This is a genomic window from Arthrobacter sp. NPDC058288, assembly GCF_042880995.1.
GTDB lineage: Bacteria > Actinomycetota > Actinomycetes > Actinomycetales > Micrococcaceae > Arthrobacter.
Genome location: NZ_JBHVYH010000001.1, coordinates 1190291 through 1644659, shown reverse-complemented (window position 1 = coordinate 1644659; position 454369 = coordinate 1190291). Strand labels below are relative to the sequence as shown.

Below are 454369 nucleotides of genomic sequence, written 5' to 3'. Positions count from 1 at the left end.
CCCCCGAATATGGCCCACACGGCTCCCAGGCAGTGAGGTCCCGGCTATCTGAACCTAGCCATGTGAGCGCAGATATGCCGCAACCGGGCCCGCAACGGAGGCGCCGATGTCCTCGGCGCTCCGCTTTTTGCCCGCGACCGCAAACGAGTGGTCGCCGCCGTCGCACCAGTGGAGCGTGGCCGTAGGCCCGATCCGGCTGACAACGCCCTCCAGCAGCTCAGGGGTGGCAAACGTGTCCCGCGTTCCCTGCATGAACAACATGGGAAGGGTGAGGCCGTAGAGGTGCTCGTCCCGCAGCTTCTCCGGCTTGCCCGGGGGATGCAGCGGATAGCCGAGGTACACCAGCCCGGCTGCCGGCATTCCCTCGGCAACGGCCATGGACGCCATCCGGCCGCCGAACGACTTGCCGGCCGCCCACACCGGACCGGTGTCGGAGTGCGCGGCCGCCTTGGCCGCGGCCTCTTCCATGGCGGCACGCCAGGTGGCGATCGCGAGCGGTGGCCGGTCGGGGAACTTCCGTCCGGCCTCGCGGTAGGGGAAGTTGAAGCGCAAGGTGGAGACGCCGTCGTCGTTCAGCGCGTTGGTGAAGCCCGCCATGAAGGGATGCTCCATGCCTGCTCCGGCACCGTGCGCAAGCACGAGTGTTGCGAACGGCTTGTCCGGCCGGGCGTAGATGCCGGAGACCTGGATATCGCCGACGGTGATGGTTACGGGGGATTCGTGTACGGGCATGAATCCATGATGCCCGATCTGCCCGGGCTCAGACCCGGGCCGGGGTAACCCGCAGCCAGCGGAACTCCTGTGGCCGGAGAGTGACCCCTCCTTCTATTCGCACCGGGTTGCCGGTCAGCAGGTCCACTGCCCCGGCAGCGAATCCGGAAAGCGTCTGCGCCGTGATGGTCTGGTTTCCGTCGCTGAAGTTGGCGAGGACCAGGATGTGGGTTCCTTCGCCCGGCCGCTGGTAGCCCAGGACGCCGCGGTTTTTAGTGTCGAAGTGGACCAGCCGTGTTCCGGCGAATTCCGGTGTTGCTGACCGCACCGAGATCATGGTGCGTAGGCCCTCAAACACCGCGCCTTCGGGTGTGGCCGGGTCATGGCGCTTCGCGTACCTCTCGGCGGGGTAGTGCGGGCGGTGCACCCAGCGGCTGTCCGTGCCGTGGCCCTCTTCCAGTGCGTAGTCGTAGTCATTGAGCTGCCCCACCTCATCGCCAAGGTAGAGCAGCGGGATTCCGCCCGTACTGAAGGCCACCGAATGGGCAAGCAGGATTCTGTCCACCGCCTGGCCGGTGCCGTCCTCCAGGCCGCAGAGTGACGCCGTCGTGCCGGAAATGCGGCAATCACCCGTCCGCGGGTTGTCCTGGAAGGGCACGCCGCGGGCGAAGCTGCCCGGGAAGCGGTTGACGTAGAAGGAGTTGAGGAAGCGGCGGTGGTCAAAGCCGTTGATGCCCAGCTCCGCCGCGTCCTCGTCCGCGAAGGTCCAGCCGATATCGTCATGGCTCCGGACGTAGTTCACCCAGGACGTCCCGTCCGGGATGTTGTGCCGGCGTTCCAGGGCCTGCGACAGCAGGGCCACGTCCCGGGTGGCCATCGCCTCCCAGATCAGCGCCATCTGCAGCGGGTTGTAGGAAAGCTGGCACTCTGCCGGATCGATGTACAGCGCCACTTCGTCGGGGTGGACGATCGCCTCGGACTTGAACAGCAGCGACGGCGCAGCCAGGCGGCAGACGGCGTTGAAGGCCTGCAGCAGGGTGTGGGCCTCAGGGAGGTTCTCGCAGGGGGTTCCGAGCTGCTTCCAGATGAAGGCGACCGCGTCCATCCGCAGGATGTCCACCCCCTGGTTGGCCAGGAACAGCATCTCTCCGGCCATGGCCCGGAAGACGGCCGGGTTGGAGTAGTTCAGGTCCCACTGGTACGTGTGGAACGTGGCCCAGACCCAGCGGCCGTCCTCCATCCGGATGAAGGACCCCGGATGGTTCTCCGGAAAGATTTCGCGCACATTCTGCTCGAAGGCGTCCGGCATGGTCCGGTCCGGGAAGATCCAGTAGTAATCGCCGTACTCGGGATCGCCAGCCGCGGCCCGCTGTGCCCACTCGTGCTCATCCGAGGTGTGGTTGAAAATGAAGTCAACCACCAGGCTGATGCCATTGGACCGCAGCTCGGCGGCCAGTTCACGCAGCTGTTCCATGGTCCCCAGTTTCGGGTTGACCCGGCGGTAACTGGAGACGGCGTAACCGCCGTCGGAATGCGGTTCAGGTGCGAGGAACAGCGGCATGAGGTGCAGATAGGTGAGGCCAAGCTCTTTGAAATAGGGAATCCGGGCGCGGACTCCGTCGAGGTCCTCCGCATAGCGGTCCACGTAGCAGACGCCGCCCAGCATGCTGTTGGCGAGGAACCACGCGTTGTTGTGGTCCCGTTCTTCGTCCAGGGCCTTGAGGCCGGACGGGCGTTCGTTCCAGGAGCGGGCCGCCTGGAGAACCAGCGCCGTCAACTGCTCCTGGAAGTCGGGTCGGCTGCCGTACAGGGTGTGGAAGAGCCGGTACAGGTCCGGGAAATGGCGGTCAAAGCGATGGCGGAATACGGAGCTGTCCTTGTCCCGGGACATGAGGTCCGCCTCCGCGCCCAACGCGTTCAGGGCATGTTGCCTCGATGCCTGGTCCACACCAGCGGCTTCAACCATGGAACGGGTCTCCTTCGACGATTTCCCGGGTACCGCGGGGCATCCGGCCAGTTCACATCCTTACAGACCGGCGGGCCCGTGCCCAGTGGACAGGCCGAAGTTTCTCCCTTTCGGGCGCCACCTGCTGACGGGGCGGACCGGTGCGGGGTAGGTTGTCACCATGGCGAGCGAATCCACCACCCTCACCGTCGAGGGCCCGAACGGCCCCCGCGACATGCGGATCTCAAGTCCCGGCCGTGTCCTGTGGCCCGATCTCGGGCTGACCAAACTGGACCTTGCGCGCTATCTGGCGCAGGTGGGGGACGCCTTCATCGCAGCGAACGGCGGCCGCCCGGTGGCGCTGCAGCGGTTTTCGGACAATGTCGAGGGCGAGCAGTTCTTCTCGAAGAATCCGCCAAAGGGCACGCCGGACTTCATCCGGTCGGTGAAGGTGACCTTCCCGAGTGCCCGCTCGCACGCCATGCTGGTTCTCGACGAACCGGCCGCCGCCGTGTGGGCGGCCCAGATGAATACCGTCGTGTTCCACCCCTGGCCGTCCCGCGCCGAAAACACTGACAACCCGGACCAGTTGCGGATTGACCTCGATCCCCAGCCTGGTACAGACTTCGACGACGCCATCCCTGCGGCGCTGGCCCTGAAGGATGTGCTCCAGGAAGCGGGCCTCACCACGTTCATCAAGACCTCGGGGAACCGCGGTTTGCACGTCTACGCGCCGGTGGAGCCCACCCGTGAGTTCCTGGACGTCCGCCACGCCGTCATCGCCGCCGCCCGTGAACTGGAGCGGCGGATGCCGGACAAGGTCACCACGGCCTGGTGGAAGGAAGAGCGCGGCGAACGGGTGTTTGTGGACTTCAACCAGGCTAACCGGGACCGGACCATAGCCGGCGCGTACAGCCCCCGTGCACTGGGCCATGCTCCTGTGTCCTGCCCGATCGCCTGGGAGGAACTGGGCAGCGCGGACCCGAAGAACTTCACAATTCTCACTGTCCCGGAACGGCTCAGGACCGTAGGGGACCCGTGGGCGGACATGAACGCCAAACCGGGAAAAATTGACGTGCTGCTCGAATGGTGGGAGCGCGACCTCGGCACCGGGCTGGGAGAGCTTCCGTTTCCGCCGGACTACCCTAAGATGCCGGGCGAACCCCCGCGGGTCCAGCCCAGCAGGGCACGCAACAAGGACTAGTCCGCCCGGGCCGGAGACCTGCCGGCAGCAGGGCGGGCTACTCGAACCTGGACGGATCTCCCATGCCGCGGCGGACCACTTCCGCCGAACCGCTGGAGAAGTCAATGACCGTCGTCGGCTCCGCACCGCAGTCCCCGGAATCAACCACGGCATCCACCACGTGGTCAAGCCGTTCCTTGATTTCCCAGCCCTGGGTGAGCGGTTCCTCCTCGTCGGGCAGCAGCAACGTGCTGGAGAGAAGCGGCTCGCCCAGCTCGGCCAGCAGCGCCTGGACCACGGCGTTGTCCGGGATGCGGACGCCCACGGTTTTCTTCTTCGGGTGCAAGAGGCGCTTGGGCACTTCCTTCGTGGCGGGAAGGATGAAGGTGTAGCTGCCCGGGGTGACTGCCTTGATGCTTCGGAACACATCGTTGTCGATCTGGACAAACTGGCCCAGCTGGGCGAAATCCTTGCAGACCAGGGTGAAGTGGTGTTTGCTGTCCAGTTGCCGGATGGCACGGATACGGTCCAGGGCCTCGCGGTTGCCGAGCTGCGCACCAAGGGCATAGCAGGAGTCGGTGGGATACGCGATCAATCCGCCGGACCGCAAGAGCTCCACTATCTGGCCAATGGCACGGGGCTGGGGATCGTCGGGGTGTACGTCAAAGTATCTCGCCATGCCTTGAGCTTATGGCCCCGCGTTGATTTCTGCACGGAGTGTGGCCAGGTCCGGGTGGCAGCGGGCGTCGTGCCCGACCGCGTACATGCCGCGAAGGGCTTTGTCTTCAATCAACGCCAGTCGCCTCCGACCGGGTTCGTCGTGGATCCGCCGGAGCCGCGGCGGCTGCCGTGTCAGTGGTCCGCTCGGGCGCCTCATCGTGATGGATCCGCTCCACGCGTGACCCTAGCGGCTCACCGCTGCCGCCCCATTGCAGGGCGATGATTTCGGCCCCGATCGATACCGCCGTTTCTTCGGGGGTGCGCGCCCCCAGGTCCAGGCCAACGGGGCTGTGCAGTCTCAGCAGCTGCTCGTCGCTCACACCCGCAGCGCGAAGCCTTTCCATCCGGTCGTTGTGGGTGCGCCGGGAGCCCATCGCACCGATGTATGCGACAGGGCGCCCGCGAAGGGCCGCCTCAAGTACCGGGACATCGAACTTGGGGTCGTGGGTCAGGACACAAATCACGCTGCGCTCGTCGAGGAGCCCCCGGGCGAGCTGCTCGGAGAGGTAATGGTGGGGCCATGCGCGGACCACCTCCGCGGCGTCGGGAAACCTCGCCCGGGTGGCGAATACGGCGCGGGCGTCACAAACGGTGACCTGATAGCCCAGGAACGTACCCAGCCGTGCCAGTGCCGCGGCGAAGTCGATGGCCCCGAACACAAGCATCCGCGGCCGCGGCGCGTAGCTGGCGAAGAACACGGACATGCCGGTATCGAGGCGCTCGCCGTCCGGACCGTACGTCAGCACGGAATTCCGGCCGGCTGCCAGCAGGCCCTGGGTGTCGTCGCCGACGGCGTGATCGGCCCGGTGCGAGCCCAGGCCGCCTTTGAATCCGTCGGGCCGGACGATGAGGTGGCGACCCAGCCGGCCGGGATCGGGGTGCTCTATCACGGTGGCAACTCCCACCGGCCGGGATGTCTCGATGTCCTCACGGACCCGGTTCAGCTCGGCAAAGGTTTGCTGCGAAATCGGCTCTACAAACACCTCAATAGTGCCGCCGCAGGTCAATCCGACGGAGAAGGCGTCGTCGTCGCTGACGCCGTAGCTCACCAGGACCGGGCGGCGGTCGGCCTTAACCTGTGTGGCAAGCTCGTAGACAGCACCTTCGACGCAACCGCCCGAGACCGAGCCAAAGACTTCGCCGGTGGCCGTGACCAGCATGGAAGCACCAGGGGGCCTCGGTGCGGAGCGGAAAGTCCGCACGACGGTAGCCAAACCGGCGGTTTCACCATGCAGCCAGCCCGGCATCATGGCAGCGAGAACGTCACGCATCTTCCTCTCTCCTCCAATGGCGGCTCAGGGCCGGCCCGAGCGCAGCCCGGCACGGCGGCCCAGTCGATAAGCACAAAACGCTACGGCGGCAAGCAGCCCAATGAGTTTCCCGGGGTTGCTGAGCTGATCGGTGAGCATTCCCCTGGCCAGGGAAAGTGCGTTCAGGCTGTTGTCGGGCTGCGACAGTGGTGACGATGGCGACGGGGCAGACGGTGCGGGAACCGGTGCCCCGGGTGACCCGGGTGACCCGGGTAGTGGTGCCGGCGGCGCCTCCGGCACGGCCTCGCCAGGCGTTTCCGGCACGGCCTCGCCGGGTGCTTCCGGCACGGCCTCGCCAGGCGCTTCCCCGGCGGGTTGCGCCAGCAACGTTTGCAGGTTGGCGGCGAACAGCGCCATCATCTGCTCGGTGACGCCGCCGATAACGCTCTTCCCCATTGCGGCGGCCTTTCCGGACAGGGCCAGATCGGCGCTGACCGTCCCCTGCGTGGAACCTTGCGCCTCTGCCAGGCGCAGGGTCACAGTGGCTTCGGCCGTACCTTGGCCGCGGGTTTCCTGCGCCCGCCCCTGGAACACCGCGCGGTGTTCGTCAACGTTCCGTTCGAGGACGGTCATCTGCCCCTTGTACTGCATGGAAACCGGTCCCAGCTTCACCTTCATCCCGATCTGGTAGGCGTCGTCGGAAAGCTTGTTCAGGATCTGCGCCCCTGGAACGCACGCGGCCACGCGCTGGAAGTCCATAAGCGTGTCCCAGACTTTGTCGATTGGAGCGACTACGGAGAAAGCGCTGTCTATTTGCATTAGCTGTTGCCCTGCCTCTCTTGTGTTGTCCTGCGAGCGTCCCGGACCGCGGCTGCCACTTCCGCCAGCGCCGAATAGCTGTGGCCGCTGACAAAGGCGTCGCAGTAGGGAAGCGCCGCGGCCATGCCACCCACCAGCGGCCGGTAGTTCACGTCCGCCTTCCTCGGATTAACCCAGACAATCCGGTAGGCGAGCCGCTTGAGCCGTCCCATTTGCGTGGCCACGAGGTCCGGATCATCCTGGGCCCAGCCGTCGGAGAGCACCACCACCACCGCGCCCCTGGCCAAGCCGCGGCGGCCGTGCGCGTCAATGAAGCTCCGCAGGCTTTCCGCGATCTGTGTCCCTCCTGCCCAGTCCGGTGCCCTTGCTGCGGCCCGGGCCAGCGCCTGATCAGGGTTCCGGCCCGCCAGCTGCCGCGTCAGCCGCGTCAGGCGGGTAGAGAACACGAACGCCTCCGCCCGGGCTCCGGCGACGGAGCCCTGCAATAATGACAGGAACACCCTCGTGTAGGGCTCCATGGACGCCGATACATCGCACAGCAGGACCAGCTGCCGCGGACGGGGCCGGCGATGGGCATAGATGAGCCGTGGGGCATCGGAGCCGGTGCGCCGGGCGGCGCGGACGGTGCTCCGGATGTCCAGCCGCGCACTGCTGTGCGACGACTTGCGGGTCCTGCGGCTCAGGCGTGCCGGCGTGGAGAAGGCTATCTCGCGAACGAGCCGGCGTACCTGGACTATCTCCTCGGCGGAGAGCTCGGCAAAGGACGTTTCGTGCAGCCGTTCCTCCGCCGACGCCATGGCCAGGATGGCGTCGCGCTCAGGACCGGCCCCCTCGCCGGAGCGTTCCCTGCCGGGAAGCAGAGCCGGCGGCGACGCCTTGGGGAGACCCGACGGCACATTCGCCGGCCCTGACAGGGGGGACGGGCGGAGGCGCGCCCGGGAGTCGATAACCGGCTCTGCCTTGGTGGCGCCCCTGCTGTCTGCCGGATCAAGCCGGCCATCAAATACGGCGGCAAAGACGGCGTCGAAAACCGCCATCTGCTCCCGGGAGGACACCAGGACCACCCGGCACGTCCAGTAAAGCGGTTCGCGGGCGACGGGCGGGACCAGGCGGAGGGCTTCAGCCAGCCGAACGGCGCGGTCCGGGGAAGTCGAAAGGCCGGCACGGCGCAGCGCCGTCACAAGTCCCGCAGCCAGGGACGCGGCCTCCACCCCCGGCGGGCCGATGGCGGCGCTGGAATCAGCCATGACCGTCCCCGACCAGCCAGGCGGCGCCGCGAGCTCCCACGAGCTCAAGGTCATCCCGGTTCTTGACGATCGAGCCCCAGGTCTTCTCCACGGTTGGCGCATCGATGTGCGTGATGCCGAGTACGGACAAGGCGGATACCCAGTCGATGGCTTCGGCAATTCCGGGCGGCTTGGCCATGTCCAGTGTCCGCATCTTCGTGATGGCCGACGCCGCCTCCTGTGCCAGGGGACCGGCGCTTCCAGGGACACGGCGACGCACGATCTCGGCAATCCGCACGGGTGCGGGATAGTCGATCCAGTGGTACAGGCAGCGGCGCGTGAGCGCATCGTGCAGGTCCCTGGTCCGGTTCGACGTCAGAACCACAACGGGCGGATGCGTGGCCCGGATGGTGCCTAGCTCCGGGATGGTGACTGAGGCCTCCGCGAGCAGTTCGAAGGTGAACGCCTCGAATTCGGCGTCAGCCCTGTCAATCTCGTCCAGCAGCAGCACGGCCGGGCGCGGTCCGGGATGCTCGATCGCCTGCAGCAGCGGCCGGCGCAGCAGGTACTGCGGCCCGAAGAGGTCCGATTCGTTCAGGGCTGCATCGCGGACTTCTGCCAGCCGGATACCGAGCAGCTGGCGCTGGTGGTTCCATTCATAAAGCGCTTCACCAGCGTCAATCCCCTCGTAGCACTGCAGCCGGAACAGGGGAGTGTTGAGCACACGGGCCAGCGCCTTCGCAGCCTCGGTCTTGCCCACCCCCGCTTCGCCTTCCAACAGGATGGGCTGGGGCAAACGCACAGCCAGGAACAACGCCGTGGCCAGTCCAACGTCGGCGAGGTAGTCGCCGTCGTCCAGTGCAGCCATTAGCGAAGGAACATCCGGGACCAGCTGCTGCACATCTCCTTCCGCGCCGCTGCGCGCGGCGTTGCTCACGGTCCGCCCCGAAGTGCGTCGAGCACCCTGTCGTAATCATCGTCGGTGTTGATGTCCAGGGGAATGGCGCCGGGCACGGCCACCTCCGTTACCTCCGATGCGCGCTCCTCGAGCAACCGCCACACCGCCTTGTCGCCGTGCAGTCCGGCGAGCGCGGGCAGGGCCGAACGGGCGAACGCAAACGGATGGCCGATGCCGTCGTCGTAACGGCAGACGGCGATTTCGGCGTGCCCGCGTCCCGCCAGCAGCCTGTCCACGTTCCGGGCCATGACCCCCGGCTGGTCGCCGAGCAACAGGACCACCACATCAGTGTCGGAATGAAGCGCCTGCAACGCGGCGGCTATCGACGATGCGCAGCCGGTGCCGAAGTCCGGGTTGACGGCGACATCGCAGCCAGCCGTGTTCACGCCTTTCAGCACCTCTTCGCTCGAGCCGCCCACGGCCAACACCAGTTGGGCGAAGCCGCAGGCCCGGGCGGTGGCCAGCACGGCGTCGAGCAGCACGCCGTCTCCATAGGGGAGGAGCTGCTTGGGGCGCCCCAGCCGGCTGGAGCCGCCGGCGGCCAGGACCAGCCCGGCAATCCGGGGCTTTCCGGCTGGACGACGGGATGTCAGGGGGGCAGGGCTGCGGGCCTGGCCGGGCAGGGCTTCAGCGGGAGGCGTCATAGCGTGCCGGATCTTTGCGGAATGCCTCGTAGCATCCCCGGGAACAGAAGTAGACGGTGGTGCCGCCGTGCTCGAGGTGCAGCGTTGACTCTACGGCGGCCACCGTCATCCCGCAGACGGGGTCAACGGCCGTTGCCGGTGCGCGTTGGGCAGTCGCCGGGTGCCGTCCCTTGGCCCGTTCGGCAACGAGCTGCGCGAGGATGGACACGGCGATCTCACCCGGGGTGCGGGCTCCAAGGTCCAGCCCTGCCGGGCTGAACACCCGGGAGCGCAGAGATTCATCCACATCCAGGGATGCCAGGACGGCGGCGCCCCGTGTTTCGCTGGCCACCAGTGCGACGTAGGGCACCCCGGCACGCAATGCGCCCTCCAGTGCCCCTTCTTCCTCCCGGCCGTGGGAGGCGACGATCAGGGCGGCGTCGTCGGGCCGGGGGTCCGCGGCCTGCCCGTCGGTCAGTTCCATCTGCAGGCCGACGCCGGCACCGAGGGATGCCAGGGCCTGGGCCACGGGGGTGGTGCCGACCACCAGGACCCTCGGTGCGGGGATGTGTGGCTCAAGGAAGATCTCGATGGCTCCTCCGCTGAGGCAGGGGTTTGAAACCTCGACCGCGCCTTCTTCGCTGCGGTGGGACGGCTCGCCAGGCACAACGCGCAGCAACAGCGGCTCCTGGGCCGAGAGTGCCTTCAGGCTGTATTCCCGGACCGAGGCCTCGACGCAATTTCCGCCCACGAAGCCAGCCATTTCACCGTCGGACAGGATCAGGGCGGTGTCACCCGCGTGCGCGCTCGTGGGCCGCTGCGCCCGCACCACCGTGGCACGGACGAACGGCTCCCGCCGGCTGATGAGTTCCGTTGCCCTTGCCGCGAGGGTTTCTCCAGTGGATTGCATGTCAGATCGGTGGCCTTGGCCGGCCCTGCATGGCTTCCCATACCCGGGCCGGTGTGCAGGGCATGTCCATGTGGACCACCCCGTATGGGGCCAGGGCGTCGACGACCGCGTTCACGATGGCCGGCGGCGAGCCGACGGTGGCGGACTCTCCAATGCCCTTCGCGCCGATGGGGTGATGCGGTGACGGCGTCACGGTAAAGCCGGTTTCCCAGTCCGGTACCTCCATCGCCGTGGGGATCAGATAGTCCATAAAGGAGCCGCCCAGGCAGTTGCCTGCCTCGTCGAATTCGATGATTTCCATGAGGGCCATGCCGACGCCGTCGGTCAGGCCGCCGTGCACCTGGCCTTCGATAATCATCGGGTTGATCCGGGTCCCGCAGTCATCCACCGCGATGAAACGCCGCACTTTGACGTGGCCCGTTCCCGGATCGATGTCCACCACGCAGATGTAGGCGCCGAAGGGGAACGTCAGGTTCGGCGGGTCGTAGGTGACCTCGGCGTCGAGGTTGCCGTCGATTCCCTCGGGGAGGGTCATGGTGCCGTGGGCGGCCATGGCGATTTCCTCGATGGTCTTGCCGGCGCCGGGATCGCCCTTGACGAACCAGCGGCCCTTCTCCCACTCGAGGTCTTCGGGACGGGTTTCGAGCATGGCGGCGGCGATGAGCTTCGCCTTTTCGCGGACCTTGCGCGCAACGAGGGCCACCGCGCCGCCGCTGACCGGCGTCGACCGGCTCCCGTAGGTGCCCAGGCCAAAGGGCGTCTGGTCGGTGTCGCCGTGGACGACATCAATATTCTCCGGCGGAATGCCGAGCTCTTCCGCGACGATCTGCGCGAACGTGGTCTCGTGGCCCTGCCCCTGGCTCTGGACGGAAAGCCGCACAACGGCCTTGCCGGTCGGGTGGACGCGCAGCTCGGCGCCGTCGGCCATGCCCAGGCCCACAATGTCGAAGTGTTTGCGCGGGCCGGCTCCCACGACTTCGGTGAAGAAGGCGACACCGATCCCCATGAGTTCGCCACGTTCGCGTTTCTCGGCCTGTTCGCGCCTGAGCTCCTCGTAGCCGGCCATCTTCATCGACAGCCGCATGGCCACTTCATAGTTGCCTGAGTCATAGACCCAGCCGGTCTTGTTCGCGTACGGGAACTGTTCGGGCCTGATGAAGTTCTTCAACCGGAGTTCCGCCGGGTCCATGTCCAGCTTCCGGGCCAGGATGTCCACCATCCGCTCCACCAGGTAGACGGCTTCCGTCACCCGGAACGAGCAAGCGTAGGCAACGCCGCCCGGAGCCTTGTTGGTGTAGACGCCCCTGACCTTGCAGAACGCGGCCTTCAGGTCGTAGCTGCCAGTGAAGATCGAGAAGAAGCCGGCGGGGTTCTTGGTGGGCTGGGCGGTGGCGTTGAACGCGCCGTGATCGGCCAGCACACTGGTCCTGAGGGCGAGGATCCGGCCGTCTTTGGTGGCGGCGATTTCGCCCTGCATGATGTAGTCCCGGGCGAACGACGTCGACATCAGGTTTTCCGAGCGGTCCTCCACCCACTTCACCGGCTTGCCGGTGACGATCGAACCGACGACGGCGAGGATGTAGCCGGGGTAGATGCCCACCTTGTTACCGAACCCGCCGCCGATATCGGGGGAGACGATACGAATCTTATGTTCGGGGATGCCGGCGACGATCGCGAACAGGGTGCGGTGCGCGTGCGGTGCCTGGGTCGTCTCATACAGCGTCAGCTTCCCGGACACGGCATCAAAGTCTGCGACGGCGCCGCAGGTCTCCATGGGTGCCGGATGGACCCGGGGGTAGACGACCTCCTGTGCCACGACGACGTCTGCTGAGGCGAAGACCGCCTCCGTTTCCGCCTCGTCGCCCATCTCCCAGTCGAAGATCCGGTTGTCCGTCCGGCCTTCGAGATCATCCCGGATCACGGGGGCGTCCGGGTCCAGGGCTTTGCGCGCATCGATGACCGGAGGCAGCAGGTCATAGTCGACGTCGATCAGTTCCAAGGCGTCGCGGGCGGCGTAGCGGTCCTCCGCCACGACGAAGGCGACCTCCTGCCCCTGGAAGCGCACTTTGTCGGTAACCAGCACTGCCTGCACATCCGCTGAAAGAGTGGGCGCCCAGGCGAGGTTGAGTGCCAGCAGGTCCTTGCCCGTGATCACGGCGAGCACTTTCGGGTGGGCCAACGCATTGGTGGTGTCGATCGAGACCAGCCGTGCGTGGGCAACCGGGGCGCGCAGGATGGCGCCGTGCAGCATGCCCGGCAGCACAATGTCGTCGACGTAGTGGCCCTTTCCGCGGACGAACCGGGGGTCTTCCTTGCGCTGGATGCGGCCGTAGCCGATCGGGCGGTCGGCGTCGCCGGCGGCCGGATTGGCTGGCCGATCGTGGATAACAGTCATGCCTTCACCTCTGCGTCTGCGATGTCCGGGACCGCCGTGTCTGTGCCCTCGATGACTTCGTCTGGAGCTGCAACGTCAGCAGCCGCCCCTGCGGGATGGGCGGCAGCCCACTGCACTGAGCGGACGATCGTGGCATATCCGGTGCAGCGGCAGATCTGCCCGGATATGGCCGTCCGGATTTCGGTGTCGTCCGGATGCGGGTTCTTGTCCAGCAAGGCGCGGGCCGTGAGCATCATGCCCGGGGTGCAGAAGCCGCACTGCAGCCCGTGCTCCTCCATGAACCCCTGCTGAACCGGATCGAGGGTGCCTGCCGTGGCGAGTCCTTCAACCGTGCGAATGTCGTGCCCGGCCGCCATCGCGGCGAGCACGGTGCAGGACTTCACGGGCTGGCCGTCCATCAGGACCACACACGTTCCGCAGTTCGTGGTGTCGCACCCCCAATGCGTGCCCGTGAGGCCAAGGACGTCGCGGATGTAATGAACCAGCAGCACACGCGGTTCGATGTCGGAGGTTACGTCGTTTCCGTTCACTGTCATGCTGATCTGCATGGGGCTCAACCTTCCTGTATTCCGGCGGCCCGGGCGCATGCCCGCCGCAGGACTCTGCGGGTGAGCTCGTCGGCCAGATGCCGTTTGTAGTCGATCTGTCCGCGCTGGTCTGCGACAGGATCACACGCAATGGACGCCAGCCGGCCGGCCTCGACGAACAGCTCCTCGCGGGGTTGCTGTCCAAGGAGCACGGCCGCGGCTTCCTCGACGGTTCCGTCGAGGCCCAGCGCCGTGAGACCTATGGCCGCGGCATCGACGCTACCGTCGTCCGCCAGCGAGACGGCCGCCCCGGCTGCGGCGACGGCCCAGTCGCCAACCCGGCGTTCCACTTTTTCGTAGGCGCTTCCCGAGTTCGGACGAACGGGGAACCGGACTTCGCACAGCAACTCGTCAGGGGCCACGGCTGTCTCATAGGGGCCGCGGTGGAACTCGTTCATATCGACCAGGCGTTCGCCGCCGGGACCGCGGACCACAGCCACAGCACGCAGGACGTCGCAGACTGTGGAAAGGTCTTCGGCCGGGTCGGCTTGGCACAGGGAACCGCCAATGGTCCCGCGGTTGCGCACCACAGGATCCGCGATGACCGCTTCGGCGTCCGAAATGATCGGGAAGAGGCGGGCCACTTCGGCTGATTCCAGGAGGGCCGTATGGCGCGTCAGCGCGCCCACCCGCAGGTGATCCCCGTCGAGAAGGATGAAGTCGAGTTCGAACAGGTCGTTGATGTCAATCAGCCATTCGGGACGGGCCAGGCGGAGCTTCATCATGGGCAGAAGGCTGTGCCCGCCGGCTATCACCCGGGACTCGGGGCCGTGGCGTGCAAGAAGTTCAAGGGCATCATTCACTGTGCTGGCCCGAACGTAGTCAAAAGGAGCCGGAATCTGCATTGTCCCTACCTCACTCCATGGCGCCGCACACTGTAAGACGCCGATTTGAGGTCAGTCTTGCCCTGGCCCGAGTGGAGTGTCAATATCGTCATAAGCGAAGGGTTATGAAGCCGTGTCGATGACTTTGAGCCAGCTGCGGGCCTTTGCGCTCGTGGCCAGACTGGGGTCTCTTCACGCTGCCGCGGCGGCCCTGGGCGTCAGCGAGCCGGCAGTCTCCTCTGCCCTGGCTGCGCTTCGGCGGGACCTCGACGACCCCCTTTTCGTCCGGGCTGGCGGAGGCATTGCCCTGACGCCGGGCGGCCGGGCGCTCGCGGACTATGCCCAGGAAATCGTTGGCCTGGCTGACCACGCGCGGTGGGAAGTGTCCCACGCAACCACAGACGCGGGATTGCTGAGAATCGTCGCAACAGCTCCGTTCGCTGAACATGCGGCCGGGCGGTTGCTTGACCTCTTTACCAAACGGGTGCCGGGAGCCTCCGTTGATGTCGTCGTGGAGTCCGCAGCCGACATAGCTTCGCTGCTCCTTGACCGCGCCTACGACATAGCTCTCGGGGCCAGGGCTGCCCAGCCGGGCGGTGCAGGGGGTGACGTCGGACTGGAGATGGTCCCTTTCCTGCGGTATCAGCGCGTCTTCGTGGTGGCGGGATCGCATCCCCTCGCCGGGCTGCACGGGCCGGTACCACTGGCACGGTTGCTGGACCGACCATGGTTCGCCGGTCCCTCCGGCATCCAGGCGGAGACGGATGAAGGGCGGTGGCTGTCTTCGATGGGCGTAGCGCCCGAGGTGATCCGATTAAGCAGCGAAACCGACGCCCTCGCCGCGGTCAGGGCAGGAGAGGGCCTGACACTCGCCCTGGGGCACATCGTGAGGGCGGAACTCCAAACCGGAGTCCTGGTGCGCGTACCCGTTGTCGGAACTCCAGTTTCCGGTTTGTGGTGGGCAAGCACGCTGGACCATGGCCGGACAACTTCCAAGGCCAGGGCGCTGCAGCGGTTCGTCACCACATCGGATGCAACAGCCGCGATGGTTGCTCCGGGCGGCTCCCGGGGGCTTGAACGACGGGGATCCAAAGTTCACGTTGCGCTCTGGAGCTAAGACCGAAGGCTACCGCCAACCCCCTATGCAGTCCGGCATGACTGGGGCAACATATGAAGTGTTCCAAGCCCGGGCGGCCACCGGATCCACGGGTGGTCCGGGTATCGACCGGTACGAGAGGACACATCTGAACATGACCACGAGACTGAATCCCTACCTTGGCTTCCGGGACAACGCGCGGGAGGCCATGACCTTTTACCAGTCCGTATTTGGAGGCGAACTGGCAATGAGCACCTTCGGCGAGTTCCATGCCAGCGAAGACGCATCCGAGCAGGACAAGATCATGCACGGCATGCTCACCAGCGAATCCGGCATGGTGCTCATGGGCGCCGATACACCCAACGGCATGAGCTTCACCCCCGGCGACAACTTCTCCGTTTCCCTCAGTGGCGATGACGACGCCGAACTGCGCGGGTACTGGGAGAAGCTGTCCGACGGCGGCACCGTGACGGTGCCGCTCGAACAGGCACCGTGGGGCGACACCTTCGGCATGTGCACTGACAGGTTCGGGGTCGCCTGGCTGGTGAACATTGCCGGTCCCCAGCAGTAAGGGGACCGGCAACTGAATCGTTCAACGCCTACTTCCGGGCCACGAAGTAGGCGTTGAACGGATCCTCCTCGAGTTCCTTCACCTCAACGCTGCCGAAGCCCGCTGGGCCTGGTCGTGGATGGCATCGAAAACAGTGATGAGATCGAATCCCTCCGCGCCGTCCAGGACAGCTGCGTCGAGGAGTTGGAACCGGACGTTCCGCAGTCCCAGCCGCAGCCCGTCCACGCAACCGGCCAGCGGGAGGATGGCGGACACCAGGGACGTCTCATGGACCGAAGCGCTGTCAGCGGCCTGGATCTCGACGTAATCCGGCTAGTCCTCGTACCCCAGGCCGCCGCCTGTCCGGAATTTCTGCGCGATTTTGCCAGCCACCCCACCCATCAGGGCCGCGTGTCAGGGCCGCGTGCCAGTCCCTGCGGGCGTACGCCGCGCGGGCGCTGGTGATCAAATCCTGTTCAGCCATACGACGTCTCCAAGGGGTGGTTCCAGCGTACTGCCGGGTCCGGTTCCCGAAAAGGCGGGAGCGCTTGCGCAGCCGTGACTTTCGGCCCTAGGTGGGCTGCCGGAAGAAGCGGAAGCTGGGACGTACACCGCGCTGCGCATTCCGGCGCGGTGCAGCCCGTGCGCTTGCTGCGGCCGTGGAACTGCGGCTGCCCAGAGGTAACGGCTGCCGGAGGTCAATGGGGACGCTGCGCGACGGGAGCAGGGAGCAGGGAGCATCATGAAACACCGACACCCGCAACTCCGGTTCCTCGGAGCCACGGACAGCGTGACCGGTTCCCGGTACCTGGTTGAGGCGGGCGGGCAACGCATCCTCGTGGACTGCGGGCTGTTCCAGGGCTACAAGGTGCTCCGCGACCGCAACCGCATCCCGTTCCACGTCCGGCCGGCATCGATTGACGCCGTCCTGCTGACCCATGCCCATCTTGATCACACCGGCTACGTGCCCGCCCTGGTCCGGGACGGCTTCAGCGGACCGGTGTACGCCACCGAGGGCACCACCGAATTGTGCACCCTGCTCCTTCCCGACAGCGGGCACCTGCAGGAAGAGGAAGCCAAGTACGCCTACGAGCACGGCTCGTCCAGGCATAGCCCGCCGGTTCCGCTCTACACGGCAGCGGATGCGGTCCGGTCGCTCGACAGTTTCCGGGAGCAGGGTTTCGACACCCCGCTGGAGCTGGGCGGGGGGATTTCCGCGACGTTCCTGCCCGCAGGGCACATTCTCGGAGCAGCCCAGATCAGGGTCGACGTGGGCCAGCACTCCGTCCATTTCACCGGTGACCTGGGACGCAACGATGATCCGTTGATGTTCCCGCCCCGGGGGCTTGGCGCCGCTGACATACTCGTCACCGAATCCACCTACGGAAACCGCGAACACTCGAGCCTGGATCCGGAACTGCAGCTGGGGGAGATTATCACCCGTGTGGCGAAGAAGAACGGGGTGATCATGATTGCCGCGTTCGCCGTCGGACGGGCGGAGACACTCATGCTGCATCTGTCCCGGCTTCGGGCCAAAAACGCGATTCCGGACATTCCCGTATACCTGAACAGCCCCATGGCCATCGACGCCTCCGGCATGTACCAGCGGCACCCCAATGAACACCGCCTCAAGCAGCGGGAGTACGAGGACATGTACAAAGTGGCCAAGATGACCCGGACCGTGGACGATTCGAAACTGCTCAACCTCCGCGGTGGCCCAATGGTAATCATTTCTGCCAGCGGGATGCTCACCGGAGGCAGGATCCTGCACCACATCGCCGAGTACGGTCCCGATCCGAAGAACGCCATTATCCTCAGCGGATACCAGGCCGGCGGAACCCGCGGCGCCGCGCTCGCCGCGGGCCAACGGCAACTCCGGATCTACGGGGAGGACTTCCGCATCCGCGCCGAAGTGATCCAGATGGAAAGTTTGTCCGCGCATGCGGACTCAAACGGGTTGATCGAGTGGATGAGGGCCGCCGAACGGGAACCCCGAATGACCTACATCACCCATGGTGAACCGGAAGCGTCCGATGCGCTCCGGATCCGCATCAAGCGCGAACTCGGCTGGCGGGTGCGCGTTCCGGAATACCTTGAAGGCATCTCGCTCGAGGATCCGACATGACCAACGGAAACCGTGCCGTCCTGAGCATGCTGGACGAGATCCGCAGCCTGGCCCGGCCCCTCAGCGGAATACGGGACCTTGACCGCCTGGTCCACAAGGCCGGTGCCGGACGCTTCGTGGCCATCGGCGAAGCATCCCACGGCACCCATGAGTACTACACCATGCGTGCCCGGCTGACCATGCGGCTGATCGAAGAGCAGGGTTACAGCTGGATAGGAGTGGAGGGCGACTGGCCGGACTGCTGGCGGATCAACCGCTGGGTCCGCGGACAAAGCGGGCAGGATGCGGGCGTGCACACCATGCTCGCCGGGTTCGGCCGTTGGCCCACCTGGATGTGGGCAAACGAGGAAGTGGCGGGCTTCCTTGACTGGCTTCGCGGCTGGAACCTGGAGCGTCCGATGGAGGAGCGGGTGGGATTCTACGGCCTGGACGTCTATTCGCTGTGGGATTCCCTGCGGGAAATCATCGGCTGGCTTGAGGACAACGAACCCGACGCCGTTCCCGCTGCCATGCGGGCGTGGCAGTGTTTCCTTCCGCATCATGAAGATCCGCACGAGTACGCCTGGCGCACCCGGCTGGTTCCGGAATCGTGCGAGGCCGATGTGGTTGCGCTCCTCACCGAGGTGCGAAACCGGGCACTTGCGCTGCGGGACCACGAACCGCTCGCCGAAAGCGATGAGGCCTTCGACGCGGTCCAGAACGCCGTGGTTGCCGCCAACGCCGAGCATTACTACCGCATCATGGTGCAGGGGAACCGTGAGTCCTGGAACGTCCGGGACCGCCACATGGCGGACACCGTGGACCGGCTGAGCGCGCATCTGGGCCCAGCCTCCAAAGGGATCATCTGGGAGCACAACACCCATGTGGGAGATGCCCGTGCCACGGACATGGCCAGGGACGGGCTGGTGAACGTCGGCCAGCTGCTCCGCGAGCGCCACGGTTCCGAAGGTGTGACCCTGGTGGGTTTCGGATCGTACCGGGGGACAGTGATGGCTGCGGACGCCTGGGGCTCCCCTGAACGGGTGCTCACTGTGCCGGAAGCCCGGACCGGCAGCCACGAGGACCTGCTGCACAGGGCCCTGGGCGCACCGGCGTTGTTGGAGTTCGGCAGGGACAGATCCGGTCCGTGGCTGTCAGCCTGGCTGGGTCACCGGGCCATCGGGGTTGTCTACCGCCCGGCCAGGGAATCCGGAAACTACGTTCCCACCCGGATGGGAGGGCGTTACGACGCCCTCATCTGGATGGAACAGACCTCGGCGCTTCGTCCGCTCCATCACGAGGCTCCGCCCAGTGAGCCGGAATTCGAAACGGAGCCCACCGGCTTCTGATCTGCCCCCGGAAAGCGAAGCAGCCGTTTCATCACCAGGCCGGTCACCAGCGCCATGCCGGCGGCCATCAGGATGGCGGCGGCAACGCCGATGGCGATCACCGTCGTCGGCGGCTGTCCCGGTTGCCACAGCGGCGGTGCGACGGCGAAGAAGAGTCCCAGCCCCACGCACCATGCCAGCGCGTTCCCGGCAACCCACCATCCGCTGTTCGCGAGGTGCCGGCGGAGTTCCGACCATTGCGCCAGCCCGATCGAACACAGCAGCAGCAGCGCTCCGGGCACGGCGGCAGCGGCCTGCAAGGCCGGTGGCCAAAGCTGCCACTGATCGGCGAAAGTACTGGGGCTGAGCCCGAGGAGCCAGGCGAGCGCCGCGCCGGCGGCAGTGCCTGTGGTCCACCGGGTCGCGCTCAGGCGGGGCAGCCGGCTTCGGAGCACGTGCGCCTGGGCGAGCCCCAGGACTGTGCCCTCGGCGACGCCGGCCACTACCAGCCAGGCCATCCCGCCGGCGGTGTCCGGCATGATCACGAAGACCGCGACGACGGCGGGAGCCAGAAAGCCTGCACTCTCACCAAGGGTGACCCACAGGAACCAGCGCATGAGGAAATGTTCGGGCCGCCCGGGTGCGGCGGTGCCCGTCAGGTTCTCCTTCATTGGGCCGACGCTACGCGCGGCGACGGGGCTGGTTGAGGGGCTTAAGGCCCTAACCCCTGCGTCCGCCGCCGGAGCACACTGAAGGTGTCAGCGGCCTCCGGCGCGCTGATCCGAAAACGCGATGGAGAAGAGCAGGATTCAGAATGAGCAAACCAATCGTCGTCGGCATCAACGGCTCCACCGGAAGCGAGGCCGCAATGTCGTGGTCGCTCCACCGGGCAGCCAGGCTCAAGCTTCCGGTGATCGCCGTCCATGCGGTGGATGACCGGTGGATGTCGCCGGACTTCCAGTACCACGAACTGATCAGGGAATCAGGCATGGAACTGCTGAGGCAGGTGCAGGAAGATGCCGCCAAGAAGGAACCCGACGTGGCCGTCGACGTGCAGTTGCGTCACGGCAGCGCCGGCGCCGCGCTACGGGAAATGTCCAAAGACGCCGCCATGGTGGTCATCGGATCACACCACCGTCATTGGGCCGACGGAGGACCCATGACGGACCGGGCCCTTCAGGTCGTTACTGCGTCGGACAGCCCGGTGGCGGTTATTCCGCAGGATCAGGGGCCGGAAGGCCGCGGCGTTGTGGTGGGCGTGGACGGTTCGGAGGAGTCATTGCAGGCTGTTGCATTCGCCGCGGCGGAAGCAGACCGCGAGGGGGACGAGCTGACGGCCGTGCTGGCTTTCCGGCGCCCGGCGCGTTGGGTTCAGAGCGGGATGCCTGCCAGCGGGCTGGCGGAAGTCATTGAGGAAGAGGACAAGATAGTGCTCGCGGAATCGGTGGCCGGGCTGCGGGACAAGTACCCCGATCTGGTGGTTAACCAGGTGCTGGACAAGGACACCGATCCGGCCAAGGCCCTGGTCGAGGCCGCCGCGAACGCGCGCCTCCTGGTCATCGGCAGCCGCGGACGCGGGGGATTCAGCCGCCTCGTCCTTGGCTCCACGGCCCACGCGGTTCTGTTGCGTGTTCCGTGCCCCACGGTGGTCACGCGGGTCCACAAGGTCAAGCACGAGGAATAGCGGGCACTGTCAGTGCATGGCTATGGCCCCCTTCGAGGAGGGGGCCATAGCTATGTGCGGGAGTCGCCGTCACGCTTCACGCCGCTCCGGACACCAGGTCCTGGGGTGCTAGATCCACTTCGGTGCTGCGGGCACCTCGGGCAGGTCAGCGTCCGACGCCGATGCGGCGGCGTCCGCTGCCGGGGTGCCAGTTGCTGCGGTGCCTCTTGCCGTCACGGCGTGGGTGCCGCGGCCGGTGGCCCATTGGGTGATGGCGGGGAGCGGGCCGGTGATCAGTGTTGGGTTCTCGGCGCTGGTGTCGCCGAACGTCAGGTCTGTGCCAGTGACCCTGATGAGTAGTCCGGTGTCGGTGCCGCGGGTGTGCCAGGCTCCGGTGATGTCCTTCAGGAGCCGGGTGAGGACGGGGGCGGGGATGTCGGTGAAGGTGGCGCCGTTGTCCAGGTCCACGGCGTGGACCCAGACTTCACGGGTGCGCATCCAGACGGTTTCCTCGGCCGGGACGATCCGGCCTTGGGCCGTTTTGACTTTGTGGTGCCAGGCTTCGGCCGGGAGGTCCCGCCATTCGACGTTCAGGTGCACCGCGGAGTGGTCGAAGAGGTGCCGCAGCGCGATCGGCGGGAGGGTGGCTCCGAAATTGATTTCGTGCTCGCGCACCGACGTGGAGGCGTACATGGGTGTTTCCACGCCGGTGGCGGCCCACTCGATGAGCCGCGCGATGGCCCGGGCGTTGTAGCCGATGTGGGCCGTGACGTGCCGCCGGGTCCAGCCCGGCAGCAGCGAGTCCCCGTCGAGGTCCGCGTCGGTGAGCTCGTTGAGCTTGCGGGCGAAGAACGCCGTGCCCCGCCGTGCCTGCAGCAAACCCTCGAGCAGGACCGGGTCCGTGGTCTGGTCGTGGCGGGCGACCATCAGGCTTCCTTGACCACGCGGTTGCTCAGCCGGCCCAGGCCCTCGATGGTGGTGACCAGGACCTGGCCCTCCTGCAGGTAGCGCTTGGGATCCTGGGCGTGGCCCACCCCTCCCGGGGTGCCGGTCGCGATCACGTCACCGGGGTTCAGTGTGATGATCGTGGAGATGTAGGAGACCAGGAATTCCGGGGTGAACACCAGGTCCCCGGTCGGGGTGGACTGCTGGACCTCGCCGTCCACGGCCGAGGTCATCAGGGGACCGGCGGTGAACTCATCCTGCGTGACCAGGGCCGGGCCGAACGGGGTGGAGTTCTCCCAGGTCTTGCCCTGGAGCCACTGGATGGTGCGGAACTGGTAGTCGCGCATGGACACATCGTTCAGCACCGAGTACCCGGCGATGTAGTCGGGGGCGTCGGCCTCGCTGATCCGGCGGCCCTTCTTACCGATCACCACGGCGAGTTCGGCTTCCCAGTCCACGGTGTCCGATTCCTGCGGCAGGGCCAGGTCATCGTTCGGGCCGATCAGGGATTCCTGGTACTTCGCGAACAGGGTGGGGTACTCCGGGATCTCCCGGCCCATTTCCTTGATGTGGTTCCGGTAGTTGTGGCCCACGCAGATGATCTTCCCCGGGAACGGGACCACCGGGGCAAGGTCCGCGCCCTCAAGCGGGTGCGTCGCCCCGGCGGCGGCCTTCGCCTTCTCTTCCCAGGCGGAATCCTTCAGGAGCGCCCCGACGTCGGAGAACCCGTCGATTTCGGTCAGGGTGGTCCCGTCCTGGCGGACAGCCTGGGTCGTGCCGTTGCTGGTGCGGAGGGTGAGGAGTCTCATGACTTGGTGCGTCCTTCGATGTAGGTGCGGTTGAAGTTCAGTCGTTCGAAAATGGGGGCGTCGCTGAACCGGAAGAGGTCAAAGGTTGCGTTCGAGCCGGCGCCGGCCTGCAGGGACCACTCGGCCCAGGACGGGACAACGAACAGGTCACCCTTCTCCAGGGTCCTGACCTCGCCGTTCAGGGTCGCGGTGCCGGTGCCTTCGAAGACCTGCCAGACACTGGAGCCGACCTCCCGGACCGCTTCAGTGGTCGCGCCGGCGCGGAGGCGGTGGAATTCGGCCCGGATGGTGGGCATCACGTCCCCGCCCGTGGTCGGGTTGGTGTACCGGACGGCCGCGTGGCCCTGGGACACGGTGGCCGGGTGGCCCTCGTCCTCCAGCAGCAGCTGCTCGCGCAGGGCGGCGTCGGTGTATTCCCACCGGTACGCCGCGATGGGGGAGCTGGTGGTGTCATCCAGGCCCGAGAGCGGACGCAGGCCCGGGTGGGCCCAGAGCCGCTCGGAGCGGGAGATGTCCGGGGTGGCCTCGTCCGTGACCCGCTCGGTGCCGAACTCGAAGAACCCGGCGTCCGCGTAATGCACGAACGGGATATCCAGGCCGTCGATCCAGGCCATCGGCTCATTAGTGTCGTTATGGTGGCCATGGAAGTTCCAACCCGGAGTCAGCAGGAAATCACCGCGGGACATCCGCACCGGATCCCCGTTCACCACCGTCCACACACCCTCGCCCTCAACGACGAAGCGGAACGCGTTCTGCGAGTGCCGGTGCTCCGGAGCGGTCTCACGCGCACCAAGGTACTGGATCGCAGCCCACAACGTCGGAGTCGCGTACGGGGTACCGGCCAGGCCGGGGTTCGCCAGCGCAATGGCACGGCGTTCCCCGCCACGGCCCACCGGCACCAGGTCACCGGCACGGGCCGCCAGCGGATACAAGTCACTCCACCGCCACACATGGGCCACCGCCTTCGGGGACGGGACCATCGGCATCAAATCCGCGATCTCAGTCCACAAAGGAATCAGGTTCTCCCGGTCAAAATCCCGGTACAGCTCTTTCAGCTGGGCAGCTTCTTCGGGCGTCGGCTCCGGAGCAGTGTGCCCCGCGGCCACTGATTCATGGGTCGTGTTCTCGGCGCTGATGGACACGTGGGCCTCCTCGGTAGGTCAGAACAGTTTCTTGGCGTAGTTCGACTCTACGGATGCCGCCATGTGACCCCCAACATATTCTGCAGGACAGAATTGCTTGGCTGGTGCGACGGCGGGAGCTGCGGGCGCGTTGCCCGGTGTTCAGTCCGGCTCGGCCGGATTTGCTGCGATGTCGATTTCCAGCTGCCGGCAGGTTTCCCGCAAGGCGGGGACCAGCCCGGCGTCGAACACCCTGCGGAAGCGCGTCGCGGGGGTGGCCACGCTGAGCGCACCCACCACCTTCCCGTGCCTGTTGTGGAGGGCGATCCCGAGGGCGCTCACACCTTCCTCGGTGCCTTCGAAGTTGGCGGCGAAGCCGTTGTTGCGGATCGACTCCAGCTCGCGCAGGAACGCCGGGTACTCCGCGGCCGCGATGGTGTCCCCGCCGATCTCTGCGTTGTTGCTGCGGAAGAGCTGGTCGATCATGGGAACGTCCAGTTCGGCGAGCATGGCCTTGCCCCCGGAGGTCCTGTTGGCGGGCATCACCGTTCCCTGCCGGTCACCCACCCGCAACACGTTGTTCCCTTCCACGGTCGCCAGGAAGCGGACTTTGGTACCAACCCGCACCATGAGGTTCACAGTCTCGTTCAGCTGCGCCGAGAGCAATTCCATGTGCGGCTGGGCGAGAGAGCGGAGCAGCCTCGTCCAGCTCAGCCCTGCCGGGCCCACACCCATAGCCGGGCCGGGCACGTAGCGCCGGGTTTCATCCTGGACGGCGAAACCCCGGTAAACCAGCATTGCCAGGAGGCGGTGGGCAGTGGACGGGGCCACGCCCAGCTCCTCGGCAGCGTCCTTGAGGCGCAGCGCTCCACCGTCACGGAGCAGCTGCAAAAGCTGCAGCGCATTGTCGACGGCCTCGATGGAATAGGTAGGACGCTTCTGCACGGGTTTCCGGGCTGATCTGGATGCCGGTTGGGGGGTTAGCTGTTTCTGCACATCAGAATTCTATTGTGGTTCACCTTCCCCGGCCATGACAGTAGTGGCATGAATCACACAACTTCCGCTGCAGCGCCGCAACGGTCTTCTCCCGGGGATACCGTCCCCACTTCCGCTGATGGGCCTGCATCACGGTTTTCCAAAGCGTCGGCCGCGGCCGTCCTCGTCTGCTGGCTGTTGGTGGTATTCGATGGCTACGACCTCATCGTCTACGGCACTGTCCAGTCTTCCCTGATTACCGAGACCGGGTGGGGCCTGAACAAGGCCACCGCCGGGACCATCGGGTCGATGGCCTTCCTCGGCATGATGATCGGAGCGATCTTCGCGGGCCGGATGGCCGACTCGTGGGGTCGCCGCCGCACCATCCTGGGTTGCGCCGTCGTGTTCTCGATCTTCACCGCCCTCTGTGCCGTCGCTCCCAACGCCGCCGTCTTCGGCGGTCTGCGGCTCCTCGCCGGCATCGGCCTCGGCGGCTTGGTTCCCTCGGCGAACGCCCTGGTTGCCGAACTTGTCCCCACCAAGTGGCGGTCCACCATCGCCACCCTGATGATGTCCGGTGTTCCGATCGGCGGATCCATTGCCGCCCTGGTCGGCATCCAGCTGATCCCCGTCTTCGGCTGGCAGGCCATGTTCCTTGTGGCCGTGCTTGCCCTGGTGATCGTTGTGCCGCTCGGACTGAAGTACCTCCCGGAGACGCTGCCCCCGGTCCGTGTGGCCGAGAAGGCCGGCGGCAGGGGCAGCACGGTCAAGGAACCGTCCGGCTTCTCCTCCCTGCTCCGCGCCCCGTACCTGGGCGTCAGCATGCTGTTCGCCCTGGCGACGATCGCCACCCTGTTCGCCTGGTACGGGCTGGGAACCTGGCTGCCCAACCTGATGCAGCTGGCGGGCTACAACCTCGGTTCCGCCCTGACCTTCGCCCTGGCCCTCAACCTGGGTGCGGTGGCCGGTTCGGTCATCACGGCCTGGGCCGGAACCCGCTTCGGCCCTGTGCCGACGGCGATTGCCGCGGCCGCCGTCGCCGCCGTCGCGCTGGTGGTGCTCATCACGGGGCCGTCCGTCACTGTCGTGTACCTCATGCTGGTCCTTGCCGGCGTCGGCACCCACGGCACGCAGTGCCTCATTATTGCCGCCGTCGCGAGCCACTATCCCGGGCACCTGCGGGGGACCGCGCTGGGCTGGGCGCTGGGGACGGGCCGCATCGGCGCCGTCGTCGCGCCCCAAGTGGGCGGACTCCTGCTGGCTGCCGGACTGGGCGTCAATTCCAATTTCCTCGCCTTCGCCGGTGCAGCCGCCATCGCTGCGGTCCTGCTGGCCGCCGTCGGCCTCAAACTCAAGTCGAAACTCTCAATCTCACCCTCACCAACAGGAGCTAGCAATGTCTGAGCACGCCACGTCCACCGATGTCCTTGTCATCGGAGGGGGAATGGCCGGACTGGCCGGAGCCCTCGCGCTGCGCGAGAACGGCGCCAATGTCACCCTCGTGGAGCGCGCTCCGGAATTCGGCGAGGTCGGTGCGGGGCTGCAGATGGCCCCCAACGCCTCCCGCGTCCTGAAGCGCTGGGGCCTGCTGGAGAAGGCCCTCGAAATCGGGGTCCAGCCCAAGCACCTGGTCTTCCGCGACGCCGTCACCGGCGAGGAGCTCACCCGCCAGACCCTCGGCGCGGAATTCGAGGAGCGCTACGGCGCGCCCTACGTCGTGATCCACCGCAGCGACCTGCACCGGGTCCTCCTCGAAGGCTGTGAGGCCGCCGGCGTCAAGCTCGTCAACGACGTCAAGGTCGAAAGCGTCGAAACCGTGAACGGCCGCGGTGTCGCACACACCGCCGCCGGCGTTGACTACGAGGCCGACGTCGTGATCGGCGCAGACGGCCTCCGATCCACGCTCCGCCCGCTCGTTGCCGACGATGAGCCCGTGTCCTCGGCCTACGTTGCATACCGCGGCACCGTTCCCATCACTGAGAACACGCCGAAGGCGGACCTCGAGGACGTCATCGTCTACCTCGGGCCGGACTGCCACCTTGTGCAGTACCCGCTGCGCAAGGGCGAACTGCTCAACACCGTGGCAGTCTTCAAGTCGCCGTCCTTCGAACGCGGCGTCGAACAGTACGGTGGAGTGGACGAGCTCGAGGCAGCCTACAAGGACTGCGTCCCGACCGTTCAGGAAGCGCTGAAGAACCTGGCCACCGGCATCCGCTGGCCCATGTACGACCGCGACCCGATCGAAAACTGGGTTGCCGGCCGGATGGTGCTGATGGGCGACGCCGCGCACCCGATGCTCCAGTACCTCGCGCAGGGCGCCTGCCAGGCCCTCGAGGACGCCGCCGCGCTGCAGGACACGAGCATAGGCACCGTCTTCACCGCCGAAGGCGTCAACCCGGACGCCTGGGAAGGCGCCATCAAGGAGTTCAACAGCATCAGGGCCGGTCGCACCGCCCGGGTCCAGCGCACCGCCCGTGTCTGGGGCGAGTCCTGGCATGTCTCCGGGCTGGCCAGGACCTTGCGCAACCTGCTCTTCAAGAGCCGGAAGGACAACGACTTCCAGTACAACGACTGGCTGTACGGCCAGAACGGCGACGGAATTCCCGCCGCCGTCCGTCAGGAGGCCGCGGTGAAAGTCCCGGCCTGATCTTCCTCCCCAGGCAGAGCGCTGCACCCTGAAAGTGCCGGACACGTCAACGTGTCCGGCACTTTTGCGTTCATCCCGCCTATGTTGCCGGCCCCGCTGCCCGTCGGTAACGTTTTGGGTGGAGCTCCTGGAGGAAAGGATGCCGCCGTGAGGAATGTCTCCCTGTATCTGGACGTTGACGGCGTGATCTGTCCGTTCGGGGCGGCGGGCATCACGGACTGGGGGAGCCCGTGGCGGACTTCCGACGCCGGCCTTCTCGAAGTGAAGTACGCCGGTGAGCTTGTGGATTCCCTCAACACGCTGTCCATAACACCCGGCCTTCGCTGTGTCTGGCTCACCAGTTGGGAGGAGATGGCGCCGGAATACCTGTGCCCGGCGATCGGCCTGGCAGGCCGGACATGGCCTGTCCTTGCCAGTGATGGACAGGCCGGCGGAGAAGGCTGGTGGAAACTGCAGGCGCTGCAGCGGGACATCGAGGCGTCTGCTCCGGACCGGGCCGTGTGGATCGACGACCAACTCAATTTCGAAGCCGAGGCCCGCGCGTGGGCGTCCGTCCTCGGCACGAGACTGCTGCTGATTTCGCCGCATCCCAGGCGGGGATTGTCCCGCGCTGAACTGGACGCCGTGCGCGCTTTCGTTTGAGCCCGCGGTGTTTTGTCCTCAGGGCGTTGACGCGTACGATCGTTAGGGTTTCAAGCCCCTTCCGAACAACACCGCATTAAATGCCGGCAAATCCCGTGTGGACTTTGCGTGCGGCCGGGGCAATGGGGAAGTGGAACTGCTGACCGTCGACTCTGCAGATTGGGCAACAGGTGGAAATCACCTTCATGGTGGCGCTGGTTATAGCGCTGGCACTTTTTTTCGACTTCACCAACGGATTTCATGACACCGCCAATGCAATGGCCACGCCCATTGCCACCGGTGCCATCAAACCCAAGACGGCAGTTGCGCTGGCAGCGGTCCTGAACCTGGTGGGAGCATTCCTCTCCACGGAAGTGGCCAAGACCGTTTCCGGCGGCATCATCAAGGAAGGCGCAGACGGTATCCAGATCACCCCGGACATCATCTTTGCCGGCCTGATGGGCGCCATCCTCTGGAACATGATCACCTGGCTGAAGGGTCTGCCGTCGAGTTCGTCGCACGCCCTTTTCGGCGGCCTGATCGGCGCCGCGATCGCCGGCATCGGCATCCATTCGGTGAATTTCGAATCCCTTCTGCAAAAGGTCATCCTGCCGGCCATCTTTGCCCCGGTCATCGCCGGTGGAGTGGCCTACGTGTGTACCCGACTGGCCTACGCGCTGACGTCCCGTCACGATCCGGAAACCGGCAGCAAGCTCACGCAGAAACGAGGCGGATTCCGCACCGGCCAGATCTTCACGTCCAGCCTGGTGGCCCTGGCGCACGGGACCAACGACGCCCAGAAGACCATGGGCATCATCACCCTGGTGCTGATCTCCGCCGGAACGCAGGCGCCCGGCTCCGGCCCGCAGTTCTGGGTGATTGCGGCCTGTGCCTTCGCCATTGCCATCGGCACGTATGCCGGCGGCTGGCGGATCATCCGCACCATGGGCTCGGGCCTCACCGACGTTAAGCCCGCCCAGGGCTTCGCGGCGGAAGCCAGCACGGCCTCCGCCATCCTCGCTTCTTCCCATCTTGGCTTCGCCCTGTCCACCACGCAGGTGGCCTCCGGATCCGTGATCGGCTCCGGGCTGGGCCGCAAGGGCACTTCGGTGCGCTGGGGCACGGCCGGGCGCATCGCCGTCGGCTGGCTTTTCACCCTCCCCGCCGCCGGGATCGTCGGTGCGCTCACCGCACTGCTGGTCATGACCGGACCGGTGGGTGTCATCATTGCAGCCGTTGCCGGAACCGGCGCAGTGCTGTTCATGTTCGTCCAGTCCCGCAAGTCCCATGTGGGCCACCACAATGCCGTGGAGGTCGAGGAAGCAGGGCAGGCCGTCCGCTTCCGCAAAAAGAAGGCAATGGCCGCCAGCCGCGCCAACAAGCTGAAGGGTGGCAACTAAATGAAATGGTTGGAACTGGTGCAAGTGGCCGGTGCCACGCTCCTTGCCGCCGTGACCGTAGTGGTCCTTTACTCCATCGGCGTCCGCTTTACCGCCATCGCCGGTGATCCCGAGCAGGCCACGCCGCGGTGGATGAAATCGCTCGCCTACGCCTGCTTCGGGCTGTGCGGGCTCGCGGTGCTGTTCGGCCTCTACCTGATCATTCCGTACTTCAGCAAGTAGCTTCAGGCAGTTACCCGTGGAGCGCACGGGACTGCTCTGGCGGATATGACCCAACGGGGGAATAGTTAACACTGTTTCAGCGTGTTTGGTCCGGCTCCGCGGCCGGCCGATGCCGGGAGTGACTCCCGATGGGTTTATCCAGGCCGGTTCCCCACCAGGGAACCGCAAGCAGGTGGGTCTGTCATGCACAGTCAAACCGGGGCAGCAGCCCGGCTAGCAGCCGGACTCCCAGGAATCGCCGCGGCTTTGTGCCTGCTGGTCCTCACGGGCGGATGCGCCGCTCCGCCATTCCCGGCACCCCAAGCCCAGCTAAGTTCGACGACGGCGGGGTCACCCGCCCCAGGTTCCGCATCTCCGTCTTCCTCTTCGAATCAGCCGCCCACGGCCGCACCGTTGCCCGGTCCGGTTGACGGACCGCCCGTTGCCGGCGCCCCTGTGATCCGGTGGATCCCCATTGGTCCGGCCGCACCCACCGATCCGCCCGAAGGGACGCTTTACGAGCTCCTGCGCAGCCGGGACTGTGCCGGCCTCCGCGAATCAACGCTGAACACGGCGTTTCCTGCTGTCTGGAAGGCCGCGGAGGCCACCTGCCAGGCGTTGGCCACGGACCTGCCTGCGGACTGGCAGCAGGCACAATCCTCGCTGTCCGCGGTTCCCGGCCTGCCGCCCGAACGGTGCTGGGAAATCAAGGTCACGGAATCGCTGCATCAGGCAGTGGATCTGCGGACCGCCAACCCGGGGGTCCCACTCGTGGTGAACGCAGCCGGGGCAGGCGACGACTGCCCCCGCCAACTGACAGGTCTGACGGTCCTTGACGGCTCCTCAGCCGAAACGGCCGCGCCGTCCGTTCCCTCCGGGGGCGGAACGCGGGTGAGGCTTCAAGGGTTCTTCGTGAACGTGGACAAAGTCCTGGTGGACGGTAATCCGGTTGACGTGGAAGGCCCGCAGTTCGGCCCCTTCGAGTTTTACGCCCCGCCGGCCGCGCCCGGCGCCGCGTCCGCCACCGTAACCGTGGCGGCAACGCCTCCGGTGTCAGGTGAAGTCCTGCTCCGCTACGCCGGCCCGATGCCGTCCGGCCCCACACCTACCACGCCGCCCACGTCACCCCCGGACACTTCCCCGCCGCCTCCCGTGGCGTCCGCAGGACCGGCGTCATGAGCGGCGACCCGGAGGCGGATCCCCGCTGGAAACGCGCTGTGGACATGCTGGCGGTCATTGGTCCGCCCTTGACTATCGCGACAGCCTTGCTGGTGTACTTCGGCTGGGCACGCACGGATGCCCAGGCGAAGGCCATGGGGCTGGATGTCAGCCTGTTCGGCTTTACCGTTCAGGACTTTGTCCTCAGGAGCATCCCCTCCTTGTTCATCCCGCTGGTCTGGCTGCTGATTGTGGCTGCCGTATGGCTTTCCGTGGACAGGTTCCTGGCCGGGCGCCTCAACGCCGGCCGGGGTGCAGGCATCCGGCGCCTCGCGGCAGTGATCCTGTTTGCAGGATTGGCCTGCGCAGCCGCCATGTGGCTCGTGGTGATCCTCCAGCCCGCACGCACCGTGCTGTTCGTGCCATACATCATGGCCGGCGGCGTACTCCTGGCGGCCTGGGGACTGAGTCTGTGGCGGCGGTCCGCGGAAGCACCGGCCCGCAGCCTTGCCACACTGTCCCGCGGGTCCGAAAAGACGCTCATCTTCTGCCTGGTGACGCTGCTCCTGTTCTGGGGAACGTCCGACTACGCCCAGGCGCTGGGCCGGGGACTGGCGCTGAGCTATGAGCAGCGGTCCGCGCTCCTGCCCACCGCTGTTGTGTACAGCAAGGACCGGCTGGGCATCAGCGCGCCCAACGTCACCGAACGATCCAGCGGCACGGCTGAACATCCGGTGTACCAGTACAGCGGCCTGCGACTGCTCGTGGTCAGCGGCGGCCGCATCTTCCTGCTCAACGAGGGCTGGACGCTTCGGAGCGGCAAGGTGGTGGTGCTCCGCGATGATCCGGGCATGCGCGTGGAGTATGGGAACCCCGAGTCCAAATGACTAGGCTGGGGCCATGTCCAGACTTCAATATTTCGTGGCCTCTTCGCTCGACGGATTCATCGCCACATCCGATGACAACCTGGCATGGCTCCTCCAGTTCGACGGGTTCGAAGGCGGACGGGAGAGCTACGAAGCCTTCATGTCCGAGGTCGGCTGCATCGTGATGGGCGGGGATACCTACGCCTGGCTGATGGAACACGAGCCGGACAACTGGCCCTACCCCGACACCCCGTGCTGGGTCTTTACCCACCACGAACACTCCGCGCCGCGGGGAGCCGACGTCACGTTCGTCCGCGGCGACGTCCGCGAGTTCATGGACGACTTCAGGGCAGAAGCAGGCGGCAAGAATGTCTGGCTGGTTGGCGGGGGAGAGCTCGCCGCCCAATTCGCCGACGCCGGGCTGCTTGACGAAATCATCGTGTCCATCATCCCGGTGGTGCTCGGTGCCGGAAAGCCAGTGCTGCCCGTCAGGACCGGGCCAACCCGGCCGCTGGAGCTGGAAGCATCCCGAACCATGGGCCGGGGAATCGTCGAGCTGCGGTACCGGCTGGGCTGAACGGGTTCGGCCGATGGCTGACCGGTCAGTCAGCGATGTCCCGGATCAGGTTGGTGATGCGGGCGGTGGACAGCCGGCGGCCCTTCTCATCAGTCATCACGATCTCGTGCGTGGTCAGCGTGCGTCCCAGATGGATCGCGATGCATGTTCCTGTCACAGTTCCGGAGGCGATGGCGCGGTGATGGGTTGCCCCCACCTCGATACCCAGCGCCTGCCGTCCCGGGCCCGCGTGCATTCCCGCGGCAAAGGAGCCGAGGGTCTCGGCCAGCACCACGTGGGCCCCGCCGTGCAGGATCCCGGCCACTTGCGTGTTGCCTTCCACAGGCATGGTGGCCACGGTGCGTTCCGGACTCATTTCGAGGAAGTGGATTCCCATCTTCACCACCAGGGCGCCAACGCCGTACTCGCCGAGCCACTCATGCATTTCTTCCGGGATTCCGGCCGCCGCCAGTTCGTCAGCGAACGGCCCGGGCGTGAAATTGTCCATCATGGGAACTAGGCTGGCACCTGTGAGTGAAACTACCAAACCGGCCCTTGCCCCATCTGCAGCAGACATCCCCCCGGCAACTGACTCCGTGTCAGCGACTGCGTCCAAGTCCGCCCGGAAAACCACACGCACTGCGGAGCCGGTTTCCGCCACCGTGGCCCCCGTGATCCCCATCACCGACCAGCCCCGCCTCTTGGTGCTGGACGGGCACTCGATGGCCTTCCGGGCGTTCTTCGCGCTTCCCGCGGACAAATTCTCAACCGCAGCGGGGCAGCACACCAACGCGATCCACGGTTTCACGTCGATGCTTATCAACCTGATCAAGGAACAGAAACCCACCCACATCGCTGTGGCGTTCGACGTCTCGGACGAGACCACCCACCGTAAGGCCGAGTACAGCGAGTACAAGGGCGGCCGAAACGAAACTCCCCGTGAGATGAGCGGCCAGATCGACCTCATTGACAAGGTCATGGGCGCGTGGGGCATCAAGACCATCAAGATGCCCGGCTACGAAGCAGATGACGTCCTGGCCACGCTCGCCGCCATGGGGGAAAAGGCGGGCTACGAAGTACTGCTGGTGACGGGCGACCGCGACGCGTTCCAGCTGATTACGGACAACGTCTTTGTGCTCTACCCCAGGAAGGGCGTCAGCGACATTCCCCGGCTGGATGCCCCCGCCATCCAGGAAAAGTACTTTGTCAGCCCCGCCCAGTACTCGGATTTGGCTGCCCTGGTGGGCGAGTCGGCGGACAACCTCCCGGGCGTCCCCGGCGTTGGTCCCAAGACGGCCGCCAAGTGGATCAACCTCTACGGCGGTCTGGAAGGCGTGCTGGAACACCTGGACATGATCGGCGGCAAGGTAGGCGACTCCCTCCGCGAGAACGTGGACGCCGTGAAGCGGAACCGCCGATTGAACAGGCTCCACACGGACCTGGAGCTTCCAGTGACCTTGGACGACCTCGCGGACCCCCGGCCGGATCAGGCTGCGCTGGAACAGCTGTTCGACGACCTCGAGTTCAAGACCATCCGCACGCGGCTCTTTGCCCTCTACGGTGCCGAAGACGTGGACCTCGCCGAGCGGGAGAGCCTCGACATCCCGGACTACGCCACCCCCGCCGGAGCGGACGAGCTGAGCGCATTCCTTGCCGCGGGCGCCGGACAGCGGTCCGCCGTCGCCGTCGACCTGGTTCCCGGACGCATCGGCGAGGACGCCGCCGCACTGGCGATAGTCCGGGATGGGGCCGCGGTGTACATCGACCTTTCCGGTCAGGACGCTGAGTCCGAAAACGTCCTGGCAGCGTGGCTGCGGGACCCGGAAGCGCCCAAGGTACTGCATGGTTTCAAGGCGGCGCTGAAGGCCCTGACTGCCCGCGGACTGGAATTGGAAGGCGTCGTCGACGACACGTCGATTTCCGGTTACCTCATCCAGCCGGACCGCCGCACCTACGAGCTCGCCGAGCTGGCGCAGCACCACCTCAACGTCGAAATCTCCACCGCCGTGGCGAAGGCCGGACAGCTGGAACTATCGTTTGACGGCGACGACTCCGCCGCCGCCGGTGAACTCGTCCATGCTGCCGCCGTCGTCCACGCCCTCAGCCGCTACTTCGAAGCGGAACTGAAGGAGCGCAAGGCCGAAGAGCTGCTGTCCACGCTGGAACTTCCGGTGAGCCGGGTCCTGGCCGATATGGAACTCGCCGGAATCGCCATCGACATGCAGCGGATGGATGAGCAGCTGGCTGACCTTGCCAAGGTGATCGACAACGCCCAGGAACTTGCCTTCGCCGCCATCGGCCATGAGGTCAACCTCGGATCACCGAAACAGCTGCAGACCGTGCTCTTCGACGAACTCCAGCTGCCCAAGACGAAGAAGATCAAGTCCGGCTACACCACCGACGCCGCTTCGCTCAAGAACCTGCTGGAAAAGACCGGGCACGAATTCCTGGTCCAGCTGATGGCCCACCGGGAATCCTCGAAACTCCGCCAGATGCTGGAGTCGCTGAAGAAATCCGTCACCGAGGACGGGCGCATCCACACCACCTACGCGCAGAACGTCGCGGCCACCGGTCGTATCTCGTCCAACAACCCCAACCTGCAGAACATCCCCATCCGGAGTGAAGAGGGCCGGCGGGTCCGTGGCATCTTCGTGGTCAGCGACGGGTATGAATGCCTCCTTTCCGCTGACTATTCGCAAATTGAGATGCGGATCATGGCCCACCTCTCGGGGGACGCCGGCCTGATCCAGGCCTACCGGGACGGCGAAGACCTTCACCGGTTCGTGGGATCGAACATCTTCCATGTGCCCACCGACCAGGTCACCAGCGCCATGCGTTCCAAGGTCAAGGCGATGTCCTACGGCCTGGCCTACGGCCTGACCTCGTTCGGACTCTCCAAGCAGCTGGAGATTTCCGTTGACGAGGCACGGACGCTGATGAAGGAATACTTCGACCGCTTCGGAGCCGTACGCGACTACCTCCGCGGCGTGGTGGACCAGGCCCGGATCGACGGCTACACGGCCACCATCGAGGGCCGCCGCCGGTACCTGCCGGACCTCACCAGCACGGACCGCCAGTTGCGCGAGAACGCGGAACGCATTGCGCTCAACTCACCCATCCAGGGTTCGGCGGCGGACATCATCAAGCGGGCAATGCTGGGCGTGCATGCTGAATTGAAGGCCCAGGGCCTCAAGTCACGGATGCTGTTGCAGGTCCATGACGAACTGGTGCTTGAAGTCGCCGCCGGTGAACGGGAAGCGGTGGAAAAGCTTGTGACGGAGCAGATGGGCTCCGCCGCGGACCTCAGCGTGCCGCTGGAAGTCCAGATCGGCGTCGGGCCAAGCTGGTACGACGCCGGCCACTAAGAGTTGCAAGGGCACGCAGGACGCCACGAACGGGCGTCCTGCGTGTGTCATTCATTCGGTTCAAGGGGGAGCAGTACGTGGCAGACAAGTATGAGGTCCGGAGGTTCAGGGCGGCAGAAAAGGGTGCGCCCGGATACGAACAGGGAACCGACTGGATCCAGGCCGTGGGCTTCGGCTTCCACGACACCCGCAGGAACGATGAATTCGTGGACAAGATCATGTCCATGTACCGAGCGGACGGGCGCGAGCTGACCGGCGTCTACCAGACGGGGGAGGTCCCACCGCACGCCTTGGGGGCCGGCATCCCGGTGGCAACCTTCGGCACACTCCGCAGGGACCTCAATGTCGGCTACGGGCGCCAGCTGCTGACGCATATGGTGACGGCTGTGACTGTGCGAGGGACGCACCGCCGCCAGGGCCTGCTGCGGCGCATGATGACGGAAGACCTTACCGCGGCGAAGGGCGACGGCCTGGCCATGGCGGCCCTGACCGCGTCGGAGGGTTCCATCTACGGCAGGTTTGGCTACGGCGTTGCAACCTTTGAACGGAGTATCAAGGTGGATACCGGACCGCGGTTCGGGCTCCGTCACCAGCCCTCCGGCACGGTGGAAATCGCTGACCGTAAGGTGCTGCTCGAGCTGGCCCCTGAAGTGTTTGAGCGGGTGCACCGGCACACCCCGGGTTCCATCGTCCGGCAGGACGCCTACCGGCAGAATGTGTCCGGGACCGTGGGCCGTGACGGCACCGAAGACGAAGCCATCAAGTGCGCGCTGCACTATGACGCCGCGGGAGCAGTGGACGGCTACGTCTCCTACAAGTTCGCCGGCTGGGACACCAAGCCCTACACGGTGGAAGTGGTGGACCTCGTGGCAGGAACGGATGCCGCGTACCTGGAACTCTGGCAGTTCCTGGGCAGCATCGACCTGATCCAGCGGGTCAGCTGGGCGGACGCGCCGGTGGACGATCCGCTGGTGTGGGCCCTTTCGGACCCGCGTTGTGTTGAGGCCTCCGACCACCGGGACATGCTCTGGCTGCGGATACTGGACAGCGATAAGGCGCTGGGTGCCCGGCGCTACTCCGCGGACGGAAGGCTGGTCCTCGTTATTGAGGATGCCCTGGGATTCGCCGGGGGCACGTTCATCCTGGACGTCAGCGGCGGCGAGGCCAGCGTTGCGGCGGCGCCGGCAGAGGCGCGGCCGGACCTCTCCATGGACGTGGCCGACCTCGCCTCCATCTACCTCGGAGCCGTGTGTCCGGTGACCTTGAAGGCAGCAGGGCGGATCAGGGAACACACGCCCGGCGCTGCCCTCCGGGCGCGGCTGATGTTCGCCGTCGAACGGGCGCCGCACTGCCTGACCCATTTCTAAGCCGATTCCGGCCGGCCGCCCCGCGGCACGAGCCACGTCACAGCGGCCGGCTGCCATGCCGGCCGCTTTGACCGGTGTTGGCCGCGGCGACTAGAATAAACGGGCGTGTACTACGTGCACGCGTCTAGAATCCACAAAATCAGGATGAACCTGGCAGACCCCTGTGGTCAGCCATCACCCGCGCCCCCGTCCATACGGGTGTGCGGCGGTCCGCCTGACCGACTAACTATCCACAACGGAGCCCCTACTACATGACCATCACCTCCACCGAGAAGCCCGGTACCCCCGTAGTCGCTATTAACGACATCGGTACCGCTGAGGACTTCCTCGCAGCAGTCGACGCCACCATCAAGTACTTCAACGACGGAGACCTCGTCGAAGGTACCGTCGTCAAGGTCGACCGCGACGAAGTTCTGCTCGACATCGGTTACAAGACCGAAGGTGTCATCCCCTCCCGCGAGCTGTCCATCAAGCACGACGTTGATCCCGGAGACGTCGTCTCCGTTGGCGATCAGGTCGAAGCCCTGGTGCTCACCAAGGAAGACAAAGAAGGCCGCCTGATCCTCTCCAAGAAGCGTGCTCAGTACGAGCGCGCCTGGGGCGACATCGAGAAGGTCAAGGAAGAAGACGGTGTCGTCACCGGTACCGTCATCGAGGTTGTCAAGGGTGGTCTTATCCTCGACATCGGTCTGCGCGGCTTCCTGCCCGCATCCCTCGTCGAGATGCGCCGTGTGCGCGACCTTGCTCCGTACATCGGTCAGCAGATCGAAGCCAAGATCATCGAGCTGGACAAGAACCGCAACAACGTTGTGCTGTCCCGCCGTGCATGGCTCGAGCAGACCCAGTCCGAGGTCCGCTCCACGTTCCTCAACAAGCTGGAAAAGGGCCAGGTTCGTCCGGGCGTCGTTTCCTCCATCGTCAACTTCGGTGCCTTCGTGGACCTGGGCGGCGTAGACGGCCTGGTTCACGTTTCCGAGCTGTCCTGGAAGCACATCGACCACCCGTCCGAGGTTGTCGAAGTTGGCCAGGAAGTCACCGTCGAGGTTCTCGAGGTGGACCTGGACCGCGAGCGCGTTTCCCTGTCGCTCAAGGCTACGCAGGAAGATCCGTGGCAGACCTTCGCCCGCACCCACGCCCTCGGCCAGGTTGTTCCGGGTAAGGTCACCAAGCTGGTTCCGTTCGGTGCGTTCGTTCGCGTCGAAGACGGCATCGAAGGACTCGTTCACATCTCCGAGCTGGCTGTCCGCCACGTGGAGCTGGCCGAGCAGGTTGTCTCCGTTGGTGACGAGCTGTTCGTCAAGGTCATCGACATCGACCTCGAGCGCCGCCGCATCTCCCTCTCCCTCAAGCAGGCTAACGAGGGCGTTGACGCCGACAGCACCGAATTCGATCCGGCTCTCTACGGCATGGCCGCTGAGTACGACGAAGAGGGCAACTACAAGTACCCGGAGGGCTTCGACCCGGAGTCCAACGAGTGGCTTGAAGGCTACGAGAACCAGCGCGCAGCCTGGGAGCAGCAGTACGCTGACGCCCAGACCCGCTGGGAAGCACACAAGAAGCAGGTTGCCCAGCACGCTGCCGACGACGCTGCAGCTGCAACGTCCGGTGACAGCGATTCCGGCACCACCAGCTACTCCTCCGAGCCGGCTGCAGCCGAGACCGGTGCAGGCACGCTTGCTTCGGACGAGGCTCTTGCTGCACTGCGCGAGAAGCTGACCGGCAACTAATTTCCCGGTTCTCCTCCGGACGTGATTCCGGAGGGCCCAGGCAGTTAGCACGCTGAAGGTGGCCGTCCCCGAAAGGGGGCGGCCACCTTTTCTTTAACGCAGCAACTTCTCTAAGACAGCAACGGTGCTTACCCCAGCAACCGGTCTGTCGCAGGGTCCGCGCTACCGTTGAAATATTGGTCAAGGACTTCCCGGAAAACCGGCTCCGCAGGATCTGCACGCATGAAGAGTGTCATGGAGGACTGCAGCTTCCGGGCGTCGATCCCACCGAACATCCGGTCCGCACTTACGCCGGTGTGGGCAACAACAGCCCGGGCGCACTCGAGAAGCCGCGTACCGAGTACGGGATGGCCCAAATAGGCCCGGGCCTCGGCCAGGGAGGTGATCGCGTACCTCCGGGACGTGGGGCTCTGTCCCAGGCCGGCGATCTGCGGGAAGACGAACCACATCCAGTGGCTCTGCTTGGACCCGCCGGCAAGCTCTGCAAGGGCTCTTTGGTAGGTTCCGTTGGCCTCCTGGGCCTGCACGAATCGATCAAGATTGAAACGGTCGTCCATGGGCTTGGCTCCTCACGTCCGTTGGGCATTCCGGCTTGGCACTGTCCGTCCATCAAACCACCGGGCGGGCCGGGCGGCGAGGGGGGCGAAGGGAGGGGCGGCCGGCCTCTAGAGGGTGATCCGCGCCGTCAAGGGCGTGGTTACGCCATCCCCGGCCAGCTCCGCACCAGCGGAACGAAGGAGCGACTGGGCGGCTGCATTGCCGGCGGTCGTTTCGGCCTGCAACACCGAGGCACCGGCTCCTAAGGCCGCGACACGGATGAGGTTTAGCGCCTCCCGGCCGACGCCCCGGCCCCGGAAGCTGCGGCCCAGCCAGAGCCCGGTTTCCAGCGTCGAGGCTGCTCCCGCGGCCGTTCCGGTGCGTTTGAGCCGGATGGAACCGGCAAGCCGTCCGCCGCAACTGATCGCCCAGGCCTTTTCGGCGGCTGGCCCGTCGAGGCCGGCTGCCGCGGCGCGGTGGTAGTCGCGGAACCAGCTGATCCGTTCTGCGTTCCAGCCGGCAGCGGCACCGAGCGGGGGAGTGACGTCGTCGGCTGCGGCGTCCGCGAGGGCGACATCAAGGAGCTTCTCCAGGATCTCCTCGGTGACGTCCAGCAGTTCCACGCGGCCGGCGAGAGGTGCCGGCGAAGATGGGGACATCGGTTCAGAAGGGGACATCGATCCACTCCGTATCTCCCGGCCGCAGGACGGCGCTGCCGGCTGTCATGGACGCAAGCCGTTCGGCCGCCCGCTCAAGTTCATCGGCGTGGTCGGCCAGCGCAAGCCTGAGCACCGTGGTGCTGGCGCCGTAGGTGGTTTCCGCCATCACATACCCGGCGGCGCGGAGGTCGTTTTCCAGACGCCCGGCCGCCGAATGCGGAACCTCGACGGAACAGATCCTCAGCCGGCTCCGCCGAACCAGGGGCGCCAGGTCGAGTGCCGAGGAGACGGACTCCGAGTAGGTACGCACCAAGCCGCCCGCTCCCAGGAGGATCCCGCCAAAATAGCGGACGACGACGGCACAGACGTCGCTGAGGTCCGTCACCCCGGGAGCGGTTTTGCGCCGGATGAGGGCCTCCAGCATGGGGATGCCCGCGGTTCCGGAGGGCTCCCCGTCGTCGCTGGAACGCTGGATGTCCCGGTCCGGCCCCAGGACGAACGCTGAGCAGTGGTGACGGGCGTCGTGGAATTCCTTGCGCAGTCCGGCCACCAGCGCCCTCGCGCCGTCCTCGTCCCCGGTGCGCCCGATCACCGTGATGAACCGCGACCGTTTGATCTCAAGTTCATGGCGGAAGTCGGGCCCGGCAGCAAGGGAGGTGTAGGCAGCTGCCCTGCTTTGTTGCTCTTGCACCGCCCAAGTCTAGTCCGGGCATGGGTCCACGACGCCGGGGTTCCCTGGGCGAGCGGAGCGAGGTCAGGGGGCGGTGGGGACTAGTCTGGTGGAGTGCTGAAGATCGGGTTGACGGGCGGCATCGCCTCTGGGAAGTCAGTTGTTGCCTCGCGTTTGCGGGAGTTGGGGGCCGTGCTGGTCGACGCCGATGCCCTCGCCCGTGAGGTGGTGGAGCCGGGCACCCCCGGACTCGCCCGCGTGGTGGAGGCTTTCGGCGAGGACATGCTGGGTGCCGACGGCGGGCTGGACCGGGCGCGGCTGGGTGCGCTGGTGTTCGGCAACCCGGACCGGCTCGCGATACTCAACAGCATCGTCCATCCGCTGGTCCGGGAGCGGGCCGCAGCGATGATCGGCGCCGCCCCCCGCGGCGCCGTCGTCGTGCAGGACATACCCCTGCTGGTGGAAACGGGCCAAGGCAGCAACTTCCACCTGGTTCTCGTAGTGGATTCCCCCGACGACGTGAGGGTCCAGCGGATGGTGGAGCACCGGAAGATGACCGAGGAACAGGCGCGGTCCAGGATGGCGGCGCAGGCCGCCAGGGATGTCCGCCTGGCGGCCGCGGATGTGGTGCTGGACAATTCCGGAAGCATCGACGAGCTTAAAGCCGCCGTCGACGCGCTGTGGACCGGCCGGTTGGCCCCCTTCGCGGACAACATCACCCGGGAGCGGCCGGCGCCGCGATCGGGCGGCCCGGTGCTTGCCCCGGCGGACCCGACCTGGGCAACGCAGGCGGCACGGTTGGCCGCCCGGCTCGAGGCTGCCGTGCCCGCCGACATCCTCGCCGTTGACCACATTGGCTCCACGGCCGTCCCCGGGCTGGATGCCAAGGACATCATCGACCTCCAGTTGACCGTTGCGGACCTGGCGACTGCCGACCGGATCGCGCCGCTGCTTGCGGCGGCAGGCTTTCCGCTGTGGCGCGGGGTATTTGCTGACAGTCCCAAGCCTTCGCACCCCGACCCGGCGGACTGGGCTAAACGCCTGCACGGGAACGCGGACCCCGGGCGGCCGGTGAACCTGCACGTCCGGCCTGCCGGCTCGCCGGGGTGGCGGTTCGCCCTGTCTTTCCGGGACTGGCTTCGCGGCGACGCTGCAGCCAGGACCGACTACCTGGCGGAGAAACGGAGGGTTGCCGCCCTCCACACCGTGGACAGGTCGACGGCGGGCTACGCCGCGGACAAGGAAGCATGGTTTAGCGAGCACGCCGCAGGCCGGATGGACGACTGGGTGAAGCGCACGGGATGGCAGCCGCCGTCGTACGCCCCGGCCGCCGCCGGCGCAGCCGGCAGTACCGCCCAAAGCTGAATCAGGGCACGATGTCAGTGCCCGGCGGTAGATTAGATTCATGAGTCTTGCCCAGGAAATCAACCGCGTCGTGGCACCGTTCGAGGTCATCAGCGAGTTCAAGCCGGCAGGCGACCAGCCGGCCGCCATCGCGGAGCTGACGGAGCGCATCAGGAACGGCGAAAAGGACGTGGTGCTGCTCGGGGCCACCGGTACCGGTAAAAGCGCGACGACGGCCTGGCTCATCGAGCAGGTCCAGCGCCCGACCCTGGTGATGGTGCAGAACAAGACCCTCGCCGCGCAGTTGGCCAACGAATTCCGGGAACTGCTTCCCAACAACGCCGTCGAGTACTTCGTGTCGTACTACGACTACTACCAGCCCGAGGCCTACGTGGCGCAGACGGACACCTTCATCGAGAAGGACTCCTCCGTCAACGAGGAAGTCGAACGGCTCCGGCACTCCGCCACGAACGCGCTGCTGACCCGCCGCGACGTGATCGTGGTGGCCACCGTGTCCTGCATTTACGGCCTGGGCACGCCGGAAGAGTACATCGCGGGCATGGTGACCCTCCGCAAGGGGGCTGAGATGAACCGCGACGACCTGCTCCGGAAATTCGTCTCCATGCAGTACACCCGTAACGACATGGACTTCCACCGCGGTACGTTCCGGGTCCGCGGCGACACCGTGGAGATCATCCCGATGTACGAGGAACTGGCCATCCGGATCGAATTCTTCGGTGACGAAATCGAGAACATCCACACCCTGCATCCGCTGACCGGCGAAGTGATCCGGGACGAAGAAGAGATGTACGTCTTCCCGGCTTCGCACTACGTGGCCGGACCGGAACGCATGAGCCGGGCGATCAAGCGTATCGAAGACGAACTGGCCGAGCGGCTGCAGGTGCTTGAAAGCCAGAACAAGCTCGTGGAGGCCCAGCGGCTCCGCATGCGCACCACGTACGACCTCGAAATGATGCAGCAGATGGGCTTCTGCAACGGTATCGAGAACTACTCCTCGCACATCGACGGCCGCGCCCGCGGAACCGCGCCGCACTGCCTCCTCGACTACTTCCCCGACGACTTCCTGCTGGTCATCGACGAATCCCACGTCACCGTGCCGCAGATCGGTGCGATGTACGAGGGCGACATGTCCCGTAAGCGGAACCTTGTGGACCATGGCTTCCGGCTCCCCTCGGCCATGGACAACCGGCCGCTGAAGTGGGACGAATTCCAGGAGCGCGTGGGCCAGACAGTCTACCTTTCGGCCACCCCCGGCAAATACGAACTCGGCAAGTCCGATGGTTTCGTGCAGCAGATCATCCGTCCCACCGGCCTGATCGACCCCGAAGTTGTCGTCAAACCCACCAAGGGCCAGATCGACGACCTGCTGGGCGAGATCAAGACCCGCACGGCGAACAACGAACGCGTCCTGGTCACCACCCTCACCAAACGGATGGCCGAGGACCTCACCGACTACCTGCTGGGGCACGGCGTGAAGGTGGAATACCTGCACTCCGACGTGGACACGCTCCGCCGCGTGGAACTCCTCCGCGAACTCCGCATGGGTGTGTTCGACGTCCTGGTGGGCATCAACCTGCTCCGTGAGGGCCTGGACCTGCCCGAGGTCTCCCTCGTGAGCATCCTGGACGCGGACAAGGAAGGCTTCCTGCGCTCCTCCACGTCACTGATCCAGACCATCGGACGCGCAGCCCGTAACGTCTCGGGACAGGTGCACATGTACGCCGACCGCATCACCGACTCCATGGCGCACGCCATCGACGAAACCAACCGGCGGCGCGCCATCCAGGTGGCCTACAACACGGAAAACGGCATCGACCCGCAGCCGCTGCGGAAGAAGATCGCAGACATCACCGACCAGCTGGCCAAGGAGGACGCCGACACGCGCGAACTGCTCGCCGCCGCAGGGAAGACCCGCGGCAAGGGCAAGGGCGCGTCCACTGTGCGGGCGGACGGCCTGGCAGCCGCGCCGGCGGAGGATCTCGTGGGCCTCATCGAGCAACTGACGGAGCAGATGCATGCTGCGGCCGGCGAGCTCCAGTTCGAACTCGCAGCCCGGCTGCGTGATGAAGTAGGGGAGTTGAAGAAGGAACTGCGGCAGATGCAGGCGGCCGGCCACGCCTAGGGTAAAGTTGTTGTCACGTAGGGGAGTATCCCAAGCGCTACGATCGTCAACACGCACGGCATAGATGCCCTGCCGGGCGTAGCGGGCTGCCGATTCAGCACCAAGTGCACAGGCAAGCCGGAGAGACTTACACCGCTTCTCTGTACCCTGCGAAAGGCATCCCTGTGCTCGATTTACCCGTTTGGTTTGAGGTCGGCTCATTCGTCGTCCTCGGCCTCATCCTCGCTTTTGACCTCCTCCTGGTGCTGCGGCGCCCGCACGAGCCTTCCATGAAGGAAGCCGGCCTGTGGGTCACGTTCTATGTTGCATTGGCCCTGGTCTTTGCGGGTGCGATGTTTGCCTTCACCGGGCCGGAGTTCGGCGGGCAGTTCGTTGCGGGCTGGGTGACGGAGTACAGCCTCAGCATCGACAACCTCTTTGTGTTCATCATCATCATGGCGCGCTTCTCGGTGCCCCGTAAGTACCAGCAGGAAGTGCTGATGGTGGGCATCATCATCGCGCTGATCCTGCGCGGCATCTTCATCCTGCTTGGCGCCATCGTGATCGAGCAGTTCAGCTGGGTCTTCTACATCTTCGGTGCCTTCCTGCTCTGGACCGCGTGGAAGCAGGCCCAGGACGAGGGTGAGGACGAAGAGGACAAGGAAAACCCGCTGATCGCCAAGCTCCGCAAGGTGATTCCGATGTCGGAGAAGTTCGACGGCGGCAAGCTGCGCACCACGGTCGACGGCAAGAAAGTCTTCACCCCGATGCTGATCGTTTTCGTCACGATCGGGCTGACCGACCTGCTGTTCGCCGTTGACTCCATCCCGGCGATCTTCGGCCTGACGCAGAGTCCGTTCATCGTCTTCACCGCAAACCTTTTCGCCCTGATGGGCCTGCGCCAGCTCTACTTCCTGCTGGGCGGCCTGATGAACCGCCTGATCTACCTGAAGCACGCGCTGTCCTTCATCCTGGCGTTCATTGGCGTCAAGCTGGTCCTCCACGCCATGCACGTCAACGAGCTTCCGTTCATCAACGGCGGCAAGCACATCGAGTGGGCCCCCGAGATCCCCACGTTCGTGTCCCTTGGCGTGATCGTCGGCACCATCATCGTGGCCGTGATTGCCAGCCTGGTGAGCTCCAAGGCTGCCCAGGCCAAGGTGGACGCGCGCCTCGAAGAGGATTCCCGCAAGAGCATGAGCGACGCCGACTAGGTTCCCTCGCTGTTCCATAAAGCAGACAACCCCGGCCACATCGGTGGCCGGGGTTGTCTGCTGTGTGGAACCACTTAGTTGCGGACGGAGCGCACCATTCCCAGGAGGCGCCCGAAGATGCCTTCGCCGTCGTCAGCGATGCCGTCATGGTGGAAGTCCGCCGTCTCCCACACCTGGAGTCCGCGCACGGCCGACGCCGTTTCCAGCGAGAGGTCCCGGTCAACATAGATGTCCTCGCTGTACACCGCGGCGGCAACGGGAACGGTGTTCAATCCCAGCCGCTCAAGGTCATACAGGGGCTTCCAGTCGGATTTCTCCGCCAGCAGCTGGGCAACACTGCGCAGGGGCCGGAGCGCGGCGTCCTGTTCGAAGTACCAGGGATAGACCATTTCGCCGGTCAGCAGCGGCTCCGCGGCGTCCGGACGGAACTCCGGATAATCCTGGAGCACGCGCAACGCGGCCCAGTCCGTGGCTTCGCCCTGACCGTAGATGGATTCATGCATGAGGGCATACAGGGGGTTGCCGGCGCGGGTGACGATTCCGCGAACCTGCTCCAGGAACGCGTCCGAGAGGCGTTCGCCGCCGGGCGTGGCCACGAAGGCGTCCTCGAGCAGATGGTGCAGGGTGTCCACGCGGGTGTTTCCGCCGAGGAACGACCCCACCATCTGGAAACGCTCCACGGTGAGCCGCTGGCCGTCGGGCAGGTGCTCCTCGGTTTCGCGAAGGTGCCGGGCAATGCGGGTGACCGCGGCGCGGTCCTCGGGGTAGGACTTGAAGTATTCTGCGTTGCGGGCGGCGACGCGGCGGTACGTGGCCTGGTAGACCCGGTCCGCAGGGCCGTGCAACGGAGCCAGGCCGCCGGTGATGAGCGCCCCGTTCAGGCCGTCCGGAGCGAAGGAGAGGTAGCTGAGCGCGCAGAAGCCGCCATAACTTTGCCCGTAGATGGTCCACGGTGCGGACCCGAGGGCACTCCGGATCGCTTCGGCGTCGGCAACGATCGAATCCGCCCGGAAGTGCGTCAGGTACTCAAGCTGGTCTGTCTCGTTCCCGCGGAGCGGGAGCGTGTTGCGGTCGATCGCTGTGGACAGCCCCGTGCCGCGCTGGTCCAGCATGAGGATGCGGAAGTCCCGGGCCGCGGCCTTGCTCCAGCCGCCCAGGGAGGGGAAACGGTTGCCGCGTCCGCCGGGGCCGCCCTGCAGGTAGAGCAGCCACGGGAGCCTGGCGGCATCTTCCTCGCTGTGGTCGGCGGAGACGTACTCGCGCGCAAACACGGTAATGGTTTCGCCGGTGCCGCCGGTGAAATGGTCCAGCGGCACCTCGAAATAGTGCTCGGCCGTGCGCATTCCGCGGTACTCATGGCGCGCCTTGACGGTGTGCGGAACCGCGGCGGGACCCTTGGCTGCGGCCGAGGCCGCAGCCTCCAGCATTCCCACGGCGGCGAGACCTGTCATCGGAAGATCAGCCAAGGACCTGCGCCTCACGGGACGTCCCGAACGATTCGAGGGCTTCCCCCGTCAGCCGGAAAGTGGACCACTCCTCCATGGGGAACGCGCCGAGCTTCTTGTAGAAGTTGATGGACGGTTCATTCCAGTCCAGGACGCTCCACTCGACGCGCGCATAACCGCGTTCGACGGCCGTGGCCGCCAGGTGCTGCAGCAGCGCCTTGCCGTGGCCCTCGCCCCGGGCCTCCGGAGTCACGTAAAGGTCTTCCAAGTAGATGCCGTGGACGCCTTCCCAGGTGGAGTAGTTCAGGAACCAGAGTGCGAAGCCGCGGACCTGGCCGGAGTCATTCTCGGCCATCGCGGCGTACACCCGAGGGCTTTCGCCGAAGAGGACCCCGGTGAGCATTTCCGGGGTGTTCCGGACTGCGTGGGGTTCCTTTTCGTAGATGGCCAGTTCATTGATCATCTGCAGGATGACGGGGACGTCTTCAACGGTTGCGGGGCGGATTACACTCATTGTTCGAGTTTACTAGCGCCTACAGCCGGTTCACGTCGGTCACCCGGACCACCGCAGTGCCCGTCTCGTCGGATGCCGCAAGGTCCACTTCCGCCGAGATGCCCCAGTCGTGGTTTCCGGCGGGATCGTCGAAGATCTGCCGCACTTTCCAGGTCCCGGGTTCCTCGGTAATGATCAGCAGGCCAGGCCCCCGGGCGTCCGGGCCGGTGCCGATGTCGTTGTGTTCGTCAAAGTAGTCATCCAGGACGTCCTCCCAGCGGTCGGCATCCCAGCCGGCGCCGCCGTCGAGCTCGCCGAGCTCCGTAGCCGCCTCATCGGCGAAAAGCTCCACGCGCCGGAACATCTCGTTCCGGACCATCACCCGGAAGGCCCTGATGTTGGACGTCAGCGACGGCGGGGGAGGCGGGGGAGCGTCATGCGGAGTCGGGGCCGCGCCGGAGGTCAGCTCCTCCCATTCGTCCAGGAGACTCGAATCGACCTGGCGGACCAGTTCGCCCAGCCATGCGATCAGGTCCTCAAGGTCCTCCCGCAGCGCGTCCTGCGGCACCGTCTGCCGCAGTGCCTTGAAGCCGTCGGCGAGGTACCGCAGCACAATGCCCTCGGAACGCGCCAGCCCGTAGAACTGGACGAATTCGCCGAAGTTCATCGCCCGCTCGTACATGTCCCGGACCACGGACTTGGGGGCAAGTTCGAAATCGCCGATCCAGGGTGCGGCCTTCCGGTAGACGTCGAAGGCCTCGCCCAGGATTTCCGCGAGCGGCTGGGGGTAGGTGACGTCCTCCAGCATGGCCATGCGCTGGTCGTACTCAATGCCGTCGGCCTTCATGGCGGCGATCGCTTCGCCGCGGGCCTTCTTCTGCTGGGCGGAGAGGATCTGCCGGGGCTTCTCCAGTGTGGACTCGATGACGGACACCACGTCAAGGGCGTACGACGGCGACTCCGGGTCAAGGAGTTCCAGCGCCGCCAGCGCAAACGGCGAGAGCGGCTGGTTCAGCGCGAAGTTGGCCTGCAGGTGAACCGTAAGCCGGACGGTCCTGCCGTCGGGGCCCTGCTCCTCCGGCGGAATTCGCTCCACAACACCCGCGGCCAGCAGCTCCCGGTAGATGCCCAGGGCCTTCTTCATCAGCTGCAGCTGTGAACTGCGGGGCTCGTGGTTTTCGGTAAGCAGCCGGCGGGCCGCCTTGAACGGGTCGCCGGGCCGTTCCATCAGGTTCATCAGCATGGCGTGCGTCACGGTGAAGCTTGACGTCAGCGGATCCGGGACGGAGCTCACCAGCCGGTTATACGTCGGTTCACCCCAGGAGACGAAGCCCTCCGGAGGCTTGCGCTTGACCACCTGGCGGAGTTTTTTCTGGTCGTCACCGAACTTGGCGGTGGCTTTGGCCATCGCCTTGACGTTCTCGATCACATGTTCGGGAGCCTGCACCACCACGGTGCCGGCGGTGTCGTAGCCGGCCCGGCCTGCGCGCCCCGCGATCTGGTGGAACTCGCGCGAGTTCAGCAGCCGGGTCCGGACTCCGTCATACTTGCTCAGCGCGGTGAGGAGGACGGTCCGGATGGGCACATTGATTCCAACGCCCAGTGTGTCGGTTCCGCAGATGACCTTGAGCAGGCCGGCCTGCGCCAGCTGCTCCACCAGCCGCCGGTATTTCGGCAGCATACCGGCGTGGTGGACGCCGATGCCATGCCGCACCAGGCGGTTGAGGGTCTTGCCGAACCCGGCCGCAAACCGGAAGCCGGCAATCAGCTCCGCGATCTTGTCCTTCTCCTCGCGGGTGCAGACATTGATGCTCATCAGGTTCTGCGCCCGGTCTATTGCCTCAAGCTGGCTGAAGTGGACCACATAGACGGGGACCTGCTTGGTGGACAGCAACTCCTCGAGGGTTTCGTGCACAGGAGTCTGTTCGTAGTAGTAGTGAAGCGGAATCGGGCGTTCTGCGGAACTGACGGTCGTCGTCGGGCGCCCCGTCAGTTCCGTGAGGCCGGCCTCGAAACGGCTGACATCGCCCAGCGTGGCGGACATCAGCAGGAACTGCGCCTGCGGGAGCTCCAGCAGCGGTACCTGCCAGGCCCAGCCGCGCTGCGGGTCGGAGTAGAAGTGGAACTCGTCCATGATCACTGCTCCGAGATCCGCTCCGGCGCCTTCGCGAAGGGCGATGTTGGCGAGGATTTCTGCGGTGCAGCAGATGATGGGCGCGTCCTGGTTGACGCCCGAGTCGCCGGTAATCATCCCCACGTTTTCGGCGCCGAAGATGTCGCACAGGGCGAAGAATTTCTCCGAGACGAGGGCCTTGATGGGTGCCGTGTAGTAGCTGCGGTCCCCGCGCGCCATGGCCTGGAAGTGCGCGGCAATGGCCACCAGGGACTTGCCGGAACCCGTGGGAGTGGCAAGAATGACGTTATCCCCGGACGCCAGCTCCATGATGGCTTCGTCCTGTGCGGCGTAAAGGGACAATCCGCGGCTTTCGGTCCATTCGACGAAGCGGGTGTAAAGCTCGTCCGGATCGTGGTCCGTCCCGCTGGACGTGCGTTCGGCCGGGACAGGGAGCTGCTCAACGAGTTTCATTGCTTTCAAGCTTAGTGCCCGCCGCCAACGGGTGGTTCTTCCTTGGTCGCGGGGCCGGGCCGGGCTAGGCTCGGCCTACGGCAACAGCACGAGCCATTGGAGGGGGCGTCTTTGAAGTGGGATCCTGCGAAGTACGTGGAGTTCGGCAACCACCGCGACAGGCCATATTTTGACCTCACTGCGCGGGTCCACGCTGAGAGTCCCCGCAACGTTGTGGACCTCGGCTGCGGTCCGGGCAACCTGACCGCCACCCTGGCTGAGCGCTGGCCCGATGCCCGGGTGGTGGGAGTCGATTCGTCCGCAGAGATGCTTCTCAAGGCAGCGGAGCACTCGGCACGGGCTGCCAACCTGTCCTTCACGCTGCAGGACATCACCGACTGGATGCCGTCGGAGCGCACCGACGTGGTGGTTTCCAACGCGGCGCTGCAATGGGTCCCCGGCCATCCCGCCCTGCTGGCCGGCTGGCTGGAGGCGCTCACCCCCGGTGCGTGGTTTGCCCTTCAGGTGCCCGGGAATTTCAGGTCACCCTCCCATGTGCTCATGCGGCAGCTCGCGGAGTCCGGCCGCTGGAAGGACACGCTCGACGGCGTGCTGCGCCACGACGACGCCGTCGCTGAACCGGCCGAGTACCTGAACATCATGCTCGACGCCGGCTGCGACGCGGATGCGTGGGAAACCACCTACCAGCAGGTGCTCCACGGGCCGGATCCGGTGCTGGAGTGGGTCAGGGGAGCCGGACTGCGGCCGGTGCTGGCGGCGCTCCCGCCCGAAGAGGCGGCTGAATTCGAAGCGGAGTACTCCGCGAGGCTGCGGGATGCCTATCCGGCCACGGCCCACGGCACAGTGTTCCCGTTCCGAAGGATCTTCGCAGTCGCGCGGAAACGGGGCTGAATATGGCGCCACGGCGGGAGGGGGTGCGGTGCTCCGGGGCATGATGATGCGGTTGCTCGCCGCGCATAAGCCTGCCGTGTTGGCCATCGTAGTGCTGCAGTTCGTCCAGACCACGGCCAACCTCTTCCTGCCCACGCTCAATGCCTCCGTTATCGACGATGGAATCGTCAAGGGAAACACGGACCTAATCCTCCGGCTGGGCGGGTGGATGGCCGCGATTGCCGCCGTCCAGGTTGCCGCCGCCCTGGCTGCCGGGTACTTCAGTGCGAACGTGGCCATGAAGCTTGGCCGCCAGCTGCGCCAGGAGCTCTTCGCCAAAGTCCAGTCGCTGTCCTCCCAGGAAGTGGGGACGTTCGGCGTGACCAGCCTGGTGACCCGGGCCACCAATGATGTCCAGCAGATCCAGGCGCTGGCCGTGCTGGTCTTTACCATGCTGGTGGCGGCACCCGCCATGGGCATCGGCGGCATTGTCCTGGCCCTCAACCAGGATGTGGTCCTCTCCGGCATTGTGGTGGCCATCGTGCCCCTGCTCGTTCTCATCATGTACGTGATCGTCCGCCGCCTGGTGCCCCTGTACCGGCAGGGCCAGGTACTAATCGACCGGATCAGCCGCGTGCTGCGCGAGCAGATCATCGGAGCCAACGTGATCCGCGCGTTCGTCCGCCAGGCACACGAGGCGCGCCGCTTCGCCGTCGTAAACCGCGAACTGACCCGCAATAACCTGCAGTCTGCCCTGCTGGTGGCAGGGATGCTCCCGCTGATCATGATTGTGGTTAATTTGTCCTCAGTTGCGGTGGTGTGGTTCGGCGGCCACAGGATCCAGGCCGGGGAGATGCAGCTTGGCTCGCTGACAGCTTTCATCGCCTACATCCTGCAGATCCTCATCGCCATCATGATGGCCATGTACGTGCTGATGACGGCTCCCCGGGCCGCGGTCTGCGCCGAACGGATCCAGGCCGTATTGGACACCCGCCCCGCCATCGCAGACCCGCTGATCTCGCGGTCAGGGCTGCCCCCGGGCCGGCGCACGCCGGGCGGCACGGTGGAATTCCGCGACGTCAGCTTCGCCTATCCCGGGGCGGAAGCACCCGTGCTGGACGGCATCAGCTTCACCGCTTTGCCGGGGACCACCACCGCCATCATCGGTTCAACGGGAAGCGGCAAGTCAACGCTGCTCAACCTGCTGCCACGGTTCCTGGACGCCACGGCCGGTGAGGTACTGATCGGCGGACACAACGTGCGTTCACTTCCGCTGCACTTCCTGCGGGACAGTCTGTCGCTGGTGCCCCAGCGCGCCTACCTTTTTTCCGGCACCGTGGCAGAGAACCTGCGCATGGCCGCCCCTGACGCGAGCGACGAGGACATCCTCCGGGCGCTCCGTGCCGCCCAGGCGGAGGACTTCGTGCGTGAACTGCCGCATGGTCTCCACAGCGCCGTGAGCCAGGGCGGAACGAACTTTTCCGGCGGACAGCGCCAGCGGCTGTGCATTGCCCGCGCGCTGCTCCGGGACGCTCCGGTGTACCTTTTTGACGACAGCTTCTCCGCCTTGGACTATGCAACCGACGCCCGCCTCCGCCAGGCGCTCGCGCCGCTCACCCGCCGGTCCACGGTGATCATCGTGGCCGAGCGCGTCGCCACCATCCTCGACGCGGGCCTGATCCTGGTGCTGGACCAGGGCAGGCTGGTAGCGCAGGGCACACACACCGAACTCATGCGCACGTCGACGGTGTACCAGGAGATCGCTGCCTCGCAGCTCGCGCTGGGTGGCAGGCTATGACAGCAGCCACCACGACGACGGCGGACAACCCCGCGCGTGGCGCCGCCTGGGCCACCGGCAAGCGACTACTGCGGCTGCTGCGTCCCGTCACCTGGCGCATGCTAGCCGCCGTGGCGGCCACCTGCGCCTTCGTGGCGCTTAACGTGTCGGCGCCCAAACTGTTGGGCGACGCCACCGACGTCGTGGTTGAAGGTGTTTTTGGCGGGACCTTCAACGAACAGAAGCTGGCCGCCCTGCTTCTCATCGTGGCAGTGATGTACATCGGCGCCTCAGCCTTCAGCTGGGTGCAGGGAGCTGTCACCGCCACGGCGGTGCAACGCGTGAGCTACCGGCTGCGTGCCGCGGTGGAGGACAAACTGGCCCGGCTGCCGTCCGCGCATTTCGACGAGCAGCGCCGCGGCGACGTCCTGAGCCGGGCAACCAACGACGTCGACAATATTTCGCAGGCCCTGAACCAGTTGCTGAACCAGTTGATCCTGTCGGTGCTGATGCTGCTCGGCGCGCTGTCCATGATGCTGTGGCTTTCGCCCCTTCTGGCGGTCATAGCGCTCGTCACCGTGCCGTTTTCCACGGTGGTCACGGTGCTGGTGGCCCGGAAGTCGCAGGCGCATTTTTCCGAGCAGTGGAGCACTACAGGCGAACTCAACGCACACCTTGAGGAGTACATCACGGGCCACGAGGTACTCAAGGCCTTCGGCCGGCAGGGTCTGGCCACCGAAACCTTCACCAACAGCAACGACAGGCTCTTCCGGACCAGCGCCCGCGCCCAGTACGTTTCCGGCGCAGTGCAGCCCCTCCTGGTGTTCGTCTCCAACCTCAACTACATTGCCGTGGCTGTGGTGGGGGCCCTGCAGGTCACGGCCGGGGCCATGACCATCGGCGGGGTCCAGGCGTTCATCCAGTTCAGCCGGCTTTTCAGCCAGCCGATTGGGCAGATTGGCGGCATGGTCACCTTGATCCAGTCCTGCATCGCGTCAGCGGAGCGCGTGTTCGCCTTGCTGGACGCGGCGGAGATTCCCCCGGACGGGGCGGAAGCGGAAGGGGCGGAAGCGGACGGTGCGCAAGCACCGCGTGCGCACCGGCCCGGAGCAGGCGCCAGCGGCGGCCGCGTGGTGTTCGACGCCGTCACTTTCGGCTATACCAGCGGAACTCCCGGGGTCCGGGAACTGTCCTTCACCGCCGAACCCGGGCAGACAGTGGCCATCGTGGGCCATACCGGAGCCGGCAAAACCACCATGGTGAACCTGCTCATGAGGTTCTATGAGCTCGATTCCGGCCGGATCACCATCGACGGCGCGGACATCACGGAGCGCTCCCGCGACGAGCTCCGTTCCATGATCGGGATGGTGCTCCAGGATGCCTGGGTGTTCACCGGCTCCATCCGGGAAAACATCGAATACGGGCGGCCCGGAGCGAGCGAGGCCGACGTCGTTGCAGCCGCCCAAGCCTCGCTGGTGGACCACTTCGTCCGGGCGCTCCCCGACGGCTATTCGACCATGCTGGGGAACGACGGTGACACCCTGAGCCAAGGGCAGCGGCAGCTGATCACCATCGCCAGGGCCCACCTCGCCGGCCGGAGCATCCTGGTGCTGGACGAGGCAACGAGTTCAGTGGACACGCGCACGGAGGTGCAGATCCGGCAGGCGATGCAGCGGCTGCGGCATGGCCGGACCAGCTTCGTGATAGCCCACCGTTTGTCCACCGTCCGGGACGCTGATCTAATTCTGGTCATGGACCACGGACGAATCGTTGAACAAGGGAACCACCAACAGCTGCTGGCAGCCAAGGGCCACTACAGCAGGCTCTACGATGCCCAGTTTGCCGGCGGGCAAGAGTCCCTGCGGGCAGCGGAGTCCGGCTTGTGAGCGGCGCGAATGAGTTTCCGGGTACCTGGAAACCGAACCAGGGCAGTTCCGTTCCGCTCTTTGAACAGCTGCGCCTGAATATCATCGAGCGGGCCGACAGCGGGGCCCTAGCCCCCGGTACCCGCCTTCCCGCCGTACGGAGCCTCGCTGCCGCACTGGGCGTCGCACCGCACACCGTCGCACGGGCGTACAAGGAGCTGGAAGCGGCCGGAGTGGTGGCCACCCGTGGCCGGCACGGCACTGTGATTTGCGCCAGGGACGAGGCCTGGACGTCTTTGACTGCATCGGCGGCGGAATTCGCCGCGGCGGCGAAGGCCCAGGGTGCCAGCTTCGCGGAGGCAGTGCAGCTGCTGGCGGCCGCCTACGACGCCGAGTAGGCACCCGCAATAGAAATTCGAAGAAGTTTTCGATTAGCATTAGTGAGTGCCTAAAGCCGTAGCTGAAGAACCAGCCCTTGATGCCCGCTCCGCCGTCGTCCCCTTAGAACAAGGAAAACCGGCGCGCCCCGACCTTTCCCGCCTCGTCGTGAAGGGGGCCCGGGAGCACAACCTGCGGAACGTGGACCTGGACCTGCCGCGCGACTCCATGATCGTGTTCACCGGGTTGTCCGGATCCGGCAAGTCATCCCTGGCGTTCGATACGATCTTCGCCGAGGGCCAGCGCCGCTACGTCGAATCCCTCTCTGCGTACGCCCGCCAGTTCCTGGGGCAGGTGGACAAACCGGATGTGGACTTCATCGAAGGCTTGTCCCCAGCCGTTTCGATCGACCAGAAATCCACCAGCAAGAACCCCCGGTCCACCGTCGGCACCATCACGGAGATTTATGACTACATGCGCCTGCTGTGGGCACGTGTAGGCCGCCCGCATTGCCCTGTCTGTGGCGAACAAGTGGCCAGGCAGACGCCGCAGCAGATCGTGGACCAACTCCTTGAACTGCCCGAAGGCACGCGCTTCCAGGTCCTCGCTCCCGTAGTCCGGGGCCGCAAGGGCGAATTCGTCGACCTCTTCAAGGAACTCACAGCCAAGGGCTACTCCCGGGCCCGGGTGGACGGCGACCTCATCCAGCTCAGCGATCCTCCCAAGCTCGGCAAGCAGTTCAAGCACACCATTGAAGTAGTCGTGGACCGCCTCGTGGTCAAGGACGGCATCCGGCAGCGACTGACCGACTCCGTCGAAACGGCACTCGGACTGGCTGAGGGCCGCGTGCTAGCCGAATTCGTGGACCTCGAATCAGACGATCCGGAACGGGTCCGGGCGTTCTCCGAGCACCTCGCGTGCCCCAACGAACACCCCCTTGCCATCGATGAAATCGAGCCCCGCTCGTTCTCGTTCAACAATCCGTTCGGGGCGTGCTCGGCATGCAGCGGCATCGGCACCAAGCTGGAAGTTGACGAGGAACTCATCATTCCGAACGGGGAGCTGTCCCTGGACGAAGGTGCCATCGCGCCCTGGTCGCTGGGCACGGCCACCAGCGAGTACTGGAACCGGCTGCTGTCCGGGCTGGCGAAAGAGCTCGGTTTCTCAATGAAGACGCCGTGGCAGAAGCTGCCCAAGGACATCCGGCAGACCGTCCTGCACGGCAAGGACCACAAGGTCGTGGTGCAGTACCGCAACCGCTTCGGCCGGGAGCGCAAGTACAGCACAGGTTTCGAAGGCGTCATCCAGTACGTGCACCGCAAGCACCTCGAAACGGACTCGGACTCTGCCCGGGATCGTTATGAGGAGTACATGCGGCAGATCCCGTGCCCTGCCTGCAACGGCGCCCGCCTGAACCCGGCCTCGCTGTCCGTGCTGATCAACGGCAAGTCCATCGCCGACGTTGCGGCCATGCCCATGCGTGAATGCGCGCACTTCCTAGACACCCTGGTGCTGACCGGCCGCGAGGCACAGATTGCGCACCAGGTCCTGAAGGAAATCCAGGCGCGCCTGACCTTCCTCCTCGACGTCGGGCTGGAGTACCTGAACCTGGAGCGCCCCTCCGGCACCTTGTCGGGCGGCGAAGCCCAGCGCATCCGCCTGGCCACCCAGATCGGCTCCGGCCTGGTGGGCGTCCTGTACGTCCTGGACGAACCGTCCATCGGCCTGCACCAGCGGGACAACAGGCGGCTGATCGAAACACTCACGCGCCTTCGCGACCTCGGCAACACCCTCATCGTGGTGGAGCACGACGAAGACACCATCCAGGAAGCCGACTGGGTAGTCGACATCGGGCCCGGTGCCGGTGAACACGGCGGCCAGGTGGTGCACTCCGGCTCTTACAAGGAGCTTCTGGAAAACACCGAGTCCCTTACCGGCGATTACCTCTCCGGCCGGAAGAGGATTGAAATCCCGAAGAAGCGCCGCAAGTATGACAAAAAGCGTGAGCTGAAGGTCGTCGGCGCAAGGGAGAACAACCTCGTCAATGTGGATGCCGCCTTCCCGCTGGGCCTGTTGACGGCCGTCACCGGCGTGAGCGGCTCCGGCAAGTCCACCCTGGTCAACGAAATCCTGTACAAGGTGCTGGCCAACAAGCTCAATGGAGCCAAGCAGGTGGCCGGCCGGCACAAGTCCGTGCAGGGCCTGGAACACCTGGATAAGGTGGTGCACGTCGACCAGAGTCCCATCGGCCGGACGCCGCGCTCCAACCCGGCCACGTATACGGGGGTGTTCGACAACATCCGCAAGCTGTTCGCCGAGACCACCGAAGCCAAGGTCCGCGGCTACCAGCCCGGGCGGTTCTCGTTCAACGTGAAGGGCGGCCGCTGCGAAGCTTGTTCCGGCGACGGCACGCTGAAGATCGAAATGAACTTCCTGCCGGACGTCTATGTGCCATGCGAGGTCTGCCACGGCGCGCGGTACAACCGGGAAACCCTGGAAGTCCACTACAAGGGCAAGACCATCGCCGACGTCCTGGACATGCCCATCGAGGAGGGAGCGGAGTTCTTCGCCGCCTTCACCCCCATCGCGCGCCACCTCCGCACGCTCGTGGATGTCGGCCTGGGCTATGTGCGGCTGGGGCAACCGGCCACCACGCTGTCCGGCGGCGAAGCCCAGCGCGTCAAGCTGGCTGCGGAACTCCAGAAGCGGTCCAATGGCCGCAGCATCTATGTCCTGGACGAGCCCACCACCGGGCTGCACTTCGAGGACATCCGCAAGCTGCTCATGGTCCTCCAGGGGCTGGTGGACAAGGGCAATACCGTGATCACCATCGAGCACAACCTCGATGTCATCAAGAGCGCGGACTGGATCGTGGATCTGGGGCCGGACGGCGGTTCCGGCGGAGGCCAGATCATCGCGACCGGCACCCCCGAACAGGTGGCCAAGTCCACCACGAGCTACACGGCGTCCTTCCTGGCGGAGATCCTGGGCTAAGCGTTGCCGGGCCCTGACGAATGGCTGGGGCTCGCTGATCCGACGGGAAGAAGTATTCCTGCCGGGGAATGCGAGTTTCAGCCATTCGCGCACTTGTGGGAAACTAACCCGGTGACCCTTTCAACAGTGCCCGTGATCTTCGACCTGGACGGCACTCTTGTCGACCCGGCAGGGGGGATAACGGACGGAATCTCCGCGGCCCTTACTGAACTCGGCATCGGGGTCCCCGCCCCGGCCCAACTGGACGCGATGATCGGTCCGAAGCTCAGTGACTCCCTCCTCAATATCGCGCGAGTTCCGCAGGAACAGCTGGGCGAGGTCATCCGCCTCTACCGGGCCTACTATCTCGAAACCGGCATAGCGCAGAGCCGGCTGTACCCGGGCATCCGTGAACTGGTCGAGGAATACGCCGCCGCGGGCCGGCCGATTGCCGTGGCCACGCAGAAACCGGAAGGACTGGCGCGGGTCGTGCTTGAACACCACGGCATCGCGTCCTCGTTCCGCTTCATCCGCGGTTCGGCCGCCGACGAAGCCGCACACGCCCGGGTTCCGCTCGGCAAGACGGAAATTGTTGCCGCCGCCCTGTCCGACCTCCGCACGCAACACGCCGTGATGGTGGGCGACCGCGCCCAGGATGTGTCCGGTGCCTTGGCCAACGGCCTGGACTGCATCGGCGTCAGCTGGGGATTCGCCCCTGACGGGGAACTCCATGAGGCAGGCGCCATGGCAATCGTGCACACCACCACGGATCTGTCTGCAGTCGTGGAAAGCCTGGATGCCGTGCGCGCCGCAGCCCTGAGCGGGGTGAACGACGATGGCACTGTTTGATGCGATCCGCTGGACCACCCGCACGCTGATCTCCGGAACGTGCCGGCCGACGGTCATCGGGCTGGAGAACGTTCCCAAGGAAGGTCCGTTCATCGTCGCACCCAATCACCTGTCCTTCCTGGACAGCGTCATTGTTCAAGCGCTGATGCCCCGGCCCGTGGCCTTCTTCGCGAAGGCCGAGTACTTCACTACGGGAGGCGTGAAGGGGAAGGTGATGAAATCCTTCTTCGAATCCGTAGGCTCCATTCCGGTGGAACGCGGGGAGCAGGCTGCCAGCGTGGCGGCCCTCAAGACGCTGCTGGACATCCTCGAGGCCGGAAAAGGCATCGGCATCTATCCGGAGGGCACCCGCTCCCGGGACGGCATCCTCTACCGTGGCCGCACCGGCGTCGGCTGGCTCGCGCTGACCACCGGGGCACCCGTCATTCCTGTCGGCCTCATCGGCACCGAAAACCTCCAGCCAGCCGGCCAGAACGGCGTGAAGCCGCAGCACTTCACCATGAAGGTCGGCGAGCCGTTGTACTTTGAAAAGACCGGACCTGACCACTCCCTGCCCGCACGCCGCCAGGTGACGGACCGCATCATGGACGCCATCGCGGAGCTTAGCGGCCAGGAGCGGTCAACGAGCTACAACCAGAGCAAAGCCGCGGAGTAGCGCGCCCGGAGACCCCCTGTCCGGATGTTCCCCGCAGCGTCAGTAGACTTGAATCGTGGCAGATCCAGCTAGTTACCGACCCCAAACGGGTGAGATTCCAACCAACCCGGGCGTGTACCGTTTCCGGGACCCGCACGGCCGCGTCATCTACGTCGGCAAGGCCAAAAGCCTGCGGTCCCGCCTGAATTCGTACTTCGCCAATCCCGGGGGCCTGCTCCCCAAGACCTACGCCATGGTCCATGCCGCCAGCAGCGTGGAGTGGACCGTCGTCGGGAGTGAACTGGAGTCGCTGCAGCTGGAATACACCTGGATCAAGGAGTTCAAGCCCCGGTTCAACGTCGTCTTCCGCGACGATAAAACCTACCCTTACCTCGCCGTCACGATGGGGGAGAAGTTTCCCCGTGTCCAGGTTCTCCGCGGCGAACGCCGCAAGGGCACCCGCTACTTCGGCCCATACACGGCCGGGGCAATCCGCGAAACGATGGACACGCTGCTGCGCGTTTTCCCCGTCCGAAGCTGCAGCCCGGGGGTCCTGAAGCGGGCGCAGGCCAGCGGAAGGCCTTGCCTGCTCGGCTACATCGACAAATGTGCCGCACCGTGCGTCGGCCGGGTCACGCCGGAGGAGCACCGGGCGCTGGCGGAGGACTTCTGTTCCTTCATGGGCGGTGAAGCCAAGCGCTTCATCGGACGGCTGGAAAAGGATATGGCCGCGGCAGTTGCCGAGCTCGACTATGAGCGGGCCGCACGGGTCCGGGATGACATCATTGCGCTGCGAAAGGTCTTCGAACGCAACGCTGTGGTGCTGGCGGAGGACACCGACGCGGACGTTTTCGCGCTGCACGAGGACGAGCTGGAAGCTGCCGTCCAGGTTTTCCATGTCCGTGGCGGCCGGGTCCGTGGCCAGCGCGGCTGGGTGGTGGAAAAGGTAGAGGACTTCACCACGCCGGACCTCGTGGAGCACCTGCTCCAGCAGGTCTATGGCGAGGAAGGCGAAACGCAGGGGCGGCTGCCCCGCGAGGTCCTGGTTCCCGAAGAGCCGAGCAACGCTGCCGAGCTTGCCCAGTGGCTCGCCGGCCTAAGGGGCGCAAAAGTGGACATCCGGGTGCCGCGCCGCGGGGACAAGGCAGCGCTTATGTCCACGGTCCGGGAAAACGCCGAGCACGCACTCAAGCTGCACAAGTCGCGGCGCGCCGGGGACCTGACAAACCGGTCCCTCGCGCTGCAGGAACTGCAGGAAGCCCTGGACCTGCCCGTCGCGCTGCTCCGTATCGAGTGCTTCGACATTTCCCACGTGCAGGGCACCAACGTGGTGGCGTCCATGGTGGTGGTGGAAGACGGTCTTCCGAAGAAGTCCGACTACCGAAAGTTCTCCATCACCGGCGCCGCGGCCGTGGACGACACAGCTGCCATGCATGATGTCCTCACCCGCCGCTTCCGGAACTACCTGCAGGAGAAGGCCTCCCAGGCGGAAGCGGCGCAGCTTCCCGGCCATCAGGCGGCGCTCGAGGCCATGGCGGTGGCCTCCATGCAGGACACCACCACGCCCGCACCGCGCGCAAAATTCGCCTACCCGCCCAACCTCGTAGTGGTGGACGGAGGCAAGCCCCAGGTAAACGCCGCTGCGCGCGCCCTGGCGGAACTCGGGATAGACGACGTCTACGTGGTTGGCCTCGCCAAGCGCCTTGAAGAGGTCTGGCTGCCGGACAGCGACTTCCCGGTGATCCTGCCGCGGACATCCGAGGGCCTTTATCTGTTGCAGCGAATCCGCGACGAAGCCCACCGTTTCGCCATCACCTTCCATCGGCAGAAGCGCGGCAAGGCCATGACGGTTTCCGCCCTGGACAGCGTTCCCGGCCTGGGTGAGGCCAAGCGCAAGGCACTGCTGGCACAGTTCGGATCGGTCAAGAGCATCCGGACCGCCAGTGCGGCCGAACTGACGACGGCCAAGGGCATCGGCCCCTCGCTGGCGGACGCAATAGTGAGCCATTTCAGCAACGGCGCCGCGGCCTCGGGTGAGGAAGCACCGTCGATCAATATGACGACCGGCGAAATCATTGAAACTTAGCTAGGGTAAGGACCTGAAGCGGAACGCGCGGTTGCGTCGAATTACATAGCAGGAATGGGGCTTTACTCATGGCAGAGTCAACGGCAGGATCCGAAGCGGAACAGGACGGCATGACGCCCGTCAGGCCCGTTGAAGCGGAACTGCTCGTGGTGACGGGTATGTCCGGGGCCGGGCGCAGTACCGCTGCGGATGCCCTCGAGGACCATGGCTGGTATGTCGTTGAGAACCTTCCGCCGCAGATGCTTGGCACCCTGGCCGAACTCGTGTCCCACGCCCCGCAGTCCATCCCCAAGCTTGCCGTGGTGGTCGATGTCCGCAGCACGGCTCTTTTCGCCGACATCCGGGCGGCGTTGAAAACCCTTGAGGCCAGCGGCGTGACGTTCCGTGTCCTGTTCCTGGACGCCAACGACGACGTCCTGGTGCGCCGCTTCGAGCAGGGCCGCCGTCCGCATCCGCTCCAGGAAGGCGGCCGGATCCTTGACGGTATCGCCTCGGAGCGGGATTTGCTGCATGAACTCCGGGATTCCGCGGACATTGTGCTGGACACGTCCGAGTTCAACGTCCACGCCCTTGCCACCGCCATCACCGAGCTCTTCAGCGAGACCGGTCCCGTTGCCCTGCGGCTGAATGTCATGAGCTTCGGTTTCAAGTACGGGCTGCCGGTGGACGCCAACTTTGTGGTCGATGCCCGTTTCATCCCGAACCCGCACTGGGTCCCGCAGCTTCGTCCGCACACCGGCCTGGACAAGGACGTGAGCGACTACGTCCTCGAGGCCGAAGGCGTCAAGAGCTTCGTGGACCGCTACGTCCTGGCCATTGAACCGGTCCTGGACGGGTACCGCCGCGAAAATAAGCACTACGCCACCATTGCCGTGGGCTGCACCGGCGGTAAGCACCGTTCGGTCGCCGTGGCCATGGAACTGTCAAAGAAGTTGGCGCAGTATCCCCGAGTCACGGTGACCACCACTCATCGGGACCTGGGCCGCGAGTAATGGGACTGCTTACCGGGCCCCTGCCCCTGGTTCCGCCGGCAGCCGGCACCGGCGGCGGGCAACTGGACAAAGGTCCGTCCGTCGTTGCCCTCGGCGGAGGCCACGGGCTCTCCGCGTCGCTCTCCGCCCTTCGGCTGCTGACCTCCGAACTGACGGCGATCGTCACCGTGGCGGACGACGGCGGATCCTCCGGCCGGCTCCGCGAGGAGTACGGCGTCCTGCCGCCCGGCGACCTGCGGATGGCGCTCACGGCCCTTTGTGACGACACCGACTGGGGGCGCACCTGGCGGGATGTCATGCAGCACCGGTTCAAGCCGGGCGCGGGCCGGGGCGGCTCGCTGGATGACCACGCCATGGGCAATCTGCTCATCGTCACCCTCTGGGAGCTGCTGGGCGACACAGTGGGCGGCCTGAAATGGGCCGGCGCACTGCTGGGGGCCCGCGGACAGGTCCTGCCCATGTCCGGCGAGCCACTGACGATCGAGGGTGACGTCCGGGTTCCCGGCCCCGACGGTACGTACACCCTCGAGACGGTCACCGGCCAGGCCAAGTGCGCCGTGGCAGGTTCGCTGGAAAGCGTCCGGCTCCTGCCGGAGTCGGCGCGTGCCTGTGTCGAAGCCCTGACGGCCATCGAACTGGCCGACTGGGTCATCCTCGGCCCGGGCTCCTGGTACACGTCCGTGCTGCCGCACCTCCTGCTGCCCGAGATGCGGCAGGCTCTCTCCGACACGCCTGCCAGGCGGTGCCTCACCATGAACCTGGCCACGGACACCAAGGAGACCTCCGGGATGACCGCGGCCGACCACTTGCACGTGCTGCGCAGCTACGCGCCCGACTTCAGCATCGACGTTGTGCTCGCGGACCCAATGTCCGTGCCGGACGTCGAGGAGTTCAAACGGGCCGCAGGGATGCTCGGTGCCGAGGTGGTCTTGGGTAAAGTAGGGGCGTCGAGCCGCCGTCCGATCCACGACCCCCTGCGTCTGGCAACGGCGTACCACGATATTTTCGGGAACAGTTAGGAAGGTGCCATGGCACTGACATCATCAGTCAAAGAAGAACTGTCCCGCCTGGACATTAAGAAATCCTCGGTCCGGAAAGCCGAAGTCTCAGCGATGCTGCGATTCGCCGGCGGACTGCACATCATCTCCGGCCGGATCGTGATCGAGGCCGAGGTCGACCTCGCGTCCACGGCGCGCCGCCTGAGGGCTGCGATCGCCGAGGTGTACGGACACCAGAGCGAGATCATCGTCGTCTCCGGCGGCGGGCTCCGCCGCGGCAACCGGTACGTGGTGCGGGTGGTGCGGGACGGCGAGGCCCTAGCCCGCCAGACCGGCCTGCTGGACGCGCGCGGCCGCCCTGTTCGCGGCTTGCCGTCGGCAGTGGTCAACGGTTCCGCCGCCGACGCCGAAGCCGTGTGGCGCGGGGCCTTCCTGGCCCACGGATCCCTGACCGAGCCGGGACGTTCCTCGGCCATGGAAGTGACCTGCCCCGGGCCCGAATCGGCCCTGGCGCTGGTGGGCGCTGCCCGCCGCCTGGGCATCCAGGCCAAGGCCCGCGAAGTCAGGGGAGTGGACCGGGTGGTCATCCGCGACGGAGACACGATCGCAGCCCTGCTCACCCGGATGGGTGCCCATGATGCGCTCATGGTCTGGGAGGAACGGCGCATGCGCAAAGAGGTGCGTGCGACAGCCAACAGGCTGGCCAACTTCGACGACGCCAACCTGCGCCGCTCGGCGCAGGCGGCAGTTGCCGCCGGCGCCCGCGTGGACCGTGCGCTGGAAATCCTCGGAGACGACGTCCCGGACCACCTGAAATATGCGGGCGAGCTCCGTGTGGCCCACAAGCAGGCGAGCCTGGACGAACTTGGCCGGCTGGCCGATCCGCCGATGACCAAGGATGCGATCGCTGGAAGGATCCGCAGGCTCCTGGCGATGGCGGACAAACGCGCCCTGGACCTGGGGATCCCCGGGACCGAGGCCAATGTGACGCCGGAAATGCTGGACGAGTAACGGCGCCCCTAGAATCGAGACCGGGTATCGGAAATACCTCGCGGCGGCCGAAGGTTGTGCCCCAGGGGAGCCGCGGCTCCGCGAGGATTCCGTCCCGATAGATTTCCGGGTGAACAGTCATCCGGATGCACAATCCGAGAGTTACCAAACCGGACAACCTGTCCACGACATTGGAGGATTTTGTGACCGAGTACGTACTGCCTGAACTCAGCTACGACTACGCAGCGCTGGAGCCCCACATCTCCGCACGCATCATGGAGCTGCACCACAGCAAGCACCACGCTGCCTACGTGACCGGTGCCAACAACGCGCTGGCCCAGCTGGCTGAGGCACGCGAAAAGGGCGACTTCGCCAACATCAACCGGCTTTCGAAGGACCTGGCTTTCCACACCGGCGGCCACGTCAACCACTCCGTGTTCTGGAACAACCTGTCCCCGGACGGCGGCGACAAGCCCGAAGGTGAGCTGGCCGCAGCCATCGATGACGCCTTTGGGTCCTTCGACGCCTTCCGTGCGCAGTTCAGCGCTGCCGCGCTGGGCCTGCAGGGTTCCGGCTGGGGATTCCTGGCCTACGAGCCCATCGGCGGAAACCTGGTCATCGAGCAGCTCTACGATCAGCAGGGCAACGTTGCACTCGGCACCACGCCGCTGCTGATGCTCGACATGTGGGAGCACGCCTTCTACCTGGACTACGTCAACGTCAAGGCCGACTACGTCAAGGCTTTCTGGAACATCGTGAACTGGGCAGACGTCGCCAAGCGCTTCGACGGCGCACGCAAGAACGCAACGGGTCTCATCACCCTGTAGTGCCGTCCAGGTGTGACAGGCAAGACATCATCCTGTAACAAACTTCACATTTAGCCCGTTTCGGGCCGAATCGTGGACGGTCCGCCCCCGCACTTGCGGGGGCGGACCTTCTTAAACGTAAGATGGATCACGGAAGGCGGTTAGCCTTCAGCAATGTGGCTGGTCGCCCTCCGATCTGGTAATCATCTCTGCCCAATGGCGTGCGGGATCTGTTAGTTGGCTTGAACGCCCGCTCAACTAGTTGTGCTTCTACAAGCACCAAGGAGACTGAAAAAGTGACGACCCGTATTGGTATCAACGGCTTCGGCCGCATCGGCCGCAACTACTTCCGCGCAGCACTCGCACAGGGCGCTGACCTCGAGATCGTTGCAGTCAACGACCTCACCAGCCCCGAAGCGCTGGCCCACCTCTTCAAGTACGACTCCGTAGGCGGCCGCCTCAAGGAGACCATCGAGGTCAAGGACGGCAACATCGTCGTCAACGGCAACGTCGTGAAGGTCCTCGCCGAGCGCGACCCCGCGAACCTCCCCTGGGGCGAGCTGGGTGTTGACATCGTCATCGAGTCCACCGGCTTCTTCACGAAGGCCGCTGCCGCCAAGAAGCACATCGATGCCGGCGCCAAGAAGGTCCTGATCTCCGCCCCGGCCTCGGACGAGGACATCACCATCGTGATGGGCGTCAATCACGAGCTGTACGACAACGCCAAGCACCACATCATCTCCAACGCATCCTGCACCACCAACTGCCTCGGCCCGCTGGCCAAGGTCGTCAACGACGAGTTCGGCATCGAACGCGGCCTCATGACAACGGTGCACGCCTACACGGCCGACCAGAACCTGCAGGACGGCCCGCACAACGACCTCCGCCGTGCCCGCGCCGCCGCCATCAACATGGTCCCCACCTCCACCGGTGCGGCCAAGGCCATCGGCCTGGTGCTTCCGGAACTCAAGGGCAAGCTGGATGGCTACGCCATCCGCGTCCCCGTCCCCACCGGCTCCGCCACCGACCTCACCGTCACCGTTTCGCGCGAGACCACCGTTGAGGAAGTCAACGCAGCACTGAAGAAGGCTTCCGAGTCCGAAGCGCTTCAGGGCTTCCTGACCTACACGGATGAGCCGATCGTCTCTTCCGACATCGTGGGCGACCCGGCGTCGTCGATCTTCGACTCCGGCCTGACGAAGGTTATCGGCAACCAGGTCAAGGTTGTTTCCTGGTATGACAACGAATGGGGCTACTCGAACCGCCTGGTCGACCTCACGGAGCTCGTCGCATCCAAGCTGAGCTAGGGTTAGACACATGACATTCCACACCCTCAACGAACTGATCGCTGATGGTGTCCGCGGGCGGTACATTCTGGTCAGAAGTGACCTGAATGTGCCGCTCGACGGCTCTGAAGTGACTGACGACGGCCGCATCAAAGCGTCCCTGCCAGTACTGACGAAGCTCACGGACGCCGGTGCCCGCGTGCTGGTCACAGCCCACCTCGGACGCCCCAAGGGCGCCCCTGAGGAAAAATACTCGCTCAAGCCTGCCGTCACCCGGCTGGCTGAGCTGGCCTCTTTCAAGGTCACCCTCGCCGGGGACACCGTCGGTGCCTCAGCAAAGGAGCTTGCCGCTGCGCTGCAGGACGGCGAAGCACTCGTCCTTGAAAACGTCCGCTTCGATGCCCGTGAGACAAGCAAGGACGACGCCGAGCGCGGCGCCTTCGCGGACGAGCTGGTGGCGTTGACGGGGGACAACGGGGCTTTCGTGGATGACGCCTTCGGCGCCGTCCACCGCAAGCACGCCAGCGTGTACGACGTCGCCACCCGGCTGCCGTCGTACCAGGGCGACCTCGTACATACCGAGGTCGAGGTGCTGCGCAAGCTCACCACGGAGACCCAGCGACCCTACGTCGTAGTGCTCGGCGGCTCCAAGGTCTCGGACAAGCTGGCCGTTATCGATAACCTGATCGGCAAGGCGGACACCATCCTGGTGGGCGGCGGCATGCTGTTCACCTTCCTCGCCGCTGAAGGCCACAAGGTGGCTGGCAGCCTGCTGGAAGAAGACCAGATTCCCGTGGTTCAGGACTACCTGAAGCGCGCGGCGGACGCAGGCACCGAGTTCATCGTGCCCACGGACGTCGTAGTGGCTGCCAAATTCGCCGCTGACGCCGACCACGAGACGGTCGCTGCGGACGCCATCGAAGGCAGCAGCTTCGGCGCGCAGGGTATCGGCCTGGACATCGGACCCGAATCGGCGGCTGCATTCGCCAGCCGGATCAAGGGTGCCAAGACAGTGTTTTGGAACGGCCCCATGGGCGTCTTCGAATTCGAGGCCTTCGCCGCCGGCACCCGTGCCATCGCACAGGCCCTTACCGAAGCGGAGGCCTTCACCGTCGTCGGCGGCGGGGACTCCGCAGCCGCTGTCCGCACCCTGGGCTTCGCCGACGACCAGTTCGGCCACATCTCCACAGGTGGCGGCGCCAGCCTGGAGTACCTCGAAGGCAAGGAACTGCCGGGCCTTAGCGTCCTGGACCGCTAGATCCTCCAGCCGGCAGGGCACCGCACTGAAAAGTCGGGGCCCTGCCGGCTGTTCACATCACAAGCACTTTTTGGAGAACACGTGACAACGTCAACGAATGGCAAGTTCGACCGCACGCCCCTCATCGCCGGCAACTGGAAAATGAACATGGACCACGTCCAGGGCATCACACTGCTGCAGAAACTGGCTTGGACCCTGTCCGATGCCAAGCACGACTACAGCCGCGCCGAAGTTGCTGTCTTCCCGCCTTTCACCGACCTTCGCGGCGTCCAGACCCTCGTCCAGGGCGACGAACTCGAGGTCGTCTACGGCGGCCAGGACCTTTCGCAGTTCGATTCCGGTGCTTACACCGGCGACATCTCTGGCCAGTTCCTGAACAAGCTGGGCTGCAAATACGTCCTTGTGGGCCACAGCGAACGGCGCACCATCCACAACGAGACCGACGAGGTTCTCAACGCCAAAGTTAAGGCCGCCTACCGCCACGGAGTCACCCCCGTGCTCTGCGTCGGCGAAGGCCTGGAGATCCGGCAGGCCGGCACGCACGTCCAGCACACCCTCGACCAGCTCCGCGCCGACGTCGAAGGTCTCAGCGCCGACGAAGCCGCCGAACTTGTGGTCGCCTATGAGCCCGTCTGGGCCATCGGCACCGGTGAGGTTGCGGGACCGGAGGACGCGCAGGAAATGTGCGCCGCCATCCGCGCCGAGCTCACCACCCTCTTCGGCGATGAGGTTGCCGCCAAGGTCCGCCTGCTTTACGGCGGTTCGGTCAAGGCCAGCAATGCAGCCGCCATCCTGAACGAACGCGACGTCGACGGCGTGTTGGTGGGCGGCGCCAGCCTCGATCCCGCCGAGTTTGCTAATATTGTCAGGTTCGAGAGTCACCTGCTGACGGATTAGTCCGGACACAGCCTTGACCCCCGCAATCATCAACTTCTGAAAGGCCGTCGTGGACGTTCTTCATGTCATTCTGCAGATCCTCCTGGGCATCACCAGCCTCCTGCTGACGCTGCTCATCCTGCTCCACAAGGGACGGGGCGGCGGTCTGTCGGACATGTTCGGCGGAGGCATGAGCTCCGGGCTCAGCTCGTCCGGCGTAGCGGAACGCAACCTCAACAGGTTTACGGTTATCCTCGGCGTCACCTGGGGTGTCGTCATCATCGCCCTGGGCCTGCTGATGCGCTTCTCCGGGGCCGGCGACTCCTAGCAGAACCCGAAACCTTGCCGGAACGGGAGTTTTCCCGAAATTTACACTCCCGGTACTAACGGCCCTGCCGCCGTCGGGAACTCCGCACTAAACTGTGGCTGTTGGCTTCCAATAGCCGGTCAGTCGAGTAGCCAGGAGTTCCCGATGGTGCATGCTGCTTCAGGGTTCCGGGGAACCCGCGTGGGGGTGGCCGAAGGATCAGCCCCCAGAATTCAGCCGAACGATGTAGTCGGTGAACGCTTGCCGCGTATTCGTGTTTCCTATTGGTGCGCCAAAGGACACGAGACGCGGCCAGTTTTCATTAAGCTCCCGGAAGACCAGATCCCCATAGTCTGGGACTGCCGCCGCTGCGGCGGTACGGCGACGAGGGATGAGGCCCGCGTCGAGCTTCCGCATCATCCCGAAGAGGGCTACAAGACCCACCTTGAGTATGTTAAAGAACGACGCTCCAGCCAGGACGCCGAAGACGTGCTGGCTGGAGCGCTGGAGCGGCTACGAGCCCGCGGGACCTTTTCGGACTAGCTGCTCCGGAACCCTTGACGCCGCATTTTCGTCGATCAGCCAGAGCGTCCGGGAGCGTCCGGTGGGCCCCGCCGCGGGGACCTGGACGGGGTTGGCTCCTGCCAGGGCAAGGCCCACGGCACCTGCCTTATCCTCGCCGGCAACGACCATCCACACTTCACTCGCCGTGTTGATGGCCGGCAATGTCAGCGAAATCCGTTCGGGCGGTGGTTTCGGTGAATTGCGCACACCCACTACCGTGAGTTCTTTTTCCCTGATCCCTGCCTGTTCGGGGAAGAGCGAGGCCACGTGGGCATCCGGTCCCACACCCAGGAGAACAACGTCGAACCTGGGAAGCGTCCCCGGGTTTTCGGGACGGTCATCGGACATGTCCGCGGCGTGTTCAGCCGCGGCAGCTTCGGCAAGGCGCCGCGCGTAGTCGGCGGCAGCGTCTTCCGGGCTGTCAAAGTGATCCGTGGAGCCGGGCTCATGCACCCGTTCCGGGTCCACCGGGATGTGGGACAGCAGGGCCTCGTGCGCCTGGAGGGTGTTCCGGTCGCTGTCCGAACTGCCGACGAAGCGCTCGTCGCCCCACCAGAAGTTAACCTTGGACCAGTTCACCGCCGGAGCCGCCGCCGAGTCAGCAACTGCCCTGAGGGTTCCGATGCCGACCGTGCCGCCAGTGAGCACCACGGTTGCCTCACCGTGTTTGTCCTGGACGTCCACGAGCTTGGTGATGAGCCGGGCCGCGATGGCAGCCATCAGTACGGATGAGTCAGGGTGGATGCTTACTCTGGGATCAGCGCTCACTGGGACGGACACTCCTTAGATTTGTACGGGGCAGTCCAATAGTAATCACTTCACCGAAGACTTCGTCGGGATCAAGGCGCCGCAGTTCTTCGGCGAGGCAGTCCCTGAGGCTGCGGCGCGGCAGCGAGATGCGCTGTGCGGGCTGGCCCGGCTGCGTCAGTTCAGCCACGGACAATCCCGGGCGGAACAGCTGGACGTCGCCGCTGGCGCGGCTCAGCCGGACGCGCCGGATGCCGGTCCCGGCGGGGTCTGCCACGATAGTCACCGGGGCATCGAGGGCCAATGTCAGCCAGGCTGCAAGAAGGAGGGTGCTGGGGGAGTCCGAGGCGCCTTCCACGGCGACGGCCGTGACGGGCGAAGAGTCGACCTGGTCCAGGACAGCGGCCAGCTGGATCCGCCAGTTGGTGAGGCGGGTCCAGGCGAGGTCGGTGTCGCCGGCCTTGTACGTATTCCGGATATTGTCCAGTGCCTTCTGCGGGTCCTCCTCATTGGCGGAGTCGGTGATGCGGCGGTGCGCTATCCGCCCGATGGACGTCTCACAGGCGCTCTTGGGCGCACCGTGCGGCCACCAGGCCACGATCGGAGCATCGGGGAGCAGGAGGGCGGCAACGAGGGATTCACTTTCCTCGGCGAGCTCGCCGTACCCGCGGAGCACGATCACTTCGGACGCGCCGGCGTCGCCGCCCACGCGGATCTGGGCGTCCAGCCGGGTGGGGGCGTTAGCGCCGGCATCGGCGAGAACGATGATCCGGCAGGGGTGTTCCCGGCTGGCTTCGTTGGCTGCTTCGATGGCCTCTTCCTCCAGCCCGGACTTGGTGACCACCACAAGGGTGAGCACCCGTCCGAGCGCGATCACGCCGCCCTGCTCGCGCAGGGACATGATCTTCTTCGAGATGGCGGAGGTTGTTGTGTCGGGAAGATCTACGATCATGGCCTTCTCCAGGTTCGTCCGTCGCGGGCAAGCAGCTCGTCGGCCGAGGCGGGGCCCCAGCTTCCGGGGGCATAGGGCTCAGGCTGTTCGCCCAGGCCGGCCCAGTACTCTTCAAAGGGATCCAGGATCTTCCAGGACAGTTCCACTTCCTGGTGACGCGGGAACAGCGGCGGTTCGCCCAGCAGGACGTCCAGGATGAGCCGTTCGTACGCTTCGGGGCTGGACTCGGTGAACGAGTGCCCGTAGCCGAAGTCCATCGTGACGTCGCGGACTTCCATCTGCGTCCCCGGAACCTTCGAACCGAAGCGGATCGTGGCGCCCTCGTCGGGCTGCACCCGGATCACCACGGCGTTCTGGCCGAAGTCGTCTTCGCCGTGATCGCGGAACAGCAGGTTGGGGGCGCGCTTGAAGACGACGGCGATTTCCGTCACGCGGCGTCCCAGCCGTTTGCCGGCGCGCAGGTAGAAAGGCACACCGGCCCAGCGCCGGGTGTGGATGTCCACCCGGATGGCGGCGTAGGTTTCCGTGGTGGAGTCGGCAGGGATGCCTTCCTCCTCCAGGTATCCCAGGACCTGTTCGCCGCCCTGCCAGCCGCCGGCGAACTGACCGCGCGCTGAGTGGGTGGAGAGATCGTCCGGGAGCTTGACCGCGGCCAGGACCTTTTCCTTCTCGGCACGGAGGTCGTCGGCGTTGAAGGAGATGGGCTCCTCCATGGCCGTCAACGCCAGGAGCTGGAGCAGGTGGTTCTGGATGACGTCGCGGGCCGCACCCACACCGTCGTAATAGCCTGCCCGGCCGCCGGTGCCAATGTCCTCGGCCATGGTGATCTGGACGTGGTCAACGTAATTGGCGTTCCAGAGCGGTTCGAACAGCTGGTTCGCGAAACGCAGGGCCAGGATGTTCTGGACCGTTTCCTTGCCGAGGTAGTGGTCGATCCGGAACACTGCGTCGGGCGGAAAGACGGACTCCACGATGTCGTTGAGCTGCCGGGCGGACTCGAGGTCGTGCCCGAAGGGCTTCTCAATGACGACCCGGCGCCACTTGTCGCCCTCAGCCTGGGCCAGGCCGTGCTTCGACAGCTGCCGGCAGACCTGTTCAAACGCTTTCGGCGGAATCGACAAGTAAAACGCGTGGTTGCCGCGCGTCCCGCGCTGCTCGTCCAGTTCGTCGATCGTGTCGCCGAGCCGCTCAAAGGCTTCGTCGTCGTCGAACTCTCCCTGGACAAAGCGGATGCCTTCGGAGAGCTGGTTCCACACTGCCTCGTCAAACGGGGTACGGGCGTAGGCCTTGACGGACTCCTTGACCTCCGCAGCGAAATCCTCGTTTTCCCACTGCCGCCGGGCGAAGCCCACCAGGGCGAAACTCGGCGGCAGCAGGCCGCGGTTGGCCAGGTCGTAGACGGCAGGCATGAGCTTCTTGCGGGCGAGGTCGCCGGTCACTCCGAAGAGGACCAGCGACGAGGGGCCGGCGATGCGGTTCAGCCGGCGGTCCCGGGGATCCCGCAACGGGTTGCGGCCCCGCCCGGCTGACTTCCTGCTGCCGTTTTCAGTTTCTGGCATGGTTGGTTCGGTGCCTTAGCTTTCAGTGTGGGATGCTGCCTGGCCGGCAAGCTCTGAAACAATATCCTGCAGCTGCTTGACGCCGGCGGCGCGGTCCGTGAGGTGCAGGCGGAGGACCGGACGTCCGTGGTCGCTGAGAACCTGGGCGTCACCGGCGGCCTGCGCCGAGATCAGCTCCCCGAACGTGAACGGCCGCTCCGGGATGGACAGGTCCGTTGCGGATTCGGCAGTGACCTGCAGGAACACGCCGATGGCGGGTCCGCCCTTGTGGAACTGGCCGGTGGAGTGCAGGAAGCGCGGGCCCCAGCCGAACGTCACAGGACGTCCGCTGACAGCAGCGAGCTGGTCACGGACACCTTCAAACGGAGCATATGCCAGCCGGTCGAAGTAGGCCTGGACGCTGAGGTAGCTGTCGTCGGCGAGCTGGGCAAGCAGCGCAGACACTGCTGCTGACGCTGTCGAGGCATCTCCCAGCCAGTCACCGCCGCGGACCTCAATGGCACCGTCGACGAAGTTGGCGGGGGTTGGTTCCGGCTGCGCGTCCAGCAGGCCCCGTGCGGCCACCTTGGCGGCTTCGACGTCGGGCTGGTCATACGGGTTAATGCCCAGCAGGCGTCCCGCGACGGCGGTGGCAAATTCCCACACCATCATCTGGGTCGCCAGGCCGCCGGCAATGGCTACCTCGTTATCACCCAGCTGGACGTCGTCGGCGTCGGCAGCTACCAGACGCACCACCAGGACGTCGGCAGCGCCGGAGGTGACCTCCGGTGCTGACGGGCCGGCAACGACCGGCAGGACTCCGGTGCCGAGCTTGCCGGTGGATTCGGCGATGAGCTGTTCGGCCCAGTCGGCGAAACCGACGATGCCGGATCCGTCCTCCGCGATGACGATCTTGTTGCGCAGCGGGTTGGTACCGCCCAGCGCGGTGCCCAGGGCGAGGCCGATGTTTTCGGGGGCGTCCTCGTTGAGGATCTCGGCTGCCTCTTCGGCCTCGTCCAGGAACGCCTGGATGTCCACGCCGGCCAGCCCGCAGGGGACCAGTCCGAAGGCGGTCAGTGCCGAGAAGCGTCCGCCGACGTTGGGGTCGGCGTTGAAGACGGCGCGGTAGCCAGCCTCCCGTGATGCCTTGTCCAGCGGCGAACCCGGGTCTGTGACGATGACGATGCGGCTCTTCGCGTCGATGCCGGCATCGGTGAAGGCCTGCTCGAAGATCCTCCGCTGGGAATCCGTTTCCACGGTGGAGCCCGACTTGGACGAAACGACAATGGCCGTTTCGGCAAGGCGGACCAGGGCGGCACTGACCTGTTCGGGGTCGGTGCTGTCCAGCACAGTCAGCTCGACGCCAGCGGTGCCCGCAATGACTTCAGGAGCCAGCGAGGATCCGCCCATCCCGCAGAGGACAATGCGCGTGACGCCCTCTGCCTTCAGCGCGTCGCGGAGTTCCAGGATGCCGCTGACCAGCGGCTGGGAGACGGTTGCCGCCTCGACCCAGCCGAGCCGGACGGCGGATTCCTGTTCGGCGTCCGGCCCCCACAGGGTATGGTCCTTCGCGAAAATCCGGGTGGCAATGCGGTCCTCCAGCAGTGCGGGGAGGTGCTGTTCAAGGGCCTCACGGGCTGCGCCGGTGGCGTCGTAGCTGAGTGTGCTCATGATGGGTTAGGAAGCCTTCCGTGCAGAGGCCAGGGCGCCTTCGACGTCACCCAGCAGTTCCTTCCAGCTGGCCACGAACTTGTCCAGGCCTTCGGACTCAAGCAGTGCCACGACGTCATTGTAGGAAATCCCCAGCGCGTCGAGGGCGTTCAGCGTCGCGTTGGCATCGTCGTAGCCGCGGGTGACGGTGTCGCCCGTGACTACACCGTGGTCGAACGTGGCGTCGAGGGTCTTCTCCGGCATGGTGTTGACCACACCGGGTGCGACGAGTTCGGTGACGTAGAGGGTGTCCGGGTAGGCCGGGTCCTTCACGCCGGTCGAGGCCCAGAGCGGACGCTGCGGGAGGGCGCCGGCTTCGGCCAGCAGTGCCCAGCGTTCGGTGGAAAAGAGCTCCTCGTAGACCTGGTAGGCCAGGCGGGCGTTGGCGAGCCCGGCCTTGCCCTTGAGTGCCTTGGCTTCGTCGGTGCCGATGGCGTCGAGGCGCTTGTCGATTTCGGCGTCGACGCGGGAGACGAAGAAGGACGCGACCGAGTGGATCTTGGAGAGGTCGTGGCCGTTGCCCTTGGCCTGTTCCAGGCCGGACTGGAACGCGTTGATGACTGCGCGGTAGCGTTCCAGCGAGAAGATCAGGGTCACGTTGACGCTGATGCCCTCAGCCAGGGTGGCGGTGATGGCCTCGAGGCCTTCGAGGGTCGCCGGGATCTTGATGAGGACGTTGTCCTTGTTGACCTTCTTGTACAGGTGCTTCGCTTCGGCGATGGTGCCGGCGGTGTCCCAGGCGAGGCGGGGGTCCACTTCGATGGACACCCGGCCGTCGACACCCTTGGTGGCTGCCGCGACGGGGGCAAACAGGTCGCAGGCGTCGGCAACGTCGGTGGTGGTGATCTCGAAGACGGTCTCTTCCACGGTCGCACCGGCGGCTGCCTGCTCGGCAATGGTGGCGTCGTAGTCCGTGCCGGAGGTGATGGCGGCGTGGAAGATGGACGGGTTGGTGGTGACACCGACGACGTTCTTCTCTTCGATGAGCTTGCGCAGGGTGCCGGTCTGCAGGCGGCCGCGGGAGAGGTCGTCGAGCCAGATCGAGACGCCGGCGTCCGAGAGCTGCTGGGTGGGGGTAGTCATGTCATAACTCCTGGAAATCAGGGGTTCCGGGGGCGCTGCGTCCCCCGGAACCGTGGGGGTTGATCAGTTGGAGAGGCCGGCGAGGGATTCCTTGGCCGCGGCGGCAACTGCTTCTGCCGTGATACCGAATTCCTGGAAGAGGCGCTTGTAGTCGGCTGAGGCGCCGAAGTGCTCCAGGCTGATGGAACGGCCGGCGTCGCCGACGAATTCCTTCCAGCCCAGGGCCAGGCCTGCTTCGACGGACACGCGTGCCTTCACGGCCGGGGGCAGGACGGCGTCGCGGTAGGCGGCGTCCTGCTTGTTGAACCACTCCACGCACGGCATCGACACCACACGGGTGGGGATGCCTTCGGCCTGGAGGGCTTCGCGGGCGTTCACGGCCAGCTGGACCTCGGAACCGGTGCCGATCAAAATGACCTGGGCGTCGGCGGTCTTGCCGTCCTTGGATGCTTCCGCCAGGACGTAGCCGCCCTTCGCCACGCCGGAGACGGCTCCGAAGGTGTCACCCTCGGCGTCGCCTTCGCCGCGGGCGTAGGTGGGAATGTTCTGGCGGGTGAGGACGATGCCGGCCGGGTTCTCGTGGTTTTCGAGCATGGCCTTCCATGCAGCGGAGACCTCGTTGGCGTCACCGGGACGGACAACGTCCAGGCCCGGGATGGCGCGCAGGGAAGCCAGCTGCTCCACCGGCTGGTGGGTGGGGCCGTCTTCGCCCAGGCCGATGGAGTCGTGCGTCCAAACGTACAGGGACGGGACACCCATCAGCGCGCCAAGGCGGATGGCCGGGCGCTGGTAGTCCGAGAAGATCAGGAAGGTGCCGGAGAACGCGCGGGTCTTCCCGTGCAGGGCGATGCCGTTCACGATCGAGGCAGCGGCGTGCTCACGGATGCCGAAGTGCAGCACCCGGCCGTACGGGTTGCCCTTCCACGCATCGGTGGACCGGGACACGGGGATGAACGAGGGCGAACCTTCGATGGTGGTGTTGTTGGATTCGGCGAGGTCGGCTGAGCCGCCCCACAGTTCCGGCATGACCGGGCCGATCGCGTTCAGGACCTTGCCGGAGGCGGCACGGGTGGAGACGTCCTTGCCTGCTTCGAACACCGGCAGGGCGGAGTCGAGTTCCACCGGGAGCTTGCGGGCCTCGACGCGTTCCAGCAGCGCGGCGGCGTCCGGGTTGGCGGCCTGCCAGGCTTCGAAGGAGTCCTGCCATTCGCTGCGGGCGGCTGCACCGCGGTCGACGACGGTGCGGGCGTGGGCCAGCACGTCTTCGTCAACTTCGAAGGTTTTCGCGGGGTCAAAGCCCAGCACGCTCTTCAGCGCGGCGACTTCCTCGGCACCCAGGGCGGAGCCGTGGATCTTGCCGGTGTTCTGCTTCTTCGGCGCCGGGTAGCCGATGATGGTTCGCAGCGACACGATGGAGGGCTTGGAGGTCTCCGCCTTCGCAGCGAGCAGGGCGGCGTACAGTTCCTGCACGTCTTCCTTGTATTCGCCGGTCTTCGTCCAGTCCACGCGCTGGACGTGCCAGCCGTAGGCTTCGTAGCGCTTGAGGACGTCCTCGGTGAACGCGACGTCGGTGTCGTCTTCAATGGAGATGTGGTTCTCGTCGTACACCACGACGAGGTTGCCAAGTTCCTGGTGGCCGGCCAGCGAGGAAGCCTCGGAGGTCACGCCCTCCTGGAGGTCGCCGTCGGAGGCAATGACCCAGATGGTGTGGTCGAACGGGGAGGTGCCGGCGGGAGCATCGGCGTCGAACAGTCCGCGTTGGCGGCGCTGGGAGTAAGCGAAACCGACCGACGACGCCAGGCCCTGGCCCAGCGGTCCGGTGGTGATTTCCACACCGGCGGTGTGCTTGTACTCCGGGTGTCCCGGTGTCAGCGAACCCCAGGTCCGCAGCGCCTTCAGGTCCTTCAGTTCCAGGCCGTAGCCCGAGAGGAACAGCTGGATGTACAGCGTGAGGGAGGTGTGGCCGGGGGAGAGGATGAACCGGTCGCGGCCGATCCAGTCCGGGTTCTTCGGATCGTGGCGCATCAGCTTCTGGAAGAGAAGGTAAGCGGCCGGGGCGAGGCTCATCGCGGTGCCGGGGTGGCCGTTGCCGACCTTTTCGACCGCGTCCGCGGCCAGAATGCGGACCGTGTCAACGGCTCGCTGGTCCAAACTGGTCCATGACAGTTCTTGCTCTTCCAAATGTGGCACGAAAACCGGGCCCCTCTCTGTGCTGACGGCAGGTGGTACGAACAGGCCGGAGCGGGGACACACATAATGGCGCCCGCTGCGGTTAGTACCAGCCGTTCACCATTGAAACGTTGATCTTCATTCAGTCGCGTTCGAGATTCCGGGAATGCGCATTCCATTGGCATTCCTTGCGTGCTGATCTGCAGACAGCTTAGCCCCATTCCAAGGGCTGGTCAGCGTATATCTCACTAAGTGGACTGAATTTTCCTTATATGAATCACCACGCTGCGCCGCTGCCGTGAGGATCGGTTAACCTGCCGGAATTATGGAGGCTTCGGGCGCCGGAGAGCCACGGTATGATATTCGGAGGCCACCGCCGGAGGGAGCGGGCCCTTTTTGGGCCGCCGCCGCTGCGAGAACCAGCCGGACTGAACAGCCAGACAGAACAGAGTGACTGCCACCGTGAGCACAACAGATACGCCGCTGAACGCCTCCCGGCTCCCCGGAAAGATGGGGATAGCCCGTAAAGCCAAGGCGTACCTTGCCCTCACGAAACCGCGGGTCATCGAGCTCCTGCTGGTGAGCACGCTGCCCACCATGATCTACGCCGAACGCGGATTCCCCTCCATCGGGCTGATCCTGGCGACGCTCGTGGGCGGAGCGTTCGCTGCGGGCAGTGCCGGTGCGTTCAACTGCTACATCGATCGTGACATCGACAAATTGATGCACCGGACCGAGAACCGGCCGCTGGTAACCGGTGAAGTGACTCCACGCGAAGCGCTCGTGTTTTCGTGGTTGCTGGGTGCGGCCGCCATCGCGATCCTCTGGTTCGGCGCCAACCCTCTCTCTGCATGGCTTGGCCTGGGCGCCATCGTCTTCTACGTGGTCATTTACACCATGATCCTTAAGCGCCGCACGGCCCAGAACATCGTCTGGGGCGGAGCGGCAGGCTGCTTCCCCGTCCTGATCGCCTGGGCCGCCGTGACCAACACTGTGGAGTGGCCGGCCATCGTACTGTTCATGGTGATCTTCCTGTGGACCCCGCCGCACTACTGGCCGCTGTCCATGCGCTACGGCGAGGACTACCGCAATGCCAACGTGCCGATGCTCGGGGCAATCGCCGGCGCAAAGGTCGTCTCGGTCCAGGTCGTCCTGTACGCGTGGGCCATGGTCGCCTGCTCACTTCTGCTGATCCCCGCCGGCGGAGCCGGCTGGGTCTACACGGTAACCGCCGTCGTCGCCGGCGCCTGGTTCCTGTACGAATCGCATGCCCTCTACAACCGGGCCCAAGGCGGCGACGTCTCCAACAAGGGCGCCATGAAGGTCTTCCACGGTTCCATCAGCTACCTGACCCTGCTCTTCATTGCACTGGCCGTCGACCCCTTCGTGGGCTCAGCCATCATGGGCTAGACGCTCTCCCACTTCCTGCCGCTGGGGCCCTGACGCTCCCTCACCCTGTGGACCCGCACAGGCGAGGGGGCGTTCTGTTTTGTGTCAGAAGTGCGGGAGCGCCGCAGGATAACCCCGCAGGATCTGAGAGAGCGTCGGTGGTGGGGTGGCGTTACGTCCCTGGGCGAAAGCAGCACCCCGGCCCATGCGGACCGGGGTGTTCCTTTCGAGCTGCCGTAATTGGACGCCTGCGCCTTCCCGGGCCCGGGCTGTATCGCCGGCCGGTAAGCCCCCCCTACTTGACCGGGCTGAACCGAGCCAGGTCTGCGGCGTTGGTGGCGGCGCTCATGAGCAGCGCAGCTCCCAGCATGTGGGCGCCCACCAGCAGGGCGGGAATGCCGTTGTAGTACTGCGTGAATCCGATGATTGCCTGGAGCACCGTGACACCCAGCAGCATCAGGACGGCGGACCGGAAGGGCCCCGTGATCCGGCCGCGGAATACGAGGAACACGCCGAACAGTGCCCCGGCGGTAACCAGGTAGGCGGGCACGGCGTGGATATGGGAGAAGAGATCCCAGTCAAGGTCGTTCCGGGGAGCGTCGGCGTCACCCGCGTGCGGCCCCGCTCCGGTAACCACCACTCCGAGCATCACGGCGACAGCGGAAAACAGTGCGACGGCAGCCATCACCGGCCGCGCGGCCCCGGGAAGGGCGGGAAGGGCGACGGCGGGGAACCGTCCCGTACGCCCGTACGCCCGGTTCACCAGGAGCGTTGCGATAACAACCAGGGCCATCGACACCAGGAAGTGGAGACCCACGACCCACGGGTTGAGCTGGGTGAGCACCGTAATGCCGCCGATGACGGCCTGGGCCGGGATGCTTGCCAGCAGGCCCAGTGCCAGCAGGAACAGGTCCCTGCGCTCTTTGCGGAGGTTCCACAAGTACACCAGCATGAGCACCGCGATCGCGGCCAGCGCGAACGTCAGGAGCCGGTTGCCGAATTCGATGAAGCCGTGGATGCCCATTTCCGGAGTGTTGACCAGCGACCCGTCAGTACAGCGCGGCCAGGTGGGGCAGCCGAGCCCGGAAGCGGTGAGGCGGACTGCGCCGCCGGTCACCACGAGCACCGTTTGTCCGATGAGTGAGAGGACGGCCAACCTGCGGACGGTCGAGTCCACCGTGACTGGCAGCTTGGACGCCATGCGTCCGAGTATCTGGGGAAGGCGCGATGCCGTGCTCACGTTTTTCTCAATTCCACTTGAACCAACGGATGGCCGCTGCGCCGGCGATTGCCGTCCAGAGCAGCAGGATTAGGGTGGCGCCTCCATTGAAGCTGCCTGTGAGGAAAGCATCCCGGAGGGCCTCGCCCAGGGCACCGGAGGGCAGGAAGTGGACGATTTCCCGGGTCGGCCCGGGCAGCCGTTCGGCGGGAAGTACGATGCCGCCCAGGGCCCCGAGGAGGATCCACAGAAGGTTGGTGATGGCCAGGGTTGCCTCCGGCCGGACCGTGCCAGCGACCAGGAGTCCGAGGGCGGTGAAAGCTGCAGCCCCCAGAACAAGCAGCACCATCGCCGGTATCCAGCCTGCCGTTGCCGGCTGCCAGCCGAGCACGAAAGCAACCGTGCCCACCACCAGTACCTGAAGGACCAGTACGGCCAGCACGGCCAGGATCTTGCCAGCGATCAGGCCGGCGCGGCCCAGGGGAGTAGTGGACAGGAAGCGCAGCACCCCGTACCGCCGGTCGAAGCCCGTGGAGATGCCCTGCCCTGTGAAGGCGGTGGACATGGCGCATAGGGCGAGGATGCCCGGCACGGCCACGTCAACACGGCTGCCGCCCAGGCCGTCCAGCAGCGGGGTGACGGTCAGGCCAACCAATGCCAGCAGGGGCAACACGATTGCCAGGATGAGCTGCTCGCCGTTCCGGAGCATCGTGAGCGCTTCGTACCTGCCCTGGAGCAGAATGCGGCGAAGCAGCGGGGCAGGAGCGCTGCCGAGGACCCGGCTCATCGGATCTCCCTTCCCGAAATGTCCAAAAATACGTCTTCAAGGCTCCGGGCCTCCAGGCTCATGGAACCCGGCATGATGCCGTGCGCGGCCCACCAGGCCGTCAAAGCGGCCAGGTCGTCCGGCGTCAGTGCCCCGGTTGCGGCGTAGCTCCCGGATCGTGTCTCGCGGACGTCGACGGCGGCAGGCAACACGCCCGCGAAGTCGAGTCCCGGCCGCGCCTCGAAGAGCAGCGTCCGGACGTGTTCCTGGGCGGCGTCAGTACCCAGGTTCCGCTGCAGCAGCTGGGCGACGGTGCCTTCGGCGACATTCCGGCCCGCATCGATGATGTACACGTAGTCTGCCAGCCGCTGTGCATCGTCCATGAGGTGGGTCGTCAGGACGATGCCCATGCCGGCGTCCCGCAGTTCGGAAATCAGCTCGAAAACCAGCTGGCGCGACTGCGGATCCAGGCCCGCACTCGGTTCGTCCAGGAAAAGGACCTCAGGGTTTCCCACCAGGGCCGCTGCAAGGGCCAGTCGCTGCCGCTGGCCGCCCGAGAGGCGCCGGACGGTTGTCCGGCTGAAGGTGTCGATGCCAAGGCGGCCGATTAGCTCATCCACCGGCCATGGATCCTGGTACATTCCGGCGATATGCTTCAGCAGGGGAATGGGACGGGCCGACGGCGGCAACCCGCCGTCCTGCAGCATCACACCGACGCGGGAACGGAGGGAGGCCCCCGAGGTGTCCGGATCCTGGCCCAGCAGGGACACGACACCGCCGGACCGCCGCTGCAATCCCTGGGCGCATTCGATGGTGGTCGTTTTACCGGCGCCGTTGGCCCCCAGCAGGGCAGTGACCTGTCCGCGTTCGGCGGTGAGGGATACGCCGCTGACCACCCGGAGCATTTTGCCGTCAAGGGAGGCCAGCGGGCCAACGTCCTTAATGAGTCCCGTGATGGACAGGACGGGGGAATCGGGAGATCGCACCAAAACATTCTACGGGATGTAGTACGCCCGCCACTTGACCGGATGTGACCACAGGTCAGCCTCGCCTTACTGGTACGGGGGAGTAAATTACGACATGATTGTGTTGTGTATTCCATGAGCACTCGACTTTCTGCGCCCCGGACCGGGCAAGCCGTGCCCGACGGCGCCGCCGGGTCGCTCCGGCCCGGGATTTCTGCGCCCGCAACGAGTCAGGCGCAGGCGCCGCACACGTTGCCGGTGGACTCCGAAGAGCGCACCCGTGACCGTGTCCTGAATGCCGTGCTGGAGCACGGGCCCGTCAGCGCCGCCGAACTCGGCGACCTGCTGGGCTTCACTCCGGCCGCCGTACGACGCCACCTGGACCACCTCTCACGCAGCGGCGTGATTGAAGTCAAGCGTGTAGCCAAAGCGGGTGCCGGCGCCGGACGCCCCGCCCGGCGCTACGTCCTCAGCTCCCAAGGCCAGTCCAGCCTGGGCGACGACTACCTGGACATTGCCGGCCAGGCCCTCCAGCGCCTCGGCGAAATCGCCGGACCCGACGCCGTCCGCGAGTTCGCCGTCGAGCGCTTTGCCGACATGGAGCGGCGCTATGCGCCGGAAATCGAAGCCGCCGGGACGGACATCACTGCGCGGGCGCGGGCCCTGTCCGCAGCATTGAGCCGTGACGGGTTCGTGGCCTCCGCAGCCTCCATCGAAGCCAAAGCGCCGTTGCCTGCCGCTCTCTCCAGCGTCCAGCTATGCCAGGGCCATTGCCCCATCCAGCAGCTGGCCACCCAATTCCCCGTGTTCTGCGACGTCGAAACTGAAGTGTTTTCCCGGCTCGTCGGCGTTGACGTGCGCAGGCTGTCCACCCTCGCACGGGGCGGGCACGTCTGCACCACCCACATACCTACAGGCCGTCCGGCCGCGAAGGGACCCGCGGGTCCCGGACACACCACGGACAGCCTGGGCGAAGTATCCAACCATCTGCAAGAAAGGCCGTGATGACGGACCAACTATCAGAGAATAAGGTTGCTGAAACTACTGTGATTTCGGAGATTCTGGAGAAGAACCCCGAACTCCACGGTATCGGCACCTATGAGTACGGCTGGGCCGACAAGAACGATGTCGGAGCCAACGCGCGTCGTGGCATCAACGACGAAGTTGTCCGGGACATCTCGGCCAAGAAGAACGAGCCGGAGTGGATGCTGGATCTCCGCCTGAAGGGCCTGAAGTACTTCGACCGGAAGCCCATGCCCACCTGGGGTGCGGACCTCTCCGGCATTGACTTCGACAACATCAAGTACTTCGTGCGCTCCACCGAGAAGCAGGCCGCCACGTGGGAGGACCTCCCCGAGGACATCCGGAACACCTACGAGAAGCTGGGCATTCCGGAAGCCGAGCGCAGCCGCCTGGTTTCAGGCGTGGCAGCGCAGTACGAATCCGAGGTCGTGTACCACCAGATCCGCGAGGACCTCGAAGCCCAGGGCGTTATCTTCCTGGACACGGACACTGCCCTGCGTGAGCACCCGGAGATCTTCCAGGAGTACTTCGGCACCATCATTCCCGTGGGTGACAACAAGTTCGCGTCGCTCAACACGGCCGTATGGTCCGGCGGGTCCTTCGTCTACGTTCCCAAGGGCGTCCACGTGGACATCCCGCTGCAGGCGTATTTCCGCATCAACACGGAAAACATGGGCCAGTTCGAACGCACGCTGATCATCGCTGACGAGGACTCCTACGTCCACTACATCGAAGGCTGCACCGCGCCGATCTACACCTCGGACTCGCTGCACTCCGCCGTCGTGGAGATCATCGTGAAGAAGGGCGCCCGCGTCCGCTACACGACCATCCAGAACTGGTCCAACAACGTGTACAACTTGGTCACCAAGCGCGCCATCTGCGAAGAAGGCGCCACCATGGAATGGATCGATGGCAACATCGGCTCCAAGGTCACCATGAAGTACCCGGCCGTCTACCTCGTGGGCGAGCACGCCAAGGGTGAGACTCTTTCCATCGCGTTCGCCGGCGAAGGCCAGCACCAGGACACGGGATCGAAGATGGTGCACATCGCGCCGAACACCAAGAGCTCCATCATTTCCAAGTCCGTGGCCCGCGGCGGCGGCCGTGCCGCTTACCGCGGCCTGGTCCAGGTCCGCGAAGGCGCCAAGCACTCGGCCAACACCGTCCGCTGTGACGCCCTGCTTGTCGACACGATCAGCCGGTCGGACACATACCCGTACATCGACATCCGTGAAGATGACGTCCAGTTGGGTCACGAGGCAACCGTCTCGCGCGTTTCCGAAGAGCAGCTCTTCTACCTGATGTCACGCGGCATGCGCGAAGACGAGGCCATGGCGATGATCGTTCGCGGCTTCATCGAGCCGATTGCCCGTGAGCTGCCGATGGAATACGCCCTCGAGCTGAACCGCCTCATTGAACTCCAGATGGAAGGATCCGTCGGTTAATGACTGCCGAAATTACTACTGAAAAGGCCCGCATCGGAGCGCCTTCCATTGCAGGCTTCACCGAGGAAGGCGAGGGGCTGGTCGCCGCCAAGGTGGACCACAGCCACAATCACGGCGTCACCGTGATGTCCTCCCGCGCCGAACGCCTCACGAGCTTCAATGTTGCTGACTTTCCGCTGCCCACGGGCCGCGAGGAGGAATGGCGCTTCAGCCCCGTCCGCGCCCTGGCCAACCTGCTCTCCGACACCGCAACGGGCCTCGACCCCGTGCCGGCCGCCGAGTTCACGGTCGAAGCACCGGAAGGCTACGTCCGCGGCACGCTGGCTCCGGGAGCCGCGCCCCGCGGAACCGTCCTGGTCCCGGCTGACCGGGCCGCCGCCGTCGCATCCGCCAACACAGCCGAAGCACTGCACGTCGTCATCCCGGCGGAAGCCGAGCCGGCTGAACCGCTGCGGATCCTGGTCCACGGCGCAGCCGCAGGCCGCCGCTCCAACGCGCACTACGTGCTGGAAGCGGGCGCCAACTCGCGCAGCGTTGTGATCCTGGAGCACACCGGTGCTGCCGACCACAACGGGAACCTGGAAGTCATCGTCGGCGAGGGCGCGCACCTCACCGTGATCTCGGTGCAGCTCTGGGAAGACGACGCCAGGCACCTGGCCCAGCACGACGCGCAGGTGGGCAAGGACGCTGTGTACAAGCACATCGCGGTTTCCCTGGGCGGATCCATCGTGCGGCTGAACTCCAACGTGCGCTTCTCGGGCGAGGGTGCCGAGGCCGAGCTGCTGGGCCTCTACTTCGCCGACGCGGGCCAGCACCTGGAGCACCGTTCGTTCGTTGACCACAACGTTCCCAACTGCAAGTCCAACGTGCTCTACAAGGGCGCCCTGCAGGGCAAGGACGCACACACCGTATGGGTGGGCGACGTCCTGATCCAGAAGCAGGCCGTGGGCACCGACTCGTACGAGAAGAACCAGAACCTGGTACTGACGGACGGCTGCCGTGCCGACTCGGTTCCGAACCTCGAGATCGAAACGGGCCTCATTGAGGGTGCCGGCCACGCCAGCTCCACCGGGCGTTTCGACGACGAGCACTTGTTCTACCTCATGGCCCGCGGCATCCCCGAGGATGTTGCCCGCCGTCTGGTTGTCCGCGGCTTCCTCAACGAGATCATCCAGAAGATCAAGGTTCCGGCACTCGAAGAGCGCCTGACTGTCGCCGTCGAGCGCGAGCTCGCCGCGAGCGAGAACTGAAACAGGCAGGCAGGAACACATGAGTGAACAACCCAAGGGCGAGCTGGTATGTAATGCCAACGACATCCAGGTGAAGCAGGCGCTGCGGATCCTCATCGATGACTACCCGGTAGCCATCGTCAAGGATTCGATGGGCGAAATCCACGCCATCGGAGATACGTGCTCGCACGCGGACATTTCGCTGTCCGAAGGCGAGGTGGAAGGCTGTGCGATCGAGTGCTGGGGCCACGGCTCGCAGTTCGACCTGCGCAGCGGCCAGCCGCTACAGCTTCCTGCCTACGATCCCGTGCCGGTCTTCGCCCTCGAGCTTCACGGCGACGACGTCTACGTGGACGTGACCAATGTTCTGAACGGCGCCACGGTCAACAATTACTGAGCGCACGGCTTCACAAGACTTACGAACGAAAGAAAGAAGAGCATGTCAACTCTTGAGATCAAGGACCTGCACGTCAGCATTGAGACGGAGCAGGGCACCAAGGAGATCCTGAAGGGCGTCAGCCTGACCATCAGGACCGGCGAGACCCACGCCATTATGGGGCCCAACGGCTCGGGCAAGTCCACGCTGGCGTCGACCATTGCCGGCCACCCGCGCTACACCGTCACCAGCGGCACCATCACGCTGGACGGTGAAGACGTGCTGGCCATGAGCGTGGACGAGCGCGCCCGCGCGGGCCTGTTCCTGGCTATGCAGTACCCGGTGGAAGTTCCCGGCGTCAGCATGACCAACTTCCTGCGGACCGCCAAGACTGCCATCGACGGCGAGGCTCCCAAGCTGCGCACCTGGACCAAAGACGTCAAGGCAGCCATGCAGAAGCTGCGCATCGACGCCGACTTCACCCAGCGCAACGTCAACGAAGGCTTCTCCGGCGGCGAGAAGAAGCGCGTGGAGATTCTCCAGCTGGAACTCTTCAAGCCCAAGTTCGCCGTCCTGGACGAGACCGACTCCGGCCTGGACGTCGACGCCCTGAAGGTCGTTTCCGAAGGCGTCAACCGCGCGCACGCCGAAGGCAACATGGGCACCCTGCTCATCACGCACTACACACGGATCCTGCGCTACATCAAGCCTGAGTTCGTCCACGTCTTCGTCGACGGCCAGGTTGTAGAAGAGGGCGGCCCGGAACTTGCCGACCGCCTCGAAGAAGAAGGCTACGACCGTTACGCCAAGGGTGCGGGCGCAGCCACCATTGCTGCAGCCGACGCTGCAGTCCAGGGCTAGTTAGGACAACGCCATGACCGAAATCAAAGCGGCCCGCACGGGCCTCGAAGATGTCGAAGAGGCACTGAAAGACGTCATCGACCCCGAGCTGGGCGTCAACATCGTTGACCTCGGGCTGCTGTATGGCCTGAAGTACTCGGACGACGACGGCGCCCTCCTGATCGACATGACGCTCACCACGGCGGCCTGCCCGCTCACGGACGTCATCGAAGAGCAGGTCGGCAAGGCCCTCGACGGCGTCGTGGACGACTGGCGGCTGAACTGGGTGTGGATGCCGCCATGGGGTCCGGAGCGGATCACCGAAGACGGACGCGACCAGATGCGTGCGCTGGGCTTCAATATCTAGCACCCGTTAACATACGACGGCGGCCGGTTACCTTCCCCGGGAAGGTGACCGGCCGCCGTCGTATTTTTCGTTCAGCTAGAGGGTGGCGGCGCTAAAGGTGTCGCATTTGTTGATGTCGCCGGTCTGGTAGCCCTGGTAGAACCATTTCTGCCGCTGGGCGCTGGAGCCGTGCGTCCAGGCCTCAGGGGAGACCCGGCCGGTGGCCGCTTTCTGGATGCGGTCGTCACCAACGGCGGATGCCGCCGAGAGGGCATCGTTCAGGTCCTGCTGGGTGAGCGGTTCAAGGAACGGCTGGCCGGTGTTCGGGTCCTTCTGCGTTGTGGCATACCGGACCCAGAGGCCGGCGTAGCAGTCCGCCTGCAGTTCGACCCGGACGGCGCCGGATTCGGGGCCCTGCGGATCCTGCTGCGCGCGGTCAAGGTTGCCCATGATGTTCTGGACATGGTGGCCGAATTCGTGTGCCACAACGTATTCCTGGGCCAGCGGGCCGCCTGAAGATCCGAACCGGTCCACCAGGTCCTGGAAGAAGCCGGGGTCGAAGTAGGCGGTGGTGTCGGCCGGGCAGTAGAACGGACCCACTTCGGAGGTTGCCCCGCCGCAGCCGGTGTTGGTGGCCTGGCTGAAGATCACGGTGGTGGGACGCGGATACTCGGTGTTGTACTGGGCGAGGTAGGCAGGCCAGAATGCGTTGAGGCTGTTCACCGTTCCGGTGATGCGGCAGTCTAGCCGGGCATCGGCGTCGGCGCCGGTCTTGCAGGCAGGCGCGCTGCCGGTGCTCTGCGGTTCCTGGACCGTGCCGGTCAGGCCTTCCAGCAGTTGCGGGTTGACCCCAAACAGGGCGGCGAGCAGGAGGATGATTCCGCCGCCGATGCCGCCGCCGATCTTGGTTCCGCGGCCCATCCCGCGCCGGTCCTGGACCTGCGACGGATCCAGCTGAACGTTGTCATTGAAACTCATAAAGTCACAATAGCCTTACGGGCCCCGCCCGTACCCGTGGACGCCGGTAAAGTTGGTCCGATGCCTTTCCTCAACAGACTCCAACGCTGGGCCGATGACCGCCCCGACGACACCGCCGTCGTCGTGGCAGGCCGGCACCTCAGCTGGGGCGCGCTCCGGGACGCTGCCGCAGCCCGGACTGGGGACACCGGACCGGTAACCGTGCTGGCCGAGCCCAATTCCGTGGATTTTGCCGTGTCCTATGCGGCCGCGGTTGCCGGCGCCAGGCAATGTGCCGTCCTCGACCCCACCTGGCCCGCGCAGCTCAAAGCGGACATCACGGCCCGGCTGCATGCTGGCGCCACTGCCCAATCCGGCCGGCCGGCCGCACTGGAACTCCGCGACGGACCCCCGGAGTCCCCTTTCCTGATCGGACTGACCTCCGGCACCACGTCCGTGCCGAAGGCGTTCACCAGGTCCCGGCGTTCCTGGCAGCTCTCTTTCGACGCATCCATTGAGTTTTTCGGACTGACGCCGCAGGACAAGACCCTCGCCCCCGGGCCGCTGGCAGCGAGCCTCAACCTGTACGCGCTGTCCGAGTGCCTGTATGCCGGCTCCGAGTTCCACACCCTGGAATCGTTCGACGTCGGCGACGTGCACGCCGCCATCACACATGACGGCATCACCCGGCTCGTGCTGGTCCCCACCATGCTCCGGCTGCTCAGTGAGCGCGGTCTGGCCGGCTGCGTCGACGCTTCCGGCGTCACGTCCATCATCTGCGCCGGGTCCAAGCTGGATGCCCGGACCCTGGAGGCCGCACGCCGCTGGGCGCCCAAGGCCACCATCTTCGAGTACTACGGTGCCTCTGAACTAAGCTTCGTTTCGGGCGCCGGCCTGCGCTCCGGAGCCCCGCTGGACGCGGGAGGTACGGGCATCGGGAAGCCGTTCCCGGGCGTCGAGGTCCGGATCCTTAACGACGCGGGGGAACGGGTTCCCGACGGAACGGACGGCAACATCTGCGTCCGCAGCGGCATGGTCAGCAACGGCTACCTGTGGGGCGACGACGGGCAGGCGCTGCGCTGCTTCGACGGCTGGTACACCGTAGGGGACCAGGGCTACCTGCTGGAGGGTGAGCTCCATATCCTGGGCCGGCGGGCCGACATGATCATCACCTCCGGCAAGAACGTCTACCCGCACGAGGTGGAACTCGCCCTCGCGTCGGTGCCCGGCGTTGCTGCCGCCGTCGCGTCAGGCATGGCCGACGATGTCCGCGGGCAGCGGGTGGTTGCCGGCGTGGTCCCTTCCCATGGCGGCATCACAGCAACCCAGCTGAAGGCCGGGCTTGACGATGTGCTGCCACGGGACAAAAGACCGCTGCAGTATTTTTCCCTCACGGAACTGCCGGTGACGGACCGCGGGAAAGTCAGCAGGCAGCTGCTGCTGGACTGGATCGAACGCGGGGACACCAGGATCCGCCGCCTTGGCTAAGGCCGCCGGGGAAGAGCTGCCGGCGGACCGGCAGCCGGTGGTCATTGCAGCCCTGCGTACTCCTGTCCGGCGGGTCAATGGCGCCTTCAAGGAGCTCCGCGCCCACAAGCTCCTGGCCCCTGTGCTGCGCGGCCTCCTGACGGATACCGGACTGCCGGCAAGCGCTGTTTCGGACGTTGTGATCGGTAACGCCGTCGGGGGAGGGGGGAACGTGGCGCGCCTTGCCGCCCTTGAAGCGGGATTGCCGGTCAGCGTTCCCGGCGTGACCGTGGACCGGCAGTGCGGGTCGGGGCTGGACGCCATTGTGCTCGCGTCGGGGCTCGTCGCAGCCGGAGGCAACGGCGCCTTCCTCGCGGGCGGCGTGGAGAGCATCAGCACCGCGCCGCTGCGTGCGAACAGGTCCGCCGACGGCAGTCCCGCCTTTTTCCGCCGCGCCCAGTTCGTCCCGCTCAGTTTCGGCGATCCGGACATGGGGAGTGCCGCGGAAAACGTAGCGGCCGATTTCGGTATCAGCCGCGACCGGCAGGACCGGTTTGCGCTGCGCAGCCACCGCCTGGCCCTGGCAGCCGCAGCTGCCGGACGCTTCGCCGGCGAGACGGTGCCGCTGCAGGCCAAGTCCGGGACCGTGGCATCCGACGACGGTCCGCGGGCCGGGATGTCGGCCGCCCTGATCTCGCGGTTCCCGCCGGCGTTCGCCGAGGGCGGCACCGTCACCGCCGGGAACTCATGCTTCGACGCGGACGCGGCGTCCGCCGTCGTGGTCACTTCCCTGCAGCGTGCGCGGGAGCTGGGCGCAACGGACGGGCTCCTTGTCCTCGGCACCGATACCGCGGGCGTGGACCCGCGTGTGCTGGGCATGGGTGCCGCGGCAGCGGCCGGCCGCCTGCTTGCGGAGCGCGGCATCCATGCGGCCGACCTTGACCTGGTGGAATTCAACGAGGCCTTTGCTTCTCAGACGCTCGCCTGCCTGGACGCCCTCGGCATCGACCCGGAACGCGCAAACCTCGACGGCGGTGCGCTGGCGCTGGGACACGCGTACGGCGCCTCGGGAGCAGTCCTGGTCACGAGGCTCCTCGCACAGGCCCGGCGGAACGCTGCTCAGTCGGGCGGGGATGGGCGGTCTGCGGCCGGCCCGGCAGGGCAACTGGCCCTGGCCATGATCAGCATTGCCGGCGGCATGGGAACCGCTGCCCTTTTCCGGTACCAACGGCTGGACAGCGCTTAGCGGCCCGGCTGATCGTCGTCGTCGGCCGTACCGGGTTCGCCCAGGCCGCGGGCGGCGAGGGCATCGCCGGTCTGGCGCGCATAGGCCACCGTTGTGATGAAGACCGGCAGGACCAGGGCGCGCGGGTTGCGTTCGAGGCCGCGTGCCCGGGCGGAATCCCGCACGTCCGAGTATGCCCCGGCGATGAACGGAATGCTGCGGAGCATGATGGCGATGGTCAGGGCGAATCGTTCGGGATCCGCACCAAACCGCCGGAACGGCACAGCCAGGGAGACGACGCCGTCGAGTAGCCGTTGCATCGGCGTGGTGGCGGTCAATATGGACGCGGCCACCACGCAAACGAGGACGTTGAGGACGATCCGCGCCGCGACCGGGCCGCCCAGTTGCCACCATTGAAACAACCCGATGGCCGCCATCACGGGAAGGATGGGCCGGACAGCCTTGAACAGACGTGCCGGCCCGGCGCCGCTGGCCAGGAACAGTCCGGACATCAGGCACAGCGCCGCTGCGGCAACCAACCAGTCCACCACCAGGAAAGAGGCCATCCCGCAGCCAACCACCAGGACAAACTTCAGCCAGAGCGGCGCCCGGTGCACCAGCGATGTGCCGGGAACGTAGTTGACCAGCAGGAATCCGTGGCCGCTCACGTGGCCTCCGCTTTCCGCGGCGCCGCGGCAGTGTCCGCCGGCGGGAGGCCTGCTGAGGACAGCGCCCGGTAGTGTTCGACGGCGGCGTCGGCACCGCCGTCGAACACCACTTGTCCGGAGTCCACGACCAGGACACGGTCCATGTCCCGGACCAGCTCAAGGTCGTGGGTGGACATCACGATTTGTTGACTGAGGCCAGCAATGGTGCGACGGAGAAGCTCGCGGTTCCGAAGGTCCAGCAGCGTGGACGGCTCATCCAGCACCAGTACCGCAGGCTCAACGGCAAGGACTGCGGCCAGCGCCATCAGCTGCCGTTCGCCGCCGGACAGCTCATAGATGCTTTGGTCGGCCAGCGGCAGCAGCCCAAAGCGGGCGAGGATGGCAGTGGCAGCTTCCTGGCGCTCCCGCGTGTTTCGGATGGAACGCCGCAGCGAGAGTTCCACGTCCTCCCGGCCGGTGGGCATCACGAGCTGGGAGAGCGGGTCCGTGAACACGAAACCGACCTTTCGGCGGACTGCACGCACGGACCGGACCGTATCGTCACCGTCTACGGTGACTGTTCCGTGGCTCGGTGCAACCAGTCCGTTCAGGAGCCGCAGGAGGGTGGACTTCCCCGATCCGTTCGCTCCGATCACGCCGATCCGCTGTTCGGTGAGGTTCAGCGAGATTCCGTCGAGGAGCGTCTTGGGTTGCGGCCGTCCGTCCACCACCACGCGGACGTCGACTCCGTCCAGCAGGATTCTGCCCATGCTAGTTACTGGCTCCGCCCTTTGGGTCCGTGACCGTCCCGGGGTTACGGACGCCGGGGCGACGGATCAGGAGGTCCGGGAACGCCTTGTGCAGGGCGAGTGCGATGGTGACGGCCAGCACGTTCTTGATGATGTCGCCGGGGTAGTAGGCAAGGTCAAGGACGAACGCCTTCGAAAGGTCCAGCTTCCCGTTGACCATCATGCCCAGCACGCCCAGGCCATGGACAACCACGATGCTTGTGGCCATGGCCGCAGCGAAGAGGAACAGCCCGCGGTATTTTGTGGTGCGGCGCAGCACGATGGTGGTCAGCCAGCCGACGGTCAGGGCTGCCAGGGGGAACGCGATGATGTAGCCGGCAGAGGGACTGGCCAGGATCCCCAGCCCGCTGCGTCCGCCGCTGAAGATCGGCAGGCCTGCCAGCCCCAGCAGGGTGTACAGCCCGACGGCGGCGGACGCCCGTCCGGGGCCCAGCGCCAGTCCGGTAAGCATCACGGCGAGGGTCTGCAGGGTGATCGGGACGCCAAGTCCGCCCACCGGAATGGCCGCGATGAGCGCTGAGCCGGCCACGAGGGCGGCAAAGACGGCGATGAGGCCGAGATCCGTGGCATTCCAGCCGTTCCGGGCCGATGTGCCCCCTGGGTGGCGGCCGGCTGCAGCCTGGCCGGTGACGGTGTTGTCAGTCTTGGTCATGGGAGGTCCTGTCAGTGAGTGCAAGTGCAAAGCAACGGGGAGGGGAGGCCGCACGCCTGCGGCCGATTCCCGTCATTTCCGACGATACGTCTCCCGCGCCGGGCCTATTTTGTAGGGGATCCACTAACGGAACGCGCCCGCTCTGGACGAGGTGGCCAACGGATGCCTGCGGGCGACTGCAGTCGAGGTCATCCGGAACGAGCTGTGCCGGTAGACTGGTAGAGGCCGTTCTCTCGGCCACCCTGCCCCGGCCCCGCCCAGACTCCATCCGTTGTGCCGCGGCGTTCCCTGTTGTGAAAGGCCTTAGCTGCATTGATTACCGTCCAGGATCTCGAACTGCGCGCCGGCGCCCGCCTCCTCATGGACCAGGTGAGCTTCCGGATCGACAAGGGAGACAAGATCGGCCTGGTCGGCCGTAACGGTGCAGGTAAAACCACTCTGACCCGGGTTCTTGCCGGCGAGGGACTGCCGGCTGCCGGAAAGGTCACCCGCAGCGGTGAGATCGGCTACCTTCCCCAGGACCCCCGCACGCCGGACATGGAACAGCTCGCGCGCGACCGGATTCTGTCCGTCCGCGGCCTGGACATCGCCGTCGGCAAGCTCCGCCTGGCCCACGAAGAAATGGCCAGCGAGGACGCCGCCGTCCAGCGCAAGGCGATGAACCGCTACGACCGGCTTGAATCCGAGTTCCTGGCGGCCGGCGGTTACGCCGCCGAAGCCGAGGCCGCCGCGATCTGCTCGAACCTCGCACTTCCGGACCGCCTGCTGAACCAGCCCCTCAAAACGCTCTCCGGCGGCCAGCGCCGCCGCGTGGAACTCGCCCGCATCCTTTACTCGGATGCCGAGACCATGCTCCTCGATGAGCCAACCAACCACCTCGACGCCGACTCCATCGCCTGGCTGCGCGACTTCCTGAAGAACCATCAGGGCGGTCTGATCGTGATCAGCCACGATACGGAACTGCTCGAAGCCACCGTCAACAAAGTCTTCCTGCTGGACGCCAACCGCGCCCAGATCGACTTTTACAACATGGACTGGAAGCGCTACCTCCAGCAGCGTGAAACCGACGAACGTGCCCGCAAGCGGGAACGCGCCAACGCTGAAAAGAAAGCCCAGGTCCTGTTCGACCAGGCCAACAAGATGCGGGCGAAGGCCACCAAGGCCGTCGCCGCGCAGAACATGGCCAAACGCGCCGAACGCCTGCTCAGCGGGCTGGAGGCCGTGCGCGAAAACGACCGCGTGGCAGCCCTGCGCTTCCCGGATCCCTCGCCTTGCGGCAAGACCCCGCTCACCGCGGACGGCCTTAGCAAGTCCTACGGCTCGCTGGAAATCTTCACGGACGTGGACCTGGCCATCGACCGCGGCTCCAAGGTGGTCATCCTGGGCCTGAACGGCGCCGGCAAAACCACCCTGCTGCGGATGCTGGCAGGCGTCGACAAGCCTGACACCGGCGAAGTGATCGCCGGCCACGGGCTGAAGGTGGGCTACTACGCCCAGGAACACGAGACGCTCGACGTCGACCGTACCGTCCTGCAGAACATGCGCTCGTCAGCACCGGACATGAACGACTCCGAGGTGCGCGGCATCCTGGGTTCGTTCCTGTTCTCCGGCGACGACGTCGACAAGCCCGCCGGTGTGCTCTCCGGCGGCGAGAAGACCCGGCTTGCCCTGGCCACCATCGTGGCCTCGAGCGCTAACGTGCTGCTTCTCGATGAGCCCACCAACAACCTCGACCCGGCCAGCCGCTCCGAGATCCTGGGCGCCCTCCGCAACTACACCGGTGCTGTCGTCCTGGTGAGCCACGATGAAGGTGCCGTCGAAGCACTCAACCCGGAGCGCGTTGTCCTGCTGCCCGACGGCGTCGAAGACCACTGGAACGAAGACTACCTGGACCTGATCACGCTGGCATAAGGCTGCTCGCTGTTCGGGTCACCTTCGCTCCGAACCCTGCTCGATCTTGCCGCGTGCTAGCGGACCGGCATCTCTTCTGCGCCCGTGATCCTGTGAAGGTCCTCGTAGGTGATGCTGAACATCGAGTGGTGGTCTCCGGCTCCGGCCCACAGGAGGTTGTGGGCTTTGAGGGACTCGTCCAGCAGTGTTCTTATCTTTTCCGGGTGGCCTACCGGGGCTACTCCGCCCACTTCCTGGCCTGTGTGCTCGAGGACGAAACCGGGGGAGGCCCGGCGGATCTTGCCTGTTCCCAGCCGGGCTGCCACCAGCGCAGTGTCCACCTTGGCCCCGCCGCTGGCCAGGATCAGCAGGGGAACTCCCGCGACGTCGAACACCAGGCTGTTGGTGATGGCCGCTACCTCACAGCCCAGCGTCGCAGCCGCGGCAGCCGCGGTCGGGACTTTGGAGTCGAACACCAGAACGGTGTCCTCGGCGCCAAGGGCGGCGAGGACGCGCTTGACGTTGGCAACCGGTGCCGGGATGCCTCCAGGGCCCGTCACTCAGTACCCCTGGGCATCCAGGATGGCGTCTTCCTCTTCCTCCGCCGTCGGATTCCTGCGCTTCCGGGGAGCCGGACGGCGCCGGTTCGCCGCCATGGCGTACTCGGGCGTGCCGTCCTCGGCGGCGTCCTGGGCATCAATTTCCGCATTGCGCGCCTGCTGCCGCGCCGCGTAGCCGAAGCCAATAAACATCAAGACGCCGAAAGCAAACCACTGCAGCGAATAGGACAGGTGTGTTCCTTCTTCAACGGAAGGTTTCGGGAACGGGTAAGGCATGCTGGCAGCGGCCGGCGTTTCCGAAGCAAGCTGCCCGTAAGCGCCGGTCAGCACGGGGTACCCAAGCTGGGCGGCGTAGGCCGGGAGATCGATGGAGGCAAGCTGGCCGTCGGGGGCGCCGCGCTGAAGTTCCGGCTCGCCTGGTTTCAGGCGCACTACGACGGTGACTTCGCCCGCAGGCGGTTCCGGCACGGAATCAGGCCGGCCGGGGGTGTTGTTTCCGATCGGTAGCCAGCCCCGGTCCACGATAACCGTCTGCCCTGTGGTGAGTTTTAAGGGGACCACCACTTCGTAGCCGGGCTGGCCGTTGAGGGGCCGGTTACGCACCACGCGCTGGCCGCTGACGTCGTAGCGGCCCTTCAGCTCCACCTGGGTCCATTCCTTGTCGGCATCCAGCCGGGAGAACTGCGTTTCCACGGCTTCGAAGGGCAGGGGCGTTGCCGAGTAGTTGGACGTGACCCGGTTGATCTCCGCCAGGGTTTCTGCCCTGCGGTCCATCTGCCAGCGGCCAAGGAACACGCAGGCAGTGGCGAAGATCGCGGCCAACAAGAGATAACCCAGCCATTTGCTGGAGAAGAGGAAGCGGTACATTCAGCTGTCCCTGCCTGGGACAGCGGCAAGATCCAGCGGCAGGGTCTCTTTCCAGAGGCCCCGGGTCTGGAGGTAGTCTTCGAGCCACAGCCGGTGGTCATCGCAGGCCAGCCAGGTCTTGCGGCGTTCGGGTGTGTGGATCTTCGGGTTGTTCCACAGCAGTTGCCAGGTTGCCCCCGCCCGGCAGGCCTTGCGAGAGCACATCGGTGCAGGAGTTTCCGCAGGCCCGGCGTCGCCGCCGGCCAGGTCAAAAATGTTCATGAAGCTGCCCGTTCCTGGCCGTCGTTATCGTCTTCGTCCTCGATGAGTTCGCCCTGGAGAACCGTGGGCCCTTCGTCCGCGACGGCAGCCGGCGATTCCGGTGCTTCCAGCTCTGCGAGCGGTGCGGCGTCCAGCAGGTAATTGCTGTGGATCTCAGCTTTGTCGCTGCCGTTGGCGATGACCACGGCAATCCACGGAAGAAACACCGCCCCGGCAATCGGCAGGACTTTGAACCAGCCATCAACAACGAACACCAGGATTAGGCATACCATGCGGATGCCCATGGCCACGGCGTACTTGATCATCCGCACGCGCATCTCTTCCGAGTGGGCGGTGGCGGCATCCGTGATGCTGTGCACCTGGGCATCACCGGAGACGGCGTCCGGTTGACCGGACATCGAAGGTCCGGGTCGTTTTGCAAGTGTCACGGCTGTTTGATCACGCTCCCAAGGCTTAACCCAATTCTCTCACCCTCGCCAGTGCCGCCCAAACGGAGGCTAAGATCGGAGGCAGTAAAAATCCCGCCCCTTACCGCGGTGCCCCATGCCGCAGAATCCCGGAGCAAACTATGACTGAAGCAGCATCGACCGGCCGCAGCGTCCTGATCACCGGTGGCAACCGCGGCATCGGCCTCGCCATCGCAGAGGCGTTCCTGGCCAACGGTGACAAGGTTGCCGTGACGTACCGCAGCGAGTCTGCGCTCCCGGAGGGAATCATGGGCGTCAAGGCCGACGTCACTGACGAAGCATCCGTGGACGCCGCCTTCGCGGCTGTCGAGGCTGCGCACGGCCCGGTAGAGGTGCTGGTCGCCAACGCCGGAATCACCAAGGACACGCTGCTGATGCGCATGAGCGAAGACGATTTCACCTCGGTCATCGACACCAACCTGACCGGAGCCTTCCGTGTCATCAAGCGGGCGTCCAAGGGAATGATCCGCATGCGCAAAGGCCGGGTTGTGCTGATTTCTTCTGTTTCAGGGCTCTACGGTGCCCCGGGCCAGATCAACTACTCCGCTTCCAAGGCCGGCCTGGTGGGCATTGCCCGCTCCCTGACCCGCGAACTCGGCGGCCGCGGCATCACGGCCAACGTGGTGGCGCCTGGCTTCATCAACACTGACATGACGGCGGAATTGCCGGAGGCCACCCAGAAGGACTATCTGTCCAAAGTACCGGCGGGGCGTTTCGCCGAAGCCGCCGAAGTGGCGAATGTGGTGCGCTGGATTTCCAGTGATGAAGCGTCCTACATCTCCGGCGCCGTCATCCCCGTTGACGGTGGCCTGGGCATGGGCCACTAGGCCTCCCCGTACTCCCTGCCCTGTTCCAAACCCCTGGCCATGAAGGGGACCTTCTGCCCATTACAGGCCCCGTTGGCGGGTGTGTAATGGGCATACCGGCCGGACCCGCACCCGGACCGGCCACAGATCACAGGAAACAACACTAGGGAGCAGTCATGGCCGATCTCAACAAATGGACGCCGTCGGACGTTCTGGAACCCATCCGGCGTTTCCTCGACGGAGACCTGACAATGCCGTCAATCCGTGTGGAACAGTTCCTGGACGGAAACACGCTCGTGGTGCGGGCCGAGGTGCCCGGCCTCGATCCGGAGAAGGACGTGGACGTCTCGGTGGCGGACGGCATGCTCCACATCAAAGCGGAGCGCGAAGAAAAGACCGAGCACAAGAGCAAGACCGGCTACCGTTCGGAGTTCCGTTACGGCTCGTTCGCACGAAGTGTCTCGCTGCCCCCGGGTGCCCGGGAGGAAGATGTGACGGCCTCCTACAAGGACGGCGTCCTGGAAGTCCGGGCGCCGGCGCCCGAACAGGCACCACAGGCCGCCGGGACACGCAAGATCCAGATCGACCACGGCTGAGCGGACAGTCCGGGGCGGCAATGACCGGCGACCGTCCGGAACTAGCCCGGGTCAGCTTCTTTGTTGACGTCGAACAACTGAATTCTCATGGTCCGCTGGCATGATGGATGGCAGACCCACAGATTTTGGACGTTTGGAACAAAGGAGCTCGAATGGGATTGCTGGACAACAAGACTGCCATTGTGACCGGTTCGTCGAGGGGGATCGGCGCTGACGTCGCCAAGCTCCTCGCGGCCGAAGGTGCCGCAGTCGTCGTGAACTACCGCCAGAAGGCCCCGCGGGCCAACAAGGTCGTGGCTGAAATCGAGGCCGCCGGGGGCCGGGCCGCAGCGGTCGGGGCAGACCTCACCACGCAGGAAGGTGTCCAGGCGCTGGCCAGCGCCGCCATGGAGAACTTCGGTTCACTTGACGTCCTGGTCCTCAACGCCTCCGGCGGCATGGAATCGGGCATGGAGGAGGGCTATGCCCTGAAGCTGAACCGTGATGCCCAGGTCAACATGCTGAACGCAGCGGTTCCGCTGATGCGCGAAGGCTCCCGCGTGGTGTTCGTCACCAGCCACCAGGCCCACTTCATCGATACCGTGCCCACGATGCCGGAGTACGAACCGGTGGCACGCAGCAAGCGCGCCGGCGAGGACGCCCTGCGCGCCCTCATTCCGAACCTTGCTGACAAGGGCATTTCCTTCGTGGTGGTTTCCGGGGACATGATCGAAGGAACCGTCACCGCCACGCTGCTTGACCGGTCCAACCCGGGAGCCATCGAAGCCCGCAGGGCCGAAGCCGGCAAACTTTATTCAGTGGCGGAGTTCGCTGCGGAGATCGCCAAGATGGTCACCGCCGACGTCGAAACCGGCCACACCGAGTACGCCGGCGGAGCCGATTACTTCGGCAAGAGCACCGGCCAGGCAGGCTGACACCGCCGCCCGGGAAAACATGAATGAAGGCCGGGCATCTGCCCGGCCTTCATTCATGTCACGTCAAGGTTTTCGTCGAACGGGTACCGCGACCAATGACCAGCGCGCCGTCCCTGCTTCAGACCCCCGCGATGTGCCGCACGGCGTCGAGGTAAGGCAGGTTCACCGCAGCATCAGCGGCTGCGCGCACCGCTGGCTTGGCGTTGAAGGCGACGCCGATCCCTGCGGCGCTGAGCATGTCCAGGTCGTTGGCACCGTCACCCACTGCGATGGTGTGCTCCATGGGGATGCCCTCGGCGGCAGCCCACTCACGGAGGTACTTCTCCTTGGCCGCACGGTCGATCACCGCGCCAAGGACTTTGCCTGTCAGCACGCCGTCGACAATCTCCAGTTCATTGGCGATCCAATAATTCATGCCGAGATCCTCCGCGATGGGGCGCAGGATCTGGTTGAAACCGCCCGATACCACGGCAACCGCATGGCCGCCCGCCTGGAAAGCAGCCACGAGGTCCGCGGCGCCGTGGCTGAGTTCCACCTCGGCCCGTACGGACTCGACGACGTCGGCCGGCAGCCCTGCGAGGACCGCCACACGCGCATGCAGGCTTTGGGCGAAATCGAGTTCGCCGCGCATGGCCGCCTCGGTGACCGCCGTGACCTCTTCCTTCTTGCCGGCATAGGCGGCCAGGAGCTCAATGACCTCCTGCTGGATCAGCGTGGAATCGACGTCCATGATGAGCAACTTGCGCGGCGCCTCGCGGAGGGACGCCGGGACGATTGCCGTGTCCATTCCGGTGAAGCCGGCAGAGGCCACCTCATGGCGCAGCGCGGCGATATCGGCAGCCGTGCCGGACTCCACGGTGAAATCCACCGTGTACACCTCAAATCGCTGGTCGCCGGTGCGCGACTCGGCGGAGAAGGAAGCGCCTGATCCGGTCAGCAGGGACCGGAGGTGCTCCAGTTCCGAAGGGGACAATTTAACGCCGTAGCTGACCGCAGTCACGTTCGAACTCATGGCTGCAATCTTAGCCAGCGCTTTCCCGGTGCCCGAATTCGTTTCATCGCCCCTGGTGCAGCTTCGCCGACGGCGATCGGCCAGGCGGTGCATCAGTTATCAGTCGCACCCTGTTTTGTCCTAGTGTCTACTCCTATGAGTGATGTTCTTGAAATGGCTGGCGTCAGCGTTGTCCGCGGGGCCAAAACGCTCCTCAACAAAGTGGACTGGCAGGTCAAAGAAGGTGAACGCTGGGTAATCCTCGGACCCAACGGCGCCGGCAAGACCACTCTGCTCCAGATTGCGGCGGCGCGGCTCCACCCCACAAGCGGCATGGCCGGCATCCTGGAAGAGATGCTGGGGGCTGTCGACGTCTTTGAACTCCGGCCCCGCATCGGCCTGTCCTCCGCCGCGCTGGCGAACCAGATTCCCGAGCACGAGAAAGTCCTCAACGTTGTGGTCACAGCCGCCTACGGAGTGACAGGACGCTGGCGCGAAGGCTATGAAAAGGACGACGAACGCCGAGCATTCCGGCTCCTGAACGACTGGGGGATGGGCCCGCTGCTCAACCGTCCGTTCGCGTCCCTGTCAGAGGGAGAACGAAAGCGGGTCCAAATTGCCCGCGCCCTGATGACGGACCCCGAACTGCTCCTTCTGGACGAGCCCGCGGCGGGCCTGGACCTTGGCGGCCGCGAAGACCTGGTCCACCGCCTCAGCGAACTGGCACGCGACGAAACCGCGCCGGCCATTGTGCTGGTGACGCACCACCTGGAGGAGGTACCGCCGGGCTTCACCCACGCCATGCTGATGCGGGACGCCCAGGTGGTGGCCGCGGGCCCGATCACAGAGGTCCTGACGTCAGAGCACCTGAGTGAGACCTTCGGGCTGCCCCTCGACGTCACGGTCAACGCGGGACGCTACGCCGCCACCGCACGCCGCTAACCCGGCGGTCATCCGAGCGTGGAGTTACTCAACGGCGTCTTCATTTTCTTTGCGGGGCTGTGGGCGGGAACCATCAACAGTGTTGTGGGTTCCGGCACCCTGGTCACATTCCCTGTGCTTATTGCCCTGGGCATTGCCCCGGTAACGGCCTCGATCAGCAATGCGATGGGCTTGGTGGCGGGTAATGCCGCCGGCGCCTGGGGGTACCGGAAGGAACTTGCGGGGCGGGGCAAGCAGCTGCTCCGGCTGTTGCCCGCATCCCTTCTGGGCGGCATCAGTGGCGCCTGGCTGCTGCTGCACCTGCCGGAAAAGGTGTTCCATTACGCCGCACCTGCCCTGATTGTGCTCGCCCTGCTGATGGTGGTCTTCCAGCCCCGTCTCCAGCAGTGGGTAAAGAACCGCGAATCCAACCCGGAACACGCCATCAGGGACAGAAGCCACGGCGTGCTCCTGATCGTGCTGGTCTACCTGGCAGGCGTCTACGGTGGCTATTTCGTGGCCGCGCAGGGCATTCTCCTGGTGGGGATACTGGGCGTATTCATGACCGGAACCATCCAGAACGCCAATGCCATGAAGAACATCCTCGTGCTGGGTGTCAACATTGTGGCCGCAGCGTCCTATCTGCTCTTCGCTTTCGGACGCATCAACTGGGCGGTCGTCGCAATCATCGCGGTAAGCTCCCTGATCGGCGGCGTCGTCGGATCCAAAGTGGGCCGAAGGCTGTCACCGCCGGTCCTGCGCGGCGTCATCTTTGCGCTCGGCCTCGTTGCCTTGGGCTTCATGATCGCCAACCTGTTCAAATGACCGGCACCTACGCCCCGATGAGTTGATTTCCTGTGACCTTCCACTATCTCGAATCCGCTGACGACCCGCGCGTGTCCGACTACACCCGGCTGACGGACGTGCATCTCCGCAAGCTCCGGGAACCCGCTGAGGGCATGTACATTGCGGAATCGTCACGTGTGCTCCGGCGGGCGCTGGCGGCCGGGCACCAGCCACGGTCGTTTTTTCTTGCGGAGAAATGGCTCGAGGACCTCACTGACGTCTTCGACCAGTTCCCGGACGTTCCGGTCTATGTAGGAAGCGCCGCCCTGCTGGAAGACATCACCGGATTCCACCTGCACCGCGGCGCCATGGCGGCCATGCACCGTCCGTCCCCCGTACCTCTGCCCGAATTGCTGGCGGGTGCACGTCGGGTGGCTGTCCTCGAGGACATCGTGGACCACACCAATGTCGGTGCCATCTTCCGCTCGGCAGCCGCCTTGGGGGTGGACGCCGTCCTGGTTTCACCGCGGTGCGGCGACCCCCTGTACCGGCGCAGTGTGCGCGTAAGCATGGGCACGGTGTTCCAGGTCCCGTGGGCGCGCCTGGAGTCGTGGCCGGGTGACCTTGGCACGCTTCGGGAACAGGGTTTCACGGTGGCGGCAATGGAGCTTACCGACGACGCCGTGGACGTTGACGAACTGGCTGCACGGAACCTGGACAAGCTTGCCTTGGTGCTGGGCACGGAGGGAGCAGGCATGAGCCGGGAGACGCTCTCGGCCGTAGACCTCGCAGTCAGGATCCCCATGCGGGCAGGAGTCGATTCGCTGAACGTCGCGGCTGCCTCCGCCGTCGCCTTCTGGGAACTGCGCCCGAAGGGCTGACGCCGCCGGCCCACGCTCCCGCCCGTTTCGTGCCGGGAGCCTGTTTAGGCTAGGATTGAGTGTTGGTCCGGACACCCGGTGTTTGCAAGCTAGAGGCATTCATTGTTGTCCTGCGGCCTCATCCCATTCATACCTGGCAACTGGCAAAATCCAGTTGTGCGAACAAAGGTCCCATTATGAAGTCTGATATCCACCCGAAGTACGAAGCTGTTGTATTCAACGACCTGGCTTCCGGCGTCAAGTTCCTGACCAAATCCACCGTGTCTTCCAAGAAGACCATCGAGTGGGAAGACGGAAACACCTACCCGGTCATCGACGTCGAAATCTCCTCCGAGTCCCACCCGTTCTACACGGGCAAGCAGCGCATCATGGACTCCGCAGGCCGCGTCGAGCGCTTCAACGCTCGCTTCAAGGGCTTCGGCGGCAAGAAGTAACAACTTCTCCCCAAGGTCAATTGGAAAGCCCGCATCTTCCGGAACTTCTGGAAGATGCGGGCTTTTGCGTTGTTGGGGCAGGATGGGTTGCATGACATTTCCTCCTTTTGAGACCAGTCCGGCGGACGGCACGCACGACGACGGCGGCCGGCGCCATGGTGAGTACAAGGTTCCCGGCGGCAAGCTTGTGGTGGTGGATTTCGACGTCGTAGGCGGGCGCTTCACGCATGTTTCCGTCAGCGGTGACTTCTTCCTGGAACCCGACGAAGCGCTACTCGACATCAACCGCTCCTTGACCGGACTTGCGGAGACAGCCACCGCCGAGGAGATCTCCGCGGCCGTGACCGCGGCCCTGCCCGAGGACGCCGTGCTTTTTGGCTTCTCCGCCGATGCGGTGTCCATTGCCGTCCGGCGGGCACTGGCGAAGGCAACCGGCTGGGGGGACCACCACTGGAACGTCATTGCCCCGTCAGTGCTGCCGACGCACGTCAATGTCGCCTTGGACGAGGTTCTCACCGAGGAAGTGGGGGCCGGACGCCGGAATCCCACGCTCCGCTTCTGGGACTGGGAGGAACCGTCTGTGGTGATCGGCAGTTTCCAGTCGGTCCGCAATGAGGTCCATCCGGAGGGCGTGGCACGCCACGGCATCAGCGTAGTCCGCCGTATCAGCGGCGGGGGAGCCATGTTCATGGAAGCGGGCAACTGCATCACCTACTCGCTGTACCTGCCGCAGACCCTCGTGGACGGCATCAGCTTCGCCGATTCCTACGCGTTCCTGGACGCCTGGGTCATGGCTGCGCTGGAGAAACTGGGCATCAGCGCTTTCTACGTCCCGCTCAACGACATCGCCACGGAGCAGGGCAAGATCGGCGGTGCCGCCCAGAAGCGCCTGGCAAACGGGGGCATGCTGCACCACGTCACCATGAGCTATGACATCGACGCCGACAAAATGGTGGAAGTGCTGCGGATCGGCAAGGAAAAGCTCTCGGACAAAGGCACTGCCAGTGCCAAGAAGCGGGTGGATCCGCTGCGTCGCCAGACCGGCCTTGCCCGGGCCGACATCGTGGCGGCCATGATGGATGTCTTCAGCGGCCGGTACGGGGCCACGCCATCAGTCCTGACTGACGCCGAGCTTGCCGCTGCCCAGGAGCGCGTGGCGGCCAAGTTCGGCACCGAGGAGTGGCTGCACCGCGTGCCTTAGAGACCAATCGGTTGCTCCGCTGCCCTTCTGGTCGGTGAAAACAGCAGTTAAGGAGCAACCGACGGTGTTGGCGCGGCTGCCTGGGCCGAAAGGGCCCGGTGCAGGTGGCTCCGCTGCTCAATGATGATGCGGCGTAGTGCGCGCGGGGCATCCGGATGTTCGGTAAGCCAGCCGTCGGTCAGAACAATCACTGCATTCGTGTCGGGGCTGCCTCCGTCCAGGTTCTGTCCTGACGGGTAGAGCCCGCGGATAATCCGGCTGGCGATCTCTATGCTCCGCCCCGCCCAGACGTCCTCCAGGCACTTGAAGTAGGGTTCCACGAACGGGTCCAGAAGGCCGTCAGGTGCCGTGTTAAAGCCTGCGATCGTGGCGCTGAGCAGCTGATTGGAAAGCTCCGTGCCCTTGACGGCGGCATCCCAGGCAGCGGCTTTGACGGCGGCGTCCGGGCGGGCTGCGAGTGCTGTGGCATGGCCGGCACGGCCGGAAGCGGTGGTGTCGCGGGCAAGTTCGCCGTCCAGCTCAGCCTCTGTTGCCTGTCCGTTGGCCGCCAGTGCGTGCCAGAGGCTCCAGCGCAGCTCAGGGTCGACGGAAAGGCCTTCGAGCACGGTTGTGCCGTCCAGGATTCCCCTTACGAGGTCCAGCCGTCCGGCTGCCTGCCTGCTTGTGGTGGCGAGGGTCCGTGCCCAGGCCAGCTGATGGTCCGACCCGGGCCGGGCCGCGCCCAGTTCCCGGGCGGCCACCTCCAGGAAACCGTTCCGGACGGCAGCCCGTTGGGACACGGGGACATAGCGCTCAATGGCGGTTGAGGCGTTGCCCAGCACGTTAAGCAGTACACCTATGCCCTTTTCGGCGGGACCGAAGCTTTCCACGGCCGCAACGTAGCGGTCCGCCGGCGCCACGCCGTCACGTGCCGCGTCCCAGAGGGCCGTCCAGCAGAGTGCCCGCGCCATCGGATCCTGCAGGGCACCGAGGGACGCGCGGGCGGTCGCCTCCGAGCGGGGATCAAACCTCACCTTCGCATAGCTGAGGTCGTCGTCGTTGACCAGGAGGAGCGCCGGCACCGGCTTGCCCTCAAGCTCGGGCACCACTGTGCTCCGGCCGGTCAGATCCGTTTCGACGCTGTCGGCGCGGACCAGCAGGCCGTCGGCGTTGAAATCGTAAAGCCCGATGCGGAGCCGGTGCGGGCGCAGTTCCTGGCGTCCCGTTGCGGGGTCCACCGCGTCCTGGACGAGGGTTACCACGCCCAGCACGCCGTCGTGCTCTTGGATGTCGGCAGAGACGGTGGAGATCCCCGAGGTCTGCAGCCACTGGCGGGCCCAGTGTGCCAGGTCGCGGCCTGACGCCTCTTCCAGGGGCGCCAACAGGTCAGCAAGCGTGGTGTTGCCGTACTCGTGATCCCGGAAGTACCGGCGGGAGCCGGCGATGAATGCTTCAAAGCCGACGTAGGCCACCAGTTGCTTCAGTACGGACGCACCCTTGGCGTAAGTGATGCCGTCGAAGTTCTGCTTGGCCGCTTCGAGGTCGGGAATGTCGGCAACGATCGGATGGGTGGTGGGCAGCTGGTCCTGGACGTAGGCCCACGCCTTGCGGTTGTTGGCGAAGTTCACCCAAGCCGTGTCCCAGTCGGTGGCCCGGTCCACTCCCAGGGTGCCCATGTAGTCGGCGAAGGACTCCTTGAGCCACAGGTCGTTCCACCATTGCATGGTGACGAGGTCGCCGAACCACATGTGCGCCATTTCGTGCATGAGCGTGTTGGCACGGCCCTGGTACTGGGAATCGGCCGCCCGGGACGTGAAAACGTAGTTTTCGGTGAAGGTGACCAGCCCCGGGTTCTCCATGGCGCCGAGGTTGTACTCCGGCACAAAGGCCTGGTCATATTTGCCCCACGGATACGGATAGTCGAAGAGGTTGTTGAAGAAGCCGAGACCCTGTTTGGTGAGCTGGAAGAGGTGGCTGGTGTCGAAGGATCCGGCCATGGAGTTGCGGCAGTACAGTGCCAGCGGGACTTCCAGTGCGGTGCCGTCCTCCAGCTTTCCGCTCCAGTGGTCCTCGGCCTTGAAGTAAGGCCCTGCCAGCACCGTGGTGATGTATGTGGACATCCGCGGCGTCGGCTCGAAGTCCCAGCGGCTCGTTGCGGGGTCGCTGGTGAGCTTGGTGCGACCGGCCTCGGCGCTGTTGGAGGCTACCTGCCAGTCGGATGGAGCCATTACATGGAAGGTGAACTCAGCTTTGAGGTCCGGCTGTTCAAAGTTTGCGAACACCCTTCGGGCGTCGGCCGGTTCGTACTGGGTGTAGAGATAGCACTTCCCGTCGGCCGGATCGAAGAAACGGTGCATGCCTTCGCCGGAGGTGCTGTACAGGGCTGTTCCCGTGATGGTTACCTGATTTTCGGCCTGCAGGTTGTCCAGCCGGATGCGGGAGCCGTCCACCACCTCGGAGACGGAAAGACCCTTGCCGTTCAGGAAGACGCTGTGCACCTCGCTGCTGATGAAGTCCAGGAATGTGGATGCGCCGGGTTCCCGGGCCGAAAAGGTGATGACGCTGCGGCTCGTGTAACCCGTGACCTCCGGATCCTGCGCCTGGCGGACGTCGAGGGACACGTCATAGCTGTGGGTGGTGATCAGGGCTGAGCGGTTTGCCGCTTCATCGCGTTGCAGGTTCTCATTCGACACCAAGCTATTGAATCATGGTGCGCGCCGGACCATCCCTGCGGCTGCGCGATCAGTGCGGCTGAATGATGAGCACTGCTGCCCCAAGGCCCAGTGCGGCAATAAGAAGCCAAGCCGCGAGTGCTGCCAGCAGCGCCCTGGCACCGGTGTGGAGCAGGGTTTGCACGCGGACCGCCGAGCCCAGGCCGAAGAGCGCCATGCCCAGCAGAACGTCCTGCAGGATGGCCGCCGCCTCCAGCCAGCCGGGTGACAGCCAGCCTGTGGACCGAAAACCCACCATGGCCACGAAACCGATGACGAACAGCGGAACGATCGGCGGCATCCGGACGTCCGCGCCGCCGGTTTCGGATAAGGGGCCGGCTGACCGGGAACTCTCAGCTCCGTTCCGGCCAGCTTCGTTCGCTCCGCGGCTGATGGCCGCCCTCTGGTGGATGCCCGCTGCTGCCACGATGGGGGCCAGGAGGACCACCCTCGTCAGCTTGACCACGACGGCGATAGCCAGGGCACCGGTTCCCGCGGTCTGCGCTGTTGCCACTACCTGGCCGACGTCGTGCACCGATGCGCCCGTCCAGGCACCGAAAACCTCAGGAGTGAGTTGCAGCGGATGCAGCAGGAGCGGCAGGACGCCGATGGCCAGTGTGCCGCACAGGGTGACCAGGGCGACCGGCAGGACTGTGTCCACGTGGCGAATCCGGCGGACAGCCGCCATCGCACCAATGGCTGAGGCACCGCAGATTGAGAAGCCGGTGGCGATGAGCAGGGAGGCGTCGCGGGTCAGGCGGAACGACCGCGAAATGCCGTACGTTCCGGCAAAGCTTGCCAGGACCACACCCGTGATCAGCAACAGCGCCTGCCAGCCGAGGCCCAGTACATCCATCACGCTGACTTTTAGCCCCAGGAATACAATGCCGGCCCTCATCAGGTGCTTGCCGGCGAAATCGAGCCCGCCGCGAGCCCGCCCCGCCACCCACATTCCCGTGCCGGGAAGGTTCGCGGCGAGCAGGCCCAGGACGACGGCGACGGTCATGGCGGGCAGGACCGGCGCCATTGCGTGTACCGTAAAGGCCACCCCGACGGCGAGAACGGCAGTGAGCAGTCCCGGCGCCAGGGGTGGGATCCGTGCGGAGATCCGTCCCTGAGGGGCGGCGGGGAATCTGGGCAAGGGCACTCACATACTTTGCCGGAACAGTGCGGAAAAACACGAACCGGAGGGGGTGGCTCCAACACGCCACAATGGGCATCAGTAATGAATTCGAAACAAAAAGGTGGTTGGCTAATGACCATGTCTGACCTATTCCAGGATTACTCCGAGGCCGCCGGCCGCACCGGCGCCTACGACGAGATGTTCACGCCCGGCCAAGAAGCCAGGAAGTCCTACGGGCAGGTCGCCGGGGCTCTCCGCGAGCTTTCCCTCACCGATGTCACCGCCCGGGCCGATTCAATGGCCAGGACGTTCCTGGACCGCGGTGTCACCTTCGACTTTGCAGGGGAGGAACGCCCGTTTCCGCTGGATATCGTTCCCCGCGTGATCCCGGCCGACGAATGGACCGTCCTGGAGAAGGGGGTGGCCCAGCGGGTCCGCGCCCTCGAGGCCTTCCTCAACGACGTGTACGACAAGATGACCGTGGTGGCTGACGGCGTCATTCCGCGCCAGCTCGTCACCACCAGTGCCCACTTCCACCGCCAGGTCCACGGTTTCGAGCCGGCGGGCGGCGTTCGCGTCCACATCTCCGGCATCGACGTCGTACGTGACGCTGCGGGAACATTCCGCGTCCTCGAAGACAACGTGCGTGTACCGTCCGGCGTCAGCTACGTGCTGGAGAACCGCCGGGCCATGGCCAAGGGCCTCCCTGAGGCATTCGGCCAGCAGCTCATCCGGCCGGTCGAAGAGTACCCGCGCCGGTTGCTTTCCGCCCTGCGCAAGACGGCGCCCTCCGGCGTTGACGACCCCACGGTAGTGGTCCTTACCCCCGGCGTGTTCAACAGCGCGTACTTCGAACACACCTTGCTGGCCGGCCTCATGGGCGTTGAACTTGTGGAGGGCCGTGACCTGATCTGCCGCGGCAACAGGGTGTACATGCGGACCACCGCAGGCGAACAGCGCGTTGACGTCATCTACAAGCGGATCGACGACGACTTCCTCGATCCGCTGCAGTTCCGCGCCGATTCCATGCTGGGCTGCCCCGGCCTGGTGAACGCGGCCCGCGCCGGCGGCGTGACCATCGCCAACGCCGTGGGCAACGGCGTGGCTGACGACAAGCTCGTTTACAGCTATGTTCCGGACCTCATCCGCTACTACCTCAACGAAGAGCCCGTGATCGCCAACGTGGACACCTTCCGGCTGGAGGAGAAGGAGGCGCGCGAGCACGTCCTGGACAGGCTGGATGAACTGGTGGTCAAGCCGGTCGACGGCTCCGGCGGCAAGGGCCTGGTCATCGGGCCCGATGCGTCCAAGGAGGAACTCGAAGCGCTGCGCAAGCGCGTCATCGCCGATCCCCGGGGCTGGATTGCCCAGCCGGTCCTGCAACTGTCTACGGTTCCCACCCTCAGCGGTGATAAGTTTGGCCCTCGGCACGTTGACCTGCGGCCGTTCGCCGTCAACGACGGAGACGACGTCTGGGTGCTTCCCGGCGGGCTGACCCGCGTCGCCCTCAAGGAGGGTTCGCTGATCGTCAATTCCAGCCAGGGTGGCGGTTCCAAGGACACCTGGGTGCTCTCTGACTCTCCCGAGGTTCCGGTGGAAGCCGTGCCAAGGCCGTCCATCACCGTCCGGGAACGGGTTTCAGTGTGGCCGGTCGAAAGCAATTGGCGCGACCGCCAGACGGAGCAGCAGCAGTGAGCCGCCGCCCGCGGGTGCAGCCCGCATTAGTTCGCCCGTTTATGTTCATGCAGATTTCGGACCCGCAGGAGGTAGCCGCAAATGCTTAGCCGTATTGCCGAGTCCCTATTTTGGATCGGCCGCTATGTGGAGCGTGCGGACGGCACCGCGCGCATCCTGGATGTCCACCTTGAGCGGCTCAACCACCTGCCCACGGAGGAGCGGGACAACGTTGCCCGGGAACTCCTGGCTGTCATGGGAGCCCGGCCCGAGAGCGACGAGTTCGGCCTCGAGGAGCTGCTGCACGCCCTGGCGTACGACAAGCAGAGCGCAACGTCGATTGCCGGTTCGCTCGGCGCTGCCCGCGAAAACGCCCGCCGCGCACGCGAAACGGTTTCCTCAGGGCTCTGGGAGAGCCTGAACACGACGTACTACGGCCTGAACCAGCACCGCAAGGACGTGGTGGGCACCTACCGGTTCTGCCACTGGGTGCTGGAACGCACGGCCATGGTGAGCGGGCTGGCGGACACCACCGTCAGCCACGATGACAGCTGGCTGTTCCTCGCCCTGGGGCGCTCCTTGGAGCGCGCCGACATGACAGCCCGCATGCTGTCCACCCGCGATGTGCTCTCCGCCGGCATGTCCTGGGTGAACATGCTCCGTTGCGCCGGCGCCTACGAGTCCTTCCTCCGGACGCGCCGGGCTGCCTTCGGCGACCAGCATGCCGCGGAATTCCTGCTGCTGGACCGGCTGTTTCCGCGCTCCATCGTCTACGCCCTGCGGGACGCCGACGAGTGCCTTGCGAAGCTTGACCCGTCCGCACAGCGTGTCGGGTTCATCAACGATGCGCGCCGGATTGTGGGCCAGGCCCGCACATTCCTGGAGTTCCACCGCACGGACGACCTCATGTCCGAACTGCCGGAGCACATGGAGCGCGTCCAGAAGGCCGTGTCGCAGGCCTCCGACGCCATTTCCCGTAAGTACTTCAATCAGGCGGACGAACTGGCCTGGGTGGGAGAAGTTTCATGACCCGGCTGAGCATCATTCACAAAACCGGCTACAAGTACAACAAGCGCGTCACGCTCTCGTACAACGAGGCCCGTATGACCCCGCTGACGGATCCGCAGCAGGTTGTGCTGGAATCGTCGATGAAGGTCGCGCCGTCGCAGGCCGCCGTCAGCAGCTACCGCGACTACTGGGGCACGCGTGTTACTGCCTTCGATATGCAGATGCCGCATGAGTACCTTGAGGTGGTGGCCACCACCACGGTGGAAGTCCACCGCGTTGAGCGCGTTCCGGCCGACGGCGACATCGTTTCCTGGGACGTGTTGCAGGCGCCTGAGACCCTCAACCAGTTCAGCGACTGGATCCCGCAGTCACGGCTGAGCGGTCCGGGGGACGAAGTCCTCGGGATCATTCCGGGGATTGTCGAAGGCCGGAATCCTCACGAGTCCGCCATGGCCATCTTCGAATGGATGCGCGGCGAGATGACCTATATGAAGGGCTCCACCGGGGTCACCACCAACGCGGCGCAGGCCTGGGGCCAGCGTCAAGGGGTCTGCCAGGACCTGGCGCACCTCGCCGTCGGTGCACTGCGCAGCTGCGGGATTCCCGCCCGGTATGTCTCCGGCTACCTGCACCCGCGTTCGACGGCGGACATCGGCGAGACGGTGGCAGGCCAGTCGCACGCGTGGCTGGAATGGTGGGACGGTGAATGGCGCAGCTGGGATCCGACCAACCACAAACCCGCCGGCGACTTCCATGTCACCGTGGCACGTGGCCGCGACTACCGGGATGTGCCGCCGCTTAAGGGCATCCTGTCGGGAGGCGGGGGTTCCGCGTTGAACGTGAGCGTGGAAATCACCCGCCTGGCTTAGGCCGGGGAGGGATTACTCGTAGCCGGACCTGGTGGCGTCGTCCAGCGGCGTCCACCAGGTCAACGGGGGAGTCACCTTGAACCGGCGACCTGTGACGGTGTCCGGGGTAATTCGGACGAAGTGCTCTTTCTTGCCGGCCTGCCACGGGAAGAGCAGCAGTCCCACCGTGTCCAGAACCTCTTCCTGGTTCTTCACCGGAGCTGCCTGTCCCTTGATCACGACGCTCCAGGCGATGCCGCTGTCCGCGTCCACGCCGTCCGCCTCGACGGCTACAGGGGTGTCGCCCGTGGCTGCCTGCAGCTTGGTGCCGTCAGCTGTGCGGAAGACCAGCGTTCCGTGGTCCACCTTGTAGTTGATGGGGAAGATGTCCGGGTGGTCTTCGACCCAGACGGCCAGCCGGCCCACTGAAACGCTGCGCAGCAAACGCCAGCATTCGTGATTGTCGAGGTTTTCGACCTCGTGCGGGTGGTCAACGCCGGGTTTCGGATCAGTGCTCATGACGCCGAGCCTAAGCCAGGGAACCTGCGGAACGCTAGGGCCCAAGGTCCCCATGACGTAGAAAACGACCACTCCTGCCCCAGGCGGAATGGCTTAACGGTATTCTGGCCTCACGCCGCCGGAGCGGACGTACGCGGTCAGGAGTTGGGTTGTGGATATGCATGCCGATGGCGACAGTCCCGAACGATACACAGCCGCAGGCGGCACGAGGATTGAAGACCTGCTCAAGGATTTCGTTTCCCGTGCCGGTGAACTCCTCCAGTTCCAGGAGCGCATGGGCGGCCTGCTTGAGGCGGTTGTGGCCGTTGCGGAGGACTTGAGCCTCGATGCCGTCCTGGAGCGGGTCGTCCAGTCCGCCTGCCAGCTGCTGCGCGCCCGCTACGGGGCGTTGGGCGTCATTGGGGATGACCGTGCCCTCAGCCACTTCATCACTGTCGGGATTGACGGCGAACTGGCTCAACGGATCGGACCGCTCCCCACCGGCCACGGAGTCCTGGGATTGTTGATCTCCGATCCGAAGCCACTGCGGCTCCATGACCTTCGCCGGCACCCCGAGGCCTATGGCTTTCCTGAGCATCACCCGCCGATGCAATCCTTCCTTGGCGTTCCGGTCCGCGTGCGGGAGGTAGTCTTCGGAAACTTGTATTTGACGGAAAAGGAGGGCGGCGGCGACTTCACGGTCGAGGACGAGGAACTGGCGGTAGCCCTGGCGGCTGCTGCCGGCGTCGCCATCGAGAATGCGCGGCTTTACGATGACGCCCGGCGGCGCGCCCAATGGCTTGAGGCCTGCATGGACGTCTCCGGGCTGATGCTGGGGACCGAACCGTCGTCGTCTGCCGGTCTTGGTCCGATTGCCGGCAGGGCGCTGCGGGAATCCGGATCCCGCCTGGCCCTGATAGTTGAACCCGCGGCGGACGGCGCGGGATTTTTCGTTGCCGGGGCGGATGGTGAAGATGCGGAGTTGTTTGCCGGCCAGGTCCTGGGGCTGGATTCGGATGCACTGCGGGAGGTGCTTGCCGGCGGAGACCCGCTGCTCGTGGACAATGCCGCCGACGTGCTGGGAGTGCTGGAGGGGACCGTGTCCGGTCCGCTGCTTGCAGTGGCGCTCAGTACCCAGGGCGCCCATCACGGCCTGCTGCTCCTCGTTCGGGACGCGGGTGCAGGCCCCTACGGCCGGACAGACGTGGAGATGGGAGCTGTTTTTGGGTCCCATGTGGCGTTGGCTCTTGAACTGGCAAGGGTCCACCGGCTGCGGGAAGAACTGTTGGTCTATTCTGACCGCGACCGGATAGCCCGTGACCTTCATGACCTCGTGATCCAACGGCTCTTTGCTGCAGGCCTGAGCGTCCAAAGCTTGAACCGGTTCACGAAGGAAGACCTTGCACTGGAGCGGATCCGTGCAATCACCGGTGAATTGGACGAGGCCATCCGCAGCCTGCGGGACACCATCTACTCGCTCCGGACCGGCAACGGCGATACTGAACTGCTCAGCGGAAGGCTGCGGAGTGTCGCGCGGAGCGCTGCGAAGTCCATGCCCTTTGCCCCGGGGCTAAGCCTGGAAGGCCCGGTTGACTCTGTCCTGCCGGAAAAGGCCGATCATGTGGTTGCCGTTGTTTCCGAGGGGCTGAGCAACGCCATCCGGCATTCGGGAGCCGATTCGATCGAGGTTTCCGTCTCCGCCCTAAACGGCAGGATGACGGTGCAGGTGATCGACAACGGCAGCGGATTCAAGGATTCGGTGAAGCGCAACGGACTGAACAATATGGAGGAGCGCGCCAGGATGCTGGACGGCACCTGCACCATTACCGGCGCTCCGGAGGCCGGGACCAGCCTGGTGTGGTCGGTTCCGCTTTAGCGCCGGTGCCCGTCGGAATCGTTGCCGGAAGCGTGGGTGGACGCAGAATGGGCCGCCCCGGAACGCCCTGAACCGGACGGCGCCGGTACCGCGTTGTTGGCGATGTAAACCGCGGCCTGCGTGCGCCTTTCGAACCCCAGTTTTGCCAGCAGCGACGACACGTAGTTCTTGACGGTCTTCTCAGCCAAGAACATTTCCGCAGCGATCTGGCGGTTCGTGAGGCCGCCGCCCACCAGCTCCAGGACGCGCCGCTCCTGCGGCGTGAGCCCGGCAATCCTCGGATCCACCTGCTGGGGTGCGACAAGGCTTTCCACGATGCTCGCCGCCACGCCGTCGTCGAACAGTGATTCCCCGGCAGCTGCACGCCGCAGGGCGCCGATCAGGTCTGTGCCGCCGATCTCTTTCAGGACGTACCCGCGGGCGCCGGCAAGTACAGCACCGCGCAGGGCCTGTTCGTCATCGAAGCTCGTCAGGATCAGGCAGTTCAGGTTCGGATCCACGGAGCGGACATCCCGGCAGACTTCGATGCCGGTGCCGTCCGGGAGGCGGGCATCGAGCACGCTGACATCGGGATGCAGGGCAGGAATGCGCCGGGTAGCCTCGACAGCGGAACCCGAGCTGCCCACAACCTGGAAGCCCTCGCCTTCCAGAAGTTCCTGGAGACCACGCCTGACAAGTTCATGATCGTCGAGAATGAACACGCGGATGAGGCCGGTGTGTATGTTCTGCGCGGAGGGACCTAGGTCTGCCTGAGGAATCATGGTCCTCCTGTCCGGCAGCCGGGGCCGCCATAATCGGTCCGCTAACCGGCTTGCCGGTGCGGTGCAGATCCCATTATCTCTGTCCGGACCCGGTTTCCGTCATCCGGCCCACCAATTCTCGTTGACGGTGCCCGGTGCAGCAAGGGTCCTTGGACCCGCAGCGGCCATGACTTTAGGCCCTAGCGACGGCGGGTCCCGGCACACATCCTTGAAGGACACTTGCCTGCCCGACGGGTTTCCTCCCGCGACAGCCGCCCTCGAAAGGGGAAGACATGAATGAGGCCAAGGACATCCGGACCATCATCGTTGGAGTGGATGGCTCGGAGGCGTCAGTGGAAGCACTGAAGCAGGGACACAGCCTCGCCGACAGGCTTGGCGCGCAACTGGTGGCCCTGGCCTGCTGGGATTACCCGCCCGTCTACGACGGTTACGTTGCCATGGGGATCAATGACTTCGACGTGCGTGCCGGGGAAATCCTCCAGGAGACAGTGGACAAGGCGTTCGGGACGGACACACCGCCGAACGTCCAGACCAGGCTGGTGCAGGGGCGCCCAAGGAATACCCTCATCGACGCGAGCCGGGAGGCCGACATGCTTGTGGTCGGAAGGCGGGGCCACGGCGGCTTTGGCGGCCTGCTGCTGGGGTCAGTGAGTTCTGCCTGCGTAGCCCACGCGCATTGCCCGGTACTGGTCGTGCACACTCCCGAGAAGCGCTGACAGTTCCTGGCGAAGCGGGCTATTCGAACGCGGCGCGCCGGGGATCGGACAGCCGCGTGTTCCACATGTCCGGCTTCTTGACCTTGAACCGGCGGCCCGTGAGTGCCTTGGGCGCCAGCCGCACGTAGTAGTCCTTGTCGCCCGGCTGCCATGGCTCCAGGAACAGGGCGTCCACTTCGTCTTTTTCTTCCTTGGTTTCGATAAGTTCGGCTTCGCCGCGGGCAACCACGCTCCAGGCCATCTCTTCATGGGCGTCATAGCCGTCAATTTCGAAAGCCACGGGCTTGGCCGTCATGGCTGCCCACAGCTTTGTCCCGCCGGCCGTCCGGAAGACGATAGTGCGGCGCTGGAGCACGAAATTGACCGGGAAGATTTCCGGGTGGCCATCGACAATGAGAGCGATTCTCCCGACCACCTCGGTGTCGAGCATAACCCAGCACTGATCGATGGACAGCTGGCCCTCGGGCGGCGTCATAGCGTTCATGTAGACCCACGTTACGGTCCCTCCGGCACGCCTTTTAGGGCCATAGGGCCCCTAGCCGCACCCGCGCAGCCTCTGCTAGTGGGACGGGGGAGTGCCTGTTACCAGGGGCTTGGCTTGTAGTCCTTGAGGAAGACGCCGTACTGGTCTTCGCCCTTTTCGCCCATGACGATTGGATCGTATACCCTCGCTGCACCGTCCACGAGGTCCAGCGGAGCGTGGAAGCCTTCCTCCATGAGCCTGACCTTGGTGTAATGCGGACGCTCATCGGTAATCCACCCGGTGTCCACGGCGGTCATGAGGATGCCGTCGGAGTCGAGCATTTCCTGCGCGCTGGTGCGGGTCATCATGTTTAGTGCCGCTTTGGCCATGTTGGTATGGGGGTGGCCCGGACCCTTGTACGCACGTGAGAACTGCCCTTCCATGGCGGAGACGTTCACAATGTACTTCCGGTGCGCGGTGGACCGTTTCATTGCGGCCCGCAGACGGCTCACCAGCAGGAAGGGCGCCGTCACGTTGCAGAGCTGAACCTCAAGCATTTCAAGCGGGTCCACTTCGTCCACTACCTGGGTCCAGCTGTTAATGGTGGCCAGGTCCGGAACCAGTCCGCCGGCGTCGATCGCCGTGCCGGTGGCGATCCGTTCCAACGAAGCCGAACCGGTAGAGAGGGCCAGGGATGTGATGGCGTCGCCGGCCAGGACGGGGTGTTCCATGACGCTGCTGGCGAGGGCCAGCGGGTGCTTGTCATGGGCGTGGCCGAATGTCACCAGTTCAGGTCCGCCGTTGGCCGCGTCGAGTGCGGCGGGCAGGGGCTCATCCTCCGCATCGACCAGCGGTTTGTAGGCGTTGCCGGAACGGCGGACAGTCTGGGCCGCGTTGTTAATGATGATGTCCAAGGGGCCTGCGGCGTCGAGCGAATCGGTCAGGGCCATCACCTGGGAGGGATCGCGAAGGTCGATGCCCACGATCCTGAGCCGGTGGAGCCATTCACCACTGTCCTCCATCGCTGCGAAGCGGCGCGCCGCATCTTTCGGGAACCGCGTGGTGATGGTGGTGTGGGCGCCGTCCCGGAGCAGTCGCAGGGCGATGTACATACCGATTTTGGCGCGTCCTCCCGTGAGCAGTGCACGGCGGCCGGTGAGGTCTGTGCGCGCGTCGCGCTTACTGTGGCTGAACGCAGCACACTCTGGGCACAACTGGTGGTAGAAGGCATCAACCTGGGTGTAATGATTCTTGCAGATGTAGCACGGGCGGGACCTGATGAGGTGTCCGGCCACCTTGCCCGTGGCAGAGGGCTCCAGCTTGTTCCCGCGGGTTTCGTCGTCGATCCGGTCGGGCGCTGCCGTGGCCGTCTGCGCGATGACTGCACGGTCGGATTCGGCTATGAGGTCGCGTTTGGTGACCCGGCGGTGTCTTTTGACAGCCTTGAACATCTTGCCCGTGGCGCGCCGAACCGAGACGTAGTCCGGGTGCTCCTCGTCATAGGCGTGGATGGTGTTAAGAACCTTGAGGCAGGCCTGGATGTCCTCAGGCGTCAAATCGGGGGAGTTCATTGGTCCAATTTTACAGCCTGCGAATACTTCGGCCCGCCTCAGGGTTCAGCGGTGGCGGCGTGGGCGCCTAGTCGGTGGTGGATACTCCCACGGCCGCCGCGTGGGCTTCCCCTACTTTGGCTGCGGAGTCCCGGACAGACGGGTAATTCTCGGTTGCCGCCTTGATCGCGTTGGGCACCAGGTGGAGGTTGGCGGCTGACAGCGCGCGTTCGGCCTCGTCCGGTTCCGGAACTGCCTGCCCCTTGGAAAGCACCGTGATGCCCGAGTCCGTGACCTTGAAACCGCGGGCGCGGTCGCGCTCCGGATCCAGGCCGATCGCTGCACCGGCGGGCACCTTGACGTTCTTGTCGATGATGGCGCGGTTGACCACGGCACCCTCACCGATCTGGACCTTGTCCATCAGGACCGAATCCACCACGCGGCTCGCCGTGCCCACGTAGACGTCGTTGGACAGGACTGAACCTTCCACGATGCCGCCGGAAATTACCACGCCGCTGGCCACGATGGAGTCAAGGGCCGTACCCACGGTGTTGCCCTGGCCGCGCACGAACTTTGCCGGCGGGGAGATGCTCTGCCGTGTGTAGATAGGCCATTCCGAGTTGTACAGGTTGAAGACCGGCATGGGGGAAATAAGGTCCATGTGGGCGTCATAGAAGGAATCGATGGTGCCGACATCGCGCCAGTAGGTGCGGTCCCGCTCGGTGGAACCGGGAATATCATTCAGCGTGAAGTCGTAAACGCCTGCTTCGCCCTTGTTGACGAAGTACGGGATGATATCGCCCCCCATGTCGTGCTTGGTGTCGAGGCGCTCGGCATCGACGTGCAGGGCGTCCACCAGGGCATCCGCATCAAAAACGTAATTTCCCATGGATGCCAGGAACTGCGTGGGGTCTGCCGCCAGTCCGGGGGTTGAGGACGGCTTCTCTACGAAGGCCGCGATCTTCTGCGGATTGTCCTGGTCCACCTCGATGACGCCGAACTGGTCAGCCATGCTGAGCGGCTGGCGGACCGCGGCCACTGTGGCTTTGGCGCCGCTGGCAACATGCTGCTCAACCATCTGTGCGAAGTCCATGCGGTAGACGTGGTCGGCGCCCACCACAACCACGATGTCGGGGTTGGCGTCATGAATCAGGTTCAGGGACTGGTAAATGGCGTTGGCACTGCCAAGGAACCAGCTTTTGCCCACGCGCTGCTGCGCCGGGACGGAGGCGATGTAGTTGCCCAGTTGCGTGGACATTCTCCACGTTTCGGAAATATGCCGGTCAAGGCTGTGGGATTTGTACTGGGTGAGCACCACAATTTGCAGGTAGCGGGAATTCACGAGGTTGGACAGCGCAAAATCGATTAGCCGGTAGCTCCCGGCAAAGGGCACGCCGGGTTTGGCCCTGTCAGCCGTCAGTGGCATGAGCCGGTTGCCCTCGCCGCCTGCGAGGACAATAGCCAGGACTTTCTTATTCAACGGCATGGTGGTCGCTCCTGTACGCCTTCGTAACTTCCCCAAAAAGTCCGGCACGCCCGGACTCCTTCACACTAGAACAGATACGCCGTAAGGACTACCTTGGGTATCGTGCGAATAGACATTGTGACTAAAGAGTTCCCGCCCGAGATTTATGGCGGCGCCGGGGTCCATGTGGCCGAATTAAGCCGCGTGCTGGCCAAGCATGTGGATTTGCAGGTGCGGGCCTTCGGGGCGCCCCGGGATCCCGATTACCACGGAGCGAAGGTGACGTCCTATTCGGTCCCGGAGGATCTGGGGGCCGCCAACGCCGCCGTGCAGACGCTCGGGGTGGATCTGCGCATCGTGCCGGACATAGCGGGCGCGGACCTTGTCCACTCGCACACCTGGTACGCCAATATGGCAGGCCATCTGGCGTCGCTGCTGCACGGCATCCCGCACGTGCTCAGCGCCCACAGCCTTGAACCCCTGCGGCCGTGGAAAGCCGAACAGCTCGGCGGCGGCTACGCCTTGTCCTCCTGGGTGGAAAAGACCGCCTACGAGGCTGCGGCCGCCATCATCGCCGTGTCCGAAGGGATGCGCCAGGACATTCTCCGCAGCTACCCGGACGTCGATCCGGCCAAGGTCCGCGTGGTCCACAACGGCATCGACGTGGAACTCTGGAACCGTGATGAGGGCGACGACGCCATCCGTGCCCTGGGCATCGACCCTGCACTGCCCAGCGTTGTTTTCGTCGGCCGGAACACCCGCCAGAAAGGTGTTCCGTACCTGCTCCGTGCCGCGGCCAAGCTGCCGGCGGGAGTCCAGCTGGTCCTGTGCCTCGGCGCGGCGGACACCCCTGAACTCGCAGCCGAAACCGCCCGCCTGATCGAGGAACTGCAGACCCAGCGCAGTGGAGTCGTCCTGATTGAGCGCATGCTTCCCCGCCACGAGCTGATCCAGGTGCTCAGCCACGCCACCGCCTTTGCCTGCCCGTCCATTTACGAACCCCTGGGAATCGTCAACCTGGAGGCAATGGCCTGCGGTGCAGCGGTGGTGGCCAGTGCCACCGGCGGCATCCCCGAGGTTGTCCAGCACGGCGAAACAGGCCTTCTAGTGGAACTGGAACAGGTCACTGACGGCACCGGAACCCCGCTGGATCCGGAGAAGTTCGTCAACGAATTCGCCGCCGCTCTGACTGAGGTGGTGTCCGATCCGGCGCGCGCCCGCGCTATGGGACAGGCAGGCCGCCGTCGGGCGGAGGAGCATTTCTCGTGGGAATCCATCACGGAAACCACCCTTGAGGTGTACCGATCGGTCCTTGCCTAGACAGCGATTAAACGACGACGGCGCCGCACCCCCTCAGGGGGCCGGCGCCGTCGTCGTTTAGTCGCCGTGCCGGACGGTCCGCCGGGCTTAGCGGCGTGCAGCCTTCGTGTCGCGTGCCTGACGGGCAAGGAGCACCTTTTCGTCAACCGGGGCCTCACCGTCGGCCCGCTGGGTCCGGAAGAACGCGCGAGCCTCATCCTGGCGGATCTTTTCTGCTCCGGTGGCAATTGCCGCGCGCAGGTGCTCCGGGCCGTAGCCGAAGGCATCCACCAGGTCCAGGGCGTGCGGGCGGATCTTGACCAGGAGGCGGTTGATGTAATCGCCCACAGTGCGTGCACGCTGCATCGACAGGCGGCCGTTCATGAGATACCACGAAAGGTTCTTCTCGATGAGCGAGAGTCCGAATAGATCCCGGAGCCAGGTCAGCACCCGCCTGGTGCCCGGGTCCTTCACGTCGGCCAGGGCGTCCGTGAAGGCTTCCCACTGCAGCAGCTCCGCGTGGGCCTGAGCCGCCTCAATCAATTCGTGCTGGTGCTGGTTGAAAGCCGCGGCGGCTTTCTGCTGCGGGAGCTTGTTGGTTCCCTTCAGTGCTGCTCCGGCCTCGGCAACCATGGTCTGCACCCTGTCTGTCAGCAGCAGCCGCTGGGTGCCTTCGTCCCGCAGTGCAATGGCTGCCTTCTGCACCGAACCCGTGTCGGCCATGAACTGGGCAACCTGGCGAAGGCCAGTCCGGTGGACCGCCGTTCCGGCGGCCTGGCTCACCACGTAGCGTGCCAGCACCCCGACGTCCACCTTGCGGAATTCTTTTGCGTAGTCCGCAAGGAGCCGCTTGGCCACCAGTTGGAGAAGCACGGTGTTGTCGCCTTCAAACGTGACATAGACGTCCAGGTCCGCCCGGAGGGAGGCGAAACGGTTCTCAATCAGGAAGCCTGCCCCGCCGCAGGCTTCGCGGCACTCCTGCAAGGTATCCAGGGCATGCCACGTACTGAGCGGCTTGAGCGCGGCGGCCAGCGTTTCCAGGTCCTGGCGGTCCTCGTCGCTGTCGTGTGCTCCGGAGAAGACGTCGTCGAATTTCTGCAGCAACTGCTCGTGGGCGAAGCCTGCGGCATAGGTTGTTGCGAGCCGGGTGAACAGCCGCCGCTGGTGGCGCTGGTAGTCAAGCAGCACTTCTTCGTCGGTGTGCGAGGAGGCGTTGAACTGGCGCCGTTCGGTGGCGTACTGGATGGCGGTCTTGAGGGCGATCTTGCTGGCAGCCACCGCGGCACCGTCCAGTGAGACGCGGCCCTGGACGAGGGTGCCCAGCATGGTGAAGAAGCGTCGGCCCGGGCTGGCAATTGGTGAAGTGTAGGCTCCGTCGGCATCAACATTGCCGTACCGGTTGAGCAGGTTGGTCCGCGGTATCCGGACGTTGCTGAAGTGCAGCCGGCCGTTGTCGATCCCGTTGAGTCCGCCCTTGACGCCGTCGTCCTCACCGCCGATGCCCGGCAGGAACTCCATGGTCTTCGGATCCCGCAGATCCACATAGAACGCATGGACACCGTGGTTCACGCCAAGGGTCACCAGTTGGGCGAACACCACCGCGCCGAGTCCGTCGATGGCGGCGTTGCCGATGTAGTCCTTCCACGCGGCACGGAAGGGCGTGTTGATGACGAATTCCTGCGCGGCCGGGTCAAACGTGGCCGTGGTGGCAATGCTGGCAACATCAGAGCCGTGCCCGGTTTCCGTCATAGCAAAGCAGCCGGGGATGTCCATGTTCATGATGCCGGGCAGCCATTTGGCATGGTGCTCCTCGGTGCCGAGGTGCATCACAGCCGATCCGAACAGCCCCCACTGGACGCCGGCCTTGATCTGCAGCGACGGGTCGGCCGTGACGAGTTCCTCGAACCCGGCGATGTTCCCGCCGTGATCATCCGAACCGCCCAGGGATAAGGGAAAAGCACGGTGAACTGCACCGTTCTCCACCAGGTACCGAAGCTGGCCGAACGTGCGCTTCCGGTGTTCGCTGTGCGTGAGGCCCTCGGTCTTGTGCAGTTCGGGTCGGCCTGAAAGCTCGCGGGAGTGCCGGCGGATGTGGGCCCACTTGCCCAGGAGCTGCTCGCCGAGGGCAGCTACGTCGACGGCGGGCGCCACGTCGGCCGGGTGGTGTGCGCTGCCGGCGGGGCGGCGTGCCTGGCTGGCGGCGCGGTCAACTACGTCGGTCATGTCGATTCCTTCTTTGGTTCTGACAATTCACTAAAGGTTTGGATTAAGGGGCTCCAGGGGCTCCAGTTCAGGGGCAATCCCGACGCACAGCCAGGCGGTGATCTGACGGGCCATGGTTTCCTGGTCGGGTTTGCCGGGCGACTCCGGCGTGGCAAGCCACTGCTCGCCGGCGTTCCGGACGAGGCCGATCGCCGCGGTGGGCCAATAGCCGACCACGGCTTCCCTGCCGGTGCCCAGGTGTGCACGCATGGGCCGGGCGATCATGTCACGGACTTCTTCGAAGAAATGGCCCAGCGCGCCAGTCGCCGCCATGCCCCCGGTGGCTGTTCCTGGTTCTCCTGCCGAGTACGTCGTGACGAACGTGTAGACGTTAGGGCTGGTTTCCGCCATTTGCAGGTAGGCGGACACCATGGCGAGAAGCCCTTCCCGGGGCGTCTGGGCGCCCTGGACGGCTTCCTGGATGCGGCGTTGCATCTGGCTTATCACCACCTCGCCGACAGCCTGCTGCAGCCCGGCCTTATCGCCGAAATAGCGGTAGAACACGGACTTGGACGTGCCGGCTACGGCGGCGATGTCCTCCATGGATGCGTCGCTGCCCAAAGCATGGACTGCCTTGCGCGCAGACTTGATGAGTTCGCGGCGGCGCTCCTCCCGGTGGGACTGCCAGCGGGCGGCGCGTCCGTCGATTACGGAGCCACCCTCGGCGGAGCTGCCTGGAGCGCCGGCGCCACGGGAGTTGCCAGCCAGGGCATCGTCAGGGTCAGCGGGGAGGATGTTCACGATACCCAGCGTATCAGGTACGCTGGGTATCGGTAATCAGCGTTGAGCAAAAGGAGACAGCACATGTCCTTTAACGGACAGTCCGCCACCGGACCCGAGGAATCATCCACCGTCCCTGCAGCCGCATCCGGCGGAGGCCTGCTGCGCAAGGCCGTGGTGGTGGGCGGAAACCGTATTCCGTTTGCCCGGACCGGGGGTGCGTACACCAAGTCCTCAAACCAGGACATGCTGACTGCAGCGCTCAACGGCCTGATCGCCCGTTTCGGCCTCGCGGATGAACGCATCGGCGAGGTTGCCGCAGGTGCTGTCCTCAAGCACTCCCGCGATTTCAACCTCACCCGCGAGGCGGTGCTGGGTTCGGCCCTCTCCGCGGAAACCCCTGCCTACGACCTCCAGCAGGCGTGTGCCACGGGACTCGAAACTGTGCTCGGCCTCGCAAACAAGATCAAGCTCGGACAGATCGATTCGGCCATTGCCGGTGGAGTCGACTCGGCGTCCGACGCGCCCATCGCCGTCAGCGAGGGCCTGCGCGAGATTCTGCTGGACCTCAACCGCGCCAAGACCCTGCCCCAGCGCCTAAAGGTCCTGGGCCGCCTTCGCCCCAAGGACCTCGCACCCGACGCACCCAATACAGGGGAGCCCCGGACGGGCCTTTCCATGGGTGAACACCAGGCCCTCACCACAGCGCAGTGGAAGATTACCCGTGAGGCCCAGGATGAGTTGGCCTACAACAGCCACCGCAACCTGGCAGCCGCCTACGATGCCGGCTTCTTCGACGATCTGCTCACGCCGTACCGCGGACTGACCCGGGACTCGAATCTCCGCGCCGACACAACACTTGAAAAACTGTCCACGCTCAAGCCCGTTTTCGGTAAGAATCTGGGCGCCGAGGCGACCATGACAGCCGGCAACTCCACCCCGCTCACTGATGGCGCGTCCACCGTGCTGCTCGCCTCGGAGGAATGGGCGGACGCCCACGAACTTCCCAAGCTCGCGACGGTCGTGGACGGCGAGGCGGCCGCCGTCGACTTCGTCCACGGCAAGGACGGACTGCTGATGGCGCCGGCCTTCGCGGTACCCCGCCTGCTCGCCCGCAACGGACTGACGCTGGATGACATCGACTTCTTCGAGATCCATGAAGCATTCGCCGGTACAGTCCTCAGCACCCTGGCCGCCTGGGAAGATGAAGAATTCGGCCGCACACGCCTTGGCCTGGACGGAGCGCTGGGCAGCATCGACCGGTCCAAGCTGAACGTGAACGGTTCCTCGCTGGCGGCGGGGCACCCCTTTGCCGCGACCGGGGGTCGGATCGTGGCCACGCTGGCCAAGATGCTTCACGAGAAGGGCAAGGTGAACGGTCGTCCGGCCCGCGGCCTGATTTCCATTTGCGCTGCCGGCGGCCAAGGGGTCGTCGCCATTCTTGAAGCATCCTAGGGGGCTGGCGTGACGGACAAGTACACACAATTCGTATCCCGTGGCATCGGCAGGGACGTTGCCAGGAAGCTGGGGTTGCCGCAGCCAGTGGTGCTCAGGCGCTACCAGCCGGGCCAGCCCCTTGTCGGAGGACCGGTCCTGGTCCAGGGCGCCGGCGCCGGCGCCGACGAACTCGCGGCCGCCCTCCTGTCCTGGGACCTGGACGTGCGGAGGCATGCGGTGCCGCGGGAGAAGCTGGGCGCCATCATCCTGGTGCTGGATGAACTGGCCCACCCTGAAGAACTTGAAAGGCCGGTCCTTTCGGCGGCAGCTTCCGTCCGGGACCTGGCACCAAACGCCCGCGTGGTGACAGTGTCCCGCACGCCGGCGAGTGCGCCGGGGCCCGCCTCCGCAGCAGCGCGCCAGGGAGTTGACGGCCTGCTTCGGTCCCTGGCCAAGGAGCTGCGTGCCGGCGCCACCGCCAACGGCATCGTTCTGGCGGACGGTGTGACCACCACAAGTCCCAGTTGCCTCGGAGCCCTGCGTTTCTTCCTGTCCGGCCGGTCAGCCTTTGTCGACGGCCAGTCCCTCACAGTCACCACGGGGGAAGGGCGTCTGCCCGCCGATCCCGAAAAGCCGCTTGCCGGCAAGGTGGCCGTCGTGACCGGGGCCGCACGGGGTATCGGCGCGGCCATTGCCCGCGCGCTCCACCGGGACGGTGCCACCCTGGTGGTCGTCGATATCCCCGCAGCCGGAGACCACCTTGCCGCCGTAGCGAATGCGGTCCACGGGACGGCGCTGCAACTGGACATCAGCAGGGAGGATGCCGGGCAGCGGATCATCGAGCATGCGGTGGGCAGGCACGGTCGACTGGACATCGTGATCCATAACGCGGGAATCACCCGGGACAAGCTCCTGGCCAACATGGACCAGGACCGCTGGAATTCCGTCCTTGCCGTGAACATCGCAGCCCAGTTGCGCATCAATGAGGCGCTGCTGGCGTCCGAGCACTTCCGGGACTCCCCGCGGATTGTTTCCGTCGCATCCACCAGCGGCATCGCTGGCAACCGCGGCCAAACCAACTACGCGGCGTCCAAAGGCGGGGTCATTGGAATGGTGCGTGCCACAGCACCCCTGCTCGCGGAGCGCCACGGATCAATCAACGCCGTGGCGCCGGGCTTTATTGAAACCGAGATGACTGCCCGTATCCCCCTTGCAACACGGGAGGTAGCCCGGCGCTTGAATTCCCTGCAGCAAGGAGGGCGGCCCGATGATGTTGCCGAGGCCATCGCCTTCCTTGCAAGCGACGCCGCGGGCGGCATTACGGGCGAGGTGCTGCGGGTGTGCGGCCAGAATCTGGTGGGCGCATGACCGGTTCCCAGCCCGTAATCCTCGGGGACATGCCGTCGCTGTCCAAGCTCTATGTCAATGCCGCGGCCACCGCTGCCAGACGCCGGGTGCTCGGTACCGACGCGGGGATCTCGCTACCTTCCTGCGGACACGAGGTCAGGGGAGTGGTGGCCGACGTAGGCAACCTCACCGCCTTCCAGCACCTGGTGGGTGAGACGGCGAGCGACGCACTGCCTGCAGGCTTCATTCACGCCCTGGCGTTTCCGGTGTCAATGAGCGTGATGAACCGTGACGACTTCCCGCTGCCGCTGCTGGGAATGGTGCACCTGACAAACAAGGTGGAACAGCACGGAACCATCCTGTTCACCGAGGCGCTGGACATTACGTCCTGGGCCGAGAACCTGCGCGGACACCGTGCCGGCACGCAGGTCGACATTGTGGCGGAGGTCCGGCGAACCGGCGACGCCGGGGTCCGCTGGAAGGGAACCTCCACGTATCTGGCCAAAGGTGTCTTCCTGCCGGGAATCGACAAGCCTTCGGTTCCTGCCCCGCCCGCAACGTTCTCGGCGCCGGACCCTACGGCACTGTGGCAGTTGGGTGTTGACACCGGCAGGGCCTATGCCGCCGTGTCCGGGGACTTCAACCCCATCCACCTCAGCGTCCTTTCGGCGAAAGCCCTGGGCATGCGGCGTTCCATAGCGCATGGCATGTATCTCGCCTCGCGGGCGCTGGCCGACGTTGGCGCCGTGAAGGGGGATGCCTTCAGCTGGGAGGTGGCCTTCGAAGCGCCGGTGTTCCTTCCGGCGCGCGTGGCGTTGGACATCAGTTCGGTCCATGCCCCTTCGGGGGCCTGGCACCACTCAGACTACGCCGCGTGGAATCCGCGGTCCGGCCGGAGGCACTTCAGCGGGAGTGTCACGGCGCTCTAGCGCTGCCGCGCGAAGTACTGGAAATCACGACGTCGGAGGTCACCTCGGGGGAGCTCCGGCGTCGTGACTTCATCCGGTTCGGTCGGGCGAGGGTCAGGACTGACCGGCCGTGACCACCCTGAGAATCCGGTGCAGGTTCAGCACGATTGATTCCGCGGCGCTGGGAGCATCAGGATTGACATCATCCGATGCCATCCGGTCGGCCAGGGCGTCGACGGCAGCAGTTGCGGCCGCGATCAGTTCGTTCTGCCGGTCAGGGTGCTCGTCCTCCATGGACCTCAGGACCTCGCTAACCGCGGCCAACGCGTCAGCCAGCGGCTCGCTATAGGGAAGCGGAATGACGAACGGAACGTCCTCGTCCCAGATGACATCTGCAAGCACTTCGGTCATGTCCTGGATGTGGAAAGTCACCCTCTCGAGGCCCCTGAGGTCCTTGAAATCCCGGTCCAGATCGTGCGGGTGGAGCCGGCGCCGCGGGTTGACCTGCCTGCTGGCGTCGGCCTTCTGGACGGCGGCCCGGACAGCACGGGCTGATTTTGCGAGCTCCTCCGATCGCACGGCCCAATCCTCGTGCTCGGGCGGCCAGGTTTCCCTCATGGCTTCACCCATGTCGGAGAGCTGCTTGGCGAGCGCCCACCGGAGTTCGGCGAGGCTGAGTGCAGCGGCTTTGAAATGCAGGGGCGGGAAGACCAGCATGTTGACGGTGATCCCCACCAGGACTCCTACACCCATTTGCAAGAGGTAGCCGAAGGAGAAGTCGTCCGGGTTGTTGCCGCCCACCAGGAGGACCAGGAGCGCCGCCGTCGGAATCCAGTCGCGCCCGGCCCCAAGCCGCGGCAGCCCGGCAAGCAGGACACCCAACCCCATGACAATCGCCACCGTGACCGGCGAAGGGTCGGTGACGCTCACCAGCAGGAAGGCAAGGCCAATGCCGATACCGAGCCCCACGAGCGTCTGCGCGCCTTGTTTAACGGAGCCGGACACGTTTTCGTACATCGCAACGAGGGCACCGAGCGGGGCGTAGTAGGGATACTGGGCTGCAGCACCGGGCATCAGGGGTGCAATAAGGAATGCCAGGCCGGCGGCAAGTCCTGCCTTGGCGGCCAACTGCAGGCGGGGTCCCGCTACCGCTACGGCCACGCTGTCCGTCACGGACTGCCGTATCTTGCCCACCCGCGACGGGGCGGCCTCGTCCTGCTGTTTTGTATTTACCATTTGGGCCCACCATAAAGGTGCATGGAAGATGCTACAAATGGACAAACCTACTCACGGGTAAGCATCGGCCGGCTTCGCCCTCGCGGCGGAGGACGCGGCCTGCCGTGCCGCGTGTGCCAGCCGGTGGGCCCGGCCCGGTGTCCTGCCTTCCTCCTGCGTCCCCGGAATGTAGCCGAAAGCCAGGTCATAGGAGGGGTCGGCAAAGCCCAGCGCGGCATTGGCACCCTCGTGGCCGAACGCCCGATGACTGCCGAAGTTCCTGCTGGGGTGCGGCTTCATGAAAACCACCGCGAAGGCGTTGTCGAGTCCGGAGGTGCGGTCCAGCCCCCACACCTGCTCTTCGGACATGGTCCTGGTGGTTTCCGGTGCCAGGAATGCCGGACCACCGTCAACGCCCGTGGTGGCTGCGGCATACAGCCGGGCCAGGCCTTCTGCTGATCCCACACCTCCCGCGCTGCTCATGCCGTGCTTGCGAATGACACGGTGGTTGGGAAGTTCCATGACTGTGCTCACCGCAGCGTTACCGTTGAGCCCCTCGAGTCCCAGCGGGTCCAGCCACGGCTGGCCGGCATCGACGGCGTACAGCACGTCCCGGTAGCGGGACTCCTGGTCCTCGGGCAGCCCCAGGAAGAAATCGATGCCGAACGGCCGCCGGATGCGGGAACCGTACAAGTCCTGCAGGGCGTTACCGGAGACGCGGCGGCAGAGTTCCTCCATGATGATGCCGATGGTGAGGGCGTGGTACCCGAACGTGGCTCCGGGCCGCCACAGCGGTGCCGTGGCGGCGATCTTCCGCGCTGCGTCCGCCGTCGTAAATTCACTGAGTGCCAGGCCGCCTTCCACACCCAGCAGCCCTGCGCGGTGGGAGAGCGCCTGCCGTACGGTGATCTCCCCTTTTCCGTTGGCGGCGAACTCCGGCCAGTAGTGAGCCACGGTACGGTCAAGGTTCAGCAATCCGTCCTGGACCAGGAGGGCGATGACGAAGGCAGCCACGCCTTTGGAGCAGGAGTAGGCGCCCGTGATCGAATCCTTTGCCAAGTGCGGGCCTCCGCTAAGGTCCACCACCTTCGTGCCCGAACGGTAGACGGAGACCTGGGCGCTGTACTGCGCGTCGTTCCTGAGGAACGAATCAAACAGGTCCCTGACCGCTTGGAATTCGGGCACGGTAAAACCGGACGAAAGTGGCATGGGACAAGACTAACGGCGTGCGGATGACGGCGGCGGTCAGCCTGCGCCGTGTCCCGTGGCAACTTCCTCGCCGCGGCGGACGGGGCCGGGTGCGGTGCCGACTCCGAAGGGGCGGCCCCCCAATGACTCCCGGCCGTGCGCGGTCAGCCAACCGGAGACGTCCGGCCCCTGCGGAACGATCCCGGTGGGGTTGATGTCCTCGTGGACGATGTAGTAGTGCTGCTTGATCTGCACGAAATCGATGGTGTCACCGAAGCCGGGCGTCTGGAACAGATCCCGGGCATAGGCCCACAGTGCGGGCATCTCGCTCAATTTTTGTCGGTTGCACTTGAAGTGGCCGTGGTAAACGGCGTCGAACCGGACCAATGTGGTGAACAACCGGACATCGGCTTCCGTAATCGTGTCTCCCACGAGGTACCGCCGGCCGCTAAGGCGCTCCTCCAGCCAGTCCAGGGCGGTCCAAAGGCGGGCGTACGCAGTGTTGTAGGCGTCCTGTGAACCGGCGAAACCGCAGCGGTAGACACCGTTGTTCACTTCGGTAAACACCCTTTTGTTGACTTCGTCAATCTCCCCCCGGAGGTGCGCAGGATAGAGTTCCGGGGCGCCCGGCCGGTGGAATGCCGTCCACTCAGTGGAGAAGTCCAGTGTTATTTGCGGGAAATTGTTGGTGACAACGGCGCCCGACGGTACGTCCACGATCGCCGGAACGGTGATCCCCCGGGGATAGCCGGGGAACCTCCGGAAATAGGCGTCCTGGATCCGTTCGATGCCGAGGACCGGATCGACACCGCCCGCGTCCAGGTCGAAGGCCCAGGACCGTGCGTCGTGCGTGGGACCGGGCTGCCCAAGGGATATGGCATCCTCAAGACCCAGCAGCCTGCGGACGATGACAGTTCTGTTTGCCCAGGGGCAGGCACGGGCGGCGATGAGGCGGTAACGTCCCGCCTCCGCGGGCCAGCCTGGTTCTCCGTTGCGGCCCGGCTCGCCGTCCTTCGTGATCCGGTCCTCGATGTAGTTGGTGTCACGGGTAAATTCCTCACCGCCGGTCACGTAGGACCCCCTGGTGCTGAACCCTGGATCGGAGGAATGGTCGGCGGCGGGACGGGAATCGGAAGTCATGACTACACCTTATTGGCTGCCGCCCGCTGCCAGCACGTGTGCAATGGGCTGTAAGGCCACCCACCAGGAACCGCAAACGACGGCCGCGAAAAGGAGGATCCAGATGACGGCGGGCACCGAGGTGGCCCGGTAGAGGAGATGGGCGTCCGACGTGGACAGCCTGTCCCGACGCCGTAAGTGGACATTCGAGAGCTTGGCCAAATCACGGACGGCAGCAACCAGCAGCGCGAGGCCCAGTGCAATGACCACGTGGCCGGTGAAATGGGGCGGGACGAAGAGAACCAGGAGTGAACAGCAAAGGACCGCTGCAAACGTGATGAGCAAGCCCATGGCGTTGCGGATGAACAGGAACGAGCCCACCAGGATCATCGTGCCGACGGACATCGCAGCCGGTCCCCAGCCGTTGAAACCGGACCACACCATGGCGGCTCCGACAATGCCGGGCACTGGGTAGCCCCAGAACGTGGACCAGACTGCCGGGAAGCGGCCCCTGCTGTACGTGGTGGTGGTTCCGGAATGGTCCAGGCTCAGCCTGATGCCGCCAAGGCGCTGTCCGGTCATGAGGGCAGCAAACGCATGCCCCAGCTCGTGGGTGACGGTGGCCAGCAGCCCGAAATAGCGCCAGGAAGCCCGGGGGAGGGACACCACTGTTGCCAGCACGATGACTATCAGCAGTTCGGTGGCAGTCACGTCCGGGGACGGCGACTGCGAGAATCCCGAAACTATCCTTTGCCACAGTGGGCCTGCAACATCCGTCATGGCCTTGTCCCGGCGGTGCCACGTGCGTGCTCGATGCAATACGGCGTCCAGGGGCGGGCTTCCAGCCTGCCTTCGGCAATGGGCCCGCCGCAGATTTCACAGTAGCCGTAACTGCCGTCCGCAATCCGGGCCAAAGCCGCCTCGACCTGCACCAGGGTGGCACTGCTCTGCTGCAGCAACGCCGCAGCCTGCGAGAGCTCAAAAGCGATAGTCGAACCTTCAGGATCATGTTCATCGTCAACATTAGAGTTTTGGCGCGCGGCGTTCGCGGAGGTGATGTCCTCGCGAAGGGCCGGCAGCAACAGCGTCTTTAGGGTGCGCTCCGATTCCAGCAGAATCCTGAACCTCTCGACGTCGACCATAGTGTCCAAGGCTAGCCCGGTACAGGGACGGGGCCTAACAGAGTGGTCGGGCCCAAAGACCCGTTGCGCCCGGCCAGGGCGGACGTAGAGTGAAAGTGCGCTAAGCCACTTCATGCCCGGTGTGGGGCCGCCCGCCGGATGGCAGGCGCGAAAGAGCCAGGGAGGCACCATGAACCATGTGTCGAAGAAGAACCCCGCCGCAGAGGCCGAAGCCATGGAAGCGGTTGAACGGCACCATGCGAACATGCTCAGGCGCCTCACGGCGCTCGCAGCCGCGGTGACGGGTTCGGTGGAGAAGCATGACGCCCCGGCCGAGCATGACGCACACGAGGTGCTGCTGGAATGGTGCGAGAACGAACTGGTGCCGCACGCGCTCGCCGAAGAGGGCCCCTTGTATAGCGGGCCGCGGAATTCCGCCGAGGGGAGGCTCCTCGTGGAGGGCATGCTGGCAGAGCACCAGGTGATCGTCGCCCTGGTGGAGGAGCTTCGGGGCGCCCGGGGCGTGGCTGCGGCCGTAGCCGCCGGTGCGATTCAACGCATCTTTGCCCTGCACCTCGACAAGGAGAACCGGCTCCTCATGCCGTTCGTGGCGGCGTCGCCCGAGCTGTCACTGGCCGCCGCCGTGTCCGGGCTTCACGAACTGGTGGGCGAAGGGCACGCGCATTCGCAGGGAAGCGGGCATGACTAGCACCGCCTGACGAGGTTTCGGGGAAGACGCATGCGGGTTCTGCCCGTGCTGTAGCGGATGAGCCAATAGAGTAAGGCCATGGCGGATGGAACGGAACAGGAAGAAACAGCAACAACCGACGAACTGCTCCGCAAGCTGGCGACAGTCCGCGGCGTAAGCACGTCTTTCCGCGGCTGGGACGGCATGGAGCATCCCGTCGCGGCCGGCACGTTGCACAGCGTGCTTGCCGCGCTGGGGGACCGGACCGGGACACCGGAGGAGCTTCAGAGCGCCCTTCGCGACGCGGAGCTGGCTCCGTGGCGGAGACTGCTGCCGCCGTCGGTCGTTTCCAGGGAGGGCCGGGAGATCCACATTGCCGTCCACGTCCCGCACGGAACGCCGGTCAGTGTGTGGGCGGTGACGGAGGACGGCAACCGCGTGGACGCCGAGCAGCGGGATGACTGGGAAGAGCCGCGGGAGGTGGACGGAATCCTCAAAGGCCGGGCGGCTTTCGCCCTACGCGGCGATTTGCCCCTGGGCTGGCATACCCTGCACGCAGATGCTGGCGGGGAGCTGGCGGAATGCGTGCTAATCATTACGCCGGAGCGTCTGGGAACCAGCCGACGTCTGGAATCCGAACGCCACTGGGGCCTCACGGCCCAGCTGTATTCGGTCCGCTCGTCCCGGTCGTGGGGCATCGGGGATTTCTCCGACCTCGTGGACATGGCCGCGATTGCAGGAAAGGACGGCGCGGGTTTTGTCCTCGTGAACCCCCTGCACGCCGGGGAGCCCCGGCCACCCATCGAAGATTCGCCATACCTGCCCACCACCCGCCGGTTCTTCAACCCGCTCTACATCCGCGTTGAGGACGTGCCGGAGTATGCATATCTGGACCCTGCGTCCAGGGCCGCCATCGAAGCCAACGCGGAACTGCTGCACGCCGCCAACACCGCGGACGGCCTCCTGGACAGAAACGCCAGTTACCGAGCCAAACTCCAGGCGCTTGAACTCATCTTCACAGTGAGGCGCAGCCCCGCCCGGGTCCGCCTGTTTGACAACTTCTGCCAAGCGGAAGGCAAGGGCCTGGATGACTTCGCCCTGTGGTGCACGCTCGCGGAGCGGCTTCCACCCGCGGCGCCCGAATGGTCCGGTGAGGCATCGTCACCGGACACCCCGTACTGCGACACCATTCGTGAAGTACATGCGGAACGGATGGAGTTCTACCGCTGGATGCAGTGGATCTGCGACGAGCAGCTGGCCACCGCCCAGCGAACGGCACAGGGATGCGGAATGGCCATCGGCATCGTCCATGACCTGGCGGTGGGCGTTAAGACGTCCGGAGCCGACGCCTGGATGCTCCGCGGTGTACTCGCCCAGGGAGTCACCGTCGGCGCGCCGCCGGACGTTTTCAACCAGCAGGGACAGAACTGGACCCAGCCGCCGTGGCACCCCGGACAGCTGGCGGCGGCAGGCTACAAGCCATACCGGGACATGCTGAGGACAGTCCTTCGCCATGCAGGCGGTATCCGCGTTGACCACATACTGGGCCTCTTCCGCCTATGGTGGATTCCGGAAGGCGCCGGGCCTGACCAGGGCACGTACGTGTACTACGACCATGAAGCCCTCATCGGCATCCTGGCCCTTGAGGCCCAGCGGGCCGGTGCCACGGTTGTCGGCGAGGACCTTGGCGTGTTCGAACCCTGGGTCCGTGACTACCTCACGGAGCGGGGCATCCTCGGCACGTCCATTCTCTGGTTTGAACACAATGATGCGGGGCCGCTGCCGCCCGAGGAATACCGCCAACAGTGCCTGACCAGCGTCAACACCCACGACCTGCCCCCGACGGCTGGTTATCTCGCGGGGGAGCATGTCACGCTCCGCGAATCACTGGGCCTGCTCCTGCGCCCGGTTGAAGAGGAAAGGGCGGAAGCGGCAGCGGAGCAGGAGGCCGTGCTGGCCCTGGTCCGCGAACGGGGGCTTCTTGCGGATTCGTCGGCGGACGTTCAGCGCACGGTCGAGGCGCTGTACGCGTTCACCGCGCTGACGCCGTCCGCCCTGTTGGGCGTTGCATTAGTGGACGCCGTCGGGGAGACGCGCACGCAGAACCAGCCCGGGACAGACGCGGAGCACCCGAACTGGCGCATTCCGCTCGCGGGGCCTGCGGGGCCCGTACTCATTGACGACCTCCCGGAAAATGCCCGGTTCAATTCCTTGGTCGGGGTGGTCCGGGATGCGCTGAAGCCGTCCGTATAAGTGCTCCTCCCTGGGAATTCCAGGTTCGGAAAGCGCGGGTTGACTGGCGTCGGTCCCGGGGTCAGGCCCCGGTGTCCGGCGCGGGATGGGTTTCCGCGGGACCGAGGATCCGCAGTGCCTCCTGGTGCGACTCAAGTTCCCCCGGGCTCACCGCCCGGCCCTGCATAAAGCCTGCGCCGGCCAGCATCCGGCGCAGTTCCGGGAGCGTTCGCGGGGTAGTCACGCCGAGGTGCGCCATGGCGTGACAGTTAGGACACAGGGGCACGAGGTCCGTCACCGGATCCAGCCGGTAGCTGCTGTCAATCACCGAGACCGGCACGGTGTGGTGAACGTCGATGAAGTCCCTGCCGGCGTCTCCATAGGCGATTTCGAAGGAAAAACCGCAGGCCGCACAACTCGTTCCGTAGTGGGCGATGCAGGCACGTCTGGCCTCCGGATTCCGTTCGTACCGGTTCACCTCGACCTTGCTGACGGCCCACGCGGGGTAGGTCCCCGGCACCGGCAACGTGGACCCGGGAAGTGGCGGCGGTCCTTCCAGGCGCCAGAGGTCACGGATGCGGGCCTGCGCGGACGGCTCAAGGGCCTGCCCGTTGCGCACCCTGTTCCAGCGCAGCTCCGGAAGGGCGGCACTCAGCATTTCCTGCCCGATCTGGTCGCCCAGGGGCAGGAGCGAGTCGAATGCAACCATCACGGAAGGGGAAGGCGTCCCGCCGGCGGGTGCAGCAGACGGCGCAGCCCACGACTGCGCGCGGATCACCACGCCGTGCCCGAGCAGCCCGGGCCCGTGCTTTCCCTTGAGCAGCAGCCACGCGTCCCCGCCAGCGGGAACGCCGGCCGAGCGGCTAAATTGCCACTCTCCGTGAGCTTGGCCGGCGTCACTGACCTGCTCGACGACGGACGCGTAGTTCCAGCCGTTCCAGCGGTCCGGGTTCCACACCAGGAAGATGGATGTCATGCGCCCATTCTTTCAGGGCAATGGCAGGACAGACCCGCCGTTTCTCTGACGGGGCAGGTCATCCGTTGACGGTTTGAAGCCACGTCAGTGCTTCGTCCTCGTCCGTGAAGTATTCACTCGGGCAGGCCGGCAACGGCAGCCCGAGTAGTCCATGGGCGATGACGCGGTCCACGGGGGTCCTGCCCAGGATGGCGAAGGCACTGACAGTGACTGCAGCACTGTAAACACTGATCGCTTCCCGGCTGACTGAGCCCACACCTGTGATGTCCAGCAGCACCCCGCCGCGGGCGCCCCCGGTCAAGGCCAGCAGCTGCTCCCGGGTGCGGATTCCGTCCTCTTCCGTGACCCGGGCGCCGGGCCGCAGTGTGATGCGCGATACTCCCTCGCGAAGGTGGCCTACGCAGACGTTGGCCTCGGTGTTGTTTGTCATTGGTTCCCCCGGGCGGGGCAGTACTCAACGCAGCCGGCCGGCTGCAATTTCCCCGGCATTCCAGGGCCGGGAAACCTGCCCCGGCGTCAATCTAACGGGACACGGCGCTGTTGTCCACCAACCACGCGGTCCCTTCAGGACGTCATCTGCGGCGGAGGACATGATGCTCCAGCACATAATCCGCGATCGCCATCGCGGAGGTCGCGGCCGGGGAGGGGGCGTTCCGCAGAAGGGTCACCGGTCCCATCTCCTCGATCGCGAAATCGTCGAGGAGGCTCCCGTCCAGTGACCATGCCTGCGCGCGGACGCCAGCGGCGGTCTTCGCCGTCAGGTCGTCCATCTGAAGTTCGGGGATGAACCTGCGTGCCTGCCGGAAATACAGCGGCTTGATCAGGGAGGCGGCGATCTCCTGCGCGCCCATCCGCCAGTGCTTCCGGGCCAGCGCCAGGGCGCCGGGCCACATTATCGACGCAGCAGTGTCCTTAAGCGACACGTTGCTCCAGCGATAGCCCTCCCGGGCCAGGGCAGGCACCGCGTTTGGCCCCACGTGGATGGTGTCGTAGACGCCGCGGGTGAAGTGGACGCCCAGAAAGGGAAAGCTGGGGTCCGGCACAGGGTAAATCATGCCCCGGACAAAGTGTTGTTTCGCGGCTGACAAGTCCCAGTACTCTCCGCGGAAGGGGAGGATTTTGGGTGCCGGGGAAGCGCCCGCGAGTCCGGCAACGACGTCCGACTGTAGCCCGGCGCAGGCGATCAGTCGATCGAAGGTGAATTCGGCGTGGCTGGTGTTGACACGCACTTGGCCGCGTTCGGTGGTGATGGACACGGCTTCGTGGCCCAGCATGATCCGCCCGCCGGCAGACCGGATGTCCTCGGCCATGGACTCCGTGATGGCAGCAAAGTCAACGACGGCGGTATGCGGTGAGTGGAGTGCTGCCACGCCTGTGACATGGGGTTCGACGTCGCGCATCGCCTTGGCTCCGAGGCGGCGCAGCCCGGGCACGCCGTTTGCGACCGAGCGGCTTTCAATGTTCGCCAGGGCCGGAAGTTCATCCTCCGTCACGGCAACGACAAGCTTGCCCAGTTCCCGGTACGGCAGGTTCCTCTCCCGGCAGTAGTCCCGCGTGAGCGCCCGGCCGCGTTGACACAGCATTGCTTTCAGCGATCCCGGGGCGTAGTAGAGCCCAGCATGGACCACCCCGGAGTTGTGCCCCGTCTGGTGAGCGGCAACCCGCTGCTCCTTCTCCAGGACTGTGACGTCCGCCAGCCCGCGACTGCTGAGGGCGCGTGCAATCGCGATGCCGACGATGCCGCCTCCAATAATGCCTATCCGCTCAGTCATTGGTGAGTCACCCCGGGCGGCCCGTTTTCAGTAGCTTGCAGCACCCTCACATCCATGCGTGCCGCCGCAGCGGTGGTTCGGTCCCGCCAGGGCGTTGTACGAGCACCTGGTTGACGCCGGTCAGTCCGTTCTCGAAGCCCAGCGCACTCGCGGCCATGTAGAGCCTCCACACGCGTGCGCGCCCGGGGCTGCTGGCGCTCACGGCCTCATCCCAGTGTTCCTCGAGGTTACGCACCCAGCTCCGGAGGGTCAGGGCGTAGTGTCGCCGCAGCGCCTCGACGTCGAGGACTTCGAACCCACCGGACTCCAGCGCGCCGATCATGTCCGCGAGGCTGAGCATTTCGCCGTCAGGGAAGACGTAACGGGGTATGAACGAATCCGGGTCCGGGCTCGTTGGGCCTGCGTTCCACGAGATGGCGTGGTTAAGCAGCCTGCCGCCGGGCCGCAGAAGGCCATGGAGCTGCGACACGTAACGGGAGATCTGCTCGCGGCCGACGTGTTCGGACATGCCGATCGAGCTGATCGCATCGAACGGCCCGTCATCCACGTCGCGGTAGTCCTGGACGCGGATCTCCACGCGATCCGTCAGGCCTGCGTCGGCCACGCGCTTGCGCGCGAGCCCTGCCTGCTCGTTGGAAAGCGTTACGCCGACGACATCCACGCCGAAGCGCTGGGCAGCGTGGAGCGCGAAGCTGCCCCAGCCGCAGCCGACATCCAGCACGCGCATGCCCGGCTGCAACCCGAGTTTGCGGCAGACCAGGTCGATTTTGGCTTCCTGGGCGGCTTCGAGGCTGTTCGCCTGGTCATCATCTCCGTCGGCTTTGTCGTTCCAAACAGCGCACGAGTAGACCATCGACGGGCCAAGAACCAAGGTGTAGAAATCGTTGCCCACGTCGTAGTGATGCGAGATCGCGGCCGCATCGCGGCTCTTAGAATGGCGGCGGCCGTGTCGATGGACCTTGGATTCCTCCGGCGGCGGAGCGGGATTCGAGCCGATTGCGCCGACCCGGATCGCGGTCCTGAGCAGTGCCAACATTTCCTTCGCAGTCAAAGCGGGAAACGGCCCGGGCTCGGCGAACTTTCCAGCCGAGCTCAGCGCGGCAAAGCTGGCGAAAATGTCGCCCGGCGCGTCGATGTCCCCGGCAACATAGGCCCGGCTGAGGCCGAGCTGCCCCGGTGACCAAAGCATACGGCGCAGTGCCTTCCGGGAGTGGAACTCCACTACGGGGGCATCCTCCGGTCCGGCCTCCGAGCCGTCCCAGGCGCGCAGCCGTAGCGGGATCCCTTCAGTGCCGAGGACGATGGCCAGCGCTTCGGCCAGCCGTGCTGCCACACTTTTTGTCTTCGCCATGTATGTTGCCTCTCATCCAAACTGAAACTGCTGCCTGCCCGTTCCTCATCCCATTGCTGCGTGAGGGCTCTGCCCGCCCTCCAGCGCACCTGTAGTTGTTCAATCTATGGTGCAACCCCTGGCGATGTCTTGGGCCGAACGACACCCCTCAGCTTCCGCCCCGAAAAGGTCGACCTGAACACAAATTGAGAGGAGGATTAAGAGGCATTCACGATGAGGAGGTCAGTGATGTGTTACCCGTATAACAAGGAGTTCCGGAGGGAGATTCGGAAAGAGGAGACGCGGGAACCTGAAAAACAGCCTGAACCCCGTGTAGAGGCCAAGGACTTCAAGTTCTGGGCATTCCCGCGCAGGGAGCGGAAGTTTGCAGGCTCCGAACCGGTGGTGGACCGCACACCGGAGAAGGTCTAAGGAAATCCGGACAAGGATAAGAAAAAGGCCCCGCACCAGCGGGGCCTTTTCCATGGTTCCGTCTCTTCTTTGCTCCGGGTTCCCGGCGATGCAGCCTAGAGGTCTTCCTGGGACAGCGCTTTGGTCTCGTCCGGAGTGGAGCGGCCCAAGCGTTCGTCGAGCGCCACACGCAGCTTTGCTGCGGCAACCTGGACCCTGTGCTCGGAAGGGGTCAGCTGCCTGCCGCGGGACGTGGAGACGTGACGGGGCGTCCGGGATTTCTTCTGCTCCGGCGTACTGGTGCTCATGGCCTTCCCTCCTCCGTTCGGTCCGTACTCGTGGTTCCATTGTCGCCGATTGGTTCCCCGGAGTCCACGGCGTCGACTTCCTCGTCCCACGTGATCCCGCCGCCGTTGGCCTCCGTCACCGATTGCCAGGCGATGTCCAGCAGTTCAAGTTCTTCCTCACGGGCAAGGTCGCTCCGGGCCAGGACCGCAAGGGACGCCAGGCCGAGGGCTTTTGTATCCCCATCCGCTTCCAAGGCCTTGTCCAACGCCCATTGCGTCCGCTTCCACCACTCGGCGCGGTCGTCAGCCCGCGTTCTTTGCCTCAGCGCCTGGGCGTCCGCTACGGCTTTTTGCCGCAGTGTCCGCCAGCCAATGAAGGCGGCCAGGACGGCACCGGCCAGGACAGCCAGCGGGCCAAGCGCGGCAACAATCTGCCACCATTCGGCAGGGGCCGAAACTGCGGCTTCAAGCGGGACCGGGGACAACTTCACATACTCAGCCTAGGCCTTGGCCTACAGTGTGACCGGCATTTGAACGACCGCTGCAGCGAGTCTCCTGAGCCGGTGCACCGTTGGCCGGTACCGTTTATTTGGGGGTGCATGACATGGAGAGCGGCGTTACGGACCGGCTGTGGGATAAGGACGTGCAGGAGTTCATTTCGGCCTGCCGGCAGGAGAAACTGAGCGACATTGCGCTCGGCCATAGCCTCGGGGTCAACGGACGGGCGCTGCTAACCGTCTCGGCCACTTACCGGTCCCGGAAAGGGCGCATCGTGCCCGTCGGTTTCCGGTGGGCGGATTCACGGTCAGGCCTGACCGCCGAGGTATACGCCGGCAAGGCAAAGGCACCGGCGCGCGTGGGGCTTGACGGACTGTTCCGGCTGGCACTCAGGGCAGGCCTGTGGGCTGAGCGGCGACACGTTGCCTTCGCGCTTCTGGCGGTCACTGACGTTCAGTCAAAGGCCGACGGCGTCCGCGCCCGCCTGCAGCTTGAGTACCTTAAGGCGCTTGGCGGCAATGAGTCCGAGTCGACGGCGTTGCTGGTACGGGGCCCGTACGACTCAGCCGGGGATCCGGAGCGAAAGGCGCTTATCGAACAAGCGGGCGAGCTGACGATGCAGACGCTCAACGATCTCGCCTACCTGTACGGGGCCCGCTCGGGACTCGACACGCCCTAGGCTCATTCAGGATGCGAACAGACCGACGGCGGCGCGGCGCGCAACCGGAACAGCTGTGACCGGCGCCATCGTTTGGCCTGCAGCGCCAGTGCCTGCCACGACGATAGCCTGAGCTGCAACTCCCGCACCAATGAAGGACAAGACGATTCCACGCCGCAGTTCCAAAGCACTGACCCTTCTGACCGCTGTATTTCTATTGGGGGGCCTTGCCGGTTGCGGGGCCGTGGAGTCAGCCGGGACTGCCCTCGCCGACGCCGTCCGCAGAGCTGGACCATCCGTTGCCGCAGACAGACCGGCCCCGCAGCCGGCCGGGAACCCGGCTGAAGTTTCAGCCGCCATAGCCCGCCTTGCGGCCATTCCGGTAAAGGGGCGCGCGCCGAAAACCGGATACAGCCGTGAGCAGTTCGGCCCTGCGTGGGCTGATGTGGACCACAATGGCTGCGACACACGGAACGACATCCTTGCGCGCGATCTGACCGGAGAGACGTTCAAACCCGGCACGCACGACTGCGTAGTTGCCACCGGGACGCTGGAGGATAAGTACACGGGCAAGACGATCCGGTTCATTCGCGGCGCCGATACGAGCTCGGCGGTCCAGATAGACCACATCGTTCCGCTTTCGCTGGCGTGGCAGACCGGCGCCCAGCAGATCAGTGGAGAACAGCGAAAGCAGCTTGCCAACGATCCGCTAAACCTCATGGCGGCCGACGGGCCGGCAAACTCGGCCAAAGGTGACAAGGACGCGGCCACGTGGCTGCCGCCTAACAAGGCTTTCCGGTGCGAATACACGGCCCGGATGACCGCGGTGAAGACCAAGTACAAGCTGTGGGTCACGCCGCCCGAACATGACGCGATCCAAGGCATCCTCGCCGCGTGCGCGTGATCCCGGGGTGATGCGCCGCCCGGTACTTTCGACTCTGGGGCGCAGCGCCCTCATGGCACCACACTGATGCCATGAGTGGTTGCCCCGGCGGCGGGCGGGCTCGGAAAGGAACCCCGTGCCTGGTCACCGCTCCCGGCCGACTTGAAGCGGCGTAACGCTCGCGGCCGTGCTGGCCCTGTTCGTCTCCGCGTGCGGTCAGCCGGGGGCCCCGAGCGGGCCGTCGTCGGGCCCACTGTCCGGCACGCGCAGCCCGGCGTGCGAACTCATTACCCCCGAGATTGCAGCGAAGGCGGTACCCGGCCTTGTGCCTGTTGGCCAAAACACCCCGGACAGGCCGATGGGAAGCAAAGCCTACGTGTGCACCTATTCGAGCAAGTCCGCCACAGGCATGACGGCCCTGTCGGTGGCCCTCATGTCTCCCGCATCAGCCGCCGACATCTCCAAGGCTCGATCGACGTCGGACTGTTCACCTGTCACAGGGATCGGCGACTTCGCATGCCTGCAGTGGACGGGCTACTTCCGCGGGGAGGCCGGCGGCGCGTCCGCGAACGTTGTCCTGACGGCAGTCCGGGGTAACGAGACCCTCGAAATGCCCTACGTGACCGGACCTCCCATGGCCGGGGGCGGCGTCCTTGACGGCGATGCAATGGCCCGCGCGCTCTCGCAGGCGGCAGTGGATGCCGGCTGGGGCAACGGCACCGCACTCAGCGTCCCTGCCGCACCGCCCGTGGGCCCGCCGGCAACGACGAACAACGCGGTCTGTGGCCTGATCAGTCCCGATCAGGTGAGGGAGGCGTTCGGGGCGACGACCCGGCCGCAGGTCCTCCCGCGCGAGGTCAGTTGCCGGTACACGTTCGGCGACCTGGGCACCCCTGGCCCGGACTCCCTTGTCTTCTCGGTTGAAGTCCTGAAGGGCGCGGCGTCGGCGCTGGCCGGGCCCGGCATTCACGGCGAGCCGATGGACGGCGTCGGGGACAGGGCGTCCTTCACCATGAGCACCGAACCCGCCGGCCCGAAGTCCCTCCGTCCTGCCGGTGACGTGCCGATCACGATACTGTCCGTCATGGTGGTCAGGGGCCAGAACCTCGCGACATTCAACGCGCAGGTCCTGATCTCCCCGACGGGGCCTTCGGCCGAGCAGACGAAGACCCAACTCATTAGCCTCGTGCGCGGCGTCGAGTTCTAACCCGCTCCCTGGACACCGTGCCGGCGCCATACGGGGCTGGTTGACTCACGCCGCGCACCCGTTGAGCAGCTGAACGGCGGCGACAGCCCGGCTGTCGCTGGCCGCCACGATTCTTGGGGCTGGGCCTCACGCCAGAGAGGTAGGGTTCGAGGTGAATTTAGGATCGGTGATTTCGACATCCATCGGCTGCCCTGACGAGCCGCCGTTCTCCGAGTACACGGATGAGTGGGTTGTCGTGGCGTGACAGTAGCTGGCGGTAAGCCACAGGTGCACTATGCGTTGATTCTCCTTGGCAAGTGCGGAGACAGAAAAAAACCCCTAGAATCCTTGGATTCCAGGGGTTTTCCCTTGTGCGCGGAGGGGGACTTGAACCCCCACCCCCTTTCGAGGACTAGCACCTCAAGCTAGCGCGTCTGCCATTCCGCCACCCGCGCAGGTGGTAATTCGGAGATCGTTTCCGCCTTTCAGCGTTTTGGATTTCTCCGAAGCAGCGAGAAAGACTCTAGCACGACTTTTCGGGAAACAAATAATCGAGGGTTGGAGGGGGCTTGTGGGTAGGCTGAAACCAGCATTCAAGCCGCCCCCACGAGGAGTGAAACATGACTGAAGTACGCCCCGAGGACGAAGTTGTCAGGATCTGCCAGGAACTGATCCGGATCGACACTTCGAACTACGGAGACGGAACAGGACCAGGGGAGCGCGCGGCCGCGGAATACACCGCCGGCCTCATCACCGAAGTGGGGCTGGACGCGGAGATTTTTGAATCGGCGCCGGGCCGGGCCAATGTCGTCACGCGAATTGCGGGGGAGGACCCCTCCGCGAGCGCCCTGGTGGTGCACGGGCACCTCGACGTTGTGCCCGCCCTCCGGGATCAGTGGTCAGTCGACCCTTTCGGAGCCGAACTCAAGGACGGCCTGATCTGGGGACGCGGAGCCGTGGACATGAAGGACATGGACGCCATGATCCTCGCTGTTATGCGGAACTTTGCCCGGACCGGACGCAAACCCAAGCGGGACCTGATCTTCGCATTCTTCGCCGACGAGGAGGCCGGCGGTACCTACGGCGCCCGTTACGCCGTCGAAAACCGGCGTGAACTCTTCGACGGCGCCACCGAGGCAATCTCTGAAGTCGGCGGCTTTTCCGCCACCATTGGTGGTCAACGGACCTATCTTTTGCAGACCGCGGAGAAGGGCCTCTCCTGGCTGCGTCTGGTGGCGCACGGCCGCGCGGGCCACGGTTCGCAGATCAACACGGACAACGCCGTCACACGCCTCGCCAGCGCTGTCTCCCGCATCGGCGAGTACCAGTGGCCGGTGGAACTGACGCCCACCACCCGGCAGTTCCTCGACGGCGTGACGGAACTCACGGGCGTGGAGTTCGATCCGGACGATCCGGAGAAGCTCCTGAAGGAACTCGGAACAGTTGCACGGTTCGTCGGAGCCACCCTTCAGAACACCACCAACCCCACCCTCCTCAAAGGCGGCTACAAACACAACGTCATCCCCGAGTCTGCCGAGGCCCTGGTGGATTGCCGGACACTTCCGGGGCAGGAACAACAGGTGCTTGAAATCGTCAAGGAGCTCGCAGGTACCGGCGTCGACGTTTCGTACGTCCACAACGATGTGTCGCTAGAGGTGCCGTTTGCCGGGAACCTGGTGGACTCCATGATCGATGCCCTGCACTCCGAGGATCCCGGCGCCAAGGTCCTTCCTTACACCCTGTCAGGCGGCACGGACAACAAGTCCCTGAGCCGGCTGGGCATCACCGGATACGGGTTCGCCCCGCTGCAGCTCCCGGATGAGCTGGATTTCACCGGCATGTTCCACGGCGTGGACGAGCGGGTGCCCGCGGATTCCCTCAAGTTTGGCGCCAGGGTCCTGGACAGGCTCCTGACCAACTACTGAATCGCTTCGCAGCCGAAAGCCACCGCAGCCCCCGAAAGCCAGGCCATGACCCCGGAACAAATCCTGACCGACACCCTGCTGGAACGCATCCGCGCCCGCGCCGCCCGCTACGACCGCGAGAACGAATTCTTCACCGAGGACCTGGCGGAACTCGCCGCTGCAGGCTACCTCAAGATCTTTGTCCCCGCGTCCGACGGCGGGCTGGGGCTTGGCCTCGCCGCGGCAGCCCAGCTGCAACGGCGGCTCGCGACGGCGGCCCCGGCCACCGCGTTGGCGATCAACATGCATTTGGTGTGGACCGGCGTCGCGCATGTCCTCGCCGCCCGCGGCGACTCCTCGCTGGATTTTGTGCTCCGCGAAGCGGCGCAGGGGGAAATCTTTGCGTTCGGGAACTCCGAAGCCGGTAACGACTCGGTGCTTTTCGATTCGCGGACCGTCGCAACCCCGCACACGGATGGGAGCTACAGCTTCACGGGGCGGAAGATCTTCACCAGCCTGTCCCCGGTGTGGACCAGGCTCGGCATCTTCGGCAAGGACGGTTCAGCCAGGGACGGCGAAGGGGAGCTGGTGCACGGCTTCCTCAGCCGGGAATCCGCCGGTTACGACATCCTGGAGGACTGGGACACCCTGGGCATGCGTGCGAGCCAGTCGAACACCACGGTCCTGGACGGCGCCGTGGTGCACGCGGACCGGATCTTCCGAAAACTGCCGGTGGGGCCCAACGCAGACCCGTTGATCTTCGCGATCTTTGCCTGCTTCGAGACGCTGCTGGCCGCCGTCTACACCGGCCTCGGCGAGAGAGCGTTCGTCCTGGGCGTTGAGGCCGTCAAACACCGGACATCTTTCAAGAACGACGGGCGCAGTTACGCCCAGGACCCGGATATCCGATGGAAGGTGGCGGAGGCCGCAATGGCCATGGACGCCCTGTATCCCCAGCTTGCGGAGCTCTCGCGAGACATTGATGGCCTGGTGGATCATGGCAGCCAGTGGTTCCCGCGGCTGGTGGGCCTCAAGGTCCGGGCCACGGAGACGGCGCGCACGGTTGTCGACCTGGCAATCCGGGTCTCGGGGGGATCCAGCTACTTCCGGGGGTCCGAACTGGAACGGTTGTACCGTGACGTCCTGGCCGGGATGTTCCACCCCTCGGATGACGAGTCCGCGCACAACACCGTGGCCAACGCCTGGCTGGGTCCGCTGGCCACTCCTTAGCGTGCTAGACCGTGCGCTGCACCTGGATGACTTTACGGCGCAACCAGAACCGCCTGCCGCCGCCTACGTAAAGCCGGCTGCGCTCCAGCTCCCACTTGCCGTATTCGGAATGCTCAACGAGGCGCCGACGCGCCTCGGGAAGTGAATCCTCAGGGCCGACCGTCAGTACGAGGTACTCGTACTGCCTCGCGTAGTCCCGCTCCCGCTGGACTGAACTGCTCAGAAAATGTTCTTTCATTGCTCTCCATTTTCGTCATTTTCCGGCTAACGTGAAGTCATGAGCATCGATCCGCGTGTCGCGCTTCAGTCCCTGACCACAGCCCTGGAAGAACACCTGATCGCAGCCTCCGCACGGCGGGGCGAGGGAGACCCAACCGTCGAAGCGGCGTTCTTTGCCGTTGCTGATGCTTTCGAAGTCTACGACGATTCCCTTTACGAGGCCTACGGCGAGGTTACCCCGCTGGAAGTCATCGACGACGTGGATGACGAAGACGAAGAAGAAGCCGATGACGACGAGGACCTGGAGATCGTCGAAGGTTAGCCGAGGCCCTGACGCCACGGTTTCTATGCCGGACGGGCCGCCTGCCTGGCGGCGTTAGTTCACCGCAGAAACGTCCTCCAGCGCCCGGGCGATTTCAGCAGGCACGTGTGTCAGCTGCGAATCCAGGATTTCCTTCAGCTGGACGGGAGACCTGGCTCCCACGATGGCGGTCGCCACTCCGTGCTGGGAGAGCAGCCAGCTCAGGGCGACATCGATGGACGACCTGCCCAGTCCCCGGGCGGCCATCGCAACCGCTTCCACGATCCTGGACGCCGGCTCCTCCAGATAGGGCTCAACGTAGCCGGCCAGCCTCTTCTGCGCCGCCCGGGAATCCGCCGGTATGTGCCCGCGGTACTTCCCGGTGAGCACCCCGCGGCCCAAAGGCGCCCACGCAAACAGTCCCAGTCCTGCGTCCTCAATGGCCGGGATGAGCTCCGATTCAGGCTTTCGCTGCAGCAACGAGTATTCAGTCTGGCTCGCCACGAGCGGAAACCCGGCCACGGCTGCGGCCTTGGCCGTTTGCCACCCGGTGAAATTCGAGATTCCCGCATAGCGGGCGCGCCCCGTGCGTACTGCGAACTCGAGGGCCGACAACGTCTCCTCCAAGGGGACATTCGCATCCCATGCCTGCGCAAACCAGACGTCGACATAATCGGTGCCGAGCCTGGCGAGGCTGGCATCCAGACCGGACAGCATGCCGTTACGTGAGGTGTCGACGCTGCGCCGGCCGTCCGACGTCGAAATTCCTGCCTTGGTGGAAAGAACCACTTCCGAGCGGGAGACGACGTCACCCAGCATGGAACCCAGGAGGGCCTCCGCCTGGCCGTCGGCGTAGGAGGCTGCGGTGTCGATCAAGGTGCCGCCGGCGTCAACGAACGACCGCAGCAGTTCGGAGGCATCCTGCTCATCCGTTTCCCGGGCCCACGACATCGTTCCAAGGGAGAGTGAGGACACGCGCAACCCACTGTTGCCGACATAACGCTGCTGCATAGCAGTTAGCTTACGGGGATTCACCATGCTTCATGACGTAGGGTCTATAAACGTGAACTGGTTTGAAGCGGCCCTGCTGGGTCTTGTCCAAGGGCTGACCGAATTCCTCCCGATTTCCTCAAGCGCCCACCTGCGCATCGTCGGATCGTTCCTGCCGAATGCGGCGGACCCCGGGGCGGCCTTTACCGCCATCACCCAGCTCGGAACCGAGACCGCGGTGATCATCTATTTCTGGCGGGATATCGTCCGGATCGTCAAGGCCTGGTTCGGCTCGTTGACGCGGCGCGTTCCGTCGGACGACCCGGATGCCCGCATGGGCTGGCTGGTGATCCTGGGCAGCCTGCCCATCATCGTCCTGGGCCTGGTCTTCCAGGACCAGATTGAATCCGTCCTGCGCAGCCTCTGGATCGTGGCCACCATGCTGATCGTCTTCGGCCTGATCCTCGCCGTGGCAGATGCAGTGGGCCGCCAGGAGCGTGACCTGACAAAGCTGACGTATAAGCACGGCATCCTCTACGGGTTCGCGCAGGCCTTGGCGCTCATACCTGGTGTGTCCCGGTCCGGTGGAACCATTACCGCTGGACTGCTGATGGGGTACACCCGCGAGGCCGCAGCCCGGTATTCGTTCCTCCTCGCCATTCCCGCCGTGTTCGGCAGCGGGCTGTACCAGCTGTACAAAGTGTTGTCCAAGGACGGCATCACCGGGCCCTACGGCCTGCCGGAAACAGCTCTGGCGACCGTGATCGCCCTTGTGGTCGGCTACGTCATCATCGGCTGGTTCCTGAAGTTCGTCTCCACCCGGAGCTACCGGCTCTTCGTCTGGTACCGGATTTTCCTCGGCCTGGCGCTGTACCTGCTGCTCGGTTTCAATGTCATCAGCGCCTAGCACTAGGCTTGGCCTGTGAAATCCTGGATCTCCCGCCCTGTCCCTCAGCTCCCGGGCCGCATGCCCGCTGTTCGGATTTTCGACACCGCCGAGGGCGCCTACACCACCCTTGAAGCCACTGGTGAGCAATCGCTGTATGTCTGCGGCATCACGCCGTATGACGCTACCCATATGGGGCACGCGGCCAGCTATGTGGCCTTCGACCTGCTGAACCGTGCATGGCGCGACGGCGGCCAGCGCGTCGCCTACGTCCAAAACGTGACCGACGTCGACGATCCCCTCCTGGAGCGGGCCACGGCAACGGGTGTTGACTGGCGCGAGCTTGCCGCGAGCCAGATCGAGCTGTTCCAGACCGACATGGCCGCCCTCAATGTCCTGGCGCCTGACTACTACGTCGGCGCGGTCGAGTCCATTCCGGAAATCGTTCCCGCCATTGAACGCCTGGTGGACCTCGGCCTGGCCTACCGAGTTCCCGGCCCTGCCGGCGAGCCCGACGGCGACGTTTATTACGACGTCGAGGCCGCCAGCAAGCATTCCGCAGAGGCCACGGATGCCTGGACCCTGGGCTCAGTGTCCGGGCTCTCCGAGACTGAGATGTTGGAGCTCTTCGCCGAACGCGGCGGCGATCCCGGCCGACAGGGCAAGCGGCAGGCCCTGGACCCGCTGCTTTGGCGCATGGCCCGCGAGGGCGAACCCAGCTGGCCCGGCGGGGAACTGGGTGCGGGCCGGCCCGGCTGGCACATTGAGTGCACGGTCATTGCACAGAAGTACCTGCCGGCGCCCTTCACAGTTCAAGGCGGAGGATCGGACCTCATCTTCCCTCACCACGAGATGGGCGCCGGACACGCCTATTCGCTGGCCGCCGTTCCCTTGGCACGCCACTTCGCCCACGCCGGAATGGTGGGCCTTGACGGCGAAAAGATGAGCAAATCCAAAGGAAACCTGGTGCTCGTGTCCAAACTCCGGGCAGCCGGCGAAGAGCCCGCGGCCATCCGCCTGGCAATCCTCGCCCACCACTACCGCACGGACTGGTCCTGGACGGAGGCAGGTTTCGCAGAAGCAAAGACGAGGCTGGCCGAGTGGCGCGACGCCCTCACCATGGCCCCGGAGGGTTCCGCCGCCACACTTATCGCCGAGATGCGGAGCGAGCTGGCGGACGACCTGAATGCCCCCGGCGCCCTCGCGGCCGTGGACCGCTGGGCCGCCGGCGCAAAGCACCATGCAGGGGCCGGCTCCCCGATGGATCAGGCGCTGGTCAGTGACGCCGTCAACGCCCTGCTCGGCGTCGAGCTTTAACTCTCCTATGCAGCAGGGTGCGGTCCCCGGCGAGGTTCACCGGGGACCGCGCCCTGCGTAAGTTAAGGTTGCGTCCTACTGTTTATCCTTGCCACGGCGTTTGAGGTAACGCTCGAATTCGCGCGCAATGGACTCGCCGCTGGCTTCCGGAAGGTCGGCGGTGTCCTTGGCTTCCTCCAACTGCCGGACGTATGCCGCAATCTCCGGGTCCTCGGTGGCGAGTTCATCCACACCGCGCTCCCAGGCGTCCGCTTCTTCCGCGAGCTCGTGCGTGTCAAGCGGCACCTGGAGCAGCTCCTCAATCTTATGGAGAAGCGCGAGCTGGGCCTTGGGGGAGGGGGCCTGCGCGACGTAATGCGGAACGGCCGCCCAGAGGGATACTGTGGGCAGGCCGGCCAGCAATGCCACTTCCGAAAGTACTCCGACAATCCCAACCGGCCCTTCGTACTGCGAGGCCTCAAGGTTCATGCGCTCCCGGAGGGCGCTGTCGTCAGTGGAGGTGCTCACCGGGATGGGACGGCTGTGGGGCACATCAGCAAGCAGGGCCCCCACCAGGATCACGTAGTCCACGTGCAACGCTTCCGCATGTACCAGCAGTTCAGCGGTATAGGCCCGCCACTTATAGGACGGCTCCGTGCCCTGGACGAAGATCACATCGACATTGGCGTCCGGGGCACTGGCTTTGTAGATCCGCGTGGACGGCCATTTGATTTTGCGTTCCCCGGATGAAGTCCGGCGGATGGTGGGCCTTGTGAACTGGAAGTCGTAGTATTCGTCGGCATCAATCGATGCCACCTTCTTGCCGCCCCATAGTTTGTTCAGGTAGCGCAAGGCGTCGCTCGCTGCTTCTCCGGCATCGTTCCAGCCTTCAAAGGCGGCGAGCATCACCGTGATGCGCTGACCTTCTGGCACAGGCTGCAGCAGCCGCTCCGGCTCGGGCGTGGCACCCGGTTCGCTGGTGTCTCCGTCGAAGCTATTCATTTCTTCACCCTACGTCCAAGACCCCGCCGCGTGCATGGAATGAAGCGCCACAAATCTTCGGCGGCCCGCGGCCGCACCGCATTGCACAGCGTCACACAGCATGATATTCGCCGAGGGCGTAGCGCACGCCGCCTCCCGAGGGCCGCACCGTAGACTTGGAGCTATGCGATCCTCAGCCTCCCAGCCACTTCTCAAAGCCGCTTTATGGGACATGGATGGCACCATCGTCGACACTGAACCGTACTGGATCGAGGCTGAGCACGCGCTCGTGGCAGCCCACGGCGGACAATGGTCCCACGCCCAGGCCATGCAGCTGGTGGGACAGTCCCTGGTCTTCTCGGCCGGGGTTCTCCAGAAGGCCGGAGTTAAGCTCGAGGCCCGGGAAATCATCGACTCACTGACGGCCCAGGTCGTCAGCAAAGTCCGCAAGTCAGTTCCCTGGCGGCCGGGGGCGCGCGAACTGCTGGACCAGCTCCATGAGGCAGGCATCCGATGCGCCCTGGTGACAATGTCCGAAGGGCCGCTTGCACGCGAGGTCGTCGCAGCGCTGCCGAAGCCCTACTTCGAATTTCTGGTCACCGGCGACACCGTCGCCAACGGCAAGCCCCACCCGGAGGCCTACCTCAAAGCGGTCGAACTCCTCCAGCAAGGGGACTCCGCACTGACCATAGCCGATTGCGTTGCGCTCGAAGATTCGGCGCCTGGCGTGGCTGCGGCCATGGCATCGGGAGTGGCGACTGTGGCGATCCCGCACATCGTTCCGCTGCCGGATGATCCGGCCAGGGCCACGTGGCATTCCCTCGAGGGCCGCACCGTGGCCGACCTCCAGCAGCTGGTGGCCCGGCGCAACGATTTCGCGGCAGCGTACACCGGCCTGGAGGACGCAGCGTTCCGGAGCCACGGCCTTGACTGACCCGAAGGGCGGCAACGGTCCGAAGGTTGCCAACGGCCGCAGGGAGGGCATATCGCTGGGCCGCATCGCGGGGATCAGGGTGGTCCTGGCGTATTCGTGGTTCGTCATTGCTGCGTTCACCGTGATTGCGTACGGACCGGTGCTCGAGAGCCAGTACCCGGACATGGGAATTACGGCCTACTACGTGGCGTTCGCCTATGCCCTGCTCCTGCTGATCTCAGTACTTGTCCACGAGCTCGCGCACGCACTGACAGCCAAGATCTTCCATTGGCCCACCGAGAAAATCGTGCTCAACCTCTGGGGCGGCCACACCCAGTTCGAAGGCTTCACCGCAACGCCGGGCCGCTCGGTCCTGGTGGCCATGGCCGGCCCTGCGGCCAACCTTGCCCTGGCGGGTGCCGGCTGGCTGTTCATCCTTGCCACGGATCCCTCCGGCGTGGCGGGGATCCTGTCCAACATCTTTGTCTGGGCGAACCTGCTCATTGGCATCTTCAACGTCCTGCCCGGGCTGCCGCTCGACGGCGGTCGCCTCGTTGAGTCCGCTGTCTGGAAAGCCACTGGAAGCCAGGAAAAAGGCACCGTGGCCGCCGGCTGGGCAGGCCGGATCATTGTCATTGCCCTGGCGGTCTGGTTTGTCCTGCTCCCATTGCTGCGAGGTGACCGCCCCGACGTTGTACTTATGCTCATCACGGTGCTGGTGGGCAGCTTCCTCTGGATGGGGGCGTCGGCGTCCATCCAGCACGGGAGGCTTCGGAGCCGGCTGCACCTTGTCAACGCAGCCGCCCTCGCAGAACCAGCGGTCGGAATACCGGAATCCGCCACGGTGGCGGATGTCCTCCGGCTTTCGCCGCAGGGCACTCCGGCGGTTATCCTCTGCGGCGCGGACGGGCGTCCTGCCGGAATCGTCTCCGACGTCGCCGTCGCTGCCGTTCCGCCAGGGGCCGCGGCAACAACCCCCGCCACCGCAGTGGCGCACGCCCTCAGCGCCGGCGCGTACGTGCCCGAATGGTCCCAGGGCCAGGAGCTGGTGCAGTACCTTGGCCAGCTTGAGGGCCACGAATACGCCGTCGTGGACCACCACGGAAAAGTGACCGGGCTGCTTCGCCAGCAAGCCGTAGTGACTGCCATTACAGGCAAGGAATTGCGCCGCAGCGGGCGCGCCAAGGCGCAGAACCGGTAGAGTTACCTGCCGGTCGTGAAATACCGGCGCCCCGGGCCCGGCGACTGATGCCGGGCCATCCTGATGCACGGCCACACAGGTTTACAAGAGCGAGGAATATTCCATGAGCAGCGAAACTGCCGCCAACAACATCACGCCGGTCGACACCGCGGACGCCGCCGGCACCGCCGGGGCAATGCCGGTGGGTGCTGCCCGGCGTCGGGGTCCCTTCCGCGAAGGCGAGCGTGTGCAGTTGACTGACGAGCGCGGCCGGATGAACACCATCACCCTGGAGGCCGGGGGAGCGTTCCACACCCACCGCGGCTTCCTTAACCATGATGAAATCATCGGCAAGGTCGACGGATCAGTCGTTACCAACAACGTGGGGCAGCAGTACCAAACGCTCCGTCCGCTGCTCTCCGACTTCGTACTCTCCATGCCCCGCGGGGCTGCCGTGGTCTACCCGAAGGACGCCGGCCAGATCGTCACCATGGCGGATATCTTCCCCGGCGCCCGCGTGGTGGAAGCAGGCGTGGGCTCCGGCGCATTGTCGATTTCACTGCTCCGGGCGGTCGGCGACAACGGCTACCTGCACTCGTTTGAGCGGCGCGAGGAATTCGCGGACATTGCCCGCGGCAACGTGGAAACGATTTTCGGCGGACCGCACCCGGCCTGGAAGATTTCCCTCGGGGACTTCCAGGAGGAAGTGGTCCGCAGTGAAGCTCCCGGATCCGTGGACCGCGTCGTCCTGGACATGCTGGCACCTTGGGAGTGCCTCGACGCCGTCGCCACGGTCCTCGCCCCCGGCGGTGTGTGGATCAACTACGTTGCCACCGTGACCCAGCTGTCCAGGACGGCGGAAGCGATCCGGGCCGACGGCCGGTTCACCGAGCCCGACGCCTGGGAATCCATGGTCCGCGGCTGGCACCTCGAGGGCCTTGCCGTGCGGCCGGACCACCGCATGGTGGCTCACACGGGATTCCTGCTGGTCACCCGCAGGCTCGCAGACGGCGTCACGGGTATCTCGGTAAAGCGACGGCCGTCCAAGACGGACTTCAACGAGGACGACGTCAATGCCTGGACACCCGGCGCTGTGGGTGAGCGGCTCGTCTCCGATAAGAAGCTCCGCCGCGCCGCCCGCGACGCCATCGCCGGAACCAACGTCAAGGACGACCCGGAGGTCACGAACTAGTCCGTATTTCGGATGTCTCCAGCAGTACCCGGCTTCTTGGGGCTAAGGTCTTAATAGAAGCGCAGGAAGGGGCTGATGCATGATGGAGACTCCGAACAACGACTCCTCACGGACACCGGACGAGGCCGCAGGGGCAGTGGACCCTGAGAACGCCCGCTACGTGGCCAACGAACTCTCAGTTGCGGACCGTCAGGTGAACATCCTCCGGGACAAACTGCGGCACATAGACCGTCAGCTTGCCGCCGCGACACAGAACAACTCAAAACTGGTGGGCATGCTGGAAACCGCGAAAGCGGAGATCCTGCGCCTTAAGAACGCCCTGGACCAGGAAGGCCAGCCGCCCTACAGCTTTGGGACCATTCTGCAGCTGAACCCCAAACGGCAGCCCACGGCCGGCAACAGCGGCCAGGCAGCCACGGAAGAGTCAGTGGACATCTTCAACGCCGGCCGTAAAATGCGCGTCGGGGTGAGCCCGCTGGTGAACATGAACCAGCTTGCCGTGGGGCAGGAAGTCCTCCTCAACGAAGCACTGCTGGTGGTGGCCGGACTCGGCTATGAACGCGCCGGGGAACTGGTCACGCTCAAGGAAATGCTGGGGACCGACCGCGCCCTCGTCGTGGGACGCGCCGATGAGGAGCGGGTCATCCGCCTTTCCGGTGCGCTGATGTCGGAGAAGCTCCGCGTGGGCGACGCCCTCTCCATCGACTCGCGGACGGGGTATGCACTCGAGAAGGTGCCGCGCTCGGAAGTGGAGAACCTTGTGCTCGAAGAGGTTCCGGACATCACATACGAGGACATCGGCGGGCTGGGCCCCCAGATCGAACAGATCCGGGATGCCGTCGAGCTGCCGTTCCTGCACCCGGACCTTTACCGCGAACACGGCTTGAAGGCTCCCAAGGGGATCCTTCTCTACGGGCCGCCGGGTTGCGGCAAAACGCTGATCGCGAAGGCGGTGGCCAATTCGCTCGCTGCCCGGGCCGCCGAGCGCACCGGGAACGTGGACCTCAAGAGCTACTTCCTCAATATCAAGGGCCCGGAGCTCCTGGACAAATACGTCGGCGAGACCGAGCGCCACATCCGCCTGATCTTCTCGCGTGCCCGTGAGAAGGCCTCGGACGGCAGCCCCGTCGTTGTGTTCTTCGATGAGATGGATTCGTTGTTCCGTACCCGCGGGACCGGCATCTCCTCGGACGTGGAAACGACCATCGTGCCACAGCTCCTGAGCGAGATCGACGGCGTCGAACGCCTGGACAACGTCATAGTTATCGGCGCGTCCAACCGTGAGGACATGATCGACCCGGCCATCCTGCGTCCGGGCCGGCTGGACGTCAAGGTCAAGATCCAGAGGCCGGATGCGGAAGCCGCCGCCGACATCTTCTACAAGTACATCACCACGGACCTGCCCTTCCACGAGTCCGACCTTGCCGAACACGGCGGCGACGTCCAGGCGACCGTCGACGCCATGATCCAGCGCACCGTTGAAGCGATGTATTCCACCGAGAAATCCAACGAGTACCTCGAGGTCACTTACGCCAACGGCGATACCGAGATGCTGTACTTCAAGGACTTCAACTCCGGCGCCGTGGTGCAGAACGTCGTTGACCGCGCCAAGAAGTACGCCATCAAGGACCTGCTGACCTCCCAACAAAAGGGCATCCGCATCGACCACCTGCTGCGCGCCGTCGTCGACGAGTTCCGCGAACATGAGGATATGCCCAACACCACCAACCCGGATGACTGGGCACGGATCTCCGGTAAGAAGGGTGAGCGCATCACCTATATCCGCACCATCGTCCAGGGCAAGGCGGGACAGGAACCCGGGAAATCCATCGAGACGATGCCCAACACGGGCCAGTACCTGTGACGCCGCGCAGGGCCGGGGTTCCCGGCGCCCCGCTCCCTGCGGGCGGGGCCATGCGGGTGATGGGCTCAGAAACCGAATACGGCATCCATGCTCCGTCGGCCCCGGGCGCCAACGCCACGATGATGTCCGCCCGGGTAATCCAGGCGTATGCCCAGCTGACCCGCCAGCGCGCCGCCGGCGGGGCGGAAACCCGGTGGGACTACACGGACGAGGAGCCCCTGCATGATGCCCGGGGGTGGACCCTGGAACGCAACCAGGCCGACCCCAGCCAGCTGACGGACCAGCCCCCGGTCCTCGACGCCGAAGCTGTGGCGCTGGCCTACGGGCGCGAGGAACTGGAGCGGGACGGCGAGGACGAAACCGGCTCGCTGCTGATGAACATGGTGTTGGGCAACGGCGCACGTCTGTACGTGGACCATGCACATCCGGAATATTCAAGCCCGGAGGTGACGAATCCGCTGGACGCGGTTGCCTGGGACGCGGCGGGAGACCTGGTGGCACTTTCCTCGGTACGCCGGATGGCCGCGGATCCACAGCTTCCGCCGGTAAACCTGTACAAGAACAATACGGACAACAAATCAGTGTCCTACGGCTCGCACGAGAACTACCTCATGCCCCGCGCGGTGCCCTTTGGCGACATCGTCCGGGGGCTCACGCCATTCTTCATTACGCGTCAGGTCATGTGCGGTGCCGGCCGCGTGGGCCTAGGCCAGGACAGCTCCCGGCCGGGCTACCAGATCAGCCAGCGGGCGGATTTCTTCGAGGCTGAGGTTGGCCTGGAGACGACCATCCGCCGGCCGATCATCAACACACGGGACGAGCCGCACGCCACGGCGGACAAATACCGTCGGCTGCACGTAATCATCGGCGACGCGAACCTGAGCCAGGCCGCCAACTACTTGAAGTTCGGCACCACGGCCATGGTGCTCAGCCTGATCGAAGCCGGCCTTGCTCCCCGCATTGAGGTCCACGAGCCGGTGGCGGCACTGCAGGCCGTCAGCCACGACACCTCGCTGACCGCCACCCTGAGGCTTCTGGACGGCCGCCGGGTCACGGCTTTGGACCTGCAGTGGATGTACCACGAAGCCGCAGCCAAGCTCGCCCAGGACACCGGGGTGGGGGATGCCGTGGACGGAGACGGACATACCCACGCCCTCCTTGAACGCTGGGCTGCGACGCTGACGGATCTCGACAGTGACCGGACCGCTGCCGCCTCCTCCGTGGAATGGCTGGCCAAGCTTTCGCTGCTGGACGGCTACAGGCAGCGGGACGGACTGGAGTGGAACGATGCCAGGCTGGGCCTTGTGGACCTTCAGTGGGCAGACGTCAGGCCTGAAAAGGGGCTCTACCACCGGATGCTTGCCAGGGGCCGGATGGACCGGATCGTCGACGACGAAACCATCGCCCGCGCCGTGACGGAACCGCCGTCGGACACGCGCGCGTACTTCCGCGGCCGGTGCGTCAGCAGCTTCAGCAAGGACGTGGTGGGCGCCAGTTGGGACTCGGTCATCTTCGACGTACCGGGCCACGGACGGCTCCAGCGGGTGCCGACCCGGGAGCCGTTGAGGGGAACGGAAGCCCTCACGGGGGGCCTGTTTGCGAGGCACAAGGACGCCGGATCTTTCCTTGCCGAACTCCTTGGACAAACTCCGCCTCCGCCACCGGCATAAAGCACCCCACCATGGCTTAAGGCGTGGCAATATGGGCTTACAGGATGTCCCCTCTCACCGGGGACGGATAGAAGGAGAAGGAAATGGCAGGCCAGGAGCAGCAGCAGCCGCAGTCACGGGAAAGCGAATTCGAAGACGACGCCCCCGCAACGCCGCCCGCATCCGGAGAAGCCCAGGCGTCGGCAGCGACCCAGGGTGTGGACGACCTCCTGGACGAAATCGACGGCGTCCTCGAATCCAACGCCGAAGAATTCGTCCGCGCCTTCGTCCAAAAAGGCGGCCAATAGGCTCAGGCTGCCATCGCCTGAACGGAGGGACGGCAGGCCGGACGCCCGAAGAGACGTTGATCCACCACGTTGAAGGAGTGCATCAGTGCAGGACACCACAGCCAACCAGGTAGCTGCCAACGCCACGTCATCGTTCACTGAACACCTCCAACGCAACAGGCCCGGCCTGCTTCCCTACAATCAGCCGTTCCCGGCAGCACTGACCGGCGCCGGGTCGCAGCCGCTGCAGGTGCCGCATGCCACCACCATCGTCTCCCTGACCTTTGGCGGGGGAGTCCTGATGGCCGGCGACCGCCGCGCCACGATGGGGAACGTCATAGCCAGCAGGCACATCGAAAAAGTGTTTCCTGCCGACAGCTATTCAGTGTTGGGAATTGCCGGGACAGCGGGGATCGCCATCGATCTCACGCGGCTGTTCCAGGTGGAACTGGAACACTACGAAAAGATCGAGGGGACCCTGCTGAGCCTCGAGGGCAAAGCCAACCGGCTCGGCGCCATGATCCGCGGAAATCTCCCCATGGCCATGCAGGGCCTGGCCGTGGTGCCGTTGTTTGCCGGTTTTGACCTGCCCGTGGGAATCGGCCGCCTGTTTTCCTACGACGTCACCGGCGGCCGCTACGAGGAGAAGGAACACCATGCCGTGGGTTCCGGTTCCGTGTTTGCACGCGGTGCACTCAAGAAACTCTGGCGGCCGGGATTGACCGCCGAAGAGGCGGTGGCCGTGGCCGTTGAGTCCCTTTATGACGCCGCGGATGACGACTCGGCAACCGGCGGACCGGATCCGGTCCGGCAATTGTGGCCGGTCGTCTATACCGTGGAACGTTCAGGCGCCAGGCGTATACCCGATCACGACCTCGCCTCCGTGGCGGGGGCCATCATCGAGGCCAGGACGACAGCACGGCGGGAGGCCTGAGATGACCCAGCAGTTTTATGTGTCACCCGAACAGCTCATGAAGGACCGTGCGGATTTCGCACGGAAGGGCATCGCCCGCGGCCGCTCAGTCGTGGTGATCAGCTGCGAGGAGGGGATTGCCCTCGTCGCGGAAAATCCCTCCCCGTCCCTGCACAAAATCGGTGAGATCTACGACAAGATCGCCTTCGCCGCCGTCGGAAAATACAACGAGTTTGAAAGCCTCCGCCAGGCGGGAGTGCGGTACGCGGATGTCCGCGGCTACTCCTACGACAGGGAAGACGTCACGGCCAGGGGTCTCGCGAGCGTCTATGCCCAGAGCCTCGGCGCGGTATTCACGGCGGAGCAGAAACCGTTTGAAGTTGAGCTTGCAGTGGCGGAGGTCGGAGGGAGTCAGTCGGACGACCACCTGTACAGGCTGACGTTCGACGGTTCGATCGCTGACGAAAAGCGCTTCATCGTGATGGGCGGGCAGGCCGACAAAGTGGCCGAGACGGTGGAGGGCGGGTGGCAGCAGGAACTCAACTTCGCCGGGGCCATCAGGCTCGCAATGAAGGGGCTCGTCACCGACAAGGAAGCCGGCGAACTCCCGGCGTCGGCCCTGGAGGTCGCCGTACTGGACCGCGCTTCGGAAAGCACCCGGGGATCCCGGCGGGCCTTCCGGCGCCTCGGCGACGACGAAATCGCCGCCCTGCTGTCTAAGGAGAATTGAAATGGACAAGCGCATTTTCGGCATTGAGACCGAATTCGGCATCTCGTACTCGAGCCCGGACTCGCGTCCGCTCGCACCGGAGGAAGTGGCACGCTACCTCTTCCGCAAGGTGGTCAGCTGGGGGCGTTCCTCCAATGTGTTCCTGACGAACGGGTCGCGGCTCTACCTGGACGTGGGCTCCCACCCCGAGTACGCGACCGCCGAATGCGATGACCTGGGACAGCTGATCGCCCATGACCGGGCGGGAGAACTGATCCTGGACGACCTCGTCGACGAGGCCCAGGAAAGGCTCGCCGCCGAGGGGTTCAACGGCACCGTTTACCTTTTCAAGAACAACACCGACTCCGCGGGCAACTCATACGGCAGCCACGAAAATTACCTCATTCCCCGCCGCGGCGAATTCTCAAGGCTGGCCGAGATCCTCATTCCCTTCCTGGTAACGCGCCAGCTCATCGCCGGTGCCGGCAAGATCCTGAAGACCCCGCACGGCGCCACCTTTGCCTTTTCCCAGCGCGCGGACCACATTTGGGAAGGTGTTTCCTCCGCGACCACCCGGTCCCGTCCCATCATCAACACCCGGGACGAACCCCACGCCGACGCCGAGTTCTACCGCCGCCTCCACGTCATCGTGGGCGACTCCAACATGTCCGAAACCACGGCCCTGATGAAGGTCGGCACCGTAGACCTGATCCTCCGGATGATCGAGGCCGGAGTGATCATGCGGGACATGCGGATGGAGAATCCGATCCGCAGCATCCGTGAGATCTCCCACGACCTCAGTGGACGGGCGCTCATCCGCCTTGCGAACGGCCGTCAGCTGACGGCCCTGGAAATCCAGCGCGAGTACCTGAACAAAGTCACGTCCTTTGTCGCCGAAAACGGCGCCCACAACCAGCATGTGCCCCTCATCCTGGACCTCTGGGAACGGACGCTCACAGCCATTGAAAGCGGAGACACCAGCACGATCGACACCGAGATCGACTGGGCCATCAAGAAGAAGCTGATGGACAGCTACCGGAAACGGCACGGACTCGGACTCGACGCGCCCCGGATCGCCCAGCTGGACCTCACCTACCACGACATTTCTCGGACCCGCGGGCTCTATTACCTGCTGCAGTCCCGCGGCGCTGTCCGCCGGGTGGTGGATGACACTGCCGTCAAGGACGCTGTGGATGCGCCGCCGCAGACAACGCGGGCGAAGCTCCGCGGCGACTTTGTCCGCCGCGCCCAGGAACTGGGACGCGACTATACGGTCGACTGGGTACATCTGAAGCTCAACGACCGCGCCCACCAGACGATCCTGTGCAAGGATCCGTTCCGCAGCGTGGACGAGCGCGTGGATGCCCTCCTGGACTCTATGGGCTGATACCCAGCTTCAGGGGCTATTCTGGATGGGGCCGTTTAACCGGCCCCGACTGCGTTGCCGCACGCTCCACTTGCGGCAACGCATCCATCTTGCCCCGACGAAAGTTCTTACGTGCGCCGACTACTAGCAATTCTCATTCCCGGACTGCTGCTGATAACCGCCTGCGGCGGATCGCCCGCAGCCCCGGAACCCACCAGCCAGTCTGCTGGCGAGACCGCCAAGCTCGACTCCCTGAAGCTGACGGACAACGGGGACAAGAAGGCACCCGGAGTCGAATTCGACAAGCCCCTGGACGTGAAGGAACCCACCGTCAAGGTGGTCACCGAGGGCGACGGGGAACGCCTCAAGGCCAACCAGGTCGCCGACATTTCGATCCTCGCCGTGAGCGGCAAGGACGGCTCCACCCTTGAAGACACCTTCGCCAAGGACCCGGAGCCCCTTGAATTGAACGATGCCCTGAAGACCGGAAACGCCGTGATTTACAACGCGTTTGTCGGCGCCAAGATTGGCTCCCAGCTTGCCCTCGCCGTCCCGGGCCAGGCCGCCAAGGAAGGTGCCGAGGCCGGCCCCACGCAATTGCTCGTGGTCAAGGTCCTCTCCGCCAAGGATGCCCCGAAGGTGCTGGACAAGCCAGAGGGTGAGACGGTCACGCCTCCCGCCGGGCTTCCCACAGTCAAGGAAAACGACAAGGGAATCCCGGAAATCTCTGTTGAGGGCGTCAAGGCACCTACGGCACTCGTCTCCCAGGACCTGATCAAGGGCACCGGCCCTGCTGTCAAGGAAACCGACACCCTGACAGTGAACTACGTCGGAGTCACCCTGAACGGCGGAACGAAGTTCGATTCCAGTTTCGACCGCGGCGAAAAGGCCAGCTTCCCGCTGACCGGCGTCATCAAGGGCTGGACGCAGGGCCTGGCCGGCAAGACCGTGGGCTCACGCGTCCTCCTGGTCATCCCGAAGGATCTTGCCTACGGTGATGCGGGACAGGGCGAGGCCAAGGGCGACCTGGTCTTCGTCGTCGATATCCTCGGCGTCAAGTAAGCCGACCCAACCAAAAAAGGAGCAAACATGTCATTTGGACAACGCAATTTCGATCGCCAGAAGCCGGAAATTGACTTCCCCGAGGGCGATGTACCTACCGAACTGGTCATTACGGACCTCATCGAGGGTGACGGAGCCGAGGCCAAGCCTGGCGACACTGTCTCTACCCACTACGTCGGAGTCGCCTGGTCCACGGGCGAAGAATTTGACGCTTCCTGGGGCCGCGGTGCTCCGCTGGACTTCCGCGTGGGCGTCGGCCAGGTCATCCAAGGCTGGGACCAGGGGCTGCTGGGCATGAAGGTCGGCGGCCGCCGCCGCCTGGAAATCCCCTCCGAACTCGCGTACGGTTCCCGCGGTGCCGGCGGAGCGATCGCTCCCAACGAAGCACTGATCTTCGTGGTGGACCTCGTCGGAGTCCGCTAAGGGGACCCGGCCCGGCACCGGCCGGACAACTGCAGGGAGCGCGGTAACAATCGGAAGCAAATTTCCGTTTGTTGCCGCGCTCCCTGCGTTAAGCCGCGGCTGCTTTAGTAACGTAGCCAAGGTGTCAGCCATACGTACAGAACGCCTCCTAAACCTTCTTATCGCGCTGCTCAACACCCGCTACGGCCTGCGGCGCAGTGAATTGCGCGAAAAGGTCTACCGTGACACCAGCAGCAGCGAGGTTGCCTTCGGCCGCATGTTCGAGCGCGACAAGAGCGACCTCCGCCAGTTCGGTTTCGACGTCGAAACGGTCATGGACCAGGGCTGGGGTTCCGACGATCCTGCCACCACGCGCTACCGCATCGGCAAGGAGTCCAACAGGCTCCCTGACGTCAACCTCACCTCGGCCGAATGCACGGTGCTCATCCTGGCCGCGCAGCTATGGGAGCAGGCCGCACTGGGATCGGCGGCACAGAACGCCCTGCGCAAGCTTCAGGCAGCTGGCGGGCTCTCTGAAGCCGAACTGCCGGCAGGCGTTCAGCCGCGGATCAGGCCCGCCGGGCAGGCCTTTGAGGACCTGGTCACGGCTATGCATGCCCAGCATCCCGTGAGCTTCCGGTACCTTGCCGGCAGCACCGGCCGCGAAGAACTCAGGACCGTTGAGCCGTGGGGCCTGGGCAGCCGCTTTGGCCAGTGGTACCTGGTTGGCCTGGACCGGGACCGTGCGGCCAAGCGCTTCTTCCGCCTGTCCCGCTTCACGTCTGCGGTGACCGTCCAGGAAAAGGACCGCTATTCGCCCCCACCGGGCTTCAACGTGCGGAAGGAGCTTGATTCGCTGCCCGAGCTGCCGGTGCAGTCCGCCATTGTGGACGTCGCGCCCGGCAAGGTGCTTGGCCTGCGCAAGCGCTCGACAGGAGCCCCCGCCGCCGGGATGCCGGTCGAGACGTCCGACGGCGGCCGGGACCGGCTCAGTGTCCCCTTCCGGGACGCTGAGGTGCTGGGTGAAGAACTCGCGTCCTACGGGCCGAATGTCACGGTGGTCGCGCCCGCAGAGCTAATGTCGGCTGTCCGGAGGCGGCTAAAGGCCGCTGCGGATTTCGCGGCCTCTCCGGAACCCGAGATCGTCTTTCCGGACACCCCACCGGCCAAGCGTCCGCGGAAACGGACGTCCGAGGACCAGCTCCAGCGGATGCTTCAGCTCGTGCCGTTCCTGGTGCACCATCAGGGCCTGCATATCAGCGAAGTTGCTTCGAGTTTCGGAGTTACCCGGAAGGAGCTCGAAGACGATTTGCGCATCCTGATCTGCTCCGGCCTCCCCGAGGGATACCCCGACGATCTCCTGGACATCCAGTGGGAAGACGACCACGTCTTCATCACGCAGGACCTTGACCTCAACCGTCCGGTCCGCTTTACCGTCGATGAGGCGTGCGCCCTGCTGACCGGCCTGGAGGCCCTCAACGGCCTGCCTGAGCTCGCCGAGGGGAGTGCGCTCGAGTCCGTCACGGTGAAATTAATGGCGGCAGCAGGGGAGGAGGGCCTGAAGGCTGCGTCCATCGCCGGGCCGGAGGTGGGTCCGGGGAACTCCGCGCATCTTGCGACGATCCGGCAAGCCATCACGGACGGCCTTCAGCTGCACCTCACGTACTTTTCCGCGCAGCGGGACTCAATGTCTGAGCGGGACGTCGACCCCCTTCGGCTCTATTCGCTGGACAATACCTGGTACTTCGAGGCTTACTGCCACAGCGCACAGGGACTACGCAACTTCCGTCTGGACCGCATCGAGACCCTGGAGCCTAACGGCAGGCGCGTCACCGAGGCAGCAAAACCCGCGGACGGCTTCCCGGTGAAGTTGTTCACCCCGAACGACGACGACGTCCTGGTCATCGTCGAACTGGCGCCCCAGGGCATCGGACTGGCCGACGACTACTACGCCGAACGGACTGCGCCGCTTCCGAACGGCGGGCTCATTGCCGAAATCAGGTTCGGCAGCACCGGGTGGCTGCCCATGTTCGTTGCACAGCATGGCGGCGTCGTCCGCATTCTGGAACCACCAGGCCTGGCCGATGCTGCCGGCGAATGGATCGACGCCGCCCTGGCCCGCTACGGCGACTAGACTATCCAGCATGCCTTGGTGGTCTTGGATCCTTATCTGGATAGCGCTCGTAGCCGTTTCCCTGCTCTTCTATGTGCTCTTGGGAATCAGGCTCTTCAGGCAGTTCATGGCCACGGTCAAAGACCTGGGAGCTGCGGGCGAGCGGTTCGGGGCACCCTTGGCCAACCTCACCGAGCCGGGCGGGCAACCGGAGCCGGAGGGAGAGCCCGGTCGGGCGCCCCGGGCCAGACCTGGTTCGGCGGTTTTTGCCTCGCCGATGCAGATGAGACATGATTACCTCACGTCCAAATCCTCCCGCAGGGAAGAGCGCCGTCAACGGCGCGTTCAGCGCAAAGCGGACCGTGGCCAGCCCCAGGCGCTGCGCGACATCGAATTCGGTTAGACGTAGGATGTATTTCGAGGAAAGGACTTCCAGTGGGACGACTCTTTGATGGCCCTTGGCCCATCGTCATTATTATCATCGTGGCTCTGTTGCTGTTTGCCGCGCCCAAACTTCCGGCTATGGCCCGCAGCCTTGGCCAGTCAATGCGGATTATCAAATCCGAGGTCAAGGAAATGAAGAACGACGGCAAGCCCGAGGCCAAGGACGGCACGGACCCGGTCGAAGGCAAGATCGTCAACCATCCGCAGTCCCGCCCGCACAACGGTGACTCCAGCAGCGGCACCGGCAGCGCAGACGGCACCGACGTTCCGCCGTCGAACCGCGTTTGACCTGAAGTGGCACTGACGAAGGGCCGTAAATCCAACCCTGAGGGTCGGATGGCCCTGATGGATCACCTTAAGGAGCTCAAGAACCGGCTCATTAAGTCGGCCATTGGCCTGGTCATCGGCGGCATCGGCGGCTGGATCCTCTACGACCCGGTATTGAGCGCCCTCAAGGAACCGGTGGATCGGATTGCCGAAACCACCGGTGGCACTTCTTCGGTGAATTTCTCCAGCATCGCGTCGCCGTTTGACTTCAAACTGCAGCTTTCGCTGTTGATCGGCGCCGTCATCTCCAGCCCCATCTGGATCTACCAGCTGTGGGCCTTCATCACGCCCGGCCTCACCAAGAAGGAGCGGCACTACACACTCGGCTACATGGCCGCAGCCGTGCCGCTGTTCCTTGCCGGGGTGTGGGTGGGATGGATGGTGACGCCGCAGGTGGTGCGCGCACTGACCCAGTTCACGCCGTCCGGCTTCTCCAACCTGATCGATGCCCGTGACTATGTTGATTTCGTCACGCGCATGGTCTTGTTCCTCGGGCTCGCGTTCCTTGTTCCCGTTGTCCTGGTGGGCATCAACATGGCAGGCATTATCAGGGGTGAAACCATCCTGAAGGCCTGGCGCATCACGGTGTTCCTCGTCTTTGTGCTTGCCGCTGTTGCTGCACCGGGCGCAGATGCCCTGTCCATGTTCCTGCTCGCGGGCCCATTGCTTGCCCTGTTTTTCGCCGCCATCGGACTCTGTATCTTCAATGACCGGCGCCGGGACCGAAAGGCTGCGAAGATCGCCGCCGAAACTGAAGCGACCGCCGACGTCGCAACGCCCGGCTCCGAACTGGGGAAACTGTAGTCCCGCGCCCACTAGGCTGGAAGTATGTCCTCCACAACCGGGCCACAGTCGCCGTCTGAACTCTATCGGGCCAGTGCCGAACGGACCGCAGAAGCCAAAACGTACCTCGGCGCATTTGTCCGAACGCTGGATTTCGAACTCGACGACTTTCAGCGCGAAGCGTGCCAGTCCCTGCAGCAGGGAAGGGGAGTCCTGGTGGCGGCCCCCACCGGGGCCGGCAAGACCATCGTGGGGGAGTTCGCCATCTATCTGGCCCTCCAGCGGGGACTGAAGGCCTTCTACACGACGCCAATCAAGGCCCTGAGCAACCAGAAGTACTCGGAACTGGCCGATAAGTACGGTCCGGAGAACGTGGGGCTCCTCACCGGTGACACCAGCATCAACGGCGATGCCCCGGTTGTCGTGATGACAACCGAAGTCCTCCGCAACATGCTTTACGCGGATTCGGACACCCTGGACGACCTCGGCTTCGTGGTCATGGACGAGGTCCACTACCTTGCTGACCGGTTCCGGGGCGCCGTCTGGGAAGAGGTCATCATCCACCTTCCCAGCGAAGTCCAGGTGGCCTCGCTGAGCGCAACAGTCTCCAATGCCGAAGAATTCGGTGCCTGGCTGGACACTGTCCGAGGACACACCGACGTCATTGTTTCCGAACACCGGCCGGTGCCGCTCTGGCAGCACGTCATGGTGGGACGCGAAATCGTTGACCTCTTCGCCGGCGAAACAACGTTTGACGAGATTGCCCCGGAGGGCGAATCGGATCCCGCCGCGACGGCGACCACTGCGAACGCCGCCCTTGAACGGGGCTTCGAAGTCAATCCCGATCTGCTGGCGATGGCGCGCACCGAGAGCCAGATGAATTCACGGGCCCGCTTCGGGCATGGCGGACGCAGCCAACGCCGCCAGCAACACCAGCGCGGCGATACCCGCCACGGCCAGGGGGGCCCGCAGAGCCCTGTCCGTAAGGCCAGCCGCCCCCAGGTTATCGCCAGCCTGGACCGGCAGGACCTGCTTCCCTCCATCACGTTCATCTTCTCCCGCGCCGGCTGCGACGCCGCCGTGGCCCAGTGCGTTTCAGCGGGATTGTGGCTGACCACTGAGCGCGAACAACAGGTCATCGCCCGCCGGGTTGATGAAGCCGCGCAGGACATCCCGTCGGATGATCTTGATGTGCTCGGTTTCTGGAGTTGGCGTGACGGCCTCCTGCGCGGGCTGGCGGCCCACCATGCAGGGATGCTTCCCACCTTCAAGGAAGTCGTGGAAAAGCTGTTCGTGGAGGGCCTGGTCAAGGCGGTATTCGCCACGGAAACCCTCGCCCTCGGCGTCAACATGCCGGCACGGTCGGTGGTGTTGGAAAAGCTCGACAAGTTCAACGGTGAAGCCCACGTGGGGATCACCGCGGGCGAATACACCCAGCTGACGGGACGGGCTGGACGGCGCGGAATCGACGTCGAAGGCCACGCCGTAGTGCTGTGGCAGCCCGGAACTGACCCGACTGCGGTTGCCGGCCTGGCGTCCCGCCGCACCTACCCGCTGAATTCCAGCTTCCGGCCCACGTACAACATGAGCATTAACCTCCTGGCGCAGTTCGGCCGGCCGCGTGCCCGGGAGATCCTGGAATCCTCTTTTGCCCAGTTCCAGGCGGACCGTTCAGTGGTGGGCCTGGCCAGGCAGGTCCGGAGCAGGGAAGAATCCCTGGCCGGCTTCCAGAAGTCCATGACCTGCCACCTGGGCGACTTTACCGAGTACTCCCGGCTGCGGCGGGAGCTTTCGGATGCGGAAAATATCGCTTCCCGCAGCACATTGCGGGCCCGCAAGTCCATTGCAGAAGACTCGCTGAGCCGGCTGTTACCCGGCGATGTCGTGGACGTGCCGACCGGCAGGGCGCCCGGCTTCGCCGTTGTGCTTGGCTCCGACCACAACTCCCGCGAGCCGCGGCCGGCGGTGCTGACGTTGGACAACCAGTTGCGGAGGATAGGCGTACAGGACCTTGAAGGGCCAATCACACCGGTCACCCGGGTCCGGATACCGAAGTCGTTCAACGCGAAAGTGCCCAAGTCGCGCAAGGACCTCGCATCGTCAGTCCGTAACGCGATCCGGGAAAACCGTCCGCCTGCGCCCGGAAACGCCCGCAATACCGATTTCGGCCGGGCAGCGGCTCAGCCGGACGTGGAGAAGCGGATCAGCGATCTGCGGCTGGCGCTGCGTTCCCATCCCTGCCACGGCTGCAGTGAACGTGAGGATCACGCACGGTGGTCGGAGCGGTGGTGGAAACTCCGCCGCGAAACGGACGGACTGATCCGCGAAATCCAAGGGCGCACCAACACGATCGCCAAGACGTTCGACCGGGTCTGCGATCTTCTCTCTAGTTACGGTTACCTTGAAACCTCCGACTCCGGAAAGGTAACCATCAATGCGGACGGCCAGAAACTGCGCCGGATTTACGGTGAGAAAGACCTCCTCATATCCCAGTCGCTGCGGCAAGGCGCCTTTAGCGATCTGGATGCCACGGAAGTTGCTGCCCTCGCAAGCGTGCTGGTTTACCAGGCGAAGCGGGAGGAACGCGGGCTTCGGCCCCGGATGCCCAGCGTGTCGCTGGAGACCGCCGTCGACATCGTCGTCCGGGAATGGTCCGTGCTGGAAGACGCCGAGGAAGAAAACAAGCTTCCGCTGACGGGAGAGCCGGAGCTGGGGCTCGTGTGGCCGATCTATAAGTGGGCCAAGGGTAAGCATCTCCAGGAAGTCCTCAACGGAACAGACCTCGCCGCGGGCGACTTTGTCCGGTGGGTCAAACAGGTCATTGACCTGCTCGACCAGCTGGCGAAAATCCCTGGCCTGGATCCGCGGCTTTCACGGCTCTGCTCGGAGGCCATCATCCTCGTGAGACGCGGCGTGGTCGCTTATTCCACCGTGGTGTGACGCCACGGCCCCAGTTCCACCACCCCCAAGGCTGCTTAGGAGCACCACACAACATGACTGACGCACGGGCAGACCTGCCGGCCGAACACCGCAAAGTGACGCTGTACCGCAACGGTTCCGTTTACACCGCTGCAGACCCCTTTGCCACCGCCATGCTGGTGGACGGCGACACCGTGGCCTGGGTCGGATCCGAACAGGCAGCGACGTCGATCGCTGATTCCTCCATGGACATCATCGACCTCCACGGCGCGCTGCTGGCCCCCGGCTTTGTTGACTCACATGTGCACCTGACCGAAACGGGCATCGCCCTGGACTCACTTCAGCTCCGGGGTATGCGCTCAGCGGCCGAAATCCTGGATGCAGTAGCTTCCTCCGTCGCAGGTAAGCCAGTCGACGTCAGCGCCACGGTACTCGGCCATGGTTGGGACGAAAGCGGCTGGGCCGATCAGGCGCTCCCCAGCCGTGAGGAGCTGGAACGCGCCGCGGGAGGCCGGCGAGTGTATCTGTCACGGGTGGACGCCCATTCCGCACTGGTGTCATCCTCCCTGGCCACAGCAGCGGGCCTGACCGGCTTGGACGGCTTCTCCTCCGGCAGCCAGGTCAAACGCCTTGCCCACACCTCAGCCAGGCGTGCAGCACGCCAGCTGCCGGATGACGTCCTGCAAGGCTTCCAGTCACGAGCTTTGGCTGTGGCCGCCGAAAACGGCTACGTGGCCGTGGCCGAAATGGCGGCGCCGCATATAGGCAGCGCCGCGGACCTGCGGATTGCGGCCGGGTGGAACAGCCCGGATGGCTCGCGGAAGGCCGTGCCTGAAGTACTCCCGTACTGGGGCCAGCTGGCAGGCTCTGAGGAGGACGCCCGCAGTATCCTCGAAGGCCTTGGCGCCAGTGTGCGCGGCCTCGCGGGAGACCTGAACATTGACGGATCCTTGGGGTCGCGCACAGCCGCCCTCCGGGACGACTACAGCGATGCTCCGGGGGAACGCGGCAGCCTATACCTGTCCGTTGACGAAGCTGCAGCCCATCTCGCCGCGTGCTCGCTGCTGGGCATTCAGGCCGGGTTCCACGTCATTGGAGACGCCGGGCTCGACGCCGCGCTGGACGCCCTGGACCGGGCAGCAGCCGAAGTAGGGGAGCAACGGGTCAGGGCAGCAGGCCACCGGTTCGAACATGTGGAAATGGCCGATCCCGGGGCAATCGGCCGGCTCGCAAAGTACTCGGTGACCGTCAGCGTGCAGCCGGGCTTCGACGCAGCCTGGGGCGGACCGGGACGCCTCTACCAGGAACGTCTGGGCCAGCGGGAGCGCGGAATGAACGCCTTCGCATCCTTCTATTCGGCGGGAGTACCTATCTGCTTCGGCAGCGACAGCCCCGTCACTCCGCTGAACCCGTGGGCCAGTGTCCGCGCCTGCCTTGAGCACAGCAACCCGGACCAGCGCATCTCAGCCCGCGCGGCGTTTCTCGGGCACACAAGGGCGGGCTGGCGGGCAGCCAAGTACAGGAATCCAATGGCCGGCCAACTGGTTCCGGGCGCTCCCGCAAGCTTTGCCGTCTGGGAAGTGGAGGAACTCATGGTGCAGGTCGCGGACGGGCGGGTGCAGTCGTGGAGTACAGATCCCCGTGCGCGCACACCCTTGCTCCCGGCGCTGGACACCGGCAACGATCCCGTGTGCCTGCAGACCGTCCGCGACGGTAAGGAGTTGTTCACAAACGGCTCCCTTCAGTCATAGACCGTAAAGCCTTCGGCGTGCCGTATGTCCCTGACCTGCGGATACACCTAAAACCGCACGTCAGACGCGGGTTGACACTCCCGGGGCTGCCCGTAGCATTGAGTCGCAACGGACGGAATCCAAAGTCGAGGGGCTCCGTCTGGCCACCTGACCTTCCAGCAGGGCGCCGAGCCCGCGCCTGCCGGCGGGACAGACCGTGGTAGTCCCAGGGGCAGGTCCACTTCGCAGCAGAAAACAGTTCCGCCGAGGCATATCGCATCCGTCCGAAACTGGCCCGTGGCGCGTGGACCTGCCCGCGGCCTCGCGTGTGACGCGCCCGGCATGGGCAAACTCCCTATAATGGTGACTTGCGCCTTAAAGCCGGCACTCTTGTTGTGCTTCCTGGCGCGTGACCGCTCCCATCAAGGAAAGGGCCTCGCTGTGCGCGTCCTCACCATCATCCCCACCTACAACGAGCTGGAATCGTTGCCCAAGACACTTGCACGCCTGCGTGCAGCCGTCCCGGCGTCCGATGTCCTGGTGGTGGACGACAACAGCCCGGACGGCACTGGACAGCTGGCAGACGGTATCGCTGCCGAGGACCGCCAGGTCCACGTCCTGCACCGTGAAGGCAAGGCCGGACTGGGCGCCGCATATATCGCGGGTTTCAAATGGGGCCTGGAGGCCGGGTACGACATCCTCGTGGAGATGGACGCCGACGGTTCACACCAGCCCGAACAGTTGCAACAACTCCTTGACGCAGTAGAAGAGGGTGCAGACCTGGCCATGGGTTCGCGCTGGGTTCCGGGAGGCAGCGTGGTCAACTGGCCGCTGTACAGGCAGGCCATCTCACGCATCGGCAGCACGTACGCGCGGCTTATGCTGGGCATCAAGATCAAAGACGTCACCGGCGGATACCGCGCCTTCCGCCGGACCACCCTTGAGAAACTCAATCTCGACCAGGTGGACTCCGTGGGTTACGGGTTCCAGGTGGACCTCGCCTGGCGTGTTGCCAAGATGGGCCTGAAGATCGTGGAGCGCCCCATCACGTTTGTGGAGCGGGAACTTGGAGCTTCCAAGATGAGCGGCAACATCGTGGTGGAAGCCATGATCAACGTCACCAAGTGGGGACTGGCTGCCCGCTGGCAGAAACTCACGGGCCGGGGTTCCGCCGCAGCCTAGCCGAGCAGCAGTGTTCTCCGGCAGTTGCTGCAGGGACACAGTCGACAAAGGGCCGGGCCCGTAGCCTCAGATGAGGATACGGGCCCGGCCCTTGGTGTTGGGCTTAGCCGTTGCCGGGCCTAAGCCGAGCGCCGTTCGCCGCGGCGTTCCCGCAGAATGGTCAGGCGGTCTTCGAGGATCTGCTCGAGCTCAGGCAGGGATCGGCGTTCAAGGAGCATGTCCCAGTGCGTTCGGACGGCCTTCTCATTGCTGTTGATCGGGCGTTCGCCGTCAACGAGCAAGGCTTCCTTGCCGGTCTTCGAAACCCACACCGGGGGAATCTCGGCTTCGGAGGAGAAGGTAACGAAGACCTGCTCGCCGTCCTCGCAACGGTACTCAACCCGCTGGCGCGGAGCCGGCTCAACACCGGATTCCGTCTCCATGCTCTGTGCGCCAAGACGCATGCCCCGGAGGCTGCGATCGCTCATGATTTCTCCCTTTGGTCGGTTCGCGGAGTCAGGCTCCGCGCTAGCCGGGGCAGCTCACGCCTCGGACTACTGTTTGCACTGCATTGCACCAATAGATACAACGCTTTGCCAAGCTATGTTGTTCCAGCGGGCCTGAACCAGCCGGACAAATATACTATTATACCGGCTTCTGGGCTGACGAGTAAAGCGGGGTCCCCGGCGCAAAACCAGGGGAGGCACCCGCGCTGCGGATACCTCCCTGGCCGGTGGTTCACGTGGCTGCCTACAGCGGCTGCCTCGGCGTGTTGGGTTCGGCAACATCCGGCCGGGCCTCGCCGGCAGCGTTCGTGCCGTCGCCGGCCGTGGCGTCGAACAGACCGCCGGAACGGGGATCCGGGTTGGTGCCGCCGAGCGCGTTGCCGATGCCCTTGAGGGCTTCGCCAACTTCGCTGGGAATGATCCAAAGCTTGTTCGAGGAACCTTCGGCCAGCTTGGGCAGTGTCTGCAGGTACTGGTAGGCCAGGAGTTTGTTGTCGGGGTTGCCCTTGTGGATCGCGTCGAAGACCTTCTGGATGGCCTGGGCCTCGCCGTCTGCGCGGAGAATGGCAGCCTTGGCGTCACCTTCGGCCTTCAGGATGGAGGACTGGCGCTGGCCTTCCGCGGTCAGGATGGCCGACTGTTTGGTGCCCTCGGCGGTGAGGATGGCAGCGCGGCGGTCACGCTCGGCGCGCATCTGCTTCTCCATAGAGTCCTGGATGGAGTGGGGCGGATCAATGGCCTTCAGCTCCACACGGGAAACGCGGATCCCCCAGCGGCCCGTCGCTTCGTCCAGGACGCCGCGAAGCTGTCCGTTGATCTGGTCGCGGGAAGTCAGGGCCTCTTCGAGGTTGAGGCCGCCGACGACGTTTCGGAGCGTGGTGGTGGTGAGCTGTTCGACCGCCTGGATGTAATTGGCAATCTCGTACGTTGCTGCCCTCGCGTCAGTGACCTGGAAATAGACAACGGTGTCAATGGAGACGACGAGGTTGTCCTCGGTGATGACTGGCTGCGGGGGGAATGACACAACCTGCTCGCGAAGGTCCAGCAGCGGCAGGAGCCTGTCGACGAAGGGAATAAGGATGGTGAGCCCGGGGAGCAGTGTCCGCTGGTATTTACCGAGCCGTTCCACGACTCCGGCCCGGGCCTGCGGGACAATCCGCACCGACCGGACCAGCACTATTATTACGAACGCAACGAGAACCAGCAGCACTATTGCGACTGCGATATCCATACATCACCTATTCCCCAGTTATGTGCCTAGCGGTGTATTGCGGCGATACTCTGCCGCCTGACCGGCGCCGGTGGCGGCTGCCGGAAAAATGTTCGTGCTACTGCTACTGAACCGCCGTTTCCGGTTGTGGAGCCACGACGGCGGTGGCTCCTTCGATGGCGGAAACCACCACACGCTGCCCGGTAGTGAGGACTCCGTTCTCAGAACGCGCGCTCCAGACATCTCCGCCGATCTTGACCAGGCCGGAGGAAGTGCTCACGGTCTCCATCACAAGGGCGGATTCGCCGATGAGGCGGTCAATATTGGTCCGCTGTTCAGCGGGGCCCTTCTTCAGGTGCTTCAGCGCTACCGGACGTACGAAGACCACCATGAGCAGGGAAACAACGCAGAAGACCACGATCTGCAGCCAGAAGTCGGCGCCGGCGAAATCGGCCAGCAGCCCGGCCAGCGCTCCGCCTCCGAGCATGATGAAGAAGAGGTCCAGCGTCAGCATCTCCACGACTGCGAACGCCAGGAATACCGTGAGCCACAGTGCCCACCAGTTCTCGCCAAGCCATTCAAACATGTGCTCCCCCTTCGTCCCCGCGGCTGCGGAAGCAGGCCCTCAGTTACTGTCCTTCCATCCTAGACCGAAGCTACAAGGCGCAGGAGGGTGGTCGTGGGGACCTCTGGAACGTAGTCAAGTCGTTATGCGGGCGGCTGCTCCAGGGGTTCAAAGACACTGATTCGGAACCGCGCTGAGACCTTTGTCAGCGACGGCAGCCCGGCGATGATGGTGTCCAGCACCGCCGGGTCCAGATGGTGGCCGGCGGGTCCCATCAGAGCAAGGTTGCCGACGTCGGCGGGTTCAAGCCCAAGCTCGAGATCCAGCTCCCGGGTGGAATGCGGAGCAAAATGTCCGCCCAGAGACGCGGCCAGCCGTTCCTCCTTGGCCGGCTCAATGCCTAGCATGCCGGTTTGTCCGGCTATTTCCGCGAGGTGCCCGGAGCGCGGCGTCACCACAATCAGCCGGCCGCCGGGACGCAGCACCCGGGCGAATTCCGATGCGTTCCTCGGGGCGAAGACCACCGTAACGACATCCACCGCCATATCCGCGACCGGAAGCGGCTGCCAGACATCGCACACCAGGTTGGCGGCGCCGGGATTAAGCCGGGCGGCACGCCGCAGTGCGAACTTGGAAATATCCAGGCCGATGGCCGGCACGGGGACAACCGCCAATACTTCCTTGAGGTAGTGTCCGGTTCCGGTACCGGCATCCAGTACGGCGGCATCCGGTCCCTGCAGCACGGGGGCAGCGAACTCCGCGACCGCCTCGGCCAGCGGCCGGTAATGACCCTTGGAAAGAAAGTCGAAGCGGGCTGCCACCATGGCAGCTGTATCTGCTTCGAAGACGGTTCCCTTGCCCACCAGCAGGTTGAAGTAACCCTGCCTGGCAGCGTCAAAGCTGTGGCCTTCAGGGCAAGCCAGCCGGTTACCGGCCAGGGTCAGGCTGTTCCGGCAGACGGGGCACAGGAGGGAACGGGCAGCGTCGGAAAGCATGCCACCATCCTAGGGGCCGCGGCAGCGGCGGACTCCCGACCCCCGGCTCCCGGCCGCCGGCAGCCGCACTGATCCAGGCGCGGCGTGAGCTATTTCACAGCCCATCCGGGAGCCGTTAGGCTCACACACGTGAAACCTGAACATTTGCCCCTTCTGAAGTCCGTTTCCACCCCGGCCGTCCACCCGGACGGCAGCCGGGCCGTGGTTTCCGTCATCCGCCCTGATTTCGACGCCGATACGTATGTCGGCCAGTTGTGGACTGTGCCGCTGGACCCTGAAAAGCTGCCCCGCCGGCTGACCCGCGGCTTCCGCGACACAGCACCGGCATTTTCCCCGGACGGCCTGGTCCTGGCGTTTCTCCGCGCAGCTGCCGACGGGAAACCGCAGCTGCATGTTGTGGAGGCCGCCGGCGGTGAACCCCAGGTCCTTACGAGTGCCGAACTCGGCGTCTCCTCTTTCGCCTGGTCGCCCGATTCACACAGCATTGTCTTCGGCGCGAGGACTCCCGACGACGGGCGGTACGGCACCCTGGACGGCGTATCCGCCGGCGCTGAGGACGCACGGCTCATCACGGACTACAAATACAGGATGAACGGCGTGGGATATACAGCGGACAAGCCGCTCCAGCTCTACGTTGTGGACGTGCCCGAACTGGACGACGAACCGCGCGTCGCACCGGCAGGGCGTGCCCTAAAGGCCCTTAAGACGGCGCCCGGCGCTAAAACAGAGGCCGGTCAGGCGCCGGACGCCGCCAGCGCGGAGGCACTGCTCCCGCCGGCGCGGCAGCTGACGTTCGCCCCGACCGACCACAGCGGAGAATCGTTCAGCACGGACGGAGGCTCCGTGTACTTCGTAGCCTCGCTTCATGAGGGCAGCGACAACGACCTTGAGTCCGGCGTGTACCGCGTCCCCGTGTCCGGTGGAAAACCGGAGCCCGTCCAGGCTGCAAACAGCGGCCGCCAGACCGTGGGCGCGGCTCGCCAGTCGAGGAACGGGAAGTGGGTGTTCTTCACCGCCCAGGAACTCGGTGAATCGGGCCACGACTTCGTGGCTCGGAACACGGCCCTGTACGTGATGCCGGCCGACGGCGGCGAAGCCAGTGTCCTGAGCGACGTCGAAACGATGGACCTCGCCGGCTCGGCCGCGGGACTGGAGCTCCGCGGACCTGATTCGGTCTTGATGCTGAACAATGCGCAGGGCACGGTGGAGCTTCTCGAGTTCGGGGCCACGGGAAACCACTCACTCCTGGTTCATGGTGACCGGGTTGTCACCGGGGCAGCTTCGGCCGCCGGCTCTGTGTTCGTGAGTTTCACCGATCCTGCTACCGCGGGGGACGTCGCGGCGCTGGAGGACGGCCAGCTGAGGCTGTTGACCGATTTCTCCGCGGAATTGCGGCGTCAGGCAGAGATCATCGAGCCCCGGGAGGTTACCTTCGAGGCGGCCGACGGTTATCCGGTCCACGGTTGGCTGGTGCTGCCGCCCGGGAAAGGGCCGCACCCCGTTCTGCTGAACATCCATGGCGGCCCGTTCTCGCAATACACTGTGGCCCTGTTTGACGAGGCGCAGGTCTATGCTGCCGCCGGCTATGCGGTGCTCATGTGCAATCCGCGGGGCTCGGCCGGCTACGGCCAGGCGCACGGGCGGGCCATCAAGGAAAAGATGGGAACCGTTGACATGCAGGACGTGCTGTCCTTCCTCGACGGCGCCCTGGCAAAGTTCCAGGAGCTCGACGGCGCTGCGCTCGGAATCATGGGAGGTTCGTACGGCGGATACCTTACGGCGTGGACCATCAGCCAGGACCACCGTTTCAAGGCAGCCATCGTGGAGCGCGGATTCCTGGATCCGGTCAGCTTCATCGGTTCCTCGGATATCGGCTGGTTCTTCGGCGGCGAATACACCGGCACCTCGGCGGAGCAAATGGAGTCCCAAAGCCCGATGGCCATGGTCCGCAACGTGCGTACGCCTTCGCTGGTCGTCCACAGCGAAGAGGACCTCCGCTGCCCCGTGGAACAGGGACAGCGCTATTTCACGGCTCTGAAGCAGCAGGGCGTGGAAGCCGCGTTCCTTGTATTCCCCGGGGAGAACCACGAGCTCTCCCGGTCCGGCACTCCGCACCACCGGAAGCAGCGATTCGAGGAGATCCTGCGCTGGTGGTCCCGTTACCTGCCCACGGCGGCCAATAGCTAATTGCCCCGGTCGATATCCCCGCCCGGCAGGAACCCCAATTCCTGCCGGGCCAGGCGGATGTCAGGATGCGCCCAACGGGCACCGTATTCGGCGTTGTTGCTGAGGGAGCGCAGCTCAGCCTTGTCCACATAGAGGATTCCCTGCAGGTGGTCCGTCTCGTGCTGCACAATCCGCGCCTGCCAGCCGGAAAAATCCTGCTGCCGCCTGTTACCGCCCGGATCGGTAAAATCGAGGCGCACAGACTCGTGTCGCGACACCACGGCCTGCAGGCCCTGGAGCGACAGGCACCCTTCGTAAAACGCCGCAGTGCCGGTCCCCAGCGGCGAGTACGACGGATTGATGACCGCAAAGAACTCCAGCGGTGACCTGTGCCGGACGGCGGCAGTCTCGGCGTCGACGTCGTACTGGTCCTCGAGAACCGCAAGCTGGAGGGGAAGGCCGATCTGCGGTGCGGCCAACCCAACGCCCGGCGCGTCATGCATCACCTCCCGCATGAGGGCAATCAGCGCTGCAAGCTCAGCACCATCCAGTTGGCCCTCGTACGGGGCCGCCTGCTGCCGGAGCACCGGATGACCGGCCTGGACAATGGCGGGAAGAACGCCTGCGGAGAGGATTTCCTGGACAGTTTCCCTGATCCGGGCGGTGCTGAACGGTGTGGGATTGGCTACATGAAGCATGGGGAAAGCCTAGTGCGCTGCGCAGGCTGCTGTGACGAATTCGTAGAGCCTGGCCTTCAGGACGGCTCCGGCAGAAACCTTGAGCAAACCCTGCCGGCCGCCGGCATCCACTCGCAGCGGCAGCAGCGTCCCCACCTTGTCCTCCGCGACGGCATGCGGATCGCATCGGGCGGGGCGGATACGCAGGCTGATCTCCCGGGGACCAGCCCCGGCCGCAACCGTGATGCCGCGCGGCCAGGGGCTCCCCGGTGCTTCGGCCAGCAGGGTGGTGCCCTCGATGCGTTCGATGGTCAGCGTGCGCGCTGTTCCGGAACCGGCTGCGCGCGGGGTGACCCGGAGGCGTACGACGGCGGTGCGGCCGTCCTCCGCAACCTCCAGTTCCGGGTCCAGGCTCATGTCCGCTGTTTGCCCTGCCACCTGCGCGAGGCACAGCTCGGAATGGTTCCGGGCCAGGACACCGAACGGATCCGTGGCGGGAAGACGCTTCCCGCTGACTGTGGAACCCTGCCGGACGGATAACGTTACCTCCGCTGGTCCTCCGCCGGCCACAGCATCCGCCTCGCCGGCGCTCGGGGGTTCACCGGTCCGGGACCCGTCCGTCGAAGGTCCTGCGCAGGCGGGTGCCGGCAGCCTGGCTGGCAGGCTCTTGGTCTGGCCCGGCGGAACCTCAGTGCCCTCCGGTGGCGCCTGCCACGCGGTTCCCGACGGAAACAGGGGCGTCGAGACTTCGGTGCTGAGGATCCTGACCGGCACGGACCCGGTATTGCTGATCTGAATCTCGATGACCTGCGTGCCGTAGTTGTCCCTGAACTGGTTGAGCTCGGCGGTGAGCGGCTCCGGCGACCGCGTTGCGGTAGTGCAGCCCTGCACCGCGGCGCCGGCCATCACGGCAGCCAGGACGACGGCGGCCGTCGCGGACCGCCGTCGACCCGCCCGCAGGACGCCGCTCATGCGAGCAGTCTAGGGCTACTGTCCGGTGGCGTCGCCCCCTCACTGTCGCAGGCTGAAGGCGGACAGGCCAGTGCGCTGAATAGCGACGCCGGGCATGGGCTACCCTCGTTCCATGACTGAACACACGCCGCTCACCTGTGTCCTTGGGTTTGTACGAGCCATTGAAGCCGGCGGCGGCGCCGCTGAAGTGGACGGCTTCCTTGCCGAGGACTTCACCCTGGTTGAAGCGCCGCACGTGCTTGCCCCGGAAGGATCCAGGCGGAGCCGCGAACAAGTACTGGCAGGTGCCGAGCAAAGCCGGCAGGTGGTGTCCGCGCAGCGGTTCGATGTCCGGCGGACCACATGCGAAGGAAACCGCGTTGTGCTGGAAGTGGACTGGTCGGCAACGCTCTTGATGAATCTCCGCTATTGGGACGCCGGCGACACCATCCGGGCCCGCACCACCTCCGTCTTCGAAGTCCGTGAAGGCCGGATCACCAGCCAGGACAGTTACGACTGCTACTTCACCGGTGACGCAGATGACGTACAGCCGGTTGCGGAGTAGGGCGCGGGGAGTTCTAGTGCATGGTGAACCGGGCGGCAACGCGTGAATTGATGGCCGGCACCCTGGCGGCGGATCCAATCAACCGGTTCCGGACATGCCACAGCGGGCACGGCAGGGGCCTGCCCAGGGCCATATTGATTTCGGATTGGCGGACGGCCTTTGCTGCCGCCTGCAGCCGGTTGCGATCAAAGGACCTGAGTTCCCGTTCGTGGGAAGTGTGCGCCAGCTGGTTGAGGATAAGCGGCGCCAGTTCAGCGGCATCCAGCCAGCCCAGGTTCATGCCCTGGCCGCCGATAGGGCTGATTTCGTGGGCGGCATCACCGATGACTGAAATCCGGCCGTGGATCATGCGCTTCACCAAACGTGAGCGGACGCCAAAACTGCTCAGCATCGAATTGCTGCCGGCGTCGACGGCTATCCCGGTCCGTTCCCGCACAATCCGCGCCAAAGAACCGGCGGTGGGCGCCTCCGGCATGGACCCCGGGAGCCTGGCCACCCAACGACGCACTCTTCCCGGCAGCGGAAAGGACTCCACGATCCCGAGGGCCTCCAGAAAAAGCGCCGCGTCGGGGCCGAACGGCGTGCCGTCGGCGAAGTCTCCCATCAGGTATCTGTCGGGATATGTCCTCAGCGGGGCGGGAATGGCCAGCAGCTGACGGACAGTGGAACGGACACCGTCCGCGGCAACCGCAAGGCATGCATGAACCCGGGATTCCCTGCCGGCGGTGACGACGTCCACCGCAACCGCGGAGCCGTCGTCGCAAATTCCTGTGACAGTAGCTCCGCGGATTACCGCCCCGCCATCCAGTGCGGCGACGCGCCGTTCCAGCGCCGCTTCCGTGCGTGCCTGCGGGACGGACAGCACAAAAGGGTAGCGGCCGGACACGGAGTCGAAGGACATGCCGGCCACTTCCACGCCGCCGCCGATGGCAACCCCGCGGCGGATCCGCACGCCCTCGTCCACCAGGGCTGACGCCACCCCGATCCGGTCGAGCGCTTCCAGAGACGGCGGATGGATGCCGATGGCACGGGAATGGGTGTCGGGTTCCGTGCGGCGCTCCAGGACGCGGACCGACACGCCCTGCTGCAGCAGGAGGGCCGCCAGGTAAAGCCCCACCGGTCCGCCGCCGACCACGACGACGTCAATCACCGCGGGCGTTCCGGTTCAGCGTGAGGAGGTTGCGGAACGGCCAGCGCGGGGCAACGGCCCAGCCCGGGGGAGCGGCGGCCCGGAGTTCCGCAGTTGTGTAACTGCGGCGGATGGACGTCAGCCCGTCGTCCCTGATGAAGGAACGGCGAAACGGCCATGATCCCGCGTAGAAGAGCGCATATGCGGCGGGGCTGCGGCGGATGTCGTTATGGATGACGCTCCCGCGGGACAGCATCGCCGACTCACCGAGGAACTGTGGCAGCTCAGCCGCGTCCAGGTGGTGGAGCACGTGGTTGGAGATGACGACGTCGTAGCGTTTCCCTTCTGCGGCCAGTTCGGCCGTGGACGCCTGCCGGAACGTCACTCCGTCGACGCGCTGGCGGCGCAGTGCGAACTCAAAGGCACGACGGTCCGGATCAATGGCGGTGATTTCCAGCACCCGCCGGTCCCTGGCCGCCCAAGCCGCCAGCAGAACCGGCACATCCCCGCCCCCGCAGCCGATGTCAAGCAGGGTTGTGGCCCTGTCTACTGAAAGGATCGGCCGCAGGTGCGTCCGGTAGATTCCGCGCCATCCGGCCACTGCCCTGTTGACCACGGAAAATTGTGCGTAGGTGCGGTCCAGCCGCACAGGATCACAGCCCGGACGGTCCATTTCCTCCACAGCGTCCGCGTCGCGCTGGCGCAGCATTCCAACGGCGGCCGTCATGCTCGTGGCCATCAGATGAGCGACGGCTCGGTCCGTGCCGCGGCTTCCTCCGTCCCGGCGGACTTCCGGACTCCCACGGGCGAGGCTTCCGGCAGAGGCGCGCGCACCTTGGTGAACATCGCCGTTTCCACCGTGAGACCCGGTCCGAACGCCATCGAACAGATCCGTTCATCGCCGTCCTGCGGCGGGAGTCCGGCGATGTGTTTGAGGACGAAGAGCACCGTTGCGCTGCTCATGTTGCCGAAATTCCGAAGGGTTTCCCGTGCGGGAACGAGCTGTTCATCAGTGAGCTCAAGCCGGGACTGCACTTTGTCCAGGATGCTCCGCCCGCCTGGGTGGATAGCCCAGTGGGTGATGTCACGATAGGGGAGTCCCCGCAGGGATTCGTCTCGCGAAAGCAGCGGCTCAAGCGCACCGATGATGTGGTCATCAATGATGTGGGGGACATAGTTGCCCAGCACCATCTCGAAGCCCTCGTCACCGATGTTCCACGCCATGGATTCCTCGCCGACGGGAGTGAGTACCGTTTCGAAATGGTCCAGCTGCAACAGGGGCGTTCCGTCCGGAATGTCCCTTGCCGAGATGACTGCTGCCGCGGCGCCGTCGGCGAACAAGGCCGAGCCCATAATGGTGTCGGGGTCGTTGGAGGTCCGGACGTGAAGGGAACAGAGCTCGGCGCAGACCACCAGCACAACAGCGTCAGGGTCTGCCTCGCAGAACGATTTGGCCGCGCGCAACGCCGGAAACGCCGCGTAACAGCCCATGAAGCCAAGATGGTAGCGCTGCACGGCCGGATTCAGGCCCAGGGCACGGACGATTTTGTAGTCCGGGCCGGGGTTGAAGAAACCGGTGCACGAGACCGTCACGAGATGGGTTATGGCAGCCGCATCGATGCCGGCACAGGCGTCCAGCGCCGCCCTGGCGGAGTCCACGAAGAGTTTGGTGGCTTCGCGGCCGAAAATGTCGTTACGGACCTTAGTGCTGGGACTCAGGACCAGGCCGGTAGCCGGGTCGAAGAACTGAGGGTCGTCCGCCCGGCTGTCCTTGGTGAGCTCGGTAACAGCCGTGTACCGGGTGTCGATGGCCGCGGAGTCAAAACAGGTGCTGACTAGCCGGGAACCCAGCCTGGTCAGCCCCGGTTGGGCGGCAAACACATCGCGGGCTTCAGACTGAATGAGTACGGTGGGCGGGACAGCAGTTTCCAGGGACCTCATGTAGACCGTCATGGTTCATTCTCAGTGAGCTTCTGACTTAAGACAATGGTGCCCAAACGGTACGGTGCCCCGGCGGACCGACCGAAACTGGTTAGATTGAACCGGGCGACGCCGACGGAAGCCGCGACGGCTGCCCCCGAATCACCGAGGGAGACACGATGAGCATGGCCGTCCGGACTGATCCCCAGTCACAAGCCCCCCACGTGGCCGACAGCCACGACCTGATCCGTGTGCAGGGCGCGCGCGAGAACAACCTCAAGGACGTCAGCCTGGAGATCCCGAAACGCCGCCTGACGGTATTCACGGGCGTCTCCGGCTCGGGTAAAAGCTCCCTGGTGTTCGCCACCATTGCCGCGGAGTCGCAACGGATGATCAACGAGACCTACAGTGCCTTCGTGCAGGGCTTCATGCCGACACTGGCCCGGCCCGACGTCGACCTGCTGGAAGGTCTGACGACCGCGATCATCGTCGACCAGGAACGGATGGGGGCCAACCCCCGGTCCACCGTGGGCACCGCCACCGACGCCAACGCGATGCTGCGCATCCTCTTCAGCCGGCTGGGAACACCGCATATCGGGCCGCCCACGGCATTTTCCTTCAACGTCCCGACGCGGAAGGCCAGCGGGGTGATGAGCACCGAGAAGGGCGGCCGGGTCGAGAAGAGCGTGGTGCAGAACGCGGTCTACCTGGGCGGCATGTGTCCGCGCTGCGAGGGCATGGGCTCGGTCTCCGATTTCGATCTCACGGCACTTTACGATGACAGCAAGTCGCTCGGCGGGGGTGCCTTGACGGTCCCCGGCTACAGCATGGACGGGTGGTACGGCCGCATCTTCAGCGGTGCCGGTTTCGACATGGACAAGCCCATCGCGAAGTTCACCAAGAAAGAGCTGGACGCCCTTCTCTACAAGGAGCCGACCAAGATCAAGGTTGAAGGCATCAACCTCACCTACGAGGGCCTGATCCCGAAGATCCAGAAGTCCATGCTCTCCAAGGACGTTGAAGCGATGCAGCCCCACATCCGGGCCTTCGTGGAGCGCGCGATCACCTTCCAGGCCTGCCCGGAGTGCGACGGCACGCGGCTCAGCCCGGAGGCCAGGTCCTCGAAGATCCAAGGCATGAACATCGCCGACCTGTGCTCGATGCAGATCAGCGACCTGGCCGGCTGGGTCCGTGACCTCAAGGAGCCATCCGTCGCCCCGCTCCTCAAAGGCCTGCAGCACCTGCTGGACTCCTTTGCCGAAATCGGGCTGGGCTACCTCTCCCTGGACCGGCCGGCGGGCACGCTGTCCGGGGGAGAGGCGCAGCGGACCAAGATGATCCGGCACCTCGGCTCGTCCCTTACGGACATCACCTACGTCTTTGACGAGCCGACCATCGGGCTCCACCCGCATGACATTGAACGGATGAACCGGCTGCTTCTGCAGTTGCGCGACAAGGGCAACACCGTGCTGGTCGTGGAACACAAACCGGAAACCATCGATATCGCTGACCATGTTGTTGACCTCGGCCCCGGCGCAGGCACCGAGGGCGGCAGCGTCTGCTTCGAGGGAAACGTGGAGGGGCTGCGGGGGAGTGACACCATTACCGGCCGCCACCTCGACGACCGGGCGTCAGTTAAAGACACTGTGCGCACACCGTCCGGCACCCTCGACGTGCGTGGTGCCTCTACGCACAACCTCCGGGACGTGAACGTCGACGTTCCGCTCGGGGTGCTCTGCGTCATGACAGGAGTCGCAGGTTCAGGCAAGAGCTCCCTGATCCAGGGCTCGGTGGCCGGCCGCGATGGTGTTGTGGTGATCGACCAGGGCGCCATCAAGGGCTCGCGCCGCAGTAACCCGGCGACGTACACGGGTCTTCTGGAGCCCATCCGCAAAGCGTTCGCGAAGGCCAACGGGGTGAAGCCGGCGCTGTTCAGCTCAAACTCCGAGGGTGCATGCCCCACCTGCAACGGTGCCGGCGTCATCTTCACGGAATTGGGTGTCATGGCCACCGTCGAGTCTGTCTGCGAGGACTGCGAAGGCAGGAGGTTCCAGGCGTCGGTCCTGGAATTCGAACTGGGCGGCCGGAACATCGCTGAAGTGCTGGCAATGTCAATGACCGAAGCCGAGGCCTTCTTTGGAGAAGGCGAAGCGCGTACGCCGGCAGCCCACAAGATCCTCGACCGGCTCGTGGACGTTGGGCTCGGGTACCTGACGCTGGGCCAGCCGCTCACCACGCTGTCCGGCGGCGAGCGGCAGCGCGTCAAGCTGGCTACCCAGATGGCTGAGAAGGGCGACGTGTATGTCCTGGATGAACCCACCACCGGCCTCCATCTCGCCGACGTCCGGAACCTGCTCGGCCTGTTGGACAGGTTGGTGGATTCCGGCAAATCGGTAATCGTGATTGAACATCACCAGGCCGTGATGGCTCACGCCGACTGGATCATCGACCTTGGACCGGGCGCCGGGCACGACGGCGGCAGGATCGTCTTTGAGGGGACGCCGGCCCAGCTCGTCGCCGGACGCTCGACGCTTACCGGAGAACACCTAGCAGCCTACGTCGGCGGCTGACCGGAGAGGGTGATCAGGCTTGCAGGAAGGCGGGTCCTCCCGTCTTCCCGGCTTCTTCCCCAAAACGCCGATAATCTACATTATGTAAAGTAGTCAGGAATTTTGGCATCCCCCGCAGGATCAGGATCTGCGTGATCAGGATGTGCGTTCGTCGACTATCCGGTCTATTTCCTCGTCGTCAGGGCACGGTTGATCATCGATCGGACATGGCCCCGGTCCGAGCGCCCGCCCAAAGACTTCCACGCACATCGAGCACAGGATCTGCGGATCACGGGCGATCGTCATCTCCGGTTCCTCATAGCCGCACATTGCCCGCCGCCAGTCCAGATCCCGGCAACAGACAATGTGGACCACTTCGTCAGGGTCCTCGCTCCACCTGTACTTGACCTTCCATGCCGGAGCGCGGCGCGTTTCCGTCGCCCCGCCCTCGCCTGGCGTCAAAGGCCTTGCAGCATCGACCTTCGTTTCCGTCACCGCGGTCCGCCTCCGTTGACGTTGAGCAGGATTCTCTCCTGCTCTCAACCGATGCTCGCGGCCTCATCCAGGGTGTGCGGTTCAAAGTGTTCCAGCAACCCTTGCATGGCCGCATATCCTTGTGTGAAGACGTCCGAGGCGCGCCACACTTCAACCTGTTCGAGCGACTCCCACGGGCCCGTGCTGATAAACCTGTTGGGAACATCCCGGTCGTGCATCAGGATGGCTTTTGCCCCGGGGAAATCCTCTTGTGTCTTTCTGGCGAGGTCCCGCCAGGCCTGCACAAAATCATTCTCCCTGCCGGGCTTCACCAGCCAGATTCCGAGCGTGTAAACAGACATCGCGAATGCCTCCATTCAGGTGCCGGGGTAGGTATTCCCGATTATCGTCGGGCAGTCGCGGGCCGGGTAGGGCCGGATGGCATGTGGTCCACTCCCCTGTGCCGGGCCCGGGGCCGGGTTCGTTCAGGCCCCGTCGTAAGCGGCCTGAAGTTCGGCGATCTCAAGCTTCCGCATACCCAGCATCGCCTGCATGGCCCGCTGCGCACCGTCAGGATCAGGGCCTCCCAGCAGTTGCCCCAGGACGGACGGCACCACCTGCCACGACACTCCAAATCTGTCCTTGAGCCAGCCGCACTGGCTTTCGGTGCCACCTGCGGTCAGCGCCGACCAGTAGCGGTCCACTTCTTCCTGCGAGGAGCAGTCGATCACGAAGGAAACAGCTTCGTTGAACGTGAACGCCGGTCCCCCGTTGAGCGCAAGGAACTTCCGGCCCTCGATTTCGAACTCCACCGTCATGGCCTGGCCGGCGGGGCCCGGTCCGCCCTCGCCGTAACGCGCCACGTTGAGGATTCTGGAGCCGTCGAAGACCGAGACGTAAAAGTCGGCGGCTTCCTCGGCCTGGGTATCAAACCACAGGCAGGTGGTGATCTTTTGGGTCACAGTGTTCCCTCATCTCGCAGGCGGCGCCGGAACGGATTCCCGACGGCGACGCTTCAGTCGCGTTGCGAGCCTAGCCGGGCCCGGTTCCCGGCACAATGGCCCCGCCCGAGCCGGACCGCCCCCCCGTTATCATCGAGTATGTCCGTCGCCGACGCCCTCCTCCAGTTCGCCTTCGTCGCTGCCCTGCTGACCATAATTCCCGGGCTGGACACCGTCCTGGTGCTTCGCACGGCAATCAGCAACGGCCGCGCTCCTGCATTTGCAACGGCGGCGGGAATCTGCACGGGCACCGTTGTCTGGGGTGTGGCTGCCGCCCTCGGCGCGTCCGCATTGCTGGCTGCCTCGGAGGCCGCCTTCACGATGCTGAAGGTGGCCGGCGCCTGCTACATGGCGTGGCTGGGGGTCTCGATGGTCATCAGGACTTTCAGGAGCCGCCCGGCGTTGCCAGCGGCATCGCCGCAAGGCGGACCGGGCGCCAGGAGCGCCTGGCTGACGGGCGTTACCACCAGCCTGCTGAATCCGAAAGTGGGTGTCTTCTACATGGCCATGATCCCGCAGTTCCTGCCTCAGGATGTGCCGCCCCTGCTCATGGGCATACTGCTCCCTCTCGTCCATAACGTTGAGGGCATGCTCTGGTTCGCCGGCATCATTGTTGCCACGCAGTATGCCCGGCGCTGGCTGCAGTCCCCTGGGGCGGGCAAAGCCACCGACCGCATCGCCGGCGTCGTACTTGTCGCTTTTGCGGCGAAAATCGCCGGCAGCAAATCCTGATACTTCCACCGGAACTAGCCACTAGTGCGGCAGCTGGCTGACCAGTCCAACGGTGTTGCCCTCGCTGTCGCGGATGAAGGCCATCCACTCGTCCGTCCCTGCGGGGCCCAGACGGTCGTCTGGGTGGCTGAAGATCACATTGGGTTCGGCGACGATCTCCACTCCCCTGCTCCGGAGCCGGGCCACCAAGTCCCTGACGTCGGCGACCGCCAGGTACACCAGGGCCGACGGCGCTCCGGACTCGAGCAGTAGCCGGACGCCGTCAAGGTCAAAAAACAGCAGACCGGGCGGGTCGAACACGGCTCTGGGCTCCGCACCGAGCAGCGCGGCATAAAATTCCGCAGCCCGTGGGAGGTCGCTGGCATGCTGGGCGATCTGTACAAGTCTCATGCTGCCGTCCGGGATTAGCTGGCGGGTGACGCAATAAGGCGGCGGGGAACGGGTCCCCGGTCACAGTGTACGGCCGCCCCGGGCGCTCACGTCAGGTCGTAGCAGCGGGAAACCGGAACTACTGTTGGAGGTATGCCTTCCAGTACTGATCCAGCCCCCGTCCGCGTCCCCACCGCCAACAATGCGGTGCTGCTTGCCGCCCTTGCCGCCGTCGCCGATGCAATCCTGATCCTGGCATTTGCAGCCATTGGCCGGGACGCGCACCAGCGCGGGGACGTAATAACCGGGGTCCTCTCAACGGCCTGGCCGTTCCTGACCGGAGCTGCCATTGCGTGGCTTGCAGTGCGGGTGTGGCAGCGGCCATTGCGCATCTGGCCGGAGGGCGTGGCCGTATGGCTTGGCGCCGTGGCCCTGGGCATGGCGCTGCGGGCAGTGACCGGACAGACGGTGGTCCTGCCGTTCATCATTGTGGCCACGCTGAGCCTGGGCGTCTTCCTTGTGGGCTACCGTCTGATCGTGGCGGCTGCAGGCAGGCTGAAAGGGCGCCGGCAGCTCCGCTGACTTCACCCTGGATGTACTAGGCTGGCAGCACAGAGCATTGCCTGCCGTCCCCTTCAAGGGCGCACCCGATCCGAAAGGTCAAGAGTGATCACCGCATTCGTCCTGATCAAGACAGACGCCTCCCGAATTCCGGAGACGGCCGAGGAAATTTCGGCGATTCCGGGCATCAGCGAGGTCTACTCCGTGACCGGGGAATGGGATCTGATCGCCGTGGCGCGGGTGGCGAAGCACGACGACCTGGCGGACGTCATTGCGGACAAGCTGTCCAAGGTGCCGGCGGTGGTCCACACCACGACGCACATCGCGTTCCGCGCCTACTCCCAGCACGACCTCGATGCGGCTTTCGCACTGGGCTTCGAGCAGTAAGCCCGGCCCGTCCGGCTAACCCTGCGTAAGGGCGACCCACTTCTCCAGCACGGACGCCGCGGCACCGGAGTCAATAGACTCTTCGGCGCGCTTCAATGCGGCCGCCATCCGGTCAGTGAGCGAGCCCTCGGCGTCGACGTCGAAAGCCACCAGGCCTGCTGCTGCATTCAATAGGACGGCGTCACGTGCCGGGCCCGCCACGCCGCTCAAGACATCACGGACGACGGCGGCATTGGCTGTCGCATCGCCGCCGCGGAGCTCTTCCACAGTTGCAGGACGGATGCCCAGCACCTGGGGATCGAATGTCTGCTCCGTCACCTCCCCGTTCCGTATCTCCCACACTGTGGACGGGCCGGTGGTTGTCAGTTCGTCCAGTCCGTCACTCCCCCTGAAAACCAGCCCGCGGCTTCCGCGTTTAGCCAGAACCCCGGCAACCAGGGGGGCCATCCTTGCGTTGGCGACACCAACAGCGGAGGCCTGCACCCGCGCCGGATTGGTCAGCGGGCCGAGGAAGTTGAACGCTGTGGGAATGGCAAGCTCCCGGCGCGGCACGGCAGTATGCCGGAAGGAGGGGTGGAATACCTGGGCGAAGCAAAACGTGATGCCCGCCTCTTCGGCGTTGCGCGCAACGCGGTCGATGGGCAGGTCCAACCGTACGCCGAGCGCTTCCAGGACGTCCGCTGAACCGGACGACGACGACGACGCACGGTTGCCGTGCTTAACGACCTTTGCGCCCGCTCCCGCACAAACCAGGGCGGCCATGGTGGAAATGTTGATCGTGTTCAACTGGTCGCCGCCGGTGCCCACAATGTCCAGCTTCTCGCCGCCGATGTCGACGGGGTTCGCATGCGCCAGCATGGCCTCGACCAGCCCGGAAATCTCATCAACCGTCTCGCCTTTTGACCGCAGCGCCACCAGGAACCCGGCGATCTGCGATGGCGTGGCTTCCCCGGACATGATGGTGTCCATCGCCCATTCCGTGTTGTCGGCCGTAAGGTCCGCGCCGTTGATCAGTGCCGAAATGAGCCGGGGCCAGGTGTTGCCCGCCGCCTGTGCAGATGCCTGTGAAGTCACCTCCTGATGCTATCGAGGCACCTGCCCTGATGACCAATATGAACCGGCCCGGGAACTTTTCCGCGCGAATTCGCGTCTTTGTAGAAAAAGTCCGCCGAAAAGGCGGTTTGCGTTGGGCAGGAGGAACTTTTACAGACATAATGTCTATGTGACATCTGCGACCCATGCCCCCAGTACCCCGGCGCACCCGACGCTGAACCGCCCGAATATGGTTTCCGTAGGAACCGTTGTCTGGTTGTCCAGTGAGTTGATGTTCTTCGCCGGTCTCTTTGCCATGTACTTCACACTCCGTTCGACGTCCGGACAGATGTGGGCCGAAGAGACAGCCAAGCTCAACTTCCCCTTTGCGCTCGTAAACACGATCGTCCTCGTGGCAAGTTCATTCACTTGCCAGATGGGCGTCTTCGCCGCTGAGCGGCTCCAGCCGCGCCGCGCCGGCGGCCCCCTTGCCTTCACGCGTTGGGGGATGAACGAATGGTTCACCCTCACGTTCATCATGGGCGCCTTCTTCGTTGCCGGTCAGGCAACTGAATACGCAATGCTCGTCTCCGAGCATGTGTCGCTCTCGTCGAACGCGTATGGCTCGGCCTTCTACATGACCACGGGCTTCCACGGCCTGCACGTCATTGGCGGCCTCATCGCCTTCCTCTTCATCATCGGCCGTTCGTTCGCCGCCAAGAAGTTTGGTCACTTCGAGGCAACGTCCGCGATTGTCACCTCGTACTACTGGCACTTCGTCGACGTCGTGTGGATCGGCCTCTTCCTGGTCATCTACGTCCTCAGGTAGCCCCGACTTGACTCTTTTTCTACAAGAGGCAGAATTTCAAGAAGCGGCTCCCGGAGCCGACGCACGATCGAATAAAGGAACCACCACGTGAAGGCACTCTCGCAGAAGCGACGTCACCCACTGGCAGCCATTGCGCTGCTGCTGATGGGCCTCCTCCTCACTGGTGGGCTGTACGCCGTTGCCACCACCGTCAATGAGGCCAAGGCTTCCACCACCAGCTTCAGTGCAAACGACACTGAAGAGGGCGGAAAGCTCTTCGCCGCCAACTGCGCAACCTGCCACGGCATGGGTGCGAGCGGGACCAAGGACGGACCCTCACTTGTAGGCGTCGGTGCTGCCGCCGTTGACTTCCAGGTAGGCACCGGCCGCATGCCCATGCAGATGAACGGCCCGCAGGCTTACAAGAAGCCCGCACAGTTCAACGACGAACAGACCCACCAGCTGTCCGCTTACGTCGCTTCGCTCGGCCCCGGCCCGTCCATCCCTGAAGAGGGACTCCTGGACGCCAAGGGCAACGCCGCCGAGGGTGGCGAGCTCTTCCGGGTCAACTGCGCCATGTGCCACAACGCTGCAGCCGCCGGCGGCGCGCTCACCCGCGGTAAGTTCGCACCGGCCCTTGCCGATGTTTCCGAAAAGCACATCTACGAGGCCATGGTTACCGGACCGCAGAACATGCCGGTCTTCAACGACGCCAACGTCTCCCCCGAAGGCAAGCGCGACATCATCACCTTCCTGAAGCAGATCGAAGCCAACGGTTCACCCGGCGGAGCCGATCTCGGGGCCCTGGGCCCCGTCTCCGAAGGTCTGTTTGTCTGGATCGCCGGACTGGGCGTCATCATCGCCTTCACCATCTGGCTGACGTCCCGGACGTCCTAGCAACGTCCGTAACTGTAAGAACTCCTGCTGACAAGTCAGCAGTATGGAATTGAAAAACTAACCCGGCACATGCCGGGACGAGAGAAGGATGAGGCGAATTATGGGCAACCATAGTGACGGCAGTCCGAACCACTCGGGCACCGTAGCTACGGCTGGTCAGAATGAGGTGGAGAAGTTCCAGGATCCTGGAATTCCCCCGCATCGTTTGCGCCTGGCTGACACGGACCCGAAGGCCGCAAAGCGTGCAGAACGGCAGGTTGCCATTCTCTTCGGCAGCTCGGTCGTCGGCACCGTGATCTTCCTGGTGGCGTACTTCGCCATCGATCTTGGACCCGATTCCACGATCGCCACCATCCGGCTGCAGAATGCCCTGCTGGGCATCGGCACCGCCTTTGCCATGCTCGGCATCGGCACCGGCATTGTGCACTGGGCCAAAGCACTCATGCCGGACCACGAAGTCTCCGAAGAGCGCCATGCCATCCGCACCGAAGAGGACCGCCAGGCGGCTGTCCGCATCGTTGACGACATTGTCGAAGAAACGGGCATCAAGCGCCGGCCGCTGATCCGCAACACCCTTCTCGGCGCCGTGGCTTTGGCTCCGCTCCCTGCACTGGCCGTCTTCGGTGACCTCGGTCCCCGTCCGGACGACAAGCTGGCACACACCATGTGGGCCCCGCAGGAGGGCAAGCTCAAGCGCCTCACCAGGGACCCGGATGGCACGCCCATCAAGGCTTCGGACGTCACCATCGGATCCGCCTTCCACGTGATTCCCGAAGGCCTGAACGAACTGCATGAAGGCAAGCTGAACGAAAAAGCCAAGGCTGTCGTCCTGCTCATGCGCCTGAATCCCGAGTCCCTCAAGCCCTCAGCGGGCCGCGAGGACTGGAGCTATAACGGCATTGTTGCCTACTCGAAGATCTGCACCCATGTTGGTTGCCCTGTTGCCCTGTACGAGCAGCAGACCCACCACCTGCTGTGCCCGTGCCACCAGTCGACCTTTGACCTGACCCAGGAATGCAAGGTTATCTTTGGCCCGGCCAGCCGGCCTCTCCCCCAGCTGCCCATCGCAGTTGACGCCGAGGGCTACCTGGTCGCTACGAGCGACTTCAAAGAACCCGTAGGACCGAGTTACTGGGAGCGTGATGAGCATGAGCGCAACATCAACAGCTAATGCCCCCGCCTTCGTCGCCAAAACCAAGGGCGGCCGCATTACCGACTTTGTTGACCAGCGCGTTGGCGGATCTGGAATTCTCCGCGAATTCGGCCGGAAGGTCTTCCCGGACCACTGGTCGTTCATGTTCGGCGAAGTTGCACTGTACTCCTTCGTCATCCTGCTGCTCTCCGGCACCTTCCTGACATTCTTCTTCGATCCGTCCATGGCGGAGACGCACTACGACGGCTCGTACACGCCGCTGAAGAACGTCGAAATGTCCGTCGCATACAGCTCATCGCTGGATATCTCCTTTGATGTCCGCGGTGGCCTGTTCATGCGCCAGGTGCACCACTGGGCCGCTCTGCTGTTCGTGGCTTCCGTCTCCGTGCACATGCTCCGCGTATTCTTCACCGGCGCGTTCCGCAAGCCCCGCGAACTGAACTGGGTGGTGGGCGGCGTCCTGCTCATCCTCTCGATGGCAGCCGGCTTCACCGGCTACTCGCTCCCCGACGACCTGCTCTCCGGCAACGGCCTGCGGATCATCGACGGCGTCATCAAGTCGATCCCGGTCATCGGTACCTACATCTCGTTCTTCCTCTTCGGCGGCGAGTTCCCAGGCACGGTCATCATCAGCCGGCTCTACATGCTGCACATCCTCCTGGTACCGGCACTGATCCTGCTGATGATCGTGATCCACCTGTTCATGGTGGTAGTTCACAAGCACACCCAGTACCCCGGTCCGGGACGCAACGACGGCAACGTCGTCGGTTACCCCCTTGGTCCGGTCTACGCGGCCAAGGCCGGTGGCTTCTTCTTCATCGTGTTCGGTGTTATCGCCCTCATGGCGGCGTTCTTCACCATCAACCCGATTTGGAACTACGGTCCTTACGACCCCTCCCCGGTTTCCGCAGGCACGCAGCCTGACTGGTACATCGGCTGGGTTGACGGCGCCCTGCGCCTCATGCCCGGTGTCATCGGCGACTTCCACTTCGAGTACGTCATCTTCGGCCAGGTCCTGACACTGAACGTGCTGCTGCCGGCCCTGGTACCTGCCGGCCTCGTCTTCACCGTGCTGTTCATGTACCCGTGGATCGAACGCTGGATCACCAAGGACGACCGCGAGCACCACGTCCTGGACCGCCCGCGCAACGCTCCCACCCGGACAGCGATCGGCATGGCCGGCTTCACGTTCTACTGCGTAATGTGGGCCGCTGCCAGCTCGGACCTCATTGCAACGCACTTCCACGTCGCTCTGAACGATGTCACCTACTGGCTGCGCGCACTGTTCTTCATCGGCCCCGTCATCGCGTTCATCGTGACCAAGCGCGTCGCCCTGGCGCTTCAGCGCAAGGACCGCGAAATCGCCCTGCACGGCCGTGAAACCGGCCGAATCGTCCGGCTGCCGCATGGTGAGTTCATTGAGGTCCACGCGCCGCTGGACGACTACAAGCGCTACAAGCTGGTGGGCTTCGAGTCACCGGTGCCGCTGCCCGCCGTTCCGAACGAGCACGGCGTCGTAACCCGCAAGGAGAAGCGCCGTGCGGCGCTCTCGCGCTGGTTCTTCGAGGACAGGGTTGCACCTGCCTCGCCGGCTGAGCTCGAGGCTGCCCACGGGCACCACGGCCAGCACGAAGCGGTCGAGTCGGCCGAGGGACAGAAGACCCTCAGCCACTAGCTGATGTCTTGACAGCACCACTGAAGAGGCCCGGTCCGAATGGACCGGGCCTCTTCTGCATCCCTATGGATTCCGGTAGCCGGAGGCGTAGTTGCGCGTAGGACGTACGCCGGGACGCTGCAGCGGCACCCACAGCTTGTAGCGGTCTGCCCGGTAGTAGGACACGGAGTAGTCCACCATGGAGCGGGCAACGAAGGCGTGCCTTTGGATCTTTAGCAGCGGGGAGCCGACCTCTACATTGAGCAGCCTGGCCGTCGACGGCGACGCTGCCGTGGCCTCGATCATGTCCTCGCCCCACTCCATGACCAGGCCAAACCGTTCACTCAGGACGTTGTACAGCGAGGTGGGTGGTTCGCCGTCCAGCAGGCCCGGCACGCGATGGGCCGGAATGAAATTCTCGTCCACGCTCATGGGCTCGTTGTCGGCCAGCAGGAGGCGCCTGAAGCGCACCAGCGGTGTTCCCTCGTCCAGTTGGAGTTCCCGGGCCAGGAACGCACTCGCGCCGATCTGTTCAAAGCTCAGCACCTTGGCGGCAGGGACCATGCCACGGCGCTGCATTTCCTCACTGTACGACGTCAGTTTGACCTGCAGGTCGAGTTTTGGCTTCCGAACGAAGGTTCCGAGACCCACAACCCGTTCGATAACCTCCTCGCCCACCAGCGCGTCGATGGCCTGGCGGACCGTCATACGGGCCAGCCCGAACCTTTCGGCGAGGTCACGCTCCGAGGGCAGCGACGAGCCGGGCGGGCAGGAAGCCGCAATGTGTGCGCGCAGGAGTTCCCGCAGCTGGACGTAGATGGGCGTCCCGCTTCCACGGTCGATCTCCCCTACCATCCTGCTTGCGTCAGAGGCCGCCATAACCGCAATCCAGATCTACATTCATGTTTTAAGGGTAGAGCAACAAGAGGGCAGGTCTAGACCACCCCGGGTGCGGTTTCAGCCTCCTGATGAACCGGCACTACGCTTGTTCAGGAATGCAGTCGTGGCGGCCAAGATCCGTCGGAACAAAGGAGTCCTGTTGCCAGTGCGCAAGGCAATCGTTCAATCACCCATAGGCCTGCACGCGCGGCCGGCGGCTGTCTTCGTGCGCGCTGTCACGGAATCAGGGTTGCCGGTCAGAATCGGGAAGAAGGGAATCGTGCCGGTCGATGCACGGTCTCTGCTCGAAGTCATGACTGCCGATTTTCCCTGCGGCTGCGAAGTGGAACTCTCAGTTGACCCGCAGGCGCTTCCCGCCCGCTACAGCCTTGAAACCGCCGAAGCGGCACTGGAAGGCCTGACGCTGCTCTTGGAGGCAGGAGCGGCCGCCTGAGGGCATCCAGGCGGCTTCAACCGGACCTGCAGGTACCGTCCGCGCGTACGTGATCAGTTTTATGGTGATGCGATGACAACAACGGCGGGCCCCACCGAATGGTGGGGCCCGCCGTTGTTGTCATCAGTGCTTAGGCGCTAGTGCGCGTGGTCACCGCGGCTGTATTCGTAGACCCAGCCGACGAGGGCGATAACGGCCAGGCCGGCGGCGATGAACGTGACCCAGAACCCAACGGCCAGGCCGAGGAATCCGCCTGCGCAGGACAGGCCCAGGACCAGCGGCCACCAGCTCCAAGGGCTGAAGTGGCCCTGCTCGCCTGAACCTTCGTGGATCTCGGCGTCGTTGCGGTCCTCAGGACGCATGCCCACGCGCTTGCCGGTAAATCCAAGGTATGCGCCGATCATGCCGGCAAGGCCGCCAACGAGGAGGATACCGAGGATGCCGACCCACTCAGACCAGTTGGTCAGGAATCCGTAAACCAGGGAGACCGGTACGAAGAAGAAGACTCCGGCTCCAAAAATCCATGATTCGATCTTCACTTGGCGGTGTCCTTCTGATCTGCGTTCCCCAGCACGGCTGCTGCCGGTGCCGGTGACTCAACGGTGTGCGACTGTGCGAGCTCCGGGTGGTGGAGGTCCAGTGCCGGACGCTCCGAACGGATGCGGGGCAGCGACGTGAAGTTGTGGCGCGGCGGCGGGCACGAAGTCGCCCACTCGAGCGAAGCACCGAAGCCCCAGGGATCGTCCACTTCAACCTTTTCGTTACTGCGCCAGGTGATGTACACGTTCCAGAAGAACGGGATCAGCGAAGCGCCCAGCACGAACGAGGAGATCGTGGAGAACTGGTTCATCCAGGTGAAGTTGTCCTGCGGCATGTAGTCCGCGTAGCGGCGGGGCATGCCCTCGACACCCAGCCAGTGCTGAATCAGGAAGGTTCCGTGGAACCCGAGGAACAGGAGCCAGAAGTGGATCTTGCCCAGACGCTCGTTGAGCATCTTGCCGGTCCACTTCGGCCACCAGAAGTAGAAGCCGGCGAACATTGCGAACACCACGGTGCCAAACACCACGTAGTGGAAGTGGGCAACCACGAAGTAGGAATCCGAGACGTGGAAGTCAAGCGGCGGCGAAGCGAGGATGATGCCCGTCAAACCACCGAACAGGAAGGTTGCCAGGAACCCGATGCTCCAGAGCATCGGTGTTTCGAAGGTGATGGAACCCCGCCACATGGTGCCGATCCAGTTGAAGAACTTCACGCCGGTAGGCACGGCGATCAGCATCGTCATGAAGGAGAAGAACGGCAGGAGGACCGAGCCGGTGACGTACATGTGGTGTGCCCACACGGTCACGGACAGAGCCGCGATGGCAATGGTTGCGTAGACGAGGCCCTTGTAGCCGAAGATCGGCTTGCGGCTGAAGACCGGGAAGATCTCGGAGACGATGCCGAAGAACGGCAGCGCGATGATGTACACCTCGGGGTGGCCGAAGAACCAGAACAGGTGCTGCCAGAGGACGGCACCGCCGTTCTCGGGATCGAAGATGTGCGCTCCGAAGCGGCGGTCGGCGCCGAGGGCGAACAGGGCAGCAGCGAGCGGCGGGAAGGCCATCAGGACCAGGATGGCCGTAACCAGCGTGTTCCAGGTGAAAATCGGCATACGCCACATGGTCATGCCCGGAGCGCGCATGCAGATGATGGTGGTGATGAAGTTGACCGCACCGAGGATGGTGCCGAAGCCGGAGAGCGCGAGGCCGAAGACCCAGAGGTCACCGCCGACGCCGGGGCTGAAGGTGGTGTTGGACAGCGGCGCGTACGCGAACCAGCCAAACGAAGCGGCACCCTGCGGGGTGATAAAGCCGGAGACGGCAATCGTGGAGCCGAAGAGGAAGAACCAGAAGGCCAGTGCGTTCAGTCGCGGGAAGGCGACGTCCGGTGCACCGATCTGCAGGGGCATGATCACGTTGGCGAAGCCTGCGAACAACGGGGTTGCAAACATCAGGAGCATGACCGTGCCGTGCATGGTGAACAGCTGGTTGTACTGCTCTTTGGTCTGCAGGATCTGCATGCCGGGCTCGAACAGCTCGGCGCGGATCAGCAGCGCCATGACGCCGCCGAAGCAGAAGAACACGAAGGACGCGATCAGGTACATGTACCCGATGGTCTTGTGGTCGGTCGAAGTGATCCAGTTGACGACGATGCGTCCCTTGGACCTCGGGACAACGGGCGCCCCGAGGGCCCCGGCAGGTGCGGATTGAGTGTACGTAGCCACGTCGCTCCCCTTACTTAATTTCGTTCAGGTTCGGGTTGCGGTCGTACTCTTCGCCGAGCAGGCCGGTGTTGCCGTCCTGACGCAGCTGGTCCATGTGCGCCTGGAACTCCGTTTCGGAGACAACTTTCACGCGGAACAGCATTTCGGAGTGGTATTCGCCGCAGAGTTCGGCACATTTGCCGTCGTAGGTGCCCTCTTTGGTGGGGGTAAACCTGATGTAGTTCGTCTTGCCGGGGATCATGTCGCGCTTCTGCAGGAAGGCGGGGACCCAGAAAGAGTGGATAACGTCGCGGGAGTTCAGCTCCAGGTCAACAGACTTGTTGACGGGGAGGTACAGAGTGGGCAGCTTTTCCTTGTCCACTTCAGCACCGGTGAGGTGCGCCTGGACGCCTGCTTCGTGGACGTCCTCGGAGATGACTTCGCCCTGCTTGTAGTTGAAGTCCCATGCCCACTGCTTGCCGCGGACGTCCACAACGACGTCGGCCGGCTCGGAGCGGTTGTCAATGGCCTGCTGGTCCCGGTCGGTGAAGTAGAAGAACACCAGCACCATGAACAGCGGGATGGTCAGGTAGAAGACCTCGAGGGGAAGGTTGAAGCTGGTCTGCCGGGGGAACCCGACGGTGCCTTTGCGGCGGCGGTAGGCCACGATGCACCAGACCATCAGTCCCCAGGTAATGATGCCGACGACCAATGCGGCTATCCATGAGTTGACCCAGAGGTCCATGATGCGGTCAGTGTGATTGGTGGTGCCACGCTCGGTGGGCAACCAGCCTCTCTGTACCTCTGGTGAACATCCAGTCAAAGCCAACGCGCCGGCTAGTGCCAAGCCAGTGATCGTAGTGATCTGTTTGCGTCGGCTGCCGGTTCGGTTCTGCGAACTCACAGACGGCCCTTCCTACTTGTTGCTGTTGCCCAGGCCGTAGATGGCTCCCCGGGCACACTAAAAGTTTTACTACTCGATGTAGAGCTTACCGCTCCCCGGGGGTTTTCGCTCACATGTCGGCACCGTGCGTCGGCACCGGTTTTCACCGGTGCCGAAAGCAAGCTGTCATGGGGCAAAAAGAGCCAGGTTAGTGGAAAGAATCTCCGCAGGCGCAGGATCCGCCGGCGTTGGGGTTGTCAATGGTGAAGCCCTGCTTCGAGATGGTGTCTTCGAAATCGATGCTGGCGCCGCTGAGGTACGGGACGCTCATCTTGTCCACAACGACCTCGACGCCGTCGTAGTCACGTACGGCATCTCCGTCGAGCAGCCGCTCATCGAAGTAGAGCTGGTAGATCAGCCCGGAGCAACCGCCCGGCTGGACAGCAACGCGCAGGCGAAGGTCGGTGCGGCCTTCCTGTTCCAGCAGGCTGCGGACCTTGCCCGCGGCGACGTCGGTCAGCTTGACCTCGTGCGTGGGGAGCTCTTCGCTGGCGGTGCCGGTGGCTGCGGCGCTGTTTTCATTGGTTGTAGTGCTCATTGGCCTACCTTCTTACGACGGTGGTGGCGACTCGGCTTGCGCGTTGCCCGCCCCTACGGAAACGGTATGGGCTATAGCTACATGCTACGTCGATCCTGCGTGTAGCTCTAACTCCTGACGTAACCGTGGCCATACCCTGAATGTTCCCTGACGGCTTCCCAATCGGACCCGCCAGGGAACCCCCTCGCCACTGCGCTGCCGGTTTCGGCGTCAGGCAAGACCCTCATGGTTGAGCCGTGCAAGCAGGAGCGCTTCAGCCACTACGGCATTGCGGAAGTCCTCCAGGTGCAGCGACTCGTTGGCGCTGTGGGCCCTGGAATCGGGGTCCTCGACACCGGTCACCAGGATCTGCACGTCCGGATAGACCTCGGTAAGGTCCGCGATAAAGGGAATGGAGCCTCCAATCCCCATTTCAACCGCAGGAACTCCCCACGCTTCACCGAGGGCCCACATCGCCATGCCGGCGGCCGCGGAACCCGTGTCGGTCAGGAAGGAGCTTCCGCTCTCCCCCGGGGTGAAAACCACCTTCGCGCCGAACGGCGCATTGGACTCAACGTGGCTCCGCACTGCTGCCATAGCCTCCGCCGGGTCCTGGCCCGGAGCCAGCCGCAGGCTGAACTTGGCCCGGGCCCTGGGCAGCAGAGTGTTGGAGGCAACGTCCACGGCCGGAGCATCGAAGCCGATGATCGACAGCGCCGGCTTGGTCCACAGCCGGGAGGCGATTGTTCCGCTGCCGGCGAGGCGCACGCCATCCAGCACCGACGCGTCGGCCCGGTATTCAGCCTCCGTCAGATCGACGGAGACGTCGTCCCTGCTGACGAGGCCTTTCACGGCGACGTTGCCTTCGTCGTCGTGGAGGGTGGCGATCAGGCGGGCGAGCAGCGTGGGAGCGTCCAGGACTGCCCCGCCGAACATCCCGGAATGCACGGCGTGCTCCAGCACCTGCACCTCAATGGTCCCGTCCACCAGGCCGCGCAGGCTGGTGGTCAGCGCCGGAATGCCTACCTTCCAGTTACTGGAATCAGCCACCACGATGACGTCGGCGCGCAGCAGTTCGCGGTGGGTTTCCAGGAACGTGCGGAACGTGGGCGATCCCGCTTCCTCCTCACCCTCTATAAAGAACGTCACACCGAGGCCCAGCTTGTCGGCCAGCACCTCTGTTACCGCGGCATAGGCGGCAATATGGGCCATGATGCCGGCTTTGTCATCAGCCGCACCCCGCCCGTACAGCCGGCCGTCGCGTTCGACGGCGGTGAATGGTTCGGTCTGCCACAGGGCCAGGTCGCCGGTCGGCTGGACGTCATGGTGGGCGTACAGCAGAATGGTCGGCTTTCCTTCGGCCGCGGTTCGCCGTGCCACGACAGCCGGGCCGCCCGGCGTGCCGTCCTCTTTGTTGCAGCGCAGGATCCGGACGTCCCCGATTCCCGCAGCCCGGACCAGCTCCGCCACGGCCTCCGCGCTGCGGTCCAGCGGGGCAGGATCGAAGCTGGGCCAGGCGATACCCGGGAGCTTCACGAGGTCCTTCAACTGCCCAACGGTGGTGTCGAAGGACTCGTGTACGGCCCGGCGCAGGGCATCGACGTCGATCCCGTCGAATCCTGCGCTGATTTTTTGCGGGGTCCCCGCCGGTGATGAAGTCATGGCCAAAACCCTACCTGTGTCGGTGACCACAGAAAACACTCCGGCCCCCACGCCGACTCCCCCGGTTTCGCGGCCGCCCGACCCGGGCGACACATGAAATTCACCATGCGCGTGCAGGGTATTCTTTAGGGGTGTTTGGACGTAAAAAGGAAGCGCCAACGGCGCAGGACGTAGTTGACCAGCAGGCAGCCGAGGCCTTGGCCCGGCAGGACGCAGCCCTCGGCAAGGGCGCGCCCACGCCCAAGCGCAAAGCACAGGAAGCTGCGCGGAAGCGCCCCCTGGTGCCGGAAGACCGCAAGGCCTCCAAGGCAGCCGAGCGGGCGGCAGTGCAGGAACAGCGGATCAAGATGCGCCAGGCCCTGGACACGGGCGACGAAAAATTCCTGCCCCTTCGGGACAAGGGCCCGCAGAAGCGCTACGCACGTGACTACGTGGATGCCCGCTTCAGCCTCGGCGAGTACCTGATGTTCGGAGCCCTGTTGTTCGTGGTCATCTCCCTGCTGGTGCCTTCCACCAGCGAGGCGATGATTTATGTCCTCGGCGGCTTCTGGGTCATGTTCCTGGCTGTTTTCGTTGACGTCTTCATCCTCTCCCGTAAACTGCGCAAGCGCCTCACGGAGAAGTTTGGCGAGGTGGAACGCGGCACTGTGTGGTACGGATCCATGCGTTCGCTCCAGTTCCGCCGCCTGCGCCTGCCCAAGCCGCTCGTCAAGCGCGGAGAATTCCCCGCCTAATTGAGGCAATAAGAAGCCCCCGGCAGTGCAAAAACTGCCGGGGGCTTCTTTGTGGTCGGGCGTTGTTCGCAGACGTGACGGCTAGCGGCGGGCGGGGTGCTTCGCCAGCTCCCGGTTGATGCGCGCGGCCCAGAACGGGCCTTCGTACAGGAACGCCGTGTAGCCCTGCACCAAGGTGGCACCGGCATCGAGGCGTTCCTGAACATCCCTGGCATTCTCCACTCCGCCGACGGAGACGAGCGCGAGCGAACCGCCGGTTGCTTCCTTCAGGCGGCGCAGCACCTCCAGGGACCGCGCCTTGAGCGGAGCCCCGGAGAGGCCGCCGGGACCGCAGTCCCGGATTTTTTCCGGGTCGGAGGTGAGCCCTTCCCGGCCGATCGTGGTGTTGGTGGCGATGATGCCGTCCAGCTTGAGGTCCAGGGCGAGCTTCGCGACGTCGTCAATGTCCTGGTCCGTAAGGTCCGGCGCGATCTTGACCAGCAAGGGAACGTGCCTGCCGGCGGCTTTGTCTGCTTCCTCCCCCACCGCTTTGAGCAGGGGGCGGAGCGTTTCAACGTTCTGGAGCAGGCGGAGGCCGGGCGTGTTGGGTGAACTGACGTTGACGACAAGGTAGTCCGCGGCTGGGGCAAGGCTCCGGGCGCTGATGAGGTAATCACTGACCGCGTCCCCGAGCTCCACCACCTTGCTCTTGCCGATATTGACGCCAATCACCGGACGCACCGCGGGGTAGCGTCGCTGCAGGGCGGCCCGCGCGGACTTGAGGCGGGGCGCTACGGAGGTGGCGCCGTCGTTATTGAATCCCATCCGGTTGATAACTGCCTTGTCCTCGACGAGGCGGAAGAGCCGGGGCTTTTCGTTCCCGGGCTGGGCCTGCCCGGTAATGGTGCCTACCTCCACGTGGCCGAACCCGAGCTCGGTCAGCGCTTCAATGCCGTGCCCTTCCTTGTCAAAGCCTGCGGCAAGCCCGAAGGGCGAAGGGAAGGTGATGCCGAAGGCAGTGGTCTGGAGGGACGGGGCAGGTGCCGTAAATTTCGAGAGCACCCTGCCGGCCCCTGAACTGTGCGCCAGCCTGATGGCACGGAAGCCGATCTTGTGGGCGCGTTCGGCGTCCATCCATGAAAAGGCCAGGCGAAAGAAGGTGGGATATACGCGCATGAGTCCAGTTTTCCGGTTCAGGCTCCGCAGACCAAACCGGCGCGCGCGCCGGCGGGCGGTGTGACGTGCTGCGCGGGCACAGCCGGTGTATTAGCCGCTGAAGCGGGCGTTGTCTAGGCTGATCAAATGGAGTGGCATACAGATATCCTGGGGGACGATTTTGAAGCCTGTTCTTACCAGGCCACGGGCGGCGACGGCGTGGAACGCACGGCTACCCTGGTGCGCCACGTACCCCAGGGCGACGCCGGCGGCCCGGGCGGTTCCGAACCCCGGCCCCTCCCCCGCCGCGCCATCCTCTTCCTGCACGGCTGGAGCGATTACTTCTTCAACGTGGAGCTCGCCCGGTTCTGGACAGGAAAGGGATTTGAGTTCTTTGCCCTCGACATGCACAACCACGGACGGAGCCTGCAGGCGGACACACATGGCGGCTACGTGGCCGACCTCGACGACTATGACGCCGAGATCAGCAAGGCAATCGACATCATCGGCTCCCTCTGGCCGGTCCACTCCGGCAAACCGCCGCTGACCCTGATGGGCCACTCCACCGGCGGCCTCATCGCCGCGCTGTGGGTTAGCCGGCATCCGGGAGTGGCTTCGCAACTGGTCCTCAACAGCCCCTGGCTGGAAATGCACGGTAGTTCGCTGGTCCGGCGTGCCGCGAGGTCGATGGTGGGGCCGCTGGCACGCTACCGTCCGGAGGCTGTTCTGCGGTTGCCGGAGCGCGGCTTCTATTGGCGGAGCATCAGCAGCGAGGCTGAGGGTGAGTGGACGCTGGACAACAAGTACCGGCCGCCCCTTGCTTTTCCCGTGCGGGCCGGCTGGCTCAGTGCGGTCCTCGCCGGGCATTCCCGGGTGGCCCGCGGACTGCGAATCGACATTCCCATCCTGGTGCTCCTGTCCGGAGCCAGCGCGAACGGCATGTTCTGGACCGAGGCGATGCGACGTACCGACGCCGTGCTCGATGTAAATACGATCGCCATCCGGGCCATGGCACTCGGCCGGACGGTCACCCTTGAAAGAATCGACGGCGCCCTGCACGACGTCTTCCTGTCGCCGCCGCACGTCCGGGCGGACGCGTACGCGCGGCTGAACCGCTGGATCCGGGGCTACGTCCTGGACGACGGCGGCGAGGAATGAAAGCCGCGGAGCCCGGGGCGCTTTCCTGGCAGCCTGATCTGCTCGGGGAAGGATTCGAGTCCCTGGAGCTGCCCCTGGCCGACGACGACGAAGGCACGGTGTGTGCCACGCTGGTCCGCTACGTGCCACCTGTTCCGGCAGGTCCGCCGGCCATCTTTTCGGCGTTGCGCAACACGGTCTTCCGGCCTTTGGAATGGCCCGGCACGGACGGCCGGGAGCCTAACGGTTCCGCACGCCCGGGAGTGGTCCTGTACCTTCATGGCTGGGCGGACTATTTCCTGCAGGCCGAACTTGCCAGGCATGTCGGCGCGCACGGACTCCACTTCTATGCCCTGGACCTCCGCAAGTACGGGCGCAGCCTGCGGAACTGGCAGACGCCCGGCTACACCACGGACCTGAGTGTCTACGATGAGGACATTTCCGCAGCGATCGACGTGATCAGGACGGACGTGGCAGCGCGTACCGGGCTGGCCGCGGAGTCTACCGTCCACATGCTGGCACATTCACTGGGCGGGTTGATCGGGGCGCTCTGGGCCGACCGCCACCCGGGCTCACTCGGGACGCTGATCCTCAATGCACCATGGCTCGAGCTCCAGGGCAGCAGCCTGATCCGGAACATCGCCATGCACCTCGTGGAACCGATCGCACGCACCGATCCACGACGCCCCTTCCGTTTTCCGGAAATGCCCGGCTACTGGGAAAGCGTCAGCGACCAGGCCCACGGCGAGTGGTTCCTGGATCCGCAATGGCGCCCGACGGCGTCGTTCCCGATCCGTGCGGGCTGGACCCGGGCTGTCCTGGCCGGACACGCCGCCGTGGAACGGCGCCTGGACATCGCGGCGCCGGTCCTGGTGATGCTCTCGGACCGCACCAGAATCCAGGCCGAGTGGTCTGAAGAGCTGATGGTCGCGGACGCCGTGATCGATGTGGAACAGACAGCGCGCCGTGCGCTGGGCCTGGGACGCCGGACGGCTGTGTTCCGCTACCCCCAAGCCATCCACGACGTTTTCCTCTCACGCCGCGAGGTGCGCCAGGAAGCCTACCGCGACCTGGTCGACTGGCTGCATTCGCACCCGGGCTGACAGGCTCTCAGGGCTCCACGGACTCCGCAGGCCCGGATGCGCCCTGCCGGTCCGGCGCGGCAGCATCCACGGCCCCGCCGTACCGGCGGTCCCGCCCGGCATAGATTTCGACGGCGTCCCACAAGGTGCGGCGGTCGACGTCGGGCCAGAGCGTGTCCATGAAGACAAACTCCGCATAGGCCGACTGCCACAGCATGAAGTTGGAGAGCCGCTGCTCGCCGGAGCTGCGGAGGAAGAGGTCAACGTCGGGAAGGTCCGGCTCGTCCAGGTACTTCTGGATAGTCCGTTCGGTGATCGCACCCGGCTTGAGCCTGCCAGCCGCGACGTCTTCGGCAATGGCCGAGACAGCATCCGCAATTTCGGCACGGCCGCCGTAATTAACACACATGGTCAACGTGCACGTGCTGTTGCCGCGGGTGTACTCCTCCGCCTCTTCGAGTTCCCGGATCACCGATCCCCAGAGCCTGGGCCGGCGTCCCGACCACCGGATGCGCACACCCCACTCATCCAGCTGGTTGCGCTGGCGTCTTAGCACATCCTTATTAAATCCCATCAGGAAGCGGACTTCCTCCGGCGAACGCCGCCAGTTCTCCGTGGAGAAGGCGTATACCGTCACGTACTTGATGCCCAGCTCAATGGCTCCCGCGACGACGTCCAGCAGCGCCGGCTCCCCCGCCTTGTGTCCCTCGATCCGGGGCAGTCCGCGCTGATTTGCCCAGCGGCCGTTGCCGTCCATGACGATCGCCACATGCTGCGGGATGAATTCCGCGGGTATCGACGGCGGCACGGCTCCGGAACTGTGCGCATACGGCGCAACCACAGGCGCAGTCCGTTGCCGGACGGGAGTTTTCTTCTTTCCAAGGGCCACTGTCAGCTACGCTCCACATGTTTGAGTGATTTCAGCACCCGTTCAAGATGCCATTGCAGATAGCTGGCCACCAAACCGGCAGCCTCCCGCCGGTGGAGGGCCAGGGACGCATCCGCCGTCGCCCAGTCCCCTGTCAGCAGTGCACCCAGCAGGAAAACTGTTTCCGCCGCTGGTGCGGGTGAACCCGGTGGACGGCAGTTGCTGCACACCATGCCGCCCAGGGGCGCCGAGAAAGCCGTGTGCGGGCCCGGCGCGCCGCAGCGGGCGCACACCGTGAAGCTTGGCGCCCATCCCCCGGTAGCCAGTGCACGCAGGAGGTAGGAGTCGAGGATGAGCTCAGGGGTATGCTCGCCCCGGCTCAGCGAGGCAAGGGCTCCGACCAGGAGGTTGTATTGCGCGGTTCCGGCCTCGCCGTCCACGTCGGTCAGCTTTTCGGCGGTCTCCGTCATGGCGGCCGCCACCGTGTAGCGGCCGTAGTCGGCCGCAATGTTGCCGCCATAGGCACCCTTGGCCACCGCCTGGGTGACGACGTCCAACGTCCGTCCCGAAATTAGCTGCAGGTCCGCCACCATAAACGGTTCGAGGCGCGCGCCGAACCGGCTGCTGGTGCGGCGCACTCCCTTGGCCACCGCCCGGACCTGGCCATGGTGTTTCGTCAGCAGCGTGATGATCCGGTCTGCTTCGCCCAACTTGTGGGTACGCAGCACCACGGCGTCGTCACGGTAAGCGCGTGCGGAAAAGGAGGATTGTTGGGCCACAGTTAATCTTCGCACTGACCGTCAGGAAAACGCGGCTGCTGCGCCCCCGGAGTGGTCCGGGGGCGCAGCACGTCAGTGGTTCGAATAAGAGGCCTAGGCCTGCGCGTCCCGGATGGCACGGTTGACGGCCGAAATAACGGCCTTCAGCGAGGACGTGGTGGTGTTGGAGTCGATGCCGACACCCCACAGCACCCGCTCGCCGACAGCGCATTCAACGTACGCGGCAGCACGGGCATTGCCGCCTTCAGAGAGCGCGTGCTCGCTGTAATCCAGGACGCGTACGTCCACGCCGTCCTGGCCGAGGATCGACAACAGGGCCGCGATCGGGCCGTTCCCTGAGCCGGTCCGGCGGACCTGGACGCCGTCCACGGTGACCGTCGCATGCAAAGTCATGGCGCCGTCGTCGTCCGTTTCCGTGCTGAACGATCCCAGCGAGTAGCGGCCCCACTGACCGTCCTCCTTGCTGGAGGGCAGGTACTCGTCCTGGAAGATCTGCCAGAGCTGGGCGCCGCTGACCTCGCCGCCCACGGTGTCCGTGCGCTTCTGGATGACGCCGGAGAATTCGATCTGGGCGCGGCGCGGCAGGTCCAGGCTGTGCTCGTTCTTCAGCAGGTACGCCACTCCGCCCTTCCCGGACTGCGAGTTGACCCGGATGACGGCTTCGTAGCTGCGCCCCAGGTCCTTGGGGTCGACCGGCAGGTAGGGAACCTGCCACGTGTAGTCGGCCACATCCTTGCCGGCCGCAGCCGCATCCCTTTCGAGCGCTTCGAAGCCCTTCTTGATGGCATCCTGGTGCGAGCCGGAGAACGCCGTGAAGACGAGGTCGCCACCGTACGGTGAACGCTCCGCCACCGGCAGCTGGTTGCAGTACTCCACGGTGCGGCGGACGTCGTCGATATCGGAGAAATCAATCATAGGGTCGATGCCCTGGACGAACATGTTCAGGCCCAGCGTGACCAGGTCCACGTTACCGGTCCGCTCGCCGTTTCCGAACAGGCAGCCCTCGATCCGGTCCGCGCCGGCGAGGTAGCCCAGCTCGGCAGCGGCAACACCGGTCCCGCGGTCGTTGTGCGGGTGCAGCGAGAGGATGATGCCCTCGCGGGGGTGCAGGTGGCGGCTCATCCACTCGATGGAATCCGCGTAGACATTGGGGGTTGCCATCTCCACCGTGGCCGGCAGGTTGATGATGACCTGGCTGTCGGCCGAGGCCTCGAAGACGTCGGCCACGGCGTTGCAGACGCGGACGGCGTATTCAAGTTCCGTACCGGTGAAGGATTCCGGCGAGTACTCGTACGTTATGTGGGTGTCCGCCAGCGTTTCCTCGTACTTCTTGCACAGCCGGGCGCCCTGGAGCGCAATGTCCAGGATGCCGTCCTCGTCCTGATTGAACACCACGCGGCGTTGCAGGACCGACGTCGAGTTGTAGAGGTGCACGATGGCCTGCTTGGCGCCAACCAGGGATTCGTAGGTCCGCTCGATCAGGTGCTCACGGGCTTGCGTCAGCACCTGGATGGTGACGTCGTCCGGAATGTGGTTGCCCTCAATCAGCTGTCGGACGAAGTCGAAGTCAGTCTGCGAGGCCGAGGGGAAGCCCACCTCGATTTCCTTGTAACCCATGCGGACCAGCAGGTCGAACATCTTCATCTTGCGGGCCGGGCTCATGGGGTCGATCAGGGCCTGGTTGCCGTCCCGGAGGTCCACGGCGCACCAGCGCGGGGCCTTGGTGATGACTTTGTCCGGCCACGTCCGGTCAGGCAGTTCAACAGTGATCTGGTCCTGGAACGGCATGTAGCGGTGGACGGGCATTCCGGAGGGCTTCTGTGCGTTTCGCATTACTATCGGGGCCTTTTCTGTGGTTCCTGTGTGAAAGGTGGCCGGGCAACACTAACTCCGCGACGAGGATTGGCCTTGCGCTAGATCGCGTCTGAGGCCTCGCCGCGGCAGCTAAGAAGAAGCAGTTCTGCACGCACCATTTCACAGTAACACGGGTGCGTAAGATGAAGGAGCAACACCTCCAGCAACGTCCACTATGCAGACGCTGCCACCGGTGCCAGCGCCGGAGGCAGCCCTCACCTGAAGGAGCACTTGTGCCAAACTCGGGGATCGACCTGTCCAATATCGACCACACCGTGCGGCCGCAGGATGACCTGTACCAGCACATCAACGGCGCGTGGCTGAAGAGCACGACCATCCCGGACGACCGCCCCCTTGAAGGCACTTTCACAGCCTTGCGGGACGGTTCCGAGCTGGCGGTCAGGGAAATCATCGAAGAAGCCGCCGGACGCGGCGAAGAAGCCACCGGCATCGAACGGAAGGTCGGGGACCTTTACAACAGCTTCATGGATGAAGCCGCGGTAGAAGCCAAAGGCCTGGACCCCATCCGGGAACGGCTCGCCGCCGTCTATGCCACGAAGTCCGCGTCGGACGTCATCGAACTGGCCGGCAAGCTCTTCCGTTCGGACGTGTCAGGGCTCTTCTACATTTACCCCGCACCCGACGCGGGTAATCCGGACCGGATACTGCTGTACACCGGCCAGGGCGGCCTCGGGCTGCCGGATGAGTCGTACTACCGCGAAGAGAAGTTCGCCCCCATGGTGGCGGCCTACCGCGACCATGTCCGGACCATGCTCGGCCTCGCCGGAACCGCCGACGTGGATGCCGCCGCGGAACGCGTGGTCCGGCTGGAGACGGCCCTCGCCGCCCACCACTGGGACAACGTGACCCTGCGGGATCCGCAAAAGACCTACAACCTGAAGTCCGCAGAGGAGGCGCGGGAGCTCTTCCCGCTGATGGATGCCTGGTTCGAGGCCGCAGGGATCGTGCCGGACAAACGCCAGGAGATGGTGGTCAGCACCCCCGACTTCTTCGCGGGGGCAGCCGCGCTGCTCGAATCCGAGCCTCTGGCGGCCTGGCAGGACTGGCTGGCCATGCGCGTCGTGGGCTCTGCGGCCCCGTACCTGTCCTCCGAATTCGTGGACGCGAACTTCGCGTTCTACGGCACCACCATTAGCGGCACCCCTCGCAACAAGGACCGCTGGAAGCGCGGCGTCGCCGTTGTCGAGGGTGCGCTGGGCGAAGCTGTGGGCCAGATCTACGTCTCCCGGCACTTTCCCGAAACCCATAAAGCCCGCATGCAGACACTCGTCGCCAATCTCATCGAGGCCTACCGGCAAAGCATCGCCGGGCTGGCCTGGATGGGTGAGGACACGAAGCTCGAAGCCCTCAAGAAGCTCGAAGCATTCCGGGCCAAAATCGGCTACCCGGATGAGTGGATCGACTACTCCGCGGTGGAAATCGACCCCGCCGATCTCCTCGGAAACGTCGAGCGGGCCCACAATGCCGACGTGGACCGGCACCTGGATGAAGTGGGCAAACCCGTTGACAAGAACAAGTGGCTCATGACGCCGCAGACCGTCAATGCGTATTACCACCCGCTGCTGAACGAGATCGTGTTCCCGGCAGCAATACTGCAGGCTCCGTTCTTCACGGCAGACGCTGACGACGCCGTTAACTACGGCGGTATCGGCGCAGTCATCGGCCACGAGATCGGGCACGGCTTTGATGACCAGGGCTCGCAGTTCGACGGCGGCGGCGCCCTGCGTAACTGGTGGACCGAGGATGACCGGACTGCGTTCGAAGCCCTGACGTCCAAACTGGTGGCGCAGTTCGACGCGTTGTCCCCTACTGCGGCCCCCGGCCACCATGTCAACGGCAAGCTCACCCTCGGCGAAAACATCGGCGACCTGGGCGGGCTCACCATCGCGTACAAGGCCTACCTGATCAGCCTTGACGGAGCCGAACCGCCGGTCTTGGACGGCCTCACCGGACCGCAGCGGTTCTTCGCATCCTGGGCTGCCGGCTGGCGCCAGGTGATCCGCAACGAGGAAGCAATCCGCCGGCTCGCTACCGACCCGCACTCCCCCAACGAGTTCCGTACCAATGCCATCGCCAAGAACCTGGATGCCTTCCATGAAGCGTTCGGCGTGGCGGAGCAGGACGGCATGTGGATGCCCGCGGAGGAACGTGTCAGTATCTGGTGACCGGCAGCTCGCGATGAAGACTGCGGGGCCGGCCACAAGCAGTGGCCGGCCCCGCAGTCTTATTCGTCGAGGCAATCGCCGCTAGCGGACGATCAGTTCAGGGTTCGCCTGCTGGCAGACGGTATCGCCTGCCGTCTGGTTGACAATGTCGGACGGGAGCGGTGCCGCGTCCATTTTTGTTCCGGACATGAAATCGGTGCCGAGGTAGACCTGGACTCCGCTGACACCGGTCGCCGGGAGAACCTGCGTGGCGGGTATTTCCAGCAATGCTGCGACGTCTGCCGCCACAGCCTCGAAACCGGGTCCGTAGTAGACCGCCGTCTTTGCGACAGGCTGCGCCGTAAGCGGTGCAACCTGGGTGAAGCCGCCGGCGATGATCGCCTGGGTGATCTCCTGGGTCCTCGCCGGTACACCCGTTCCGTTCGCCACGGTCACCGGCTGCAACGCCTTGTCGTAGGGCGGCAACGGTGTTTCAGTCGGCGTCGACGGTGAGGGGGCGGGCGCCGATTCGCTCGGCTCCGCCGTGGGGCTCGGGGTGGCCGTCGGGTCAGTCAGGTCAACGTCCTTGCGCAGCGCGGCGAAGAGCTGCGATGCGGCCGGTTCGGCAACGGTGAGCCGGTTGGGATCAGTGGGAGCGGGCGTGGTTGGCACGGCCACGAACGCCACCTTGCCGATGTCAATGTTCTTCAGCCGGTTGCCGATGGTCAGCAGCGACGGCACGGACGCCAGTCCATCATCCACCGTAAGGTTCTGGGTGACGACATCGGCAATCTTGAGCATCTTCTGGGGGTCGGACAGCGTGCCGTCATCCTTGATCTTGCGGGTGAGGGATGACAGGAAGCCCTGCTGTGCCTTGATGCGGCCCAGGTCCCCGCCGTCCGCGAAGGCGTGCCTGGTCCGCAGGTAGGCCAGCGCCTGCTCCCCCTGAACCTGCGAGTTCCCTGCGGGGAGGCGCAGTCGGGAGTCGGGGTCGTAGACGGCGTCACTGACGCAGACTTCCACGCCGCCGACCGCGTTGGAAAGTTCCTTGACCGCGTTGAAGTCGGCCATCATAAAGTGGTCGATTTCCAACCCCGTAATTTTGTTCACCGTGTCCACAGCGCAGCCGATGCCGGCCTCTTTCATGGCTTCGTTGATCATCACGCCGCTTCGGGCCGGGAACACCTGCTTGGTCTTCTGGTCCGTGCATTCGGGAATGTCCACCAGCAGGTCCCGCGGGAAGCTGATGACGCTGACACGCTTGTTGTCCGCCGAAATGTCCATCATCATCATGACGTCAGACTGGCCGTAGCCTGTGGAGTCCTCGGCGCTGCCGTAGTCGGAATTCTTGCCGTCGCGGGTGTCCGAGCCCAGGATCAGGATCTGCATCCGGTCCTTGGAGTCGTTGACGGGATCTTCGGTGCGGCTGCTGCCTGCGCCGAGTGGAGCTTTGCTGATGTTCATCTGCAAACGGATGACCCAGAAGGCTGCGAAAGCCAGAGCGCCCACCAGGACAAGGGCAACAACGGCAGTGGTCACCTTGAACCACACGGGCTTTCCGCGCATTGCGCCGAGGTGCCGGGCCGGGCCCATGTCCTTGGTGTCCGAATGCCTGGCAGCGGCGTCGGACGCTGGCGAACCAATGCCTTGTCCGGGAGTGTCTCGGCGTCGCACCACGTGGTGTTACCTTCCTCTATAAAACGGGGTCCGGTCCATTTTAGTGGTCCTGGCTGGGAAAACGCCCGATGGGCGGGCGCACCCGGACAGCCGCGCCGGGCCGTACGGTCCTGCGGCGGCACCCCGGGACGGACCCCGGTGCCCCTTGGCGGGCTAGAAACCGAGCTTCACCAGCTGCTTGGGGTCGCGTTGCCAGTCCTTGGCCACCTTGACATGCAGGTCGAGGTAGATCCGGGTACCGAGCAGGGCTTCGATGCCCTTGCGGGCATTGGTGCCCACTTCCCGCAGGCGGGCGCCTCCCTTGCCGATGATGATGGCCTTCTGGGAGGGACGTTCCACATAGAGGTTGACCCGAACGTCAAGGAACGGGCTGTCCTCAGGCCGGCCCTCCCGGGGGACGATCTCTTCCACTACGACGGCGAGGGAGTGCGGAAGCTCGTCCCGGACACCCTCCAGGGCGGCTTCGCGAATGAGCTCCGCGACCATAACGGCTTCGGGCTCGTCCGTCAGGTGCCCGTCCGGATAGAGCGGCTGCGACGGCGGCATGTGGCTGATAAGGACATCCGCCACGGTGTTCACCTGGAACCCGTCCGTTGCCGATACCGGCACAATGTCCTTCCACCCGTCTTCGCCAAGGACTTCGCGTCCCAGCGCAGCAACGGCGAGCAGCTGTTCGGTCAGTGCCTGACGGTCCACCAGGTCAGCCTTGGTCACGATGGCGATGATCGGCTTTTTGCCCACCGCGGCCAGCTGGGCTGCGATAAACCGGTCGCCGGGGCCGATCTTCTCGTTGGCCGGAAGGCAGAAACCAATGGCGTCCACTTCGGACAGGGTGTCCGCCACCAGGTCGTTGAGGCGCTTGCCGAGCAGCGTCCGCGGCCGGTGCAGACCGGGGGTATCCACGAGGATCAACTGCGCGTCGTCCCGGTGGACAATGCCACGGATGGTGTGGCGGGTGGTCTGCGGCTTGGCGGAGGTGATGGCCACCTTCTTCCCCACCAGGGCGTTCGTCAGTGTGGACTTACCGGCGTTCGGCCTGCCCACAAGGATCGAAAATCCGGCACGGAAGCCGCCAAAGGCCTCGTCGTCCGCTTTATTCTGCTTGCTCACGTGGAACTCCCTGTTGCGTTGTTTCGGCCTCGTCGAGTAGGTCTTCAAGGTCAGTTTGTTCTGGAACGGCGCCCTTTGCAACGGGCGCCGCGATGATGTGGCTGACCCTGTTGCGGCGGCCTTCCAGGCGTTCCGCCCGCAGCGAGATCCCGTCCACGTCGACGGTGCTGCCGACGATGGGAACCCTGCCGAGGGCTTTCGCGAGCAGGCCACCGACGGTGTCCACTTCGTCGTCGTCAAGTTCCACATCGAAAAGCTCACCAAGGTCGTCGATGCCCATGCGGGCACTGACACGGTAGCTTCCGTCCCCAAGGGCCACGGCCTCGGCCGTCTCGGTGTCGTATTCATCCACGATCTCGCCGACGATCTCTTCGATCAGGTCTTCGAGGGTGACAAGGCCGGCGGTTCCGCCGTACTCGTCGATCACGATGGCCACATGCGTGGATTCCTTCTGCAGTTCGCGAAGCAGGTCGCTGACCGGTTTGGACTCCGGCACGTAGCGGACCTCACGGGCAAGGTCATCCACGATGGGCGGTTCCTCGCCGGGGCCGAGGCCGTGCAGCGCCGCGGCAACATCCTTGAGGTAGATAATGCCCAGGATCTGGTCGGTGTTGTCCCGGATGACGGGGATCCGGGAGTAACCGGACCGCAGGAACAGGGACATCGCCCGGTGCAGGCTCGAGCCGGCGTCGATGCTGAGGATGTCCGTGCGGGGCACCATCACGGCCCGGACCAGGGTGTCGCCGAAGTCGAACACTGACTGGATCAGCTCGGCTTCGTTGTCCTCGATCATGTCCGATTCGGTGGCACGGTCCACCAGCTCGCGGAACTCTTCCTCGCTGAAGGAGGCTTCATCGCCGGAGCGCGCACCCGGTGCCACGACGCTGCCCAGCGCAACCAGCCAGCCAGGGATAGGGCCCAGCACCCAGCACAGGAAACGGATGATCGGCGCGGTGAACCTGACGACGCCGGCGGCGTGGGCACGGCCGAGCTGGCGCGGTGATACCCCGACGATCACGAAGCCCACGAGGGCCATGATTCCGGTGGCGGCAAGGCCTGCGAGCCAGACACTGTCCAGCAGGCTGTGCAGAAGGACGGCGACCGCCACCGCCGAGGCCATTTCGAACCAGATCCGCCAGAACCTCAGGGACCGCATGTGCGCAACCGGCTGGTCCAGGATGCGCTTCAGGGCCTGGCCGTCGCTTCGCAGCACGGCTTCTTCGGCGTCATGGCGCGGCAGGAAATTGAACGCCGACTCGGCCGCTGTCAGCAGGGCGGCAAAACTGAGGAAGACCAGCGCCATGCCAACGAGGATCAGTGGGGTCACTGCATCGTCTCAGACGGAGCTTCTTTACCGGTGAAGCCCTCAAGCAGTTCCCGCTGGAGGCCGAACATCTCTTCCTTCTCCTCGGGATCGGCGTGGTCGTATCCGAGCAGGTGGAGGATTCCGTGGGTGGTGAGCAGCAGCATCTCGTCCTGGGTGGAATGCCCGGCGTTGCGTGCCTGGACCTCCGCCACCTGCGGACACACGGCAATATCGCCCAGCATGCCCTGCGGCGTCGGCTTGTCCGGCGTGCCGGGAGTCAACTCGTCCATGGGAACGGACAGGACGTCGGTGGCCCCCGGCTCATCCATAAGTTCCAGGTGCAGCTTCTCCATGGCGGGTTCGTCCACCAGGAGGATGGACAGTTCAGCCTGGGGGTGGATATAGAGGCGCTCGAACACAAACCGGGCCAGGGCAACCAGCTGGGCTTCGTCCACCGTGACGCCTGATTCGTTGTTTACTTCGATGCTCATGCGTGCTCTCCCCGCTTCTCCCGGGTCACGGAATGCTTCACCCGGCTCCTCTGTGCCTCGTCCCAGATACCGTACGCATTGACGATGTCGCCTACCAGCCGGTGGCGGACCACGTCCGAGGCATCCAGCACACTGAAGTTGACGTCCTCAATTCCCTGCAGGATCTCTTCCACGATCCGCAGACCGGAGCGGGTGCCGAAGGGCAGGTCCACTTGGGTGACATCCCCGGTGACCACCATTTTGGAGCCGAATCCGAGGCGGGTCAGGAACATCTTCATCTGCTCGGGCGTGGTGTTCTGGGCCTCGTCAAGGATGATGAAGGCGTCGTTGAGGGTGCGGCCGCGCATATAGGCAAGCGGAGCCACTTCGATGGTGCCCGCCGCCATCAGGCGGGGAATGGACTCCGGGTCCATCATGTCGTGCAGGGCGTCGTACAGCGGACGCAGGTATGGATCGATCTTGTCGCTCAGCGTCCCGGGCAGGAACCCCAGCCGTTCACCGGCCTCCACCGCGGGCCGGGTGAGAATGATGCGGCTGACTTCCTTCTGCTGCAGTGCCTGGACGGCCTTCGCCATGGCGAGGAAGGTCTTGCCGGTGCCGGCCGGTCCTATTCCGAAGATCACTGTGTTGGCGTCAATGGCATCCACGTAGTTCTTCTGGTTCAGCGTCTTGGGCCGGATCGTCTTGCCGCGGCTCGAGAGGATGTTGTACGTGAGTACCTCGACCGGGTTTTGGAGTGACTGGCTCCGGAGCAGGGCTGCGAGCTGTTGGAGTACCGCGGGTGTGATGACGGTTCCCCGGTCAACAAGCCCGCGCACTTCGTGGAGCAACCGCATGATCCTGGGAACGTCGGCGGCGGGCCCGCTGATGGCCAACTCGTTGCCGCGGACGTGGAAGTCCACGGCCGGAAACTGTTCTTCGATGAAACGAAGCGCCTCATCGTGGCTGCCGAGGGACTGAACCATCTGTTCGGAGTTGTCAAAGATGACCACCTCCGTCCGGACACCTGGAAGACTATGGGGAAATTCACCTGTGGTGCGCTCTCCGGCGCTGAACCGGGGCCTTCCGTTTGTTGCTTCAGTCATGGTGCCGGCCTGCGGGCCTCTGGTCCCCTCCAGTTAGGAATATTGTCTCCCCGACCAGTCACTTCGCCGCCGCTGCTTCAGCAGCGGGCGCTGTGGCCGGCCGAGTCCTTTTATCTTACGCCAGTGCGCCGCCCGGGAGCCGCGGACGGTGGACGTACTCCGGCCGGATGAAACCGTTTCGTTGCGGGTTGACGTCATTAGGTATCAACTTCGTATCGGCCTCATATCGTTCCCGTTGCAGTTCGGCTGACCGTCCGCAAACGCCGTTGGCGGCCGCTCTCTCTATGTAATGCTGGAATCCGCCGGCTTGCGCCGGCCGGTAAACGACGTCACCGACAACGGTTGCAGGGACAGGGCGGGGTACCCGGAGCACTATGGAGATTTTGAATCCACGACGCCGGAAGGCAGCAGGAAGCGGGCGGACACGGTCCGCTGCGCTGCTGTTTGTGCTGCCCGCCGCCATGGTTCTCTCCGGCTGCGTCGCCACTCCCCAGCCTTCCGCGTCGAGCGCGGACAGCACGCCACGGTCAGTGACCGGGTCCGCCACCGCCGGTGTCCCCAGCACAAGCGCACCGCTGGAAACCACGCAGGCGTCCAACAAGGCACCGGTGTATTGGATCGGTCGCAGCAACGAGAACGTCTTCCTTTACCGTGAGTTCCGGGATGTCCCCGAACAGGAAAATCCCGTCACCAGGGCACTTCGCGCCATGATGTCGGACAAGCCCCTCGATCCCGACTTCTTCACTCCGTGGCAGGACCCGAAGAAGCTGGCCACCTCGATCTCCGGCAAAAATGTGATCACGGTGGACGTCTCGCCGGATGCCTTCAACAGCAACCTCGACGAGGATATGGCCAACCGTGCCATCCAGCAGCTGGTGTACACGGCAACGGCCGCCGGCGCCAGCTCGGGGCTGGTGGATTCGGGCCAGCAGATCCAGGTTGTCATCCTCGTTGACGGGCATACGGATTACCTGGCGTTCAACCACGTGCGGCTGGGCACGCCCACCCCCCGCAGTGCAGGCATGGTGGCCCCCGTCTGGATCATCGATCCGCAGGAAGGCGCGGGTGTCGCTGACGGCAGCGTCAAGATCAGCGGACGAAGCACGGTCCCCGGCGGAAAACTCCGGTGGAAGATCCTGAAGGTTGAAGGCAGCAGCGACAAGACGGCGTACCTGGGCGGCGAGGTCACGGCGTCGGCCGATCAGGCACAGTCAGGGCTTTTCTCGCTGAACGTCAACCTGGCGCCGGGAAACTATGAAGTCCGGGTGTCACAGATCGATCCGGGCAAGCCGGACCGGGAAATGAATGTGGATACCCGCGGTTTCAAGGTCGAATAGCTCCGCCGCTACCAGCGTCCGAGGATGTCGCTGGCGAGGACCGTGGCGGCCGGACCTGCCGTGGAGGACCTGAGCACGTGGTGCCCCAGCAGGGCCGTGACGGCACCTGCGCTGCAAAGTTTGGTAACCTCCCGCGGGCTGATTCCGCCCTCCGGGCCCACGATGAGGAGAATTTCGCGCGGCCCCCGACCGGGCGTCCCGCCGTCGCCATCGCGCCACGTCTCCAGCACTGTTCGAAGCGGCCGGACGGCATCCTCATGGAGAATGATGGCCAGGTCCGCTGCCGCAACCGCGGCCTGCAGCCCGGCACCGTCGACGGCGGCGCGGACCTCGGGAATCCAGGCCCGCCGCGCCTGTTTGGCCGCCGCGGTCACCACCGACTGCCACTTGGCGTGCGCCTTGGCGGCACGCTCGCCCTTCCAGCGGACAATGGACCGTTCCGACTGCCACGGGATGACGGCATCGATGCCCAGTTCGGTGGCGGTTTCAGCTGCCAGTTCGTCGCGGTCGCCTTTGGCAAGCGCCTGCACCAGGATCAGGCGAAGGTCCGGACGCTCCTCCGTTTCGAGAACCGAACACTCCACCGTCAATTCGCCCTGGCCGACGGCCGCGACAGTTCCGGTGAGCCTCTTGCCCGCGCCGTCGGCTATGTCAACGGACTCGCCCACGGCGATCCGCTTGACCGTGACCGCGTGCCGGGCCTCCGCACCCTGCAGGACGAAACGCGAACCGGGACCCTGCTGGTCCAGGGTTCCCGGGGACGCAAAAAAGACCGGGTTGCTCACTGCTACAGGTTACCGAACCGGTCCCGCAGCTTTGCGAAGACTCCGCCGCTGGCGGCAAGCTTCCCCTCGGTGTACTGCTCACCGCGCAGTTTGGCCAGCTGCCGCAGCAGGTCTTCCTGGGCGGCGTCAAGTTTCGCCGGGGTTTCGACCTGGAGGTGGACCTTCAGGTCGCCGCGGCCGTAGCCCCGGAGATGGGTGACGCCGAGTCCGCGCAGGGTGATGACCTCACCGGACTGGGTGCCGGCCTTGACATCGATTTCCTGCTGGCCGTCGAACGTGTCCAGGCTGAGCTCTGTGCCAAGGGCAGCGGCGGTCATCGGGATGTTCAGAGTGGCGTGCAGGTCGTCACCGTCACGCACGTACGTGGCATCGTTATTGACCCGGATCTCGACATACAGGTCGCCCGAGGGGCCGCCAGCGGGACCGGCCTCGCCCTGGCCGCCCAGCTGGATGCGGGTTCCGGTGGCCACGCCGGCGGGAACCTTGACCGTCAGCGAACGCCGGCTGCGGATGCGGCCCTGGCCGTTGCACTCGTTGCAGGGATCCTTGATGACGGTTCCGAAGCCTTCGCAGGAGCCGCACGGAGCGGCCGTCATGACCTGGCCCAGGATGGACCGAACGGCCCGCTGGACCTGGCCACTGCCGCCGCAGATGTCGCAGCGTTCAGGGTGGGCCCCGGGCTGGCAGCAGGATCCCTCGCAGGTGGGGCACGTGACAGCCGTGTCCACCTCAAGCTTCTTGTTGACGCCGAACACGGCGTCGCGAAGGTCTATGCGTACGCTAATGAGGGCGTCCTGCCCGCGGCGGACCCGCGAGGCCGGGCCGGACGAACCGCCGGCGCCGAAGAAGGTGTCGAAGATGTCCTGGAACGCAAAGCCCTGCCCCGAGTAGCCCGCGCCGCCAAAGCCGTTATCGGTGCCGTTCTCGTTGCCCGTGGTGTCGTAGACCCGGCGCTTCTGCGGGTCGGAAAGGACTTCGTAGGCGTGGGTGACAGCCTTGAAGCGGTCCGAGGCATCCTCACCGGGGTTCACATCCGGGTGCAGGGTGCGCGCAAGCTTTCGGTAGGCCTTCTTGATCTCTTCGCCCGTCGCTTCGGGTGAGACTCCAAGAACGTCGTAGTGGCTGCTCAAAGTTCGTATCTCTTCCTGGTTGTACTGCCTGTGGTGCTGCTGCGCCCCGGAAGCCGGGACGCGGAGGCCTGGTTGGCTGATGTTGAACCGGTCACGGTCCAAGGATCCTGGAAAGGTAGCGGGCCACGGCACGGACCGCGGCCATGGTGGTGGGATAGTCCATCCGGGTCGGGCCAAGCACGCCCACCTTGGCGCTGGAACCGGGGCCGTAGCCTGTGGCCACCACCGAGGCTTCCGCAAGTCCGTCGTAGGGGTTCTCCCGGCCGATGCTGACCGTGACCCCGCGGGGGTCCTGGGCCATTTCGCTGAGCAGCCGGAGCATGACCACCTGTTCCTCGAGCGCCTCAAGGACCGGACCGATGCTCAGCGGAAAGTCTACGTTTGACCGCGCGAGATTCGCCGTGCCGGCCATGACCATCCGCTCCTCGCGGGTGCTGCTGGCAAGGGCGTCCAGGCCACGGGCCAGCGCCTGGGCGGCATGCCTGCGTGACGGTTCACAACCGGCGACGACGGCGGGCAGCGCCTGCGGGAGCAGGCTCAAGGGTGTCCCCGCCAGGCTCTTCAGGAACCTGGCCCGGAGGCCGGCGAGGGCGTCGTCGCCGAGTTCCTGGCCGACGTCGATAACCCGCTGCTCGACCTTTCCGGTGTCGGCGATCAGTACGATCAGCACCTGACGCGGCGCCAGCAGCACAAACTCGATGTGCCGCACCATGGCCCGGCTGAGGTGCGGATACTGCACCACGGCCACCTGGTTGGTCAGCTGCGACAGCAGCCGCACGGTCCGCTCCAGGACATCGTCAAGGTCCTCTGACCCTTCCAGAAGCGTCTGGATGGCGCGGCGCTCGGCCTGCGACAGCGGCTTGACGGCGGATATCTGGTCGACGAACAGCCGGTAGCCCTTGTCCGTGGGGATCCGGCCGGCGCTGGTGTGCGGCGCCGTGATCAGGCCCTCGTCTTCCAACGCCGCCATGTCATTGCGGATGGTGGCACTGGAGACTCCGAGGTGGTGCCTCTCCACCAGTGCCTTGGAGCCCACGGGTTCGCGGGAATGGACGTAGTCCTCCACGATGGCCCGCAATACTTCAAGCTTGCGTGGCTCGCTCATTCTCCACCTCCGATCGGCTTTCCCGGGCCGCGTTCCGGCGTTGCGCCGGGGCACGGGTCCCGTCGTCCGTTAGCACTCGTCATGTCTAAGTGCTAACCAGTCTAATATGAGTCGCCGCGTTGTTAGCATTGGTACCGCTCCGGGCGAAACTCCGGCGCGGAACAGCACGTGTACATCCGTGAAGCCACGGACGCCCTGTTTCACTTCTCCTGTCTGATTTTTCTAGCGCAAGGCTGTGTCTATCCGATGTCGTACCAGAACTGGGGCCCGCAGGACATCACCGCGCCCCGGAAATCCGAGCTTCCCGAAGTGCCGGTTGAACGCGGCATGGTGCTGGAAGATGTGCAGTCAGGCTGGGTAGGCGCTGTTACGAGGGTGGAAAAATCCGGGGGCATGCATGTTGTTGCCCTGGAGGACCGGCGGGGCAAATCACGCACGTTCCGGCTCGGCTACGGGTTCCTCCTGGAGGGCGTGCCGATCCGGCTCATGCCCCCGGCGCCCCGGCCGCAGGCGGCCTCCGCCGGATCCGGCCGGACGGCCTCCGGTTCCGTGCGTGTTGCAGGGCAACGTGCACAGGTGGCCAAGGCCAGCCGCATCTGGGTGGAAGGCAAGCACGACGCCGAACTCGTGGAAAAAGTCTGGGGTGACGACCTCCGGGTGGAGGGCATCGTCGTCGAACCCTTGCACGGCATTGACGACCTCACTGCGGCGGTTGCCGCGTTCCGGCCCGGCCCCGGCCGACGGCTGGGGGTGCTGGTGGACCACCTGGTTGCCGACTCGAAGGAATCACGGATTGCCGATGCTGTGATGGCGTCCCCCGGCGCGGCCGGCAACGTGCTGATTGTGGGCCACCCCTACGTGGACGTGTGGCAGGCCATCCGGCCCGCTGTCCTCGGAATCGACGCGTGGCCGGTCATCCCCCGGGGCGTGGATTGGAAAACCGGCATCCTGACCGCCTTCGGCTGGCCGCATGAGACCAAGGAAGATATCGGCCTGGGCTGGCAAAAGCTCCTCGGGGCAGTCCGCAGCTATGCGGACCTGGAGCCGTCCCTGCTGGGCCGGGTGGAAGAGGTCATCGACTTCCTCACCGTGCCGTAGGCGCCTGTTGAACTCTCCGAATGCACTCCCGACCCAGTATTCTTGATACGGCGGTTGTTGCTGTTGAGGCAGTACCGCTTTTCCGGGAACCACCGCACCACTGCAATCCGAAGGACGACACCGTGGCAGAAGACGCACGTGAACAACGGGACACACAGGCCGGCCATGGCCAGCCCCAGTATCATGGCGTTCCCGCCAACGCCCTGCCGCTGACGGCCAACGAAGACCGGCAGTGGGCAACCCTCGCGCACTTCGGCGGCATTCTCGGGTGCGTTCCGTCGCTTTTGATCTACCTGATTTTCAAGGACCGCGGACCGTTCACCGCACAGGAATCAAAGGAAGCCTTGAACTTCACGCTGCCTCCCACGATCGCCGCCGTCATCTGTAACATCCTGGTGATGCTGCCGGTGGTGGGTAACATCTTCGCAGTGCTGGCCACGCTGATTTGGATCGCCGTGACGTGCTTCTCGGTGGCGGCCGGTATCCACGTGAACCGCGGTCAGCCGCACCGCTACGACTTCAACCTGCGCTGGATCAAGTAGGCGGCAGGGTCGCTCAACCCGCTGCGCCAGTTGACGGGCGGGTCCAGGTAATCGCCGGCTCCGCCGCCTAGTCGGGCAGGATTCTTCTGACCACGGCGTCGGCAAGGAGCCTGCCCTTCAGGGTGAGGACGAGCCTGCCCTTGAATGCCAGCGCGGGATCCACCAGGCCATCGGCAATCAGTCCGGCAACGGCGTGCCGCCCGGACTCCCCCAGCCCGGACAACTCGAGGCCCGTGCCCAGCCTGGCCTCAAGCATGACCCGCTCTATGTTCCGGGTTTCCGCATCGAGCGTTTCGCGGCCCGCCGCCGGCGACACACCGCCGGCCAGCCGCCCGGCGTAGGCTGTCGGGTGCTTCACGTTCCACCAGCGGACTCCGCCGACGTGGGAATGGGCCCCCGGCCCGATCCCCCACCAGTCATCCCCGCGCCAGTAGGCCAGGTTGTGCCGGCAGGCCTGTTCCGGCGTGCGTGACCAGTTGCTGACCTCATACCAGGCGAGGCCGGCGGCGGTGATGAGCTCGTCGGCCAGTTCGTACTTGGCCGCGTGGTCGTCGTCATCGATTCCGGGCACTTCACCGCGGCGGATCTGGGCGGCCAGTTTGGTGCCGTCCTCCACGATCAGGGCGTACGCACTGATGTGGTCCGGGCCGTAGGAGAGGGCTGTCTCAAGGGAGTACCGCCAGTCTGCCAGCGACTCCCCCGGCGTTCCGTAGATCAGGTCAAGGCTCACGGCGAGGCCGGCGTCCCTGGCCCACTGCACCACCTGCGGCACACGGCTGGGCGTGTGGGTGCGGTCGAGGACTTTCAGGACGTGCGGAACAGCCGACTGCATCCCGAAGGAAACCCGGGTGAAGCCGGCATCCGCCAGGAGCTGCAGCGACTCCGGTGTGACGGAGTCCGGGTTGGCTTCGGTGGTGACCTCGGCGCCAGGCTCCAGGCCCCACTGCGCTACCGCCGCGGTCAGGATGCGGGCCAGGTCCTCGGCGGGCAGCAGCGTTGGTGTGCCGCCGCCAAAAAAGACCGTGCCCAGCCGGCGTTCCGGCAGGCCGCTGCCTTGCAGCGCCTTGGCGGCAAACTCCACCTCAGCGATGGCCGTGGAGGCGTACGCGTCCTGGGACGCGCCGCCGCCGAGCTCTGTCGCGGTGTAGGTGTTGAAGTCGCAGTAACCGCAACGGACGGCACAAAAGGGAATGTGGACGTAGAGGCCGAATCGGCGCTGCCCGGCGCCGTCAGCGGCCTGCGCGGGCAGCAGGCCGTCCGACGGCGCGGGGTCGCCCAGGGGCAGGACGCTAGGCACGGGTGCGGCCTCCGGAGGTTAGGGCCACCATCATCACTACTTCTTGGCCTTGTCCTTGGATTCGTCCGTGGTGAGCGCTGCGATGAAGGCTTCCTGCGGGACCTCGACGCGGCCCACCATCTTCATGCGCTTCTTGCCTTCCTTCTGCTTTTCCAGCAGTTTGCGCTTTCGGGTGATGTCACCGCCGTAGCACTTGGCCAGGACGTCCTTGCGGATGGCGCGGATGCTTTCGCGGGCGATGATCCGGGAGCCGATCGCGGCCTGGATCGGCACCTCGAACTGCTGGCGGGGAATGAGTTCACGCAGCTTGCCCGTCATCATCACGCCGTAGGCATAGGCCTTGTCCCGGTGGGTGATGGCGCTGAAGGCGTCCACTTGTTCGCCCTGGAGCATGATGTCCACCTTGACAAGGTCGGCAACCTGGTCTCCGTCGGCCTTCCAGTCCAGCGAGCCGTAGCCGCGGGTCTTGGACTTGAGGATGTCGAAGAAATCGAAGACGATTTCGGCCAGTGGCAGGCGGTACCGGATTTCCACGCGGTCCTCGGAGAGGTAGTCCATGCCACCCATCACGCCGCGGCGGCTCTGGCACAGCTCCATGATGGCGCCGACAAACTCGTTCGGCGCCAGGATGGTGGCGGACACCATCGGCTCCCGGACTTCCGCGATTTTTCCGGTGGGGTATTCGCTGGGGTTCGTCACATGGACAACCCGCTTGTCTTCCAGGGTCACTTCGTATTCCACGTTGGGGGCGGTGGAAATCAGGTCCAGCTTGTATTCGCGTTCGAGCCGTTCACGGGTGATTTCCAAGTGAAGCAGCCCGAGGAAGCCGACACGGAAGCCGAAGCCCAGTGCGGCAGAGGTTTCCGGCTGGTAGACGAGCGCGGCGTCATTGAGCATCAGCTTCTCCAGCGCATCGCGGAGCACCGGGTAGTCCGTGCCGTCCAGAGGGTAGAGACCGGAGAACACCATGGGCTTGGCGTCCGCGTAGCCCGGGAGTGATTCGGAGGCAGGCTTGGCAAGGTTGGTGACGGTGTCGCCCACCTTGGACAGGCGCACGTCCTTCACACCCGTGATGAGATAGCCTACTTCGCCGACGCCCAGGCCCTTGGAGGGGGTGGGCTCCGGCGAGCTGACCCCGATCTCGAGGAGTTCGTGCGTGGCGCGGGTGGACATCATCTGGATGCGTTCGCGGGGGTGCAGCATGCCGTCCACCACACGCACGTACGTGACCACGCCGCGGTATGTGTCGTAGACCGAGTCGAAGATCATGGCGCGTGCAGGAGCGTCCGGGTCGCCCACGGGTGCCGGCAGATCGCGCACGATCTTGTCCAGCAGGACTTCGACGCCCATGCCCGTTTTTCCGGAGACGCGCAGGACCTCGTCGGGGTCCCCGCCGATCAGGTTGGCGAGTTCCTCGGCATACTTTTCGGGCTGGGCCGCGGGGAGGTCGATCTTGTTCAGGACCGGGATGATGGTGAGGTTGTTCTCCATCGCCAGGTACAGGTTCGCGAGGGTCTGCGCCTCGATGCCCTGGGCCGCGTCCACGAGGAGCACTGCACCTTCGCAGGCGGCCAGCGAACGGGAGACCTCGTAGGTGAAGTCGACGTGCCCGGGGGTGTCGATCATGTTCAACGCATAGCTGGTCCCGTCAACTTCCCAGGGCATGCGTACTGCCTGGGACTTGATGGTGATGCCGCGCTCACGTTCGATATCCATGCGGTCCAGATACTGGGCCTTCATGTCGCGGGACTGAACGACGCCGGTGTACTGCAACATGCGGTCGGCCAGAGTGGATTTACCGTGGTCAATGTGCGCAATGATGCAGAAGTTCCGGATGATGGCCGGATCTGTTGCGGCGGGCACCGGGGCGGTGCGGGCCATGGGAGACACGCAGGGTCCTTACTGTTGGCATTTCCGCGGCTGTGCTCAGGACGGCCGAAGCCGTCGCGGGACCTGCCGCACGTGAACTTATAGTGTCCCACGTCCTGCCGCCACTCGGTGCATTGTTTGCGCACCCTGCCTGCGGGGGGCGGACCGCGGGCCGCGAAAGAACCGTTCCCGGCGGTCGAAGTATTGTTGCAGGATGGCATTTAATCTCCGCTCACTCGGCCGGGCTGTCCGCACTGCTTTTCGCCTTTTGGAAGGGCGCCCCGCCGCGGGTCGACCGGCCCGCCCGACGCCCGTTCGTTCGACCCCCGTCCGCCCAAAGCAACGGCAGGCCGCTCCAGGCGTCCTCAACGGAACATACCCTGGCGACTTCAAGGGGACCGCGAATATCAAGTACGCCCCCTCCCCCAACGGCAAGCCGGAACCTGGCGAAGTCGTGTGGACGTGGGTGCCCTACGAAGAGGACCATTCCCAGGGCAAGGACCGGCCCGTGCTTCTGATCGGCAGCCGAGGGCAATACTTGCTGGGGCTCATGCTCACCAGCAAGGACCATGACCAGGACCGCCGGATTGACGACAGCTACGTGGACATCGGGACAGGCAGCTGGGACGGGCAGCGCCGGCCCAGTGAGGCCAAGCTGGACCGCATCATCCAGATCAGCCCGGCGGACATCCGCCGGGAGGGCGCCGTCCTGGACCGGAAACGGTTCGACGACGTCGCCTCGGCACTGCGCGGGCTTCACGGCTGGAGCTGACGCGCGTCCCGCACGCGAAGCACGACGTCAGCGGCAAACAGCAGCAGTGCAGAGCGTCTGCTATTATTGACAGCTGTGTGTCCGTGCAGGTCGACGGCCACTGATGGTTGGCCGCCATAGGTATCCCCACGCCGCTCAGTCAATGGCCAACCTGAAAGCCCTCTAGACCATTTCCGCATTAAAAAGAGAGTTCACACGTGGCTAATATTAAGTCCCAGAAGAAGCGCATCCTCACCAACGAGAAGGCTCGCCTGCGCAACAACGCAGTCAAGTCGGAGCTGAAGACGGCCATCCGCGCCGTCAACACCGCCGTTGAGTCCACCGACAAGGATGCCGCTGCTGCTGCGCTGGTTGCTGCAAGCCGTAAGCTGGATAAGGCTGTCAGCAAGGGCGTTCTTCACAAGAACAACGCTGCAAACCGCAAGTCGGCGATCTCCAAGAAGGTCAACGCACTCTAAGGTTTTCCAGTTCACCTGAACTGATGATCGTGGCCGGCACCCCCTAGCGGGGTGCCGGCCACATCCATTTAACGGCGGGAGTCGGCGACCGCAGGTAGACAGTGGCGGTGCTGAACCGCCCCCAGCCTGTCCGCAGCTAGTTGCGGCGGACGGACGTTGCAATGACGGTAACAGCGTGCTCCACCGCGTAGACCGGATCCCGGGAGAGGCCTTTGACCTGGGCGTCCGCCTCGGCAGTCACCTGGATGGAGCGGACCAGGCCTTCAGGCGTCCAGCGCCGAACGTCCCGCTGCGCCTGTTCCACCAGCCACGGCTGCATGCCAAGCTGGCGCGCGATCTGGGCCGATGACCCCTGCGCGCCGGCTACCTTCGCCACCGTACGGAGTTTGGCGGCCAGTGCTGCCACGAGCGGAACAGGGTCCGCCCCCGTCGCAAGGGCATGCCGGAGCGTGGAGAGTGCCAGCGGAGCGTTCCCGGCCAACGCGGCGTCCGCAACTTTGAAGGCTGTTGCCTCGATCCGCCCGCCATAGTAGCGGTCCACCATGTCCGTATCCACGGCCGTAGCTGCATCCGCGATGAGCTGGCTGCAGGCGGCGGCGAGTTCCGACAAGTTGGCACCCACCGCATTGACCAGCGCATGGACGGCTTCCGGCTCGATGCGGCGCGACGCGGCCTTGAATTCCGCTGCGACGAATGCGGACTTGTCCGCATCCTTCTTCAGCGGCTGACAATCCACCACCGGCCAGCCGCCGGACTTGATGGCATCGAGCAGCTTCTTGCCCCGGACTCCGCCGCCGTGGCGGACCACGAGGACGGCGTCGGGTTCAGGGTCTGCCAGATATTTGAGGGCGTCCGCGAGGAAGGCATCGTTCATGGCCTCCGCGGACTCCACCTCGATCAGCTTCGATTCCCCAAACAGCGAAGGGCTCACGACCATCGCTAGGGACCCGGGCTCGTAGCTGCCTGCATTAAGCCTGGTGATTTCGACATCCGGCTGGGCTGCGCGGACCTGTGACCTGATGCGGTCCAGGGCCCGGATGCCTAGGTATTCCTCCGGGCCACCGACCAGCACCACACGCGCCGGAGTCACATCGCGCCAGGTGGCTGTCGCTGACGTCGCCGGCTTGGATCGTGCTTTTTGCGCAGCCGCCACTCTTGGTTCCTCCCGGACATCGGATTAATACCTCTAAGACTCCCACGGTGGCGGCGCTCATCCAAGCCGGTGAATCGTGGCAGCAGTTCCAGCACATTAGCGGTCTTTCGATGAGCTGCGAGGACCAGTGTCCAGACGGCACGCGGGTGGAGAACAAGCCACAGCAGCAGCAGCGTGGATGCGGAAAAGGCCAGCATGGTGGCCGCACCGAACGGTCCTTCAGGCCAGGGAAGGGCAGCGCCGGGCAGGCCCGCAAAGAACCTGGCAATGGCCGCGACTCCGGCCGAGCAGCCACCGGCAACCGCCATGGGAAGCACTGCTGCCCACGGAGCCAGCGGTTCGACGGGCACGGCGGCGGTGCCGAGGATGGTCACCGGTGCCACAAGGGGCGCCGCCACCATGTTCGCCAGCAGGGCGTAGGACGAAAACTGCGGCTGCAGCAGCACGATCGCCGGACCGCAGAAGAGCTGGGCAGAGAGCGGAACAGCAAGGCCGGCGGCCAGCCAGCGCGGCACGACCGGCGGAAGCCACTCCATGATCCGCGAGCCCGCGGCGACGATGCCGAGGGTGGCCAGCACGGACAACATAAAGCTGAAACTGGTCCCGAGTGCCGGATCGGCCATGAGGAGTCCGATCACGGCCAGGCACAGGAAGCTGAGGCCGCGTCCGGTCCGGCCACCCGACAAGGACACCAGGCCGATCGCCCCCATGAGCGCAGCCCGAAGGACGCTGGCGTCAGGACCCACCATCAGGACGAAAAGGACCAGGCCGGCGAGGGCAGCCGCAGCGGCAGGAGCCCGGGGCAGGCGGATGCTTCGGGCAGCCAGCAGCAGCGCGCCCAGGATGAGGCTGCAATTCGCCCCGGACACTGCGGTCAGGTGGGTCATGCCCACAGCCTTCATGGCAGTTTCAAGCTGGTCATCGAGGTAGCTGGTGTCCCCTGTGACCATTCCCGGCAGGAGGCCGCGGGCGTCGCCACCAATCCATTCCGCAGCCTCTGCAAACCCGCTGCGGAGGGCGCCGGGTCCTTCCTGCCATGCGGAGGGGGCATCCGTGGTGGCGGGGCCGGTGGTGGCGGACAGGGTACCCGCCGGCGTTTGGCCGGCGTCGGCCGGCCTCAGCTTTCCCGTAGTCCGGATCCGCTGTCCGGGGACCACATGCTGCCAGTCTCCGCCGCCCACGATCAGCAAGCGGGCGTCACTCCGGATGAGCCCGCCGTTGGCAGTGACCGCATATGCGGTGGCTTCAACCGCCCACCGGTCCGACCCGGCGCGGCCGGGAATCTTTAGCTGGCGCGGTGTCCCCGCGATCTCCGCCTCAACCACCACAGCGGAGCGCGCCGCGACTGCATCCGCTACGGGCCCGTCGTGCTTCTGGGATGCGGCGACCGCCGAGTGGGACGCGATGGCGGCCGACAGCACTGCGGCAATGGTGAGGGTGGTCAGGAAGCTCCGTGGCGCCCGGCCGCCATCGTGGCACCGCAGCCAGCGACGGCGGATCGCAGCAAACAGCACCACGGCTGCCAGAAGCAATCCCGCAATAAGGACGCCGAGCGCCGGTGGCGGCAACCAGACGCCGGCGACGGCGGCGGCCCAGGCGAGGAGGGCGGGGGGCACAAGGCGAAGGTCGGTCCGGCGCTGCGGCCCGTCGCCGGTTGCGGATCTGTCAGGTCTTCCTGTTCCTTGGACCCGCCCTTCAGGTCCGGGAAGCAGTCGTACCGCGAGTAGATCCCGCAGGCCGGACGCCGTCCGCGGGACGATGCCCCTCACTCCGGCCGCGCGGATGTCCGCAGCCCGGCGGACAGTAGACGGGTTTTCAGCAGCGCGAGGAGGTCGGAGGGTCCTGCCTTCTTCACCCCTGACCGCTGCGTCGACGAAGCGATGCCACGGACTGACCTTCGCCACTTCAGGACACCCGCACCAGTGGGAGCAGCGTTTCCAGCATCTTGGGGCCAACGCCGTCCACCGCGTCGAGTTCCTCAACGGTGCTGAACCGGCCGTGTTCCTTGCGCCAGTCAACGATGCGCTGCGCCAGGACGGGTCCCACCCTGGGCAGCGCACCGAGTTCCTCCGCGGACGCGGAATTCAGGTCGATCTTCGCGCCGTCCGCTCCTGTTTGGCCGGACCCTGCGGCGGCGGACGCCGCGTCACCCGATCCCCGGGCGCCCGAACCGGTGTCGCCTGCTGCCGCGCCGGAGGCATCCGCCGGTTCCCCGATCCGCGGTACGTGGATCTTCTGGCCATCGCTAAGCACAGCGGCGAGGTTCAAGCGGTTCAGGTCAGCCCCGTCCGCACTCCCACCCGCCGCGGCTATCGCCTCGTGGACGCGGCTGCCCTCCGGGAGTTCCACAACTCCCGTCCGGTTGACAGCCCCCGCAACATGCACCACGATCCGGGAATCCGATGCTGTATCCGAAACCCCTTCTCCCGCAGCGGGGCCGCCGGATTCCCGCGGTCCAGCGGGATCTGGTCCGGGCTGCCCGCGCGCCTCCTGACTGCTGACGTCGCTCAACGGAACCACGTGCGGACGGCTGGCGGCAACATCCCACCAAAACCAGCCGCCCAGCAGGGTACACATCGTTGCCACCAGCACCGCTACGCGCAGTCCCGTGCGCCACCTGAATTTCGCGGGCTCATGCGGCCCGTCGACGACAGCGCCGTCAACGGCACCAGGTGCCGCCCTCGCACCGCCGCCATACGTGAATGTCCCTTCGCCGGGACCTCCGGCGCCCTGCTCCAGAAGCCCCGGCAACCCTGCGTCCCCGGTTCCGGGCCTGTCGCTACTGTCGCCGCCGCCGGAGGACCCTAGGGTGGTTGTCAGGCGCCGCCGCGCACGGCTGGCCGCGGCAGGGACTCCCGCTTCCGCGTTCCGGCGTGACATAACCACCACGCTAGGCAAATGGACGCGGCGCAGACAGCACGAATGACTGTATGTGGAAAGCGCCGTGGGCGGCTTTTTCCGCCGCTCCCCGGCCGGCCGGCTACTTCTGGTAGGTGATATACGCCTCGTACTGGACCCGCCACGACGCCGGTGCCTTGGGGTCGGGAACAGTCGTCGTCAGGAACTGGACGCTGGTCACCTGGCCCTTAAGGTACTTCAGCCAGTTGGTGACTTCTTCGGACACGTCCTTGTCGAACTGGGCAACATGGTGCACCTGCATTGTCATGGGAGCCTCCTTGCTTGGTGGGGAGACTGTACTACCGGCACAGCTATCGGACCAGAGGGGGTTCCTTCTGCGGAGTACTGCTCTCCCCCACGATCACGGCCAGGACCCCCAGTCCCGCGTGGGCAGCGAGTACGGCCGGGAGCGAACTGATCTGCGCCGCAGGGACTTCCGGGAGCGCAGCCGCCAGCCGGGCCGCAAGCTCCGCTGCCTCACCGGGATTGCCGAAGTGGTGGACTGCCAGCCGGGCCTGGCCGGCGGGCCGCGCCGCGGCGTCGGCAACCACGATTTCCTCAAGGCGCGCCACAGCCCTCGCCGCGGACCTGACCTTCTCCAGCGGAACGATCTTCCCGTCATCCACAGCGAGGATCGGCTTGATGGCGAACATGGTTCCCCAGAGGGACGCCGCCGCTCCGATCCGGCCGCCGCGGCGCAGCTGCTCCAGGCTGGGGACATAGAAATAGACTTTGGTGCGGGCCATCCGGTCTTCGGCGAAAGCACGCACTTCGGCCGCGGGGCGGCCGTCCGCTGCCGCTACCACTGCGCTTTGCACGCCCATTCCCAGCGCCATCCCAACGGTCTTCGAATCGACCACCTCCACGGGGATGTCCACACGGGACGCAGCAAGCCTGGCGGAATCGGCAGTGCCGGACAGCGCTCCGGAAATATGCACGGAGACCACCGCCTCGAAGCCGCGTCGCAGCGCCGCAAGATAGGCCTGCTCGAACTGGCCGGGTGACGGCCGAGACGTCTTGACCGGCATACCGGTGGCCAGCGCCACCGCGATCGTCTCGGTGATGTCGTCTTCGCCCTCGCCGTAGATCTCCGCCCCCACCATCACCGGCATGGGCACCACCGTCAGCCGGCCGTCGGCGGCGAAGTCCCTGACCCAGTCCGCAGGAAGCGCGGCGGCGGAATCGGTCACCACCGCGGTACGCACGACGGCGGCCGGAACCACGGCTTCCGGCGCAGCCCCCGGCCTGGAAACCTGCCGCAGCCGGACAAGCCGTTCCCTAAGCCACGGCCAGCCGGCCGGCTCCCGGTCGTTCACGGCGTCTCCCTGCTGCTGCGGTCAAACATCACGGCCGGCCGCCGGCGATACCGGCGGCCGGTGCCCGGGCTAGGCCGGGACGATGTTGACCAGTTTAGGGGCACGCACGATGACCGTGCGGATATCCCGCCCGTCGAGGACGCGCTGGACGTTGTCCGATGCGAGGGCCAGTTCACGCAGCTCGTCCTCGCCGATCCCCGGGGAGACCTCGAGGCGGTCGCGGACCTTGCCCTGGACCTGGACCACGGCGGTCACCGTGTCCTGCACCAGCAGTGCTTCGTCGTGCGCGGGCCAGCCGGCGTTCGCCACCGAGGCGGGGTGCCCCAGGACGTTCCACATGTCCTCGGCCGTGTACGGCGCGAAGAGGCTCAGGATGACCGCGACGGCTTCCACTGCTTCGCGGACCGCGGGGTCCGCCCCGCCTGCGCCGGAAGCTGCATCTATGGTCTTTCGCGTGGCGTTGACCAGCTCCATCAATTTAGCCACCACCACGTTGAACTTGTTGCTGTCCAGCAACGCGGCGGCGTCGGCGATGGTGCGGTGCGTGACGGAGCGCAGTGCCCGGTCTCCCTGCGCGGGATCCGTGCCGGGCGCGCTGGTGACGTCCTGCGCGAGGCGCCATGCCCGGGCCAGGAACTTCGCAGAGCCCGACGGCGAAACGTCCGCCCAGTCGACGTCGTCCTCCGGCGGGGAGGCGAAGATCATGGTGAGGCGCACGGCGTCGACGCCGTACTTGTCCAGCTGCTGGCCGAGGTCCACGCCGTTGCCCAGGGACTTGCTCATGGCCTTGCCCCCGTTGAGAACCTGGCCCTGGTTGAGCAGGGCGCTGAACGGTTCGTCGGCCTCGATCATGCCGAGGTCGTGGATAACTTTGGTGAAGAACCGCGCGTACAGCAGGTGCAGGATGGCATGCTCCACGCCGCCCACATACTGCCCCACGGGCATCCAGTCATTGATCTTTTCCGGGTCGAAGGGGCCTTCGGTGTACTGCGGCGACACGAACCGCAGGAAGTACCACGAGGAGTCTACGAACGTGTCCATGGTGTCGGTGTCGCGCTTGGCGGGACCGTGGCAGTTGGGGCACTCAACGTTGACCCACGCCTCGGCCGCGGCCAGCGGGGAGGTGCCCTTCGGGGACAGGTCTTCGCCGCGCAGGTTGGCCGGCAGGGTGACGGGCAGCTGGTCGTCGGGGACAGGAACTTCGCCGCAGGCAGGGCAGTGGATGATCGGGATGGGTGTGCCCCAGAAGCGCTGGCGGCTGAGCAGCCAGTCACGCAGGCGGAAGTTGACGAACTTTTCGCCCGTGCCCTGCTTCTCCAGCATGTCGATGGCCGCCGGGATGGCCTCGGCCTTGGGCAGGCCGTCGAGAACGCCTGAGTTGATCAGGGTACCTTCCCCTGCGGTGGCCGTTCCGGTCACCGCGGGATCGTCCTCTCCCGTGTCCAGGACGGCGCGGACCGGCAGGTCGAAAGTACGGGCGAAGTCGAGGTCGCGCTGGTCGTGGGCCGGGACCGCCATGATGGCGCCCGTGCCGTAGTCGGCCAGCACATAGTCGGCCGCCCACACGGGCAGCTTCTCGCCGTTGAGGGGGTTGACGGCGTAGCGGCCGGTGAAGACGCCGGTCTTCTCGCGCTCGGTGGACTGGCGTTCGATTTCGGACAGTGCCTTGACCTGTTCGCGGTATGCGTCCAGGGCAGCAGCGTGTTCCCCGGTGACCAGTTCCACGGCCAGCGGCGCGTCTGCCGCGACCACGAAGAAGGTGGCGCCGTAGAGGGTGTCCGGGCGCGTGGTGAAGACGGTGACATCCTTGGCCGCCTTCTCGCCTGCCGCCTCGATGACGAAATTGACGTGGGCGCCTTCGGACCGGCCGATCCAGTTCTTCTGCATGGCCAGGACGCGCTCGGGCCAGTGCCCGCGCAGTTCGTCCATGTCGTCCAGCAGGCGGTCGGCGTAATCGGTGATCTTGAAGTACCACTGATTCAGGGACTTCTTGGTGACGGGGGTGCCACAACGTTCGCAGGCACCGTTGACCACCTGTTCGTTGGCCAGCACGGTCTGGTCCTTGGGGCACCAGTTGACCGGGGAATCCTTGCGGTAGGCCAGGCCGCGCTCGTAGAAGCGCTTGAACAGCCACTGGGTCCACCGGTAGTACTCCGGGTCCGAGGTGTGCAGGCGCCGGGACCAGTCCGCCGAGATGGCGTAGCGCTTGAAGGACGCTGCCTGGGTGTCGATGTTGGCGTAGGTCCACTCACTGGGGTGTGCGTTGCGCTTGATGGCGGCGTTCTCCGCGGGCAGGCCGAACGAGTCCCAGCCGATCGGGTGCAGGACGTCGTAGCCCTTCTGGCGCAGGTAGCGCGCGACGACATCGCCCATGGCAAACGCTTCAGCGTGGCCCATGTGCAGGTCGCCCGAGGGGTAGGGGAACATGTCGAGCACGTAGCGGCGCTCACGCGAGCCGTCGTCCAGGGGCGTGAACACCTTGAGGTCTTCCCACACCTGCGGCCATTTGGCCTCCATCACGGCGAAGCTGTAGGTGCCCTCCTCGGGACCTTCCGTCGCGACTGCTGCTGTTCCGGTCTCTGTCTCCGGCTGAACGCTCACTGCTGCCCTCTTCTGTTCTGTACCGCATTTCGTACGGCCCGGGCTTTCTGTTCAGCCCCGGCCCCCTAATCCCCTACTGCCGGCCCCGAAGGGCTCCAGACACACAAAAGCCCCTCGACATGGAGGGGCTGCCGCGCGGTAATCCGAGTTTTTTCCGGGATACCGGGCGGCTAGCTAAGCAGAAGGATCGCACGCATAGAACTACTTTAGCGCACCTGCACCGCCCGCTAAACGTAAGTCGCCACGAGCGGCTGAAAAGCTGACAGATGAGTTGATGGCAGCCGCACCTCGCCCGGGTGTGGTGGGCACCCGTGGGGGCCCACTGCTGCGAGGGCCCCGACACGAGCTTGCGAGTGTTGGGAGCAGCAGGGGACGGGCGGGGCAGGTGCGGCTGCCATCAACGACAGGTCAGGCTACTTCACGTCCTCGTCGACCCAGTCCATGGATTTGGTGACGGCCTTCTTCCAGAGACGCATCTGGCGCTCCCGCTCGGCGTCGTCCATCTGCGGTTCCCAGCGCTTGTCTTCGGACCAGTTGGCCGAGCACTCGCCGAGGTCCTTCCAGAATCCGACAGCCAGTCCGGCGGCGTAGGCCGCACCGAGGGCGGTAGTCTCCACAACCTTCGGCCGGATCACCGGAACGCCCAGGATGTCCGCCTGGAACTGCATCAGGGCGTCGTTGGCAACCATGCCGCCGTCGACCTTCAACTCAGTCAGCGGAACACCGGAGTCCGCGTTGACGGCGTCGAGCACCTCACGGGTCTGGAAGGCGGTGGCCTCCAGAGCCGCACGGGCAATGTGGTTCTTGTTCACGAAGCGAGTCAGGCCGACGATCGCGCCGCGGGCGTCCGACCGCCAGTACGGTGCGAACAGCCCGGAAAACGCCGGCACAATGTAGACGCCACCGTTGTCCTTGACCGAGGCTGCGAGAGTCTCCACTTCCGGGGCACTGCTGATGATGCCGAGGTTGTCCCGTAGCCACTGGATCAGGGATCCGGTGACGGCGATGGAGCCTTCCAGCGCATAATGCGGTGCAGCGTCTCCCAGCTTGTAGCCCACGGTGGTCAGGAGGCCGTTCTTGGAGTGGACGATCTCCTCGCCGGTGTTGAAGATCAGGAAGCAGCCCGTTCCGTACGTGTTCTTGGCTTCGCCGGCATCAAATGCCGCCTGGCCGAACGTGGCCGCCTGCTGGTCGCCAAGGATGCCGGCCACCGGCGTTTCACGGAGCAGCTGGGAGGTGTGCACGGTGCCGTACACCTCGGACGAGGACTTGATCGCGGGCATCATGGACGCCGGAACGCCGAAGGCGTCCAGGATTTCCTGGTCCCAGGACAGCGTGTCGAGGTCCATGAACATCGTCCGGGAGGCGTTGGTGACATCGGTGACGTGCACGCCGCCGTCCACTCCGCCGGTGAGGTTCCACAGCACCCAGCAGTCCGTGTTGCCAAAGACGAGGTCGCCGGCTTCGGCCTTGGCGCGTGCGCCTTCCACGTTGTCCAGGATCCACTTGATCTTGGTGCCGGAGAAGTACGTGGCCAGCGGCAGGCCCACCTTCTGCTTGAAACGCTCCGGTCCGCCGTCCTTGGCCAGTTCATCGACAATGTCCTGGGTGCGGGTGTCCTGCCAGACGATGGCGTTGTATACGGCCTCACCGGTTGTCTTGTCCCAGACAACGGCCGTTTCGCGCTGGTTGGTGATGCCGACGGCGGCAATGTCGTGCCGGGTCAGGTTCGCCTTGGACAGGGCCGAGGCGATGACCTCGCGGGTGTTGTTCCAGATTTCGGCGGGGTCGTGCTCCACCCAGCCGGCCTGCGGAAAAATCTGCTCGTGTTCCATCTGGCCGGAGGAAACAATGCTGCCGCTGTGGTCGAAGACGATGGCGCGCGTGCTGGTGGTGCCCTGGTCGATGGCGATTACGTACTGGTTCATGTTGACGTCCTTGTCTGTTGTCTGAAGGGCTTGACGGAGGTGATGAAATGCGGGGGGATCAGGAAGCTGCCGAGGCGATGATCGGCACTACTGCTGCGACGGCGCCGGCCAGGGTACCGCCTACCAGCGGCCCGACCACCGGGATCCAGGAGTAGCTCCAGTCGCTGGAACCCTTGCCCTTGATGGGGAGCAGAGCGTGCGCAATGCGGGGACCGAGGTCACGGGCCGGGTTGATGGCGTAGCCGGTGGGACCGCCGAGGGACACGCCGATGCCCACGACGAGCAGGGCCACTGCGAGCGGGCCGAGGCCCGAGGGGGTGCCGCCGAACGTCAGGATGACGAAGACGAGCACGAACGTGCCGATGATCTCGGTGATGAGGTTCCAGGGAGTGGAGCGGATGGCAGGGCCGGTGGAGAATACAGCGAGCTTGCTGGCGGGTTCCGGTTCGGCGTCAAAGTGCTGCTTATGGGCCAGCCACATGACCACGGCCCCCAGGAAAGCACCCGTGAGTTCTCCGCCAAAGTAGGTCAGTGTGGATGCGAAGTCGACGCTGACGCCGGGAGCATACTCCGCCTTGCCGTTGACCAGCAGACCAAGGGTCACAGCCGGGTTCAGGTGCGCGCCGGACCTGGCGGCGACATAGACACCGGCGAAGACCGCGATGCCCCACCCCCAAGTGACCATTAGGAATCCGCCGTTGTTGCCCTTGGTGCCTTTGAGCGCGACGTTTGCCACAACGCCGCAACCCAGCAGGGTCAGCATTGCGGTTCCGAATACTTCGGAAAGAAAAACAATTCCAAGAGACATCTTTGACTCCTCTATTTTCTGTTGTCAGCCCCTCGCGATTTGAAGGGCTGTTGGGCCGGCAACGTTGTTGCGTTGCCGGCCGGCTGCTGCGCCGGCTGCTCCTCCAGCGGAACCGCGCAGCCCTTGCGCCCGGGCAACTCCTCCCGGGCACGCAAGCTTTCTAAGCAACCAGGCTGTGGACCTGGACGCCGTGGAAGCGTTCGAGCACCTCCTGAGCTTGATGGATTTCGGCTGTCCTGGCAGCGGCGTCCCATCCCAGCGGAGCAGCGAGGACGTCTGCCACCTCGTTGAGGAGTTCGCCCGTCACCAGTCCGCGGAAGGCCAGGGAGGTGCGCCGGATCAGCACATCGGCGAGGTGTCCCACCTGTTCGTTCCGGGCCATGAATTCCAGTTCGCGGACACTGAGTTCACGGGTGGAGTGCAGGAGCCGGTCAGGGCCGCCATCGAGGTAGCGCAGCACCTCTTCGGCGCGGGTCCCGTAGCGGGTCAGCAGTCCGGAGATCCGGTCAGCATCGCGGCCGGCGGACATGTGGGCCTTGATCCACTGTTGAACTCCGGCCTCGCTGTCCGGGAATCCGGCTCCGCCGCCAATGGCGAGTTTCGCCGTCGAGACTTTCCGGTCCAGGCCCAGTTCCTTGAGCACGTCGTTCGTCAGGTGTTCGGCCAGCGCCCGGAATGTTGTCCATTTGCCGCCCACCAGGCTGAGTACGACGGCGCCGCTGCCGCCGGCGGCCGCTTCCTGCCCCCCGGCCCTGCGTTCGATGCGGTAGTCGCGGCTGACGAACCCGGGCTGGGTGGCGTCGTGCTTCGGCAGCGGGCGAACACCGGCGAAAGTGTAGACAATCTGGTCCCGATGCACCGCGACGTCCGGGAAGACGTGGCCGATCAGGTCGAAGAAGTAGTCGATCTCGGCGTCGGTGCAGACGGCGTCCTCTGCCATGTCCGCGTCCACGTCGGTGGTGCCCACCAGGACACGGTCGCCCATCGGGTAGATGAGGACGATCCTGCCGTCGGTGTGCTCGAAGAAGATTTCGCGGCCGTTGCAGGCTTCAAGCAGCTCCGGGTGGTCCAGCACGATGTGCGAGCCCTTGGTGCCGCCCATAAAGCTGGATGCGGCGCCCATGGCCTCGTTGGTCAGGTCCACCCACGCCCCCGTGGTGTTGACGATGACGTCCGCCGTGAAGTCGAAGACTTCGCCAGTCAGTTCATCGCGCAGCTGGACCGTGCTGCCGCCGGTAGGTCCGTCCGACGTGCCGGCAGCGCCTCCCATGGCGACGAGCGAAAGGTAGTTGCTGGCCCGCGCGTCGCTCTGGCCGCTGACGCCGGCCTTCTCGCCGTCCTGGAGCACGTCCAGGGTGAGGCGCTCGGGGTTGTGGACCGAGGCATCGAAGTAGGTGGCCGCATATTTGATGCCGGGGTGCAGCCGCGGCAGCTCCGCCAGCGCGCGTTTCCGGCCACGGAACTGGTGCCGCGGCACCGTGCCGCCGTCGCGGGAGAAGAAGTCGTACATGCTCAGGCCGAGCTTGATGAGAAAGGCGCCGCGTTCCTTGGGCCTGCCCTGCTGCTTGTGGGTGAGGAACCGCAGCGGCGCTGACAGCACACCGGAGAAGGTGCTGAAGATGGGGATGGTGGTCTGGAGCGGCTTGACGTAGTGGGGAGCGATGCGCAGGAGCCTGTTGCGTTCGACGACGGATTCCTGGACCAGCCGGAACTCACCATTTTCCAGGTAGCGGATTCCACCGTGGATCATGTGCGACGATGCACCACTGGCCCCCTGGCAGTAATCCCCCCGTTCAACGAGCGCAACGTCCACACCCTGCAGCGCCAGGTCGCGAAACGTGCCGACTCCGTTGATCCCGCCGCCGATGATCAGGACTTGGGCGCGGGGCCGCTTACGCAGGCTCTGCACTGATGACCGCTGGCGGCTGGAAGCCGGATGGCCGGATGAATCGTTGGTTCCCAAATCTGCTCCTTTGGGTTTGGTCCTGTGCGGCGCGCCTCACAGCGCGGCGCCGTTCATCACTATTGTTTGGAGTAATGGAAAATGGAGTCAAGCACTATGCACAAACGTGCAGAACGGAAGCCGAATGCCGCGCTCACGCCACTCAGAAGCCCTCAGGGCTGCACAACTGTATTACCTTCAGGACCTCACGATGGACGCCATAGCCAGGGAGCTCCGGACCTCCAGATCCACGGTTTCCCGCCTTCTTTCGGCCGCCAGGGAGACCGGCCTGGTCCAGATCCAGATCCGCAATCCGCTCGACACCGGACCGGAATTGGAGAACATGATCCGCGCCCAATACCGGGTGGATGTTCACGTCGTTCCGGTAGTGGACACCCTGAATGAGGCGGAAACCCTTGACAGGGTGGCCATGCAGGCTGCAAGGACCATCGGACCGCTGGTCGACTCCAACGCCATCATCGGTGTGGCGTGGGGTTCCACCCTCAGTGCCGTCAGCAGGCACCTCACCCGGAAGATCACCCACGACAGCGTGATCGTCCAGCTCAATGGCGCAGGCAACATGCAGACCACCGGCATTACCTACGCAAGCGACATCATGCGCAGGTTCGGCAGCGCCTACGGGGCGCGCGTTGAACAATTTCCCGTTCCGGCCTTCTTTGACCACGCAGCCACCAAAACCGCCATGTGGAATGAACGCAGCGTCCAGCGCATCCTTGAACTGCAGTCACGCATGAGCATTGCCATCTTCGGCGTGGGGTCGGTGGACTCCGACTACCCGAGCCACGTCTATGCCGGCGGGTACCTCGACGAAAATGACCTGAACATCCTGGCCAACTCGGACGTGGTGGGTGACGTAGCCACCGTGTTTTTCCGCGGGGACGGATCCTCCGACGGCATCACGCTCAATGAAAGGTCCACCGGCCCTGCCCTGGCGCAGTTGCGGCAGGTCAGGCGCCGGATCTGCGTTGTCTCAGGGGCCTCGAAGATCAACGGACTGCGCGGCGCGCTCGCCGCCGGCCTGGCCACGGACCTCATCCTCGATGAAGCCACCGCCCGTCGCCTGGTCAGTTTTGACGGGCTGTCCTGAGGCCCGTTGCCAGCCCTTCCCGGCCTGTCTCCGAGAGCGAACGGAGCCGAGTCGGTAGAGTCAGTCCTATGAAGAACTCGCCCCGACTAAGCCTCAACAACGGTGTGCTGATCGACCAACTGGGCTTCGGGCTCTACAAAGTTCCCCCGACAGACGCCTCCGGCCTGGTGACCATGGCCCTCGAGGCCGGCTACCGCCACTTCGACACGGCGGCCATGTACGGGAATGAGACCGGTGTTGGCAAGGCTATCGGTGCGCTTGCCGGGTTCGCGGCCGGCGGTCCGGCCGGAGGCTCCGGCGAGGCAGCGCCATCGCTTTCCCGCGAGGATCTCTTTGTCACCACGAAGGTGTGGAACGACGACCATGGCTACGACGCGACCATGCGGGCCTTCGACACGTCCATATCCAACCTCGGCATGGAATATGTCGACCTTTACCTCATCCACTGGCCGTGCGCCCGCCGCGGACTGTTCGCCGAAAGCTACCGGGCCATGGAAACCCTTTACCGCGAGGGCAGGATCCGGGCCATCGGGGTGTCCAACTTCCAGCCCGCCCACCTGGAGCATCTGCTGGAGACCGCCGAAGTCGTCCCTGCAGTGAACCAGATCGAACTCCACCCCTGGCTCCAGCAGGACGAACTCCGCCAGCTGCACGCCCGGCTTGGCATCCGCACCGAGGCCTGGAGCCCGCTGGGCCGGGGCCAGGTGCTTGCGGATCCGGTAGTCCTGGAGCTGGCAACGGCGCACCGGCGGACAGCGGCGCAGATCATCCTGAGATGGCACGTGCAGCTGGGCAATGTGGTGATCCCGAAAGCCAGTTCCTATGCCCGGATCCGGGAAAACCTGGACGTCTTCGGGTTCACTCTGGACCCCGCGGAGATGGCTGCCCTCGCCGCCCTGGAACGCGGCCACCGCACCGGCTCAAACCCTGACGACGTCAACTAGGATTCGACACCATGGAACAAGTGGACACGGGACCGGCACAGGCCCCGCCCCTCTTCAGCGGGCAGCTGGACGCCCGGACGCGGGCCGCCAGCGTGGACCTGGGCGGCTGCAATGTGGACTACTGGGTCTATGAACCTGTCAGCGTGACGGCAGAGACCCGGACCATTCTGGTGGTCCATGGATTCCGGGGCGACCACCACGGCCTGCTCCGGGTGGCCGACCAGCTCCCTGACATGCGGCTTATCATGCCAGACCTTCCCGGCTTCGGCAGCTCCGATGCGTTCACGGTCGGCGGGCACAGCGTCACGCGGTACGGGCAGTTCATCGGGGAGTTCATGGCTGCCCTGGGTCTGGGGCCGGACACGGTGCTCCTGGGGCACTCGTTCGGGTCCATCGTTGCCAGCCATTTCGTGGCTGCCAACCCCGGTTCGGTGTTCCCGCTGATCCTCATCAACCCCATTGCCGCACCGGCACTGGAGGGGCCCAAGGGCGTTATGACCAAACTGGCTGTCCTGTACTACGAGGCCTCCGCCAGGCTCCCCCGGGCCCTCGGCCTCTACCTGCTCCGCAGCAGGCTCATCGTCAGGGTCATGAGCATGGCCATGGCCAAGACACGGGACAAGCAGCTCCTGCAGTTCATCCACGGACAGCACAACGCCTACTTCTCCGCCTTCGCCAACCGGGACAGCCTCCTGGAGTCCTTTAAGGCCTCCGTGGGAAGCAACGTCTCCGAGGTTGCCCCGGACCTTGCCCTGCCTGTTTTGCTGATTGCCGGGGAGAAGGATGAGATCGCGATGCTCCCGGACCAGCACAAGCTACAGGCACTCCTGCCGGACGGTACCCTCGAGGTGATTCCCGGCGTGGGGCACCTCATCCACTACGAGACGCCCGAACCGGCCGCCGGCTTCATCAGACGCTTCCTGAAGGACCATCCCGCGTGAAAATCATCATCGACGCCCGCTTTACCCGCCTGGACCACCACGACGGCATCAGCCGGTACGGCGCCAGCCTGATCGCAGCCACGGCCAAGATCGCCGACGTCTCGATGCTCATCAGTGATCTGCGCCAGCTGGCCCTCCTCCCGGATGTGCCCTACACACTGATTAACAGCCCGCTCTCCCCGGCGGAGCTGTTCGTGGCCGGGAAAGTCAACAAGCTGGGGGCCGACGTTGTGGTATGCCCGATGCAGACGATGGGGACGTTCGGCCGGAAGTACGGCCTGGTGCTGACACTTCACGACCTTATCTACTACGAGCACCCTTCCCCGCCTGGCTTCCTTCCGGCGCCCGTCCGTTTATTGTGGCGCCTGTACCACAAGGCGTACTGGCCGCAGCGGCTGCTCCTGGACCGTGCGGACGTGGTGGCCACCATTAGCCACACCACCGAAGCCCTGATCGCCAAACACCGCCTCACCCGGCGTCCGGTCCGGATTGTGGGCAATGCGCCGCAGCACGGCCATACGCCACGCGATCCCGGTGCCGGCGCGGAGAAGACGCTTCTCTACATGGGTTCGTTCATGCCGTACAAGAACGTTGAAACCATGGTGCGGGGAATGGCCGACCTTCCCGACATGACGCTCCACCTGCTCAGCCGCATCACGCCGCAGCGGCGGGCGGAGCTGGAAGCTCTGGTGCCGCCGGGGGCCAACGTTGTGTTCCACAACGGCGTGACGGATGCCGAGTACGAGGCGCTGCTGGGCCGAACAACGGCCCTGATCAGCCTTTCACGGGCCGAGGGCTACGGCCTCCCCCTCGTGGAGGCCATGTCCCATGGAACGCCCGTGATCGCAAGCGACATCCCGATCTTCCGAGAAGTTGGCCACGACGCGGTGAGCTATGTCCACCCGGATTCCCCCTCGGAGTTTGCCGACGCGGTCCGGAAGCTGGAGGAGCCGGAAGTGTGGAAAGACTATTCACGCCGTTCCGTGGAGCGGGCCGCGGAATTCAGCTGGGACCATTCGGCACGTCAGCTTGTGCAACTGGCCGAGGAAGCCGCGGCTATCAACCGCCGCTGACGTCCCGCCTGCGCCGCTGCATCCAATACAGCACTTCAGCTACAGCACATCAACCCCGTCGAGCCTCAACTGGACGGGATCGTCGCTGCGTCGCGCCGCAGCAGCGGCCTTGACGGCCCGCATCACCCTCGTGGCCTCGGCCGCCTGGCCGTACGGAATGAACAGCAGGGTCCTGACGTCCTCGCCGGCCTCCCGCCGCGGTGCGCGTGCGTCCGTGAGCACCAGCGGCGCCGGTCCCGCGGTGCGAAGGGTGATCCCCTGCCTGGCCAGGTTTTGTTCGATGGCGTCGGTGAAGTGTCCGACGGCGGTCCGGCCGCCAGTGACGGAGGCAATCCTGACCGCGGGGGGCAGCTGGAGCTCCTGGCGCAGGGAGAGCTCCCGTTGCGCGTACCCTCCGGCGTCCCAGCGCAAAAGCGCGCCAACCCCGGCAGTGTCATCGGCAGTGATGACAACCAGGCCGCCTTCGCGGGCGGGCTTGACCAGCGCCGCGGCGTTGAACCAGCGCCGGACGGCGTCCTCCCCCGCGCGGAGATTTTCGCGTCGAAGGAGCGAATCTCCATCCAGGAGGAGTGCGGCGGCATAGCCCCCGGCCGCCACTGGTTCCGCTCCCACGGTGGCCACCACCAGGGATTTCGTGTCCGGGACAGCTGCTTTGACGTGGTCCCCGGACGACGTGATGACCGCCTTGCCCGGAAACGCCCGGCCCAGTTCCTCCGCGGTCCGCAGCACGCCGGTTGCAGAGCGGCGCAGCCTGGGGCTCGTGCAATGGCTGCAGCGCCAGTCCGGCGCGGAAGCGGAACACCACCGGCATTGCGGCACTGCCGAGCTGCCGCCGGCGCCGGCGACAGCAAGGGGTCCCCCGCAGGCCGCGCACCGGGCCGGCTCCCGGCAGGAATCACAAACCAGTGACGGCGCATAGCCGGAACGCGCCACCTGGACCAACACGGGGCCGCGTTCCAGGCCTTCCTTGGCGGCACGCCAGGCTGCACCGGGCAGCCTTGCGATGCGGGCCAAGGGGTCGCGTTCCTGCTCAAAGCTGTCCGCCGTATTCACAACTCGCGGTACGGTACGACGGACCTCGGGTCGGTCGGCGTCCACTGGCTTGGCCCAGCCCGCCTCCACCAGCCGCTGGAGTTCGGTGCTGCGTGTGTGCGCCGCCAGCAGGCACGCCGCGCCTTCCTGTTCGGCCCGCAGCAGCAGTACCTCCCGGGTGTGGGCGTACGGGGCCCGCTGTTCGATATGAAGGTCGTCGCCGTCATCCCAACACACCACAAGACCCAGGTTGTGCACCGGCGCATAAGCCGCCGAACGCGTACCGACGGCAACCCCGGCGCTGCCCGTGCGCACCCGCAGGTAGCTGCGGTAACGGGGCGTCGGTCCGTCGTCGGCTGTGAGCCGGGCAATGTCTTCCCGGGGCAGAAGGTGCACCAGCGCATCCTCGACACGCTCCAGGTCGCGGTAGTCCGGAACCACCACCACTGCGCCGCGGCCGGAGGCGCGCACGGCCGCGACGGCTTCGGCGATCAACGCGGGCCAGCCGGCTGGGCCGAAACCTTGAAGTGCGCTCAGGACGGCCCGCGGCGCCTCGCCGGCCGCAAGATGCTGCAGAAACGCCGCCCCGTTGACGTAGCGGGACCAGTGGCCCGGCGCGGGAGGAGTGGGTTCCGCGGCCGGTCCAGGGTTCGCTGAGGGTTGGGCAGCAGCGCCCGGGCCCAGGTCGAGGGAACCTTCGGCGGCCAGTTCCTTTTCCAGCCTGGCCACCCGCGGCGGAACAGCCACCCGTAGCACGTCGCTGACGGTGCCGGCGTAGCGGGCGGCCACTTTGCCGGCGAGTTCGGCGACTTCCGGCGTGAGCACCCGGACGGGCGAGACCACCTTGTGAAGTGGCACGAGGGTATGGCCGGCGTCGGATGCGGCTAGCCGGTCCAGGAGGTAGCCGCTGAGCTCCTGGCCGTTGAACTTGACCTTGACGCGGACGCCCGGCTGCGCGGTGTGGTCAATCGCTGCGGGCACGCTGTAGTCGAAAGGCCTGTCCAGATGGGGCAGCGACGACTCGATCAGTACCCGGGCAACAGGCAGCGACGGGGCGAGGGCCGGTCCGGACGGAGACACCGGACGGCCTGCCGGGAAACCCTGGAGGAGTGACAGCTGGAGCGGTTCATCGGTGGCCGGCCCGTCGGAAGAAAAGGAAGTCATACGGCCAGCCTCCGTTCAGCATGCCAGTTGTGGTGCCAGCGGACCCGGTGCGGGAGCCCCGCACCCACCGGCCGAAAAGCACTGTAGCAGGGCTGCCGGACGGCGGCCCTGCTACAGCCAAACACGTGGCACCGACATTTACTCCATGGCCACAAAATGCGGGCACTCCGAGTTGGGTGCGCCGCTGTTGTTTGCGGGCGGCGGTTCTCAGGCGTTGAAGAAGGCCTTGAGCTCGTCCACGCGGTCGAGCCGTTCCCAGGTGAAGTCGGGATCGTCGCGGCCGAAGTGTCCGTGCGCGGCGGTCTTGGCGTATATGGGACGCTTGAGGTCCAACGCGTCGATGATCGCACGGGGACGGAGGTCGAAGATCTCCGAAATCGCGGCACTGATGCGCTCGGGATCCACCGTCTCCGTGCCGAACGTCTCGACATAGGTGCCCACCGGACGTGCCTGGCCGATCGCATAGGCGATCTGGATCTCGGCGCGTTTGGCCAGTCCCGCAGCCACCACGTTCTTGGCAACCCAGCGCATCGCGTAGGCGGCTGAGCGGTCAACCTTGGACGGATCCTTGCCGGAGAAGGCACCGCCACCGTGGCGGGCCATGCCGCCATAGGTGTCCACGATGATCTTGCGGCCGGTAAGCCCGGCGTCACCCACGGGGCCGCCGATTACGAACGCGCCGGCGGGATTCAGGATGTTGCGGGTCCGGGAAATGTCCAGGTTGGCTGCCGCCAGCACAGGATCGATCACGTGCGTGGCGAGGTCGGCGCGCAGCTGTTCGAGGCTGGCGCCTTCAGCGTGCTGGCTGGAGATGACGATGGTTTCGACGGAGACGGGCCGGTCCCGGTCGTAGCCGATCGTCGCCTGGGTCTTGCCGTCCGGGCGGAGGTACGGAAGTTCGCCGTTCTTGCGCACTTCCGTGAGCCGCTCTGAGAGGCGGTGCGCAATCCAGATCGGGACCGGCATGTAGGACGGCGTCTCGTCGCTGGCGTAGCCGAACATCAGGCCCTGGTCACCGGCGCCCTGGAGGTCGTAGTCATCTTCCTGGCGGCCTTCGCGGGCCTCAAGTGAATTGAAAACGCCGCCGGCGATGTCGTTGGACTGCTGGCCGATGGATACGGAGACGCCGCAGCGGGCACCGTCGAAGCCGTTGGCCGAGGAGTCATAGCCGATGCCCAGGATGGTCTCGCGCACGATCTGCGGAATCTCCACGTAGGCGTCGGTGGTGACTTCGCCCGCTACGTGCACCAGTCCGGTGGTGGCCAGGGTTTCGACTGCCACCCGCGACTCTGGGTCCTTCGCCAGCAGGGCATCCAGGATGGCATCGCTGATCTGGTCGCAGATCTTGTCCGGATGGCCCTCAGTCACGGACTCCGACGTGAAGAGACGAAGGGATGGCGGCGTCGCGCCATGGGAAGCAGGAATGTGCAGCGGTAAAGTCACTCAACTACCTTACTGGTTGGGAATCGGTCTGGCCTCGGCATGTGTCCCCCTGCTAAGCAGGCTTTGCACACGCCGGGATTCCGACGCTCGAAAATCATGATCGTGGGAAAACGCGGCTCAACTCGGAGCTGATGCGGTCAATGACGGCGGCCGCAACATCGTCCTTTGAGCCGGATGCCGCCTGTGGTTCGGAGCCGGCACGGGAAAGGATGACCACCGAATTATTGTCCTGCCCGAAGACGAGGCCCTCACCCACGTGGTTGACCACGAGCAGGTCGCAGCCCTTCTTGCGCAGTTTGGCCTCGGCGTAGGCGAGGACATCACCGCTGGCGTCCCCGGTTTCGGCCGCAAAACCCACGATCAGCTGCCCGGGTTTGTTCCCGGCGCGCACCTCCACGAGCTCCTGCAGGATGTCCGGATTCCGCACCAGGCTGATCACCGGATCAGCGGTGTCATCACGCTTTTTGATCTTGGTGTCCGAAACGTCTGCAGGACGGAAGTCCGCCACGGCGGCGGCCATGATGACGACGTCGGAATCGGCTGCCGCGCGCAGCGCCGCTTCCCGGAGCTGCAGCGCCGTTTCGACCCGGACCACCTCGACGCCGTCGGGCACCGGTACGTCCATGTGGGCGGCGAGCAACCGGACGCTGGCGCCCGCGTCGCGGGCGGCCACGGCAAGCGCCACGCCCTGTTTCCCGGAGGAACGGTTACCGAGAAACCGTACCGGGTCCAGGGGTTCACGCGTGCCGCCTGCACTGATGGTAACGGTGCGGCCGGCCAGCGGCAGCTGCGCGGGAACCATGCCCTCCTGCATCAGCGCCATGGCGGCCGAGAAAATTGCCTCCGGCTCGGGCAGCCTGCCGGGACCGGAGTCGGTCCCGGTGAGCCGGCCGCTGGCGGGTTCGAGGACGGTGACGCCACGGCCGCGCAGCGTTTCCACGTTGGCCTGGGTGGCGCCGTGCAGCCACATTTCGGTGTGCATGGCAGGCGCCATCAGCACGGGGCCGCTGGCCATCAGCAGGGTGTTGGTCAGGAGGTCGTCTGCGTGGCCGCCGGCGGCACGGGCCAGGAGATCCGCGGTGGCCGGAGCCACGACGATGAGGTCAGCCTCGTGTCCCAGACGCACGTGGTTGACCGACGGAACGTCATCGAAGACGCTGTTGCTGACCGGATTCCCGGACAGGGCCTCCCAGGTGGCCACTCCGACAAAGCGGTTGGCGGCCTCCGTGGGAATCACCGTGACGTTGTGTCCGGCTTCAGTAAAAAGCCGGAGGAGTGATGCCACCTTGTAGGCGGCTATCCCTCCCCCGACTCCGAGGACTATGCGCACGTGACCTCCGTCAACAGGCAGTCTGTATTCCGATAAGACCCTAGTCCGAAGGGCTCTTACTCTGCAGGTTCGATCGGCGTGGAAACGAGCTTGCCTTCGTTGATCTCGCGCAGGGCGATGGAAAGCGACTTCTCGTTAAGCTTGGTGTCGACCAGCGGACCCACGTACTCGAACAGGCCCTCGTGGAGCTGCGCGTAGTATGCGTTGATCTGACGTGCACGCTTGGCACCGAAGATCACCAGGCCGTACTTGGAATCAGCTGCCTTCAGCAGCTCGTCGATCGGCGGGTTGATGATGCCTTCAAGGTTCGTGGACACGAATTCTCCAAATTCTAACGGGCCGATCCGACCCTGCTGCTAGTGCGGGTGCGGGGTCAGCCCCATGAGTGAAACAAGCTCGTCCGCTGCGCGTCGAACGTCATCATTGATGACGGTGTGATCGAACTCCGGCTCAGCGGCAAGTTCTAGTTTAGCGGTTTCCAGTCTTTGCTGCTGTTCCTCGGCCGTTTCCGTGCCGCGGCCCAGCAGGCGGCGGACCATTTCCTCCCAGCTGGGCGGCGCGAGGAAGACAAACTGGGCCTCCGGAACGGCCTGCTTGACCTGGCGTGCGCCCTGCAGATCTATCTCCAGCAGGACCGAGCGGCCATCGGCGATGGCGGCATCCACGGTGCTGCGGAGGGTGCCGTAACGGTTTCGGCCGTGGACCACGGCCCACTCCAGCAGTTCGCCGTCAGCCACCAGGGCGTCGAATTCCTCGGCGGACTTGAAGAAGTAGTGAACCCCGTCCTGCTCCCCCGGGCGCGGTGCGCGGGTGGTGGCCGAGACGGAAAGCCAGACTTCAGGATAATTGTCCCGGATGTAGGTGGACACGGTGCCTTTGCCAACAGCCGTCGGACCGGCGAGGACTGTCAGTCCCGGTTTCTTGCTCACATATTCCTTTGGGCGTTATTCGGATGGACGTGATTCTCGTTCATAAAATCTACCAGCGCCCGGCGCTGGTGAATGCCGAGGCCCCGCAGCCTGCGGGACGCGGCAATGCCCAGCTCGTCCATGATGGCGGCAGCTGTGACGCGGCCGATGCCCGGCAGCGCCTCCAACATCTCGGAAACCTTCATTCTCGCGATGGCTGAATCGGCGTCGCCGGAGGAAAGGAGGTCCGCCACGGAGAGCCTTCCGGACTTCAGCAGTTCCTTGGCTTCCGCGCGGGCAGCCCGGGCCGCTGCCGCCTTCCCCAGGGCTGCCGCGCGTTCCTGGTCTGTCAGGGGCCGCAGGCTCACTCAAGTCACCGCCGAATCGTCAGTCTGAACCAAGGCAAGGGCCGTTGGAGTCCTCCTGAACCTACCCTTTGCCCGGCCCGGAAATCAATGGATCAGCTGGCCAGCAGGGGCTCCAGGGTTCGCAGCGCAGCCTCCCGGAGGCCGCCGGCGGAGGGACCCGCTGAAAGGATGTCCCGGCTTGAGGTGCCGAGGACCTGCGAGTAGGCGGCACCGAACGTTGTCCGGAGATCAGCGGCCGTGGCGCCCTGCGCACCGAGCCCGGGGGCGAGGATGATTCCCCGGACAGCCGCCAGGTCCAACTGCAAATCATGCAGGGCACCTCCCACTGTGGCGCCGACCACGAGGCCCACCGAACCCAAGGCGCCCGCGTAACGGCGGTTTTCCCCGGCAGCGGCTTCGGTGATCCTGCGCGCAACTGAATCCGTACCGCCCACGTGCTGAACGGAGGCGCCTTCCGGGTTGGACGTCAGGGCCAGGACGAACACGCCGCGGCCGTACTCTGCCGCAAGGTCCAGCGCCGGCCGCAGCGACTCGAAGCCAAGGTAAGGGCTCAGGGTCACAGAGTCCGCGGCCAGTGACGAGCCGTCCCGGAGCCAGGCGTCGGCGTAGGCCGCCATCGTGGAGCCGATGTCGCCGCGCTTGGCGTCCGCAATGGTCAGCACGCCGGCTTCGGCAGCGGCCGCGAGAGTGCGTTCGAGTACAGCCATGCCCACGGAGCCGTGGCGTTCGTAGAGCGCCACCTGCGGCTTCACGGCGGCAGCGAGCGAACCCACTGCCTCCACGACGGTGAGCGAGAAGCGTTCCAGGCCGGCGGCGTCGTCGTTTAGTCCCCAGGCCTTGAGCAGCGCCGGGTGCGGATCAATCCCCACACACAGCGGACCGCGGTCCGCCATGGCCCGGCCGAGCCGGGAGCCGAAGGACTCCCGGCCGGCCGTCAGTGCTGCCGCCGGCTCAGCCATTCTGCAGGGCCTTAAGGTTTTCGGCGTGCTCCTGCAGGCTGGTCACGGACCATTCGTAGGTCCGCTGCGCTTCGATGGCCTGGACCGCTGCGTTGAACTCGGCCACGGTGGTGATGCACGGAATGCCGATGGACGTTGCCGCTGCACGCAGTTCGTAGCCGTCGATGCGGGCCTCCCCGCCGGAAGGCGTGTTGAAGACCATGTCGATCTCACCGGCGATGATGAGGTCGGCGATGGTTCCTTCGCCCTCGGCGCTGCTCCCCTCGGCCACCTTGCGGACCGGGGTTGCCTGGATGCCGTTGCGGCGCAGGACGTCGGCGGTGCCGCCGGTGGAGACGATCTCGAAGCCGAGGTCCGAGAGGCGCTTCACACCCATGATCACCGAGCGCTTGTCCCGGTTGGCCACGGACACGAAGATCTTCCCTTCAGTGGGCAACGCGTTGTTGGCGGCGGCCTGGCTCTTGGCGAAGGCGGTGTCGAAGTGCTTGTCGATGCCCATGACCTCGCCGGTGGAGCGCATTTCCGGGCCGAGGAGCGAGTCTACGACCTTGCCTTCCGGCGTCCGGAAGCGGCTGAACGGCAGAACGGCTTCCTTGACCGAGACGGGCGCGTCGAACGGCAGGGTGGAACCGTCCCCGGTTTCCGGCAGCATCTTGTAAGCGCTGCGGAGCTGGTTGATGGTCACTCCGGTGCCGATCAGTGCCGCTGCCTTGGCCATCTGGACGCCCGTGGCCTTGGAGACGAAGGGCACAGTGCGGGACGCCCGCGGGTTGGCTTCGAGGACGTACAGGACGTCAGAGGCCAGGGCGAACTGGATGTTGATGAGGCCGCGGACGCCCACGCCCTCGGCGATGGCCAGGGTGGCGGTCCGGACGCGTTCGATCACGTTGTTGCCGAGGGTGATCGGCGGCAGGACGCACGCGGAGTCGCCGGAGTGGATGCCTGCCTCTTCGATGTGCTCCATGATGCCGCCGAGGTACATTTCGGTTCCGTCGTAGAGGGCGTCGACGTCGATTTCGACGGCGTCTTCCAGGAACCGGTCGATCAGCACGGGGTGTTCGGTGGTGATCTCGGTGGCGTTGGCGATGTAGCGCGAGAGGTTGGGCTCGTCGTACACGATCTCCATGCCGCGTCCGCCCAGCACATAGGACGGGCGCACCAGGACCGGGTAGCCGATTTCGTCGGCAATCTTCTTGGCGTCTTCGAAGGAAACTGCCGTTCCGTTCTTGGGCGAGATCAGTCCGGCCTCGTCCAGCACCCGGGAGAAGGCGCCACGGTGTTCGGCGAGATCGATCGCTTCCGGCGACGTGCCGAGGATCGGCACACCGGCGTCGGCCAGCTGCTGTGCGAGCTTGAGCGGGGTCTGGCCGCCGAGCTGGACAAACACACCCATGACGCCGCCGGTGCGCTCCTCCGCCGCAATGACTTCGAGGACGTCCTCAAGGGTCAACGGCTCGAAGTAGAGGCGCGTGGAGACGTCGTAGTCGGTGGAGACGGTTTCCGGGTTGCAGTTGACCATGACGGTCTCGTAGCCGGCTTTGCGCAGGGCCATGGAGGCATGGACGCAGGAGTAGTCGAATTCGATGCCCTGGCCGATGCGGTTCGGGCCGGACCCCAGGATGATGATGGACGGCTTGGAGTGCAGCGCCACCTCGTCCTCCTCGTCGTAGGACGAGTAGTGGTACGGGGTGTAGGCGGCGAATTCCGCAGCACAGGTGTCCACCGTCTTGTAGACCGGCCGGATGCCCAGCGCCTGGCGGACGCCGCGGACCACGGCCTCCTGGTTGTTGGTGAGGGCGCCGATCTGCTCGTCGGAGAAGCCGTGGCGCTTGGCACGCTGCAGCATTTCCGGGGTGAGGGCCGTGGACTTGCGGATCTCCTGCGAGATCTCGTTGAGCAGCTGGAGCTGGTCCAGGTACCAGGGGTCGATCTTCGTGGCCTCGAAGAGCTGTTCCACCGTTGCGCCGCCGAGCAGAGCACGCTGCACCTGGTGCAGGCGTTCCGTGGTGGGCCGTTTGGCCTTTTCGATCAGCTCCGGGACCTCCCATTCCGGAACGTGGCTGAAGTCCAGCTGTGAGCCCTTCTGTTCCAGGGAACGGAGCGCCTTCTGCAGGGCCTCGGTGAAGTTACGGCCCATGGCCATGGCCTCGCCCACCGATTTCATGGTGGTGGTGAGGGTGGGGTCCGCTGCCGGGAACTTCTCGAAGGCGAAGCGGGGAACCTTCACCACGACGTAGTCGAGCGTCGGTTCGAAGGAGGCCGGGGTCTTCTGGGTGATGTCATTGGGGATCTCGTCCAGGGTGTAGCCCAGGGAGAGCTTGGTGGCGATCTTGGCGATGGCGAAGCCGGTGGCCTTGGATGCCAGCGCGGAGGACCGGGAGACGCGGGGGTTCATTTCGATGACGACGACGCGTCCGGTGTCCGGTTCGACGGCGAACTGGATGTTGCAGCCGCCGGTGTCCACGCCCACTTCGCGGATGACCGCGATGGAGATATCACGCAGGCGCTGGTACTCACGGTCCGTGAGGGTCAGCGCGGGTGCCACCGTAATGGAGTCGCCCGTGTGGACGCCTACGGGGTCGAAGTTCTCGATGGAACAGACGACAACCACGTTGTCGTTCTTGTCCCGCATCATCTCGAGCTCGTATTCCTTCCAGCCGAGGATGCTCTCTTCGAGCAGGACCTCGCTGGTGGGGCTGTACTGCAGGCCCTGGCCGACGATCCGGCGCAGGTCATCCTCGGTGTAGGCGAGGCCGGAGCCGAGGCCCCCCATGGTGAAGGACGGGCGGACCACCATCGGGTAGCCGAGGTCCTCGGCAGCCTTCAGTGCTTCATCCATGCTGTGGATGATGTGGCTGCGGGCGGACTCCGCGCCGCAACGCTCCACGACACCCTTGAACTTCTCGCGGTCTTCGCCGAGTTCGATTGCGGCGATGTTCGCGCCGATGAGTTCCACGTTGTACTTTTCCAGCACGCCGTTCTTGTCCAGCGCAATGGCGGTGTTGAGGGCCGTCTGGCCGCCCAGGGTGGGCAGGATCGCGTCCGGACGTTCCTTGGCGATGATCTTCTCCACCACCTCGGGGGTGATGGGCTCCACGTAGGTGGCATCCGCGAACTCGGGGTCCGTCATGATGGTGGCCGGGTTGGAGTTGACCAGGATAACGCGCAGGCCTTCCTCCTTGAGGACGCGGAGAGCCTGGGTGCCGGAGTAGTCGAACTCGGCGGCCTGGCCGATCACGATGGGGCCGGAACCGATGACCAGGACGCTCTTAAGGTCAGTTCTCTTGGGCATTACTTCTTGTCCTCAGTCTTGGATTCGGTGGGAGTCTTTGTGGACGCTGCCTTCTTCGTGTCCGCCATCAGGTCGATGAAGCGGTCGAAGAGGTAGGCGGCGTCGTGCGGTCCCGAGGCTGCTTCCGGGTGGTACTGCACCGAGAAGGCGGGGATGTCGAGGCAGGAGAGGCCCTCGACGACGTCGTCGTTCAGGCTGACGTGACTGACTTCGACGCGGCCGTACCGCTCCTCGGGAGCCTGGGTGGCGCCGTCGAGCGGGGCATCCACGGCAAAGCCGTGGTTCTGCGAGGTGATCTCAACCTTGCCGGTGCGGCGGTCCATGACAGGCTGGTTGATGCCGCGGTGTCCGTAGCGGAGCTTGTACGTCCCGAAGCCGAGTGCACGGCCCAGGATCTGGTTGCCGAAGCAGATGCCGAAATAAGGCAGCTTCTCGTCAAGCACCGAGCGCAGCAGGTTGACCTGGTTGTCCGCCGTCGCGGGGTCGCCGGGGCCGTTGGACATAAAGAATCCGTCCGGGTTGACCGCCTGGACGTCCGCCAGGGTGGCGGTTGCGGGCAGGACGTGGACGCGGACTCCGCGTTCGGCGAAACGGATGGGGGTCATGCGCTTGATGCCGAGGTCGATTGCGGCGATCGTGAAGCGCGGCTCGCCGTCCCAGCCCCAGTCCTTGGGCTCCACCACGTAGGCCTCGTCAACGCTGACTTCCTCGGCGAGGCGGGAGCCTTCCATAGGGGCGCTGGCCAGTACGGCGTCGAGGAGTTCCCGGTCCGTCGCGCGGGCGGCCTCGCCGGAGAAGATGCCGGCCCGCATGGTCTTGTGCTCGCGCAGGTGGCGGGTGATGGCGCGGGTGTCTACGCCCTGGATGCCCACGATGCCCTGTTCAACGAGTTCGTCGTCCAGGGAGCGTTCAGAGCGCCAGTTGGAGGGCCGGCGCGCCGCATCGCGGACAATGTAGCCGGCCACCCAGATGCGGCGCGACTCGGCGTCGTCCTTGTTGACGCCGGTGTTGCCGATGTGCGGTGCCGTCTGCACCACGAGCTGGCGGGCGTAGGAGGGGTCCGTAATGGTTTCCTGGTAGCCGGTCATGCCGGTGGCGAACACCGCCTCGCCGAGGGCGGTGCCGGTGGCGCCGTAGCTGCTGCCGCGGAACGTGCGGCCGTCCTCGAGCACCAGCACCGCGGGCGCGGAAGCCCCTCGTTCGGGTGCAGTATCTGCGTTTGCTGTTACTTCGGTTTCTGTCACGTTGTTACTTTCCACTATCGGCATCTGCCTGAGGGGCTGCGGAGATCAATTCTTGAAAAGCTGCGAGGACCGCGGGTTTGTCGGCGGCGCGGCGGGTCCGGAACCCGGTGTCGAGTTCCCTGCCGCCCAAGGTCCAGCTGGCCACCAGGAGCCCGTCCTTCTCGACGAACTTCCCCGCCATGCCGCTGTCCTGCCGGATTCCGGTGAGCCGGTCCGCCGGGATGAAGACCGGCCCGGCCCCGGACCGCTCGAAGAGCACGCCCTCCGGGTGGACGGTAAGTTCAGCGTTGGTACGGATCCCCAGGCCGTGGACGGCGATGCGGTCCAGCCAGTCGCCGGCCGTGGTGGTGGCAACATACTGGCCCTCGGCGGTGGCCAGCGGCAGGCTCAGTTCGGCCGGAACCGCGGGCAGCTGTTCGACGTCGGACTGGCGCCGCAGGCGGTTCCTCCACCCGAGGCCAAGCAACACGAATACCACCGCGATGATCGCCAGCATGGCGAGTCCGGGGAGTGCTTTGTCCATCAGTACCCGCCCGCCGTGGCGGAGGCGGTTGTGTCCTGGTAGGGCCCGTGGCGGAACGGGGTGTTGAGCTCGCCGTTGAGGACGGTGGGGTGGCCCCTGAAGAACGTCGCCACCACTTTGCCGGGGAGTTCCCTGCCGGCGAACGGAGAGTTACGGCCCATGGTTGCCATCTTAGAAGGGTCCACGGTCCAGCGCGCAGCCGGGTCCACCAGTGTGACGTTGGCGGGTTCGCCCACCTCCAGCGGACGACCCTGGTCCGCCACCCGTCCGATCACGGCCGGAGCCGTGGACGTGACACGGGCGAAATCCTCCCAGCCCATCAGGCCGGTTTCGATCATGGTTTCCTGGACGACCGACAGCGCCGTTTCCAGTCCGGTCATGCCCATGGCCGCCTGCGCCCACTCGCATTCCTTGTGTTCGCTCGGGTGCGGGGCGTGGTCCGTTCCTACGACGTCGATCGTGCCGTCGGCCAGGGCGGCACGCAGGGCCTGGACGTCGGAGTCCGTCCGCAGCGGCGGGTTGACCTTGTAGACGGGGTCGTAGCTGCGGACGAGTTCATCGGTCAGGAGCAGGTGGTGCGGCGTCACTTCGGCCGTCACGTTGATCCCGCGGGCCTTGGCCCAGCGGATGATCTCCACCGAGCCTGCCGTGGATACGTGGCAGACATGCAGCCTGGACCCGACGTGCTGGGCCAGCAGCACGTCCCGGGCAATGATGCTTTCCTCGGCCACGGCGGGCCAGCCCGTGAGTCCGAGAACGGCCGAGACGTCGCCTTCGTTCATCTGGGCGCCGGCCGTGAGCCGGGGTTCTTGCGCATGCTGGGCCACGACGCCGTCGAACGCTTTCACATATTCCAGCGCACGGCGCATGATTACGGGATCGTGGACGCAGATGCCGTCGTCGGAAAAGACGCGGACCTTGGCACGCGAATCTGCCATGGCGCCGAGCTCGGCGAGCTGTTCGCCGGCAAGACCCACGGTCACCGCGCCCACCGGACGGACGTCCACCCAGCCGGCAGTGCGGCCCAGGGTGTGCACCTGTTCCACCACGCCCGCGGTGTCCGCGACGGGGTTGCTGTTTGCCATGGCGTGCACGGCGGTGTAGCCGCCAAGCGCGGCGGCGCGCGTACCGGTTTCCACTGTTTCCGCGTCTTCCCGACCGGGCTCGCGGAGGTGGGTGTGGATGTCCACCATGCCGGGCAGCGCCACCAGACCGGCGGCCTCGATGACGGTGGCGCCGTCTGCCGCCTCGGTACCGGCCAGGTCGGTGCCGCGTGCGGCGATGATGCCGTCGCGGATCAGGAGGTCTTCAGCTGCACCGCCGAGAATCGCGGCGCCGCGGAGGAGGTATGCCCCGCTGGTGGCAGCATTCTGTTGTTCGTGTGCCATCAGTGGCTCTCCTTGGTGGAATAGGCGGCGTTAGGGGTAATAGCTGGTTCGCGGGTGTCCCCGGAGAGCAGCAGGTACAGGGCGGCCATCCGGACGGACACGCCGTTGCGCACCTGTGCCAGCACGGTGGAACGGGGTGAGTCCGCGGCCGCGGAGGAAATTTCCAGCCCGCGGTTCATGGGGCCGGGGTGCATGATGATGGTGTCCTTCAGGCCCAGGCTGTCCAGGGCGCGGAGGCGGTTGTCGTCGAATCCCCAGCGGCGGGAGTATTCGCGGGTCGTGGGGAAGAAGGAGGCGTTCATCCGTTCCCCCTGGACACGCAGCATCATGACGGCGTCGACGCCCTTCGCCAGGGTTTCGTCCATGTCGTAGCTCACGTCGCAGGGCCATTGCCCGACGCCGATGGGCAGCAGGGTGGGCGGCGCCACGAGGGTGACCTCCGCGCCGAGTGTACGCAGCAGCCAGACATTCGAGCGGGCCACGCGGGAGTGCAGGACATCGCCGGCAATGGCTACGCGCATTCCCTTGAGGTCTGCACCGGCGGACGGCACCCCGTGGAGCCTGGCCCAGTGCCGGCGCATGGTAAAGGCGTCCAGAAGCGCCTGGGTGGGGTGTTCGTGGGTGCCGTCGCCGGCGTTAATGACGGCGGCGTCGATCCAGTCCGTGGCTGCCAGCCGGTGCGGCGCACCCGAGGCCCAGTGGCGGATGACGACGGCGTCCGCCCCCATCGCTGCCAGCGTCTGGGCCGTGTCCTTGAGGGATTCGCCCTTGGAGACCGACGAGCCCTTCGCGGCGAAATTGATGACGTCCGCAGACAGCCGCTTAGCTGCCGCCTCGAACGAGATGCGGGTGCGGGTGGAGTCTTCAAAGAACAGATTCACCACGGTACGGCCCCGGAGCGCGGGCAGCTTCTTGACTTCCCGGTCCCCTACGGCCGCCATTTCCTCTGCCGTGTCGAGGATGCGGATGGCGTTGGCCAGGCTGAGGTCTTCGGTGGAGAGCAGGTGTTTCATGCGCCTGCCTCAATGACCACTTCGTTGACGGGGGTGCCGTCAACGGAATCGGTCTCTTCGAGCCGGACCCGGACCTTCTCGGAGGAGGAAGTGGGGAGGTTCTTGCCGACGTGGTCTGCGCGGATGGGCAGCTCGCGGTGGCCGCGGTCAATCATGACCGCCAGCCGGACGATGCGCGGGCGGCCGAGGTCCACGATGGCATCGAGTGCCGCGCGGATGGTCCTGCCGGAGTAGAGGACATCATCGATCAGGACAACGACCTTGTTGTCGATGCCGGTGCGCGGCAGCTGCGTGGGATAGGGCGGGCGTGTGGGCTGGTGCGACAGGTCGTCACGGAACATGGTGACATCCAGCTGGCCTACGATGGCAGCGGCATCCACGGTGGGATCGGCGGCGGCGATTTTCCTGGCCAGGCGAACGGCGAGCGGGTAGCCGCGGCGCGGAATGCCCAGCAGCACCAGATCCTGGGAACCCTTGTTGGCCTCGAGGATCTCATGGGCGATACGAGTGAGTGCACGGTCAATGTCCGCAGAGTTGAGCACAACCCTGGCCGGAACCGGTGCTTCTGTGACTGAAGTCAACGCTCGTCTCCCCTTTCCCCGCCTCACGGGACGGAATTAAAAAAGGAACATTTGCCCTTCAAAATTACCACACGCGGCACACCTCCCCGGCTGGCTACCGGGCGGCGGGGAGGCGTTTAACATCACACCCCCGGCATGGTGAGGCCTGCCATTCCGGGCCGCCCGCCATCTTGGAAGCGACGGTTACGGGGACATAGGCTCAGTCCCATGACATCGAACGCGCCCTGGCCGCAGCATGATCCCTCCGGCGGCCACGGATACGGGCAACAGCCACCATGGCCCCGGCAGGACCTGCCGCAGCAGACCAATCCGACGTGGATGGGCCAGGTCCGGCCCGACCATTACCGTGCAGCTCCTGCCAGCAACTACGCACCTGCAGTAAACACCATGATGCCGCCCGCCGCGGTGCGCAACCGTTCAAGCGCGGGAGTGGTTGGGCTCGTGGCGGGCGGCGGTTTCCTGGCTTTCGCCAGCCTCTTCCTAGTCCTCCCCTACCTTGTGGGGAACACCGGCGTCACCGGGTTCGTGATCGGCTTCATTGCGTCCCTGATCCCCTTGAGCGCCGTGCTCTTGGCCGTCTACTTCATTGACCGCTGGGAGCCCGAGCCCAAGCGCCTGCTGCTCTTCGCGTTCATGTGGGGGGCCGTCGTATCCGTTTCCGTCACACTGCTGATCCAGCCGGTCTTTGCGCTGGCGGCAGCCCCGCCGGCCGGCGTGGACTACAGGACTTTTGCCGTCACCGTGCAGGCCCCCGTGGTGGAGGAGTTCGCCAAGTCCCTCGGCCTGTTGCTGCTCCTAGTGCTGGCGCGGAAGCACTTTGACGGACCCGTGGATGGTGTGGTGTTTGCCTTCACCATTGCCGGGGGGTTCGCCTTCACGGAAAACATCCTCTACTTCGGCCGGGCCATTGCCGAGTCCGCCACACCGGGCACAGACCTCGCGGTTGTGTTCTTCCTGCGGGGCGTTATGTCCCCGTTCGCCCACGCCATCTTCACCGGTACCACAGGACTCATACTTGGTTTTGCGGCGCGGCGCTGGCACCGCGGAATGTCTGTCATGGCGTTTGCCGTTGGCCTGGTCCCGGCCATGATCCTGCACAGCATGTGGAACAGCATGGGCCGGGATTTCCTGGTGCAGTACATCGTGGTCCAGGTGCCCATCTTCGTGCTGGCCGTCGTTGTTATTGTGCTGCTGCGCGTGGCGGAGAACCGACTGACACGGCAGCGCCTCCTGGAATATGCGTCCGCGGGGTGGTTCACTGCCCCGGAAGTGGACATGCTGGCAACGGCGGCCGGACGCCGTTCCGCGGTCCGCTGGGCGAAGCAGTTCGGCCGGGGCCCGCAGATGAAAGCGTTCCTGCGCTCCGCCACGCACCTGGCTTTCATCCGGCAACGGATCCTCAGCGGGCGGGACGTTCCGGCCCACCAGCTGGAAGAGCACCGCCAGCTCGCGGAAGTGGTTGCCCGGCGGGACGCCGTGCTGCGCTGAGCGGGGAAACAGAAAGGACCGGCGCCCGCCGAGGGCGGGGCCGGTCCTTTTCCCTTGTAACTATGCCAGCAGCGAAGGCTTCAGCTGCTGGAGCCGGCCCAAGAGGCCGTTGATGAAGGACGGCGATTCGTCCGTGGACAGCGTCTTGGCAAGGGCGACAGCCTCGCTGACGGCCACGCCGTCGGGCACGTCGTCGTTGTAGAGCAGTTCCCACGTACCGATGCGCAGGATGATGCGGTCCACCGACGGCATGCGTTCCAGTGTCCAGCCCTGCGAGTAGGTCTCCAGGAATTCGTCGATGGCGGCCTGGTGGGACACCACGCCTTCGACGATCTCGAGGGTGTAGGGGTTGACGATCTGGTCGGTTTTTTCACGGCGTGACCGCAGCACATCGAAAGCCGAGAGGGAGCGCTGCTCCGCCTCGAAAAGAACATCCAGGGCCCGGTTACGGGCCTTACCGCGGGCACTCACTAGTCGTTGACCCGGCCGAGGTAGCTGCCGTCGCGGGTGTCGACCTTGACCTTGGTGTTGTTCTCAACAAACAAAGGCACCTGGATCTCGTAGCCGGTTTCCAGCGTGGCCGGCTTGGTGCCGGCGGAGGACCGGTCGCCCTGCAGGCCCGGCTCGGTGTAGGTGATTTCGAGCACGACGCTCGGCGGCAGTTCAATGTACAGCGGGGTGCCTTCGTGGATGGCGATGTTGACCATCTGGTTTTCGAGCATGAAGTTGGTGGCGTCCCCTACGGTGGCGCCGGAGACCGTGATCTGGTCATAGTCCTGGGTATCCATGAACACGTAGTCGGCGCCGTCCTGGTACAGGTACTGGTAGTCGCGGCGGTCCACAGTGGCGGTCTCGATCTTGAGGCCGGCGTTGAAGGTCTTGTCGACCACCTTGCCGGACATGACGTTGCGCATCTTGGTGCGGACGAATGCGCCACCCTTGCCCGGCTTGACGTGCTGGAACTCGATGATGTTCCAGAGCTGGCCCTCAAGCTTCAGCACGGTTCCGTTCTTGATGTCGTTTGTGGTTGCCACGGGTATCCTCTGGTTTGTCTCTGACTGCTTCAAGCCGCCAGCCGGTTATGTCAGGCAGGCACGCCAAAAGGCCGCCAGCGAGTATTTGTCAAAAATCCAAGAACCATTCTACCGGTAATGCCGGCCGGCTGCTGCGACAGCCCTAGGACGACCGTTCCAGGACGTTCCGGGCACGTTGCAGCGCGACGGTGGAGGAGTAGATCAGCGCGGCATCCGCGGCCCCTGCCACTCGCAGGTCCAGGGCCTTGGCGAACTCGTCGACGGCCGCAGCCGTGTTGCCTCCGGCGTAGTAGGCCCGCCCGAGGTGCTGGTGCGCCATGGCCTCAAGCTCAGTCCCCTGCACCTCAGCCAATAGCTGGCGGTAAAGATCAACGGCCCGGTCATAGCGCTTGGAAACCCGCAGGACCTCGGCTTCGAAGGCCCGGAGCCGGAACGATTCGGGGTCGTTGTAGCGTGCTTCAGCCAGGAGCTCCGCGGCATCGCCGGCGTGGCCTTCCGCCAGGAGGACCATGATGCGGTCCGCCGGGTCGGAGGACGCCTGAAGAGCCAGGTTGCAGGCCTCTTCGTTGACGATTCCCGGCATGAGGGTGTCCGGGTTGATCTTCACACCCGGGAACCCTGCGTCCGGCCACTCACTCGTGCCGCCCATGGAATCAATCATGACGCTGCCCGTCATCAAGAGGCAATCTCCTGGTAGGCGGCGAACAGGAGGGAGGTATCCGGAACATCAAGGATTCCCGGGCGGGCGATGCCGTCCAGGACCACGAATCGAAGCAGGTCGCCCCGGGACTTCTTGTCGCGGCGCATGCCGTCCAGCAGCCCCTGCCACCGGTCCCTGCGGTAGGTGATCGGCAGTCCGAGCGTTTCCAGGATGGTGCGGTGGCGGTCGGCGTCGGCGTCGCTGAGGCGACCCACGCTGCGGGCGAGTTCAGCGGCGAACATCATCCCCACCGAAACGGCGGCGCCGTGGCGCCAGGAGTAGCGTTCCACAAGCTCGATCGCGTGGCCCAGGGTGTGCCCGTAATTGAGGATCTCGCGCCGGCCTGTCTCCTTGAGGTCCTCGGACACGACATCGGCCTTCACGGCGATAGCGCGCTCGATCAGCTCGCGGATGACTGCGGACTGCGGGTCGATGACTGCGGCCGGATTGTTTTCCACAAGGTCCAGGATGGCGGGGTCGGCGATGAACCCGCACTTGATGACCTCGGCCATGCCAGAGATGAGCTCGTTTTTCGGCAGGGTGCCGAGCGTATCGAGGTCCGCGAGCACGGCGGCCGGCGGGTGGAACGCACCCACCAGGTTCTTGCCTTCGGCGGTGTTGATGCCTGTCTTGCCGCCGACGGATGCATCCACCATGCCGAGGAGGCTGGTGGGCATATGGACGACCTTGACTCCGCGCAGCCAGGTGGCCGCCACGAAGCCTGCGAGGTCCGTGACAGCGCCGCCCCCGACTGCCACCACGGCGTCGGAGCGGGTGAAGTCGTTTTGTCCCAGAACCTGCCAGCAGAACGCGGCAACCTGGATGTGCTTGCCCTCTTCGGCGTCCGGGATTTCTGCGGTCAGCGCAGTGAAGCCCGCCGAGGCCAGCTCATCACGGACGGTGTCGCCCGTGAGCCGCAGGGCCCGCGGGTGGATGACCAGGACCCGTTTGACCCGCTCCCCCAGCAGCTCGGGAAGTCGTTCAAGCAGGCCGCGGCCCACAACGACGTCGTAGTTGTCAGCGGCAGACTTGCCGGTGACTTTGATGACGGTTGATTCGCTACTCACTTTTCAACTTCCTTTGAAGCGGCCACTGGCTCCGCCGCCGCGGTTTGTGCCGCCGCGTACTCACGCAGCGCCTCTTCCAGCCGGTGCCCGAGATCCGTAACAGATCCGTTGCGGACATCGAAAACAAGGTCGGCAAGCCGTTCATAGACCGGTTGCCGGGTGGCAAACAGCGCACGCCAGCGGCCCATGGCGTCTCCGGCCAGGAGCGGGCGGCCGGAATTGCGCGCAATGCGTTCCGAAACGGTGTCGGCGTCGCACTCAAGGTAAACAACGGTGCAGCGGCGAAGCAGCTGCTGGGTGCCGGAGTCAAGTACGGCACCGCCGCCGAGGGAAATGACGGCGCCCGTGTTCCCGGCCTCTTCGATGACCCGGGCCACGGTCCGCGCTTCGATCTCCCGGAACGCACGCTCGCCCCGTGCGGCGAAGATATCCGGGATGGTTCCGTGGTTTTCCACGATCACGACGTCGGTATCGACGAATGCCGCCCCCAGCTGCTGGGCAAGCTGGTGGCCGATGGCCGACTTGCCAACAGCCATGGGTCCGATGAGCGCAATGGGCCGCCGGGCCGCAGAGCCGTTCCTGCTGCTGACCGGCACTACTGGCCGATCGAGTCCAGGGACGCCGGAATGTTGTCCAGGTAACCCTTGATGTTCCGTGCCGTTTCCGCGACTGAATCGCCGCCAAACTTCTCCGCCACTGCCTCGGCCAGCACCAATGCCACCATGGCCTCCGCCACGACGCCGGCGGCGGGAACGGCACAGACGTCCGAGCGCTGATGGTGGGCCTTGGCGGCCTCTCCGGTGCTCACGTCGATGGTCTTAAGGGCGCGCGGAACGGTGGCGATAGGCTTCATTGCCGCACGGACGCGGAGAACGTCACCGATGCTCATGCCGCCTTCGATGCCGCCGGCGCGGTTGCTGGTGCGGATGATCCGGCCGTCGGAGTCCTTGACGATTTCGTCGTGGGCGGCCGAGCCCCGGCGGGAAGCCGTGAGGAATCCGTCGCCCACCTCAACACCCTTGATGGCCTGTATGCCCATGAGGGCGGCGGCGAGGCGGGAGTCCAGGCGGCGGTCCCAGTGGACGTAGCTGCCGAGTCCTGGCGGAAGGCCGTAGGCCAGCACCTCCACCACACCGCCGAGCGTTTCGCCTTCCTTGTGGGCAGCGTCAACCTCGGCCACCATGGCGTCTGATGTTTCCCGGTCGAAACAACGCAGCGGATCCGCGTCGAGCGCAATGACATTGGCGGGGACGGGCAGCGGCCGTCCTTCCGGAACGGCGACGCTGGCGATGGAAACTGTATGGCTGACCAGCTCAATGCCCAACTGCTTGAGGAACTGCGAAGCCACCGTTCCCAGTGCAACGCGGGTAGCCGTTTCGCGGGCGCTGGCGCGCTCCAGCACGGGGCGTGCTTCGTCGAAGCCGTATTTCTGCATGCCAGTGAAGTCCGCGTGGCCGGGTCGCGGCCGCGTCAGCGGTGCGTTGCGAGCCTGGTCGGCGAGTATCTCGGGGGCCACCGGGTCTGCAGCCATGATCTGTTCCCACTTGGGCCACTCAGTGTTGCCCACCTGGATAGCCACAGGGCCGCCCTGGGTGATGCCGTGGCGTACGCCGCCGAGGACGGTAACGACGTCCTGCTCAAACTTCATCCGGGCGCCGCGGCCGTAGCCGAGGCGACGACGGGCGAGGGCATCGGCGATCTGGCTGCTGGTGAGTTCAACACCGGCAGGCACGCCTTCAATTATTCCGACCAGTGCCGGTCCATGGGATTCACCGGCAGTCAACCAACGCAACATAAAATCCATCCTGCCACGTAGGGCGGTTAGAACACTCGTCGGGGTGCCCCGACTGCGTCACACATCACATCTATGACTTCGGCCGTGACGTCGTCGCCAAGGCCGCTAAAGAACCGGACCTGCTCCACCGCCTGGTAGAGCAGCATTTCCAGGCCGGGAACCACGGCGCCTCCCCCGTCCTGCCAGACGGAGGCTATCCTGCTGGGCCAGGGATCGTAGGCGACATCCAGGAGCACGCCCGGCGTTCGGGCGCCGAGGCCGGCGAGCTCATCCGCCAGGGCGTCGGCCCCGCGGGGCGGCAGTGTGGAAATGACGACGTCGGCGGCCGCCATTGCGGCGGCCGCGCCGGACAGCGGGAGGATGCGGACGGGAAGGCCCACGCCTTGGGCGGCCGCCCTGGCCTCTGCCGCCCGTCCCACGTCCCGGACGAAGACATCAACAGACGGTGCGCCCAGATCCTTCAGTGCGGCGATCGCGGCAGCAGCTGTTCCGCCGCCGCCCAGGATCACGGCTGAAGGTGCGGAGGCCACGCCGGCATGCCGCACCGCGTTGACGATGCCTGCGACGTCGGTGTTGTAACCGACCCGTCGCACGGACGTCCCGTCGGCCTCGAACACAACCGTGTTGACCACTCCGAGGATGCCGGCCACGCCACGGACTTCGTCCACCTCGGCAACCATGGCGGTCTTAAGCGGCATGGTGACGGACAGTCCGCACCAGCCGGGCTGATTGCGGACCGAGGCCATAAATGCCGGCAGCTCCGGAACAGTCACGTCGATGGCGGAGTACTCGACGTCCACGCCCAAACGCCCGTAGGCGGCGCGGTGCAGGGCCGGGGACTTCGAATGGCCGATCGGGTGCCCAAGGACGGCAGCCTTCAGGGTCACGTGCAACGTCCTGCGTTGGCGGCGCACCAGGCGTTGTACTGCTCCACGTACTGGTTGTGTTCAGCCAGCGTCTTGGAGAACTTCGTCTCCTTGGTGTCCAGGTTGATGGTCACCCAGTACATGTAGTCGTTGGCCTTCGGCTTGGCTGCCGCGTCGATGGCATTCTTGCCGGGTGAGCCGATGGGTCCCACCGGAAGACCCTGGTTGGCGTAGGTGTTGTAGGGGTTCGACTTGTCGGCTTTCTGATCCTCGTCGATGTGGAAGCTCTTGATTCCCAGCCCGTACGTCACCGTTGCATCGGACTGGATCAGACCGGCGGTCTCGGTGTTGTTCGGCTTGAGCCGGTTGTAGATGGCCCCTGCGACGTCGCCGTACTCGGCCTGGCCGCCTTCTGCCTGGACAATGCTGGCGACCGTGACGACGTCGTACTGCTTCGCAGGATCGGTGACTCCCTGCGCCTTCAGCTCATCGGTGGTGGTGGTCACGAGGTTCTGGAGGATCTCCTTCGCGGGCGTTCCCAGCGGGAAGCGGTGTTCGCCCGGCGCCAGGTAGCCTTCAAGGTTCTTGGCCTTGGCCGGCAGCCCGAACTGGGACGGGGAGTCGCTGAGCGACTTGAGTTCGGCGACGGGGATTCCCGACCCCTGGGATATGGCCTGCAGTGATTCGCCGATGCGCAGTCCGGCGCTGAGTGCGAAGTACATGACTTTGCCTTCGCCCTTGCCCAGCAGCACGGCCACGGCGTCGGAATTCTTCATTTCCTGGCGAAACTGGAATTCCCCCGGGGCAATGGTGCCGCCGGAAGCTGTCAGCTCGCGCAGGAACGTGTCCGGGTTGGCAACCACCTTCCGGTCTGCGAGCTTGGTGGCCACGGACCGGGTGCCTTCACCGGGTTCCACGGAAACATTCACCTCGCCGGTTCCGGGGCCGGGGTAATCGGCAATCGTGTTCCCGCCCAGCAGGGGTTTCAGGAACTGGGCACCCACCACCAGGGCAGTCACGAACACCGCAAGTGTCAGCAGCAGCGCGAGCCAGCGTCGACGACGGCGGACCTTCTTGGACGTGGCCGGAACGACCGCCACCGACGAGCCGCCGGCCATCAGCGGATGTGCAGGTTCGTCAAAATGCTCCTCGAGGTGCTCCCCCGTTGCGTAGCCGTGGGCATCGTCATAGGCGTGGTGCGCCTCGTCCTCGTGGTGCTCTGCGTAGACGTGGTGCGCGGCATCCTCGTGGTGCGCCTCGTCCTCGCGGTGCTCTGCGTAGACGTGGTGCGCCGCGTCCCCGTGCAGCTCGGAGTGGGCGTCGTAGTCATGCGGGGCAAACTCCGCAGAGACGTCGTGGTGCGCCGGCTCGTCGAGCTGCACGGGTTCGGGCTGCACCGGCTCCTGGTGCACGGGTTCGGGCTGCACCGGCTCCTGAACAGCGTCCTGTTGCACGGTGGGCGGCTCCGCCGGCATGGCGGGCGGGACCTGCGGCGGGTGGCCGGTTTCAAACGCCTGCGGCGGGACGACGTCATTACCTTCGGTGCCCAGGGATTTCTCCCTGGCCCGAATTTCCTTGCGCGTCAGCTGACGTCCGGATTCACTGAATTCCTCACCTGAGGACTCTCCGTTGTTAACCGGGCTCACTGTTGCCTTCCATTTTCTGAAGATTGCACATTGATTCCCGGGACTGCCTGCTGAGCGTTTACCGCTGCGGCGTCCCCGGAAAGCCCCGGCTGGGAAACCGCGAACACGCGGCTTCCTACATCCGTTCCCCTGGCTTTTTGCATGTCGATTGCGTGCTGCAGTATTCCTGCGGCGGCAACCTGATCCACTACCTTACGGTGATTCCGGCTGCTCATGCCAGCTTCGTGCAGGTTGCGGTGGGCCGTCACCGTGCTCAACCGTTCGTCAACGAGCTGTACCGGAATGTCCGATCCACGGGCCGCAAGGGCTCTCGCCAGCAGCTCCGCGTAATCCGTCGCCATCCGCGCCGAAGCACGCTCTTCCCCTTTGAGCGTGCGCGGCAGCCCGACAAAAACCTGCACGGCGCCAAGCTCCGCAGCCAGTGCCGCAAGCACACGGACATCCGTATTCTTCTTGGCGTTTCGCTCGAGCGTCTTCAGCGGCGTGGCCAGGATGCCGTCGAGGTCGCACACCGCGACACCCACACGCACCGTGCCCACGTCCACCCCCAGCTTGATGCCCCGGGGGTAGGCGTCGGATTCAGCAGATTGGTTCACGGTTCGGTTATCGCCTCGTGATTGCATCCACGACGGCGGTCAGCGCCGCCGGCACCTTCGCGGCATCGGTGCCGCCGCCCTGGGCGACGTCGTCCTTGCCGCCGCCGCCGCCGCCAAGGATCCCGGCGGCGAGCCGTACGAGGGCTCCGGCTTTCACACCTGCCACACGGGCCGCCTCGTTGGTGGCAACAAGGATGACGGGACGGTCGTTGCTTACACCGGCAACCGCAACTGCGGCGGCTTCGGAGCCAAGACGGCTGCGCAGGTCGAGGGCGAGTCCGCGGAGGTCGTCAGCGCCGCTCACCTGTCCGGCGTCGTGCGCAATGACCTTCACTCCGGCAGCGTCCTTGGCCGTACCCACCAGCTGCGCAGCGGCAGCGGTCAGCTGCTCCTTGCGCAGGCGCTCCAGCTCCTTTTCCACCGTCTTGAGCTTGGTCAGGGTGGTCGCGATGCGGTCTGCCAGCAGGCCTGACGGCACTTTCAGCATTTCCGTGAGCTCCGTGACCAGCGCCCGCTCGGCAGCGAGGTGCCGGAAGGCCTCCATTCCCACGAAGGCTTCAACGCGGCGGTTTCCCGAGCCGACAGACTGGTCACCCAGCAGTGACAGGCTGCCAATGAGCGAAGTGTTGGCCACATGGGTGCCGCCGCAAAGCTCGCGGGACCATGCGCCGTCGATCTCCACGACCCGGACCTCATTGCCGTAATTCTCGCCGAAAAGCGCCATGGCGCCGAGAGCCTTGGCTTCAGCCAGTGCCATGACTTTGGTCTCCACCTGGAAGTTGTTGCGGATGGCGAGGTTGGAGACTTCTTCGATTTCGGAGCGCGTGGCTGCGCTGAGTCCCTCACCCCAGGCGAAGTCGAAGCGCAAGTAACCGGCCTTGTTGTAGGAACCGCGCTGCAGGGCCTCCGGGCCGAGGATCTGGTGCAGGGCGGCATGCACGATGTGCGTGCCGGTGTGGGCCTGCTCTGCCGAGTGCCGCCGTTCGCGGTCAACCGCCGCCTGCACCAGCGAGTCCGCACCGATTTCACCCTCGCGGACGATCGCCTTGTGAACGCTCAGGCCCTTGACGGGGCGCTGGACGTCCAGGACTTCGACGACGAATCCGTCTCCCGTGATGAGCCCTGTGTCGGCTGCCTGGCCGCCGGCTTCCGCATAGAACGGGGTCTCGGCAAGCACCAGTTCGATTTCATCGCCGGTGGAGGCCTGGGAAACCTTGCGCCCGCTGGACAGGATGCCGCGGACCTTGGATTCGCCGGCAAGCTCCGTGTAACCGGTGAACACCGTCTCGCCCTCGGCCAGCAACTCCTGGAATGCGCTGAGGTCGGCGTGCGAACCCTTTTTGCCCTTGGCGTCTGCCTGGGCCCGCTGTCGCTGTTCCAGCATCAGCTTCCGGAATTCGGGTTCGTCGACCTTCAGTCCTGCTTCTTCAGCCATTTCCAGCGTCAGGTCGATCGGGAAACCGTAGGTGTCATGCAGGGCAAAAGCATCGGCACCGGAAAGCGGCTGGCCCGCTGCCTTGGAATCCTTGACGGCATCCTCGAGGCGGGCCGTGCCGGACGCAATGGTCCGCAGGAACGCCTTCTCTTCGGCGTACGCGATGCGGCTGATGCGGTCGAAGTCAGTCTCCACCACCGGGTAGACGCCCTTCATGGCGTCGCGGGAAGCCGGGAGGAGATCGGGGAGGCATGCCTTTTCAACGCCGAGGAGCCGCATGGAGCGCACGGCACGGCGGATGAGGCGGCGGAGCACGTAGCCGCGGCCTTCATTGGAAGGCGTTACGCCGTCGGCGATCAGCATCAGTGCGGACCGTATGTGATCCGCCACCACGCGCATCCGGACATCGTCGGTGTGGTGGGGATCGTCGGCGGACTCGGCCGAGGTGTATTCCTTACCGGACAGCGCTGCGGCCTTGTCGATGACAGGACGGACCTGGTCGGTCTCGTACATGTTCTCGACGTCCTGCAGGATCATTGCCAGGCGTTCCATGCCCAGGCCGGTGTCGATGTTCTTCTTGGGCAGTTCACCCGTGATGTCGAAGTCCACCTTCGAGCGCACGTTGTCGATCTGGTACTGCATGAACACAAGGTTCCAGATTTCCACGTAGCGGTTCTCGTCGGCGATGGGGCCGCCTTCAACACCGTAGGAAGGTCCGCGGTCGTAGTAGATCTCGGAGCAGGGTCCGGCAGGGCCGGGCTGGCCGGTGGACCAGTAGTTGTCAGCCTTTCCCATCCGCTGGATCCGCTCGGCGGGCATGCCGGTGTTCTTGAGCCAGAGCTGCTCGGCCTCATCGTCTTCTTCGTAGACGGTGACCCAGAGCTTCTCGGGCGGCAGTCCGTAGCCGCCGTCGTCGACACCTGTGGTGAGGAGTTCCCAGGCGAACTTGATGGCGTCTTCCTTGAAGTAGTCGCCGAAGGAGAAGTTGCCGCACATCTGGAAGAAGGTGCCGTGGCGGGCCGTCTTCCCGACTTCCTCGATGTCGCCGGTGCGGATGCACTTCTGCACGCTGGTGGCGCGGTTGTAGGGCGCTTCCTCGCGGGCCGTCAGGTACGGAATGAACGGAACCATGCCAGCCACCGTGAACAGCAGGGAGGGGTCGCTGGAGACCAGTGATGCGGAAGGCACCGCCGTGTGGCCCTTACTGACAAAAAAGTCGATCCAGCGCTTGGTGATCTCCTGCGACTTCATAACCTGGTTACTTACCCTTCTTGGTGTACTGCGTGTAGTTCTGATGCGTGCGGTTCACGCAATGCAACGCGTGGCCGCCCTGGCACATGCCGGAGCCACCGGTTTAATTCTCCCCCACGCCGGGCATTGCGGCGTCCGCGCGGGTAGCGGACCGGCTTACTGGCCGTTCCTGGGCTGCGGGTTAGCGCTTCACCAGCTCCTCGGTGTCAATGCCCAGCGCCGCCCGCAGGTCGGTTTCCCGTTCCTGCATGCCTTCCCGAACTGCGTCTGCAAAGTCGTAGATGCCATCAGCCAGCCTGCCCACCGCCCTGTTCAGGCCTTCAGGACCCAGTGTGGACTGGGCCTCGGTGATCTTGCGGAAGGCGATGACGCCAATGGCGACGCCGATTCCCATCCAGAGGATTCTTTTCATTGAGTGCTCCCTCGGGATTAGCGGCTGCGGCGGCCGGTGGCGGGTTTCTTGCGGGCAGAGAGGGCGGAGCGGACTCCGTAGCTGAACGCTGCCACTTTGATCAGCGGAGATCCCACGGTTGCCGCCACGAGCGACGAGAGTGCGGAGATGTTGGCTGAGGCGTCCGAAACGTTGGACGAGATGCCGTCAACCTTCTTCAGCTGCTGGTTCGTGGTGGATACCGTTGCCGTGACTTCGTCCATGAGCGGTGTGGCGCCGTCGCTGATCGACCGGATGGACGTCCGGACTTCGTCAAAAACCCGTCCGAGTTTCAGGATCGGCACGGCGAGTAGCAGCACGAGGAGCGCAAACACCCCTGCCGCGATCAGGCCGGCAATATCGCCACCAGACATAGACGTTCATCTCCTTGTGTTTCCGTGGACTGCTGCGGGTTCCGCACCGGCACCGTGGCCGCGAGTGCGGAACTCCCCCCAGTACCTTACATACAAAGAAGCCCGCGGCGCTTGCCACGGGCTTCTTTGTATACGCTGCTTTTATTTAGCGTGCGTAGAATTCGACGACGAGCTGCTCTTCGCAGGTTACGGGAACCTCGGAGCGCTTCGGGCGGCGAACCAGGCGTGCCTGCAGGGCGTCCAGCTTGACGTCCAGGTAGGCCGGAACCTGGGGCAGGACGTCGCGGTGCGCGCCGGCTGCAGCAACCTGGAACGGAGGCATGGTTTCGCTGCGGCTGTGGACGTGGACCAGCTGGCCCTCGCCGACGCGGAAGGACGGGCGGTCGACGCGGATTCCGTCAACCAGGATGTGGCGGTGCACAACCAGCTGGCGGGCCTGGGCGATGGTGCGGGCGAACCCGGCACGCAGCACGAGGGCGTCGAGACGCATTTCGAGCAGTTCGATCAGGTTTTCACCGGTCAGGCCCTTGGTGCGGCGTGCTTCTTCGAATGCACGGGTCATCTGGGCTTCGCGGATGCCGTACTGGGCGCGCAGACGCTGCTTTTCGCGCAGACGTACGGCGTAGTCGGAGTCCTGCTTCTTGCGGGCACGGCCATGCTCACCGGGGCCGTACGGGCGGCGCTCCATGTACTTGGCGGCCTTGGGGGTCAGAGCAATGCCGAGTGCACGCGAAAGGCGGGCGGTACGGCGAGCACGAGTGTTGTTAGCCACTTGTGTCCTTCCAATATCTGCGGTGTGTCAGTGTTACTGGCCTCCACGATGGAGAGCATCGGCCAACCGCTGCCTTTTGCTACTGGGCGCCGGGCAACAGCCCACCAAAAAATCAGAGCAGCATGAAATGCTGAGAATCAGTGGATTGTGCGTCCGCGCCTTGCCAGACAACGAACTATCCTACCACGGTGCAGCTTGCCGTCCCGGACACGTGCAGTCAGGTCCGCGCGTGGAGGCCTCGGCTGGCCGGGCGGCCGAAGGACGCGGCGCCCAGGAACTCGACGGCTATGAACGGCTCATTGCCTACCACCCACTCATCATGTCCAGGAGGCAGCGTGTAGGTGTCGTTGGCATGGATGGTGGAACGGGCGCCGTCGGGCGTTTCCACTTCCATCACACCGGAGACGCAGAATCCGAGGTGGTTGTGCTGGCAGAAGTCTGTCTTCTCGAGGGGCTTGATGCTCTCCGACCACCGCCAGCCGGGGTTGAGTATCAGTCGGGTCACTGAGTAGTCGTTGACGGTAACCAGATCGAACTCGGCCTTGTCGGGGCAGCGCTTCTTGTCCGGAACGTCAAAAGACTTCACGGACATTGCGGTGACGAAATTTGCGGACATGTGACACTACCTGGGAAGTGGGAAAAGAGCGAAAAGGTTGTGCCGGGCTGATTCCGTGCCGGCCGCCGGCCCGGGGCCTGAGCGTACGAACAACCGGCATGTGTGCTGATGTCCCCCCTCAGGGCACGCACGTACAGCAGATCTTTGCTGACGTAATTCAACGTTAGCCCTCCGCTGGCGGAAGTCAACGGAGACTTGTACCGACCCGCCCGGGGCTGCCCGTCAGCCGCCGCGGATGATCTTCCGTAACCGCTCCAGCCTGGTGGAGATCTCGCGTTCGGCGCCGTTGGCGGTTGGCTCGTAGTAATCCCGGCCGACCAGGTCGTCGGGTGGATACTGCTGTGTGGCAACGCCATGCGGTGCATCGTGCGCGTATTTGTAGCCCTGCCCGTGCCCGAGCTGTTTGGAACCCGGATAGTGGGCGTCCCGCAGGTGGGCCGGGATGCCGTTCCCCAGGCCGGCCCGTACGTCGGCCGTGGCTTTGTTGATACCCATGTAGGCAGCATTGGACTTCGGGGCCGTCGCCAGGTGGACCACGGCCTCCGCCAGCACGATCCGCCCCTCGGGCATGCCGATCAGCTGTACGGCCTGCGCCGCCGCGACGGCGGTCTGCAGCGCGGTGGGGTCCGCCATCCCGATGTCCTCCGCTGCCGAGATCACGATGCGCCGGGCGATGAACCTGGGGTCCTCCCCCGCCTCCAGCATGCGGGCCAGGTAATGGAGTGCGGCATCCACATCGGATCCGCGAATCGATTTGATGAAGGCACTGGCAACGTCGTAGTGCTGGTCCCCCGCACGGTCGTACCTGACCGCAGCCACATCCAGGGCGCGTTCGGTATGCCGCAGTTCCACTGTGACGGGACCGTCGGCGGCGTCGTCGGCATCACCAAAAGCCACTCCGGCGGCCGCTTCCAGCGCCGTCAGCGCACGGCGCGCGTCGCCACCGGACAGCCGGACCAGGTGCGCCAATGCCTCCTCACTGAGCTCCACCTTCCCGTTCAGCCCGCGGGGGTCGGCCACGGCCCGCTGGACCAGTCCCTCAATGTCGGCATCTGTCAGGGGGCGGAGCGTCAGCAGCAGCGAGCGGGACAACAGCGGGGACACCACCGAGAAGGACGGATTCTCTGTGGTTGCGGCCACGAGCACCACCCAGCGGTTTTCGACCCCCGGCAGCAGCGCGTCCTGCTGGGCTTTGTTGAATCGGTGGATTTCGTCGAGGAAAAGCACGGTGGTGGTTTTGTACAGGTCCCGCGCCGTGAGCGCTTCGTCCATGACCCGGCGAACGTCCTTCACGCCCGCGGTAATGGCGGAGAGTTCGACGAACTTCCGGCCCGGCCCCTTGGCGATCACATGCGCCAGAGTGGTCTTGCCTGTGCCCGGAGGGCCCCACAGGATGAGCGACGTCGGGCCGGCCGGCCCCGCCGAATCGGCCCCGGCACCGGCGGCCAGTTGGCGCAGCGGAGACCCCTGCCCCAGCAGGTGCTGCTGGCCTACCACGTCGTCGAGGGTGCGGGGACGCATCCTGACCGCGAGCGGGCTCCGGGGCTGCGTCCGGCCGGCGGCCAGCCCGGAAACTGCCGACCCGGACGGCGTCACCGTCCCGCCGCCGTCGTCGTCGTTGTCCGGCCCTTGGCCAAAGAGATCATCCACATAGATAGGCTACTTCTAGTTCAGGACGCCACTAACAACGGAGAACCACGCGATGCCTACCCCAGAGTCCCGTGTGGCATTCGTCTCCGGTGAACGGCTGCAGGGGTGGGTGGAGCGGTTTGCCGCAAGCCACGGCACCCTCGTCGAAGAAGAGCTCGACGGCGGCCTGCAGCTGTCCGCTGCGGACGGTGCCGTGGCGCTGTTGCAACCGCCGTGGCCGGCGGACGGACGGCCCGGCCGCGGCGGCGACGGCGTCGAGCGGATGGCTTCGCTGGCGGCGCAGTCCCGGACGCTCGGGCTGGTGCTTGTCCGCCGGGGCGGTTACTCAGTGGCGGTGGTCCGTGACGGCGCAGCTCTGGCCTCAAAGACCGGCACCCGCCACGTCCAGTCGAGGACTGCTGCGGGTGGCGGTTCCCAGCAGCGGTTCGCCCGGCGCCGCACCAACCAGGCGGACGCCCTGGTGGAGGCAGTCGCCGGGCACGCCGACCGGATCTTCGCCGAGCACCGGATCGAATACCTGGCGCCGGGCGGCGACCGCGCCCTGGCCGAGCAGGTCCTCGCGGAACCCGTGCTGAAACGCTACGCGGCGCTGTCCCGGCTGCCGTTACGGGACGTCCCGGACCCGCGTGCTTCGGTAGTGAAGCAGGTTGCGTCCGCGGCATGCTCAATTCGAATCACGGTGACAGACCCGCCCGCCTAGCCTCCTCATGCTCATCGAAGCCACGAGCAACAGGAGTAACCCCTTGCTCCATAGGTAGACTCAGCCCCCTTTGAGTGCATGCCCAAAAAGAACAAGTAGTCGCCACTCGTTTCTGCCTAATATCCCCAAAGTTAGACTCGCCAGATCAATTCGTCTCGAGTCTCGATTAATTGCAGGGGGCGCACGGTGGGAACGCTAGCGGAGCCATTTTCTTTTGCCATTCGTGAAATCCGATGCACCCTTCATTCTTTGCGTTCCGGCAGCCATGTGATTAAGCCAGGCGCGTCACGATGAAGAAATCCCCCCGCCTGACCGGAATTATTGCGGCGACGCTCGCCATCTCATTTACAGCCAGCTACTTCAGCGCTGAACTCATGATTGCATCGGCTGCCGAACCCATTAACCTGGTCAAGAACCCTTCCCTGGAACAAGGTACCGGTCAGCCCACCTGCTTCAAGCCGTCAGGATGGGGCACCCCCGGCAAGTGGGCATTCGCCGAAGGACGTAACGGGGGGCGCTCCTATTCGGTGACGGTCACCGGCTACACCCAGGGAGACCGCAAGCTGCTGCAAACGGAGAGTGTTGACTGCGCCCCCAAGGTCACTCCGGGACAAAGCTACGAGATGGGCATCTGGTACAAGTCCACTGCACCGGTGTCGCTGACTGTCTTCCGGCACACGGCCCAGGGGTGGAGCTACTGGGGTGATATCGAGCGGCAGGCGCCGGCCGCCGGCTGGACCCTCGCCGCGGCTGCCACACCGGTAATTCCTGAAGGCACCGACCAGATTGCGTTCGGCCTTTCACTCGCGGCAAATGGGACCTTAGTCACCGACGACTATTCTCTAGTGCAAAACGTGGTCAATGAAACGCTGCCGAACACAGGCCAGCTCATTATTAATGGCAACCTGGCCGCAGGAACACAAATGCCTACGTGCTTTAGCCTCGGAGGCTGGGGAAATCGCCAGGTGACCTCTTCGATGTCAACCGATGTTCCTGCGAATTCAACCGCCGGCACCAGGTCGCATGATCTGACAATTGCCTCCTATGTTTCCGGCGATGCGAAACTGATTCAGTCGGAGCAGGCCGGCTGCGCCCCTGCTGTCGTGCCCGGAGCCCAATACGACCTGAAGGTCGACTACAAGACAACTGCGGTCCCGGGCACAAGCCTGACCGTCTTCGCCCACACGGCCACCGGATGGCAATATTGGACGGACCTGAAGACACTGCCGGCGAGCACGGCCTGGACGACGGCCCAGGCGCGGACGCCGCTGATACCCCAGGGCGTCGACCGGATTTCCTTTGGTTTGTCCCTCGGTGCCAACGGCTCGCTGAAGACCACCAATTACTCAATGGTCAAGTACGACCCTGCACCGCCACCCGTCGCCGGCGCACCGGAGCTCGTTGGTTCCTGGGAGGTCCTCACCACCCAGCTTCCCATCCGTGCCATCCATTCCACGCTGCTTCACGACGGCCGGCTGTTGCTGATCGCGGGTTCGGGTAACGACGGGGCCGCCTTCGCTGCGGGCTCGTTCAAGGCCGTGGTCTGGACCCCGGCCACCAACACCTTCAAGGACGTCCCGGTCCCCTACGACATGTTCTGCGCGGGCCACGTCACCCTGCCGGACGGGAAGGTCCTGCTGGCCGGCGGCACCGAAGCCTTCCCGGGCACCGCCGACGGGCCTACCGCCTTCAAGGGCTCGAACAAGAGCTACTACTTCGATCCTGCCGATAACCAGTTCCACCAGCTTGGTGACATGACCGGCGCCCACTGGTACCCGTCACTGACCAAGCTCGGCAACGGGGACGTCTGGTCGGCCGGCGGCATTGACGAAAAAGCCCAGGGAACCGTCCTTACGGAGATGTTCGATACCTCGGCCATGGACTGGCTGCCGCAAAACCAGGTGCCACAGACCTGGAGCTACTGGGGTACCTACCCCCACATGTTCCTGCTCGACGACGGCAAGATGTTCTACACCGGCGGACACACCTTCGGAAACGGACTCCCTGGCACCGGAGCCCGGGTGTACGACTGGACCACCGCAAGGATGTGGGACGTTCCCGGGCTGCGGCAAAAGGACATGAGGGACCAGGCAGGGTCCGTCTTCATCGGGCCGGCGCAGGACCAGAAGTTGATGATCGTCGGCGGCGGAAACACCGACGGAAATGTTCCCGGCATCAACCTCGTGGACATTGTCGACTTCAAACAGCCGACCCCCGCGTATGTGCCGGGCCCCGATCTCCCTGGCCCCGGAAAGACATACGTCAACCTCGTCAATCTCCCGGATCGTACAGTCCTCGCGGCGAATGGTTCTCAACTGAACCGCGCCGGGAACGTGCAAAGCGCCTCGGTGTACAACCCCGCCACCAACACGTGGAAGGAAATCGGAGCTGATCCGATCGGACGCAACTACCATTCGACGTCGATCCTGCTGCCGGACGGCAAGGTGGCCATCATGGGGTCCAATCCCCTGGATAACTCCTTCGAGCTTCGGATCTCCGTTTACAGCCCGCCATATCTGTTCAAGGGCACGCGCCCCACCATCACTGCCGCTCCGGCGGCGGCCAGCTACGGCCAGACCCTTCAGCTGGGGGTCACAGGAAACGTTTCATCCGCATCCCTTATGTCGCCGATGTCCGCGACCCACCAGACCGACACCAATGCGCGGCTTGTGGACCTTCCTATCTCGGGAACGGGCGGCACCCGCACCGCCCAGGTACCGAATAACCCGAATCTCCTTCCGCCCGGACCCTACATGCTGTCAGTGCTCGACGCTGATGGTGTTCCGAGCATCGCCAAGTGGGTGTGGATCTCATGACATCTCCAAAGAAATCCCGGCGGAGCAAGCGCTGGATCGCGGTCCTGGCCACGTCAGGTCTCGCGGTTGCAGCCGCTGTAACCTGGGGCGGCCTCTCCGCCGTCTCCACTGTGGCAAAGGTTGACGCCGCTACCGAGCGTGCGGTGACCCCTCTGGGCCCGGTCCCGGGACTGGCATCAGTTTCCGGCGCTATTACAGGACCCCTCCACCATGGCCCGGCACAGCCTTCCCCTGGCGGCCAGCCGCATTCGCTTCCCGAGCCCGCCCGGAACGACAGTCCGGCGGCTGCCGGCGCGGAGCAGGCACCCGGAATCGGTAACAAGGCTGAGGTCTCACTGAATGAGGCGGCAAACGCCGAGGCGGGGCCGGCGGCGGTCGCCCGGCGCGACGGCCGGGACCGTTCGTCCGGTCTCGCGGAGCAGACTCCGGTGGACCCGGCTGCCGCGCTGGGCTCCCAGGAGCTGTCGCTCGGCGGATGCCTGCCGCAGTACGGCGACACCGGCCAGTGCCTGCCGGCCGTGCCTCCCAGCCTCAGCAAGCATTTCCAGGACATGAAGAACGCCGGCCTGGATCCCGGCTCCATGGCCCACGACTGGACCTGCTCGGAAGTACGCGAGTACTTCCCGAACGGCATCATCGTCCGGCAGGTAAGCGTCGATCCCCAGAAGCTTGACCAAAACGACGACGGAATGGCCTGCGGCCCCGCTGACTGACCGCCCGCGCTGACCATCTGAGTCTTCACACCTGAGCCAACCCGAGCCCGCCACCTTCATTGGAGCTACCCCATGCCTATTTCCGTGCTGGCCAGCGCCCTGGTCGTCATGATTGCCTTGGCGCTGTTCGCCATTGCGTTGTCCACCCTGTACCTCAATACCTACGCGTGGTGGGACCCCAAGACTCAAATCCGCACGTCCTACTCCGGCCTCCAGGAGTCGGAGGCGTGCTCCTTCTCGCTGATCATGCCCTGCAGGAACGAGCGGGAGGACGTGATGCGGGCGACGCTTTCTGCGCTCCTGGCCCAGACACATTCCCGCAAGGAAGTGATCATCTCGGTTGGTCATGACGATCCGGGCACCGTTCAGACGGCGTACAAGCTCGCCAGTGAATATCCGGACCTCGTTCGGGTCAGCGTCGACGTCAGCGAAACCAAGAACAAGCCCCGGCAGCTCAACAAGGCCCTCTCCATGTGCCGCAACACAGTGGTCGGTGTGTTCGACGCCGAATCGATCGCGGCGAAGGAATTGCTTGCACATATCGACAGCGTTTTTGCGACGAAGAACGCCGATGTGGTCCAGGGGGCTGTCCAACTCATCAACTACAGGGACACCTGGTACTCCTTGCGTAATTGCCTGGAGTACTTCACCTGGTTCCGATCCCGGCTGCATGCGCACTCCCGCCAGGGGTTCATTCCCTTGGGCGGCAACACGGTTTTCATCAAGCGTGAGCTGCTCAACGAAGTCCGCGGCTGGGACGGGAACTGCCTTGCCGAGGACTGCGACCTGGGTGTCCGGCTATCCACCCTTGGTCGGAAGATCATCGTTGCCTACTCCCCCGAGCTGGTGACCCGTGAGGAAACGCCGGACAGCCTCAGTGCCCTGGTGCGCCAGCGGACCCGATGGTCGCTGGGCTTCATGCAGGTTTTTGCCAAGGGCGACTGGAAAAAGCTGCCCACCCGAAAGATGCGTGCCATCGCATGGTGGACCCTGATGCAACAGCATTTCATGGCCTTCGCCGGCGTCTGCATTCCAGTTGCCGTGTGCGCAGCCGTCTGGGGCGGGTTTCCGCTCGTTGTCACGCTCGTAGCTTTCCTTCCGCTCGTCCCCACCCTGGCGACCATCGCGTTCGACATCTGCATGCTGCAGGAGTTCGGCCGGGACCACAAGTTCACCATCACCTGGTACGACTACCTCCGCCTGATTGTCGGCACGCCCCTCTACCAGCTCGTCCTTGCCTTTTCCGCCCTGCGGGCCCTGCTTAAGTTCATCCGTCGCGACTTTGGCTGGGAGAAGACCGACCACTCCGGCGCGCATCTTTCCTACCTCGAACCCGCCGCGGCCGCCCCGGTCCGACCTTAGTTCCGCCCCTGGATTCACAGCACCAACCAGACAAAGAAGGAGGAAATCATGGCAGTTGCGGAGATGGAGCCGTCCGTCATTGAAGGCAAGAACACCGGTTCACCCCAGCACCGGGGACCGGGACCCGATGCACCGTTCTCCCTGACGCAGCTGTCCCTCTGGGACCGCATCACGTTGGGGGTGCTCACAGCAGCGGCAGCCGTCCTTAGCCTGTGGAACCTGACCGGCGCCCCCAGCTACCAGGACGACGAAGGGACATACACAGCCCAGGCCTTCGCCGTTCATTCCGGAAGCCTGGCCCCCTACACCTACTGGTACGACCATCCGCCTCTAGGGTGGATCCAGATCGCAGCCTTCAATTGGCTACCGACAATGCTTGGTTGGGGCGACGGAACCGCCATTGGTGCAACGAGGTACGTCATCGCCGCATTCTTCGTCGCCAGCGCCGTCCTGCTCTACATGGTTGCGAGGCGCATGAAGGTCCGGATTCCCTTCGCCGCACTGACAACTGTCATCTTCATCCTGTCTCCGCTCTCCCTCGTCCTCGGACGGCAGATCTACCTGGACAACATCGGAGTTCCCTGGCTCCTGTTGGCCTTCTATCTCGCTCTCTCCTCCCGCGATGCCCTCTGGCACCACGTCTGCGCGGGCATCTGCTTTGCCGTGGCGGTCCTTTCGAAAGAGACCCTCGCGATCTTCGGGCCGGCCCTGTTGATGGCGCTCATGTACCGTCCGCGCTGGAGCAACCGTTCGTTCTCGGTCGTGGGCTTCCTCACGGTGGGAGGGCTGATCCTCGCCTTCTATCCGCTCTCCGCGCTGCTCAGGAACGAGCTCTTCTCCGGATCCAACCATGTCTCCCTCCAGGACGCCCTCGCCTACCAGTTCCTGGAGCGGTCAGGTTCGGGAACGATCTTCGAAGCCGGTTCCAGCCGTGCCGAGCTGTTGGCGGGCTGGCTCTACTTCGACAAGTACCTCATCGCCGCCGGCCTGGTGGCGGCCGCCCTCTGCCTGCTGAGGAAGCAGTCGAGGGTCCTAACGGTGGCCATTCTCTCCTTCGCCATCCCGATTGTCCTGGGTCAGGGCTACCTGCCTGCGATGTACATCATCGGAGTGATACCTTTCCTGGCCTTGGCGCTCGGCACCGGCGTCGACATAACGTGGTCCGGTCTGGAAAAGCTCGGCAGCGCCCGGCCACACCTCAAGCGCCCCCTACGGTCAGCGTTTGTGTCGGTCCTTTGCTCCTCACTGGTTCTCATGTCCGTACCTCAATGGTTCGAACAGGACAGGGACCTGCTCACCGGTGAAAACAACGCCAACTGGCGGCAGACGCTGTCCTGGGTTCAGGACAACATCTCCCGCGAGGACGTTGTCCTGGCACCCTACTCCATGTGGTACGACCTCAATTCCAGCGGTTGGAACGATTCCTGGACCATGATCGCGACGGAGAAACCTGATCTGGACAAGCAATTTGAAACAGCCCACCCCAACGGATGGCAGGAGATCGACTGGATCATTGTGGGACCGTCCGTAACGGCCAATATCGACAGCCTGGGCCTGAGCCGGGCAGCTTCCGCACTGAGGCACTCCACGGCTGTCCGGTCGTTTGGCGAGTGGAGTATCCGCCGGGTGGAAGTCGTTTCACCGCCAACCAACGAGCGATAGGAGCAGGTGCAGTGAAACTTTCAGTGATCGTACCTACTGCCAATGAAGCACCCAATATCGAGCAACTCGTCAACCGCGTGACGTTGGCCTGCAAGGACATGGAGGCCGAAATCATCTTCGTTGATGACTCCACGGACAAAACGCCCGACGTTATCGGCCGTGTCGCATCGACCGCGACCCTCCCGGTCCGGATGATCCAACGGACTAAGCCGAACAGCGGTATGGGCGGCGCCGTCATTGAGGGGTTGCAGTCCAGCTCAGCCGACTACTGCCTTGTCATGGCTGGTGACCTCCAGCACCCGCCTGAGGTGATTCCGGTCCTGCTCGCAGAGCTGGAAGGGAGTGGCCATGATGTGGTCATGGCCTCCCGGTATTGCGGCCCGGGAAGTAGTGCCCACGGGCTCGCCAGCCTGTACCGCCGAATTGTTTCCGGCTCTGCTTCCCTACTGACGCGCTGCCTGTTCCCATCAAGGTTGCGCGGCTGTTCCGACCCCCTGACCGGCTTCTTCGCGTTGCGCCGCTCGAGCGTGGACTGCGGCAGCCTCCGCCCGGCTGGATTCAAAATCCTCCTCGAAATTCTCGGCAGGCATCGCCTGGCCGTCTCCGAAGTTCCCTTTATTTTCGGAAAGCGCGCCGCCGGTAAATCCAAGACGGGTTTTCGGACAGGCCTGGACTTCCTCCTTCAGCTGATGCAGCTCCGCATCGGTCGGGCCGGGCTTTTCGCCGGCGTGGGCGCAGTCGGAACCTTACTCAACCTCCTGATTATGGGCCTCCTGCTGGCAGCGGGGTCACATTACGTTTTCGCGGCCGTCGTCGCTGCGGAGCTGACCATAGTGTCGAACTTCCTGATGCAGGAGCGACTGGTTTTCGGCGGGACCCTGCACAAAGCGAATTCACGGACGACCCGGTTCCTGCACTCTTTCGGATTCAACAACGCCGAGGCACTGCTGCGGCTGCCGATCCTGATGTTTATGGTGGAAACGCTCATGATCAACAGCGTCCTTGCCCAAGGACTGACTCTTGTGGCTGCATTCGCCGTGAGGTATCTGTACCACTCCAAGGTCGTCTATCGGCCACGGCAGCCTGCACCGGCCGTCGCCACCCTGGCGGTGCAGCCTGCCGCGCCGGGCGTTCGCCGCGGGACTTTGGTGCCCCAGGCGCAGGGCGACCCTGTCATGTAAGGAGTCCTGCCCGGCGGCGAGCCCCGCGGTGTCGCGACGGCCGGTAGCCGAACGAGAGGGACGGCCCGATGCGCGAGCCCTCATTCGGATAGCCGCCGCCGAAGTCGTGGTAGCTCAGTGCCTCGTTTCCTAATCGCCGGCGGCAAGGATCACACAGAGCCGCGCTGCAACTGTGGTGGCGTGTTCTCCCCCAAGGACAGCTTCGGTGACTGTTCCGGTGTCGTCACATCTGCCGCAGCCGGGCGTCAAGGCATTCCCCGTGGCCACGCCGGCGGTGGACGGCAGCGAGTTGGCTGCTTCCCCCTGGCTCGGGCTGCACTTCGCGACCGAATGCCAGGCGGTAGAGGGAAACTAGCAGCCGGTCAGGTGGCGCCTTGGCCTCTCCTGCCGGTAGCAGTAGCGTCCGGCTTCCGTGAATCCCGAGCGCGCGTAGAGCTCGCGGGCGCCGGCATTGGCCGCCGTCACCAGCAGCCAGTATCCGCTGAGGCCGTTGGCATCACCTTGCCGCAGCAGTGACCGGAGAATGCGGGTCGCGTAGCCGCGGCGCCGGGCATCCTGACGGGTGGCCATGGCGTACAGCCCGCCCTGGCGGCGCTCCGTGCCGGACGGGACGGCAAGGCGTCCGACGGCGGCCGGCACGCCGTCGTCGTCCCTCACCAAGGCATACAGTGACCGGCAGCCTTCAAGGATTCCGCGGGCGGTGGCGAGGGACTCCTCGCCGCCGCGGCCGTCCACACTCCACCAGAGCTGCAGCCATTCAGCCGACGGCTCTGCCGACAGTTCGACGCCGGCGTCAGGCGCCTCACCCGCAGATGCGGCTGCTGCGCTGGCGTCGCGCACCAGGATCAGGGTTTCGGACTGCCGGGTGAAACCTTCCTCGTCGAGGACGGCGTTCAGGGCGGCGCTGCGGGAGTCGTCGAAGACCTGGAAGATCACCGGAAGCCGGCGTCTGCGGTACCAGCCCCGGGCGTCCCGGAGCTTAGCCATCCGGTCGTGGTGTGTGCCCGCAGGCTCCGAACGCGGCCAGATCGAGTTGGCCCGCTGGGTAACGCCGCCCGCCGCACGCAGCACCCAGCCGCCGGATTCGTCGCGGTCGGGAGCGGGCCACGCAGCGTCCATGGCTGATTCGATGTCAAACAGTCCGATGCGAGCCAAGTGTCGCCCTCCTTTGTCAACGGCAAGAGGCTCCCCGGTTGGTCCGGGGAGCCTCTTGCTGGTGTCCGTGCCTCGGCAGATTAAGCCGTCGTGGCGCCGGGATCTGCCTTCTTTGCCTCGGGCTTGAAGTCGACGCCGGCTTCCTTGCGCTGCTGCGCGGTGATCGGCGCGGGAGCCTGGGTCAGCGGGTCGTAGCCGCCACCGGACTTCGGGAAGGCGATGACGTCGCGGATCGATTCCACTCCGGCGAGGAGTGCTACGACGCGGTCCCAGCCGAAGGCAATGCCGCCGTGCGGCGGAGCGCCGAACTTGAAGCCTTCCAGGAGGAAGCCGAACTTTGTCTCGGCATCTGCCTTGTCCAGGCCCATCAGTTCGAAGACGCGTTCCTGAACGTCACGTTCGTGGATACGGATCGATCCGCCGCCGATTTCGTTGCCGTTGCAGACAATGTCGTAGGCGTAGGACAGCGCGGACTCCGGGTCCTTGTCGAACGAATCCATGAATTCCGGCTTGGGCGAGGTGAAGGCGTGGTGGACTGCGGTCCACTTGCCCGCACCGACGGCCACGTCGCCCGAGGCCACCGCGGCCGCGGCAGGCTCGAACATGGGCGCATCCACAACCCAGCAGAATGCCCAGTCGGCGGGGTTGATCAGGCCGGTGCGGTGTCCGATTTCGACGCGGGCGGCACCGAGGAGGGCACGGGAAGTCGTCTTCTCGCCGGCGGCGAAGAAGATGCAGTCCCCGGGCTTGGCGCCGACGGCGTCGGCGAGGCCGGCACGCTCGGCTTCTGTCAGGTTTTTGGCCACGGGACCGGCCAGTTCGCCGTCTTCCTTAAAGAGGACGTAGGCGAGGCCCTTGGCTCCGCGCTGCTTGGCCCATTCCTGCCAGGCGTCCAGCGCACGGCGTGCCTGCGAGGCGCCGCCGGGCATCACCACCGCGCCGACGTACGGCGCCTTGAACACGCCGAAGTTGGTGTCCTTGAAGAACTCCGTGAGTTCGGTCAGCTCCAGGCCGAAGCGGAGGTCCGGCTTGTCCGAGCCGTAGCGTGCCATGGCGTCGGCGTAAGTGATGCGCTGGATGGGCGTCGGGATCTCGACGTCGATCAGCTGCCACAGGGCTTTGACGATGCTTTCGCCGAGCGAAATGATGTCGTCCTGCTCCACGAAGCTCGCTTCGATGTCCAGCTGCGTGAATTCCGGCTGGCGGTCGGCGCGGAAGTCCTCATCGCGGTAGCAGCGCGCGATCTGGTAGTACTTCTCGAACCCGCCCACTTGCAGGAGCTGCTTGAAAAGCTGCGGGGACTGCGGCAGCGCGTACCAGGAACCCGGCGCGAGGCGTGCGGGGACCACGAAGTCGCGGGCCCCTTCCGGCGTCGAGCGGGTAAGGGTGGGGGTTTCGATCTCGACGTAACCGTCGCGGTGGAGCAGTTCGCGGGCCACGCGGTTGGCCTCGGAGCGCAGGCGCATGTTGCGTGCGGGGCCGGGGCGGCGCAGGTCGAGGTAACGGTGCTTGAGCCGGGCTTCCTCGCCCACCTCAACGTGCTCGTCGATCTGGAACGGCAGCGGATCGGAGGTGTTGAGGATGGTGACCTTCTCGGCGATGACCTCGATCTGGCCGGTGGCTAGCGCGGGGTTTTCGTTGCCTTCCGGACGCTGCGAAACCGTGCCGATGACCTGCAGGACGTACTCATTGCGGAGTCCGTGGAAGACCTCTTCTTCGCGGACCACCACCTGGGAGACGCCCGAGGCATCGCGAAGGTCAACGAATGCCACACCACCGTGATCACGACGCCGGCCCACCCAGCCGGCCAGGGTTACGGTTTGTCCAATGTGCTCGGAGCGAAGGGATCCGAGGTCATGTGTGCGCAGCACAGCACGCCTTTCTTAGGGAGACAGCAGGAATACAGAGATGATGTTGAATGGGACCGTTCGGGAACAGTCCCGTTCGAGTTTACCCGTTGGAGAGGCTTTCCTTCCGCCATGCAGACCCATCAGCGGCTACAGCGCCGGCTCGGAGTGTTTGACGCCACTGCAATCGGGCTGGGCTCCATGCTCGGCGCCGGCGTGTTCGTGGTCTTCTCGCCCGCCACCGCACTGGCCGGCCGGCTCATGATTGTTTCCGTGATGATCGCCGGTGCGATCGCCTACTGCAATGCCGTCGCCTCCGCCCAGCTGGCTGCCAAATACCCTGCCAGCGGAGGGACCTATGTTTACGGCCGCAAGCAGCTGGGCGAATGGCCGGGGTTTATTGCCGGCTGGGGTTTCGTCACCGGTAAAACGGCGTCGTGTGCGGCGATGGCCCTGACTTTCGGACACTACGTGGCACCGGACTATGCCACGCCCGTGGCCATTGCCGCCGTCGCCGTTCTTACGGCAGTCAACCTCATGGGTATCACCCGCACCGCGCTGCTGACCAGGGTCCTGCTCGGCATCGTTCTCGCCACCCTGGTGTTTGTTGCGGTTGCGGGCCTCACTGGCCCCCATCCGGGGCCGGGAGTGTCGACGGGGAGCCCCGGCAGCGCCTGGGGTGTCCTGCCCGCCGCCGGGCTGATGTTCTTTGCCTTTGCCGGGTACGCCCGGATCGCAACTCTGGGCGAGGAGGTCAAAGATCCCACCCGTACGATTCCGCGGGCAATACTGGCCGCACTGGCGGCAGCCTTTGTCATCTATCTGGGACTCGCCGTCCTGCTGCTCTGGCACCTGTCCCCGCAACGTCTGGCCGGGTCCGTGTCGCCACTGCTGGACGCGGTAGCCGTTACCGGCCTCAGCGCGGGCGGCCCGCTGGTCCAGGCCGGCGCAGCCGCCGCATGTCTGGGAGCCCTCCTGGCCCTCATTACGGGAGTGGGCCGCACGGCCCTGGCCATGGCCCGGGAGCGGGACCTCCCGGCACCCTTGGCGCGGGTCGGCGGGCGCCACACCGTTCCGGTCGTCGCTGAGCTCTCCGTGGCAGCCGCCGTGGTGGTCCTGCTCATCACCTCCGACGTCCTGACGGTGGTCGGCTTCTCCAGTTTCGGCGTGCTGATCTACTATTCCGTGACCAACGCCGCCGCCTTCACCCTGACCGAACGGCCTGCGACCGCACCCCGATGGATGAACGCCGCGGGCTTCGCGGGGTGCCTCCTCCTCGCCGTCACGTTGCCGGTTGCCTCGGTGGCCGGCATGGCAGCGGTGCTCGCCGTCGGCATTGCCGGCCGGTTCCTGGTACTGAGGTTCCGGAAGCGGCAGCCTACTCCTTAGGCCACTAAGCCTTGAGGATCCTGACGTGCAGGTCCTCTTCGGCCGGCGTCCAGGAAGCGGGGTCGGCATCTGTCTGTTCGCCTGAACGGATGTCCTTAACCTGGTGCTTTCCGTCGTCGTCCGTGAACCAGACGAACGGGATTCCCCGGCGGTCGGCGAACTTGATCTGCTTGCCGAATTTTTCCGCTTTGGCCGCTACTTCGGTGGAAATCCCGCGGGCGCGAAGCTGCGCGGCGACGTCCTGGGCAGCACCCCAGCTGTCGTCGCTATTGAGGGCGACCAGCACTGCGGTCGGCACCGAACGAGTGGCCTGCGCAAGTTCCTGGCTCAGGATCCTGGAGACGAGGCGGGTGACGCCGATGGACAGGCCAACGCCCGGGAACTTCCGGTTTCCCTTGCTTGCCAACGCGTCGTAGCGGCCGCCGGAGCAGATGGAGCCAAGCTGCTCATGGCCCACCAGGACGGTTTCCACCACGGTTCCGGTGTAGTAGTCCAGGCCGCGGGCGATGCTGAGGTCCGCCACCACCTTGCCGGGCGCACGCTGGACCGCGGCGGCAATGACCTGCTCCAGCTCGTTCAGGCCCTCCTCCAGCAGTTCGTCCTTCACGCCCAGGGCACGGACCTTTTCAACGAAGGACGTGTCCTCGGTGCGGATGCCCGCCAGGCTCAGGGCGGCCTGTGCCTGATCTTCGGAGGCTCCCAGTTCGGTCTTTAGCAGGTCGGCCACCTTGGCAGGACCGATCTTCTCGAGCTTATCGATGCTCCTCAGGACTCCGGCGGTATCAGTCAGTCCGATCCCGCGGTAAAAGCCCTCGGCCAGCTTGCGGTTGTTGATGCGCAGGCGGAAATCAGGAATCGGAAGGGCGCTGAGGGCTTCGGCGATCACCAGGGCGATTTCAACGTCGTAGCGGAACGGCAGGTCGCCGTCGCCCACAATGTCGATATCCGCCTGCGTGAATTCCCGGGCGCGGCCCTCCTGCGGCCGCTCGCCACGCCACACCTTCTGGATCTGGTACCGGCGGAACGGGAACGCGAGGTATCCGGCGTTTTCGACGACGTACCGGGCGAACGGCACCGTGAGGTCAAAGTGCAGGGCCAGGGAGTGGTGGTCGCCCTTGGCGGCCCTCGATTCCTCTTCGTCCTCCTGCAGGCGGCTGAGGCCATACACCTCCTTGTCGATTTCGCCCTTGCGGAGCAGCTGGCCCACCGTTTCCACGGCACGGGTTTCGATCGAGGAGAAGCCATGCAGCTCAAAAACCCGACGCAAGGTGTCCAGCACATGCAGCTCCACCAGCCGCTCCTCGGGAAGCCACTCGGGGAATCCGGACAGGGAGGCGGTGCGTGCCATGGTGGATTTTCTCCTCAGGTAACAGAAGGCCGACGTCCCCTACCCGGTATTCCGATTCCGCCATGCGATCAAAAGCGGCGGTTAGGGCGGGAGTCCAGCCAGTCATGCATAAACTATGTGCGGCAGTCAGTTTATGCTTTCGGCGCCGGCAACTCTAATGGAGCGGCCACGGAGGATCGCCTGCCGCTTGCTGCCGGACACCGGACGTCGCCCATGGCCCGTTCGGCTGGCCGGCCCGACAACCAGGAGGACTTTTGGCGGCCAGTTCACGGAGCGCCCGCGAGGCAAAGCGGCGCATCCTGCAAATGGAAGCGAAACGCGAGCTGCGGCGGCACCAGGAGAAGCGCCGCAAGCGCGACAACATCCTCGCTGTCAGTGCAGGCGGCGGCGCCGTGGTGCTCGCCATCATCCTCCAGCTGACGGTGTTCGCCGGCAACCCCTCCGAGGAGGAGTACGCGGCTGCGCAGGCGGGCCTGACCAGCCCCTCGGCGTCGCCCGCACCGTCCGCCACGAACGGACCCAACATTCCCAAACCGGAGACCGCGGCAGGCAAGGTGTTCACCGGCGAGCTCAAACTGAACAGCGGCGCCCTGGGCGTTGAACTGGACGGAACCAAGGCACCCCAGGCAGCGGCGGTCTTCAAGTCCCTTGCCGACGAGAACTACTACAACGGCATCAGCTGCCACCGGCTGACCACAGGGGAATCCTTCGGCGTCCTGCAATGCGGATCCAAGACCGGCGACGGGCAGGGCGATCCCGCGTACACCTGGGGCCCGCTGGAAAACACCCCGGCGGACAACACCTATCCGGCCGGAACGATTGCAGTGGCGCGCACCGGCGGCAACGCTTACGGGAACGGCACCCAGTTCTTCATCGTCTACAAGGACACCGTCATCCCGGCCGATGAAGCCGGCGGATACACGGTGGTGGGTAAGGTCACCTCCGGCCTTGATGTGGTGAGCAAGATCGCCGCAGGTGGTATTAAGACGGGCGGAAGCGCAACAGACGGCGCTCCTGCGGAACCAGTCACGATAGACTCGTTCTCTCTGAAGTAACCAGCCCCGGCCTCCACGCTGCGGGTGCTGGTATTTCCCTCCAAGCGAAAGACTTTTAGCGGTGACAGACAGTCAGAAATCCGACGAAACAGTAACAGCAGCCTCCGAAGAAGCCGAGACCGTGGCTCAGGTGGTTGACGACGCACAGGCAGCCGGCAACGACGCGGCTCCCGATGCTGCGGCAGAGGCGCAGTCAGCTGCCCGCGAAGTTTCCGCACCGGAGGCCGAGGCGCACGCCGAAGACGCACCCGAGGCTGAGGCGCCCGCCGCTCCGGCCGTGGCCGCCGACGAAGCCCCCGCTTCCGACACGCCTGCAGCTGAAGCACCGGCACCGCGTCCGGCAGCCCGCCCGGCGCCCTCACCGGCAGCCTTCGCGGCGCGGCCGAAAGCAGCGACCTCGCCTGCAGTTCCCGTCCCCGCTCCTGTTTCCTCGGCTGCCTCCCTGGCCGAAGCCGCACGCTGGGGCCGAGTTGAAGGCGACGGCCACGTCTTCCTGACCATCGACGGCGAAGAACACCCCGTCGGTCAGTACCCGGACGTCAGCGATGAGGAAGCCCTGGGCTACTTCGCCCGGAAGTACGACGACGTTGTGGCCCAGATCGTGCTGCTCGAACAGCGCGTCGGCTCCAAGGCCCCCACCACGGACATGCAGAAGACCGTCACCCACCTGCGGGAGCAGCTGGCGGAACGCAACATGGTGGGCGATCTCCGCGCGGCCGAAGCACGGCTCGATACGCTGTCCACGCAGATCGCGGAACTCGAGAAGGCCGAAAAAGCTGAGCATGACGCCGTACGCGCCGCCGAACTGGCCGCACGCGAGGCGATCGTCGCGGAAGCGGAAGAAATTTCCGGCCACGACCCCGCGCAGATCCAGTGGAAGACCTCCAGCGCCCGCATGAACGAACTCTTCGAAAGCTGGAAGACGGCGCAGAAGAACGGCGTGCGCCTGGGCCGCAGCAACGAGGACGCCCTCTGGAAGCGGTTCAGGGCTGCACGGACGGTCTTCGACCGCCACCGCCGGGCCTACTTCTCCCAGCTGGACAGCAACAACTCCGCAGCCAAGGCCGCGAAGGAAAAGCTGATCGCTGAAGCCGAGGCACTGTCCTCCTCCACGGACTGGGGCTTCGCCGCGGGTGAATACCGTCGCCTGATGGACGAATGGAAGGCCTCACCGCGGGCCAGCCGCAAGGATGACGACGCACTCTGGGCCCGCTTCCGCGCCGCCCAGGATGTGTTCTTCACCTCGCGGCAGGCAGCCAACGATGAGATCGACCAGGAGTACGGTGCGAACCTGACCGTGAAGGAAGCCCTTCTGGTCGAGGCGAACGCCCTGCTGCCCATTACGGACCTGGCTGCCGCCAAGAAGGCCCTCCAGTCCATCCGCGACCGCTGGGAGGAAGCCGGCAAGGTTCCCCGTGCGGACATGGGCCGGATCGAAGCCGGGCTTCGGAAGGTGGAGGATGCAGTCCGCCACGCCGAAGACGAAAACTGGAAGCGGTCCAACCCGGAGACCAAGGCGCGGACCAACAGCGCACTCACCCAGCTGGAAGCCGCCATCGCCGGACTCAAGGAAGACCTTGCCAAGGCGGAACAGGCTGGCGACCAGCGTAAGATCAAAGCCGCCCAGGAGGCCCTCGAGGCCCGCCAGGCATGGCTGGACCAGATCTCGCGGTCAGCCAGCGAACTGTCGTAGTCAGGCAGTCTAAAAGTACAGGCCCCGTTCCGGTTATCCACATAACCGAAACGGGGCCTGTACGCGTTTAAGGCTGCAGGAAAGGATAGCTGAATGGCTACCTCGTCCCCCGCCCCCGCTGCTGCCGGGCCTGCAGCACCCGGGCACACAGATAACGGGCCCGCGGAACTGTATTCACCCGGCCGCGTGTTCTCGTGGCCGGAATTGCAGGCCATGGCCGCAGACGGGATCTTAAGCCAGCTGTACCAACGCGGGTACATGCTTCCCGGAACCGCCGCCACGCCACAGTTGCGGGCCCGCGCCGCTTCCTTCGCTGTGCCGCCGGCTATCCGGCAACGGGTGGTTGCGGGCCGGATGACGGCCGCCTGGATCTACGGCTGTGCCGGGGAGCCGGACCGGCTTGCGCTCCTGGTGGATGCCACCCGGCGCGTCTCCAGCCTGAGGTCCACCCGCGGCTGCACCCTGCACGAAGTGCGGCTCGGTCCGTTTGACGTTGTCAGCCTGGGCGGCCTGATGGTTTCCAGCCCGCTGCGGACCGCCTTGGACATCGCGCTCCACGTGGATGCAGAACGGGCGCTGCCGGCCCTCCGGAAAATGCTGGCAGCCCCCGAACTGGACGTCAGGCTGCGGCTACTGACCCTTGCCGTCGAAGCCACTCCCCGCGTTCCGCACAAGAAGGCGGCACTGGAGAAACTCTCCGCCCTGCAGGCCCAGCCCGGCTAGAAGCAACCTGGCTGGCTGGCAGCGGATGGCAGTCGGCGCACCCGTCAGTTAGCTGCGCCGGCGGTTTCCGGTGGTCCGGTACACATCGAACACGCCGTCGATGCGCCGCACGGCGCTGAGGACGTGGCTGAGGTACTTGGGATCGCCCATTTCGAAGGCGAACTTCGAGATGGCCACCCGGTCTGTCGAGGTGTGCACACTGGCGGCCAGGATATTCACGTGGTTTTCGGAGAGGATGCGGGTGACGTCGGAGAGCAACGACTTCCGGTCCAGCGCCTCCACCTGGATCTCCACGAGGAAAACGCTGGACTGGGTTGGCGCCCATTCCACCTCCACGATCCGGTCGGGCTGGTCTTTCAGGTCCGAAACATTCGTGCAGTCTGTGCGGTGAACCGAAACGCCGGAGCCCCTGGTCACGAACCCCAGGATGGGATCCGGGGGTACCGGCGTGCAGCAACGGGCAAGCTTGACCCACACGTCGCCCACACCCCTGACAATCACGCCGGAGTCGGAGTACTTCGTCTTGCTGACCTGCGTGGGGATGCTGACCTCTGTCAGGTCATCCTCCGGGCCCTCGTTGCCGCCAAGGGTCTCAACCAGCCGTTCCATCACGGACTGGGCCGACGTGTGCCCGTCACCCACGCCGGCGTAAAGCCCGGAGATGTCCACGTACTTGAAGTGCTCGGCCACTTCGGCAAGGGCGTCATGGGTCATCAGCCGCTGCAGGGGAAGGTTCTGCTTGCGCATTGCCTTGGTCAGGAGTTCCTTGCCGCGGTCAATGGCCTCTTCGCGGCGCTCCTTGCTGAACCACTGCCTGATCTTGTTGCGGGCGCGGGCGCTCTTAACAAAATGCTGCCAGTCCTGGCTGGGGCCGGCGCCTTCAGCCTTGGAGGTGAAGATTTCCACCCAGTCGCCATGGTTGAGTTCGCTGTTCAGCGGGACCAGCTTGCCATTGACCCTGGCGCCGATGGTCCGGTGGCCTACTTCAGTGTGGACGGCGTAGGCGAAGTCCACGGGGGTCGATCCGGCCGGCAGGGCCATGACCTCGCCCTTGGGCGTAAACACAAAAACTTCACGGGCGTTGATTTCGAACCGCAGCGAGTCCAGGAATTCGCCGGGATCGGACGTTTCCTGCTGCCAGTCAACGAGGGACCGCAGCCAGCCCATGTCACCATCGCGGGGACTCCCGGGGCCGGCGGCCGTCCTGTTCGGCTGGTCCTTGTACTTCCAGTGCGCCGCGACACCGTACTCGGCGCGGCGGTGCATCTCATGGGTGCGGATCTGGATCTCCACCGGTTTGCCGCCCGGCCCGATGACGGTGGTGTGCAGGGACTGGTACATGTTGAACTTGGGCATCGCGATGTAGTCCTTGAACCGCCCCGGGAGCGGGTTCCAGCGCGAATGCAGCGTGCCGAGGGCTGCGTAACAGTCACGGACGGAGTCCACCAGCACCCGGACGCCCATGAGGTCGTTGATGTCGTCGAAGTCCTTGTCGCGGACAATCATCTTCTGGTAGATCGAGTAATAGTGTTTGGGCCGGCCCGTGATGGTGGCCTTGATCTTCGCAGTCCGGAGATCTTCGGTGATCTGGTTCCGGATGACGCTCAGGCTCTTCTCACGCTCCGGGGTCCGGTCCCCCACCATCCGCACGATTTCCTCGTACACCTTCGGGTACAGCGCTGCGAAGGACAGGTCTTCGAGTTCCCACTTGATGGTGTTCATGCCGAGCCGGTGTGCCAGCGGCGCGAAAATCTCCAGTGTCTCACGGGCTTTACGGGCCGAGGACTCCGCCGAAACAAAGCGCCAGGTGCGGGCATTATGCAGCCGGTCGGCGAGTTTGATCATGAGCACCCGGATGTCCTTGGCCATCGCCACGACCATCTTGCGGACCGTTTCGGACTGCGCGGCTTCGCCGAAGCTCACCTTGTCCAGCTTTGTGACGCCGTCAACGAGCATGGCCACCTCGGGACCGAAGTCCCTCTTGAGGTCTGCCAGGGTGTACGGCGTATCTTCAACGGTGTCATGCAGGAGGGCGGCTGCCAGCGTCGTGCCGCTCAGACCCAGTTCCGCCAGGATGGTGGCAACTGCGACTGGATGCGTGATGTACGGATCGCCGCTCTTGCGCTTCTGCCCCCGGTGGCTCTGTTCCGCCACAACGAAGGCACGCTGGATGAGGTCGAAGTCCTCTTTGGGATTGTTCGCCCTGACGGTGCGGAGCAACGGTTCGAGTATGGGTGAATATGTCGCCGCGCCACGGCCGGTCAGCCGGGCGAGCCTGGACCTGGTGCGTTCGCGGCGTCCTGGAAAGGTTGGCCGTAACCCGGAGCTATCAACCGGCACACCTGCGTCGGGGCGCCCGGATGCTACCAGACCGGTCTGCGGACCCTGGCCCGGACCTTCACCACCGTCGGCCGTTGGCGCCGACGTCGAACGTTCTTCCAATGAAGCACCCCTCACGACCCGTTAATTATCCCAGTCTATTCCCGCGGCAGCGCACTTCCGTAACCGGAACGCAGATGCGAAGGGCCGGACCCCGTCACGAATGACGGAGCCCGGCCCTTCAGGCGCGGACGGCTCAGGTTGTTGCAGTCTCCGGCGCAGCCGTGTCCTTCGCAGCCGCTTCCCTGGCAGCCGACTCGGCCCGGCGGCGTTCCACACGCTCAGCCTGCTTCACCAGCTGCGGTTCGCCCTGGCGCAGCCAGGCATACAGCGGGGCCGCGATGAAAATGGTCGCCGCAGTGCCGATCAGGATGCCGACGAAGAGGGCCAGCGAAAGATCGCGCAGGGTACCGGCGCCCAGGAGGCCGGCGCCAATGAAGAGGATGGCACCCACAGGAAGGATGGCCACCATCATCGTGTTGATCGACCGGACCAGCGTCTGGTTGACTGCGAGGTTGACCTCCTCCGCAAAGGTACGCCGGCTGGAGGCGTCGATGTCCGACGTGTTCTCACGGATTTTATCGAAGACCACCACCGTGTCGTACAGCGAGTAGCTGAGCACCGTCAGGAATCCGATGATGGCGGACGGTGTGACTTCGAAGTCACTGAGTGCGTAAACGCCGGCAGTGACGAACATCGTCACGAGCATGCCCACGAGCGCCGAAAGTGACATCTTCCAGGTGCGGAAGTAGAGCGCCATCAGCACGGCCGCTATGACAACGAAGATCACCAGGCCCAGGAGGGCCTGCTTGGTGACGTCAGCACCCCAGGTGGGGCCAACGAAAGTGGATGTCACTTCGTTGTCCGTAACACCGTAAGCGGTGGTCAGCCCTTCCTTGATCCGGAGGGTTTCGTCATCGGTGAGCTTGTCCGTCTGGATCCGCATCGTGTTGCCCGCAACGTTGGCCACGCGTGGAATGCTGCCCTCCACCACATCCTGGACGGCCTTCTCACCGAGGGACGCATCCGTGGTCTTCACGTTGGAGACGGTGAATTCCGAACCGCCCCGGAACTCGATGCCCAGGTTGAATCCGCCCTTGGCCACCGGGAGCAGGATGGAAAGCGCCACGGCGACGGCCGCAATCAGGAACCAGATCTTCTTGGCGCCGACAAAGTTGTACGAGCGCTTGCCCGTGTAGAGCTCATTGCCGAACGTGGCAAAATTCGTAGTCATTTACTTGCCCTCCTTGGTCGTGCTCTTGGAGGAACCGGCAAGCTGCTCCTGCTTTTCCGCGAGGCGGCGTTCTGCAATGGTCATCCGGCGCTCCGCCTCGGCGGCCGCTCCGGTGTTCTTGGCGCGCACCACGGCCGGCTTGTCCTCCGGCGTGCGGAGCCTGCCTGCGCCACGGTAGAGCGGCACTGCGCCCAGGCGCTTCGGGTCAAGTCCGGAGAACTTGTGGCCCTCGCCGAAGAACTTGGTGCGGGCAAGGAGCTGCAGGGTCGGGTGGGTGAACATGAAGACGACGATGAGGTCGGCGATGGCCGTCAGGCCCAGGGTGAACGCAAAACCGCGTACGTTGCCCACGGCCACGAAGTAGAGGACCAGCGCTGCCAGCAGGTTCACGGCCTTCGACGCCAGGACCGTGCGCTTGGCCCGCTTCCAGCCGTTTTCAACGGCGGAGACCAGGCCCCGGCCCTCGCGCAGTTCGTCCCGGATTCGTTCGAAGTAGACGATGAAGGAGTCGGCTGTCTGGCCGATGGCCACGATGAGGCCGGCAACACCGGCAAGGGACAGCCGGTAATTTTCAGTCCAGCCCAGGATGGCAATAGCCAGGTAAGTCAGCGCTCCGGCAACCACGAGGGAGAAGATGGTGACGAATCCCAGCGCACGGTACTGGAAGAGCGAGTAGACCACCACCAGCAGCAATCCGATCACGCCTGCGAGCAGACCCATCCGGAGCTGCTCACCGCCCAGGGTTGCCGAAATCTGCTGCTCGCTCTGGATGTCGAAGCTGATGGGGAGTGCACCGAACCGGAGCTGATCGGAGAGAGCCTTCGCAGAGTCCTCCGTGAATCCGCCCGTGATCTGGGGACGGCCGTCGGTGATCACGGCGAGGGAACGCGGGGCGGAGATGACCTGGTCATCGAGGACGATTGCGAACTGGGCCTTGGGGTCGTTGCCGGATTCGCCGCCGGCAGCCACGAAGAACTGGTACAGGCGTTCGGTGACTTCCTTGAACTTGGCGGTGCCTGCCTCATCAAACTGGATGTTCACTGCCCACTCGTTGGTGACAGCACCCTGTGCACCCTGCTGCAGCTGGAAGGAAGAAGACTTGATGTTTGAGCCCTTTACTTCCACCGGGCCCAGGATGTACTTGATGGCCGGGGACTTCGCCGTCGCGGGCTCACAGGTGACGAGGGGCTTGGCGGGGTCCGAGCGCTCCTGCTTGTCCTGCGAGGGGTTGTCGCAGTCCAGGGTCTCGAACTTCTTGTACACGTCTGCCGTGACCCAGTTGACGTCGCTGCTGTTGGTCGGTGCGGCGGTCGGCTTGGGCAGCTTGTCTTCGGGCGTCTGGGATTCCGCGGGCACTGCGGCACCGGGACCGGCCTGGAGTACGGGCCGGAAGTTCATGTCGGCCGAGGCTTGGATGAGCGCGCGGGTCTCCTTGGAAGGCGTACCCGGAAGGCTGACCACCACATTGCGGCCGGACTGCGTGCTGATTTCAGCTTCCGCCACGCCGGAGCCGTCGACGCGCTGGCGAATGATCGCAACGGCCTGGTTGAGCTGATCCTCGTTGATATCCGAACCGCCCTCCACCTTGGGCGCCAGGATCATCTGGGTTCCGCCTTCAAGGTCAAGTGCAAGCTTTGGTGCCCAGCTGGCCTGGCCGGAGATGGAGCCGCCGGCGAGCACGGCAGTCATGACGGCGAGAATAACGCCGAGCCAGACCAGCACCCTGAGTGCTGAGTTTTTGGGGCCAGTACGTGCCATTGTCGATCTTTCTATTGTTTACGGAGGAGCCGCCGGGGTGAGCGGGGCTCACACACCGGCGGCAGCCCGCGGCCGTCGTTGGTTCTACTTAGCGGGACTTGGCGGAAACGCCAGACTAGCTGTCTTTCTTGCCTTCGTCGTTGAGACGCTTCAGCGATTCTTCCGGCGTCTCGTTTACAGTCTCGGCGCGGTTGACAGCGTCGGCGCGGTCGGCGTCGTGCCCGGTAAGGGAGGAGGCGTCGTCCGGAACAACGGTGGGCTCGGCGGCGGCTGCAACCGGCTCAACGATCTTGGTCACTGCCTGGCGGTGCACCGTGGCCAGGTTTCCCGGGGAAAGTTCGATCACAACCTTGTTTTCGGCCTCATCGATGGAGACGATGCGCCCGAACAGGCCGAAGCTCGTCATGACCTCGACGCCCGGCGCGAACTGGGACTGGAGCGTTGCCTGCTGCTGCTGGGTCTTCTTGTTGCGGCGGAACATCATGAAGATGAAGAGTCCGAGCATCACGAAGAGCAGGATGGTCATGATGTCGATGCCGCCGCCGGCCTGCGGCTGGGTCTGGGCAGTAATGTGTCCGAACACAGGAAGTTTCCGTTCTGTACTTGCGTAGCTGATTTACAGCAACGTCGGCTTCGTTTCGGCCCACCCGGCAGAAAACCATGCCCAGCCAACGGCGGCCGGAGCCGCCCACAGAAACAAAGACCCGAACGTGCCGAGCGTCATCCCAGTCTAAAGGGAAAGTCAGCCGGACGCTGCTATTGCCCGTTGGGCAGCCACTCCGCCACGGGCTCGACGGCCAGGTCGTCCACCTCGAACAGGGCCAGTGTCTCCTGGCCGAACACGCCTTCCGGAACGGCGTAGCCAAGGTGCGTCCAGGCCGGAGCCATGGCGATCCGCCCGCGCGGCGTCCGTCCCAGCAGGCCCTCGCGGACAAGATAGGGCTCAGCAACGGTTTCCACCGTTTCCGGTTCCTCCCCTACCGCGATGGCCAGCGTGGACAGCCCTACGGGGCCGCCGCCGAATTTGGTTATCAGGGCTTCCAGGACGGAGCGGTCCAGCCGGTCCAGGCCCCTTTTGTCCACTTCGTACATGTCCAGTGCGGCCGACGCTGCCCGGGCATCAATTTGTTCGATCCCGTGGACCAGTGCCCAGTCGCGGACGCGTCGAAGAAGGCGGTTGGCTATGCGGGGCGTGCCCCGGGACCGGCCCGCGATCTCGCTGAAGCCCGCCGAATTGACCTTGAGGTCCAGCAGCCCGGCTGAACGCCTCAGGACAAGCTCCAGTTCCTCCACGGAGTAGAACTCCAAGTGCCCTGTGAAGCCGAACCTGTCCCGCAGCGGTCCCGGAAGGAGCCCGGCGCGGGTGGTGGCGCCCACGAGGGTAAACGGAGGCAGCTCGAGGGGAATCGCGGTGGCGCCTGCGCCTTTGCCCACCACGATGTCCACCCGGAAATCCTCCATGGCCATGTACAGCATTTCCTCGGCAGGACGGGACATCCGGTGGATCTCGTCCAGGAAGAGGACTTCCCCCTCCGACAGTGAGGAAAGGATGGCGGCAAGGTCGCCGGCGTGCTGGATGGCCGGACCACTGCTGATCCGCAGCGGAGCATTCATCTCTGCGGCGATGATCATGGACAGGGTGGTCTTGCCGAGGCCGGGCGGGCCGGAGAGCAGGACGTGGTCGGCACTTCGTCCGCGCATCCGCGACGCTTCCAGAACCAGCGACAGCTGCTTGCGGACTCGGTGCTGGCCCACAAAGTCGTGCAGGTTCTTGGGACGAAGGGCCGCCTCGATGACCCTTTCCTCGGGCTCCTCTCCCCCGCCCACCAGGGACGAATCAGCCACGGCTGCCTACCCTGTTGCCGGCGCGCGCGCCGTCCTGGCCCAGCCAGCGCAGGGTGGCCCGCAGGATTTCAGCCACCTGGCCGCCGGCTTCAAGTTCCGGGGAATCAGAAAGCGCTTTGTCGATGCTGGACGTGGCATCCTTTTCGGACCAGCCGAGACTCGTCATCGCCGCCACCACCTGCGGCTTCCAGGGGGCCGGCGCAGCTGCTGCCGGCGCAGCCGCCGTGCCTGTACCGTGCGGCACCAGTTTCCCTGCCAGCTCCAGGACTATCCTGCCGGCGACTTTGGGGCCGATCCCGGGGACTTTCGTGAACGCCTTGCCGTCCCCGGTGTGCGCGGCCACGCGTATTGCCTCGGGATCATGGACGGCAAGCACGGCCAGGGCAAGGCGCGGCCCGACGCCGCTCACGCTGAGCAGGATATCGAAGACCTCCCGCTCGTCGTCGCTGGAGAACCCGAACAGAGTCAGTGAATCCTCACGCACAATGAGGGACGTGAAGAGCTTGCCCTCTTCGCCGATGCGCAGCCCGCTGAGGGTCTGGGGCGTGGCGTTGACGCTCATGCCGGCGCCGTTGAGGTCGATCACGGCGGAGGACAACCCGACGTGCGCTACGGTTCCGCGGAGAAAACTGATCAAGGCCGGGCTCCTGGTCTACAGCAAAAAATGCAGCCGGCGCGAAACCGGCTATCCGAATATATCTACGAATACCCTAGCAAGGGGGCCGGACAATCACCGTGCACGGCGCGCCTTGGCTTCCGCTTCGGCCCAGGCCCGCTGGGCCGGCGTCAGCGACTGGCTGCCCGGTCCGGTGGTGGCTATCGCAGCCCCGCTGCCGGCCCGCCAGGCGTGGGTAATGGCCAGCGCCAGCGCGTCGGCGGCGTCCGCCGGGCGGGGCGGGGCATCCAGCCGGAGTATCTTGGTGACGAGCTTAGTGACTGCGTCCTTATTGGACGTTCCGCTGCCGGTGACGGCCGCCTTGACTTCGGACGGCGTATGCAGCGCAACGGGGATACCGCGCCGGGCCGCGGCGGCAATCACGACGCCGGACGCCTGCGCAACCCCCATCACCGTGCTGACATTGAGCTGGGAGAATACCCGCTCCACGGCGAGGACGTGGGGTTCGTAGCGGTCCAGCCAGTCGTCGATGGACGTGGCGATGAGGAGCAGCCTCTGGTCCAGGCTCTCATCCGGCGACGTCCCCACCACACCGACGGCCACCATGGTGGCACGCCGGTTCTTCTCGACGTCCACCACGCCAATGCCGCAACGGGTGAGGCCCGGGTCGACTCCCAATACTCGGAGGGTCAAGGCCGGGCCTCAGTTTCACAGCAGGGCTGCGGGATCACTCGGCTTCCAGTGCGGCCTGCACTTCGTCGCTGAGGTCGGCATTGCTGTAGACGTTTTGCACGTCGTCGAGCTCTTCCAGTGCGTCCACGAGCTTCATGAACTTCTTGGCGGCGTCGAGGTCCAGCGGTACTTCCATGGACGGGACGAACTCGGCTTCGTCGGTGTCGTAGTCGATCCCGGCCTCCTTGAGCGCATCGCGGATGCCCTGGAGATCCTTCGGATCCGAGTGGATCTCGAAAGTTTCGCCGTTGTCCTTGACTTCTTCGGCGCCGGCGTCCAGGACGGCCATCAGGACGTCGTCCTCGCTGAGGCCGTTCTTGGGCAGCGTGACCACGCCCTTGCGGGAGAACAGGTAGCTGACGGAGCCGGGATCGGCGATGGTGCCGCCGTTGCGGGAGATAGCGAGGCGGACTTCGGAGGCAGCACGGTTCTTGTTGTCCGTGAGGCACTCGATCAGCAGCGCCGAACCCTGCGGGCCGCGGCATTCGTACATGATCTCGGTGTAGTCCACCACTTCACCGGTGAGGCCGGCGCCGCGCTTGATGGCGCGGTCGATGTTGTCCGCGGGCACGGAGGTCTTCTTTGCCTTCGTGACGGCGAGTTCCAGGCTGGGGTTGCCCGCGAGGTCCGGGCCGCCCATCCTGGCAGCGACTTCGATGTTCTTGATCAGCTTGGCGAACGACTTTGCCCGGCGGCTATCAAGGATGGCCTTCTTATGCTTGGTCGTCGCCCATTTGGAGTGGCCTGACATGCTTTACGCTTCTCCTCTGATCATTCGAATAAACAGTTGATGCACGCGCTTCTCCCCCGTCACTTCCGGGTGGAAGGAGGTGGCCAGCAGGTGGCCTGAACGCACTGCAACAATTCTAGCCGTCCCCTGCAGGGCGGCCGCATGCGAAGCATGCGCCGGGTCCGCGGGCTCCACCTGGGCCAGGACCTCTACGCCCGGGCCTACCCGCTCCACCCAGGGGCCGCGGATGAAGACCGCGTGCACCGGGGCAACGCCGGAACCGGTGTCACTGAAGCCCAGCCCTTGGAACTCAAGATCGGTTTCGAAGGATTCCCGCTGCCGGCCGAATGCGTTGCGGCGGACGGTGATGTCCAGTCCGCCGAACGTCTGCTGCGGGTTCCCTGCCAGGTCGGTGGCGGGATCCGCAATTTCGTCGGCGAGCAGGATCATGCCGGCGCAGGAGCCGTAGACGGGAAGGCCTTCGGCGATAAGCTTCCGCAAAGGGTCGGCAAGGTCAAAGGCGCGTGCGAGCTTGTCGATGGCGGTGGACTCGCCGCCGGGGATGATCAGGCCGTCGATGCCGTCCAGCTCGGACGGGCGCCGGATTCCGATGCCCGTGGCGCCGGTCGCCTCTGCGGCGCGCAGGTGCTCCCGGAAGTCACCCTGAAGGGCCAGGACGCCGATTCGCAGGCCTGCACCCGCGCGGGAATAGTCCGTGGAAGGGGGGTTGGTCATCCAATCAGCATAGTCGTCCCCGCGGCCCGGGACGTGCCGGGACGGGCCGGCCGGCCCGGTTCCATGCCGCGACTGGGATATATTACTGAGCATGCTTTACATCAGCGTTCCGCTCGGTAAGCTCGTCCGCCGGGTCTCCCGGCTCAGGGGCGGAGGCTCTGCCCTCCCCGGCCTCGTGGTGGAGAAAATCGACCCGGGTTTCATGCAGCGGACACTGTCCACCCTGCCTCTGGGCGTCGCCGTTGTCAGCGGAACGAACGGCAAGACCACCACCACCAAAATGGTGGTGGAACTGTTGGAAAGCCAGGGGCTGAAGGTCTTTACGAACCGCACCGGAAGCAACTTCACCCGCGGTGTGGCCGCGGCTTTGCTGGGCGACGTCGACTGGCGGGGCCGGCTGAAGGCGGACATCGCCGTGCTCGAGCTGGATGAGGCGCACGCCGTCCACTTCGTCAACAGGGTACCGCCGCGCTACAGCCTGCTGCTCAACGTCCTCCGCGACCAGCTGGACCGGTTCGGCGAGATCGACAAGACCGCCCAGCTCCTGCAGCACATCGCGTCAAAGACCACCGGGACAGTGGTCCTGAACCGCGAGGACCCGCGCGTTGCCCGGATCGCGGAGACCTTGAACGGACCGGAGGTCCGCTACTTCGGCCTCGACGATTCCCTGCTGAGCACGTTCCCGAACGACGACGACCTGCGCGCCGGGCCCGGAAGCCCGGTGCCGGCGGCCCCCGCAAAGCCGCACGCCGACGTCGTGCTTCGCCGGGTGGGTACGGACGACGCCGATTTTGAGTACGACGGCGCCGCGGTCACCACCGGGATGAAGCTCCGTGGGGTCTACAACATCTTCAACGCTGCGGCGGCACTGGTCCTGGCCCGCTGCATCGCCGGAAACGGCGCCACTCCGACGGACAATGAGGGCCTGCTCAAGGCCCTGTCACAGGTTGCGCCCGCCTTCGGCCGTGGTGAGAGCCTGGTGGTTGACGGATTGCCCCTGGACCTGGTGCTGGTCAAGAACCCCAGCGGTTTCCGCCTGGGTTTGAAGTCCTTCCCCGCTGGCGGTTACGCCACGATGGTGGCGATCAACGACAACTATGCCGATGGCCGCGACATGTCCTGGCTGTGGGACGTGGAATTCGATTCGCTGCGTGAAGGCGGCGTGGACCAGCTGACCGGTTCCCGGGCCTACGACATGGCCCTGCGGCTGCAATATGACGACGTTGCCATCGGTGCCGTCAACCCCGAGATCGCGCCCGCCCTCGCGGCCTTTATCCAAGGCGCGAAAGGCAAACCCAAACGCATCTTCTGCACGTACACGGCAATGCTGGCCATCCGCCGCGAACTCTCCAAAATCACTACCGTGGAGGTGGTCTCATGAGCAAGGGAACCATCCGTGTCCTGCAGCTGTACCCGCGCGACATGAACATCTACGGCGACTGGGGCAACGCTCTGGTGCTCCAGCAGCGCCTCCGCTGGCACGGCTACACACCGGAACTCCTCGAGTACAACGTCGGCGACGAGTTCCCCGCCGGCGTCGACCTGATAGTGGGCGGAGGCGGTCAGGACAGCGGCCAGCTGGTCATCCAGGACGACCTGCTCTCCCGTGAATCGACGCTCAAGGAACTGGCAGAAGCAGGTACGCCCATGCTGCTGATCTGCGGGATGTACCAGCTCTTCGGAAAGTTCTTCAAGACCCGCACGGGATCGGTCATTCCCGGCATCGGCGTGCTGGATGTGGAAACGCATGGCACCGACGAACGCCTGATCGGTAACGTTACGGTGTCATCTCCCGAGTTCGGCGACATCCTCGGTTACGAAAACCACAGCGGACAGACAACGCTCGGCCCCGGCGTGCAGCCACTTGGCAGCACTGCCAAGGGCACCGGAAACAACAGCAAGGACGGCCAGGAAGGGGCACGCTACCGGAACATCGTGGCCAGCTACCTCCATGGATCCCTCCTGCCGAAGAATCCTGCCGTTGCCGACTTCCTGATCCGCACCGCCGTCGAACGCAAATACGGCAGCTTCACACCGGGTGCGCCGGATGACCACTACGCCGTGCTGGCGCGCGAACACGCGTCACGGCGGCCGCGCTAGGACCCGGCCGGTTTAGCCCGCCTGCCTTTCCGGGGGGAATGCCGGTGACGCTGTGTGACCGGCAGGAACCCGGGCCATGGGAAACTGGACCCATGGACACCGCAGCCGCCAGCTTCCCGGAACACCTCCGCGACCCGTCCCGCCCGCGCGATCCTGGGGATGCCTGGGTCGAAGGCGCACTGGGCAGGTTCTGGGGCCGATTCGGGTCTGCAGGCCTCCTGGTGCAGGATCCGGCCAAAGGCATCCTGCTGCAGCACCGTGCCACGTGGAGCCACCATGGCGGCACCTGGGGCCTGCCCGGCGGCGCGCTGCACCAGGGCGAAGACGCCATTACGGGCGCCCTGCGCGAAGCCCACGAGGAAGCGGCCGTCCCGCCAGACAACGTCCGCGTCCTCTTCACGTCCGTGTTCGACGTCGGGTACTGGTCCTACACCACCGTGGCGGTGCGTGTCGTTGAATCCTTCGAACCGGCCATCAACGATCCGGAGAGCATCGAGCTGAAGTGGGTCCCGGCCGGTTCCATTGAAGACCGGGAACTCCACCCGGCGTTTGCCACCGCCTGGCCGGAGCTCTGGCGCCGGCTGTCCCGGCACCACCACTGAATTCCCGGACTGATTTCTCTGAAGGCGTAGCTCTCTCTGGAGTAGGGCCGCCGGCACAGCCGTTGACATAGGTAGGCACCATGTCAGGAGGCACACCATGGCGGCAACCAGCAGCGGAGTCAACGGAACCCCGGCCACCGAAGACCCGCTGGATTCGTATTCCGCAACTGTCATCCGCGTCGCGGAAACCGTCACCCCGCACGTTGCCGCCGTCGAAATGACCGGCACGGGACGCAACGGCAGATACCGCTCGGGCGCGGGCTCGGCCGTCCTGTTCACCTCCGACGGCTACCTTGTGACCAACGCGCATGTGGTGGGCTCTGCAGGAAAGGGCCATGCGGTGTTTTCCGACGGCACCAGGACTGCTGTGGAAGTGGTGGGCGCAGATCCGCTGTCCGACCTCGCTGTGGTCCACGGCAAAGCACCCATGGTCCGGCCAGCCGAATTCGGCGACGCCGAACTCCTCAAGGTCGGGCAGTTGGTAATCGCCGTCGGTAATCCGCTGGGACTCTCGGGCTCCGTTACCGCTGGAGTGGTCAGCGGCCTGGGCCGCTCCATCCCGGTATGGTCCGGCCGCAACCGCCGCGTGATCGAGGACGTCATCCAGACCGACGCCGCTCTCAACCCCGGCAACTCCGGAGGAGCCCTGGCGGACGCACGGGGCAGGATCGTGGGCATCAACACTGCGGTCGCCGGAGCGGGACTGGGTTTGGCGGTTCCCATCAACGCCACCTCGCGCCGGATTATCGCCTCGCTCCTCTCCGACGGACGGGTCCGGCGGGCCTACCTGGGGCTTGTGAACACACCCGTGCAGCTTCCGGTCAGCTCGGTGGTCCGAACCGGCCACCGGGAGGGCCTACTGGTGGTGGAAGTGCTTCCGGGATCTCCTGCGGAGCGGGCGGGTCTCCGCGCCGGGGACGTGCTGTTGAGTGTGGGGCGGAAGTCCGTTTCCAATGCAGAGAGCCTGCAGAAACTGCTTTTCTCAGAGGCCATCGGAGCACCGTTGGACATTTCGGCGCTCCGCGACGGCACCGAACTCCACGTAGTGGCCGTGCCGGAGGAAATGAGTGCGCCGTAACATTCCGGAGGGCCGGGGCGCGGAACGATGCCGAACGGCCGAAATGGCGCCAATTTCACACAAATCCGACAGAGGCAGCTGATGACACTGTCCCGCGACGAGGATACCGCAATCCCGCCTGTAATAAACCCCTGAGCCTATTCTGATCCGGGTCACACCGCTATCGTTGTTAGTGGACATCCCCCCGGTTCACAGCGACGTGGCGGACGGGCGATGTTCCGGCTTTACAGCCGGGTTGCCGGACCACTGTTCCTGGACCCGGGTTATTGGGGTATTGGGGTAGGCACCGGGGGGTGCCCTCATATCGATACCGTGCACCGACGCCAGTTATGCGCAGCGCGGTGCGCGGGGGTTTCCCGAAAGCGGCAGGACTCTGCGTTGCCGCGATGAATCGAGTCGCCAAAAATGGGGCGCAAGCCGATTCACGGAACGTATCGCCGCATAAATTTGGGGCCACAAACCGCAGGCAAACATTCGAACAGGAATCTTGAGTCCGGCACTGTCCACAGCGGGCGCACCGGAAGTCATGCGATTCACCACCGAGATTCCGCCTGCCCGGATGAGCCTGCGGGCAACCATCAGGAATTAACCACAAGTTAGGACGATCTCATGAAGAGGTCAATGGGATTACTCGCATCCACCCTGCTGGCCGCGGGACTCGGTATTGGCGGAACGGCAATGGCTGCCGGACCTGCCGCAGCGGATACGGGACTGCAGTCCGTCACGATTTCCGCTGAGAACTACCAGAGTTACACGGACCACAAGAGGGACGACGACAAGCGCGACTGGCGTCACGACCGCAGGTGGTGTGAGAGGAACGGCTACTGGCACCACCACAGGGGTGACAGGGACCATCGGGGTGGCTGGCACTTCCACAGCTACTGCGACGACGACCACCGTGGCCGCCACTAGGCGCCAGCGGTCGCCTGAGCGGCCGGTCTGACCGACCGGTCTGAGGCGGCACGGGAGGGCACCGCATCACAGCGGTGCCCCTTCCTTGGAGCGCCACACCCTTCCCGTTCCGGCGATCGGATGCCAGAGTCAGTCCATGAATACCTGGGACCCACAGGCTGCAGGCGTCGTCAGATTCCCCTCCGGCAGGCTCGTCCGCGCGCGGGCGTTGCGTCACCCGCTACCGCCGGGTGCCCGCCCCGACTTCGCCGTGTATCTGCTCGGCAGGCGCCCGGCTCAAGCGGGATGGGAGCAACGGTGGGTGCGTTGGCCGGATTTCTGGCTTCCGGTCAACGAAACAGAGGCCCTGGATGCGTTGCGGGAAGCATGGCTGCGAGCGGAGGCGGAGCGGGTTGAAATCGCCTGCCAGGGCGGTCGCGGCAGGACCGGCACTGCCCTCGCCTGCCTCGCCGTTATGGATGGCATCCCGCCCGGGCGGGCGGTGTCGTTCGTTCGGGAGCAGTACGGGCGGGCGGTGGAGGCACCCTGGCAGCATTGGTTTGTCAGGCATGTTGCCCGCAAGATTAAGTGAACCACTGTCCCGCGAGCCATTGCCGGCCGCCTGAGGTTCGCGAACTCACAGGTGCCTCCGCGCCAAGCGGGCATCTGGCGCCGTCCTTATCGTTCGGCGGAAATGATCAATTCCCGGGCACCCGCCGCGGCGGCTCCCATGGATTCCACAACCGTCCGGGTCCTTAACCGCGTGGCAGCGTCCGCTTCGGCACCGGCGCATGGTCCCTGCGGCGCATCGGCAGCCACGGAACACCAGCGGTAGGGCTCGCGGACGATCACCGAGGGCGCCCAGGCCAGGTCCGCCGCCTGCCATTTTCCGGCTGCGTCCTGGCTGAACTGCGCCCGCACCAGCAGGCCCTCGTTGTTCACCACATACCAGGGGGACAGTTCGGTGACGCCGTTGCCCAGACCGTAAACGATCCACGTCCCCTTGTAGTTTTCAATGGGCAGCACAGAGTGTGTGTGGTGGCCGTAAATCATGGTGAACTCGCCGCTGTCCACCAGGGCATGGGCAGTATCCTGTTGCTGGGCGTTCGGGGCGCTGGCGTATTCGTCACCGGCGTGCATGACTCCAAGCACGATGTCCGCACCCAGCGCCCGGGCCTTCTTCGCCTTGGCAATCATTGCGGGCGCATCCAGCATGTCCACCTGCCAGTCATACTCGGGGTACTGCCCGTTCAGCCCGTAGGCGGCTTCGATCACGGCAACCTTGGCGCCCCCGGTCGGTAGGATCAGGATGCCCCGCGACTCCGCCTCCGTCCGGTACGAGCCGGTGTGCTTCAGGCCGGCAGCGTCAAGGGCATCGAGCGTGCGGACGAGGCCGGCTGTTCCGCGGTCAATGGTGTGGTTGCTGGCTGTGGTGCAGGCCTGGTAGCCAACGTTCTTGGACGCTGCGACAATCTGCGGCGGCACGTTGAACGACGGATAGGCTGAGAAGGGGCCTTCCGGCCCCGCGACCGGCGTCTCCTGGTGGCAGATGGCGAGGTCGCTCTGCTCGATGTATGCCCGCTGGCCTTCGAGCAGGGGGCTGAAGTCCAGCCCGGGTTTTCCGAGGGCTGCCGCATCGGCACGGGCCTGGTCCCACAACTGGGCATGCACCAGCATGTCCCCTGTAACCAGCACCGACGTGCACCGGAGCGCGGCGCAGGCCGGGCCCTTGCCCGGCGTCGGCACCGGAGACTGGGCCGGCACCTCCGGCACAGCTGACGACGGCGGCGCGGCGCCCGCCGTCGTGCTTGCCGAAGCCGGCCGCTGGCCGGCACCCTGTTCGGCCATGACGCCGCACGACGCCAGGCTCAGCAGCACGGCGGCAGCAGCCAATGCCGCGGCCACCCGTCCCGCGGTTGATTTTCGATAGCATCCCTGCGGCACCCCCATGGGCGCCATCCTATGGCGGACGATCCCGGAAACCCGAATAATCACCGTTGAGAACCGCCCGGTTACATGAAAGGGTTGCTTCATGACCAACCCCCTCCTGAGTCCCAGCCCGTTGCCGTTCGGGCTCCCCCCGTTTGCCGAGATCGAAGAGTCCCACTATTCCGAGGCTGTCCGGGCCGGCCTGGCCGGACACCTGGCGGAGATCCAGGGCATTGCGGACAACACCGAACCTGCAACCTTCGAAAACACGGCGCTGGCCATGGAGCGTTCCGGGCAGCTCCTCCAGCGCGCCGCCGCGTCATTTTACACCTTGGTCTCGGCCCATGCCTCGGACGGCATCCGCGCCCTGGAAACAGAGCTGTCTCCGGAGTTCTCCGCCCATCAGGACGCCATCTACATGAACCGGGGGCTGTTTGACCGGTTCGCCGCCGTGGACGTCACCGGGCTCGACGAAGAATCCGCCAGGCTCGTGGAGGAGTACCTCAAGGAGTTCCGCCAGTCGGGCATCCAGCTCGATGACGCCGGTCAGGAACGGCTCAGGAAGGTGAACGCAGAGCTGTCCCGGCTCGGCACTGAATTTGGTCAGCGCACCAAGGAGGACATGAAGACCTCTGCCCTGCTCCTCGACGACGCCGCTGAACTGGCCGGGTTGCCGGCAGACGACGTCGCCAGCGCCGCAGAAGCAGCCCGCACGGCCGGGCACGACGGGAAATACCTGCTCGCGCTCATCCAGCCCAGCAACCAGCCTGCCATGGCGTCCTTGGAGAACCGCGACGTCCGGCGCCGCCTCTACCAGGCGTCCATCAGCCGGGGAAGCAGCGGGGGCAGTCTCGATGTCCTGGAGCTGGTGAAGTCCATGGTTGCGCTCCGCGCCGAGAAGGCCCGCCTGCTGGGGTTCGCCAACTACGCCGAGCTCACCGTGGACCGTCAGACTGCACCCGATTTCGGAGCTGTGCAGACCATGATGAACCGGCTGGCGCCCGCCGCGGTCCGGAACGCCGACGCCGAGGCGGCCGCCCTGGCAGAGGTGGCAGGCCACCCCCTGGAGGCTTGGGACTGGGCCTACTATTCCGCGAAGGTGCGGCGCGAGCGGTACAGCGTGGATGAGCAGGCGTTACGCCCCTACTTCGAACTGGACCGGGTACTGCGCGACGGCGTCTTCTTCGCCGCCACATCCCTGTACGGGGTCACCTTCCACGAACGCACCGACCTCCAGGGCTACCACCCCGACGTCCGGGTCTGGGAAGTCCGAAACGAGGACGGATCAGAGCTGGGCCTGTTCCTGGGCGACTACTACTCGCGTGAATCCAAACGCGGCGGCGCCTGGATGAACTCGCTGGTGGACCAGTCCGCGCTGCTGGGCACACGGCCGGTAGTGATTAACAACCTGAACATTTCCAAGCCTCCGGCCGGGGAGCCCACGCTGCTGACCCTGGACGAACTCCGGACCGCGTTCCACGAGTTCGGGCATGCCCTGCACGGACTCTTTTCCCGCGTGACCTACCCGCGGTTCTCCGGCACCGCCGTTCCGAGGGACTTCGTGGAGTACCCGTCCCAGGTCAACGAAATGTGGATCATGTGGCCCGAAGTGCTGGCCAACTATGCCCGCCACCACGTCACCGGCGAGCCCCTGGCCCAGGACATCGTGGACAGGCTCAACGAGTCGCAGCTGTGGGGCGAAGGGTTCGGCACCACGGAATACCTGGGCGCTGCGCTCCTGGACCTTGCCTGGCATGTCCTCGACGAATCCGGGGTCCCGGCGGATGTCCTGGCGTTCGAAGCCAAGGCCCTGGCGGCGGCGGGTGTTGCGCACCACCTGATACCGCCGCGGTACCGCACCGGCTACTTCCAGCACATCTTCGCCGGGGACGGCTACGCTGCAGGCTATTACTCGTACATCTGGAGCGAGGTGCTCGATGCGGACACCGTGGAATGGTTCAAGGAAAACGGCGGACTCAGCCGGGCCAACGGCGACTTCTTCCGGAACGAACTGCTGTCACGCGGCAACAGCCGCGAACCGCTGGATTCGTTCCGGGCCTTCCGCGGCCGCGACGCCCGGCTGGAGCCGCTGCTGAAGCGCCGCGGGCTGGAGTAATTTGCCCCTCCCCTCCCCAACTGACTCGCACTTAACGTCGTGAAAAGCGCGTTTCGGGACGTTAAGTGCGAGTCAGTTGGGTTAACAAACGACGCCGGCCGGTCACCTGGAAAAGGTGACCGGCCGGCGTCGTACTGCCTGTGGAGCTGTTACCAGCCGCGCTCGGCGAGGCGGTGGGGCTGCGGGATCTCGTCCACGTTGATGCCCACCATGGCTTCGCCCAGGCCGCGGGAGGCCTTGGCGATCACGTCAGGGTCATCGAAGAAGGTGGTGGCCTTCACGACGGCGGCGGCGCGCTGGGCCGGGTTGCCGGACTTGAAGATGCCGGAGCCGACGAACACACCGTCAGCGCCGAGCTGCATCATCATCGCGGCGTCGGCCGGGGTGGCGATGCCGCCCGCGGTGAACAGGACCACGGGGAGCTTGCCGGCGGCAGCGACTTCCTTGACGAGTTCGTAGGGGGCCTGCAGTTCCTTGGCGGCGACGTAGAGCTCGTCCTCGGGCAGGGCCGCGAGCTTGGCGATCTCGGAACGGATCTGGCGCATGTGGCCGGTGGCGTTGGAGACGTCCCCGGTGCCGGCCTCGCCCTTGGATCGGATCATGGCCGCGCCCTCGTTGATGCGGCGCAGGGCCTCACCGAGGTTGGTGGCGCCACAGACGAAGGGAACCTTGAAGTTCCACTTGTCGATGTGGTTGACGTAATCGGCCGGGGTCAGGACCTCGGACTCGTCGATGTAGTCCACGCCGAGGGACTGCAGGACCTGGGCTTCGACGAAGTGGCCGATCCGGGCCTTGGCCATGACGGGCACGGAAACGGCTTCGATGATCTTGTCGATCATGTCCGGATCGGACATGCGGGACACGCCGCCCTGGGCCCGGATATCGGCCGGAACGCGTTCCAGCGCCATCACGGCCACGGCACCGGCGTCTTCGGCGATGCGGGCCTGTTCGACGTTGACGACGTCCATGATGACGCCGCCCTTGAGCATCTCGGCCATGCCGCGCTTGACGCGGTTGCTGCCCGTGACGCTGTTGGCGGACGAGCCGGCTTCGCTGCTTACATCAGGTGTAGACACAAAAACCCCTATGGGTAGCTAGATGTTACGTAGATCCGGTCTCTCGGTCCCGGCGCAGGCGGCAGCACAGACGGGAAGCCCACGCCGCGCGCACACCGGATTACCGGATCCAATGACCAGGTACAGCTAATACTAGTCCCACGCTGCGACGCTGCTGAATTCGGGTTACCCCGGCAGTCCCGTCTCTTCCAGCGACTGCCGGTGCACGGTGGCGATCCGCTGGACGATGGTCACCAGGCTGGCGGCAGCCAGGAGGGTCAGTGTCACCAGCAGGACCACGCTGGGGAGCCCGAGGCCGGTGAATCCGGTGACCACCAGCACCGACACCAGGCGCTCTGCGCGCTCGGCAATGCCCACGTTTGCGTGGAAACCCAGGGCCTCGGCCTTGGCCCGCGCATAGGAGACCACCATGCCAAGCACCAGGCACACGACGGCGGCGATGGCGATCGCGCGGTCGGCACCTCCCGTGAAGTACCAGATGGCAAGTCCGGCGAACAGGGCGCCGTCAGCGACCCGGTCCAGGGTGGAATCCAGGAAGTTGCCCCAGCGCCCGCCCCGCTCCTGCATCCGTGCCATGATGCCGTCAAGGACGTCGGAGAAAATGAAGGCCGTAATGAAGAGTGTCCCCCACCACAGCTGACCCAGCGGATAGAACACCAGTGCGCCCACCACCACGCCTGCCGTTCCCACGATGGTGATGGCGTCCGGTGAAACACCGATCTTCAGGAGCCAGCGGGCAAGCGGGGAGAACAGGGCGGTGAAAAACCCGCGGGCATGCCGGTTAAGCATGTTCGTCCTGCGGCCAAGCCTCGGCGACCTGCTGGCGGACTTCGCCGAGCGTCTGCGTGATTGCTTTTGTCTGGGCGATGATGGGGAAAAAGTTACCGTCCCCGCCCCAGCGCGGAACGACGTGCTGGTGCAGGTGGCCGGCGATCCCGGCCCCGCCCACCACGCCCTGGTTCATCCCGAGGTTGAAGCCCCCGGGGTTGGACACCTTGCGCAGGACCCGCATGGAGGTCTGGGTCAGCGCTGCGAATTCCGCGGTTTCCTCCACGGTTAGGTCCGTGTAATCGGGAACGTGCCGGTAAGGGCAGATCAGCAGGTGGCCCGGGTTGTAGGGAAAAAGGTTCAGGACCACGTATGCGGTGCGCCCGCGATAGACAATCAGGGAGTCTTCGTCGCTGCGGGCAGGGGCCACGCAGAACGGGCAGTCATCCTTGTTCTTGAACTGGTGCTGCCCGCCCTTGATGTAGGCCATGCGGTGCGGGGTCCACAGGCGCTGGAAAGCGTCCGGAACTCCGGCCAGACCGAATTCATCGGTCACGTCGCCGTCGCCCGGATATCCTCCGCCAGCGCCTGTGTTCTCCTGCACGTCGCCTGCCATTCCGCTTCCGCTAGCTGGTCCGGTTGCGGACGGCGTCGACAATCCTCTGGACGGCTTCGGCCACCGGCACGCCGTTGTCCTGGCTGCCGTCGCGGAACCGGAAGGAGACTGCTCCGGCCTCGGCGTCCTCGCCGCCGGCAATCAGGACGAACGGAATCTTGTCCTTGCTGGCGGTGCGGATCTTCTTCGGGAACCGGTCGGAGGAGATGTCCACCTCCGCACGGATACCGGCGGCCTTGAGCTGGCCCACGACGTCGAACATGTAGTCGTTGAAGGCCTCTGCCACGGGGACACCCACCACCTGCACGGGCGCCAGCCATGCCGGGAAGGCGCCGGCATAGTGCTCAGTCAGCACACCCATGAACCGTTCCACGGAGCCGAACAGGGCACGGTGGATCATCACCGGGCGCTGGCGGGTGCCGTCGGCGGCCTGGAATTCGAGTTCGAAGCGCTCGGGCAGGTTGAAGTCCAGCTGGATGGTGGACATCTGCCAGGTGCGGCCGAGGGCGTCCTTCGCCTGGACGGAGATCTTCGGGCCGTAGAACGCGGCCCCGCCCGGATCCGGGACGAGCTCCAGCCCGGAGGCCTCCGCCACCTCGGCCAGCGTGCGGGTGGCTTCCTCCCAGGTGGCGTCGTCGCCCACGAACTTGTCTTCGTTCTTGGTGGAGAGCTCCAGGTAGAAGTCGTCCAGGCCGTAGTCCTTCAGCAGGCCCAGCACGAAGTTCAGCGTGGTGGTGAGCTCATCCTTCATCTGCTCGCGTGTGCAGTAGATGTGGGCGTCGTCCTGTGTCATGCCGCGCACACGGGTCAGGCCGTGCACCACACCCGACTTTTCATAGCGGTAGACCGAACCGAATTCGAACAGCCGCAGGGGAAGTTCGCGGTAGGAACGTCCGCGGGAGCGGAAGATCAGGTTGTGCATCGGGCAGTTCATCGGCTTCAGGTAGTAATCCTGGCCGGGCTTGCGCACCGTGCCGTCCTCATTCAGTTCCGCGTCGATATGCATCGCCGGGAACATGCCCTCCTTGTACCAGTCCAGGTGGCCCGAGACTTCGTAAAGGTGCCCCTTGGTGATGTGCGGGGTGTAGACGAACTCGTACCCTGCATCAACGTGCCGCTGGCGGGAGTAGTCCTCCATGGCCTTCCGGATGATGCCGCCCTTGGGGTGGAACACCGGCAGGCCGGAACCCAGCTCGTCCGGGAAGGAGAACAGGTCCAGCTCGGCACCGAGCTTGCGGTGGTCGCGGCGTTCAGCCTCGGCGATGCGCTCCTGGTAGGCCTTCAGGGCGTCCTTGGTGGGCCACGCGGTGCCGTAGATGCGCTGCAGCTGCTGGTTGTTCTGGTTGCCCAGCCAGTAGGCGGCCGAGGAACGGGTCAGGGCGAAGGCGTTGGAGATGAGCTTGGTGTTGGGCAGGTGGGGACCGCGGCAAAGATCGCACCAGACGCTGTCACCGCTCTTGCGGTCCACGTTGTCGTAGATGGTGATATCCCCGGCGCCCACCTCCACATTGACGCCCTCGCCGGCGTCCGCGGCATTGTTCTTCTTGCCCAGCAGTTCGAGCTTGTAGGGCTCGTTCTTCATGGCTTCGCGTGCCTCGTCCTCGGACACCACGCGGCGGACGAACTTCTGGTTCTGGTTGATGATTTTGAGCATCATCTTTTCCAGTGCCTTCAGGTCTTCCGGGGTAAACGGCTCGGCGACGTCGAAGTCGAAGTAGAACCCGTCCGTGATGTAGGGGCCGATGCCAAGCTTGGCGTCGGGACGCAGCTGCTGCACGGCCTGTGCCATGACATGTGCGGTGGAGTGCCGGAGGACATTGAGCCCGTCCGGCGAATCAATGGTGACGCCTTCGATGTCAGCGCCCTCGGGGAGCGGCTGGTCGAGGTCCTTCAGTTCGCCGTTTACTCGGGCAACCACAACGTCGCGGCGCTCAAAAAAGAGTTCCGCGCCGGTGGTCCCGGTAGTCACCTTGGTCTCTTCGCCGTCGACGATGAGGGTGATCTGCTGGGCATCTGACACGGGTGTCTCCTATTCAAAGTTAAGGCTTCGTAGCTTGTGGCGTACGGGGACCACAGCCAGCCTCGTCCATGCTATCGGTTGAGAGATGGGGCGGCCAAAGCGGCGCGTCCGGCCCGCAAGGCCGGACCTTCCGGCGTGGGGTTCAGCTGCCCAGACCCGTGATGGCCAGGTTGCGGCTGATTCCGTCCAGCGGCCCCGGCAACTGGAAACCCGGGTCCCATGGCTCAAGGGATTTCTTGTCCGGGTACGGGAGGGTCTCGGTGCGGCTGAGGTCCCACGCCATGGTGGCGCTGATGCTGATCCCCCGTGGCCCGGTCCTGCGGGTGTTGCCCCGAATCAGAAGCAGACGGGTGCCGAACAGCAACGGGCCGGCCAGTTCCTGGGCCTCATGGAAGAACACGGAGTCCACGCAACCGGTGCCGTCGTCGATGCTGATGAAAACCACACGGCGGCCTCCGCGCATCGGAGGCGTCTGCGTGGCAACCCGGACTCCCGCCACGAGTACTTCGGTCCCGTTCCTGAGCCCCAGGAGCTTATCCGCCGTGGTGACTCCCAGCTTGTCGAGCAGGGGCCGGTGGCTGGTCATCAGGTGTTCGCTGACATCCACGGCCATGAGGTCAAGCTCGGCCCTGACATTTTCGATCATGCTTGGAGCAGGTAGTTCGGCCTTCAGGTTCCTGAGTTCAACATCACCCAGGGGCAGCGACAGCTGGCCCTCGATGACCTCGACGCCCTTTTTGAAAGGACGGTTCTGGAGTGCCTGCAGGTGCTGGACAAGGTCAGCCCGGTTGGCGGTACCACCGGATTCGTGGTGCAGGGTATCGAATGCTCCGAGCTGGGCAAGCCGCTTGATGCTGGGTTTGCTCAACCTGGAGCGGGCGCGCAGGTCTGCCAGAGAGTCGTAAGGCTGCCCGGCCACGATCCTCTTGAGTTCAGCACCTGAGAGCCCGTAGATGCCGTTAAGGCTCAACCGGATGCCCAGCTTGCCGCGGTCCGGACCGGCCCCGACCCGTTCCACCCGGTACTCCGCCTGGCTCCGGTTGATGTCCAAGGGCAGGATCGGGATCCCCAGCCGCCGCGCTTCGGCCACCAGGAGCCGCTTCGGATACATGCCGGGATCGTGCTCCCAGAGCCCGGCCAGGAAAGCTTCCGGGTGGTGGGCCTTGAGCCAGGCCGACTGATAGGTGGGCACGGCGAACGCTGCCCCGTGTGCCTTGCAAAAGCCAAAGCTGCCAAAGGCCTTCAGCGTTCCCCAGACCTTGTCCACGACCTCGGGTGTGTAGCCCCTTGCCCGGGCTTCCTTGCGGAAGAACTCCTCCACTTGTGGCTCCAGGAGCTCATTTCCCAGGGCGCGGCGGAACTCATCGGCCCGGGCAAGCCCGCATTGAGTCATGACATCGAAGGTCTTCAGGATCTGTTCATGGAACACCGTCACGCCATGGGTTTCCTGCAGCACCGGCCTCAGGTCCGGATGTGGATAGACCTCCGGCGCAAAACCGTGGCGGTGTTCCAGGAAGGGCCGCACCATGTCCGACTTCATGGGCCCCGGGCGGAACAGCGAAATGTCGATGATGAGGTCGTTGAATTCGCGCGGCGCCATTTTGCCGATCAGTTCCCGTTGCCCGGGGGATTCGATCTGGAAGCAACCCAGGGTGTGCGTGCTCCGGATCAGCTCGTAGGTTGGTTCGTCGTCCAAGGGCACGGCGTTGAGGTCAATGCGTCCGTCAGCGGCGATGTAGTCCGGACCCGTTCCGTCCGGCCCCACGCGGTGGGCACCGGCAGCCACCACTTCGGCCTTTGTGGGATGCAGCCGGATGACCTCACGGACAGCAAAGGCCATCGCGCTCTGCATCCTGACGCCGAGGACGTCCAGTTTGAGCATGCCCATAGGGTCCATGTCGTGCTTGTCGAACTGGCTCATGGGCAGGCCCAGCCCGCTGGGCTGGACGGGGGTCCTGTCCAGCAGGGTGGCATCGCCGAGGATCACCCCGCAAGGGTGCATCGAGATGTGCCTCGGCAGGCGGTCGAGCCTCTCGGTCAAGTCAACCAGCAGGTCCAGTTGCTGGTTTTCCGCAAAATCTCGCTGCTCCACCCTGCCGGCGAACTCTTTGAGCTCTGGTTTTTCCACCAGTGCTTCACGGAAGTTCCTTGCAGAGAAGCGCCACAGCTGCTTGGCGATCTCGCCGACGTCTCCGTCGTCCATGCCAAGCGCCATACCGGCATCACGCACCGCACCGCGAGCGCGGTACCCGTTTTGCATGCTCATGAGGGTGACGCGTTCCGCCCCGAAGCGGTCAAAGATCCGCCGGTAGACATTGTGCCTTTCGGCACTTTCGACGTCGATGTCAATGTCCGGAAGCGTGGCCCTGTCGCGGGAAAGGAACCGCTCAAAGATGAGGTCGTGCTGCAGCGGGTTCACCTGGCTGACATCAATGAGGTAGTTCACCAGACTGGAGGCGCCGGAACCCCTGGCCGCTGCCCTGACCCCCATGTCCAGGATCATCCGGGAAACCTCTGCCACGGTCAGGAAGTAGGATGCAAATCCGAGGTTGGCGATGATCCGCAATTCATGCTCCAGCCGTGCCCGCATTTCGGCCTCGGGCCGCCCTGATATCCCCGGGAACCGGCGGCCGATGCCCGCCTCGCAGCGCAGGCTCAACTCAACCAGGGGGTCGCCCTCGATGCCGATGACGGCTGCTTCAGGAACAACCGGCCGCTTCCATCCCATATCCGTGACGGGATCCATCCGGCAGCGGTCCGCGAGCGCCTCGGTCTGGCCTAACAGCCTGGAGAGGTCGGTGGCGCCGTAACCGGCGGCATGGATGATTTCCTGCCCGAGTTCAAGCATTTGGGCGGATGTTTTCAGCCACCCCCGCCCATTGGGCTGCAGCAACGGCTCCGCTGTCAGCTCGGGCAGCGATTTCAAGGTGCGGGCCGAATCCAGCACATCCGCCGTGGCGGCGCCGTCCTCCGCGCAGTACCGAACCGCGTTGGTCAGAACGGCCGGAACCCCGTGCTCGGCGGCAAGTTTGAGCATGCGCACCGCATGGGCGGTGCTTAGCGGCTCACCGGGAGCACTGAGGTGCGATACCACTTCGGCCGCCACGGTTCCCTTCGGCATTCCGTCCAGCCATTGCTTGAAAAGTGTGCGCGGGCGAAGGTACCGGCGTCCGCCCATTGCCCTTCCGACATCGGAATCCGGTCCCACCAGCACTGTCAGCACCGGTTCCAGGGTTTCCGGGTGCAGCGCCCGCGAAGCGATTTCGGCGCGGGTCACCGCAACGGGCACCGTTCCCCCGGCTTTGCCGGAGGTACGGGCATGGGCATCTGAAATCAGCCGGCAGAGGGCGCGGTAGCCCGCGCCGTTGTTGTGTCCGTGGGCAAGCACGACGACGCGGCCGGCGAGCTGGGTGCGGAGGTCACCGTCGTCGTCGAAAACCGCCAGGTCAACCCCGACGACGGGATCCAGTCCCGCCGCCATGCAGGCCTTGAGGTGCTTTACGGTGCCGTACAGGCCGTCCCTGTCGGTGCAGGCAAGCGCCGTGGCGCCGTCGGCGGCAGCCGCCTGGGCGAGCTCATCAGGCCAGGAGACACCATAGTGGGCGCTGAAGGCGGTGGAAACGTGAAGGTGGGTGAAACTCATGCCGATTGCGGCCTTAGGGCATCGTGGATCTTGAGCAGCCTCCACCGGCCGTTTCCGATGTTCCTTGTCAGGTCCAGGGTGAGGGTTTCATGGGGTTGCGGGGATTCCTTGGCATCGGTTTGCCGGACCTGGATGCGCCAGATTTCGTGGTCCACCAGCCCCGGGCCGGTTCCCAGCGGCGCCCGGGTTTCCTCGACCCACCACTGGCGGCGTTCAAACCAGTGCACCGGCTCTGCGCAGACTGTGTACTGCCGACCTGCCCAGGTGAGCCCGGAGGGCTGGCCGGCGGGTGAGCAGACGACGTCGACACCTTCGCTGAACAAGCCCATCGGCGCCTCCCGAAACTGCGTTCTCCTTCCCGAACGGGCGATCGCACTGTCGGCAGGGAGGAACTGAATTGATTCGAATTGAATGTTTGGTTCGAATATATCTTCGAATAATTCAAGTCTACGCCGGTGCCCGGACAAAACCTACATACAGTCCCCGGCATCAGCGCTGGCATGGAGCCATTTTGGCCCGATGAGCGCAGAATTATAGGAACAGGCAGGGCCCCGCGGCCCTGGTTCCGGCGTCGAGGGCGGTGCGCGATGAAATCAATTCAGGCCCGGGCCGCAGTGCCGCTGCTGGCAGTGCTCCTCCTGGGCGGGTGCGCTGCCGGCGGCGGAAGTTCCGAAAAGACTACTTCGCCCACGACGGGAGCCACGGCTACGACGGCGACGGGAGCGATCACCGCGACGGCGGCAGCGGCGACCATCACCATCAAGGACTTCGACTACGGCGCTCCGCTGACGGTCGCGCCGGGCGCCATCGTAACCGTCACCAACACGGATGCCGCCGGGCATACCGTCACCGCGGACCAGGGCGCGGCATTCGACGCAAATATCCCCGGAAGCGGCGGGACGGCCACCTTCACCGCCCCGTCAGCCCCGGGCAGCTACCCTTACCACTGCACCTACCACCCCAACATGCACGGGATGCTGATCGTCAAATGACCATGCCCCTGCGGGCCCTCACCGCCCTGGCGTTGTTCATCGACGCAGGGGTCCATATCCATCTGGCCCCCGGCTACCAGGGCGCCTCACCAGCCGGGATCGGACAGGGCAACCTGTTCCTGATCGAATCCGCCGCAGCGGTGATGGCAGGGCTTTATGTTCTGATCCGGGGCAGCAGGGCGTCCTTCGCCATCGCCCTGATGGCGGCCCTCAGCGCGTTCGCCGCCGTGGTGTTGTATCGGTACGTTGACATTCCGGCCTTCGGACCGTTCCCGGCAATGTATGACCCGGTGTGGTTTTTTGAGAAATCGCTCAGCGCCGTCGCCGAAGGAGCAGGCACCCTCCTGGCCGCAGCAGGCCTCGTCCTCACCGCCCCCGGGCGACGGACCACGCACCGGAGGGCATCAGCCGCACGGCCCGGCTCATGAAGGCGCCTCCCGCCTCAGGCTGTTATTCCCGGCCCTACCCCGCCCCATTTTCGAACATGTTTTCGAATAGGTACACTCCGGGGCAGAGCCCTCACAAAACCTTGATCAGGGGTGGACGGACGGGGGCGCAGGGAGCAAGATGAAGCCATGAGCTCCCATGACGCACTCCTGAAGCACGTAGCCATCGCCGCCAAGGACTCCACCTTGGTGGCGACTTTTGATATAGACGGCAATATCCCCGGGGCGGGCGCCTACGTCGTGGGTCTCGTCGCGGCCACGCCGGATCATTCCCATCAACGAAGAATGGGAATTGAGTTCATGAACGGCGAAGCTGTGTCCTTCTATTGCTTCAGCCACGACGGAACAGAGGAAAATTTCGACCTCAGCGGCGTGACGCACTCGGGAAACACCATTACCGGCAACTTTCCCATGAGTACCGTCCTGGGCCTGGAAAAGGGCCACCTGATGACGGCTTTCAGCGATGCTGACGGCAGGGAGTACCAAGCCAACGTCCCGGTGGAGGAAGCCCTCTGAACAAAGTGCTGCCGGCGGCTAGTTGCTGGCGTTGTGCACTTTCATCTCAAGCTCGGTGAAAGCCGTGATCATTGCCCGGTAGGTCTTCTCCACGATGTCCGGGTCGATGTCTTTTTTCTCGGCGGCGGCGCGGACATGTTCGATGACCTTCTCCACCCGGCCCGGAGCCCGGACCTCTGCGTCATCACCCTTCAACGTGCCTGAGATACGGATCAGGCGTTCACGGCGGGCAATCAGGGTGACAATCTGCTCGTCAACTTCATCGACGGCCACGCGGACAGCTGCGAGCTGCTCCCGGTCGGCCTGGGCGTCTTTGTCGTGTCCGTGATTTGTGGGCATGTGCATGACAGTATCTAAGAATGCAGCCTCGAGTCGACTTCATTTCACTGGGCGTTCGCAGCATTGACGCCTCCCGCGCCTTCTACGTCAACGGCCTCGGCTGGCCGGTTCACCGGGAAGTCCCCGGCGAGGTGGTGTTCATCCAGGCAAACCACGGCCTCATTCTTTCCCTCTGGGACGAAGGCCAGATGAAGGCCGAGGCCTCCGTGGACAGCCCGGCCGGGGTCCCCTGCATCACATTGAGCCACAACGTGGGCAGCACGGCGGACGTTGACCGGGTCATGGCCGAAGCCGAGGCTGCCGGCGCCACCGTGGTGGCCCCGCCGAAAACCCAGCCCTGGGGCGGGTACACCGGATACTTCGCGGACCCGGACGGCTTCCGCTGGGAAGTAGCCTTCAATCCCACGTGGGCCGTGGACGCGGCCGGAAACGTCACGGTCTGAAACCCTGCTAGAAGAGGCCTTCCACCGGCTGGATAAGTTCCGGCGAGTCATTTTTTACATTCCCGACGGCGGTGCCAACGGCGTCGATGGTCCAGCCTTCGGCGACGTCGTGCGCACCGGCCCGGACCAGGTCCACGAGCCCGGCGGCGTCGTCCGCCTGCGGATCCAGCCATGCCTGCATGGTTCCGCGGTCCATGGGCAATGGGACCCTGTCGTGCAGGGCGGTGAGTTCAGCCAGTACTCCCCCGGCGTAGCCGTCCGGCGGCGAATCGGTCGTCATGATCGAGGTGGACAGCATCCAGCGCTGCGGGTCCCCCTCGGGTTTGGACGGATCCTTCCACCATTCATACAAACCGGCGAACACCAGCGGCCGGCCGTCCTTCGGATGCACGTAGTAGGGCTGCTTGCTGCGGCCTTCGCCCTTCCACTCGTAGTAGCCGTCTGCCGGAACCGCGCAACGCCTGGCCCGGGTCGCCTTGCGGAAGGCCGGCTTCTCCAAGACGCTCTCGCTTCGCGCATTGATCATTTTCGAACCGATGGAAGGGTCCTTGGCCCAGGACGGCACCAGCCCCCAGCGGGCCACGTGCAGCTGCCGGACGGGCTTGCCGTCCACCAGCCGCTCCAGCAGGATGGGCACGTCAGCGGTCGGGGCAACATTCCACGACGGCGGAACCACGAGCTCCTCTTCCAGTTCTGCGTCAAACTCTGCCAGCAGGTCCCCGACGGCCCTGGCCATCACGTAGCGTCCACACATGGCACCAGCATGCCACCGCCTGCAGACGGTGTCACCCGGCGTAACCCGGGGCTATGAGAACCGGCTGCGGCGCCCCGGGGCCAGGGGAATACCGGCAGCCGGGTTACGGTTGAGGACAAAGACATCTGATTTGATATCGACGAGCAATAACGAGCTTGAGGAGAACTCCGTGGATTTCACTCCCGAATCCGGCACCATCACCATGTTTTCGACCACCTGGTGCGGTTACTGCAACCGGCTGAAGAAGCAGCTGGACGCCCAGGGCATCGGCTACACCGAGATCAACATTGAAGAAGTCGAAGGCACCGCGGACCTCGTGGAACAGCTCAACGGAGGCAACCGCACCGTCCCCACCGTGCTCTTCCCGGACGGTACCGCCGCCACCAACCCGTCGGCCGCTGAAGTGAAGAGCCGGCTCGCGGCCTAGGCGTCACCTCATTCAGTGCAGAAGGCCGGGGACCGAGGGTGCCCGGCCTTCCGCATGCCTGCCCCCGGCCGCGCCGCCCCGGGTGCCGCCCGCTGACCCCGCGGAGCCCGGCTCCAGGCCCAAGCTCCGGCTAGCCGCGCAAGCTGGCGAAGTCCGCGTAGTCCAGCTGCGCATACCCGGCGTAGGTGGTAATGACCGCCGCTTCGATGGCCGCGACGTCGAGTCCGGGAACCAGGTCGTCCACCGCGCCGGCAGTTGCCGGGTCCCAGTCGAGCCCCAGGGCTGCGTAGCTGGCTTCCAGGACCTTGCGGATCGGTGCCGAGTTTTGCACCACGATGACCGAGCTGAACAGCCAGCCCCCTGATACCACCCGCTGGGCCGTTCCGATCAGCTTGACCCTGTGCTGTGGATCCGCCGGGTCCAGGCCGTGGACGCTGAACTCACCGGGGCAGTACTCGCCCGGGATTTCACCGACGGCGGCGTGGACACCGGCGCTTCGCAGTGCGTCCGCCAGCATCCCGCCAAAGACGGCAAAGCGCCCCTTGGCGCCGGCAATGGCGTCGGCATGCGGCTCCACATGGTCGACGATCAGCGTTCCCTGGTGATACGCCGCGGCCCGGCCACCGGCCTTCCGCACCAGCGGTTCAAAACCCAGTTCCCGGCACGCCCGGGCGGCAGCCTCAAAGCCCGGAAGGTGCGCGTCGCGCTGGCCAAAGGCCACGGTGGGAGCGGGGCGGTAGAGCCTGAGCGTCGGGCCGATCCGCCCCGTCCTGGCCAAGCCCAACAGTTCAATGCCGAATTCGAGGTCGCGCGCCGCACCCAGCGACTCCTCCTGCCGGACAATGGTCAGCGTGGCTGGTGCGCCGGCCGCATGCTGCATCTTGCTAAGCTCCCTCATGGTCATTCTGCAATTCCTGGTCGTCGCCGCCGCGTTCGCCGTCATTGACGCCATCTGGCTCAAGACAATGAACCCCTTTTACCGCCGACAGATTGGTGAGCTGCTGGCCGACAAGCCCAATCTAGGGTACGCGGTGGCCTTCTATGTGATCTACATTGCCGGCATCGTCTTTTTCGCCCTGCAGCCTGCGCTCGAGGGCGGCAGCTGGCTCAGCGCCGTCGGCTACGGGGCCGCCCTGGGCGCCTTCGCCTACGCCACGTACGACCTCACCAACGCAGCGACGCTGAAGACGTGGCCCTTGCAGCTGATTGTCGTGGACATTCTCTGGGGCGCGGCGCTGACAGGCCTGGCCACGCTGGCCGGCTGGCTGGTGTTCCACCAGAACTAGGGGCAGCGCCGGCGCGCTTGCGCAACAGCTACGTCTTGCGGAGGGTCAGGATCTGTTCTGCCCGACCGAAGGGCCCGGCGAGGTCGTGGAGCACAGTGGACGTCAGGCCGATGCCGTCCGCACCGAAGGAGACTGCATTGTCCAGGCCCAGCCAACCACCGGAGGGTTTCCGGTACATGTGGATCTGCAGGTCAAGGTTGGGAAAGGCGTAGCTGTCCTTGCCGGGAGGCACGCGCGCCGCTATTCCGTTCGCAGTGTCAACCAGTCCCATCAGCCGTGCGACGTCGCCGCTGTCCGCCTTGTCAGTGAGCGGATGGGCGGTGCGCAACCAGACGGTCCCGGAGCCGGGACGGTGTCCGTCCGCAACGCGCATCTCCAGGGACCGGATGTAGCCTCCCGGCCAGACGCTCGCGCCGTCGTACGGAGAGCACTCCTCCGGACCGGGAATGCGGGCGTCTTCCACCGCGGCCACTGCCGATGTGTCGGAGGTGATCATTCGCCACGCGGTTGCGCGGATGGCCACCCGCCCCGCAGCGACGAGTTCGGCCTGCAGCAGTTCAATGGTGCGTCCTGGCCGAAGCGTGGTGGTCACGACTTCGAAGTCGCCGCCCGGGATCAGTCCCAGGATCTCGTAGCTCAGGCGGGCCATCCTGACGTCGTCCCGCGGTGCGTGGCGCTCAAGGCAGTCCGCCATGATCCCGGAGGCAGGCGCCATGTGCTGTTCATGCTCGTTCCAGGCACCTTGGGCGTGGATCGTGGAACGGAAACGTCCGCCGCCCAGTGACTCGTAATAGAACGCGCCCTCGGCGAGTTCCGGAAGTGCAGCAGTCAACGTCGACCCTTTCGCATGGCTGGTGATGATCCCAGAACACACTATCGCCTGCCGGCCCGGAGCTTTCCCCACGTCCTCACAGCTTCCTCATATCAGGGCCTCATGGCCGGCATAAGTCCGAAGCCTAGAAATAGGGGTATGACTCCTCTCAAGAACAAACGGCGCAAGGGCAGCCGTGTACGGCGCGCCGTCGTGGCCGGGGCGGTTGCCCTCACCCTGTCGGCCGGCGGGGCCACCGCCTGGGCGCTGGACCGCTTTGTGGTCCAGCACGTGGAAATATCGGACGTGTCCGCCTACCAGGCAGGCCAATCCGGCACAGCCACCGGAAACACCGCCAACACCTCTTCGGCCGTCACCACAGACACTTCCTATGTCTCCGACAGTTCCAACATCAACATCTCCACGGTGACCACCGGAAGCGGCGACAGCACCATCACGTACTACGTCGCCGACGTCGTGCTGGATGACGCCACCACGCTGCAGTCCGCGTTCGCCAACAACAGCTTCGGCGAGAACATCACCGAAACCACCTCGGTGATCGCCGAGGCCAATAATGCCGTGTTCGCCATCAACGGCGACTATTACGGATTCCGCGACACGGGCATCGTGATCCGCAACGGCGTGGTGTTCCGCGACGAGGGTGCCCGGCAGGGCCTGGCTTTCTACCGCGACGGAACGGTCAAGGTCTATGACGAAACCGCCACCACCGCCGAGCAGCTGCTGGCGGACGGTGCCTGGAACACCCTCTCCTTCGGGCCGTCCCTGCTCGACAACGGAGAAATCGCCGCCGGAATCGACGACGTTGAGGTCGACACCAACTTCGGCAACCACTCCATCCAGGGCGAGCAGCCGCGTACAGCCATCGGCGTCATCGACAAAAACCACCTGGTTTTCGTGGTGGTTGACGGCCGCAGCCCCGGCTACAGCTCCGGCGTGACCATGACGGGCCTGGCGCAGATCATGAAGGACCTCGGCGCCACCACCGCCTACAACATCGACGGCGGCGGATCCTCCACCATGTATTTCAACGGCGAACTGGTCAACAATCCCCTGGGCGGGAACAAGGAACGCGGCACCTCCGACATCCTCTACATCGGGCAGTAGGGACGTGCCATGATCATCCTCATCCCGGCCTACGAGCCGGACCAGCAACTTCCCGCCCTGATCCGGTCCATCCGGGATGCCGAGCCGTGGGCCACCGTGGTGGTGGTTGATGACGGCAGCGGCCCCGCATACCGGGACGTGTTCGACGCCGTCAAGGCACTCGGGTGCCACGTCATCGGTTACGCCCGAAACCGCGGCAAGGGCTTCGCGCTCAAGACCGGTTTCGGCTTCATTGCCGACCACCTGCCGGGCCGGAACGTGGTGTGCGCCGACAGCGACGGGCAGCACACCATCATTGACATCCTCCGTGTGGCAGCCGCCGTAAAGAGCGGATCAACGGCCATCGTCCTGGGCACGCGGAGCTTCACCGGCAACATCCCGGCCCGCAGCAGGTTCGGGAACAACGCCACGAGGCTGCTGTTCACTCTGGCCACCGGCCAACGGATTTCAGACACCCAGACGGGACTTCGCGGCTACCCCGCGTCCATGCTCCCCTGGCTGCGATCGGTCCACGGCGAGCGCTATGAGTACGAGCTGAATCTCTTGCTCGAGGCCGCGCAGGCCGACTATGCCATCACCAGCGTGGACATCGCCACCGTATACCTCGACCGCAACTCAGGTTCCCATTTCCGGCCGCTGGCGGACTCAGCACGGATCTATGCCCCGCTACTGAAATTCCTGGCGTCCTCCTTCAGCGCCTTCCTCGTGGACACAGTGGTGTTCCTGGCGCTGATCCTGATTACCGATTCCCTGCTGCTTGCCGTGCTCGGGGCACGGGCCGTGAGTTCGGCGGTGAACTTCGCTGTGAACCGGCGGCTGGTGTTCAAGCACGGCAGCGAGAAGCCTGCGGCCCAAACCGGCGTCCGCTACTTTGGCCTGGTAGTGGTGCTGCTCGCCGCCAACTTTGGGCTCCTTGCCGCCTTTGAGGCACTGTCGCTGCCCGTCCTGCCGGCCAAGATCCTCGCCGAAACCGTCCTGATCTCCATCAGCTTTATGGTGCAGCAGCGGTTCCTGTTCTCCCGGAAAAACCCTGCCGCGGACCCGGGGCAAACCTTCACGGAACCCTCAGCTGCCGCTCATATTCGGGCCTAGGGTCCGTCACAGCACCTGCACAGTTTGGCCGTGGATCGTGAAAAGCAGTCCACCAATCAGATTCCGGAGAATTCCATGACACCCCTCATCCTTATCGCCGCCGACCTGGCCGCCATCAGCGTCCTGACCTTCGCCCTGTACCTCCGCCGGCACCGGCGCCGCGACCTGGTGGTGTCCTACCTCGGCATGAATGTCGGCGTCATGGCAGTTGCGGCCGCACTCTCCGGCTCGGCCGCCGGTGTGGGCCTTGGCCTCGGCCTCTTCGGAGTCCTGTCCATCATCCGGCTTCGCTCCACCGAGCTGGCACAGCACGAGGTGGCTTACTACTTCTCGGCCCTCGCCCTTGGCCTGATCGCCGGCCTCGGGATCGACCCCGTGTGGCTGCCGCTGGCGCTGATGTCCATGATCCTGCTGGTGATGTTCGTCGGTGACCACCCACGGGTCCTGCCCGCCTACCGCCACCAGACGGTCATCCTCGACCGGGCCATCGCCGTTGATGAGGAGCTCTACGCCCGGCTCGAAGAAGTGGTCCACGGGAAAGTCCATTCGGCCACCGTGCAGGAGCTGGACCTGGTCAACGACAAGACGGTCGTTGACGTCCGCTACGCCTACGTACCGGCAGTAATCCCCGCAGCGTACCCGGACGCCATTCCCGGAGCCGTCCCGCCGCTGTCCGAACCCGTCTCTGTTCATGCCTCCTCTCCTGCGCATGCCTCAGCGGGTGTGGCATGAGCGCCCCGGTGGAAGCCGGAGCCCCGGGAATCCTCCGCCTGCTGCCGTCCGTCCGTGGGGCTGGACGAACTCAATGCTGAAGCCGCTCTGCAGACCCGGGTGGACCGGAAGTATGTGGTTCCCGAGGCGCAGGCGAAGGAACTCCTGGCCACGTTCCAGGGCGATGTCCGGGTCCTGGAGATGGACGGCTGCCGCTGCTTCTCCTACGACTCCGTGTACTTCGACACGGCTGGGCTGGACAGCTACCTGTTGGCCGCCCACGGCCGCCGGCGGCGCTACAAGGTCCGCACCCGGACCTATGTGGACAGCGCCATCAGCTTCCTGGAGGTCAAAACGGAAGGCGCCCGCGAGGCCACGGTCAAGGAGCGCATCCCCTATGAGCTCACCGACCGCGCGCGGCTAACGACGGAGGGCCTGGAGTATGTCCGCGAAACACTCACCGCAGCCGTGGGCGCAGTGCCGGACGGGCCTCTTGGCCCGGTGCTGGAAACGCGCTATCACCGCACCACGCTGTACCTGCCGGGATCCGGCAGCCGGGCAACTATCGACGCTGATGTCACCTGGCAGCGGCCCGGCGAACAGGCCTGGGTCCTGGACGGCGCCGTGATCCTGGAGACGAAGTCCGGATCCACGGCGGGTCCCCTGGACCGGCATCTCTGGGCCCGCGGCGTCCGGCCGTCCAGGATCTCCAAGTTCGCCACCGGAATGGCCGCCCTCTGCCCCGGGCTGCCGGCCAACCGCTGGAACCGCACACTCCGCCGGAACTTGGCGCTCCGTCCCGCGGCCTGACCGCTTACCCCCTTGTCTCTCTTTCCTCCCCGCAATCTCCCGAAGGACCACACCATGAAAAGCTTCCGCACCTGCCTATCCGTCACTGCCCTGGCCCTGGCTGTAGGGCTGACCGGCTGCTCAGCCGCCGGCACCTCGTCCGCCGGCACCTCGATCACCGGCGGCACCGGTTCAGGAACGTCGGCGTCCGCCGGAACGGCCGAGGCCGTATCACTGGACACCCTCGTGGCCGACACCCATTACGACGCCGACGATCTCAGCTGGGACGCCGCCTCCGAAGTAGCCGTGACCCTGGCTGACGGCGCCAGCTCTGTGGCATCCGGTTCTTCGGACGCGGTGAAAGTCGACGGCGACACCGTCACCATCAGCGCGGCCGGAACCTACCGCCTCAGCGGTTCGCTGACCGACGGCAAGGTGGTGGTTGCCGCCGGTGAGGAGGACGTGGTCCGCGTCATCCTCAACGGCGCGGCCGTGACCAGCTCTACCGGCTCCCCGTTCGTGGTGCAGAGCGCCAACGAAGCGATCGTCTACCTGGCGGACGGCACCTCCAACACGCTGGGCGATGCCGCGAGCTACACAGACCAGGGTGAAGACGCCCCCAACGCCGCGCTGTACTCCATGGCCGACCTCACCGTCGCCGGCACGGGCTCGCTCACCGTTGACGGCAACTCCAACGACGGCATCTCGTCCAAGGACGGCCTGGTGCTCGCTGCGGGGACCGTGACCGTGAATGCCAAGGATGACGGAATCGTGGGAAAGGACTACGCCGTCCTCCTCGACGGTGCCTACCAGGTCACAGCCGGCGACGACGGATTCAAATCCGACAACGAGGAAGACGAAGGCCGCGGCTGGGTTCTGGTCAACGGCGGCACCCTGAACATTAGTGCGGTCGACGACGGCATCAAGGCCTTCAACACGCTCACCATCGCGGCCGGTACCGCCACGGTGAAAAAATCCGAAGAAGGGCTGGAAGCACAGCACATCGTGATCTCCGGCGGTACCGCCACCGTCACCTCCAACGACGACGGCGTGAACGCCTCCGGGGGCAGCTCGGGCACCACCTCGCAGGGCGGGATGGGCGGCGGAATGGGCGGCGGCGAGATGGCCGCAGGCGATTACACCGTGGAAATCAGCGGCGGCTCCCTCACCATTAATTCACAGGGCGACGGTTTGGATTCCAACGGCAGCGCCACCATCACGGGCGGCACCGTGGTGGTGAACGGGCCCACCAACGACGGCAACGGCGCGCTGGACGTCAACGGCGAACTCGTGGTCAACGGAGGAACTGTGGCGGCCGCGGGAAGCTCCGGCATGGCGGTGACTCCGGGAACCTCCTCATCGCAGTCCGGAGTCCAGCTCACCTTCGGCTCAGCCCTTCCGGCCGGCACCACCATCCAGCTCGCGGATTCCAGCGGCGCCGTGGTGGCGACCTTCGTGACGGCGAAGCAGGCAGCTTCGCTCGTCTACTCCTCCGCAGCCATTAAGGCCGGCCAGGAATACACCGTGTACACCGGCGGCACAGCGAAGGTCACTGCAGGCCTTGGCGAAGGAACCCTCGACGGAGCCCAAAAGCAAGGCACGGTCACCGCCGGCGAGTACACGGCTGCGCGCGGTCCCGGCGGCCACTAGCCGCGGGGCCGCCGCCCGGCAGGCGGGCGACGGCGGCGCGGCGGCGTCCCCCGCCGTGCCGCTGACGTGTTTCTGTCCTGTCTTTCTGGGCTGTCTTTCTGTGCTCAGCACCCTGCACGGACTAGACTCAGGAGTCGGTTCTCCTAACTACGCTCGGAAGAGGTAATCCCCTGATACGAGTCATCAGCTACAACCTTCGCAAGCACGCGGCACGCGGCGAACTGCTGGATCTGGCCCGCGACTTCGGGATAGATGCCTTGTGCCTGCAGGAATGCGACACCACGGATTTACCGGACACGCTCGGCCCGCTTCATCTGGCCGATTCGACTAAGGGCAACAGGCTGGGGCTCGCCATCTACTACCGGATGGACCGCTTCACGGCCTTTGACACCAACACGTTCGCATTGAAGAAGTCGCTGCACGACCGGGTTCTGGCCCCGGCCCATGAGCGTTTGATCGGCACCCGGGTGGTGGACAATGAAACGGATCATGAGCTGGTGATTGCCTCGTTCCATGCTGCACCCCTGACGGCCTCCAACTCGTTGCGCCGCAAACAGATCAAGGCGGCACATGCCGAGCTTCTCGGCATGGGCAGCGGGCTGATGACGCTTATGGTCGGCGATTTCAACTACCCGTTCTTCACCAAGAACCTCACCGAGCACATGAAGAATTCCGGATACGAACTCTCCCTCAGTGACCGGCGAACCTATACGAGGTACAAGGTCTTCAAGGGCCATTTCGACTTTGCCACCTCCCTCGGCCTGGACATCGACAGCGTGGAAACCTTGCCGCGCGGCGCCTCGGACCACCTTCCCATCCTGGTATCCGCGGAGTACGGCCAGGATTACGGCCCCATCCAGGGAACACCGCAACCCTGACGCCGACCACCAGCCCGGGAGGCCCCCAGTGCGCCGCGATTGGATCCTTAAAGCCGTTCCGGGCATCCAGCTGGCACGGACATACCAGCGGTCCTGGCTCGCATCGGATCTGGCCGCCGGGGCAGCCCTTAGCGCTGCGCTGATTCCGGCAGGCATGGCCTACGCGGAAGCCGCCGGCCTGCCAGCGATCACCGGACTGTACGCGTCTGTGGTTCCCATGCTGTTTTACGCGGTTTTCGGGCCCGCCAGGGTGATCATCGTGGGGCCCGATTCATCGCTTGCACCCATGATCGCTGCCGCTGTGCTCCCGCTGGCAGGACGGGATCCCGCCCATGCGGTGGCGCTCGCAGGCGTCCTGGCCATCCTGATCGGAGTCTTTCTGGTCGCGGGCCGGATTTTCAGGCTGGGCTTCGTCACCGGACTGCTGTCCAAGCCGATCCGGGTGGGGTACCTCAATGGCATCGCACTTGCCATCATGGTCAGCCAATTGCCCAGGCTGCTCGGGATCACGGTCCCGGGAGACTCGCTGCCGGCCCGGGCCACGGAGACGGCCGAAGCCGTTCTGCGGGGAGCCGCCAACCCCGTGGCGCTGCTGTTCGGAGCTGCCACGGTGGCAATCATCGTGGCCGGCCGCTTCCTCCCCGGTAAGGTGCCCGGCGTGCTCCTGGCCGTGGCGGCCTCCATCGCAGCGACCGCAGCCCTGGACCTCAACGACGCCATGCCCATGGTCGGAGCGCTTCCGGCGGGACTGCCCGCACCGGCCCTTGAGGGCATCACCATCCATGACGTTGCCGGCCTCATTGGGCCTGCGGCCGGCATCGCCCTCATCGCCTTTGCCGATACCTCCGCGTTGTCCAAGAGCCTCGCAGGGCGGCGTGGCATCCACACCAGCGGCAACCAGGAAATGGGGGCGCTCGGGATTGCCAACGTGGCCAGCGGCCTGCTGGGCGGCTTCCCGGTCTGCGGCAGCTCATCCAGGACGCCGATAGCGCTCGACGCCGGGGCGCGCACCCCGTTCAGCGGCATCGTGGCTGCCGCCCTGGTGGTGGTCTTCATGGTGGCAGCACCCGGGGTGACGGCCTTCCTCCCCACCACCACACTGGCCGCCGTCGTCATGGTTGCAGCGGCCTCGCTGGTGGATATCAAAACCCTGCTCCGGCTGGTCCGGATGAGCAGGATGGAAACGGTCCTGCTCGTCGCCACGTTCCTTGGGGTCGCTTTCGTGGGAGTGCTGCAGGGCATCGTCATCGCCATTGCCCTGTCGCTCATCGCCTTCATACGGCGGGCGTGGGATCCATACCGCACCGAACTGGCGAGCCTGGAAGACATCCCGGGCTACCACGATCTCAGCCGCCACCCGGAGGGCAGGCGCGTCCCCGGCCTGGTGATCGCCCGCTTCGATGCGCCGCTCTTCTTTGCCAACGGAGCGGTTTTCGCGGAGCACATCCGCAACCTTGTGACGAATGCATCGGGGCCGGTGAAATGGGTCATTGTGGCCGCGGAGGCCATCACGGACCTGGACACCACCGCTTTGGACGACCTCGTGGAGCTCGACGACGAACTTGCCAGCCAGGGCATCAGCCTGGTTTTCGCCGAGTTAAAGGGACCGGTCAAGGACCGCCTGCTCAAATTTGGCGTCAGCAGCCGGTTCGGTCCGGACCACTTTTTCCCCACGGTCACCAACGCGGTGCGGAGCTACAAGCGGACCTTCGGGATCTAGCCGCTGTTGCCAGCCGGCTCAGTCCGCTTCCAACGGAATCACATCGATGCGCGATCCCGGCCCTATGACAATAAGAACGCGGTCCACCCGGACTCCCTCCAGGGCCTGGGCGAGCCGTTCGGGCAAGTCGGTCGCAGCACCCTCCGCAGTACCGGCGGTCGCAGTACCGGAGGTTCCCGCGTCGGCCTTGCGCCAAACGGTGACACCCGCACCGGTAACCTCCGCCGCCACCCGCACCAGCGGCTCCGGGTCCCCGGAGGCCACCAGGATGACTTTCCGGACCGTGCGCTTCCGCGGTGCGGCTGCGCTGACGGACCGGTCGTGCCGCCATACCGCGAAGTGGTATCCGGCAGCGAGTCCCGTGGCCACGAGAAGGCCCAGGGGCGCCCGGATGCGGTCCACCAGGCTTCCGCCGCTGACGTCGTCGAGCAGGAATTCGAAGACCCGGTACCCGATCACCAGGAGCGTGATGACGGCGACGATCGCGCTCAGGCCAAAGACTGCCACGAGGTACACCCGCCGGCCGCGGCGGCCAAGTTCAGTGGGTTCCGGCGGCACCCCGGGCTTCCAGGTGAGCCACCACAGCGGCCCTCCGACGACCAAGGCGCTGATACCGCCCAGCAGGAGGGTACGAATGCCGTCGCCGGCCAGTGGCGTGGCTGCGATGCTTAGGGCCGAGTTGACCACGATGCCGATGCCGGTGGCCGCAGCAACCAGGCCGACGCCGGAGGTCACAAGCTTGGCTGCCTGCAGGGTGGTGTCTGACCGTCCCGCGGAAACGGCACGGTGGTACGCCCAGACGAGGGCACCGACGGCACCCGCAGCGATCGCCGCACCAAGCGGTTCCAGCATGTCCCCCATCGGGTCAGTGCGGTCAAAGGCCAGCCGGAGCAGGACAAACAGGACAGTGCCGGTGCCGCCCACAGTCAGGAGAACGGCCCCGAGGATCCCGACCACCACCAGTGCCACGTCGGCGAAATCCGTTTTCAGCCGGCGTCCGCCGTCGTGGATCCAATGCCACCACCAGATGGCGGCGCCGCCGGCGCCCCAGGCGAGCGACTGCAGCACGAACCTCCACCACGGATTCCCGATGGACGCCGATGACGTAAAGCCCTGGATCGCAGTGTCCAGGAGATTTGCGAGCGCTGTCACTGTGCCGCCCACACCGATGATGAGCCCGAAAACCGCCCCCACCACGGTGGGGACGTCCGGAATCAGTGAGGGGCGCTTCCGCGGATGCCGCCACATCCAGCGATGCCAGGCCAGCACTCCTGCCCAGACCAGCCCGTTGGACAGTGACAGCTGCCAGCCCAGTCGTTCGCCCCCGATCACGGCGGCTGCGGCGCTGAGCAGCCCGGTGGCAGATGTGATGAGCGAGACCGCGTACATGCCGGTCAGGTAAAGCCCCCAGCCCGCGGACGACCGCTCAACGGCGTCGTCGAGCCGCCGCCACACGAACCACCACAGCGCGGCTGCCATGGGCCCGCCGATCAGTGTGAACGCCAGCGACCGGGCCAGGCCTGCCACGTCGCCTGCGACGAGCACCGTGCCGGCGCCAAGGAGGCGGCCCAGCAGGCCGCTCAGGCCGATGGCCGTCACCACAACCAAGGCGAAAAGCAGCGTGTATACGATGAGGCGGCGGACCGTCGGCTGGGCGGACCCCGTCGCGGGTGCAGGAACCGTCCGGGCGGCGGTCATTGCTTCACCGTCCGGTTCGTGCAGACCCTGAGCTGCCACGGCGCGGAATCGATCAACCATTTTCCGTCCGTCTTGACAAGGTCAAACACGTCCTCCATCTCGTACTCCGAGTTGCCGAAGGGTCCGCCCCCGTTCGACACCACGATCAGGACCCGCACATCCGCAGACGAGGCCCGCTCCGTGGTGGACACCAACGTAACCCGCAGGTTGTCCGTGGAGGCCCGCTCAAAGTTGACGCACTGCGTCCGGGCCGCTTCCGTGAGGTAGGCCGCAGCAGCCGACTCATCGCCGTCGATGACAGCAGCGGAGTAACGCTGCACCACACCCTGGGGCGTGGATTCGTCCAGCAGGGCCGGTTCGCCCCTCGAGAAGACCACAGCGAGGGCAGCCACCACAAGGACGGCAATCGCTGCCAGGATCATCACAAGAATCCTGTGTGGCCTTCCCGGCGCTGCGTCCATGTGGCCAGTATGGCGTACCGTCCACCGGCTAGCTACGGTACTTTCGGCCCTATCAGCAGCGGTCGGCATGGACGAGGGTGGAGACAATCGTTGCCTGAGGGAAAAGGAATCATGCGCCGAGCACTGGCTGCCGTGTTGCTTGTATTGCTCGGCCTGCTCTGCGGTTCAGCCGCCGCCCGTGCGGAGCCGCCGGTGGAAATCGTGGTGGCGGACGGCGCCGGCATACTGGACCGCACCCGGCTGGTCACCGCGGTGGAAGCCATTGACTTTTACGAACCCACCCGGGTTGCCGTGTTCACCTACCGGGGCTCCGCGGAGGACAACCTGAACGAAGAAGTCCTTCGCTTCGCACGGGCGCAACATCCGGAATGGATCAGCGGGGACGGCCAGAAATGGGCGGACGGTCTGTTCATCTTCGCTGTAGACCCGGTGGGGCGCCATGTGGGCACCTATATGGGCGAGGACCGGAAGGTTTCCCTCGAGCAGCGCGAGGACATCCAGAACGCCTCCAAGGATTTACTGCGGGATGCCCAGTGGACCGATGGCGCCATTGCCGGCATCCGGCGCGGGGCGGAGCTGATCAACCAGCCCTGGTACCGGTCCACGGGATTTCTGGTGACGGCATGGAGCTCCGCGGCGGCGGCTGTCCTCGGTGCCGCGGCGTGGTTGATTGTGCGCTGGCGCACCCGAGTCGCCGGCCGCAATGAGCTCGCCCGAGGGGACGCCAGCTACTCCAATGTCAGCATGGATCTGCAGGTCACCGAGCTGAACGCCGGCACCATTCCAGAGTCCTCGCGGTACGGCAGCACCGTCCTGGAGAAGCACCGCACCTTCCTCGCCAAGTACAAAGCCGCGACGGAGCTGGCCAACCGGGCCCACGCGCTCACACCACGGGGCATGAGCCGGCGGCCGAACCTCAAGCTGGTGCGGGAATTTGCCGACGCTTCCGCTGAACTGGATGCCTTGGATGACGTCATTGCCGACACCAACGCCCTGCTGAACCGGGGATCAGCGTGGGCATCTGCATGGGACCGGCAACTGGCACCGTTCCGCAGTGACCTGGCGGCCCTGGAACAAATGCTCAGCAAGCGGCACGCCGCCGGCGACTCGGCGTCCGCCGCGGCGCTGCGGTCCTTCCGCGACCAGAGCCACCGGGAGATTGAGCGCTGGTCGGCCGAGCTCGCTGAGGGCACCATTAGCCCTGAAACGGCCCTGGACCGGCTGCGGGATGCCCGGACGCACCTGACCGAACTCTTGAAAAACCATGCGGACACAGTAATCGCCGGGTTCGCGAAGACCGACCGGGAAGCCAGGCTGATGCGCGAGGAAATGGACAGCGCGCAGGCCGGTACCAAGGTCAAGCATGGCCGTACTTACGAACCCAGCATCCTTGGCACGGTCTATCCCTCCTACTACTTTTTCTCGGTCCCGGCCTTCAACACAGGATTCAGCACCGGCGTGGGCAGCGTCAGCACAGCCCGCGGCGGTGGAAGCACTACCGGCTACGGCGGCAGCGGGGGCAGTTTTTCCGGGTCCGGAAGTTCGTCCGGTTTCTAGGCGGCCTCGACAGGTCCGTTGACACATTTGGCAAGGAACTGCCGGCGCTACGCCGGTCGTGTCATTGCGGCGGGTGGATCCTGTCGACTACAAAATCCCCACCTGGAATGACGGTGGTTTCATGGCCGTCATCGAAACGCACCACGTAGGGCGGCGCCCCGTCGGCGCCGTGGACCTCGATGATCTGGCCGTGCCGGACCGCTGATCCGACCGTCTTGCCCCGGATCGTGATCCGGTCTCCCTGGGCTGCCTTCATGGCAATCACCTCCAAGAACCAGATTACGAGGGTAGGGGCAGGGACAACAGGGCCGTTGCGCACTAACAGTTCCTCGCTGCCGGACCGGGACACACGTGCCGCGCCCTACCGCCATCTGGCGTTCGTGGCCGCTTGGCAGGACCATAGGGATACTACGGATCTTGACCTTGGAACGGGAGCCAGGGGGAACGGCTATGGCGGAGGAAAAACCCACGAGCTGGTGGGCTACGCTGCCCGGTCTGCTGACCGCCACGGCAGCGGTGATCACTGCAGTGACGGGGCTTTTGCTCGGCCTGGGGCAGCTGGGGGTGTTCGACGCCGGGCGGCCCGCCGCGTCATCGGCTGTATCCTCCGCCAGCGGAGCCTCCGTGCAGCCGGACCGCACTACCCAGACGGACGGCACTGTCCCCCCGGTAGGTGGAGGGTCCGGCGCCGGTGACAGCCCGGAATGGGCCGTGACCCTGCCGGCCGGACGCAACTACAGGGCTGCCGACGTCGAATACGAGATTCTCGACGCCCGTGCCCGCCCGGATGTGTCCGGCAAGATCGCACTGACGTTCACGCTCAGATGCACCAACCACGGCCGGTACGACATCAACTTTTGGGACGCGGCGTTCAGGCTGAATGTGGGCGGAGTCAGCAATTCCCCCGATTCCGGGCTGGACGAAGTAGTCGCGGGCGATTCAAGCAAGTCGGGCGAGGTCCGCTTCACTATCCCGGCGGACACGCGCGAGGCGGTCCTGCGCATTAAGTTCGCGCAGGGCGAGAGCACGGTCCAGGTCGCGATGTCTCCGACCTGAACACCCGCCCCGCCGCACGGATCCGGGAAAGCCGGTGACCCGCCGCCCCAAGGCAGCTGGTCACCGGCCTGTCATGCGGGTTTCCCGCCCGGCGGGGAGGACGGATCGGGGGTTAGGCCTGCGGCGGGAAGGCTAGGCTCCGGCGCGGACGAAAGTCACGCCGCCGGTGGCCGTCAGCCAGGACAACGGGTGCGTGACGGTGGCGTTGACACCGTTCATGCCGCCGCTGATCACCTGGCCGTCGCCGATGTAGATGCCCACGTGGCCGGACTGCACCACCATGTCGCCGGGCTGGGGCTCCCCCACCACCGAGCCGTAGTTCATAAACTGCATGGGTGCCAGGTCGCCGACGGGAATGCCGGCTGAGCCAAGTGCCTTTTCCACCATGGCGGTGCAGTCCTGCGTAATGCCCAGTTGCGCGTAGGCAGCAGAAACCATGGCGGCATTGACACCGCCGGCGGCCGGGGCCGGAGCCGCAGCGGGCGCCGCTGCCTGAACCTGGACGGAAACGGCAGGAGCCTCCGGCGCCGCAACCGGAACCGGCGCTGCAGCGGGGGCAACCGCTTCCACCGGAGCAGGTTCTGCGACCGGCACTTCCACCGGAGCGGGGGTGGTGCTGATGTCCGGGCGCTCGAAGCTGATCCGGACGTGGGAATCGGCGCTGAGCGGGGCACCCGCCTGCGCCCGGGTGTCGGGGGCGGCCGCCGGCGCCGAGTCGCGTTCGGCGGGAGCCTCGGCGGCCTGAGCAGCCATTCCGCTGGACAAGACCAGACCCGAAGCCGCCGCAATCACCGCTGCCTGGCGGCCAACCCTGTTCCTGCCGCGGGTCGTTGTGAAGCCGGAGCGTCCTGCAGGCGCGGTTGACGGATGCTGAGCGGGTAGTGTGCGTGAAGACATGAAGTAACCTCTCCCGATGCCTGCGAGGTTAGCTGTCGGATTCGGATGGGAGACACCCGGCCGCAGTTGCCATCCGCTCAGCGGACGGCTTGCGGCTTCACCCCGAAGACCTGCACAACAACGCTGCAGGCCAAAAGTGGTTTCCCCGTCCCTGCCGGATGGTTTTGATCGGATCCCGGGCCGCGGCAGGGTTAGGCAATCCGCCCGGGAGTGCCCGTATCTGGGATAACGGGCACCGTTCCACCGTACGCGTGCCTCTCGGCCGATGTCACATTGGAATAACGGCACCATCCGGCCAAGGCCGCGCGTGCAGGTAGCAGCGGTGTACTCGGGTAATGCGTTCATCAAAGTCGAGTGTTTTCCCTTGACGCCGCGAGGCGTAGTCTACGTGCATGTTCTTGCGGGGGGACTCACACGCTTGGAGGCATCATGCGTTGGTCGAATCAGCCTGTCCGCAAGCCCGCGCATCGCGCCGCGGAACCCACTGAGCCTTCGCCCGGACGCCGGCATGGGAGGCGCTGGGTCGCAGTTTTGGGTGCGTTGCTGCTTGCTGTCAGCACGGTGGTGGGCGTAGCCGGCACATCGAAGGCGGCGGCGCCAACGATCGTCAGCCTGACATTCGACGACGGCCTGGGCAGCCAGTTGGCGGCCGCGCAGGAGCTGAAAGCCCACGGGCTGGTGGGAACCTTCTTCATCACCACCTCCTTTGTGGGCCAGTCCGGATTCCTCACCCAGGCAAACCTGAACACCCTCGCGGCCGACGGCAACGAAATCGGCGGCCACAGCGTGACCCACCCGGACATGACAACGCTCAGCGCAGCGGCCGCCAGCGCGGAGGCCTGCAACAGCAAGTCGACCCTCGAAGGCTGGGGTTTCACCGTCCGGAACTTTGCCTACCCCTTCGCGGCGGTAAATGCGACAGCCCAGTCCGCAGTTAGCGGCTGCGGGTATGCCAGCTCCCGGGGCCTCGGCGACATCCGCTCTCCCGCCAGTTGCGCCGACTGCCCTGTCGCCGAGACGCTCCCGCCGCAGGAACCCATGGTCACCAAGGCTCCGGACCAGGTGGCCGCCACTTGGACCCTGGCGGACCTGCAGGCGACGGTCACCAACGCCGAGACAACCGGAGGCTGGCTGCAGCTGACGTTCCACGAGATTGCGAACGGAACGGATCCGTCGCTGTCCATCAGCCCCGCGCTGTTCAAGGAGTTCGTCACGTGGCTGGCGGCGCGGACAGCAAACGGCACGACGTCGGTCCGTACAGTGGCGCAGGCATTGGGCCAGTCCCCCGTGACGTCGCCGCCGCCGTCTCCCTCCCCCTCCCCGTCTCCGTCTCCCTCCCCGTCTCCGTCGCCTTCACCATCCCCGTCGCCGTCTCCCTCGCCGTCGCCTCTCTCGTTTGCTGACGTACCCCCGGGCGCGGCGCTGTACACCGAGGTCAACTGGATGGCAGCCCAGGGCATCTCCGTCGGCTGGCGTGAAAGCGACGGAACTCGCACGTTCCGTCCCGGCGTTGCAGCCAGCCGCGACATGATGGCTGCGTTCTTCTACCGGCTGGCGGGCAGCCCGGCCTACGCGCCGGGAGCATCGCCTTTCACGGACGTCACGCCGCAGACACCCTTCTTCAAGGAGATTTCCTGGCTGGCGTCCCAGGGCATTACCACCGGCTGGACCGAAGCTGACGGCACAAAGACCTTCCGGCCCGCTCTGGCCGTCAACCGTGACCAGGTGGCCGCGTTTGTGTACCGTTTCGCCGGAAGTCCGAACTACAGCCCCGGGGCATCGCCCTTCACCGATATTTCCCCGCAAACTGCCTTCTTCAAAGAGATCTCATGGCTTGCGTCGCAAGGTATCTCCAACGGCTGGACCGAGGCCGACGGAACGAGGACCTACCGTTCCGGGTTGCCGGTCAACCGCGACCAGGTAGCCGCTTTCCTCTACCGTTACCGCAGCGCCTTCCCGGCGTAGGCGTCCGCATGAAGCCGATGACGTAGGTGAAAAACTATTGCGTGGCCATCTGCCAGCTGAGCGATCAGCCGCAGGAGGATTTCGACGTCAACACGGAGCTGCTGATCCTTGAGGGCAAGGAACTCCATGTGGCGACGTGGGACGCCGAACCGCGGGACGGCGGCTTTGACATCCTGGTCCTCAACGACCGCGTCAGCGCCCTCGGGTTCATGGTGGTCACCGACTGGGAGTTCCTGGAAGGCAGGGCCTACGCGGTCGTGGAACGGCGGGCCGGCGGCTGAGCGGCTTCCGCAAGCGAGAGCACCGCCGCACGCCTCAGCCACGGATCGGGATCCCCCGCCCAGCGCTCCAGCACGGCATGTGCCCGCGTCCTCGCCTGCCCCTCCAACGACGCCACTAAGGGGCGGACGACGTCGGCGGCAAGCGGGTCCACCAGCTCACCCAGCTGTGCCTCCCGCACAAAGCCCTCGATGCGGGTGAGGTCGGAGTTGTTGAGCATCGCCACCCGGGACTGCAGCAGGACAACCGCCGCCAGGCGGCGTTCGAAGACGGGCACCGACCACAGCTCGGTGCTGAGGGCCGTGATGTCATCGTGCCCGAGGTCGCGGTGGCGGCGCAGCATGTCGCGGATGGTGCCCCGCACCGCGCCGACGGATGCACCGTAGAACTGAAGCCCGTCGCCCAGCCGTGCCTGCGACTCGTCTGCCCTGAGCCAGGAGCTCTCCCGCTGCAGTGAGGCATCCACAAAGTCACAGGCATCAGTCACCCGACTATTCTGTCCCAATATTGCGAGCCGTACACGGGGCCCGGAACCCGCCTGCGGCCCGCGAGCGCGTTCCACGGCAACGTGAGAAACTCAGTCCCATGCGTGAACTGGTCGTCCTCGGAACCGCCTCGCAGGTTCCCACCCGGACCCGAAACCATAATGGCTACCTGCTTCGATGGGACGGCGAAGGGCTGCTCTTCGATCCCGGCGAAGGCACCCAGCGGCAAATGATCCACGCCGGCGTTTCGGCCAGCCAGATCACGCGAATCTGCCTTACCCATGTTCACGGGGACCACTGCTACGGTCTTCCGGGCGTGCTCTCGCGCATGGTCCTCGACGGCGTGCAGCACCCGGTGGAGCTGCATTTTCCAGCCTCCGGCGGAGATGTGGTCCGCGCCCTCGTGTCCCTTGCCTCCCCCGGCCTGGACCTGCGGCTGCATCCGCACTCCGGTCCGGGGCCGATCGCGCCCGGCCTGGAGGTACGGCCCCTGCGGCATCGCATCGACACGTTCGGCTACCGGCTTGCTGAGCCGGAGGGCCGCACGCTGCTGCCGGACCGGCTCGCCGCGGCCGGGATTGCCGGTCCGGACATCGCACGGCTGCAGCGGGAGGGGACAGTGCGCGGCGTGCGCCTGGCGGACGTGAGCGTTCCGCGCCCCGGCCAGAGGTTCGCCTTCGTGATGGATACCGCGGAATGCGACGGCGCCGGGGAACTTGCCGACGGCGTGGACCTCCTCGTGGCGGAGTCCACCTTCAGCGACGATGACGCCGCGCTCGCCGCCCGGTATCTTCACCTGACCGCCGGCCAGGCCGGCGCGCTGGCCTCCTCTGCCGGGGCCGGGACCCTGGTCCTCACGCATTTCTCGTCACGGTACGTCGATGTGGGGGTGCTGGCGCACCAGGCCGTTGCCCGCGCAGGCCGGGCCGCCGCCGCCGTCGTCGCTCAGGATCTGGACAGAATTCCGTTACCCAAACGGCAGCGGGAGTCCTGGCTTAAAGGCGGGCTTGCCGCCCCGGCGGTTCCAGTGTCAGTAGACGAAGATGTCAATCCAGGCGCGGTTGTGGGCATGCAGCAGGACCATGAACAGCACAAAGTCGAACAGCAGGTGTACGGCGACGATGTAGGACAGTGACTTCGTCCGGGTGAAGATGAACGCCTGGAGCATGGCGAAGGGAAAGATAAAGACCGGGGCCCAGGCATGGAAGCCCAGTTCCCACAGGAACGACGTGAACAAGACGGCCTGCAGCACGTTGGCCTGTGCGAGCGGCAGGTGCCGGCGTAGGAGGGCGAAGACGGTGCAGATAAAGAACAGCTCGTCCCAGATACCCAGCGCGTTGGTGCCGAGGAAGAGGCGGAAGATTCCCTCGGGGTCCGATACCGCGGGCCAGTTGCTGTATACCCCGGTATTGACCATGTATGCCGGAAGCAGGGCATACCCCATCACCACGACGGCGGCCAGGTACCACTTCTCCGTTCGCGTCCACGGGTGCCCGGTCAGTACGGGGAACCTGACGGCGTGCTCCCTGAAGATCCAGCGCGAAACCGCATAGGGCACTCCCACCGCGACGATCATCGCCGTACCCATGACCACCATGTGCACGGTGCTGATGTCGGTGGTAATGGGAACAAGGCTGATGGCTATGAGCCCGGCGGCGATCAGGGCCAGGTCCCGCAGGAGTGCCCGGTCGATGAACCCCGCCAGTACCAGGGCCAATGCCAGCAGCCCGTACCCCGGGAGTTTCTGCTCCAGGACGAACAAAACAAACCCGGAGAGCGACACGAGTGCCGCGGGAACCAGCTTCAACGTCAGCCCGTTGCGGATGCTGGTTCCGGCCGCGGGCGCACGGCTAGACATGTGCGCCGACCCGGGCCAGTGCCCGCGGCGTGAATGGGAGTTCGGTCATACGGGCCTCCTGCCGTTTTGCCACATATCCTCCCCTGCCGTTCGTCACGGGGCAAGGGCCGGGCCCTGCCGTAGCTTCGCCGCCTTTGCCTGGAAAGGGTTGAGCAGCCGGCCCACGGACTGCCGGGTGTGCCGGACCCCGACGGCCCTATCCGGGCCACGCAAGATCTGCTTTTGGGGAGAACATTTTGGCCCGTAGGCTCATGGCATGTCGCCTGATCGCTATTTGGCCGAGCTGGCCGGTTTCCTTGAAAGTCTCACGGCCGTTGCCCGCCAGCCCGACGACGTGCTGTCCCGTCCGGTTCCGGCGTGCCCTGGCTGGACACTGGAGCAGCTGTTCGGGCACCTCGGCTCCATCGAACGCTGGGCCGCCGCCGTGGTTGACGGCGGACAGTACGTTGAGGAGGCGTCACCGCCGGCGACAGGAGCCGCCGCATGGTTCGTCGAGGGCACCGCACCGTTCTTCGAGACAATGACCGGCCTGGACCCGGCGGCGCCGTGCTGGAACTTTGGCCCGCCGCCGCGCACGGCTGGTTTCTGGCTTAGACGCCAGGCGCACGAGCACGCCATACACCTCATCGACGCCAGCCGCGCGTCCGGACGGGCAGCACCGGTTCCTGCCGCGGATTTCATGCTCGACGGCGTCGACGAGGTCCTCACGATGTTCACTCCGCGACAGATGCGGCTGGAGCGGATGCAGCCTCCGAAACAGGCGGTCGCGTTCCATGTCCCGGGCGTTGACGGGGTCGGCTTTGACGAGCGCAGCGCAGGCCACTGGACCGTGGGCGGCGGACCCGCGGCGGCGTCTCTCACCGCGCCGGTGGCGGACATGTACCTGGGCCTGTGGGGCAGGGCGAGCCTCCAGGACACGGCAATCATCGACGGCGACGCAGACCTGGCACTTCGCGTCCTGCGGGGGCCGCTCACACCCTGAGGGGCCTGAAACGTCCTATTGCCTGCCGTGCGCGCCGGGCCGTTTGCCGGGCCGACGATGCCTGCGCAACGTGCCGGAACACCAGCGGGGGCCCTGTCAGCCATAGTCGCGCAAGGCTACGATCGTGCCTGGCGGCCAATGTTACGGAGGCCGGCAGAGGCGGGGGGAAGATGGTATGAGCGGGCACACGAGGCAGGGCGGACCGCACTGGCGGCGGGTAGTGGCAGCCCTCGGCAACGATGATGCGCGGACGGCTTACGCCCAAGTCGTGCTCGGCGCAAGGCTGCCCGAAGCGATCGCTGACCTGAACGACCAACGGCGAAACCGGGCCATCGCTGCCCTGCTCGAGTCCGGGCTCGTCGAACCCAACGCTGCCGGCGAACTGGAGGCGTCAGGGGCAATCTTCCGCGATCTCCTCACGCAGCAACCCCGGCGGCAGCCGCAGACCGGATTGCACCGATTCATGCGCTTGGGCAGGATCGAGCGGTACCCGGCCAACAAGGCGGAACGACGGGAGCTCCTGGCGTGGATTGCCAGCGATGCCATCGAGCCTGGCGAAGACTTAGCGGAAAGACAGGTAAACGAACGGCTTCTCAGTTACACGGACGACGTCGTGTTGCTGCGCCGCTACCTCGTCGACTTCGGGCTGTTGGAACGCACCCCCACAGGCTCCTCCTATCACCGGCCGAATGAAACGTAATACCCTGCACGGCAAGGGCTGATGGCGATTCCAGCAGCGGCATCTGGCGGATGATTGCCTGGACGGTCTCGCCGAATTGGCCCGGCCGGAGGGCCGGACCGTTGCTTTGAAGGTGAGGCTGGCTGCCGGCTTTGTGGAGGCAACCCGGGCTTTGGCCTCACCGGCGCCGGCAGCGGGACGGCCGACGGCGTCACCGGCTTGGGCGGGGACGTCCCGTCCCCGAGGGCGCAGGTTCTGGTCACAGTCCCGGTTTTGTCACTGCTGGACGCACGGATGACCCCGCCCTGCTGGACGGGTACGGAACGATTCTGCGCGATGCTCGACGCCCTGTGCAATGCTCTGAGCCAGGGGCATACTGAATTATGACTGACGCCGACGATTTCTTAGCCTGGGTTAAATCCGCACTGTACGAAGCGGAACGGGCGCTTCATAACGGCGATGCGACGCCCCGGCGGGCACTCTGGTCCCGGAATGAACCGGTGAGCATCCTGGGCGCATGGCGCAATGCGTACGGCCGTGAGGAGATCGACGAAGCCTTCACTGCCCTCGAAATGTCTTTCTCCGACTGCACGTCCTACAGTTTCGAATTACAGGCCTATGACGTGGTCGGCGCGATGGCCTACACTGCGGGCCTGGAGCATGTCTCGACCTCTGTCGACGGCAAGCCGCGTAGCTACACGCTGCGCGCCACGCAGGTCTATCGCCGCGAAGACGGCGGTTGGAAGGTGGCGCATCGGCACGCCGACACCGTGACCGAGTGAAGACCGATAACGGCACCCCGCAAGTGTCCGTTCAACGGGACGTCCTCCGCGGACGCGTGGCCGTCGTAACTGGCTCGACCCGCGGTCTGGGGTTTGCCATGGCCCGGTTGCTGGGGCAGCACGGCGCGACGGTGGTCCTGGCGTCCAGGTCGGACGTCGACGTTGCGGCCGCCGTCGAACGGCTGCACCTTGAAGGAATCGCGGCGTCCGGACGTCGCTGCGACACCGGTGAACTGGCTGACGTGGAGGCCCTGCGCGACGAGGCCCTCCGCTACGGGACGCTCGATATCTGGGTCAACAACGCCGGAGTCTCCGGTGTCTTCGGACCCACGGCATCCACACCGGTTGACGACTTCACGCGAGTGGTGCGCACGAACATCCTCGGCACGTTCCACGGGTCCAGGATTGCCCTCCCCGTCTTCCTCGGCCAAGGCCGCGGCGACCTCGTCAACGTCTACGGCCAAGGCGATCAGGGGCCGGTGGCGCTCCAGAACGCCTATGCGTCAAGTAAGTGTTGGGTCCGCCAGTTCACCGAGACGTTGAGGCTGGAGACCAAAGGCACCGGCGTCCGGGTGCATGGCCTGAACCCGGGACTGGTGGTGACGAACATGCTGGGGCACGTCACGTCCCAGCCGGGGTACGAGCATCGACTGGGCGGGCTGCAGGTCGTCGTTGGACTGTGGGGGCAGACTCCGGACGACGCCGCGCGCCCCCTCCTGGACCTCGTAACCTCGGACTCGGGCGAGTTCCGGTACCTGACTAAGACGACCATGGTGTCCCGCGGGGTGCGCAGTTTAGTAGCCGGTCGCCTCCGCCGGGCGAACCGCATGCCCCTGGACATCACCGTGCTCGACACGCAATCAAAGGGCTGACCGGGCCGCGTGTTCCTTCCGACACCTCTGCAGGACGGTTCATCCCGTCGCGGGCGCGAACTGGCTGGCAGTGAACTCCGCTCCCTGGGGATCCCGGATCAGTGCCGTGCGCGTCCACTCGGTGTCGTTTTGGCGGAGGACCTGGGCACCGAGGCGCCGGGCCTCAGCCACAATCTGGTCCCGGTCGGCGACAGTGAACGAGACGTGCCAGTGCGGCGGTTCGTCGGGGGCCGTGGGGGCGATCCAGGCGATCGCGTCCTCGAAGCCGGGTGGGGCCGCCAGCCCGGACTGCCTCGCCCTGATGCCCGGATCGGCTGTCGCCTCAAGGTGGTCGCCATAACCTGGCCTGCGGATCATCATCGCGAAGCCAAGATCGTCGACCTGCCAACCGAACGCGTCTTCGTAGAACGCAACGGCCGCGCCGGGGTTAGCCGTGTGGAGGTCGCTGAAATTCCACGCCCCCGGCAGGTTGACCACTTGTGCCCCTAAGCGTAGCCGGGCCTGCCAGATGCGAAACTCGGCACCCTCCGGATCGTTCAGGACAGCACTTCGGCCGCCTTCTCCCGCATCGGCGGGCGTCGATCGCACCGTGGCACCGGCAACGACCAGCCGCTGCACTGCGGCATCCGCGTCCTCGACGGCTATGTAGGTGCTCCACACCGCGGTACCGCCGTGGGTACTGGCCATCCCGCCGACTTCCCGGCCGTCGAGCTTTGCTATCAAGTAACGGCCGGGCGCTCCCGGCGGCATGACGTCCTCGAACGTCCAGCCGAGGAGTCCGGAGTAAAATTCTGCGGCGGCTTCGACGTCAGGCTGCTCGGTATCGATCCAACACGGGACGCCCTGCGGGTAGGTCCGTTCGGTCATGACTGGCTCCCGTCCATGGGCAAAGCCTAGCGAGCCAGGATCCGGTCGGGTACCCTGCCCGAACTGCTAGTCCATCCACGCCTGATGTCCTTAAAACCGAACGGCCACCGCAAGCACGCGGAGGCCGCTCCTGTTTTCCCGTCGAGTGTAAGAAAAGAAGACTAGAAGTCCCAGTCCTCATCCTCAGTGTTGACGGCCTTGCCGATCACATACGACGAACCCGAACCCGAGAAGAAGTCATGGTTCTCGTCCGCGTTCGGGGACAGGGCCGAGAGGATGGCCGGGTTCACGTCGGTGACGGAAGCCGGGAACATGGCCTCGTAGCCCAGGTTCATCAGGGCCTTGTTCGCGTTGTAGTGCAGGAACTTCTTGACGTCCTCAGCCAGGCCGACAGAGTCGTAGAGGTCGTGCGTGTACTGGACTTCGTTCTCGTACAGCTCGAAGAGCAGCTCGAAGGTGTAGTCCTTGATTTCCTGGCGCTTCTCCTCGGAGACCTTCTCCAGGCCCTTCTGGAACTTGTAGCCGATGTAGTAGCCGTGCACGGCCTCGTCACGGATGATCAGGCGGATCAGGTCTGCCGTGTTCGTCAGCTTGGCGCGTGAGGACCAGTACATGGGCAGGTAGAAGCCCGAGTAGAACAGGAAGCTCTCCAGCAGCGTGGAGGCCACCTTGCGCTTCAGCGGGTCGTCGCCCTGGTAGTAGTCCATGACGATCTGGGCCTTCTTCTGAAGGTTCTCGTTCTCGGTGGACCAGCGGAACGCCTCGTCGATCTCCTTGGTGGAGGCCAGCGTGGAGAAGATGGAGGAGTAGCTCTTGGCGTGCACGGACTCCATGAAGGCAATGTTCGTGTACACGGCTTCTTCGTGCGGGGTGATCGCATCCGGGATCAGCGAGACGGCGCCGACGGTGCCCTGGATGGTGTCCAGCAGGGTCAGGCCCGTGAACACGCGCATGGTGAGCTGCTGCTCGTCCGGGGTCAGCGTGGCCCACGACTGGACGTCGTTGGACAGCGGCACTTTCTCCGGCAGCCAGAAGTTGTTGACGAGGCGGTTCCAGACATCCACGTCCTTGTCGTCCTGGATGCGGTTCCAGTTGATGGCCTCGACGTGGCTAAGCAGCTTGACCTTCTCGGTCATGTCATCCCCTCAATGTTGGGTTAGTTCTTTGGTTAAAGCGTACGACGGCGGGCGGGCGCCCGCCGTCGTACTGTCACGATTTAGTTGAAGATTAAAGCATGCAGCTGACGCAACCCTCAACCTCAGTCCCTTCCAGCGCGAGCTGGCGGAGACGGATGTAGTAAATGGTCTTGATGCCCTTCTTCCAGGCATAGATCTGGGCCTTGTTGATGTCACGCGTGGTGGCGGTGTCCTTGAAGAACAGCGTCAGGGACAGGCCCTGGTCCACGTGCTGCGTGGCAGCGGCGTAGGTGTCGATGACCTTCTCGTAGCCGATCTCGTACGCGTCCTGGTAGTACTCCAGGTTGTCGTTCGTCAGGTACGGCGCCGGGTAGTACACACGGCCCAGCTTGCCTTCCTTGCGGATTTCGATCTTGGACGCCACCGGGTGGATCGAGGAGGTGGAGTTGTTGATGTAGCTGATCGAGCCCGTCGGCGGAACGGCCTGCAGGTTCTGGTTGTAGATGCCGTGCTCCATGACGGAAGCCTTCAGCTCGCGCCAGTCATCCTGGGTGGGGATGTGGATGTTCTTGAACAGCTCCGCTACCTTCTCGGTCTGCGGGACCCATTCCTGCTCCGTGTACTTGTCGAAGAACTCACCCGAGGCGTACTTGGACTTCTCGAAGCCGCCGAAGGTCTGGCCGGTCTGGATGGCCAGCTTATTGGAGGCGCGGACGGCGTGGTACACCACCGAGTAGAAGTAGATGTTGGTGAAGTCCAGGCCTTCTTCGGAACCGTAGTGGACCCACTCGCGGGCCAGGTAGCCGTGCAGGTTCATCTGGCCGAGGCCGATCGCGTGGCTCTGGTCGTTGCCGCGGGCGATGGACGGCACCGAGGTGATGTTGGACATGTCCGACACAGCCGAGAGCGAGCGGATGGCCGTCTCGATGGTCAGGCCGAAGTCCGGCGAATCCATGGTCTTCGCAATGTTCAGCGAGCCCAGGTTGCAGGAGATGTCCTTGCCGGTCTGGTCGTAGGACAGGTCATCGTGGTAGGTGGTGGGCTGCGAAACCTGGAGGATCTCGGAGCACAGGTTGGACATGATGATCTTGCCGTCGATCGGGTTTTCCCGGTTCACGGTGTCCTCGAACATGATGTACGGGTAACCGGATTCGAACTGGATCTCGGCGAGGGTCTGGAAGAACTCGCGCGCCTTGATCTTGGTCTTCTTGATCCGGGAATCATCCACCATCTCGTAGTACTTCTCGGTGACCGAGACGTCGGAGAACGGCATGCCATACACGCGCTCGACGTCGTACGGGGAGAACAGGTACATGTCCTCGTCCCGCTTGGCCAGCTCGAAGGTGATGTCCGGGATGACGACGCCGAGCGAGAGGGTCTTGATGCGGATCTTCTCGTCCGCGTTCTCGCGCTTGGTGTCCAGGAAGCGGTAGATGTCCGGGTGGTGGGCGTGCAGGTACACGGCACCGGCACCCTGGCGGGCACCGAGCTGGTTGGCGTAGGAGAAGCTGTCCTCGAGGAGCTTCATCACGGGGATGACGCCCGAGGACTGGTTTTCGATCTGCTTGATCGGTGCGCCGACTTCGCGGATATTGGTCAGCGCGAACGCCACGCCGCCGCCGCGCTTGGACAGCTGCAGGGCGGAGTTGATGGACCGGCCGATCGACTCCATGTTGTCCTCGATGCGGAGCAGGAAGCAGGAGACCAGCTCGCCGCGCTGCTTCTTGCCGGCGTTCAGGAACGTCGGAGTGGCCGGCTGGAAGCGGCCTTCGATGATCTCGTCAACCATCTGCAGGGCAAGCTGCTCGTCGCCGCGTGCCAGGTGCAGGGCAACCATGCAGACGCGGTCCTCGTAGCGCTCCAGGAAGCGCTTGCCGTCGAACGTCTTCAGCGTGTAGGACGTGTAGAACTTGAAAGCGCCCAGGAAGGTCTCGAAGCGGAACTTCTTCTTGTAGGCGCGGTTGAAGAGCTCGCGGATGAAGTTCATCGTGTACTGGTCGAGCGTCTCGCGCTCGTAGTACTGGTTCTTCACCAGGTAGTCGAGTTTTTCCTCCAGGTCGTGGAAGAACACGGTGTTGTTGTTCACGTGCTGCAGGAAATACTGGTGCGCAGCTTCACGGTCCGCTTCGAACTGGATCTCGCCGTTCGGTCCATACAGGTTCAGCATGGCGTTCAGCTCGTGGTAGCCCAGCCCCTTGTAGGCGGCGGGCAGCGGGGGCTTCTCTGCGGTCTTCTCGACGGCGGCCCCCGCGCGGGAGCCCTGACCCTCAGACATGGTTACTTCTGTGTCTGCGACAGTAGTGTCCAAAACTTGTCCAATCCTTGGTTTACCAGGCGGACGTCTTCAGGCGTCCCCATGAGTTCGAAGCGGTAGAGGTGCGGTATCTGGCATTTGAAGGCGATGATGTCACCCGCCATGCAGTAGTTGTCCCCGAAATTTGTGTTTCCTGCGCCAATCACCCCGCGGATCAGAGTCCTGTTCTGCGGGTTGTTGAGGAACCGGATGACCTGTTTCGGCACTGAGCCCTCGCCGCCGGTCCCTCCGTAGGTGGGAACCACCAGGACGAAGGGCTCGGAAGCGACAAGTTCAGCTTCACGCTGATGCAGTGGGATCCGGGCTGCATCCCGGCCCAGCTTCTCGATGAAGCGCCGGGTGTTCTCGGAAGCCGAGGAAAAGTAGATGAGGTGACTGGATGTCCGGTTCATGGGCGTCGTATTCACAGCATCTGCTGCGAGCGGCGCATCGGCAAGTGCCGGCGCTGCCATGGGAGTCACCTCATCTACGTAAAGTTCTTTGCCGGAAACGGCGGGTGGAACCTAGGCCACGGATGCGGCCGCGCTCAGCGCCAGCTCCTCGATCTTGTCCGGGCGGAAGCCTGACCAGTGATCCTGGTCAGTGACCACGACAGGGGCCTGCATGTAGCCGAGGGCCTTCAGCCGCTCAAGGGCATCCGCATCCTGGGAGATGTCGACGCTCTGGTAAGTGATGCCCTTCTTGTCCAGCGCGCGGTACGTTGCGTTGCACTGAACACAGGCCGGCTTCGTGTAAACCGTAACGGTCATGGTTCCTGTCCCCTTTGTTGAAGTCACTGCTTTTTGAAGTCTCTGGATCATCGTTGCGGTAGACACTGCCCGGATCTGAAACCCCTGCTCGATGCCGGTCCTGCGTCCCGCTCAATCTGTATGTCGATACTACATGTAGTGCACGGTCCCGATGCGGACCCCAACATGATGTATTACAAGTATGTCATTTAATGCACCGTTAATCCACAGGCCGGGGGCTGAAAAATGTCCGTGTTTCAGCTGTTTTAATGGACGAAATCCACACCCTGTGGAGGAGTTAGCCACAATTAATCCCCCCGCGTGTCGTACGGCAGACGGCGTGTCGCCGATGTGCGGCTGGCGTGTCGGAGGGCACACAAAAGGGGCCCCGAAGCTCTTTCAGGACCCCCGATGTGATGAACGGAACGGGCTGGCGGCCGGAGACTACCGGCCGGTAGGGCTCAGCCGCGCTGGTCCGGCCGGCTGCAGAGGATCTGTTCCACGCCCATCCTGCCTTCGGCGAAGCTGCGCAGCGCACCGACGAGATACAACCGCCAGACGCGCGCTATCTCCTCCCCCATCATGTCGACGGCGGCTTCCTGGTTCGCCTCGAAATTGGCGTACCAGGCCTCAAGGGTGCGCACATAGTCCGTCCGCATTGCCTCCACGGCCTGGACCTCAAAGCCGGCACCCTCCAGGAAACCGAGGGTCTCGCCGACCGGGCGCATGTGCATGTCCGGTGCGATGAAGGATTCGATGAACGGCCCTCCCCCGGGGTGCTTTCCGCGCCGGGACATCTGCTGGACCAGAACGCGCCCGCCGGGAACGACGTTATTGAACAACGCAGCTGCATACACGGGGTAGTTGCGCTGGCCCACGTGTTCGCCCATCTCCAGGGAGGCGACGGCGTCGAACGGCCCGTCCGGGATCTCGCGGTAGTCCTGGACCCGGATGTCCATATGGCCTTCCAGTCCGCGTTCGCCGATCCGGGCGTCGATGAAGGCCTTCTGTTCCGTGGAAAGCGTGACACCCACGACGTCGGCACCGTAGTGCTGTGCTGCGTGCAGGCTCAGCGAACCCCAGCCGCAGCCGACATCGAGCAGGCGCATGCCGGGCTTAAGCCCGATTTTCCGGCAGACGAGGTCCAGCTTGTCCCGCTGGGCGTCCTCCAGCCCGTAGTTCTCGGAGGAGTCCGTCCAGTACGCGCTCGAGTAGGCCATCTGGGGATCCAGGATGAGGCCGTAGAACTCGTTGCTGAGGTCGTAGCGGTGGCTGATGGCCGCCCGGTCCCGGAGAAGGCTGTGGAGCTTTCCTCTTACCCGGGCCTGGCTCGCCGGGGGCTGCGGCGGAGTGCCGATGGCGCCTGCCGCCTTTGCGATCCGGCCCACGCCTGCGAGGACCGCCGGCGTGGGACGGATCCCGGAGAGTCCGCGTTCCCGGACAACTTTCCAGAGGTGTTCCAGGGCTGAGTTCAGGTCGCCGTCGACGTCCAGTTCGCCGGTGACGTACGCCTGGGCTGCCCCGAGCTCCCCCGGCGCCCACAGCAGCCGACGGATGGCGTCGGGATCCTTCAGCCGCACTACCGGAGCATCGGCCGGGCCCGCCTCGCTGCCGTCCCACACCTTGAGCCGGACGGGAAGTTCCCCGCCGACCACCGGGCGCAGGACCTCGGCGATGGTGTCCGCGAGCGGCGCCGTCATACTGCGGCTCCGCCGGTTGCACGCCTGGATGCTGCGTGGTCCAGGACAATCTGCTGGACGTCGAGGTAGCCCGTCTCAAAGCCTGCCCTGGAATAGCAGAGGTAGAACAGCCACATCCGCTGGAAGACCGTATCGAAGCCCATGGCCGAAACCTCGTCCGCTCGGGACATGAAACGTTCCTCCCAGAGCCGCAGGGTCTGCGCATAGTGCTCGCCCATGGCGAGGCGTTCGCGGACCCGGAGCCCGGTCTGCTTCTCGGTGATTTCCTCGATGGCCCGGACGGACGGAATGACGCCGCCGGGGAAGATGTACTTGTGCACCCAGGTGTAGCTTGTCCGGGTGGCGATCAGCCGGTCGTGCGCGATGGTGATGGCCTGGATGGCCACCTTGCCGCCGGGGGCGAGGACGCGCTCGATCGTCTGGAAGTACGTGGCCCAGTATTCGTAGCCGACGGCTTCGATCATTTCCACCGAGACGACGGCGTCGTACTCGCCTTCCACCGCCCGGTAGTCCTTGAGTTCAATGCTGACGGCGTCGGCGTAACCGGCCTCGGCCACGCGCTGCCGGGCGAGTTCCTGCTGCTCGCTGGACAGTGTGACCGAATACACCGTGGCGCCGCGGGCAGCTGCCCGCAGCGCCAGTTCGCCCCAGCCGGTCCCGATTTCCAGCACGCGCGTTCCCTCGCCGACGCCGGCTTTGTCCAACAGCCGGTCGATCTTCGCCTGCTGCGCGTCCGCGAAACCGTCCCACCCGACGGTCCGCAGGGCGTCGCCCCGTTCCGGGAACAGCGCACTGGAGTAAGTCATGGTGGTGTCCAGGAAAGAGGAAAAAAGTTCGTTGGAGAGGTCGTAGTGGCGGGAGATGTTGGAGCGGGTGTTCTGCTCGGTGTTCCGTTCCCGGCGCGGCTGGCGCGGCAGGTAGAGGGCGCGCAATTTCTGCAGCGGCTCAGGCACGAGGGTCCCGACGCGGGCTGCGAAGACTTCCATCACGGCGGTGAGGTCGTCCGCGTCCCAGTCGCCGGCCATGTAGGACTCGCCCAGTCCGATCAGCCCGCCGTCCCCCAGCCGGGCGGCGAAGGCCTCCGGCCGGTTCATGGTCATGACGGGGTACTGACTGCCGGGGGAGGGATCGGTCGCCGCCCTGCCGAGGACAGTGCCGTCGGGGTACCTGACCTCGAGCGGGAGCGTCCTGACGGCAGCTTTGAAGATGGCGTCCGCAATCCGCCCGGCCACCCGTGCCTTGAGGCTGTCCGGTGTAGTGGCGATGCTGGGCCAGATGTCGGCGTCGATAGTGACGGGAGGCCGGGGAACCGAGTAGGGAACCCGGCCAGTGTGGCCTTCGCCCTGTCCGCGCCCCGCTGCGGATCCGGTAGCTTCGGTGATGGTCACTGTACTGCCTCCTGTGAAGGGTGTTGTGGTCGTTTGATGATGGGCAGCCGACGTGCCCAAAGTTTGATGCCCTGCCAGCGGATCTGGGCGGACACCCGGAGCGGTGCCAGCGGAACCGCGAGCGCGGCGGACAGGATGTTTGGCACGGTTGCCTCGCGGCGTTCGCCGTCGACCGTTGCCACGAAGGGCTTCTGCCCTGCGCGCTCCAGGACGATGGATACTGCGAGCCGCTCCCCCGGTTCCGGAAGTTTCATCCGGTACTGGCCTTCGACGTCGTTGAAAGGGGAAACGTAGAACGCTTTGGGAACACTCGCCCTTCCGGAGTGGTCCGTTTCGAGCAGGTAGCAGTGCCGTTCACCATAGGTGTTGTGGACTTCCGCAACCACGCAGCGCAGGGCTCCGGAGGCGTCGTGGCACCAGAACAGGCTGAGCGGGTTGAACACGTGGCCGAACACCCGGGCGCTGGCCAGCATGGTGATCCGGCCGCCGTCGAGCTCTATTCCCCGGGTCCGCAGGAACCGTTCGACATTGCCCCGGAGCGAGCCGGCCGGGTCGCCAAGATGATCCGAGACGCGGAAACCGGCCAGCGGCCGGAGCGGCCACGGAAGTAACGGAAGCCTGTCGACGTCGACATACCAGCTGTAGCTGCGGTAGGTAAAGGCATTCTGCAGGGGTGTGCGCCGCACATGGGCTATGGACGTCCGGTAGATGGCTGCCCCTTGCATCAGGCGACCTCCGCTGTGACGCTCTGCAGCCCGGGACCGGAGACCGGCTGTTCCTCCCAGTTCCGGCCAAGCCGGGCAGCCGCTTTCACGCCGGAGAGGGCACCGTCTTCGTGGAAGCCCCAGCCGTGGTACGCGCCGGCGAAGGCCAGGTGTTCGTCCCCCAGGGCCAGGATCTGTTGCTGTGCCCGGAGCGAATCCGGCGTGTACTGCGGGTGCTCGTAGACCATCCGGTCCAGTACCGTCCCGTCGGCGATGAGTTCGGATTCCCCGAGGCTCACGATGTAGCGTCCGCCGTCGGCAGGTTCGAGTCGCTGCAGGCGCGTCATGTCATAGCTGACCAGCACCTTGTCCGGACGTGCGTCGCAGGACGGCAGACGGTAGTTCCAGGACGCCTGGGCGTTTGCGCTGCGCGGCAGGACGGCTTCGTCGCGGTGGAACAATGTCCGGTTCACCGAGTAGGGCATGCCGGCGAGCGCCTCGCGCTCGGTTGCGGAGGCATCGGCGAGCATGCTCAGCGCCTGGGCCGGGTGGGTGGCAATCACCACTGCGTCAAAGTACTCCGTGCCCCTCGCGGTGGTCAGCTCAACGCCGTCACCGTGGCGCCGCACCGAGGCGACCGGGCTGGACAGCCGGATGTCCGTCAGTGTTGCGGCCAGCTTATCCACGTAGGTCCTCGAGCCTCCCTTGACGGTCCGCCACTGCGGTGAGCCTGACACACCGAGCAACCCGTGGTGGGCGAGGAAAGTGAACAGATAGCGGGCCGGGTACGCCAGCGCGGTGGCCGGGTCGCAGGACCAGACGGCGCTCACCACCGGGGTCATGAAGTGCGAGATGAAGTAGCTGCTGAACTTCTCCCGGGCGAGGAACTCCCCCAGCGTCAGTTCCGCCTCCCCTCCGCCGGCAGCACCACGGTCCGCCCCGGCAAGGAGTGCACGGGCGCGGCGGTGGAAGCGCGTGACCTCCAGCAGCATCAGCAGGTACCGGCCGCGCAGCAGGGTGGACGGACGGGGAATGATGCCGCGTCCCTTGGCACGGGCGCCGGCATATTCCAGGCCGCAGCCGTCGCAGCGTACGGACATGCTCATCTCGGAGTCCTGCGTCTCCACGCCCAGCTCCGCAAAGAGCCGCAGGAGCGTGGGGTAGGTGCGTTCGTTGTGGACGATGAAGCCGGTGTCCACCCGGAGGGACGGGCCGCCGTCCTGCTCCACATCGTGGGTGTGGGCATGCCCGCCCAGCCGGGAGTCCGCCTCGAATAACGTCACGTTGTCCCGCTGGTTCAGGACATATGCCGCGGTCAGTCCTGCTACGCCGCTGCCGATGACGGCCACCCGCCGGCCATCCGGAATCCTAGCTTCTTGCGACAATGATCTGCTCCTGTTGGCTTAGCCTGAATCGTCCTGATGAATCGTCTTATGGACAATTCGTCACCGACGGGCTCCCGGATGACTGCAAATTCCAGCCGGGCCCCTTGACGCGATTCTGCCCCATGAACGCGGGCCTCCTGACGCGACATTCCGGGGCTGCCGGGCGATATGCCACAATGAAGCGGGATTTCCGAGGCGAAGGGCAACCATTGATCAACCCCGTTCATTTGCGGACCCTCGTGGAGGTCACCCGCCTTGGCTCATTCGCGGCGGCCGCCAACCGGCTGGGCTATACGGCCTCCGCGGTGTCCCAGCAGATGTCCGCCCTGGAACGGGACACGGGCGTGGACCTCTTCCAGCGGTCAGCCAGGAGCATCCACCCCACCGAGGCCGCCCTGGTGATGACGCGGCACGCCGCCAAGGTCCTCACCGACATTGAGGCGCTCATGGCGGCCGCCTCCCGGACGCACGACGCCACCCACCAGGAGCTCCGGCTGGGCATCTTCCCCAGCCTGGCAACCTATGTGCTGCCGCGGATCCTGCAGAACCCGAAGTGGAAGGACCTGGGCATCGACCTCAGGGTGTCCGTGGCTGAGCCGTCCCAGACCATCCAGGGGCTGCGCACTGGCGGCGAACTAGATGTGGCCCTGGTCTACCAGGTGGGCCAGTCCGGGCTGGCATGGCCCCACACCGTGAACCGGCAATGGATCGGCGACGACGAATTCCGTGTGGTGCTGCCGGCAGCCTGGGGTTTCCGTGCCGAGGCCAAAGTGGCGGCGGACCATCTGTCCGATATGCCATGGATCGTCCACCACCCGGGCACCAGCGACGCCACGGTCATTGAACGGCTGTTCGCCAGCTGCAACCTGCACCCCCGCGTAGTGGCCTACAGCGACGATTTCCATGCCAGCCTCGAAATGGCCGCCGCGGGGCTGGGCGCCGCACTGGTCCCTGAGCTTGCCCTGCGTCACCGGCCTGCCGGGGTGGTGGTCCTGGACGTTCCGGAGATCCGGCTGGCACGGAACGTCTTCGCCCTGCTGATCAATGACAAGCGGACGGCGCGGGTGCAGCTCTTCGTCGAACTCCTGGCTGACACCCTGCACAGCATGGGAACAGCCCGCTAGGACTCGCGGCCCTTCGCACGGCGGTCCCTGGCATCCCGGTCCTTCGCACGGCCCGGCACCCGCCCGGCAAATGACAGCAAGGCGGTCAGTACCTTGTCTTTCGCTGTGCCATAGGGCGGATAGGCCAGCCTGAGGGTGTCCGGCCACATCGGTTTGTCCAGGGCGGCCCGTTCGTGCGAAAACGTCCGCACGGAATGTTCGCCGTGATATGCCCCGATGCCGCTGCCGCCAACCCCGCCGAACGGGAGGCCCGGGACCGTAAGGTGTGCCGCAGGCGCTCCATAGGCCAGTGCACCCGAGGAGGTTTCCGCCGCGAAGGCGCTGCGCACTCCGTCATCTTTGCTGAAGACGTAGACGGCCAGGGGCTTGGAGCCGGAATTGATCATACGGATGGCTTCGTCCCGCCCGGTTACCGGCACCAGCGGCAGCAGCGGACCGAAGATTTCTTCGCCCAGGACCGCGTCGCCGGGGGCGGGCCGCAGCAGGGTCGGGGCAAAATACCGGCTGCCGGGGTCACGCTGGCCGCCATGCACCACGGTGCTGCCGTCCGCCAGTTCAGCGATCCTTTCAAAGTGCCGGTCATCCACGATGCGGCCGTAGGAGGCGCTGGACGCCGGGTCCTTGCCGAACATGGCCGTGATGGCGTCCACCAGCAGCGGTTCCAGCGCATCCAGAACCTCCGGGGCGGCCAGCACGTAGTCCGGTGCGACGCACGTTTGCCCTGCGTTCATGAACCGGCCCCAGGCAATGCGTCCGGCCGTTGTCGCGAGGTCTGCGGTCCTGTCCACAAAGGCCGGGCACCTGCCGCCCAGTTCCAGGGTCACGGGCGTCAGGTGTTCGGCCGCGGCCCGCATGACCACCCGGGCCGCGTCCTGCCCGCCGGTGAAGAAGATGTGGTCGAAACGCTCTGCCAGCAACGACTTTGTTTCCGGGATGCCTCCGGCCACCACTTCGGCGGCGCCGCCCAGGTAGTCCGGCAGCCAGCGGACCAGGGCGGCAGATGTTGCGGGGGCGTGCTCACTCGGCTTGAGCACCACGGTGTTCCCGGCTGCCAGGGCTCCGGCCAGCGGTGCCAGCGTCAGCTGGACGGGGTAGTTCCAGGTCCCTATGACCAGGACTACTCCGAGCGGTGTCAGCTCAGTCCAGGCCCGGCCCGGCTGCACAGCGAGCGGCACGTCCACCCGGCGGGCGCGAAGCCACGCAGCCAGGTGCCGCTCCAGGTGGGCCGTTTCCGCGGCCACGAAGCCGATTTCGGTCAGCTGTGATTCGCTCCGGTGCTTGCCCAGGTCGCTGAGCAGTGCGCCGGCGAAATCCTCACGGCGTTCGGCTAGCATCCTGCGCAGATTGCCCAGCTGCTCCAGCCGCCATGCCAGGGGGCGGCTCACCCCGCTGTCGAAAAGCTCGCGGGATCGGGCGACGGCGGCGGCAGGAGTGTGCATCCGATCAATGTACCCGTGCCATGGCGCAGGCGCGGGCTGCAGCCCGGGTACAGCGCCAGATAAAAATCACCGATGCTGGAATGGACTGGCCGAGAGGACTATGTTGAACATATGAACAAGGTAGCGAGCCGGCACTTTGGTGAAATCGAGCTCAACCACGGCCGGGACCACAACATCGCAGCGCGGCATGAACTGGGCGGCCAGCCGGTGGAGCTGGACCTGAACATCAATGCGCACGACCACTTCGACGAGGCGGCCATGCACAAGGTGGACTACCGGCTGCGGTATCTGCCCGAGCTTGTGGACCAGGTGCGGGACATGATCGCCGAGGAGCTGGAGCAGGAGGGCACCAGCCCCCAGGAGTACCGGCACTTCCACTGCAACGCCATCAAGGATGAGCACCTCCGGAAGGTGTTTGGCGTGGAAGACAAGAGCCAGCTGACGAATGCCGTGTTCCTGAAAGCGCTGAAACTAGGCCACGTGGGTATCTACCCCGGCCAGCCCGAACGCTACTTCGTCCTCGACTTCACCCTGGGCGAGCACTTCACCGACGAAGTCCTGGTGGCCTCCGCTGACGAAGACGGCGTCGTCGACGACGAAATCGTCTGGGAGTCCTAAACCGACTGTTAAAGTCCGACGGCGGCCGGTCACCTGTGGTGACCGGCCGCCGTCGGGCGTTGTGCAGTGGTTGAGCCTGAAGAAGCCCTACTTGGCTGCTTCGAGCAGTTCAGCGCGGACCGTCTTGGTGGCCGCGACGAGGTTGCGCAGGGACTCTTCGGTCTCGGCGTAGCCGCGGGTTTTCAGGCCGCAGTCCGGGTTGACCCAGAGCTGGCGGGACGGGACGTGCTTCACGGCGGTGCTGAGCAACTCGGTGACTTCCTGCTCACCCGGGACGCGCGGCGAGTGGATGTCGTAGACGCCCGGGCCAACGCCGCGGCCAAAGCCGTGGGACTCGAGATCGTGGACAACTTCCATGCGGGAGCGTGCGGCCTCGATCGAGGTGACGTCGGCATCCAGTCCGTCGATCGCGTCGATGATGGCGCCGAACTCCGAGTAGCACAGGTGGGTGTGGATCTGCGTGGAATCGGCAGCACCGGCAGTGGCCAGGCGGAACGAGTTCACGGACCAGTCCAGGTACGCGGCCTGGTCCGCTTTGCGCAGGGGAAGGAGTTCGCGCAGTGCCGGCTCGTCGACCTGGATGACCTTGATGCCGGCTGCTTCGAGGTCGGCGATTTCGTCGCGCAGGGCCAGGCCGACCTGGTTGGCGGTCTCGCCCAGCGGCTGGTCGTCGCGGACGAAGGACCAGGCCAGGATGGTGACCGGACCGGTGAGCATGCCCTTCATCGGCTTGCTCGTCAGCGACTGGGCGTACTCGGCCCACTTCACCGTGATGGGGGCGCTTCGGGTGACGTCACCCCACAGGATGGACGGGCGGGTGCAGCGTGAGCCGTAGGACTGGACCCAGCCGTGGACCGTGACATCGAAGCCTTCGAGGTTCTCGGCGAAGTACTGGACCATGTCGTTGCGCTCGGGCTCCCCGTGGACCAGGACGTCGTAGCCGAGCTCTTCCTGGAGCTCCACAACGCGCTTGATCTCGTCCTTCATGAGCTGCTCGTACTGCTCGTCGGTGAGGTCGCCCTTGTTGTTACGGGCCCGGGCCGAACGGATTTCGGAGGTCTGCGGGAAGGAGCCGATGGTGGTGGTGGGCAGCGGCGGCAGGTGCAGGGCCTCTTCCTGGGCTGCCTCGCGGACCGGGTACTCGGAGCGGCTGAAGTCGGCCGGGGTCAGGGCCGCGGTGCGGGCCCGGACGTCGGCGCGCTGCACACCCTCGGCGGCGGCACGGGAGGCGATGATGCGGGTGGCTTCGTCGATGGCAGTCTGCACTGAGCTTGTCCCAACACCGGCGGCGTCGGTCAGCAGGCCGGCGAGGGTTGCTACTTCAACGGCCTTCTGGTCGGCGAACGCCAGCCAGCTGCGGAGCTGCTCGGACAGCTGGGTCTCTTCCTCGACGTCGTGCGGGACGTGCTGGGTGGAGGTGGAGGTGCTGATGGCCAGTTTGGCCACTGACTTCTTCAGTTCGGCGATCTTGTCCGCAGAGGAGGCGAGATCGTTGCGCCAGATGTTATGGCCGTCCACGACGCCGGCAACGAGGGTCTTGTTGCCCAGTGCGGCGAGTGCCGCAGCGGACGGAACAGCGCCCTTGAAGACGTCGATGTGCAGGGCGTCGATGTTGGTGGCGGCGAGCGTGCCGAGCTGGCCGTTCAATGCGCCGTACGGGGTGGAAACGAACAGCTGCGGGCGCTGGGCGACAGCGGACAGCGCCTCGTAGGAGCGGGCAACGGCGGCCTGGATCTCTTCGACGGAGGTTTCCTGGTCAACCACGAGGGCGGGTTCGTCGAGCTGGACCCAGCTGGCTCCGGCGGCGGCCAGCTTCTCCAGCAGCGCGGCGTAGACCGGCAGGACGTCCTCGAGCCGGGACAGCGGGCTGAAGCCGGCCGGGGCGTCGTCGGAAGGCTTGCTCAGGAGCAGGAAGGTGACCGGACCGACGATGTACGGGCGGGTCTCCACACCGTTGGCGACGGCGTATTCGAATTCTTCGACGATGCGGTTGGAGGTCGGCGCGAAGTTGGTCTCCGGGCCGATTTCCGGCACAAGGTAGTGGTAGTTGGTGTCGAACCACTTGGTCATCTCCAACGGCTGTTCGTCTTTGTTGCCGCGGGCCAGGGTGAAGTAGCCGTCAATGTCCAGCTGGCCCTCGGCGTTGAGGAGGTTGCCGAAACGGGCAGGCACGGCGCCGAGGTGGGCGGCGGCGTCGAGCACCTGGTCATAGAAGGAGAAGGTGCCCGGGACGGCGGCGGCTTCGGTCAGGCCAAGACCCTGCAGGCGCTTGGCGGTGCCCAGCTGGATTTCCTTGGCGGCCGTGTCAAGGGCCGCGGCGTCGATCTTGCCGGCCCAGTAGGCTTCGACGGCCTTCTTCAGTTCGCGGCGGCGGCCGATGCGCGGGTAGCCCAGGATCGAAGCGGACGGGAAGGGAGTGGTCACGGCCGGGGTGTTCTGCTCAGTCATGTGGAATTCCTTGGGGTGTTGGTGAAAGTCAGGGGTGTTTGCTGCTGAAAATGTCGGTGTCGACGGGCGCGCCGGAGCGCGGAGCCGACCTGCAGGCAGCGCCCCGACAGGTGGGTGTGCCGGAGGGCGGAGCCGCCTCAGGCGGTCTGTTCGGCGGTGCTGTGGGGCGGGCGGAGCCGCCTCAGCTCGCCATTTCCTGGTGGCGGCGGGCAATGGCATTGAGCCGGCTCGCCGGGCGGGCGGGGCGTGGCAGGGCCAGCTTGTCCAGGACCTCCAGAGCACACGCGTGTTCGTTGAAGGTGTACAGGTGGATGCCCGGCGCTCCGGCATCCAGGGCCGCGTTGGCCAGGTCCACCGTTGCCCGGACTCCGATCAGCCGGCGCTCGGCGTCGGTGTCCGCGGCTGCCAGGCGCGCCATCAGTTCCGGTGCCGGTTCGACGCCGGTCAGCTCGGCCAGGCGGTTGAGCCGCCGCACGCTGGTCAGGGGCATCACGCCCGGGATGATGGGGATCGTGACCCCGGCCCGGCGCGCCCTCGTGATGAGGTCGGCGAACTGCTCCGTGTGGAAGAACACCTGCGTGATGGCGAAGTCCGCCCCGGAGCGCTGCTTGGCGAGCAGCACCTCGACGTCGTGGGCTTCAGTGGGTGATTCCGGGTGCCGCGTCGGGTACGCGGCCACGCCGACCGCCACTTTGCCGGCACACAGCAGTGCCGAACGGCGCTGCTCCACGCGGCGGATCAGTTCGATCAGGTCCTGGGCGTACCGAAGGGAACCGCTGACCGGTGCTGCTCCGTCCTTGGGCCGGTCGCCGCGGAGGGCCAGGATCCCGCGGACGCCGACGTCGAGAAGCTCGCCGATGATCTCGGACAGTTCCTCCGGGGTGTTGCCCACGCAGGTCAGGTGGGCCAGCGGCCGTAGCGTTGTTTCCAGCAGGAGCCGGTTGATGAGTTCGACGGCGGTGTCCCGGTTTGATCCGCTGGCGCCGTACGTCACGGAAACGTAATCCGGGTCCGTGGCTTCCAGCTCGCCAATGGTGGTCCAGAGCGACTCGGCGGCCGCCGGTGAACGCGGCGGGAAGAGCTCGTACGAGAGTGCCACCGGGGCGGCGTCGGAGAGATTCGGATGTGTGTCAATAAGGCTAGGTGGAGACATTTGCGTCCTTGGCTTTGGGCCATTGCCGGCAGCTGCGCCTCAGTCCATGGGACCGCGGAAACAACGAACCGTCAATGAATTTGAGTTTGGGAACACGGAGTGAACTTCGGCAGGGCGCAGCCGCGACTGTTACGCCTGACAGGAAGTTGTCCGTGAGCAAATGTCAGGCCCACATGGGGGCACCCACACCCTCCTGACGGAGGATCGCTGACACGTTACCTCGGTAACTTGTATAAGACTCTAGGGCCCGGCTCCGTAGCGTTCAAGCTGGCTTCCGAATTAAGACGCACCTTTACGCTCTGTTGCGTCGCCTCACAGAACATTGTTCGCCGAAACGTCCGCAATTGGCCAGCACCCGGAATGATGTGCGCGGCTGCCCGCGGATTCAGGACCGGCGGCGGGCCGCCTTCCGTAACCTCCGGTGCCCCAACCACACTGCGGCGGCCATCAGGCCGAGCACATCGGCAAATCCAAGGATGGACTCCCACGGCAGCTCGATGTCCCCGCTGTTGAGGTTGTTGAAGAACGAACCCAGCGGAGTGAGCAACGGCCACAGCACCAGGACGTTGCGGACGAGCGCAAAGGCCACGGCGTAGACGACGCCGAGGCCGAACAGGAACACCATTCCCTGCCCGCTCATCCCGTAACCCACGTGGTACACCGCGTACATGGCCGCCGCCAAGGCGATCCCGGGGCCCTGGCCAAGGCTCGCGCTGAGTCGCGTTTGGACGAAACCACGGAAGAAGATCGACTCGAATGCCCCGACAGTAAGGGACATGACCAGGAGCGGCACCCAGTCCACGGGCGCCGGCAGTGCATAACCCCAGAGGGTGATGGCGAACTGGATTGTGGACAGGACAAGGCCCAGGATGACAGCCTCCTTCCAGTTTCCCAGCCACAGGCCCAAGCCGGACAAAGGCCGCCGCCGCCGCACCGTGTAGAACACCGGCCCTGCGACGCCCAGGACAAGTCCGGCGCCGAAGCATAGGAAAAGGCCCAGGACGTTGGCGGCGGTAAAGACGGTGAATGCGAGTCGGAAGAGCCCGACGACGGCGAGGTACAGTACCGCGACCACGGCGAGATCCACCTTGTCGACTCTTGCCCGTTGGCTCCCCGGCCTCCGGAACCCGGGACCTGCGAGGAGGGCGAGCACAAGCGCTGAGGCAGGGATCACCAAACCGTAGACAGTGAGGTCCAGGAATGCCAGCAAGAGCATCGCCGCAACGAGCCACGAAGCCCACATCCATTGAGGCCGGTTGAAATTCCTTGCGATTTTCATCCGTTGCCGCCGCTCTGTTGTTCGGCTTCCCCCGCTATCAGCGTGGTGGTGGATGGCTGCCGGCGCTAGGGGATTTGGTCGCAACCCGCGAAGATCACCAGGGTTTGTCCGTGCCGGATCCGGTGTCGGTATTCCTCAGGTACTCGTCCCGCTGCATGCCGCCGTTGCGTTCGCGCTGCGCGGACTTGGCCGACTCCCCCAGCTTGTCCAGCTGGCTCTGCTGCGGTTCCGGATCGGGCTCCGGCTGCTTTTCTCCGGACCTGGGTTCGGCGCCGGACCTCGCGTCTCCGAGTTTGTCCGCTTTGCCCTGCAGCCGTTGTGCCGCTTCCCGGAGGCGGTCGCCTTCGCCGTCCGCCCCGTTGGCGGCGGCGTCGCTGCCCTCCGGGCTGAAGCAGCCGGGCGGAGCGGCCTTGACCGCTGCCAGTCCGTCGCCGTAGAGGCGGCCGGCTTCGGCGTCGGACCCCCCGGATTCGGCGGCATTGTCTGCCAGCCGTTCGATGCTCAGTACCAGGTTAACGCGCACCTTGCATTCGTCGCCCGGCGTGGCATCAGCGAGGGCTGCCTCAAAGAGTGCCCTCGCACCGGCGTAGTCCCCGCCCAGCACCAGGGCGTCGGCGGCGGCAAAAGGTGCTTTGTGCCGTTCCACGATGTTGGCCACTCCCAGTCCGGATGCCGCGGACGCTACGGCGGCCTGGTCACCGCGGCCGAATGATCCCGCCGCCTCGCCGCCCAGGTAGCCGACGCTCAGGAGCTTGACGGCGAGCGCCACGGCAATGAGCGCAGGCGCTGCGGATCCCAGCAGCAAACGGCGCCGTCGACGCTTGCCCAGGTCAGGCGACGGTTGCAGGCCCGTTTCCCGGATCATGCCCCGGCCTCCTGTTTTCCGGGCCTGAGCTGCCTCAGCTGGCGGAGCACCGTGATGCTCTCCCACAGCGCAAGGAGGAATGCGGCCAGCGCAGGGGCCCAGTACAGTTCCACCCTGCCCTCGAGTGACTCCGTTGCTTCCTTGAGGGCGCCGGGCCGGGCAGCCTGCATCATCGGGGCCACTCCATCCCCGGCAGCACGGTGGACATAGGGCACGCCGAGCTGCGCTGCGATCCCCCGAAGCGTGTCCTCGTCGATTCGGGACACGGCGTCCCCGGCGCTTTCGCCGCTGCGGTCCTGGATGTAGCCGGTGGCTTCGTCGGTTGAATAGCTGGTCTTCTCCTTCATCCGCCCGCCCTGGCCGGTGCCGTAGCCGAGCACCGCGCCGCCGTTGACCAGCGACGCATCCACGTTCATGGGCTCAGGCGCCTTGCCGCTGGTCTGCTCGCCGTCCCCGAAGTAGTAGACGATCCGTGCCCGCTCAGGGTGGCTCTCCCGCGCTGCCCCCAGCCGTTCGTTAAGGACGGTCCGGGCAGCAGTGACGCTGCTGCCTGTCGAGTACATGGTGATCTGGGGTTCCAGCACGCCGGTCAACGTATCAAGGGCTGATGTGTCCGTCGTCAGGGGCATCCGGACCACGGCCTGTGAATCGAACGTGATCATGGAGAACCGGGCCCCGGCCAGCTCCCCGGCTATGGCCATGATGTCCTTCCGGACGCCGTCCAGTCTTGGACTTCCTTTGCCATAGTCTTCGGCGGAGATGCTGCTGGTGGTATCCACCACGAAGAAAACGTTCACGTCGGTTGCCGCGGCCCGGACGCTCCCGCCGGGCACACCCGGGCGGAGCGCCGCCAGCAGCAGCAGGGCCACAAGTCCGGCAGGTAGGAGCAACCCGCGAAGGCCGGCGCCGCGGAGCCGGCCGCGGACGGCCGTCCACGTAAGGAACACGACGACGGCGACAACAACCGGAAGCATGATCCACCACGGCCAGATGGGCTGGAACGTCATGACCGCAGCCTCCAAGTAGCGCCGGCCAGCACCAGTCCGGACAGCAAAGCAATACTCAGGGGAATCTCGGCACGGTCCGAAACGGCGGCTTGCGGGGCGGCTTCGAAGACAGTGGCCTCCGTGGACTGGACCCTGCGGATGATCTCCGCGACGGCTTCCGGGCTGTCCAGCGGGTAGTAAGCACCGCCGGTGCCTTCCGCAGCGGTGCGTAGCTGAACGCCTGACTGGTCGGGGTCCGTGCCGTAGTCGAAGTCTCCGGGGTTGAGGGCGTAGACCCGGACGTCCTTCTTTTTGGCCAGTGCCGCGGCTTCCTGCAGGGTGAAGATGGGCTCACCGGAAATGAAGTTATCGGTCGCCAGTACAACGGAGCGGGATCGTTCCTCCGTGCCGTCGGTTGTCTTCCCACCCGTGCCGGTACCGCCGCCGCCGTTTGCCGGGAAGCCCTGCACGCAGGAGGCCAGACCGTCACCGATCAGCGAGGAGCCGGCACCGTTCCACGTGCCGTCCAGGAACGCGGCGCTGCCGGCTGCCCCCTCGAATGCTTCCTTCGCTGCCTGAAGCTGTTCCCGTACGACGTCGTAATCATCCGTCAGGGGGAAAACCTGCACCGCGCTGCTGTCGAAAACCGTCAAGCCCAGCCGTTCGCCGTCGAATCCCTCGACGAGCCGGGCGAAGACGTCCACCACCGCCGCGTCGGCACTGCTCATGGACCCCGAGGCGTCAAGGCACAGGATGATGTCGCGGTTGCGCTGCTCGGGGCTGACTGTGGTTCGTTCGGCGGGACGTGCTGCTGCCACCACGGCTGCCGCCATCAGCACCCCGCCGGCGACGGCGGCAACTGTGAGCAAGCGCCGGTGGCGCCGCACCGCGGCCTGGTACTCAGGCAACTCGGTGAGCCGGTGGCCGTGGGCAACTGGCCTCCGGGCGGCTTGGCCGCCCCGTTGCCTCCTGCGCGCCATCCAGTACGTCCCTGCGCCAAGAAGCAGGGCCGCCGGAATCATCCACCAGAAGATCAGTTCCATGTCCGGACTACCTCCCGGGCCGTCTCCGCCGCAATCGCGACACTGTCGCGGGGTTCAGGGGCGCGAGGTTCAGGGGCGCGAAGTTCGATGGCGCGGGGTTCAGTGTCGCGAGGCGCGGGGCCGAACTCCGCCGGATAAAGGCTGCTGACGGCCAGGGCCGCCGTCGGAATGTTCTGCTGGTTGAGTTCCGCCAGCGTCATCCTCGGAGCATCGATCCCGGTGACGTCGCGGACAAAGCTCCTGATGAGCAGGCTCAGTGCCTGGTGCGAGGCGCGTGCGGACAGCCGGCCCGCCGCGGCGTCAGCGGCCACACCATCGATCCGGCGCAGGTACTCTCGTTTCAGGCTGGACGGATTTGGCGGCGGCGCCGAGGGAGCCGCGGCGGACTGGACGGGACGCTGCCGGGTGCTCAGGACGACGTAGGCCAGCCAGGCGGCCACGAGCAGCAGCAGGCCGACGCCGGTCCACGGCAGCCACGCGCTGTATTCCAAGGGGCCATAGAACCCGGAGTCATTTCCCACGGCGGTGCCGTTCCAGGAGGGAGAACACCGCAGGCATTACATCATGGCTGCTTCCCGCGTTGACGTGGGCAATGCCCATCCGCCGCAGCACAGCCTCCCGGGCGGCGTCGCGCTGATCCTGCGCCGCGGCATAGGCCCGGATGACGGCATCAGACGTCGCGAGGCGTCCCGGAAGGAACCTGGCGTCCGCAACGTCGTAGCGGTCGGCGGGACCCGTGGCAGGCGCCTGCGTCCCGGCGGAGTTTGGCCCGGCGGAGTTGGTCCCGGCAGAGTCGGGGCCGGCCAGTTGCGCGTCGCGGACGGTCAGCCAGAGGACTTCGTGCTGGGCGCGCAGGCGGCGCAGCAGCCGCTCCATGCCGGCGTCGGGCACCAACTCGTCGGCCACAACGAAGAGCAGCATGCGCTGGCCGAAGTTGCGTGCCACATAGGAGAGCTGCTCACTGATGTTGCTGCGAGGCGAGGTCAGCGCCGTGGCATCGTTGACTTCGCGAAGAAGTCGTTCCAGGTGGGGCTCGCCGGCTTTCGCGGGCAGGCACCGGGTCGACGTCCCGTCACCGCACACCAGCCCCACCACGTCGCCGTGACGGTGGGCGAGGTAACCCACCACGCCCAGGGCCATCACCGCAATGTCCTTCTTCTCTTCGCCGCCGAGCGCAGAAGCAGCCATGTTGCGTCCGGTATCGGTGACCAGCAGCACTGTCTGCCGCCGCACCGCAACATAGCGCCTGATGAGCGGGGATCCGTGCCTGGCAGAGGCTTTCCAGTCGATGTCGCGGACTTCGTCTCCGGGAATGTAGGCCCGGAGGTCGTCAAAGTCCAGGCTGCGGCCCTTGAAGACGGAACCGTATTCGCCGTCGAGCATTCCGCGTGCCTTGCGGTGGGCGAAGATCGACATCTTCGATTTCACCCGGGTCAGGAGGCTGGACATGCCTGCGCGCTCAGGGAGTCTGGACGGACGCCACGATGGCGTCAATGACGGTTTCGACGGGAACCTGCTCCGCCACCGCTTCGAAGCCAAGGATGATCCTGTGCCGGAGCACCCGGTGGGCCAGTGCCTTCACGTCCTCGGGGATCACGTGGTCCCGGCCGTTCAGAAGCGCGACGGCGCGTGCGGCCTGGCTGAAGGCGATGCTGGCGCGCGGGCTGGCCCCGAATTCGATAAAACCGGCCAGGCGGGCGTCAATGTACTGCGCCGCGTTCCGGGTGACAAACACCAGCCCCACGATGTACCGCACGATTGCGGGATCGATGTAGACGCGTTTGACCAGCTCCTGCACTTCGGAGACCGCGTCCAGGGACGCAGCCGCGGCGGGGCGCTGTTCGTCGGTGAAGACGCCGGAATCGATCCGTCGGATGATCTCGGCCTCTTCGGCCGGTGTGGGGTAGTCCAGGACGTCTTTGAGCATAAAGCGGTCCATTTGGGCCTCGGGCAGCAGGTAGGTGCCCTCCTGCTCTATGGGGTTCTGCGTCGCCAGGACGAGGAAGGGGGAAGGCAGCCTGTGCACCACTCCCCCGATGGAAGTCTGCCGCTCCTGCATCGCTTCGAGCATGGCGCTCTGCGTCTTCGCACTGGAGCGGTTGATCTCGTCCAGGAGCACGATGTTGGCGTGCACGGGACCCAACTGGGTGACGAAGGTGCCCTTGGCGGCATCATAGATCTGGGTGCCCACGATGTCGCTGGGGAGCAGGTCCGGTGTGCACTGAATCCGCCGGAACTCTGCGCTGACGGCCTCGGCAACTGTCTGCGCAGCCGTCGTCTTCGCCAGTCCGGGGACGCTTTCGAGCAGGATGTGGCCGCCGGTCATGAGCCCAACCAGCAGCGATTCACGGAGCCTTGCCTGCCCCACAACCTTTGCGTCGAAGCTGCGGGAGATGCTGCCCATGACCTGCTGCGCCCGGGCCAGTTCCGCCGCTTCGATCCGGGCGGCGGCCGTAGTCTGAAGCACTGAAAGTCCCCCTGGTTGCTGTTCTTGAACGGCCGCTGCTGCTGCCGGATGCCCGGCGGTCAGTACGCGCCCGCCACGGGCCATACTATCCAAGCCCCGGGCGGCGGATTCCACAATGGGGACCACTCCCCATGCGGGCCGCGCAGGACTATCCTGATGGCATGATCCAGCTTCCAGCCAGTTACCAGGAGTATCTCGCCGGTAAGAGCGAGAGTTTCATCAACACTGTCCGCCCGATCCTCATGCAGTCGGCGGCGGAAAAGATGCACGGCGTCAGGGTCCTGTACAACCCCGGCCCGACCGGCCATCAGGCGCATTTGGACAACACGATCCCGTTCGGGACAGTGGTCGAGGACATCGACTGACGGCCGCCTACCCCTTTACCGCGCCGGACAGCGCAAACGACCCGCCGGCTCCCCGCGCCACCAGCACGTAGAGGACCAGCACCGGAACCGAGTACAGAATGGAGAATGCGGCCAGCTGGCCGTAGGCGACTGCGCCGTGCTGTCCGAAGAAGCTGAAGATCGAAACCGACGCGGGCTGCTTTGACGGCGACAGCAACAGGATAAAGGGGACGAAGAAGTTCCCCCAGGTCTGGATGAAGACGAAAATAAACACCACTCCCAGCCCCTGGCGCATGAGCGGCAGCACGACGGAACGCAGGGCAGTGAGCCCGGAGGCGCCGTCCACCCAGGCGGCTTCCTCCAGCGAAACGGGCACCGCGTCCATGAAGTTCTTGGTCATCCAGATGGCCATGGGCAGCGAAGTTGCCGCCATGAAGAGGACCGTGGCCGGAAGCGAATCCAGCAGCCGCAGCTGGACGAACAGTCCATAGACGGGCACCATGATGGCCGTAATCGGCAGGCAGGTGCCGCACAGGATCGAATACATGAACGGCCGGTTGAACCTGGACTGGAAACGGGACAGCGGGTACGCGGCCAGCACGGCTGCCGCCAGGGTCACTGTTGCCGTCCCGGCGGAGAGCAAAAGGCTGTTCCAGAGCGGTCCGAGCAGTAATTCGGGGGTCAGGACAGCCGCAAAGTTGTCGAACGAAACACTGGCCGGCAACTGTGTCCGGTAACCCGCCGCTGTGTCCAGGGAGGCGAACACCAGCCAGAGCAGCGGCAACACGAAGCAGGCACCAATCAGCAGCAGGGCGGCGTCTGCCGGGGTCCGGCCACGGCGGAATCCCGGCGAGGCAGTTCCCCCGCCGGCGGCCCGCCGTGAAGGTCCTACAAAAGGATGCCGGCCTGCGTTCGTCATACCTTGTTCCCCCTGAGCAGCCGGACGTAGGCAATTCCGAACACCAGGCCCAGGACGATGAGCACCGAGGCGATGGCCGTGCCGTAGCCGATGTCTCCGAACTTGAAGGCCTCCTGGTAGGCGAGCACCGGCAAGGTGGTGCTGGCATTGGAGGGTCCGCCGGCCGTCATCACCCAGATCAGCGTGAACACGGCCAGGGTCTGGAGCGTCACGAGCATCAAATTGGTGGCGATGCTGGACCTGATCAGCGGCAGGGTGATGAACACCAGGCGCTGCCAGCCGGCCGCGCCGTCCATGAGCGCTGCCTCGGAGATGTCCCGGGGAACGTCCGCTAGGGCAGCCCGGTAGACCAGCATGGAGAACGCAGTGCCGCGCCAGACGTTCGCCAGCACCACGGCCACCATGGGGTAGGCGTAGAGCCAGTCCGCCCCTGTAGCGCCGGCGTTGCCCAGCAGCTGGTTGAGCGTCCCGTCCCTGCTGAAATACGCGTACGCGGCAAAGGCCGCAACAATCTCGGGAAGCACCCAGGCGGCCACCACGGCAGTGCCCACGACAGCGGACACGGGGTTCCGGGCGCGCGTCATCAGCCCGGCGATCAGGAGTCCCAGCAGATTCTGGCCCACCACCGCTGACGCAACGACAAAAACGATGGTCAAGCCGACTGCGGCCGGGAACGCCGCGTCACTGAACAGCCGCACGTAGTTCTCGACGCCGGTCCAGGCAGGGTTCCTCGCGTTGCGGCCGGTGAGTGCGGCGTTGGTGAAGGATGCGTGGAAAGACCACAGGACGGGCGCCGCCAGGAAGACGAGGAGCAGCAGGACTGAGGGCACGACCGGCAGCAGGCGCAGCTGCCGCCGGAGCGTTCGTCGTTCAGCCATGCGCTACTTCTGCAGGACCTTGGCTTCACCCACCTGGTCCCTGACCGTTCTGTCGTACTGCGCGGCTGCCTGCTCCGGCGAGAGGGCGCCCGTGATCACGGCCTCGGTGGCCACCTGGACTGCGGCGGAGATCCGCGGATAGTCCGATGTCGCAGGCCGGTAGTGGGTGACGGATACGAGCTCGGAGACGTCCTTGACGAACGGATTCGCCGCCAGGTACTCAGGTTCGGCGGCGACGTCCGTCCGGACGGCGATCTGGGAACCGGACACGGTGAACGCCAGTGAGTTCTTCTTGCTCAGGGCCTCTGAGAGAAACTTGAAGGCCAGGTCAGGGTTCTTGGAGTCGGCTCCGACGGCCAGCGTCCAGCCTCCGGACATGCTGACTCCGCCCGGTTCCTGTCCACGCTGGGTGGGGAACTTCGCCACACCCATGTCGTCCGCATAGCCGGCCCACTCGTAGTTGCCGCCCTTCTGCCAGAATGACGGCGTGTAGGAACCTTCCACGGTAGCCCCCATCTTGCCCTGCGGCAGCCAGTCGCCGAAGACCTTCTTCCAGACGTTGGCGTCGAGCGCCTCGGCAGGCGTCACGGCAAGTCCCTCGTCGTAGAGGGTCTTCAGGAACGCCAGGGAGTCGGTGAAGCCCCGGGAACCGATCACCCATTTCTTCTCCTGCTGGTCATAAAGTTCGCTGTCCGTCCCGTACAGCAGTTCGTAGAAACTCTGCATCACGGTACCTTCACCGGTGGCCTTGCCGGCATACATGTTGAACGGGACCAGGGACGGGTCCGCGGCTTTCATCTTGCGGGCGGCGTCAAGGATCTCATCCCAGCTTCGGGGTTGCCAGGGAACGGCAATGCCTGCCTTTTGCAGCACCTTCTTGTTGTACCAGATGGCGCGGGTGTCGGTTCCGAGGGGCACTGCGTAGATCCCGCCGTCGTCCCCGGTGCCGGCAGCTTTGGCGGCCTCGTTGTACAACTTCCAGTCATCCCACTTTTCGAGGTATCCGTCCAGTTTCAGGAGGTATCCGGCGTCGACGTCGGACCTCACTTTGAACGTGTCCTCATAAAAGACGTCGGGGGCGGTCTCCGAAGACCGCAGGGCCAGCGCCAGCTTGGTGCCGTAGTCGTCATCATTGGCTTCGATGGGCTGCAGCTCCACGGAGGTGCCTTGGTTGGCAGCTTCGAAATCTTTCTTGGCGTCTTTGAACAAGGTGTCGAGGGCGGTAAACGAGTCCGTCTTCTGATAAACGATCTTCAGTGTCCGGTTCTCGGCCGCCGGTTGTTCGGCGGAGCAGGCTGATGTGGCCAGCAGCGCTGCCGCCGACATCATCGCCGCAAGGAATTTGGCAGGGCGGTGCATGACGCTCCAATCTTCGAGCGGCTGCAGCCCCCAATATCCTCCAGCTGGCCCCAGCCTTTAGCCGATATGCAATTTCAGGTTAGTGCTCCGCACTGACAAACAGCGGAAGGCCGGCCTCAGCCTTCCAGCAGCAGCCGCTGTGCGCGGGGGGCCAGCGTGTGCTCGAGCACCAGGCAGGCCGCGCCGATGGCACCGACGTCTTCTCCCACTCCGGTTCCGACAACTTCTATCCCGTGGATCTCGCGGGCCGCGCTGTTTTCTGCCAGCAGTTGGGGAACACGGTCCAGAAACCTCCGCGAGAGGCGTGTCCAGAAGGGGCCGCCGAAGACTACCCTTTCGACGTCGAGCGTGTTCGTGACCACCGCCACCGCCCGGGCGACCAGGACGGCGGAGTGGTCGATGATCTCCCCCGCCTTGCTGTTGCCGGCGTCGGCTTCGTCGCAAAGTTTGGCGAAGCTCTCCTGGATGTCCAGGGCACCGGAGGGATGGCGCACCACCTCCAACACACCGGCGGCTTCGGCCTGCGCCACGAGGACCTGCGGAATGCTGCTTGACTTCACGCAGCCACGCAGTCCGCAGTCGCAGGGCGGACCGTCCGGGTCAACGATGATGTGCCCGATTTCGCCTGCATTCCCCGAAGTCCCGCGCACCACTTCATCGTTCAGGACAATGCCGCAGCCAATGCCGGTGCCCATGTACATAAACACGAAGCTGCCGGAGCCGCTCGGGCCCCCTGCCCAGGTTTCGGCGACGGCGGCGCTGGTGACGTCCTTGTCCACCAGGGTGGACAGTCCGGTCGCCTCCGCGAGCGCATCGCGCAGGGGCACACGGTCCCAGCCCAGCAACAGCGGCGGATCCACGACGGTTCCCTCATCCAGGTTGATGGGACCGGGGGCTGCCACGCCGAGCCCGGCGATCTTGTCCGGGTCAACGCCGGAGGCTGCCACCAAGTCCTTGATCTCGGCGGCAATCGTGGCGATGATGCCGTCGGGGTCGCTGGCGCCGGGCGTGTTAATCCGTGAGTGCCTGACGACGGAGCCGACGAGGTCCAGCACCACGAAAGTGGTCACGGCAGGATCGAGGTGGACCCCCACGGCATACATTCCGGCGGGGTTCAACCGAAGGATGGTTCGGGGCTTGCCCGGTCCGCTTCCTTCCTTCCCGGCTTCGACGATGAGGTTCTGGTCAAGCAGCCGGCGGGAGATGTTGGAAATAGTCTGCGGGGAGAGCCCCACGATCTGGGCGAGTTCCACCCGGCTGAGGCCTCCCGAGGAGCGGCGGATGGCATCCAAAATCACCGTGAGATTGAAGTCCCCCATACGGGGCAAATTGGTTCCGCGCCTCGGCGTTGGCGTGCGGATCTCAGTCACGGATTCCCCTAAACGTCTTCGGTTATGCACTACTGATGCTTGAATCGTACGTTACCTGCGGGCGCGGCGGTACGCTCACACGCGGACTTCCGGGACAGCGGTGTCACTTGCAGGTCCGGGCCGCGCCGCGCCCCGCCCTGCCGGCGTTTGCGCTACTACTGTGGCCGAGCGCGCCCGGTGCTGACAGCCACCGTGAACTTGGCGTTCCTGCCGGCCACGCGGGTGGGACCGACATACCGTTCCAGGGCGGGCAGATACTGCAGGTGGCTGTTATACACAGTCCAGAGTTCCCCGCCCGGTTCCAGTACCCGTCCGGCAGCCTCGAACATCTTGATGCCTGCCCCGGCGTGGACGCTGGCACCCAGGTGAAACGGCGGATTCAACAGGATGAGGCCGGCGCTGCTGTCCGGCAGCGAGCTCATGGCGTCGTCCTGGAGAACGGCGATCCGGCCCGCGAGGCCGTTGGCTTCCGCGGTGGCCCGGGCGGAGTCGACGGCGGCCGCCGACTGGTCTGTCGCCGTGACATTCGATTCGGGATGGCTTCCCGCATACATGGCGGCCAAAATGCCGGTACCGCACCCGAGGTCCACCACGGTCCCGGCAGATGGCATGTCAGGCAGGTACCTCAGGAGGAACCGTGTCCCGATGTCGAGCTTTGTCCCGGCGAACACCGCGCCCCTCGCGCAGACCGTGAGGTCCAGTTCGTCGTTGCGGTCGGCGACAGGAAAAGGCGGCGGTCCCGTGACGGGCCGGGGGTCCCTGGCTATCAGGACCCTGGATTTCTGCCGTGCCAACTGTGGCTGGACGTCGCTGAAGTGGCGTAGCAGGACGCCGTTCATGCCCAGGCTCATGTGCTTGATCCGGCCACCCGCCACCAGGACCGTGTGCGGCGCTGCATACCGGGCCACCGCGTCGGCTACTTCCTCCAGTTCCGCGAGCGTTTTGGGCAGCTGGAGCAGCACCACGCTGGCGCCGTCGAAAAGGGCCGGACCAAGCGGCAGCTGCTCAAAGCCGGCGTCCACCCCAAGCGCCGCGGCGTTGTTGCGGAGGGCCCGCTCCCCCGTTATCAGGTCCTGGTGGACTTGCACGTGCCGGACGCCGCCGGCGGCCAGCGCCCCGAGGGTGAGGGCGCCGTAGCGGTCACCCACCACCGCGACGCGGCTGTCCGGGGCCAGCAGTCCGGCCGCTGTTTCCAGGAGTAGCTTGTCCGTGGCATCCCAGGCCTGCAGGTTGGGGGCTTCGACATCCGGAAACCGGCGCAAACCGGCGAAGACTGATTCCAGTGTGTTTCCCGCCACGTCCAAGCTGCCTTCTCCTCTGTTCATCGCCGTTCGGCTGACAATCGATCCGCCGACCGGCTTTCCGCTGACCGGGAGGTGTCCCCGGCGAAAAAGCTATCCGGTAAACCTACCGTGAAACGGCTCCGGCGGACGTCGTAGGCACCTGGCCCGGGCGCCTCCGCCCTAGCATCTTCACGATGCCGGCAACTGCAGCGCGGCCGGCACGGTTTGCGCCGATGGTGGACGACGACGGCCCGTACCCCACCAGGTGAATCCGTTCGTCCGCTGCCACCGCGGTGAACATCGCGTGCCGCTCCAGCGCGCCGCGCGCGGCGGCCGCACGCAGCGAAGGCGTCCAGATCAGTCCCGTGGCCGACACCACGCTCTGCGGAGGAAGCCCCTGCCGGACCCGCTCTTCAACGAGGGCGACGGCGTCGTGCCCTGCCTTACCGTCGAAGCCGGCATCGCGCCACACCGGTTCCCGGCGTGTGAACCAGCTCGTGGTGGTCACCTGGGAGATTTCGTCGATCAGGCCAACGGCGGATATGCCGCCGCCCACTACAATGACGTGCTTGCCGCGGAATTCCTCTGCGGCCACATAGTCGGCCACATGCAGCTGCCTGCCCTGGAAGGAGGACCGGCCGGGGTAGATGGGCCAGAACGGCCTGGTCCAGGTGCCGGTGGCACTGATGACCGCTTGCGCGGACCAGGTGCCGGCGGAGGTTTCGATCCTGAGCCGCCCGGAAGGCGTGCCATCTTCCCGGGATACCGAGAGGACTTTCACCGGCCGGACGATGTTCAGCCTGAGTTCGTCCTCGTAATCCCCAAAGTAGCGTGCAAGGAACCGTGAACTTGGCTCAGCCGGATCGACTTCCGGCTGGGGAATACCCGGCAGGTCGCTGATGCCGTTGACGGTGGCCATCCTGAGGCTTTGCCAGCGGTGACGCCAGGCCCCGCCGGGGCCGCCTTCGGCGTCCAGCACCACGTAGGAACCCGGAGAGTCCTGCACCACAGCGGGACCGGCGGTCTGTCCGGCGGGCAGGAAACCGCGCCGCTGCAGGTGATAGGCGGCAGATAAACCGGCCTGGCCCGCACCGGTCACCACTACATCTGCGGCATGGGGTTCAGCCGTCCGGGCATTGGCGATTTCGGGACCGCCTAGACCTTCTTGACCACGCTGGACTTCAGCTGCATGGGGCCGACGCCATCCACCTTGCAGTCGATGTCGTGGTCCCCTACGCCGTCCGTGAGCCGGATGCCGCGGACTTTCGTCCCCACCTTGATGACTGTCGAGCTTCCCTTGATCTTAAGGTCCTTGATAACAGTCACAGTGTCACCGTCTGCGAGGACATTGCCCACCGCGTCCTTGATAACCGCGTCCGCAGGTCCTGGTGTCTCCGACGCCTCGGCGGCCCACTCATGTGCGCATTCGGGGCACACCAGCAGCGCTCCCATTTCATAGGTGTACTCGCTGGAGCATTCAGGGCAGGCCGGAAGGGATTCGTTCACGCTCCCATATTAGTCGAGCGTTAAACAGCAGAAGCCGCCCGATCGGGCGGCTTCTGCTGTCAAACCAGCGTGGAGCTGAGGGGACTCGAACCCCTGACCCCCTGCATGCCATGCAGGTGCGCTACCAGCTGCGCCACAGCCCCAAACCCTGTTTCTTTCGGATCGATCTCCGTAAGCAACTTGATTATCTTAAACCACAATCGTGTAAGACGCCAATTCGGGCCCGGAACCCTGTAGTTGGTCGGCTGTAGGTGGTGGAAACAGCGAACCTCAGCAAGGAAACAGGGCAGAAACAAAAAAGTCCGCCGGAATCTTTCGATTCCGACGGACCATTCGGTGGAGCTGAGGGGACTCGAACCCCTGACCCCCTGCATGCCATGCAGGTGCGCTACCAGCTGCGCCACAGCCCCGAATTTTCATTGCTCCGGCACCTTCAGTTTTCACTGTCGGGGCCCGGTTCTGCGTCCGGATCTCTCCGAAGCAACTCAAATATCTTAGAACAGCCGTTCCGAAAATTCCAAATCGGGCATATTCGGTGGCCGGCCCGGGATTACTCGCTGTCCGAGGAAACGGCCGCTTTGGCGGACGAGTCTTCCCCGAGCTGGAGGTCAACCACGGGGCAGTCCTTCCACAGGCGCTCCAAGGCATAGAACACGCGGTCTTCCTCATGCTGGACGTGGATCACGACGTCCGAGTAATCCAACAGGACCCAGCGTCCGCCGGAACGGCCCTCGCGGCGGACAGGACGGAGATCCTGCTTGCCCAGTTCTTCTTCTATGCCGTCGACGATGGCGTTGACCTGGCGCTCACTGGGCGCAGAGGCAATCAGGAAGACGTCGGCCAGGGCCAGCCGCTCGCTGACGTCCAGGCCAATGATGTCCTGGGCTATTTTGTCCGCAGCAGCGCGCGCAGCGACGCGGGCTATGGCGATGGATGAATCGGTTGCAGTCACGGGACTCCTTGTAGTGGTTTAAAGCTATGTAGGTGCGGCGCCGCTGATGTCGGCGTCGTCATGCGGGAGGACGGCGGCGCGCAGGATGCGCCGGTGCGGTGGGTCAGGGCGCCAAGCCGCTGATGATCATGGTGACGCCTGCAATCAGCGCGACGATCCCCAGTGCGAGGACGGCGAGCTGCAGCAGCCGGATGCGGTGTGCCCTGCCCAGGCCGGCTGTGACGGCATCAAGCGGTTCAAGGCCGTAGGCGGTGTTGGCGGCGACGCGCGGCTTGTCGACGAAATTCTCGCCGGATTCAGCAGCCCACGGCTCACCGGCGGCGGATGCCTGGACTACCGCCGCCGGATCGGCTGCTGCCTGGGCGGCTGCCTCAGCGCGGGCAAGCACCCCGGCCCGGCCTGTCGCAGGCCTCGCGGTCCGCTTCGCGGGGCCAGGCTTACGTGCACCCTTGGTGCCGGCCGGCTGCAGCCTCGGGCCGGGATTGGTGACAACCGGCACGTAGGAGGTGGCAGGCTTTTTCATCACCGGCCGGTCGATCCCTGGAACGTTCTCGAACTCCAGCGGCGTGACCATCGCAAGGTTGCTGACGGCTGATGGTTCAGTCTTAGGGTGAGCCGGCTGGCTGGCCTGCTCGGCCAGCTTCTGTTTGGCCATGGCCCGCTTGTTCAGGACGGCGGCACGCTCGGCCAGGGCGATCTGCTCCGCGAGGATTTCCGGATCCACCGCTTCGGGATCGTTCGCCGCGATGTGCTCCATCTTGGCGATCTGGTTCCGGGCCTGTTCGGCGATGAGTGACCGCGCTGCGAGGGCCTGTTCGACAGTCATGCCCTCGGGAAGCTTGCTGACCGCGTTTGCCTCCGGCGAGTCCGCCCGCGGAGCTGCTGCCTGCTGGGAGGCCGTCGGCTGCGGCGCGGGCTGTCCCGGCCGCGCCTGCGGTACGGTGCGTTGGGCGGAAGTGCGGGCCGGCGGGACGATCACGTTCGCGGCCGTAGCGGGCGCAGCCTCGGCCTGGAGCTGCTGGAGGCGGAGCTGGCGGCGCGTGGGCGGACCGCCGCCGGACAGACGCTCCTCCTTCTCCGCAAGTTCCTTGATGGTACGAAGGGCGGCACGGTCGCGCGCCCGGCTCTGCGAGGACCGCTCGGATCCGGACGGTGTACGGACGGAGTCGACGGGACCAGGAGCCACTCGGCGGATGCGTCCGGTGCCGTCCTCCCTGGCAGGCGCCGGTGTTCCGTTCCCGGGCGTGTTTGAGGCAGGGGGAACCGGACCCGGGGCAGACGTCCCCGTGTCCTGGCGTGATTCCGCGCGCTCATCTCTGGCCTGCCGCAATTCGCGACGGCTACGGAGGGGAGGCTGTTCCTGGCTCATCTAACAACTCACTCGGTACTGGCTGGTTCGTGTAACTCGGTAAGTGCGGCGCTGGGGTCGGGGTCGGGCTGACCGGCGTACAGGCCGTATTTCGCAATATACTGGACCACCCCGTCGGGCACGAGGTACCAGACCGGGTTCCCGGCCGCCACCCGCGTCCTGCAGTCAGTGGAGGAAATCGCCATCGCCGGCACTTCCAGGAGGCTGACGTCTTTCCTGCCCATCCCGTCGAGCACGTGACCCGGCCGGGTCACACCGACGAAATGCGCCAGCGACCACAATTCATCGATGTTCTTCCAGGACAGGATCTGTGCCATGGCGTCCGCGCCGGTGATGAAGAAAAGATCCGCATCCGGCCGTTGCGTGCGCAGGTCCCGCAGGGTGTCGATGGTGTACGTGGGGCCGGGACGGTCCACATCGACCCTGCTGACGGTGAACCTGGGGTTGGACGCCGTGGCAATGACAGTCATCAGGTACCGGTGCTCCGGTTCGCTGACCTTCTTGCTCATTTTCTGCCACGGCTGGCCGGTCGGTACAAATACCACTTCGTCGAGGCCGAACTTCGCCGCGACTTCGCTGGCCGCAACCAGGTGGCCGTGATGGATGGGATCAAATGTCCCACCCATCACACCTAAACGCAGGCGGCGCTTGGCGCCGCGCCGCTTCAGGACCGCAGTGATGTTAGTGGCCTTGGCCGTGATCGTGCTTGTTCGGGTGCTGGCGGTGGGGGTCCGAGTGCTCCTCGACGGCTTCGTGCCGGTTGCCCAGGTTGCTGTAGGACAGCGTCACGAACATCAGGACCAGCATGATCGCAAAGATCGATACGCCAAAGACCCACGGTTCGGCCCACAGCGGAGCCAGTTCTTCATGTTCGGCGACGGACGCGCCCACCTGCTGCAACAGCATTTTCTCCCCTAAAGAGTTCACACAATGACGACGGCGGTCATTTCCGCCGTTCCGGACTTCTGTTCCATGTTACAGCGTCGCTAGCTGCGAATTTGGCCCTCGCCCTGGACGATCCACTTCGTGGTCGTGAGCTCGGTGAGGCCCATGGGGCCGCGCGCGTGGAGCTTTTGGGTGGAAATGCCCACCTCGGCGCCCAGGCCCAGTTCCCCGCCGTCCGTGAACCTTGTGGAGGCATTGACGATGACCGCTGCCGAGTCGATTTCGGAAATGAAGCGTTCGGCGTTGGCGAGGTCGTTGGTGATGATCGCCTCGGTGTGTCCGGTCGACCACTTGCGGATGTGCTGCACCGCTTCGTCAAGGCTGTCCACCATGCCGACCGCGAGGTCCAGGTCCATGTATTCGGTGGCCCAGTCCTCGTCCGTGGCGGGGACAGATTCCACGGACGCGGGCAACGCGGCGCGGACCCTCTCGTCGGCGTGAAGGGTGACCCCGGCTTTCCGGAGCGCCGCGGCCACCGCGGGCAGGACGGTGGACCCGGAATGCACCAGGAGGGTCTCCACGGTGTTGCAGACGCTGGGCCGCTGGGTCTTGGCGTTAAGCAGGATTTCCACGGCCATGTCTTCACTGGCGGATTCGTCGATGAAGATATGGACGTTGCCCTCGCCGGTCTCGATGACCGGGACGGAGGAATTGGTGACGACCGTCTGGATCAGGTCCCTGCCGCCCCGGGGAATGAGGACATCCACCCGGCCGCGGGCCCGCATCAGCACATTGGCTCCTTCGCGGCCGAACTGGTCGACCGTCTGAACGGCGTCGGCGGGCAGGCCGACGGAAGCGAGGGCATCCCGGAGGACGCGGATGAGGGCCTCGTTCGTGGCCGCGGCGGCCGTGCCGCCGCGCAGGATCACCGCGTTGCCGCTTTTGAGCGCCAGTCCGGCAATGTCCACCGTCACGTTGGGACGGGCCTCGTAGATGGCGGCAACAACGCCCATGGGCACGTTGACCTGGCGCAACCGCAGGCCGTTCGGAAGCGTCTGGCCGCGGACCACGTTTCCTACGGGATCGGGCAGGCCCGCAAGGTTTTCCAGGGCGCCGGCCAGGGCCTCAATCCGTGCGTCGTTCAGTGTCAGGCGGTCAAGCAAGGCCGCGGACGTTCCGTTGGCGCGGCCCGCCTGCACATCCTTGGCATTCGCGGCCAGGATCTGCGCCTTGCCCTGGAGCAGGGCGGCACCGATCGCGCGGAGGCCTTTGTCCTTCCAGGCGCGGTTTGCGCGCGCCATGCTGCGGGCAGCATATCGGGATCGATCCGCGATGGCATACACGGCAGCCTCGACCTCAGCCGGTGCCAGCTGGGCATTTTCCGGCGTGGAAGATGCCTCCGTGGAGTCGTTGGATTTCCCGGCCGCTTGGTGAATCAGTGCCTCAGTCATCATTCAAGTCTAGGCGAATCAGTCCGCTAGACCAGAACCAGGTCGTCAACGTGAACAACCTCACGGTCGAAGCCGCGGCCGAGGGACTCCCCCAGTTCCACAGTCGAACGCCCCAGCATTTGGGGCAGTTCGTCCGATGAATAGTTGACCAGTCCGCGCGCGATCACGGTGCCTGCCGTCGAAACCATTTCGACGGCGTCACCGGACTCAAAGGTGCCTTCGACGGCCGTGATGCCGGCCGGGAGCAGCGAGAAGTGCTGGTCACGAACAGCAGTGACGGCGCCATCGTCAAGAATCAGCCGGCCCTGAACGTGCGCAAGGTGAGCCAGCCACATCATGCGCACCGACTTGCGGCCGCTATTGACCGAGAACCATGTTCCGACGTCTTCGCCGTTCAGGGCCGCAGCGGCGTTCGCGGTGGAGGTGACCAGTGCGGGGATACCTGAATCGGCGGCCATCGTGGCGGCTTCAACCTTCGTCTGCATGCCGCCGGTTCCAACGCCGGCTTGACCGGGCTTGCCGATGTTGACGCCCTCAAGGTCCTGGGGTCCGTCCACCTGGGGAATCCGCTTGGCCCCCTTCGAGGGAGGCCCGTCATAGAGAGAGTCGACGTCGGAGAGCAGCACCAGGGCGTCAGCACGGACCAGGTGCGCCACAAGGGCGGACAGCCGGTCGTTGTCACCGAAGCGGATCTTGTGCGTTGCTACAGTGTCGTTCTCGTTGACCACGGGCACCACACCCAGGTTCAGGAGCCGGTTCAAAGCACGGAAGGCGTTCATGTGGTGGCTGCGCCGCATGAGGTCGTCGGCGGTCAGCAGGACCTGGCTCACGGTCACACCGTGCGCTGCGAAAGCGTGCGTGTAACGGGCCATGAGGAGGCCCTGGCCGACGCTGGCGGCTGCCTGCTGGGTGGCGAGGTCCCGGGGACGCTTCACCAGGCCCAGGGGGGCCAGGCCCGCCGAGATCGCACCGGAGGAAACGAGAATGATCTCGGTTCCGCCGTTGTGCTTGGCAGCCAGCGCGTCGGACAGTTCGATCAGCGCCTCTTCGGAGATTCCACCCTTGAGGCTGGTGAGCGACGACGATCCGACCTTGACGACGATGCGGCGTGCCCTGGCGAGCATGCTGCGGTCGTCGGTCCTGGGTTCCTCGATGACAATTGCGGAATTATCGGTCACGTGTGGGGGTTCACTCCTCATTTTCGGTGGTCAGTCCGCTCTCCTGGAGCGGCCGTGCGGCACGGCGCCCGCTGACTGATTCGGTCCAGATCCCGGCCTTGCGCTCGGCTTCCAGCTCGGCCCGGGCCGCTGCCTTGGCGTCGCGGCGCTCCTGCTGCTCGTCGCGCTTCTGGCCGCGGGTGGGGCGGTCGCCGATGTCGGCGAAGCGCACGTCGGTGCCACGGGGCGAGGCGAGCAGTTCGGCGCCGGCCATCATGGTGGGCTCCCAGTCGAAGACCACGCCGTCGTCTTCACCGATCACTACGGTGTCGCCAGGCTTGGCGCCCTGCTTGAACAGCTCGTTCTCCACGCCCAGTTTGGCCAGGCGGTCGGCGAGGTAGCCGATGGCTTCCTCGTTGGTGAAGTCCGTCTGCTTCACCCAGCGCACGGGCTTGTCGCCCAGGACGCGGAACAGCGGCTCGAGGTTCTTTTCCTCGCGGCGGATCTTGAAGCCGGCTTCGTTGACCGCGCGGGGGCGCAGCACGGGCGCGTGCACCTTCGGCGGCGTGGCGGCCACGGCGTCGCGGGCGGCCTTGACGATCTCTGCCATGGCGAAGCCAAGCTGGCGTAGGCCCTCATGGCTCGTGGCTGAGATCTCAAACACCCGGTAGCCGCGGGACTCAAGCTCGGGCCGGACGAACTCCGCCATGTCCTTGCCGTCCGGCAGGTCGACTTTGTTCAGGGCAACCAGCCGGGGCCGGTGGTTCAGCGGGACGACCTCGCCGTCGGTGCCGGCGTAGCTCATGTCGACCGCGTATTTTTCGAGTTCGGCTTCGATGATTGCGAGGTCGGAGAGCGGATCGCGGTCAGCTTCGAGCGTACCGCAGTCCAAAACGTGCACCAAAGCTGCGCAGCGTTCCACGTGCCGCAGGAAGTGGTGGCCCAGGCCTTTGCCTTCGCTGGCCCCTTCGATGAGGCCGGGGACGTCTGCGATGGTGAAGCGCACGTCGCCGGCCTGGACAACTCCCAGGTTGGGGATCAGCGTAGTGAAGGGGTAATCGGCGATCTTGGGGCGTGCCGCAGACATGGCGGCGATGAGGCTGGACTTGCCCGCGGACGGGAATCCCACGAGGGCGATGTCCGCAATGGACTTCAGTTCCAGGACGATGTCGCTGGACTCCCCTTCGATGCCCAGCAGGGCGAAGCCGGGGGCGCGGCGTTTCTGCGAGGAAAGCGCGGCGTTGCCCAGTCCACCCGGTCCGCCTGCGGCCGCGACGAACTCGGTGCCTTCGCCGACGAGGTCGGCCAGGACGCGGCCGTCCTTGGTCTTAACGACGGTGCCTTCCGGGACGGGAAGGATCAGCGTTTCGCCGTTTTTGCCGCCGCGCCAGTCGCCCATGCCGGGTCCGCCGTTGGTGGCGTGGCGGTGGGGGGCGTGATGGTAGTCCAGCAACGTGGTGGTCTGCGGGTCGACGCGCAGGATGACGTCCCCGCCGTCACCGCCGTTGCCGCCGTCGGGACCACCCAGGGGCTTGAACTTCTCGCGGTGGACGGAGACACAGCCGTGACCGCCGGTACCGCCGGATACGTGCAGTACTACCCGGTCTACAAAGCTCGCCACGTGAATCTCCTCTATTGCTTAACCTGACCGTCTTGGACGCCCAAATTGATTGTAATGCGGTTAAAAGAACAGTGGAGCGGGCCATCATGGCCCGCTCCACCGGTTTGGATCTTGTTGTTACTCTGCAGCTGCAGCAGCAACGATGTTCACGACTCGACGTCCGCGGCGGGTACCGAATTCAACGGCGCCGGGGGTCAGTGCGAACAGGGTGTCGTCGCCGCCGCGGCCAACGCCGGCACCCGGGTGGAAGTGGGTGCCACGCTGGCGGACGATGATCTCGCCTGCGGAAACTACCTGGCCGCCGAAGCGCTTGACGCCGAGGTACTGGGCGTTGGAGTCACGACCGTTGCGAGTGGAGCTCGCGCCTTTTTTATGTGCCATTTGAAATGCCTGCCTTAAAAATTCTGGGGAATCTGCTGAAAACCTGAAAAGTAACGGAAGGTTACTTGATACCGGTGATCTTGACCTTGGTCAGTTCCTGACGGTGACCCTGGCGCTTCTTGTACCCGGTCTTGTTCTTGAACTTCTGGATGACGATCTTCGGACCACGAAGGTCCTGAAGGATCTCAGCCGTAACCGTTACCTTGGCCAGGTCCGCAGCAGCAGACGTGACTTTGTCACCGTCCACCAGGAGCAGTGCGGGCAACTCAATGGTGCTGCCGGCTCCACCGGGGACGCGGTTCAGGGTAACGAAGTCTCCAACGGAAACCTTCTCTTGGCGGCCGCCTGCGCGGACAATCGCGTACACCACTGGGGAACTCACTTCTCTCGACGTTTATTACTAGATTTGCGTGCGGAACCCGGGGCCAATTGTTTGGCCTGGTTCACGCTGTGCCTCAACGCCGGTGGATTCCCCGGGGGAACCCATGAGTTATCCAAGGAACAATGCCATTTGGAATTCCAAACGGACCGTTCTGAGGTTATAACCCAAGTGTTGGCGTAAGCACCGAAGATCTAGAATACGCTAATTTTGCCTTCGGCCGCAAATGAGGCTGGCTCCGGCGGTAGTACGTGATAGGCGCCACTCTGCGTGAAACAGACTGTTGCCGCAACGACTTCCGGAAACCGTGCCCCACTATCGTACCGGCTTCGGATCGCTTTGCGGTGCAGCATGCAGCCGCGGCGCGTCGAAGAATTCCACCTCGTACCGGCACGACTGCCGGAAGGCCAGGCGCATGGCCCGACGTTCCGCTGCGGACGCGGCACGGGCGGCGTCGTCGGCGATGCGCACCGCCTGCCTCGTGGCGGCGGCGAACTCCTCATCGGCGTAGGTGCGGAGCCAGTCCGCGTAGGCGTGGCCGGACGGCGCTCCCGCGGCGAGGAACTCCCCGTGCAGGGTGGCACCCACCTCGGCATACAGCCAGAAGCACGGGAGCACCGCGGCCACGAGCACCCCGTAGCTGCCCGAAACTGAAGAGGCCAGCAGGTGGTCCCCGTAGGACTTAGTGACCGGACCCAGCCCTCCGTCCACGTTCCGCGTGCTGAGCCAGGTCCGGTGCAGTTCGGACTCGACTTCAAGGCACTGCTGCGCCGACCGTGCCCAGAACAGCTGCTCCGCCTCGGTGGGGGCAATCGCGGCAGCACGGGAAAGCACCCGGGAATATCCGTTGAGGTAGATGGCGTCCTGGGCCAGGTAATACGCAAAGTGCTGCTCGGTGAGGGAGCCGTCGGCCAGGCCCCGGATGAAGTCCAGCCCGTATATGGCGTCCAGGTCCGGTCCGGCGTCCTGCCTCAGCGCCGCAGCGAACTCGCCTTCGGCCGGCGCCCCGTGGCCCTTGGGGGCCAGATGGTGGAAATGGTGCACCGGGCCGTTGCCTGTTCCCACATCCAGGGCGCCGGCCTCCCGGAGCGCCCCCTGCAACCATGGCTTCACCGTCCGCAAGGACGCCTCCCAGTCCCCCAGCCTCGCCTGCGCGGTGGCCATTGCCGAAGACAGGGAGCAGCCGGTGCCGTGGCTGTTCCTGGTGTCAATCCGTTCGCCGGGGACAACCACAACGTCCTGGGCGAGCAGCCCAGCAGTGTTGACAAGCGCGTCAGGGCACTCCCCGCCGTCGAGGTGTCCGCCCTTGACGAGCACAGTGGTGCCGGCCTGGGCGGCCAGCCGCTTTCCCTGGGCGAGCGCCGCCTCCCAGTCGCCCGCGAGCGGTTCGTTGAGGAGCATCGCCAGTTCCGCCAGGTTGGGCGTGACGAGGTCGGCAAGTGGCAGGAGCTCGCGGAGTGCCGCCTCGGCTGCCTCCTGCAGGAGCCTGTCCCCGCTGGTGGCGACCATCACGGGGTCGAGAACCACGACGGCGGGACGGGCCTTCTCCAGCCAGCCGCGGACCGCGGCAATCACCGCCGAGTCGCCCAGCATGCCGATCTTAACGGCGTCAATGGTGATGTCATCGCTGATGGCCTCAAGCTGGGCCGTCAGGAATTCAGCCGGGGGAACGTGCACGGCCCGAACGCCCCGGGTGTTCTGCGCCGTCAGTGCGGTGATGACAGCCATGCCGTATCCGCCGTTTGCGGCAATGCTCTTGAGGTCCGCCTGGATCCCCGCCCCGCCGGACGGATCGGAACCGGCGATGGCCAGGACCCGGGGCGTGCTGCGCAGGACGGCACCGCCCGGTGATTCGTGGGCGGCTTCGGAGGCGGGGCTGGGCAGGAATGATGAGGCCAAGGAGACATCCCTTCGCCGGTGCTAACCGGACAGGTTCAACGGGTGTGGATCTCAGCCGGCCCTGTGCGCGGCACCCCGTGTCAGTCCCCTAGCCTAGCTGTTTCCCCGCAACGAACTCGCGGGTGCGGCCCGAAACCGGCGCATTGCTACGCCAGTCCGGGCCGCACCCGCGATGTCAGCGTGTGGGATCAGAGAGCTGTGGGATCAGAGCTCGGAGGCCGGTACTCCCACACCGAGGATGATCGGCTCGTTGACCGGCGCCTTGGCGGGCACGTCCTTCTTCGCCGGTTCGGGCGCCTTTGCTTCGTGCGTGTGCCCTGACGCGGCCACCGGAGCAGTTTCGTGGTGTTCCACGGACGTCTCGTTGGCTGCGCCCTGGGCACGGCTGGCACTCCGGTGACGGCGGGGACGGCGCGCGCGGCCCTGTCCCGCAGTGTGGTCGGTGTAGTCGGCTTCAGCAGCGGGTGCTGCCGGCGCCTGGGCCGACGGAACACGGGCGGGTGCCTGCTGTTCGGCCGGGGCCAGCTCTTGTTCAGTCGCTGACGCCGGAGCCTCAGCGGCAGCCGGTTCACCCAGGTGCGCGAAAGCCTCAGCGAGCCGGTCCAGAGTCAGGGCCGCTCCGGACGAAGGTGCTTCGCCGGCATGCTCAACAAACGGCAGTGCCACCTTTTCGCCGCCGAACGTCAGGACGGCTGCGGGCCGTCCTGCGGCTGCTGCTTCAGTTTCCGACACCTTGGCCGGCCGTGCCGTGGCGGGCTGGGTGGTGGACGGCTGGGCCGCCCCTCCCCCGGCCGGCGCTCCGGTTTGCCCGGAGGGAGCCTGGGCGGCCAGTGCGTGGCCTACTGCTTGTGCGGCACTTGCCTGTGCGGCCGCAGGGGCTGCATGGCCTGTCTCGGCATCGTGCAGGTGGGCAGCATGCGCTGCCGCTGCGATGTTGGCCAACGCCACGCGTGTCGCTTCAGCCTTGGCATGGCGCTCGGCGTCAGTGGGCTCGTGGTGCACCGGAGCCGGCGTCAGCGGGGCAGTCTCTGAAGACGGCTGGCCGCCCTTGCCGCGGCGGCGGCTCTTACGCTCCGTCCGGGGAGGCTGCTGGGCTTCCGTCCGCGGCACGTGGTGCTCGGCGGCCACAACGTTGGCGCGGCGGTGTTCCACGGGCTCGTCGTGGGTGACAATGCCGCGGCCGGCGCAGGCCTCGCACTGCTCGCCGAAGACTTCCAGGAGCCCGGTACCCATGCGCTTGCGGGTCATCTGCACGAGGCCCAGCGAGGTCACTTCAGCAACCTGGTGCTTGGTCCGGTCGCGTCCAAGGCACTCCACCATGCGGCGCAGCACGAGGTCGCGGTTGGATTCGAGCACCATGTCGATGAAGTCGATGACAATAATGCCGCCGATATCGCGCAGCCGCAGCTGCCGGACGACTTCCTCGGCCGCTTCCAGGTTGTTCTTGGTGACGGTTTCCTCGAGGTTGCCGCCGCTGCCGGTGAACTTGCCGGTGTTGACGTCCACCACGGTCATGGCTTCGGTGCGGTCGATCACGAGGGAGCCGCCGGAGGGAAGGAAGACCTTGCGGTCCAGGGCCTTGTGGATCTGCTCATCGATCCGCCAGGCCGAGAAGATATCCGTGTCCTTGGTCCACTTCTCGAGCCGGCCCACCAGGTCCGGAGCCACGTACGTTACGTACGCCTCGATGGTGTCCCATGCTTCCTCGCCGGAGACGATCAGCTTGGAGAAGTCCTCGTTAAAGACGTCCCGGACAACCTTGATGGTGAGGTCCGGTTCGCCGTAGAGGAGCTCCGGAGCAAGGATCTTCGTGGAGGTGGCCTGGCTTTCGATGCCTTCCCACTGGGCACGCAGGCGGTTGATGTCGTGCGTCAACTCTTCCTCGGACGCGCCCTCGGCAGCGGTGCGCACGATGACGCCGGCGTCTTCCGGCAGGCGGTCCTTGAGGATCCGCTTCAGGCGGTTGCGCTCGACGTCGGGCAGCTTGCGGGAAATCCCGGTCATGGAGCCGCCGGGAACGTACACGAGGTAGCGGCCGGGCAGCGAGATCTGGCTGGTCAGGCGGGCACCCTTGTGGCCGACCGGGTCCTTGGTGACCTGCACCAGCACGGAGTCGCCGGACTTCAGCGCGTTCTCGATCCGGCGCTGCTTGCCCTCGAGGTTGACGGCGTCCCAGTTGACTTCACCGGCGTAGAGGACGGCGTTGCGTCCGCGTCCGATGTCCACGAAAGCGGCTTCCATGGAGGGCAGCACGTTCTGGACCTTGCCCAGGTAGACGTTGCCGATCAAAGAGTCCTGCTGCGTCTTGGAGACGAAGTGCTCAGCCAGGACGCCGTCCTCCAGGACACCGATCTGGATTCTGTCGTCGCGCTGGCGGACGATCATCTGGCGGTCCACCGACTCCCGGCGGGCCAGGAACTCGGCCTCGGTGATGACGGTACGGCGGCGGCCTGTGTCGCGGGATTCGCGGCGGCGCTGCTTCTTGGCCTCAAGCCGGGTTGATCCCTTGACTGACGTGACGCGGTTGTTGACCGGCGCCTCGCTGATGGCCCGGGGTGCACGGACCCGGGTCACCGTGTTGGGCGGGTCATCGTCTCCCCCGCCCGTCAGTTCAAGGTCCTGGTCACCGCGGCGGCGGCGGCGACGACGGCGGGAGGTAACGCCGTCGTCCGCGGTCCGGGTGGACTCCTCATCAGATTCTTCGTCGCCGGCGGCGCCTTCGGCGGATTCGGTCTCACCGGCAGTGTCCCGGTCAGTCACTCGGCTGCGGCCACGGCGTCCGCGGCTGCGGCGGCGGCGCGAGCCACCCGCGTCTACATCTTCGGTGTCCTCTTCCGTGTCTTCCTCGTCGTTTTCCTTAGCCACGGCAGGTGCGGCTGCGGGACGGACCACGGTGCTCAGGTCCGGTGCCTGGAAAATCATGGATGTCACTGACCCGGGTTCCAGGAAGAGCGCGCCGACGGGGCTGGCGGCCTCGGCTGCGGCGGGCTCCTCAGGCTCAGCAGTCACGGAAGCGGCGGCTTGCTGTCCCGCGGCTTGCTGTCCTTCAGGTTCCGGGACTTCAGTTCCCTGGCCTGCGGCGGCCACTGCTTCTGCTTCGGCTGCCGGCCCGGAAATAGCCGAGGCACCCGGGGCGTCCATATCCTCGGCCACGGCAGGCTCGGCGACCAAGGAGGCTTCGGCGGCTTTGGCGGGGGCCTTGGCGCGCGAGGTGCGCCGACGGACGGGCTTTTCGGCGACTTCTGCTGCCTCCGCTACGGGTGCAGTGGCAGCCTGCCCTGCCTCAACGGGTTCAGTGGCGTCATCGGCGAAGACCGGGAGCGGCTCGGCGGGCTCCACCTTCTTGCGTGAACGGCTGCGGCGCACCGGGGGCTTTCCCTCCGCGGCGGCGTCGGCTGCGGGAGCCTCCGCGGGAGCTGCCTCCGCTTCGCCGGCTTCTGCGGTGTCTACAGCTTCCGCCTTCGGGGCGGCCTTGCGCCTGGTGCGTACTGCCCTCTTGGGCGGTTGGGGCGCTGCAGCCTCTTCGCCGGCAGCGGCTTCTTCATTAACGGCTAGAACCTGGTCATTATCCATATGTGGCGACACTCCTGCCCCTGACGCACCGCCACATCCGGCACCCATTGGGGCACATATTGTCAAAACCCGCAGGCGTTGACAGAAGTCAATTGGATACCCTCAGGTTCGCACCGGCAGTGGGGTGCGGCAGCCCTGGAGGGCCGGCGGCGTTGTTCTGAAACCCGTTGTTCCTGAAAGCCACAACCAGGTGCCGTCCAATGGCATTGCCGGGAGGCCGGGATCGATCGTGGATCCGGAGCGTGCCCTGCTCATCATTGGCGGTCTTACAAACAAGCCACCGGACCGGAATTCGAATGTGGATCGCATTCCAGCCAGCTTCATTCTCTCATACGCTCACTCAATAGAGGGGGAAGCGGGACCGATCGGCGGATAATCAGGGCACGGCCACGAGGAGCCTGTGCGGCCCATCCAGTCTGCGGCGTTACAATCAGGGCGAGGAGCCCTCGAGAAAAAGGACGCAACATCCCATGCCCAGCATCTCCAATTCCATGCAGAACAACGTGGTGGACGGCGACCTCCACGAGCATGCAGCGGCCCAGGAAGGCCTGCCGCCCATGACCCGGGACAAACCGTTTGGCTGGCTCCTGGTGATCACAGGCGCTATCGGCTGGCTCGCCTCCGGTGCCCTCGTCCTGGAAAAGCTGGCAGTACTCAAGGATCCGAACCACGTCACGGCCTGCGACGTCAATCCCTGGGTTTCCTGCGGGGCCGTCATGCAGACGTGGCAAAGTTCCCTCTTCGGCTTCCCCAACATGTTCATTGGCATCGTGGCCTTCGCCGTGGTGATCACCACCGGCATGGCTGTGCTTTCCGGAGCCAGGTTTGCCCGCTGGTACTGGCTCGGCCTACAGGCCGGTGTCACGCTGGGCTTTGCTTTCGTGGTCTGGCTGTGGTCCCAGGCGCTGTACTCCATCCATATCCTGTGCCCGTTCTGCATGGTGGTGTGGGCCGCAATGATTCCGCTCTTTGTGTGGGTCACGGCCCGGAACATCACGCACGGAGTGATCAGGCTTCCGGCCGGCGCCGCGAAGATCGCCGGCGACTCCGGCTGGATCGCCGTCGCCCTGCTGTACGTTGCCGTCATCGCCACGATCTTCTTTGCCTTCATTCAGGTCTTCATCGGGACGTCCGGCTACTAAGGCCAAAGAAAAAGCGCGAACGTACAGATAAGGCCCCCGTTTCCGAAGAAATGGGGGCCTTATCTGTACGTTCGCGCCGGCGGCAGCTAGTCCTGGAACCAGATCTTGATCTCGCGCTCGGCGGACTCTACGGAGTCGGAACCGTGGACCAGGTTCTGCTGCACCTTCAGGCCCCAGTCGCGGCCGAAGTCACCGCGGATGGTGCCGGGCGCCGCCGTCGTCGGGTCCGTTGTACCGGCGAGCGAACGGAAGCCCTCGATCACGCGGTGGCCCTCGAAGATTGCGGCGACGACCGGCCCGCTGAGCATGAACTCGACGAGGGGCTCGTAGAACGGCTTGCCTACGTGCTCCTCGTAGTGCTGCTCCAGCAGTTCGCGGCTGGCGTCGACCTTCTTGAGCTCGGTGAGGGTGTAGCCCTTGGCTTCGATCCGGCCGAGGATGGCGCCGGTCAGGTTGCGGGTCACGCCGTCGGGCTTGATCAGGACGAGGGTGCGCTCAATGCTCACAGCTGCTCCAATGTGGTTGGTGTGGGGTCGGAATAAGTCTAGTTGGTTTCGCCGTCAGGGTGGGCGGCGTCCCATTCGGCCTGTTCGCGTTCGCGTTGGGCGGACTCGCGGTCAATCCGGATGCCGGTCCTGATGCCGTACCACCAGGCCACGGCAAAAAGGATTCCCACCACGAACATCATGGGTTCAATGAATCCGGTGAAGATCAGGACAAGCTGGAGGATCCAGCCCAGTGCCACGCCCCACGGCTTGGACAGCACCGCGCAGGTGAACACCAGCACCAGGCTCAGGACGATGCCCGCCGAGAGGATCACTGCCGGCGGGAACTCGTCGCGGCGGAGTCCAAAGACCGCCAGCGTGGCGAAAAACGCGACGAACCCTTCTAGCACCAGGACCGTCGAGGCGAACATGACTTTGGTGGAGCGCCTCTTCTTGGGCATGCCGGGCCGCCACTCCCGCTGCGCCTTTGTAAGTCGGGCCATGGTCAGGCATCCGCCTTTCCGAGCAGGATCCTGGCTTCCGCGACAAGCGTGATGGAGCCGGTCACGAGGACTCCGCCGGCGAGGTCCTCGTTGGCTTCTGCATGCTCCACGGCCCACTCCAGGGCGTCGTCGAGTTTTTCGGCAACATGGATGTTGTCTTCGCCGAAGCCGAGGTCCAGCGCAATTTCCGCCAGGTCCTCGGCCGGGACCGCCCGGGGCGAGTTGGACTGCGTGAAGCAGTATTCGGCGGCGAGGTCGCCCAGGGATTCCTTGAGCTGCCGCAGGATCTCTTCGGCGTCTTTCTCCTTCAGGACACCCACCACTACCACCAGTTTGGTGAAGCTGAAGGCCTCGTGGATTGCTTCGGCCGAAACCCGGATGCCCTCCGGGTTGTGGGCGGCATCCACAATGATGGTGGGAGCAGTCCGGAGAACTTCGAGCCGGCCCGGTGACGTCACCGAGGCAAAGGCCTCCTGGAGGACTTCGGGGTCCAGTGCCTTCTCCCCGCCAAAGAACGCCTCCAGCGCGGCAACGGCGACGGCCGCATTCTCCGCCTGGTGCGCTCCATGCAATGGCACCAGGAGTTCTTCATAGCGTCCGGCCAGGCCCTGGATGGTCACCATCTGGCCGCCGACGGCAACAGTCCGGGATTCGACGCCGAATTCCACACCTTCGAAGCGGTAGGGAACCTGGACTTCGCGGGCCTTTTCCAGGAGTACCTGGGCGGCGCCGACGGGCTGCGCGGCGCTGACCAGGAAGCCTCCCGGCTTGATGATGCCTGCCTTTTCGACGGCGATGTCCTCGGTGGTGTCGCCAAGGAGCTCCGTGTGGTCCAGCGAAATGGGAGTCACCACCGCCACCTGGCCGTCACCGACGTTCGTGGCATCGGTGATACCGCCCAGGCCCACCTCCATGACAGCCACGTTGACTGGCTGGTCCGCAAAGACTGCGAAGGCCAGGATGGTCAGGCACTCGAAGTAGGTCAGCCGGGGCTGCCCTTCAGCCTCAAGCTCGCTATCCACAATCTGGAGGTAGGGACGGATCTCGTCCCAGATCCGGACGAAGGTCTCATCCGGCACGGGCGCGCCGTCGATGCTGATCCGCTCTGTCACTTTTGACAGGTGCGGGCTCGTGTAGCGTCCGGTGCTCAGTCCGTGGGCACGGAGACCCGCCTCGATCATGCGCGCCGTGGACGTTTTGCCGTTGGTGCCGGTGACGTGGATGATCGGGAACGCCTTGTTGGGCTCCCCGAGCACGTCCATGGCACGGAACAGCGGCGCGAGGCGCGGCTCCATCTTGTTTTCCGGCGCCCGGCCCAGCAGTTCGGCGTAGACGCTCTCTACGGAAAATTCGTCGGTCATTGCTTAGGCCTCTACTTTTTCTGCCGCGGTCTTGACAACGCTGACCTGCGGTTCCTTGACGTCGGCGGGGACGGTGTCCAGCCTGAGCGTCAAGGTCTCGGTCTTGACGAGCTCCGCATTCGCCAGCAGGGCGTCGACGACGTCCTGCTTCGCCGTCACTGTCGTGTGGATCCGGTCGCTCACGTTGAGTCCGGCGTCCTTGCGGGCCTGCTGGATGGCGCGGACCATGTCGCGGGCCGCACCTTCGGCTTCAAGCTCGGGGGTGACCTCGGTGTTGAGGACCACGAAGCCGCCACCGGGCAGGACCGCCGCCGCGCGGGATCCTTCTCCTTCCGCGGCTTCTGCCACTACCGTCTCCAAGGTGTACTCCTGCGGCTCCAGCTCGAGCCCGCCGGCCGTCACCACGCCAGCTTCCGAAACCGACCAGTCGCCGGATTTGGAGCCCTTGATGGCCTGCTGGACGTTCTTGCCCAGGCGGGGACCGGCTGCCCGGGCGTTGACCACGAGTTTCTGTTCGATGCCGAACTCCTCCGGGGAGGCGCTGTCGGCATCCAGGAGGCGGACGGAACGCAGGTTCAGTTCATCGGCGACGACGGCGGCGAAGCCTTCCAGCGCGTCCGCGCCGGGTGCCACGACGGTGAGCTCCTGCAGCGGGAGCCGCACGCGCAGGTTCGCGGCCTTGCGCAGCGAGGACCCGGTGGAGCAGATCTGCTGGACGCGGTCCATTGCCTCCACCAGGGAAGCGTTGGCAGGGAACAGCCCGGCGTCCGGCCAGTCGGCAAGGTGCACTGAGCGCCCGCCGGTAAGGCCGCGCCAGATCTCCTCGGCAACCAGCGGCAACAGGGACGCGGCCACGCGGGAGACAGTTTCCAGCGCGGTGTACAGCGCATCGAACGCGTCAACGCTCTCGTCGAAGAAGCGCTGGCGGCTGCGGCGGACGTACCAGTTGGTCAGCATGTCCAGGTAGCTGCGCAGTTCGTCGCAGGCGCCGGAGATGTCGTAACCGTCCAGCTGCGCGGTCATGTTCCGGACCAGATCCCCGGTGTTGGCCATCAGGTACTGGTCCAAGGTGTCTGCATAGCCCTCGTAACGCAGCTTGGCGTCATAGCCGGCACCGCCGGCAGCCGCGTTCGTATAGAGCGTGAAAAAGCTGTAGACATTCCAGAGCGGCAGGATGACCTGGCGGACGCCGTCGCGGATGCCCTGCTCGGTGACCACAAGGTTGCCGCCGCGCAGGATGGGGCTGGACATCAGGAACCACCGCATGGCGTCGGAGCCGTCGCGGTCCAGGACCTCGGAGACGTCCGGGTAGTTGCGCAGGCTCTTGGACATCTTCTGCCCGTCCGAGCCCAGCACGATGCCGTGGCTGATGACGTTGCGGAAGGCAGGCCGGTCGAACAGCGCAGTGGAAAGGATGTGCAGCATGTAGAACCAGCCGCGGGTCTGGCCGATGTACTCGACGATGAAGTCCGCCGGGTTGTGCGTGTCGAACCACTGCTCGTTTTCGAACGGATAGTGGACCTGGCCGTAAGGCATGGAACCGGAGTCGAACCACACGTCCAGGACGTCCTCCACGCGCCGCATGACGGACTGGCCTTCTTCGGGGGTCCGGGGATCATCCGGGTTCGGACGTGTCAGTTCGTCAATGAACGGGCGGTGCAAGTCGACCTGCCCGTCCTTGTTCAGCGGCAGCCGGCCGAAGTCTGCTTCGATCTCGGCGAGCGAGCCGTAAACATCGGTCCGCGGGTATTCGGGGTCGCTGGACTGCCACACCGGGATGGGGCTGCCCCAGTAGCGGTTGCGGCTGATGGACCAGTCGCGGGCGTTGGCCAGCCACTTGCCGAACTGGCCGTCCTTGACGTTGCCGGGGATCCAGTTGATCTCCTGGTTCAGCTCGGACATGCGGTCCTTGAACTTGGTGACCTCCACATACCAAGAGGACACAGCGCGGTAGATCAGCGGGTTGCGGCAGCGCCAGCAGTGCGGGTAGCTGTGCTCGTAGCTGGCCTGGCGGACCAGGCGGCCCTGTGCCCGGAGGACCTGGGTGATCGGCTTGTTGGCCTCGAACACCTGCAGGCCCACGATGTCGTGCAGGTCACCGTGCGAGAAGAGGGGCAGGAACTTGGCTCCCTCGTCCACGGAGAGCACCACAGGGATCCCGGCTTCCTCACAGACCTTCTGGTCGTCCTCACCGTAGGCGGGCGCCTGGTGGACGATGCCGGTGCCGTCGGTGGTGGTGACGTAGTCGGCCACCAGGAAGCGCCAGGCGTTCTCGGTGCCGTACTTTTCGGTGTCGCTGAAGTCATTCCAGAGCGGCTGGTACTGCAGTCCGGCCAGCTCGGCGCCCGTGTACGTGGCGGTAACCGCGGCCTCTGCCTCCTCAACGCCGGCGGTGCCGTCGCCGTAGCCAAGGTCCTTGGCGTAGGCGCCCAGCAGGTCTGCTGCGAGCAGGAAGCTGCCTCCGACCGGGGCATCAGCTGACGCGGCCTTGACGCCGTTCGGACCGGCAGGGAGCACGGCGTATGTGATGGACGGCCCGACGGCGAGCGCCAGGTTGGTGGGCAGCGTCCACGGCGTGGTGGTCCAGGCGAGCGCCTGCACTCCGGCAAGCTCCTTCGACAGCTCCGACTCCCCCGCCGTGACGGGGAAGGTGACCGTGACGGTCTGGTCCTGGCGGTTCTTGTAGACGTCGTCGTCCATACGGAGTTCGTGGTTGGACAGCGGCGTCTCGTCCTTCCAGCAGTACGGCAGGACGCGGTAGCCGTTGTAGGTCAGGCCCTTCTCGTGCAGCTGCTTGAAAGCCCACAGCACTGACTCCATGTACTCCACATTGAGCGTCTTATAGTCGTTGTCGAAGTCCACCCAGCGGGCCTGGCGGGTCACGTAGCTCTTCCACTCGTCCGCGTACTTCATCACGGAGGCGCGGCAGGCGTCGTTGAACTTGTCGATGCCCATGGCCTCGATCTGGGTCTTGTCCGTCATGCCCAGCTGCTTCATCGCTTCCAGCTCAGCGGGGAGACCGTGGGTGTCCCAGCCAAAGCGGCGCTCGACGCGGCGGCCGCGCTGGGTCTGGTAGCGGCCCACCAGGTCCTTGGCGTAGCCGGTCAGCAGGTGGCCGTAGTGCGGCAGGCCGTTGGCGAAGGGCGGGCCGTCGTAGAAGACGAATTCGTTGGACCCGTCTTTGCCCGCTTCGCGCTGGTCGATGCTCGCCTGGAAGGTGCCGTCCTGGTCCCAGTACTTGAGGATGCGCTCTTCGATCTCCGGGAACTTCACAGAGGCGGAAACGCTGCTGGTGCCTGACGGTGCGGCTGAGGCCTTGGGGTAATAGGTCATCTCGACATCCTGGGTTGAGCTAGTGAACAAGTGGATCATTCAGGATGCGAGGACGGCCCGTACGCTGTTCTGCAACAGCACCGGCACCGCGGTACCACCTCACTTACCGTCGCCGGACCCCCGTTTGGGGAGAGCACCGGCGTCGGCCGCTCATTGCTGCTGTGACGGGCTTACCCGTCCGGTTCTACTACTCCGGGTTCCTGCGCTGCAGGCGTCCGAAGGTTCTTCCGGAAGCTCACCGGTGATGGCCGGGTCAAAGCTGATATTCGATTCTAACCGGAGTTGCAGTGTTCTCCAGTACCCCGGGGCACGAGCCGGATGCCCGGCCGGGTGATTCCATCCGCCCGGGCCGCCGGCATCCGGCCAGGTGGCCGCTGGTCTCCCGCTCAGGACTGCTTGCGGATGAGCTTGTGGTTGGCAGCCTGCGCCACGGGCCGGATCACGATCTGGTCGAGGTTGACGTGGTGCGGCGCCGTAACAGCGTAGCGGACCACATCGGCCACATCTTCGGCCGTGAGCGGCTTCTCGACGCCCTGGTACACCTTCCCGGCCGCCTCCTGGTCGCCCAGCCTGTTCAGGGCAAACTCCTCGGTCTGCACCAGTCCCGGAGCCACTTCGATGACTCGGAGGTTGTTTTCCACTTCCTCCAGCCGCAGTGCCCCGGTCATGGCGTGCTGGGCGAACTTGGCAGCGTTGTAGCCGGCGCCGCCCTCGTAGGCGGCGAGTCCCGCCGTCGAGGTCAGGTTCAGGACTGTTCCCTCCCCGCAGGCCCGCAGCATCGGAAGGAAGGCACGGGTCAGTTTCATGGTGCCCAGGACGTTCACGTCGAACATCCATTCCCAGTCCTCGGTTTTGGCATCAGCGATCCGGTCCGCGCCCCGCGCACCGCCGGCGATGTTGATGAGGGTGTCAATCCCGCCGGCCCGCGTCACCTCGGCGAGGAGACGTTCCACGTCATCGTCGTCGGCGATGTCTGCCGCAATGGCCGTGGCTCCAGTAGCCTCGGCGACCGCCGCAAGCCGGTCCGCCCGGCGCGCGACGGCGAAAACAGTCCACCCCTCGGCCCGCAACGCGCGGACAGTGGCCTCGCCGATGCCTGTGCTTGCTCCTGTAACTACTGCTGCTTTCGTGCGCATTTCCTCAGTCATGGCACCACCCTAGCGTCGGAGGAAGCCGGGCAGCACACGGGTTTACGGGATACTACTGCAAGGCGGGGCCGGGGATCATGAAACAATTGCTCCATGGCTGAAGACAATCAGGGTACAGACACGCCCACCACCGCCCCTATCAACGTTCCGGACAAGCCCGCCCTTGAGGGGTTGGAAGCTGCCCTGACGCAGCGCTGGCTTGACGAAGGGACCTATAAGTTCAACCGGGAGACCACCAGGGAGCAGGTCTACTCGATCGACACTCCCCCGCCGACCGCGTCGGGATCCCTGCATGTGGGGCACATGTTCTCCTACACCCAGACCGACGTCCTGGCGCGCTTCCAGCGCATGACCGGCAAGAATGTCTTTTATCCGATGGGCTGGGACGACAACGGCCTGCCCACCGAGCGGCGCGTCCAGAACTACTACGGTGTGCGCTGCGATCCGGCCATCCACTACGACGCCGGCTACCGCCCGCCGGCCGAGCCCGCCAAGAACCAGCGCGACTTCGATGTCATCTCGCGCCGAAACTTCATTGAACTGTGCGAGGAACTCGCAGTCGAGGACGAGAAAGTCTTCGAAAACCTGTTCCAGACCCTTGGCCTGTCCGTCGACTGGGACCTGACGTACCGGACCATCGACGACAAGTCACGGGCCATCTCCCAGCGGGCCTTCCTTGCGAACCTCGCCGCCGGCGACGCCTACATGGCCGAGGCCCCCACGCTGTGGGACGTCACCTTCCGCACCGCGGTGGCCCAGGCTGAACTCGAGGACCGCGAGGTGGCAGGCGCCTACTACCGCTACCCGTTCTTCACCGAAGACGGCGAGAAGCTCTACATTGAAACCACCCGCCCGGAACTGCTGGCAGCCTGTGCCGCCCTGGTGGCAAACCCCGACGACGAGCGGTACCAGCCGCTGTTCGGCAAGAAGGTCACCTCTCCCCTGTTCGGCGTCGAGGTGGAAGTGAAGGCCCACCACCTTGCCAAGGCGGACAAGGGCTCGGGCATCGCCATGGTCTGCACCTTCGGCGACCTTACCGACGTGACCTGGTGGCGCGAACTCCAGCTTCCCACCCGGGCGATTGTGGGCCGCGATGGCCGCATCATCGGCGATACGCCGGACTGGATCACCACCGACGCGGGCCGCGCGGCCTTCGAGGCCATCGCCGGCAAGACGGTCTTCAGCGCCAAGGAAGCAGTCGTCGAGCAGCTCACCGCTGCCGGGCTCCTCGACGGTGAGCCGAAGAAGATCATGCACCCGGTCAACTTCTTCGAAAAGGGCGACAAGCCGCTCGAGGTGGTGACGTCGCGTCAGTGGTACATCCGCAACGGCGGACGTGACGAGGACCGCCGCGAACGCCTGATCGGCCGCGGCAACGAGATTGAGTTCCACCCCGCCTTCATGCGTTCGCGCTACGAGAACTGGATCTCCGGTCTGAACGGTGACTGGCTCGTGTCCCGCCAGCGCTTCTTTGGCGTGCCCGTGCCGGTCTGGTACCCGCTCGACGCCGACGGAAACCCCGATTACGACGCCCCGGTCCTGCCGACCGACGAACAGCTCCCGGTCGACCCGGCCGCGGACGCCGCACCCGGTTACGACGAGGCACAGCGGGATCAGCCGGGCGGCTTCACCGGTGATGCCGACGTCCTCGACACCTGGGCCACGTCCTCCCTGACGCCGCAGATCGTGGGCGGCTGGAGCACGGATGAGGACCTCTTCGCCAAGGTCTACCCGTTTGATGTGCGCCCGCAGGCCCACGACATCATCCGGACGTGGCTGTTCTCCACCGCCGTGCGTGCCGATGCCCTGCAGGACACCGCGCCGTGGAAGCACGCGGCCATCTCGGGCTGGATCCTCGACCCGGACCGCAAGAAGATGTCCAAGTCCAAGGGCAACGTGATCGTACCAACCGACGTCCTGAACGAGTACGGATCGGACGCCGTGCGCTACTGGGCGGCATCGGCCAAGCTCGGGGCGGACACCGCCTACGAGATCGCCCAGATGAAGATCGGCCGCCGCCTGGCCATCAAGCTCCTCAACGCCTCGAAGTTCGTCCTGAACCTGGGTGCGACGGAAAACTCGGTGGTCTCCACCGACCTGTCCGTGCTCACGAACCCGCTGGACCGCGCCGTGCTGGCGCAGCTCTCGGACGTCGTGGCACAGGCCACCAAGGCCTTCGAGAACTATGACTACGCCCGGGCCCTGCAGATCAGCGAGAGCTTCTTCTGGCAGTTCACGGACGACTACGTGGAACTCATCAAGGACCGGGCCTATGGTGCCGCAGGCGAAGCCGAGCAGGCGTCAGTGCTGGCTGCCCTGGCCACCACCCTTGACACCCTGCTGCGGCTGTTTGCGCCGTTCCTGCCCTTCGCCACCGAAGAGGTCTGGGGCTGGTGGCGGAGCGGCTCGGTGCACCGTGCCCAGTGGCCGGCCGCCCTGGAGGTGTCCGACGGCGACACGACCATGCTCGCGACCGTGGGAATTGCGCTGAGCGGCATCCGCAAGGCCAAGTCAGAGGCGAAGGTCAAGCAGCGCACTGAGGTGCTCTCCGCGACCATCACCGCCACGGAGTCGCTCACCACGCAGCTGAAGGCCGGCCTTGCAGACCTGAAGGCGGCCTCCAACGCACGCGAACTGACCCTGGTGGCAGGCGAGGGAGAACTCACGGTCAGCGACGTTGTGCTGGCCCAGCCGGAAGAAGCGCCGGGCGCCGAGCCCTTCACCGGCTAGCGGACACACGTGAAGCCCCATCAGCGTTCAACGCCGGTGGGGCTTCTGTCTTGGGCGGTTCACCTTGTTTTTGGGCAAAGGGGAAGCCCCATCAGCGTTTTGCCGTTGGTGGGGCTTCGACTTTTTCGATTGTCTCGTGACGTCTGTGACAATCTGGCGGAATCCTCGGAATTTCAGGTCTTCCTACCTCGTCACTGGTAGCCAGCTTCTGACTTTGCCGAAGGCTGCGTCAGATGCGTGTCACTGAATCTTTGGTTTCCGTGTCCCGCTTCTTTCGAAGTGGGTAAGAACTATTGTTGTCCCACCCGGGGGGATCCGCAAGGGTCCCGAACGAACTACAAGGCAGTAATTATCCCGGCCCCAGGGAGGCCCGGTGCGTCAGTTGAATTCGGGACTCTCCGTGCGGCTGCGCTTGATTTCGAAGAAGTGGGGATACGCAGCCAGGGTCACCGCGGCGTCCCAGAGGCGGCCTGCTTCCTCGCCCCGGGGGATGCGGGTCAGCACCGGGCCAAAGAAGGCGGTGCCGTTGAAGGCCACGACGGGTGTTCCCACATCCTGCCCCACGAGGGAGATGCCCTCTTCGTGGCTGGCGCGGAGCTGCGCGTCGAAGGCGTCAGAGGATGCTTCGGCCGCCAGGCCTGCCGGGAGGCCGCACTCCGCCAGTGCCTTGCCGATCACGATGCCGAAATCCTTCTCGCCGCCGTCATGGATCAGGCTGCCCATTGCGTCATATAGCGGCTTGATGACCTGGTCGCCGTGCTGCTCACGGGCGGCGATGATCACACGGACAGGACCCCAGGCCTTGTCCATTGCCTCGCGGTATCCCGGGTCCAGCTCGCGGCCCTCGTTGAGGACGGCAAGGCTCATCACGTGCCATTCGGTTTGGATGTCGCGGACTTCCTCCACCTCGCCCACCCAGCGGGACGTGATCCAGGCGAAAGGGCACAGGGGGTCGAACCAGAAGTCGGCCTTGTTCGTGGTGGTTTCGGGCACGGAAATCTCCTCGTAAGAGTCATCAGGGCGCGGCGCACTCCAGGCGCACCTCTACCAAGAGCGACGAACTAAGCGGATTTATTCCGCCGCTTCGCCACCACGTCGTGGGCGATCATGGTGGGCGGGGCCTTCTTTGCGACCACATCGGCGGTGATCACAACACTGGCGATGTCGTCCCTGCTCGGGAGGTCAAACATCACGGGGAGGAGCACTTCCTCCATGATGGCGCGGAGTCCGCGGGCACCGGTACCCCGTTCCAGGGCCTGGTCGGCGATCATGTCCAGCGCTTCGTCTTCAAAAAGCAGCTCCACGCCATCAAGCTGGAACATCTTCTGGTACTGCTTCACCAGCGCGTTCTTCGGCGTGGACAGAATTTGGATCAGGGCAGGCCGGTCCAGGTTGGAGACCGTGGTGATCACGGGAAGACGGCCGATGAATTCCGGGATCAGCCCGAACTTCAGCAGGTCTTCCGGCATGACCTCGCCATAGGAGTCGGAGTTGTTCTTGACCTCGTTCAGCGGAGCACCGAACCCGATGCCCTTGCGGCCGGACCGGGAGCCGATGATGTCCTCAAGCCCGGCGAAGGCTCCCGCCACAATAAACAGCACGTTGGTGGTGTCGATCTGGATAAATTCCTGGTGCGGGTGCTTGCGCCCGCCCTGCGGGGGAACCGAAGCCACCGTGCCTTCCAGGATCTTCAGGAGGGCCTGCTGCACGCCCTCGCCGGAGACGTCCCGGGTGATGGACGGGTTTTCACTCTTGCGGGAAATCTTGTCGATCTCGTCGATGTAGATGATGCCCTGCTCGGCCTTCTTGACATCGTAGTCAGCAGCCTGGATGAGCTTCAGGAGAATGTTCTCGACGTCCTCGCCAACGTACCCGGCCTCGGTCAGTGCCGTGGCGTCCGCGACGGCGAACGGTACGTTGAGGCGGCGGGCCAGCGTCTGGGCCAGGTAGGTCTTGCCGCAACCGGTGGGGCCGATCAGGAGGATGTTCGATTTGGCGATCTCGACGTCGTCGTGATGGACGCCGTCGGCGAGGCTGCCGCTCTTGGGGGCATGGCCGGCCTGGATCCGCTTGTAGTGGTTGTACACCGCGACGGCGAGGGAGCGCTTGGCCGGTTCCTGGCCGATGACGTATTCCTGCAGGAAATCGAAGATTTCGCGCGGCTTGGGCAGTTCGAAGCTGCCGAGGTCAGCTACTTCCGCAAGTTCCTCTTCAATGATCTCGTTGCAGAGCTCAATGCACTCGTCGCAGATGTAGACGCCGGGCCCGGCAATGAGCTTTCGCACCTGCTTCTGGCTCTTTCCGCAGAAAGAGCACTTCAGCAGATCCGTGCTCTCGCCAATCCGAGCCATATGTGAACCCCTTAGTATCCTGCTGCTACCGCAGCACTGCACCGGTTGCTGGAATCACGGTGGGTCCGGAAGGTCCGGCCGTGACATCTTCCACTCTAGGTCACATTCGGCCTGAGAGGTGGAACCTTACGCGTTGAAAACGAAAGCCGGTGCGGTCCATTTTTCATGAACCGCACCGACTCCGCGTGTCGTGCTGATTACCTGCTGATCGCCTGCGGCTTGATCTTACGGGAATCAAGGACCTGGTCGATGAGCCCGTAGGACTGCGCCTCGGCAGCGGTCAGGATCTTGTCGCGCTCGATATCGTTGTTGACCTGCTCGGACGTCCGGCCAGAGTGCTTGGCCAGCGTGTCTTCGAGCCAGGATCGCATCCGCATGACTTCCGCGGCCTGGATTTCCAGGTCCGAGGCCTGGCCGCCCTGGCCGCCGGACAGTGCCGGCTGGTGGATCAGTACACGGGCGTTGGGCAGTGCCAGGCGCTTGCCCGGCGTACCGGCCGCGAGCAGGACGGCCGCGGCGCTTGCGGCCTGGCCCAGGCACACAGTCTGGATCTCGGGACGGATGTACTGCATGGTGTCGTAGATGGCCGTCATGGCGGTAAAGGAACCGCCCGGGGAGTTGATGTACAGCGTGATGTCGCGGTCCGGGTCCGTAGACTCGAGCACAAGCAGCTGCGCCATAACGTCGTCGGCGGAGGCGTCGTCCACCTGCACGCCGAGGAAGATGATCCGGTCCTCAAAGAGCTTGGTGTAGGGGTCCTGGCGCTTGAAGCCGTAAGGCGTGCGCTCCTCGAACTGCGGCAGCACGTAGCGGCTGGTGGGCAGGTTCCCGGCAGACGATCCGAAATTGTAGTTCATGTTCATTTCTCCTGGAATCATTTCTGTCTACCCCGGTTACTTTTCCGAGCCGCTGGCGTTTTGGGTTCCGCCGCCGCCGGCCACAGATCCCGCATGTGCTGCGATCTTGTCGAAGAAGCCGTACTCAAGGGCTTCGGGGGCCGTGAACCACTTGTCGCGGTCGTTGTCCTTGAGGATGGTTTCCACGGTCTGTCCGGTCTGGTCCGCGGTGAGTTCCGCCATGACCTTCTTCATGTGCAGGATGAGCTCAGCCTGGATCTTGATGTCCGAGGCCGTGCCGCCGATGCCGCCGGACGGCTGGTGCATCAGGATACGGGCGTTGGGGGTGGCGTAACGCTTCCCCTTGGTACCCGAGGACAGCAGGAACTGACCCATGGACGCCGCGAGGCCGGTGGCGACGGTGACGACGTCGTTCGGAATGAACTGCATCGTGTCGTAAATGGCCATGCCGGCCGTAACGGAGCCGCCTGGCGAGTTGATGTAAAGGTAGATGTCCTTCTCAGGGTTCTCCGCGGACAGCAGCAGCAACTGCGAGCAGATCGCGTTGGCGTTCTCATCGCGGACCTCGGAGCCGAGCCAGATGATTCGCTCTTTCAGCAGGCGGTTGTAGATGTAGTTGTCCTGGGCTGCCGGATCGACAGTAGCCATCCGGGGGGCCCCTGCTTGCTGTGACATATGTACTTACCTCTCGCTGGCGACGGTGACGTCACGGGACGACGTCACTGAAAATCACTACTTGGACACTAACCCGTTTGGCGGCCGTTTTGTTCTCAGGGATCGCGCTGTTCGCTGACGGCGCACGATTGGCGCAGCAGCTCCGCACAGCGCAACGGAGCCGCGATTCCGGGGTTAAAAGGCGGAAGCCCCCGGATCAGGGATCCGGGGGCTTCCGTGCAACGTGTGCTTAGAACTTCGCTGCTGCCGGATCGTCGCTCGGCGCAGCTTCCTCAGTGGCGGCTTCACCTTCAACGGCGTCGCTGTCGACGGCGGAGGCTTCAGCAGCCTCAGCGGCTGGCTCTTCTTCGCCGCCGGGGCGGACGAAGTCGCTCAGGTCAACCTTGTTGCCTTCAGAGTCCGTGACCTCGGCCTGGCCCAGCACGACTGCCAGGGCTTTGCGACGGCGAACCTCGGAAACCATCATGGGAACCTGGCCGGACTGATCGATGATCTGGGCGAACTGGTTCGGGTCCATGCCGTACTGGCTGGCAGTCGTCACAATGTAGTCGATCAGCTCGTTCTGGCTGACTCCGACTTCTTCCTTGTCAGCGATGGCGTCGAGGATGATCTCGTTCTGGAATGCCCGCTCAGTGTTGGCCTTGACCTCGGCGCGGTGCTCTTCGGTGTCGTGCTCGCCGTCGCCGTGGGAGTTCTCAGCCTTGAAGTGCTGCTCCAGCTGCTCTTCGACGACAGAAGCGGGAACGGGAACCTCAACGAGCTCAACGAGCTTGTCCAGGACCTTGTCGCGTGCCTCGACACCCTGCTCGACAACCTTGGATTCGGCAGCCTGCTTGGCGAGGTCCTCGCGCAGTTCGGCCAGCGTGTCGAACTCGGATGCCAGCTGGGCGAAGTCGTCATCAGCTTCGGGAAGCTCGCGCTCCTTGACGGACTTGACCACGACCTTGACCTGGGCAGCTTCGCCGGCGTGGTCGCCGCCCACGAGGGTGGTGTCGAAGATGGCGTCCTCATCGGCGCTGAGGCCGGTGACGGCCTCGTCCAGGCCTTCGAGCATGGTACCGGCGCCAACCTGGTAGGACAGGCCGGAAGCGGAATCAACTTCGGCGCCGTCGATCGAGGCGGTGATGTCGATCGTCAGGAAGTCGCCATCGGCGGCGGGACGGTCCACAGACTTCAGCGTGCCGAAACGGCCGCGGAGTTCGTCGAGCGCCTTGTCAACGTCTGCTTCGGAAGACTCGGCAGCGGCAACCTCGACCTTGATGCCCGAGTAGTCGGGCAGTTCGATCTCGGGGCGGACGTCAACCTCGGCGTGGAACTTGAGTTCGCCGTCGGTCGCAGTGGGGTCCGGGACCTCGGTGATTTCAACCTCGGGACGACTCAGGGGGCGGATGCCGGTTTCCTGGACAGCCTCCTGGTACCAGCCGTTGAGGCCTTCGTTGATGGCAGTCTCCAGCACGTAGCCGCGGCCAACGCGCTGGTCGATCAGCTTTGCGGGGACCTTGCCCTTGCGGAAGCCAGGGACCTGGATCTGCGAAGCAACAGTCTTGTATGCCTCATCGATGCTGGGCTTCAATTCCTCAAAGGGGACCTCAACATTGAGCTTGACCCGCGTGGGGGTGAGGTTCTCGACAGCGCTCTTCACAGTCTAAGTACTCCTGGTTTTGTGGGATGGGGTTCTGCAAACGCAATGATCTGACAAGCTGCAGAGTCGGGGTGACAGGATTTGAACCTGCGACTTCCTGCTCCCAAAGCAGGCGCTCTAGCCAAGCTGAGCTACACCCCGTAAGTGCACAGAACAGTCTACGGTCATAACGGCCGGATATGCACATTTGACACTGGGGCCCTGAATTAGGTTTAGTTATATCCGGCTCGAGCAGCCGACCGGAAGAAAAGCACAACAGCCCCTGCGGATCAGCAGCACGGCCGGATGCCTTTCCACGGGGACGTAGCTTAATGGTAAAGCCTCAGTCTTCCAAACTGATTACGCGGGTTCGATTCCCGTCGTCCCCTCCAGGACACAACAAGAAAGCCCCTCTCCGGAGGGGCTTTCTTGTTTTCCGGCGACTGCGCCTCAGGACGCCTGCTGGCACACGGGGCACCAGTAGAGCTTCCGCGCGGCAAGGTCCGTCAGGGCGACCGGGGAACCACATACGCGGCAGTCGAGGCCGTGCCGCCGATAGACAAAATGGGACTCCTCCGGCGCCGGAAGTCCAGCGGCTGGCTCAGTCCAATAGCCGGGAGGCGTGGTGATGATCCTGCCGTCCCGCGCGCCGTCGGACATCATGGCGACGGTGTCCTCCCACAGACCTGTCGCCGCTTCCGCGTCCAGGGAGCGTCCGGACAGCCAGGGATCCAGGCCCTGGCGGAAGAGCAGCTCGGCGCGGTAGACGTTCCCGACGCCGGCGATCACCTTCTGGTCCATCAGCAGCGCCGCGAGTGGCGTCTTCCGGGCACGCACACCGGCAACGAAACCTTCCTTGTCCCCGGGAAGATTCCGCAACGGGTCGGGCCCCAGCCGGGCCAGGACGGCATCGGCCTCCGCTTCGGTGATTGCCTGGCATGTCGTGGCACCCCTGAGGTCCGCCCAGCCGTGGGCGCCGGCCAGCCGGACCCGGACGGCGCCCACCGGCGCCGGCGGCCCGGTGTATTCCGGTCCGCCGCCGGCCGCAGGGCCAGTTGCGCCGTCGTCGAACACTTCCCGCTCCCCCACCTTCCGGGGTGCGCCGATGCTGGACGCGCCCCGGAAAGTGGCATCGCCGCCGAAATCCCAGGCGCCGTAGAGGCCCAGGTGAACGTGAAGGACGAGCCCGTGGTCGAAATGCAGGAACATGTGCTTGCCGTGGGCCACCGTGCCGACGAGCGTGCGCGCGTCCAGCAGCGCCGCGCCGTCGGCGAACCGGCCCTGGGGACTGGAAACGGCGAGGCACTGCCCGGAAAATACGTCCGCGAACTGGCGGGCCAGCCGGTGGACCGAATGCCCCTCAGGCACTAGGCGATAACCTCGCCGGTGTTCTCGTAGGCCGCAATCTTGCCGATGCGGCGGACGTGCCGCTCATCGTTACTGAACGGTTCCTGCAGGAAAGCTTCGATGATTTCGGTTGCTTCGTCCACGCTGTGCTGGCGGCCGCCGACCGCAACGACGTTGGCGTCGTTGTGCTCGCGGGCCAGGGTTGCCGTGGACAGGTTCCAGGCAAGTGCCGCACGGACCCCCTTGACCTTGTTTGCGGCGATCTGCTCGCCGTTCCCCGAGCCGCCGAGAACGATGCCCAGGGCGTGGATTCCGGCTGCCTGGTCCGCCACAACGGCAAGCGCCGCGTTAATGCAAAAGGACGGGTAATCATCCAGCGCGTCGTAGACCTTGGGCCCGTGGTCAACCACGGTGTAGCCCTTGGCCGTGAGGTGCCTTACCAGGTGGGAGCTGAGCTCCATGCCGGCATGGTCGGTGGCGATGTGGACGCGCGGAAAGTCGGAGGATGTGGTCACGGCAATGTCCGTTCAGTCATAAAGCACCGGTAGGCTTCCGGGCTGCTTCGGGGGTCGGTCCAAGCGTACTAGCTGTACTGCCGGGGGACGTTGGTTGCTTGACATGAACGCTCTGCGGACTCCGGGGACGCGACGCGGCACCGGCGGTTGGAGTCAGGATTGCGGCGGCTGCTTCTCACCGCGTGCCCGTGCGGCGACGCGGGAGAGGACGGCGGCCACCCTTTCGGCGGAATCAGCGCTGCCGCCGCTGATCGCCATTTTCCTGCCGTCCGCGCGGTTGACCACGACGGCGGGTCCGCTGCTGACCAGCATGGCGGTGGTCCCGCCGTGGTGGCGGTATCCCCAGCCGCCGTAATCTGCGGCGCGGACATCTGCCGGCGAGGCCGACGAAATCGCCGACGCCGGAACTTCCATCACCCGGACGAATCCTGCGGCGAAGACCCGCAGCCCGCTCCGGTCAACGATGACCCTGGCGAAAAGGAAGGCGGCTGCCAGCACCGCCAGCGCCACCAGGAGGGCACCCAGCCACGGGACGGCGATGGCGATCAGGGCTGCCGGGAAGAGCGAGGCGACACCCAGCATCACAAACACGGAACTGCGCGCATGGACCCACATGCGCACTGAGTCTGCCGCCAGCTCCGGGTCGACTTCGCGGACCAGCGCCTCCCGCACGGCACGATCGTCATCCACCGACCACCGTTCATCTGCCTTGAAGACGAAGCCCAGCACGACTCCGAGAGGTAATGCGGCCCCGGCCCCGAGGGCAAGGACGGTCAGATCCACCCGCGCTTCACGGACGTCCGTGATTCCCGCCTGGCCCACGAGCACGGCAGCCAGCACCGTGGTGACAAAGAGGCTGACGGCCAGACCGGTGCCCATCATTAATCGCCGCATGACGACGGGCCGGCTCAACGGCACGGCCTGCACCAGGACGAGCCACCCCACCACCGCGATGAACAGGCCCCCGAAGGCCACGAAGGCGGAGAAGGGAGCAAAACCGGCCGGTCCGGCCTCATTCCAGCGCACCGCCATGGGGTCCGGAACGTCCCGCCGGATCAAGAGTGCGCAGACAACGAACGCGGCGGCCAGCAGCACAGGGAACACCAGCGCGAACCGCAGTGCCCTGGCATCCACCGAATCCCTGATCTTTCCCATACCCCAACGCTACTCCGCGCCGGTGGCGCGTGATCCACCTAACTTGCCATCGCCCCATGAAGTGAAAGAATAACTTCACAGTGCCGGCAATGACCGTTGCCGGCCGGCAACCGCAACCCTTTCTGGAGGCCCCACCTTGCCAGGCATGAACCTGACGCGCGCCGAAGCCCGTGAGCGCGCAGACCTCATCACCGTTGAGTCCTACGACGTCAGCCTGGACCTGACCCGGGGCGACAAAGTCTTCGGGACCACCACTGCCGTCAAGTTCAGCGCGCGGCCCGGGACCTCCACCTTCATCGACGCGGTAACCCACAAAGTCCACAGCGTCATGCTCAACGGCGAAGAACTGGATCCCGCGGACGTGTCCGACGGTGTCCGCATCCAACTCCCGTACCTGGCTGCGGAAAACGACCTGCTGGTAGTTGCCGACGCACCGTACATGAACACCGGCGAAGGGCTCCACCGCTTCGTGGACCCGGTGGATAACGAGGTCTACCTGTACACGCAGTTCGAAGTCCCGGACTCCCGCCGGATGTTCGCGGTGTTCGAGCAGCCCGACCTCAAGGCGAGCTTTACGTTCACCGTCACGGCGCCGTCCCACTGGGACGCGGTGTCCAACTCCCCTACGCCTGTCCCTATCGAAACCATTCCCGGCGAGGACGGCAGCGCCCGTTCCGTGTGGGAATTCGCCGCCACCCCGCGGCTGTCCTCTTACGTCACGGCGCTGGTCGCCGGCCCGTACCAGTCCGTGCGCAGCGAGGTGAAGTGCGCCGACGGCCGTGTTGTTCCGCTGGGAGTCTTCGCACGCAAGTCCCTGATGCAGTATCTGGATGCGGACAACATCTTCGAGCTCACCCGCCAGGGGTTCGAGTTCTTCGAAGCGCAGTTCGGCTGCCCCTACCCGTTCGAGAAATACGACCAGCTCTTCGTTCCCGAGTTCAATGCCGGCGCAATGGAAAACGCGGGAGCCGTCACCATCCTGGAAGGCTACGTGTTCCGCGGCAAGGTCACCGGCGCGCAGGTTGAACGCCGCGCCATCACTGTCCTTCACGAACTCGCACACATGTGGTTCGGGGATCTCGTGACCATGCGCTGGTGGAACGACCTCTGGCTGAACGAATCCTTCGCCGAGTACATGTCGCACCTGGCTGCGGTGGAGAACACCGAGTTTGACCATGCCTGGACCACGTTCGCCTCGGTGGAGAAGTCCTGGGCCTACCGCCAGGACCAGCTGCCCACCACGCACCCCATTTTCGCCGAGATCAACAACCTGCAGGACGTTGAGGTGAACTTCGACGGCATCACGTACGCCAAGGGCGCGTCGGTGCTGCGCCAGCTGGTGGCCTGGGTGGGTCCGGAGCAGTTCATGGCCGGGGTCCGCGAGTACTTCAGCAAGCACGCCTGGCAGAACACCGAGCTCAGCGACCTTATGGTGGAGCTGGAAAAGGCCAGTGGCCGCGACCTGGACGAGTGGGGGCGGCTGTGGTTGGAAACCGCCGGCGTCAACACGCTGACGCCCGAGGTGGCCGTGGATTCCGCCGGAGCCATCACCTCCTTCACCATCGTGCAGTCCGCGGTGCCCGAGCAGCCCACCATCCGGCCGCACCGGCTCGCGGTCGGCTTCTACAACGTCGCCGACGGGCAGCTTGTCCGGGTGCACCGCGAGGAGCTGGACGTCGACGGCGAACGCACCGATGTACCTGCCCTCGCCGGCCTGCAGCAGCCGGATCTGATCCTGCTCAACGACGACGACCTCGCCTATGCAAAGGTCCGGCTCGATCCGAAGTCACTGGCCACCGCCACTGCCCACCTGAAGGACTTCCGCGAGAGCCTTCCGCGCACTCTCGTCTGGGGCTCCGCCTGGGATGCAGCGCGCGACGGGGAAACACCTGCCCGCGGCTACGTCGAACTGATCCTCGCCAACATCGCCTCCGAATCGGATTCGTCCGTGATCCTGGTCCAGCTGCGCCAGCTGGCAACAACGCTCAGCTATTACGTCGCTGAAGAGCACCGGGAGAAGACGTCCGTGGCCGCAGCGGACACGCTCTGGGACCTTGCCGGTTCCGTCGCGCCCGGATCGGACGCGCAGCTGCAGTTCGTCAAGTCCTTCGCGCTGCTGGCGCGCAGCGACCACCAGCTGGATACGGTTTCCGCGCTGCTGGACGGATCGGCCGCCTTGGAGGGCCTCGCCGTCGACCAGGACCTGCGGTGGGAATTGCTGGCGTCCCTCGTGGCCGGCGGCCGGGCCGGCCAGGACCGGATCAACGCCGAACTCGAGCGGGACAACACCGCCAACGGCCAGAATGCGGCCGCACTGGCCAAGGCGGCCATCCCCACGGCCGAGGCCAAGGCTGCGGCCTGGGAATCAATCGTCGTGAAGGGTGAGCTGTCCAACGCCCTTCAGGCCTCCGCGGTGGCAGGGTTTACCCGGGTCCTGGACCCGGCGCTGCTGGCGCCTTACACGGAGAAGTATTTCGACGCCGTTCCCGGCATCGTTGCCAACCGCACGCACGCGCTTGCCCAGCAGATCGTCGTCGGGCTTTATCCGGCACAGCAGACCACCCAGGCGACCGTGGACCGGACAGACGAGTTCCTGGCTTCGCTTCCCGACGACAGCGCCGCCCTGCGCCGCATGATGCTGGAAAACCGCGACGGCGTTGCCCGCGCACTGCGGGCCCGCCAGGCCGACGTCGGATAGCCGCCGGCATGAGCCTCGACGAGCACCGCTACGCCGTGATGGTCCGATGGACCGGGAACCGGGGAGACGGAACGTCAACGTACCGGGGGTATTCCCGGGACCACGACGTCGAAATTCCCGGGCTCCCGGTCCTGAAAGGTTCCGCGGATCCCACGTTCCATGGGGACAAGGCACGCTACAACCCCGAGCAGCTGCTGCTGACCGCCCTGTCGCAGTGCCACATGCTGTCCTTCCTGCACGTGGCGGTGAAGCACGGCGTGGTGGTGACGGCCTACGAGGACCGCGCCGAAGGCCTGATGCGCACCAACCGCGACGGCAGCGGCCAGTTCGAGTCCGCCACACTCCGGCCAGAGGTGACTGTTGCCGCTGCCGTGGACGCCGCGCTGATGGAGCAGCTGCATGAGGAGGCAAACAAGGTCTGCTTCATTGCCCGGAGCGTGAACTTTCCCGTGCTGCACAAACCCACCGTGCAGGTGCGGGAACCCTAGCCGCGGGCTTCCACCAGCCGCCGCTCCGTTTCGGTGCTGAGCCCGGCTTTCCGCTCCCGGTCCAGGCCGCGGCGGCGTTCGTCGTCGAGCGTGTCCCGCAGGGTCTCCTCCCATGGCCGCAGGCTGAGGCCGGCCGCCACGGCGGCGTGGTTGGAGCGCGTGGCAAAACCGTCGTGTCCCGCCGGGAGCCAGAGCGGCAGTGAATCGGGACCCGCCCAGTAGCTGATCCCCCGGGCAACCAGCCAGTCTTCCGGGACCACCAGCATGCGGCCGGAATAGTTTGCCGCACGCGTTGACTCCGTCAGGTAGTCACCGAACCGTACGACCTCTCCCACCGCGTTCAGCGCGCCGGTAATCTTCAGTCCCGCTGCCTTCAGTATCCACGCGGCGAGGTCGCGGACGTCGATAACCTGCGTCGCACTGGCGCCTATGTCCGGCACGACGACCGGCCCGGTGCCACGGGAAAACCGGGCCGGCCAGTAGCCGTACCGGTCCGAGCTGTCGCCAGGACCGCCGATCAGCCCCGCCCGGCAGAGATGGGTCTTGCCGCCGGCGACGGTGGTGGCATGGTGCTCAATGGCCGACTTCGCCTCCCCGTAGTTTTCCGGTGCAAAGCCGGTGCCCCGCGTCAGCGGCGGTAACAAGGCAGCACTCTCATCCGCGCCGGGCACCGAATGCTCGGCGTACACAGAGCAGCTGGACACCACGGTCCAATGCGCTGCCGCGGGCGCGAGGGCCTCGAGCGCGTCCCTTGCCTGCTCCGGATCACGGGCCACGTCAATGACGGCGTCCCAGTCTCCTGACGCCCCGGCGTAGGCCGCGGGCCCCATGGCCCGGTCGGCCCGTAGCCAGGCCGTGCCTTCCGGCGGGGCGGCCGCCGAGCCTCGGGCGAGGCAGGTCACAGCATGGCCCGCGGCAGCTGCCTGCCGGGCAATTTCGGCCGACAGGAATGCTGTGCCGCCAAGAATCAGGATGCGCATGTGGCCACGCTACGGCGCTAGTGTTGAACGTGAACAGAGTGTTATGCGCCCGGCGAACGCCTGGCAGCTCCGGCGAGAGCCGATTAGCAATAAGGAGCATCCCTGCCGATGTACAGCATGTTGTCGATCACCCCGCCCGCGACCCCGGACATGTCCGGAATCAACGCCGCCGGGATCGTGATCAGCATCGGAGTGGGCGTCACAATCTGGCTCGTAGCCTCGTTTGTGATTGCCGGAATCACCAAAAGCGTGGCCGCCGGAACCACATTCTTCAAGAAGCCGCACTTCCGCTGGGTCGCCCCTGCCCTGCGGGCCCTGGACCACGAGCGCCGCGTCCAGCGGGCCAAGACGATCGGATCGCTGCTGAACAGCGTGGCGGGGGTCCTGATCGCCGTGATCACCATCATGTATGTCCTCAAGAACCTGGACGTGGACATCGCGCCACTGCTGACGAGCGTGGGTATCCTGGGTGTCGCCATCGGCTTCGGTGCCCAGCAGCTCATCCGCGACTTCCTCGCCGGCATCTTCATCACGATCGAGGACCAGTACGGCATCGGCGACGTCATCGAGACCAGCGAAGTGGTGGGCACGGTGGAGTCCATGGGCCTGCGGATCACCCGCGTCCGCTCCGACGACGGCGCCATCTGGTACCTGCGCAACGGCGAGATCCTGCGCGTGGGCAACCGGTCCCAAGGCAACTATGTGGCCCCGGGGGACGACACCGCGGACGTGCCCGACCCCAATACCGCGCCCCAGCAGAAAGCCGGAGAGTAACCATGAGCACGCCAACCCCTGAACCGCGCCAACCGAAGATGCTGATGCAGAACGATCCGTTCTCCCGGCCCGGGTACACGGACAACTTCTATGACGCCGTGGGCGGCCACGAGACCTTCGTGAAGCTCATCGACGTCTTCTACGACGGCGTGGCCACCGACCCGCTGCTCCGGCCGATGTATCCGGAAGAGGACCTGGGACCGGCGAAACGGCGTTTCCTCATGTTCCTTGAGCAGTACTGGGGAGGCCCCACCACCTACGGCGAGGAACGCGGCCATCCCCGCCTGCGCATGCGCCACATGCCGTTCCGCGTCACCCCCGAAGCCAAGGACCGGTGGCTGCACCACATGCGCACGGCAGTTGACGCGCTGGAACTGCCGCCGCTCTACGAGGGCACGCTGTGGGATTATATGGAGCGCGCTGCGCTCTCCATGATCAACAGCCCCTCGGACGCCTGAGGGCGGTCCGCCGTCCGGTGTGGACGCGTCGGCGGCACAGGTCCCGGCGCGCTATGGTCCGGTGATCAGAGCCGCTCGTGCCGTACCGCGAGCGCTGCGCGGGCGTTGCCGGCGATGTGCAGGAGGACTGCCACGACAAGGAACGCGACGAGCACCTGCGCGGTCGTCGCCAGTGCGGCCGGCCAGCCGCCGTCGAGCGTCGGATCAAGGAAGTCGTAGACATACCAGCCGTCGATGGCTCCGCGCACCCACGAGAAGCCGAGGAAAGCGGCAGGGTATCCGAGCCAAACGAACGGACGGACCCAGGTGCCGCGCACCGTCCTCGTCACGAGGAGCCAGTCAAGCGCGGCGAACAGCGGAGCCACGCGGTGGTGCGCCAGCTGTGGCCAGTACATGTCCAGGCTCCACCACGGCTCGCCGGGCGGGGCCACGAGGACCACATAGATGAGGCCCGTCATCACCAGGTAGAGCGCCAACGCACCGAAGAGGCGGTCCCACCATTCCGGAAGCCGGGTCCGAGGCAGTGCGGCTGATACAACGAGCACGAGTCCAAGTACCAGGTTCGACTGGACCGTGAATTCCGAGTAGAGCTGGGCGACGTCCACGTCATTGCCGGGGAGTGTCGCGTCAACCGTCTTGCGGACAAGGGCAATAAGCACAAAGACACCGACCGAGAAACGAAGCGCGCGGATCCACCTGCGGTCCGGATGCAGCGCATCGTTGAAGCCAAGGTGCCGCTCGACCGGGGGAACCAACACCGACATGACGCTCATGCGCCCCAGTATGGCAGGCCCGATCAGACGGTTACGAGGGTCTTATAGCCCCGATCCGGTGCGGGCCAGGACGTGTCCGCGGGACCCGCTGAGCCGGAACCAGCGCCCCGCCCGGTAGAGCTGCTGTTCGCCGTCGGCCAGGAAACCTAGCGTCAGGGCCGCGAACGCGGCCCCCAGCGGCAGCCCGGCCGCACCCGGCAGTTCCCTGCCCCAAACGGTGGCACGGGCGTTGTTGACGATCAGGGCGCCGGGTTTGTCCGGAATGATGGCGGCGATCTCGGTGATTCCGGCCTCGGCGGCCTGCCGCAGCGTGGCGTCCGGCAGCGTGGCGACCGACTCCCACCCCGCGCGCGGTGCGCCGACGCCGGCCCATGACTCGGTAACCGTCACCGGCGGCAGCGGCAGCTCGACGTCGTTCTCCCCTGCCCGGGCGAGGCGGTCCAGTACGGCCGAGATCGGAACGGTGACGTCGGTATCCGACGGCCGGGCCAGCGCCATGGTCCGCAACCCGAGGATCGTCGGAGTCGCCTCGCCCAACAGCCTGGGCCGCAGCACGCACACGTAAGCGGCAAGCACCGGGCCGGTGGCCTGGAGGCGGATGGCGCCGTCGTCGATCGACTTGGCGCGGGTGGCAAAGGTGCGCAGATCTGCGAGGTCTCGGGGATCGGTGAACTGCAGGGGCTGGGTTAGGACGTCAGACACAATATCGACTCTACCGGCTGCGCCTCTTTGGGACGGTGCCGGGGGGACGTCTAAAGTCGAACCATGACTGAAGCCGATGCCGGACTGCCGGGGCCACCGACACAGGACCCCACCTCCTCGCTCATTGAACTCCTGGACCTCGGCGAGCTTGAGGGTGCCCGGACCGATGAGGACATCTTCATGGGACCTTCCCAGCGCCAGCCGCGGCAGCGGGTCTTTGGCGGCCAGGTTCTGGCGCAATCGCTGATCGCCGCCAACCGCACCGTTGATCCCGCCCGCAGCGTGCATTCCATGCATGGATATTTCCTGCGCCCGGGGGATGCCAACAAGCCCATCACGTTCGGCGTTCAGCGGTTGCGGGACGGCCGGTCGTTTTCAGCCCGTCGGGTCCACGCGTACCAGGACGGAATGCCGATCTTGTCCATGATCGCGTCCTTCCAGGAGGAGGACGAGGGAATCGACCACCAGTCCCCCATGCCGGAGGGCATCCCCGACCCCGAATCGCTGCCCAGCACGGCAGACCTGCTGGGAAAGTTCGACCACCCGGTGGCACGGCACTGGGCCTACGAGCGTCCTTTCGACATCCGGCACGTTGACCCGCCGCTATACGTTTCCGCCAACGGTGAACGGGAAGCCCGCAATGCCGTCTGGATGAAGACGTTCGGGCCCATGCCGGACGACGCCAATACGCACCGTGCAGCCCTTGCGTACGCCAGCGACTACACGCTGCTGGAATCCATCCTGCGCAAACACGGACTCAGCTGGATCACGCCGGGCATGAGCGTGGCAAGCCTCGACCACGCCATGTGGTGGCACCGCCCGGTGCGCGTCGATGAGTGGCTGCTGTACGTGCAGGAATCCCCGAGCGCTCAGGGCGCACGCGGGCTGGCTACCGGCAGGATATTCAGCCGGGGCGGGGAGCACGTCGCAACGGTTGCCCAGGAGGGCATGGTCCGGGTGCCGACCGACCTCAAGAACAAAGTGGTGGGCGCCTTCCAGACGAAGGTCCTCCAGCACCAGATGCGAAAGGCCGGCAGGGACTAGGGGGCCTTTCCCGGAGCAGAGCCGCCGGGCGACAGCCGCTGGCCGCCCGATTGCAACCGGGCACGGGCATGCGAAAGGCCGGTTCATTTTGAACCGGCCTTTCGCATGCCCTGACTTCGTGCGGAGCCTAGTCGCGGGTGAGGCGGCGGTGCGTCACGCGGTGCGGCTTGGCCGCATCCGGGCCGAGGCGCTCCACCTTGTTTTCCTCGTACGACTCGAAGTTGCCCTCGAACCAGTACCACTTGGACGGGTTTTCCTCGTCACCTTCGTAAGCCAGGATGTGGGTAGCCACACGGTCCAGGAACCAACGGTCGTGCGACACCACGACGGCGCAGCCGGGGAATTCCAGCAGGGCGTTTTCGAGGCTGCTGAGCGTTTCGACGTCGAGGTCGTTGGTCGGTTCGTCAAGGAGCAGCAAGTTGCCGCCCTGCTTGAGGGTCAGTGCCAGATTAAGGCGGTTGCGCTCACCACCGGAGAGAACACCCGCCTTCTTCTGCTGGTCCGGACCCTTGAATCCGAACGCTGCCACGTAGGCCCGTGACGGCATTTCAACGTGGCCCACCTGGATGTAGTCGAGGCCGTCAGAGACAACCTCCCACAGCGACTTGTTGGGGTCGATGCCGCCGCGGCTCTGGTCCGCGTAGGAGATCTTGACCGAGTCGCCGATCTTCAGGTCGCCGCCGTCAAGCGGTTCCAGGCCAACGATCGTCTTGAACAGGGTGGTCTTGCCGACGCCGTTGGGGCCGATAACGCCGACAATGCCGTTACGCGGAAGCGTAAAGGACAGGCCGTCGATGAGGGTCCGGTCCTCGAAACCCTTCTGCAGGTTCTTGGCTTCGAGCACCAGGCCGCCCAGTCGGGGTCCCGGCGGGATCTGGATCTCTTCGAAGTCGAGCTTCCGGGTGCGGTCCGCCTCGGCGGCCATTTCCTCGTAGCGGGCCAGGCGCGCCTTGGACTTGGTCTGGCGGCCCTTGGCGTTGGAGCGGACCCACTCGAGTTCCTCGGTGAGGCGCTTGGCCTGCTTGGCGTCCTTCTTGCCCTGGATTTCCAGGCGGGCGCGCTTCTTCTCCAGGTACGTGGAGTAGTTGCCTTCGTAGGGGTAAAGGTGGCCGCGGTCCACTTCCGCAATCCACTCGGCCACGTGGTCGAGGAAGTACCGGTCGTGGGTGACGGCGAGGACGGCGCCGGCGTAGTTCGAGAGGTGCTGTTCCAGCCAGAGGACGCTTTCGGCGTCGAGGTGGTTGGTGGGCTCATCGAGCAGGAGGAGGTCCGGCTTCTGCAGCAGGAGCTTGCACAGCGCGACTCGGCGGCGCTCACCACCGGAGAGGAGAGTGACGTCGGCATCCGCCGGCGGGCAGCGGAGGGCATCCATGGCCTGCTCGAGCTGGGAGTCGAGGTCCCAGGCGTCGGCGGCGTCGATGGCTTCCTGGAGCTGGCCCATTTCCTCCAGAAGCGTGTCGTAGTCCGCGTCAGGGTTGGCCATTTCCTCGGAGATCTCATTGAAACGCTGGATCTTGCCGTAGATCTCGCCCACGCCTTCCTGGACATTGCCCAGGACGGTCTTCTCCTCGTTCAGCGGCGGCTCCTGGAGCAGGATGCCCACCGTGTAGCCGGGGCTGAGCCGAGCCTCACCGTTGGAGGGGGTGTCCAGGCCAGCCATGATCTTGAGGATGGTGGACTTACCGGCACCGTTTGGGCCAACAACACCAATCTTGGCCCCCGGAAAGAAGGACATGCTTACGTCGTCGAGAATAAGTTTTTCGCCAACGGCCTTGCGGGCCTTGGTCATTGTGTAGATAAATTCCGCCATGGTTCCAAATCTAGTGGGTCGGCGGGGTTAACTCACATTCGCGGCTGTCATTCGCGGGCGGTCCGGTTCAGGCTCAGCCGCCGACGAAGCACTTTCCGGTTGCCAGCACGGGTAGTACGGTGACCACGACACTTCCGTCGCGGATCTGGCCGATCACACAATCCTTACCCTGCAGCGCTGCAGCTTCTATGGCGTCGACTTCCAGGCCGGTTGGCGTACGGCTGACGGAGACCTGCAGGGAACCGGCGGGTATCCCGGCGCCGGTCAGCGCAGCCGTCAGCTGGTCCTGACCCGGTTTGGGATTGGCCGCTGCAACTCCCCGGAGGGCATTGCGCACGGTTTCACTCAGGCGGGCGGTGGCAGCATCAAGTTCGGGCTGCTGCGCCGGAGCCGGAGCGGCCACAGACGCGCCTGTAGCTGTCGGGGCCGGCTGTGCGACGCTGGGTCCCGCTACAGCGGCAGCCGCCTGCGAGGAAGAGGCCGGGGAATCCGCACCGGCACCGCTGCAGCCAGCGAGGCCCGCCGCAAGCATGGACGCCGTGATGAACAGAACCGACGCGCCGCGAAGCCGCCGCCCGGCTCCGGACCGTAGCGACCCGGGCTGGAGACCGTACTGTGGCTGGGATGTCTTTGCTCGGATCACCTTGCCATTCTGCCATGCGGCACCGCAGGGGACGGTGCCGCATTCGGGGCATCAGCAGAGCATGTTCAGGCAGCCGTCCCGGTAAGTTCTCCGGTCTCCGCATCGAGCTGCAGGACGTCACCATTTTCATCGTCGATGAAGACACCTTCAGCTTCGGGATCCGGGTGGTGCTCCCCGAGGTCTCCGGCGTCGTCGTCAGGGCCATCCCCGCCGGGTCCCCTGCCGTCCTGCGGCCCGGAAGCATTGTCCTGCTGCCCCTGGGCCGGGCCGGACTGGGCGGAGTTTCCGGCTGTACGGGTGAAATTGGCCGAACCCCACATGAGGTCATGGCCAACCGACTCGGCGTCGATCTCGGCAGCGTGGTAGATCCTGCCGTCTTTTTCCCAGCTCCGCATCTTGAGCCGGCCCACGATGATGACGCGCTGGCCCTTCTTGATGCTGCAGCCCATGTTTCCGGCAAGCTGCCGGTAGCCCTGGACTGTGAACCAGTTGGTATGGCCATCAACCCACGTGCCCGATGTGCGGTCATACCGCCGGTCCGTGGAGCCGATCCGAAACGATGCGGTGGCGACTCCCCCGGGCGTGGTGGAACTCTTAATCTCCGTGGCGACGAAGCCGCGGACTGTGATGTTGTCGGTCATCTTGGTGTCCTGTCTCGAATAGTTGTGCCCTAGCAGGCATCTTCAGCATCGGGCCGGACAGGCGCCGGGGCGAGAGGCGTGCGCCGCTATGTGCACAAGTCCGCGTGAAACCGGGATGTTGGGGACCAGTCAAAACGCCGCCACGGGGCTGACCGGCCGAAGCCGCACGGCACTGTAAACTTTTCTAGGCGCTGCCGGATTGGTCCGGAGACGCCTACGTGCCCCAGTAGCTCAGGGGATAGAGCAGCGGCCTTCTAATCCGCCGGTCGGGGGTTCGATTCCCTCCTGGGGCACAACACCGGAAGCGGCTCCCACTTGCGTCAACGTAGTGGGAGCCGCTTTGTTTAACTGACATGCCGGATGCAGAACACCACGTTCCTGCGAGCTATTCACCCTAAGCATGCTTATTATTTGAGGGCGGTGCCGACTCATTCGAAGTGGCGTCGGCGCCGCACCTTCCGCCACGGTGGATCATCTTGGAGAGGATGGACCGAATGACCCAGGAATCACCGGACTACGAGCCGCAGGACAGAGACGCGTCATCACCGCAACCGGGTACCGGCCCGGCCCAGGCTGTTCCGGCGCCCGCCACGCCTGCCCAAGGCGTGCCTGCACAGCGCGGAACGGCAGAAGGCACACCCGCCGAGCGCGGGCTGGCGCCGGGCGTTCCTGCGGAGCCAACGGCACCGCCCGAGGAGCGGCGAGTGACGCGTGCAGGGATGGTCTGGGCCGCCGTCGCAACAGCATTGGCCGTGATGGTGCTGCTGATCGTCTTCATCCTGCAGAACCAGGACTATGTGCAAGTCCGGTACTTCGGACTGGAGGGCGCGGTTCCACTGGGAATCGCGCTCTTCATTGCGGCGGTGGGCGGCGGGGTGCTCGTCGCTGTTGCGGGCGCGGCCAGAATCATCCAGTTGCGTGCCGCGGCACATCGCCGCCGCGTGCTTGCGCAGCGGGCGCGCTAAAGCGCAGGAGGCGGGCGCGCCAATCCCCCGTCAGCGGACCCGAATCACCCTAACCGACGTCGCCCCGGCGGCCTTCGGGCGTGTCGTCCATGTCGGCGATATCGGGCTCGATCGTGGCGGCCAGGTCGCCGGCGACGGAGTCCCGTGCGGCCTCTTCTGCGGGCCGGATCGTACCGTCATCGCCGCGGGCCGTGCCGTTTTCGTCCGGAATCTCAGTCATACGCCCAAGCTAGTCCCCAGCATTCGGCTTGTCGACGTTTCACCCCTGCGGCTCCCGCAACCACCCCGGCGGGCAAGAACCGTCAGCGTTCCAGCAGCTCCTTGAGGTTTCCCAGCACCATTTCCCAGAGCTTTGCAGAATCTTCCGCCTCGGAATCACTCCTGTTGTTGCCCTGCGTGATGGTGACGTGCGTGCCGTCCGGTGCCTCTTCCAGCCGGTACTCCACGGTGTGGTAGTTTTCCGGCACATCCGGCAGCCCCGTCAGGGGGCTGTAGTGGGTGATGCGCAACAGTTCCTCATGCCGGTTTTCCAGCACGGTGCCCTTGTCCTCGTAGCGTTTGCCTTTCCACTCTCCCGCGAACGTCACCGGCTCGCCTTCGCGCCAGGTGGTGGTGAGGTGTGTGCCGAGGAAATACTTTTGGACGATTTCCGGGTCTGTCAGCGCCTGCCATACCAGGCCGCGCGGGGCTTTCACCAGCACCGATGCTTCAGCGTCCTTGATCTGATCGTTCATGTGATTGCCTCCTGCGCACGACCCTACGCGCGGCGGCAGGCCTTGTTAAGGCCCCGGAAGGGTTGAGTCCCGGAAAACAGAGGGACCGAAATCGGCCCGCCACCGTTGAGCGGTGCCGGGCCGTTCCGTGGGGCAAGGGCCCCGGCCATGACGAAGCAGGGGCCCCGGTCTGTTTCAGGAATAGCGTCGCCGCGGGAAACCCCTGCGGCCGGTCAGGCGTACGGCAGGACGAGTCCCGCGTAGCGCTCCTTCATGGTCTCCAGCACGGTGTCGCCGTCGGCGTCCCAGATTTCCTGGTTGAAGATCTCCACTTCGATGTCGCCCGTGTAGCCGGCGTCCCGCACCCAGGTGCCGATCGTTGCGAAGTCAATGACGCCGTCGCCCATCATGCCCCGGGACAACAGCGCGTCGGCCGCGATGGGCAGGTTGAAGTCGCACACCTGGTAGGAGGCAATGCGGTTCTCCCGGCCGGCCCGTTCGATCTGAGCCCTCAGTTCCGGATCCCACCAGACGTGGAAGGTGTCGACGGCGACGCCGACGGCCTTTGCGTCATAAGGCGCCGCCAGGTCAAGGGCCTGGCCCAGGGTGGAGATCAGGGCGCGGTCCGCTGCGTACATCGGGTGCAGCGGTTCAAGCACCAGCCGCACGCCGTTCTCGACGGCAAACGGCACCAGGTCCGCGAGTCGGTCTGCGACGCGCTGGCGGGCAGCCACCACGTCCTTCTCCCCCGGCGCGAGGCCGCCTACCACCAGGAACAACTCCCGGGTGTCCAAGGCCACGGCTTCCAGGATGGCTGCGCGGTTGTCGGCGAGCGCCGCAGCCTGCCCCTCCGCATCGGCTGCAGTCAGGAAGCCGCCACGGCAGAGCGAGGACACCCGCAGCCCGGCATCCCGGATGAGCTTGGCGGCCTTGTCCAGGCCGGCCTCGTGAACGCGGTCCCGCCACGGGCCGATCGCGGGGATGCCGGCACGGGCACAGCCGTCAACGGCCTCGGCCAGGGTCCACTTCTTGGTGGTGGCGCTGTTGAGGGAAAGCCTTCCGAAGTCGGCACCTGACAAGTCGCTCATACTCCCACTCCGTTGATGCGCAGGTAGTCGGACATCCGGAACGCAGCCAGGGCCGGGTCCTTCAACAGTCCGGCCTGGTCGGCAAGTTCGAAGGTCCTGGCGAGGTGCACCACGGATCGGCCGGAGTGCAGCCCGCCCACCATCTGGAAACCGGGCTGCTTGCCGTTGAGCCAGGACATGAACGCGATGCCGGTCTTGTAGTAGAACGTGGGGGCGCTGAAGATGTGCTTGCCCAATTCCCGGGTGGAGTCCAGGATGGCACGGGCTTTGACAGCATCGCCGGCGTCGTAGCTTTGCAGCGCTGCCGATGCGGCCGGGTAGATGGCGGCGAAGATGCCCAGCAGCGCGTCCGAATGGTGCGTGCCGTCGCCGTCGATCAGTTCCGGGTAATTGAAGTCGTCACCGGTGTAGAGACGGACGCCTTCCGGGAGTGCGGCGCGCAGCGCCACCTCGTGGCCGGCATCAAGAAGTGAAACCTTGACGCCATCCACCTTGTCCGCGTGCTCGCGGATCAGGGAGAGGAACGTGTTGGTGGCCGTGGAGACGTCGTCGGAACCCCAGTAGCCGGCAAGGGCGGGATCAAACATGGTGCCGAGCCAGTGCAGGATGACGGGCTGGTCCGCTTCCTGAAGCAACGTCGAGTAGACGTGCAGGTAGTCATCCGGCCCGCTGGCCACTTTGGCCAGTGCGCGCGAAGCCATCAGGATGACCTTGGGCCCCGCCTCCGAGACGACGGCGACCTGCTCGCGGTAGGCCTCCAAAACGGCCCGGATCCCGGCGGCTCCGGTTGGCAGGGCGGCCGGATCCAGCTGGTCGGTGCCGGCCCCGCACGAGACGAGGTCGCGGACGGACTTGCCGGCCGTGGCAGCAGCGCCCGCGGCGACGACCGACGCCGCTTCGACGCCCGTGCGCTTGATCAGCTGCTGGGTGGCAGCCCAGTCCAGGCCCATGCCGCGCTGGGCGGTGTCCATGGCGTCGGCCACTCCGAGGCCGTAGGACCAGAGCTCATGCCGGTAGGCCATCGTGGCGTCCCAGTCGAGCCGGGCCGGCGCGCCGGGTGTGTTATCCGCGGTGACTTCCGGGATGACATGGGCTGCGGCATACGCGTGCCGCGAGGTGATAGGGGCCGAGGGCTTTGCCCAGGCGGGCGCGGACTTGAGGCGGTATTCGCGGGTTCCGCCGTCGTCGGTGGGAAGGATCAGGGAAGTCATCAGAGCGAGATCTCCGGGATGTCGATGGTGCGGCGTTCATCGTTGGACTGCAGGCCGAGCTCGGCGAGCTGGACACCGCGTGCGGCGGAGAGCAGGCCGAAGCGGTGTTCGCGGCCGGCGACGACGTCGCGCAGGAATTCTTCCCACTGCAGCTTGAAGCCGTTGTCCAGGTCAGCGTTGGCCGGGACTTCCTGCCACTGGCTGCGGAAGGACTCGGTCACGGGCAGGTCAGGGTTCCAGACGGGCTTGGGGGTGTGGGCGCGCTGCTGTGCGACGCACTTGTTCAGGCCTGCGACCGCTGAACCGTGGGTGCCGTCGATCTGGAATTCCACCAGTTCGTCGCGGTAGACGCGGACGGCCCAGGAGGAGTTGATCTGGCCGACGACCTGGTCACCCGCCGGGGTTTCCAGCTCGAAGATTCCATAGGAGGCGTCGTCGGCCGTGGCTTTGTATTCCTTGCCGGCCTCGTCCCAGCGGGCCGGGATGTGGGTGGCAGTCTTGGCGTTGACGCTCTTGACCTTGCCGATGATGCCTTCGAGGACGTAGTTCCAGTGGCAGAACATGTCCGTGGTCATGCCGCCGCCGTCCTCCTTGCGGTAGTTCCATGAGGGGCGCTGGGCTGCCTGGACATCGCCTTCGAAGACCCAATAGCCGAACTCACCGCGGATGGACAGGATGCGGCCGAAGAAGCCTTCGTCTACGAGGCGGCGCAGCTTGACCAGGCCGGGCAGGTACAGCTTGTCGTGCACGACGCCGGCAGTGACCCCGGCTTCCTTGCCGATCCGGGCGAGTTCGATGGCCTCCGCCAGGGTTTCCGCGGTGGGCTTCTCGGTGAAGATGTGCTTGCCGGCGGACATGGCCTTCTTCAGGGTGGCGGCGCGGAGGCTGGTCATGGACGCATCAAAGACCACATCCACTGTGGGGTCGTTGATCACGGCGTCCAGGTCGGTGCTCCACTCGGAGACCTTGTGGAGCTCGGCGAGCTCCCGGATCTTGGCTTCGTTGCGGCCAACCAGGATGGGTTCGACCTGGACCTTCGTGCCGTCCTCGAGGGTAAAGCCGCCTGCGTCGCGGATGGGGAGGATGGAACGCAGCAGGTGCTGGCGGTAGCCCATCCGGCCGGTGATGCCGTTCATGGCGATACGGATCGTCTTTGTTTCGAAGCCCATGTGTCCTCCACGGTGAGTTGATTCGCTACGGTGTGCTGGGAAAGCGCATTCCCACTGCATTTATGATGCATCCTCCCGCGCCCCATGGCAAGCGCTTTCCCGAAAGTCGTTCAAACTGCCATAATGACCAGTACGCGCACGTTGGCTGAACAGGAGACATCAGTGGCTGCAAGTACCCTCACCGAGGTGGCACGATTGGCCGGGGTCTCACCGGCTACTGCTTCACGCGTCCTCAACGGCTCCGCCCGCAAACCCGGCCCGGGCGTGTCCGAACGGGTGCGGCAGGCAGCCGAAACCCTGGGCTACATCCCCAACGCCCAGGCCCAGGCCCTCGCGAAATCCAGCTCCGGCCTGGTGGGCCTGATTGTGCACGACATCGCCGATCCGTATTTCTCCGCCATAGCGCGCGGGGTCCAGGAAGTGGCCCGCGAACAGCACAAGATGGTACTGCTGGCCACGACGGGCGGAACTCCGGCCGACGAAAAGGAAGCCGTGGCCGCCTTTGCTGCCCGGCGGGCCGACGCCATCGTCATTGCCGGCTCACGGTCCAGCCGCCCTGAAGACGAGCAGGGCAACGCCGAACTTGCCGCCGAACTGGACCGGTACTGCCGCAATGGCGGGCATGTGGGTGTGGTGGGGCAGGCCATTGTCGGAGCCGGCGCCCTGGACGGTTATCACCTCGTGGAGGTGCCGAACGAACAGCTGGCTGCCGAACTTGCCGGAAAGCTGACGGCCAGCCATTCCGGCGACTTTGTCATCATCGGCGGTCCCGAAGGCCTGATCACGTCCGACGACCGGATCCGCGGCTTCCAGGCCGGTCTTGCCTCCGCCGGCCGCCCCGAAGCCGAAGTCCTGCGCGCATCCTTCAACCGCGCCGGCGGCTACGAAGCCGGGCTCGTGCTCGCTGATCGGATCCGGGACGCCCGAAACGCCGCCCCGGCGAACGAGGGCGGGAAGCCGGATTTGTGCATCTTCGCGGCGAACGATGTCATGGCAATCGGCGCCGCCGCAGCGCTTCGTTCCGAGGGATTCCGAATTCCCCGCGACGCACTGATCGCAGGGTTCGACGACATCGAAACGCTCCGGGACTTCCGCCCGGGGCTTTCAACCGTGCGCCTTCCCCTGGAGGAAATCGGCCGCCTGGCCACGTTGAGCACAGGGTCCGAAGCTGCCGCCGGAGCGGATGGAAAACACGACGACGGCCCGGCCGTCACCGGCCAGGTGACTCTCCGGCGGAGCACAGAGTGGACACCCTGACCGGCCGCACCCGGATGCCGGCCGGCCTCACCGTGGTCCCGGCGCGCCACGGTCCGGCCGCGCCGGGCGACGGCGCGTCACCGGGCCGAGCACAACCGGACAACGGGCAATCCCCGCGGCGGTTCCCGGCGATCCTGGTCCTCCCCGGCGGAGGCTACGCGCGCCACGCCGACCACGAGGCAGAGCCGGTGGCCGACTGGCTGGCTTCGTTGGGGATCCACGCCTTCGTGCTGCGCTATCGGGTGGCTCCGCACCGCCACCCGGCCCCGCTGGCGGACGCGAAGGCCGCCCTGGCCTGGATCAGGCGCGGCGGCCACGGACTCGCGGTGGATGGCTCGCGCGTGGGTGTCCTGGGGTTCTCCGCCGGAGGTCATGTGGCCGCCACCCTCGCCGGAGGCGTTCCCACCGGCGACGAGACACTCGACGTGCCGGAGTCCCGGCCGGACCTCGCCATCCTGTGCTACCCCGTGGTGTCCTTCGAAGCGGCCGTCCACCAGGGCAGCATCGACAACCTGCTCGGCGCCGCGCCGGCCGCGGAGCTCCTGGCAGGGCTGTCCGCGGAGCTCACTGTCACAGGCAGCACTCCCCCGGCCTTCATCTGGCACACCTTCGACGACGCAGCAGTGGATGTTGAACACAGCCTGCGTTACGCCTCGGCGCTGCGCAAGGCTGCCGTGCCTGCAGAGCTGCACGTGTTTCCGCATGGCCGGCACGGGCTGGGCCTCGCTGCCGGGGTCGCCGGCGTGGAGCGGTGGACGGAGCTGTGCGCCACGTGGCTGGCCGGACACGGCTGGCTGCCGTGACTGCTGCACCCGTGAGCACAGCGCCGGCGGAATGGCCCGACGTCGAACGCCTCTTCGGCGTGCGCGGCCAGCCGTCGCGTTGCTGGTGCAGGTTCTTCGCCCTGACAGGGTCCGATTGGAACAAGTCGACCCCATCGGAGCGCAAGCACCAACTGCAGGCAAAGTTCGACGCCGGCGCTCCGGCACCGGGGGTCCTCGCATTCCGCGATGGAAGCCCGGTGGGCTGGTGCGCCGTGGAGCCGCGCGACTGCTATCCGCGGATCCTGCGTTCAAAGGTTTTGAAGGCCGCGGGACCGGCGGCCCCCCACGGTACCGGCGGCAAGCCTGAAGGACCCGTCTGGTCGGTGAGCTGCTTTGTCGTCGCACCGGGGCACCGCCGCAGCGGCGTGGCTGCCGCGCTCCTTCGCGCCGCCGTCGGCCATGCCGTAAGCCATGGCGCCGGCATCGTGGAAGGCTACCCCGTGGATCCGGCGTTGCGGCCTAAGGCCGGGCCGGCCGACCTCTACCACGGAACGCTCAAGCTGTTCCTGGGCGCCGGCTTCGAGGTGGCCAGCGACGCAGTGCCCGGCCGGGCAGTGGTGCGGCTTGCCGCCCGGACCAGAAACCTGCCGACCTGAACCTAGCCGGCCTGCGTCAGGCCCGAGGGGGCGGCGAGGACGGAACGCAAGGCGCTTCCGGCCGCGCCCAGGAGCGCAGCCGACTGGCCGAGTTCCGAGACCGCCACCCTGCCTGGGATGACGACGCCGGGCGCATGGTCGGCGAGGCTCCGCACCACGGCCGGTGCAATCCACGGGCCCATCCGGGTGAAGTGGCCGCCGAGGACAACGGCGGAGAGATTCATCAGCCGGGCGGTGGATGCTGCGGCAATGCCAAGGTAGCGGCCTGCGCGGGCTACGGCGGACGTGGCGGACGCGTTTCCGGCGTCAAGTTGTTCCACAAGTTGCCCAAGCCGCACTGAGGCAGCCCCCGCCGGAATGCCTGCCTGGGCAAAGATGGCCTCCTGGCCGGCGAACGTCTCCAAGCAGCCGCGGCCGCCGCATGAGCAGTCCGGACCCGACGGGTCAACCACCACGTGGCCCACCTCCCCCGCCTGCCCGTGGGGGCCGGCGAAGAGCCGGGAGCCGATGACCAGCCCGCCACCGACGCCCACCTCACCGGAAACAAAGAGGTAGTCGCGGAAATCCTGTCCATGTCCGTACCAGAGCTCGGCCAGGGCAGCGCAGTTTGCCTCGTTGTACAGAACCGTCCCCAGCGGTGCGCCCGGCAGCAAACCGTCCAGCTGAAGGGCAACACTGTGCCACTGCAGGTTAGGGGCGCTGGAAACGGTTCCGGATGCCGTGTCCACGAGGCCGGGCACGGCCAGTCCGCCGCCCAGTATATCGATCCCGGCGGCTGCCGCCTCGGCCGCCACGTCGCTGACGAGCCCGGCCAGCAGGGCCATAACGGATTCCGGCGACCGGCCGCGGTTTCGGCATTCCAGCGTCCTGTGGGCGCGCAGTGCGCCGCCGAGGTCCAGAAGACCTGCCGAGATGTAGTCGACGTTGATTTCCAATCCCACCACGCCTCGGCGGGTGCTGAGCTCCAGGCCCACCCCCGGCCGGCCGCGTTCACCGTCGCGCGTGGCACCCGATTCCATGACCAGGCCGGAGTCCGCAAGCTCCGCCACCAGGCTGGAAACGGAAGCCTTGGTCAATCCGGTCAGGGAGGCCAGCTCAGCGCGCGTGGGATAACGCCGCGGATCCGTCCGTGCCTGCGCAATGGCAGCGAGGACCCGGGCGAGGTTGCCGCGGCGGACATCCTCCACCCGGCCGGGTGCCGGACGCACCGCACCGCCGTCGGCAATTTTTTCCCGTGACATTTCCGCCGCCTTACTCATTGACCCAAGTCAATCATGACGCATATAGTTCAGATTGAAAACTAATTCATCGGCCGCTTTCGACCCTGGCCGCCAGTTCGAACCACCCCTCTGAACCAAGGACGCTTCATGACTCTTCAGCCCACCCCTGCAGACCGCTTCACCTTCGGCCTTTGGACCGTCGGCTGGACCGGGGCGGACCCCTTCGGCGTCGCCACCCGCCCGGCACTGGACCCGGTCGAGGCCGTCCACAAGCTCAGCGAACTGGGCGCCTACGGCATCACCTTCCATGACAACGACCTGGTCCCGTTCGACGCTTCAGCCTCCGAGCGCGAACTGATCCTGAAGAACTTCAAGGCCGCCCTCGCCGAGACAGGCCTGAAGACCCCCATGGTGACCACCAACCTGTTCAGCCACCCCGTCTTCAAGGACGGCGGCTTCACCTCCAACGACCGTTCCGTCCGCCGGTTCGCGCTCAGCAAGGTCCTGCAAAACATCGACCTCGCCGCCGAGCTGGGCGCCGAAACCTTCGTCATGTGGGGCGGACGCGAAGGCAGCGAGTATGACGGTTCCAAGGACCTCTCCGCCGCGCTGGACCGGATGAAGGAAGGCGTGGACACGGCCGCGGCCTACATCAAGGACAAGGGCTACGGCCTTCGGATCGCCCTGGAACCGAAACCCAACGAGCCCCGCGGAGACATCTTCCTTCCCACTGTGGGCCACGGACTGGCCTTCATCGCCCAGCTGGAACACGGCGACATCGTGGGCCTCAACCCGGAAACCGGGCACGAGCAGATGGCCGGACTGAATTTCACCCACGGCATCGCCCAGGCACTGTGGGCCGGCAAGCTCTTCCACATCGACCTCAACGGCCAGCGCGGCATCAAATACGACCAGGACCTCGTGTTCGGGCACGGCGACCTCACCAGCGCCTTCTTCACCGTGGACCTCCTCGAAAACGGCTTCCCCAACGGCGGCCCGAAGTACGACGGACCGCGCCACTTCGACTACAAGCCCTCCCGCACCGACGGCTACGACGGCGTCTGGGAATCCGCAAAATCCAACATGTCCATGTACCTCCTCCTGAAGGAGCGCGCCCTCGCCTTCCGCGCCGACCCCGCTGTCCAGGAAGCCCTGAAGACCTCCGGCGTCTTCGAACTCGGCGAGCCCACGCTTGCCGCCGGAGAGACCGCGGGGGATCTGCTGGCAGACGCTTCCGCGTTCGCGGAGTTCGACGCTGATGCGGCCGCCCAGCGGTCATTCGCGTTCGTTCGCCTCAACCAGTTGGCCATCGAGCACCTGCTCGGCGCCCGCTAGGCCCCGGCTCCCCCTAACCCGACAACCCCACTGCCGCCGGACCCGGACTGCCGGGTCCGGCGGCAGCCTTCAGAAAGTACCCGCCATGCCGTTGGTAGCAGGAATCGACAGTTCCACGCAGTCATGCAAAGTGGTAATCCGGGATGCGCACACGGGCGCGCTCGTCCGCCAGGGGCGGGCGGCCCACCCTGACGGCACCGAGGTCCACCCCGACCACTGGTGGGCGGCTCTTCAGGAGGCCATCGCCCAGGCCGGCGGCCTCGACGACGTCGCCGCCGTCTCCGTCGGCGGCCAGCAGCACGGCATGGTGTGCCTGGATGCCTCCGGTGCGGTGGTGCGCCCGGCGCTGCTGTGGAACGACACACGCTCCGCCGTAGACGCGCAGCAGCTCACCGCGGAAGCGGGCGACGGCGACGCCGCGGCCGGCGCTGCGTTCTGGGCTGAGACGACGGGCACGGTCCCGGTCGCATCCTTGACCATCACCAAACTGCGCTGGCTGGCACGGGAAGAACCGGACAATGCCCGTCGGGTTGCTGCCGTCTGCCTCCCCCACGACTGGCTCAGCTGGCGCCTCGCGGGCCACGGCCCGGGCTCAGGGCCCTCGTCGCTGCAGCAGCTCCGGACGGACAGATCCGACGCCTCCGGAACCGGATACTTCTCCACAGCCTCGGGCACCTACCTCCCCGAAATCCTCGAAAAGGTGCTGGGCCATGTTCCGGTACTTCCCGCCGTCGCCGGCTCACTGGAGGCCGCGGGCACAACGCCGGCGGGCGCAATCATCGGCCCCGGCGCCGGCGACAACGCGGCTGCGGCACTCGGCGTCGATGCCCGCCCGGGCGACGTGGTGGTATCGCTGGGGACGTCGGGGACTGTGTTCGCAGTCTCGGAGGCTCCGGCCGCCGACGCAACAGGCCTTGTTGCCGGATTTGCTGATGCCACCGGCAACTTTCTCCCGCTGGCCTGCACGCTGAACGCCACCCGGATCTTCGATTCCACTGCCGCGCTGCTCGGCGTGACGCTGGCGGGGCTCACCGAACTGGCTCTTGCCGCCCCGGCGGGTTCCGGCGGTCTCACGCTTGTTCCGTACTTCGAAGGCGAGCGCACGCCCAACCTGCCGCACGCCACCGGCTCCCTCCACGGCGCCACCCTGGCCAGCTACACGCGAGCCAACCTGGCCCGGGCCGCCGTCGAGGGCGTGGTCTGCTCCCTCGCGGACGGTCTTGCGGCCTTGCAGGCCCAGGGGGTTAAGGCCTCCCGGATCATCCTGGTGGGTGGCGGGGCGCAGTCCGCTGCCGTGCAGCAGATTGCCGCGACCGTCTTCGGCCTTCCCGTGGTGGTGCCCGAGCCCGGGGAATACGTGGCCGACGGGGCCGCCCGCCAGGCGGCGGCCGTCCTCGCGGGCCGGTGGCCGGAGTGGGAGTCTTCCGGCACCGAAGTGTCAGCGGCCGACAGCGGCGTCCCTGAGGTGCTCGAACAGTACCGGCGGTACGCCAGCACCTACCTCAACAGCCGGGGCCTCGTTAACGGCTGACCGCCCGGATGGTCCAGCCGGCCTCGTGGGACTCCCCCGGAGCCAGTCGGAGCACATCGGTTCCGCTGTTGAAGGCATCAGGCGGGCACGTCATGGGTTCAACCGCGAGGCCAAGCCGGGACGGCCCTGCCGGCTTGTCCGCAGTATGGATCTGCAGCCAAGGCCAGGCCCCGTCCCATTCCAGCTCCACTCCCGTACCGGATGGGTCATGGACGCGCACCGCGGCAAGACCATCCGGGGTTCGGATCAGGCCCGTGAAAGCGTGGTCGATTTCCACGGCCCCGAGGATCTTTTCCGTCCGGAAGTCGAAGGCGTGGCCCTCCACACCGGCCATGCCGCGCGGGAGCAGCCGGTCCGCGGAGACCTCCACGAATTCCGTGGCGGGGATCTGCACAGTCCACTCGTCGAGAGGTGCGGGTCCGGCGACAAGGTACGGGTGCGGGCAGACCCCATAAGGCGCCGCATCCGCGCCAACATTCTCAGCGCGAACAGTGCTGTGCAATCCGTCGGCCCGCAGCTCGTAGTCAACGGATACGTCAAGGCAGCCCGGATAGCCGTCTCCCGGCTCAATGCGGGTTCCGAGGCGGACAGAAGACGCGGTGCGCTCCTGCAGTTCCCACTCCGCCCGGAACACCAGGCCGTGCAGGGCGGTCCCCCGCTCCTCCTCGTTGACCACCGCCTGGAAATCCTTGCCCTCGAAGCTGTACCGGCCGTCAGCCAGCCGGTTGGGCCACGGGGCACAGATGACTCCGCGGTAGTCCGGAATTTCGCCGTCGGCAGCGAAGCCGATCACCAGGTCGCGGCCTTCGTGCCGCAGCTCGCGGAGCGCGCCGCCACGGGCCGTGGCAATGGCGCTATAAGGGCCGAAACTGATCCGGTGTTCGGTGCGGGTCATAGGGTATCCAATGCTGCGCGGAAAGTGTGTGTTAGCGCTCACTATTCTAGCGCACCACCCACCGGCCTGTCAGGGCACGGGGGATAACAGGACCGTCCGCGGAGACGGCCACTGTTTGCTCGCTGTCGGCCGCCCGGCGGCCGGCGCGCCAGTAGAGTTTCCGTCATGGCCAACGAGGAACTGATCGCCGGGATCCGCAGCAGCCTGGGGACCGCGGCGGATCCGGTCCGGGCCGCGGGAAGCCGGGCCTACATGAAATCGGACATGCCGGCGCTGGGAGTCAGGGTTCCCGAAGTCCGGAAGATCACGAATGGTGCAGCCGCGCAGTGGCCCTGCAGTTCATTCGAGGAACTGCGGGACACTGTCCTGGAGCTTTGGCGTTCAGCGGAGTTCCGGGAAGAGCGGTACGCCGCCATCGACCTGACGGATGCGCGGCTGGCCAGGGGCCGGCTGGAGATGCTTCCGGTGTACGAGGAGATCATCCGCACCGGTGCCTGGTGGGATCTTGTGGACGGAGTGGCGCACCGGATCTGCGCGCTGCTGCAGGCACACCGCCCGGAGCTTGACCGGATGCTCCGTTCCTGGAGCAGAGACCCCGACATGTGGGTCCGCAGATCTGCCATCACCGCCCAGCTAGGCGCTAAGGCCGCTACCGATCCGGAGCTGCTCGCCTCGGTCATCGAGGCCAACCTGGCAGACCGGGAGTTCTTTATCCGCAAAGCCATCGGCTGGGCGTTGCGCGAGTACGCGAAAACGGATCCGGCCTGGGTCCGGCAGTTCGTGGCCGGCCACGAAACCGCCCTCAGCCCGCTCTCCCGCCGCGAAGCCCTCCGGAATCTCACCGTGGACTGAACAGCGGCGGCGGATGCCGTGAGAACGTCTGTGCGGGCCGGGCGCTGCGTTCCGGGACACAGCGCCCGGCCCGCACCCGCTACGTGGTGGGGCCACCGCCGTCGTGCCGTCTACTCCGGCTAGATGACCGGGCGGGTGGTCACCGGCTCATCGGGTTTGCTGAACAGCTGTTTGGTTTTGGGATCCAGGAAGATCAGGTACAGCGCGAACATCAGCGCGATGATGGCCGCCGCGTTGCGGGCCAGGGCCAAGGGCAGGCCCAGGTCCTCCGTCTGCAGGTACGGGAAGACTTCCAGCTGGTCGGAGATGGCGTAGACCATAAAGAAGGACACGATGAAATAGAGGGCCTTCACCTGCCAGTCGTCGCGGATGCCGGTGACGGCGAACAGCGGGATGAGCCAGACGACGTACCAGGATTGGATCATGGGGGCGAGCAGGACCACTGCCGCGAACCCCAGGGTGAGCCGCCGCATCAGGCGGTCGTGGTCGCCGCGGAAGATCTGCCACGCCACAATTCCGACGGCGAGGAGCTTACCGGCGTCGTAAACCCATTTGGCCAGTCCCCAGCCGTCAAGTCCGAACGCGTTGGAAATGGAAGCCACCACGAGGCCCAGCAGGCCGACCGGCGCGTACCAGATCCAGATGCTGCCCGGAGCGGACAGCCCGTTCACCCAGCCGAAGCCGAAGCCGTTCACCAGGCTCATGGCGTACAGGATGCCCAGGCTGATCCCGGCAGTGAGACCCCAGAAGACAAACTTCCGCGGCCAGCCGGCGTTCTTCCCGGCCCACAGGAGTCCGATGAAAGGCAGGAACACAATAGTGATGGGCTTGACGGAAATGGACAACGTCACGAGCACCAGGCCGAACACCACCCGCCTGGTGGCGCAGTAGTAGAGTCCGGCCAGCGCCAGTCCGATCATGAGCGCATCGTTGTGGACGCTGGCGATGAAGTTGGTGAGGAACAGCGGGTTGGCTGCCGTCAGCCACAGCGCCCGGTGCGGATTCACGCCATGGAGCTCCGCCAGCTTGGGAACATAGACGATGCACAGCACCACACCGATGAGGGCGGCGACGCGGAACAGCATGATGCTTGCCTCCGGCTGCACGTTCGTGGACCACACCACCAGCTGCTCGATCCACAGAAACAGCTGGCCATAGGGAACCGGCGCTTCGGTCCACATCTTGTCGGCACCGAGCTGGAAATAGTTGGACAGCGCCGAAATCCCGTTTTCGTAGGGATTGAAGCCTTCCACCATCAGGCGGCCCTGCCCGATGTAGGCGTACACGTCCCGGCTGAAGAGCGGGACGGAGAACATCATCGGCAGCCCCCACAGTGCCACAGCCTGCAGGGTGGCCCTGCGGGCGCCCGCGCCCCAGACCCGGACACGCTGGCCGAGGCGAAGCCAGGCACGCACCAGGAGCATGCCGCCCACGGCCAGCAGCACGATGGAGAGGGCCACCCCTACGGCTTCAGTGCGCATCCAGATGAACAGCGGCAGGCGGCGAAGCTCGGAGACAGGCGCGAGCCAGCCGACGCCGAGCGAACCGATCGCCATGAACATCGACCCTGCGAACCCCGAAAGGAGCGGCGAGAGGGCGTTGTCCACTTCGGCCGCGGCCGGCTCCGGTGACCTACCGGCAGCCACTTTTCCCGCCGCAGGCACAGGCGCCGTCATCTCAGGATCGTCCAATCTGTTGTGGGGCGTTTTTCACCCGGTGGAAGCCGGGCATGCCGGCAGGGGTGGGGCCGCAGCAATGAAAAAGAGGCACAGCCACGTATCCGAAATCCTAGCATCGGACAGCTCCGTGGCAGCTGAACGGTAGGCTGGTCGGGTGCCTATAACTAACGAACGCATTGTCTGGATCGACTGCGAGATGACCGGCCTGGACATCAAGAACGACGCCCTTATTGAGGTGGCCGCCCTGGTGACGGACTCCGAACTCAACATCCTCGGTGACGGTGTCGACGTCGTCATCCGCCCGGACGATGCCGCGCTGGCCCAGATGAATGATTTCGTCCGCGACATGCACACGCGCTCCGGGCTGCTCGAAGAGCTTCCGCACGGCAAGACCATGGCAGAGGCGGAGGCCGTGATCATGGAATACATCGCAAAGTGGGTTCCGGATCCCCGCAAGGCTCCGCTCGGAGGGAATTCCGTGGGAACCGACCGGGTCTTCCTCGCCCGGGACATGCCCGCCGTTGTGGAGCACCTGCACTACCGGGTCATTGACGTCAGCACCATCAAGGAGCTCTCCCGTCGCTGGTTCGCCCGGGCATACTTCCAGGCGCCGGCCAAGCACGGGGGGCACCGCGCGCTCGGTGATATCAAGGATTCCATTGATGAGCTGCGTTACTACCGGGAGGCAATTTTCGTTCCCGCACCGGGGCCGGACAGTGCCACCGCGCAGCGGATTTCCAAGTCGGTCATGGCCTCCGCTGAGCCCCTGGCGGAGGCCTCGGAAAAGTAATCTGCGCCACGTTTGCGGGAAATTTCGGCGAAACCGGCAAAAGTGGCAAAAACAGTCCCGCGGAGCAGGTAAGCTATATGACGTTGCCTTCCAAGACAGCCGGTTAGCCGGATGGTCCTCAGGCACATGGTGGGCTTAGCTCAGTTGGCAGAGCGCCTGGTTGTGGTCCAGGAGGTCGCGGGTTCAACCCCCGTAGCTCACCCTCACAGGATGGTATTGCCGCCGTCCAGCAAGGAGGCCGCACCGGATATCCGGTGCGGCCTTTTGTGTTTCACCGCACTGCATCAAAGGAACCGCCTGACATGACCGTTCTGCCGATCACCATCTGGGGTGAGCCGGTTCTCCACCGCCGGGCCGCCGAAGTGGAAGTCTTCGACGACGAACTCCGCACCCTCATCGCCGACATGTTCGAAACGAACGACGCCGCGAACGGCGTGGGCCTCGCGGCCCCCCAGGTAGGCGTGGGCAAGCGCCTCTTCGTCTACAAATACGCCAACGACGACGGCGTGCCTCCTGCCGGAGTTGTGGTGAATCCCGTCCTGACGCTGTCCAAGGTGTCCGGCGCACTGCCGGACCCGGATGAGGAAGTGGAGGGCTGCTTGTCGTTTCCGGGCGGCCAATACCCGCTCAAGCGCGCCGAGTGGGCGCGGGTGCAGGGGTTCGACGGCGACGGGAACCCGGTGGATTTTGAGGCGACCGATTGGTTTGCCCGGATCATCCAGCATGAGTACGACCATCTGGACGGCAAGCTCTACGTGAACCGGCTGATGGACCGCTATGCCCGGAAAGCCATGAAACAGGCTAAACGGAGCGGTTGGGGGGTCCCCGGTTTGACGTGGATGCCCGGCGTCGACCCCGACCCGTTCGGTCACTAAGGCGCAGGATCCCTCGCTCCCCTACCGCGGTATGACAGTCTGCTGTTGCGGGCAGGAGGCGAGCACCCGCTTCATGGCGTCCTTCTCCGCCGGGGTCACCCAGAGGCTGTAGGCGGCCTTAACGGAAATCTGGCGGGCCACATAGTGGCACCTGAAGGCCTTGTTTTTTGGCAACCAGCTGGCCGCGTCCGAAGCGCTTTTCTCCTGGTTGGCGGGACCTTCAGCGGCCACGAGGTTGAGCGGATCGTTGGCCAGGCTCTGGCGCTGTTGCGGAGTCAGCTGCTGGGCGCCTTTCTGCCAGGCGTCACCGAGAGCCACCACATGGTCGATCTGGACGGCCTTACTGCTTTCCGCGCCCCGTGCGAACGTGACGACCGCGCCCGTGTACGGCTCGTGGAAAGTACCGCCGGCCACACGGCAACGCGAGCCCTCCGTGAACTGCGCGCCGTCCAAATCCCGCCGCAGGATGTCATTGCGGGTGTCGCAGCCATTGCGGTCCACGTCCAGCCAGGCCTGGCCGAATGCGGTGCGCTCGTAATTGTCGTTGGCCGCCCGGCCTTTTACCGCGAGTACCTCCAGCGCATCCACGGCACGGCCCTCAGGCACTGGCCGGACCGAGGGAACGGCCTTCATCCAGGCACTATCCAGGACAGGGGCCTCACTGGGGCCGGCGGCAGCCGGCTCCGCCGCGGCGAACTGGCCTGCGGTGAAGAACCAGCACACCGTGGAAACCAGTCCCACGGCCAGCACGGCTAATACAGCCCAGGCCTGACGGGAGCGGCGGCGGGCACGGCGGTATTCCGCCCAGCTGGTGGTCATGGTTGCCTTGCCCGGTGGAGATCCATATGCACGGAACGAGCGTAGGGCAGGCCACCGACAACCTGGTCTCTATCCACAGTGTGGAGGAGTACTTACTGCTCCTTCAACACACGCTTGAGGTCGTCGGCGGCAAGGTCGAGCAGCTCCTCAAGCTGTTTGATCCTGCTGTCGGGAATCTCTCCCGCGGCATGCGCCACTCGCGCCTGGTCAAGGAGGCGGGTTGCTTCCTTATGGTTCTTCCGCGCTACGTCGAGGGCGTGCTCGAGGGTGGTTTCATGTTCGAGAGTCGATTCGTGTTCCATGTCTCCATTCTGGGTCCGTTTCCCGGCCGAGGCCAGAGCATCGGCCGGGAAACCACAGAACGGACCTGCGCGGGAAACTAGACCGCGATTGCTGCCAGCGCCGCGGCCGGTTCCTTGACCGGGAACGACGGCGGGTTGACGCCGGCCATTTCCTCCATCACGCGGACTACCTGGCAGCTGTAGCCGAACTCGTTGTCGTACCAGACGTAGAGGACAAGGTTCTTGTCGTTGGAGATGGTGGCCAGGCCGTCAACGATGCCTGCGCGGCGCGAACCGACGAAATCGGTGGAAACAACCTCGGGGGAATCGATGTAGTCGATCTGCTTGCGCAGCTCCGAGTGGAGGGACATCTGCCGCAGGTAGTCGTTGACCTCGTCCTTGGTGGTGCCGTGCTCCAGGCTCAGGTTCAGGATGGCCAGAGAGACATCGGGGGTGGGAACGCGGATGGAGCTGCCGGTGAGCTTGCCCAGCAGTTCGGGCAGGGCCTTGGCCACGGCCTTGGCGGCACCGGTTTCGGTGATCACCATGTTCAGCGCGGCGGAGCGGCCCCGGCGGTCGCCCTTGTGGAAGTTGTCGATCAGGTTCTGGTCGTTGGTGAAGGAGTGGACCGTCTCGACGTGGCCGTGGACCACGCCGAACTTGTCGTTGATCGCCTTCAGGACCGGGGTGATGGCGTTGGTGGTGCAGGAGGCGGCCGTCACGATCTTGTCCGAGTCAAGGATGGTGCCGTGGTTGATGCCGTGGACGATGTTCTTCAGCTCGCCCTTGCCCGGTGCCGTGAGCAGGACGCGTGAAACACCCTTGCTCAGGAGGTGCTGGGACAGGCCTTCGGCGTCGCGCCAGCGTCCCGTGTTGTCCACTACGAGGGCGTCCTTGATGCCGTAAGCCGTGTAGTCCACCGTGGAGGGGTTGTCCGAGTAGATGACCTGGACCTGGACCCCGTTGGCCGTGATGGTGTTGCTGTCGGTGTCCACCTTGATGGTGCCCTCGAACGAGCCGTGGACGGAGTCCCGGCGGAGCAGGCTGGCGCGCTTTGCGAGGTCGTTGTCCGAGCCGCGGCGGACCACGATGGCCCGGAGCCGGAGGCCGTGGCCGCCACCGGCCTTTTCGATGAGGAGGCGCGCGAGCAGGCGGCCGATGCGGCCGAATCCGTAGAGCACGACGTCGGTGCTGGTGCGGTCGTCGCCGCCGCGCTTGCCGACGATGTCGGCGAGTTCGGCGCGCAGGAACTCATCCAGGCTTGCACCGTTGGCCTCGGTCTTGAACTTCTGGTTCAGGCGGGCGATATCGATTGCCGCAGCGCCCAGGTCCAGCCCGGCGAGGGCATCCAGCAGCGGGGCCGTCTCTTCCAGGAGCAGCTCGTCCTTGCTCATCCGGCGCGCAAAGCGGTGCGCTTTGAGGATGTTCATGGTGGACTTGTTGATCAGGCTGCGGCCGTGGATGGAGGTAACCACGTTGTTCTCGCGGTACAGCCGGCCGATGACCGGGATCATGGCCTCGGCTAGCGCCTCACGGCCCATCCACGTATCAAGACAAGAATCTGACGTCTGGCTCACAGAACTACCTTCCTTGGGTCAACCACATACGTCCTCGTATGCGGATGTCGGCCACCGGAGGTATTCCGGGGCACAGGCATCGGCGGGGATTCGGTCCACCCCGGACACCTTGGAGAAGCGCAAAGAAAACCGCCGGCTGCGAACGCAGACCCGGCGGCAGAACTTCTACGTTCGCTATCCATTCTAGGGCGGCGGAGGGTTCTCCCGCGCCCGGAAAAGCGTGAAGTCACTCACACGCAGAAGCGTCCCGCCTTGACATAGGATGTCCGAATGGGACTCATAGTTGCACTACTTGTCATTTGGCTCATTCTTTCGATCCTGGGCTTTGTCGTGAAGGGCCTGCTGTGGCTTGCCGTCGTCGGCCTCATCCTGTTTGTCGCTACGGCGGCCTGGGGCTGGGTGAAACGGAAGGCCAAGGCCTGACCTGAAACCAGGTCTTGACGGGCTGGGGCCGGCACCACACGGTGCCCGCCCCTTTCGTTGTCACGTGCGGTTACCGGCGTCACGTGCGGTTACCGGCGCCGGGCCGCGGATTCCGCGTGCTTGTGGTGGATGGGTTGACCGATACGCCGGGTTCTGTGTTCCTGCGCCGTTGCCGGTGCGGGAATAGCGGCCATCCATCTACGAACGCCGTTGCCGGCGCCCTCCAGCGGCCTACCCGGACACTCGGGCGAGCAGCCCTCGAACGTGCCCTGTCTGGCCTTGCTCCGGGTGGGGTTTACCTAGCCTTCCCGGTCACCCGGGAAGCTGGTGGTCTCTTACACCACCGTTTCACCCTTACCTGTTCACGGACCGTGCGTACACGGACCGAGGCAGGCGGTCTGTTCTCTGTGGCACTGGCCTGCGGGTTACCCCGAGTGGGCGTTACCCACCACCCTGCTCTGCGGAGCCCGGACGTTCCTCGAGCCACTTACGTGACGCGCGGCCGCCTGGTCAACCCATCCGCGGTCCATTCTACGGGCAACACCGGGCGCCAGGTTGCGCAGCGGGCGCAGGGCGCTTTTTGATCCCTTGGTGGGACAATGGAACAAGACCACACCAGGCAAGAAGGAGGGGATCCTGATGGACCCCACCGGTACGTACATCACCGTCGCCGTCGCACTTTTGCTGCTCATCATTCTCAAGATGTCCATCCGGATTGTCCGGCAATACGAGCAGGGAGTGCTCTTCCGGCTTGGGAGGGTCATTGGCATCAGGATGCCGGGACTTCGGTTCATCATTCCGGTCATCGACCGCCTTCCGCTGGTCAGCCTGAGGATAGTGACGATGCCCATCCAGTCGCAGGGAATCATCACCCAGGACAATGTCAGCGTGGACATCTCCGCGGTTGCCTACTATCGGGTGGTGGACGCAGTGAAGTCCGTCGTGGCGATCGAGAATGTCGCAGCGGCAATCGACCAGATCGCCCAGACCACGCTCCGGAAGGTCGTGGGCCGTCACAGCCTGGATCAGACGCTGTCCGAAACCGAGCGAATTAACAGTGACATCCGGGAAATCCTGGATCAGCTGACCCTGGCCTGGGGCGTCGAGGTGGTGCTCGTGGAGCTGAAGGACATCCAGCTTCCCGACAGCATGAAACGCGCCATGGCCCGCCAGGCCGAGGCCGAGCGGGAGAAGAGGGCGAAGATCATCGCCGCTGAAGGCGAAGCCATCGCGGCAGCGGCCCTCGGCGACGCTTCGGACACGATGATGGCACACCCGCTTGCCCTTCAGTTGCGGAATTTGCAGTCCCTGGTGGAAATCGCCGTGGACAAGAACTCCACGGTCGTCTTCCCCGCGCCGCTGATGAGTACTATCGGCGAACTGTCCGCATTTCTTGCACGCGAGAACCAGGCGGCGACGGCTGCCGCCAAACCGCCGGTCAAGGCGGCCTGAGCCGGCCTGATATCCGGAGCCTCCGCCTCTATGATCGGCGTATGGAAATTCCGACGCTCGGACGCCGGCGGTTGCTGGAACTCGGAGCCGGCGGCGTGACTGCCGCCGTACTGGCCGCCTGCGCGCCCGTCAGCGCCGGCCCCGAGGGGCCGGCCGCGGAAGTGCGCAGCGGATCCTTCACGTCGAAGTTCCGCCCCGACACCGACACGAACTGGTCAGTGGCCGTTACGGCCGGCCACGGCGGCGATCAGCGTCCCCTCCCCGTTGCCGTCTTTCTGCACGGGACGGGCGCGGACCATCGTATGGTCTTCGACGATCTCCGGGCGGACCGGCTCCTGGCCCAGCACGTGGCCCGCGGAGGGACTCCATTCGCGGTTGCGGCGGTGGATGGCGGCGAAAGCTGGTGGCACCGCCGGGACACCGGCGCCGACGCCCAGGCCATGGTGGTGGAGGAATTCATCCCCCTCCTTGCGGGCCAGGGCCTCGACACCGGCAGGCTCGCCGCCTTCGGTCTGTCCATGGGCGGTTTCGGGGCACTCCTCCTCGCCTCCCAGCACCGGATCCCCGGACTCCGCGCCGTCGCAGCGATGAGCCCGGCAGTCTGGAGCCTGTACGACGCCGGACGCGCGGACAACTTTGACAGCGCCGCAGACTTCACGGCCAACGACATCTTCGCGCTCAGGCCGGAACTGGAAACGTTGCCCAAGAGAATCGATTGCGGCACCTCGGACAACCTGCTGTACAGCGTCAAGGACTACGTCAACGGGCTGCCGGGAGAACACGAGGGCGGATTCCAGGACGGCGGCCATAACAGCGGCTACTGGCGTTCCATCCTCCCGGACGTCCTGTCATTCCTGGGCCGGAACCTGGCCTGAGGGCGGCACCGCACGCCGTCGATCCCTGCCGCCGGTAAGATCGTACGGTGCTGATTCTGCTCCCGCCGTCCGAAGGCAAAACCCCCGCTGTCCAAGGTGAAGCCGTCGACTGGACCGCCCTAAGCTTCCCGGGACTGAACACCTACCGCGCGAAGGTCCTCGAGGCACTGGGTAACGTCAGTGCCCACCGGGACGCCCTGGCGTTGCTGGGCGTGGGCGCTTCGCTGAGTGCCGACGTCGAACGCAACACCCGGCTGCATACTGAACCGGCGGCGCCGGCGCACCAGGTCTACTCCGGCGTCCTGTACGACGCGCTGGGTTATCAGTCGCTGACGGCGGCGCAGCGCCGCAGGGCGGACGCATCGGTACTGGTCATTTCCGCACTCTGGGGCGCCATCCGCTTTGCTGACAGGGTGCCCGCCTACCGGCTGTCGATGGCAACGTCACTGCCCGACGTCGGACGCCTCGCCTCGTTCTGGAAGCCCCAGATTTCGGAGGCCCTGGCGGCCGAGACCGAAGGGGAGCTCCTGGTGGACTGCCGCTCGAGCACCTATTCCGCCGCCTGGGCTCCCCCGCCGGCGCAGACGGTCGCCGTCAACGTCTTCACCGAAACCAACGGCGTGCGCAAGGTGGTCAGCCACTTCGCCAAGCACACCCGCGGCGAGCTGGCCCGGCACCTGCTGACACGCCGGGGCGTCGCTCCCCGGACCCCGTCCCAGCTGCTGAAAGCAACCCGCGAAAAGTGGGATGCCGAACTGGTCGAAGGCACAGCGCGCAAGGCGCACGCCCTCAACATCATTCTGGAGGCTTAGGCCCACTCCGCCGAGCGGACCAGGATGCACCCGGAGTCAGGACAAAATACGACGTCGTCCTCCGCCGCTGCCTTGATCTCGGCGAGGTCGCCGGGGCTGAGCTGCATACCCGAGCCTTCGGACTTTCCATGGAAGAGCCGGGCTGCGCCGACTCCGCGCTTGGCCAGGGTCTTTTCGTAAATGGCCAGCAGGCCGGCATCAAGGCCGGCGGCGAACTCTGCACGCTTGGCGCCCACCTCTGCGGCCTCGGCGGCAATCTCTGCCAGGGCGGCGTCCAGCTCTGCGCGGATCCCGCCAAAGGAGCCCTGGACGTCGTCCACGATCTTCTGCTGGGCCGACTGACGTTCACGGAGCCCCTCCAGGCGTTCCATGACCTCCAGTTCCACGTCTTCCAGGGCCGACCGGCGTTTGTTGAGCGAGGCAATGTCGCTTTGCAGGGCAACAAGGTCCTTGGACAGGCCGGTGCCGCTGTTCAGCCGTGCTTCGTCCCGTTCGATCCGCGAGGCCACCTGCTCCACGTCCGCTTCGGAGCGCTTGAGCTCGGCTTCGGCGTCGTGAACGGCCACTTTCGCCGCTCCGAGTTCGCCGTTGGCAACGGACAGCGCCGCTTGGAGGTCGCTGATGCGTGGATCGCTTTCGATGGTCCGGCGGCGGTTGGACAGCGATTTGAGCCTGGCGTCGAGTCCTTGCAGTTCGAGCAATTTCAACTGTTCCGCCGGTGCTGCCTTGGCCACTATTACCTCCGCTTGTTCCTACCGGCCGCAGCCGGGCACCGGACCGGCGCAGTTTAGACTCTAGTCCCCGCCCGGAGTCAGAATGAAGTCCCACGGATCGCTGTTGGTGGTGCTGACCCTGATGTCGACGTCGTGGCCCTGGTCGTTGAGGACGTTGCCCAATGCTTCAGCCGCCGCCGGCAGCCACAGCCACTCGCTGGCGAAGTGGGAAACGTCGATGAGGTAGGGCCGGTCGTTCAGGGCGTTCTCACGGGCTTCGGACGCAGGGTGGTGGCGGAGGTCCGCCGTTACGAAAAGATCCGCGTTGCTCGCCCTGACCTCGTTGAACAGGGAGTCCCCTGCGCCGCCGCACACGGCGACGCGCCGCACCAGGCCGTCCTTGTCTCCCGAGACCCTCACGCCGCCGGCCACCGAGGGCAGGATGCCGAAGACCCGCGCGGCGAAGTCTCCCAGCGTCATGACGTCTTCAAGGTCGCCCACCCGGCCGATGCCTTCTTCCGGCAGGCCGTTCGGGGCGGGCGTGAGCGGCACCACATCGTGGAGGCCCAGGGCGTCCGCCAGGACATCGGAGACGCCTCCGACGGCGGAATCACCGTTGGTGTGGACGGTCAGGAGCCCGGTCCCGGACTCGATCAGGCGGTGGACCGCCTTGCCCTTCGCAGTCGTGGCCGCAACGGAGGTTACCCCCTTCAGCAGCAGCGGATGGTGCGTGATCAGGAGCTCGGCGCCCCACTCAATGGCTTCCTCGATGACGTCAAGGGTGGGGTCCACCGCAAACATGATCCTGCTGACTTCTGCCGAGGGGTGGCCGGCGACCAGGCCCACTTCGTCCCATTCCTCGGCGAGGGACTCCGGCCAGAGCTCTTCCACTGCGAGCAGGACCTCGCCGAGCGTGGGTACAGCGGATTCGGCGGCCCCGGCGGGCTCCTCACCGGCGGGATCAGCAGTATTTCGCGCGTCTTCTGCAACGTCGGTGTTCACAGGTTCCATACCCTCATTTTTACCCTATCCGCCGGCTTCGCCTGCACCCGTAACAGTCTCGTAAGGTGGTGGGGGAATCATCAGCGCGCTTCAACCATTGAAGAGGACATGAAAACTTTTGTGCTTGGCGGAGGCTGCTTCTGGTGCCTTGACGCCGTCTACCAAAAAACCAAAGGTGTCACGTCGGTCATCTCGGGCTACACCGGCGGCCACGACCGCCATCCGGACTACTACTCCGTCTGCTCCGGCACCACAGGCCATGCCGAAGTGGTTGCGGTGAGCTTCGAGGAGGACGTGATCCCGGCAGAGATCATCCTGGACATGTTCTTCGCCCTTCACGATCCCACCACGCTCAACCGCCAGGGCTACGACGTCGGCACCCAGTACCGCTCCTCCATGTTCTACGAGACCACGGAGGAAAAGATCCTCTTCGAAGAGGCCATCGAACGGAACCAGGCGCTGTGGGCACATCCGATCGTCACCGAGGTCAGCAGGCTGCCCGTGTTCCATGTGGCAGAGGATTTCCACCAGGACTACTACGCCAAGCATCCGGAGCAGGGCTACTGCCAGGTGATCATCAACCCGAAACTGGCGAAGGCACGGAAATATTACTCTGCATGGCTTAATGCTTAGCAGCGGTCCCGCCGCCCTCGTTAGGCTGACCTCAGTATTCGCTGTTCAGAGAACTCTTCAGAGATAGGCACAAATACATGGCACGGATCTACGACGACGTCACCCAGCTTGTCGGCGGCACCCCGCTGGTAAGGCTCAACCGGCTGACTGAGGGCCTCGACGCCCAGGTTGCGGTCAAGCTCGAGTTCTACAACCCGGCCAACAGCGTCAAGGACCGTATCGGTGTGGCCATCGTCGACGCCGCCGAGAAGTCCGGCGCCCTCAAGCCCGGCGGAACGATCGTCGAAGGCACCTCCGGCAATACGGGCATCGCCCTGGCCATGGTGGGTGCGGCCCGCGGCTACAAGGTCATCCTGACCATGCCGGAGACCATGTCGACGGAACGCCGTGTCATGCTCCGCGCGTTCGGCGCGGAAATCGTCCTGACCCCCGGCTCTGAAGGCATGCGGGGCGCCGTGGAAAAGGCCCAGGAGATCGTGGCCAACACGGAGAACTCCATCTGGGCGCAGCAGTTCGCCAACGAAGCCAACCCGGAGATCCACCGCACCACCACTGCAGAGGAAATCTGGTCCGACACCGACGGCAAGGTGGACATCTTTGTCGCCGGCATCGGCACCGGCGGCACCGTCACCGGCGTGGGCCAGGTCCTGAAGGAACGCAAGCCGGACGTGCAGATCGTCGCCATCGAACCGAAGGACTCCGCCATCCTCAACGGCGGCGCTCCCGGGCCGCACAAGATCCAGGGCATCGGCGCCAACTTCATCCCCGAAATCCTGGACACCAACGTCTACGACGAAGTCCTGGACGCCACCCTGGAAGACTCTGTCCGCGTCGCCCGCGACCTCGGAGTCAAGGAAGGCATCCTGGGCGGCATTTCCTCCGGTGCCATCGTCTGGGGAGCCCTCGAACTCGCCAAGCGCCCGGAGAATGCCGGTAAGCTCATCGTCGCTGTTGTCTGCGACTTCGGCGAGCGTTACATCTCCACCGTGCTCTATGACGACATCCGGGGCTAGGCCTTAGCCCGACATTCACCGTTTCCTGTAGAAAGGTCTTTGTGAGCTTCTTCGCAAGACTTAAGGAAGACCTCGACGCCGCCAGGTCGCACGACCCGGCGGCTCGAGGTTCTTTTGAGAACTTTTTTGCCTACTCCGGCCTGCACGCCATCTGGGCACACCGCCTCACGCATAAGCTCTGGCAGAATCCCTCGCTCCGCTTCCCCGCCCGCTTGATTTCACAGCTGGCGCGCTTCCTGACCGGGATCGAGATCCACCCGGGCGCCACCATCGGCAAGCGGTTCTTCATCGACCACGGCATGGGTGTGGTCATTGGCGAAACAGCGGAAATCGGTGAAGACGTCATGATCTACCACGGCGTGACCCTGGGCGGACGCTCACTGGCAAAGGTCAAGCGTCACCCCACCATCGGAGACCGCGTGACCATCGGCGCTGGCGCCAAGATCCTTGGCCCCATCACCATCGGACACGACAGCGCCGTGGGCGCCAACGCCGTGGTGGTCAAGGACGCTCCTCCGGAATCCATCATCACCGGGGTCCCGGCAACGTGGCGCCACCGTGACGCGCAGCGGGAAACCAAGCCCGCCGTGGATCCGGCCGAGTACTACATCGAATACCGGATCTAGGCGGCAAACCGCTTGTAAATGGTCCAGAGCACCACGTCGAAGACGGGGTCCGGCAGGATCCTTCGCAGGGTCAGGATGGCGCGCGCCCCCTTGCCTACCGGGTACCTCGTCTTCGGCCGGGCGGCGGTCGCGGCGTGGACAATGGCATCGGCAATGACGTCCGGAGGCGTGGACATGCCGGAGCTTTCGGTGGAGGCCAGCGCCGCTGCGACGATTTTGGCCTGGTCCCGGTAGGGACCGTGCCCGGACGTTTCCAGCAGGCTTTCGCCGGAAATGGACCCCCACTCCGTCTGTGTTCCCGCCGGTTCGATGATTGACACCTTGATCCCGTGGGGCTTGAGTTCCAGGCGCAACGAGTCGCTCAGGCCCTCGACTGCGAACTTCGTGGCGTGGTACCAGGCACCCAGTGGCTCGTACATCTTGCCGCCGATGGAGGACACATTGATGATCCGCCCTTGCGCCGCAGCCCTCATGGCAGGGAGGACCAACTGGGTCATGCGGGCCAGGCCAAAGACGTTGACGTCAAACTGCCGCCGTCCTTCGGCCAACTCCACTTCTTCCAGCGATCCGTAGGATCCGTAGCCGGCGTTGTTCACCAGGACGTCGATCCGGCCATGGGCCTCAAGGATTCCGCCCACGGCGGCCGCCATGGACGCTTCATCCGTGACATCCAGGGCCAGCACGTTCACTCCGAACGCTTTTAGCGGCTCCATCTTTCCGATCCGCCGGGCCCCGGCATACACAACGAATCCGTGCTCCGTAAGCTTCCTGGCTGCCTCGAACCCTATGCCGGCGGACGCACCGGTGACAAACGCTACTGGCTGCGACATGGGCTGCACTCCTTGGAAACGGCAAATCAGCGGACGGACGGCTGTCATCGGACGGACTAGGCCCGTTAACTCCAACGGCCGGCGCCTCCCAGAGTATCCGGGAAGCGCCGGCCGTTGATATCTGACCCGGTGTGGCGTTGAAGCTAGTGGGTGTCCACTGCCTCGATTTCGGACTTGTCCTCGCCCCAGAGGGTGTGGAAGGTGCCTTCGGCGTCAACACGGCCGTAGGTGTGCGCGCCGAAGAGGTCGCGCTGGCCCTGGATCACGGCAGCGGGCAGGCGCTTACGGCGCAGGCCGTCGTAATAAGCCAGCGAGGAGGAGAACACCGGCACGGGGATGCCCAGCTGCACAGCAGTGGCAACAACACGGCGCCAAGCCGGCAGCACCTCGGCGATGGCTTTGGTGAAGGCCGGTGCGAACAGCAGGTTGGCCGGCTTTTCGTCCGCGGCGTACGCCTTGGTGATTTCCTTCAGCAGTTCCGCACGGATGATGCAGCCGCCGCGCCAGAGCGAAGCGATCTCGTCCAGCTTCAGGTCCCAGCCGTATTCCTTCGCGGCCGAGGTCAGCATGTCCAGGCCCTGGGCGTAGGAAACCAGCTTGGAGGCGTACAGCGCCTGGCGGACGTCCTCAACGAACGTTTCCGGAACCTCGACGGCGATTTCCTCACCGGCGAGCAATTCCTGGGCCAGCTTGCGCTGTTCGGTCTGGGACGACAGTGCGCGCGCGAACACGGATTCGGCAATGCCCGACGTCGGGGATCCCAGCTCGAGAGCGGAGATGACCGTCCAGCGGCCGGTTCCCTTCTGGCCGGCGGCGTCCACCACGACGTCGACGAACGGCTTGCCCGTGCGGGTATCCACGTGGCCGAGGACTTCGGCGGAGATTTCGATCAGGAAGGAGGCGAGCTCGCCCTTGTTCCATTCTGCGAAAATCTTGGACTGCTCGGCCGGCTCGATGCCTGCGCCGGAGCGGAGGAGGTCGAAGGCTTCGCCGATGACCTGCATGTCGGCGTATTCAATGCCGTTGTGGACCATCTTTACGAAATGGCCGGCGCCGTCGGTGCCGATCCAGGCGCAGCACGGCTTGCCGTCAACGTGTGCGGCGATCTTTTCCAGCAGCGGTCCAAGGGCGTCGTAGGACTCCTTGGAGCCGCCGGGCATGATAGACGGGCCGTTCAGGGCACCTTCCTCACCGCCGGACACACCGATGCCCACGAAGTGCAGGTCCTTCTTCGCGAGGGCGGCTTCGCGTCGGCGGGTGTCCTCGTAGTGGGAGTTGCCGGCATCGATGATGATGTCCCCTGCCTCCAGCAGGGGTTCAAGCTGCTCGATCACGGAGTCAACCGGCTTGCCGGCCTTGACCATGATGAGCACGCGGCGCGGCTTTTCCAGGGAATCGACAAGCTCCTGGAGGGTTTCGGTACGCACGAAGTCGCCGTCGTGTCCGTGCTTTTCCAGCAGCGCGTCAGTCTTCTCAACAGACCTGTTGTGCAGGGCAACGGTGAAGCCGTTCCGGGCCAGGTTGCGGGCGAGGTTGGCCCCCATCACCGCAAGGCCGGTGACACCGATGTGTGCTGACATCAAAACTCCAATTCATTTCTGTGCAACGTGTGCATTCTGTTCCGCACTTCCTGCGGAACACGCTTTAAGAACCAGTGGCTGTCAATAAACCATATGTATTTCCGCCGACTACCGGAAAGTTGCGCCCACGTTTTGGAAGGTGGCGCGTCACAAAACAGTCTATGATGCCGCCGGCGTCTCGCCGGGCGGACGCCCGGCGGGGTCAGTGCACGCACAGGACGGCAGCGCCGGCCAGATTATGCTTACGACTATGTCAACCAGCCTCCACCACCGCGCCATCGAACACCTCGGCACCCGCATCGTCAGCGGCGCGCTTCCCGCGGGCCATGTGATGCTGGCTGAGCAGCTCGAAGACGAGCTGAAGGTCTCGCGCTCGGTGGTCCGTGAAGCGGTCCGGGTCCTCCAGTCCCTCGGCCTGGTGGAAACCATCAAGCGCGTCGGAATCCGGGTGCTGCCGGCAAGCCGCTGGAACCCCTTCGATCCCCTGGTCATCCGCTGGCGCCTTGCCGGCGAGGGCCGCGGCGCACAGCTCAGGTCCCTCGCGGAGCTGCGCTCCGCCGTCGAACCCGTGGCCGCCGAACTGGCCGCCGCAAACGCCCCGGAGGAGATCCGCCGGGAATTACTGGATGTGTCACTGGCAATGCGCGACGCCGGCCAGGCCGGCAAGACGGCGGAATTCCTGCAGCTGGACATCCGGTTCCATTCGCTCCTCCTCACTGGTTCCGGCAACGAAATGTTTGCCAACCTGGTAGGGCAGGTGGCCGAAACCCTCACGGGACGGACCGTGCACGGACTCATGCCGGACCACCCCCGGGACACCGCCCTGCAGTGGCATGTGGACGTGGCCCAGGCCATCGCCGCAGGGGATGCCGCCGGAGCCCGTGAGGCTTCCAGCCTGATCATGCGCGAGACGATTTCGGAGATGGAAGCCGGCTGGCGGGACCAGCCCAGGGTTTTCATTCCCCTCCAACAGGGCTGAAGTCAAGCAGCACCTTTCCCGATTCTGCGGATTTCCTGGCCACCTCGAAGGCCTCGATTCCGCGCTCCAGCGGGTACTCGTGGGTTACCACGGGGTCAACGAACAGGGTGCCGTCGGCGAGGGCTGCGATGACGTTGTCGATCTCGTCGTTGAAGCGGAAGGAACCCTTGAGCTCCAGTTCCCGCGTGATGGCCAGGGAGATCAGGACGGGCTGGGGCCCGGACGGCAGCAGGCCCACCATCACCACCGTGCCGCCGCGGGTCGCGCCCTGGATGGCTGATGCCAGTCCGTGGTGGTTGCCGGAGGATTCAATCACGACGTCGGCCTCGACGGCGGCGATCGCTTCCGCGTCGCCGGCCGCGAGGACCTCGTCCGCGCCCACGGCCGCAGCGATCTCCAACGGCTTGGGATGCATGTCCACGGCCACGATCCGGGCCGCGCCGGCCCGTTTCAGGACCGCGACGGCCAGCGCGCCGATGGGGCCGCTGCCGATCACCAGGGCAGTCTTCCCGGCGACGTCCCCGGCGCGGGACACCGCGTGCCATGCCACGGAGGCGGGCTCGATCAGCGCGGCCGTGCGCAGGCTAAGTCCCTCCGGCAGCGCGCGCAGCATCCGCGCCGGCAGGTTCACGTACCGGCTGAACGCCCCGTCGGTGTGCGGGTAACGGGCGGCGCTGCCCAGATAGGTGCAGCCCGGGGACAGGTTGGGCCGGTCCGCCGGATACCGAGCCGCGCCGGGTCCGGGTGTGGCCGGATGAACGGCGACGGCGGTCCCCGCGGCCGGGCCGGTGCCGTCCGCCGCGGCGCGGACCACGGTCCCGGAAATCTCGTGGCCCAGCACCAGGGGCGCCTTCAGGATCGATTCACCGGCCGCACCGTGCAGCCAGTAGTGCAGGTCCGAGCCGCAGATGCCGCCGAATGCCACTTCCACCACCGCTTCACCGGCAGCCGGGGCCGGGACAGGCACGTCGTCGATCCGCAGATCGCCCGCGGCATGGGCAACAACCGCCGGGCCCGAGACGGGAAGGCCTGCGACGGGAAGGGCTGCGCTGACGGACTCCGGTGACATCGACATCAGACCACCACCGTCATTCCGCCGTCGATGAAGATGGTCTGGCCGTTCACGAAGTCCGAACCGTCCGAGGCCAGCCAGACCGCCGGGCCGGCCAGGTCCTGCACCGTCCCCCACCGGTTCGCCGGGGTGCGGCCCAGGATCCAGGCGTTGAACTGCTCATCGTCCACCAGGTTCTGCGTCATCTCGGTGTGGATGTAGCCCGGCGCGATGCCGTTGATCTGCAGGCCCGAGGACGCCCATTCCGCCGTCATGGCCCGGGTCAGGTTCCGCAGCCCGCCCTTGGCCGCGATGTACGGGGCAATGGTCGGGCGGGCCAGGTCGGCCTGCACCGAACAGATATTGATGATCTTGCCCCGGCCGCGCGGAATCATGTGCCGCGCCGCTTCCCGTCCCACCAAAAACGCGCTCGTCAGGTCCGTGGAGATCACCCGTTCCCAGTCCTTCACATCCAGCTCCAGCATGGGCACCCGGTGCTGGATGCCGGCATTGTTCACCAGGATCTCCAGCGGCCCCACGTTCTCCTCCACCCACGCAATGCCCTGCGCGGCCCCGGCGTCGCTGGTGACGTCGAAGGCACAGCTGTGCACCCGGCCCGGCGGATAGTCGGCGCCCATCGCGGCCGCGGCATCCTTCAGCCGTTCCGGGTTGATCCCGTTCAGCACCACCGTGGCGCCCGCATCAGCCAGCGCCCGCGCCAGGGCATTGCCGATCCCCCGGCTCGAACCGGTCACCAGGGCAACACGCCCCGTCAGGTCAAAAAGTGCACTCATCGTTCGCTATTCCTCAATTGTTGGTGACTACGGGTTGTGGCTGCTGCTTGTCGCTGCTGAGATTGGCGATGGTTTGCCGGACGGCGGCGAGGTCGAGGTCCCCGAGTCCCTGGCGCTTCAGCTCGGCATACAATTCGGCGCCGGCCGTTGCCATGGGTACGGCCGCCTCCACGGCTGCGGCACTTTCCAGGACGAAGGAAAGGTCCTTATGCATGAACTTCGCCGGTCCCGTGGCCTCGTAGTCCTTCGCAACGAGGCGGGGCCCGACGATGTCCAGGACCCTGCTGCCGGCCAGCCCGCCGGAGAGCACCTCGTACAACGCCGCAACGTCCATGCCGGAGCGTTCGGCGAGCTCGGCGGCTTCGGCGAGCGCCGCCGTCGTGGTTCCCACGATGAGCTGGTTGCAGGCTTTCGCCAGCGATCCGGAACCCAGTGGCCCCAGCCGCCTGACTGTGCTGCCCATGGCGTTGAAAAGGGGACGGAGCCGCTGGAAGTCCCCCTCCTCAGCACCGGCCATGATGGCGAGGGTTCCGTCCTCGGCACCTTTGGTGCCGCCGCTGACGGGTGCATCGACCACGACGGCGTTGCCCCGGCTCGCGGCGGATACCGTCGCGCCGAAGTCCCGCACCGCTGCCGGCGACACGCTGCTCATGACCACAACGACAGTGCCGGGCCGGGGCGGCTCTTCGACCCAGCCTGCGAGGAGCCCGGCCGCCGCGTCCTCGATGTAGGACAGGTCCGGGAGCATAAAGATAATGAACGGT

427 protein-coding genes, 7 tRNA genes, 1 other RNA gene, 1 pseudogene and 2 riboswitches (2 of these 438 cut by a window edge) are annotated in these 454369 nt (G+C 65.4%); of the genes and pseudogenes, 190 read left to right on the top strand and 246 right to left on the bottom strand.

Annotation, left to right across the window (positions count from 1 at the left end):
* On the top strand, positions 1-36 hold the end of the coding sequence (locus tag ACFVWT_RS07850; RefSeq protein ID WP_390246711.1) for an elongation factor G-like protein EF-G2. 2145 nt of this gene lie to the left of the window's left edge; the window shows 36 of its 2181 coding nt (coding positions 2146-2181); its start codon lies off the left edge, out of view; the stop codon is at positions 34-36.
* An 18-nt stretch (positions 37-54) separates the two neighbouring features.
* Here the strand turns inward: ACFVWT_RS07850 and ACFVWT_RS07845 are convergent, their stop codons facing one another.
* The gene (locus ACFVWT_RS07845; RefSeq protein ID WP_390246709.1) at positions 55-732 is read right to left on the bottom strand and encodes an alpha/beta family hydrolase; all 678 of its coding nucleotides are present in this window, start codon (positions 730-732) and stop codon (positions 55-57) included.
* A 28-nt stretch (positions 733-760) separates the two neighbouring features.
* Positions 761-2677, bottom strand: coding sequence for an alpha-amylase family glycosyl hydrolase (locus ACFVWT_RS07840; RefSeq protein ID WP_390246707.1), 1917 nt, complete (start codon positions 2675-2677; stop codon positions 761-763).
* Between the two features lie 160 nt (positions 2678-2837).
* On the opposite strand from ACFVWT_RS07840, the gene ligD reads away from it, so the two are divergent.
* Positions 2838-3860, top strand: coding sequence for a non-homologous end-joining DNA ligase (ligD, locus tag ACFVWT_RS07835; protein WP_390246705.1), 1023 nt, complete (start codon positions 2838-2840; stop codon positions 3858-3860).
* Positions 3861-3897: 37 nt separating this feature from the next.
* Here ligD and ACFVWT_RS07830 read toward each other — a convergent pair whose 3' ends face one another.
* From ACFVWT_RS07830 to ACFVWT_RS07785, 10 genes are all read right to left on the bottom strand, one after another.
* Positions 3898-4518, bottom strand: a complete 621-nt coding sequence (locus tag ACFVWT_RS07830; protein WP_043481340.1) for an L-threonylcarbamoyladenylate synthase — start codon at positions 4516-4518, stop codon at positions 3898-3900.
* A gap of 106 nt (positions 4519-4624) precedes the next feature.
* Complete coding sequence (locus tag ACFVWT_RS07825) at positions 4625-5830, bottom strand: XdhC family protein (protein WP_390246703.1); 1206 nt, start codon at positions 5828-5830, stop codon at positions 4625-4627.
* A gap of 24 nt (positions 5831-5854) precedes the next feature.
* Positions 5855-6628 carry an SRPBCC family protein gene (locus tag ACFVWT_RS07820; RefSeq protein WP_390246701.1) on the bottom strand — a complete coding sequence of 258 codons (774 nt, stop codon included), beginning with the start codon at positions 6626-6628 and terminating at the stop codon, positions 5855-5857.
* Positions 6628-7875: a VWA domain-containing protein gene (locus ACFVWT_RS07815; RefSeq protein WP_390246699.1), complete on the bottom strand. Its 1248-nt coding sequence runs from the start codon at positions 7873-7875 to the stop codon at positions 6628-6630. The genes ACFVWT_RS07820 and ACFVWT_RS07815 overlap by 1 nt, the downstream gene beginning before the upstream one ends.
* Positions 7868-8791: an AAA family ATPase gene (locus ACFVWT_RS07810; protein WP_390246697.1), complete on the bottom strand. Its 924-nt coding sequence runs from the start codon at positions 8789-8791 to the stop codon at positions 7868-7870. Before ACFVWT_RS07810 ends, ACFVWT_RS07815 begins: the two co-directional genes overlap by 8 nt.
* The gene (locus ACFVWT_RS07805) at positions 8788-9456 is read right to left on the bottom strand and encodes an NTP transferase domain-containing protein (protein WP_390246695.1); all 669 of its coding nucleotides are present in this window, start codon (positions 9454-9456) and stop codon (positions 8788-8790) included. The genes ACFVWT_RS07810 and ACFVWT_RS07805 overlap by 4 nt, the downstream gene beginning before the upstream one ends.
* Positions 9440-10345 carry an XdhC family protein gene (locus ACFVWT_RS07800; protein ID WP_390246693.1) on the bottom strand — a complete coding sequence of 302 codons (906 nt, stop codon included), beginning with the start codon at positions 10343-10345 and terminating at the stop codon, positions 9440-9442. Before ACFVWT_RS07800 ends, ACFVWT_RS07805 begins: the two co-directional genes overlap by 17 nt.
* A 1-nt stretch (position 10346) precedes the next feature.
* Positions 10347-12740, bottom strand: a complete 2394-nt coding sequence (locus ACFVWT_RS07795) for an aerobic carbon-monoxide dehydrogenase large subunit (RefSeq protein WP_390246691.1) — start codon at positions 12738-12740, stop codon at positions 10347-10349.
* The gene (locus ACFVWT_RS07790; protein ID WP_390246689.1) at positions 12737-13288 is read right to left on the bottom strand and encodes a (2Fe-2S)-binding protein; all 552 of its coding nucleotides are present in this window, start codon (positions 13286-13288) and stop codon (positions 12737-12739) included. The genes ACFVWT_RS07795 and ACFVWT_RS07790 overlap by 4 nt, the downstream gene beginning before the upstream one ends.
* Positions 13289-13293: 5 nt before the next feature.
* Positions 13294-14172, bottom strand: coding sequence for an FAD binding domain-containing protein (locus ACFVWT_RS07785; protein ID WP_390246687.1), 879 nt, complete (start codon positions 14170-14172; stop codon positions 13294-13296).
* A 118-nt stretch (positions 14173-14290) separates the two neighbouring features.
* On the opposite strand from ACFVWT_RS07785, the gene ACFVWT_RS07780 reads away from it, so the two are divergent.
* Together ACFVWT_RS07780 and ACFVWT_RS07775 are read left to right on the top strand one after the other, a co-directional pair.
* Positions 14291-15268, top strand: coding sequence for a LysR family transcriptional regulator (locus ACFVWT_RS07780; RefSeq protein WP_390246685.1), 978 nt, complete (start codon positions 14291-14293; stop codon positions 15266-15268).
* Positions 15269-15401: 133 nt separating this feature from the next.
* Positions 15402-15818 (top strand): VOC family protein, encoded by a 417-nt coding sequence (locus ACFVWT_RS07775; RefSeq protein WP_390247127.1) that lies wholly within the window; start codon positions 15402-15404, stop codon positions 15816-15818.
* 78 nt (positions 15819-15896) lie between these two features.
* Here the strand turns inward: ACFVWT_RS07775 and ACFVWT_RS07770 are convergent, their stop codons facing one another.
* Positions 15897-16073: a hypothetical protein gene (locus tag ACFVWT_RS07770; RefSeq protein ID WP_390246683.1), complete on the bottom strand. Its 177-nt coding sequence runs from the start codon at positions 16071-16073 to the stop codon at positions 15897-15899.
* A gap of 466 nt (positions 16074-16539) precedes the next feature.
* Here ACFVWT_RS07770 and ACFVWT_RS07765 point away from each other — a divergent pair, with 466 nt between their 5' ends.
* Both ACFVWT_RS07765 and ACFVWT_RS07760 read left to right on the top strand, forming a co-directional pair.
* Positions 16540-17922: an MBL fold metallo-hydrolase RNA specificity domain-containing protein gene (locus ACFVWT_RS07765; RefSeq protein WP_390246682.1), complete on the top strand. Its 1383-nt coding sequence runs from the start codon at positions 16540-16542 to the stop codon at positions 17920-17922.
* Positions 17919-19250, top strand: coding sequence for an erythromycin esterase family protein (locus ACFVWT_RS07760; protein WP_390246680.1), 1332 nt, complete (start codon positions 17919-17921; stop codon positions 19248-19250). The genes ACFVWT_RS07765 and ACFVWT_RS07760 overlap by 4 nt, the downstream gene beginning before the upstream one ends.
* On the opposite strand, the gene ACFVWT_RS07755 is transcribed toward ACFVWT_RS07760, so the two are convergent.
* Positions 19196-19900, bottom strand: a complete 705-nt coding sequence (locus ACFVWT_RS07755) for a hypothetical protein (protein ID WP_390246678.1) — start codon at positions 19898-19900, stop codon at positions 19196-19198. The genes ACFVWT_RS07760 and ACFVWT_RS07755 overlap by 55 nt on opposite strands.
* Before the next feature lie 143 nt (positions 19901-20043).
* Here ACFVWT_RS07755 and ACFVWT_RS07750 point away from each other — a divergent pair, with 143 nt between their 5' ends.
* The gene (locus ACFVWT_RS07750) at positions 20044-20913 is read left to right on the top strand and encodes a universal stress protein (RefSeq protein ID WP_209744909.1); all 870 of its coding nucleotides are present in this window, start codon (positions 20044-20046) and stop codon (positions 20911-20913) included.
* A gap of 108 nt (positions 20914-21021) precedes the next feature.
* On the opposite strand, the gene ACFVWT_RS07745 is transcribed toward ACFVWT_RS07750, so the two are convergent.
* From ACFVWT_RS07745 to ACFVWT_RS07730, 4 genes are all read right to left on the bottom strand, one after another.
* Entirely contained in the window at positions 21022-21819 is a 798-nt protein-coding gene (locus ACFVWT_RS07745; protein ID WP_390246676.1) for a maleylpyruvate isomerase family mycothiol-dependent enzyme, read from the bottom strand.
* Positions 21819-22646 (bottom strand): fumarylacetoacetate hydrolase family protein, encoded by an 828-nt coding sequence (locus tag ACFVWT_RS07740; protein ID WP_390246674.1) that lies wholly within the window; start codon positions 22644-22646, stop codon positions 21819-21821. Before ACFVWT_RS07740 ends, ACFVWT_RS07745 begins: the two co-directional genes overlap by 1 nt.
* Complete coding sequence (locus ACFVWT_RS07735; protein ID WP_390246672.1) at positions 22643-23788, bottom strand: cupin domain-containing protein; 1146 nt, start codon at positions 23786-23788, stop codon at positions 22643-22645. Before ACFVWT_RS07735 ends, ACFVWT_RS07740 begins: the two co-directional genes overlap by 4 nt.
* A gap of 141 nt (positions 23789-23929) precedes the next feature.
* Positions 23930-24712, bottom strand: a complete 783-nt coding sequence (locus ACFVWT_RS07730; RefSeq protein WP_390246670.1) for an IclR family transcriptional regulator — start codon at positions 24710-24712, stop codon at positions 23930-23932.
* 99 nt (positions 24713-24811) lie between these two features.
* Here ACFVWT_RS07730 and ACFVWT_RS07725 point away from each other — a divergent pair, with 99 nt between their 5' ends.
* The 9 genes from ACFVWT_RS07725 to ACFVWT_RS07685 all read left to right on the top strand — a co-directional run bounded on the left by ACFVWT_RS07725 (position 24812) and on the right by ACFVWT_RS07685 (position 32212).
* A complete protein-coding gene (locus ACFVWT_RS07725; RefSeq protein ID WP_390246668.1) occupies positions 24812-26146 on the top strand; it encodes an MFS transporter in 1335 nt (444 codons plus the stop codon).
* Positions 26139-27389, top strand: coding sequence for an FAD-dependent oxidoreductase (locus ACFVWT_RS07720; protein WP_390246666.1), 1251 nt, complete (start codon positions 26139-26141; stop codon positions 27387-27389). The genes ACFVWT_RS07725 and ACFVWT_RS07720 overlap by 8 nt, the downstream gene beginning before the upstream one ends.
* A 147-nt stretch (positions 27390-27536) precedes the next feature.
* Positions 27537-28031 carry an HAD domain-containing protein gene (locus ACFVWT_RS07715; protein WP_390246664.1) on the top strand — a complete coding sequence of 165 codons (495 nt, stop codon included), beginning with the start codon at positions 27537-27539 and terminating at the stop codon, positions 28029-28031.
* Between the two features lie 170 nt (positions 28032-28201).
* Entirely contained in the window at positions 28202-29410 is a 1209-nt protein-coding gene (locus ACFVWT_RS07710) for an anion permease (protein WP_390246662.1), read from the top strand.
* Positions 29411-29632 carry a hypothetical protein gene (locus tag ACFVWT_RS07705; RefSeq protein ID WP_011691904.1) on the top strand — a complete coding sequence of 74 codons (222 nt, stop codon included), beginning with the start codon at positions 29411-29413 and terminating at the stop codon, positions 29630-29632. It begins immediately after the preceding gene.
* Between the two features lie 248 nt (positions 29633-29880).
* Positions 29881-30042 (top strand): hypothetical protein, encoded by a 162-nt coding sequence (locus tag ACFVWT_RS07700; protein WP_390246660.1) that lies wholly within the window; start codon positions 29881-29883, stop codon positions 30040-30042.
* Positions 30043-30067: 25 nt separating this feature from the next.
* A complete protein-coding gene (locus ACFVWT_RS07695; RefSeq protein WP_390246658.1) occupies positions 30068-30790 on the top strand; it encodes a hypothetical protein in 723 nt (240 codons plus the stop codon).
* Positions 30787-31656, top strand: coding sequence for a hypothetical protein (locus ACFVWT_RS07690; protein ID WP_390246656.1), 870 nt, complete (start codon positions 30787-30789; stop codon positions 31654-31656). Before ACFVWT_RS07695 ends, ACFVWT_RS07690 begins: the two co-directional genes overlap by 4 nt.
* A gap of 13 nt (positions 31657-31669) precedes the next feature.
* Positions 31670-32212 (top strand): dihydrofolate reductase family protein, encoded by a 543-nt coding sequence (locus ACFVWT_RS07685; RefSeq protein ID WP_390246654.1) that lies wholly within the window; start codon positions 31670-31672, stop codon positions 32210-32212.
* A gap of 25 nt (positions 32213-32237) precedes the next feature.
* Here ACFVWT_RS07685 and ACFVWT_RS07680 read toward each other — a convergent pair whose 3' ends face one another.
* Positions 32238-32702 (bottom strand): hotdog fold thioesterase, encoded by a 465-nt coding sequence (locus tag ACFVWT_RS07680; RefSeq protein ID WP_390246652.1) that lies wholly within the window; start codon positions 32700-32702, stop codon positions 32238-32240.
* Between the two features lie 211 nt (positions 32703-32913).
* Between ACFVWT_RS07680 and polA the strand changes: the two genes are divergently transcribed.
* From polA to rpsA, 3 genes are all read left to right on the top strand, one after another.
* Positions 32914-35556, top strand: coding sequence for a DNA polymerase I (polA, locus tag ACFVWT_RS07675; RefSeq protein WP_390247125.1), 2643 nt, complete (start codon positions 32914-32916; stop codon positions 35554-35556).
* Positions 35557-35633: 77 nt separating this feature from the next.
* The gene (locus tag ACFVWT_RS07670) at positions 35634-36923 is read left to right on the top strand and encodes a GNAT family N-acetyltransferase (protein ID WP_390246650.1); all 1290 of its coding nucleotides are present in this window, start codon (positions 35634-35636) and stop codon (positions 36921-36923) included.
* A gap of 251 nt (positions 36924-37174) precedes the next feature.
* Positions 37175-38650: a 30S ribosomal protein S1 gene (gene rpsA / locus ACFVWT_RS07665; RefSeq protein ID WP_011691911.1), complete on the top strand. Its 1476-nt coding sequence runs from the start codon at positions 37175-37177 to the stop codon at positions 38648-38650.
* Between the two features lie 128 nt (positions 38651-38778).
* Here rpsA and ACFVWT_RS07660 read toward each other — a convergent pair whose 3' ends face one another.
* The 3 genes from ACFVWT_RS07660 to ACFVWT_RS07650 form a co-directional block, all read right to left on the bottom strand.
* On the bottom strand, positions 38779-39207 hold the full coding sequence (locus ACFVWT_RS07660) for a DUF1810 domain-containing protein (protein WP_390246648.1): 429 nt from the start codon (positions 39205-39207) through the stop codon (positions 38779-38781).
* A 108-nt stretch (positions 39208-39315) separates the two neighbouring features.
* Positions 39316-39864: a GNAT family N-acetyltransferase gene (locus ACFVWT_RS07655; RefSeq protein WP_390246646.1), complete on the bottom strand. Its 549-nt coding sequence runs from the start codon at positions 39862-39864 to the stop codon at positions 39316-39318.
* Positions 39851-40537 carry an IMPACT family protein gene (locus tag ACFVWT_RS07650; RefSeq protein WP_390246644.1) on the bottom strand — a complete coding sequence of 229 codons (687 nt, stop codon included), beginning with the start codon at positions 40535-40537 and terminating at the stop codon, positions 39851-39853. Before ACFVWT_RS07650 ends, ACFVWT_RS07655 begins: the two co-directional genes overlap by 14 nt.
* A 93-nt stretch (positions 40538-40630) precedes the next feature.
* Between ACFVWT_RS07650 and coaE the strand changes: the two genes are divergently transcribed.
* The 3 genes from coaE to ACFVWT_RS07635 all read left to right on the top strand — a co-directional run bounded on the left by coaE (position 40631) and on the right by ACFVWT_RS07635 (position 45196).
* Complete coding sequence (coaE, locus tag ACFVWT_RS07645; RefSeq protein WP_390246642.1) at positions 40631-41881, top strand: dephospho-CoA kinase; 1251 nt, start codon at positions 40631-40633, stop codon at positions 41879-41881.
* 40 nt (positions 41882-41921) lie between these two features.
* On the top strand, positions 41922-44003 hold the full coding sequence (gene uvrB / locus ACFVWT_RS07640; protein WP_390246640.1) for an excinuclease ABC subunit UvrB: 2082 nt from the start codon (positions 41922-41924) through the stop codon (positions 44001-44003).
* Between the two features lie 164 nt (positions 44004-44167).
* The gene (locus tag ACFVWT_RS07635; RefSeq protein ID WP_390246638.1) at positions 44168-45196 is read left to right on the top strand and encodes a TerC family protein; all 1029 of its coding nucleotides are present in this window, start codon (positions 44168-44170) and stop codon (positions 45194-45196) included.
* A gap of 74 nt (positions 45197-45270) precedes the next feature.
* On the opposite strand, the gene ACFVWT_RS07630 is transcribed toward ACFVWT_RS07635, so the two are convergent.
* From ACFVWT_RS07630 to ACFVWT_RS07620, 3 genes are read right to left on the bottom strand one after another with little or no spacing between them, the layout of a single operon-like run.
* Positions 45271-46623, bottom strand: coding sequence for an alpha/beta fold hydrolase (locus tag ACFVWT_RS07630; RefSeq protein ID WP_390247123.1), 1353 nt, complete (start codon positions 46621-46623; stop codon positions 45271-45273).
* Between the two features lie 31 nt (positions 46624-46654).
* Complete coding sequence (locus tag ACFVWT_RS07625; RefSeq protein WP_390246636.1) at positions 46655-47155, bottom strand: GNAT family N-acetyltransferase; 501 nt, start codon at positions 47153-47155, stop codon at positions 46655-46657.
* Positions 47156-47174: 19 nt separating this feature from the next.
* Positions 47175-49721, bottom strand: coding sequence for a DEAD/DEAH box helicase (locus ACFVWT_RS07620; RefSeq protein ID WP_390246634.1), 2547 nt, complete (start codon positions 49719-49721; stop codon positions 47175-47177).
* A 111-nt stretch (positions 49722-49832) separates the two neighbouring features.
* Between ACFVWT_RS07620 and ACFVWT_RS07615 the strand changes: the two genes are divergently transcribed.
* The 17 genes from ACFVWT_RS07615 (at position 49833) to ACFVWT_RS07535 (ending at position 69209) form a co-directional block, all read left to right on the top strand.
* A complete protein-coding gene (locus ACFVWT_RS07615) occupies positions 49833-50612 on the top strand; it encodes a trans-aconitate 2-methyltransferase (RefSeq protein ID WP_390246632.1) in 780 nt (259 codons plus the stop codon).
* A 40-nt stretch (positions 50613-50652) separates the two neighbouring features.
* A complete protein-coding gene (locus ACFVWT_RS07610) occupies positions 50653-52389 on the top strand; it encodes an ABC transporter ATP-binding protein (protein WP_390247121.1) in 1737 nt (578 codons plus the stop codon).
* A complete protein-coding gene (locus ACFVWT_RS07605) occupies positions 52386-54254 on the top strand; it encodes an ABC transporter ATP-binding protein (RefSeq protein ID WP_390246630.1) in 1869 nt (622 codons plus the stop codon). The genes ACFVWT_RS07610 and ACFVWT_RS07605 overlap by 4 nt, the downstream gene beginning before the upstream one ends.
* On the top strand, positions 54251-54631 hold the full coding sequence (locus ACFVWT_RS07600) for a GntR family transcriptional regulator (protein ID WP_390246628.1): 381 nt from the start codon (positions 54251-54253) through the stop codon (positions 54629-54631). The genes ACFVWT_RS07605 and ACFVWT_RS07600 overlap by 4 nt, the downstream gene beginning before the upstream one ends.
* Before the next feature lie 46 nt (positions 54632-54677).
* On the top strand, positions 54678-57605 hold the full coding sequence (gene uvrA / locus ACFVWT_RS07595; protein ID WP_390246626.1) for an excinuclease ABC subunit UvrA: 2928 nt from the start codon (positions 54678-54680) through the stop codon (positions 57603-57605).
* A 111-nt stretch (positions 57606-57716) separates the two neighbouring features.
* Positions 57717-58433 (top strand): HAD hydrolase-like protein, encoded by a 717-nt coding sequence (locus ACFVWT_RS07590; RefSeq protein ID WP_390246624.1) that lies wholly within the window; start codon positions 57717-57719, stop codon positions 58431-58433.
* Complete coding sequence (locus ACFVWT_RS07585; RefSeq protein ID WP_011691927.1) at positions 58420-59088, top strand: 1-acyl-sn-glycerol-3-phosphate acyltransferase; 669 nt, start codon at positions 58420-58422, stop codon at positions 59086-59088. Before ACFVWT_RS07590 ends, ACFVWT_RS07585 begins: the two co-directional genes overlap by 14 nt.
* A 55-nt stretch (positions 59089-59143) precedes the next feature.
* Positions 59144-61153, top strand: a complete 2010-nt coding sequence (uvrC, locus tag ACFVWT_RS07580) for an excinuclease ABC subunit UvrC (protein ID WP_390246622.1) — start codon at positions 59144-59146, stop codon at positions 61151-61153.
* A 68-nt stretch (positions 61154-61221) separates the two neighbouring features.
* A complete protein-coding gene (rapZ, locus tag ACFVWT_RS07575) occupies positions 61222-62145 on the top strand; it encodes an RNase adapter RapZ (protein WP_011691929.1) in 924 nt (307 codons plus the stop codon).
* Positions 62145-63164 carry a uridine diphosphate-N-acetylglucosamine-binding protein YvcK gene (yvcK, locus tag ACFVWT_RS07570; RefSeq protein WP_390246619.1) on the top strand — a complete coding sequence of 340 codons (1020 nt, stop codon included), beginning with the start codon at positions 62145-62147 and terminating at the stop codon, positions 63162-63164. The genes rapZ and yvcK overlap by 1 nt, the downstream gene beginning before the upstream one ends.
* 9 nt (positions 63165-63173) lie before the next feature.
* A complete protein-coding gene (gene whiA, locus ACFVWT_RS07565) occupies positions 63174-64154 on the top strand; it encodes a DNA-binding protein WhiA (protein ID WP_011691931.1) in 981 nt (326 codons plus the stop codon).
* A 182-nt stretch (positions 64155-64336) separates the two neighbouring features.
* Positions 64337-64960, top strand: a complete 624-nt coding sequence (locus ACFVWT_RS07560; protein WP_043481406.1) for a superoxide dismutase — start codon at positions 64337-64339, stop codon at positions 64958-64960.
* A gap of 275 nt (positions 64961-65235) precedes the next feature.
* On the top strand, positions 65236-66246 hold the full coding sequence (gap, locus tag ACFVWT_RS07555) for a type I glyceraldehyde-3-phosphate dehydrogenase (RefSeq protein ID WP_390246617.1): 1011 nt from the start codon (positions 65236-65238) through the stop codon (positions 66244-66246).
* A gap of 10 nt (positions 66247-66256) precedes the next feature.
* Complete coding sequence (locus ACFVWT_RS07550) at positions 66257-67483, top strand: phosphoglycerate kinase (RefSeq protein WP_390246615.1); 1227 nt, start codon at positions 66257-66259, stop codon at positions 67481-67483.
* 81 nt (positions 67484-67564) lie between these two features.
* Positions 67565-68380, top strand: coding sequence for a triose-phosphate isomerase (gene tpiA / locus ACFVWT_RS07545; RefSeq protein WP_390246613.1), 816 nt, complete (start codon positions 67565-67567; stop codon positions 68378-68380).
* Between the two features lie 49 nt (positions 68381-68429).
* Positions 68430-68687, top strand: a complete 258-nt coding sequence (secG, locus tag ACFVWT_RS07540) for a preprotein translocase subunit SecG (protein WP_390246611.1) — start codon at positions 68430-68432, stop codon at positions 68685-68687.
* A gap of 144 nt (positions 68688-68831) precedes the next feature.
* Positions 68832-69209, top strand: coding sequence for an RNA polymerase-binding protein RbpA (locus ACFVWT_RS07535; protein WP_390246609.1), 378 nt, complete (start codon positions 68832-68834; stop codon positions 69207-69209).
* On the opposite strand, the gene pgl is transcribed toward ACFVWT_RS07535, so the two are convergent.
* The 6 genes from pgl to tkt all read right to left on the bottom strand — a co-directional run bounded on the left by pgl (position 69180) and on the right by tkt (position 77441).
* The gene (gene pgl, locus ACFVWT_RS07530; protein ID WP_390246607.1) at positions 69180-69998 is read right to left on the bottom strand and encodes a 6-phosphogluconolactonase; all 819 of its coding nucleotides are present in this window, start codon (positions 69996-69998) and stop codon (positions 69180-69182) included. The two genes, ACFVWT_RS07535 and pgl, sit on opposite strands and share 30 nt — an antisense overlap.
* Positions 69988-70929, bottom strand: a complete 942-nt coding sequence (locus ACFVWT_RS07525) for a glucose-6-phosphate dehydrogenase assembly protein OpcA (protein WP_390246605.1) — start codon at positions 70927-70929, stop codon at positions 69988-69990. The genes pgl and ACFVWT_RS07525 overlap by 11 nt, the downstream gene beginning before the upstream one ends.
* Positions 70926-72488, bottom strand: coding sequence for a glucose-6-phosphate dehydrogenase (gene zwf / locus ACFVWT_RS07520; RefSeq protein ID WP_390246603.1), 1563 nt, complete (start codon positions 72486-72488; stop codon positions 70926-70928). The genes ACFVWT_RS07525 and zwf overlap by 4 nt, the downstream gene beginning before the upstream one ends.
* Before the next feature lie 15 nt (positions 72489-72503).
* Entirely contained in the window at positions 72504-74138 is a 1635-nt protein-coding gene (locus tag ACFVWT_RS07515) for a glucose-6-phosphate isomerase (RefSeq protein WP_390246601.1), read from the bottom strand.
* 6 nt (positions 74139-74144) lie between these two features.
* On the bottom strand, positions 74145-75260 hold the full coding sequence (gene tal, locus ACFVWT_RS07510) for a transaldolase (protein WP_209744807.1): 1116 nt from the start codon (positions 75258-75260) through the stop codon (positions 74145-74147).
* 63 nt (positions 75261-75323) lie between these two features.
* Positions 75324-77441 carry a transketolase gene (gene tkt / locus ACFVWT_RS07505; protein ID WP_390247119.1) on the bottom strand — a complete coding sequence of 706 codons (2118 nt, stop codon included), beginning with the start codon at positions 77439-77441 and terminating at the stop codon, positions 75324-75326.
* Positions 77442-77879: 438 nt separating this feature from the next.
* On the opposite strand from tkt, the gene ACFVWT_RS07500 reads away from it, so the two are divergent.
* Entirely contained in the window at positions 77880-78839 is a 960-nt protein-coding gene (locus tag ACFVWT_RS07500) for a heme o synthase (RefSeq protein WP_390246599.1), read from the top strand.
* A 274-nt stretch (positions 78840-79113) separates the two neighbouring features.
* On the opposite strand, the gene ACFVWT_RS07495 is transcribed toward ACFVWT_RS07500, so the two are convergent.
* Genes ACFVWT_RS07495 through ACFVWT_RS07485 form a run of 3 tightly spaced genes read right to left on the bottom strand, consistent with a single transcriptional unit; the run spans position 79114 to position 81789 of the window.
* Positions 79114-80058, bottom strand: a complete 945-nt coding sequence (locus ACFVWT_RS07495; RefSeq protein ID WP_390246597.1) for a heme A synthase — start codon at positions 80056-80058, stop codon at positions 79114-79116.
* Positions 80059-80065: 7 nt separating this feature from the next.
* The gene (locus tag ACFVWT_RS07490; protein WP_390246595.1) at positions 80066-80824 is read right to left on the bottom strand and encodes an ABC transporter permease; all 759 of its coding nucleotides are present in this window, start codon (positions 80822-80824) and stop codon (positions 80066-80068) included.
* Positions 80821-81789, bottom strand: a complete 969-nt coding sequence (locus ACFVWT_RS07485; protein WP_390246593.1) for an ABC transporter ATP-binding protein — start codon at positions 81787-81789, stop codon at positions 80821-80823. Before ACFVWT_RS07485 ends, ACFVWT_RS07490 begins: the two co-directional genes overlap by 4 nt.
* Positions 81790-81903: 114 nt before the next feature.
* Between ACFVWT_RS07485 and ACFVWT_RS07480 the strand changes: the two genes are divergently transcribed.
* Genes ACFVWT_RS07480 through ACFVWT_RS07455 form a run of 6 tightly spaced genes read left to right on the top strand, consistent with a single transcriptional unit; the run spans position 81904 to position 87048 of the window.
* Complete coding sequence (locus ACFVWT_RS07480) at positions 81904-82773, top strand: helix-turn-helix transcriptional regulator (RefSeq protein WP_390246591.1); 870 nt, start codon at positions 81904-81906, stop codon at positions 82771-82773.
* Positions 82773-84236: a Fe-S cluster assembly protein SufB gene (gene sufB, locus ACFVWT_RS07475; RefSeq protein WP_390246589.1), complete on the top strand. Its 1464-nt coding sequence runs from the start codon at positions 82773-82775 to the stop codon at positions 84234-84236. The genes ACFVWT_RS07480 and sufB overlap by 1 nt, the downstream gene beginning before the upstream one ends.
* Positions 84236-85486, top strand: coding sequence for a Fe-S cluster assembly protein SufD (gene sufD / locus ACFVWT_RS07470; RefSeq protein WP_390246587.1), 1251 nt, complete (start codon positions 84236-84238; stop codon positions 85484-85486). The genes sufB and sufD overlap by 1 nt, the downstream gene beginning before the upstream one ends.
* A 19-nt stretch (positions 85487-85505) precedes the next feature.
* Entirely contained in the window at positions 85506-85862 is a 357-nt protein-coding gene (locus ACFVWT_RS07465) for a non-heme iron oxygenase ferredoxin subunit (protein ID WP_390246585.1), read from the top strand.
* 42 nt (positions 85863-85904) lie between these two features.
* Positions 85905-86702, top strand: a complete 798-nt coding sequence (gene sufC / locus ACFVWT_RS07460; protein WP_390246583.1) for a Fe-S cluster assembly ATPase SufC — start codon at positions 85905-85907, stop codon at positions 86700-86702.
* A 13-nt stretch (positions 86703-86715) separates the two neighbouring features.
* Positions 86716-87048 (top strand): metal-sulfur cluster assembly factor, encoded by a 333-nt coding sequence (locus ACFVWT_RS07455; RefSeq protein ID WP_011691953.1) that lies wholly within the window; start codon positions 86716-86718, stop codon positions 87046-87048.
* A 75-nt stretch (positions 87049-87123) separates the two neighbouring features.
* Here ACFVWT_RS07455 and ACFVWT_RS07450 read toward each other — a convergent pair whose 3' ends face one another.
* Positions 87124-88005 (bottom strand): neutral zinc metallopeptidase, encoded by an 882-nt coding sequence (locus ACFVWT_RS07450; RefSeq protein WP_390246581.1) that lies wholly within the window; start codon positions 88003-88005, stop codon positions 87124-87126.
* A gap of 60 nt (positions 88006-88065) precedes the next feature.
* On the opposite strand from ACFVWT_RS07450, the gene ACFVWT_RS07445 reads away from it, so the two are divergent.
* Entirely contained in the window at positions 88066-89472 is a 1407-nt protein-coding gene (locus ACFVWT_RS07445; RefSeq protein ID WP_390246579.1) for a class I adenylate-forming enzyme family protein, read from the top strand.
* Positions 89465-90697, top strand: a complete 1233-nt coding sequence (locus tag ACFVWT_RS07440; protein ID WP_390246577.1) for a thiolase family protein — start codon at positions 89465-89467, stop codon at positions 90695-90697. The genes ACFVWT_RS07445 and ACFVWT_RS07440 overlap by 8 nt, the downstream gene beginning before the upstream one ends.
* Here ACFVWT_RS07440 and ACFVWT_RS07435 read toward each other — a convergent pair.
* From ACFVWT_RS07435 to ACFVWT_RS07425, 3 genes are read right to left on the bottom strand one after another with little or no spacing between them, the layout of a single operon-like run.
* Positions 90694-91344, bottom strand: coding sequence for an energy-coupling factor transporter transmembrane component T family protein (locus tag ACFVWT_RS07435; RefSeq protein WP_390246575.1), 651 nt, complete (start codon positions 91342-91344; stop codon positions 90694-90696). The genes ACFVWT_RS07440 and ACFVWT_RS07435 overlap by 4 nt on opposite strands.
* A complete protein-coding gene (locus tag ACFVWT_RS07430) occupies positions 91341-92093 on the bottom strand; it encodes an energy-coupling factor ABC transporter ATP-binding protein (RefSeq protein ID WP_390246573.1) in 753 nt (250 codons plus the stop codon). Before ACFVWT_RS07430 ends, ACFVWT_RS07435 begins: the two co-directional genes overlap by 4 nt.
* Before the next feature lies 1 nt (position 92094).
* Positions 92095-92784 (bottom strand): biotin transporter BioY, encoded by a 690-nt coding sequence (locus tag ACFVWT_RS07425; protein ID WP_390246571.1) that lies wholly within the window; start codon positions 92782-92784, stop codon positions 92095-92097.
* Positions 92785-93096: 312 nt separating this feature from the next.
* Between ACFVWT_RS07425 and ACFVWT_RS07420 the strand changes: the two genes are divergently transcribed.
* Positions 93097-94695, top strand: coding sequence for an ABC-F family ATP-binding cassette domain-containing protein (locus ACFVWT_RS07420; protein WP_043481529.1), 1599 nt, complete (start codon positions 93097-93099; stop codon positions 94693-94695).
* 56 nt (positions 94696-94751) lie between these two features.
* On the opposite strand, the gene ACFVWT_RS07415 is transcribed toward ACFVWT_RS07420, so the two are convergent.
* From ACFVWT_RS07415 to ACFVWT_RS07400, 4 genes are read right to left on the bottom strand one after another with little or no spacing between them, the layout of a single operon-like run.
* Positions 94752-95234 carry a YbaK/EbsC family protein gene (locus ACFVWT_RS07415; RefSeq protein WP_390246569.1) on the bottom strand — a complete coding sequence of 161 codons (483 nt, stop codon included), beginning with the start codon at positions 95232-95234 and terminating at the stop codon, positions 94752-94754.
* A complete protein-coding gene (locus ACFVWT_RS07410) occupies positions 95235-96101 on the bottom strand; it encodes an SURF1 family protein (RefSeq protein WP_390246567.1) in 867 nt (288 codons plus the stop codon).
* The gene (locus tag ACFVWT_RS07405) at positions 96102-96362 is read right to left on the bottom strand and encodes a hypothetical protein (protein WP_390246565.1); all 261 of its coding nucleotides are present in this window, start codon (positions 96360-96362) and stop codon (positions 96102-96104) included.
* Complete coding sequence (locus tag ACFVWT_RS07400; protein WP_390246563.1) at positions 96359-96790, bottom strand: DUF3099 domain-containing protein; 432 nt, start codon at positions 96788-96790, stop codon at positions 96359-96361. Before ACFVWT_RS07400 ends, ACFVWT_RS07405 begins: the two co-directional genes overlap by 4 nt.
* Before the next feature lie 140 nt (positions 96791-96930).
* On the opposite strand from ACFVWT_RS07400, the gene fabG reads away from it, so the two are divergent.
* The 3 genes from fabG to ACFVWT_RS07385 all read left to right on the top strand — a co-directional run bounded on the left by fabG (position 96931) and on the right by ACFVWT_RS07385 (position 99145).
* Entirely contained in the window at positions 96931-97656 is a 726-nt protein-coding gene (gene fabG / locus ACFVWT_RS07395) for a 3-oxoacyl-ACP reductase FabG (RefSeq protein WP_011691965.1), read from the top strand.
* A 155-nt stretch (positions 97657-97811) separates the two neighbouring features.
* Complete coding sequence (locus ACFVWT_RS07390; RefSeq protein ID WP_390246561.1) at positions 97812-98231, top strand: Hsp20/alpha crystallin family protein; 420 nt, start codon at positions 97812-97814, stop codon at positions 98229-98231.
* 152 nt (positions 98232-98383) lie between these two features.
* A complete protein-coding gene (locus ACFVWT_RS07385; RefSeq protein ID WP_390246559.1) occupies positions 98384-99145 on the top strand; it encodes an SDR family oxidoreductase in 762 nt (253 codons plus the stop codon).
* Between the two features lie 118 nt (positions 99146-99263).
* Here the strand turns inward: ACFVWT_RS07385 and serB are convergent, their stop codons facing one another.
* A complete protein-coding gene (gene serB, locus ACFVWT_RS07380; RefSeq protein ID WP_390246557.1) occupies positions 99264-100157 on the bottom strand; it encodes a phosphoserine phosphatase SerB in 894 nt (297 codons plus the stop codon).
* Between the two features lie 135 nt (positions 100158-100292).
* Between serB and ACFVWT_RS07375 the strand changes: the two genes are divergently transcribed.
* From ACFVWT_RS07375 to ACFVWT_RS07355, 5 genes are all read left to right on the top strand, one after another.
* Positions 100293-101078 carry an ABC transporter ATP-binding protein gene (locus ACFVWT_RS07375; RefSeq protein ID WP_390246555.1) on the top strand — a complete coding sequence of 262 codons (786 nt, stop codon included), beginning with the start codon at positions 100293-100295 and terminating at the stop codon, positions 101076-101078.
* A gap of 18 nt (positions 101079-101096) precedes the next feature.
* Positions 101097-101882, top strand: coding sequence for a sulfite exporter TauE/SafE family protein (locus ACFVWT_RS07370; protein ID WP_390246553.1), 786 nt, complete (start codon positions 101097-101099; stop codon positions 101880-101882).
* 32 nt (positions 101883-101914) lie between these two features.
* A complete protein-coding gene (locus tag ACFVWT_RS07365) occupies positions 101915-102724 on the top strand; it encodes a TrmH family RNA methyltransferase (RefSeq protein WP_390246551.1) in 810 nt (269 codons plus the stop codon).
* Positions 102725-102900: 176 nt separating this feature from the next.
* Positions 102901-103158 carry a type B 50S ribosomal protein L31 gene (locus tag ACFVWT_RS07360; protein ID WP_028267311.1) on the top strand — a complete coding sequence of 86 codons (258 nt, stop codon included), beginning with the start codon at positions 102901-102903 and terminating at the stop codon, positions 103156-103158.
* A gap of 91 nt (positions 103159-103249) precedes the next feature.
* Positions 103250-104359, top strand: a complete 1110-nt coding sequence (locus ACFVWT_RS07355; RefSeq protein WP_390246549.1) for a biotin/lipoate A/B protein ligase family protein — start codon at positions 103250-103252, stop codon at positions 104357-104359.
* Between the two features lie 47 nt (positions 104360-104406).
* Here ACFVWT_RS07355 and pepN (ACFVWT_RS07350) read toward each other — a convergent pair whose 3' ends face one another.
* Both pepN (ACFVWT_RS07350) and ACFVWT_RS07345 read right to left on the bottom strand, forming a co-directional pair.
* Complete coding sequence (pepN, locus tag ACFVWT_RS07350; protein ID WP_390246547.1) at positions 104407-107031, bottom strand: aminopeptidase N; 2625 nt, start codon at positions 107029-107031, stop codon at positions 104407-104409.
* Between the two features lie 49 nt (positions 107032-107080).
* Complete coding sequence (locus tag ACFVWT_RS07345) at positions 107081-108190, bottom strand: YeiH family protein (protein ID WP_390247117.1); 1110 nt, start codon at positions 108188-108190, stop codon at positions 107081-107083.
* A 120-nt stretch (positions 108191-108310) separates the two neighbouring features.
* Between ACFVWT_RS07345 and ACFVWT_RS07340 the strand changes: the two genes are divergently transcribed.
* The 3 genes from ACFVWT_RS07340 (at position 108311) to ACFVWT_RS07330 (ending at position 111723) form a co-directional block, all read left to right on the top strand.
* Complete coding sequence (locus tag ACFVWT_RS07340; RefSeq protein ID WP_390247115.1) at positions 108311-109867, top strand: circularly permuted type 2 ATP-grasp protein; 1557 nt, start codon at positions 108311-108313, stop codon at positions 109865-109867.
* A gap of 81 nt (positions 109868-109948) precedes the next feature.
* Positions 109949-110875 (top strand): alpha-E domain-containing protein, encoded by a 927-nt coding sequence (locus ACFVWT_RS07335; protein WP_011691978.1) that lies wholly within the window; start codon positions 109949-109951, stop codon positions 110873-110875.
* Positions 110872-111723 (top strand): transglutaminase N-terminal domain-containing protein, encoded by an 852-nt coding sequence (locus ACFVWT_RS07330; protein WP_390246545.1) that lies wholly within the window; start codon positions 110872-110874, stop codon positions 111721-111723. Before ACFVWT_RS07335 ends, ACFVWT_RS07330 begins: the two co-directional genes overlap by 4 nt.
* A 12-nt stretch (positions 111724-111735) precedes the next feature.
* On the opposite strand, the gene ACFVWT_RS07325 is transcribed toward ACFVWT_RS07330, so the two are convergent.
* Positions 111736-112221 (bottom strand): pyridoxamine 5'-phosphate oxidase family protein, encoded by a 486-nt coding sequence (locus tag ACFVWT_RS07325; protein ID WP_390246543.1) that lies wholly within the window; start codon positions 112219-112221, stop codon positions 111736-111738.
* 157 nt (positions 112222-112378) lie between these two features.
* On the opposite strand from ACFVWT_RS07325, the gene ACFVWT_RS07320 reads away from it, so the two are divergent.
* Entirely contained in the window at positions 112379-114076 is a 1698-nt protein-coding gene (locus tag ACFVWT_RS07320; protein ID WP_390247113.1) for a GAF domain-containing protein, read from the top strand.
* Here the strand turns inward: ACFVWT_RS07320 and ACFVWT_RS07315 are convergent.
* On the bottom strand, positions 114073-114837 hold the full coding sequence (locus tag ACFVWT_RS07315) for a response regulator (RefSeq protein ID WP_390246541.1): 765 nt from the start codon (positions 114835-114837) through the stop codon (positions 114073-114075). The two genes, ACFVWT_RS07320 and ACFVWT_RS07315, sit on opposite strands and share 4 nt — an antisense overlap.
* Before the next feature lie 272 nt (positions 114838-115109).
* Between ACFVWT_RS07315 and ACFVWT_RS07310 the strand changes: the two genes are divergently transcribed.
* A complete protein-coding gene (locus ACFVWT_RS07310; RefSeq protein WP_390246539.1) occupies positions 115110-115553 on the top strand; it encodes a universal stress protein in 444 nt (147 codons plus the stop codon).
* Between the two features lie 19 nt (positions 115554-115572).
* Here ACFVWT_RS07310 and ACFVWT_RS07305 read toward each other — a convergent pair whose 3' ends face one another.
* From ACFVWT_RS07305 to glgC, 3 genes are all read right to left on the bottom strand, one after another.
* Positions 115573-116037: a pyridoxamine 5'-phosphate oxidase family protein gene (locus ACFVWT_RS07305; protein ID WP_390246537.1), complete on the bottom strand. Its 465-nt coding sequence runs from the start codon at positions 116035-116037 to the stop codon at positions 115573-115575.
* A gap of 98 nt (positions 116038-116135) precedes the next feature.
* Positions 116136-117587, bottom strand: a complete 1452-nt coding sequence (locus ACFVWT_RS07300) for an SDR family NAD(P)-dependent oxidoreductase (RefSeq protein ID WP_390246535.1) — start codon at positions 117585-117587, stop codon at positions 116136-116138.
* A gap of 67 nt (positions 117588-117654) precedes the next feature.
* The gene (gene glgC, locus ACFVWT_RS07295; RefSeq protein WP_390246533.1) at positions 117655-119052 is read right to left on the bottom strand and encodes a glucose-1-phosphate adenylyltransferase; all 1398 of its coding nucleotides are present in this window, start codon (positions 119050-119052) and stop codon (positions 117655-117657) included.
* Between the two features lie 102 nt (positions 119053-119154).
* On the opposite strand from glgC, the gene glgA reads away from it, so the two are divergent.
* A complete protein-coding gene (glgA, locus tag ACFVWT_RS07290) occupies positions 119155-120351 on the top strand; it encodes a glycogen synthase (protein ID WP_390246531.1) in 1197 nt (398 codons plus the stop codon).
* Positions 120352-120438: 87 nt separating this feature from the next.
* Here the strand turns inward: glgA and ACFVWT_RS07285 are convergent, their stop codons facing one another.
* Together ACFVWT_RS07285 and ACFVWT_RS07280 are read right to left on the bottom strand one after the other, a co-directional pair.
* Positions 120439-122553, bottom strand: a complete 2115-nt coding sequence (locus ACFVWT_RS07285) for an acyl-CoA dehydrogenase (RefSeq protein WP_390246529.1) — start codon at positions 122551-122553, stop codon at positions 120439-120441.
* A gap of 30 nt (positions 122554-122583) precedes the next feature.
* The gene (locus tag ACFVWT_RS07280) at positions 122584-123240 is read right to left on the bottom strand and encodes a TetR/AcrR family transcriptional regulator (protein WP_390247111.1); all 657 of its coding nucleotides are present in this window, start codon (positions 123238-123240) and stop codon (positions 122584-122586) included.
* Positions 123241-123396: 156 nt separating this feature from the next.
* Here ACFVWT_RS07280 and ACFVWT_RS07275 point away from each other — a divergent pair, with 156 nt between their 5' ends.
* From ACFVWT_RS07275 to ACFVWT_RS07265, 3 genes are read left to right on the top strand one after another with little or no spacing between them, the layout of a single operon-like run.
* A complete protein-coding gene (locus ACFVWT_RS07275) occupies positions 123397-124767 on the top strand; it encodes an acetyl-CoA C-acetyltransferase (protein ID WP_390246527.1) in 1371 nt (456 codons plus the stop codon).
* 9 nt (positions 124768-124776) lie between these two features.
* Positions 124777-126117 carry a 3-oxoacyl-ACP reductase gene (locus ACFVWT_RS07270; protein ID WP_390246525.1) on the top strand — a complete coding sequence of 447 codons (1341 nt, stop codon included), beginning with the start codon at positions 124777-124779 and terminating at the stop codon, positions 126115-126117.
* A complete protein-coding gene (locus ACFVWT_RS07265; protein ID WP_390246523.1) occupies positions 126114-127025 on the top strand; it encodes a MaoC family dehydratase in 912 nt (303 codons plus the stop codon). Before ACFVWT_RS07270 ends, ACFVWT_RS07265 begins: the two co-directional genes overlap by 4 nt.
* A gap of 93 nt (positions 127026-127118) precedes the next feature.
* Here ACFVWT_RS07265 and ACFVWT_RS07260 read toward each other — a convergent pair whose 3' ends face one another.
* The 5 genes from ACFVWT_RS07260 to ACFVWT_RS07240 are packed head-to-tail and all read right to left on the bottom strand — an operon-like array spanning position 127119 to position 131668.
* The gene (locus ACFVWT_RS07260) at positions 127119-128240 is read right to left on the bottom strand and encodes an FUSC family protein (protein ID WP_390246521.1); all 1122 of its coding nucleotides are present in this window, start codon (positions 128238-128240) and stop codon (positions 127119-127121) included.
* A gap of 51 nt (positions 128241-128291) precedes the next feature.
* Entirely contained in the window at positions 128292-129428 is a 1137-nt protein-coding gene (locus tag ACFVWT_RS07255) for a serine hydrolase domain-containing protein (RefSeq protein WP_390246519.1), read from the bottom strand.
* Between the two features lie 36 nt (positions 129429-129464).
* The gene (locus ACFVWT_RS07250; RefSeq protein ID WP_390246517.1) at positions 129465-130547 is read right to left on the bottom strand and encodes a glutathione S-transferase family protein; all 1083 of its coding nucleotides are present in this window, start codon (positions 130545-130547) and stop codon (positions 129465-129467) included.
* 9 nt (positions 130548-130556) lie between these two features.
* Positions 130557-131306 (bottom strand): M50 family metallopeptidase, encoded by a 750-nt coding sequence (locus ACFVWT_RS07245; RefSeq protein WP_390246515.1) that lies wholly within the window; start codon positions 131304-131306, stop codon positions 130557-130559.
* Positions 131303-131668: a TraR/DksA family transcriptional regulator gene (locus ACFVWT_RS07240; protein WP_390246513.1), complete on the bottom strand. Its 366-nt coding sequence runs from the start codon at positions 131666-131668 to the stop codon at positions 131303-131305. The genes ACFVWT_RS07245 and ACFVWT_RS07240 overlap by 4 nt, the downstream gene beginning before the upstream one ends.
* Before the next feature lie 169 nt (positions 131669-131837).
* Between ACFVWT_RS07240 and ACFVWT_RS07235 the strand changes: the two genes are divergently transcribed.
* Both ACFVWT_RS07235 and malQ read left to right on the top strand, forming a co-directional pair.
* The gene (locus tag ACFVWT_RS07235; RefSeq protein ID WP_390246511.1) at positions 131838-132356 is read left to right on the top strand and encodes a hemerythrin domain-containing protein; all 519 of its coding nucleotides are present in this window, start codon (positions 131838-131840) and stop codon (positions 132354-132356) included.
* Positions 132357-132434: 78 nt separating this feature from the next.
* Entirely contained in the window at positions 132435-134588 is a 2154-nt protein-coding gene (gene malQ, locus ACFVWT_RS07230; protein ID WP_390246509.1) for a 4-alpha-glucanotransferase, read from the top strand.
* 61 nt (positions 134589-134649) lie between these two features.
* On the opposite strand, the gene ACFVWT_RS07225 is transcribed toward malQ, so the two are convergent.
* The 6 genes from ACFVWT_RS07225 to ACFVWT_RS07200 form a co-directional block, all read right to left on the bottom strand.
* The gene (locus tag ACFVWT_RS07225; protein ID WP_390246507.1) at positions 134650-135543 is read right to left on the bottom strand and encodes an HNH endonuclease; all 894 of its coding nucleotides are present in this window, start codon (positions 135541-135543) and stop codon (positions 134650-134652) included.
* Between the two features lie 58 nt (positions 135544-135601).
* Positions 135602-135973, bottom strand: a complete 372-nt coding sequence (locus ACFVWT_RS07220; RefSeq protein ID WP_390246505.1) for an STAS/SEC14 domain-containing protein — start codon at positions 135971-135973, stop codon at positions 135602-135604.
* Between the two features lie 142 nt (positions 135974-136115).
* Complete coding sequence (lhgO, locus tag ACFVWT_RS07215; protein ID WP_390246503.1) at positions 136116-137315, bottom strand: L-2-hydroxyglutarate oxidase; 1200 nt, start codon at positions 137313-137315, stop codon at positions 136116-136118.
* 46 nt (positions 137316-137361) lie between these two features.
* Positions 137362-138666: a class I SAM-dependent methyltransferase gene (locus tag ACFVWT_RS07210; RefSeq protein ID WP_390246501.1), complete on the bottom strand. Its 1305-nt coding sequence runs from the start codon at positions 138664-138666 to the stop codon at positions 137362-137364.
* A gap of 506 nt (positions 138667-139172) precedes the next feature.
* A complete protein-coding gene (locus ACFVWT_RS07205) occupies positions 139173-139364 on the bottom strand; it encodes a hypothetical protein (RefSeq protein ID WP_390246499.1) in 192 nt (63 codons plus the stop codon).
* Positions 139361-139834, bottom strand: coding sequence for a hypothetical protein (locus tag ACFVWT_RS07200; RefSeq protein WP_390246497.1), 474 nt, complete (start codon positions 139832-139834; stop codon positions 139361-139363). Before ACFVWT_RS07200 ends, ACFVWT_RS07205 begins: the two co-directional genes overlap by 4 nt.
* A 113-nt stretch (positions 139835-139947) precedes the next feature.
* Between ACFVWT_RS07200 and ACFVWT_RS07195 the strand changes: the two genes are divergently transcribed.
* From ACFVWT_RS07195 to ACFVWT_RS07185, 3 genes are all read left to right on the top strand, one after another.
* The gene (locus ACFVWT_RS07195) at positions 139948-140520 is read left to right on the top strand and encodes a hypothetical protein (RefSeq protein ID WP_390246495.1); all 573 of its coding nucleotides are present in this window, start codon (positions 139948-139950) and stop codon (positions 140518-140520) included.
* Positions 140521-140944: 424 nt separating this feature from the next.
* Positions 140945-141403: an HNH endonuclease family protein gene (locus tag ACFVWT_RS07190; RefSeq protein WP_390246493.1), complete on the top strand. Its 459-nt coding sequence runs from the start codon at positions 140945-140947 to the stop codon at positions 141401-141403.
* Positions 141404-141740: 337 nt separating this feature from the next.
* Positions 141741-142589, top strand: coding sequence for a hypothetical protein (locus ACFVWT_RS07185; RefSeq protein ID WP_390246491.1), 849 nt, complete (start codon positions 141741-141743; stop codon positions 142587-142589).
* Positions 142590-142940: 351 nt separating this feature from the next.
* Here the strand turns inward: ACFVWT_RS07185 and ACFVWT_RS07180 are convergent.
* Positions 142941-143023: transfer RNA gene (locus tag ACFVWT_RS07180), tRNA-Leu, on the bottom strand.
* Positions 143024-143188: 165 nt separating this feature from the next.
* Here ACFVWT_RS07180 and ACFVWT_RS07175 point away from each other — a divergent pair.
* Together ACFVWT_RS07175 and ACFVWT_RS07170 are read left to right on the top strand one after the other, a co-directional pair.
* The gene (locus ACFVWT_RS07175; RefSeq protein WP_011692008.1) at positions 143189-144493 is read left to right on the top strand and encodes a M20/M25/M40 family metallo-hydrolase; all 1305 of its coding nucleotides are present in this window, start codon (positions 143189-143191) and stop codon (positions 144491-144493) included.
* 45 nt (positions 144494-144538) lie between these two features.
* A complete protein-coding gene (locus ACFVWT_RS07170) occupies positions 144539-145702 on the top strand; it encodes an acyl-CoA dehydrogenase family protein (protein WP_390246489.1) in 1164 nt (387 codons plus the stop codon).
* Positions 145703-145706: 4 nt separating this feature from the next.
* Here ACFVWT_RS07170 and ACFVWT_RS07165 read toward each other — a convergent pair whose 3' ends face one another.
* Positions 145707-145940 (bottom strand): DUF5703 family protein, encoded by a 234-nt coding sequence (locus tag ACFVWT_RS07165; protein ID WP_011692010.1) that lies wholly within the window; start codon positions 145938-145940, stop codon positions 145707-145709.
* 39 nt (positions 145941-145979) lie between these two features.
* Between ACFVWT_RS07165 and ACFVWT_RS07160 the strand changes: the two genes are divergently transcribed.
* Entirely contained in the window at positions 145980-146243 is a 264-nt protein-coding gene (locus ACFVWT_RS07160) for a hypothetical protein (RefSeq protein WP_390246487.1), read from the top strand.
* 54 nt (positions 146244-146297) lie between these two features.
* Here ACFVWT_RS07160 and ACFVWT_RS07155 read toward each other — a convergent pair whose 3' ends face one another.
* Positions 146298-147233 carry an aldo/keto reductase gene (locus ACFVWT_RS07155; protein ID WP_390246486.1) on the bottom strand — a complete coding sequence of 312 codons (936 nt, stop codon included), beginning with the start codon at positions 147231-147233 and terminating at the stop codon, positions 146298-146300.
* A 52-nt stretch (positions 147234-147285) separates the two neighbouring features.
* On the opposite strand from ACFVWT_RS07155, the gene ACFVWT_RS07150 reads away from it, so the two are divergent.
* Both ACFVWT_RS07150 and mshC read left to right on the top strand, forming a co-directional pair.
* Positions 147286-148119 carry an undecaprenyl-diphosphate phosphatase gene (locus ACFVWT_RS07150; protein WP_390246484.1) on the top strand — a complete coding sequence of 278 codons (834 nt, stop codon included), beginning with the start codon at positions 147286-147288 and terminating at the stop codon, positions 148117-148119.
* A gap of 15 nt (positions 148120-148134) precedes the next feature.
* Entirely contained in the window at positions 148135-149415 is a 1281-nt protein-coding gene (mshC, locus tag ACFVWT_RS07145; RefSeq protein WP_390246482.1) for a cysteine--1-D-myo-inosityl 2-amino-2-deoxy-alpha-D-glucopyranoside ligase, read from the top strand.
* 75 nt (positions 149416-149490) lie between these two features.
* Here the strand turns inward: mshC and ACFVWT_RS07140 are convergent, their stop codons facing one another.
* Positions 149491-150396 carry a PAC2 family protein gene (locus tag ACFVWT_RS07140; protein WP_011692015.1) on the bottom strand — a complete coding sequence of 302 codons (906 nt, stop codon included), beginning with the start codon at positions 150394-150396 and terminating at the stop codon, positions 149491-149493.
* Positions 150397-150559: 163 nt separating this feature from the next.
* Between ACFVWT_RS07140 and ACFVWT_RS07135 the strand changes: the two genes are divergently transcribed.
* From ACFVWT_RS07135 to ACFVWT_RS07050, 18 genes are all read left to right on the top strand, one after another.
* Positions 150560-151309 (top strand): HAD family hydrolase, encoded by a 750-nt coding sequence (locus tag ACFVWT_RS07135; protein WP_390246479.1) that lies wholly within the window; start codon positions 150560-150562, stop codon positions 151307-151309.
* Positions 151302-152489 carry a site-2 protease family protein gene (locus ACFVWT_RS07130; RefSeq protein ID WP_390246477.1) on the top strand — a complete coding sequence of 396 codons (1188 nt, stop codon included), beginning with the start codon at positions 151302-151304 and terminating at the stop codon, positions 152487-152489. Before ACFVWT_RS07135 ends, ACFVWT_RS07130 begins: the two co-directional genes overlap by 8 nt.
* A 103-nt stretch (positions 152490-152592) precedes the next feature.
* Positions 152593-153660, top strand: a complete 1068-nt coding sequence (locus ACFVWT_RS07125; protein ID WP_390246475.1) for a tRNA (adenine-N1)-methyltransferase — start codon at positions 152593-152595, stop codon at positions 153658-153660.
* A gap of 82 nt (positions 153661-153742) precedes the next feature.
* Positions 153743-155524, top strand: coding sequence for a proteasome ATPase (arc, locus tag ACFVWT_RS07120; protein ID WP_209748373.1), 1782 nt, complete (start codon positions 153743-153745; stop codon positions 155522-155524).
* A 50-nt stretch (positions 155525-155574) separates the two neighbouring features.
* A complete protein-coding gene (dop, locus tag ACFVWT_RS07115) occupies positions 155575-157194 on the top strand; it encodes a depupylase/deamidase Dop (RefSeq protein WP_390247109.1) in 1620 nt (539 codons plus the stop codon).
* Positions 157195-157277: 83 nt separating this feature from the next.
* Positions 157278-157481: a ubiquitin-like protein Pup gene (locus tag ACFVWT_RS07110; RefSeq protein ID WP_209750368.1), complete on the top strand. Its 204-nt coding sequence runs from the start codon at positions 157278-157280 to the stop codon at positions 157479-157481.
* Positions 157482-157566: 85 nt separating this feature from the next.
* Positions 157567-158394, top strand: coding sequence for a proteasome subunit beta (gene prcB / locus ACFVWT_RS07105; protein ID WP_390246472.1), 828 nt, complete (start codon positions 157567-157569; stop codon positions 158392-158394).
* Between the two features lies 1 nt (position 158395).
* The gene (gene prcA, locus ACFVWT_RS07100) at positions 158396-159103 is read left to right on the top strand and encodes a proteasome subunit alpha (RefSeq protein WP_390246471.1); all 708 of its coding nucleotides are present in this window, start codon (positions 158396-158398) and stop codon (positions 159101-159103) included.
* Position 159104: 1 nt separating this feature from the next.
* Positions 159105-160469, top strand: a complete 1365-nt coding sequence (gene pafA, locus ACFVWT_RS07095) for a Pup--protein ligase (RefSeq protein ID WP_390246469.1) — start codon at positions 159105-159107, stop codon at positions 160467-160469.
* Between the two features lie 111 nt (positions 160470-160580).
* Positions 160581-161510, top strand: coding sequence for an FKBP-type peptidyl-prolyl cis-trans isomerase (locus ACFVWT_RS07090; protein WP_390246467.1), 930 nt, complete (start codon positions 160581-160583; stop codon positions 161508-161510).
* A gap of 27 nt (positions 161511-161537) precedes the next feature.
* Positions 161538-161933, top strand: a complete 396-nt coding sequence (locus ACFVWT_RS07085) for an FKBP-type peptidyl-prolyl cis-trans isomerase (RefSeq protein ID WP_011692026.1) — start codon at positions 161538-161540, stop codon at positions 161931-161933.
* 121 nt (positions 161934-162054) lie between these two features.
* Complete coding sequence (locus ACFVWT_RS07080; RefSeq protein ID WP_390246465.1) at positions 162055-164046, top strand: helix-turn-helix transcriptional regulator; 1992 nt, start codon at positions 162055-162057, stop codon at positions 164044-164046.
* A 10-nt stretch (positions 164047-164056) separates the two neighbouring features.
* The gene (locus tag ACFVWT_RS07075; RefSeq protein WP_390246463.1) at positions 164057-164428 is read left to right on the top strand and encodes a hypothetical protein; all 372 of its coding nucleotides are present in this window, start codon (positions 164057-164059) and stop codon (positions 164426-164428) included.
* A 32-nt stretch (positions 164429-164460) separates the two neighbouring features.
* A complete protein-coding gene (gene tatA, locus ACFVWT_RS07070; protein WP_390246461.1) occupies positions 164461-164757 on the top strand; it encodes a Sec-independent protein translocase subunit TatA in 297 nt (98 codons plus the stop codon).
* A 48-nt stretch (positions 164758-164805) separates the two neighbouring features.
* Entirely contained in the window at positions 164806-165600 is a 795-nt protein-coding gene (tatC, locus tag ACFVWT_RS07065) for a twin-arginine translocase subunit TatC (protein WP_390246459.1), read from the top strand.
* Between the two features lie 24 nt (positions 165601-165624).
* Entirely contained in the window at positions 165625-168519 is a 2895-nt protein-coding gene (locus ACFVWT_RS07060) for a DEAD/DEAH box helicase (RefSeq protein WP_390246457.1), read from the top strand.
* Between the two features lie 53 nt (positions 168520-168572).
* Positions 168573-170249 carry an amidohydrolase gene (locus ACFVWT_RS07055; RefSeq protein WP_390246455.1) on the top strand — a complete coding sequence of 559 codons (1677 nt, stop codon included), beginning with the start codon at positions 168573-168575 and terminating at the stop codon, positions 170247-170249.
* Positions 170250-170669: 420 nt separating this feature from the next.
* Positions 170670-171410 (top strand): polyprenol monophosphomannose synthase, encoded by a 741-nt coding sequence (locus tag ACFVWT_RS07050; RefSeq protein WP_390246453.1) that lies wholly within the window; start codon positions 170670-170672, stop codon positions 171408-171410.
* A 119-nt stretch (positions 171411-171529) separates the two neighbouring features.
* On the opposite strand, the gene ACFVWT_RS07045 is transcribed toward ACFVWT_RS07050, so the two are convergent.
* The 4 genes from ACFVWT_RS07045 to ACFVWT_RS07030 form a co-directional block, all read right to left on the bottom strand.
* Entirely contained in the window at positions 171530-171877 is a 348-nt protein-coding gene (locus ACFVWT_RS07045) for an RNA polymerase-binding protein RbpA (protein WP_011692034.1), read from the bottom strand.
* 262 nt (positions 171878-172139) lie between these two features.
* Entirely contained in the window at positions 172140-173126 is a 987-nt protein-coding gene (locus tag ACFVWT_RS07040; protein ID WP_390246451.1) for an SPFH domain-containing protein, read from the bottom strand.
* A gap of 103 nt (positions 173127-173229) precedes the next feature.
* Positions 173230-173691 (bottom strand): NfeD family protein, encoded by a 462-nt coding sequence (locus ACFVWT_RS07035; RefSeq protein WP_390246449.1) that lies wholly within the window; start codon positions 173689-173691, stop codon positions 173230-173232.
* 122 nt (positions 173692-173813) lie between these two features.
* A complete protein-coding gene (locus ACFVWT_RS07030) occupies positions 173814-174665 on the bottom strand; it encodes a putative RNA methyltransferase (RefSeq protein WP_390246447.1) in 852 nt (283 codons plus the stop codon).
* A gap of 129 nt (positions 174666-174794) precedes the next feature.
* Between ACFVWT_RS07030 and ACFVWT_RS07025 the strand changes: the two genes are divergently transcribed.
* Entirely contained in the window at positions 174795-176852 is a 2058-nt protein-coding gene (locus ACFVWT_RS07025; RefSeq protein WP_390246445.1) for a S9 family peptidase, read from the top strand.
* Here the strand turns inward: ACFVWT_RS07025 and ACFVWT_RS07020 are convergent.
* Both ACFVWT_RS07020 and ACFVWT_RS07015 read right to left on the bottom strand, forming a co-directional pair.
* Complete coding sequence (locus ACFVWT_RS07020) at positions 176849-177529, bottom strand: peptide deformylase (RefSeq protein ID WP_390246443.1); 681 nt, start codon at positions 177527-177529, stop codon at positions 176849-176851. The two genes, ACFVWT_RS07025 and ACFVWT_RS07020, sit on opposite strands and share 4 nt — an antisense overlap.
* A gap of 9 nt (positions 177530-177538) precedes the next feature.
* Positions 177539-178480: a hypothetical protein gene (locus ACFVWT_RS07015; RefSeq protein ID WP_390246441.1), complete on the bottom strand. Its 942-nt coding sequence runs from the start codon at positions 178478-178480 to the stop codon at positions 177539-177541.
* Between the two features lie 112 nt (positions 178481-178592).
* Here ACFVWT_RS07015 and ACFVWT_RS07010 point away from each other — a divergent pair, with 112 nt between their 5' ends.
* The gene (locus ACFVWT_RS07010) at positions 178593-179024 is read left to right on the top strand and encodes a nuclear transport factor 2 family protein (protein WP_390246439.1); all 432 of its coding nucleotides are present in this window, start codon (positions 178593-178595) and stop codon (positions 179022-179024) included.
* A gap of 13 nt (positions 179025-179037) precedes the next feature.
* Here the strand turns inward: ACFVWT_RS07010 and ACFVWT_RS07005 are convergent, their stop codons facing one another.
* Genes ACFVWT_RS07005 through ACFVWT_RS06995 form a run of 3 tightly spaced genes read right to left on the bottom strand, consistent with a single transcriptional unit; the run spans position 179038 to position 182106 of the window.
* Entirely contained in the window at positions 179038-180174 is a 1137-nt protein-coding gene (locus tag ACFVWT_RS07005) for an FAD-dependent oxidoreductase (RefSeq protein WP_390246438.1), read from the bottom strand.
* Complete coding sequence (locus ACFVWT_RS07000) at positions 180167-180880, bottom strand: class I SAM-dependent methyltransferase (protein ID WP_390246436.1); 714 nt, start codon at positions 180878-180880, stop codon at positions 180167-180169. Before ACFVWT_RS07000 ends, ACFVWT_RS07005 begins: the two co-directional genes overlap by 8 nt.
* Positions 180881-180891: 11 nt before the next feature.
* Positions 180892-182106, bottom strand: coding sequence for a type III polyketide synthase (locus tag ACFVWT_RS06995; RefSeq protein WP_390246434.1), 1215 nt, complete (start codon positions 182104-182106; stop codon positions 180892-180894).
* Between the two features lie 146 nt (positions 182107-182252).
* On the opposite strand from ACFVWT_RS06995, the gene ACFVWT_RS06990 reads away from it, so the two are divergent.
* Positions 182253-184643 (top strand): ATP-binding cassette domain-containing protein, encoded by a 2391-nt coding sequence (locus tag ACFVWT_RS06990; RefSeq protein WP_390246432.1) that lies wholly within the window; start codon positions 182253-182255, stop codon positions 184641-184643.
* 135 nt (positions 184644-184778) lie between these two features.
* On the opposite strand, the gene ACFVWT_RS06985 is transcribed toward ACFVWT_RS06990, so the two are convergent.
* The 3 genes from ACFVWT_RS06985 to ACFVWT_RS06975 form a co-directional block, all read right to left on the bottom strand.
* Positions 184779-185117 (bottom strand): hypothetical protein, encoded by a 339-nt coding sequence (locus ACFVWT_RS06985; RefSeq protein ID WP_390246430.1) that lies wholly within the window; start codon positions 185115-185117, stop codon positions 184779-184781.
* Positions 185118-185161: 44 nt separating this feature from the next.
* Complete coding sequence (locus ACFVWT_RS06980) at positions 185162-185473, bottom strand: antibiotic biosynthesis monooxygenase family protein (RefSeq protein WP_390246428.1); 312 nt, start codon at positions 185471-185473, stop codon at positions 185162-185164.
* Between the two features lie 108 nt (positions 185474-185581).
* Positions 185582-186058, bottom strand: coding sequence for a VOC family protein (locus ACFVWT_RS06975; RefSeq protein ID WP_390246426.1), 477 nt, complete (start codon positions 186056-186058; stop codon positions 185582-185584).
* 138 nt (positions 186059-186196) lie between these two features.
* Between ACFVWT_RS06975 and ACFVWT_RS06970 the strand changes: the two genes are divergently transcribed.
* Entirely contained in the window at positions 186197-186829 is a 633-nt protein-coding gene (locus ACFVWT_RS06970) for a LysE family translocator (protein ID WP_390246424.1), read from the top strand.
* A 21-nt stretch (positions 186830-186850) separates the two neighbouring features.
* Here ACFVWT_RS06970 and ACFVWT_RS06965 read toward each other — a convergent pair whose 3' ends face one another.
* Positions 186851-187219: a VOC family protein gene (locus tag ACFVWT_RS06965; RefSeq protein WP_390246422.1), complete on the bottom strand. Its 369-nt coding sequence runs from the start codon at positions 187217-187219 to the stop codon at positions 186851-186853.
* Between the two features lie 132 nt (positions 187220-187351).
* Between ACFVWT_RS06965 and ACFVWT_RS06960 the strand changes: the two genes are divergently transcribed.
* Together ACFVWT_RS06960 and ACFVWT_RS06955 are read left to right on the top strand one after the other, a co-directional pair.
* The gene (locus tag ACFVWT_RS06960; RefSeq protein WP_390246420.1) at positions 187352-187780 is read left to right on the top strand and encodes a DUF3054 domain-containing protein; all 429 of its coding nucleotides are present in this window, start codon (positions 187352-187354) and stop codon (positions 187778-187780) included.
* 84 nt (positions 187781-187864) lie between these two features.
* Positions 187865-188146: an Lrp/AsnC family transcriptional regulator gene (locus tag ACFVWT_RS06955; protein ID WP_011692051.1), complete on the top strand. Its 282-nt coding sequence runs from the start codon at positions 187865-187867 to the stop codon at positions 188144-188146.
* 15 nt (positions 188147-188161) lie between these two features.
* On the opposite strand, the gene trpD is transcribed toward ACFVWT_RS06955, so the two are convergent.
* Positions 188162-189220: an anthranilate phosphoribosyltransferase gene (gene trpD, locus ACFVWT_RS06950; protein WP_390246418.1), complete on the bottom strand. Its 1059-nt coding sequence runs from the start codon at positions 189218-189220 to the stop codon at positions 188162-188164.
* A 112-nt stretch (positions 189221-189332) separates the two neighbouring features.
* Between trpD and ACFVWT_RS06945 the strand changes: the two genes are divergently transcribed.
* From ACFVWT_RS06945 to ACFVWT_RS06930, 4 genes are all read left to right on the top strand, one after another.
* Positions 189333-190007 (top strand): heme-copper oxidase subunit III, encoded by a 675-nt coding sequence (locus ACFVWT_RS06945; protein ID WP_231510979.1) that lies wholly within the window; start codon positions 189333-189335, stop codon positions 190005-190007.
* Between the two features lie 87 nt (positions 190008-190094).
* Positions 190095-190883: a c-type cytochrome gene (locus ACFVWT_RS06940; RefSeq protein WP_390246416.1), complete on the top strand. Its 789-nt coding sequence runs from the start codon at positions 190095-190097 to the stop codon at positions 190881-190883.
* A gap of 100 nt (positions 190884-190983) precedes the next feature.
* On the top strand, positions 190984-192054 hold the full coding sequence (locus ACFVWT_RS06935) for a ubiquinol-cytochrome c reductase iron-sulfur subunit (RefSeq protein WP_043481691.1): 1071 nt from the start codon (positions 190984-190986) through the stop codon (positions 192052-192054).
* Positions 192032-193711 carry a cytochrome bc complex cytochrome b subunit gene (locus ACFVWT_RS06930; RefSeq protein ID WP_390246414.1) on the top strand — a complete coding sequence of 560 codons (1680 nt, stop codon included), beginning with the start codon at positions 192032-192034 and terminating at the stop codon, positions 193709-193711. The genes ACFVWT_RS06935 and ACFVWT_RS06930 overlap by 23 nt, the downstream gene beginning before the upstream one ends.
* A gap of 63 nt (positions 193712-193774) precedes the next feature.
* On the opposite strand, the gene ACFVWT_RS06925 is transcribed toward ACFVWT_RS06930, so the two are convergent.
* Positions 193775-194569, bottom strand: a complete 795-nt coding sequence (locus ACFVWT_RS06925; RefSeq protein ID WP_390246412.1) for a GntR family transcriptional regulator — start codon at positions 194567-194569, stop codon at positions 193775-193777.
* Between ACFVWT_RS06925 and ACFVWT_RS06920 the strand changes: the two genes are divergently transcribed.
* Positions 194508-195023, top strand: coding sequence for an HPr family phosphocarrier protein (locus ACFVWT_RS06920; protein WP_390246410.1), 516 nt, complete (start codon positions 194508-194510; stop codon positions 195021-195023). The two genes, ACFVWT_RS06925 and ACFVWT_RS06920, sit on opposite strands and share 62 nt — an antisense overlap.
* A 137-nt stretch (positions 195024-195160) precedes the next feature.
* Here ACFVWT_RS06920 and ACFVWT_RS06915 read toward each other — a convergent pair whose 3' ends face one another.
* The 5 genes from ACFVWT_RS06915 to ACFVWT_RS06895 all read right to left on the bottom strand — a co-directional run bounded on the left by ACFVWT_RS06915 (position 195161) and on the right by ACFVWT_RS06895 (position 200387).
* A complete protein-coding gene (locus tag ACFVWT_RS06915; protein WP_390246408.1) occupies positions 195161-195562 on the bottom strand; it encodes a cytochrome c oxidase subunit 4 in 402 nt (133 codons plus the stop codon).
* On the bottom strand, positions 195559-197286 hold the full coding sequence (gene ctaD, locus ACFVWT_RS06910; protein ID WP_390246406.1) for a cytochrome c oxidase subunit I: 1728 nt from the start codon (positions 197284-197286) through the stop codon (positions 195559-195561). The genes ACFVWT_RS06915 and ctaD overlap by 4 nt, the downstream gene beginning before the upstream one ends.
* 10 nt (positions 197287-197296) lie before the next feature.
* Positions 197297-198169 (bottom strand): cytochrome c oxidase subunit II, encoded by an 873-nt coding sequence (gene coxB, locus ACFVWT_RS06905; protein ID WP_390246404.1) that lies wholly within the window; start codon positions 198167-198169, stop codon positions 197297-197299.
* Positions 198170-198356: 187 nt separating this feature from the next.
* Positions 198357-198746: an iron-sulfur cluster assembly accessory protein gene (locus tag ACFVWT_RS06900; protein ID WP_011692062.1), complete on the bottom strand. Its 390-nt coding sequence runs from the start codon at positions 198744-198746 to the stop codon at positions 198357-198359.
* A gap of 210 nt (positions 198747-198956) precedes the next feature.
* Positions 198957-200387 (bottom strand): dipeptidase, encoded by a 1431-nt coding sequence (locus ACFVWT_RS06895; protein WP_390246402.1) that lies wholly within the window; start codon positions 200385-200387, stop codon positions 198957-198959.
* Between the two features lie 131 nt (positions 200388-200518).
* Between ACFVWT_RS06895 and ACFVWT_RS06890 the strand changes: the two genes are divergently transcribed.
* Positions 200519-201121 carry a DUF3043 domain-containing protein gene (locus ACFVWT_RS06890; RefSeq protein ID WP_011692064.1) on the top strand — a complete coding sequence of 201 codons (603 nt, stop codon included), beginning with the start codon at positions 200519-200521 and terminating at the stop codon, positions 201119-201121.
* Between the two features lie 81 nt (positions 201122-201202).
* On the opposite strand, the gene ACFVWT_RS06885 is transcribed toward ACFVWT_RS06890, so the two are convergent.
* A complete protein-coding gene (locus tag ACFVWT_RS06885) occupies positions 201203-202276 on the bottom strand; it encodes a quinone-dependent dihydroorotate dehydrogenase (RefSeq protein ID WP_390246398.1) in 1074 nt (357 codons plus the stop codon).
* Positions 202277-202402: 126 nt separating this feature from the next.
* Between ACFVWT_RS06885 and ACFVWT_RS06880 the strand changes: the two genes are divergently transcribed.
* Both ACFVWT_RS06880 and ACFVWT_RS06875 read left to right on the top strand, forming a co-directional pair.
* Complete coding sequence (locus tag ACFVWT_RS06880; protein ID WP_390246396.1) at positions 202403-203413, top strand: alpha/beta hydrolase; 1011 nt, start codon at positions 202403-202405, stop codon at positions 203411-203413.
* Positions 203410-204495: an alpha/beta hydrolase gene (locus tag ACFVWT_RS06875; RefSeq protein ID WP_390246394.1), complete on the top strand. Its 1086-nt coding sequence runs from the start codon at positions 203410-203412 to the stop codon at positions 204493-204495. Before ACFVWT_RS06880 ends, ACFVWT_RS06875 begins: the two co-directional genes overlap by 4 nt.
* A 7-nt stretch (positions 204496-204502) precedes the next feature.
* Here ACFVWT_RS06875 and ACFVWT_RS06870 read toward each other — a convergent pair whose 3' ends face one another.
* From ACFVWT_RS06870 to leuA, 3 genes are all read right to left on the bottom strand, one after another.
* Positions 204503-205363 carry an isoprenyl transferase gene (locus ACFVWT_RS06870; RefSeq protein WP_390246392.1) on the bottom strand — a complete coding sequence of 287 codons (861 nt, stop codon included), beginning with the start codon at positions 205361-205363 and terminating at the stop codon, positions 204503-204505.
* Between the two features lie 2 nt (positions 205364-205365).
* Positions 205366-206121, bottom strand: coding sequence for a DNA repair protein RecO (gene recO, locus ACFVWT_RS06865; RefSeq protein ID WP_390246390.1), 756 nt, complete (start codon positions 206119-206121; stop codon positions 205366-205368).
* A gap of 93 nt (positions 206122-206214) precedes the next feature.
* A complete protein-coding gene (gene leuA / locus ACFVWT_RS06860) occupies positions 206215-207954 on the bottom strand; it encodes a 2-isopropylmalate synthase (protein WP_390246388.1) in 1740 nt (579 codons plus the stop codon).
* Between the two features lie 254 nt (positions 207955-208208).
* Here leuA and ACFVWT_RS06855 point away from each other — a divergent pair, with 254 nt between their 5' ends.
* Positions 208209-210161 carry a M13 family metallopeptidase gene (locus ACFVWT_RS06855; RefSeq protein ID WP_390246386.1) on the top strand — a complete coding sequence of 651 codons (1953 nt, stop codon included), beginning with the start codon at positions 208209-208211 and terminating at the stop codon, positions 210159-210161.
* A gap of 81 nt (positions 210162-210242) precedes the next feature.
* Here ACFVWT_RS06855 and ACFVWT_RS06850 read toward each other — a convergent pair whose 3' ends face one another.
* From ACFVWT_RS06850 to ACFVWT_RS06830, 5 genes are all read right to left on the bottom strand, one after another.
* A complete protein-coding gene (locus tag ACFVWT_RS06850; RefSeq protein ID WP_390246384.1) occupies positions 210243-211817 on the bottom strand; it encodes an LCP family protein in 1575 nt (524 codons plus the stop codon).
* Positions 211818-211970: 153 nt separating this feature from the next.
* On the bottom strand, positions 211971-212927 hold the full coding sequence (gene era, locus ACFVWT_RS06845) for a GTPase Era (RefSeq protein WP_390246382.1): 957 nt from the start codon (positions 212925-212927) through the stop codon (positions 211971-211973).
* Entirely contained in the window at positions 212911-214254 is a 1344-nt protein-coding gene (locus ACFVWT_RS06840; protein WP_390246380.1) for a hemolysin family protein, read from the bottom strand. Before ACFVWT_RS06840 ends, era begins: the two co-directional genes overlap by 17 nt.
* Entirely contained in the window at positions 214251-214724 is a 474-nt protein-coding gene (gene ybeY / locus ACFVWT_RS06835) for an rRNA maturation RNase YbeY (protein ID WP_011692075.1), read from the bottom strand. The genes ACFVWT_RS06840 and ybeY overlap by 4 nt, the downstream gene beginning before the upstream one ends.
* A complete protein-coding gene (locus ACFVWT_RS06830) occupies positions 214721-215809 on the bottom strand; it encodes a PhoH family protein (protein ID WP_390246378.1) in 1089 nt (362 codons plus the stop codon). The genes ybeY and ACFVWT_RS06830 overlap by 4 nt, the downstream gene beginning before the upstream one ends.
* A 374-nt stretch (positions 215810-216183) precedes the next feature.
* Between ACFVWT_RS06830 and ACFVWT_RS06825 the strand changes: the two genes are divergently transcribed.
* On the top strand, positions 216184-217146 hold the full coding sequence (locus ACFVWT_RS06825; protein ID WP_390246376.1) for a GerMN domain-containing protein: 963 nt from the start codon (positions 216184-216186) through the stop codon (positions 217144-217146).
* A gap of 8 nt (positions 217147-217154) precedes the next feature.
* On the opposite strand, the gene ACFVWT_RS06820 is transcribed toward ACFVWT_RS06825, so the two are convergent.
* From ACFVWT_RS06820 to hrcA, 3 genes are all read right to left on the bottom strand, one after another.
* Positions 217155-217931 (bottom strand): 16S rRNA (uracil(1498)-N(3))-methyltransferase, encoded by a 777-nt coding sequence (locus ACFVWT_RS06820; protein ID WP_390246374.1) that lies wholly within the window; start codon positions 217929-217931, stop codon positions 217155-217157.
* A gap of 2 nt (positions 217932-217933) precedes the next feature.
* Positions 217934-219061 (bottom strand): molecular chaperone DnaJ, encoded by a 1128-nt coding sequence (dnaJ, locus tag ACFVWT_RS06815; RefSeq protein ID WP_390247107.1) that lies wholly within the window; start codon positions 219059-219061, stop codon positions 217934-217936.
* Between the two features lie 91 nt (positions 219062-219152).
* On the bottom strand, positions 219153-220166 hold the full coding sequence (gene hrcA, locus ACFVWT_RS06810) for a heat-inducible transcriptional repressor HrcA (RefSeq protein ID WP_390246372.1): 1014 nt from the start codon (positions 220164-220166) through the stop codon (positions 219153-219155).
* Positions 220167-220412: 246 nt separating this feature from the next.
* On the opposite strand from hrcA, the gene ACFVWT_RS06805 reads away from it, so the two are divergent.
* Together ACFVWT_RS06805 and ACFVWT_RS06800 are read left to right on the top strand one after the other, a co-directional pair.
* Positions 220413-221264, top strand: coding sequence for a DUF3097 domain-containing protein (locus ACFVWT_RS06805; RefSeq protein ID WP_390246370.1), 852 nt, complete (start codon positions 220413-220415; stop codon positions 221262-221264).
* A gap of 122 nt (positions 221265-221386) precedes the next feature.
* Complete coding sequence (locus tag ACFVWT_RS06800; RefSeq protein ID WP_390246368.1) at positions 221387-221806, top strand: DUF4870 domain-containing protein; 420 nt, start codon at positions 221387-221389, stop codon at positions 221804-221806.
* A gap of 67 nt (positions 221807-221873) precedes the next feature.
* Here the strand turns inward: ACFVWT_RS06800 and hemW are convergent, their stop codons facing one another.
* Together hemW and lepA are read right to left on the bottom strand one after the other, a co-directional pair.
* Positions 221874-223103, bottom strand: coding sequence for a radical SAM family heme chaperone HemW (hemW, locus tag ACFVWT_RS06795; protein ID WP_390246366.1), 1230 nt, complete (start codon positions 223101-223103; stop codon positions 221874-221876).
* A gap of 36 nt (positions 223104-223139) precedes the next feature.
* The gene (gene lepA / locus ACFVWT_RS06790; RefSeq protein WP_200891005.1) at positions 223140-224993 is read right to left on the bottom strand and encodes a translation elongation factor 4; all 1854 of its coding nucleotides are present in this window, start codon (positions 224991-224993) and stop codon (positions 223140-223142) included.
* 193 nt (positions 224994-225186) lie between these two features.
* On the opposite strand from lepA, the gene ACFVWT_RS06785 reads away from it, so the two are divergent.
* Both ACFVWT_RS06785 and rpsT read left to right on the top strand, forming a co-directional pair.
* Positions 225187-225744, top strand: coding sequence for a type II toxin-antitoxin system PemK/MazF family toxin (locus tag ACFVWT_RS06785; protein ID WP_390246364.1), 558 nt, complete (start codon positions 225187-225189; stop codon positions 225742-225744).
* 197 nt (positions 225745-225941) lie between these two features.
* Positions 225942-226202, top strand: a complete 261-nt coding sequence (gene rpsT / locus ACFVWT_RS06780; protein ID WP_011692086.1) for a 30S ribosomal protein S20 — start codon at positions 225942-225944, stop codon at positions 226200-226202.
* Between the two features lie 136 nt (positions 226203-226338).
* On the opposite strand, the gene holA is transcribed toward rpsT, so the two are convergent.
* The 9 genes from holA to ACFVWT_RS06735 form a co-directional block, all read right to left on the bottom strand.
* A complete protein-coding gene (holA, locus tag ACFVWT_RS06775; protein WP_390246362.1) occupies positions 226339-227355 on the bottom strand; it encodes a DNA polymerase III subunit delta in 1017 nt (338 codons plus the stop codon).
* Positions 227289-228971 (bottom strand): ComEC/Rec2 family competence protein, encoded by a 1683-nt coding sequence (locus ACFVWT_RS06770; protein WP_390246360.1) that lies wholly within the window; start codon positions 228969-228971, stop codon positions 227289-227291. Before ACFVWT_RS06770 ends, holA begins: the two co-directional genes overlap by 67 nt.
* 289 nt (positions 228972-229260) lie before the next feature.
* On the bottom strand, positions 229261-230235 hold the full coding sequence (locus ACFVWT_RS06765) for a ComEA family DNA-binding protein (RefSeq protein WP_390246358.1): 975 nt from the start codon (positions 230233-230235) through the stop codon (positions 229261-229263).
* A 100-nt stretch (positions 230236-230335) separates the two neighbouring features.
* Positions 230336-230521: a hypothetical protein gene (locus ACFVWT_RS06760; RefSeq protein ID WP_209744495.1), complete on the bottom strand. Its 186-nt coding sequence runs from the start codon at positions 230519-230521 to the stop codon at positions 230336-230338.
* A gap of 43 nt (positions 230522-230564) precedes the next feature.
* Complete coding sequence (locus ACFVWT_RS06755; RefSeq protein ID WP_390246356.1) at positions 230565-231569, bottom strand: DegV family protein; 1005 nt, start codon at positions 231567-231569, stop codon at positions 230565-230567.
* 69 nt (positions 231570-231638) lie between these two features.
* Positions 231639-234170, bottom strand: coding sequence for a leucine--tRNA ligase (gene leuS / locus ACFVWT_RS06750; RefSeq protein ID WP_390246354.1), 2532 nt, complete (start codon positions 234168-234170; stop codon positions 231639-231641).
* Positions 234171-234583: 413 nt separating this feature from the next.
* Positions 234584-236098, bottom strand: coding sequence for a glycerol kinase GlpK (gene glpK, locus ACFVWT_RS06745; protein ID WP_390246352.1), 1515 nt, complete (start codon positions 236096-236098; stop codon positions 234584-234586).
* 58 nt (positions 236099-236156) lie between these two features.
* Positions 236157-236906: an MIP/aquaporin family protein gene (locus ACFVWT_RS06740; protein ID WP_209744487.1), complete on the bottom strand. Its 750-nt coding sequence runs from the start codon at positions 236904-236906 to the stop codon at positions 236157-236159.
* A gap of 160 nt (positions 236907-237066) precedes the next feature.
* Positions 237067-238869 carry a glycerol-3-phosphate dehydrogenase/oxidase gene (locus ACFVWT_RS06735; protein WP_390246350.1) on the bottom strand — a complete coding sequence of 601 codons (1803 nt, stop codon included), beginning with the start codon at positions 238867-238869 and terminating at the stop codon, positions 237067-237069.
* Positions 238870-238993: 124 nt separating this feature from the next.
* Here ACFVWT_RS06735 and ACFVWT_RS06730 point away from each other — a divergent pair, with 124 nt between their 5' ends.
* The 4 genes from ACFVWT_RS06730 (at position 238994) to ACFVWT_RS06715 (ending at position 242914) form a co-directional block, all read left to right on the top strand.
* On the top strand, positions 238994-239956 hold the full coding sequence (locus tag ACFVWT_RS06730) for a sugar-binding transcriptional regulator (protein ID WP_390246348.1): 963 nt from the start codon (positions 238994-238996) through the stop codon (positions 239954-239956).
* A 68-nt stretch (positions 239957-240024) separates the two neighbouring features.
* Positions 240025-240900, top strand: a complete 876-nt coding sequence (locus ACFVWT_RS06725; RefSeq protein WP_390246346.1) for an aldo/keto reductase — start codon at positions 240025-240027, stop codon at positions 240898-240900.
* An 11-nt stretch (positions 240901-240911) separates the two neighbouring features.
* The gene (locus tag ACFVWT_RS06720; protein WP_390246344.1) at positions 240912-241841 is read left to right on the top strand and encodes an alpha/beta fold hydrolase; all 930 of its coding nucleotides are present in this window, start codon (positions 240912-240914) and stop codon (positions 241839-241841) included.
* Positions 241838-242914: a glycosyltransferase family 4 protein gene (locus ACFVWT_RS06715; RefSeq protein ID WP_390246342.1), complete on the top strand. Its 1077-nt coding sequence runs from the start codon at positions 241838-241840 to the stop codon at positions 242912-242914. Before ACFVWT_RS06720 ends, ACFVWT_RS06715 begins: the two co-directional genes overlap by 4 nt.
* Before the next feature lie 39 nt (positions 242915-242953).
* Here the strand turns inward: ACFVWT_RS06715 and ACFVWT_RS06710 are convergent, their stop codons facing one another.
* From ACFVWT_RS06710 to pyrR, 13 genes are all read right to left on the bottom strand, one after another.
* Positions 242954-245110, bottom strand: coding sequence for a primosomal protein N' (locus ACFVWT_RS06710; RefSeq protein ID WP_390246340.1), 2157 nt, complete (start codon positions 245108-245110; stop codon positions 242954-242956).
* A gap of 207 nt (positions 245111-245317) precedes the next feature.
* A complete protein-coding gene (metK, locus tag ACFVWT_RS06705; protein WP_390246338.1) occupies positions 245318-246553 on the bottom strand; it encodes a methionine adenosyltransferase in 1236 nt (411 codons plus the stop codon).
* 94 nt (positions 246554-246647) lie between these two features.
* The gene (coaBC, locus tag ACFVWT_RS06700) at positions 246648-247883 is read right to left on the bottom strand and encodes a bifunctional phosphopantothenoylcysteine decarboxylase/phosphopantothenate--cysteine ligase CoaBC (protein WP_390246336.1); all 1236 of its coding nucleotides are present in this window, start codon (positions 247881-247883) and stop codon (positions 246648-246650) included.
* Positions 247884-247939: 56 nt separating this feature from the next.
* Positions 247940-248200, bottom strand: a complete 261-nt coding sequence (gene rpoZ / locus ACFVWT_RS06695; RefSeq protein WP_011692102.1) for a DNA-directed RNA polymerase subunit omega — start codon at positions 248198-248200, stop codon at positions 247940-247942.
* 39 nt (positions 248201-248239) lie between these two features.
* Positions 248240-248812 (bottom strand): guanylate kinase, encoded by a 573-nt coding sequence (gene gmk / locus ACFVWT_RS06690; protein ID WP_390246334.1) that lies wholly within the window; start codon positions 248810-248812, stop codon positions 248240-248242.
* Positions 248809-249159 carry an integration host factor, actinobacterial type gene (mihF, locus tag ACFVWT_RS06685; RefSeq protein ID WP_390246332.1) on the bottom strand — a complete coding sequence of 117 codons (351 nt, stop codon included), beginning with the start codon at positions 249157-249159 and terminating at the stop codon, positions 248809-248811. The genes gmk and mihF overlap by 4 nt, the downstream gene beginning before the upstream one ends.
* Positions 249160-249251: 92 nt before the next feature.
* Positions 249252-250118: an orotidine-5'-phosphate decarboxylase gene (gene pyrF, locus ACFVWT_RS06680; RefSeq protein WP_390246330.1), complete on the bottom strand. Its 867-nt coding sequence runs from the start codon at positions 250116-250118 to the stop codon at positions 249252-249254.
* Complete coding sequence (carB, locus tag ACFVWT_RS06675) at positions 250111-253410, bottom strand: carbamoyl-phosphate synthase large subunit (RefSeq protein ID WP_209744451.1); 3300 nt, start codon at positions 253408-253410, stop codon at positions 250111-250113. The genes pyrF and carB overlap by 8 nt, the downstream gene beginning before the upstream one ends.
* Positions 253410-254678: a glutamine-hydrolyzing carbamoyl-phosphate synthase small subunit gene (gene carA / locus ACFVWT_RS06670; protein WP_390246327.1), complete on the bottom strand. Its 1269-nt coding sequence runs from the start codon at positions 254676-254678 to the stop codon at positions 253410-253412. The genes carB and carA overlap by 1 nt, the downstream gene beginning before the upstream one ends.
* On the bottom strand, positions 254659-255177 hold the full coding sequence (locus tag ACFVWT_RS06665; protein WP_390246325.1) for a hypothetical protein: 519 nt from the start codon (positions 255175-255177) through the stop codon (positions 254659-254661). Before ACFVWT_RS06665 ends, carA begins: the two co-directional genes overlap by 20 nt.
* On the bottom strand, positions 255177-256565 hold the full coding sequence (locus ACFVWT_RS06660) for a dihydroorotase (RefSeq protein WP_390246323.1): 1389 nt from the start codon (positions 256563-256565) through the stop codon (positions 255177-255179). The genes ACFVWT_RS06665 and ACFVWT_RS06660 overlap by 1 nt, the downstream gene beginning before the upstream one ends.
* Positions 256565-257578, bottom strand: coding sequence for an aspartate carbamoyltransferase catalytic subunit (locus ACFVWT_RS06655; RefSeq protein WP_390246321.1), 1014 nt, complete (start codon positions 257576-257578; stop codon positions 256565-256567). Before ACFVWT_RS06655 ends, ACFVWT_RS06660 begins: the two co-directional genes overlap by 1 nt.
* A complete protein-coding gene (gene pyrR, locus ACFVWT_RS06650; RefSeq protein WP_309974561.1) occupies positions 257575-258159 on the bottom strand; it encodes a bifunctional pyr operon transcriptional regulator/uracil phosphoribosyltransferase PyrR in 585 nt (194 codons plus the stop codon). Before pyrR ends, ACFVWT_RS06655 begins: the two co-directional genes overlap by 4 nt.
* A 207-nt stretch (positions 258160-258366) precedes the next feature.
* Here pyrR and ACFVWT_RS06645 point away from each other — a divergent pair, with 207 nt between their 5' ends.
* A complete protein-coding gene (locus tag ACFVWT_RS06645; RefSeq protein WP_390246319.1) occupies positions 258367-259647 on the top strand; it encodes a PrsW family intramembrane metalloprotease in 1281 nt (426 codons plus the stop codon).
* A gap of 60 nt (positions 259648-259707) precedes the next feature.
* Here ACFVWT_RS06645 and nusB read toward each other — a convergent pair whose 3' ends face one another.
* The 15 genes from nusB to ACFVWT_RS06570 form a co-directional block, all read right to left on the bottom strand.
* Positions 259708-260118 (bottom strand): transcription antitermination factor NusB, encoded by a 411-nt coding sequence (gene nusB, locus ACFVWT_RS06640; protein ID WP_011692113.1) that lies wholly within the window; start codon positions 260116-260118, stop codon positions 259708-259710.
* A complete protein-coding gene (gene efp, locus ACFVWT_RS06635; RefSeq protein ID WP_209744438.1) occupies positions 260118-260681 on the bottom strand; it encodes an elongation factor P in 564 nt (187 codons plus the stop codon). Before efp ends, nusB begins: the two co-directional genes overlap by 1 nt.
* A 142-nt stretch (positions 260682-260823) precedes the next feature.
* Positions 260824-261342 (bottom strand): tetratricopeptide repeat protein, encoded by a 519-nt coding sequence (locus ACFVWT_RS06630; RefSeq protein WP_390247105.1) that lies wholly within the window; start codon positions 261340-261342, stop codon positions 260824-260826.
* A 14-nt stretch (positions 261343-261356) separates the two neighbouring features.
* Positions 261357-262448, bottom strand: coding sequence for a 3-dehydroquinate synthase (gene aroB / locus ACFVWT_RS06625; protein WP_390246316.1), 1092 nt, complete (start codon positions 262446-262448; stop codon positions 261357-261359).
* Positions 262445-262984, bottom strand: a complete 540-nt coding sequence (locus ACFVWT_RS06620; protein WP_390246314.1) for a shikimate kinase — start codon at positions 262982-262984, stop codon at positions 262445-262447. The genes aroB and ACFVWT_RS06620 overlap by 4 nt, the downstream gene beginning before the upstream one ends.
* Positions 262985-263043: 59 nt before the next feature.
* The gene (gene aroC / locus ACFVWT_RS06615) at positions 263044-264243 is read right to left on the bottom strand and encodes a chorismate synthase (RefSeq protein WP_390246312.1); all 1200 of its coding nucleotides are present in this window, start codon (positions 264241-264243) and stop codon (positions 263044-263046) included.
* A 26-nt stretch (positions 264244-264269) separates the two neighbouring features.
* Complete coding sequence (locus tag ACFVWT_RS06610) at positions 264270-265130, bottom strand: shikimate dehydrogenase (protein WP_390246310.1); 861 nt, start codon at positions 265128-265130, stop codon at positions 264270-264272.
* Positions 265127-266755, bottom strand: a complete 1629-nt coding sequence (gene mltG, locus ACFVWT_RS06605; protein WP_390246308.1) for an endolytic transglycosylase MltG — start codon at positions 266753-266755, stop codon at positions 265127-265129. Before mltG ends, ACFVWT_RS06610 begins: the two co-directional genes overlap by 4 nt.
* Positions 266752-267378 carry a Holliday junction resolvase RuvX gene (gene ruvX, locus ACFVWT_RS06600; RefSeq protein WP_390246306.1) on the bottom strand — a complete coding sequence of 209 codons (627 nt, stop codon included), beginning with the start codon at positions 267376-267378 and terminating at the stop codon, positions 266752-266754. Before ruvX ends, mltG begins: the two co-directional genes overlap by 4 nt.
* Positions 267359-270037, bottom strand: a complete 2679-nt coding sequence (gene alaS, locus ACFVWT_RS06595) for an alanine--tRNA ligase (RefSeq protein ID WP_390246304.1) — start codon at positions 270035-270037, stop codon at positions 267359-267361. The genes ruvX and alaS overlap by 20 nt, the downstream gene beginning before the upstream one ends.
* 181 nt (positions 270038-270218) lie before the next feature.
* Positions 270219-270449 (bottom strand): DUF6167 family protein, encoded by a 231-nt coding sequence (locus tag ACFVWT_RS06590; protein WP_390246302.1) that lies wholly within the window; start codon positions 270447-270449, stop codon positions 270219-270221.
* A gap of 17 nt (positions 270450-270466) precedes the next feature.
* Positions 270467-270841 (bottom strand): DUF948 domain-containing protein, encoded by a 375-nt coding sequence (locus tag ACFVWT_RS06585; protein WP_011692124.1) that lies wholly within the window; start codon positions 270839-270841, stop codon positions 270467-270469.
* A 145-nt stretch (positions 270842-270986) separates the two neighbouring features.
* On the bottom strand, positions 270987-271613 hold the full coding sequence (gene rpsD / locus ACFVWT_RS06580; protein ID WP_011692125.1) for a 30S ribosomal protein S4: 627 nt from the start codon (positions 271611-271613) through the stop codon (positions 270987-270989).
* A gap of 217 nt (positions 271614-271830) precedes the next feature.
* Positions 271831-272229, bottom strand: a complete 399-nt coding sequence (locus ACFVWT_RS06575) for a cupin domain-containing protein (RefSeq protein WP_390246299.1) — start codon at positions 272227-272229, stop codon at positions 271831-271833.
* Between the two features lie 222 nt (positions 272230-272451).
* Positions 272452-273879: a replication-associated recombination protein A gene (locus ACFVWT_RS06570; RefSeq protein ID WP_390246297.1), complete on the bottom strand. Its 1428-nt coding sequence runs from the start codon at positions 273877-273879 to the stop codon at positions 272452-272454.
* A 52-nt stretch (positions 273880-273931) separates the two neighbouring features.
* Between ACFVWT_RS06570 and ACFVWT_RS06565 the strand changes: the two genes are divergently transcribed.
* The 7 genes from ACFVWT_RS06565 (at position 273932) to ACFVWT_RS06535 (ending at position 282668) form a co-directional block, all read left to right on the top strand.
* On the top strand, positions 273932-274579 hold the full coding sequence (locus ACFVWT_RS06565) for an acVLRF1 family peptidyl-tRNA hydrolase (RefSeq protein ID WP_390246295.1): 648 nt from the start codon (positions 273932-273934) through the stop codon (positions 274577-274579).
* 290 nt (positions 274580-274869) lie between these two features.
* Positions 274870-277395, top strand: a complete 2526-nt coding sequence (locus tag ACFVWT_RS06560; protein WP_390246293.1) for a galactose oxidase-like domain-containing protein — start codon at positions 274870-274872, stop codon at positions 277393-277395.
* On the top strand, positions 277392-278108 hold the full coding sequence (locus ACFVWT_RS06555; protein WP_390246291.1) for a hypothetical protein: 717 nt from the start codon (positions 277392-277394) through the stop codon (positions 278106-278108). The genes ACFVWT_RS06560 and ACFVWT_RS06555 overlap by 4 nt, the downstream gene beginning before the upstream one ends.
* Positions 278109-278180: 72 nt before the next feature.
* Entirely contained in the window at positions 278181-279470 is a 1290-nt protein-coding gene (locus ACFVWT_RS06550; RefSeq protein ID WP_390246289.1) for a glycosyltransferase, read from the top strand.
* 48 nt (positions 279471-279518) lie between these two features.
* Positions 279519-281132, top strand: a complete 1614-nt coding sequence (locus ACFVWT_RS06545; protein WP_390246287.1) for an ArnT family glycosyltransferase — start codon at positions 279519-279521, stop codon at positions 281130-281132.
* Positions 281133-281143: 11 nt separating this feature from the next.
* A complete protein-coding gene (locus tag ACFVWT_RS06540) occupies positions 281144-282313 on the top strand; it encodes a glycosyltransferase (protein WP_390246285.1) in 1170 nt (389 codons plus the stop codon).
* Positions 282314-282518: 205 nt separating this feature from the next.
* Positions 282519-282668 carry a hypothetical protein gene (locus ACFVWT_RS06535; RefSeq protein WP_390246283.1) on the top strand — a complete coding sequence of 50 codons (150 nt, stop codon included), beginning with the start codon at positions 282519-282521 and terminating at the stop codon, positions 282666-282668.
* On the opposite strand, the gene ACFVWT_RS06530 is transcribed toward ACFVWT_RS06535, so the two are convergent.
* Positions 282665-283468, bottom strand: coding sequence for a GNAT family N-acetyltransferase (locus ACFVWT_RS06530; protein ID WP_390246281.1), 804 nt, complete (start codon positions 283466-283468; stop codon positions 282665-282667). The two genes, ACFVWT_RS06535 and ACFVWT_RS06530, sit on opposite strands and share 4 nt — an antisense overlap.
* A gap of 80 nt (positions 283469-283548) precedes the next feature.
* A complete protein-coding gene (gene aspS / locus ACFVWT_RS06525) occupies positions 283549-285339 on the bottom strand; it encodes an aspartate--tRNA ligase (RefSeq protein ID WP_390246279.1) in 1791 nt (596 codons plus the stop codon).
* Positions 285340-285447: 108 nt separating this feature from the next.
* Between aspS and ACFVWT_RS06520 the strand changes: the two genes are divergently transcribed.
* Positions 285448-286704 carry an APC family permease gene (locus tag ACFVWT_RS06520; RefSeq protein WP_390246277.1) on the top strand — a complete coding sequence of 419 codons (1257 nt, stop codon included), beginning with the start codon at positions 285448-285450 and terminating at the stop codon, positions 286702-286704.
* A gap of 4 nt (positions 286705-286708) precedes the next feature.
* On the opposite strand, the gene hisS is transcribed toward ACFVWT_RS06520, so the two are convergent.
* Complete coding sequence (hisS, locus tag ACFVWT_RS06515) at positions 286709-288052, bottom strand: histidine--tRNA ligase (RefSeq protein ID WP_390246275.1); 1344 nt, start codon at positions 288050-288052, stop codon at positions 286709-286711.
* 254 nt (positions 288053-288306) lie between these two features.
* Here hisS and ACFVWT_RS06510 point away from each other — a divergent pair, with 254 nt between their 5' ends.
* From ACFVWT_RS06510 to ACFVWT_RS06500, 3 genes are all read left to right on the top strand, one after another.
* On the top strand, positions 288307-289107 hold the full coding sequence (locus tag ACFVWT_RS06510) for a peptidylprolyl isomerase (RefSeq protein ID WP_390246273.1): 801 nt from the start codon (positions 288307-288309) through the stop codon (positions 289105-289107).
* A gap of 61 nt (positions 289108-289168) precedes the next feature.
* Positions 289169-290800: a DUF349 domain-containing protein gene (locus ACFVWT_RS06505; RefSeq protein WP_390246271.1), complete on the top strand. Its 1632-nt coding sequence runs from the start codon at positions 289169-289171 to the stop codon at positions 290798-290800.
* Positions 290801-290893: 93 nt separating this feature from the next.
* Positions 290894-291523 (top strand): hypothetical protein, encoded by a 630-nt coding sequence (locus tag ACFVWT_RS06500; RefSeq protein WP_390246269.1) that lies wholly within the window; start codon positions 290894-290896, stop codon positions 291521-291523.
* Positions 291524-291571: 48 nt separating this feature from the next.
* On the opposite strand, the gene ACFVWT_RS06495 is transcribed toward ACFVWT_RS06500, so the two are convergent.
* From ACFVWT_RS06495 to pdxT, 9 genes are all read right to left on the bottom strand, one after another.
* Positions 291572-293965, bottom strand: a complete 2394-nt coding sequence (locus ACFVWT_RS06495) for a RelA/SpoT family protein (RefSeq protein WP_390246267.1) — start codon at positions 293963-293965, stop codon at positions 291572-291574.
* Positions 293966-294098: 133 nt separating this feature from the next.
* Entirely contained in the window at positions 294099-295136 is a 1038-nt protein-coding gene (secF, locus tag ACFVWT_RS06490) for a protein translocase subunit SecF (protein ID WP_390246265.1), read from the bottom strand.
* Positions 295137-296894, bottom strand: coding sequence for a protein translocase subunit SecD (gene secD, locus ACFVWT_RS06485; protein WP_390246263.1), 1758 nt, complete (start codon positions 296892-296894; stop codon positions 295137-295139).
* Positions 296895-297009: 115 nt separating this feature from the next.
* Positions 297010-297420 carry a preprotein translocase subunit YajC gene (gene yajC / locus ACFVWT_RS06480; RefSeq protein ID WP_390247103.1) on the bottom strand — a complete coding sequence of 137 codons (411 nt, stop codon included), beginning with the start codon at positions 297418-297420 and terminating at the stop codon, positions 297010-297012.
* A gap of 230 nt (positions 297421-297650) precedes the next feature.
* A complete protein-coding gene (gene ruvB, locus ACFVWT_RS06475) occupies positions 297651-298739 on the bottom strand; it encodes a Holliday junction branch migration DNA helicase RuvB (protein ID WP_390246261.1) in 1089 nt (362 codons plus the stop codon).
* Positions 298732-299376, bottom strand: a complete 645-nt coding sequence (ruvA, locus tag ACFVWT_RS06470) for a Holliday junction branch migration protein RuvA (protein WP_390246259.1) — start codon at positions 299374-299376, stop codon at positions 298732-298734. Before ruvA ends, ruvB begins: the two co-directional genes overlap by 8 nt.
* A gap of 93 nt (positions 299377-299469) precedes the next feature.
* Positions 299470-300048, bottom strand: a complete 579-nt coding sequence (gene ruvC, locus ACFVWT_RS06465; protein WP_011692147.1) for a crossover junction endodeoxyribonuclease RuvC — start codon at positions 300046-300048, stop codon at positions 299470-299472.
* A 34-nt stretch (positions 300049-300082) separates the two neighbouring features.
* Complete coding sequence (locus tag ACFVWT_RS06460; protein WP_390246256.1) at positions 300083-300838, bottom strand: YebC/PmpR family DNA-binding transcriptional regulator; 756 nt, start codon at positions 300836-300838, stop codon at positions 300083-300085.
* Between the two features lie 3 nt (positions 300839-300841).
* The gene (gene pdxT, locus ACFVWT_RS06455; RefSeq protein ID WP_390246254.1) at positions 300842-301552 is read right to left on the bottom strand and encodes a pyridoxal 5'-phosphate synthase glutaminase subunit PdxT; all 711 of its coding nucleotides are present in this window, start codon (positions 301550-301552) and stop codon (positions 300842-300844) included.
* Positions 301553-301643: 91 nt separating this feature from the next.
* On the opposite strand from pdxT, the gene ACFVWT_RS06450 reads away from it, so the two are divergent.
* The 6 genes from ACFVWT_RS06450 (at position 301644) to ACFVWT_RS06425 (ending at position 306815) form a co-directional block, all read left to right on the top strand.
* Positions 301644-302933: a MurT ligase domain-containing protein gene (locus tag ACFVWT_RS06450; RefSeq protein ID WP_390246252.1), complete on the top strand. Its 1290-nt coding sequence runs from the start codon at positions 301644-301646 to the stop codon at positions 302931-302933.
* The gene (locus ACFVWT_RS06445; protein WP_390246250.1) at positions 302930-303652 is read left to right on the top strand and encodes a type 1 glutamine amidotransferase; all 723 of its coding nucleotides are present in this window, start codon (positions 302930-302932) and stop codon (positions 303650-303652) included. Before ACFVWT_RS06450 ends, ACFVWT_RS06445 begins: the two co-directional genes overlap by 4 nt.
* Before the next feature lie 92 nt (positions 303653-303744).
* On the top strand, positions 303745-304254 hold the full coding sequence (locus ACFVWT_RS06440; RefSeq protein ID WP_390246248.1) for an NUDIX domain-containing protein: 510 nt from the start codon (positions 303745-303747) through the stop codon (positions 304252-304254).
* A 97-nt stretch (positions 304255-304351) separates the two neighbouring features.
* A complete protein-coding gene (locus tag ACFVWT_RS06435) occupies positions 304352-305332 on the top strand; it encodes a S1C family serine protease (RefSeq protein ID WP_390246246.1) in 981 nt (326 codons plus the stop codon).
* A gap of 621 nt (positions 305333-305953) precedes the next feature.
* A complete protein-coding gene (locus tag ACFVWT_RS06430) occupies positions 305954-306244 on the top strand; it encodes a hypothetical protein (protein ID WP_390246244.1) in 291 nt (96 codons plus the stop codon).
* Between the two features lie 136 nt (positions 306245-306380).
* Positions 306381-306815 (top strand): protein phosphatase, encoded by a 435-nt coding sequence (locus ACFVWT_RS06425; protein ID WP_390246242.1) that lies wholly within the window; start codon positions 306381-306383, stop codon positions 306813-306815.
* Between the two features lie 86 nt (positions 306816-306901).
* Here ACFVWT_RS06425 and ACFVWT_RS06420 read toward each other — a convergent pair whose 3' ends face one another.
* The gene (locus tag ACFVWT_RS06420; protein ID WP_390246240.1) at positions 306902-308173 is read right to left on the bottom strand and encodes a CapA family protein; all 1272 of its coding nucleotides are present in this window, start codon (positions 308171-308173) and stop codon (positions 306902-306904) included.
* Positions 308174-308255: 82 nt separating this feature from the next.
* Here ACFVWT_RS06420 and ACFVWT_RS06415 point away from each other — a divergent pair, with 82 nt between their 5' ends.
* Complete coding sequence (locus tag ACFVWT_RS06415) at positions 308256-310268, top strand: M3 family metallopeptidase (RefSeq protein WP_390246238.1); 2013 nt, start codon at positions 308256-308258, stop codon at positions 310266-310268.
* A gap of 149 nt (positions 310269-310417) precedes the next feature.
* Here ACFVWT_RS06415 and pdxS read toward each other — a convergent pair whose 3' ends face one another.
* The 6 genes from pdxS to ACFVWT_RS06385 form a co-directional block, all read right to left on the bottom strand.
* Positions 310418-311344, bottom strand: coding sequence for a pyridoxal 5'-phosphate synthase lyase subunit PdxS (gene pdxS / locus ACFVWT_RS06410; protein ID WP_011692158.1), 927 nt, complete (start codon positions 311342-311344; stop codon positions 310418-310420).
* A 165-nt stretch (positions 311345-311509) separates the two neighbouring features.
* Positions 311510-312133, bottom strand: a complete 624-nt coding sequence (pgsA, locus tag ACFVWT_RS06405) for a phosphatidylinositol phosphate synthase (protein WP_390246236.1) — start codon at positions 312131-312133, stop codon at positions 311510-311512.
* Entirely contained in the window at positions 312126-312716 is a 591-nt protein-coding gene (locus ACFVWT_RS06400; RefSeq protein ID WP_390247101.1) for an HIT family protein, read from the bottom strand. The genes pgsA and ACFVWT_RS06400 overlap by 8 nt, the downstream gene beginning before the upstream one ends.
* A gap of 22 nt (positions 312717-312738) precedes the next feature.
* A complete protein-coding gene (gene thrS / locus ACFVWT_RS06395; RefSeq protein WP_390246234.1) occupies positions 312739-314748 on the bottom strand; it encodes a threonine--tRNA ligase in 2010 nt (669 codons plus the stop codon).
* Positions 314749-314890: 142 nt separating this feature from the next.
* Positions 314891-318391 carry a DNA polymerase III subunit alpha gene (locus ACFVWT_RS06390; protein WP_390246232.1) on the bottom strand — a complete coding sequence of 1167 codons (3501 nt, stop codon included), beginning with the start codon at positions 318389-318391 and terminating at the stop codon, positions 314891-314893.
* Positions 318388-318720 carry a DUF6504 family protein gene (locus ACFVWT_RS06385; protein ID WP_390246230.1) on the bottom strand — a complete coding sequence of 111 codons (333 nt, stop codon included), beginning with the start codon at positions 318718-318720 and terminating at the stop codon, positions 318388-318390. Before ACFVWT_RS06385 ends, ACFVWT_RS06390 begins: the two co-directional genes overlap by 4 nt.
* 258 nt (positions 318721-318978) lie before the next feature.
* On the opposite strand from ACFVWT_RS06385, the gene ACFVWT_RS06380 reads away from it, so the two are divergent.
* The 3 genes from ACFVWT_RS06380 (at position 318979) to ACFVWT_RS06370 (ending at position 320345) form a co-directional block, all read left to right on the top strand.
* Positions 318979-319383 (top strand): cupredoxin domain-containing protein, encoded by a 405-nt coding sequence (locus ACFVWT_RS06380; RefSeq protein ID WP_390246228.1) that lies wholly within the window; start codon positions 318979-318981, stop codon positions 319381-319383.
* Positions 319380-319811, top strand: a complete 432-nt coding sequence (locus tag ACFVWT_RS06375; RefSeq protein WP_390246226.1) for a hypothetical protein — start codon at positions 319380-319382, stop codon at positions 319809-319811. The genes ACFVWT_RS06380 and ACFVWT_RS06375 overlap by 4 nt, the downstream gene beginning before the upstream one ends.
* 147 nt (positions 319812-319958) lie before the next feature.
* Positions 319959-320345, top strand: coding sequence for a hypothetical protein (locus ACFVWT_RS06370; RefSeq protein ID WP_390246224.1), 387 nt, complete (start codon positions 319959-319961; stop codon positions 320343-320345).
* A gap of 18 nt (positions 320346-320363) precedes the next feature.
* Here ACFVWT_RS06370 and ACFVWT_RS06365 read toward each other — a convergent pair whose 3' ends face one another.
* The gene (locus tag ACFVWT_RS06365; protein ID WP_011692165.1) at positions 320364-320690 is read right to left on the bottom strand and encodes a chorismate mutase; all 327 of its coding nucleotides are present in this window, start codon (positions 320688-320690) and stop codon (positions 320364-320366) included.
* A gap of 14 nt (positions 320691-320704) precedes the next feature.
* Between ACFVWT_RS06365 and ACFVWT_RS06360 the strand changes: the two genes are divergently transcribed.
* Positions 320705-321127 carry a VOC family protein gene (locus ACFVWT_RS06360; protein ID WP_390246222.1) on the top strand — a complete coding sequence of 141 codons (423 nt, stop codon included), beginning with the start codon at positions 320705-320707 and terminating at the stop codon, positions 321125-321127.
* A gap of 7 nt (positions 321128-321134) precedes the next feature.
* Here the strand turns inward: ACFVWT_RS06360 and ACFVWT_RS06355 are convergent, their stop codons facing one another.
* Positions 321135-321881 carry an SOS response-associated peptidase gene (locus ACFVWT_RS06355; RefSeq protein ID WP_390246220.1) on the bottom strand — a complete coding sequence of 249 codons (747 nt, stop codon included), beginning with the start codon at positions 321879-321881 and terminating at the stop codon, positions 321135-321137.
* Between the two features lie 169 nt (positions 321882-322050).
* On the opposite strand from ACFVWT_RS06355, the gene ACFVWT_RS06350 reads away from it, so the two are divergent.
* Entirely contained in the window at positions 322051-322308 is a 258-nt protein-coding gene (locus ACFVWT_RS06350) for a mycoredoxin (protein WP_011692168.1), read from the top strand.
* A gap of 130 nt (positions 322309-322438) precedes the next feature.
* Here the strand turns inward: ACFVWT_RS06350 and ACFVWT_RS06345 are convergent, their stop codons facing one another.
* A complete protein-coding gene (locus tag ACFVWT_RS06345; protein WP_390247099.1) occupies positions 322439-323188 on the bottom strand; it encodes a biotin/lipoate A/B protein ligase family protein in 750 nt (249 codons plus the stop codon).
* A gap of 16 nt (positions 323189-323204) precedes the next feature.
* Between ACFVWT_RS06345 and ACFVWT_RS06340 the strand changes: the two genes are divergently transcribed.
* On the top strand, positions 323205-323594 hold the full coding sequence (locus ACFVWT_RS06340) for a DUF2177 family protein (protein WP_390246218.1): 390 nt from the start codon (positions 323205-323207) through the stop codon (positions 323592-323594).
* A gap of 28 nt (positions 323595-323622) precedes the next feature.
* Here ACFVWT_RS06340 and ACFVWT_RS06335 read toward each other — a convergent pair whose 3' ends face one another.
* The gene (locus ACFVWT_RS06335; protein WP_390246216.1) at positions 323623-324426 is read right to left on the bottom strand and encodes a thioesterase family protein; all 804 of its coding nucleotides are present in this window, start codon (positions 324424-324426) and stop codon (positions 323623-323625) included.
* A 138-nt stretch (positions 324427-324564) separates the two neighbouring features.
* Between ACFVWT_RS06335 and ACFVWT_RS06330 the strand changes: the two genes are divergently transcribed.
* The 7 genes from ACFVWT_RS06330 to ACFVWT_RS06300 all read left to right on the top strand — a co-directional run bounded on the left by ACFVWT_RS06330 (position 324565) and on the right by ACFVWT_RS06300 (position 332370).
* Positions 324565-325530, top strand: coding sequence for a phosphodiester glycosidase family protein (locus ACFVWT_RS06330; protein ID WP_390246214.1), 966 nt, complete (start codon positions 324565-324567; stop codon positions 325528-325530).
* A 9-nt stretch (positions 325531-325539) separates the two neighbouring features.
* Entirely contained in the window at positions 325540-326622 is a 1083-nt protein-coding gene (locus tag ACFVWT_RS06325) for a GtrA family protein (RefSeq protein ID WP_390246212.1), read from the top strand.
* A 75-nt stretch (positions 326623-326697) separates the two neighbouring features.
* Entirely contained in the window at positions 326698-327354 is a 657-nt protein-coding gene (locus tag ACFVWT_RS06320) for a DUF4956 domain-containing protein (protein ID WP_390247097.1), read from the top strand.
* A gap of 54 nt (positions 327355-327408) precedes the next feature.
* A complete protein-coding gene (locus ACFVWT_RS06315; protein WP_390246210.1) occupies positions 327409-328143 on the top strand; it encodes a polyphosphate polymerase domain-containing protein in 735 nt (244 codons plus the stop codon).
* Positions 328144-328197: 54 nt separating this feature from the next.
* Positions 328198-329772, top strand: a complete 1575-nt coding sequence (locus ACFVWT_RS06310) for a carbohydrate-binding domain-containing protein (RefSeq protein ID WP_390246208.1) — start codon at positions 328198-328200, stop codon at positions 329770-329772.
* Positions 329773-329945: 173 nt separating this feature from the next.
* Entirely contained in the window at positions 329946-330650 is a 705-nt protein-coding gene (locus tag ACFVWT_RS06305) for an endonuclease/exonuclease/phosphatase family protein (RefSeq protein WP_390247095.1), read from the top strand.
* A gap of 28 nt (positions 330651-330678) precedes the next feature.
* Positions 330679-332370, top strand: coding sequence for a SulP family inorganic anion transporter (locus tag ACFVWT_RS06300; RefSeq protein ID WP_390246206.1), 1692 nt, complete (start codon positions 330679-330681; stop codon positions 332368-332370).
* 18 nt (positions 332371-332388) lie between these two features.
* Here the strand turns inward: ACFVWT_RS06300 and ACFVWT_RS06295 are convergent, their stop codons facing one another.
* Entirely contained in the window at positions 332389-334128 is a 1740-nt protein-coding gene (locus ACFVWT_RS06295) for a DUF5671 domain-containing protein (protein ID WP_390246204.1), read from the bottom strand.
* A complete protein-coding gene (locus ACFVWT_RS06290) occupies positions 334065-334529 on the bottom strand; it encodes a hypothetical protein (RefSeq protein WP_390246202.1) in 465 nt (154 codons plus the stop codon). Before ACFVWT_RS06290 ends, ACFVWT_RS06295 begins: the two co-directional genes overlap by 64 nt.
* Positions 334530-334640: 111 nt before the next feature.
* On the opposite strand from ACFVWT_RS06290, the gene ACFVWT_RS06285 reads away from it, so the two are divergent.
* A complete protein-coding gene (locus ACFVWT_RS06285; protein ID WP_390246200.1) occupies positions 334641-336086 on the top strand; it encodes a DUF5129 domain-containing protein in 1446 nt (481 codons plus the stop codon).
* A 61-nt stretch (positions 336087-336147) separates the two neighbouring features.
* Here the strand turns inward: ACFVWT_RS06285 and ACFVWT_RS06280 are convergent, their stop codons facing one another.
* Positions 336148-336342: a DUF1918 domain-containing protein gene (locus ACFVWT_RS06280; RefSeq protein ID WP_390246198.1), complete on the bottom strand. Its 195-nt coding sequence runs from the start codon at positions 336340-336342 to the stop codon at positions 336148-336150.
* Positions 336343-336536: 194 nt separating this feature from the next.
* On the opposite strand from ACFVWT_RS06280, the gene ACFVWT_RS06275 reads away from it, so the two are divergent.
* Complete coding sequence (locus ACFVWT_RS06275; protein ID WP_390246196.1) at positions 336537-337142, top strand: hypothetical protein; 606 nt, start codon at positions 336537-336539, stop codon at positions 337140-337142.
* A 132-nt stretch (positions 337143-337274) separates the two neighbouring features.
* Here ACFVWT_RS06275 and ACFVWT_RS06270 read toward each other — a convergent pair whose 3' ends face one another.
* A complete protein-coding gene (locus ACFVWT_RS06270; protein WP_390246194.1) occupies positions 337275-338039 on the bottom strand; it encodes an NlpC/P60 family protein in 765 nt (254 codons plus the stop codon).
* A gap of 3 nt (positions 338040-338042) precedes the next feature.
* A riboswitch (cyclic di-AMP (ydaO/yuaA leader) is annotated at positions 338043-338237 on the bottom strand.
* Between the two features lie 231 nt (positions 338238-338468).
* On the opposite strand from ACFVWT_RS06270, the pseudogene ACFVWT_RS06265 reads away from it, so the two are divergent.
* Positions 338469-338981 (top strand): annotated as a pseudogene (locus ACFVWT_RS06265) (polysaccharide deacetylase family protein); the annotation flags it as partial.
* On the opposite strand, the gene ACFVWT_RS06260 reads toward ACFVWT_RS06265, so the two are convergent.
* Entirely contained in the window at positions 338933-339499 is a 567-nt protein-coding gene (locus ACFVWT_RS06260) for a hypothetical protein (protein ID WP_390247093.1), read from the bottom strand. The pseudogene ACFVWT_RS06265 and the gene ACFVWT_RS06260 overlap by 49 nt on opposite strands.
* Here ACFVWT_RS06260 and ACFVWT_RS06255 point away from each other — a divergent pair.
* Both ACFVWT_RS06255 and ACFVWT_RS06250 read left to right on the top strand, forming a co-directional pair.
* A complete protein-coding gene (locus ACFVWT_RS06255) occupies positions 339483-340004 on the top strand; it encodes an S-layer homology domain-containing protein (protein WP_390247091.1) in 522 nt (173 codons plus the stop codon). The genes ACFVWT_RS06260 and ACFVWT_RS06255 overlap by 17 nt on opposite strands.
* A 41-nt stretch (positions 340005-340045) precedes the next feature.
* Positions 340046-340285, top strand: a complete 240-nt coding sequence (locus tag ACFVWT_RS06250) for a hypothetical protein (protein ID WP_390246192.1) — start codon at positions 340046-340048, stop codon at positions 340283-340285.
* Here ACFVWT_RS06250 and ACFVWT_RS06245 read toward each other — a convergent pair.
* Positions 340252-340770: a DNA alkylation repair protein gene (locus tag ACFVWT_RS06245; protein ID WP_390246190.1), complete on the bottom strand. Its 519-nt coding sequence runs from the start codon at positions 340768-340770 to the stop codon at positions 340252-340254. The genes ACFVWT_RS06250 and ACFVWT_RS06245 overlap by 34 nt on opposite strands.
* A gap of 98 nt (positions 340771-340868) precedes the next feature.
* On the opposite strand from ACFVWT_RS06245, the gene ACFVWT_RS06240 reads away from it, so the two are divergent.
* Complete coding sequence (locus tag ACFVWT_RS06240) at positions 340869-341903, top strand: ribonuclease Z (protein ID WP_390246188.1); 1035 nt, start codon at positions 340869-340871, stop codon at positions 341901-341903.
* On the opposite strand, the gene ACFVWT_RS06235 is transcribed toward ACFVWT_RS06240, so the two are convergent.
* Entirely contained in the window at positions 341799-342626 is an 828-nt protein-coding gene (locus ACFVWT_RS06235) for a CPBP family intramembrane glutamic endopeptidase (protein ID WP_390246186.1), read from the bottom strand. The two genes, ACFVWT_RS06240 and ACFVWT_RS06235, sit on opposite strands and share 105 nt — an antisense overlap.
* Positions 342627-342882: 256 nt before the next feature.
* Between ACFVWT_RS06235 and ACFVWT_RS06230 the strand changes: the two genes are divergently transcribed.
* From ACFVWT_RS06230 to ACFVWT_RS06215, 4 genes are all read left to right on the top strand, one after another.
* Positions 342883-343608: a maleylpyruvate isomerase family mycothiol-dependent enzyme gene (locus tag ACFVWT_RS06230; protein WP_390246184.1), complete on the top strand. Its 726-nt coding sequence runs from the start codon at positions 342883-342885 to the stop codon at positions 343606-343608.
* A gap of 175 nt (positions 343609-343783) precedes the next feature.
* The gene (locus ACFVWT_RS06225; protein ID WP_390246182.1) at positions 343784-344308 is read left to right on the top strand and encodes a DUF2087 domain-containing protein; all 525 of its coding nucleotides are present in this window, start codon (positions 343784-343786) and stop codon (positions 344306-344308) included.
* Between the two features lie 362 nt (positions 344309-344670).
* Positions 344671-345069: a YybH family protein gene (locus ACFVWT_RS06220; protein WP_390246180.1), complete on the top strand. Its 399-nt coding sequence runs from the start codon at positions 344671-344673 to the stop codon at positions 345067-345069.
* Positions 345066-345941 (top strand): SDR family oxidoreductase, encoded by an 876-nt coding sequence (locus ACFVWT_RS06215; protein WP_390246178.1) that lies wholly within the window; start codon positions 345066-345068, stop codon positions 345939-345941. Before ACFVWT_RS06220 ends, ACFVWT_RS06215 begins: the two co-directional genes overlap by 4 nt.
* 39 nt (positions 345942-345980) lie before the next feature.
* Here ACFVWT_RS06215 and ACFVWT_RS06210 read toward each other — a convergent pair whose 3' ends face one another.
* The 9 genes from ACFVWT_RS06210 to ACFVWT_RS06170 all read right to left on the bottom strand — a co-directional run bounded on the left by ACFVWT_RS06210 (position 345981) and on the right by ACFVWT_RS06170 (position 356163).
* A complete protein-coding gene (locus tag ACFVWT_RS06210) occupies positions 345981-346808 on the bottom strand; it encodes a VOC family protein (protein WP_390246176.1) in 828 nt (275 codons plus the stop codon).
* Between the two features lie 161 nt (positions 346809-346969).
* Entirely contained in the window at positions 346970-347944 is a 975-nt protein-coding gene (nrdF, locus tag ACFVWT_RS06205) for a class 1b ribonucleoside-diphosphate reductase subunit beta (RefSeq protein WP_043482004.1), read from the bottom strand.
* Positions 347945-348035: 91 nt separating this feature from the next.
* Positions 348036-350219 carry a class 1b ribonucleoside-diphosphate reductase subunit alpha gene (gene nrdE, locus ACFVWT_RS06200; RefSeq protein ID WP_390246174.1) on the bottom strand — a complete coding sequence of 728 codons (2184 nt, stop codon included), beginning with the start codon at positions 350217-350219 and terminating at the stop codon, positions 348036-348038.
* A 2-nt stretch (positions 350220-350221) separates the two neighbouring features.
* Positions 350222-350710, bottom strand: coding sequence for a class Ib ribonucleoside-diphosphate reductase assembly flavoprotein NrdI (gene nrdI, locus ACFVWT_RS06195; protein WP_390246172.1), 489 nt, complete (start codon positions 350708-350710; stop codon positions 350222-350224).
* A 51-nt stretch (positions 350711-350761) separates the two neighbouring features.
* Positions 350762-351007, bottom strand: coding sequence for a glutaredoxin-like protein NrdH (gene nrdH / locus ACFVWT_RS06190; protein WP_011692201.1), 246 nt, complete (start codon positions 351005-351007; stop codon positions 350762-350764).
* 440 nt (positions 351008-351447) lie between these two features.
* Positions 351448-352686: a class I SAM-dependent methyltransferase gene (locus ACFVWT_RS06185; RefSeq protein WP_390246170.1), complete on the bottom strand. Its 1239-nt coding sequence runs from the start codon at positions 352684-352686 to the stop codon at positions 351448-351450.
* On the bottom strand, positions 352683-354074 hold the full coding sequence (locus tag ACFVWT_RS06180; protein ID WP_390246168.1) for a class I SAM-dependent methyltransferase: 1392 nt from the start codon (positions 354072-354074) through the stop codon (positions 352683-352685). The genes ACFVWT_RS06185 and ACFVWT_RS06180 overlap by 4 nt, the downstream gene beginning before the upstream one ends.
* Positions 354071-354799, bottom strand: a complete 729-nt coding sequence (locus ACFVWT_RS06175) for a DUF1365 domain-containing protein (RefSeq protein ID WP_390246166.1) — start codon at positions 354797-354799, stop codon at positions 354071-354073. Before ACFVWT_RS06175 ends, ACFVWT_RS06180 begins: the two co-directional genes overlap by 4 nt.
* The gene (locus tag ACFVWT_RS06170) at positions 354799-356163 is read right to left on the bottom strand and encodes an NAD(P)/FAD-dependent oxidoreductase (RefSeq protein WP_390246164.1); all 1365 of its coding nucleotides are present in this window, start codon (positions 356161-356163) and stop codon (positions 354799-354801) included. Before ACFVWT_RS06170 ends, ACFVWT_RS06175 begins: the two co-directional genes overlap by 1 nt.
* A gap of 209 nt (positions 356164-356372) precedes the next feature.
* On the opposite strand from ACFVWT_RS06170, the gene ACFVWT_RS06165 reads away from it, so the two are divergent.
* Complete coding sequence (locus tag ACFVWT_RS06165) at positions 356373-357287, top strand: LysR family transcriptional regulator (RefSeq protein WP_390246162.1); 915 nt, start codon at positions 356373-356375, stop codon at positions 357285-357287.
* On the opposite strand, the gene ACFVWT_RS06160 is transcribed toward ACFVWT_RS06165, so the two are convergent.
* Positions 357284-358726 (bottom strand): aldehyde dehydrogenase family protein, encoded by a 1443-nt coding sequence (locus tag ACFVWT_RS06160; RefSeq protein ID WP_390246160.1) that lies wholly within the window; start codon positions 358724-358726, stop codon positions 357284-357286. The genes ACFVWT_RS06165 and ACFVWT_RS06160 overlap by 4 nt on opposite strands.
* Positions 358727-358837: 111 nt before the next feature.
* On the opposite strand from ACFVWT_RS06160, the gene ACFVWT_RS06155 reads away from it, so the two are divergent.
* Positions 358838-359344, top strand: a complete 507-nt coding sequence (locus ACFVWT_RS06155; protein ID WP_390246158.1) for a DUF2004 domain-containing protein — start codon at positions 358838-358840, stop codon at positions 359342-359344.
* Between the two features lie 87 nt (positions 359345-359431).
* On the opposite strand, the gene metE is transcribed toward ACFVWT_RS06155, so the two are convergent.
* The 9 genes from metE to ACFVWT_RS06110 form a co-directional block, all read right to left on the bottom strand.
* Complete coding sequence (metE, locus tag ACFVWT_RS06150; RefSeq protein ID WP_390246156.1) at positions 359432-361792, bottom strand: 5-methyltetrahydropteroyltriglutamate--homocysteine S-methyltransferase; 2361 nt, start codon at positions 361790-361792, stop codon at positions 359432-359434.
* A gap of 181 nt (positions 361793-361973) precedes the next feature.
* The gene (locus ACFVWT_RS06145; RefSeq protein ID WP_209750549.1) at positions 361974-362945 is read right to left on the bottom strand and encodes a methylenetetrahydrofolate reductase; all 972 of its coding nucleotides are present in this window, start codon (positions 362943-362945) and stop codon (positions 361974-361976) included.
* A gap of 385 nt (positions 362946-363330) precedes the next feature.
* Entirely contained in the window at positions 363331-364188 is an 858-nt protein-coding gene (locus tag ACFVWT_RS06140) for a CPBP family intramembrane glutamic endopeptidase (protein ID WP_390246154.1), read from the bottom strand.
* 130 nt (positions 364189-364318) lie between these two features.
* On the bottom strand, positions 364319-365089 hold the full coding sequence (locus tag ACFVWT_RS06135) for a hypothetical protein (protein WP_390246152.1): 771 nt from the start codon (positions 365087-365089) through the stop codon (positions 364319-364321).
* Complete coding sequence (locus ACFVWT_RS06130) at positions 365086-366096, bottom strand: vWA domain-containing protein (protein WP_390246150.1); 1011 nt, start codon at positions 366094-366096, stop codon at positions 365086-365088. The genes ACFVWT_RS06135 and ACFVWT_RS06130 overlap by 4 nt, the downstream gene beginning before the upstream one ends.
* A complete protein-coding gene (locus ACFVWT_RS06125) occupies positions 366093-367118 on the bottom strand; it encodes a VWA domain-containing protein (protein ID WP_390246148.1) in 1026 nt (341 codons plus the stop codon). Before ACFVWT_RS06125 ends, ACFVWT_RS06130 begins: the two co-directional genes overlap by 4 nt.
* Entirely contained in the window at positions 367109-367639 is a 531-nt protein-coding gene (locus tag ACFVWT_RS06120) for a hypothetical protein (protein WP_390246146.1), read from the bottom strand. The genes ACFVWT_RS06125 and ACFVWT_RS06120 overlap by 10 nt, the downstream gene beginning before the upstream one ends.
* Positions 367629-368567, bottom strand: a complete 939-nt coding sequence (locus ACFVWT_RS06115) for a DUF58 domain-containing protein (protein WP_390246144.1) — start codon at positions 368565-368567, stop codon at positions 367629-367631. The genes ACFVWT_RS06120 and ACFVWT_RS06115 overlap by 11 nt, the downstream gene beginning before the upstream one ends.
* 10 nt (positions 368568-368577) lie before the next feature.
* The gene (locus tag ACFVWT_RS06110) at positions 368578-369585 is read right to left on the bottom strand and encodes an AAA family ATPase (protein ID WP_390246142.1); all 1008 of its coding nucleotides are present in this window, start codon (positions 369583-369585) and stop codon (positions 368578-368580) included.
* A gap of 161 nt (positions 369586-369746) precedes the next feature.
* On the opposite strand from ACFVWT_RS06110, the gene ACFVWT_RS06105 reads away from it, so the two are divergent.
* Positions 369747-369950 (top strand): hypothetical protein, encoded by a 204-nt coding sequence (locus ACFVWT_RS06105; RefSeq protein WP_390246140.1) that lies wholly within the window; start codon positions 369747-369749, stop codon positions 369948-369950.
* Between the two features lie 7 nt (positions 369951-369957).
* On the opposite strand, the gene ACFVWT_RS06100 is transcribed toward ACFVWT_RS06105, so the two are convergent.
* The 20 genes from ACFVWT_RS06100 to ACFVWT_RS06005 all read right to left on the bottom strand — a co-directional run bounded on the left by ACFVWT_RS06100 (position 369958) and on the right by ACFVWT_RS06005 (position 390911).
* A complete protein-coding gene (locus tag ACFVWT_RS06100) occupies positions 369958-370848 on the bottom strand; it encodes a carbohydrate ABC transporter permease (protein ID WP_390246138.1) in 891 nt (296 codons plus the stop codon).
* Complete coding sequence (locus ACFVWT_RS06095; protein ID WP_390246136.1) at positions 370845-371726, bottom strand: carbohydrate ABC transporter permease; 882 nt, start codon at positions 371724-371726, stop codon at positions 370845-370847. The genes ACFVWT_RS06100 and ACFVWT_RS06095 overlap by 4 nt, the downstream gene beginning before the upstream one ends.
* A 3-nt stretch (positions 371727-371729) precedes the next feature.
* Complete coding sequence (locus tag ACFVWT_RS06090; protein WP_390246134.1) at positions 371730-373085, bottom strand: extracellular solute-binding protein; 1356 nt, start codon at positions 373083-373085, stop codon at positions 371730-371732.
* Positions 373086-373201: 116 nt separating this feature from the next.
* The gene (locus ACFVWT_RS06085) at positions 373202-374404 is read right to left on the bottom strand and encodes an ROK family protein (RefSeq protein ID WP_390246132.1); all 1203 of its coding nucleotides are present in this window, start codon (positions 374402-374404) and stop codon (positions 373202-373204) included.
* Between the two features lie 206 nt (positions 374405-374610).
* Positions 374611-375753, bottom strand: coding sequence for a class I SAM-dependent methyltransferase (locus ACFVWT_RS06080; protein WP_390246130.1), 1143 nt, complete (start codon positions 375751-375753; stop codon positions 374611-374613).
* A gap of 109 nt (positions 375754-375862) precedes the next feature.
* Complete coding sequence (locus tag ACFVWT_RS06075; protein WP_390246128.1) at positions 375863-376840, bottom strand: NAD(P)-binding domain-containing protein; 978 nt, start codon at positions 376838-376840, stop codon at positions 375863-375865.
* Between the two features lie 53 nt (positions 376841-376893).
* A complete protein-coding gene (locus ACFVWT_RS06070) occupies positions 376894-377244 on the bottom strand; it encodes a zinc ribbon domain-containing protein YjdM (RefSeq protein ID WP_390246126.1) in 351 nt (116 codons plus the stop codon).
* Positions 377245-377314: 70 nt separating this feature from the next.
* Positions 377315-377387 (bottom strand) — tRNA-Ala (locus tag ACFVWT_RS06065).
* A gap of 194 nt (positions 377388-377581) precedes the next feature.
* Positions 377582-377654: transfer RNA gene (locus tag ACFVWT_RS06060), tRNA-Ala, on the bottom strand.
* A gap of 140 nt (positions 377655-377794) precedes the next feature.
* A complete protein-coding gene (rsfS, locus tag ACFVWT_RS06055) occupies positions 377795-378196 on the bottom strand; it encodes a ribosome silencing factor (protein WP_390246124.1) in 402 nt (133 codons plus the stop codon).
* 103 nt (positions 378197-378299) lie between these two features.
* Entirely contained in the window at positions 378300-379565 is a 1266-nt protein-coding gene (locus tag ACFVWT_RS06050) for a hypothetical protein (protein WP_390246122.1), read from the bottom strand.
* A gap of 8 nt (positions 379566-379573) precedes the next feature.
* The gene (gene nadD, locus ACFVWT_RS06045) at positions 379574-380191 is read right to left on the bottom strand and encodes a nicotinate-nucleotide adenylyltransferase (protein WP_390246120.1); all 618 of its coding nucleotides are present in this window, start codon (positions 380189-380191) and stop codon (positions 379574-379576) included.
* Between the two features lie 55 nt (positions 380192-380246).
* Positions 380247-380471 carry a hypothetical protein gene (locus tag ACFVWT_RS06040; protein WP_011692229.1) on the bottom strand — a complete coding sequence of 75 codons (225 nt, stop codon included), beginning with the start codon at positions 380469-380471 and terminating at the stop codon, positions 380247-380249.
* An 80-nt stretch (positions 380472-380551) separates the two neighbouring features.
* Positions 380552-381901, bottom strand: a complete 1350-nt coding sequence (locus ACFVWT_RS06035) for a glutamate-5-semialdehyde dehydrogenase (RefSeq protein WP_390246118.1) — start codon at positions 381899-381901, stop codon at positions 380552-380554.
* Positions 381902-381927: 26 nt separating this feature from the next.
* The gene (gene proB / locus ACFVWT_RS06030; protein ID WP_043482272.1) at positions 381928-383025 is read right to left on the bottom strand and encodes a glutamate 5-kinase; all 1098 of its coding nucleotides are present in this window, start codon (positions 383023-383025) and stop codon (positions 381928-381930) included.
* Positions 383026-383089: 64 nt separating this feature from the next.
* Positions 383090-384679, bottom strand: a complete 1590-nt coding sequence (gene obgE / locus ACFVWT_RS06025; RefSeq protein WP_043482057.1) for a GTPase ObgE — start codon at positions 384677-384679, stop codon at positions 383090-383092.
* 117 nt (positions 384680-384796) lie between these two features.
* Positions 384797-385060 carry a 50S ribosomal protein L27 gene (gene rpmA / locus ACFVWT_RS06020; RefSeq protein WP_009372867.1) on the bottom strand — a complete coding sequence of 88 codons (264 nt, stop codon included), beginning with the start codon at positions 385058-385060 and terminating at the stop codon, positions 384797-384799.
* 61 nt (positions 385061-385121) lie between these two features.
* On the bottom strand, positions 385122-385430 hold the full coding sequence (gene rplU / locus ACFVWT_RS06015) for a 50S ribosomal protein L21 (protein ID WP_011692233.1): 309 nt from the start codon (positions 385428-385430) through the stop codon (positions 385122-385124).
* A 324-nt stretch (positions 385431-385754) separates the two neighbouring features.
* Positions 385755-387323 (bottom strand): bifunctional hydroxymethylpyrimidine kinase/phosphomethylpyrimidine kinase, encoded by a 1569-nt coding sequence (locus ACFVWT_RS06010; RefSeq protein ID WP_390247088.1) that lies wholly within the window; start codon positions 387321-387323, stop codon positions 385755-385757.
* Positions 387324-387328: 5 nt separating this feature from the next.
* Positions 387329-387426, bottom strand: a riboswitch (TPP riboswitch).
* Between the two features lie 116 nt (positions 387427-387542).
* Entirely contained in the window at positions 387543-390911 is a 3369-nt protein-coding gene (locus ACFVWT_RS06005; protein ID WP_390246116.1) for an Rne/Rng family ribonuclease, read from the bottom strand.
* 470 nt (positions 390912-391381) lie between these two features.
* On the opposite strand from ACFVWT_RS06005, the gene ACFVWT_RS06000 reads away from it, so the two are divergent.
* Complete coding sequence (locus ACFVWT_RS06000; RefSeq protein WP_390246114.1) at positions 391382-392053, top strand: vitamin K epoxide reductase family protein; 672 nt, start codon at positions 391382-391384, stop codon at positions 392051-392053.
* An 86-nt stretch (positions 392054-392139) separates the two neighbouring features.
* Here the strand turns inward: ACFVWT_RS06000 and ndk are convergent, their stop codons facing one another.
* The 5 genes from ndk to ACFVWT_RS05975 form a co-directional block, all read right to left on the bottom strand.
* Positions 392140-392559: a nucleoside-diphosphate kinase gene (gene ndk / locus ACFVWT_RS05995; RefSeq protein WP_043482064.1), complete on the bottom strand. Its 420-nt coding sequence runs from the start codon at positions 392557-392559 to the stop codon at positions 392140-392142.
* 38 nt (positions 392560-392597) lie between these two features.
* On the bottom strand, positions 392598-393041 hold the full coding sequence (locus tag ACFVWT_RS05990) for a DUF4233 domain-containing protein (RefSeq protein ID WP_390246112.1): 444 nt from the start codon (positions 393039-393041) through the stop codon (positions 392598-392600).
* 2 nt (positions 393042-393043) lie between these two features.
* Positions 393044-394402, bottom strand: a complete 1359-nt coding sequence (locus ACFVWT_RS05985; RefSeq protein ID WP_390246110.1) for a bifunctional folylpolyglutamate synthase/dihydrofolate synthase — start codon at positions 394400-394402, stop codon at positions 393044-393046.
* A 3-nt stretch (positions 394403-394405) separates the two neighbouring features.
* Complete coding sequence (gene ileS / locus ACFVWT_RS05980; RefSeq protein WP_390246108.1) at positions 394406-397735, bottom strand: isoleucine--tRNA ligase; 3330 nt, start codon at positions 397733-397735, stop codon at positions 394406-394408.
* Between the two features lie 386 nt (positions 397736-398121).
* Entirely contained in the window at positions 398122-398883 is a 762-nt protein-coding gene (locus ACFVWT_RS05975; RefSeq protein WP_390246106.1) for an SDR family oxidoreductase, read from the bottom strand.
* A gap of 93 nt (positions 398884-398976) precedes the next feature.
* Here ACFVWT_RS05975 and valS point away from each other — a divergent pair, with 93 nt between their 5' ends.
* Positions 398977-401613 carry a valine--tRNA ligase gene (gene valS, locus ACFVWT_RS05970; RefSeq protein WP_390246104.1) on the top strand — a complete coding sequence of 879 codons (2637 nt, stop codon included), beginning with the start codon at positions 398977-398979 and terminating at the stop codon, positions 401611-401613.
* Between the two features lie 378 nt (positions 401614-401991).
* Here the strand turns inward: valS and ACFVWT_RS05965 are convergent, their stop codons facing one another.
* The 6 genes from ACFVWT_RS05965 to ACFVWT_RS05940 form a co-directional block, all read right to left on the bottom strand.
* Complete coding sequence (locus ACFVWT_RS05965) at positions 401992-402606, bottom strand: disulfide bond formation protein DsbA (protein WP_390246102.1); 615 nt, start codon at positions 402604-402606, stop codon at positions 401992-401994.
* 68 nt (positions 402607-402674) lie between these two features.
* Positions 402675-403964 carry an ATP-dependent Clp protease ATP-binding subunit ClpX gene (gene clpX, locus ACFVWT_RS05960; RefSeq protein WP_390246100.1) on the bottom strand — a complete coding sequence of 430 codons (1290 nt, stop codon included), beginning with the start codon at positions 403962-403964 and terminating at the stop codon, positions 402675-402677.
* Positions 403965-404161: 197 nt separating this feature from the next.
* Positions 404162-404821 carry an ATP-dependent Clp protease proteolytic subunit gene (locus ACFVWT_RS05955; RefSeq protein WP_028268993.1) on the bottom strand — a complete coding sequence of 220 codons (660 nt, stop codon included), beginning with the start codon at positions 404819-404821 and terminating at the stop codon, positions 404162-404164.
* A 36-nt stretch (positions 404822-404857) separates the two neighbouring features.
* The gene (locus ACFVWT_RS05950; protein ID WP_390246098.1) at positions 404858-405469 is read right to left on the bottom strand and encodes an ATP-dependent Clp protease proteolytic subunit; all 612 of its coding nucleotides are present in this window, start codon (positions 405467-405469) and stop codon (positions 404858-404860) included.
* A 256-nt stretch (positions 405470-405725) separates the two neighbouring features.
* Entirely contained in the window at positions 405726-407138 is a 1413-nt protein-coding gene (gene tig, locus ACFVWT_RS05945; RefSeq protein ID WP_390246096.1) for a trigger factor, read from the bottom strand.
* Positions 407139-407204: 66 nt separating this feature from the next.
* A tRNA-Pro gene (locus tag ACFVWT_RS05940) sits at positions 407205-407279 on the bottom strand.
* 156 nt (positions 407280-407435) lie between these two features.
* On the opposite strand from ACFVWT_RS05940, the gene ACFVWT_RS05935 reads away from it, so the two are divergent.
* A tRNA-Gly gene (locus ACFVWT_RS05935) sits at positions 407436-407509 on the top strand.
* A gap of 58 nt (positions 407510-407567) precedes the next feature.
* On the opposite strand, the gene ACFVWT_RS05930 is transcribed toward ACFVWT_RS05935, so the two are convergent.
* The 3 genes from ACFVWT_RS05930 to ACFVWT_RS05920 all read right to left on the bottom strand — a co-directional run bounded on the left by ACFVWT_RS05930 (position 407568) and on the right by ACFVWT_RS05920 (position 410134).
* The gene (locus tag ACFVWT_RS05930) at positions 407568-408485 is read right to left on the bottom strand and encodes an Fpg/Nei family DNA glycosylase (protein ID WP_390246094.1); all 918 of its coding nucleotides are present in this window, start codon (positions 408483-408485) and stop codon (positions 407568-407570) included.
* Positions 408485-408979, bottom strand: coding sequence for a ribose-5-phosphate isomerase (locus ACFVWT_RS05925; protein ID WP_390246092.1), 495 nt, complete (start codon positions 408977-408979; stop codon positions 408485-408487). The genes ACFVWT_RS05930 and ACFVWT_RS05925 overlap by 1 nt, the downstream gene beginning before the upstream one ends.
* 153 nt (positions 408980-409132) lie before the next feature.
* Positions 409133-410134: a hypothetical protein gene (locus tag ACFVWT_RS05920; protein ID WP_390246090.1), complete on the bottom strand. Its 1002-nt coding sequence runs from the start codon at positions 410132-410134 to the stop codon at positions 409133-409135.
* A gap of 145 nt (positions 410135-410279) precedes the next feature.
* On the opposite strand from ACFVWT_RS05920, the gene pepN (ACFVWT_RS05915) reads away from it, so the two are divergent.
* Positions 410280-412832 (top strand): aminopeptidase N, encoded by a 2553-nt coding sequence (gene pepN, locus ACFVWT_RS05915; RefSeq protein ID WP_390246088.1) that lies wholly within the window; start codon positions 410280-410282, stop codon positions 412830-412832.
* 8 nt (positions 412833-412840) lie between these two features.
* Entirely contained in the window at positions 412841-413320 is a 480-nt protein-coding gene (locus tag ACFVWT_RS05910) for an OsmC family protein (protein ID WP_390246086.1), read from the top strand.
* On the opposite strand, the gene ACFVWT_RS05905 is transcribed toward ACFVWT_RS05910, so the two are convergent.
* Entirely contained in the window at positions 413317-414300 is a 984-nt protein-coding gene (locus ACFVWT_RS05905) for an epimerase (RefSeq protein ID WP_390246084.1), read from the bottom strand. The genes ACFVWT_RS05910 and ACFVWT_RS05905 overlap by 4 nt on opposite strands.
* Positions 414301-414408: 108 nt before the next feature.
* Between ACFVWT_RS05905 and ACFVWT_RS05900 the strand changes: the two genes are divergently transcribed.
* A complete protein-coding gene (locus tag ACFVWT_RS05900) occupies positions 414409-415074 on the top strand; it encodes a mechanosensitive ion channel family protein (RefSeq protein ID WP_390246082.1) in 666 nt (221 codons plus the stop codon).
* 2 nt (positions 415075-415076) lie between these two features.
* Positions 415077-415532 carry a globin gene (locus ACFVWT_RS05895; protein ID WP_390246080.1) on the top strand — a complete coding sequence of 152 codons (456 nt, stop codon included), beginning with the start codon at positions 415077-415079 and terminating at the stop codon, positions 415530-415532.
* Positions 415533-415597: 65 nt separating this feature from the next.
* Here the strand turns inward: ACFVWT_RS05895 and ACFVWT_RS05890 are convergent, their stop codons facing one another.
* Positions 415598-416305: a Pr6Pr family membrane protein gene (locus ACFVWT_RS05890; RefSeq protein ID WP_390246078.1), complete on the bottom strand. Its 708-nt coding sequence runs from the start codon at positions 416303-416305 to the stop codon at positions 415598-415600.
* A 42-nt stretch (positions 416306-416347) separates the two neighbouring features.
* Positions 416348-417007 carry a hypothetical protein gene (locus ACFVWT_RS05885; protein ID WP_390246076.1) on the bottom strand — a complete coding sequence of 220 codons (660 nt, stop codon included), beginning with the start codon at positions 417005-417007 and terminating at the stop codon, positions 416348-416350.
* A gap of 63 nt (positions 417008-417070) precedes the next feature.
* Between ACFVWT_RS05885 and ACFVWT_RS05880 the strand changes: the two genes are divergently transcribed.
* Complete coding sequence (locus ACFVWT_RS05880) at positions 417071-418051, top strand: acyl-CoA thioesterase (protein ID WP_390246074.1); 981 nt, start codon at positions 417071-417073, stop codon at positions 418049-418051.
* 127 nt (positions 418052-418178) lie between these two features.
* On the opposite strand, the gene ettA is transcribed toward ACFVWT_RS05880, so the two are convergent.
* The 3 genes from ettA to ssb form a co-directional block, all read right to left on the bottom strand.
* On the bottom strand, positions 418179-419861 hold the full coding sequence (gene ettA, locus ACFVWT_RS05875; RefSeq protein ID WP_011692260.1) for an energy-dependent translational throttle protein EttA: 1683 nt from the start codon (positions 419859-419861) through the stop codon (positions 418179-418181).
* Positions 419862-419934: 73 nt separating this feature from the next.
* Positions 419935-420504, bottom strand: coding sequence for a DUF6993 domain-containing protein (locus tag ACFVWT_RS05870; RefSeq protein WP_390246072.1), 570 nt, complete (start codon positions 420502-420504; stop codon positions 419935-419937).
* Between the two features lie 65 nt (positions 420505-420569).
* Positions 420570-421145 carry a single-stranded DNA-binding protein gene (gene ssb, locus ACFVWT_RS05865; protein WP_390246070.1) on the bottom strand — a complete coding sequence of 192 codons (576 nt, stop codon included), beginning with the start codon at positions 421143-421145 and terminating at the stop codon, positions 420570-420572.
* A 220-nt stretch (positions 421146-421365) separates the two neighbouring features.
* On the opposite strand from ssb, the gene ACFVWT_RS05860 reads away from it, so the two are divergent.
* Together ACFVWT_RS05860 and ACFVWT_RS05855 are read left to right on the top strand one after the other, a co-directional pair.
* Positions 421366-421438, top strand: a tRNA-Arg gene (locus ACFVWT_RS05860).
* A 201-nt stretch (positions 421439-421639) separates the two neighbouring features.
* On the top strand, positions 421640-422110 hold the full coding sequence (locus tag ACFVWT_RS05855; RefSeq protein ID WP_390246068.1) for a lipopolysaccharide assembly protein LapA domain-containing protein: 471 nt from the start codon (positions 421640-421642) through the stop codon (positions 422108-422110).
* Between the two features lie 49 nt (positions 422111-422159).
* Here ACFVWT_RS05855 and ACFVWT_RS05850 read toward each other — a convergent pair whose 3' ends face one another.
* The 5 genes from ACFVWT_RS05850 to ACFVWT_RS05830 all read right to left on the bottom strand — a co-directional run bounded on the left by ACFVWT_RS05850 (position 422160) and on the right by ACFVWT_RS05830 (position 426291).
* Complete coding sequence (locus ACFVWT_RS05850; protein WP_390246066.1) at positions 422160-422330, bottom strand: hypothetical protein; 171 nt, start codon at positions 422328-422330, stop codon at positions 422160-422162.
* Positions 422331-422412: 82 nt separating this feature from the next.
* Positions 422413-422844 (bottom strand): SRPBCC domain-containing protein, encoded by a 432-nt coding sequence (locus ACFVWT_RS05845; RefSeq protein WP_390246064.1) that lies wholly within the window; start codon positions 422842-422844, stop codon positions 422413-422415.
* 212 nt (positions 422845-423056) lie between these two features.
* Positions 423057-423911 carry a sugar phosphate isomerase/epimerase family protein gene (locus ACFVWT_RS05840; RefSeq protein ID WP_390246062.1) on the bottom strand — a complete coding sequence of 285 codons (855 nt, stop codon included), beginning with the start codon at positions 423909-423911 and terminating at the stop codon, positions 423057-423059.
* Positions 423908-425122 carry a dihydrodipicolinate synthase family protein gene (locus tag ACFVWT_RS05835; RefSeq protein WP_390246060.1) on the bottom strand — a complete coding sequence of 405 codons (1215 nt, stop codon included), beginning with the start codon at positions 425120-425122 and terminating at the stop codon, positions 423908-423910. Before ACFVWT_RS05835 ends, ACFVWT_RS05840 begins: the two co-directional genes overlap by 4 nt.
* Positions 425122-426291, bottom strand: coding sequence for a Gfo/Idh/MocA family protein (locus ACFVWT_RS05830; RefSeq protein ID WP_390246058.1), 1170 nt, complete (start codon positions 426289-426291; stop codon positions 425122-425124). Before ACFVWT_RS05830 ends, ACFVWT_RS05835 begins: the two co-directional genes overlap by 1 nt.
* Positions 426292-426453: 162 nt before the next feature.
* Here ACFVWT_RS05830 and ACFVWT_RS05825 point away from each other — a divergent pair, with 162 nt between their 5' ends.
* From ACFVWT_RS05825 to ACFVWT_RS05815, 3 genes are read left to right on the top strand one after another with little or no spacing between them, the layout of a single operon-like run.
* Positions 426454-427548, top strand: a complete 1095-nt coding sequence (locus tag ACFVWT_RS05825) for a LacI family DNA-binding transcriptional regulator (RefSeq protein ID WP_390246056.1) — start codon at positions 426454-426456, stop codon at positions 427546-427548.
* On the top strand, positions 427536-428351 hold the full coding sequence (locus ACFVWT_RS05820; protein ID WP_390246054.1) for an alpha/beta hydrolase: 816 nt from the start codon (positions 427536-427538) through the stop codon (positions 428349-428351). The genes ACFVWT_RS05825 and ACFVWT_RS05820 overlap by 13 nt, the downstream gene beginning before the upstream one ends.
* Entirely contained in the window at positions 428348-428968 is a 621-nt protein-coding gene (locus ACFVWT_RS05815; protein ID WP_390246052.1) for a GNAT family N-acetyltransferase, read from the top strand. The genes ACFVWT_RS05820 and ACFVWT_RS05815 overlap by 4 nt, the downstream gene beginning before the upstream one ends.
* 2 nt (positions 428969-428970) lie before the next feature.
* Here ACFVWT_RS05815 and ACFVWT_RS05810 read toward each other — a convergent pair whose 3' ends face one another.
* Positions 428971-430209, bottom strand: a complete 1239-nt coding sequence (locus ACFVWT_RS05810; protein ID WP_390246050.1) for an ROK family protein — start codon at positions 430207-430209, stop codon at positions 428971-428973.
* Between the two features lie 126 nt (positions 430210-430335).
* Here ACFVWT_RS05810 and xylA point away from each other — a divergent pair, with 126 nt between their 5' ends.
* Together xylA and xylB are read left to right on the top strand one after the other, a co-directional pair.
* Positions 430336-431523, top strand: coding sequence for a xylose isomerase (gene xylA / locus ACFVWT_RS05805; protein ID WP_390246048.1), 1188 nt, complete (start codon positions 430336-430338; stop codon positions 431521-431523).
* Positions 431524-431608: 85 nt separating this feature from the next.
* Entirely contained in the window at positions 431609-433054 is a 1446-nt protein-coding gene (xylB, locus tag ACFVWT_RS05800; RefSeq protein WP_390246046.1) for a xylulokinase, read from the top strand.
* On the opposite strand, the gene ACFVWT_RS05795 is transcribed toward xylB, so the two are convergent.
* Positions 433044-433949 carry an aldose 1-epimerase family protein gene (locus ACFVWT_RS05795; RefSeq protein ID WP_390246045.1) on the bottom strand — a complete coding sequence of 302 codons (906 nt, stop codon included), beginning with the start codon at positions 433947-433949 and terminating at the stop codon, positions 433044-433046. The genes xylB and ACFVWT_RS05795 overlap by 11 nt on opposite strands.
* A 165-nt stretch (positions 433950-434114) precedes the next feature.
* Here ACFVWT_RS05795 and ACFVWT_RS05790 point away from each other — a divergent pair, with 165 nt between their 5' ends.
* The gene (locus ACFVWT_RS05790) at positions 434115-434801 is read left to right on the top strand and encodes a DNA alkylation repair protein (RefSeq protein ID WP_390246043.1); all 687 of its coding nucleotides are present in this window, start codon (positions 434115-434117) and stop codon (positions 434799-434801) included.
* 119 nt (positions 434802-434920) lie between these two features.
* Here the strand turns inward: ACFVWT_RS05790 and mptB are convergent, their stop codons facing one another.
* Positions 434921-436477 (bottom strand): polyprenol phosphomannose-dependent alpha 1,6 mannosyltransferase MptB, encoded by a 1557-nt coding sequence (mptB, locus tag ACFVWT_RS05785; RefSeq protein WP_390246041.1) that lies wholly within the window; start codon positions 436475-436477, stop codon positions 434921-434923.
* A gap of 157 nt (positions 436478-436634) precedes the next feature.
* Here mptB and orn point away from each other — a divergent pair, with 157 nt between their 5' ends.
* The 3 genes from orn to def all read left to right on the top strand — a co-directional run bounded on the left by orn (position 436635) and on the right by def (position 438145).
* The gene (orn, locus tag ACFVWT_RS05780; RefSeq protein ID WP_390246039.1) at positions 436635-437270 is read left to right on the top strand and encodes an oligoribonuclease; all 636 of its coding nucleotides are present in this window, start codon (positions 436635-436637) and stop codon (positions 437268-437270) included.
* Positions 437271-437399: 129 nt separating this feature from the next.
* A tRNA-His gene (locus tag ACFVWT_RS05775) sits at positions 437400-437472 on the top strand.
* Positions 437473-437572: 100 nt separating this feature from the next.
* Positions 437573-438145 (top strand): peptide deformylase, encoded by a 573-nt coding sequence (def, locus tag ACFVWT_RS05770; RefSeq protein WP_390246037.1) that lies wholly within the window; start codon positions 437573-437575, stop codon positions 438143-438145.
* Positions 438146-438166: 21 nt separating this feature from the next.
* On the opposite strand, the gene ACFVWT_RS05765 is transcribed toward def, so the two are convergent.
* From ACFVWT_RS05765 to ACFVWT_RS05755, 3 genes are all read right to left on the bottom strand, one after another.
* Positions 438167-438964 (bottom strand): HNH endonuclease family protein, encoded by a 798-nt coding sequence (locus tag ACFVWT_RS05765; protein WP_390246035.1) that lies wholly within the window; start codon positions 438962-438964, stop codon positions 438167-438169.
* A gap of 92 nt (positions 438965-439056) precedes the next feature.
* Positions 439057-439266 (bottom strand): hypothetical protein, encoded by a 210-nt coding sequence (locus ACFVWT_RS05760; RefSeq protein WP_390246033.1) that lies wholly within the window; start codon positions 439264-439266, stop codon positions 439057-439059.
* Between the two features lie 77 nt (positions 439267-439343).
* Positions 439344-440822 carry a glyceraldehyde-3-phosphate dehydrogenase gene (locus ACFVWT_RS05755; protein WP_390246031.1) on the bottom strand — a complete coding sequence of 493 codons (1479 nt, stop codon included), beginning with the start codon at positions 440820-440822 and terminating at the stop codon, positions 439344-439346.
* A 270-nt stretch (positions 440823-441092) separates the two neighbouring features.
* Here ACFVWT_RS05755 and ACFVWT_RS05750 point away from each other — a divergent pair, with 270 nt between their 5' ends.
* Positions 441093-441245 (top strand): hypothetical protein, encoded by a 153-nt coding sequence (locus ACFVWT_RS05750; RefSeq protein WP_390246029.1) that lies wholly within the window; start codon positions 441093-441095, stop codon positions 441243-441245.
* Positions 441246-441371: 126 nt separating this feature from the next.
* Here ACFVWT_RS05750 and rnpB read toward each other — a convergent pair.
* Positions 441372-441763, bottom strand: an RNA gene (rnpB, locus tag ACFVWT_RS05745) — RNase P RNA component class A.
* 121 nt (positions 441764-441884) lie between these two features.
* Between rnpB and ACFVWT_RS05740 the strand changes: the two genes are divergently transcribed.
* From ACFVWT_RS05740 to ACFVWT_RS05730, 3 genes are read left to right on the top strand one after another with little or no spacing between them, the layout of a single operon-like run.
* Positions 441885-442697 carry a slipin family protein gene (locus ACFVWT_RS05740; RefSeq protein WP_390247086.1) on the top strand — a complete coding sequence of 271 codons (813 nt, stop codon included), beginning with the start codon at positions 441885-441887 and terminating at the stop codon, positions 442695-442697.
* Positions 442698-442738: 41 nt separating this feature from the next.
* On the top strand, positions 442739-443572 hold the full coding sequence (locus ACFVWT_RS05735; protein ID WP_390246027.1) for an alpha/beta hydrolase: 834 nt from the start codon (positions 442739-442741) through the stop codon (positions 443570-443572).
* A 47-nt stretch (positions 443573-443619) separates the two neighbouring features.
* Positions 443620-444384, top strand: coding sequence for a YaaA family protein (locus ACFVWT_RS05730; protein WP_390246025.1), 765 nt, complete (start codon positions 443620-443622; stop codon positions 444382-444384).
* Here ACFVWT_RS05730 and ACFVWT_RS05725 read toward each other — a convergent pair.
* The gene (locus ACFVWT_RS05725; RefSeq protein WP_390246023.1) at positions 444381-445118 is read right to left on the bottom strand and encodes a zinc ribbon domain-containing protein; all 738 of its coding nucleotides are present in this window, start codon (positions 445116-445118) and stop codon (positions 444381-444383) included. The two genes, ACFVWT_RS05730 and ACFVWT_RS05725, sit on opposite strands and share 4 nt — an antisense overlap.
* A 60-nt stretch (positions 445119-445178) precedes the next feature.
* On the bottom strand, positions 445179-446108 hold the full coding sequence (locus tag ACFVWT_RS05720; RefSeq protein WP_390246021.1) for a Nif3-like dinuclear metal center hexameric protein: 930 nt from the start codon (positions 446106-446108) through the stop codon (positions 445179-445181).
* A 99-nt stretch (positions 446109-446207) separates the two neighbouring features.
* Here ACFVWT_RS05720 and msrA point away from each other — a divergent pair, with 99 nt between their 5' ends.
* The 3 genes from msrA to epsC all read left to right on the top strand — a co-directional run bounded on the left by msrA (position 446208) and on the right by epsC (position 448371).
* Positions 446208-446732 (top strand): peptide-methionine (S)-S-oxide reductase MsrA, encoded by a 525-nt coding sequence (gene msrA, locus ACFVWT_RS05715; RefSeq protein WP_390246019.1) that lies wholly within the window; start codon positions 446208-446210, stop codon positions 446730-446732.
* 77 nt (positions 446733-446809) lie between these two features.
* Complete coding sequence (gene cysK, locus ACFVWT_RS05710) at positions 446810-447745, top strand: cysteine synthase A (protein ID WP_011692288.1); 936 nt, start codon at positions 446810-446812, stop codon at positions 447743-447745.
* A gap of 41 nt (positions 447746-447786) precedes the next feature.
* The gene (gene epsC / locus ACFVWT_RS05705) at positions 447787-448371 is read left to right on the top strand and encodes a serine O-acetyltransferase EpsC (protein ID WP_390246017.1); all 585 of its coding nucleotides are present in this window, start codon (positions 447787-447789) and stop codon (positions 448369-448371) included.
* On the opposite strand, the gene ACFVWT_RS05700 is transcribed toward epsC, so the two are convergent.
* Positions 448368-449201 (bottom strand): oxidoreductase, encoded by an 834-nt coding sequence (locus tag ACFVWT_RS05700; protein WP_390246015.1) that lies wholly within the window; start codon positions 449199-449201, stop codon positions 448368-448370. The two genes, epsC and ACFVWT_RS05700, sit on opposite strands and share 4 nt — an antisense overlap.
* 143 nt (positions 449202-449344) lie before the next feature.
* Positions 449345-450781 (bottom strand): NADP-dependent phosphogluconate dehydrogenase, encoded by a 1437-nt coding sequence (gndA, locus tag ACFVWT_RS05695; RefSeq protein WP_390246013.1) that lies wholly within the window; start codon positions 450779-450781, stop codon positions 449345-449347.
* Between the two features lie 250 nt (positions 450782-451031).
* Between gndA and ACFVWT_RS05690 the strand changes: the two genes are divergently transcribed.
* Positions 451032-451760 carry a FadR/GntR family transcriptional regulator gene (locus ACFVWT_RS05690; protein ID WP_390246011.1) on the top strand — a complete coding sequence of 243 codons (729 nt, stop codon included), beginning with the start codon at positions 451032-451034 and terminating at the stop codon, positions 451758-451760.
* On the opposite strand, the gene ACFVWT_RS05685 is transcribed toward ACFVWT_RS05690, so the two are convergent.
* The 3 genes in view from ACFVWT_RS05685 to ACFVWT_RS05675 are tightly spaced (at most 13 nt apart) and all read right to left on the bottom strand, a layout consistent with a single transcriptional unit that may run on beyond the window.
* A complete protein-coding gene (locus ACFVWT_RS05685; RefSeq protein WP_390246009.1) occupies positions 451738-452835 on the bottom strand; it encodes an L-idonate 5-dehydrogenase in 1098 nt (365 codons plus the stop codon). The genes ACFVWT_RS05690 and ACFVWT_RS05685 overlap by 23 nt on opposite strands.
* Entirely contained in the window at positions 452835-453605 is a 771-nt protein-coding gene (locus ACFVWT_RS05680; RefSeq protein WP_390246007.1) for an SDR family oxidoreductase, read from the bottom strand. The genes ACFVWT_RS05685 and ACFVWT_RS05680 overlap by 1 nt, the downstream gene beginning before the upstream one ends.
* Positions 453606-453618: 13 nt before the next feature.
* Positions 453619-454369, bottom strand: partial view of an NAD(P)-dependent oxidoreductase gene (locus ACFVWT_RS05675; RefSeq protein ID WP_390246005.1) — the 3' portion only. It continues 212 nt past the right edge of the window; the window shows 751 of its 963 coding nt (coding positions 213-963); its start codon lies off the right edge, out of view; its stop codon occupies positions 453619-453621.

Coding starts and splice junctions, on each gene's coding strand:
- ACFVWT_RS07630 (WP_390247123.1), bottom strand. CDS start 46,623: ATGCTGGAGGCTGCGGCCTCGGCCGCAGCCAAGGGTCCCGCCGCGGTT.
- ACFVWT_RS06520 (WP_390246277.1), top strand. CDS start 285,448: ATGCAGACCCATCAGCGGCTACAGCGCCGGCTCGGAGTGTTTGACGCC.
- ACFVWT_RS06545 (WP_390246287.1), top strand. CDS start 279,519: ATGGCAGTTGCGGAGATGGAGCCGTCCGTCATTGAAGGCAAGAACACC.
- ACFVWT_RS06340 (WP_390246218.1), top strand. CDS start 323,205: ATGGTCATTCTGCAATTCCTGGTCGTCGCCGCCGCGTTCGCCGTCATT.
- whiA (WP_011691931.1), top strand. CDS start 63,174: ATGGCACTGACATCATCAGTCAAAGAAGAACTGTCCCGCCTGGACATT.
- ACFVWT_RS07425 (WP_390246571.1), bottom strand. CDS start 92,784: ATGACCAAGACTGACAACACCGTCACCGGCCAGGCTGCAGCCGGCCGC.
- ACFVWT_RS07660 (WP_390246648.1), bottom strand. CDS start 39,207: ATGGACGACCGTTTCAATCTTGATCGATTCGTGCAGGCCCAGGAGGCC.
- glgC (WP_390246533.1), bottom strand. CDS start 119,052: ATGCCGTTGAATAAGAAAGTCCTGGCTATTGTCCTCGCAGGCGGCGAG.
- ACFVWT_RS06885 (WP_390246398.1), bottom strand. CDS start 202,276: ATGCGCGTATATCCCACCTTCTTTCGCCTGGCCTTTTCATGGATGGAC.
- ACFVWT_RS06765 (WP_390246358.1), bottom strand. CDS start 230,235: ATGTCACGCCGGAACGCGGAAGCGGGAGTCCCTGCCGCGGCCAGCCGT.
- ACFVWT_RS07320 (WP_390247113.1), top strand. CDS start 112,379: ATGCATGCCGATGGCGACAGTCCCGAACGATACACAGCCGCAGGCGGC.
- ACFVWT_RS06875 (WP_390246394.1), top strand. CDS start 203,410: ATGAAAGCCGCGGAGCCCGGGGCGCTTTCCTGGCAGCCTGATCTGCTC.
- carB (WP_209744451.1), bottom strand. CDS start 253,410: ATGCCCAAGAGAACTGACCTTAAGAGCGTCCTGGTCATCGGTTCCGGC.
- ACFVWT_RS06830 (WP_390246378.1), bottom strand. CDS start 215,809: ATGACTGAAGCAACAAACGGAAGGCCCCGGTTCAGCGCCGGAGAGCGC.
- ACFVWT_RS07035 (WP_390246449.1), bottom strand. CDS start 173,691: ATGTTTGAATGGCTTGGCGAGAACTGGTGGGCACTGTGGCTCACGGTA.
- sufD (WP_390246587.1), top strand. CDS start 84,236: ATGACTGCCGAAATTACTACTGAAAAGGCCCGCATCGGAGCGCCTTCC.
- ACFVWT_RS06365 (WP_011692165.1), bottom strand. CDS start 320,690: ATGCACATGCCCACAAATCACGGACACGACAAAGACGCCCAGGCCGAC.
- ACFVWT_RS06560 (WP_390246293.1), top strand. CDS start 274,870: ATGAAGAAATCCCCCCGCCTGACCGGAATTATTGCGGCGACGCTCGCC.
- xylA (WP_390246048.1), top strand. CDS start 430,336: ATGACTCTTCAGCCCACCCCTGCAGACCGCTTCACCTTCGGCCTTTGG.
- ACFVWT_RS07525 (WP_390246605.1), bottom strand. CDS start 70,929: ATGATCGTAGATCTTCCCGACACAACAACCTCCGCCATCTCGAAGAAG.
- ACFVWT_RS06590 (WP_390246302.1), bottom strand. CDS start 270,449: ATGAAAAGAATCCTCTGGATGGGAATCGGCGTCGCCATTGGCGTCATC.
- ACFVWT_RS07750 (WP_209744909.1), top strand. CDS start 20,044: ATGAGCAAACCAATCGTCGTCGGCATCAACGGCTCCACCGGAAGCGAG.
- ACFVWT_RS07155 (WP_390246486.1), bottom strand. CDS start 147,233: ATGCAGCAGCGTTATGTCGGCAACAGTGGGTTGCGCGTGTCCTCACTC.
- ACFVWT_RS07170 (WP_390246489.1), top strand. CDS start 144,539: ATGACCCCGGAACAAATCCTGACCGACACCCTGCTGGAACGCATCCGC.
- ACFVWT_RS06425 (WP_390246242.1), top strand. CDS start 306,381: ATGAATACCTGGGACCCACAGGCTGCAGGCGTCGTCAGATTCCCCTCC.
- ACFVWT_RS06290 (WP_390246202.1), bottom strand. CDS start 334,529: ATGGACGCAGCGCCGGGAAGGCCACACAGGATTCTTGTGATGATCCTG.
- ACFVWT_RS07125 (WP_390246475.1), top strand. CDS start 152,593: ATGAGCAGCGAAACTGCCGCCAACAACATCACGCCGGTCGACACCGCG.
- ACFVWT_RS05890 (WP_390246078.1), bottom strand. CDS start 416,305: ATGAGCGTCATGTCGGTGTTGGTTCCCCCGGTCGAGCGGCACCTTGGC.
- ACFVWT_RS07655 (WP_390246646.1), bottom strand. CDS start 39,864: ATGTCCCCTTCTGAACCGATGTCCCCATCTTCGCCGGCACCTCTCGCC.
- ACFVWT_RS06090 (WP_390246134.1), bottom strand. CDS start 373,085: ATGCACCGCCCTGCCAAATTCCTTGCGGCGATGATGTCGGCGGCAGCG.
- ACFVWT_RS06500 (WP_390246269.1), top strand. CDS start 290,894: ATGGCTACCTCGTCCCCCGCCCCCGCTGCTGCCGGGCCTGCAGCACCC.
- ACFVWT_RS05990 (WP_390246112.1), bottom strand. CDS start 393,041: ATGGCCCGACTTACAAAGGCGCAGCGGGAGTGGCGGCCCGGCATGCCC.
- ACFVWT_RS07785 (WP_390246687.1), bottom strand. CDS start 14,172: ATGCAGATTCCGGCTCCTTTTGACTACGTTCGGGCCAGCACAGTGAAT.
- uvrB (WP_390246640.1), top strand. CDS start 41,922: ATGAGTCTTGCCCAGGAAATCAACCGCGTCGTGGCACCGTTCGAGGTC.
- ACFVWT_RS07245 (WP_390246515.1), bottom strand. CDS start 131,306: ATGACGGATGTTGCAGGCCCACTGTGGCAAAGGATAGTTTCGGGATTC.
- ACFVWT_RS07265 (WP_390246523.1), top strand. CDS start 126,114: ATGACCGGTTCCCAGCCCGTAATCCTCGGGGACATGCCGTCGCTGTCC.
- ACFVWT_RS06125 (WP_390246148.1), bottom strand. CDS start 367,118: ATGGAACTGATCTTCTGGTGGATGATTCCGGCGGCCCTGCTTCTTGGC.
- ACFVWT_RS05700 (WP_390246015.1), bottom strand. CDS start 449,201: ATGTCGCAGCCAGTAGCGTTTGTCACCGGTGCGTCCGCCGGCATAGGG.
- ACFVWT_RS07455 (WP_011691953.1), top strand. CDS start 86,716: ATGACCGAAATCAAAGCGGCCCGCACGGGCCTCGAAGATGTCGAAGAG.
- ACFVWT_RS07375 (WP_390246555.1), top strand. CDS start 100,293: ATGAGTGATGTTCTTGAAATGGCTGGCGTCAGCGTTGTCCGCGGGGCC.
- ACFVWT_RS07720 (WP_390246666.1), top strand. CDS start 26,139: ATGTCTGAGCACGCCACGTCCACCGATGTCCTTGTCATCGGAGGGGGA.
- pyrF (WP_390246330.1), bottom strand. CDS start 250,118: ATGGCTGAGCCGGCGGCAGCACTGACGGCCGGCCGGGAGTCCTTCGGC.
- ACFVWT_RS06645 (WP_390246319.1), top strand. CDS start 258,367: ATGACATCGAACGCGCCCTGGCCGCAGCATGATCCCTCCGGCGGCCAC.
- ACFVWT_RS07030 (WP_390246447.1), bottom strand. CDS start 174,665: ATGCTTTCCGACGCTGCCCGTTCCCTCCTGTGCCCCGTCTGCCGGAAC.
- ACFVWT_RS06970 (WP_390246424.1), top strand. CDS start 186,197: ATGTCCGTCGCCGACGCCCTCCTCCAGTTCGCCTTCGTCGCTGCCCTG.
- ACFVWT_RS05975 (WP_390246106.1), bottom strand. CDS start 398,883: ATGACTGAGGAAATGCGCACGAAAGCAGCAGTAGTTACAGGAGCAAGC.
- ACFVWT_RS06575 (WP_390246299.1), bottom strand. CDS start 272,229: ATGTCCGCAAATTTCGTCACCGCAATGTCCGTGAAGTCTTTTGACGTT.
- ACFVWT_RS06280 (WP_390246198.1), bottom strand. CDS start 336,342: ATGAAGGCAGCCCAGGGAGACCGGATCACGATCCGGGGCAAGACGGTC.
- ACFVWT_RS06900 (WP_011692062.1), bottom strand. CDS start 198,746: ATGAGCACTACAACCAATGAAAACAGCGCCGCAGCCACCGGCACCGCC.
- sufB (WP_390246589.1), top strand. CDS start 82,773: ATGACGGACCAACTATCAGAGAATAAGGTTGCTGAAACTACTGTGATT.
- pdxT (WP_390246254.1), bottom strand. CDS start 301,552: ATGACCAACCCCCCTTCCACGGACTATTCCCGCGCGGGTGCAGGCCTG.
- ACFVWT_RS06960 (WP_390246420.1), top strand. CDS start 187,352: ATGCCTTCCAGTACTGATCCAGCCCCCGTCCGCGTCCCCACCGCCAAC.
- nrdI (WP_390246172.1), bottom strand. CDS start 350,710: ATGGCAGCGCCGGCACTTGCCGATGCGCCGCTCGCAGCAGATGCTGTG.
- leuA (WP_390246388.1), bottom strand. CDS start 207,954: ATGCGAAACGCACAGAAGCCCTCCGGAATGCCCGTCCACCGCTACATG.
- ACFVWT_RS07430 (WP_390246573.1), bottom strand. CDS start 92,093: ATGGGCAGAATCCTGCTGGACGGAGTCGACGTCCGCGTGGTGGTGGAC.
- def (WP_390246037.1), top strand. CDS start 437,573: ATGACCGTTCTGCCGATCACCATCTGGGGTGAGCCGGTTCTCCACCGC.
- ACFVWT_RS07300 (WP_390246535.1), bottom strand. CDS start 117,587: ATGAACTCCCCCGATTTGACGCCTGAGGACATCCAGGCCTGCCTCAAG.
- ACFVWT_RS06895 (WP_390246402.1), bottom strand. CDS start 200,387: ATGACTTCATCACCGGCGGGGACCCCGCAAAAAATCAGCGCAGGATTC.
- ACFVWT_RS07210 (WP_390246501.1), bottom strand. CDS start 138,666: ATGGCGAAGACAAAAAGTGTGGCAGCACGGCTGGCCGAAGCGCTGGCC.
- mptB (WP_390246041.1), bottom strand. CDS start 436,477: ATGACGGCGCCTGTGCCTGCGGCGGGAAAAGTGGCTGCCGGTAGGTCA.
- hisS (WP_390246275.1), bottom strand. CDS start 288,052: ATGGCACGCACCGCCTCCCTGTCCGGATTCCCCGAGTGGCTTCCCGAG.
- ACFVWT_RS06925 (WP_390246412.1), bottom strand. CDS start 194,569: ATGGCGGCCTCTGACGCAAGCAGGATGGTAGGGGAGATCGACCGTGGA.
- ACFVWT_RS07010 (WP_390246439.1), top strand. CDS start 178,593: ATGACTGAACACACGCCGCTCACCTGTGTCCTTGGGTTTGTACGAGCC.
- ACFVWT_RS06175 (WP_390246166.1), bottom strand. CDS start 354,799: ATGCAAGGGGCAGCCATCTACCGGACGTCCATAGCCCATGTGCGGCGC.
- ACFVWT_RS06760 (WP_209744495.1), bottom strand. CDS start 230,521: ATGACAATGCAGGTGCACCATGTTGCCCAGTTCGACAAGGACGTGTCC.
- ACFVWT_RS07765 (WP_390246682.1), top strand. CDS start 16,540: ATGAAACACCGACACCCGCAACTCCGGTTCCTCGGAGCCACGGACAGC.
- ssb (WP_390246070.1), bottom strand. CDS start 421,145: ATGACCGACAACATCACAGTCCGCGGCTTCGTCGCCACGGAGATTAAG.
- ACFVWT_RS07305 (WP_390246537.1), bottom strand. CDS start 116,037: ATGAACGCTATGACGCCGCCCGAGGGCCAGCTGTCCATCGATCAGTGC.
- ACFVWT_RS06730 (WP_390246348.1), top strand. CDS start 238,994: ATGCCGCGCTCACGCCACTCAGAAGCCCTCAGGGCTGCACAACTGTAT.
- ACFVWT_RS05920 (WP_390246090.1), bottom strand. CDS start 410,134: ATGGGAAAGATCAGGGATTCGGTGGATGCCAGGGCACTGCGGTTCGCG.
- ACFVWT_RS06230 (WP_390246184.1), top strand. CDS start 342,883: ATGTCGCCTGATCGCTATTTGGCCGAGCTGGCCGGTTTCCTTGAAAGT.
- ACFVWT_RS07410 (WP_390246567.1), bottom strand. CDS start 96,101: ATGTACCGCTTCCTCTTCTCCAGCAAATGGCTGGGTTATCTCTTGTTG.
- ACFVWT_RS06040 (WP_011692229.1), bottom strand. CDS start 380,471: ATGCTGTTGCAGCAGGTGGGCGCGTCCGTCGCCGAACATGAAGAACTG.
- secD (WP_390246263.1), bottom strand. CDS start 296,894: ATGGCACGTACTGGCCCCAAAAACTCAGCACTCAGGGTGCTGGTCTGG.
- ACFVWT_RS06660 (WP_390246323.1), bottom strand. CDS start 256,565: ATGGCACACGAACAACAGAATGCTGCCACCAGCGGGGCATACCTCCTC.
- ACFVWT_RS06255 (WP_390247091.1), top strand. CDS start 339,483: ATGGCAGCCCAGGGCATCTCCGTCGGCTGGCGTGAAAGCGACGGAACT.
- ACFVWT_RS07740 (WP_390246674.1), bottom strand. CDS start 22,646: ATGAGACTCCTCACCCTCCGCACCAGCAACGGCACGACCCAGGCTGTC.
- ACFVWT_RS06275 (WP_390246196.1), top strand. CDS start 336,537: ATGGCGGAGGAAAAACCCACGAGCTGGTGGGCTACGCTGCCCGGTCTG.
- ACFVWT_RS07325 (WP_390246543.1), bottom strand. CDS start 112,221: ATGAGCACTGATCCGAAACCCGGCGTTGACCACCCGCACGAGGTCGAA.
- rpmA (WP_009372867.1), bottom strand. CDS start 385,060: ATGGCACATAAAAAAGGCGCGAGCTCCACTCGCAACGGTCGTGACTCC.
- ACFVWT_RS06185 (WP_390246170.1), bottom strand. CDS start 352,686: ATGACGGCGCCGCTCGCGGACACCATCGCCGAGGTCCTGCGCCCGGTG.
- ACFVWT_RS06435 (WP_390246246.1), top strand. CDS start 304,352: ATGGCGGCAACCAGCAGCGGAGTCAACGGAACCCCGGCCACCGAAGAC.
- lhgO (WP_390246503.1), bottom strand. CDS start 137,315: ATGACTGAGCGGATAGGCATTATTGGAGGCGGCATCGTCGGCATCGCG.
- ACFVWT_RS07020 (WP_390246443.1), bottom strand. CDS start 177,529: ATGCTTCATGTAGCCAATCCCACACCGTTCAGCACCGCCCGGATCAGG.
- ACFVWT_RS05900 (WP_390246082.1), top strand. CDS start 414,409: ATGTACAGCATGTTGTCGATCACCCCGCCCGCGACCCCGGACATGTCC.
- gndA (WP_390246013.1), bottom strand. CDS start 450,781: ATGTCAGCACACATCGGTGTCACCGGCCTTGCGGTGATGGGGGCCAAC.
- ACFVWT_RS07390 (WP_390246561.1), top strand. CDS start 97,812: ATGGCCGATCTCAACAAATGGACGCCGTCGGACGTTCTGGAACCCATC.
- ACFVWT_RS06710 (WP_390246340.1), bottom strand. CDS start 245,110: ATGACTTCCTTTTCTTCCGACGGGCCGGCCACCGATGAACCGCTCCAG.
- ACFVWT_RS05955 (WP_028268993.1), bottom strand. CDS start 404,821: ATGAACTACAATTTCGGATCGTCTGCCGGGAACCTGCCCACCAGCCGC.
- rapZ (WP_011691929.1), top strand. CDS start 61,222: ATGGCAGAGTCAACGGCAGGATCCGAAGCGGAACAGGACGGCATGACG.
- ACFVWT_RS07355 (WP_390246549.1), top strand. CDS start 103,250: ATGACATTTCCTCCTTTTGAGACCAGTCCGGCGGACGGCACGCACGAC.
- ACFVWT_RS07160 (WP_390246487.1), top strand. CDS start 145,980: ATGAGCATCGATCCGCGTGTCGCGCTTCAGTCCCTGACCACAGCCCTG.
- ACFVWT_RS07620 (WP_390246634.1), bottom strand. CDS start 49,721: ATGAAACTCGTTGAGCAGCTCCCTGTCCCGGCCGAACGCACGTCCAGC.
- ACFVWT_RS07385 (WP_390246559.1), top strand. CDS start 98,384: ATGGGATTGCTGGACAACAAGACTGCCATTGTGACCGGTTCGTCGAGG.
- ACFVWT_RS06155 (WP_390246158.1), top strand. CDS start 358,838: ATGAACAAGGTAGCGAGCCGGCACTTTGGTGAAATCGAGCTCAACCAC.
- ACFVWT_RS06285 (WP_390246200.1), top strand. CDS start 334,641: ATGCGCCGAGCACTGGCTGCCGTGTTGCTTGTATTGCTCGGCCTGCTC.
- ACFVWT_RS06210 (WP_390246176.1), bottom strand. CDS start 346,808: ATGACCGAACGGACCTACCCGCAGGGCGTCCCGTGTTGGATCGATACC.
- ACFVWT_RS05790 (WP_390246043.1), top strand. CDS start 434,115: ATGGCCAACGAGGAACTGATCGCCGGGATCCGCAGCAGCCTGGGGACC.
- ACFVWT_RS07195 (WP_390246495.1), top strand. CDS start 139,948: ATGGAGAGCGGCGTTACGGACCGGCTGTGGGATAAGGACGTGCAGGAG.
- glpK (WP_390246352.1), bottom strand. CDS start 236,098: ATGAACCAGTACGTAATCGCCATCGACCAGGGCACCACCAGCACGCGC.
- yajC (WP_390247103.1), bottom strand. CDS start 297,420: ATGACCATCCTGCTCTTCGTGATGCTCGGACTCTTCATCTTCATGATG.
- ACFVWT_RS07830 (WP_043481340.1), bottom strand. CDS start 4,518: ATGGCGAGATACTTTGACGTACACCCCGACGATCCCCAGCCCCGTGCC.
- arc (WP_209748373.1), top strand. CDS start 153,743: ATGGAGACTCCGAACAACGACTCCTCACGGACACCGGACGAGGCCGCA.
- hrcA (WP_390246372.1), bottom strand. CDS start 220,166: ATGAGCGAGCCACGCAAGCTTGAAGTATTGCGGGCCATCGTGGAGGAC.
- ACFVWT_RS05830 (WP_390246058.1), bottom strand. CDS start 426,291: ATGGGCTTCGAAACAAAGACGATCCGTATCGCCATGAACGGCATCACC.
- ACFVWT_RS06550 (WP_390246289.1), top strand. CDS start 278,181: ATGCCTATTTCCGTGCTGGCCAGCGCCCTGGTCGTCATGATTGCCTTG.
- ACFVWT_RS06740 (WP_209744487.1), bottom strand. CDS start 236,906: ATGTCTCTTGGAATTGTTTTTCTTTCCGAAGTATTCGGAACCGCAATG.
- ACFVWT_RS07135 (WP_390246479.1), top strand. CDS start 150,560: ATGCGATCCTCAGCCTCCCAGCCACTTCTCAAAGCCGCTTTATGGGAC.
- ACFVWT_RS05905 (WP_390246084.1), bottom strand. CDS start 414,300: ATGCGCATCCTGATTCTTGGCGGCACAGCATTCCTGTCGGCCGAAATT.
- ACFVWT_RS05810 (WP_390246050.1), bottom strand. CDS start 430,209: ATGTCACGGGAAAAAATTGCCGACGGCGGTGCGGTGCGTCCGGCACCC.
- ACFVWT_RS06785 (WP_390246364.1), top strand. CDS start 225,187: ATGGCATTTAATCTCCGCTCACTCGGCCGGGCTGTCCGCACTGCTTTT.
- ACFVWT_RS06345 (WP_390247099.1), bottom strand. CDS start 323,188: ATGCAGCATGCGGCCGGCGCACCAGCCACGCTGACCATTGTCCGGCAG.
- ACFVWT_RS07040 (WP_390246451.1), bottom strand. CDS start 173,126: ATGGATATCGCAGTCGCAATAGTGCTGCTGGTTCTCGTTGCGTTCGTA.
- ACFVWT_RS06920 (WP_390246410.1), top strand. CDS start 194,508: ATGGGCGTCCCGCTTCCACGGTCGATCTCCCCTACCATCCTGCTTGCG.
- ACFVWT_RS07045 (WP_011692034.1), bottom strand. CDS start 171,877: ATGAGCGATCGCAGCCTCCGGGGCATGCGTCTTGGCGCACAGAGCATG.
- msrA (WP_390246019.1), top strand. CDS start 446,208: ATGAAAACTTTTGTGCTTGGCGGAGGCTGCTTCTGGTGCCTTGACGCC.
- aroC (WP_390246312.1), bottom strand. CDS start 264,243: ATGTTGCGTTGGTTGACTGCCGGTGAATCCCATGGACCGGCACTGGTC.
- ACFVWT_RS06095 (WP_390246136.1), bottom strand. CDS start 371,726: ATGGCTGAACGACGAACGCTCCGGCGGCAGCTGCGCCTGCTGCCGGTC.
- ACFVWT_RS06000 (WP_390246114.1), top strand. CDS start 391,382: ATGCCCAGCATCTCCAATTCCATGCAGAACAACGTGGTGGACGGCGAC.
- ACFVWT_RS07820 (WP_390246701.1), bottom strand. CDS start 6,628: ATGCAAATAGACAGCGCTTTCTCCGTAGTCGCTCCAATCGACAAAGTC.
- ACFVWT_RS05855 (WP_390246068.1), top strand. CDS start 421,640: ATGACCCAGGAATCACCGGACTACGAGCCGCAGGACAGAGACGCGTCA.
- ileS (WP_390246108.1), bottom strand. CDS start 397,735: ATGACCTATTACCCCAAGGCCTCAGCCGCACCGTCAGGCACCAGCAGC.
- ACFVWT_RS07845 (WP_390246709.1), bottom strand. CDS start 732: ATGCCCGTACACGAATCCCCCGTAACCATCACCGTCGGCGATATCCAG.
- ACFVWT_RS06720 (WP_390246344.1), top strand. CDS start 240,912: ATGGAACAAGTGGACACGGGACCGGCACAGGCCCCGCCCCTCTTCAGC.
- ACFVWT_RS07015 (WP_390246441.1), bottom strand. CDS start 178,480: ATGAGCGGCGTCCTGCGGGCGGGTCGACGGCGGTCCGCGACGGCCGCC.
- ACFVWT_RS07800 (WP_390246693.1), bottom strand. CDS start 10,345: ATGCAATCCACTGGAGAAACCCTCGCGGCAAGGGCAACGGAACTCATC.
- ACFVWT_RS07795 (WP_390246691.1), bottom strand. CDS start 12,740: ATGACTGTTATCCACGATCGGCCAGCCAATCCGGCCGCCGGCGACGCC.
- ACFVWT_RS07075 (WP_390246463.1), top strand. CDS start 164,057: ATGCCTTGGTGGTCTTGGATCCTTATCTGGATAGCGCTCGTAGCCGTT.
- ACFVWT_RS06370 (WP_390246224.1), top strand. CDS start 319,959: ATGAGCTCCCATGACGCACTCCTGAAGCACGTAGCCATCGCCGCCAAG.
- ACFVWT_RS06430 (WP_390246244.1), top strand. CDS start 305,954: ATGGGATTACTCGCATCCACCCTGCTGGCCGCGGGACTCGGTATTGGC.
- yvcK (WP_390246619.1), top strand. CDS start 62,145: ATGGGACTGCTTACCGGGCCCCTGCCCCTGGTTCCGCCGGCAGCCGGC.
- ACFVWT_RS06390 (WP_390246232.1), bottom strand. CDS start 318,391: ATGAGTTTCACCCACCTTCACGTTTCCACCGCCTTCAGCGCCCACTAT.
- ligD (WP_390246705.1), top strand. CDS start 2,838: ATGGCGAGCGAATCCACCACCCTCACCGTCGAGGGCCCGAACGGCCCC.
- ACFVWT_RS07610 (WP_390247121.1), top strand. CDS start 50,653: ATGATGATGCGGTTGCTCGCCGCGCATAAGCCTGCCGTGTTGGCCATC.
- ACFVWT_RS05840 (WP_390246062.1), bottom strand. CDS start 423,911: ATGAGCGACTTGTCAGGTGCCGACTTCGGAAGGCTTTCCCTCAACAGC.
- ACFVWT_RS07515 (WP_390246601.1), bottom strand. CDS start 74,138: ATGAGCACACTCAGCTACGACGCCACCGGCGCAGCCCGTGAGGCCCTT.
- ACFVWT_RS06360 (WP_390246222.1), top strand. CDS start 320,705: ATGCAGCCTCGAGTCGACTTCATTTCACTGGGCGTTCGCAGCATTGAC.
- ACFVWT_RS07205 (WP_390246499.1), bottom strand. CDS start 139,364: ATGAGCACCAGTACGCCGGAGCAGAAGAAATCCCGGACGCCCCGTCAC.
- ACFVWT_RS05740 (WP_390247086.1), top strand. CDS start 441,885: ATGGACCCCACCGGTACGTACATCACCGTCGCCGTCGCACTTTTGCTG.
- ACFVWT_RS06225 (WP_390246182.1), top strand. CDS start 343,784: ATGAGCGGGCACACGAGGCAGGGCGGACCGCACTGGCGGCGGGTAGTG.
- tal (WP_209744807.1), bottom strand. CDS start 75,260: ATGACTACCCCCACCCAGCAGCTCTCGGACGCCGGCGTCTCGATCTGG.
- ruvX (WP_390246306.1), bottom strand. CDS start 267,378: ATGCAATCACGAGGCGATAACCGAACCGTGAACCAATCTGCTGAATCC.
- ACFVWT_RS07330 (WP_390246545.1), top strand. CDS start 110,872: ATGACCCGGCTGAGCATCATTCACAAAACCGGCTACAAGTACAACAAG.
- ACFVWT_RS05880 (WP_390246074.1), top strand. CDS start 417,071: ATGACTGAAGCCGATGCCGGACTGCCGGGGCCACCGACACAGGACCCC.
- cysK (WP_011692288.1), top strand. CDS start 446,810: ATGGCACGGATCTACGACGACGTCACCCAGCTTGTCGGCGGCACCCCG.
- ACFVWT_RS07550 (WP_390246615.1), top strand. CDS start 66,257: ATGACATTCCACACCCTCAACGAACTGATCGCTGATGGTGTCCGCGGG.
- ACFVWT_RS06320 (WP_390247097.1), top strand. CDS start 326,698: ATGACACCCCTCATCCTTATCGCCGCCGACCTGGCCGCCATCAGCGTC.
- ACFVWT_RS07405 (WP_390246565.1), bottom strand. CDS start 96,362: ATGAACATTTTTGACCTGGCCGGCGGCGACGCCGGGCCTGCGGAAACT.
- ACFVWT_RS05760 (WP_390246033.1), bottom strand. CDS start 439,266: ATGGAACACGAATCGACTCTCGAACATGAAACCACCCTCGAGCACGCC.
- sufC (WP_390246583.1), top strand. CDS start 85,905: ATGTCAACTCTTGAGATCAAGGACCTGCACGTCAGCATTGAGACGGAG.
- valS (WP_390246104.1), top strand. CDS start 398,977: ATGGCTGAAGACAATCAGGGTACAGACACGCCCACCACCGCCCCTATC.
- ACFVWT_RS07220 (WP_390246505.1), bottom strand. CDS start 135,973: ATGACAAACAACACCGAGGCCAACGTCTGCGTAGGCCACCTTCGCGAG.
- ACFVWT_RS07060 (WP_390246457.1), top strand. CDS start 165,625: ATGTCCTCCACAACCGGGCCACAGTCGCCGTCTGAACTCTATCGGGCC.
- ACFVWT_RS06935 (WP_043481691.1), top strand. CDS start 190,984: ATGGGCAACCATAGTGACGGCAGTCCGAACCACTCGGGCACCGTAGCT.
- ACFVWT_RS06585 (WP_011692124.1), bottom strand. CDS start 270,841: ATGTCTGGTGGCGATATTGCCGGCCTGATCGCGGCAGGGGTGTTTGCG.
- ACFVWT_RS07685 (WP_390246654.1), top strand. CDS start 31,670: ATGTCCAGACTTCAATATTTCGTGGCCTCTTCGCTCGACGGATTCATC.
- ACFVWT_RS07275 (WP_390246527.1), top strand. CDS start 123,397: ATGTCCTTTAACGGACAGTCCGCCACCGGACCCGAGGAATCATCCACC.
- ACFVWT_RS07790 (WP_390246689.1), bottom strand. CDS start 13,288: ATGCAGATCAGCATGACAGTGAACGGAAACGACGTAACCTCCGACATC.
- ACFVWT_RS07535 (WP_390246609.1), top strand. CDS start 68,832: ATGGTGCATGCTGCTTCAGGGTTCCGGGGAACCCGCGTGGGGGTGGCC.
- ACFVWT_RS06565 (WP_390246295.1), top strand. CDS start 273,932: ATGCCTACCCCAGAGTCCCGTGTGGCATTCGTCTCCGGTGAACGGCTG.
- ACFVWT_RS07465 (WP_390246585.1), top strand. CDS start 85,506: ATGAGTGAACAACCCAAGGGCGAGCTGGTATGTAATGCCAACGACATC.
- nrdH (WP_011692201.1), bottom strand. CDS start 351,007: ATGACCGTTACGGTTTACACGAAGCCGGCCTGTGTTCAGTGCAACGCA.
- ACFVWT_RS06145 (WP_209750549.1), bottom strand. CDS start 362,945: ATGTCTCCACCTAGCCTTATTGACACACATCCGAATCTCTCCGACGCC.
- ACFVWT_RS07585 (WP_011691927.1), top strand. CDS start 58,420: ATGGCACTGTTTGATGCGATCCGCTGGACCACCCGCACGCTGATCTCC.
- ACFVWT_RS07250 (WP_390246517.1), bottom strand. CDS start 130,547: ATGACTTCCGATTCCCGTCCCGCCGCCGACCATTCCTCCGATCCAGGG.
- ACFVWT_RS07680 (WP_390246652.1), bottom strand. CDS start 32,702: ATGATGGACAATTTCACGCCCGGGCCGTTCGCTGACGAACTGGCGGCG.
- ACFVWT_RS07085 (WP_011692026.1), top strand. CDS start 161,538: ATGTCATTTGGACAACGCAATTTCGATCGCCAGAAGCCGGAAATTGAC.
- ACFVWT_RS05895 (WP_390246080.1), top strand. CDS start 415,077: ATGAGCACGCCAACCCCTGAACCGCGCCAACCGAAGATGCTGATGCAG.
- ACFVWT_RS06930 (WP_390246414.1), top strand. CDS start 192,032: ATGAGCGCAACATCAACAGCTAATGCCCCCGCCTTCGTCGCCAAAACC.
- ACFVWT_RS06160 (WP_390246160.1), bottom strand. CDS start 358,726: ATGCACACTCCTGCCGCCGCCGTCGCCCGATCCCGCGAGCTTTTCGAC.
- ACFVWT_RS05850 (WP_390246066.1), bottom strand. CDS start 422,330: ATGACTGAGATTCCGGACGAAAACGGCACGGCCCGCGGCGATGACGGT.
- polA (WP_390247125.1), top strand. CDS start 32,914: ATGGCCTTCCGGGCGTTCTTCGCGCTTCCCGCGGACAAATTCTCAACC.
- ACFVWT_RS07755 (WP_390246678.1), bottom strand. CDS start 19,900: ATGAAGGAGAACCTGACGGGCACCGCCGCACCCGGGCGGCCCGAACAT.
- ettA (WP_011692260.1), bottom strand. CDS start 419,861: ATGGCGGAATTTATCTACACAATGACCAAGGCCCGCAAGGCCGTTGGC.
- ACFVWT_RS06990 (WP_390246432.1), top strand. CDS start 182,253: ATGAGCATGGCCGTCCGGACTGATCCCCAGTCACAAGCCCCCCACGTG.
- ACFVWT_RS05835 (WP_390246060.1), bottom strand. CDS start 425,122: ATGACTTCCCTGATCCTTCCCACCGACGACGGCGGAACCCGCGAATAC.
- nadD (WP_390246120.1), bottom strand. CDS start 380,191: ATGGGTGGGACATTTGATCCCATCCATCACGGCCACCTGGTTGCGGCC.
- ACFVWT_RS07285 (WP_390246529.1), bottom strand. CDS start 122,553: ATGACCGACGTAGTTGACCGCGCCGCCAGCCAGGCACGCCGCCCCGCC.
- ACFVWT_RS07815 (WP_390246699.1), bottom strand. CDS start 7,875: ATGGCTGATTCCAGCGCCGCCATCGGCCCGCCGGGGGTGGAGGCCGCG.
- ACFVWT_RS07775 (WP_390247127.1), top strand. CDS start 15,402: ATGACCACGAGACTGAATCCCTACCTTGGCTTCCGGGACAACGCGCGG.
- proB (WP_043482272.1), bottom strand. CDS start 383,025: ATGCTCGCCAGGGCACGCCGCATCGTCGTCAAGGTCGGATCGTCGTCG.
- ACFVWT_RS06330 (WP_390246214.1), top strand. CDS start 324,565: ATGACTCCTCTCAAGAACAAACGGCGCAAGGGCAGCCGTGTACGGCGC.
- ACFVWT_RS06270 (WP_390246194.1), bottom strand. CDS start 338,039: ATGTCTTCACGCACACTACCCGCTCAGCATCCGTCAACCGCGCCTGCA.
- ACFVWT_RS06325 (WP_390246212.1), top strand. CDS start 325,540: ATGATCATCCTCATCCCGGCCTACGAGCCGGACCAGCAACTTCCCGCC.
- ACFVWT_RS05685 (WP_390246009.1), bottom strand. CDS start 452,835: ATGTCGATGTCACCGGAGTCCGTCAGCGCAGCCCTTCCCGTCGCAGGC.
- ACFVWT_RS05910 (WP_390246086.1), top strand. CDS start 412,841: ATGAGCCTCGACGAGCACCGCTACGCCGTGATGGTCCGATGGACCGGG.
- ACFVWT_RS07480 (WP_390246591.1), top strand. CDS start 81,904: ATGAGCACTCGACTTTCTGCGCCCCGGACCGGGCAAGCCGTGCCCGAC.
- ACFVWT_RS07490 (WP_390246595.1), bottom strand. CDS start 80,824: ATGAGCCGGGTCCTCGGCAGCGCTCCTGCCCCGCTGCTTCGCCGCATT.
- ACFVWT_RS07605 (WP_390246630.1), top strand. CDS start 52,386: ATGACAGCAGCCACCACGACGACGGCGGACAACCCCGCGCGTGGCGCC.
- ACFVWT_RS06965 (WP_390246422.1), bottom strand. CDS start 187,219: ATGAGACTTGTACAGATCGCCCAGCATGCCAGCGACCTCCCACGGGCT.
- rpsA (WP_011691911.1), top strand. CDS start 37,175: ATGACCATCACCTCCACCGAGAAGCCCGGTACCCCCGTAGTCGCTATT.
- ACFVWT_RS07255 (WP_390246519.1), bottom strand. CDS start 129,428: ATGCCACTTTCGTCCGGTTTTACCGTGCCCGAATTCCAAGCGGTCAGG.
- ACFVWT_RS07360 (WP_028267311.1), top strand. CDS start 102,901: ATGAAGTCTGATATCCACCCGAAGTACGAAGCTGTTGTATTCAACGAC.
- ACFVWT_RS06620 (WP_390246314.1), bottom strand. CDS start 262,984: ATGGCTGTTGGCAAGTCGGCCATCGGCCACCAGCTTGCCCAGCAGCTG.
- ACFVWT_RS07315 (WP_390246541.1), bottom strand. CDS start 114,837: ATGATTCCTCAGGCAGACCTAGGTCCCTCCGCGCAGAACATACACACC.
- dop (WP_390247109.1), top strand. CDS start 155,575: ATGCGGGTGATGGGCTCAGAAACCGAATACGGCATCCATGCTCCGTCG.
- ACFVWT_RS06665 (WP_390246325.1), bottom strand. CDS start 255,177: ATGGACAAAGCACTCCCCGGACTCGCCATGCTGGCGATCATCGCGGTG.
- ACFVWT_RS06295 (WP_390246204.1), bottom strand. CDS start 334,128: ATGGTTGATCGATTCCGCGCCGTGGCAGCTCAGGGTCTGCACGAACCG.
- secF (WP_390246265.1), bottom strand. CDS start 295,136: ATGACTACGAATTTTGCCACGTTCGGCAATGAGCTCTACACGGGCAAG.
- ACFVWT_RS05735 (WP_390246027.1), top strand. CDS start 442,739: ATGGAAATTCCGACGCTCGGACGCCGGCGGTTGCTGGAACTCGGAGCC.
- ACFVWT_RS06050 (WP_390246122.1), bottom strand. CDS start 379,565: ATGAGCCAGGAACAGCCTCCCCTCCGTAGCCGTCGCGAATTGCGGCAG.
- ACFVWT_RS05680 (WP_390246007.1), bottom strand. CDS start 453,605: ATGAGTGCACTTTTTGACCTGACGGGGCGTGTTGCCCTGGTGACCGGT.
- ACFVWT_RS06235 (WP_390246186.1), bottom strand. CDS start 342,626: ATGTCTAGCCGTGCGCCCGCGGCCGGAACCAGCATCCGCAACGGGCTG.
- ACFVWT_RS07625 (WP_390246636.1), bottom strand. CDS start 47,155: ATGAGTGTAATCCGCCCCGCAACCGTTGAAGACGTCCCCGTCATCCTG.
- tatC (WP_390246459.1), top strand. CDS start 164,806: ATGGCCCTGATGGATCACCTTAAGGAGCTCAAGAACCGGCTCATTAAG.
- pepN (WP_390246088.1), top strand. CDS start 410,280: ATGAACCTGACGCGCGCCGAAGCCCGTGAGCGCGCAGACCTCATCACC.
- ACFVWT_RS06415 (WP_390246238.1), top strand. CDS start 308,256: ATGACCAACCCCCTCCTGAGTCCCAGCCCGTTGCCGTTCGGGCTCCCC.
- xylB (WP_390246046.1), top strand. CDS start 431,609: ATGCCGTTGGTAGCAGGAATCGACAGTTCCACGCAGTCATGCAAAGTG.
- ACFVWT_RS06135 (WP_390246152.1), bottom strand. CDS start 365,089: ATGATCCGGGAAACGGGCCTGCAACCGTCGCCTGACCTGGGCAAGCGT.
- ACFVWT_RS07745 (WP_390246676.1), bottom strand. CDS start 21,819: ATGGTCGCCCGCCACGACCAGACCACGGACCCGGTCCTGCTCGAGGGT.
- ACFVWT_RS06375 (WP_390246226.1), top strand. CDS start 319,380: ATGACCATGCCCCTGCGGGCCCTCACCGCCCTGGCGTTGTTCATCGAC.
- ACFVWT_RS07780 (WP_390246685.1), top strand. CDS start 14,291: ATGACTTTGAGCCAGCTGCGGGCCTTTGCGCTCGTGGCCAGACTGGGG.
- ACFVWT_RS07340 (WP_390247115.1), top strand. CDS start 108,311: ATGTCTGACCTATTCCAGGATTACTCCGAGGCCGCCGGCCGCACCGGC.
- serB (WP_390246557.1), bottom strand. CDS start 100,157: ATGAGTTCGAACGTGACTGCGGTCAGCTACGGCGTTAAATTGTCCCCT.
- ACFVWT_RS07310 (WP_390246539.1), top strand. CDS start 115,110: ATGAATGAGGCCAAGGACATCCGGACCATCATCGTTGGAGTGGATGGC.
- malQ (WP_390246509.1), top strand. CDS start 132,435: ATGGCGGATGGAACGGAACAGGAAGAAACAGCAACAACCGACGAACTG.
- ACFVWT_RS06115 (WP_390246144.1), bottom strand. CDS start 368,567: ATGTCCAGCCTCCTGACCCGGGTGAAATCGAAGATGTCGATCTTCGCC.
- ACFVWT_RS05985 (WP_390246110.1), bottom strand. CDS start 394,402: ATGACCGACGAATTTTCCGTAGAGAGCGTCTACGCCGAACTGCTGGGC.
- ACFVWT_RS07840 (WP_390246707.1), bottom strand. CDS start 2,677: ATGGTTGAAGCCGCTGGTGTGGACCAGGCATCGAGGCAACATGCCCTG.
- ACFVWT_RS06035 (WP_390246118.1), bottom strand. CDS start 381,901: ATGACTGAGGCACTGATTCACCAAGCGGCCGGGAAATCCAACGACTCC.
- ACFVWT_RS06385 (WP_390246230.1), bottom strand. CDS start 318,720: ATGGGCTTGTTCAGCGAAGGTGTCGACGTCGTCTGCTCACCCGCCGGC.
- ACFVWT_RS07805 (WP_390246695.1), bottom strand. CDS start 9,456: ATGACGCCTCCCGCTGAAGCCCTGCCCGGCCAGGCCCGCAGCCCTGCC.
- zwf (WP_390246603.1), bottom strand. CDS start 72,488: ATGCCAGAAACTGAAAACGGCAGCAGGAAGTCAGCCGGGCGGGGCCGC.
- ACFVWT_RS06450 (WP_390246252.1), top strand. CDS start 301,644: ATGCTTTACATCAGCGTTCCGCTCGGTAAGCTCGTCCGCCGGGTCTCC.
- ACFVWT_RS07165 (WP_011692010.1), bottom strand. CDS start 145,940: ATGAAAGAACATTTTCTGAGCAGTTCAGTCCAGCGGGAGCGGGACTAC.
- ACFVWT_RS07240 (WP_390246513.1), bottom strand. CDS start 131,668: ATGGTCGACGTCGAGAGGTTCAGGATTCTGCTGGAATCGGAGCGCACC.
- ACFVWT_RS06105 (WP_390246140.1), top strand. CDS start 369,747: ATGATCCAGCTTCCAGCCAGTTACCAGGAGTATCTCGCCGGTAAGAGC.
- pafA (WP_390246469.1), top strand. CDS start 159,105: ATGGACAAGCGCATTTTCGGCATTGAGACCGAATTCGGCATCTCGTAC.
- ACFVWT_RS07260 (WP_390246521.1), bottom strand. CDS start 128,240: ATGGTAAATACAAAACAGCAGGACGAGGCCGCCCCGTCGCGGGTGGGC.
- ACFVWT_RS07110 (WP_209750368.1), top strand. CDS start 157,278: ATGGCAGGCCAGGAGCAGCAGCAGCCGCAGTCACGGGAAAGCGAATTC.
- ACFVWT_RS07725 (WP_390246668.1), top strand. CDS start 24,812: ATGAATCACACAACTTCCGCTGCAGCGCCGCAACGGTCTTCTCCCGGG.
- ACFVWT_RS06380 (WP_390246228.1), top strand. CDS start 318,979: ATGAAATCAATTCAGGCCCGGGCCGCAGTGCCGCTGCTGGCAGTGCTC.
- ACFVWT_RS06880 (WP_390246396.1), top strand. CDS start 202,403: ATGGAGTGGCATACAGATATCCTGGGGGACGATTTTGAAGCCTGTTCT.
- ACFVWT_RS06140 (WP_390246154.1), bottom strand. CDS start 364,188: ATGTGGGCTTCGTGGCTCGTTGCGGCGATGCTCTTGCTGGCATTCCTG.
- ACFVWT_RS07825 (WP_390246703.1), bottom strand. CDS start 5,830: ATGCGTGACGTTCTCGCTGCCATGATGCCGGGCTGGCTGCATGGTGAA.
- metE (WP_390246156.1), bottom strand. CDS start 361,792: ATGACTGAGCAGAACACCCCGGCCGTGACCACTCCCTTCCCGTCCGCT.
- ACFVWT_RS05765 (WP_390246035.1), bottom strand. CDS start 438,964: ATGACCACCAGCTGGGCGGAATACCGCCGTGCCCGCCGCCGCTCCCGT.
- ACFVWT_RS06240 (WP_390246188.1), top strand. CDS start 340,869: ATGCGTGAACTGGTCGTCCTCGGAACCGCCTCGCAGGTTCCCACCCGG.
- pgsA (WP_390246236.1), bottom strand. CDS start 312,133: ATGCTTAACCGGCATGCCCGCGGGTTTTTCACCGCCCTGTTCTCCCCG.
- ACFVWT_RS07140 (WP_011692015.1), bottom strand. CDS start 150,396: ATGAATAGCTTCGACGGAGACACCAGCGAACCGGGTGCCACGCCCGAG.
- ACFVWT_RS06420 (WP_390246240.1), bottom strand. CDS start 308,173: ATGGGGGTGCCGCAGGGATGCTATCGAAAATCAACCGCGGGACGGGTG.
- ACFVWT_RS05690 (WP_390246011.1), top strand. CDS start 451,032: ATGTCAACCAGCCTCCACCACCGCGCCATCGAACACCTCGGCACCCGC.
- ACFVWT_RS07235 (WP_390246511.1), top strand. CDS start 131,838: ATGAACCATGTGTCGAAGAAGAACCCCGCCGCAGAGGCCGAAGCCATG.
- ACFVWT_RS06260 (WP_390247093.1), bottom strand. CDS start 339,499: ATGCCCTGGGCTGCCATCCAGTTGACCTCGGTGTACAGCGCCGCGCCC.
- ACFVWT_RS06725 (WP_390246346.1), top strand. CDS start 240,025: ATGAAGAACTCGCCCCGACTAAGCCTCAACAACGGTGTGCTGATCGAC.
- ACFVWT_RS06460 (WP_390246256.1), bottom strand. CDS start 300,838: ATGTCAGGCCACTCCAAATGGGCGACGACCAAGCATAAGAAGGCCATC.
- ACFVWT_RS06100 (WP_390246138.1), bottom strand. CDS start 370,848: ATGACGAACGCAGGCCGGCATCCTTTTGTAGGACCTTCACGGCGGGCC.
- ACFVWT_RS06995 (WP_390246434.1), bottom strand. CDS start 182,106: ATGACGGTCTACATGAGGTCCCTGGAAACTGCTGTCCCGCCCACCGTA.
- ACFVWT_RS07055 (WP_390246455.1), top strand. CDS start 168,573: ATGACTGACGCACGGGCAGACCTGCCGGCCGAACACCGCAAAGTGACG.
- ACFVWT_RS06005 (WP_390246116.1), bottom strand. CDS start 390,911: ATGGATAATGACCAGGTTCTAGCCGTTAATGAAGAAGCCGCTGCCGGC.
- ACFVWT_RS06310 (WP_390246208.1), top strand. CDS start 328,198: ATGAAAAGCTTCCGCACCTGCCTATCCGTCACTGCCCTGGCCCTGGCT.
- ACFVWT_RS07760 (WP_390246680.1), top strand. CDS start 17,919: ATGACCAACGGAAACCGTGCCGTCCTGAGCATGCTGGACGAGATCCGC.
- ACFVWT_RS06555 (WP_390246291.1), top strand. CDS start 277,392: ATGACATCTCCAAAGAAATCCCGGCGGAGCAAGCGCTGGATCGCGGTC.
- ACFVWT_RS06655 (WP_390246321.1), bottom strand. CDS start 257,578: ATGAAACACCTGCTCTCCACCGAAGACCTCAGCCTGGCCAACGCCATC.
- ACFVWT_RS05845 (WP_390246064.1), bottom strand. CDS start 422,844: ATGAACGATCAGATCAAGGACGCTGAAGCATCGGTGCTGGTGAAAGCC.
- ACFVWT_RS07690 (WP_390246656.1), top strand. CDS start 30,787: ATGAGCGGCGACCCGGAGGCGGATCCCCGCTGGAAACGCGCTGTGGAC.
- ACFVWT_RS07445 (WP_390246579.1), top strand. CDS start 88,066: ATGCCTTTCCTCAACAGACTCCAACGCTGGGCCGATGACCGCCCCGAC.
- nrdE (WP_390246174.1), bottom strand. CDS start 350,219: ATGTCTGAGGGTCAGGGCTCCCGCGCGGGGGCCGCCGTCGAGAAGACC.
- ACFVWT_RS06355 (WP_390246220.1), bottom strand. CDS start 321,881: ATGTGTGGACGCTACGTGATGGCCAGGGCCGTCGGGGACCTGCTGGCA.
- ACFVWT_RS05950 (WP_390246098.1), bottom strand. CDS start 405,469: ATGGCTACTGTCGATCCGGCAGCCCAGGACAACTACATCTACAACCGC.
- fabG (WP_011691965.1), top strand. CDS start 96,931: ATGACTGAAGCAGCATCGACCGGCCGCAGCGTCCTGATCACCGGTGGC.
- ACFVWT_RS05720 (WP_390246021.1), bottom strand. CDS start 446,108: ATGGAACCTGTGAACACCGACGTTGCAGAAGACGCGCGAAATACTGCT.
- carA (WP_390246327.1), bottom strand. CDS start 254,678: ATGCCGATAGTGGAAAGTAACAACGTGACAGAAACCGAAGTAACAGCA.
- clpX (WP_390246100.1), bottom strand. CDS start 403,964: ATGGCTCGGATTGGCGAGAGCACGGATCTGCTGAAGTGCTCTTTCTGC.
- ACFVWT_RS06130 (WP_390246150.1), bottom strand. CDS start 366,096: ATGACGTTCCAGCCCATCTGGCCGTGGTGGATCATGCTTCCGGTTGTT.
- ACFVWT_RS06630 (WP_390247105.1), bottom strand. CDS start 261,342: ATGATTGATTCCATGGGCGGCACGAGTGAGTGGCCGGACGCAGGGTTC.
- ybeY (WP_011692075.1), bottom strand. CDS start 214,724: ATGAGCATCGAAGTAAACAACGAATCAGGCGTCACGGTGGACGAAGCC.
- ACFVWT_RS07175 (WP_011692008.1), top strand. CDS start 143,189: ATGACTGAAGTACGCCCCGAGGACGAAGTTGTCAGGATCTGCCAGGAA.
- ACFVWT_RS07000 (WP_390246436.1), bottom strand. CDS start 180,880: ATGACGGCCGCCGTTGGAATGCTGCGCCAGCGCGACGCGGACGCTGTG.
- ACFVWT_RS05750 (WP_390246029.1), top strand. CDS start 441,093: ATGGGACTCATAGTTGCACTACTTGTCATTTGGCTCATTCTTTCGATC.
- ACFVWT_RS07450 (WP_390246581.1), bottom strand. CDS start 88,005: ATGAGTTTCAATGACAACGTTCAGCTGGATCCGTCGCAGGTCCAGGAC.
- prcA (WP_390246471.1), top strand. CDS start 158,396: ATGACCCAGCAGTTTTATGTGTCACCCGAACAGCTCATGAAGGACCGT.
- ACFVWT_RS06445 (WP_390246250.1), top strand. CDS start 302,930: ATGAGCAAGGGAACCATCCGTGTCCTGCAGCTGTACCCGCGCGACATG.
- ACFVWT_RS06440 (WP_390246248.1), top strand. CDS start 303,745: ATGGACACCGCAGCCGCCAGCTTCCCGGAACACCTCCGCGACCCGTCC.
- ACFVWT_RS06085 (WP_390246132.1), bottom strand. CDS start 374,404: ATGGGGGACTTCAATCTCACGGTGATTTTGGATGCCATCCGCCGCTCC.
- ACFVWT_RS07705 (WP_011691904.1), top strand. CDS start 29,411: ATGAAATGGTTGGAACTGGTGCAAGTGGCCGGTGCCACGCTCCTTGCC.
- nrdF (WP_043482004.1), bottom strand. CDS start 347,944: ATGACCGAGAAGGTCAAGCTGCTTAGCCACGTCGAGGCCATCAACTGG.
- ACFVWT_RS06220 (WP_390246180.1), top strand. CDS start 344,671: ATGACTGACGCCGACGATTTCTTAGCCTGGGTTAAATCCGCACTGTAC.
- ACFVWT_RS07225 (WP_390246507.1), bottom strand. CDS start 135,543: ATGACATCCATCTTCCTGGTGTGGAACCCGGACCGCTGGAACGGCTGG.
- alaS (WP_390246304.1), bottom strand. CDS start 270,037: ATGAAGTCGCAGGAGATCACCAAGCGCTGGATCGACTTTTTTGTCAGT.
- ACFVWT_RS06825 (WP_390246376.1), top strand. CDS start 216,184: ATGGAGATTTTGAATCCACGACGCCGGAAGGCAGCAGGAAGCGGGCGG.
- ACFVWT_RS07335 (WP_011691978.1), top strand. CDS start 109,949: ATGCTTAGCCGTATTGCCGAGTCCCTATTTTGGATCGGCCGCTATGTG.
- ACFVWT_RS06980 (WP_390246428.1), bottom strand. CDS start 185,473: ATGGAGGCATTCGCGATGTCTGTTTACACGCTCGGAATCTGGCTGGTG.
- ACFVWT_RS06805 (WP_390246370.1), top strand. CDS start 220,413: ATGTCGTACCAGAACTGGGGCCCGCAGGACATCACCGCGCCCCGGAAA.
- ACFVWT_RS07185 (WP_390246491.1), top strand. CDS start 141,741: ATGGGAAGCAAAGCCTACGTGTGCACCTATTCGAGCAAGTCCGCCACA.
- ACFVWT_RS05795 (WP_390246045.1), bottom strand. CDS start 433,949: ATGACCCGCACCGAACACCGGATCAGTTTCGGCCCTTATAGCGCCATT.